The sequence below is a fragment of the Chelativorans sp. AA-79 genome, assembly GCF_029457495.1.
Lineage (GTDB): Bacteria > Pseudomonadota > Alphaproteobacteria > Rhizobiales > Rhizobiaceae > Chelativorans.
This window is the reverse complement of the sequence record NZ_CP120361.1, coordinates 2456600-2905221: the sequence shown is the minus strand read 5'-3', so window position 1 is coordinate 2905221 and position 448622 is coordinate 2456600. Positions and strand designations below refer to the sequence as shown.

General features: G+C 64.0%; 438 protein-coding genes, 5 tRNA genes and 5 pseudogenes (2 of these 448 running past the window's edge). 196 read left to right on the top strand and 252 right to left on the bottom strand.

Features of this window, described 5'->3' with window-relative positions; all coding sequences use genetic code 11:
• From PVE73_RS14140 to PVE73_RS14125, 4 genes and pseudogenes are all read left to right on the top strand, one after another.
• Positions 1-954: the 3' portion of a SulP family inorganic anion transporter gene (locus PVE73_RS14140; RefSeq protein ID WP_277362865.1), read on the top strand. 528 nt of this gene lie to the left of the window's left edge; 954 of the gene's 1482 nt are visible here — the last part of the coding sequence; its start codon lies beyond the left edge, outside the window; it ends in the stop codon at positions 952-954.
• A 12-nt stretch (positions 955-966) separates the two neighbouring features.
• Positions 967-1815, top strand: coding sequence for a universal stress protein (locus tag PVE73_RS14135; RefSeq protein ID WP_277362864.1), 849 nt, complete (start codon positions 967-969; stop codon positions 1813-1815).
• Between the two features lie 20 nt (positions 1816-1835).
• Positions 1836-2183, top strand: a complete 348-nt coding sequence (locus PVE73_RS14130; protein ID WP_277362863.1) for a TraR/DksA C4-type zinc finger protein — start codon at positions 1836-1838, stop codon at positions 2181-2183.
• 214 nt (positions 2184-2397) lie between these two features.
• A pseudogene (locus PVE73_RS14125) lies at positions 2398-2523 on the top strand (helix-turn-helix domain-containing protein); the annotation flags it as partial.
• 30 nt (positions 2524-2553) lie between these two features.
• Here the strand turns inward: PVE73_RS14125 and PVE73_RS14120 are convergent.
• Entirely contained in the window at positions 2554-3603 is a 1050-nt protein-coding gene (locus PVE73_RS14120) for a LacI family DNA-binding transcriptional regulator (RefSeq protein WP_277362862.1), read from the bottom strand.
• A 268-nt stretch (positions 3604-3871) separates the two neighbouring features.
• Between PVE73_RS14120 and PVE73_RS14115 the strand changes: the two genes are divergently transcribed.
• From PVE73_RS14115 to PVE73_RS14090, 6 genes are all read left to right on the top strand, one after another.
• The gene (locus PVE73_RS14115) at positions 3872-4864 is read left to right on the top strand and encodes an ABC transporter permease (protein ID WP_277362861.1); all 993 of its coding nucleotides are present in this window, start codon (positions 3872-3874) and stop codon (positions 4862-4864) included.
• 26 nt (positions 4865-4890) lie between these two features.
• Positions 4891-5925 (top strand): substrate-binding domain-containing protein, encoded by a 1035-nt coding sequence (locus tag PVE73_RS14110; RefSeq protein ID WP_277362860.1) that lies wholly within the window; start codon positions 4891-4893, stop codon positions 5923-5925.
• A 66-nt stretch (positions 5926-5991) separates the two neighbouring features.
• Entirely contained in the window at positions 5992-6834 is an 843-nt protein-coding gene (locus tag PVE73_RS14105) for an ATP-binding cassette domain-containing protein (protein ID WP_277362859.1), read from the top strand.
• Entirely contained in the window at positions 6831-7727 is an 897-nt protein-coding gene (locus tag PVE73_RS14100; RefSeq protein WP_277362858.1) for a CoA-transferase, read from the top strand. Before PVE73_RS14105 ends, PVE73_RS14100 begins: the two co-directional genes overlap by 4 nt.
• Entirely contained in the window at positions 7724-8563 is an 840-nt protein-coding gene (locus PVE73_RS14095; protein WP_277362857.1) for a CoA-transferase, read from the top strand. The genes PVE73_RS14100 and PVE73_RS14095 overlap by 4 nt, the downstream gene beginning before the upstream one ends.
• Positions 8560-9753 carry a CoA transferase gene (locus PVE73_RS14090; RefSeq protein WP_277362856.1) on the top strand — a complete coding sequence of 398 codons (1194 nt, stop codon included), beginning with the start codon at positions 8560-8562 and terminating at the stop codon, positions 9751-9753. The genes PVE73_RS14095 and PVE73_RS14090 overlap by 4 nt, the downstream gene beginning before the upstream one ends.
• Positions 9754-9789: 36 nt before the next feature.
• On the opposite strand, the gene PVE73_RS14085 is transcribed toward PVE73_RS14090, so the two are convergent.
• Genes PVE73_RS14085 through PVE73_RS14070 form a run of 4 tightly spaced genes read right to left on the bottom strand, consistent with a single transcriptional unit; the run spans position 9790 to position 13159 of the window.
• On the bottom strand, positions 9790-10689 hold the full coding sequence (locus PVE73_RS14085) for a CoA-transferase (protein ID WP_277362855.1): 900 nt from the start codon (positions 10687-10689) through the stop codon (positions 9790-9792).
• Between the two features lies 1 nt (position 10690).
• Positions 10691-11449, bottom strand: a complete 759-nt coding sequence (locus PVE73_RS14080) for a CoA-transferase (RefSeq protein WP_277362854.1) — start codon at positions 11447-11449, stop codon at positions 10691-10693.
• Positions 11446-12372 (bottom strand): CoA-transferase, encoded by a 927-nt coding sequence (locus tag PVE73_RS14075; RefSeq protein WP_277362853.1) that lies wholly within the window; start codon positions 12370-12372, stop codon positions 11446-11448. The genes PVE73_RS14080 and PVE73_RS14075 overlap by 4 nt, the downstream gene beginning before the upstream one ends.
• Entirely contained in the window at positions 12365-13159 is a 795-nt protein-coding gene (locus PVE73_RS14070; protein WP_277362852.1) for an ATP-binding cassette domain-containing protein, read from the bottom strand. The genes PVE73_RS14075 and PVE73_RS14070 overlap by 8 nt, the downstream gene beginning before the upstream one ends.
• A 126-nt stretch (positions 13160-13285) precedes the next feature.
• On the opposite strand from PVE73_RS14070, the gene PVE73_RS14065 reads away from it, so the two are divergent.
• The 11 genes and pseudogenes from PVE73_RS14065 to PVE73_RS14015 all read left to right on the top strand — a co-directional run bounded on the left by PVE73_RS14065 (position 13286) and on the right by PVE73_RS14015 (position 24545).
• Positions 13286-14305: a LacI family DNA-binding transcriptional regulator gene (locus tag PVE73_RS14065; protein ID WP_277362851.1), complete on the top strand. Its 1020-nt coding sequence runs from the start codon at positions 13286-13288 to the stop codon at positions 14303-14305.
• A 156-nt stretch (positions 14306-14461) separates the two neighbouring features.
• Entirely contained in the window at positions 14462-15424 is a 963-nt protein-coding gene (locus PVE73_RS14060) for a sugar ABC transporter substrate-binding protein (protein WP_277362850.1), read from the top strand.
• Positions 15425-15552: 128 nt separating this feature from the next.
• Positions 15553-16509, top strand: coding sequence for an ABC transporter permease (locus PVE73_RS14055; protein WP_277362849.1), 957 nt, complete (start codon positions 15553-15555; stop codon positions 16507-16509).
• 10 nt (positions 16510-16519) lie between these two features.
• Positions 16520-17410 carry a CoA-transferase gene (locus tag PVE73_RS14050; RefSeq protein ID WP_277362848.1) on the top strand — a complete coding sequence of 297 codons (891 nt, stop codon included), beginning with the start codon at positions 16520-16522 and terminating at the stop codon, positions 17408-17410.
• Positions 17407-18288 (top strand): hypothetical protein, encoded by an 882-nt coding sequence (locus tag PVE73_RS14045; protein ID WP_277362847.1) that lies wholly within the window; start codon positions 17407-17409, stop codon positions 18286-18288. Before PVE73_RS14050 ends, PVE73_RS14045 begins: the two co-directional genes overlap by 4 nt.
• Positions 18285-20027, top strand: a complete 1743-nt coding sequence (locus tag PVE73_RS14040; protein ID WP_277362846.1) for an acetolactate synthase catalytic subunit — start codon at positions 18285-18287, stop codon at positions 20025-20027. Before PVE73_RS14045 ends, PVE73_RS14040 begins: the two co-directional genes overlap by 4 nt.
• Positions 20028-20038: 11 nt before the next feature.
• A complete protein-coding gene (locus PVE73_RS14035; protein ID WP_277362845.1) occupies positions 20039-21040 on the top strand; it encodes a dihydroxyacetone kinase subunit DhaK in 1002 nt (333 codons plus the stop codon).
• On the top strand, positions 21037-21648 hold the full coding sequence (locus PVE73_RS14030) for a DAK2 domain-containing protein (RefSeq protein WP_277362844.1): 612 nt from the start codon (positions 21037-21039) through the stop codon (positions 21646-21648). The genes PVE73_RS14035 and PVE73_RS14030 overlap by 4 nt, the downstream gene beginning before the upstream one ends.
• Complete coding sequence (locus PVE73_RS14025; protein ID WP_277362843.1) at positions 21638-22681, top strand: hypothetical protein; 1044 nt, start codon at positions 21638-21640, stop codon at positions 22679-22681. Before PVE73_RS14030 ends, PVE73_RS14025 begins: the two co-directional genes overlap by 11 nt.
• Positions 22682-22804: 123 nt before the next feature.
• Positions 22805-23406 (top strand): annotated as a pseudogene (locus PVE73_RS14020) (TRAP transporter substrate-binding protein).
• A 28-nt stretch (positions 23407-23434) separates the two neighbouring features.
• Positions 23435-24545, top strand: a pseudogene (locus PVE73_RS14015) (IS3 family transposase).
• Here the strand turns inward: PVE73_RS14015 and PVE73_RS14010 are convergent.
• On the bottom strand, positions 24540-25349 hold the full coding sequence (locus PVE73_RS14010) for a tyrosine-type recombinase/integrase (protein ID WP_277362842.1): 810 nt from the start codon (positions 25347-25349) through the stop codon (positions 24540-24542). The pseudogene PVE73_RS14015 and the gene PVE73_RS14010 sit on opposite strands and share 6 nt — an antisense overlap.
• A gap of 167 nt (positions 25350-25516) precedes the next feature.
• Here PVE73_RS14010 and dusA point away from each other — a divergent pair, with 167 nt between their 5' ends.
• Positions 25517-26473 (top strand): tRNA dihydrouridine(20/20a) synthase DusA, encoded by a 957-nt coding sequence (dusA, locus tag PVE73_RS14005; RefSeq protein ID WP_277362841.1) that lies wholly within the window; start codon positions 25517-25519, stop codon positions 26471-26473.
• Between the two features lie 11 nt (positions 26474-26484).
• On the opposite strand, the gene PVE73_RS14000 is transcribed toward dusA, so the two are convergent.
• Both PVE73_RS14000 and PVE73_RS13995 read right to left on the bottom strand, forming a co-directional pair.
• A complete protein-coding gene (locus PVE73_RS14000) occupies positions 26485-27183 on the bottom strand; it encodes a TIGR02281 family clan AA aspartic protease (protein ID WP_277362840.1) in 699 nt (232 codons plus the stop codon).
• Positions 27184-27186: 3 nt separating this feature from the next.
• The gene (locus tag PVE73_RS13995) at positions 27187-27420 is read right to left on the bottom strand and encodes a DUF1289 domain-containing protein (RefSeq protein ID WP_277362839.1); all 234 of its coding nucleotides are present in this window, start codon (positions 27418-27420) and stop codon (positions 27187-27189) included.
• Positions 27421-27541: 121 nt separating this feature from the next.
• On the opposite strand from PVE73_RS13995, the gene PVE73_RS13990 reads away from it, so the two are divergent.
• The gene (locus PVE73_RS13990; protein WP_277362838.1) at positions 27542-28516 is read left to right on the top strand and encodes a nicotinate-nucleotide--dimethylbenzimidazole phosphoribosyltransferase; all 975 of its coding nucleotides are present in this window, start codon (positions 27542-27544) and stop codon (positions 28514-28516) included.
• A gap of 3 nt (positions 28517-28519) precedes the next feature.
• Here the strand turns inward: PVE73_RS13990 and PVE73_RS13985 are convergent, their stop codons facing one another.
• A complete protein-coding gene (locus PVE73_RS13985; protein ID WP_277362837.1) occupies positions 28520-30043 on the bottom strand; it encodes a HAMP domain-containing sensor histidine kinase in 1524 nt (507 codons plus the stop codon).
• Between the two features lie 129 nt (positions 30044-30172).
• Here PVE73_RS13985 and PVE73_RS13980 point away from each other — a divergent pair, with 129 nt between their 5' ends.
• The 4 genes from PVE73_RS13980 (at position 30173) to PVE73_RS13965 (ending at position 32563) form a co-directional block, all read left to right on the top strand.
• The gene (locus PVE73_RS13980) at positions 30173-30739 is read left to right on the top strand and encodes a thermonuclease family protein (RefSeq protein WP_277362836.1); all 567 of its coding nucleotides are present in this window, start codon (positions 30173-30175) and stop codon (positions 30737-30739) included.
• On the top strand, positions 30736-31347 hold the full coding sequence (locus PVE73_RS13975) for a glutathione S-transferase (protein ID WP_277362835.1): 612 nt from the start codon (positions 30736-30738) through the stop codon (positions 31345-31347). The genes PVE73_RS13980 and PVE73_RS13975 overlap by 4 nt, the downstream gene beginning before the upstream one ends.
• A 16-nt stretch (positions 31348-31363) precedes the next feature.
• The gene (locus tag PVE73_RS13970) at positions 31364-31984 is read left to right on the top strand and encodes a uracil-DNA glycosylase family protein (protein ID WP_277367458.1); all 621 of its coding nucleotides are present in this window, start codon (positions 31364-31366) and stop codon (positions 31982-31984) included.
• 87 nt (positions 31985-32071) lie between these two features.
• Positions 32072-32563, top strand: a complete 492-nt coding sequence (locus PVE73_RS13965) for an Lrp/AsnC family transcriptional regulator (protein WP_277362834.1) — start codon at positions 32072-32074, stop codon at positions 32561-32563.
• A gap of 9 nt (positions 32564-32572) precedes the next feature.
• Here the strand turns inward: PVE73_RS13965 and PVE73_RS13960 are convergent, their stop codons facing one another.
• The 10 genes from PVE73_RS13960 to moaA all read right to left on the bottom strand — a co-directional run bounded on the left by PVE73_RS13960 (position 32573) and on the right by moaA (position 40995).
• The gene (locus PVE73_RS13960; RefSeq protein WP_277362833.1) at positions 32573-33127 is read right to left on the bottom strand and encodes a DUF3299 domain-containing protein; all 555 of its coding nucleotides are present in this window, start codon (positions 33125-33127) and stop codon (positions 32573-32575) included.
• Positions 33128-33132: 5 nt separating this feature from the next.
• Positions 33133-34002, bottom strand: a complete 870-nt coding sequence (locus PVE73_RS13955) for an NAD(P)-dependent oxidoreductase (RefSeq protein ID WP_277362832.1) — start codon at positions 34000-34002, stop codon at positions 33133-33135.
• A gap of 20 nt (positions 34003-34022) precedes the next feature.
• Positions 34023-34856: an ABC transporter permease gene (locus PVE73_RS13950; RefSeq protein ID WP_277362831.1), complete on the bottom strand. Its 834-nt coding sequence runs from the start codon at positions 34854-34856 to the stop codon at positions 34023-34025.
• Positions 34853-35566 carry an ABC transporter permease gene (locus PVE73_RS13945; RefSeq protein WP_277362830.1) on the bottom strand — a complete coding sequence of 238 codons (714 nt, stop codon included), beginning with the start codon at positions 35564-35566 and terminating at the stop codon, positions 34853-34855. Before PVE73_RS13945 ends, PVE73_RS13950 begins: the two co-directional genes overlap by 4 nt.
• Positions 35567-35723: 157 nt before the next feature.
• A complete protein-coding gene (locus PVE73_RS13940) occupies positions 35724-36509 on the bottom strand; it encodes an ABC transporter substrate-binding protein (RefSeq protein ID WP_277367457.1) in 786 nt (261 codons plus the stop codon).
• A gap of 115 nt (positions 36510-36624) precedes the next feature.
• Positions 36625-37131 (bottom strand): molybdopterin-guanine dinucleotide biosynthesis protein B, encoded by a 507-nt coding sequence (gene mobB, locus PVE73_RS13935; protein WP_277362829.1) that lies wholly within the window; start codon positions 37129-37131, stop codon positions 36625-36627.
• Entirely contained in the window at positions 37128-37691 is a 564-nt protein-coding gene (gene mobA / locus PVE73_RS13930; RefSeq protein ID WP_346772420.1) for a molybdenum cofactor guanylyltransferase MobA, read from the bottom strand. Before mobA ends, mobB begins: the two co-directional genes overlap by 4 nt.
• A gap of 63 nt (positions 37692-37754) precedes the next feature.
• Positions 37755-38960 (bottom strand): multidrug effflux MFS transporter, encoded by a 1206-nt coding sequence (locus PVE73_RS13925; RefSeq protein WP_277362827.1) that lies wholly within the window; start codon positions 38958-38960, stop codon positions 37755-37757.
• A 22-nt stretch (positions 38961-38982) separates the two neighbouring features.
• Positions 38983-39903 (bottom strand): DMT family transporter, encoded by a 921-nt coding sequence (locus PVE73_RS13920; RefSeq protein ID WP_277362826.1) that lies wholly within the window; start codon positions 39901-39903, stop codon positions 38983-38985.
• A gap of 84 nt (positions 39904-39987) precedes the next feature.
• A complete protein-coding gene (moaA, locus tag PVE73_RS13915) occupies positions 39988-40995 on the bottom strand; it encodes a GTP 3',8-cyclase MoaA (protein WP_277362825.1) in 1008 nt (335 codons plus the stop codon).
• 148 nt (positions 40996-41143) lie between these two features.
• Here moaA and PVE73_RS13910 point away from each other — a divergent pair, with 148 nt between their 5' ends.
• The 3 genes from PVE73_RS13910 (at position 41144) to PVE73_RS13900 (ending at position 44405) form a co-directional block, all read left to right on the top strand.
• The gene (locus tag PVE73_RS13910) at positions 41144-41497 is read left to right on the top strand and encodes a DUF971 domain-containing protein (protein WP_277362824.1); all 354 of its coding nucleotides are present in this window, start codon (positions 41144-41146) and stop codon (positions 41495-41497) included.
• Complete coding sequence (locus PVE73_RS13905; RefSeq protein ID WP_277362823.1) at positions 41487-42122, top strand: pyridoxamine 5'-phosphate oxidase family protein; 636 nt, start codon at positions 41487-41489, stop codon at positions 42120-42122. Before PVE73_RS13910 ends, PVE73_RS13905 begins: the two co-directional genes overlap by 11 nt.
• 267 nt (positions 42123-42389) lie before the next feature.
• Complete coding sequence (locus tag PVE73_RS13900) at positions 42390-44405, top strand: L,D-transpeptidase family protein (RefSeq protein ID WP_277362822.1); 2016 nt, start codon at positions 42390-42392, stop codon at positions 44403-44405.
• Here the strand turns inward: PVE73_RS13900 and PVE73_RS13895 are convergent.
• Both PVE73_RS13895 and PVE73_RS13890 read right to left on the bottom strand, forming a co-directional pair.
• Positions 44328-45779: a TrkH family potassium uptake protein gene (locus PVE73_RS13895; RefSeq protein ID WP_277362821.1), complete on the bottom strand. Its 1452-nt coding sequence runs from the start codon at positions 45777-45779 to the stop codon at positions 44328-44330. The two genes, PVE73_RS13900 and PVE73_RS13895, sit on opposite strands and share 78 nt — an antisense overlap.
• Positions 45780-46094: 315 nt before the next feature.
• Positions 46095-46298 carry a sugar phosphorylase gene (locus tag PVE73_RS13890; protein ID WP_277362820.1) on the bottom strand — a complete coding sequence of 68 codons (204 nt, stop codon included), beginning with the start codon at positions 46296-46298 and terminating at the stop codon, positions 46095-46097.
• Positions 46299-46522: 224 nt separating this feature from the next.
• Here PVE73_RS13890 and PVE73_RS13885 point away from each other — a divergent pair, with 224 nt between their 5' ends.
• The 6 genes from PVE73_RS13885 (at position 46523) to PVE73_RS13860 (ending at position 54913) form a co-directional block, all read left to right on the top strand.
• Positions 46523-47197 (top strand): protein-L-isoaspartate O-methyltransferase, encoded by a 675-nt coding sequence (locus PVE73_RS13885; RefSeq protein ID WP_277362819.1) that lies wholly within the window; start codon positions 46523-46525, stop codon positions 47195-47197.
• Between the two features lie 175 nt (positions 47198-47372).
• The gene (locus PVE73_RS13880; RefSeq protein ID WP_277362818.1) at positions 47373-48737 is read left to right on the top strand and encodes a TolC family outer membrane protein; all 1365 of its coding nucleotides are present in this window, start codon (positions 47373-47375) and stop codon (positions 48735-48737) included.
• 174 nt (positions 48738-48911) lie between these two features.
• On the top strand, positions 48912-49574 hold the full coding sequence (locus PVE73_RS13875) for a DUF2497 domain-containing protein (protein ID WP_277362817.1): 663 nt from the start codon (positions 48912-48914) through the stop codon (positions 49572-49574).
• A gap of 264 nt (positions 49575-49838) precedes the next feature.
• Entirely contained in the window at positions 49839-52619 is a 2781-nt protein-coding gene (locus PVE73_RS13870) for a valine--tRNA ligase (protein ID WP_277362816.1), read from the top strand.
• Positions 52620-52940: 321 nt separating this feature from the next.
• Positions 52941-54098 carry an outer membrane protein transport protein gene (locus PVE73_RS13865; RefSeq protein ID WP_277362815.1) on the top strand — a complete coding sequence of 386 codons (1158 nt, stop codon included), beginning with the start codon at positions 52941-52943 and terminating at the stop codon, positions 54096-54098.
• Positions 54099-54337: 239 nt separating this feature from the next.
• Positions 54338-54913, top strand: coding sequence for an acyloxyacyl hydrolase (locus tag PVE73_RS13860; protein ID WP_277362814.1), 576 nt, complete (start codon positions 54338-54340; stop codon positions 54911-54913).
• A 34-nt stretch (positions 54914-54947) separates the two neighbouring features.
• Here the strand turns inward: PVE73_RS13860 and PVE73_RS13855 are convergent, their stop codons facing one another.
• Both PVE73_RS13855 and PVE73_RS13850 read right to left on the bottom strand, forming a co-directional pair.
• Positions 54948-55196, bottom strand: coding sequence for a hypothetical protein (locus PVE73_RS13855; RefSeq protein WP_277362813.1), 249 nt, complete (start codon positions 55194-55196; stop codon positions 54948-54950).
• 284 nt (positions 55197-55480) lie between these two features.
• Positions 55481-56440: a LysR family transcriptional regulator gene (locus PVE73_RS13850; RefSeq protein ID WP_277362812.1), complete on the bottom strand. Its 960-nt coding sequence runs from the start codon at positions 56438-56440 to the stop codon at positions 55481-55483.
• A 147-nt stretch (positions 56441-56587) separates the two neighbouring features.
• Between PVE73_RS13850 and PVE73_RS13845 the strand changes: the two genes are divergently transcribed.
• Genes PVE73_RS13845 through PVE73_RS13825 form a run of 5 tightly spaced genes read left to right on the top strand, consistent with a single transcriptional unit; the run spans position 56588 to position 60865 of the window.
• On the top strand, positions 56588-57406 hold the full coding sequence (locus PVE73_RS13845; protein WP_277362811.1) for a 5-oxoprolinase subunit PxpA: 819 nt from the start codon (positions 56588-56590) through the stop codon (positions 57404-57406).
• Positions 57393-57635: an acetyl-CoA carboxylase gene (locus PVE73_RS13840; protein WP_277362810.1), complete on the top strand. Its 243-nt coding sequence runs from the start codon at positions 57393-57395 to the stop codon at positions 57633-57635. Before PVE73_RS13845 ends, PVE73_RS13840 begins: the two co-directional genes overlap by 14 nt.
• Positions 57636-57640: 5 nt before the next feature.
• The gene (locus PVE73_RS13835; RefSeq protein ID WP_277362809.1) at positions 57641-59026 is read left to right on the top strand and encodes an acetyl-CoA carboxylase biotin carboxylase subunit; all 1386 of its coding nucleotides are present in this window, start codon (positions 57641-57643) and stop codon (positions 59024-59026) included.
• Positions 59026-59901, top strand: a complete 876-nt coding sequence (locus PVE73_RS13830; protein ID WP_277362808.1) for an allophanate hydrolase subunit 1 — start codon at positions 59026-59028, stop codon at positions 59899-59901. Before PVE73_RS13835 ends, PVE73_RS13830 begins: the two co-directional genes overlap by 1 nt.
• Positions 59891-60865, top strand: coding sequence for a biotin-dependent carboxyltransferase family protein (locus tag PVE73_RS13825; protein ID WP_277362807.1), 975 nt, complete (start codon positions 59891-59893; stop codon positions 60863-60865). The genes PVE73_RS13830 and PVE73_RS13825 overlap by 11 nt, the downstream gene beginning before the upstream one ends.
• Before the next feature lie 29 nt (positions 60866-60894).
• Here PVE73_RS13825 and PVE73_RS13820 read toward each other — a convergent pair whose 3' ends face one another.
• On the bottom strand, positions 60895-61908 hold the full coding sequence (locus PVE73_RS13820) for a GntR family transcriptional regulator (protein WP_277362806.1): 1014 nt from the start codon (positions 61906-61908) through the stop codon (positions 60895-60897).
• Between the two features lie 354 nt (positions 61909-62262).
• Here PVE73_RS13820 and PVE73_RS13815 point away from each other — a divergent pair, with 354 nt between their 5' ends.
• From PVE73_RS13815 to PVE73_RS13760, 12 genes are all read left to right on the top strand, one after another.
• Complete coding sequence (locus tag PVE73_RS13815; protein WP_346772367.1) at positions 62263-63327, top strand: ABC transporter ATP-binding protein; 1065 nt, start codon at positions 62263-62265, stop codon at positions 63325-63327.
• Complete coding sequence (locus PVE73_RS13810) at positions 63327-64259, top strand: ABC transporter permease (RefSeq protein WP_277367456.1); 933 nt, start codon at positions 63327-63329, stop codon at positions 64257-64259. The genes PVE73_RS13815 and PVE73_RS13810 overlap by 1 nt, the downstream gene beginning before the upstream one ends.
• Positions 64260-64261: 2 nt before the next feature.
• Positions 64262-65107, top strand: coding sequence for an ABC transporter permease (locus PVE73_RS13805; protein ID WP_277362804.1), 846 nt, complete (start codon positions 64262-64264; stop codon positions 65105-65107).
• Positions 65104-65850 carry a glucose 1-dehydrogenase gene (locus PVE73_RS13800; RefSeq protein ID WP_277362803.1) on the top strand — a complete coding sequence of 249 codons (747 nt, stop codon included), beginning with the start codon at positions 65104-65106 and terminating at the stop codon, positions 65848-65850. The genes PVE73_RS13805 and PVE73_RS13800 overlap by 4 nt, the downstream gene beginning before the upstream one ends.
• 14 nt (positions 65851-65864) lie before the next feature.
• Positions 65865-66638, top strand: a complete 774-nt coding sequence (locus tag PVE73_RS13795; protein ID WP_277362802.1) for an SDR family NAD(P)-dependent oxidoreductase — start codon at positions 65865-65867, stop codon at positions 66636-66638.
• Positions 66639-66670: 32 nt separating this feature from the next.
• Positions 66671-67900, top strand: a complete 1230-nt coding sequence (locus tag PVE73_RS13790; protein ID WP_277362801.1) for an extracellular solute-binding protein — start codon at positions 66671-66673, stop codon at positions 67898-67900.
• Positions 67901-67981: 81 nt separating this feature from the next.
• A complete protein-coding gene (locus tag PVE73_RS13785; RefSeq protein WP_277362800.1) occupies positions 67982-69070 on the top strand; it encodes an ABC transporter ATP-binding protein in 1089 nt (362 codons plus the stop codon).
• 53 nt (positions 69071-69123) lie between these two features.
• A complete protein-coding gene (locus tag PVE73_RS13780) occupies positions 69124-70005 on the top strand; it encodes a polysaccharide deacetylase (protein WP_277362799.1) in 882 nt (293 codons plus the stop codon).
• Between the two features lie 48 nt (positions 70006-70053).
• A complete protein-coding gene (locus PVE73_RS13775) occupies positions 70054-70380 on the top strand; it encodes a hypothetical protein (RefSeq protein WP_277362798.1) in 327 nt (108 codons plus the stop codon).
• Positions 70377-71477, top strand: coding sequence for a GTP-binding protein (locus tag PVE73_RS13770; RefSeq protein WP_277362797.1), 1101 nt, complete (start codon positions 70377-70379; stop codon positions 71475-71477). The genes PVE73_RS13775 and PVE73_RS13770 overlap by 4 nt, the downstream gene beginning before the upstream one ends.
• 9 nt (positions 71478-71486) lie before the next feature.
• Positions 71487-72728 (top strand): extracellular solute-binding protein, encoded by a 1242-nt coding sequence (locus PVE73_RS13765; protein ID WP_277362796.1) that lies wholly within the window; start codon positions 71487-71489, stop codon positions 72726-72728.
• Between the two features lies 1 nt (position 72729).
• Entirely contained in the window at positions 72730-73725 is a 996-nt protein-coding gene (locus PVE73_RS13760) for an asparaginase (RefSeq protein ID WP_277362795.1), read from the top strand.
• Positions 73726-73760: 35 nt separating this feature from the next.
• Here the strand turns inward: PVE73_RS13760 and PVE73_RS13755 are convergent, their stop codons facing one another.
• Positions 73761-74657, bottom strand: a complete 897-nt coding sequence (locus PVE73_RS13755; protein ID WP_277362794.1) for a TauD/TfdA family dioxygenase — start codon at positions 74655-74657, stop codon at positions 73761-73763.
• 74 nt (positions 74658-74731) lie between these two features.
• Positions 74732-75994 (bottom strand): extracellular solute-binding protein, encoded by a 1263-nt coding sequence (locus PVE73_RS13750; protein ID WP_277362793.1) that lies wholly within the window; start codon positions 75992-75994, stop codon positions 74732-74734.
• A 281-nt stretch (positions 75995-76275) separates the two neighbouring features.
• Between PVE73_RS13750 and phnF the strand changes: the two genes are divergently transcribed.
• Positions 76276-77025: a phosphonate metabolism transcriptional regulator PhnF gene (gene phnF / locus PVE73_RS13745; protein WP_277362792.1), complete on the top strand. Its 750-nt coding sequence runs from the start codon at positions 76276-76278 to the stop codon at positions 77023-77025.
• A 40-nt stretch (positions 77026-77065) separates the two neighbouring features.
• On the opposite strand, the gene PVE73_RS13740 is transcribed toward phnF, so the two are convergent.
• Both PVE73_RS13740 and PVE73_RS13735 read right to left on the bottom strand, forming a co-directional pair.
• Positions 77066-77938 carry an isocitrate lyase/phosphoenolpyruvate mutase family protein gene (locus PVE73_RS13740; protein WP_277362791.1) on the bottom strand — a complete coding sequence of 291 codons (873 nt, stop codon included), beginning with the start codon at positions 77936-77938 and terminating at the stop codon, positions 77066-77068.
• Positions 77939-78027: 89 nt separating this feature from the next.
• A complete protein-coding gene (locus tag PVE73_RS13735) occupies positions 78028-78936 on the bottom strand; it encodes a LysR family transcriptional regulator (RefSeq protein WP_277362790.1) in 909 nt (302 codons plus the stop codon).
• Between the two features lie 172 nt (positions 78937-79108).
• Here PVE73_RS13735 and PVE73_RS13730 point away from each other — a divergent pair, with 172 nt between their 5' ends.
• The 4 genes from PVE73_RS13730 to PVE73_RS13715 all read left to right on the top strand — a co-directional run bounded on the left by PVE73_RS13730 (position 79109) and on the right by PVE73_RS13715 (position 83426).
• Positions 79109-80296, top strand: a complete 1188-nt coding sequence (locus PVE73_RS13730) for an ABC transporter ATP-binding protein (protein ID WP_277362789.1) — start codon at positions 79109-79111, stop codon at positions 80294-80296.
• The gene (locus PVE73_RS13725) at positions 80293-81228 is read left to right on the top strand and encodes a sugar ABC transporter permease (protein WP_277362788.1); all 936 of its coding nucleotides are present in this window, start codon (positions 80293-80295) and stop codon (positions 81226-81228) included. The genes PVE73_RS13730 and PVE73_RS13725 overlap by 4 nt, the downstream gene beginning before the upstream one ends.
• A 67-nt stretch (positions 81229-81295) precedes the next feature.
• Positions 81296-82567 carry an ABC transporter substrate-binding protein gene (locus tag PVE73_RS13720; protein ID WP_277362787.1) on the top strand — a complete coding sequence of 424 codons (1272 nt, stop codon included), beginning with the start codon at positions 81296-81298 and terminating at the stop codon, positions 82565-82567.
• Between the two features lie 22 nt (positions 82568-82589).
• A complete protein-coding gene (locus PVE73_RS13715) occupies positions 82590-83426 on the top strand; it encodes a carbohydrate ABC transporter permease (RefSeq protein WP_277362786.1) in 837 nt (278 codons plus the stop codon).
• 290 nt (positions 83427-83716) lie between these two features.
• Here PVE73_RS13715 and PVE73_RS13710 read toward each other — a convergent pair.
• The 3 genes from PVE73_RS13710 to PVE73_RS13700 form a co-directional block, all read right to left on the bottom strand.
• Positions 83717-83806: transfer RNA gene (locus tag PVE73_RS13710), tRNA-Ser, on the bottom strand.
• 346 nt (positions 83807-84152) lie between these two features.
• Entirely contained in the window at positions 84153-84311 is a 159-nt protein-coding gene (locus PVE73_RS13705) for a hypothetical protein (RefSeq protein WP_277362785.1), read from the bottom strand.
• A gap of 98 nt (positions 84312-84409) precedes the next feature.
• Entirely contained in the window at positions 84410-84679 is a 270-nt protein-coding gene (locus tag PVE73_RS13700; RefSeq protein WP_277362784.1) for a zf-TFIIB domain-containing protein, read from the bottom strand.
• A gap of 37 nt (positions 84680-84716) precedes the next feature.
• On the opposite strand from PVE73_RS13700, the gene PVE73_RS13695 reads away from it, so the two are divergent.
• A complete protein-coding gene (locus tag PVE73_RS13695; RefSeq protein WP_277362783.1) occupies positions 84717-84983 on the top strand; it encodes a hypothetical protein in 267 nt (88 codons plus the stop codon).
• Here the strand turns inward: PVE73_RS13695 and PVE73_RS13690 are convergent.
• Both PVE73_RS13690 and PVE73_RS13685 read right to left on the bottom strand, forming a co-directional pair.
• A complete protein-coding gene (locus tag PVE73_RS13690) occupies positions 84954-85142 on the bottom strand; it encodes a hypothetical protein (protein WP_277362782.1) in 189 nt (62 codons plus the stop codon). The two genes, PVE73_RS13695 and PVE73_RS13690, sit on opposite strands and share 30 nt — an antisense overlap.
• A 192-nt stretch (positions 85143-85334) precedes the next feature.
• Positions 85335-85739, bottom strand: coding sequence for a hypothetical protein (locus PVE73_RS13685; RefSeq protein ID WP_277362781.1), 405 nt, complete (start codon positions 85737-85739; stop codon positions 85335-85337).
• Positions 85740-86147: 408 nt separating this feature from the next.
• Between PVE73_RS13685 and PVE73_RS13680 the strand changes: the two genes are divergently transcribed.
• The 9 genes from PVE73_RS13680 (at position 86148) to PVE73_RS13640 (ending at position 95624) form a co-directional block, all read left to right on the top strand.
• Positions 86148-87347 carry a septal ring lytic transglycosylase RlpA family protein gene (locus tag PVE73_RS13680; protein ID WP_277362780.1) on the top strand — a complete coding sequence of 400 codons (1200 nt, stop codon included), beginning with the start codon at positions 86148-86150 and terminating at the stop codon, positions 87345-87347.
• Positions 87348-87460: 113 nt separating this feature from the next.
• Positions 87461-88585, top strand: a complete 1125-nt coding sequence (locus tag PVE73_RS13675) for a D-alanyl-D-alanine carboxypeptidase family protein (protein WP_277367455.1) — start codon at positions 87461-87463, stop codon at positions 88583-88585.
• A gap of 108 nt (positions 88586-88693) precedes the next feature.
• A complete protein-coding gene (gene tmk, locus PVE73_RS13670; protein ID WP_277362779.1) occupies positions 88694-89365 on the top strand; it encodes a dTMP kinase in 672 nt (223 codons plus the stop codon).
• Entirely contained in the window at positions 89358-90422 is a 1065-nt protein-coding gene (locus tag PVE73_RS13665; protein ID WP_277362778.1) for a DNA polymerase III subunit delta', read from the top strand. The genes tmk and PVE73_RS13665 overlap by 8 nt, the downstream gene beginning before the upstream one ends.
• An 80-nt stretch (positions 90423-90502) precedes the next feature.
• Complete coding sequence (metG, locus tag PVE73_RS13660; RefSeq protein WP_277362777.1) at positions 90503-92050, top strand: methionine--tRNA ligase; 1548 nt, start codon at positions 90503-90505, stop codon at positions 92048-92050.
• Positions 92051-92848: a TatD family hydrolase gene (locus tag PVE73_RS13655; RefSeq protein ID WP_277362776.1), complete on the top strand. Its 798-nt coding sequence runs from the start codon at positions 92051-92053 to the stop codon at positions 92846-92848. It begins immediately after the preceding gene.
• Position 92849: 1 nt separating this feature from the next.
• A complete protein-coding gene (locus PVE73_RS13650) occupies positions 92850-93665 on the top strand; it encodes an MBL fold metallo-hydrolase (protein WP_277362775.1) in 816 nt (271 codons plus the stop codon).
• A gap of 18 nt (positions 93666-93683) precedes the next feature.
• A complete protein-coding gene (locus tag PVE73_RS13645) occupies positions 93684-94154 on the top strand; it encodes a YbaK/EbsC family protein (RefSeq protein WP_277362774.1) in 471 nt (156 codons plus the stop codon).
• Between the two features lie 72 nt (positions 94155-94226).
• Positions 94227-95624: a chloride channel protein gene (locus PVE73_RS13640; protein WP_277362773.1), complete on the top strand. Its 1398-nt coding sequence runs from the start codon at positions 94227-94229 to the stop codon at positions 95622-95624.
• A 39-nt stretch (positions 95625-95663) separates the two neighbouring features.
• Here the strand turns inward: PVE73_RS13640 and PVE73_RS13635 are convergent, their stop codons facing one another.
• The 5 genes from PVE73_RS13635 to PVE73_RS13615 all read right to left on the bottom strand — a co-directional run bounded on the left by PVE73_RS13635 (position 95664) and on the right by PVE73_RS13615 (position 101462).
• Positions 95664-96047: a helix-turn-helix transcriptional regulator gene (locus tag PVE73_RS13635; RefSeq protein WP_277362772.1), complete on the bottom strand. Its 384-nt coding sequence runs from the start codon at positions 96045-96047 to the stop codon at positions 95664-95666.
• Positions 96048-96120: 73 nt separating this feature from the next.
• Complete coding sequence (proX, locus tag PVE73_RS13630; RefSeq protein ID WP_277362771.1) at positions 96121-97158, bottom strand: glycine betaine/L-proline ABC transporter substrate-binding protein ProX; 1038 nt, start codon at positions 97156-97158, stop codon at positions 96121-96123.
• 70 nt (positions 97159-97228) lie between these two features.
• Positions 97229-98185 carry a proline/glycine betaine ABC transporter permease gene (locus PVE73_RS13625; RefSeq protein WP_277362770.1) on the bottom strand — a complete coding sequence of 319 codons (957 nt, stop codon included), beginning with the start codon at positions 98183-98185 and terminating at the stop codon, positions 97229-97231.
• Positions 98182-99333 (bottom strand): glycine betaine/L-proline ABC transporter ATP-binding protein, encoded by a 1152-nt coding sequence (locus PVE73_RS13620; RefSeq protein ID WP_277362769.1) that lies wholly within the window; start codon positions 99331-99333, stop codon positions 98182-98184. Before PVE73_RS13620 ends, PVE73_RS13625 begins: the two co-directional genes overlap by 4 nt.
• 620 nt (positions 99334-99953) lie before the next feature.
• Positions 99954-101462: a winged helix-turn-helix domain-containing tetratricopeptide repeat protein gene (locus PVE73_RS13615; protein ID WP_277362768.1), complete on the bottom strand. Its 1509-nt coding sequence runs from the start codon at positions 101460-101462 to the stop codon at positions 99954-99956.
• A gap of 142 nt (positions 101463-101604) precedes the next feature.
• On the opposite strand from PVE73_RS13615, the gene PVE73_RS13610 reads away from it, so the two are divergent.
• Entirely contained in the window at positions 101605-102774 is a 1170-nt protein-coding gene (locus PVE73_RS13610) for an MFS transporter (protein WP_277362767.1), read from the top strand.
• A gap of 75 nt (positions 102775-102849) precedes the next feature.
• Positions 102850-103671, top strand: coding sequence for a nucleoside triphosphate pyrophosphohydrolase (gene mazG / locus PVE73_RS13605; protein WP_277362766.1), 822 nt, complete (start codon positions 102850-102852; stop codon positions 103669-103671).
• A gap of 6 nt (positions 103672-103677) precedes the next feature.
• On the opposite strand, the gene hflX is transcribed toward mazG, so the two are convergent.
• The 9 genes from hflX to dusB form a co-directional block, all read right to left on the bottom strand.
• A complete protein-coding gene (hflX, locus tag PVE73_RS13600) occupies positions 103678-104976 on the bottom strand; it encodes a GTPase HflX (RefSeq protein WP_277367454.1) in 1299 nt (432 codons plus the stop codon).
• 81 nt (positions 104977-105057) lie between these two features.
• Complete coding sequence (gene hfq / locus PVE73_RS13595) at positions 105058-105306, bottom strand: RNA chaperone Hfq (RefSeq protein WP_011580951.1); 249 nt, start codon at positions 105304-105306, stop codon at positions 105058-105060.
• Between the two features lie 126 nt (positions 105307-105432).
• A complete protein-coding gene (locus PVE73_RS13590; protein ID WP_277362765.1) occupies positions 105433-106299 on the bottom strand; it encodes a D-amino-acid transaminase in 867 nt (288 codons plus the stop codon).
• A gap of 35 nt (positions 106300-106334) precedes the next feature.
• Positions 106335-107711, bottom strand: a complete 1377-nt coding sequence (gene trkA / locus PVE73_RS13585; RefSeq protein WP_277362764.1) for a Trk system potassium transporter TrkA — start codon at positions 107709-107711, stop codon at positions 106335-106337.
• A 91-nt stretch (positions 107712-107802) separates the two neighbouring features.
• On the bottom strand, positions 107803-109164 hold the full coding sequence (locus PVE73_RS13580) for a sigma-54 dependent transcriptional regulator (protein ID WP_277362763.1): 1362 nt from the start codon (positions 109162-109164) through the stop codon (positions 107803-107805).
• Positions 109154-111445 (bottom strand): PAS domain-containing sensor histidine kinase, encoded by a 2292-nt coding sequence (locus PVE73_RS13575; RefSeq protein ID WP_277362762.1) that lies wholly within the window; start codon positions 111443-111445, stop codon positions 109154-109156. The genes PVE73_RS13580 and PVE73_RS13575 overlap by 11 nt, the downstream gene beginning before the upstream one ends.
• 122 nt (positions 111446-111567) lie before the next feature.
• Positions 111568-113037: a nitrogen regulation protein NR(I) gene (gene ntrC / locus PVE73_RS13570; RefSeq protein WP_277362761.1), complete on the bottom strand. Its 1470-nt coding sequence runs from the start codon at positions 113035-113037 to the stop codon at positions 111568-111570.
• Positions 113034-114164: a nitrogen regulation protein NR(II) gene (locus PVE73_RS13565; protein WP_277362760.1), complete on the bottom strand. Its 1131-nt coding sequence runs from the start codon at positions 114162-114164 to the stop codon at positions 113034-113036. The genes ntrC and PVE73_RS13565 overlap by 4 nt, the downstream gene beginning before the upstream one ends.
• Positions 114161-115186: a tRNA dihydrouridine synthase DusB gene (gene dusB / locus PVE73_RS13560; protein WP_277362759.1), complete on the bottom strand. Its 1026-nt coding sequence runs from the start codon at positions 115184-115186 to the stop codon at positions 114161-114163. The genes PVE73_RS13565 and dusB overlap by 4 nt, the downstream gene beginning before the upstream one ends.
• A 125-nt stretch (positions 115187-115311) precedes the next feature.
• Here dusB and PVE73_RS13555 point away from each other — a divergent pair, with 125 nt between their 5' ends.
• Both PVE73_RS13555 and PVE73_RS13550 read left to right on the top strand, forming a co-directional pair.
• On the top strand, positions 115312-116547 hold the full coding sequence (locus PVE73_RS13555; RefSeq protein WP_277362758.1) for a bifunctional 2-C-methyl-D-erythritol 4-phosphate cytidylyltransferase/2-C-methyl-D-erythritol 2,4-cyclodiphosphate synthase: 1236 nt from the start codon (positions 115312-115314) through the stop codon (positions 116545-116547).
• Positions 116548-116563: 16 nt separating this feature from the next.
• On the top strand, positions 116564-117061 hold the full coding sequence (locus PVE73_RS13550) for a CinA family protein (protein WP_277362757.1): 498 nt from the start codon (positions 116564-116566) through the stop codon (positions 117059-117061).
• Here the strand turns inward: PVE73_RS13550 and PVE73_RS13545 are convergent.
• From PVE73_RS13545 to tpiA, 15 genes are all read right to left on the bottom strand, one after another.
• Entirely contained in the window at positions 117043-117498 is a 456-nt protein-coding gene (locus tag PVE73_RS13545) for a type II toxin-antitoxin system RatA family toxin (RefSeq protein WP_277362756.1), read from the bottom strand. The genes PVE73_RS13550 and PVE73_RS13545 overlap by 19 nt on opposite strands.
• Positions 117499-117507: 9 nt before the next feature.
• Positions 117508-118479 (bottom strand): lipoyl synthase, encoded by a 972-nt coding sequence (gene lipA, locus PVE73_RS13540; protein ID WP_277362755.1) that lies wholly within the window; start codon positions 118477-118479, stop codon positions 117508-117510.
• A 117-nt stretch (positions 118480-118596) separates the two neighbouring features.
• Entirely contained in the window at positions 118597-118851 is a 255-nt protein-coding gene (locus PVE73_RS13535) for a GlsB/YeaQ/YmgE family stress response membrane protein (RefSeq protein WP_277362754.1), read from the bottom strand.
• 70 nt (positions 118852-118921) lie between these two features.
• Entirely contained in the window at positions 118922-120385 is a 1464-nt protein-coding gene (lpdA, locus tag PVE73_RS13530) for a dihydrolipoyl dehydrogenase (RefSeq protein ID WP_277362753.1), read from the bottom strand.
• A gap of 15 nt (positions 120386-120400) precedes the next feature.
• The gene (locus PVE73_RS13525) at positions 120401-121039 is read right to left on the bottom strand and encodes an SGNH/GDSL hydrolase family protein (RefSeq protein ID WP_277362752.1); all 639 of its coding nucleotides are present in this window, start codon (positions 121037-121039) and stop codon (positions 120401-120403) included.
• A gap of 81 nt (positions 121040-121120) precedes the next feature.
• Positions 121121-122491 carry a pyruvate dehydrogenase complex dihydrolipoamide acetyltransferase gene (locus PVE73_RS13520; protein ID WP_277362751.1) on the bottom strand — a complete coding sequence of 457 codons (1371 nt, stop codon included), beginning with the start codon at positions 122489-122491 and terminating at the stop codon, positions 121121-121123.
• Positions 122492-122503: 12 nt separating this feature from the next.
• The gene (locus PVE73_RS13515; RefSeq protein WP_277362750.1) at positions 122504-123901 is read right to left on the bottom strand and encodes a pyruvate dehydrogenase complex E1 component subunit beta; all 1398 of its coding nucleotides are present in this window, start codon (positions 123899-123901) and stop codon (positions 122504-122506) included.
• 15 nt (positions 123902-123916) lie between these two features.
• Positions 123917-125011 (bottom strand): pyruvate dehydrogenase (acetyl-transferring) E1 component subunit alpha, encoded by a 1095-nt coding sequence (gene pdhA, locus PVE73_RS13510; protein ID WP_277362749.1) that lies wholly within the window; start codon positions 125009-125011, stop codon positions 123917-123919.
• Between the two features lie 228 nt (positions 125012-125239).
• On the bottom strand, positions 125240-125563 hold the full coding sequence (locus PVE73_RS13505) for a septum formation initiator family protein (RefSeq protein WP_277362748.1): 324 nt from the start codon (positions 125561-125563) through the stop codon (positions 125240-125242).
• Positions 125564-125636: 73 nt separating this feature from the next.
• Complete coding sequence (gene eno, locus PVE73_RS13500; protein WP_277362747.1) at positions 125637-126911, bottom strand: phosphopyruvate hydratase; 1275 nt, start codon at positions 126909-126911, stop codon at positions 125637-125639.
• A gap of 95 nt (positions 126912-127006) precedes the next feature.
• On the bottom strand, positions 127007-127837 hold the full coding sequence (gene kdsA, locus PVE73_RS13495; RefSeq protein WP_277362746.1) for a 3-deoxy-8-phosphooctulonate synthase: 831 nt from the start codon (positions 127835-127837) through the stop codon (positions 127007-127009).
• A gap of 11 nt (positions 127838-127848) precedes the next feature.
• Positions 127849-128751 carry a VOC family protein gene (locus tag PVE73_RS13490; RefSeq protein ID WP_277362745.1) on the bottom strand — a complete coding sequence of 301 codons (903 nt, stop codon included), beginning with the start codon at positions 128749-128751 and terminating at the stop codon, positions 127849-127851.
• 93 nt (positions 128752-128844) lie between these two features.
• Positions 128845-130482, bottom strand: coding sequence for a CTP synthase (locus PVE73_RS13485; RefSeq protein WP_277362744.1), 1638 nt, complete (start codon positions 130480-130482; stop codon positions 128845-128847).
• A 130-nt stretch (positions 130483-130612) separates the two neighbouring features.
• Positions 130613-131119, bottom strand: a complete 507-nt coding sequence (gene secG / locus PVE73_RS13480; RefSeq protein WP_277362743.1) for a preprotein translocase subunit SecG — start codon at positions 131117-131119, stop codon at positions 130613-130615.
• Positions 131120-131266: 147 nt separating this feature from the next.
• A complete protein-coding gene (tpiA, locus tag PVE73_RS13475) occupies positions 131267-132028 on the bottom strand; it encodes a triose-phosphate isomerase (protein WP_277362742.1) in 762 nt (253 codons plus the stop codon).
• Positions 132029-132184: 156 nt separating this feature from the next.
• Here tpiA and PVE73_RS13470 point away from each other — a divergent pair, with 156 nt between their 5' ends.
• The 6 genes from PVE73_RS13470 (at position 132185) to lexA (ending at position 138437) form a co-directional block, all read left to right on the top strand.
• Positions 132185-134071: a peptidyl-prolyl cis-trans isomerase gene (locus PVE73_RS13470; protein WP_277362741.1), complete on the top strand. Its 1887-nt coding sequence runs from the start codon at positions 132185-132187 to the stop codon at positions 134069-134071.
• A 6-nt stretch (positions 134072-134077) separates the two neighbouring features.
• Positions 134078-135094, top strand: a complete 1017-nt coding sequence (trpD, locus tag PVE73_RS13465) for an anthranilate phosphoribosyltransferase (RefSeq protein ID WP_277362740.1) — start codon at positions 134078-134080, stop codon at positions 135092-135094.
• A 14-nt stretch (positions 135095-135108) separates the two neighbouring features.
• Positions 135109-135924: an indole-3-glycerol phosphate synthase TrpC gene (gene trpC, locus PVE73_RS13460; RefSeq protein ID WP_277362739.1), complete on the top strand. Its 816-nt coding sequence runs from the start codon at positions 135109-135111 to the stop codon at positions 135922-135924.
• A gap of 1 nt (position 135925) precedes the next feature.
• On the top strand, positions 135926-136444 hold the full coding sequence (gene moaC / locus PVE73_RS13455; RefSeq protein ID WP_277362738.1) for a cyclic pyranopterin monophosphate synthase MoaC: 519 nt from the start codon (positions 135926-135928) through the stop codon (positions 136442-136444).
• Positions 136425-137630, top strand: a complete 1206-nt coding sequence (gene glp, locus PVE73_RS13450) for a gephyrin-like molybdotransferase Glp (protein WP_277362737.1) — start codon at positions 136425-136427, stop codon at positions 137628-137630. Before moaC ends, glp begins: the two co-directional genes overlap by 20 nt.
• A gap of 96 nt (positions 137631-137726) precedes the next feature.
• Positions 137727-138437 (top strand): transcriptional repressor LexA, encoded by a 711-nt coding sequence (lexA, locus tag PVE73_RS13445; protein ID WP_277362736.1) that lies wholly within the window; start codon positions 137727-137729, stop codon positions 138435-138437.
• Between the two features lie 113 nt (positions 138438-138550).
• Here the strand turns inward: lexA and PVE73_RS13440 are convergent, their stop codons facing one another.
• Positions 138551-140971: a ComEC/Rec2 family competence protein gene (locus tag PVE73_RS13440; RefSeq protein ID WP_277362735.1), complete on the bottom strand. Its 2421-nt coding sequence runs from the start codon at positions 140969-140971 to the stop codon at positions 138551-138553.
• 125 nt (positions 140972-141096) lie between these two features.
• Between PVE73_RS13440 and gltX (PVE73_RS13435) the strand changes: the two genes are divergently transcribed.
• Both gltX (PVE73_RS13435) and gltA read left to right on the top strand, forming a co-directional pair.
• On the top strand, positions 141097-142524 hold the full coding sequence (gene gltX / locus PVE73_RS13435) for a glutamate--tRNA ligase (RefSeq protein WP_277362734.1): 1428 nt from the start codon (positions 141097-141099) through the stop codon (positions 142522-142524).
• Positions 142525-142691: 167 nt separating this feature from the next.
• Positions 142692-143981 carry a citrate synthase gene (gene gltA / locus PVE73_RS13430; protein ID WP_277362733.1) on the top strand — a complete coding sequence of 430 codons (1290 nt, stop codon included), beginning with the start codon at positions 142692-142694 and terminating at the stop codon, positions 143979-143981.
• An 84-nt stretch (positions 143982-144065) separates the two neighbouring features.
• Here the strand turns inward: gltA and PVE73_RS13425 are convergent, their stop codons facing one another.
• From PVE73_RS13425 to PVE73_RS13405, 5 genes are read right to left on the bottom strand one after another with little or no spacing between them, the layout of a single operon-like run.
• Positions 144066-144860, bottom strand: coding sequence for an ATP12 family protein (locus tag PVE73_RS13425; protein WP_277362732.1), 795 nt, complete (start codon positions 144858-144860; stop codon positions 144066-144068).
• Between the two features lie 56 nt (positions 144861-144916).
• Positions 144917-145900, bottom strand: coding sequence for an RluA family pseudouridine synthase (locus PVE73_RS13420; protein ID WP_277362731.1), 984 nt, complete (start codon positions 145898-145900; stop codon positions 144917-144919).
• A gap of 30 nt (positions 145901-145930) precedes the next feature.
• Positions 145931-146308 (bottom strand): fluoride efflux transporter CrcB, encoded by a 378-nt coding sequence (gene crcB / locus PVE73_RS13415; RefSeq protein ID WP_277362730.1) that lies wholly within the window; start codon positions 146306-146308, stop codon positions 145931-145933.
• 59 nt (positions 146309-146367) lie between these two features.
• Positions 146368-147687 carry a replication-associated recombination protein A gene (locus tag PVE73_RS13410; RefSeq protein WP_277362729.1) on the bottom strand — a complete coding sequence of 440 codons (1320 nt, stop codon included), beginning with the start codon at positions 147685-147687 and terminating at the stop codon, positions 146368-146370.
• A 7-nt stretch (positions 147688-147694) separates the two neighbouring features.
• Positions 147695-149173, bottom strand: a complete 1479-nt coding sequence (locus tag PVE73_RS13405; protein WP_277362728.1) for a DegQ family serine endoprotease — start codon at positions 149171-149173, stop codon at positions 147695-147697.
• 186 nt (positions 149174-149359) lie between these two features.
• Here PVE73_RS13405 and PVE73_RS13400 point away from each other — a divergent pair, with 186 nt between their 5' ends.
• Positions 149360-149710: a DMT family protein gene (locus PVE73_RS13400; RefSeq protein ID WP_277362727.1), complete on the top strand. Its 351-nt coding sequence runs from the start codon at positions 149360-149362 to the stop codon at positions 149708-149710.
• A 63-nt stretch (positions 149711-149773) separates the two neighbouring features.
• On the opposite strand, the gene rplQ is transcribed toward PVE73_RS13400, so the two are convergent.
• From rplQ to PVE73_RS13225, 35 genes and pseudogenes are all read right to left on the bottom strand, one after another.
• A complete protein-coding gene (rplQ, locus tag PVE73_RS13395) occupies positions 149774-150205 on the bottom strand; it encodes a 50S ribosomal protein L17 (RefSeq protein WP_277362726.1) in 432 nt (143 codons plus the stop codon).
• A gap of 42 nt (positions 150206-150247) precedes the next feature.
• Positions 150248-151258, bottom strand: a complete 1011-nt coding sequence (locus PVE73_RS13390; RefSeq protein ID WP_277362725.1) for a DNA-directed RNA polymerase subunit alpha — start codon at positions 151256-151258, stop codon at positions 150248-150250.
• Between the two features lie 89 nt (positions 151259-151347).
• Positions 151348-151737 carry a 30S ribosomal protein S11 gene (gene rpsK / locus PVE73_RS13385; protein WP_257763086.1) on the bottom strand — a complete coding sequence of 130 codons (390 nt, stop codon included), beginning with the start codon at positions 151735-151737 and terminating at the stop codon, positions 151348-151350.
• 125 nt (positions 151738-151862) lie between these two features.
• A complete protein-coding gene (gene rpsM / locus PVE73_RS13380) occupies positions 151863-152231 on the bottom strand; it encodes a 30S ribosomal protein S13 (RefSeq protein WP_277367453.1) in 369 nt (122 codons plus the stop codon).
• 252 nt (positions 152232-152483) lie between these two features.
• Entirely contained in the window at positions 152484-153065 is a 582-nt protein-coding gene (locus tag PVE73_RS13375; RefSeq protein ID WP_277362724.1) for an adenylate kinase, read from the bottom strand.
• On the bottom strand, positions 153062-154402 hold the full coding sequence (gene secY / locus PVE73_RS13370) for a preprotein translocase subunit SecY (RefSeq protein WP_277362723.1): 1341 nt from the start codon (positions 154400-154402) through the stop codon (positions 153062-153064). The genes PVE73_RS13375 and secY overlap by 4 nt, the downstream gene beginning before the upstream one ends.
• 237 nt (positions 154403-154639) lie before the next feature.
• The gene (rplO, locus tag PVE73_RS13365) at positions 154640-155107 is read right to left on the bottom strand and encodes a 50S ribosomal protein L15 (RefSeq protein WP_277362722.1); all 468 of its coding nucleotides are present in this window, start codon (positions 155105-155107) and stop codon (positions 154640-154642) included.
• Between the two features lie 19 nt (positions 155108-155126).
• Positions 155127-155327, bottom strand: a complete 201-nt coding sequence (rpmD, locus tag PVE73_RS13360) for a 50S ribosomal protein L30 (protein ID WP_277362721.1) — start codon at positions 155325-155327, stop codon at positions 155127-155129.
• 50 nt (positions 155328-155377) lie between these two features.
• Complete coding sequence (gene rpsE, locus PVE73_RS13355) at positions 155378-155941, bottom strand: 30S ribosomal protein S5 (protein WP_277362720.1); 564 nt, start codon at positions 155939-155941, stop codon at positions 155378-155380.
• Positions 155942-156012: 71 nt separating this feature from the next.
• Positions 156013-156372: a 50S ribosomal protein L18 gene (rplR, locus tag PVE73_RS13350; RefSeq protein ID WP_277362719.1), complete on the bottom strand. Its 360-nt coding sequence runs from the start codon at positions 156370-156372 to the stop codon at positions 156013-156015.
• Positions 156373-156383: 11 nt separating this feature from the next.
• A complete protein-coding gene (gene rplF, locus PVE73_RS13345; protein WP_277362718.1) occupies positions 156384-156917 on the bottom strand; it encodes a 50S ribosomal protein L6 in 534 nt (177 codons plus the stop codon).
• Positions 156918-156953: 36 nt separating this feature from the next.
• Positions 156954-157352, bottom strand: coding sequence for a 30S ribosomal protein S8 (gene rpsH / locus PVE73_RS13340; RefSeq protein WP_277362717.1), 399 nt, complete (start codon positions 157350-157352; stop codon positions 156954-156956).
• An 11-nt stretch (positions 157353-157363) separates the two neighbouring features.
• The gene (rpsN, locus tag PVE73_RS13335) at positions 157364-157669 is read right to left on the bottom strand and encodes a 30S ribosomal protein S14 (protein WP_277362716.1); all 306 of its coding nucleotides are present in this window, start codon (positions 157667-157669) and stop codon (positions 157364-157366) included.
• Between the two features lie 27 nt (positions 157670-157696).
• Entirely contained in the window at positions 157697-158254 is a 558-nt protein-coding gene (gene rplE, locus PVE73_RS13330) for a 50S ribosomal protein L5 (protein ID WP_277362715.1), read from the bottom strand.
• On the bottom strand, positions 158247-158561 hold the full coding sequence (gene rplX / locus PVE73_RS13325) for a 50S ribosomal protein L24 (RefSeq protein ID WP_277362714.1): 315 nt from the start codon (positions 158559-158561) through the stop codon (positions 158247-158249). Before rplX ends, rplE begins: the two co-directional genes overlap by 8 nt.
• A gap of 14 nt (positions 158562-158575) precedes the next feature.
• Positions 158576-158944, bottom strand: a complete 369-nt coding sequence (gene rplN / locus PVE73_RS13320) for a 50S ribosomal protein L14 (RefSeq protein ID WP_277362713.1) — start codon at positions 158942-158944, stop codon at positions 158576-158578.
• Positions 158945-159008: 64 nt separating this feature from the next.
• Complete coding sequence (gene rpsQ / locus PVE73_RS13315; protein ID WP_277362712.1) at positions 159009-159257, bottom strand: 30S ribosomal protein S17; 249 nt, start codon at positions 159255-159257, stop codon at positions 159009-159011.
• A gap of 8 nt (positions 159258-159265) precedes the next feature.
• Positions 159266-159466 (bottom strand): 50S ribosomal protein L29, encoded by a 201-nt coding sequence (gene rpmC / locus PVE73_RS13310; protein ID WP_277362711.1) that lies wholly within the window; start codon positions 159464-159466, stop codon positions 159266-159268.
• A gap of 11 nt (positions 159467-159477) precedes the next feature.
• Positions 159478-159891 carry a 50S ribosomal protein L16 gene (gene rplP / locus PVE73_RS13305; RefSeq protein ID WP_277362710.1) on the bottom strand — a complete coding sequence of 138 codons (414 nt, stop codon included), beginning with the start codon at positions 159889-159891 and terminating at the stop codon, positions 159478-159480.
• Between the two features lie 24 nt (positions 159892-159915).
• Positions 159916-160620 carry a 30S ribosomal protein S3 gene (rpsC, locus tag PVE73_RS13300; protein ID WP_277362709.1) on the bottom strand — a complete coding sequence of 235 codons (705 nt, stop codon included), beginning with the start codon at positions 160618-160620 and terminating at the stop codon, positions 159916-159918.
• Entirely contained in the window at positions 160620-161009 is a 390-nt protein-coding gene (gene rplV, locus PVE73_RS13295) for a 50S ribosomal protein L22 (RefSeq protein WP_277362708.1), read from the bottom strand. The genes rpsC and rplV overlap by 1 nt, the downstream gene beginning before the upstream one ends.
• A 2-nt stretch (positions 161010-161011) precedes the next feature.
• Positions 161012-161290, bottom strand: coding sequence for a 30S ribosomal protein S19 (rpsS, locus tag PVE73_RS13290; protein WP_277362707.1), 279 nt, complete (start codon positions 161288-161290; stop codon positions 161012-161014).
• A 15-nt stretch (positions 161291-161305) separates the two neighbouring features.
• On the bottom strand, positions 161306-162142 hold the full coding sequence (gene rplB / locus PVE73_RS13285; RefSeq protein WP_277362706.1) for a 50S ribosomal protein L2: 837 nt from the start codon (positions 162140-162142) through the stop codon (positions 161306-161308).
• 20 nt (positions 162143-162162) lie between these two features.
• On the bottom strand, positions 162163-162456 hold the full coding sequence (locus PVE73_RS13280) for a 50S ribosomal protein L23 (protein WP_277362705.1): 294 nt from the start codon (positions 162454-162456) through the stop codon (positions 162163-162165).
• On the bottom strand, positions 162453-163073 hold the full coding sequence (gene rplD / locus PVE73_RS13275; RefSeq protein WP_277362704.1) for a 50S ribosomal protein L4: 621 nt from the start codon (positions 163071-163073) through the stop codon (positions 162453-162455). The genes PVE73_RS13280 and rplD overlap by 4 nt, the downstream gene beginning before the upstream one ends.
• Positions 163073-163801 (bottom strand): 50S ribosomal protein L3, encoded by a 729-nt coding sequence (gene rplC / locus PVE73_RS13270; RefSeq protein WP_277362703.1) that lies wholly within the window; start codon positions 163799-163801, stop codon positions 163073-163075. The genes rplD and rplC overlap by 1 nt, the downstream gene beginning before the upstream one ends.
• 76 nt (positions 163802-163877) lie before the next feature.
• A complete protein-coding gene (rpsJ, locus tag PVE73_RS13265; protein WP_007066362.1) occupies positions 163878-164186 on the bottom strand; it encodes a 30S ribosomal protein S10 in 309 nt (102 codons plus the stop codon).
• 65 nt (positions 164187-164251) lie between these two features.
• Positions 164252-165426 (bottom strand): annotated as a pseudogene (gene tuf / locus PVE73_RS13260) (elongation factor Tu).
• 62 nt (positions 165427-165488) lie between these two features.
• Positions 165489-167579: an elongation factor G gene (gene fusA, locus PVE73_RS13255; protein WP_277362702.1), complete on the bottom strand. Its 2091-nt coding sequence runs from the start codon at positions 167577-167579 to the stop codon at positions 165489-165491.
• 27 nt (positions 167580-167606) lie between these two features.
• The gene (rpsG, locus tag PVE73_RS13250; protein WP_277362701.1) at positions 167607-168077 is read right to left on the bottom strand and encodes a 30S ribosomal protein S7; all 471 of its coding nucleotides are present in this window, start codon (positions 168075-168077) and stop codon (positions 167607-167609) included.
• A gap of 64 nt (positions 168078-168141) precedes the next feature.
• The gene (gene rpsL / locus PVE73_RS13245) at positions 168142-168513 is read right to left on the bottom strand and encodes a 30S ribosomal protein S12 (RefSeq protein WP_028032968.1); all 372 of its coding nucleotides are present in this window, start codon (positions 168511-168513) and stop codon (positions 168142-168144) included.
• Between the two features lie 419 nt (positions 168514-168932).
• Complete coding sequence (locus tag PVE73_RS13240) at positions 168933-170033, bottom strand: AI-2E family transporter (protein WP_277362700.1); 1101 nt, start codon at positions 170031-170033, stop codon at positions 168933-168935.
• A 31-nt stretch (positions 170034-170064) separates the two neighbouring features.
• Entirely contained in the window at positions 170065-170379 is a 315-nt protein-coding gene (locus PVE73_RS13235; protein WP_277362699.1) for a hypothetical protein, read from the bottom strand.
• Positions 170380-170472: 93 nt separating this feature from the next.
• Complete coding sequence (locus PVE73_RS13230; protein WP_277362698.1) at positions 170473-170685, bottom strand: hypothetical protein; 213 nt, start codon at positions 170683-170685, stop codon at positions 170473-170475.
• Between the two features lie 31 nt (positions 170686-170716).
• On the bottom strand, positions 170717-170965 hold the full coding sequence (locus PVE73_RS13225) for a DUF2188 domain-containing protein (RefSeq protein ID WP_277367452.1): 249 nt from the start codon (positions 170963-170965) through the stop codon (positions 170717-170719).
• Between the two features lie 354 nt (positions 170966-171319).
• On the opposite strand from PVE73_RS13225, the gene xth reads away from it, so the two are divergent.
• Positions 171320-172111 carry an exodeoxyribonuclease III gene (gene xth / locus PVE73_RS13220; protein WP_277362697.1) on the top strand — a complete coding sequence of 264 codons (792 nt, stop codon included), beginning with the start codon at positions 171320-171322 and terminating at the stop codon, positions 172109-172111.
• 15 nt (positions 172112-172126) lie between these two features.
• On the opposite strand, the gene PVE73_RS13215 is transcribed toward xth, so the two are convergent.
• Both PVE73_RS13215 and ilvD read right to left on the bottom strand, forming a co-directional pair.
• Positions 172127-172906 (bottom strand): tetratricopeptide repeat protein, encoded by a 780-nt coding sequence (locus tag PVE73_RS13215; protein ID WP_277362696.1) that lies wholly within the window; start codon positions 172904-172906, stop codon positions 172127-172129.
• Positions 172907-172910: 4 nt separating this feature from the next.
• Positions 172911-174635, bottom strand: a complete 1725-nt coding sequence (ilvD, locus tag PVE73_RS13210; RefSeq protein ID WP_277367451.1) for a dihydroxy-acid dehydratase — start codon at positions 174633-174635, stop codon at positions 172911-172913.
• Positions 174636-175047: 412 nt separating this feature from the next.
• On the opposite strand from ilvD, the gene PVE73_RS13205 reads away from it, so the two are divergent.
• A complete protein-coding gene (locus PVE73_RS13205) occupies positions 175048-175299 on the top strand; it encodes a hypothetical protein (protein ID WP_277362695.1) in 252 nt (83 codons plus the stop codon).
• 38 nt (positions 175300-175337) lie between these two features.
• On the opposite strand, the gene PVE73_RS13200 is transcribed toward PVE73_RS13205, so the two are convergent.
• From PVE73_RS13200 to pcsA, 7 genes are all read right to left on the bottom strand, one after another.
• Complete coding sequence (locus PVE73_RS13200; RefSeq protein WP_277362694.1) at positions 175338-175982, bottom strand: glutathione S-transferase family protein; 645 nt, start codon at positions 175980-175982, stop codon at positions 175338-175340.
• Between the two features lie 137 nt (positions 175983-176119).
• Positions 176120-177193 (bottom strand): BMP family ABC transporter substrate-binding protein, encoded by a 1074-nt coding sequence (locus tag PVE73_RS13195; RefSeq protein WP_277362693.1) that lies wholly within the window; start codon positions 177191-177193, stop codon positions 176120-176122.
• A 76-nt stretch (positions 177194-177269) separates the two neighbouring features.
• Positions 177270-178184, bottom strand: a complete 915-nt coding sequence (locus PVE73_RS13190) for an ABC transporter permease (protein WP_277362692.1) — start codon at positions 178182-178184, stop codon at positions 177270-177272.
• Positions 178177-179292 carry an ABC transporter permease gene (locus PVE73_RS13185; protein WP_277367450.1) on the bottom strand — a complete coding sequence of 372 codons (1116 nt, stop codon included), beginning with the start codon at positions 179290-179292 and terminating at the stop codon, positions 178177-178179. Before PVE73_RS13185 ends, PVE73_RS13190 begins: the two co-directional genes overlap by 8 nt.
• On the bottom strand, positions 179292-180872 hold the full coding sequence (locus PVE73_RS13180) for an ABC transporter ATP-binding protein (protein ID WP_277362691.1): 1581 nt from the start codon (positions 180870-180872) through the stop codon (positions 179292-179294). Before PVE73_RS13180 ends, PVE73_RS13185 begins: the two co-directional genes overlap by 1 nt.
• A gap of 97 nt (positions 180873-180969) precedes the next feature.
• Positions 180970-181944 (bottom strand): quinone oxidoreductase, encoded by a 975-nt coding sequence (locus tag PVE73_RS13175; RefSeq protein WP_277367449.1) that lies wholly within the window; start codon positions 181942-181944, stop codon positions 180970-180972.
• A gap of 2 nt (positions 181945-181946) precedes the next feature.
• A complete protein-coding gene (pcsA, locus tag PVE73_RS13170) occupies positions 181947-182675 on the bottom strand; it encodes a phosphatidylcholine synthase (protein WP_277362690.1) in 729 nt (242 codons plus the stop codon).
• A 315-nt stretch (positions 182676-182990) separates the two neighbouring features.
• Between pcsA and PVE73_RS13165 the strand changes: the two genes are divergently transcribed.
• Complete coding sequence (locus tag PVE73_RS13165; RefSeq protein ID WP_277362689.1) at positions 182991-184184, top strand: UbiH/UbiF family hydroxylase; 1194 nt, start codon at positions 182991-182993, stop codon at positions 184182-184184.
• Positions 184185-184276: 92 nt separating this feature from the next.
• Positions 184277-184609, top strand: a complete 333-nt coding sequence (gene hspQ / locus PVE73_RS13160; RefSeq protein ID WP_277362688.1) for a heat shock protein HspQ — start codon at positions 184277-184279, stop codon at positions 184607-184609.
• A 72-nt stretch (positions 184610-184681) separates the two neighbouring features.
• Here the strand turns inward: hspQ and PVE73_RS13155 are convergent, their stop codons facing one another.
• Positions 184682-185302, bottom strand: coding sequence for an invasion associated locus B family protein (locus PVE73_RS13155; protein WP_277362687.1), 621 nt, complete (start codon positions 185300-185302; stop codon positions 184682-184684).
• Positions 185303-185669: 367 nt separating this feature from the next.
• Between PVE73_RS13155 and PVE73_RS13150 the strand changes: the two genes are divergently transcribed.
• Both PVE73_RS13150 and PVE73_RS13145 read left to right on the top strand, forming a co-directional pair.
• The gene (locus PVE73_RS13150; protein WP_277367448.1) at positions 185670-187412 is read left to right on the top strand and encodes an extracellular solute-binding protein; all 1743 of its coding nucleotides are present in this window, start codon (positions 185670-185672) and stop codon (positions 187410-187412) included.
• 8 nt (positions 187413-187420) lie between these two features.
• Entirely contained in the window at positions 187421-188104 is a 684-nt protein-coding gene (locus tag PVE73_RS13145) for a DsbA family oxidoreductase (protein WP_277362686.1), read from the top strand.
• A gap of 166 nt (positions 188105-188270) precedes the next feature.
• Here PVE73_RS13145 and mfd read toward each other — a convergent pair whose 3' ends face one another.
• Both mfd and PVE73_RS13135 read right to left on the bottom strand, forming a co-directional pair.
• The gene (gene mfd / locus PVE73_RS13140) at positions 188271-191777 is read right to left on the bottom strand and encodes a transcription-repair coupling factor (protein ID WP_277362685.1); all 3507 of its coding nucleotides are present in this window, start codon (positions 191775-191777) and stop codon (positions 188271-188273) included.
• Between the two features lie 11 nt (positions 191778-191788).
• Positions 191789-192076, bottom strand: coding sequence for a succinate dehydrogenase assembly factor 2 (locus PVE73_RS13135; RefSeq protein WP_277362684.1), 288 nt, complete (start codon positions 192074-192076; stop codon positions 191789-191791).
• Between the two features lie 106 nt (positions 192077-192182).
• Between PVE73_RS13135 and recG the strand changes: the two genes are divergently transcribed.
• Positions 192183-194291, top strand: coding sequence for an ATP-dependent DNA helicase RecG (gene recG, locus PVE73_RS13130; RefSeq protein WP_277362683.1), 2109 nt, complete (start codon positions 192183-192185; stop codon positions 194289-194291).
• 18 nt (positions 194292-194309) lie between these two features.
• On the opposite strand, the gene PVE73_RS13125 is transcribed toward recG, so the two are convergent.
• The 5 genes from PVE73_RS13125 to PVE73_RS13105 form a co-directional block, all read right to left on the bottom strand.
• The gene (locus PVE73_RS13125; RefSeq protein WP_277362682.1) at positions 194310-195011 is read right to left on the bottom strand and encodes a DUF502 domain-containing protein; all 702 of its coding nucleotides are present in this window, start codon (positions 195009-195011) and stop codon (positions 194310-194312) included.
• A gap of 111 nt (positions 195012-195122) precedes the next feature.
• A complete protein-coding gene (gene glmS / locus PVE73_RS13120) occupies positions 195123-196946 on the bottom strand; it encodes a glutamine--fructose-6-phosphate transaminase (isomerizing) (RefSeq protein WP_277362681.1) in 1824 nt (607 codons plus the stop codon).
• Between the two features lie 148 nt (positions 196947-197094).
• Positions 197095-198223, bottom strand: a protein-coding gene (gene prfB / locus PVE73_RS13115) for a peptide chain release factor 2 (RefSeq protein WP_277362680.1) whose coding sequence is annotated in 2 segments (ribosomal slippage) — positions 197095-198156 and positions 198158-198223 — 1128 coding nt in all. Because the reading frame shifts where the segments join, the coding sequence is not laid out codon by codon here.
• Positions 198224-198360: 137 nt separating this feature from the next.
• Complete coding sequence (locus tag PVE73_RS13110; RefSeq protein WP_277362679.1) at positions 198361-200817, bottom strand: penicillin-binding protein 1A; 2457 nt, start codon at positions 200815-200817, stop codon at positions 198361-198363.
• A 194-nt stretch (positions 200818-201011) separates the two neighbouring features.
• Positions 201012-202274, bottom strand: coding sequence for an N-acetylmuramoyl-L-alanine amidase (locus PVE73_RS13105; protein ID WP_277362678.1), 1263 nt, complete (start codon positions 202272-202274; stop codon positions 201012-201014).
• A 579-nt stretch (positions 202275-202853) separates the two neighbouring features.
• Between PVE73_RS13105 and PVE73_RS13100 the strand changes: the two genes are divergently transcribed.
• The 7 genes from PVE73_RS13100 (at position 202854) to aat (ending at position 210951) form a co-directional block, all read left to right on the top strand.
• Positions 202854-205460: an Rne/Rng family ribonuclease gene (locus tag PVE73_RS13100; protein ID WP_277362677.1), complete on the top strand. Its 2607-nt coding sequence runs from the start codon at positions 202854-202856 to the stop codon at positions 205458-205460.
• Positions 205461-205683: 223 nt separating this feature from the next.
• Positions 205684-207072, top strand: coding sequence for a M48 family metalloprotease (locus PVE73_RS13095; RefSeq protein ID WP_277362676.1), 1389 nt, complete (start codon positions 205684-205686; stop codon positions 207070-207072).
• A 73-nt stretch (positions 207073-207145) separates the two neighbouring features.
• A complete protein-coding gene (locus PVE73_RS13090) occupies positions 207146-207904 on the top strand; it encodes a DsbA family protein (RefSeq protein ID WP_277362675.1) in 759 nt (252 codons plus the stop codon).
• A gap of 124 nt (positions 207905-208028) precedes the next feature.
• A complete protein-coding gene (gene aroQ, locus PVE73_RS13085; protein ID WP_277362674.1) occupies positions 208029-208466 on the top strand; it encodes a type II 3-dehydroquinate dehydratase in 438 nt (145 codons plus the stop codon).
• A gap of 25 nt (positions 208467-208491) precedes the next feature.
• Positions 208492-208962, top strand: a complete 471-nt coding sequence (gene accB / locus PVE73_RS13080) for an acetyl-CoA carboxylase biotin carboxyl carrier protein (protein ID WP_277362673.1) — start codon at positions 208492-208494, stop codon at positions 208960-208962.
• Positions 208963-208980: 18 nt separating this feature from the next.
• Positions 208981-210324 (top strand): acetyl-CoA carboxylase biotin carboxylase subunit, encoded by a 1344-nt coding sequence (gene accC / locus PVE73_RS13075; protein WP_277362672.1) that lies wholly within the window; start codon positions 208981-208983, stop codon positions 210322-210324.
• A 15-nt stretch (positions 210325-210339) separates the two neighbouring features.
• Complete coding sequence (gene aat / locus PVE73_RS13070; RefSeq protein ID WP_277362671.1) at positions 210340-210951, top strand: leucyl/phenylalanyl-tRNA--protein transferase; 612 nt, start codon at positions 210340-210342, stop codon at positions 210949-210951.
• Between the two features lie 21 nt (positions 210952-210972).
• Here the strand turns inward: aat and PVE73_RS13065 are convergent, their stop codons facing one another.
• The 4 genes and pseudogenes from PVE73_RS13065 to gatB all read right to left on the bottom strand — a co-directional run bounded on the left by PVE73_RS13065 (position 210973) and on the right by gatB (position 213979).
• Positions 210973-211395 (bottom strand): DUF2155 domain-containing protein, encoded by a 423-nt coding sequence (locus PVE73_RS13065; RefSeq protein ID WP_277362670.1) that lies wholly within the window; start codon positions 211393-211395, stop codon positions 210973-210975.
• A 72-nt stretch (positions 211396-211467) separates the two neighbouring features.
• Positions 211468-211866 carry an NADH:ubiquinone oxidoreductase subunit NDUFA12 gene (locus tag PVE73_RS13060; RefSeq protein WP_277362669.1) on the bottom strand — a complete coding sequence of 133 codons (399 nt, stop codon included), beginning with the start codon at positions 211864-211866 and terminating at the stop codon, positions 211468-211470.
• A 96-nt stretch (positions 211867-211962) separates the two neighbouring features.
• Positions 211963-212474, bottom strand: a pseudogene (locus tag PVE73_RS13055) (GNAT family N-acetyltransferase).
• A gap of 2 nt (positions 212475-212476) precedes the next feature.
• Positions 212477-213979, bottom strand: coding sequence for an Asp-tRNA(Asn)/Glu-tRNA(Gln) amidotransferase subunit GatB (gatB, locus tag PVE73_RS13050; protein WP_277362668.1), 1503 nt, complete (start codon positions 213977-213979; stop codon positions 212477-212479).
• Positions 213980-214276: 297 nt separating this feature from the next.
• Between gatB and PVE73_RS13045 the strand changes: the two genes are divergently transcribed.
• A complete protein-coding gene (locus PVE73_RS13045) occupies positions 214277-214534 on the top strand; it encodes a YjhX family toxin (protein WP_277362667.1) in 258 nt (85 codons plus the stop codon).
• Positions 214535-214602: 68 nt separating this feature from the next.
• Here the strand turns inward: PVE73_RS13045 and PVE73_RS13040 are convergent, their stop codons facing one another.
• Positions 214603-215034, bottom strand: coding sequence for a CBS domain-containing protein (locus tag PVE73_RS13040; protein WP_277362666.1), 432 nt, complete (start codon positions 215032-215034; stop codon positions 214603-214605).
• An 87-nt stretch (positions 215035-215121) separates the two neighbouring features.
• Positions 215122-215853, bottom strand: a complete 732-nt coding sequence (locus PVE73_RS13035; RefSeq protein ID WP_277362665.1) for a rhomboid family intramembrane serine protease — start codon at positions 215851-215853, stop codon at positions 215122-215124.
• A 356-nt stretch (positions 215854-216209) separates the two neighbouring features.
• On the opposite strand from PVE73_RS13035, the gene PVE73_RS13030 reads away from it, so the two are divergent.
• Entirely contained in the window at positions 216210-216845 is a 636-nt protein-coding gene (locus PVE73_RS13030) for a PAS domain-containing protein (RefSeq protein WP_277362664.1), read from the top strand.
• Between the two features lie 39 nt (positions 216846-216884).
• On the opposite strand, the gene PVE73_RS13025 is transcribed toward PVE73_RS13030, so the two are convergent.
• Positions 216885-217343, bottom strand: coding sequence for a GNAT family N-acetyltransferase (locus tag PVE73_RS13025; RefSeq protein ID WP_277362663.1), 459 nt, complete (start codon positions 217341-217343; stop codon positions 216885-216887).
• Positions 217343-217924, bottom strand: a complete 582-nt coding sequence (locus PVE73_RS13020) for a DNA topology modulation protein FlaR (protein WP_277362662.1) — start codon at positions 217922-217924, stop codon at positions 217343-217345. The genes PVE73_RS13025 and PVE73_RS13020 overlap by 1 nt, the downstream gene beginning before the upstream one ends.
• A gap of 199 nt (positions 217925-218123) precedes the next feature.
• Between PVE73_RS13020 and PVE73_RS13015 the strand changes: the two genes are divergently transcribed.
• Together PVE73_RS13015 and PVE73_RS13010 are read left to right on the top strand one after the other, a co-directional pair.
• A complete protein-coding gene (locus PVE73_RS13015; RefSeq protein ID WP_277362661.1) occupies positions 218124-218726 on the top strand; it encodes a PilZ domain-containing protein in 603 nt (200 codons plus the stop codon).
• 268 nt (positions 218727-218994) lie between these two features.
• Positions 218995-219609: a transglutaminase-like cysteine peptidase gene (locus PVE73_RS13010; protein ID WP_277362660.1), complete on the top strand. Its 615-nt coding sequence runs from the start codon at positions 218995-218997 to the stop codon at positions 219607-219609.
• Between the two features lie 166 nt (positions 219610-219775).
• On the opposite strand, the gene PVE73_RS13005 is transcribed toward PVE73_RS13010, so the two are convergent.
• The 7 genes from PVE73_RS13005 to PVE73_RS12975 all read right to left on the bottom strand — a co-directional run bounded on the left by PVE73_RS13005 (position 219776) and on the right by PVE73_RS12975 (position 224533).
• On the bottom strand, positions 219776-220312 hold the full coding sequence (locus tag PVE73_RS13005; protein ID WP_277362659.1) for a gamma carbonic anhydrase family protein: 537 nt from the start codon (positions 220310-220312) through the stop codon (positions 219776-219778).
• Positions 220313-220476: 164 nt separating this feature from the next.
• Complete coding sequence (locus PVE73_RS13000) at positions 220477-220680, bottom strand: DUF3126 family protein (protein WP_277362658.1); 204 nt, start codon at positions 220678-220680, stop codon at positions 220477-220479.
• A 92-nt stretch (positions 220681-220772) separates the two neighbouring features.
• Complete coding sequence (gene cysE, locus PVE73_RS12995) at positions 220773-221591, bottom strand: serine O-acetyltransferase (protein ID WP_277362657.1); 819 nt, start codon at positions 221589-221591, stop codon at positions 220773-220775.
• Positions 221592-221722: 131 nt separating this feature from the next.
• On the bottom strand, positions 221723-222457 hold the full coding sequence (locus tag PVE73_RS12990) for an aspartyl/asparaginyl beta-hydroxylase domain-containing protein (protein ID WP_277367447.1): 735 nt from the start codon (positions 222455-222457) through the stop codon (positions 221723-221725).
• Positions 222458-222649: 192 nt separating this feature from the next.
• Positions 222650-223405, bottom strand: coding sequence for an alpha/beta hydrolase (locus PVE73_RS12985; RefSeq protein WP_277367446.1), 756 nt, complete (start codon positions 223403-223405; stop codon positions 222650-222652).
• Positions 223406-223431: 26 nt separating this feature from the next.
• On the bottom strand, positions 223432-223902 hold the full coding sequence (locus PVE73_RS12980) for a DUF192 domain-containing protein (protein WP_277362656.1): 471 nt from the start codon (positions 223900-223902) through the stop codon (positions 223432-223434).
• A gap of 37 nt (positions 223903-223939) precedes the next feature.
• Positions 223940-224533 carry a cold-shock protein gene (locus PVE73_RS12975; RefSeq protein ID WP_277362655.1) on the bottom strand — a complete coding sequence of 198 codons (594 nt, stop codon included), beginning with the start codon at positions 224531-224533 and terminating at the stop codon, positions 223940-223942.
• 216 nt (positions 224534-224749) lie between these two features.
• Here PVE73_RS12975 and gloA point away from each other — a divergent pair, with 216 nt between their 5' ends.
• Positions 224750-225190: a lactoylglutathione lyase gene (gene gloA / locus PVE73_RS12970; protein ID WP_277362654.1), complete on the top strand. Its 441-nt coding sequence runs from the start codon at positions 224750-224752 to the stop codon at positions 225188-225190.
• Positions 225191-225333: 143 nt separating this feature from the next.
• Positions 225334-226866: an acyl-CoA carboxylase subunit beta gene (locus PVE73_RS12965; protein WP_277362653.1), complete on the top strand. Its 1533-nt coding sequence runs from the start codon at positions 225334-225336 to the stop codon at positions 226864-226866.
• Positions 226867-227038: 172 nt separating this feature from the next.
• On the opposite strand, the gene PVE73_RS12960 is transcribed toward PVE73_RS12965, so the two are convergent.
• A complete protein-coding gene (locus tag PVE73_RS12960; protein ID WP_277362652.1) occupies positions 227039-227296 on the bottom strand; it encodes a hypothetical protein in 258 nt (85 codons plus the stop codon).
• A 250-nt stretch (positions 227297-227546) separates the two neighbouring features.
• On the opposite strand from PVE73_RS12960, the gene PVE73_RS12955 reads away from it, so the two are divergent.
• Complete coding sequence (locus PVE73_RS12955; RefSeq protein ID WP_277362651.1) at positions 227547-227804, top strand: hypothetical protein; 258 nt, start codon at positions 227547-227549, stop codon at positions 227802-227804.
• A gap of 14 nt (positions 227805-227818) precedes the next feature.
• Here PVE73_RS12955 and PVE73_RS12950 read toward each other — a convergent pair whose 3' ends face one another.
• The gene (locus tag PVE73_RS12950; protein ID WP_277367445.1) at positions 227819-228127 is read right to left on the bottom strand and encodes a hypothetical protein; all 309 of its coding nucleotides are present in this window, start codon (positions 228125-228127) and stop codon (positions 227819-227821) included.
• A 281-nt stretch (positions 228128-228408) separates the two neighbouring features.
• Between PVE73_RS12950 and pncB the strand changes: the two genes are divergently transcribed.
• Positions 228409-229713 (top strand): nicotinate phosphoribosyltransferase, encoded by a 1305-nt coding sequence (gene pncB, locus PVE73_RS12945; protein ID WP_277362650.1) that lies wholly within the window; start codon positions 228409-228411, stop codon positions 229711-229713.
• 77 nt (positions 229714-229790) lie between these two features.
• Here the strand turns inward: pncB and PVE73_RS12940 are convergent, their stop codons facing one another.
• Positions 229791-232352, bottom strand: coding sequence for a response regulator (locus PVE73_RS12940; protein ID WP_277367444.1), 2562 nt, complete (start codon positions 232350-232352; stop codon positions 229791-229793).
• 216 nt (positions 232353-232568) lie between these two features.
• Between PVE73_RS12940 and PVE73_RS12935 the strand changes: the two genes are divergently transcribed.
• On the top strand, positions 232569-233357 hold the full coding sequence (locus PVE73_RS12935; protein WP_277362649.1) for a flagellar biosynthetic protein FliO: 789 nt from the start codon (positions 232569-232571) through the stop codon (positions 233355-233357).
• Positions 233358-234399: 1042 nt separating this feature from the next.
• Here PVE73_RS12935 and PVE73_RS12930 read toward each other — a convergent pair.
• On the bottom strand, positions 234400-234810 hold the full coding sequence (locus tag PVE73_RS12930; RefSeq protein ID WP_277362648.1) for a DUF4168 domain-containing protein: 411 nt from the start codon (positions 234808-234810) through the stop codon (positions 234400-234402).
• A 307-nt stretch (positions 234811-235117) separates the two neighbouring features.
• Positions 235118-235606, bottom strand: a complete 489-nt coding sequence (locus tag PVE73_RS12925) for a single-stranded DNA-binding protein (protein WP_277362647.1) — start codon at positions 235604-235606, stop codon at positions 235118-235120.
• A 990-nt stretch (positions 235607-236596) separates the two neighbouring features.
• Between PVE73_RS12925 and uvrA the strand changes: the two genes are divergently transcribed.
• Positions 236597-239512 (top strand): excinuclease ABC subunit UvrA, encoded by a 2916-nt coding sequence (gene uvrA / locus PVE73_RS12920; RefSeq protein ID WP_277362646.1) that lies wholly within the window; start codon positions 236597-236599, stop codon positions 239510-239512.
• A gap of 4 nt (positions 239513-239516) precedes the next feature.
• Positions 239517-240323, top strand: a complete 807-nt coding sequence (locus tag PVE73_RS12915; protein WP_277362645.1) for a DUF72 domain-containing protein — start codon at positions 239517-239519, stop codon at positions 240321-240323.
• 115 nt (positions 240324-240438) lie between these two features.
• On the opposite strand, the gene PVE73_RS12910 is transcribed toward PVE73_RS12915, so the two are convergent.
• The 15 genes from PVE73_RS12910 to PVE73_RS12840 form a co-directional block, all read right to left on the bottom strand.
• A protein-coding gene (locus PVE73_RS12910) for an IS630 family transposase (RefSeq protein WP_277362644.1) occupies positions 240439-241385 on the bottom strand; the annotation gives its coding sequence in 2 pieces (ribosomal slippage) (positions 240439-241049 and positions 241049-241385; 948 coding nt in all).
• Positions 241386-241476: 91 nt separating this feature from the next.
• A complete protein-coding gene (lpxB, locus tag PVE73_RS12905) occupies positions 241477-242685 on the bottom strand; it encodes a lipid-A-disaccharide synthase (protein ID WP_277362643.1) in 1209 nt (402 codons plus the stop codon).
• The gene (lpxI, locus tag PVE73_RS12900) at positions 242682-243578 is read right to left on the bottom strand and encodes a UDP-2,3-diacylglucosamine diphosphatase LpxI (RefSeq protein WP_277362642.1); all 897 of its coding nucleotides are present in this window, start codon (positions 243576-243578) and stop codon (positions 242682-242684) included. Before lpxI ends, lpxB begins: the two co-directional genes overlap by 4 nt.
• Positions 243559-244392, bottom strand: a complete 834-nt coding sequence (gene lpxA, locus PVE73_RS12895; RefSeq protein WP_277362641.1) for an acyl-ACP--UDP-N-acetylglucosamine O-acyltransferase — start codon at positions 244390-244392, stop codon at positions 243559-243561. The genes lpxI and lpxA overlap by 20 nt, the downstream gene beginning before the upstream one ends.
• Positions 244393-244399: 7 nt before the next feature.
• On the bottom strand, positions 244400-244870 hold the full coding sequence (fabZ, locus tag PVE73_RS12890; protein WP_277367443.1) for a 3-hydroxyacyl-ACP dehydratase FabZ: 471 nt from the start codon (positions 244868-244870) through the stop codon (positions 244400-244402).
• Entirely contained in the window at positions 244870-245922 is a 1053-nt protein-coding gene (lpxD, locus tag PVE73_RS12885; RefSeq protein WP_277362640.1) for a UDP-3-O-(3-hydroxymyristoyl)glucosamine N-acyltransferase, read from the bottom strand. Before lpxD ends, fabZ begins: the two co-directional genes overlap by 1 nt.
• Positions 245923-245975: 53 nt before the next feature.
• Positions 245976-248345 carry an outer membrane protein assembly factor BamA gene (bamA, locus tag PVE73_RS12880; protein ID WP_277362639.1) on the bottom strand — a complete coding sequence of 790 codons (2370 nt, stop codon included), beginning with the start codon at positions 248343-248345 and terminating at the stop codon, positions 245976-245978.
• Between the two features lie 243 nt (positions 248346-248588).
• Positions 248589-249728, bottom strand: coding sequence for an RIP metalloprotease RseP (rseP, locus tag PVE73_RS12875; RefSeq protein WP_346772366.1), 1140 nt, complete (start codon positions 249726-249728; stop codon positions 248589-248591).
• Positions 249729-249819: 91 nt separating this feature from the next.
• The gene (locus PVE73_RS12870) at positions 249820-250674 is read right to left on the bottom strand and encodes a phosphatidate cytidylyltransferase (protein WP_277362638.1); all 855 of its coding nucleotides are present in this window, start codon (positions 250672-250674) and stop codon (positions 249820-249822) included.
• A complete protein-coding gene (locus tag PVE73_RS12865) occupies positions 250671-251357 on the bottom strand; it encodes an isoprenyl transferase (RefSeq protein WP_277367441.1) in 687 nt (228 codons plus the stop codon). Before PVE73_RS12865 ends, PVE73_RS12870 begins: the two co-directional genes overlap by 4 nt.
• 69 nt (positions 251358-251426) lie before the next feature.
• Positions 251427-251987 carry a ribosome recycling factor gene (gene frr / locus PVE73_RS12860; protein ID WP_277367292.1) on the bottom strand — a complete coding sequence of 187 codons (561 nt, stop codon included), beginning with the start codon at positions 251985-251987 and terminating at the stop codon, positions 251427-251429.
• Positions 251988-251998: 11 nt separating this feature from the next.
• Positions 251999-252748 carry a UMP kinase gene (gene pyrH / locus PVE73_RS12855; RefSeq protein WP_277367440.1) on the bottom strand — a complete coding sequence of 250 codons (750 nt, stop codon included), beginning with the start codon at positions 252746-252748 and terminating at the stop codon, positions 251999-252001.
• Between the two features lie 147 nt (positions 252749-252895).
• Positions 252896-253819: a translation elongation factor Ts gene (gene tsf, locus PVE73_RS12850; RefSeq protein WP_277367291.1), complete on the bottom strand. Its 924-nt coding sequence runs from the start codon at positions 253817-253819 to the stop codon at positions 252896-252898.
• Between the two features lie 78 nt (positions 253820-253897).
• Entirely contained in the window at positions 253898-254722 is an 825-nt protein-coding gene (rpsB, locus tag PVE73_RS12845; protein WP_277367290.1) for a 30S ribosomal protein S2, read from the bottom strand.
• A 158-nt stretch (positions 254723-254880) separates the two neighbouring features.
• Complete coding sequence (locus PVE73_RS12840) at positions 254881-255720, bottom strand: cell envelope integrity EipB family protein (RefSeq protein WP_277367289.1); 840 nt, start codon at positions 255718-255720, stop codon at positions 254881-254883.
• A gap of 112 nt (positions 255721-255832) precedes the next feature.
• Here PVE73_RS12840 and PVE73_RS12835 point away from each other — a divergent pair, with 112 nt between their 5' ends.
• The 5 genes from PVE73_RS12835 (at position 255833) to PVE73_RS12815 (ending at position 259514) form a co-directional block, all read left to right on the top strand.
• Positions 255833-256297 carry a RidA family protein gene (locus PVE73_RS12835; RefSeq protein WP_277367288.1) on the top strand — a complete coding sequence of 155 codons (465 nt, stop codon included), beginning with the start codon at positions 255833-255835 and terminating at the stop codon, positions 256295-256297.
• A 10-nt stretch (positions 256298-256307) separates the two neighbouring features.
• Positions 256308-257018 (top strand): glycerophosphodiester phosphodiesterase, encoded by a 711-nt coding sequence (locus PVE73_RS12830; protein WP_277367287.1) that lies wholly within the window; start codon positions 256308-256310, stop codon positions 257016-257018.
• Positions 257019-257108: 90 nt separating this feature from the next.
• A complete protein-coding gene (locus PVE73_RS12825; RefSeq protein WP_277367286.1) occupies positions 257109-258254 on the top strand; it encodes a GNAT family N-acetyltransferase in 1146 nt (381 codons plus the stop codon).
• 88 nt (positions 258255-258342) lie between these two features.
• A complete protein-coding gene (locus tag PVE73_RS12820; RefSeq protein ID WP_277367285.1) occupies positions 258343-258780 on the top strand; it encodes an HIT family protein in 438 nt (145 codons plus the stop codon).
• Between the two features lie 2 nt (positions 258781-258782).
• Positions 258783-259514 (top strand): glycosyltransferase family 25 protein, encoded by a 732-nt coding sequence (locus PVE73_RS12815; protein ID WP_277367284.1) that lies wholly within the window; start codon positions 258783-258785, stop codon positions 259512-259514.
• A gap of 29 nt (positions 259515-259543) precedes the next feature.
• On the opposite strand, the gene PVE73_RS12810 is transcribed toward PVE73_RS12815, so the two are convergent.
• The 5 genes from PVE73_RS12810 to clpS form a co-directional block, all read right to left on the bottom strand.
• A complete protein-coding gene (locus PVE73_RS12810) occupies positions 259544-260893 on the bottom strand; it encodes an O-antigen ligase family protein (RefSeq protein ID WP_277367283.1) in 1350 nt (449 codons plus the stop codon).
• 199 nt (positions 260894-261092) lie between these two features.
• Complete coding sequence (locus PVE73_RS12805) at positions 261093-261449, bottom strand: AzlD domain-containing protein (RefSeq protein WP_277367282.1); 357 nt, start codon at positions 261447-261449, stop codon at positions 261093-261095.
• Positions 261446-262192 (bottom strand): AzlC family ABC transporter permease, encoded by a 747-nt coding sequence (locus tag PVE73_RS12800; protein ID WP_277367281.1) that lies wholly within the window; start codon positions 262190-262192, stop codon positions 261446-261448. Before PVE73_RS12800 ends, PVE73_RS12805 begins: the two co-directional genes overlap by 4 nt.
• Positions 262193-262370: 178 nt before the next feature.
• Positions 262371-264830: an ATP-dependent Clp protease ATP-binding subunit ClpA gene (clpA, locus tag PVE73_RS12795; protein ID WP_277367280.1), complete on the bottom strand. Its 2460-nt coding sequence runs from the start codon at positions 264828-264830 to the stop codon at positions 262371-262373.
• 8 nt (positions 264831-264838) lie between these two features.
• Positions 264839-265168 (bottom strand): ATP-dependent Clp protease adapter ClpS, encoded by a 330-nt coding sequence (gene clpS, locus PVE73_RS12790; protein ID WP_277367439.1) that lies wholly within the window; start codon positions 265166-265168, stop codon positions 264839-264841.
• 586 nt (positions 265169-265754) lie between these two features.
• Between clpS and PVE73_RS12785 the strand changes: the two genes are divergently transcribed.
• Positions 265755-267089 (top strand): D-alanyl-D-alanine carboxypeptidase family protein, encoded by a 1335-nt coding sequence (locus PVE73_RS12785; RefSeq protein WP_277367279.1) that lies wholly within the window; start codon positions 265755-265757, stop codon positions 267087-267089.
• Between the two features lie 43 nt (positions 267090-267132).
• Here PVE73_RS12785 and PVE73_RS12780 read toward each other — a convergent pair whose 3' ends face one another.
• The 10 genes from PVE73_RS12780 to PVE73_RS12735 all read right to left on the bottom strand — a co-directional run bounded on the left by PVE73_RS12780 (position 267133) and on the right by PVE73_RS12735 (position 274913).
• Positions 267133-267828 (bottom strand): DnaJ domain-containing protein, encoded by a 696-nt coding sequence (locus PVE73_RS12780; protein WP_277367278.1) that lies wholly within the window; start codon positions 267826-267828, stop codon positions 267133-267135.
• Entirely contained in the window at positions 267825-268553 is a 729-nt protein-coding gene (locus PVE73_RS12775) for a VWA domain-containing protein (protein ID WP_277367277.1), read from the bottom strand. Before PVE73_RS12775 ends, PVE73_RS12780 begins: the two co-directional genes overlap by 4 nt.
• 38 nt (positions 268554-268591) lie before the next feature.
• On the bottom strand, positions 268592-269026 hold the full coding sequence (locus PVE73_RS12770; protein ID WP_277367276.1) for a DUF1489 family protein: 435 nt from the start codon (positions 269024-269026) through the stop codon (positions 268592-268594).
• Between the two features lie 59 nt (positions 269027-269085).
• Positions 269086-270486 (bottom strand): L-serine ammonia-lyase, encoded by a 1401-nt coding sequence (locus PVE73_RS12765; RefSeq protein ID WP_277367438.1) that lies wholly within the window; start codon positions 270484-270486, stop codon positions 269086-269088.
• 149 nt (positions 270487-270635) lie between these two features.
• On the bottom strand, positions 270636-270764 hold the full coding sequence (locus PVE73_RS12760) for a hypothetical protein (RefSeq protein WP_277367275.1): 129 nt from the start codon (positions 270762-270764) through the stop codon (positions 270636-270638).
• Positions 270765-270965: 201 nt separating this feature from the next.
• A complete protein-coding gene (locus tag PVE73_RS12755) occupies positions 270966-271793 on the bottom strand; it encodes a YdcF family protein (RefSeq protein WP_277367274.1) in 828 nt (275 codons plus the stop codon).
• A gap of 70 nt (positions 271794-271863) precedes the next feature.
• The gene (gene gatA, locus PVE73_RS12750) at positions 271864-273345 is read right to left on the bottom strand and encodes an Asp-tRNA(Asn)/Glu-tRNA(Gln) amidotransferase subunit GatA (protein ID WP_277367273.1); all 1482 of its coding nucleotides are present in this window, start codon (positions 273343-273345) and stop codon (positions 271864-271866) included.
• 11 nt (positions 273346-273356) lie between these two features.
• Positions 273357-273833 carry a GNAT family N-acetyltransferase gene (locus tag PVE73_RS12745; RefSeq protein WP_277367272.1) on the bottom strand — a complete coding sequence of 159 codons (477 nt, stop codon included), beginning with the start codon at positions 273831-273833 and terminating at the stop codon, positions 273357-273359.
• 3 nt (positions 273834-273836) lie between these two features.
• On the bottom strand, positions 273837-274124 hold the full coding sequence (gatC, locus tag PVE73_RS12740) for an Asp-tRNA(Asn)/Glu-tRNA(Gln) amidotransferase subunit GatC (protein ID WP_277367271.1): 288 nt from the start codon (positions 274122-274124) through the stop codon (positions 273837-273839).
• Positions 274125-274211: 87 nt separating this feature from the next.
• On the bottom strand, positions 274212-274913 hold the full coding sequence (locus PVE73_RS12735) for a metal-dependent hydrolase (protein WP_277367270.1): 702 nt from the start codon (positions 274911-274913) through the stop codon (positions 274212-274214).
• A gap of 74 nt (positions 274914-274987) precedes the next feature.
• Between PVE73_RS12735 and ruvX the strand changes: the two genes are divergently transcribed.
• Complete coding sequence (ruvX, locus tag PVE73_RS12730) at positions 274988-275470, top strand: Holliday junction resolvase RuvX (protein ID WP_277367269.1); 483 nt, start codon at positions 274988-274990, stop codon at positions 275468-275470.
• 25 nt (positions 275471-275495) lie between these two features.
• Here ruvX and PVE73_RS12725 read toward each other — a convergent pair whose 3' ends face one another.
• Positions 275496-277157 carry an acyl-CoA dehydrogenase family protein gene (locus PVE73_RS12725; protein ID WP_277367268.1) on the bottom strand — a complete coding sequence of 554 codons (1662 nt, stop codon included), beginning with the start codon at positions 277155-277157 and terminating at the stop codon, positions 275496-275498.
• Positions 277158-277310: 153 nt separating this feature from the next.
• On the opposite strand from PVE73_RS12725, the gene PVE73_RS12720 reads away from it, so the two are divergent.
• The 4 genes from PVE73_RS12720 to dprA are packed head-to-tail and all read left to right on the top strand — an operon-like array spanning position 277311 to position 281319.
• A complete protein-coding gene (locus tag PVE73_RS12720; protein ID WP_277367267.1) occupies positions 277311-278270 on the top strand; it encodes an aspartate carbamoyltransferase catalytic subunit in 960 nt (319 codons plus the stop codon).
• A complete protein-coding gene (locus tag PVE73_RS12715) occupies positions 278267-279553 on the top strand; it encodes a dihydroorotase (protein WP_277367266.1) in 1287 nt (428 codons plus the stop codon). Before PVE73_RS12720 ends, PVE73_RS12715 begins: the two co-directional genes overlap by 4 nt.
• A gap of 17 nt (positions 279554-279570) precedes the next feature.
• Positions 279571-280182 (top strand): glycerol-3-phosphate 1-O-acyltransferase PlsY, encoded by a 612-nt coding sequence (plsY, locus tag PVE73_RS12710; RefSeq protein WP_277367265.1) that lies wholly within the window; start codon positions 279571-279573, stop codon positions 280180-280182.
• Between the two features lie 3 nt (positions 280183-280185).
• Positions 280186-281319 (top strand): DNA-processing protein DprA, encoded by a 1134-nt coding sequence (dprA, locus tag PVE73_RS12705; protein WP_277367264.1) that lies wholly within the window; start codon positions 280186-280188, stop codon positions 281317-281319.
• On the opposite strand, the gene PVE73_RS12700 is transcribed toward dprA, so the two are convergent.
• Positions 281296-281499, bottom strand: coding sequence for a hypothetical protein (locus PVE73_RS12700; RefSeq protein ID WP_277367263.1), 204 nt, complete (start codon positions 281497-281499; stop codon positions 281296-281298). The two genes, dprA and PVE73_RS12700, sit on opposite strands and share 24 nt — an antisense overlap.
• Before the next feature lie 329 nt (positions 281500-281828).
• Here PVE73_RS12700 and topA point away from each other — a divergent pair, with 329 nt between their 5' ends.
• The 5 genes from topA (at position 281829) to rpmG (ending at position 288175) form a co-directional block, all read left to right on the top strand.
• Positions 281829-284375, top strand: coding sequence for a type I DNA topoisomerase (topA, locus tag PVE73_RS12695; RefSeq protein ID WP_277367262.1), 2547 nt, complete (start codon positions 281829-281831; stop codon positions 284373-284375).
• A gap of 66 nt (positions 284376-284441) precedes the next feature.
• On the top strand, positions 284442-286685 hold the full coding sequence (gene rnr, locus PVE73_RS12690) for a ribonuclease R (RefSeq protein ID WP_277367437.1): 2244 nt from the start codon (positions 284442-284444) through the stop codon (positions 286683-286685).
• Entirely contained in the window at positions 286685-287119 is a 435-nt protein-coding gene (locus PVE73_RS12685) for a DUF983 domain-containing protein (RefSeq protein WP_277367261.1), read from the top strand. The genes rnr and PVE73_RS12685 overlap by 1 nt, the downstream gene beginning before the upstream one ends.
• 11 nt (positions 287120-287130) lie before the next feature.
• Positions 287131-287889: an NUDIX domain-containing protein gene (locus PVE73_RS12680; protein ID WP_277367260.1), complete on the top strand. Its 759-nt coding sequence runs from the start codon at positions 287131-287133 to the stop codon at positions 287887-287889.
• Between the two features lie 118 nt (positions 287890-288007).
• Entirely contained in the window at positions 288008-288175 is a 168-nt protein-coding gene (rpmG, locus tag PVE73_RS12675) for a 50S ribosomal protein L33 (RefSeq protein ID WP_277367259.1), read from the top strand.
• Between the two features lie 495 nt (positions 288176-288670).
• On the opposite strand, the gene PVE73_RS12670 is transcribed toward rpmG, so the two are convergent.
• Positions 288671-290044, bottom strand: a complete 1374-nt coding sequence (locus PVE73_RS12670) for a PleD family two-component system response regulator (RefSeq protein ID WP_277367258.1) — start codon at positions 290042-290044, stop codon at positions 288671-288673.
• A 40-nt stretch (positions 290045-290084) separates the two neighbouring features.
• Positions 290085-290456, bottom strand: a complete 372-nt coding sequence (locus tag PVE73_RS12665; protein ID WP_277367257.1) for a response regulator — start codon at positions 290454-290456, stop codon at positions 290085-290087.
• A gap of 256 nt (positions 290457-290712) precedes the next feature.
• Between PVE73_RS12665 and PVE73_RS12660 the strand changes: the two genes are divergently transcribed.
• Positions 290713-290991, top strand: coding sequence for a DUF3572 domain-containing protein (locus PVE73_RS12660; protein WP_277367256.1), 279 nt, complete (start codon positions 290713-290715; stop codon positions 290989-290991).
• A gap of 47 nt (positions 290992-291038) precedes the next feature.
• On the opposite strand, the gene PVE73_RS12655 is transcribed toward PVE73_RS12660, so the two are convergent.
• Complete coding sequence (locus tag PVE73_RS12655) at positions 291039-291614, bottom strand: GNAT family N-acetyltransferase (protein WP_277367255.1); 576 nt, start codon at positions 291612-291614, stop codon at positions 291039-291041.
• Positions 291615-291685: 71 nt separating this feature from the next.
• Here PVE73_RS12655 and PVE73_RS12650 point away from each other — a divergent pair, with 71 nt between their 5' ends.
• Entirely contained in the window at positions 291686-292999 is a 1314-nt protein-coding gene (locus PVE73_RS12650; RefSeq protein ID WP_277367254.1) for a DNA polymerase IV, read from the top strand.
• A 34-nt stretch (positions 293000-293033) separates the two neighbouring features.
• On the opposite strand, the gene PVE73_RS12645 is transcribed toward PVE73_RS12650, so the two are convergent.
• The 3 genes from PVE73_RS12645 to PVE73_RS12635 all read right to left on the bottom strand — a co-directional run bounded on the left by PVE73_RS12645 (position 293034) and on the right by PVE73_RS12635 (position 295636).
• On the bottom strand, positions 293034-294764 hold the full coding sequence (locus PVE73_RS12645) for a pilus assembly protein TadG-related protein (protein ID WP_277367253.1): 1731 nt from the start codon (positions 294762-294764) through the stop codon (positions 293034-293036).
• The gene (locus PVE73_RS12640; RefSeq protein ID WP_277367252.1) at positions 294764-295174 is read right to left on the bottom strand and encodes a TadE/TadG family type IV pilus assembly protein; all 411 of its coding nucleotides are present in this window, start codon (positions 295172-295174) and stop codon (positions 294764-294766) included. The genes PVE73_RS12645 and PVE73_RS12640 overlap by 1 nt, the downstream gene beginning before the upstream one ends.
• A gap of 376 nt (positions 295175-295550) precedes the next feature.
• Positions 295551-295636, bottom strand: a tRNA-Leu gene (locus tag PVE73_RS12635).
• A 462-nt stretch (positions 295637-296098) separates the two neighbouring features.
• Here PVE73_RS12635 and PVE73_RS12630 point away from each other — a divergent pair.
• Complete coding sequence (locus PVE73_RS12630; RefSeq protein ID WP_277367251.1) at positions 296099-296965, top strand: hypothetical protein; 867 nt, start codon at positions 296099-296101, stop codon at positions 296963-296965.
• A gap of 122 nt (positions 296966-297087) precedes the next feature.
• Here PVE73_RS12630 and wrbA read toward each other — a convergent pair whose 3' ends face one another.
• Complete coding sequence (gene wrbA / locus PVE73_RS12625; protein ID WP_277367250.1) at positions 297088-297687, bottom strand: NAD(P)H:quinone oxidoreductase; 600 nt, start codon at positions 297685-297687, stop codon at positions 297088-297090.
• Between the two features lie 176 nt (positions 297688-297863).
• On the opposite strand from wrbA, the gene PVE73_RS12620 reads away from it, so the two are divergent.
• Entirely contained in the window at positions 297864-298604 is a 741-nt protein-coding gene (locus tag PVE73_RS12620; protein ID WP_277367249.1) for a competence/damage-inducible protein A, read from the top strand.
• Positions 298605-298654: 50 nt separating this feature from the next.
• A complete protein-coding gene (locus PVE73_RS12615; protein ID WP_277367248.1) occupies positions 298655-299497 on the top strand; it encodes a universal stress protein in 843 nt (280 codons plus the stop codon).
• Positions 299498-299508: 11 nt separating this feature from the next.
• On the opposite strand, the gene PVE73_RS12610 is transcribed toward PVE73_RS12615, so the two are convergent.
• Complete coding sequence (locus PVE73_RS12610; protein WP_277367247.1) at positions 299509-300009, bottom strand: DUF1772 domain-containing protein; 501 nt, start codon at positions 300007-300009, stop codon at positions 299509-299511.
• 145 nt (positions 300010-300154) lie between these two features.
• Between PVE73_RS12610 and gpt the strand changes: the two genes are divergently transcribed.
• The 8 genes from gpt to PVE73_RS12570 all read left to right on the top strand — a co-directional run bounded on the left by gpt (position 300155) and on the right by PVE73_RS12570 (position 311186).
• Positions 300155-300652 (top strand): xanthine phosphoribosyltransferase, encoded by a 498-nt coding sequence (gpt, locus tag PVE73_RS12605; RefSeq protein WP_277367246.1) that lies wholly within the window; start codon positions 300155-300157, stop codon positions 300650-300652.
• Between the two features lie 122 nt (positions 300653-300774).
• Positions 300775-301263: an NUDIX hydrolase gene (locus PVE73_RS12600; protein ID WP_277367245.1), complete on the top strand. Its 489-nt coding sequence runs from the start codon at positions 300775-300777 to the stop codon at positions 301261-301263.
• A 115-nt stretch (positions 301264-301378) separates the two neighbouring features.
• A complete protein-coding gene (locus tag PVE73_RS12595) occupies positions 301379-302938 on the top strand; it encodes an inorganic phosphate transporter (protein ID WP_277367244.1) in 1560 nt (519 codons plus the stop codon).
• Between the two features lie 132 nt (positions 302939-303070).
• Positions 303071-304258 carry a sulfite oxidase gene (locus PVE73_RS12590; protein WP_277367243.1) on the top strand — a complete coding sequence of 396 codons (1188 nt, stop codon included), beginning with the start codon at positions 303071-303073 and terminating at the stop codon, positions 304256-304258.
• Between the two features lie 43 nt (positions 304259-304301).
• Positions 304302-304607, top strand: a complete 306-nt coding sequence (locus PVE73_RS12585; protein WP_277367242.1) for a cytochrome c — start codon at positions 304302-304304, stop codon at positions 304605-304607.
• 604 nt (positions 304608-305211) lie between these two features.
• Positions 305212-309003 (top strand): vitamin B12-dependent ribonucleotide reductase, encoded by a 3792-nt coding sequence (locus tag PVE73_RS12580; RefSeq protein ID WP_277367241.1) that lies wholly within the window; start codon positions 305212-305214, stop codon positions 309001-309003.
• 105 nt (positions 309004-309108) lie between these two features.
• The gene (locus PVE73_RS12575; protein WP_277367240.1) at positions 309109-309309 is read left to right on the top strand and encodes a hypothetical protein; all 201 of its coding nucleotides are present in this window, start codon (positions 309109-309111) and stop codon (positions 309307-309309) included.
• Entirely contained in the window at positions 309306-311186 is a 1881-nt protein-coding gene (locus PVE73_RS12570; RefSeq protein WP_277367239.1) for an AAA family ATPase, read from the top strand. Before PVE73_RS12575 ends, PVE73_RS12570 begins: the two co-directional genes overlap by 4 nt.
• 75 nt (positions 311187-311261) lie before the next feature.
• On the opposite strand, the gene PVE73_RS12565 is transcribed toward PVE73_RS12570, so the two are convergent.
• Genes PVE73_RS12565 through PVE73_RS12555 form a run of 3 tightly spaced genes read right to left on the bottom strand, consistent with a single transcriptional unit; the run spans position 311262 to position 314179 of the window.
• Positions 311262-312071, bottom strand: a complete 810-nt coding sequence (locus PVE73_RS12565; RefSeq protein ID WP_277367238.1) for an ABC transporter permease — start codon at positions 312069-312071, stop codon at positions 311262-311264.
• A 20-nt stretch (positions 312072-312091) separates the two neighbouring features.
• Positions 312092-313132, bottom strand: coding sequence for an ABC transporter ATP-binding protein (locus tag PVE73_RS12560; RefSeq protein ID WP_277367237.1), 1041 nt, complete (start codon positions 313130-313132; stop codon positions 312092-312094).
• 6 nt (positions 313133-313138) lie between these two features.
• Positions 313139-314179, bottom strand: coding sequence for an ABC transporter substrate-binding protein (locus PVE73_RS12555; RefSeq protein ID WP_277367236.1), 1041 nt, complete (start codon positions 314177-314179; stop codon positions 313139-313141).
• Between the two features lie 119 nt (positions 314180-314298).
• Here PVE73_RS12555 and PVE73_RS12550 point away from each other — a divergent pair, with 119 nt between their 5' ends.
• Positions 314299-315279 (top strand): GlxA family transcriptional regulator, encoded by a 981-nt coding sequence (locus tag PVE73_RS12550; RefSeq protein ID WP_277367235.1) that lies wholly within the window; start codon positions 314299-314301, stop codon positions 315277-315279.
• Between the two features lie 129 nt (positions 315280-315408).
• Here the strand turns inward: PVE73_RS12550 and PVE73_RS12545 are convergent, their stop codons facing one another.
• A complete protein-coding gene (locus PVE73_RS12545) occupies positions 315409-315648 on the bottom strand; it encodes a hypothetical protein (RefSeq protein ID WP_277367234.1) in 240 nt (79 codons plus the stop codon).
• 126 nt (positions 315649-315774) lie between these two features.
• On the opposite strand from PVE73_RS12545, the gene PVE73_RS12540 reads away from it, so the two are divergent.
• Entirely contained in the window at positions 315775-316305 is a 531-nt protein-coding gene (locus PVE73_RS12540) for a hypothetical protein (RefSeq protein ID WP_277367233.1), read from the top strand.
• A gap of 71 nt (positions 316306-316376) precedes the next feature.
• Here PVE73_RS12540 and PVE73_RS12535 read toward each other — a convergent pair whose 3' ends face one another.
• Positions 316377-316802 (bottom strand): hypothetical protein, encoded by a 426-nt coding sequence (locus tag PVE73_RS12535; RefSeq protein ID WP_277367232.1) that lies wholly within the window; start codon positions 316800-316802, stop codon positions 316377-316379.
• 513 nt (positions 316803-317315) lie between these two features.
• On the opposite strand from PVE73_RS12535, the gene PVE73_RS12530 reads away from it, so the two are divergent.
• Positions 317316-317828 carry a hypothetical protein gene (locus PVE73_RS12530; protein ID WP_277367231.1) on the top strand — a complete coding sequence of 171 codons (513 nt, stop codon included), beginning with the start codon at positions 317316-317318 and terminating at the stop codon, positions 317826-317828.
• 64 nt (positions 317829-317892) lie between these two features.
• Entirely contained in the window at positions 317893-319824 is a 1932-nt protein-coding gene (locus PVE73_RS12525; protein WP_277367230.1) for an AAA family ATPase, read from the top strand.
• Between the two features lie 192 nt (positions 319825-320016).
• Here PVE73_RS12525 and PVE73_RS12520 read toward each other — a convergent pair whose 3' ends face one another.
• From PVE73_RS12520 to PVE73_RS12510, 3 genes are read right to left on the bottom strand one after another with little or no spacing between them, the layout of a single operon-like run.
• A complete protein-coding gene (locus tag PVE73_RS12520) occupies positions 320017-320781 on the bottom strand; it encodes a DUF4145 domain-containing protein (protein WP_277367229.1) in 765 nt (254 codons plus the stop codon).
• Positions 320774-321727: a DUF4238 domain-containing protein gene (locus tag PVE73_RS12515; RefSeq protein WP_277367228.1), complete on the bottom strand. Its 954-nt coding sequence runs from the start codon at positions 321725-321727 to the stop codon at positions 320774-320776. Before PVE73_RS12515 ends, PVE73_RS12520 begins: the two co-directional genes overlap by 8 nt.
• Positions 321728-321746: 19 nt before the next feature.
• Entirely contained in the window at positions 321747-322445 is a 699-nt protein-coding gene (locus tag PVE73_RS12510) for a DUF3800 domain-containing protein (protein ID WP_277367227.1), read from the bottom strand.
• 700 nt (positions 322446-323145) lie between these two features.
• On the opposite strand from PVE73_RS12510, the gene PVE73_RS12505 reads away from it, so the two are divergent.
• The 7 genes from PVE73_RS12505 to PVE73_RS12475 all read left to right on the top strand — a co-directional run bounded on the left by PVE73_RS12505 (position 323146) and on the right by PVE73_RS12475 (position 332379).
• Positions 323146-323850, top strand: a complete 705-nt coding sequence (locus tag PVE73_RS12505; RefSeq protein WP_277367226.1) for a hypothetical protein — start codon at positions 323146-323148, stop codon at positions 323848-323850.
• Entirely contained in the window at positions 323847-326102 is a 2256-nt protein-coding gene (locus tag PVE73_RS12500) for a hypothetical protein (RefSeq protein ID WP_277367225.1), read from the top strand. Before PVE73_RS12505 ends, PVE73_RS12500 begins: the two co-directional genes overlap by 4 nt.
• 20 nt (positions 326103-326122) lie before the next feature.
• Positions 326123-327193, top strand: coding sequence for an ATP-binding protein (locus PVE73_RS12495; RefSeq protein ID WP_277367224.1), 1071 nt, complete (start codon positions 326123-326125; stop codon positions 327191-327193).
• A gap of 10 nt (positions 327194-327203) precedes the next feature.
• A complete protein-coding gene (locus tag PVE73_RS12490; protein WP_277367223.1) occupies positions 327204-329063 on the top strand; it encodes a TniQ family protein in 1860 nt (619 codons plus the stop codon).
• Entirely contained in the window at positions 329060-329476 is a 417-nt protein-coding gene (locus PVE73_RS12485; protein ID WP_277367222.1) for a hypothetical protein, read from the top strand. The genes PVE73_RS12490 and PVE73_RS12485 overlap by 4 nt, the downstream gene beginning before the upstream one ends.
• Positions 329477-330456: 980 nt before the next feature.
• The gene (locus tag PVE73_RS12480; RefSeq protein WP_277367221.1) at positions 330457-331017 is read left to right on the top strand and encodes a type 1 glutamine amidotransferase domain-containing protein; all 561 of its coding nucleotides are present in this window, start codon (positions 330457-330459) and stop codon (positions 331015-331017) included.
• Between the two features lie 168 nt (positions 331018-331185).
• Complete coding sequence (locus PVE73_RS12475) at positions 331186-332379, top strand: HWE histidine kinase domain-containing protein (protein ID WP_277367220.1); 1194 nt, start codon at positions 331186-331188, stop codon at positions 332377-332379.
• On the opposite strand, the gene PVE73_RS12470 is transcribed toward PVE73_RS12475, so the two are convergent.
• Positions 332376-334595, bottom strand: a complete 2220-nt coding sequence (locus tag PVE73_RS12470; protein WP_277367219.1) for a bifunctional diguanylate cyclase/phosphodiesterase — start codon at positions 334593-334595, stop codon at positions 332376-332378. The genes PVE73_RS12475 and PVE73_RS12470 overlap by 4 nt on opposite strands.
• 141 nt (positions 334596-334736) lie before the next feature.
• The gene (locus PVE73_RS12465; RefSeq protein WP_277367218.1) at positions 334737-335786 is read right to left on the bottom strand and encodes an aldo/keto reductase; all 1050 of its coding nucleotides are present in this window, start codon (positions 335784-335786) and stop codon (positions 334737-334739) included.
• A 248-nt stretch (positions 335787-336034) separates the two neighbouring features.
• Between PVE73_RS12465 and PVE73_RS12460 the strand changes: the two genes are divergently transcribed.
• Positions 336035-337432: an MATE family efflux transporter gene (locus PVE73_RS12460; protein WP_277367217.1), complete on the top strand. Its 1398-nt coding sequence runs from the start codon at positions 336035-336037 to the stop codon at positions 337430-337432.
• Here the strand turns inward: PVE73_RS12460 and PVE73_RS12455 are convergent.
• Positions 337413-337835 carry a hypothetical protein gene (locus PVE73_RS12455; protein WP_277367216.1) on the bottom strand — a complete coding sequence of 141 codons (423 nt, stop codon included), beginning with the start codon at positions 337833-337835 and terminating at the stop codon, positions 337413-337415. The genes PVE73_RS12460 and PVE73_RS12455 overlap by 20 nt on opposite strands.
• Before the next feature lie 178 nt (positions 337836-338013).
• Between PVE73_RS12455 and PVE73_RS12450 the strand changes: the two genes are divergently transcribed.
• Entirely contained in the window at positions 338014-339048 is a 1035-nt protein-coding gene (locus PVE73_RS12450) for a DUF1176 domain-containing protein (RefSeq protein WP_277367215.1), read from the top strand.
• Position 339049: 1 nt separating this feature from the next.
• Here the strand turns inward: PVE73_RS12450 and PVE73_RS12445 are convergent, their stop codons facing one another.
• The 7 genes from PVE73_RS12445 to PVE73_RS12415 all read right to left on the bottom strand — a co-directional run bounded on the left by PVE73_RS12445 (position 339050) and on the right by PVE73_RS12415 (position 345580).
• Positions 339050-339934, bottom strand: a complete 885-nt coding sequence (locus PVE73_RS12445; RefSeq protein ID WP_277367214.1) for an alpha/beta hydrolase — start codon at positions 339932-339934, stop codon at positions 339050-339052.
• A 2-nt stretch (positions 339935-339936) separates the two neighbouring features.
• The gene (locus PVE73_RS12440) at positions 339937-341553 is read right to left on the bottom strand and encodes a molybdopterin-binding/glycosyltransferase family 2 protein (RefSeq protein WP_277367213.1); all 1617 of its coding nucleotides are present in this window, start codon (positions 341551-341553) and stop codon (positions 339937-339939) included.
• Positions 341550-342257, bottom strand: a complete 708-nt coding sequence (locus PVE73_RS12435; RefSeq protein WP_277367212.1) for an XdhC family protein — start codon at positions 342255-342257, stop codon at positions 341550-341552. Before PVE73_RS12435 ends, PVE73_RS12440 begins: the two co-directional genes overlap by 4 nt.
• Positions 342257-342595, bottom strand: coding sequence for an XdhC family protein (locus tag PVE73_RS12430; protein WP_277367211.1), 339 nt, complete (start codon positions 342593-342595; stop codon positions 342257-342259). Before PVE73_RS12430 ends, PVE73_RS12435 begins: the two co-directional genes overlap by 1 nt.
• Positions 342596-342878: 283 nt before the next feature.
• Positions 342879-344132 (bottom strand): VWA domain-containing protein, encoded by a 1254-nt coding sequence (locus PVE73_RS12425; RefSeq protein ID WP_277367210.1) that lies wholly within the window; start codon positions 344130-344132, stop codon positions 342879-342881.
• A gap of 4 nt (positions 344133-344136) precedes the next feature.
• The gene (locus PVE73_RS12420) at positions 344137-345066 is read right to left on the bottom strand and encodes a MoxR family ATPase (RefSeq protein ID WP_277367209.1); all 930 of its coding nucleotides are present in this window, start codon (positions 345064-345066) and stop codon (positions 344137-344139) included.
• A 19-nt stretch (positions 345067-345085) separates the two neighbouring features.
• Positions 345086-345580, bottom strand: a complete 495-nt coding sequence (locus PVE73_RS12415) for a flavin reductase (RefSeq protein WP_277367208.1) — start codon at positions 345578-345580, stop codon at positions 345086-345088.
• 150 nt (positions 345581-345730) lie between these two features.
• On the opposite strand from PVE73_RS12415, the gene PVE73_RS12410 reads away from it, so the two are divergent.
• The 5 genes from PVE73_RS12410 to purB are packed head-to-tail and all read left to right on the top strand — an operon-like array spanning position 345731 to position 350454.
• Entirely contained in the window at positions 345731-346792 is a 1062-nt protein-coding gene (locus PVE73_RS12410) for a branched-chain amino acid ABC transporter substrate-binding protein (protein ID WP_277367436.1), read from the top strand.
• Entirely contained in the window at positions 346792-347811 is a 1020-nt protein-coding gene (locus PVE73_RS12405) for a P1 family peptidase (RefSeq protein ID WP_277367207.1), read from the top strand. The genes PVE73_RS12410 and PVE73_RS12405 overlap by 1 nt, the downstream gene beginning before the upstream one ends.
• 28 nt (positions 347812-347839) lie before the next feature.
• Positions 347840-348562, top strand: coding sequence for a DUF2259 domain-containing protein (locus tag PVE73_RS12400; protein ID WP_277367435.1), 723 nt, complete (start codon positions 347840-347842; stop codon positions 348560-348562).
• Positions 348559-349089 (top strand): hypothetical protein, encoded by a 531-nt coding sequence (locus PVE73_RS12395; RefSeq protein ID WP_277367206.1) that lies wholly within the window; start codon positions 348559-348561, stop codon positions 349087-349089. The genes PVE73_RS12400 and PVE73_RS12395 overlap by 4 nt, the downstream gene beginning before the upstream one ends.
• A 57-nt stretch (positions 349090-349146) precedes the next feature.
• Positions 349147-350454 carry an adenylosuccinate lyase gene (gene purB, locus PVE73_RS12390; RefSeq protein WP_277367205.1) on the top strand — a complete coding sequence of 436 codons (1308 nt, stop codon included), beginning with the start codon at positions 349147-349149 and terminating at the stop codon, positions 350452-350454.
• 86 nt (positions 350455-350540) lie between these two features.
• On the opposite strand, the gene PVE73_RS12385 is transcribed toward purB, so the two are convergent.
• Entirely contained in the window at positions 350541-351347 is an 807-nt protein-coding gene (locus tag PVE73_RS12385; RefSeq protein WP_277367204.1) for a VOC family protein, read from the bottom strand.
• Positions 351348-351537: 190 nt separating this feature from the next.
• Between PVE73_RS12385 and PVE73_RS12380 the strand changes: the two genes are divergently transcribed.
• On the top strand, positions 351538-352086 hold the full coding sequence (locus PVE73_RS12380; protein WP_277367203.1) for an alpha/beta hydrolase: 549 nt from the start codon (positions 351538-351540) through the stop codon (positions 352084-352086).
• A gap of 1 nt (position 352087) precedes the next feature.
• Here PVE73_RS12380 and PVE73_RS12375 read toward each other — a convergent pair whose 3' ends face one another.
• Both PVE73_RS12375 and PVE73_RS12370 read right to left on the bottom strand, forming a co-directional pair.
• Entirely contained in the window at positions 352088-352861 is a 774-nt protein-coding gene (locus tag PVE73_RS12375; protein WP_277367202.1) for an aldolase/citrate lyase family protein, read from the bottom strand.
• Between the two features lie 5 nt (positions 352862-352866).
• A complete protein-coding gene (locus PVE73_RS12370) occupies positions 352867-353187 on the bottom strand; it encodes a DUF1476 domain-containing protein (RefSeq protein ID WP_277367201.1) in 321 nt (106 codons plus the stop codon).
• 262 nt (positions 353188-353449) lie between these two features.
• On the opposite strand from PVE73_RS12370, the gene purC reads away from it, so the two are divergent.
• The 9 genes from purC to PVE73_RS12325 all read left to right on the top strand — a co-directional run bounded on the left by purC (position 353450) and on the right by PVE73_RS12325 (position 360462).
• Positions 353450-354238 (top strand): phosphoribosylaminoimidazolesuccinocarboxamide synthase, encoded by a 789-nt coding sequence (gene purC, locus PVE73_RS12365; protein ID WP_277367200.1) that lies wholly within the window; start codon positions 353450-353452, stop codon positions 354236-354238.
• A gap of 21 nt (positions 354239-354259) precedes the next feature.
• A complete protein-coding gene (gene purS / locus PVE73_RS12360; protein WP_277367199.1) occupies positions 354260-354502 on the top strand; it encodes a phosphoribosylformylglycinamidine synthase subunit PurS in 243 nt (80 codons plus the stop codon).
• Positions 354503-354522: 20 nt separating this feature from the next.
• Entirely contained in the window at positions 354523-354765 is a 243-nt protein-coding gene (locus tag PVE73_RS12355) for a hypothetical protein (RefSeq protein WP_277367198.1), read from the top strand.
• Between the two features lie 10 nt (positions 354766-354775).
• Positions 354776-355444: a phosphoribosylformylglycinamidine synthase subunit PurQ gene (gene purQ, locus PVE73_RS12350; RefSeq protein WP_277367197.1), complete on the top strand. Its 669-nt coding sequence runs from the start codon at positions 354776-354778 to the stop codon at positions 355442-355444.
• Positions 355441-355884 carry a hypothetical protein gene (locus tag PVE73_RS12345; RefSeq protein WP_277367196.1) on the top strand — a complete coding sequence of 148 codons (444 nt, stop codon included), beginning with the start codon at positions 355441-355443 and terminating at the stop codon, positions 355882-355884. The genes purQ and PVE73_RS12345 overlap by 4 nt, the downstream gene beginning before the upstream one ends.
• Before the next feature lie 30 nt (positions 355885-355914).
• On the top strand, positions 355915-358137 hold the full coding sequence (purL, locus tag PVE73_RS12340) for a phosphoribosylformylglycinamidine synthase subunit PurL (protein WP_277367195.1): 2223 nt from the start codon (positions 355915-355917) through the stop codon (positions 358135-358137).
• Between the two features lie 39 nt (positions 358138-358176).
• A complete protein-coding gene (locus tag PVE73_RS12335; RefSeq protein WP_277367194.1) occupies positions 358177-358410 on the top strand; it encodes a BolA family transcriptional regulator in 234 nt (77 codons plus the stop codon).
• Positions 358411-358662: 252 nt separating this feature from the next.
• Entirely contained in the window at positions 358663-358998 is a 336-nt protein-coding gene (gene grxD / locus PVE73_RS12330) for a Grx4 family monothiol glutaredoxin (protein WP_277367193.1), read from the top strand.
• A 216-nt stretch (positions 358999-359214) separates the two neighbouring features.
• A complete protein-coding gene (locus PVE73_RS12325; RefSeq protein WP_277367192.1) occupies positions 359215-360462 on the top strand; it encodes a multidrug effflux MFS transporter in 1248 nt (415 codons plus the stop codon).
• A gap of 7 nt (positions 360463-360469) precedes the next feature.
• Here the strand turns inward: PVE73_RS12325 and PVE73_RS12320 are convergent, their stop codons facing one another.
• The 5 genes from PVE73_RS12320 to PVE73_RS12300 all read right to left on the bottom strand — a co-directional run bounded on the left by PVE73_RS12320 (position 360470) and on the right by PVE73_RS12300 (position 364764).
• Positions 360470-361297, bottom strand: coding sequence for an inositol monophosphatase family protein (locus tag PVE73_RS12320; RefSeq protein WP_277367191.1), 828 nt, complete (start codon positions 361295-361297; stop codon positions 360470-360472).
• Complete coding sequence (ttcA, locus tag PVE73_RS12315; RefSeq protein ID WP_277367190.1) at positions 361287-362171, bottom strand: tRNA 2-thiocytidine(32) synthetase TtcA; 885 nt, start codon at positions 362169-362171, stop codon at positions 361287-361289. The genes PVE73_RS12320 and ttcA overlap by 11 nt, the downstream gene beginning before the upstream one ends.
• A 76-nt stretch (positions 362172-362247) precedes the next feature.
• Positions 362248-362865, bottom strand: coding sequence for a 30S ribosomal protein S4 (rpsD, locus tag PVE73_RS12310; protein WP_277367189.1), 618 nt, complete (start codon positions 362863-362865; stop codon positions 362248-362250).
• Positions 362866-363115: 250 nt separating this feature from the next.
• Entirely contained in the window at positions 363116-363928 is an 813-nt protein-coding gene (gene murI, locus PVE73_RS12305) for a glutamate racemase (RefSeq protein ID WP_277367434.1), read from the bottom strand.
• 47 nt (positions 363929-363975) lie between these two features.
• Positions 363976-364764: an RNA methyltransferase gene (locus PVE73_RS12300; protein ID WP_277367188.1), complete on the bottom strand. Its 789-nt coding sequence runs from the start codon at positions 364762-364764 to the stop codon at positions 363976-363978.
• 145 nt (positions 364765-364909) lie between these two features.
• On the opposite strand from PVE73_RS12300, the gene PVE73_RS12295 reads away from it, so the two are divergent.
• Positions 364910-366121, top strand: a complete 1212-nt coding sequence (locus PVE73_RS12295) for an NADP-dependent isocitrate dehydrogenase (RefSeq protein WP_277367187.1) — start codon at positions 364910-364912, stop codon at positions 366119-366121.
• Between the two features lie 197 nt (positions 366122-366318).
• On the top strand, positions 366319-367194 hold the full coding sequence (locus PVE73_RS12290; RefSeq protein ID WP_277367186.1) for an alpha/beta hydrolase: 876 nt from the start codon (positions 366319-366321) through the stop codon (positions 367192-367194).
• 52 nt (positions 367195-367246) lie between these two features.
• Here the strand turns inward: PVE73_RS12290 and alaS are convergent, their stop codons facing one another.
• Positions 367247-369910 carry an alanine--tRNA ligase gene (gene alaS, locus PVE73_RS12285; protein WP_277367185.1) on the bottom strand — a complete coding sequence of 888 codons (2664 nt, stop codon included), beginning with the start codon at positions 369908-369910 and terminating at the stop codon, positions 367247-367249.
• A gap of 431 nt (positions 369911-370341) precedes the next feature.
• Positions 370342-371424 (bottom strand): recombinase RecA, encoded by a 1083-nt coding sequence (recA, locus tag PVE73_RS12280; RefSeq protein WP_277367184.1) that lies wholly within the window; start codon positions 371422-371424, stop codon positions 370342-370344.
• 232 nt (positions 371425-371656) lie between these two features.
• Between recA and PVE73_RS12275 the strand changes: the two genes are divergently transcribed.
• Positions 371657-372592 carry a PfkB family carbohydrate kinase gene (locus PVE73_RS12275; protein WP_277367183.1) on the top strand — a complete coding sequence of 312 codons (936 nt, stop codon included), beginning with the start codon at positions 371657-371659 and terminating at the stop codon, positions 372590-372592.
• Positions 372593-372660: 68 nt separating this feature from the next.
• Here the strand turns inward: PVE73_RS12275 and PVE73_RS12270 are convergent, their stop codons facing one another.
• Both PVE73_RS12270 and PVE73_RS12265 read right to left on the bottom strand, forming a co-directional pair.
• Positions 372661-373317 (bottom strand): OmpA family protein, encoded by a 657-nt coding sequence (locus PVE73_RS12270; RefSeq protein WP_277367182.1) that lies wholly within the window; start codon positions 373315-373317, stop codon positions 372661-372663.
• A gap of 175 nt (positions 373318-373492) precedes the next feature.
• The gene (locus PVE73_RS12265; RefSeq protein WP_277367181.1) at positions 373493-374317 is read right to left on the bottom strand and encodes an aldo/keto reductase; all 825 of its coding nucleotides are present in this window, start codon (positions 374315-374317) and stop codon (positions 373493-373495) included.
• A 161-nt stretch (positions 374318-374478) separates the two neighbouring features.
• Here PVE73_RS12265 and PVE73_RS12260 point away from each other — a divergent pair, with 161 nt between their 5' ends.
• Together PVE73_RS12260 and PVE73_RS12255 are read left to right on the top strand one after the other, a co-directional pair.
• Positions 374479-375417 carry a heparan-alpha-glucosaminide N-acetyltransferase gene (locus tag PVE73_RS12260; RefSeq protein ID WP_277367180.1) on the top strand — a complete coding sequence of 313 codons (939 nt, stop codon included), beginning with the start codon at positions 374479-374481 and terminating at the stop codon, positions 375415-375417.
• 41 nt (positions 375418-375458) lie between these two features.
• Positions 375459-375938, top strand: a complete 480-nt coding sequence (locus PVE73_RS12255) for an isoprenylcysteine carboxylmethyltransferase family protein (RefSeq protein WP_277367179.1) — start codon at positions 375459-375461, stop codon at positions 375936-375938.
• A 16-nt stretch (positions 375939-375954) separates the two neighbouring features.
• Here PVE73_RS12255 and PVE73_RS12250 read toward each other — a convergent pair whose 3' ends face one another.
• The 4 genes from PVE73_RS12250 to dnaE all read right to left on the bottom strand — a co-directional run bounded on the left by PVE73_RS12250 (position 375955) and on the right by dnaE (position 382791).
• Positions 375955-376341: a MerR family DNA-binding transcriptional regulator gene (locus PVE73_RS12250; protein WP_277367178.1), complete on the bottom strand. Its 387-nt coding sequence runs from the start codon at positions 376339-376341 to the stop codon at positions 375955-375957.
• 98 nt (positions 376342-376439) lie between these two features.
• Complete coding sequence (locus PVE73_RS12245; RefSeq protein ID WP_277367177.1) at positions 376440-377771, bottom strand: UdgX family uracil-DNA binding protein; 1332 nt, start codon at positions 377769-377771, stop codon at positions 376440-376442.
• 97 nt (positions 377772-377868) lie between these two features.
• Complete coding sequence (locus PVE73_RS12240; RefSeq protein ID WP_277367176.1) at positions 377869-379101, bottom strand: putative DNA modification/repair radical SAM protein; 1233 nt, start codon at positions 379099-379101, stop codon at positions 377869-377871.
• Positions 379102-379305: 204 nt separating this feature from the next.
• Positions 379306-382791 (bottom strand): DNA polymerase III subunit alpha, encoded by a 3486-nt coding sequence (dnaE, locus tag PVE73_RS12235; protein WP_277367433.1) that lies wholly within the window; start codon positions 382789-382791, stop codon positions 379306-379308.
• Between the two features lie 210 nt (positions 382792-383001).
• Between dnaE and PVE73_RS12230 the strand changes: the two genes are divergently transcribed.
• Positions 383002-383313, top strand: coding sequence for a DUF1236 domain-containing protein (locus PVE73_RS12230; RefSeq protein ID WP_277367175.1), 312 nt, complete (start codon positions 383002-383004; stop codon positions 383311-383313).
• 94 nt (positions 383314-383407) lie between these two features.
• Here the strand turns inward: PVE73_RS12230 and PVE73_RS12225 are convergent, their stop codons facing one another.
• Positions 383408-384625 (bottom strand): histidine kinase dimerization/phosphoacceptor domain -containing protein, encoded by a 1218-nt coding sequence (locus PVE73_RS12225; RefSeq protein WP_277367174.1) that lies wholly within the window; start codon positions 384623-384625, stop codon positions 383408-383410.
• Positions 384626-384790: 165 nt separating this feature from the next.
• Here PVE73_RS12225 and PVE73_RS12220 point away from each other — a divergent pair, with 165 nt between their 5' ends.
• Together PVE73_RS12220 and PVE73_RS12215 are read left to right on the top strand one after the other, a co-directional pair.
• On the top strand, positions 384791-385534 hold the full coding sequence (locus PVE73_RS12220; protein WP_277367173.1) for an SDR family oxidoreductase: 744 nt from the start codon (positions 384791-384793) through the stop codon (positions 385532-385534).
• Between the two features lie 86 nt (positions 385535-385620).
• Positions 385621-386121, top strand: coding sequence for an SH3 domain-containing protein (locus PVE73_RS12215; protein WP_277367172.1), 501 nt, complete (start codon positions 385621-385623; stop codon positions 386119-386121).
• 168 nt (positions 386122-386289) lie between these two features.
• Here PVE73_RS12215 and PVE73_RS12210 read toward each other — a convergent pair.
• Positions 386290-386365 (bottom strand) — tRNA-Val (locus PVE73_RS12210).
• A gap of 192 nt (positions 386366-386557) precedes the next feature.
• Between PVE73_RS12210 and PVE73_RS12205 the strand changes: the two genes are divergently transcribed.
• Positions 386558-386634, top strand: a tRNA-Asp gene (locus PVE73_RS12205).
• 278 nt (positions 386635-386912) lie between these two features.
• On the top strand, positions 386913-387182 hold the full coding sequence (locus PVE73_RS12200) for a DUF982 domain-containing protein (protein ID WP_346772416.1): 270 nt from the start codon (positions 386913-386915) through the stop codon (positions 387180-387182).
• A 17-nt stretch (positions 387183-387199) separates the two neighbouring features.
• Here PVE73_RS12200 and PVE73_RS12195 read toward each other — a convergent pair whose 3' ends face one another.
• The 6 genes from PVE73_RS12195 to PVE73_RS12170 form a co-directional block, all read right to left on the bottom strand.
• The gene (locus PVE73_RS12195; RefSeq protein WP_277367171.1) at positions 387200-388798 is read right to left on the bottom strand and encodes a GMC family oxidoreductase N-terminal domain-containing protein; all 1599 of its coding nucleotides are present in this window, start codon (positions 388796-388798) and stop codon (positions 387200-387202) included.
• Between the two features lie 80 nt (positions 388799-388878).
• A complete protein-coding gene (locus PVE73_RS12190) occupies positions 388879-389844 on the bottom strand; it encodes a branched-chain amino acid ABC transporter permease (RefSeq protein WP_277367170.1) in 966 nt (321 codons plus the stop codon).
• A 1-nt stretch (position 389845) separates the two neighbouring features.
• Positions 389846-390733, bottom strand: coding sequence for a branched-chain amino acid ABC transporter permease (locus PVE73_RS12185; protein ID WP_277367169.1), 888 nt, complete (start codon positions 390731-390733; stop codon positions 389846-389848).
• Between the two features lie 3 nt (positions 390734-390736).
• Positions 390737-391450 carry an ABC transporter ATP-binding protein gene (locus PVE73_RS12180; RefSeq protein ID WP_277367168.1) on the bottom strand — a complete coding sequence of 238 codons (714 nt, stop codon included), beginning with the start codon at positions 391448-391450 and terminating at the stop codon, positions 390737-390739.
• Entirely contained in the window at positions 391443-392246 is an 804-nt protein-coding gene (locus tag PVE73_RS12175; RefSeq protein ID WP_277367167.1) for an ABC transporter ATP-binding protein, read from the bottom strand. Before PVE73_RS12175 ends, PVE73_RS12180 begins: the two co-directional genes overlap by 8 nt.
• A 5-nt stretch (positions 392247-392251) precedes the next feature.
• On the bottom strand, positions 392252-393457 hold the full coding sequence (locus PVE73_RS12170) for an ABC transporter substrate-binding protein (protein ID WP_277367166.1): 1206 nt from the start codon (positions 393455-393457) through the stop codon (positions 392252-392254).
• Positions 393458-393661: 204 nt separating this feature from the next.
• Here PVE73_RS12170 and PVE73_RS12165 point away from each other — a divergent pair, with 204 nt between their 5' ends.
• On the top strand, positions 393662-394600 hold the full coding sequence (locus tag PVE73_RS12165; RefSeq protein ID WP_277367165.1) for a LysR family transcriptional regulator: 939 nt from the start codon (positions 393662-393664) through the stop codon (positions 394598-394600).
• A 118-nt stretch (positions 394601-394718) separates the two neighbouring features.
• On the opposite strand, the gene hupB is transcribed toward PVE73_RS12165, so the two are convergent.
• The 9 genes from hupB to PVE73_RS12120 all read right to left on the bottom strand — a co-directional run bounded on the left by hupB (position 394719) and on the right by PVE73_RS12120 (position 405632).
• Positions 394719-394991, bottom strand: coding sequence for a DNA-binding protein HupB (gene hupB / locus PVE73_RS12160; protein WP_277367164.1), 273 nt, complete (start codon positions 394989-394991; stop codon positions 394719-394721).
• A gap of 195 nt (positions 394992-395186) precedes the next feature.
• Positions 395187-397589 carry an endopeptidase La gene (gene lon, locus PVE73_RS12155; protein WP_277367163.1) on the bottom strand — a complete coding sequence of 801 codons (2403 nt, stop codon included), beginning with the start codon at positions 397587-397589 and terminating at the stop codon, positions 395187-395189.
• A 253-nt stretch (positions 397590-397842) separates the two neighbouring features.
• Positions 397843-399117 (bottom strand): ATP-dependent Clp protease ATP-binding subunit ClpX, encoded by a 1275-nt coding sequence (gene clpX, locus PVE73_RS12150; protein ID WP_277367162.1) that lies wholly within the window; start codon positions 399115-399117, stop codon positions 397843-397845.
• Positions 399118-399434: 317 nt separating this feature from the next.
• The gene (locus PVE73_RS12145; RefSeq protein ID WP_277367161.1) at positions 399435-400067 is read right to left on the bottom strand and encodes an ATP-dependent Clp protease proteolytic subunit; all 633 of its coding nucleotides are present in this window, start codon (positions 400065-400067) and stop codon (positions 399435-399437) included.
• Between the two features lie 118 nt (positions 400068-400185).
• Entirely contained in the window at positions 400186-402075 is a 1890-nt protein-coding gene (locus tag PVE73_RS12140) for an acyltransferase family protein (RefSeq protein WP_277367160.1), read from the bottom strand.
• 392 nt (positions 402076-402467) lie between these two features.
• A complete protein-coding gene (locus PVE73_RS12135; RefSeq protein WP_277367159.1) occupies positions 402468-403751 on the bottom strand; it encodes an O-acetylhomoserine aminocarboxypropyltransferase in 1284 nt (427 codons plus the stop codon).
• A 149-nt stretch (positions 403752-403900) separates the two neighbouring features.
• A complete protein-coding gene (locus PVE73_RS12130; RefSeq protein WP_277367158.1) occupies positions 403901-404362 on the bottom strand; it encodes a CoA-binding protein in 462 nt (153 codons plus the stop codon).
• Positions 404359-404814 (bottom strand): VOC family protein, encoded by a 456-nt coding sequence (locus PVE73_RS12125; protein WP_277367157.1) that lies wholly within the window; start codon positions 404812-404814, stop codon positions 404359-404361. Before PVE73_RS12125 ends, PVE73_RS12130 begins: the two co-directional genes overlap by 4 nt.
• Complete coding sequence (locus PVE73_RS12120; RefSeq protein ID WP_277367156.1) at positions 404811-405632, bottom strand: enoyl-CoA hydratase; 822 nt, start codon at positions 405630-405632, stop codon at positions 404811-404813. Before PVE73_RS12120 ends, PVE73_RS12125 begins: the two co-directional genes overlap by 4 nt.
• Before the next feature lie 136 nt (positions 405633-405768).
• On the opposite strand from PVE73_RS12120, the gene PVE73_RS12115 reads away from it, so the two are divergent.
• The 5 genes from PVE73_RS12115 (at position 405769) to argC (ending at position 409855) form a co-directional block, all read left to right on the top strand.
• Complete coding sequence (locus PVE73_RS12115; RefSeq protein WP_277367155.1) at positions 405769-406227, top strand: PaaI family thioesterase; 459 nt, start codon at positions 405769-405771, stop codon at positions 406225-406227.
• Positions 406228-406433: 206 nt separating this feature from the next.
• Positions 406434-406907, top strand: a complete 474-nt coding sequence (gene rplM, locus PVE73_RS12110; protein ID WP_277367154.1) for a 50S ribosomal protein L13 — start codon at positions 406434-406436, stop codon at positions 406905-406907.
• Complete coding sequence (gene rpsI / locus PVE73_RS12105) at positions 406900-407379, top strand: 30S ribosomal protein S9 (RefSeq protein ID WP_277367153.1); 480 nt, start codon at positions 406900-406902, stop codon at positions 407377-407379. Before rplM ends, rpsI begins: the two co-directional genes overlap by 8 nt.
• A gap of 507 nt (positions 407380-407886) precedes the next feature.
• A complete protein-coding gene (speB, locus tag PVE73_RS12100) occupies positions 407887-408834 on the top strand; it encodes an agmatinase (protein ID WP_277367152.1) in 948 nt (315 codons plus the stop codon).
• An 88-nt stretch (positions 408835-408922) separates the two neighbouring features.
• Entirely contained in the window at positions 408923-409855 is a 933-nt protein-coding gene (gene argC / locus PVE73_RS12095; RefSeq protein ID WP_277367151.1) for an N-acetyl-gamma-glutamyl-phosphate reductase, read from the top strand.
• 108 nt (positions 409856-409963) lie between these two features.
• Here argC and PVE73_RS12090 read toward each other — a convergent pair whose 3' ends face one another.
• The 6 genes from PVE73_RS12090 to PVE73_RS12065 form a co-directional block, all read right to left on the bottom strand.
• Positions 409964-410704 (bottom strand): FadR/GntR family transcriptional regulator, encoded by a 741-nt coding sequence (locus tag PVE73_RS12090; protein ID WP_346772415.1) that lies wholly within the window; start codon positions 410702-410704, stop codon positions 409964-409966.
• On the bottom strand, positions 410704-411690 hold the full coding sequence (yjfF, locus tag PVE73_RS12085) for a galactofuranose ABC transporter, permease protein YjfF (RefSeq protein ID WP_277367149.1): 987 nt from the start codon (positions 411688-411690) through the stop codon (positions 410704-410706). The genes PVE73_RS12090 and yjfF overlap by 1 nt, the downstream gene beginning before the upstream one ends.
• The gene (locus PVE73_RS12080) at positions 411687-412727 is read right to left on the bottom strand and encodes an ABC transporter permease (RefSeq protein WP_277367148.1); all 1041 of its coding nucleotides are present in this window, start codon (positions 412725-412727) and stop codon (positions 411687-411689) included. The genes yjfF and PVE73_RS12080 overlap by 4 nt, the downstream gene beginning before the upstream one ends.
• Positions 412724-414247: a galactofuranose ABC transporter, ATP-binding protein YtfR gene (gene ytfR / locus PVE73_RS12075; protein WP_277367147.1), complete on the bottom strand. Its 1524-nt coding sequence runs from the start codon at positions 414245-414247 to the stop codon at positions 412724-412726. Before ytfR ends, PVE73_RS12080 begins: the two co-directional genes overlap by 4 nt.
• Before the next feature lie 97 nt (positions 414248-414344).
• Positions 414345-415307, bottom strand: coding sequence for a galactofuranose ABC transporter, galactofuranose-binding protein YtfQ (gene ytfQ / locus PVE73_RS12070; protein ID WP_277367146.1), 963 nt, complete (start codon positions 415305-415307; stop codon positions 414345-414347).
• Positions 415308-415484: 177 nt separating this feature from the next.
• Positions 415485-416570 carry a COX15/CtaA family protein gene (locus PVE73_RS12065; protein ID WP_277367145.1) on the bottom strand — a complete coding sequence of 362 codons (1086 nt, stop codon included), beginning with the start codon at positions 416568-416570 and terminating at the stop codon, positions 415485-415487.
• Between the two features lie 154 nt (positions 416571-416724).
• On the opposite strand from PVE73_RS12065, the gene PVE73_RS12060 reads away from it, so the two are divergent.
• Both PVE73_RS12060 and PVE73_RS12055 read left to right on the top strand, forming a co-directional pair.
• Positions 416725-416934: a DUF2842 domain-containing protein gene (locus tag PVE73_RS12060; RefSeq protein WP_277367144.1), complete on the top strand. Its 210-nt coding sequence runs from the start codon at positions 416725-416727 to the stop codon at positions 416932-416934.
• A gap of 160 nt (positions 416935-417094) precedes the next feature.
• The gene (locus tag PVE73_RS12055) at positions 417095-418297 is read left to right on the top strand and encodes a GNAT family N-acetyltransferase (protein ID WP_277367143.1); all 1203 of its coding nucleotides are present in this window, start codon (positions 417095-417097) and stop codon (positions 418295-418297) included.
• Between the two features lie 24 nt (positions 418298-418321).
• Here PVE73_RS12055 and PVE73_RS12050 read toward each other — a convergent pair whose 3' ends face one another.
• Positions 418322-420499 (bottom strand): exopolysaccharide transport family protein, encoded by a 2178-nt coding sequence (locus PVE73_RS12050; protein WP_277367142.1) that lies wholly within the window; start codon positions 420497-420499, stop codon positions 418322-418324.
• Between the two features lie 170 nt (positions 420500-420669).
• On the opposite strand from PVE73_RS12050, the gene PVE73_RS12045 reads away from it, so the two are divergent.
• The 4 genes from PVE73_RS12045 (at position 420670) to PVE73_RS12030 (ending at position 425343) form a co-directional block, all read left to right on the top strand.
• Positions 420670-421233 carry a polysaccharide biosynthesis/export family protein gene (locus PVE73_RS12045; RefSeq protein WP_277367141.1) on the top strand — a complete coding sequence of 188 codons (564 nt, stop codon included), beginning with the start codon at positions 420670-420672 and terminating at the stop codon, positions 421231-421233.
• Between the two features lie 27 nt (positions 421234-421260).
• Complete coding sequence (locus PVE73_RS12040) at positions 421261-422379, top strand: glycosyltransferase family 4 protein (protein WP_277367140.1); 1119 nt, start codon at positions 421261-421263, stop codon at positions 422377-422379.
• Between the two features lie 94 nt (positions 422380-422473).
• Positions 422474-424009 (top strand): undecaprenyl-phosphate glucose phosphotransferase, encoded by a 1536-nt coding sequence (locus PVE73_RS12035; RefSeq protein WP_277367139.1) that lies wholly within the window; start codon positions 422474-422476, stop codon positions 424007-424009.
• Positions 424006-425343, top strand: coding sequence for an O-antigen ligase family protein (locus PVE73_RS12030; protein WP_277367138.1), 1338 nt, complete (start codon positions 424006-424008; stop codon positions 425341-425343). Before PVE73_RS12035 ends, PVE73_RS12030 begins: the two co-directional genes overlap by 4 nt.
• A 45-nt stretch (positions 425344-425388) precedes the next feature.
• Here the strand turns inward: PVE73_RS12030 and PVE73_RS12025 are convergent.
• The 3 genes from PVE73_RS12025 to PVE73_RS28250 form a co-directional block, all read right to left on the bottom strand.
• Positions 425389-425465: transfer RNA gene (locus PVE73_RS12025), tRNA-Pro, on the bottom strand.
• Positions 425466-425920: 455 nt separating this feature from the next.
• On the bottom strand, positions 425921-427000 hold the full coding sequence (locus tag PVE73_RS12020; RefSeq protein WP_346772414.1) for an NAD(P)H-hydrate dehydratase: 1080 nt from the start codon (positions 426998-427000) through the stop codon (positions 425921-425923).
• Entirely contained in the window at positions 426964-427485 is a 522-nt protein-coding gene (locus tag PVE73_RS28250; protein ID WP_346772413.1) for an NAD(P)H-hydrate epimerase, read from the bottom strand. Before PVE73_RS28250 ends, PVE73_RS12020 begins: the two co-directional genes overlap by 37 nt.
• A gap of 297 nt (positions 427486-427782) precedes the next feature.
• Between PVE73_RS28250 and PVE73_RS12015 the strand changes: the two genes are divergently transcribed.
• Together PVE73_RS12015 and glnA are read left to right on the top strand one after the other, a co-directional pair.
• On the top strand, positions 427783-428121 hold the full coding sequence (locus PVE73_RS12015; protein ID WP_277367137.1) for a P-II family nitrogen regulator: 339 nt from the start codon (positions 427783-427785) through the stop codon (positions 428119-428121).
• Between the two features lie 56 nt (positions 428122-428177).
• The gene (glnA, locus tag PVE73_RS12010) at positions 428178-429587 is read left to right on the top strand and encodes a type I glutamate--ammonia ligase (RefSeq protein ID WP_277367136.1); all 1410 of its coding nucleotides are present in this window, start codon (positions 428178-428180) and stop codon (positions 429585-429587) included.
• Positions 429588-429686: 99 nt separating this feature from the next.
• On the opposite strand, the gene PVE73_RS12005 is transcribed toward glnA, so the two are convergent.
• The 4 genes from PVE73_RS12005 to PVE73_RS11990 all read right to left on the bottom strand — a co-directional run bounded on the left by PVE73_RS12005 (position 429687) and on the right by PVE73_RS11990 (position 433785).
• Entirely contained in the window at positions 429687-430280 is a 594-nt protein-coding gene (locus PVE73_RS12005) for an ABC-type transport auxiliary lipoprotein family protein (protein WP_277367135.1), read from the bottom strand.
• Positions 430281-430355: 75 nt separating this feature from the next.
• Positions 430356-431732: an MlaD family protein gene (locus PVE73_RS12000; protein ID WP_277367134.1), complete on the bottom strand. Its 1377-nt coding sequence runs from the start codon at positions 431730-431732 to the stop codon at positions 430356-430358.
• Positions 431733-431759: 27 nt separating this feature from the next.
• A complete protein-coding gene (locus PVE73_RS11995) occupies positions 431760-432596 on the bottom strand; it encodes an ATP-binding cassette domain-containing protein (RefSeq protein ID WP_277367133.1) in 837 nt (278 codons plus the stop codon).
• Position 432597: 1 nt separating this feature from the next.
• Complete coding sequence (locus PVE73_RS11990; RefSeq protein ID WP_277367132.1) at positions 432598-433785, bottom strand: ABC transporter permease; 1188 nt, start codon at positions 433783-433785, stop codon at positions 432598-432600.
• A gap of 106 nt (positions 433786-433891) precedes the next feature.
• On the opposite strand from PVE73_RS11990, the gene dgcA reads away from it, so the two are divergent.
• Complete coding sequence (gene dgcA / locus PVE73_RS11985; RefSeq protein WP_277367131.1) at positions 433892-434875, top strand: N-acetyl-D-Glu racemase DgcA; 984 nt, start codon at positions 433892-433894, stop codon at positions 434873-434875.
• A 10-nt stretch (positions 434876-434885) separates the two neighbouring features.
• Positions 434886-435224, top strand: a complete 339-nt coding sequence (locus tag PVE73_RS11980; protein ID WP_277367130.1) for a YnfA family protein — start codon at positions 434886-434888, stop codon at positions 435222-435224.
• Between the two features lie 85 nt (positions 435225-435309).
• On the opposite strand, the gene PVE73_RS11975 is transcribed toward PVE73_RS11980, so the two are convergent.
• Entirely contained in the window at positions 435310-436131 is an 822-nt protein-coding gene (locus PVE73_RS11975; RefSeq protein ID WP_277367129.1) for a UDP-2,3-diacylglucosamine diphosphatase, read from the bottom strand.
• 120 nt (positions 436132-436251) lie between these two features.
• Here PVE73_RS11975 and PVE73_RS11970 point away from each other — a divergent pair, with 120 nt between their 5' ends.
• From PVE73_RS11970 to PVE73_RS11955, 4 genes are all read left to right on the top strand, one after another.
• On the top strand, positions 436252-437031 hold the full coding sequence (locus tag PVE73_RS11970) for an SDR family oxidoreductase (RefSeq protein ID WP_277367128.1): 780 nt from the start codon (positions 436252-436254) through the stop codon (positions 437029-437031).
• Positions 437032-437082: 51 nt separating this feature from the next.
• Positions 437083-437925 carry a fumarylacetoacetate hydrolase family protein gene (locus PVE73_RS11965; RefSeq protein WP_277367127.1) on the top strand — a complete coding sequence of 281 codons (843 nt, stop codon included), beginning with the start codon at positions 437083-437085 and terminating at the stop codon, positions 437923-437925.
• Positions 437926-438021: 96 nt separating this feature from the next.
• A complete protein-coding gene (locus PVE73_RS11960) occupies positions 438022-440334 on the top strand; it encodes an NADP-dependent malic enzyme (RefSeq protein ID WP_277367126.1) in 2313 nt (770 codons plus the stop codon).
• A gap of 98 nt (positions 440335-440432) precedes the next feature.
• On the top strand, positions 440433-440804 hold the full coding sequence (locus tag PVE73_RS11955; RefSeq protein WP_277367125.1) for a hypothetical protein: 372 nt from the start codon (positions 440433-440435) through the stop codon (positions 440802-440804).
• On the opposite strand, the gene gltX (PVE73_RS11950) is transcribed toward PVE73_RS11955, so the two are convergent.
• Both gltX (PVE73_RS11950) and PVE73_RS11945 read right to left on the bottom strand, forming a co-directional pair.
• Positions 440722-442092, bottom strand: coding sequence for a glutamate--tRNA ligase (gene gltX / locus PVE73_RS11950; protein WP_277367124.1), 1371 nt, complete (start codon positions 442090-442092; stop codon positions 440722-440724). The genes PVE73_RS11955 and gltX (PVE73_RS11950) overlap by 83 nt on opposite strands.
• Positions 442089-443333, bottom strand: coding sequence for an MFS transporter (locus tag PVE73_RS11945; RefSeq protein WP_277367123.1), 1245 nt, complete (start codon positions 443331-443333; stop codon positions 442089-442091). Before PVE73_RS11945 ends, gltX (PVE73_RS11950) begins: the two co-directional genes overlap by 4 nt.
• Before the next feature lie 178 nt (positions 443334-443511).
• On the opposite strand from PVE73_RS11945, the gene PVE73_RS11940 reads away from it, so the two are divergent.
• Genes PVE73_RS11940 through PVE73_RS11930 form a run of 3 tightly spaced genes read left to right on the top strand, consistent with a single transcriptional unit; the run spans position 443512 to position 444877 of the window.
• Positions 443512-443826: a metalloregulator ArsR/SmtB family transcription factor gene (locus PVE73_RS11940; protein ID WP_277367431.1), complete on the top strand. Its 315-nt coding sequence runs from the start codon at positions 443512-443514 to the stop codon at positions 443824-443826.
• Positions 443823-444191 carry an SRPBCC domain-containing protein gene (locus tag PVE73_RS11935; RefSeq protein ID WP_277367122.1) on the top strand — a complete coding sequence of 123 codons (369 nt, stop codon included), beginning with the start codon at positions 443823-443825 and terminating at the stop codon, positions 444189-444191. Before PVE73_RS11940 ends, PVE73_RS11935 begins: the two co-directional genes overlap by 4 nt.
• A 41-nt stretch (positions 444192-444232) precedes the next feature.
• Entirely contained in the window at positions 444233-444877 is a 645-nt protein-coding gene (locus PVE73_RS11930) for an ATP-dependent Clp protease proteolytic subunit (protein WP_277367121.1), read from the top strand.
• Positions 444878-444936: 59 nt separating this feature from the next.
• Here PVE73_RS11930 and PVE73_RS11925 read toward each other — a convergent pair whose 3' ends face one another.
• The 4 genes from PVE73_RS11925 to PVE73_RS11910 form a co-directional block, all read right to left on the bottom strand.
• Positions 444937-446646, bottom strand: a complete 1710-nt coding sequence (locus tag PVE73_RS11925) for an NAD+ synthase (protein WP_277367120.1) — start codon at positions 446644-446646, stop codon at positions 444937-444939.
• Positions 446647-446691: 45 nt separating this feature from the next.
• Positions 446692-447285: a hemerythrin domain-containing protein gene (locus tag PVE73_RS11920; protein WP_277367119.1), complete on the bottom strand. Its 594-nt coding sequence runs from the start codon at positions 447283-447285 to the stop codon at positions 446692-446694.
• Positions 447282-447728 (bottom strand): GFA family protein, encoded by a 447-nt coding sequence (locus PVE73_RS11915; RefSeq protein WP_277367118.1) that lies wholly within the window; start codon positions 447726-447728, stop codon positions 447282-447284. The genes PVE73_RS11920 and PVE73_RS11915 overlap by 4 nt, the downstream gene beginning before the upstream one ends.
• A gap of 316 nt (positions 447729-448044) precedes the next feature.
• Positions 448045-448622: the 3' portion of a 3-deoxy-7-phosphoheptulonate synthase class II gene (locus PVE73_RS11910; protein ID WP_277367117.1), read on the bottom strand. 799 nt of this gene lie beyond the right edge of the window; the window shows 578 of its 1377 coding nt (coding positions 800-1377); the start codon falls outside the window, past its right edge; the stop codon is at positions 448045-448047.

Genomic DNA, 448622 nt, shown 5'->3' with positions numbered 1-448622 from the left:
GTGCTGACCGCGGTGGCCCTGTACTTCAACATGGACGTGAGAACCGTGGGCGACATGGGCGAACTACCGTCCACGCTGCCTGTTTTCCTCCTTCCCGACATCCCGCTGAACCTGGAGACGTTGACGATCATCCTGCCGTATTCGGCGGCGGTCGCGGTCGTCGGCCTGCTCGAATCCCTGATGACAGCCTCCATTGTCGACGAACTGACGGACAGCTCCAGCGACAAGAACCGCGAATGTGTCGGCCAGGGGATTGCCAATGTGGCGACCGGCTTCCTCGGCGGCATGGCCGGCTGCGCGATGATCGGGCAGTCCGTGATCAACATCAAGTCGGGCGGACGTGGACGTCTCTCGACATTCGCCGCCGGCGTTTTCCTGCTCTTCCTGATCGTGGTTCTGGGCGATTGGGTCAGCATCATTCCCATGGCCGCGCTGGTCGCCATCATGATCATGGTCTCGATCGGCACCTTCTCATGGAGTTCGATCAAGAACCTGCGCGATCATCCGCGCCGCTCCTCGATCGTGATGATCGCGACCGTTGTGACTGTCGTGCTGAGCCACAACCTGGCTATCGGCGTGCTCGTCGGCGTGCTTCTGTCGGGCCTGTTCTTCGCATCGAAGGTGGCCCAGATTTTCCGCGTCTCCTCGATCTTGTCGGACGACCGGAAGGAGCGTGTCTATACGGTGGAGGGGCAGGTGTTCTTCGCCTCCGCTGATGATTTCATCAAGGCATTCGATTTCAAGGAGGCGCTGGAGCGGGTCCGCATCGATGTCGGGCGCTCGCACATCTGGGACTTGACCGGCGTCGCCGCGCTCGACACGGTGGTCCTGAAATTCCGCCGCGAAGGGGCCGCTGTCGAAGTGGTCGGAATGAACGAAGCGAGTGCGACGCTCGTCGACAAGCTCGCCATCCATGACAAGCCCGATGCGTTCGAACGCCTCATGGGCCACTGAGGGAGGAACGGCATGTCCAAGATACTGGCCCTGGTGGACGGGTCGATCTACGCCGACAGCGTTTGTGGGATCGCAGGCTGGGCAGCCCTGAGGACCGGGCTTCCGGTCGAAGTCGCCCATGTCATCGGCCGCCGCATGTCCAGTGCGTTCGACCTGAGCGGAGGGCTCGAGCCGGGCCAGCGCTCCGCGCTTTTGGAGGAATACACACGCCTCGACGAGCAGCACGGCAAGCTTGCCCAACAGAAGGGGCGCGCCCTGCTGGAGGCTGCGAAAGCGGCGTTCGACACTGCCGGGGTTTCGAAGGTGGAGACGACCCTGCGCCGCGGCGACCTGCTGGAGGCCCTGGCCGACCTCGAAGCCGACGCGGAGATCGTGGTGATCGGAAAGCGCGGCGAAGCGGCCGATTTTGCCAAGCTGCATCTCGGTTCGAATCTGGAACGTGTGGTGCGCAGCGCGAGGATGCCGGTGCTGGTGGCGGCGCGCGCCTACACCCCGTTCGACCGTTTCCTCATCGCCTTTGACGGTGGAAAAAGCGCCAACCGCGCCGTCGACTATGTCGCTGCCAGCCCTCTTCTGAAGGGCATGCGGTGCACCATCCTGTCGGTCGGGGCGGAAACGCCGGAGAACCGATCCCGGCTCGAGGCGCCGGCCTCATTGTTCAGGAGCGCCGGCTTTGACGTTGACGCTCAGCTTTCGAATGGCGAGCCGGAGGAAGTCATCAGTGCAAAGATCGAAGCCGAAAACATCGGCTTGCTCGTCATGGGCGCCTATGGCCATTCGCGGATTCGCAGCTTGATCATCGGAAGCACCACGACCGAGATGGTGCGGCGCTGCAAAATCCCGGTCTTGATGTTCCGCTGAAGGACAATCAATTAGAGGACATGGATAAAGAAGCTTATGCGGCGCTGCTGAAAAGGTTCCGCCCGCGCCTCGAACAGGAACTCGCCGAAATTGACCGGCTGAGCATGGAAAACGAAAGCTGGAGCGCGCCTGTCGAACTCGACCAGCAAAGCGTCGGCCGTGTCTCGCGCATGGATGCCATGCAGATGCAGGCGATGTCGCAGGCGGTCCAGCGCCGCCGGACGCAGAGACGCCATCAACTACTCCAGGCCTTTAAGCGCATGAACGAGGGAGAGTTTGGGTATTGCGCCGAGTGCGGCGAGGAGATTCCCTCAGGGCGTCTGGACGTCGATCCGACGTTCTCTGCCTGCGTGCGGTGCGCAACGTAGCGCCCGTAGCCGAATAGTCATGGATTTCAACGCAATGGCGGCCCGACTAGGCCGTTCCCTCGGGAAGGGGCCTCCGGGACAAATGGATTCAACCCGCCGCAGATCTCTTTCATTTCCAACTGACAGATGTGGGCGGTTACCAAAAGGCCTGGTATGTGACTGTTCCTGCCCCGGATAATGGGGTTGCAACGTGGGTCTACAGCCACGGCGCTCATCACCTTCCACCCGGTACTACCTGCCATTGATGGAGCGCGGGGAATTTGCACGTCTCAGGGGGCAGGGTCACTCGATGCAGGAGATCGCGCGCCGGCTCGGTCGATCCGCCCTGACGATCTCCCGTCGTCCTTCAGTTCCTGCCGTTTGCGCGGCATCAGAAGGCTGCGCGAGGCGGCGCCGTCGTGCTGCCGGGCACCAGCCCGACATCGACAATTCTGGTAATCGGGGTGCGGGATGGATCTGCGATGCGTTCAAGCAGGAGTTCGGCCGCAAGGCGGCCCAGCTTTTTCCGCGGCTGGTCGACGGTGACGATGCGAGGTGCGTTGGGAAAGACTCGGTGCCAGTCAGCGTCACCGAAAGCGTCGTCGAATCCCGTAACGGATAGGTCTTCCGGAACGGAAAGTCCCATCGCGCGCGCTCTGTCGATGAGGCCCAGGGCGACGAAATCGTTGGCGGCAAGGATCGCGCTCGGGCGCTGGTCCGGCGGAGTTTTGAGCAGCGCATCGGCCGCCGCGCGGCCGGTCTCGACAGTATAGTCGCCCATGTAGATCTGCGATGGGGAGACGGGCAGGCCGAGTTCCGCCATTCTCGATTGAAAGCGGTCGAAGCGCTCCCGGGCGGTCGAGGAATTCTGCGGCCCGTGCACAAATCCGAGCCGCCGGTGACCGAGCGACGTGAGATGGTCGAGCAGCGCGTCGATGCCTGCCTTGTTGTTGGGGCCCACATAGTCGAAGGAGTGCGGGTCGGGCGTCCTGTTTACGAACACGGCTGGGGGTCCCGTGCGCAGCACCTCCACGATGTCCAGTTCGACGGATTGGGACACGAGGATCAGCCCGTCAGCCTTGCGCTCCAGCATCTCGCGGACGAAAGCTGCCTGCCTGTCGGCGGCACCGTCCGTATTGCACAGCAGCAAAGTGATGCCTTCCGCCGTCAGCGCCTCGTCGGCGCCCCGTACGATGCGCGGGAAGATCGGGTTGGTGATGTCGGCAATCAGGATGCCCACCGTCTTGGAACGGTTGGTCCTCAGCGCGCGCGCGATGGCAGAGCCACGATAGCCGAGGCGAGCAGCCGTCTCTTCGATGTGCCGGCGCTTGGCCGAATCGACATAGCCGGTGCCCGACAACGCACGAGCGGCGGTCGACCGCGAAACCCCGGCGGCCCGTGCCACATCCGTCAGCGTCGGGTTCCTGGCTATCGTATCCAAAATGGTCGTCTTGTGGGTGCAAAGTCGAGCATGTTTCGTTCATAGCCGATTTGGGCTTGATCTAGGAAGAAGAATGTGGGATCCATCTCATGTGGGATCGATCCCACATCAAGGGCAGACTTTGACCGGGGGGCGACGGCAATGCCAATGGGGAGGCTTTCCGGCCCGTGCGCCTTCGCTTGCCCTAGGGGGTTGATGCGCGGGATTTCACGCCAAGCCGACCGCGGCCGAACATGCCACCCGGCAGTGACATGAGGAAGTTGAAGACATGAGCAGTGTCGAGACTGGACAGCGCCAGGGCGCGCAGAGCAGCAAAGCCTCGCCCCAGGACCGCATCGTTCCATTGCTGCTGCGCTACAGCCACGTCGCGAGCTTCGTTCTGCTGATCGTCCTGGCCAGCCTGATCTCGCCTTACTTCCTCGATGTGACCAATCTGCTGAACGTGGTGCGCGGGGCCTCGATGGTCGGGCTCGTGGCGATCGGGATGACCATCGTCATCCTGTCGCGCGGCATCGATCTCTCGGCGGGATCGATCGTCGGCGTCGCCGCGCTGACGGCGGCGGCGGCCGCAAGCGCCGGATCCCCTGCCGCCTGGGCGCTGGCGCTGCTCATCTGCATGCTGCTCGGTGTGGTGAACGGACTGCTCGTCACCAAGCTCAACCTGCAGCCCTTCATCGCCACGCTGGCCATGATGATCTTCGCGCGCGGCTCGGTCTATCTCTATTCGGATGGCGGCGACGTCTATGCAGAGGGCGCCGATGCGATGTTCCGGTGGCTTGGCTCGGGCCATGTGCTGGGCCTGCCGGTGCCTGTCGTGGTCTTCATCGCGGTTTGGGCGATCTTCTGCTACGTCATGCATCACACGCGGTGGGGCCGGCATGTCTACGCGGTGGGCGCGAACGAGGAGGCGGCTCGCGTCTACGGCATTCCCGTCGACCGCATCAAGATCCAGGTCTATGCCCTATCCGGGTTCCTGTCCGGAATGGCCGGGCTTCTGCTGGTCAGCCGCATATCGGTGGCCGAGCCGAACGCTGGAAACCTCTTTGAGCTCGATGCCATCGCAGCGACGCTGATCGGCGGTACCTCCTTCGACGGGGGCGTCGGCGGTGTCGCGGGAACGATCCTCGGCGTGCTCATCCTCGCCATGATCACAAACCTTCTGAACCTGATGAGCGTGTCGCCCTTCGTCCAGATGCTGGCGATGGGGATCATCATCGTCGTCGCGGTCGTCATGAGCGACCTGCGAAACCGCAAATCCTGAAGCGTCGTCGAGAAGGAGGAGTTGAGATGACCTGGAAGATCAAGACAAGCGGACTGGTTGGACCGTCGCGGCGCACATTCCTGCGCGCCGGCGCCGGACTGGGCGCAGCCGCCCTTGCCAGCCCCTATATTATCGGCTCCGCCCGGGCGCAAAGCCCGGTCGCGGGCAAGACGATCGGCTTCTCGCAATCCTATGCCACGGACGAATGGCTGCGCGTGCAGCGCCAGGACGTGATGAGCGTCGCCAAGGCGAAAGGGCTGGAGGTCATCGCCACGGACGCTCGCGAGAGCCCGGCGCAGGAGATCCGCAACCTCGAGGACCTCGCAACGAGAGGCGTCGATGCCGTCATCATGATCACCTACTATCCGGACGCCATCGGGCCGGGAATCGAGGCGCTGAGTTCCCGCGGCATTCCGATCATCGTGATGTCCTCCGCACTGAACGAGGGGCAGGAGTTCGCGGCCCATCTCGCTGCGGACACATACGGCACGGCACAGAAGGCGGGAGCCTATTACATCGACGCCCTGGGGGGCTCCGGCAAATGCGTGCACATCATGGGCCGGCCGGGCTCGCTCGTCAGCCAGGCGCGCGGCAATGGCTGGAAGGATGCCCTGGCGAAGATGCCGGAGATAGAGATCGTCGCCGAGGGCATCGCCAATTACTCGCGCTCCGAAGCGCTGACCATGATGGAGGATTTTCTCCGCTCCAATTCGAGGATCGACGCCGTCTACTGTCATAACGACAACATGGCCAAGGGCGCGCTGCAGGCGATCGAGGAGGCCGGCAGGCAGGAGGAGATGTTCATCACCGGCTTCGACGGGATAGCGGTGGAGACCTTCCAGCTCATCAAGGAAGGCCGCCTCCGCGGAACCTTCGTATACCCGACATTCGGAGGCGAGGCGGTCGAGGTGGCGAGCCGGGTTTTGCAGGGCCAGGAGGTGCCGAAGGAAATCGTCTTCCCCTCGCCGATGATCAACCAGGACAACATTGACGAGTTCTACAACGCCGAAACGAAAGAGCGCCTGGTGCCCGAGGTCGATCTCGAGTCGCTGGGCCTTTGATCCGTCCGGGTTCCGGGCGCACTCACGCTTGCACCCGGACCCGGCTCATCTGGACAGGAGACCGTCATGAGCGCCGCTGACACACAAGCTGCTTCGAAAGCCGCTGCGCCTTCGCCGGATGGGGCGGCGCCGTTCCTTTCGATCCGGGGCCTGACCAAGACCTATGGCGGCCACATCGCCAACAACCAGATCAACCTCGACGTCTATCCGAACGAGGTGCTGGCGCTGGTGGGCGACAACGGGGCGGGCAAGTCCACCTTCATCAAGATGATCTCGGGGGTTCTCCGGCCAACCCTGGGAAGCATCCGCATCGACGGCCGCGAGGTCGAGATGAACAGTCCCAAGGACGCGCGCGCCGCGGGCATCGAGACGCTGTATCAGAATCTGGCGTTGGTGGATGTGTTCACCGTCCAGGAGAATGTCTTCATGGGCCGCGAGCTGCAGCGCCGCATCGCCGGCCTCGTACCTTCCCTCGATCACGCGGGAATGCGCCGCCGCACCGAGGCGTTGTTCGACGAGCTTGGCTTGCCCAAGCCGGACATGACCCGCCCCGTGCGCTCGCTCTCCGGCGGGCAGCGTCAGGCGGTAGGTATCGCACGGCTTCTGCTCGACGCGGACGTGCGCCTCATCATCATGGACGAGCCTATGGCGGCACTCGGGGTGGAGGAGAGCCGGGTCGTCCTCGATTTTATCCAGCGCCTGAAGGAGAGGGGATATGCGGTGCTGATCATCTCCCACAATCTCGATCATGTCTTCCAGATCGCGGATCGCATCGCCATCCTCAAGAACGGGCGCATGATCGGCGCGGTGAGGCGCGACGAGGTGGAGCACGACGCGCTGGTGCACACGATCGTCGGCGGCCGTCTGCCTCCGCATCTCGCGCATCGAAGCGCGGAACACCTGTCGTGAGGACGAAGCTGATCAGCGCGGCGGAGGCCGTCTCGCGCATTCCCGACGGGGCGAGCGTTGCCGTCGGCGGATCGCTCCTGCGGCGTCAGCCCATGGTGTTCGTGCGGGAGATGGTGCGGCAGAGCAAGCGCGACCTGCACCTTTTGACCTGGGCCACGACGCTCGCCACGGACATGCTCGCCGCCGCTGGCGCGGTCCGCCGCTGGGACGGCATCTATGCGGGCTTCTTCCGCCTCGGCCTCGCGCCCAATTTCCGCCGGGCGGCGGAGGAGGGCAGGATCGAGACGCACGACTATTCCGAAAGCGCGATGGTCGCGCGCTTCCGCGCGCGAGCGATGGGGCTGGACTTTCTGCCCAACCGCGCATTGCTCGGGACCGGGATGGAGGCCAGGAGCCCCGACGAGGTGAAGCGCATCGCCTGCCCGTTCACCGGCAAGCCCGTTCTGGCGCTGAAGGCGGCGGATGCGGACTTCACCATCCTGCACGGCTATGTCGCCGACGAATACGGCAACGTCCAGTGGCCGGTGGTGCGCGACAGCGACGACATCGACCAGATGATGGCGTCGGCGTCGCGAAGGCTCTTCGTTTCGGTCGAGCGCATCGTGCCCCACGCCGAGATCGCCCGGCGCCCGGCGCTGACCTACATCCCGCACGCGCTCGTCGAGGGGATCGTCCATGCTCCCCACGGCGCGCATCCAACCGCCACCGACGGGTTCTATGACGAGGACGAGGCAGCGCTGGAAGACTGGCTTTCGGCAGCGCGAAATGGCTCGTCGGCCGATTGGCTGGACCGCAACGTGCGGCCGCTGCCCGATCACGAGGCCTATCTGAAGCAGCAAGGCGGCGAGGAGCGGCTGTCGCGGCTCGATGTTTGCGAGAGAGAGTTTGCATGACGGATGCCCCTGCAGCAGTGGATTACACCACCGAGGAACTGATGATCGCCACGATCGCAGCGGAATTACGGGACGGGGAGCTCGGCTTCGTGGGCCTCGGCACCGCGGCGCGGGCCTATACGCTGGCGGTCGGGATCCCGATCGCAGCGGCGCGGCTGGCGCAGATGACCCATGCGCCCGGCTTCTCGATCTACTGGGGCAATCTTCTCACGCCCTCGCTCGACGGCATTCCCGAGGTGCTGCTGCAGGATACCTATACGCGCTGGCCGGCGGCCGCTTCGCCGGCCGATGTCGGTTATAAGATCGACATGGTGACCGCCGGCCGCTTCGACGTCAGCTTCGAGAGCGCGCCCCAAGTGGACCGGTTCGGCAACCTGAACATCACCGAGATCGGCGACGCCGGGGGATCGCCGAAGGTCCGGCTGGTGGGATGCCTCGCGCAGACCGAGCACTTCGCTTTCATCCGCAGGCCCATCATCGTCACCGACCTGTCCCGGCGCACATTCGTGGAAAGGGTCGATTTCGTGACGTCATTCGGTCATTTCCGCGATGCCCAGAGCCGGGACGCTCTGGGCCTGCCGGGACCGGGGCCGCAGCTGTGCGTCACCGACAAAGCCGTGTTCGATTTCAAAACGGCGGACCGGCAAATGCGGTTGCGCTCGGTGCACCCCGGCGTTTCGGTCGAGGAGGTGCTCGACCTCATGTCCTTCCGTCCGATAATCGACGCAGAAGTGCCGGAGACGACAGCACCCTCGGCGGAGCAGGTGCACATGATCCGCAGGAAAATCGACCCTCACGGCGCGCTCATGCCGCGTCTCAAGGAGAACTTCGCATGACTCGTTCCATCCTGGCCGGCGTGAAGGTGCTGGATCTGTCCCGCTTCATCGCCGGGCCGCATTGCGCGATGCTGCTCGGCGACATGGGCGCCGACGTCGTCAAGATCGAGAAGGCCGGCGTCGGGGACGACAGCCGCCACCTGCCGCCGTTCCAGGCGGGCGAGAGCTTCTACGCCCTGGCGCTCAACCGCAACAAGCGGTCCATCACACTGAATTTCCGGAGCCCCGAGGCACAGGAGCTGCTGCGCCGGATGGCGGCGGAGGCCGATGTGCTCGTCGAGAACTTCCGCCCCGGCACGATGGAGGCGATGGGCTGCGGCTGGGACGTGCTGCACGAGCTCAACCCGCGCCTGGTGATGACGCGGCTTTCGGGATTCGGCCAGGACGGCCCGTATGCGATGCGCCCCGGCTTCGACGGCATAGCCCAAGCCATGAGCGGGCTGATGTCGCTCACCGGGCAGCCGGACGGCCCGCCGCTGCTGGCAGGCACTTTCTATGTCGATTACATGACCGGGATGTACGGGGCGACGGCGACGCTCGGCGCTCTTCTTGCCCGCAAGGATACGGGGCAGGGGCAACTCGTCGACGTCTCCCTCCTCGATACGGCGGTGTCGATGCTGACCACGGCGGTTTCGAGCCAGGTCAACGGCAATCAGACGCTGACGCGCATTGGCAACCGCGATCGCTACTCGGCGCCGGCGAATGTCTTCGAGACCGGATCGGGCGATTTCGTCCTGTTGCTGTCCGGCACAAACGCGCTGTTCCGCCGCCTTGCGCGGACGATGGGCAGGCCCGAGCTCGCGGAGGACCCCCGCTTTGCAACCGTGGACGACCGGCTTGCCAATGTCGAGGCGCTGGAAGCCGAGGTGGCTGCGTGGTTCTCTACCCTCGATACGGAGACCGTGCTCGACAGGCTCGCCGGAGCAGGCGTCCCCAGCGCCAAGGTCGCGACCCCCGACGAGGTGGTCCGCAATCCGCAACTGCGCCACCGCCGCCAGATACTGGAGATCGAGCATCCGAAGGTCGGGCGGTTCTCGACACCGGGCCTGACCATGCATCTTTCCGAAACGCCGCCGACGCTGCGCCGTCCTCCGCCGAGCCTCGGCGAGCATACGGAGGAGGTTCTTGAGGAATGGCTGCACCTTGATTCCGAAGCGGTGGAAAGGCTGCGCGGCACGGGCGTGGTCTGAAGCGCATTGTCCTGACCGCAGGGCAGGCGTCGACGCTCACATCCGCTCCGTCCGCTTCGTCGAGATCTCCATCAGGCGCTTGCTCCCCAGTTTCTGGAGATAGGCATCGTGGCTGCCGAGGCCGGTCACCCAGTCCTCTATCCAGAAAGAAAGCCCCTCGGGGGTGGCGCTGGCTTCGTGGTAGGCCGCCAGCGCCGCAAGGTCGAAATCGTAGCGGCCATCGCAGCAGCAGGGATGCGCGCCGTAGGGCGCCTCGACCACGCAGGTGACGTCCGTGCACGGCAGGATGGTGTCGATCGGGCGAGCCTTGATGGCCGCTTCGCTGACGATCTGCTCGACGGTGACGATCACCGTCCTTGCCGAGCGGGCGATATAGACGTCGGCCGAATTGTCGTGCCAGCCGTCCCGATCGAGTTGCACGTTGCCCAAGCGGTCCGCCTTGTGCGCATGGATGACCGCCACGTCGGGCACGATTCTTTGCACGGCGAGCCAGGCTTCGCCCGTATAGGGATCCTCGATCGGGGTAAGATGCGGATCCGTTTCTGGAAGGTCGGTTCCGAGCCCCGTCCTGGTGGGGAGGAAGGGCAGGCCCATGGCGGTCGCGCGGAAGCGGGCCATCGCGGTGGTCTCGGAGTGCTCGATCACCTTCAGCGCCCCGCTCTCGGCGCGCCGATAGGCGTGGGCCGGGCCGAGGTCGCCGATTCCCACATAGGACGTCTCGACCGCCGAAGCGCAGCCGGCGCCGATCAGGAGGTCGAAATCCATGCCGTTGCTCAAGCCGGCGAGGTGCAGCTTGCGCCGGCCCTGCCGCACGATCTCGGCGACCATCGCCATCGGGTGGCCGCAGCTGGCGTGGCCGCCGATGGCGAGCACGTCGCCGTCCTTTATCAGCGCCGCGGCGTCCTTGAGTGTCGCCGTCTTGTCCGGTGCAGGCACGTCAGTCCTCCAGCTTTACGTAGGTCCCCTCCGGGTCGATGTGGCGCAGGAGGGCGATCGTCTCGGAGCCGGGATAGGGCTCCTGAGCCGGCCCCTCCGGCGGCGCCAAGGGAAACCCGATCTCGGCCTGCAGCGCCTCCATTGTGACGCCGGGAAAAAGGCGCTCCGCGCGCATTCTCAAGGTCTCGGGATCGAAGCCGAGGACCCCCATGTCGGTGATGACGCGGACGGGGCCGGCTCCCGGCAGGCCCGCGACCTCCCGTGCGCCGGGGCCGGTGAGATGGCCGGGCGTGGTGAGGTAATTGAGCCTTTCGACGAAACGCCGCTTTCCGGTGCGGGCGATGATCACGGTGCGCGCCGCCATCGAGGCGATGTCATTGGCCCCGCCGGAGCCCGGCAGCCGCACTTCTGGCCGGCGATAGGCGCCTATGGCCGTCGAGTTGAGGTTGCCGTAGGCATCGATCTCGGCCGTGCCGAGGAAGCCGATGTCGACCTTGCCCTGCTGGAGGAGCGACAGGGCGGCGCGCGTGCCCCTGATGGCGGTCGCGCCATAAGCCAGACGGTACTCGCCCACGCCCGTCGCAAGCTCGAGGGGAGCCGGGTCGATGATCCCGGATTCGAACACCAGCGTGACGTCCGGCGCGTGCGTCGCCTTCGCAAGATAGGCGGCCACCATGGGAAGGCCGGTGCCGATGAAGGCCACTTCGCCGTTGCCGATTTCGCGGGCGGCGGCCGCCGCCATAAGCGCGTCCCTGCTCATGACTTGTCCTCCGCCGGGCGGTAGCCGAGCACCGGATCGGTGCGCAGCGCCAGCAGCCGCACGATCCCCGCGCGGTCGAGCCAGTCCCAGTGATCGCGCGGGGACCGCACATGCCGGTCGATCCAGGCCTTGCAGGCGGCGGGTTCGCGAGAGGCCTCGTAATAGTCGCGCAGGAAGGGGAGGTCGGGATCGTGATAGCCATAGACCCCTGTCGGCCAGGCGCCGAAGGGGAGATGCACCACGGCGTCGACCATGAGGCCCGGCAGGAGCGTTGCCTCCGGCCGGGCGCGGAAGGTGCTGGACGGCACGATTTCTTCCACGGTCACGATCACCTTTCGCGCCGCGCCCGTCTGCTCCTCGATTACCGAGGAGGCGCCGAAGAGCTGGACGTTGCCCAGCCGATCGGCGCGCGCGGCGTGAATGATCGCGACGTCCGGGTTGAGCGGGGAGGTGACGGTCACGACCCGTCCGTCGGGAAAGGGAGAGGTCATGGACTGCACCTTGTCCTCCGGCCGCTCGAAGCCTGCGACCGAGACGATGTCCGTGCCGCCTTGAGACAGCACCGGCATGAAGGGGAGGCGCTGGCCGCCCGCAACCAGCCGCATGACCATGCCGAAATGGCTGTGGTCTTCGGTCTCGATCTCCCCCGCCTCGATTGCCTCCGAGAACCGCCGGCAGCGGCCGAAACCTTCGAACATGAAGTTCGAGAACCACGCCCGGCGCAGCATTCCCGCCGCGGCCAGCCATTCGGCCACCCAGCATTCGGCAACGCCCATGATCGATAGATCCTTGCGCCCCTCCGCGATCAGGGCGCGGAAGAAGCCCATCGGCTGATGCGAATGGGCAAAGCCGCCCGCCGTGATTGCGCAGCCGTCCGGAACCAGCGCGAGGGCTTCCTCGAGGGAGACGAGCTTGTCAGGCATTTTCGGCCATCTCGATCCGGCGCTCGCGCGCGCCTGTGATCAGCGCCACGAGATCGTCGCCGGTGACACCGGCCGTGGGCACGTCCCCAACTTTTTCGCCGCGCCTGAGCACGACCACCCGGTCCGCCATTTTCAGGGCCATCGGCATCTGATGCGTGATGAGCAGGATCGCGACACCGTCCTGCTGCAGCCGGCGGACGGCCTCCATGGCGCGCTCGGTCTCCTGCACGCCGAGCGCCGCCGTCGGTTCGTCGAGCATCACCAGCGCGCTTTTCCACAGCTTCGTCCGCGCCAGGGAGACCGCCTGGCGCTGGCCACCCGAAAGACCGGAGACGCTGGCGGCGGCCGGCGGCACGTTGATCGTCAGGCCTCTCAGCGCTTCGCTCGTGCGCCGTGCCATCTCCCGCTTGGCCAGGAAAAGCAGAGGACCCCAGCCGACCGTCTGCTCGCGGCCGAGGAAGACGTTCTCGGAAACCGTGAGATTGTTGCAAAGCCCGAGGTCCTGATAGACCGTCTCGATCCCATGCGCCCGCGCCGCATCGGTGGAGCCGAAGCGAACCTGACGGCCTTCGAACTCGATTTCGCCCGCCGTCGGCTGGATCGCGCCTGAGATCAGCTTGACCAAAGTCGATTTGCCCGCGCCATTGTCGCCGACCAGCGCCACCGTCTCCCCGCGGCGAATATCGAGATCGACGCCGCGCAGCGCGTCCACCGCACCATAGCTCTTCGCCAGCCCGCGGGTGCGCAGAAGCACCGCGCCGACGGTGCGCTTATGGCCTTCGTTCATGCCGTCCTCCCATATGCGCTGCGGTATCGACAGGGGCGCCGCAAGCGGCTAGTTCTTGACAGCGTACCGCATGAAAACGTTTTTATTCTGATAGCTCCAGATGCCAGGACTGTCAACGAGGCCAGCGTGCAGGATCAGAAACGAATTACAATCAAGGATGTCGCCCGCGAGACCGGGCTTGCTCTTTCCACCGTGTCCAACGCTCTGGCGGGAAAGTCGCTGGTGAAGCCCGAAACACGCGCCTATGTCCTGGCGGCGGCGGAGCGCCTCGGCTACCGGGCGTCCATCGTCGCCCGCTCGCTGCGCGCGCAGCGCAGCTTCGCCTTCGGTGTCCTGATCGAGGACGTCGCAAATCCCTCCGCATCCGCCTTCGTGCGCGGCGTCGAGGACGTGGCGCTCGGCGCCGGCTACACCATCCTTCTCGGCAACACCGACGGCGATCTGGAACGGCAGGTCAATGCCATGCGGGCTCTGATCGACCGCCAGGTGGACGGGCTCGTCCTGATTTCCCAGCATCTCGACGACGAGAGGGTCCGCGAGCTTCTGTCGAGGGTCCCGGCGGTGCTGGTTCAGCGGCGCCACCCCCGCGTCACGCTCGACTATGTGGGATCCGACAATGTAGGAGGTCTCAACGAGGCATTGCGCTATGTCTGGCGGATCGGACACCGGCGGGTCGGTTTCGTGACGGGTCCCCTGATGTCGAGCTCGGCCCAGGAGCGCTTGGCCGCTTTCCGGGCGACGGCGGCAGAACTCGGCCTTGCCGATACCGAATCGCTGATCTTTCAGGGCCGCTACAGTTTCGAGATGGGACTGACGGCCGCGGGCTTCTTCTCCGGCCTTCGCGAGCCGCCCAGCTGCATCTTCGCCAGCAACGACGTGAACGCCATCGGCCTCATCCAGGGGTTGTCCGAGCGCGGCATCCAGGTGCCGCGCGATATCTCGGTGGTGGGACTCGACGATATCGAGCTTGCGGCCATCAAGGCCGTCGACCTGACGACCATCCGCCTGGAGAAGCGCGCGATCGGCGCCGCGGCCGCCCGTCTGCTCCTGAAGCGGATCGACGAGCCGGATCGTGCGCCCGAGACGCTTATCCTGCCGACGCAACTCGTCGTGCGCGGCACGACCGCCCCCCTCCACGTCGGCTGAAGTTATGTCTTGACACCACGAGTCTCCTCCCATTAATTCCTAATAGAAACGTTTTTATTTTTATTTTCGCCCATCATTCGAGTCCGTCAAGGCCTTGGAGCCCGCGGACGGTCTCGGCAACGCCGCAAAAGCGGCCGCTTATCCGGGAGGAGAACCATGAAGATAAATTGCAAGCGTGCCATTGCCGTGCTCGGGCTCGTAGCGACGGCGCTGACGTCCGCTCCCGCACACGCACAGGACAAGGAAATTTCGATCGGCGCGCTGATCTATGCGCGGGATTCGCAGTTCTGGCAGCAGGTCGAGCGCGGCATGGCCGACGCCGCCAAGGAATATGGCGTCAGCTTGAATGTCGGCCTGAACCGCCGTCAGCTTGCCACCGAAGCCCAGGTCGTGGAGGACTTCGCCACCCGTGGGGTCGACGCGATCATCCTGCCGCCGCTCGACACGCAGGCTTCGGTCGCGGCCGTCAAGCGGGCCGCCGAACGCGGCATCGTCGTCGTCGATTACGACACCAGGCTTGCCGATCCCGATGTCGCCAGCCATACGATCGGCGTCGACAGCTTCGATCTCGCCGCGACCGTGGCGGGCAAGATGCGCGAGGAGCTCGACGCAGCCGGAGGCGGCAAGATCGCGCTGATCACCCTGCCGCCGACCAATCCCAACATGCAGACCCGGCTCAAAGGCGCGATGTCGAAGCTCGAGGGCGAGGGGATCGAGGTGGTCAACGAGATCGCCGCGGCAACGCCGGAGCAGGGGGCCACCGCGCTTGAGATGATCCTGCAGCGCACCCCCGACGTGGCCGCGGTCTGGGCGTCGAATTCCGGTTCGCTGTCGGGTGCCGCAGCGGCCGCCCGTTGCACCGAGAGCGATGTGAAGCTCTTCGGCGTCGACATGAGCCAGGAACTGGCTGAGGCCATGCTGGACCCCGACGGCAACGTGCATGCCGTATCCGACCAGCAGCCTTACCGCATCGGCTTCGCCGCGGTCGAGACCGCTGCCAAGAGCGTGCGCGGCGAAAACCCTCCGCGCGAGGTGAAGGTCGACGTGCGGCTCTACAGCCGTGACGATCCGCAGGGCGTCCAGTCCTATCTCGATCTGGTGAAATCGCTGGCGCAATAAGCGCATCCTCCCGGCAACAGGGCGGTCCTGCGGGTGCTTGCAGGGGCGCTCCGTGCCCTCCTTCGCAGGGCTTGTCGTCTATCGTGAACAGCAGGGAAGCGGCCTCCATGACAGGAAGCTCCGAAATCATGCAAAAGCCCCGGGCCGGGCATTACGCCTTGAACCTGGCTGCCTGGCGGGCTGAAATCGGCGTCGCGATCGCGCTTGTTGCGCTGGTCGCGGTATTCTCGGCGACCGCCCAGAATTTTCTCTCCGTCGAGAACTTCGTCACCCTCCTGCAGCAGACCTCGGTCATTGCGATCATCGCCGTGGGCATGACGATGGTGATCGTCACCGGCGAGATCGATCTGTCGGTCGGCGCACAGGTGGGCCTGGCCGGAACGCTGTTTGCCGTCTTCACGGTGCAGGCAGGCATTCCAATCGCGCTCTCGGCGCTGATCGTCCTCGCATTCGCCGCGCTGGTGGGCATGTTCACGGGCGTGCTGAGGGTGGTCTGGGGCATACCCACCTTCATCACCACGCTCGGCCTGCTCTCGGCACTGCGCGGCATGGCGTTTTACGTCAGCGACGGCCTGACCATCGGGCCGATGCCGCGCTTCCTGGAGACGGTCTGGTACGGCGAGCTGTTCGGCCTGCCGTTCCCGGTGTGGATCATGGCGGTGGTCATCGCCATCGGCTGGATCGTTCTGTCCAGCATGCCTTTCGGCCGGCACCTCTATGCCATCGGCGGGGACGCGGAAACGGCGCGCCGCTACGGGGTCAAGGTCGGCCGGCTCAGGATCACGGTGATGGTCATCGTCCAGGTGCTCGCGGCACTTGGCGGGATGATGCTCGTGGGGCGCCTCAACGCAGGCAGCCCGACGGTCGGCGAGCTGATGGAGCTCGACGTCATCGCGGCCGTCATCGTCGGCGGCACGGTCCTGTCCGGCGGCAAGGGCCGCATCATCGGCACGGTGCTCGGCGTCTTCTTCGTCGCCGTGCTGCGCAACGGGCTCGTGCTGAACGGCATCGATCCCGTCATCTTCCTCATCGCCCAGGGACTGGTGATCATCCTCGCCGTCTGGTGGTCGATGCTGCGCAAGTGAGGTTCTCCCCATGCCGTCCAAGCTGATCTCCCCCGCAGAAGCCGCTCGGAGCGTGCCCGACGGAGCCCGCATCGCCTTCGGCGGCTTCGCCGTCTACCAAAAGCCCATGGGCTTCGTGCGCGAGCTCGTGCGCCAGGGGCGGAAGGCGCTGACCGTGGTCGGCTCGGCCCAGTCATACGAGGTCGATCTCCTGGCGGCGGTAGGCGCTGTCGACGTGGTGGAAACCTCCTATGTGGGGCTCGAGGCGTTCGGCCTGGCGCGGCAGTTCCGCCGCGCAGTGGAGGCCGGGCGGGTGCGCGTCGTCGACTATCCCGAGATGGTGAGCTGGGACCGCTTCCGCGCGAACCAGGAAAATCTGCCCTTCTGGCCCGTGCCCTTCCTCGGCGGGCTAGACATCGTTTCCACGAACCCTTCCATCCGCAAGTTCGACTGTCCCCTTACCGGGCGCGTCATGTATGCGGTGCCGGCGGCCAATCCCGATGTGGTGGTGATCCACGCGCTGGCCGCCGATGAACGCGGAAATGTGGTGATTCCCGCAAAGCATCTCCTGCCCCAGTCCAACGACGTCCTGATGGCGCGCTCCTGCGACCGGGTGATCGTGACCGCGGAGAAGATCGTCGACAATGCCTTCATCCGCCGGCACGCCAACCAAGTGCAGATCCCTTCCTACCGCGTCGAAGCGGTGGTGGAGATGCCATGGGGCGCGCACCCGACGCCGGCGCTCGGCGCCTATAACGCCGACCGGCAGGCCTATGCCGACTGGGTCGCGGCCGCCGAAAGCGAGGATGCGCTCGCCGCCTGGCTCGACATGCATGTGCGGGTCGCCGGCAACGATGCCTATCTGGACGCGATCGGCGGCGCGCGCCTGGCGAAGCTCATCGATATGGGAGACCTGACGTGACCGCCGAACGCGCTGCCGCCGACATGGCCCCTGCGACGCTTTACGAAACGCTGGCTTCTGTCCTGGCGGCCGACATGGCCGATCGCGAGGTCGGTTTCACCGGCCTTCTGACCGGCGAGGCGGCGGCGGTATGGGGCACGGGCATTCCCGTCGTGGCGATGGAACTTGCCCGCCGGACGCACGCGCCCGACCTGACGATGCTGCTTGCCGGCTGCTATCACAATCCCGATCTTTCCAGCCTCGACCGCATGCCGGATTGCGAGCACGACGCACAATTGCGCGACCTGCCGGCCGAGGCGAGGACGCGGGACTATCCCGGCCAATGGGCGCTGAAGCGCGGAGACGTGACCTTCGGCTTTTCCTCGGCCGTTCAGGTGGATCGGGTGGGCAACATCAACTCGGTCTGCATAGGCCCGCACGACCGGCCGAAAGTCCGGCTCGTCGGTCCCATCCTGCAGCCCGAACACATGGCCTGCTTCCGCCGCGAATACGTGATGATGCCCCGCCACGAGGCGAGGGTCTTCGTCGACAAGGTCGATTTCGTCTCTGGCGTCGGCTTCCCCGGCGGCCGCAGGGGTCGCGAGGCGCTCGGCATTGAATGGGGCGGCCCGCGCTTCGTGATGACCCCGCTCTGCATCTTCGATTTCGACGAAGATGCCGGCCGGATGAAGGTGCGCTCGATCCACGCCGGCGTGGATGAGGAGACGCTGCGCGCCGCAACGGGCTTCGACCTTGGCCCGCTGGACGACGTGCCCGTCACGCCGGCGCCGGGCCCGGACACGCTGAATCTGATCCGCGAGATCATAGACCGGCGCGGTCTCCTCTTGCCCAAACCAGGCGGGGCCGACGAAGCCCCGAAAACCGGAGTTGTGAAATGAATTCCCAGACCGCAAGCGCTGCTGCCACGGGCGCCAACACGACCGGCGCGCATGTCTTCGCCGCCGCGTTGAAGCGTCATGGAGTCGAGGTCATTTTCGGCCAGTCGATTCCTTCGGCGCTTTTTCTCGCAGCGCCGGAATACGGTATCCGCCAGATCGGCTATCGCACCGAGAACGCCGGGGCGGCAATGGCCGACGCTTATGCCCGCGTCAGCCGCAAGGTGCCTGTGGTGACCGGACAGAACGGCCCCGCCGCGACCCTGCTGGTGGCGGGACTGGCGGAGGCGCTGAAGGCATCCATCCCCGTGGTTGCCATCGTCCAGGACGTTCACCGCAAGATGACCGACCGCAATGCGTTCCAGGAGCTCGATCATCTCGATCTCTTCAAGGGCGTGGCAAAGTGGATCAGGCGGGTCAGCGAGGCGGAGCGGATCGACGACTATATCGATATGGCCTTCACCGCCGCGGCCTCGGGACGCCCGGGCCCTGCCGTCCTGATTGCGCCGATCGATCTGTTCGACGAGACCGTTGGGGGAGCGGGGCATGCGCGCCAGGCAAGCCTGGGCCACTTTCCGCTCGATCGCCCGGGCGCCGATCCCGCGGCGATAGCCCAGGCGGCCGATCTGCTTGCCGGCGCACGGGCGCCACTGATCATTGCCGGCGGCGGCATCCATGTCTCCGACGCCGCAGAGGCATTGGCGGCTTTGCAGGAATCGGCGTCTCTGCCGGTCGCGACCACTTCGATGGGCAAGGGCGCGGTCAGCGAGACGCATCCCCTGAGCGTCGGGCCGGTCGGCTATTTCATGGGCACGCGCGGGCGCACCAAGTTCCTCCGTTCCATGGTGGAGGAAGCCGACGTCGTACTCCTGGTCGGCAACCGGACGAACCAGAACGGCACCGACAGCTGGGAGCTCTATCCAAGGCGCGCGCGCTATATCCAGATCGACATCGATCCGCAGGAGATCGGCCGCAACTACGAGGCCGAGGTGCGTATCGTGGCGGATGCCAGGCTTGCGCTCGAGGCGCTCACCGAGGCCATGAGCGCGCGCGATCTGTCGCGCAGACATAAGGAGCGCCCAAGCGTCGAGAGCGCCATCGCGGCAGGCCGGCGCGCGCACGCGCAGGAAGTGGAAAGCGTCGTCGATATGGACATGGCTCCGGTTCGGCCCGAGCGCCTGATGCGCGATCTGAATTCCGTGCTGCGCCCGGACGACATCGTCGTGGCGGACGCCAGTTACTCCTCTGTCTGGGTGGCTAATTTCCTGGAAGCGCAGAGGGCAGGGCAACGCTTCGTCACCCCGCGCGGCCTCGCCGGCCTCGGCTGGGGGCTTCCCTTTGCGCTCGGGGCAAAGGCGGCGCATCCGGGCGCGCGGGTCGTGGGTCTCGTCGGCGATGGCGGCTTCGCACATGTCTGGTCCGAACTCGAGACGTCGCGGCGCATGGGGCTCGGCGTCACCTTGATCGTGCTGAACAACCAGATCCTCGGCTACCAGAAGCACGCCGAGAAGGTGATCTGGGGTGCCCACAGCGATGTCTGCGACTTCACCGCGGTCGACCACGCCGCCATCGCGCGCGCCTGCGGGGTGGAGGGCGTCAGGATCGAGGATCCGCACGCTTTCCTGCCAGCGTTGAAGACCGCGATGTCCTCCAGCAAGACGACGGTGATCGACGTCGTCACGGATGAAAGGGCATATCCGCCGGTCACCATTTTCGAAGGCAGCAGGCGACTGGATTACTAGGCGAGGATCAAATGAAAAAGCTGATCAACGATCCATCCCACTACGTCGAGGAGATGCTCGCCGGCCTAGTGGCGGCTCACCCCGAGCTGACGCTGGGTGGTGAAAGCGGCCGATGCGTTTCGCGCGCGCACCCTGCGGCGGAGGGCAAGGTCGGCATTGCCACCGGCGGGGGTTCCGGCCATCTGCCGCTCTTCACGGGCTATGTGGGGGACGGTCTGCTCGATGCCTGCGCGGTCGGAAACGTTTTCGAGGGACCGAACGTCCAGAGCTGTATCGACGCCATACGCGCGGCAAATCGCGGCGCCGGCGTGCTGTGCCTCTACGGCAATTACGGCGGCGACCGGATGAACTTCGACATGGCTACCGAGATGACCGGACTGGAAGGCATCGACTGCGAGACCGTGCTGGGGGCGGACGACGTGGCAAGCGCGGGGCAGGAAGAAGCCGACAAGCGGCGCGGCGTCGCCGGCATCGTCCTGCTCTACAAGGCGGCGGGCGCGGCCGCAGCCGAGGATCGCAGCTTGGCCGAGGTCGCGGCGGTGGCGCGCAAGGCCGGCGCGGCCACGCGGTCGATGGGCGTCGCCCTGTCGCCGTGCAGGGTGCCCACAGCCGAAGCCCCGAATTTCGAGATCCCGGAAGATCAGATGGAAATGGGAATGGGCATCCACGGCGAACCCGGTATCTGGCGCGCGCCCGTCGCCAGGGCGGATGCGGTTGCCGACGAGCTCTTCGACCGCATCATGGCGGAACTCGCACCGGGCCGAGGCGGCCGCGTGGTGCCGCTGCTCAACGGGCTCGGCGCAACCCCGCTGGAGGAGCTCTATATCCTGTGGCGGCGGATCTCGATGCGGCTGAAGGATGCCGGGCTGCAGGCGGTCAGTCCCATGGTCGGCAATTACGTCACATCCATGGAGATGGCGGGCGCTTCCCTATCGATCATGACGCTCGACAGCGAGCTCGAGGCTCTGATCCGCGCGCCGGCCGCTTGTCCGTTCTGGAGGGTCGCCGCGTGAGCATATCTGCCGCCGGTCTCGCAGGGTTCATCGCAAGCCTCGATGTGGCCATTGCACGCGAGGAGCAAAGGCTCAACGCGGCCGATGGCAAGCTGGGCGACGGCGACACCGGATCGATGCTGCGCCGGGTGATCCAGGCAATGGCGGCTGCAAATGTGGAAGCGGCGTCCGGGCTGTCGGAAGCGGCCATGCGCCTCGCGCAGGCGGCCATGAAGGAGACCGGATCGAGCCTCGGAACGCTCGTGGCGACTGCCGCCACGACCCTGGCCAAGGAGGCCAAGGCGGCCGAGGACAAGCTCGACACCGCCGACTTGGGCCGCGTTGTCGCGGCCATACGCGATGCGGTGGCGGCCCGCGGCAAAGCCGCGCCCGGCGACAAGACGGTCGTCGACAGCGTTGCGGCCATCGCCCGGGCGCTCGAGGAAGGACCCGCCACGCGCGCCACGGCGGCCGCTGCCGCGAGAGCTGTGCTCGATGAGTTCCGCGACAGACCGTGCCGGATCGGGCGCGCCAGGAGGTTTTCCGAACGCAGCAAGGGAGAGGACGATCCAGGAATGCTCGCAGTGGCCTTGCTGCTGGACGATAAGGAGATGGAAAATGACGGTTAAGCACATGATGCCTCCGCGCGATGCGTGTGACAGCATCCCGCAACCGCAGCCTTGGCGTGATCTCACCGATCCGCGTCGCGCGGCCCATGTGGACGATCTCGAGGCCGGCCTCAAGGAACCGATCTTTGAGAACCTCGAGATCCCGGAGGAATTCGGACCGGTGACGGTCACCATCGACGACCACAAGATCAAGCGCTTCGCCTTCACCCAGGACGACTACAACCCCTGGACGCTCGCTGCGAGCCCGTTCGACCGCCGACGCATCGGCCACGCATGCCTCCTGGGCAATGATCTGGTGCAGCTCTTCACACTGAAATATGCCGGTTCCAAGACCGTGGGCTTCCACACCGAGGAGCAGATGTGGTTCGACAGCCCGGTCTATCTGGGCGAACGGGTGACCCTCTCGGGCTCGTATGTCGAGGCTTGTGAGCGGCGAGGGCAGGGCTATGTGGTCATGGAAGCCCGGGCGGTGGGTGAGGATGGGCGTTCGATCGTCCGCCACCGTGGCGTGGAGATCCTGCGCACCGTTCCCGGCACCCTCGCCGGACGCGGCAGCAGCACGCCCGAACGCAAGGTGAGCGGCGAAGTACCGCCCGACGCACGTGTTGTGCAGAGCTTCGGCAGCGACAGCCGTCCCGGCGACGTCCTCGCCGCGCTCCACAAGGTCATTACGGCGGAGCAGGCGGCCGTCTTCTCCCGGATCGGCGAATATGTCCGCAACATACACAGCGATTTCCTGATCGCACGCGAGGGCAAGCTTCGGGTGCCGATCGTGCAGGGCCAGCAGCAGGTGGGCGTCCTCGGTGAATGCCTGACGCGCGCCTTCGGACAGCACTGGTTCACCAAAGGTTGGCTGCGGGTGAAGTTCGTAAACACGCTCGAGGTGTTTGATCCAATCACAGCGACGGCTTTCGTCACCGGCGTAGAGAGCGTCGAGGAAGGCAAGCGTATCGACGCCGAGGTTTGGATCCGGCGCCGGTCCGACGGCAAGCTCACCACCGTTGGTTGGGCAAGCTGTGAGGTGCCGAACTGACGGCACGTCGCCGCATAGCGCGGCGATCGTTTGGGCGCATTGCCAGCGGCCGCGAACGCCATAGTCACCACCAGACATTCCGGTGGCATTCGCCGGGCAGGCACCGGGCTCGCCATCTTTGTAATGGGAAGCATGGCAGGCCCGGCCGTCGCTCAGACCTACAATATCCGGCTCTCGAACCTCTATCCGGAAAACCACCCCATGTGCGTCCAGGCGCACAATTTTGCAAAATTCGTCGATGAAGGCACCAATGGCGATGTCCGCGTGGAGGTTTTTTGCAACAACCAACTCGGCAACGAACGGAAAGCGTCCGAAGGGGTCCGTCGCGGTTCGATTGAGATGGTCATGAGCGGAGGCGGCGGCCTCGGCCGCTTCGTGCCCGAGTTCTACACGCTCGAGCTGCCATTCCTTATCCGGAAACCCGTGACATCAACGCCCTTGCCAACATGCGAGGTTACGAGATCCTCGGCTTTGGCTATGAGGGCCCGCACAGCATCAACTCCGTCAAATCTTTCAATACGCTCGCGGAGCTGCAGAACTACAAGCTGCGCGTTCCGGAGGCGCCGCTTTATGTGGGCATGGCAAAGGCCTTGGGCGCGATACCCACACCCACGGCCTTCACCGAGGCCTACACATCGCTGCAAACCGGCGTTGCCGATGGTATGGAGTCCGGCCCCAGCACGACCTTGACCTGCTCCCCTGAGATGTTCCCGATTTTGGGTTAGCCTGTTCCTCAACAAAAGGAGACAGGCAATGAAACGATCACGGTTCTCGGAGGAACAGATCATCGGCATTCTGAAGGAGCATCAGGCGGGCATGACGGCCAGCGAGTTGTGCCGCAAGCATGGCATCTCGGATGCGACCTTCTACACCTGGCGCAAGAAGTATGGCGGCATGGAGGTGTCGGAGGCCAAACGGCTGAAGGCGCTGGAGGAGGAGAATGCACGCCTGAAGAAGCTTCTGGCGGAGTCAATGATGGATGTGTCGACGCTCCGCGAGATGCTGACAAAAAACTTCTGACGCCCGGCTCGAGGAGGAATGCCGTGAGTTGGGCAGTCGAGAAGACGAGCTACTCGCAGCGGCGGGCGTGCGACCTGGTTGGCATTGCGCCGCGCGTCTACCGATACATATCCAGCCGGCCGGACGATGCTGCTCTGCGAGAACGTTTGCGGGAGCTGTCATCGGAGCGACGGCGGTTCGGCTACCGCCGCCTGCACCTGCTTTGAAGCGGGAGGGCGTCGCGGTGAACTGGAAGAAGCTCTACCGGATTTACAAGGAAGAGCGGCTGACGGTCCGAAAACGCGGCGGCCGCAAACGGGCTCTGGGCACAAGAGCACCGATGGCCATCCCGCAGGATCCAAACCAGAGATGGAGCCTCGACTTCGTGTCGGACACGTTGGTTGACGGACGCCGCTTCCGCATCCTGTGCGTGATCGACGACTTCAGCCGGGAATGCCTGGCGACGGTGGTCGATAACTCGATCTCGGGCGAACGTGTCGCACGCGAACTGGATGCGATCGCCGAACGGCGTGGCTACCCCTGCATGGTTGTCCGCGACAACGGCACGGAGCTGACGTCAAACGCCATGCTCGCCTGGCAGCAGGATCGCGGCGTCGAATGGCACTACATCGCGCCGGGAAAACCAATGCAGAACGGCTTCGTGGAAAGCTTCAATGGCCGGCTAAGGGATGAGTGTCTCAATGAGCATTTATTCCGCAGCTACCATCATGCCCGCGAGATCATCGAGGCCTGGCGCATCGACTACAATCTGCACCGACCGCACACGAGCCTCGAGGGGCTCACCCCGAACGAATTTGCAACCCGGTCCGCAATGGACCACAACGTGAACAGGGCTAGCCTATGAATGGGTACATTCAGGGGAGCAGGTCAGATGCCATGCATCAAAACCTGCAAGGTTGAGGAGGGGTACCTTTTGATGGTTGCCATCCTTGCGGCGCGGATCTTTCCTGTCACGGACGACGACAATCCGCTTCTTCAGATCGACGTCTTCCCACTCGATCTTGCAGATCTCTTCCTGACACATGGCCGTGGCGATCGCAAAGCGGACGATCCGACCCATCGGAATGATCGCGTTGGTCTTATTGTCGAAGTAATCGAGCAGCGCATCGATCTCGTCTTCGGTAGGGCGCCGATCTCGCTCGAATGACCGGCCGACGAGGCCAAGCCGGGTGAGGGCGGTGCGGGCAGCAAGGCGGACGCTTTCGGTGTCGACCGAAATGCCGTGAATTGCCGCCGCGTGCGTGAGCACCGTTCGGAGGTATGAAAGGTCCACGGCGAGCGTTACGGGTCCGGCCCCTTGTTTGGCGCGTTGTTGCCCATATTTGATGACTGCTGCGCGATCGAGACGCTTGATCCGGGTCGCACCCAGATCACGCTTGAGGGCATCCATTACCGCCTGCTTGGATCGGCGAAGGGGCCGCCCAACTTCGTGCAAGTCAGAAACATGAAGATCGATGAGGTCGCCGACCGTCTTCGGATCGCGTATACGCTGATAGGTCGGGTCGCCGCCTAGATCGATTAGACGTTCAGTTTCGACAGCCCATTCGTCGGCGAGCGATTTGAGCCTAAAGGTTTGTGATGCGTACTTGCCCTTCCGACGGACCTGAACACGCCAGCTTCCCTCCTTGGTGCGAATTATTGTTGCCATGGCCGTGCAGTCCTTTCAATCCGTGCGATTTCCGTGCACAGAGAGATCAAACGAGGTACAAACCCGTGCAATTTGGTCAAATTGGTGCACGGTGTTCATGATCTGATCTGGTTGAAATGTATCATAAATCATTGAAAAACCAACAGAAAATATTCGCCGTCGCGCCCATGATGGATTGGACGGACCGGCATTGCCGCTTCTTCCATCGCCAGCTTACGCGGCGCGCGCTGCTCTACACCGAGATGGTGGTGGCGGATGCCGTGATCCATGGCAACCGCGAGCGCTTGCTCGGCTTCGACGAGGCCGAATATCCCGTAGCACTCCAGCTCGGCGGCAGTGAGCCGGCAAAGCTTGCCGAGGCCGCTCGGATCGGAGCCGCCTTCGGCTATGACGAGATCAATCTCAATGTCGGCTGTCCCTCGGACCGGGTGCAGTCGGGCACCTTCGGCGCCTGCCTCATGAAAGTGCCTGACCTTGTCGGAGCCTGCGTTGCGGCGATGAAGGAGAGCGTGGCCATACCGGTCACCGTGAAATGCCGTATAGGGGTGGACGATCAGAATCCCGAGGAGGCGCTGGACCGCCTCGCCGACGCGGTGTTTTCCGCCGGTGCGGACGCGCTTTGGGTGCATGCGCGCAAGGCGTGGCTGCAGGGGCTGAGCCCGCGCGAGAACCGGGACATTCCGCCGCTCGATTACGGCCGCGTCTACCGGCTCAAGGAGCGCCTTTCCAAAAAGTTCATCGGCATCAATGGCGGCGTCCAGACGATCGATGAAGCCGCCACGCATCTTGCCCACGTGGACGGCGTGATGCTCGGGCGTTCCGCTTATCACACGCCCGGTATTCTCGCGGCCGTCGATGCCCGCATCTACGGCGAGGCGGAGCGGGCTCCGATGCTGCCCGACGTCGTGGACGCCATGGCCGCCTATGCCGCGCGACACATCGAGCAGGGCGGGAAGCTTTCCCACGTGACACGCCACATGACGGGCCTCTTCCACGGCCGGGGAGGGGCAAGGCGCTTCCGGCAGATCCTATCCACTGATGCGACACGGCCCGGCGCGGGACCGGAGGTCCTGCATCGGGCGTTCCTGGAGGTCGCCCCCGGCGCGCAGGACGAAGCGGCCTGACCCATCCTGGGCTAATCCGTCAGGATCAGCCGGTCGCCTCGCATCTCGAAGCTCGAGAGGCCGCTCAGGAACTGCATTCCGAGAAGGCTCTGGTCGAGCTGGCCGGGCTCGGCCACGAGGATCGGCACGCCGTCGCGCTCGATCGAGCCGATGCGCAGCGAATCGAGGCTGGCGCGCGCCGCCATCGCGCGGCCGTTTGCCGTCATGACCGGCGTTGCATAGACGAGAGCGCCCGTATCGATACCCGCCCTGACGGCATCCCGGGCCGTCAGGGCGGTCGTCGTTGCCCCGGTATCCACGACGGCGCGGATCGTCGTGCCGTTTGCCTGCATCCGCACCTCGAAATGGCCGTTGGCCGCCTTGTCGATCATGACGGCGGCCCGCGACGAGTCGCTGATGCTCATCGGGCTTCCCGGAATAAGGCCGGCGGTGAGCCGGCTCGCCACGTCCTGGAGTTCGTAGCGGTACTGATAGCCCGTCATAAGGACGAGAAGGATCAGGAGCCAGTAGGCGAGGTCGCGCGCGGTGTTGCGAAAACGGGTGCGTGCGCCGAAAAGGCCGACGATGAGCACGGCCGCCCAGAGGCTGAGATAGAGCATGGAGGCGAAGGAATCATTCGCCATGCCAAAGACGGTGCCGCTGTCATGGTTGGCGACGAGAAGTCCCACACCCGCCGCCATGACCGCGATGGCGATCCAGAAGAGCCCCATGATTTAAGCCCTTTCGGCCCGCTCGCGCGCGAGCCGCGCACGCCGGGTTTCCCGCCGCGGCCTGCGCTCCACCGTCGCCAGGCGCGCCGGCAGCGTTTCCATCACCATCCGGCGGTCCGCCGGCGTCATGGTGAGCCAGGCGGCAATCTCTCCGCGTGTGCGGCCGCAACCGAAACAGTAGCCCGATTTCTCGTCGATCGAGCAGATCAGGATGCAGGGGGATTCGATTGCCGTCATGCGAAAAAGTCCTTTGCCTGCACATGGGTGCCGCGACGGGCGGACGCAAGGCGCGCCATTGCCATGCGCATGTCGAGCCGTTATGCCCGGCCCCGCGCTAGGAGACAATCGGGACAATCACATGACGAGCGGCCTACCTTTCGACGATATCCGCAACCTGATTGCCGGCCTTCCGGCGCTGGACGAGGCGGCAGCTGCGCGCGCACGCGAGGCCCTTCCCGCCGGGGGCGGATCGCTCGGACGCCTGGCGGAGATCATCGAGTGGCTGGCGGCCGTCGCCGGGCATGCGCCGGCGCGCGTGGCAAGGCCCACGATCGCGCTCTTCGCCGCCTCGCATGCCGTGTCACGCCGGCTTGGCACTGCAGATCCGGTGGGTGAGGCGCAGGCGCACGTGGAGGCGATCGCGGCAGGCGCCGCACCCGTCAGCCATCTCTGCGCGAGCAGCAATCTCGGACTCAACGTCTTCGATCTCGCACTCGAAATGCCGGTGGAGGATTTCTCGACGGGCCCCGCGCTCGACGAGCGGGCGGCAGCCGCCACCATGGCTTTCGGCATGGAAGCGGTGGCGACCGGTGCCGACCTGATCTGTCTGGGCACGGTGGACCGCGCCGGCGACCTCTCGGCCATGGCGCTCATCAGCGCCTTGTCCGATCAGACTGGCGCCGAATGGGCCGAGGCGGGGCAGGGGAGTCGCGCGATCACCCAACAGGCAATGGAACTGCATCGCGGCCATCTGGGAGATCCGCTGGAAGCGATGCGGCGGCTTGCCGGCCGCGAGATCGCCGCGCTGGCAGGCGCCATCCTCGCCGCGCGCACGCAAAAGGTGGCCGTGATCCTCGACGGGCTTGCTGCCACGGCCGCGGGCGCCGCGCTTCACGCGCTCAACCAGGAGGCGCTGGACCATTGCCTGCTAGCTTCGGCGGTCTCGGACGCTCATCGGGAAGCGGCAGCGGCGATCGGCCTGCGGCCCCTTCTCAATCTCGACGGCGCGACGGATGGCGGGATGGCGGCCGCACTTGCAGCCGGCCTCGTGCGTGCGGCGGGGGACATGTCCGTGGGGCTGGCAGAGGTCCGCGCCCGCAGCCGGAAAGCGTAGGCTTCAGCCGACCGCGCGCTTTGCCGGATGCTTCGGGGCGGCAGGAACCTTCTCCATCACGCGGCTGCGCGGGAAGGCGACGATTCCCTCCGTGCCCTCGCGCAGCTTGGATTTGAGCTTCAGCACGCCTCCGTGGAGGTTCGCCAGTCCCTGGACGATCGGCAGGCCGAGACCGGTGCCTTGTTCGGCGCCCTTGATGGCGATCGAGCCCTGGCCGAAAGCCGACAGCACGACGGGCATTTCGTCTTCCGGAATGCCGGGCCCATTGTCCTTGACGGAGATGTACTGCCCACCGCCCGCCGTCCAGCCCACCCGCACCAGTATTTCGCCGCCCGAAGGTGTGAACTTCACCGCGTTTGAGAGCAGGTTGAGCGTGATCTGGCGCAGGGCGCGCTCGTCGGCGAGCAGGCGGAGAAGGGTGGGTTCGTATTGCTGGGCAAGCGTGATCCCCTTGGCCTTGATTTTCAGCTCCATCATCCGGCAGCACTCCTGCACGATATCGGCCAGTTCGAGCGGCTCTTCGTTGAGCTGGTACCGTCCTGCCTCGATGCGCGAAAGATCGAGGATCTCATTGATGAGTTCGAGCAGGTGCTGGCCCGATTCGTGCACGTCCTTCGCGTACTCGCGATAGGTCTCGTTCTGGATCGGCCCCAGAACCTCCTTGGCCATCACCTCGGAGAAGCCGAGAATTGCGTTGAGGGGAGTGCGCAATTCGTGGCTCATCGATGCCAGGAAGCGGGATTTCGCGAGATTCGCTTCCTCCGCCCGGCGGCGCGCTTCGTCCGATACGGCCTTGGCTGTCTCGAGCTCCGCGATCAGCGCGTCGTTCTCGCTGCGAAAACCGAGAAGATTGACCGCCGCGTGGTTGCGCTGGGAGGCGACGTGGCTGAAGAAGGGCAGGGACAGGATCAGGAGTCCCGCCATGATCGGCTCGACATCCAGCGGAAGCTGGATATAGAGGAACGCATAGGCAGCCACCGGCAGCGCGAAAGTGGCCAGAATGGCGCCATGCAGGGACGAGGCGACCAGCGCGGTAGCAGCGATCATCATCAAGAGGACGATCGCAACGACGACGGGGAAATGGTCGAAGCCGCATCCGCGACAGTCGAGCGAAACGAGATAGGCCCATCCGACGCCGGTCAGGAAGTGCAGGATCAGAAACCAGCTCCGCAGGCCACGTGTACTGATCTCGGCAAGGGCGAGCCGGTCGACCCGCCACGCGAACGAAAAGAGGGAGGCATAGCCGCCAATGATCAAAATGCTCCAGACGAGCATCTCCCTCGCCGGGTTGATCGTCATCCCCACGCCGCCGACGACGAAAAGGAGAAGGAAGATCGCCGGAGCGCTGTCGAGGATGGCCCGCGCGTGGATCTTCAGCATTTCCCGGTCGAAGTCCGGGTTCCCGGCAGCCGCCTGGGAAAGCCTGTTTCGCGTGCGCCGCACGGCCTCGGCCACCTCGCTGTTGCGGTGAGGCTTTCTGCGGTCCACAATGAACTTGTCCGCGATATGGCTTTGGTTCAGCGCCATTGGCTGCTTCGCGTTCCCGGCATCGTTTCACCAAATTTATGCGCGAATGATTAAGAGACCCTTCAGGCAATGCGTGTAAGTCGCCGAAGTCATTGGCGCCGCGCTGCAAAGCCGCGGCCATGGCGTCGGTTGGGAGACGTCGCGCTGGCAGGCGCCATCCTCCTGCTCCTGGCGCTTTCAGTGGCCCGCCTCGACCAGGTGGCGATGCAGCGGCTTTCGGGCTCCGTGACAGTCAATGACGGTGACAGCCTGACACTTCACGGCCAGCGCATCCGTCTGCGCGGGATCGACGCTCCCGAATTTGACCAGGAATGCACGCGAGACGGCCGTTCCTATGCCTGCGGCGAGCGGGCGCGAAGGGCCATGGTCGAGATGACGGGAGCCCGTTCCGTTGTCTGCCAAGGCTGGGAGCGTGACCGCTACGGCCGCCTGCTTGCCCGCTGCGAGGCGGGCGGACGTGACGTTGGGAAGGCGATGGTGGAAGCCGGCTGGGCGGTCTCCTACGGCGACTATGCGGGCGCGGAAGCGGAAGCGCGTGGCACACGAAAGGGACTGTGGGCGGGCGATTTCGATGCCCCGCAGGACTGGCGCCGGCGCCGGCAGGCGCCTGAGGAGGCACGGCATGATTGGATGGCGCTGACCGTGAACTTCCTGAGGCAGTTGCTCGGGATACAACGAACGGAGGAACCGGCATGAAGCTATACGACGGCGGCAGGGCACCCAATCCGCGGCGTGTGCGCGTCTTCCTTGCAGAAAAGGGGGTATCAGTGCCGTTGGTGCCGGTCGATATGGCGGCGATGGAGCACCGCGGCGAGACCATGACGCGGCTGAACCCGCTACAGCGCCTCCCCATCCTGGAACTCGACGACGGCACGGTGCTAACCGAAACCGTCGCCATCTGCCGCTATTTCGAGGAGCTTTCCCCGGAGCCGGCGCTGTTCGGCCGCGGCGCGCTCGGCCGCGCCGTGGTGGAGATGTGGCAAAGGCGCATTGAGTTCGGGCTCTTCGGGGCTGTCGCGGCTGCCTTCCGGCACCTTCATCCGGCGATGCGGGAATGGGAAGTGCCCCAGGTTTCCGAATGGGGCGAGGCAAACAAGCCGAAGGCGCGGGAATTCCTGCACTTTCTCGATAGCGAGCTGGCGGGGCGGCAATTTATTGCAGGCGATGTGCTCAGCATTGCCGATATAACGGGATTCGTGGCTGTCCAGTTCATGAAGCCCGCCCGCATTGAAATGCCGGAAGGGCTCGACCATGTCAGGCGCTGGTATGATGACATCGCCGCAAGACCGAGCGCTTCCGCATAAAGCTGATTTCCTCGACATGCGAATGGACGACACGCTGGAAACGTTGCTGGGCCAGATTCGTGCCTGCCGGCTCTGCCGCGATCGGCCGCAAGGACCATCGCTGCCGCATCAGCCGCGCCCCGTGGTCGTCGCCTCACGCAGCGCGCGTATCCTGATCGTAGGTCAGGCGCCGGGTGCGCGCGTCCACGCATCCGGCCTTCCTTTCGACGACCGGTCGGGCGACCGGCTTCGCGAATGGCTGGGCGTTGGCCGCGAAGAGTTCTACGATCCCGACAAATTCGCGATCGTGCCGATGGGTTTCTGTTTTCCGGGGTATGACGATAAGGGCAGCGATCTACCGCCGCGCCGCGAATGCGCGCCGGCATGGCGCAGCCGATTGATCAGTGAACTGCCGCAGATCGAACTTCTGCTGGCCATCGGCCAGTATGCGCAGGCTTGGCACCTCGGTGGAGAAAGGCGAAAGAGCATGACGGAGACGGTGCGGGACTGGCGCACGATCCTCAACGTCTCGCGCTACCCCCGTGCCTTTCCTCTCCCGCACCCTTCCTGGCGCAACACTGGATGGATTCGCAAGAACCCGTGGTTCGAGGCTGAACTGCTTCCCGCCCTACAGGCTGAAGTGCAGCGGTTTCTCTGATTGAGGTTTCGCGCAATTGGAAAATTGTTCTTGTTTCTGGCGCGAAAGTCATGCATTTTTGGAAAAAATTTCCGATAGAGATGATCCATGGACCGCCTCGACCGAAAGATCCTGCGCCTCCTGCAGGAAAATGCCACCCTTGCGGTGGCCGATGTCGCCAAGAAAGTCGGACTTTCGACCACGCCCTGTTGGCGGCGCATCCAGAAGCTGGAAGAGGAGGGCGTGATCCGCAGGCGGGTGGCGCTGCTGGACCCGGTGAAGGTGAATGCGCGCGTCACCGTCTTCGTGTCGATCCGCACCAATGCGCACAGCCACGAGTGGTTGCGCCGCTTCTCGGAGGTCATCAAGGAATTCCCGGAGGTGGTTGAGTTTTACCGTATGAGCGGCGATGTCGACTATCTCCTGCGCGTCGTGGTGCCCGACATTGCCGCCTATGACGCCTTTTACAAGAGGCTGATCTCTAAGATCGAGATTCGCGACGTGTCCTCGGCCTTCGCCATGGAGCAGATCAAATACACGACTGAACTGCCGCTCGATTATCTCGTGCTCGACAAGGAACCGGCAAGTTCGGCGGCCTGAGACAGTCGGCTAGTCGAATGCGGATGTGTCCAGAAATCTCCACGGCGTTACCGGTTTGTTCAGCGCGGCATTAGGATCGCGCTCCACGGCGGCCTTGCTGATCTTGTACCCGGAGAGAATGACGGCGGTCCCGTCGAGAATGAATAGCTGCGTCTTCTCGAGGCCGGCACTCAGCGTGCCGGTGACGGAAACCGGCTCGTAATTCATGCTCAGCCGGTAAGGCTTCTCGGGCACGACCCGGACCACCTGACTCGCCGGCGGCTGCGCCATGTGGCTGCACGCCCCGCTGCGCGGCACAAGCATGAAGGAATAGACCAGGTCGCCCTCCCGGTCGGCCGGCAGGAGATAGCCCGAAAGCCGGACCGCCCTGCCGGAAAACCGCCTCGTCAGCGCGATGTCGGGCATCTCCGCCGATGGTGCCGCGGTGATCTTCTGCGGCGCGGGCATGTCCTGGCCGGGCGGAACGAGATCGCGCCAGTCGATCTGCAGGCTCGCCGCGTCGGCCGTCCACCCGGCGAGGAGCAGCAGAACCGTGGAGGCGGCGAACCCCGCGGTCGTGTTCATGAGAGCTACCTTTCCAGCCTTGCCAGCAGCGAAGAGGTGTCCCAGCGGCTTCCGCCCATCTGCTGTACTTCCTTGTAGAACTGGTCGACGAGCGCGGTGACGGGCAGCTTTGCGCCGTTGCGGTCGGCCTCCGAAAGGCAGATTTCGAGATCCTTGCGCATCCAGTCGACGGCGAAGCCGAAATCGTACCGGCCGGTACTCATGGTCTGGTGGCGGTTCTCCATCTGCCAGGAGCCGGCTGCTCCCTTGGAGATCACTTCCACCACCTGCTCGATATCGAGGCCGGCCTTCTTGCCGAAATGGATTCCTTCGGCGAGGCCCTGGACCAGGCCGGCGATGCAGATCTGGTTGACCATCTTTGTAAGCTGGCCCGCGCCCGAGGGTCCCATCAGGCCGACCATGCGCGCATAAGAATCGATGACAGGCTTCGCGCGTTCGAAGGCGGCCTTCTCGCCGCCGCACATGACGGTGAGCACGCCGTTCTCCGCGCCGGCCTGACCGCCGGAGACCGGCGCATCGATGAAATCGAAGCCGCGCGTCCCGGCCTCGGCCGCCAGCTCGCGCGCGACTTCCGCGGACGCGGTGGTGTTGTCGACGAAGACCGCTCCCTGCCTCATCGACTGAAAGGCGCCGTCGGGGCCGGTTGTGACGGAGCGCAGGTCGTCGTCATTGCCGACACAGGAGAAGACGAACGCCTTGTCGCGCGCGGCTTCAGCCGGTGTGTGGGCGAGGGCGCCTCCGTGCTCGGCCACCCACTTCTCGGCCTTGGCGGCGGTGCGGTTGTAGACGGTCACGTCGTGGCCGCCACGGTTCTTCAGATGCGCGGCCATCGGATAGCCCATCACGCCAAGTCCGATGAATGCTACCTTTGCCATTCGGCTGTCCTCCATTTCTGTCAACGGTGCAGATGTCGCGTCAGCCGGCCCTCGACGCGGTCGATCGTGATCCGCAGCAACTCGACCATGACGAGATAGATGAGCGCGGCCCAGACATAGGTCTGGAAATCGAAACTGCGCGAAAAGGCACGACGCGTCTCGCCCATCAGGTCATAGACCGTGATGATGGAAACGATGGCCGAACCCTTGATCATGAGGATGACCTCGTTGCCATAGGGGCGGAGCGCCACGAGCAGCGCCTGGGGCAGGATGATCTTGCGCAGCGTCTGCCAGCGCGGGAGCGCAAGGGCCGCCGCTGCCTCCCACTGGCCGCGGCCGACGCTTTCCACCGCGCCGCGCAGGATCTCGGCCTGATAGGCCGCAGTGTTGAGCGTGAAGGCGAAGACAGCGCAAAACCATGCGTCCCTGAAGAAGGTCCATAGCCCGATCGCCTGGAGCTCCGGGCGGAAGGAGCCGAGGCCGTAATAGACGAGAAAGGTCTGGGCGAGAAGCGGCGTGCCGCGGAAGAAATAGACATAGGCATAAGCGAGGGAGGAAACCACACGGTTCTTCGAACGACGGCCGAAGGCGATCGGTATGGAAAGGAGGGCGCCAGCCACAACCGAGACCACCACGAGCTTGATTGTGATCCAGAGGCCGGAGAGATAGTCCGGCGCATAGCGTTGAACGATCTCCGGATTCCAGGAGGAAACCAGGAAATAGACAATCCCTGCGCCCATAAGCGCCCAGAGTCCGAGCAGCGTGAGGCCGGTGATGCGCGCCCCGGTCCATCGCCTCTCTGTCCCCGGCGGAGGGAGGTTGTCGAAATCTTCTACGCCATGGGAAACGCTCATCGCGCCGGCCCGCTCAGGGAAACGCGGCGCTCGATCGCGCTGAACGCAAATGAGGAGAGTACCGCGAGGACGAGATAGATGAGGCAGGCGAGACCGAAGAAGAGGAACGCCTCCTTGGTCACGCGCGCGGCCACGCCGGTCTGGCGCAGGATATCCGCAAGGCCGATGACGGAGACGAGCGAGGTCTCCTTGAGCAGGATAAGCCAGAGATTGGAAAGCCCCGGAAGGGCGAGCCGGATGAGCTGCGGCAGGATGACGAGCCGCATCGTGCACCAGCGGGAGAGCCCGACGGCGTAGGCGCCTTCATACTGGCCCTGCGGGATGGCGCGGAACGCCGAGACGAAGACCTCGCTCGCATAGGCGGAAAAGACGGCTCCGAGCGCCACCATGCCAGCCACGAAAGCGTTGATCTCGATGGTGACGCCGGTGCCGGCGAGCCGCATCACCTGCTGAACGGCGATCTGCGCGCCATAGAAGACCAGAAAGAGCGTCAACAGCTCCGGCAGACCACGGAAGATGGTGGTGTAAATGTTCGCCGCAAGTCGAAGCGCGGAATCGGCAGAAATCTTTCCAAGTGCCACCGCGAAACCCACGGCAAGCCCGAAAGGCAAGGTGGCAAGGGCAAGGAAGACGGTGACGAGCACGCCGCTCGCGATCTCGTCGCTCCATCCCTCGGGGCCGAAGCTCAGGAAGGTCAGAATGCCGTCCATCTCCCGATCGCGCCCCTGCTGTCTCCGGTTTTGAAAGAGCAATTGCCGGCATGCCGGACCGCCCGGAATCGCTGCGCGCCGTTGAACTGCGCATACCCGGCCATGTCAAGCGGCGGGATTTCTCCCGCCGCGAAGGCTTACGCCGCCAGCGTGGCCCTCAGCCGCCATAGACATCGAAATCAAAGTACCTGTCGTTGATTTCCTCGTACGTTCCGTTTTCGCGGATGGCCTGGATCGCGGCGTTGAACTTCTCACGCAGTTCGTCCTCGCCCTTGCGGATGGCGATGCCGATGCCCTCGCCGTAGATTTCCTCGACGGGCGGCAGCGTGCCGAGCACCTTGCAGCACTCACCGTCAGGCGTCTTCAGCCAGTCCTGCAGCACGATCACGTCGTCGATGACGGCGTCAAGCCGGCCGTTCACCATGTCGAGCTTATATTCCTCGGCGGTGGGATAGACCCTGACCTCGCTGTCGGGAAAGGTCGCCTCGGCGAAATTGGCATGCGTTGTGGAACCCTGGGCGCCGATCACCTTGCCGGCGAGGTCCTCCTTCGTCACGCCGGTGATGTCGGACTCCTTCGACACCACGAGCGCCGGCGGCGTGTTGTAGTATTTCTCCGTAAAGTCGACCTGCTGCTTGCGTTCGTCGGTGATGGACATGGAGGCGATTATGGCGTCGAACTTGCCGGCCTGCAGCGCCGGGATCATGCCGTCCCAATCCTGGGTGACAAATTCGCATTCGGCGTTCATCTCCTCGCACAGCGCCCGGGCGATATCGACATCGAAGCCTTCCAGCTTGCCGTCCGACGTCAGATAGTTGAAAGGCGGGTAGGCGCCCTCGGTGCCGATCTTGATCTGCATCTTCTCCTGGGCCTGGGCCGCACCGACGGTGAGCGCCAGGAACGCTGCCGAAAGACCGAGTGCAATACGCCGTTTGATACGCATCATGTTCCTCTCTGTTATTGTGCCCGGCCATCTGTGAGGATGCCGTGGCCTGAAGGGGATATTCCCACCCTTCGTGGAGGAATTGCAACCTTGAAGCTTTGCAATTGCCTGCTTTTCACTTTGCGTGGAGAGCGCAGCGCCCGGCGACGAAGTCCGCGATCGCCGCGATGTCGTCCAGGGCGAAATGTGGAAGGTCGCTCTCCACCGGGTGATCGCTGGCAATTGCGGCGATGCCGGGCACCAGGTCGGCGAGCGGCGCCCGGTCCTTGGCGGCGAGCCTCCTGCATTCGATCTTCGGATGCGACGCCGTCTTGAAGCCCTCGACGAGCACGAGAGCGCAGGGGGAAAGCCGCGCCAGGATGTCCGGCAGGCCCGGCTCGTCCTCGCCACGCAGCTCATGCATGATGGCCCAGCGGCGGCTGGATACGATCGCCGTCTCCGTCGCACCCGCCTCCCTGTGGCGGAACGAGTCCGTGCCCGGCTGGTCGATGTCGAAGGCGTGATGCGCGTGCTTTATCGTAGCCACGCGCAAGCCGCGCCGCGCAAACTCGGCGACGAGCCGCTCGGTCAGCGTGGTCTTGCCCGAATTTTTCCAGCCGGTGATGCCGAACACCGCAGTCATCGCTTGCTCCCCGCCGCAATCCGCTCCGCAGCATCCAGATCTTGCTTCGTATTGATGTTGAAGAAGGGATCGACGCCACCTTCGATGGAAAAGTCCACCACAATCGGCTCGTCCCGCCCGCCGGCATAGCTGCGCATGGAAGCTGCACCATTGGTCCGCAAAAACGCCTCCAGGTCATCGGCCAGCGAGACAGGCCAAAACGCGAAGGTCGGATGTATACGCCCGCCGGAGCTGCCCAGAACGATGCGGCTGGCCCCGTCCGCGGCCTCGAGGAAGTGTTCCACCAGATCTCGCGGAAAGAACGGCGTATCGCAGGCGACCGTCGTGACATACGGGCACGCCTGGGCGCGCGCCCAGGCAAGACCGGCAAGGACACCGCCGAGCGGCCCGAGCCCGGGGAGGGGATCGGAGATCACCGGGAGAGCGAAGGATCCAAAGCGGGCCGCATCACCGTTGGCATTGATGGCCATGCATGCCACCTGCGGGCGAAGCCTGTCGATGACATGCGTGAGGATGGGGCGGCCGGCGATCGTGCGCAGGGACTTGTCGCCACCTCCCATCCGGGAGGATTGGCCGCCTGCCAGCACGACACCCGCTATCCTGCCGCTCATGCGTCCTTCTTCTCAGAGATCGCCCTTTTCACGCGCAACCTGCATCACATAGAGCGTCGCTGCAACGCCGCAGATGGACGAAAGGAACATGACGATGAGGAGGGGATACGGCCCCGACTCTGTCGTGAGCAGCGCACCGGCGACGACCGAAAGGGCAGCACCTGCACCGATCTGGAACGCGCCGCCCAGACCAGACGCGGAGCCGGCCAGATGCGGCCTCACGCTCACCACGCCGGCATTGGCGTTGGGAAGCGTGATGCCGTTGCCCATGCCGACGAAGAAGGTCGGCGCAAAGAAGGAGAGGGGATGGTGGTAGCCCGCCAGGAAGAGCGGAATGGAAAGCGCTGTGCCGAATGCGGCGATCACATTGCCGGAAAGCATCATGCGATTGATGCCGATGGCGCGGGAATAGCGGCCGGAAATGAAGTTTCCGATCATGTAGCCGGCGGCGACCAGGATGAAATACGTCCCGTAGCCGGAGGGTGACAGGCCAAGGATCTCCGTCGCCACGAAGGGACCGCCGCCGAGAAAGGCGAAAAAGGCTCCGGAGGCAAAGCCGGCAGTGGCCGCGTAGCCCCAGAACCGCCGCGAGCGGAAGAGCTCCGGATAGGCGCGGAACTGGGCGGCGATGCTGGAGGACGGACGCATGTTCGTCTCACCCAGATCGAGATAGGCCAGGAGCAGGGCGAGACCACCGAGGAGCAGGGTAAGGTGGAAGGTTGACTGCCAGCCATAGGCCTCGTCGAGGATTCCGCCGATCAGCGGCGCAACCATCGGCGCTACCGTCATGCCCATCGTGACATAGCCGATGCGACTCGCCGCCTCGTCGGATCCGACGGTATCGCGCACGATCGCACGTGACAGCACCATTCCTGAAGCGGAGAAGGCCTGCAGCACCCGGCATGCGAGCAGCACCTCGATAGTGGGCGCAAAGACGGCACCGAGCGTTCCCGCGCAAAAGATCGCAAAGCTCGCAAGCAGCACCGGCCGGCGGCCGAACCGGTCCGAAGCAGGCCCGATGCCGAGCTGCAGCACGGCGGTCGCGGCGAGATAAAGGGAGACGGTGAGCTGAACAAGGCGGTAGTCGGCCTGGAAATGCTCCGCCATTCCCGGCAACGACGGCAGGAAGATATTGGTTGCCACCGACGCAGTCGCCGCCATGGCGACGAGCGTTGCGATATGTGGCGGAGTGGTGTTGTCGAATGGCCGGACGGTCATTTCTTTCGGTCGATCCGTTTCCTCAAGCGCCGTCCGGCGCCATGCCGGGAGCCGTGCTTTCGGCGATCGGGCGTTTCCGGCCCGCCACGCGTTCCCGGTAGAGTGCATAAAGCCCCGAAGCCACCACCAGGGTTGATCCCAGCAGCATCAGGCCGTCCGGCACATCGCCGAAGACGAGATAGCCGAGCAGGACGGCCCATAGAAGAGCCGTGTAGCGGAAAGGGGCCATGAAGGAGATCTCTCCCTGTCGCATCGCCATGATGACGAACTGGTAGCCGATCACGATGGCGCCGGCCGCGCCGAAGAGAAAGGCTGCAGACGGCAGCGTAAGCGGGGTCCAGCCGCCCGTAAGAGGGATGAGAACGAGACCGCAGAGCGTGACACCTGTAGCGGTGGCCGCGGAAACCCAAGCGGTCGGCACGTCGGCGGGGATGAAGCGGGTCGAGAGGTCGCGCACCGCGCAGGCAGCGACGGTGGCCAGTGCCAGAAGCGACCAGGCGCTGAAACCTTCGAAACCCGGGCGCACGATCACGAGCACCCCGAGAAAGCCGACCGCGATGGCGCTCCAGCGCCGCCAGCCGACCGGCTCGGCAAAGACGAAGGTCGCTCCCATCGTCACGGCAAGCGGAAGGGCCTGTAGAACGGCCGTGACATTGGCGAGCGGCAGGTGGCTAAGCGCGAAGATGAAGGAGACGGTGGCCGTCATCTCGCAGGCCACCCGCGTGAGCACGGCCTTGCCCGAAAGCACCCGGAGCGGCGGGACGCTGCCGGCGCGCGCAATGAGAAAGACCAGGAGGGCGGTCGCAAAGACGCCACGCAGGAGAATTGCCTGTCCCATGTTCATGGATGGCAGCACCGATTTCACCAGCGTGTCGTTCACGGTGAAGCCGGCCATGGCAACCGCCATGAACAGGGCACCGCGCAGATTTGCCGAAAGGGCCACTGAGGATCCGATGATCGATTCGTAAGCCTCACTTATGACCGGCCGGCGGGAAATGGCAATCGGGCCAGATCCACGAAACGATTGTCAACCGCCCGTCACGCTCATGTGGCGGGAAACGGCGGGTCGATGCGTATGGCGGTCGATGACGAAATCATGGCCCTTCGGCTTGCGGCCGATCGCCTCGTCGATAGAGCGGGAAAGGAGTTCGTTGCCCTCGGATGCGCGCAAGGGCGCACGCAGGTCGGCGGCATCCTCCTGGCCCAGACACATATAGAGCGTTCCCGTGCAGGTGATGCGCACGCGGTTGCAGCTTTCGCAGAAATTGTGGGTGAGGGGCGTGATGAAGCCGAGCCTGCCGCCCGTCTCGGTCAATTCCACATAACGCGCCGGCCCTCCGGTCTTGTATGGGATGTCGGCCAGAGTGAACTGTTGCTCGAGATTCGCGCGGAGTTCCGAGAGCGGCAGATACTGATCCGTGCGGTCGACATCAACCTCGCCGAGCGGCATCGTCTCGATCACCGTCATATCCATGCTGCGGCCATGCGCCCAGCGAAGCATCTCCGGTATTTCTTCCTCGTTGAAGCCGCGCAGCGCCACCGTGTTGATCTTGATCCTGAGGCCCGCCGCCTGCGCCGCATCGATGCCGCGCATGACGCGGTCGAGAACGCCCCACCGCGTGATGGCACGGAACTTCTCCGGATCGAGCGTGTCCAGGGAGACATTGATGCGCTTCACGCCGTATTCCGCGAGTTCCGCTGCAAAGCGCTCGAGCTGCGAACCGTTCGTCGTGAGCGTCAATTCGTCCAATGCGCCGGTCTCAAGATGGCCCGACAGCTGTCGCACGAGATGCATGATGTTCTTGCGCACGAGAGGTTCGCCACCCGTAAGACGCAGGCGCCTGACGCCCTTTTCAATGAACACGTTGCAAAGACGCTCGAGCTCCTCAAGGCTCAAAAGGTCCTTCTTGGGAAGGAAATGCATGTCTTCCGCCATGCAATAGACGCAGCGGAAGTCGCAGCGATCGGTCACCGACACGCGCAGATAGGTGATCGCGCGGCCAAAGGGATCGATCATGCTGCTCTGTTCGTCCATGAAATGCCTCGTTACCCGTTCCATGTCGGGTCTGGAGCGTGCCTTTTCAACCGAAGCTAGCATCCCCGGCCCGCTCCCTGCAACGATTTCCCATCGAGCCTTTTCATCCCCGGTTCGGTCGCGTAGGAAGCCGTGCGGAGGAAAGCCGATGCGACCACCGAAAGAGTTGAGGGTCTCCAGGGACCGGAGATTTCTCACTGCAAGATTTTCGGACGAGGAGCCCGTCGAAATCAGTGCAGAGATGCTGCGCGTTCTGTCGCCCTCCGCCGAAGTGCAGGGCCATTCCCCGGACCAGCGGGTGACGGTTTTCGGCAAAAAGGATGTGGAGATCGCCCGCATCGATCCGGTCGGCAATTACGCCGTCCGGATCGTGTTCAACGACGGTCATGAAACCGGCCTTTATACTTGGAGCTATCTCGCGGAACTCGGCCATGAGCGCGACCGGCTATGGCAGGACTATCTGCGTGAACTCGAAGAGAAAGGATTGAGCCGTGAACGTTGAAGAGCTTTCCCGTCCGCAGTTCATCGAGACCGTAGAGGAGCTTGAAGCGCTCTACGGTCGGCCGGGGCGGACCTCCCTCGTCAAGGAAATCGACCGAATCATCCCCGCCTATGCGGCCTTCATCGAGGCCTCTCCGTTCGTGGCACTTGCCACCGCAGGTCCCGAGGGTCTCGACTGCTCCCCGCGCGGCGACCAGCCGGGCTTCGTGCGCATACGCGACGAGCACACCCTGCTGATGCCGGACCGGCGCGGCAACAACCGCACCGACTCGCTGCGGAACATCGTGCGCGAGGGGCGCGTCGGTCTCCTCTTCCTGGTGCCCGGATCCGGCACCACGTTGCGCGTGAACGGACGGGCGCGGATTTCCATCGACGAAGAGCTGCGTGCATCCTTTGCGGTCGAGGGCAGGGCACCGCGCTCAGTGATCGTGATCGGGATCGACAGCATCTATTTTCAATGCGCGCGGGCGATCCACCGGTCGCGCCTGTGGGAAGAGGGCGCGAAGGTCGACCCCCGCAGCTTGCCCACGCCGGGCGACATGCTCGATGAACTGAGCCGCGGTGAGGTCGACGGGCAAGCTTATGACGCCGAATGGCCAGAGCGCGCGGCGAAGACGATGTGGTGACGGACAGAGCTTTCGCTCGGCCGGAGCGTTAATCCCAGAACGCAGAACGCGGATTGTGATTCCGCGGGAGGAAACCGTTGCGGTTTCGGATCCGGCCGCGCCTCACCCCAGGCGATCTTTACGATTTAGTTACGGGAGGAGGCCATCGTGGCCATCGGTGATTTCATTGAATCAGTATAGTTTCGACCGAGATTTATAGCCGCAACCGCTTCTGATGGCGGGCGGCAAGGCTTTGGCAGTGGCGAGCAGGCAAAAGAGGTGCTTTTCGTGACGAAGACGTTCCTGGGATCGGGGCTTTCAACGCTGGCATTGACAGCGGCCCTGCTTGGCTCGACCTCGCCGGCCGGCGCCGAGCGCTATCTGTTCGACATCCTGTTCGGAGACCGGGGAACGCAGGGCAGTTCCGCCCAGATGCAGCAAGGGCGCGACGGCGGATGGCGGAACGCGGTTCCGCAGAGGAACGTGGCGCCCGGGCGCGCTGGCCCCGAAGGGGCGCAAAGGGCAGTCCCGCAAAGGCAAACCCCGCCCGCTGCCCAGATCGCAGCGCCGCGCTTTCATGACTTCGCCGCACCTCCTCTCGCCAGAGTAGACTTTGCGGGGCTCACCTCGGCCGTATCGGGCTCGGTCGGCGATGACGCCGCTTCATCCTTCATCAAGGCGCTCGATGGCCTGTCCGGTTTCGAACTTCTCGCCGAGAAGAAGATCGCCGCGGCACTCGTCGAATATTACGCCGAAAACCCCCATTTCATCTGGGTCGACGAGAGCGGCCCGAACGAACGCGCCGACAAGGTCCTAGACGTGCTGGGCAATGCCGATTCCTTCGGTCTGTCCCACGTCGACTACGCGGTGCACGTGCCTCTTCCGGCGGACGCGCTCGTCGCAAATCCGGACGACCGCATGAAAGCGCTCGTGCGTTTCGAGATGGCGCTTACGGCGCGGGTGCTGCGCTATGCGCGCGACGCCAAGCTCGGCCGGCTCGATCCCGACAAACTTTCGGGCTATCATGACTTCCCCACCAAGCGGTTCGATGAGAAGACCGTGCTCCAGGTCCTCGCCTACACCGCGAAACCGGTCGCCTATCTCCATTCGCTCCACCCGCAGAACGAGCTTTTCGCGGCGCTCGGTCAGGAGCTGAAGACGCTGCGCGCGGAGGCCGGCGACGAGATCGCCGTCGCGCGGGATACGTTCGTGCGGCCGGGTGGAAGCCATCCGGAATTCTCGAAGATCCTGCGCATCATAGAGCGCGATGCCGACGACGAATTCCGCGCCGAGCACGGCGCCCTCCTCGTGGCGCATCTGGGCAGCGAGACCTACGCAAAGGAACTCGTTCCCATCATCAAGGCCGCGCAAAGGCAGCACAACCTCAAGCCGGACGGGATTGTCGGCTCGCGCACCGTGAACGCGCTTGCCGGGGAATCGAAGGCGGAGCGCATTCAGAAAGTGCTGCTTTCCATGGAGCGGCTGCGCTGGCACCCCTCCTATCTCGGCAGCACGCGCGTGATGATCAACGCGCCGTCCTTCACCGCAAGCTATAGCGAGGACGGCGTCGAGAAGCTTTCCATGAATGCGGTGGTGGGGAAGCCCTCGAGCCAGACCTATTTCTTCCATGACGAGATCGAATATGTGGAGTTCAATCCCTATTGGGGCGTGCCGCGCTCGATCATCGTCAACGAGATGCTGCCCAAGCTGCGGCGGGATCCCGGCTATCTGGACCGGGCGGGCTACGAAGTGATCGATCCACGCGGCAAGCGCGTCTCGTCCACGGCAGTGAACTGGTCGGCCTACGGGGCGAATGTCCCCTACGGCGTCCGTCAGCCGCCCGGGTCTCGGAACGCCTTGGGCGAACTGAAGATAATGTTCCCCAACAGTCATGACATCTATATGCACGACACCCCGGAGAAATCGCTCTTCAGCCGTGCGAGCCGGGCCTACAGCCATGGCTGCGTGAGACTTGAGGATCCGCGCGCCATGGCGGCAGCCGTTCTGCGCACCACGGTGGACGATGTGGCCGGCGAGGTGAGGAAGGGCCGCAACATGCGCCGTGACGTGCCAAGCAGGATTCCTGTCTATGTCGGCTACTTCACAGCCTGGCCCGGACAGTCGGGAAGCGTCTCCTATTATGACGACATCTATGAGCGGGACGCGCATCTCCGCAAGGCGCTGGCCAAGGTGGAAGCCGGGCGCCGGGCAGGCGCCGACCCGCTGCTAGTTGCGCCAGAAGGTTGGCGTGAGAAGCACGAGGACGGCAAGGATCTCCAGGCGGCCGAGCAGCATACTCGCTGAAAGGATCCACAGGGCGTAATCATTCAAGGTGGAAAAGTTCCCGGCCGGGCCGACGATCGGTCCGAGCCCGGGGCCCACATTGGTGAGCGCGGTGAGCGTCGCCGTGATCGCCGTCAGGATATCGAGATTGCCGGCCGCAAGTGCGATGCTGCCGGCGACCCATACCGCGAAGAATGCGATCATGAAGAGCACGACCGAGCGCTGCATCTCCTCGTCGATGATGCGTGTGCCGTATCGTAGCGGCTGCACCGAGCGCCCGTAGATCAGGGTGCGCAGCCCGTTCTGCAGCATGCGTCCGAGGACGAAGAAGCGGTAGGCCTTGATCGCCCCCGAGGTGGAGCCGGAACAGCCGCCGAGAAAGGTCGCGAAGAAGACCATGACGACCGCGAACGGCTCCCAAAGCGTGTAGTCCTCGCTTGAATAACCTGTCGTGGTGATGATGGACACGAGGTTGAACGCCGAACTCGTGAGCGCATCGCCGAAGGGAATTTCGTTCACGACTCGCCTGTGGATGGCGACCGCGAGCACGATCACGGCCGTGTAGGTGAGAAACAGCCGGATCTGGGGATCGCGGAGGGCATCGAGCCGGCCGCGCACGACGAAGAGAATCAGGATGGAGAAGGGCAGGGCGCCCAGGATCATGAAAACGATGGAGACCCAGAGGATGGGCTTGCTGTCGAAATATCCGAATGAGGCGTCATGGGTGGAGAAACCTCCGGTGGCGATCGTCGTCATCGAATGATTGATTGCGTCGAAGGTGCTCATGCCGGCCAGAGCGTAGCTCACGGCGCAAAGCACCACCAGCACGAGATAGATGGCCACGAGTGCGCGCAGGAAGCTCGCGAGGCGATCGAAGGGACGCTCCTCTATATCCGAGGATTCGATCTGGAAATAGGAGAAGCTGCCGACATTGAGGAAGGGCAGAAAGAAGAGTCCGAGCACCACGACGCCGAGGCCGCCGATCCCGTTCAGAAGCGACCGCCAGAGCAGAAGGCCAGGTGGCAGTTCATCGAGGCCGGAGAGCACGGTGGATCCCGTCGTGGTGATGGCGGAAATGGATTCGAAGACCGCGCCGGCGAATGTGATGTCCAGAGCCGCATAGAGCGGCAAAGCGGCGATGACGCCGAGCGTGACCCACAGCACCACGACGAGCAGGAAAGCAAGACGCGTCGAGCGCACTGGCGTGCGGTCGCGCGTCGCCGCCGCCACGGTGAGCGCGATGGCGCCGGTGGTGACGGAGCAGACCGCGAAGATCTGCCAATCGCTATGGCCGTAATAGAGGTCGACCGCCGCGGGAATGAGCATCACCCCGGCGATATAGAGGGAGAAGATGGAGGCCACATAGGCGGCCGCCCGGACGATGGAACCGTGCACGTTGGTGGGCTTCCGGATTGGATGCTTGATTTCAGTCTAGGGCGTTCTCAGCGTTCCCGTCCGCACCTCCCTTCAACGAGGGCGGGACGGATGAGAGGACGTCGATCCGTGACGCATAACCGGGAGAGAGGAGACAGGCCGTGGGATGTCGAAAATGCGGATCATCTTTGAATCACGCTGGCTGCGCCGGATCGTTCGACCCCGCCCATAGTACGTTCCGCGCCGGAAGACCAGCAAGATCCGCCTTGCGCGCCAGTAACGCGAAAACGTCGTGCTTCTGGAGAACCGGGCCGGCCGCGTGCGGAAGCGGCCCGCTCACCAGCGGATGACGATCACCTCTTCACTTCCCTCGGCGAGTTCGACTGTCTCGCCGCCGCGGCCCGGACTGCCGCGTCTGGCGTGCTCGATCAGGTCCACCGCCACGATATCGGCGGCAAAGGCCTCGTCGACCTCGGCGACGAGGACCTGTGCTTCGGGAGGTGCATCCTTCAGTCTGTCCAAGAGTTCACGAACTTTCACGGCGGTCTCCTCTTTTTTCATCAACGGCCGGGCGGAGCGGCGGTTCCGCGCAGGCGCAGCCGGAGCGCAACTGCGGAGCGCTTCCTATGCGCTGTTCTGCTTGATTGACCGCTTCACCGTTTTTTGCCACATCACGGAGCGAAAGCTCGCCAGGGCACACGGCAAGTGCCGGAGATCGAAGGGGTGTTGCGCGCGTTGCGCGCAGAATCGGGAAAAGACATAAGATGAATGCCGATTTTTCCGCGCAGCGCGAAATGATGATCGAGGGGCAGCTGCGCACACAGGATGTGACCTCCGTCCCTCTTATCCAAGCGGTGCGCGAAATCCCCCGCGAGGTCTTCGTACCGGGGCGCCGCAAGAGCCTCGCCTATATGGACGAGGATCTGGAGGTCGCCGCGGCATCCGGCGAAAGCCCCGCGCGCTATCTCATGGAACCTGCGCGGTTCGGCAAGATGGTGCAGCTCGCAGCCATCAAGCCGTCCGACCTCGTGCTCGATATCGGCTGCGCCACCGGCTATTCCACCGCGGTCCTTTCCAAGATCGCGAGTTTCGTGGTGGCGCTGGAATGTGATCCGTCCCTTGCCGAAACGGCTTCCTCCCTGCTTGCTGAGCTCGATTGCGTGAATACGACAGTCGTCACCGGCCCGCTGGAAAAGGGCCACGTGGAAGAGGCGCCTTATGACGTGATTTTCATCGGCGGGGCGGTCGACTATGTTCCTGATTCGCTGCTCGACCAATTGGCTGAGGGAGGGCGGCTGGTGGTCGTCATCGGTCAGGGAAACGCGGCGCGAGTACATTTTTTCGTCAAGGAAGACGGGGTAGTGTCTTCACGGACGGAGTTCAATGCTGCGGTCAAGCCGCTGCCGGGCTTCAAACTGGAAAAGGGGTTCGTGTTCTAGTTTCTTTTGATCAGGCTGTTGTTGCTGATGCGCAACGGATTTGATCAGTTAGATGGTGTAACGTCCCACTTATGATGTGGGGCGCGTCCGTTTGATGGGGGTGGCACTCTCGGCCGCTACGCCATAAACAATTGGGCGTTGTCGACGTCCAGACCAACGCAAGGTGAGGTGGGTCGTGACATTTTTGCGAAGCCGTGTTCTGGCTGTCCTGGCAGCGGGTTCCGTTATCCTGTCCCCGCTTCCTGCGAGCGCGGAAACCATTCTCGGTGCGCTGGCAAAGGCCTACCAGAACAATTCCAGCCTCAACTCCTCGCGCGCCGGTGTCCGGGTCACCGACGAGAACGTGGCCATCGCCAAGTCGGGCATGCGGCCGCGAATCACCGGCAATGCCTCCGCACAGGTACAGAGGCGCGAGACCACCGACGTCAGCACCGGGCAATTCGGCATCACGCTCGAACAGCCGATCTTCGACGGATTCCAGACGCACAACAATGTGCGCGCCTCCGAAGCTCAGGTGCTTGCCGCCAACGCGGCCCTGCGCAATGACGAACTCAACCTGCTCTTCGATGCCGCCCAAACCTATATGCAGGTGATCCGCGATCGGCAGATTGCGGCGCTGCGCGCCGAAAACCTGCAGTTCTTGGAAGAGCAGGTGCGATCCGCCCGCTCGCGTCTCGAGGTCGGCGAAGGCACGCGCACCGACGTCGCCCAGTCTCAGGCGCAACGGCAGCTTGCCCTGGCCCAGCTTTCCGCCGCGAGGGCGCAAGCTGCTGCGAGCGCCGCCCGCTATCGTCAGATCGTGGGCGACGAGCCAGGCACCCTCCAGGCGCCGGATCCGCTCACCACGCTTCTGCCCGCGAGCCTCGATCAGGCAACTGCGATCGCGCTTTCCGAGCACCCGGCAATCGCGGCCCGGCAGCATTGGGTCGATGTCTATTCCTATCAGGTAAAGGTGGCGGAAGGGACACTGCTGCCAAACCTTTCCGCGTCGGCAAGCCTGACCAGCACGCGGACTGAGAGCAGCCCCTCGGCGCTGACGGACGGGACCCAGAACAGCGCCTCGATCGGTCTCAACCTGCGAATCCCGATCTATCAGGGCGGCGAAGCCTCGGCGCGCGTACGTCAGTCCAAAGAGACCCTGGGGCAAGCGCGGATCGACGTAGATGTCACCCGTGACGAGGTTCTCCAGGCGATCACGTCAGCATGGACCCAGTATCAGGCCGCACGCGAGACGGTCGCAGCCAACCGCGAACAGGTCAACGCCGCCCAGCTCGCATTGAGCGGCGTGATCGAGGAGCGGGATGTCGGCCAACGCACCACGCTCAACGTGCTGGACGCCCAGGCCGACGTCATCGATGCCCGCATCGATCTTGTCACCGCCCAATACAACGTGGTGGTGGCAAGCTATGCCATCGCCCAGGCAATGGGACGCCTGTCGCCGTCACGGCTCGGCCTGAACGTCGCCATCTATGACCCGCAGGAGCACTACCGGGCGGTCAAGGACAAATGGTACGGCCTCAGGACGCCTGACGGCCGGTAGGTGCGGCAAGGCGCGCTGCTTGCGACGGGCTTCTGGCATTTCTGTGCGAAAAGACAAGGAATTTTGCTGCGGGGATTCTCACCCGCGCGTGCCTTCGCTAGGCTAACGTCATGATTCGAAACAGCCTCGGGCCCATCGGCCGGGTCGGGGGCCGAATGTGAAAGCGGCGGCACGATGGCACAGGCAAGCAGCGTACAGCAGCGCGAACCCTCGATGGAGGAGATCCTCGCATCGATCCGGCGTATCATCGAGGACAGCGAACCCGGGGGGAGGGACGAACCCTCGCGGGAGCAGGAAACGACGTTCCGCAGTATCGGCGAGGTCGAAGATCTCCGCCCCGGTCTGACGGAGCCCTCGCGTTCCTCCCCGTCCGGAGAGGGCGCCCAGGCCGACTCCGGAGAACACCCCGAAAGCCCGGAAGCAGCGGGACACGCCCCGCAGGCAGCGCGCGATAGCCATCAATCAGTCCCATTCGATGCTTCCGAGGAAGACGAAGACGAGGACGGATTTTCCATTCCGGTTGCCGCCAACGCTCCTGCCGCGCCGCAGCCGGCGCAGGAGGAGGAGCCCGCTCACCGGCGTCCGTCCGCTGGTTTTTCCGCGCATTCGGCCGAATCGGACCGCCGTCCCATCCTCTCGACGCTTCCGGGCCGCAAGGTCGCAGCCGCCTTCGAGGAGTTGAACGAGGCTCTCCTGGCGAACCGCCGCAAGACGTTGGACCAGATGGCCGAGGAGATGCTGCAGCCGATGCTGCAGGATTGGCTGGATAACAATCTTCCGCAACTGGTGGAGAGGCTTGTCCGCGAGGAGATCGAACGGATCGCCCGCGGCGGCTGACCGATCGGGCGCCTTCTTTCCGGCCTCGCCGGGTATGGAAAGAATCGTAAATCGACGATTCAGCCCGCGCCGGGAGAGGGCCTGGTGGTCGCACAGTTGACTTGCCTTTACCCTTCGGCTTTACACCCACACACACATTGGAGCAGTTGCCGAAAGCCGGTCTCCGGCCACGTCCGGAACTGCAAGGGACAATGACTTGGAGCCGCCGTCCGGATTCCCTTGGGCCGGAACGGGTTGGGCGCCGGGCAACCACGGGCCATTCTCATGTTGGACAAGACCTACGATGCAGCCAGTGTCGAGCCGAGAATATCGGAACGCTGGGAGGAGGCGGGCGCCTTCAAAGCCGGCGTGGGATCCGCGCCGGGTGCCGAGACTTTCACCATCGTCATCCCGCCCCCCAATGTTACGGGCTCCCTGCATATGGGTCACGCGCTCAATAACACCCTGCAGGACGTGATGATCCGCTTCGAGCGCATGCGCGGCAAGAACGTGCTGTGGCAGCCGGGAATGGATCATGCGGGCATTGCAACCCAGATGGTGGTGGAGCGCCAACTCACGGAACGGCAGATGCACCGCCGGGACCTCGGGCGCGAGAAGTTCGTGGACAAGGTCTGGGAATGGAAGGAGGAATCGGGCGGTACGATTCTCAAGCAGCTGAAGCGGCTGGGCGCCTCCTGCGACTGGTCGCGCGAGCGCTTCACCATGGACGAGGGGCTGTCGAAGGCCGTTATCGAGGTCTTCGTCGCCCTCTACAAGGAAGGGCTGATCTACAAGGACAAGCGGCTGGTCAACTGGGACCCCAAGCTCCTGACCGCCATCTCCGATGTCGAGGTGGAGCAGGTGGAGGTGAAGGGGAACCTCTGGCACTTCCGCTATCCCATCGATGGTGCCCTGTTCGACCCGGAGGACAGCTCCACCTTCATCACCGTGGCGACCACGCGGCCGGAAACCATGCTTGGCGACACGGGCGTGGCCGTGCATCCGGAAGACGACCGCTACAGGCACCTGATCGGGAAGCATGTGATCCTGCCCATCGTCGGTCGCAGGATCCCGGTCGTGGCGGATGAATATTCCGACCCCGAGAAGGGGACGGGTGCGGTCAAGATCACACCCGCACATGATTTCAACGACTTCGAGGTGGGCAAGCGCCACGGCCTGCGCCTGGTCAATGTGATGGCGGCGGATGCCTCCATCGCCATCCTGGAGAACGAGGACTTCATGGAAGGGCTCGAACCGACCGAAATGCAGCGCGCCCTGTGGCAGCGGCTGCAAGGGCTCGATCGGTTCGAAGCACGCCGGCAGATCGTGGCCCTCATGGAGGAAGACGGCTATCTCGCCAAGACCGAGCCGCACATCCACTCCGTTCCGCATGGTGACCGCGGCGGGGTCCCGATCGAGCCTTTCCTCACCGACCAGTGGTATGTGGACGCCAAGAAGCTCGCCGGCCCGGCGATCGAAGCCGTGCGCGCGGGCCGCACGGTCTTCGTGCCGAAGAACTGGGAAAAGACCTATTTCGATTGGATGGAGAACATCCAGCCCTGGTGCATCTCCCGCCAGCTCTGGTGGGGGCACCAGATTCCGGCCTGGTACGGCCCGGATGGGCAGGTCTTCGTCGAACAGGACGAAGAGACGGCGCTGGAAGAGGCCATCCAGCACTATATCGCCCTCGAGGGGCCTTGGAAGGCGTGGGTTGAGGACAAGCTGGAGAATTTTGCGCCAGGCGAGATCCTGACGCGGGACGAGGACGTGCTCGACACATGGTTTTCCTCCGCGCTCTGGCCGTTCTCGACACTCGGCTGGCCGGAGAAGACCAAGGAACTCGCCACCTATTATCCCACCTCGGTGCTCGTCACCGGCTTCGACATCATCTTCTACTGGGTGGCCCGGATGATGATGATGGGCCTGCACTTCACCGGCAATGAGCCGTTCCACACGGTCTATGTGCATGCCCTCGTGCGCGACAAGAACGGCGCCAAGATGTCGAAGTCCAAGGGCAACGTCATCGACCCGCTGGACCTGATCGACAAATACGGTGCCGACGCCCTGCGCTTCACGCTGGCCATCATGGCGGCGCAGGGAAGGGACGTGAAGCTTGATCCGGCGCGAGTCGCCGGCTACCGCAATTTCGGGACGAAGCTCTGGAACGCCACGCGTTTCGCGCAGATGAATGGTATGGCCCACGATGCGAGCTTCCGCCCCGAGCAGGCAAAGCTGGCCATCAACCGCTGGATCCTGACGGAACTCACCCGCGCTGGCCGCACCATCACGGAAAGCATCACCTCCTACCGCTTCAACGAGGCAGCGGGAGCAGCATACCGCTTCGTCTGGAGTCTCTTCTGCGACTGGTATCTGGAGCTCTTGAAGCCGGTCTTCGCCGGCGAGGACGAGGCGGCGAAGGCCGAGGCTCGAGCCTGCGTGGCCCATGTGCTGGACGAAACCTACAAGCTTCTGCATCCCATGATGCCCTTCATGACCGAGGAGCTCTGGGCGTTGACGGGCGGGGAGGGCGGCCGGGACGAGCTTCTGGCATTGACGCCCTGGCCGAAGCCGAGCTTCGAGGACGAGACTGCGGCCGCCGATATCAACTGGCTGGTCGATCTCGTCTCCGGCATCCGCTCCGTGCGCTCGGAAATGAATGTGCCGCCGTCTGCCGTTGCACCGCTCATCGCCGTGGGAGCCCTCGATACGACGCGCGAGCGCCTCGCACGGCATGCGCCGGCCATCCGGCGCCTCGCCCGCGTTGGCGAGGTGGGCTTTGCCGGCGAGGCGCCGAAAGGCTCTGCGCAACTCGTGGTCGCCGAGGCCACTTTCTGCCTGCCGCTCGGCGACCTGATCGACCTCGAGGCCGAGGTCTTGCGGCTGGAGAAGGAGGTCGCGCGGACCAAAGGCGAGATCGACCGGTTGGAGAAGAAGCTCGGGAACGAGAAGTTCGTCGCCAACGCGCCGGAAGAGATCGTGGCCGCGGAACGGGAAAAGCTCACGGAATTCACGGAGGCAAAGTCCCGGCTGGAAGCGGCGTTGGCGCGCGTGCGGAAAGCCGCCTGATTCCCACACCCCTCCTCGCACGGCGCCCCGCGGGCGCCGCGGGCATCGTTCCTGAAGCTTTTCCACCGGCTGTCACATTTCCGCAACATCGGTGTTTTTCGCTTCAATTTGGGCGTAACTCGCCGAGATTTGCTAGGATTCTGGAAAGTTTCCCTTGCGATAATCAGTGCGTGGATACCGGCAAATCTCGAAAGGCGGGGTTTACGTATAAGTAAGAATTACTCGTTCCCGTGGGTCTCGCGGTCTTGGCCATTGCCTGCCGTAACATCCTCGTTATCCTCATGTCCGCGAACACCCAAGCAAGGGAGGAGGGTTTTTCGTATGCGGTTCAATCATTTCGGATATTCGGCGGTGGGGCTGGCGCTTCTTGCGGGCAGTGCACAGGCAGGGGGGTTTTCGCGCGGCACCGCGGATACCGACATCCTGTTTGAACAGGGCAACTTCAATTTTCGTGCCGGCGCCTATATCGCGGTACCGCATCAGGAATACCGTTCCGCACCGACCAGGGCTCCAAGTCCGGGATTGATCGGCGAAGACTATCTCGACACCTACGTCATTCCTTCGGCGGCGGTGAAGTTCGGCTTCACCGACAACTTCGCCTGCGCCGGGACCTATACCGATTCGAACGGCGCCGCCTCCAGCTATTCCGCACCCTATGGTGTCAGCGGCAAGCTCTCGGAGGAGTTCACGGTGGCGGAGTTCGGCGCCACCTGTGCGGCATTCTTCGATGTCGGCAGAGGGCGCCTCGCCCTGCTCGGCGGCGCGTTCCTGGAGCGGTTCGACTACTCGCTCGACGCCCGGCCGACCGTGCCGGGTCTTGCGCCCATCCCGATACAGGTGCCCCTCAATCTCGGCCTCGACAGCAGCGCCTATGGCTGGCGCGCGGGCATCGGTTACGAGATTCCGGAGATCGCGTTCCGTGCGCAGCTCCTGTACCGTTCGGGCACGAGCCATGATGCCACGGGGTCGGCGGATACGCCGCTCCTCCCGGGGGTCGCTCTTCCTGCCTTCGGTTCCGGTGAACTGCCGCAGAGTGTGGAATTGAAAGTGCAGTCGGGCATCGCGCCGGGATGGCTTGCCTTCGGTTCCGTGAAATGGACCGACTGGTCGGTCAATGAGACGCTCGATCTGCGCTTCTCCGTGCCCGGCGTGGGCACGCTCGCCAGCCTGAACGAGTATTACTGGCGCGACGGCTGGACGGTCACCGCGGGCGTCGGCCACGCGTTCAACGAAAACGTCTCCGGCGTGCTCACCGTCCAGTGGGACCGCGGGGTGAGCACCGGCTACGACCTGCGCAACGATAAATGGCTGGTGCTGGCCGCCACGAGCCTCACGGACAAATGGGGCGGCGAGCTCCGGCTGGGCGGAGGCGTGTCCTATCTGTCATCGGCCGATATCACGGAAGGGCTCGAGGCCGGCGCTTCGGTCGACTCGGGCTGGGCTGGACTCTTTGCCGCATCCTACAGCGTCAAGTGGTAGGGCGAGAAGGACGCATATGATGGGAGGGCTCGGGCTCTATGCCCGATCTCCCCATCCCTCCCAGATGCCGGCCGCCGAAGCATCCACGCTCATTGTCCTGTCCCATAAACGCTACCTTGACGCGACATTGCGACCTTCGCCGTTCTGCTCCGTCTCTGATAGACTGCAGTCGAATCGGGGGCACGGTTCGGCTCGCTACCGGCCTTCCTTCCGCAGTCCTATCGGTCGTTGGAGGAAACATGCGGAAACAGTTCCTTCCCTTCGCATTCCTGCTTTGCCTGGCGTTTCCATCGCATGGGCTTGCGGAAGACAAGGGTCCCGGCTTCCTCCAGCCCGGCATTCACGCCGATTGGCGTGAGATCCGGCTTGGCGTGCTCGCTTACGATCGGGGTTTCTTCTCGACCGACGACTTCAGCGGTGCCGTCATAAACGGCGAGTTCCTGTTCAATTCCCCGGAATTCCTCGATCGCATCGGGTCACCCCGGCCTTATATCGGCTTCGATGCTGCCATTGCCGATGATCCCGTTCACTTCATCTACACCGGACTCAACTGGGACTTTCATCTTTTCGGAAGGCTCTATCTGAGCACCAGTGTCGGCGGCGCCATCACGACGGCGGAAAATCTCCACGACCCGAGCACCTACAAGGCCATGGGCTGCAGGGCTCTGTTCCATCTGGGAGCCGCCATCGGCTACGATGTCGGCGAGCGGTGGACGCTGCAGGCCTATGCGGATCATTTTTCCAACGCCGGGCTGTGCAGTAGCGAAAACAACGGCGCCGAAGCGACGGGCGTGCGCATCGGCTATCGCTTCTGACAATCGGACGCTTTCGCACCAGTCGAAAAGAGCGTCAGAAGGCCACGGCGAGCGTGGCCGCGATGCTCATGAGGATGCAAACGACGAGAAACGCCATATAGGTGCGCGGCCGATCGAAGAAGATGGCATAGCCTGCAAGCCATGCCGATGTGCCGGCTCCCAGTGAAAAGAGGAATCCGTCGCGCTCGCCGAAGCTGATCGTGGCAGCCATCAGGCCCCCGATCGTGATGGCGCCGAACACGATGATGACAGCGACCGCATATGCTTCAAAATTATCGTTCATGACAGGTCCCGTTGATCGCGATCCTTATCCGCAGACGATGCGGCAACCCCAACGCCGCTAAACTCCTTCAGTCCAACCGTACGGCGAGCGGGCGAACCATTCTTCATCGCTCAGCTTCCTTTTCCGGACCTCTGCAGGGATATCAGCAGCACCCCTTTCCGGCATAGACCGATTCGTCCCGGCCACCCATATTGCATAGGTGTTTGATTCTCGCACGCCCAGTAAATTCTACAAACATCAGCGGCTGTGTTCGCCGAGACGACTCGGGCTGGTCGCCGACTCGGCTATTGTGACGGGCTCTCCACACCCTCCGCGTCGAACCGCGTCTGCGACCGGACGTTCCTTATCTGCGGAATGTGAAAGCTCTGACGGAAATAGGCGCGGAAGGCCTCCATCGCCTCGTTGAATTTCACGTTCCTGGCCCACGCGAGACCGACATTCATGGCCGGAATGGATTCCTGGAGCACGATGGTCTCAAGCCTCCGACCTTCCAGTGACCAAGGCCGATAGACCATATCGGAGAGGATCGCCACACCCTGGCCGCTTGCGACCATGGAGCGCACGGCCTCCACCGAGGAGGTGCGCAACTTCACGTTCGGCCGGTAATGAGTGCTGCTCCAGTAACCGAGCGACGTGTTGGCGGCCTCGTCGACCGTAAGCATTATATACGGCTCCTGTGCAACGTCGGCGAGGCTTACCCGCGCCTTGTGCAGGAACGGGTGCCGCGACGGGACCCAAAGCCGGCGTGGCGAACTGATCATGGTTTCGCTGGCGATCTGCGGATCGCGTATGTTCGAGGTAAGCAGAACGGCGATATCGTAGCGCTCGTCGAGCAGCCCTTCCTCGATGGCATCGCGGCTGAGTTCGAAGAGTTGAAGGTCGAGGCCCGGAAAACTGCGGCGCAGCCGCTGCAGATGGTCGGGGAGGAAGTAGCCCATCACCGTGTATGTGGCGGCAACGGACAGTTTTCCCTCAACCCTGCCGGACGGGATGTTGAGATGGGTGGCTTCATGCACCTTTTGCAGGATCTCATAGGCATGGAACAGAAATTCGCGCCCCGCCGGCGTCAGCTCCATGCCAGTGGTCGAACGGTGGAACAGCTGCAGATTGACCGTTCGCTCGAGCTCGCGGATTGCGGTCGTGATGGCCGACTGCGAGATCGAGAGCTCCACCGCAGCCTGCGAGATCTGGCCGAGCTCGGCAGTCGCGACGAAGTAGCGGATCTGCCGCAGGCTGATGGACATTGGCACCCTCCAGGGGCTTCGGATTTTTTAATATTACAGCATCAAAAAATAGAATTTCCAATCGCCTTTCCCACTTCCTAGTCTGCCCATGAGTGGAACAAGTGCCCGCCAAGAACCGGCAAGGTCGCGGGTGAAAGGGAGTATCGGATGGCCGTCGTGGCGATCGACGTGAATTGCGACATGGGCGAAGGTTTCGGCGCGTGGCAGTTGCGCGAGACCGACGACGACATTCTGATAAAGCTCATCAGTTCCGCCAACATCGCCACCGGCTTCCACGCGGGCGATCCCAGCCTGATGGACCGCACGGTGCGCATGGCCGCAGAGCACGGGGTGGGCGTGGGCGCTCATCCGGGATACCGCGATCTCCAGGGCTTCGGTCGGCGCCGCATCGATGGCAGCACGGCCGAACTCGTCAACGACATCATCTATCAGGTGGGCGCCGTCCGTGAGTTCGCCAAACGCCACGGCACGGTTCTGCAGCATGTGAAGCCGCACGGCGCCCTCTATATGGAACTCGCCGTCAACGAGGAGTTCTCCGATGCGTTCGTGCGCTATATGCGCAAGGTGCAGCCAGACACCGCCATCTTTTGCATGGACATGTCGGTGACCTACGAGATCGCCAGGGCTGCGGGGCAGCCGGTCATCCGCGAATTCTTCGCCGACCGGGACTACGCGGATGACGGCTCTATCGTCTTCACGCGCCGGGTGGGGCGGCTCGACCCCGACGCAATTGCCGAGAAAGTCGTCAAAGCTTGCAAGACAGGGAAGGTAACCACCGTCACCGGCAACGAGATCGGCATCGACTTCGAATCCATCTGCTTTCATTCCGATACGCTCGGCTCTGCCGAGATCGCCACAGCCATGCGCCAGCGGCTCACGGAAAGCGGCATCAGAATCGTTCCGGTTTCGCAGATCCTGGGGCGCGAGAGCCCGAAACGACAAGAGGATACTCATGAGCAAGGTTGAGATCAGGGCACCGATGCCAGGAGTTTTCTATCGGAAACCCTCCCCGGACAGTCCACCCTTCAAGGCGGACGGGGAGGACGTTGCCTCTGGAGACGCAGTGGGGCTCATCGAGGTGATGAAGAGCTTCCACGAGGTCACGGCCTCGGTTTCGGGAAGATCGATCCACTTTTTGCTTGACGATGCCGAGGCGGTGATGGCCGGGCAGGTCATTGCCGAATTGGAGGGGTGAGACCTATGGCGATCGGCTCTCTTCTCGTTGCCAACAGGGGTGAGATCGCGGTGCGCATCATCCGGGCCGCTCGGGCTCTCGGCATCAGGACGGTGCAGGCGCACAGCGCTGCAGATGCCGACTCCCTGCCAGTCAGAATGGCGGACGATGCGGTGCTGATCGGCCCGCCGCCTGCTGCGAAATCCTATCTCGACATCGGGGCGATCATCGGGGCCGCGAAGCAAAAAGGCGTCGACGCAATTCATCCCGGTTACGGCTTTTTGTCGGAGAACGCGGATTTCGCTGCCGCCGTCACTGAAGCCGGGATGATCTTTATCGGTCCGGATGCAGAATCCATTCGCCTGCTGGGCGACAAGGTTGCAGCACGCAAGGTGGCGCGGGATGCCGGCGTACCCACCGTGCCGGGGAGCGACGGCCGGATTTCCGGGGTGGAAGAGGCACGGGCCCTCGTGCGTGGGATCGGGTTCCCGGTGATGATCAAGGCGGCGGCCGGAGGCGGCGGGCGTGGCATCCGCATCGTGCGGGACTTTGCCGAATTCGAGAAGCAGTTTCCGCAGGCCTCATCCGAGGCGAAGGCGGCCTTCGGCGACGGCGGGCTCTATATCGAAAAGGTGATCGAGAACGCGCGTCACATCGAGGTTCAGATCCTGGGCGACGGCGACAACTTCATCCATTGCTTCGAGCGGGAATGCTCGCTCCAGCGCCGCAGACAGAAGGTATGGGAGGAAGCACCGGCCTTCGGTCTGTCACCCGCCGTGCGCAAAGCTCTGACCGAAAGTGCGGTCGCGCTTGCCAGATCCGTCCGCTACAGGGGCGCGGGTACCGTCGAATATCTCTACCACCCCGAGACCGAGAACTTCTACTTCATCGAGGTTAATACCCGCATCCAGGTCGAGCATCCGGTGACGGAGATGATCACCGGCATCGATCTCGTTGCCGAAATGATCCGCATCGCCGGCGGCACCCCACTGTCGATCAGGCAAGAGAACGTGCGCATAAACGGGCACGCCGTGGAATGCCGCATCAATGCCGAGGATCCGGCCGCAAACTTCATGCCGTCCCCTGGCCAGGTGAGCGGGCTCGTGGTGCCGGACGGGGAGGGCCTGCGCTTCGATACGATGCTCTATGACGGCTATTGGGTTCCGCCCTTCTACGATTCCCTGCTGGGCAAGATGATCGCGCACGGCGCCGACCGCCGCTCGGCGATCCAGCGCATGAGGGAAGCGCTCGCGACACTTTCCATCGGCGGTATCAAGACCACGATTCCCCTGCACATGGCCCTCGTTGCCAATCCGGATGTGGCCGAGGGGGCGATCAACACGAAGTACCTGGAAGGCTGGCTTGCCGGCGCCCCGCTGAGCAAAGCCGCGACCGCTACGGAGAACGCCTGATGAAGCCGCGATATACGTTCGGCGGGGATGAGCATCTGTTCGTCGAAGTCGACGAGGAGATGTCGCTCGACGCCTTTTTCAAGAGCCTGTCGATGACCCGCATCATCGCCGAGCGTGCCATGGAGGGCGTCACGGAAATCTGTCCGGCGAATGCCTCCTTTCAAGTGAAGTTCAATCCCGACGTCATCTCGCCGGACGCGCTTTTGAGAGAAGTACGGTCCATCGAAGCACAGGCCGAAGGTTCCGATCCGGTTCTTGAAACCCGTCTGATCGAGATCCCCGTCTATTATCAGGATCCCTGGACGCATGAGACGCTGATGCGGTTCCGCGAGCGCCATCAGGATCCGCGGGCGACCGACCTCGAATACGCGGCGCGCATCAACGGGTACGACTCTGTCGAAGATTTCATCGCCGCGCATTCGGGTTCGCCATGGTTCGTCTCCATGGTCGGCTTTGTCGCCGGCTTGCCTTTCATGTACCAGATGGTCGAGCGCGAGCGGCAGATTCAGGTGCCGAAATATCTGCGACCGCGCACCGACACCCCGAAACTGACGGTCGGTTATGGAGGCTGCTTCTCCTGCATTTATTCGGTGCGCGGGGCCGGCGGCTATCAGATGTTCGGCATCACCCCGATGCCGATCTTCGACCCGGATCAGAAGACCAGCTATCTGGAAGACTTCATGGTTTTCTTTCAGCCCGGCGACATCGTGAAGTTCAAGCCCATAGACCGCGACGAATACGACCGGATGGTTGAAGCCGTTGCGCGCAACACCTTCCGGCCGAAGATCTGCGATGTGGACTTCGACCTTCGAGCTTTCAGCGCTGATATCAAGGGCTACAACGCACGGCTGGAGGGCATGATCAATGGCGATTAAAGTGCTCAATTCCGGCCTATTGACCAGCGTGCAGGATCTGGGACGACCCGGTTATTTTCATCTCGGCATTCCCGTCTCCGGCGCGATGGACCGTTACGCGATGCGTGCGGCCAACCTGCTGGTTGGAAACGGCGAAGGAGATGCCGGACTGGAAGCCGTCTTTGTCGGGCCGACATTGGAATTCCAGAGCGACAGCGTCATCGCCGTCACAGGCGCGGACATGCCGCTCAAGATTGACGGTGAAGCGCAGCCTGGCTGGACCGCACTTCCCGTCAAGGCCGGCCAGGTCCTGAGCTTCGATTTCCTCACGGCCGGGGCGCGCATCTATATCGCCGTCGCCGGCGGCATCGATGTGCCGCTGGCGTTGGGCAGCCGCTCCACATATCCGATCGGTGCGCTCGGCGGCTTCAAAGGACGCGCCGTCGCCGCAGGTGACGAGTTGCCGGTCGGAACGCCGTCGAACCATGCGGTCAGCGGCCGGACGGTGCCCGGCGAGTTGCGCCGCGAGCTCCGCGTTTCGGCCGAACTGCGCATCCTCCCCGGGCTCTACGATCATCGCGTCACCAAGTCCTCGCTCGACCGCTTTTTCGAAGAGGAGTGGAAGGTCGCACCGGAAGCGGACCGCATGGGCTATCGCTTCCGCGGCGGCACCCCGTTGGAATTCGTCGAACGCAAGCAACCCTTTGGCGCAGGATCCGACCCGTCGAACATCGTCGACAGCTGTTATCCCTACGGGTCGGTTCAGGTACCTGGCGGTACCGAACCCATCATCCTTCACCGCGATGCGGTCTCGGGCGGAGGGTATTTCATGATCGGGACTGTGATCTCGGCCGATATGGATTTGATCGGCCAACTGCAGCCCAACACATCTTCGCGCTTCCGCAGGGTGACGATGGAGGAAGCACACACCGCTCGCAAGGCGCGGGCAGCGATGCTCGACCGTCTTAGAACAACGCTGCAATAGCAGCTACCGCCCGGGTCGCGAACCGCGCCTCATGCAGGAATGAGATAAGGGGCCAGATGCCCCGGCTGGGGCAGGACGGCAACGATCTTGAGCTGCGCGATCGTGCGGTCGCGTGACTTGGAGAGGTGATTTTCCAGGAGTTCGGCTGCGCTCTGCGTTGCGTCGACGATAAGCAACTCTCCGATCATCCGGATCTCGCGGATCGACAGGGAGTCGCCCGAAAGGCCGAGATTGAAGAGCGCCTTCTGAGAAGCCTGCAAGGTCTTCAAATTGTTGGAGATCAGCGTCCGCAGGTCACGATTGGGGGTGGAGAGGATGGCCAGATCGATGAAGGCGTTGACGAGTTCGAACCAACGCGCAGCCTTTATGGGACCGGCTTCCCGCTCGGTTTCCTCCATCTTCTTGCAAAGACGCTCCAGCGCAATCTTGTCGACGAAGGGAGCGGCCGAACGCAAGGCCGCCACCTCAAGGATAGCACGCAATTCGAACTTGTCCTTGATCGATTGTGCCGTCAGCGGGCCCACCAGCCAGCGCGATGTCGAACTCTTGGTGACAAGTCCGCGTTCCTGCAGGCGACCTAGAACATCGCGAATGACGGTGCGGCTGACGTCGAAATATGCCGCCAGGTCGTTCTCGACGATCCGGTATTGGCCGAACACCAGACAGGAGGACACATCGCTCTCCACCTGATCGTGAATGCGCCTCCAATTGGGCCTGTTGAGGGATTCGTCATGAGCTTCTTCGACCAGCAGATCGAGCGTTTTGATATCCGTGCGCACCGGGGTGATGCCGGCATCCGGCGGGCCGACGAGATAGCCGCGCCCATCGAAACGGCTCACGGTTCCATCTTCTTCGAGCAGCGCGAGCGCGCGTTTCACCGAACTGCGCGAGATCTTGAGGAGTTCGGCGATAGGCCCCTCGAGCAGTACCAGCCCGCGCATCAGAATCCCCGCCTTGATGTTGGCGCGAATCGTCTCGGCGGCCGAAAGATAAAGCGGGGTTCTGGGAAGCGATTGCGAGGAGGTCATTGCGATCCGGGTCATAGAGTCTGGTTCCGGTTTTGGCGATTCTCGCTGCGCGCTTCCATCGAAAATACGACCAAGGAAACAAATACGGGAATACAAAGATCATTTTTTAAGCAGGGTTCCGGCCATTTTCTAGGCGCCTGCACAAATTTTTCCGATCTCGCCGCTCGTCACCCGCCCGAACATCCCCTGTTTGCGGAGTACCCGGCCCCATGCGCTGAAAACCGAGGACAAACTCGGCGCTCGCTCGCACGGAAGTCCACATGAAAAGAAAATGACTGCGCGGCTTGCGCGGTCGAGAAAAAATGTGTTTGTATACATCATCATTTTCGATGATGGCACATCAGAAGCCGGGAGGAAAGCTTGCTCTCATTGAGTTCAGTCACGAAGCGGTATGGCGACGTTGCCGCGCTCGACGGCTTGAGCATCGCTGTCCCGGACAATGCCTATGTCTCCCTGCTGGGAGCCAGCGGCAGCGGCAAGACCACGCTCTTGCGGGTCATCGCCGGGTTTGAAGAGCCCGACAGCGGCACCGTCACTTTCGACGGCAAGCGTCTTGACGGCGTGGCCCCGCATAAGCGGGGCATCGGCTTCGTGTTCCAGAACTTCGCCCTGTTTCCGCATCTGAGTGTCGAAGACAATATCGCCTTCGGCCTGCGTTACCGGGACGACGATCCCGTCTCCGACGCTGCGGACGTTCGCCGTCGTGTCGCCGATGTCGTCCATCTGGTTGGGCTGGAGGGCTTGGAACAGCGGAAAGTCACGGCGATTTCCGGCGGGCAGCGCCAGCGTGTCGCCCTTGCGCGCACGCTCGTGACGGAGCCGCGGCTGGTGCTGCTTGATGAACCTCTCGGCGCCCTCGATGCAAACTTGCGGGAGCGCATGTGCGATGAGTTGCGCGCCATTCGTGAACGCCTGAAGGTCACGTTCCTGCATGTCACGGGCAGCGAGACAGAGGCTCTTTTGATGGGCGACACGGTTGCGGTGTTGTCGGCCGGCTCCATCGCCCAGATCGCGCCGGCATCCTCTCTTTTTGCCGCGCCGCGCAACGCCGATGTGGCGCGCCACCTGAATGCATACAACATCCTTGCGGGCAGGGCCGAACGGGGCGAGTTCCGCTCGCAGGCCGCTCGGTTTCCGCTGCCAGGCGGTGTAGCGCCGCCCGATGGAACTCCAGTCGAAGTGGCGCTGCGTTTCGATCGCGTCGCCGTCAAGCAGGCGGGCAACGCCTCCGCCGTTTCGCTGCCGGCGCGCTTCATTGCCAGCGAGTTCACCGGTGCAACGGTGCTCTCCTTCTTTCGAATGGAGGACGGGGCATTGCTGCAGGTGGTTGCGCATCTGAGCGGGCCCCAGCCACCAAGTTTCACAAAGGACGAGCTTTACGACCTCACATTCGACCCGGAGGACGTCATCCCATTTCTCGAGAGGGCCGCATGATGGAAATTGCCGGCGAGCAGGTGCAAAGCGCCACGCCCCCACTCGGCGCAGAAAACGGCCTGTCGCCGGCGGAACGCCGTGCCCGCCAGGAGCGCCGCAAGGCGCTGGTCCTGATCAGTCCGGGTGTTCTCTGGATGGCGCTCTTCATGGTCCTGCCGATGATGATGGTGGTTTACGTATCCTTCTGGACGCAAACCACCTTCACCATCGAACCGACACTGACCACGGACAGCTGGGTGCGCTTTCTGACGAGCTCCACCTATCTCTCCGCCGCGTGGACCACGGTTCGGGTCTGGGCGATCGTGCTTGCGGCCACACTGGTCATCGGTTACCCGGTGGCGCTCTTCATCGGCCTGATGGTGCGAAACCAGACGCTCCAAACGGCGCTCCTCATCATCTGCATCATTCCGTTCTGGACCTCCTTCCTGATCCGCGTCATTGCCTGGCGCCCAATGCTGGGCACGGAAGGCGCGATCAACATGATCCTTATGAAGCTGGGCATCATCGATGCGCCGCTGACCACCCTCCTGTTTTCCGAATTCGCGGTGCTGATCGGCATGACGCAGATTTACTGCGTCTTCATGGTAGGGCCGATCACCTTCATGCTGAGCCGGATCGATCCCAGCATCATCGAGGCTGCACGCGATCTGGGTGCGGGCTTCGGGCGCATTTTCTTGAAGATCATCCTGCCGCTGTCGCTGCCGGGCGTGATCGTCGGCGCGATCTTCGTGTCGGTCATGGTCCTCGGTGAGTTCGCCACCGCCGCATCGCTGTCGGGCCGCAAGGTCAATCTGCTCGGCAACATCATCGTGTCGCAGGTGGGCTCGCTCAAATGGGCGTTCGCCTCGGTCGCGGGCGTCATCCTCACCGTCGTCATCGCCGCGGTGATCACGGCGCTGCTGCGCGTGGTCGATCTCAGGAAGGAGATGTAGCCATGGAAGCGCGTGTGCTGAAGCCCGTCCTCGGCGTCTATTGCGCCGCCTTTATCCTCTTCCTCTATGGCCCGATGATCGTGCTTGCGATCCTGTCCTTCCAGGGAGCCGGCGGTGGTCCCCAGTTCCCGATCATCGAATGGTCGACATACTGGTACCAGCACCTGCTGGGGATGACGGAGCCCGGCCGCATCTCGCGTCTTCCGGTTGGCGACAGCCTCCTGCGCTCGCTGGCGCTTGCCGTCATGACGACGGTGGTTTCGACCGTGCTCGGCGTGATCACCGCGCAGGGTTTCCGCGCCCGCTTCAAGGCATCGGGCGTGGTCTTTTATCTGATCATCCTGGGTATGATCGTGCCGGGTGTTCTCGTCGGCCTCGGCATGGCGCTGCTCACCAACATGCTCGGCATCGACCGCAGTTGGTGGGGCACGGCCTTCGTGCTGCATGTGGTTTATACTTTCCCCTTCGCTTTCCTGGTGATGCTGGCGATCTTCAATCGCTTTGACCGCAGCGTCGAGGAAGCATCCCTGTCGCTCGGCGTCTCGCCCGCGCAAACGTTCCGGCGGGTCACCTTTCCGATGATCTTTCCGGGCGTTCTGTCGGCGATGCTGTTCTCCTTCACGCTGTCCTATGACGAGTTCTCGCGCACGCTCTTCACCTCCGGCCGCGACCTGACGCTGCCATTGGCGATTTACGGCACGTTCTCCGTCGAAATCTATCCAAACATCTTCGCCTTCGGTGTGCTCACCACGCTCTTCTCTTTCACGCTGCTCCTCATCTACGCCCTGCTGATGCTGCATGCGGTGCGCAAAGGGCAATCCTTCAAGGGACAGGAGGAAGCCGAATGAGTAAGGCTGTAGCGAAAGTTGCGCTCGTGACGGGTGCAGGTTCCGGTATCGGGGCGGCGATAGCACGGCGTCTTGCCCGCGAGGGCTACCGCGTTGCGGTGAACGATCTGAGGACCGAAGCCTGCCAGCGCGTGGCGCAGGACATCGCCGGGGCCGGCGGGGAGGCCGCCGCCTTCACCGCCGACGTTTCGAGCGAAAGCGCGGTAGCCATGATGGCCGAGGCGGTGAGGGCGCGTTTCGGTGTTGTCCATCTGCTTGTCAACAATGCCGGACATGGGCATCAGGCCTCGTTTCTCGACATCTCGCTCGATCAGTTCGAGCGCATGTTCGCCGTTCATGTGCGCGGCACCTTCCTGATGACGCGCGCCGTGCTGCCGGCCATGCTCGAAAGGGGCGAGGGCGTCATCGTGAATATCGCTTCGCAGCTTGGCCAGGTCGGCGGCGTCGAGCTCGTCCATTACGCGGGTGCGAAGGGCGCGATCATAGCGATGACGAAATCGCTCGCCCGCGAGGTAAGCACGCGCGGTGTCCGCGTGAACGCCGTTGCGCCGGGCCCCATCAAGACGCCGCTGGTCGAGGCACTGTCCGACGATTGGAAAAAGGCCAAGGCAGCCGAGCTTCCGCTCGGCCGCTTCGGCGAGCCGGGCGAAGTGGCCGGCGCCGTCGTCTTCCTGGCTTCTCCGGACGGAGCGCTCTTCGTCGGCCAGACGCTCGGGCCGAATTCCGGCGACGTCATGCTCTGAGGAGATCTGCCACCATGGCTGAAATGAAGCATGCAAGACGCATTGTTCTCGTCACCGGCGGCGGCCTCGGCATCGGCCGCGCCGCCTGCGAGGCGTTCGCCCGCAGCGGCGATCATGTGATCGTCACCGATGTCCTGGAAGAGGAGGGCAGGGCGCTGGCCGAAAAAATCGCCAAGGAGGGCGGGTCGGCCGAATTCGCGCCTCTCGACGTCCGTTCGACCGAGGCGGCGGACGCACTGGTCGCTCGGCTGAACAAGGAGCATGGCCACGTCGACGTGATCGTCGCCAATGCCGGCATTGCACATCGCGTCCCGCTCGGCGAACTGTCCGACGAGAAGTGGGACCATACCTTCGACATCGATCTGAAAGGCATGCTGCGGGTCATCCGTCCCGCAGTTCCGGCCATGCGCACGACGGGGGCGGGAGCGATCGTGTGCCTCTCCTCGATCATGGGCGTTGCCTATGGCTGGGACGAGCATGTCCACTACTCCGCCGCCAAATCCGGCGTGGTCGGACTCGTGCGCGGGCTGGCTGTGGAGCTTGCCGGGCATGGCATCCGCGTCAACGGCGTTGCACCCGGATACATCCGCACGGCGCAGCTCCTTTCCGAAAAGCACTCCCTTGGGCCGGAAGGCGCCGAGAAGGCCGCCTCCTTCATTCCCATGGGCCGGCTGGGCGAGCCGGAGGACATCGCCGACGTCATCCATTTCCTGGCTTCGCCTGCGGCACGCTACCTGACGGGACAGGTGCTGACGGTGGACGGGGGCCTGCTGGTGGGCCGCTACTGAGAGGACTGGGTAAACAAGATGGGAACTGAAAGATGAAAAAGCACCCGATGCTGAACAGACGCACCATGTTGAAGGGAGGCGCCGGCGCCGCGGCGCTGGCCATGGGAGGCATTTCTCCACTCCTGCGCTCGCAGGCGGCACTCGCGCAGTCGCTGGCCGATCAGCAGCTGCGCACCATCGGCCTGTCCACGACCGTGCAGGACCGCATCCTCGAGATGTTCAAGAAGGAAAGTGGCGTGGGCTCGGTCTCCGGCACCGCATCCACTTACCCCGACAGCCAGACGCGCATCCTTTCGGGCGCCGGCGACTACGACTGCTGGGAAGTGATCGCGGAGCGTCTGCCGGCGGTGATCGCCACCAACAATGTGGAACCGATCGCCACGGCGGATCTGCCCAACTGGAGCTCCATTCGCGACACCTTTACAAAGGAAAACGATAAATGGGAGCGACGCGCGCAGATCGTCGGCCAGATATGGACGGACGAGGCGCAGACGCAGCTTTACATGGTACCGGCGGTCTACAACTACGATTCCATCGGCTACAACCCGGAAGTGGTCAGCGACGAGGAGGCGAACACCTGGACCGCGCTCTTCGATGAGAAATGGCGCGGCCGATCGGGCCTCAATGTCGATCCGCTGATCGCCATCGGCCAGGCGATCCTCGCCATGAACACGCTCGGCCATCTGGACGCGAAAAACCCCGGCAACCCGACTGTCGAGGAGATCGACGAGGCGGCAGCCTTCCTGATCTCCAAGAAGAAGGACGGCCAGTTCCGCGCCCTGTGGGGTGACTTCGGCGAGTTGGTCAACCTTATGGCGTCCGGCGAGATGGTGGTGTCGGACGCGTGGCAGCCCGCCGTCATGGCGGTCAAGGCGCAGGGCCGTCCGGCCAAATACGCCACACCTAAGGAAGGCACGCGCGGCTGGACGATTGGCCCTTCGCTGATCGCCGGCTCGCCCAACCGCGAGGCAGTCATCGCCTACGCCAATTTCTGGCTCTCCGGCCCACCTGCCATCGCCGTCACGGAGCAGGGCTATTATTCGCCCAGCACCAAGATCAAGAACGTGATGGACCCGGACAAATATGCTTTCTGGTACGAGGGCAAGCCGTGGGTCGGCGCGCCCGAGCGCGGCATCATGGAAGGCGACCTGCGCGACGGGGGTTCGCTAGAGGAGCGCTCTGCCAATGTCGCCTACTGGCACCAGTGGCCGGACGAGTACGACCACCTGATCCAGCGCTGGGACGAATTCCTGAACGCCTGACGCGATCTTCCGCACCGGGCCGGCCGAATGGCCGTCCCGGTGGGGTCTGGGACGTTTTCGGCAAGAGCATCGGACCGAGGCATGAACGATCTTGAACTCATAGGAGTCGGCAAGACCTATCCCGACGGAACGGTCGCCGTCTCCGATTTCGACCTGGCGGTGAAGCCGGGCGAATTCGTCGCCTTTCTCGGACCTTCGGGCTGCGGAAAGTCAACCACGCTGCGCATGATCGCCGGCTTCGAGAAGATCTCCCATGGCGATATCCTCATCAAGGGCAGGAATGTTTCGGCCACACCACCCGAGAAGCGGCCGACCTCCATGATTTTCCAGAACTACGCGCTTTTCCCGCATATGACGGTGCGCCAGAACATCGGCTTCGGCCTCGATGTGAAGGGTCTGTCGGCGGCCGAGAAGAAGGCCAAGACCGATCGCATCATGGATATGTTCGGGTTGAGCGGGTTCGCCGATCGCAAGGCCGACAGGCTTTCGGGCGGGCAGCGCCAGCGCATCGCGCTGGCGCGCGGCTTGGTGGTCGAACCGGACATTCTTCTGCTCGATGAGCCGCTCGGCGCGCTTGATGCAAATCTGCGTCGCGTCATCCAGAACGAACTGAAGCTTCTGCAGCGCGAACTCGGCATCACCTTCGTTTTCGTCACCCACGCACAGTCCGAGGCGCTCGGCCTGTCGGATCGCATCGTGGTCATGAACCGTGGCAGGGTCGAGCAGGTCGGCACCCCGTACGAAGTCTATACATCGCCCGCCACGGAGTTTGTGGCCCGCTTCATCGGTTCGAACGCCATCATCGAAGGGGCCAATCTGAAGGTCCAGGGGGATATGGCCGTTGTCGACACCGCATTCGGGCGTATGCGCGGCCGCTACGCCGCCTCTGTTTCATCTGGCGCATCGGTGCTCGTCGCCATTCCGGCCGAAGCGATGCGCATCCAGCCGGCAAATGCCGCCCCGGCAACCGGCGAGAACCGTTTCCAGGGCACGGTATCCATGAAACACGCCGTCGGCAGCATCGGCCACGTCAAGGTTGCTCTGGACGGCAGGCAGAGCGTCGATGTGCAGACCGGCACGGACGACGAGGCTCTGATGCGGCTCGCCATCGGCGATGCCGTCGTCGTGGATTGCCCCTCCGATCGAGTAACGCTGGTCGGGCGAGGCTGAGAAACAGGGGCTGATCCGGCCCCGCAGAAACCGAAACAAGGGAGATATTGAGAATGGCAAAAGAGATACTTGTCGGCTTCGGCATAGACGTAGACGCCGTCGCAGGCTGGCTCGGTTCCTATGGCGGCGAGGACTCTCCCGATGACATTTCGCGCGGCATGTTTGCCGGTGAAGTCGGGTCTCCGCGTCTTCTCAAGCTGTTTGACCGGCTCGGCATCCGCACCACCTGGTTCATCCCCGGTCACTCCGTGGAGACCTTCCCCGACCAGATGAAGGCGGTGGCCGATGCCGGCCACGAAATCGGCATTCACGGGTACAGCCACGAAAATCCGATCGCCATGACCCCGGAGCAGGAGGAAGAGGTTCTCGACAAGGCGATCGGCCTGATCACCGACCTGTGCGGTCGGCGCCCGACCGGTTATGTGGCTCCATGGTGGGAATTCTCCAATGTCACCAACGAGCTGCTTCTGAAGAAGGGGATCAAGTACGATCACTCGCTGATGCACAACGACTTCACGCCGTATTACGTGCGCGTCGGCGACAAGTGGACGAAGATCGACTATTCTGCCAGGCCTTCGGACTGGATGAAACCGCTGGAGCGCGGCCGGGAGACCGATCTGATCGAAATCCCGGCCAATTGGTACCTCGACGACCTGCCGCCCATGATGTTCATCAAGAAGTCGCCGAACAGCCATGGCTTCGTCAATCCAAGGCATCTGGAAGAGATGTGGCGCGACCAGTTCGACTGGGTCTATCGTGAGATGGATTACGCCGTCTTCCCGATCACCATTCACCCGGATGTCTCGGGCCGCCCGCAGGTGCTCCTCATGCTCGAGCGCCTGTTCGAGCACATGAAATCGCACGAGGGCGTGCGCTTCGTCACCATGGACGAGATGGCGGACGATTTCGCCAAGCGTAGCCCGCGCAAGAAATGATCCGAAGCGGGGCGGCCCTGCCGCCCCGTCCTTTCCCGGGAGAAAACGATGTGCTCGCTGTGCGGCGTTCTTGGATGCGATGACCATTGGACAAGCGCCGTGGCACGGCCCGGCGTCTATACGCGCAACACGGACCGGCTCAATCGCCGGCGCGAGGCCGCCAATCGCGTCAAGCTTGCCAATGCCCTGCTTGAACCGCGCCGGTTGAAGCTCGCCGAGTGGCAGGGCACATCCTACGTGCTGTCGAGCGCAACCGGACACACCAGGATCTTCGAAAGCCTCGCCCATCTTTGGCCAGAGGCGGAAGCGATGAGCGGCCGCGACTTCGATCCGCTTGACCCGGACTTCCTCGACCGCCTGAGGAAGCGGACATGACCGCAGAGTTCCGTCCGGCACCTCCAACGCCCGTCAATCTCCTTACCGGCTTTCTGGGATCCGGCAAGACGACGCTTCTGCAACGCCTCTTAGGGGATCCGGCGCTGGCGAATACAGCCGTTCTCATCAACGAGTTCGGCGAGGTGGGTCTTGACCATCATCTGCTCGACCGCATCGATGACAATGTGGTCCTGCTGAAGTCGGGCTGCCTTTGCTGCACGGTGCGTGGCGAGGTGGCCGAGGCCCTGCAGAAACTCCATTCCCAGCGTGCCCGCAACGAAATCCCCTGGTTCGACCGCGTCGTGATCGAAACCACGGGACTTGCAGATCCGTTTCCCGCACTCTCCACTATCCAGTCCCACCCGGTTCTGCGCAGCCACTTCTCCATTGCCAATGTGGTTGTGACGGTCGATGCCGTGAACGGCGCGACGCAGCTGGAACAACGGCTGGAGGCAATTCGGCAGGTGGGAGCGGCAGATGTGGTGGTCATCACCAAGTCCGACATGGAGGAGGCTGTCAAAACCGAGGTCTTGAGCGCCAAGCTGCACCGCCTCAACCCGGCCGCGCGCCAGGTGATCGCCCAGAAAGCCGGAGCCGGCGAATTTCTTACGGATGCATTTTCAGGTCGTGGCGAAGATTGGCGGCGCGATGCGTTTCGGGCGACGGAAGAGTTTGGCAGCGCCGAGCGCCATCACCAACATGGAACACACGAAGACGGTGGCAGGGGACACGACCACCATGCCCACGCGTCGGTCCGCTCCTTTTCGATGGTGATTGAAGAGCGGATCGACTGGACTGCTTTCGGCATGTGGCTGTCCATGCTTCTCAACCGCCACGGCGACCGGGTCTTCCGCGTCAAGGGCATCCTTGATATCGAAGGCGAGGAGCGGCCGGTAGCCATTCATGGTGTGCAGCGTCTCGTCCATCCGCCGGTTCACATGTCCGGCTGGCCGGATGCGCGCCGCCACTCGCGCATCGTGTTCATCGTAGACGGGCTCGACCCCGCACGCATCGAGGAGTCGTTTCATGTATTCAACCGCTTGTCGGACGAAGTGCTCGGACCACACCAGACGACGACGCTTCGCAGGGCGGGCTGAGGTGCGGGCGTGAAGAAGCCCGCTTCACCTGCAGTGCATGCGCGACAGCGACAGCCGCTGCGTGTCCTGTGCACGGAAATCACGCCTTACCAGCAGTTGCACGAACGCGCCGAGCGCGACCTGGGCTTCGATCTGATTTTTGAACAGCACGATTTCGTGACGGCCCAGCGCATCGCCGCAACCGAGCCCGAACGCTACGACGTCTACGATCAGTGTTTCCACAATCTGGATATCGTCTGGCACTGGCGCGCCGTGCAGAAGATCGAACTCGAACGCATTGAACTGTGGGACGAGGTGAACGATCTCACCAAGAAGGGCCGCATCAACGCGTCGGCCCGACTGGGCTTGGGCGACGCCCCGGTCACGCGCCTCTATGTCCAGCAGGACAATTCCCTGTCTTCCATTCCGTCGCCGCATATTTCCATGCTGCCGACCGTGCACAATTTCGATTCCTTCGGCGTCAATGAGACGGCCACTGGCGTCGACGTCGATACACAAGTGAGGTCCTGGGCTGAACTCCTGGATCCTCGCTGGAAAGGCCACGTGGCGATCGTCGACGAGCCCGCCATCGGCATCTTCGATATCGCTCTCGCGGCGCGCGCAGCCAACAAGATGACCTTCAAGGATCTCGGCAATATGAGCGTCGAAGAGATCGACCACCTCATCGATCTGGCGCTTTCGCTGAAGCGGGAAGGGCACTTCACCTCCTTCTGGCGCACGACGCAGGAAGCGACCATGATGATGGAGCGTGGCGACGTATGGATCGCCAGCATGTGGTCGCCGAGCGCCGTTCAGCTCAAGAGCCGCCACCTTCGCACCCGCCAGGCGGTGCCGGTGGAAGGATACCGCGCTTGGCACGGCGGCCTTTGTCTAGCGCGTCACCTGGAAGGCCACCGGCTCGATCAGGGCTATGCCTATCTGAACTGGTTCATTTCCGGCTGGCCGGGCGCGGTTGTCGCGCGTCAGGGATACTACATGCCCGTGCCGGAGAGGGTGCGCGAGCATCTGAAACCGGACGAATGGGATTACTGGTACGACGGCAAGGAAGCGCGAAGCCCGCTATGCGGTCCCGATGGGAACATTGCCATTTTGCCCGCCGCGCAGCGTTCGGGCGGGTCCTACTGGAACCGCGCCTCCCACATCGCCCTGTGGAACACCACGATGGACGAGCATAACTATCTGGTACGCCGCTGGGCGGAACTTGTAAAGGAACCAGCCGACAGAACAGGTCTCTTGCGGAACGCATCCTGACATGAGCAGAATCAGACTGATCACCACGGGAGGCACCATTGCCTCCAGCCGCAAGGCGGGCTCCGATCGCGTTGTCGCAAATATCAGCGGCGCGGAGCTCAAGGCACGTCTGCACGACCCTCTGGACGGCATCGAGATCGAGATTGACGACTTCAGCTCCGTAGGCAGTTTCGCCTTCGACCTGCCGCTTGCCTTCTCCCTTGCCCGGCACATCAACAGCGTGCTGGCGAAAGAGGATTGCGATGGTGTCGTCGTGACTCACGGCACCGACACCATGGAGGAAAGCTGTTATATGGCCGACCTCATCGTGAACAGTGACAAGCCGGTGGTCTTCACGGGCGCGCAGCGTCACGCCGGCGATGCGGATACGGACGGCCCGCGCAATATAGCCGAAGCGATGCGCGTGGCCGCTGCGCCGCAGGCGCGCGGCATTGGGGCCGTGATCGTGTTCGAACAGGATATCCACGCCGCACGTGACGTGACCAAGGCGCACACCTCGCGCGTCGACACCTTTCGCTCCAATTCTTACGGCAAGCTTGGGGAGGTGGATGGCGAGAACGTCTTCATCTACCGCAGGCCGACCGGGCGCTTTCATGCAGACGTGACCCGGATCGTACCCGAGGTTGAGCTGATGAAGCTCGCCATGGGCAGTTCGCCGGCCTTCCTGGACTTTGCCGTTGGGCAAGGCGCGCGCGCCATCGTGATCGAGGCCTTTGGGCGTGGAAACGCGCCTAACGGTTTCGCCGAAGCGATCGCCCCGATCGTGGCCAAAGGCATTCCCGTGATCGTTGCCTCGCGCTGCCAAGAGGGACGCACCCGCCCCATCTATGGGGGTGGCAGCGGCGGGAAGGATCTGGCCGATGCCGGTGTGATCTTCTCCGGTGATCTGAGCGGCCTCAAGGCCCGCATCCTCGCTGCGGTGCTGCTCGGGAAGAACGCTGGAATGGATGCATTCCGGCGTGACTTCGAAAAGGTGACGTGCACCCCGACCTCCTGAGGCGCCGCCGGTCCCGCGCAAGTCGAAGCTGATCACTACGCAACCCGGGAACTCTCGGGGAGTGGGATGGGCGGCTCGCCTTCATTGGCCAGGTGCCACACGATCCGTTCCAAAGACTGGTCCCACCCGTCGCGCTTGTGCAGGGCACTGCGGTTGTCCCAGACAACGAGGTCATCCACCTCCATGGCGGCCGTCCACCAATAGGGCGACTCCGCCGCGTGACGCCGGAGCCGGCTTATCAACGAGAAGCTCTCGTCGGGGCTCATATCCACGACAAGCATGTCGTCCCGGTGCGGCAGGAACAGGACCGGCCGCCGGGTCGTGGGGTGCAGCCGGACCAGCGGGTGCTGCGGGCCGACCTGCCTTTCTTCCAGGGATTTGCTGGGGGGCAGGGGAAACTCGTTGCCGGCAGGATATTCGTGATGGATGACGCGCAGGTGCGCGATTTTTTCCTTCATATCGGCGGGTAGGCTCTCATAAATGAGGTAGGCGTTCATCCAGTAGGTCTTGGGCGGCACGCCGGGTACTTTGCGGGCATAGAAATAGGTGTAGCCGGCGGGAACGGGCTTTGCCGCACCGTCGGTGTGCCAGTCCTGCGGCGCGCTGCTGCCGTCGCCCAGCGGCCGCCCGTCGCTCTGCTGCACGTTCGAGATGATCTTCAGATAATCGACGCCTTGGATATGGGCGGCATCGTTGTTCTTCCGCTTGAGGCTGAGGAGGGGCCCGAAATGGCGGCCAAGCTGCTCCATCTGCTCCGGCGTGAGCTTCTGCTTGCGGAAGCGCAGCACGATATGCTCCTCGATCGCCTGCTGAATGGCATCGAGAACCGCCGTATCGTTCCGTTCGATCACCTCCGCGACGTCGATGTACAAAACGTCGGCACCGATGTGAGGCGATGCCGGCTGCAAAGTGAGGCTGCTTGCCCCTTTCATGGTTTCCTCCTTGATGGGGATTGAAAATAGCGGAGCGGCGGGGCCTGCGCGGGCCCGCTGCCGCTGGAGCGCGGCTAGCGCCTCAGGAGATCCCGCGCCCGCCCTTCCATGGATGCAAGAGATTCCTCAGGTGTCGCCTTCAGCGTCGCCACCGCCTGCAGGTGCTCGATGAACATGTCGGCGATGCGCAACCCGTTCTCACCAGGTACGATGTACCATCCGCTGAGCGCGTCGAGGTTCTCCAGATAGGAATGGGCGTTGTCGCGGTCGGCGAGAATGTCCTTCAGCGCTGCGGATTGCTCTATGGCGACGCTGTTGGTGGGCGCATAGCCGGTCATTGCGGCAAGCGCGGCTTGGCCCTCCGGCCCGGCCATGAATTTCATGAAATCGAAGGCCGCCTGCTGTGCCGCCGGATCCTGCGCGAGCATCGCGCCGATCACGGCCGAGGTGGGGATCCGCCCCTTACCCTCCGCCAGAGGGAAGGGCACGGAGACCACCTGGAATTTCCCGTCGGCCGCCTCCTCGTAGCGCGGGATGAGGCTGCTCATGCTGGCGAACACGCCGATGCCACCGGCTCCGAACGCCTGGCGCGCCTGATCGCGCGTCATGTCGGCACGTGCCTGGCCCGCATCGGCGAAGTCACGCAGGAGCTGCAGCGCCTGCAGCCCTTCGGCTCCCTGGAAGGTGAAGTTCTCATCCGCAGCATCCATGACGCTGCCGCCGAAGCTTTCCAAGAGGGCCAGCCAGCTGAAGCCGATCCCGTTGTCGTACTCGAAGAAGCCGCCGACGATGTTCGGCGCCACTCCATCCATCTTCTTCGCAAGGTCGAGAATGCCCGGCCAGTCGCGTGGCAGATCTTCCGGATTGACGCCAGCCTGGTCCACAAGCTGCGAATTGAAGAGCACGACAGGCATGGAGACGCCGTAGGCCAGTCCATAGGTCGTTCCGCTCACCACGCCCGGGCTGGTGACGGAGGAGGAGAATTGCGCTTTCCATTCCGTATCTGCCTCGATGAATGAGTCGAGCTCAGCCGCAATGCCGTTTTCCTGCAGCACCCGCAGGAGAGGGCCGGTGAAGAGAATAACGTCGGGCAGCTTGGCGCCAACCATATGGTCGCGCAGCAATTGTTGCTGGAATTGGGACGCCTCGCGGGCTCCTCCGATCCACTCGACGGTGACGTCCTCCGACTGGGCGTTGTAGAGCGTGATGAGTTTCTCATACAGCGCCAGGTTTTGGGCATTCCCGGAGCCTGACAGAGTTATGGTGGTCTCGGCGTGGGCGGAGGCGGAAAGTGCCAAACTGCCGATCAATGCCGCGGCAGCGAGAATTCTGTGCATGGTCGGTCCTCTCCTGGAAGGGTTCATGAAACGGGGGCTTCACCATGCGTGTTTCACCAATCCTCGGACCGGCGGATTTCGACGCAACGTAAAGCCAAGCGTGACTCGAGCTGGCATGGCGGCTCAACAGTAAGATGTATAGGTGTACGTATTTATAGACATCAATTATGAGAGTCTTGTGACAATGTGCGTTGAGAACGCTCCTCCTTCGCGATCCCGCCGTGTGTGAGCGGTGCAAGCGCGATAGGAAGGTCGTGCGGACAAGAGGGAGAATCGGCTCGATGAAGAGTGAGGGGATCAGCCGCTGGCGGCAAGTGGGCGAGGCCCTGATGCGCGAGATCGATCAGGGGCTGCTCGGGCCGGGTGACAAGCTTCCGGCCGAGTTCGATCTTGCGGAAAGGTTCGGGGTGGCGCGCCAGACGGTACGTCGCGCCTTGTCGCATTTGCGCAACGAAGGCGTGATCGACGTCCAGCTCGGCCGAGGGACCTTTGTTTCCGAGAGAGTTTTCGAATATCGGATCGCTGCCCAAAGGACGTTCGAGGAAAACCTCCTCGATAGCGCAATGATTCCCAGCCGCGATCTTCTGAGCATTCAGCTGGTGCCGGCCACGAAGGGAATCGCAAAGAATCTGAAGCTCGAGGCCGGCTCTCCCGTCCTGTTCGTCGTGACCGTCAACAAGGCGGACGAGGTTCCGGTCGTCCTGGGGTACATCTTCTTTCCCCATGCCAGGATACCGAAGCTCGAGGGCATCCTGGCGCGGATCGCCGCCGAAAAGCGCAGTTTCTCCCTGGCCGCTGCTTTGGCGGATGCCGGCGTGCTGCGGGCCCGGCGCACCTTTATCCGGCTGAAATCGAGGCTGCCATTGGCGGAGGAGACGGAGGTGCTCAGCCTTCCGCCGCTGGAGACGGTTGTCGAGACGACCTCGATGAGCGCGGACGACGAAGGCAATCCCGTATTCTACTCGATCATGTCCTATCGCGGCAGCCGCGTGGAGTTTTTCGTTGGAAGCGAGGCTCTCGGGGAGAAATGACGGACGACAGTGCGGTGCCGTTCCGCAGACCCGATGACCCTCAGCGCAGGAAGCGCTTTTCGTTGGCCTTGACCTGATCCATTTTCTGCAGGCGGAAGATTTCCTCCACGGAGACGATGTCCTTGTGCACGTTCTGCACGCCGCCGTCGGTGACGATCCGCCGGAAAACGTCACGCATCGCCGTCGCCGCGGCACGGATGGCATAGTTGCCGTAGATGGTCATGCGGATGTTGCCGAGTGCGTGGATGCGCGTGGCGTCGAGCTCGGGATAGGCGTTGGGCACAATGACGAGTGGAACCGGTCCCTTCCACGCGCGCGAAAAACTCTCGATCTCGCCCGGGTTTCTTTTCTTCGAATGGATCAGGATCATATCGGCGCCGGCTTCGGCATAGGCCATGCCGCGCTTTAGCGCCTCCGCCTCGCCGAGGCCCGCGATCAGGGCTTCGGTGCGGGCGATGATGAGGAAGCCGGGGTCCTGCCGGCTCGCCCCGGCCGCTTCGATCTTGCCCTGAAACTCCTCGATGCGCAGCAGCTCCTGCCGGCCGTCGGCTGCCAGGCTCGTCACCTTCGGAAAGGTCTTGTCCTCGATGACGACGGCCGCAGTTCCCGCCTTTTCGTATTCCCTGATCGCATGGATGACGTTCAGTGCGTTGCCGTAGCCCGTGTCGATGTCGGCGACGATCGGCAGCGACGAACACCCGGCGATGGCGCGCAGCATATCGAGATGCTGCGTCATGGTGATCAGGCTCATGTCGGCCAAGCCATAGAGCGCCGACAGCTCGAATCCCGAGGCCCAGAGGCCGTCGAAGCCGGCTTCCTCGGCCAGGAGCGCCGAGAGCGGGCTATGCGCCGCCATGATGTGGACTAGACCGCGTTCGGCCATGCGGTCGCGGAGGAGTTTTGCCTTGCTCATGGCTCGGCGTTCAACAACCCAGGACAGCGCCTTGGCAAATCCAATGATACCGGATGAAGGCGGATGTCATCGATTTTTGCGATTGTATGTCAGGCGGCGTCACCAGTCCCTGCATTCCTGCAAAGCCGCACGAGCCAGCGGCAGAAGGCACGGGCCAGCATGGGGTTGGCGCTGCGGTCCACCGCATAGGCGCGGTACTGCATGCCGCTCGACGCTCGCGACCCTTCGACAAGGCAGAGAAGGCCCTGCCGGATGAGGTCGCTCACCACGATCTCCGGCGCGACGAGCAGACACTTGCCGGTCGTGACCGCCGGTAGCGCCAGGTAGTGATGATCGTAGCGCGCGCCGAGCTTGATGTCGTCGGGCTTCAGGTTCATGGAGCGTAGCCAGGTGGGCAGGATGTCCGGCCGCGACGTGATGGTGAGCATCGGAAGCGTCCGGACGGCTAGCAAGCCCTTGCCCGATACGTGCTGCGGCGCGCCCACGCAGACGAGTTGCTCCTTGTGCATCTCCCAGTGGTCCGAGGGCTCCGACAGGGCCAGGTCGCGCGTGATCAGTACGTCAAACCCGTCGGTCGTGGACGGGAGCGACAGCGAGCTCATCACATCCACCACCGCGCCGCCCATTTCGTTCGAAAACGCCTGCAGGTTGGGGATGAGCAGCGTGTAGGCGAAGGTGGAGAGCGATGTACGCACCACGATGCGGTTTGTGTCCGCGCGGTCACGGCGCCGCATGCGCTGGGCAGTGAAGAAGATGGTATCGAGCGGCTCGCTGACGGCGTTGGCGAAGAGGCGACCGAATTCGGTCAGTTCCGTGTAGCGGCCCCGACGATCGATGAGCGGCGCGCCGAGATAATTTTCCAGCACCGCCAGATGCCGGCTGACCGAGCTCTGCGTCGTGCCCAAGGTGTGGGCTGCACGCGTGACGCTCTTTTCGCGCGCAATCGCCACGAAGGCACGGACGGAATTGAGAGGAAGCGCCTCGTCTTCACGGGTCATGCGTTGCTCCATGGCTGCGGCCGGCACCGGTGCATCCATCGCCGATCGCACTTCATCTATCGAATTAAAAGATTCTTGTCATCCACGTGTCGCGCGGCCTCGCTACGCGAACTTGCAGGTAGGAGCTTGCCTCAGCATGAAGCAAGTAAGGCCCCCAACCCGGAGATGGCCAATGAGCGGCGTGAGGTTCCAAAACGTCCAAAAATCGTTCGGCTCCGTCTCGGTCCTTCGCGATGTCTCGCTCGATATTGCCGAGGGCGAGTTCCTGACGCTGCTGGGGCCGAGCGGCTGCGGGAAATCGACGCTGCTGCGCATCCTGGCGGGGTTGGAGGCACAGGACAAAGGCTCGGTGTCGATCGGGGGGAGGGCGGTGGACGACGTACGCCCGAAGCGGCGGGACGTCGCCATGGTCTTCCAATCCTATGCGCTCTATCCGCACATGACGGTGGCCGAGAACATGGCGCTGCCGCTGAGGATGCGTCGCCTTTCCACATGGCAGCGGCTGCCGTCGGTCGGCCGGCTCCTTCCGGGAACAAGACAGGTCGGTGCCGAGATCGCGGCCGAGGTGGAACTGACCGCCAAGGCGCTCGGCATCGACCATCTTCTGGAGCGGAAGCCCGGCCAGCTTTCAGGCGGTCAGCGCCAGCGTGTGGCTGTGGGCAGGGCGATGGTGCGCCATCCGGCCGTGTTCCTGATGGACGAGCCGCTTTCCAACCTCGACGCCAAGCTGAGGGTGCAGATGCGAACCGAGATCAAGGAACTGCACCGGCGGCTCGGCGTTACCTTCATTTACGTCACCCACGACCAGGCGGAGGCCATGACATTGTCGGACCGGGTGGCGGTAATGCTCGACGGCGAGTTGCTGCAGGTGGCGCCGCCGCAGGAGATCTATGCCGATCCGGCCGAGCGGCGCGTAGCGGAGTTCATCGGCTCGCCGAAGATCAACATGCTCGACGGTGTGGTGCGCGAACGCGGGCTCATCGATGTGGCGGGATCGACACTCGCTGTCGACATCGATCGGGAGCAGGGCGCGCAGGTGACGCTGGGCATTCGGCCCGAGGTTTTTCACGTGGCTGAGCGGCTGGGGCCAGGTTCTCTCACGGGTTCGGTTCGGCTGGTCGAGCATATGGGCTCGGACCTCTTCGTCCATCTCGACATGCCGGGTGTGGCGGAACCCGTGATCGCCCGGCTGCTCGCCGAGCGCGCGCCGCAGATTTCTGCCGGGCACACGCTCCATCTCGGAGTCAGGCCCGATCGCGCTCTCGCTTTCACGCGCGAGGGCGCCCGCATCCGGCTCGGGGCTTTAGCGAAGCCGGCGGCGGGAGCCACCGTCACCCATCTTCGCGAGTATGCGCAATGAGCGCGGCGGCCGAACCATTGCCCGTCCACCCGGCCGCATCCTCGCCGGCAAGGGCGCAGAGGCTGGCGGAGGCGCTCGCCGGTTATGCGCTCGCGGGGCCGGCCTTCCTGCTGCTGCTCGTACTCTTCATCCTTCCCGTCTTCGCCGTCTTCGTGATCGCGACCACGGACTGGCAGTTCGGTGCCCACAGTCTCAACTTCATCGGCCTTGCCAATTTCCGCGAAGTTTTTGCCGACGAAGGCTTTCGCATCTCGCTGGCGAACACGATCGTCTATGTTCTGATCGTGGTGCCGGGCACTGTGATCCTCGGCCTCGTCATCGCCCTGTTGATCGAGAGCGGGCGAGCCCTGCGTGCCCTCTACCGCGCTATCCATTTCCTGCCCTACATGGCCACCCTCGCCGCCATGGCGATCGCCTGGGAAGCGCTGCTCCACCCGACCATCGGTCTCGTGAACCAGACGCTCTCTGCTCTCGGTCTGCCCACTGCCAATTGGCTGCGGGACGAGGATACGGTGCTGCCGGTGCTCGTCGTCATCGGCATTTGGCAGAACCTCGGCTTTGCCATGGTGCTGTTCCTGGCAGGGCTCAAATCCATCCCTCAGGACCTCTACGACGCAGCCGACATCGACGGCGCTGACCTCTGGCTCGACCGGCTGCGCACCGTGACCCTACCCATGCTGGGGCCGGTGACGATGTTCGTCGTCATCGTGGTGGCGCTCAAAGCCTTCGAGAGCTTCGACACCGTGCAGATCCTCACCCAAGGCGGCCCCGGTCATGCGTCCGAAGTGCTGCTCTACACCCTCTACCGCGAAAGCTTCGAATATCTGCGCACCGGCTACGGCGCCTCCGTGACCGTCGTCTTCCTCGCCATCGTGGTGGCGCTCACCCTAGTCCAGGCCCGCATCATGGACAGGAAGGTGCATTATCAATGAGCCAGCCTCCGCAGCGGATTGTCGAAAGTCGGTCCAGACATTCTTGACACATACAACGGAGCCCCCAATGTCCATCAAGCCAAGGGCCTTCAAACTAAAGGCGTTGACCGTTGCGCTGGCCATGTTCGGCCTTGCCGGAGCCGCTGCGGCGGAGCCCGCCATCTCCCTGGAGGTCGCCTATGCATTCGGCTTCCAGAAGGAAGCGCATGAAGAGGCGGCGAAGGAGTTCATGGCCGCCAACCCGGACATCGCCATCGAATTCCGCGGCGTGGCCGAGAACTACGAGGAGCTCGTGCAGGCCAATTTCCGCGAGGCCATCACGGGCGATCTTCCGGACGTGGCCTTTCACGGCTTCAACCGCGTGGCCTTCATCGTAGAGCGCGGCCTGGCCGCTCCCCTGGAGCCGTTCATCGCCGCCGAGGAAGACCGGAACTCGCTCGGCTATGCTCCGGCATCGCTCACGCTGGCGACGGTCGGGGAGGAGCTCTACGGCCTGCCCTTCGCCATTTCCACCCCGATCGTCTATTACAATGCCGAACTCGTACGGCGCGCCGGCGGCGATCCGGAGCAGTTCCCAAAAACATGGCCCGAAATCCTGGACCTGGCCAAGCGCGTAGAGGCGCTCGACGGCAACATCATGGGCGCCTTCTTCGACTGGACCAGCTCGGCCAACTGGGAGTTCATCGCCTTGGTTGAATCGCAGGGCGGGCGCATGATGAAGGATGGGAAGATCACCTTCGACGGGCCGGAAGGGATGGCGGCGCTCGAGCTACTGCGTTCCTTCGGCGAGGCGGGCCAGGTGGACATGTCTCCGGACCAGGCAGCACAGGTCTTCGTTGCCGGGCAGCTTGGCATTCTGATCACCTCCAGCGCCCGGACGATGCGCTACACCGAACAGAGCGCCGGCACCTTCACGCTCAGGACGGCGCCCTTTCCGCTGCCTTCGTCGGAGGGTCGCCTGCCGGCCGGCGGCAATGCGGGCATGATCCTGGCGCGGGACGAAGCGCGGCAGCGGGCCGCGTGGAAGTACTTGAAATTCGTCACCGGCCCGGTCGGCCAGACGATCATGGCGCAGAAAACGGGCTACGTCCCCGGCAACCTGCGGGCAATCAACGATCCGAAACTCCTCGCGGACTTCTATCGCGAGCGGCCCAATCTGGCGACGAGCGTAGGGCAGCTTCCCGTCATCAGCGGCTTCTTCGCCTTCCCGGGCGAAAACTCGATCAAGCTCAGCGCGCTTCTTCGTGACCACCTCCAGTCGGTGGTGACGATGAAGCGGTCGCCCGAAGAGGCCATGGCCGCAATGGTCGAGGACGCCAGAACCTTGCTTCCCGAATAGCAACTCTCCGGTCGGGGCTTACATGAACGCCAGAAACCTGCCTGCCACAGCCGCGATCGCCCGCCATGCTCTGCTGCTCCTGACCGGGGCCCTCGTGCTGGTGCCTTTCGTGTGGATGGTCTCTCTCTCGCTCAAGCCGCCCGGGGAGATCTTCCGGGCATCCTTCTCCCTCCTGCCGGAGCAATGGTTCGCGGTGGAGAACTACACCAAGGCGCTCACCGAGGCGCCACTGCCGCGCTACATGGTCAATGGCGTTTTCGTCTGCGCGACTATCCTCGCTTTGCAGATCCTGGTCTGCGCGCCGGCGGCCTATGCGCTCGCCAAGCTCGATTTCAAGGGCCGCGATATGCTCTTCGGCCTGGTGCTCATCGGCCTGCTCCTTCCCCATCAGGTGCTGGCGCTGCCGCTCTTCATCCTCGGCTACAGCCTCGGTATCCTCAACACCTATGCCGCTCTGATCTTCCCCTTCGTGGTCTCGCCCTTCGCCATCTTCCTGTTTCGTCAGTTCTTCAAATCGATCCCGGACGACGTGGTCCATGCTGCCCGCCTCGACGGGCTGTCGGAGTTCGCCATTGTCTGGAAGATCATGGTGCCGATGGCCATGCCCGCCGTCATCGCCTTCTCCATCTTCTCGGTCGTCTCCCACTGGAACGACCTGTTCTGGCCGCTCATCGCGGTGCGGTCCGAAGATCTCATGCCACCGCCGCTGGGCATCATGGCCTTCAAGAACGAGGAGGCGGGCAACGACTACGGCCCGCTCATGGCCGCCTCGACCCTCGTCGTGCTGCCCCTTGTGGTCGCATTTCTTGCGGCGCAAAAATGGTTCGTCGAAGGACTGGGGAAGGGCAGCATCAAATAGTCGGCTGCACCACTGTCGCAGCCAATGCGATCGTTCAGCGCTCGACCTTCAGCCGTGGCCCGCCGACTTCCGAGGGGGAGTGCTCACTTGTAAGAGTCGATCGAAGGTATCGTGTGCGCTGTCGTGAAGTGAGAAACGCATCTCCCGCTCCGACCAGAGCTTTACCTCTGGTCGGACAGAGGCGCCCTGCTGGAATCCCGCGGCAAGAACAATTGCTCCGCGCTCCTCTCAGCGATCTGAATGATGGCTCCCAAATAGAAAATGCAAGAACAGTTATTTACCATGGAAAATGGCGGAGGGAGTGGGATTCGAACCCACGGTGGACTCGCGCCCACGCCGGTTTTCAAGACCGGTGCCTTAAACCGCTCGGCCATCCCTCCGAATACTGACTTCGTTAGCTTTTCTGGCTTCCTGTCGAGATAAATTCCCGCAGTCTCTACCATCTTGCTGCCGAAACCCTGCTTCGCTGAGCGCTTTACCGCGCCTCCAATCGCTGCGTCAACTCGTTCCGCAGCTTCCTTCCTGCCTGCAAACACAGGTCGAGCTTGATGTCGATCGTAGAGTGGAGTGCCCCAAGCTCGGCTCGCTATCCGAGATATACGCCGGTCGCTGGCATTTGGACGGTGCGGGGGCGCAGATCGTGAGCACACGCGGAGGCAGGGAAGTCTTCGCAATGACCCGCACACAGTCGCAGGCCGCGATGGTGGCTGGGCCAGATCGTCGTGATCAGGAGGGCGGCCGCGTCAGCATGGCGGCTATCTCCTCGACCGGTTCCTTGACGAGGATCGCAATGTTCCGGTCGCCGCCATAATAGGTGACGTGGAGTTCGGTAAAACTGCCACTCGGCTGGGCGTCAAACCACACGATATGGTCGCTGTTGACCATGACGGTCTTTTGGTTTTGGTCTGTTAGGCGCAGCCACATAATCTGCTCCTCTTCTACACGGCAGGCAGGTTCTGTGGCCTGCCCGCGTTCGTAGCTGTTCAGAAATCGAAGATTTCGCCCAGAAGCGATTTCTTCTTCTTGTGAGGGCGCTGCGAACCGTAGTTTCGGTCATCCCTGTACCCGCGCTCGTCGCGCTCACGGGAGCGCTGGTCAAATTGCGCGGACAAACCCTCCTGCGAGGTCCGCTCGACAATTTTGTCGAGCTCGCCACGATCGAGCCAGACGCCGCGGCACTTTGGGCAATAGTCGATCTCGATGCCTTGCCGCTCGCTCATGACCAACTCGCTTCCGTCAACAGGGCACTGCATCTCCGTCTCCTTCTTGTGACGTGGTAGGAGAACACATATGGCGACCGGGAACAACCTGAACCGGCAGCACGGGTCTGGAGGTCATTGGGGACTTGGGCTGAGGCTGCGCCGGAACAATGGGAGGATCGAGGTTCCTTCGGTGGAAGTGGGCATCCAGGAGATGGTGCGCTTTGCAATCGATCACACCTTCTTCCTCAACATCGCGCTTCTCGCGCTCGGCGCCACGGTCCTGTGGCTGCATCTCCGCCGCGGAGGCGGCGAGCGGGAGGAGATGCTAAGGCGCTTCCGGACTGTAGTCCGGTGACAGGTCTCCACGCCTGAGTCGCCGGAGGGCATCATCCGCCTCCTCTTCGCCCAATCCGGCAAGCGGCAAGCCGTCGATCAGAATGACTTCGTCGCTGTCCTCGTCATAGACCTCCCAGAGCCCATCCTCTCCCTGCCGTTTGTCGAATGCGCCGGCCATCGGGCATGCCTCCTCGCTTCGCCTGCTGATCGCGCCTCCGCAGCTTCGGCGCACGCACGCAGCACTCCAACCACAGGTCACGCATATGGTTCCTGTGGCGGCGTGTTGCGGATGAGAACGGCAGTAGCAGCGATCGCGACCTAGCGAAAGCACGCCCCGGCGGGACCGAGGCGCGCTGGCAGTCGCCATTGCTCAGACGGCGGCGGCGCCGGGGATTGGGCGCGGCGCAGGCTCCTTGGCGTAGATGATCACGGCGAACAGCACGACGCCCAGGAGGATCACCAAAGAAGAGACCGCCGTGAAGAGCTCAAAGGCGGGATATCCGAGATAGAGCATATAAAGGGACGGCACCATCACAACGACGCCAACCGTATAGATCCAGTACTGGGCGGTCGCCAGCCTTCCCTGTGCCTTGGCGGGATTCAGGGCATAGTAACCGCCGAAGATCGCCATGGTGACCCACCCGAGAAGATTGCTGTGCGCGTGCGGTCCGATCACGTTGTGGTTTCCGGACATCGCCATCTGCAGTCCCATCGCGATGCCGATGAGCAGAAAAACGATGGCGGCCTTGAAGTAGAGACTTGCTAACTGTGGCATTGTAACGCCTCCCTTGTTCCCCTCATTTGAGGTGCTGCAAGTATACATCCGGCAGAAACTTCCAGGAAGCGTCTATTTCGTCGTCGGCCGCCGCTCTCAATCGACTTTGGCTGGCCGGCCACCTGGGTGCAGCAGCCAGGCTCGCTGCCGCACGCTCCTTCTGCCGCCGGGCACCATAACAGAATGTGACATATTGTTACCCGCAAAGCGCCTATCGGGATGAAGCGCGCGCCGGGATGGCCTAGCCAATACGGATGATCCTATGTATCACTTATTTTTGCCAGCTTACGGCCACAGTCGATTCAGATCGTAATAACGATTTCCTGTGCATGAGAGCAATCCGGTGAGGGTGCACCGTGCGCAGTCTGGGGGCCGCATTTGAGTGAACGCATTTGGGGAAAAGACCGGGTGATTGCCAAGCGACCGGGGGCCAGGAAAAATCCGAAGACAACTGTAGCTTTCGCCGGTGTCGCCGCGCTTTCCGTGCTGTTGGCCGGGTGCGGCGAGACGGTCCAAAGCGCTTCCGTCAAGTCGACCAAGGAATATTTCGCAGAATCGGAATATGGCGTAAAGGCAAGTCCTCGCGTAGCTTACGGCGCCTCCGAGCTGCCGCGCGGCGGCGGTCGCTATCAGGTTGGCAAGCCCTATCAGATCAAGGGGCGCTGGTATCGTCCGAAGGAAGATCCGGACTATGTCGCCGAAGGGAAGGCTTCCTGGTATGGCGATGCTTTCCACGGTCGGCTTACTGCCAACGGTGAAGTCTACGACATGACGCATCTGTCGGCCGCGCACCCGACGATGCCGCTGCCGAGCTACGCCCGCGTGACGAACGTGAACAACGGCAGCTCCGTGGTCGTGCGCGTCAACGACCGCGGCCCTTTCGCGAAGGATCGCGTTATCGATCTTTCCAAGCGGGCGGCCGAACTGCTCGACTACAAGCACGCTGGTGTAGCGCGCGTGCGGGTGGAATATGTCGGCCCGGCCCCGCTCAACGGCCGCGATGACGAGTATCTGATGGCGTCATACCAGCCCGGTGGGATGCCCGATCCCTCGGACGGTCTGCCAACGGGTGTGATGGTCGCGATGGCCGGCCCAACGCCGACCCAGCCCGTCCCGAGTGCTGCTGTCGCCTTCGCCAGCCAGCCTGACCTGACGGAAAGCGCCGCCACGGTTGCGCTGCCGCAAGTTGGGCCGCTGGTGCCGGATCGCCCGGATGTGATCCCTACGATCATACAGACGGCAGAGATCGCGGCGCTGTCCTATGCCGACCAGCGCGTCAGTGCGGCCTCGCGGGTTTTCGACGCAGTGGTCGATCCCGGTCTGGACGCGCAGGCGGTGCAGGACTGGTGGGCCGGCCGCAGCGCAAGCGCGGGGCAGCCAGCAGAGGGGTCGTTCGTCAATCTCGGCGCCTGGACGTCGCGCGAGGACGCCGAGCGCATCATGCATTCCCTCTCGGGTCTCGGCCGGCTGGTGATCGAGCCCGCACGGAGTCCTGACGGACAGGTCTTTGTCCTGTCGCTCGTGCCCGACGGGCATGCCGGGTTGGACGAGGTCTTGCAAGCTGCCTGGGCTGCAGGCGCGACCGACGCTTTCGCCGTTCGCGACTGATTCCGAAAAATCGCACCGGTTCTGCACCGGACGGGCTTGATCAGCCGGTCCGGCATCTTCATTCTGGATGAAGGGCAGGAGGGAGTTTCGTGTCTCGGCTCATCACCGCTTTCATCGCACTTGCCATTGCGCTCGGGCCGGCTTCTCATGCGTGGACGCAGGGCTTGGAAACCAAGGCCGCCCAAGCTTTCGTGATCGACGCGGGCACCGGCACGGTTCTCCTTTCCAAGAACCCGGATGAGTTCATGCCGCCGGCCTCCCTGGCGAAACTCATGACGGTCGAGCTCGTCTTCCATGCGCTTGAAAGCGGCAGGCTGTTTCCCGAGGAAGAGTTTCCGGTGAGTGTGCATGCATGGCGAACCGGCGGAGCGCCGTCAGGCACGGCGACGATGTTCGCGGCCGTGAAGTCGTCCGTCCCCGTCGGGGCGCTCATCCAGGGCATAACCGTCCATCAGGCCAATGATGCCTGCATCATCATCGCCGAGGCAATGGCTGGCTCGGAAGAGAATTTCGCCCGGTTGATGACGGAGCGAGCCCGCACGATCGGACTCCAGAAATCCACCTTCGTCAACCCGACAGGGCTGCCGGCTGACGGACAGCAGGTCACGCCGCGCGAGATGGCGCTGCTTGCGCAGCATCTCCTGCGGGAATACCCCGGATATTACCATTATTTCTCTCAGCCCGATTTCGAGTGGAACCGGATAAACCAGCGCAACCGTCTCCTGCGGCTCGAGACGGGCGCGGATGGCCTCGGCCTCGGTTTCACGGAGGGAACGGGCTATTCCATCATCGCCTCGGCCGCACGCGACGGAAGGCGTCTCGTCGCGGTTCTGACCGGCATTCCGACAGAGAAGGAGCGCGTGGAGGAAACCCGCAAGGTGCTGGATTGGGGCTTCGATGCCTTTCGGAAGCGCCGGCTCTTTACCGAAGGCGAGGTGATCGGAGAGGCGAGCGTTTATGGCGGCGCTAAAGGCAGCGTGGCGCTCCGCGCAAACGGTCCGGTTTCCGCTCTCTTGCCGTCGCGCGATTCGGAGAGCTACTCCGCGCGCATCGTCTACGACGGTCCCATTCCTGCTCCAGTGGAGCAGGGCACGCCCGTCGGCAAGCTGCAGATCTGGATCGGCGACATGCTGAGCCAGGAAACCGAGCTCCATGCGGCGGAGACCGTCCCGCGCGGTACGCTCCGCCAAAGGGCGTTCGGTGCGGTCGAAGAGCTTCTCGTGGGCTGGACGCGTTAGCACCTGACCGGTTCGCAGGTTGCGATCCTGCTTCCTCTTGGCATTGGACCTTCGCCGCTTCGCCGACTATGAAGGACGCGCCGGAAGCGGAACGAAAACGAGGAAACGGTGCCCCGGGGGTTTTTCATCACGTTCGAAGGAGGTGAGGGCGCGGGGAAGTCGACCCAGATACGTCTCCTGGCCGAGCACCTACGCGCCGAAGGTCGTGAAGTCGTGACCACACGCGAACCCGGCGGTTCGCCGGGGGCGGAGGCGATCCGCCATGTCCTCCTTTCCGGTGCCGCCGAGCCCTTCGGGCCGACGCTTGAAGCTCTCCTCTTCGCCGCCGCGCGGTCTGACCATGTCGAGCAGGTGATCCGGCCGGCGATGGACCGCGGCGCCATCGTCCTCTGCGACCGGTTCGTCGATTCCTCGCGCGTCTACCAGGGCGTGACCGGAGGCCTGGAGCCCGACTTCATGGCCGCGCTGGAGCGCGTGACGGTCAACGGCGTCATGCCCGACCTTACCATCATGCTCGACATCGATCCCGAGGAAGGCCTTCGCCGAGCCGCGGAGAGGCGCGGGGAGGAAACCGCGGACCGCTTTGAAAAGGAGACGCTGGACATCCATCGGCGACGGCGCGAAGCATTCCTGGAGATCGCTGCCAGTGAACCCCGGCGCTGCATTGTCATTGACGCGTCTTCTGCCGCCGAGGAGGTTGCGGGTCAGATCGCCGAGGCCGTTTCGCAGGTCACATCACGCGCCATGGCCGGTGATTCAGAGGAGGCGGATAATGTTTGAGCGCCGCGCACCCGAACAGCACGACACGCTGCCGGACATTCCGGAACCGGCGGAAAATCCGCTCCTGCTCGGCCATGAAGCCGCGCGCGCCATGCTGGTGGGCGCCTATCGCGCAGGCAAGCTGCATCACGCTCTCCTGTTTACGGGCCGGCAAGGAATTGGAAAGGCGACGCTTGCCTTTCACCTGGCGCATCATCTCTTCAGCCATCCGGACCACCGCATTGCTCCGGGCGAGATTTCCCGGATCGACCCGCGCTCCCAGGCCTTCCGGCTCGTCGCGCAGGGCGCCCATCCCGGCCTCCTTCACCTCACGCGGCCATTCGTGGAGCGCGACAAGAAATTCAAGACGGTGATCACAGTGGACGAGATCCGGCGGGTTAGCCGGTTCCTTTCCCTTACGCCGCCTGACGGCGGCTACCGAATCATCATTGTCGACCCGGCGGACGACATGAACACCAGTGCCGCGAACGCACTGCTGAAGAACCTGGAGGAGCCACCGCCGCGTACGCTCTTCGTCCTCATAGCGCACTCGCTCGGCCGGCTCCTGCCGACAATCCGATCGCGCTGCCAGGTCTTCAAGCTCGATCCCCTCTCTCCCGATCTGCTGCAAGACCTGCTTTCGAGCCTCGGCGCCACATTGCCGGACGGGGCCGAGGAACGACGGCTGCTCGTGCAGCGCGCCGCAGGAAGCGCGCGCGATGCAATCTTGCTCACTGAATTCGGCGGGCTCGAGATCGAGCAGGTGGTGGAGCGGATCCTTTCCCAGCAGCGCTTCGATGTCACGGAAGCCTACAAGCTCGCCGAAGCCGTCACCGGGCGGGAACGGCACGTCCAGTTCAGTCTCTTCAACCGCGCCATTCTCGACCGGGTGGCGGATGCGGCATCAAACGCTGCGGCGGTGGGCGCTATGGCGCGCGCGCAGCGGTTCGCCTCTCTTTGGGAGGAAGTGGCCGAGACGACGCGCCAGACGGAAATCTACAATCTCGACCGCAAACAGCACGTCACCGGAATGCTGGACCGGTTGCACGGAGCCATGCAGAAGCAGGCGGCTGGCTAGGCGCTTCCAAGCATGGCATTCCCCGCCATGATGCGCTATCTGGGCGCAAGCCAAGTATCGACCTTTTGAGCATTCTCCTGATGACACGCGAGACCTTCTACATCACCACGCCGATTTTCTATCCGAACGGCAAGCCGCACATCGGCCACGCCTACACGGTGATCTCCACCGACGCGCTGGCTCGCTTCCAGCGACTCGACGGGAAGGACGTGTTCTTCCTGTCCGGCACGGACGAACATGGCCTGAAGATGCAGCAGACGGCGGACCAGGAAGGTGTTGCGCCGAAGACGCTGGCCGACCGGAACTCCGCTGTTTTCCGGGCGATGATCGAGACCGTGGGCGGCTCCAACGACGAGTTCATCCGCACCACCGAAGAGCGCCATTACAAGGCGTGTCAGGCGATCTGGGAGCGCATGGCGGCCAATGGCGATATCTATCTCGACCGCTACGGCGGCTGGTATTCCGTGCGGCAGGAAGCCTATTTCGACGAGAAGGAGACCACGGTCGGCGAGGACGGCGTGCGCCGCGAGCCACTGGGCTCTCCTGTCGAATGGAACGAGGAGGAATCCTATTTCTTCCGGCTTTCGGCCTATCAGGACAAGCTTCTCGCCTATTACGAGGAAAACCCGGACTTTATCGCACCGGCGGAGCGGCGCAACGAGGTGATCAGCTTCGTCAAGTCCGGGCTCAGGGATCTTTCGATCTCACGCACCACCTTCAACTGGGGCGTGCCGGTGCCGGGCGACGAGAAGCACGTGATGTATGTGTGGGTGGACGCGCTCACCAACTACATCACCGCCGCCGGCTATCCGGATACGGGCGCGGAGAAGTGGCGCTTCTGGCCTGCGGTCCACGTCATCGGCAAGGACATCGTGCGCTTTCACGCGGTCTACTGGCCGGCTTTCCTCATGTCCGCCGGCATCGAGCTGCCGAAGCGGATCTTCGCGCACGGCTTCCTCTTCAACCGCGGGGAGAAGATGTCGAAGTCGGTCGGCAACGTCGTCGATCCCTTCACGATGGTCGATCATTACGGGCTCGATGCGGTGCGCTATTTCTTCCTGCGCGAGGTCCCCTTCGGACAGGACGGCAGCTATAGCCACGAGGCGATCGTCAACCGCATCAATGCCGACCTTGCCAATGATCTCGGCAATCTTGCGCAGCGTTCGCTGTCGATGATCGCCAAGAACTGCGACGGGAAGGTGCCCGCGCGGGGTGAATTCTCGGCCGCGGACAAGGTTATTCTAGACCAGGCGGAGGCAGCGCTTGCCGCGAGCCGCACGGCGATGGGGCGCCAGGCGATCCACTCCGCACTCGCGGCGGTGTTCGAGGTGGTGGCGGAGGCAAACCGCTATTTCGCGGGCGAGGCCCCATGGGCCCTGCGCAAGACGGATCCGTCGCGCATGGAGACGGTGCTTTTCACCACCGCCGAAGTGCTGCGGCGTGTGGGCATTCTTTGCCAGCCCTATATTCCGGGCTCGGCGGAAAAGCTGCTCGACCTCCTGGCCGTGCCGGCGGACCGCCGCCGCTTCGACGATATCGGCGAGGCCATGCTCGTATCCGGGACGCCGCTGCCAGCGCCTCAGCCCGTCTTCCCGCGCTATGTGGAACAGGAAGGGCAGGGGGCCTGAATGCTGGTCGACAGCCATTGCCATCTCGATTTCCCGGATTTCGAGGAAGAGCGCGATGACATTCTCGCCCGCGCCGGTGCGGCCGGCGTAGGGCTGATGGTGACGATCTCAACCCGTGTCGCCCGGTTCGATTCAATTCGCGCGATCGCGGAGAGGTACGCAAATGTCTTCTGCACGGTCGGCACGCATCCGCACAATGCCGCCGAAGAGCACGGCGTCACAGCCGACGAACTGATATCAATCGCCGGTCACCCGAAGGTCGTGGGGATCGGCGAGGCCGGTCTCGACTATTTCTACGACAACTCGCCGCGCGAGATGCAGGCACAGGGATTCCGCACGCATATCGATGCGGCGCGCCGCACGGGCCTGCCGCTCGTCATCCACGCGCGGGATGCGGATGACGACGTGGCGGCCATCCTGCGCGAGGAGACGGAGAAGGGAAGCTTTCCTTTCATCCTCCATTGCTTCTCCTCGGGACTGGCGCTTGCGCGCGCCGGGGTCGAACTCGGCGGCTACATCTCCTTTTCGGGAATTCTGACGTTCAAGAGGTCGGACGCCCTGCGCGATGTCGCCGCCTTCGTGCCCCGTGACCGGTTGTTGGTCGAGACCGATGCACCTTATCTCGCGCCGATGCCCCACCGCGGAAAGCGCAACGAACCTGCCTTCGTGATGCATACTGCTGCGGTTCTGGCCGAGACGATCGGGCTTTCGCCCGAGGAGACGGCGGAACTCACCACGGACAATTTCTTCCGCCTTTTCACCAGGGTGCCACCCGAATTCCGGCATGGAGGCGCGTGAAGTGCGGGATCGAATCCGCCTCACCATCCTCGGCTGTGGCTCCTCACCGGGGGTGCCGCGCATCATCGGCGATTGGGGCGCCTGCGATCCGGACAATCCGAAGAACCGGCGCCTGCGTGCGGCCGCCCTCGTCGAGCGGGTCAAGCCCGACGGCAGGACGACTCGTGTCGCCATCGACACAGGGCCCGATTTCCGCCAGCAGATGATTGCCGCGCGCGCGACGAGCCTCGATGCGGTGGTCTATACCCATCCCCATGCGGACCACATCCACGGTATCGACGATCTGCGCAGCTATGTGCAGGCGCAGCGTCGTCTGATGGACATACACGCCGACGAGTACACGCTTGGGCGGTTGCGTGATGGGTTCGGCTACTGTTTCGAAACGCCGCCCGGCAGCAACTACCCGCCGATCGTCCTGCCCCATGTCATCAGGCACGACCGCGTCTTTTCCGTCACCGGGGAGGGCGGTCCGATCCCCTTCACGCCACTGCCGCAGATCCACGGCGACATCCGCTCGCTGGGCTTCCGCCTCGGCGACATTGCCTATTGCTCCGATGTGAGCGACTTTCCCACCGAGACCATACCGCTGCTGCAAGGCCTTGAGGTGCTGGTGCTCGATGCGTTGCAATACCGCCCGCATGCCAGCCACTTCTCGCTCGGCGAGGCGCTGGAATGGATCGAACGCCTCGCGCCCCGGCGCGCGGTGCTCACTCATATGCACACGCCGCTCGACTACGAGACGGTACGGCGCGAAACACCGGAGAACGTGGATCCCGCCTATGATGGCATGGTGGTTGAGGCAGAAATTGCAGGATAGTGAACTGTAGGGATTTTCATGTCGAAGAGCATTGAGCGCGTTACCGCTGCGGCTGCCGAGGCTGGCCTTCCGGTCGAGATCAAGCGCATGGGCGAGTCGACCCGAACGGCGGAAGAGGCGGCGCGTCAATGCGGCTGCGAGGTCGACCAGATCGTGAAGTCCCTGATCTTTGCAGGCAAGAGTTCCGGTCGATTGTACCTCTTTCTGGTCTCCGGCAGCAGCAAGCTCGATGTGAAGAAGGCCGGCGCGCTCGCTGGCGAGGAATTGGAGCGTGCCGACCCACGGCGCGTTCGCGAGGAGACTGGCTTTGCGATCGGAGGCGTTTCACCGCTCGGTCAGCCTGAAAGCGTAGAACGCTATGCGGACGAAACGCTGTTGCGCTTGGACCAGGTGTGGGCGGCCGCCGGTGCGCATGATGCCGTCTTCTCCGCCGAACCCAAGGCGCTGATCGCCGCGGCGCGCGCCCGTCTCGCCGATCTCGTGGTGTAGAGGCTTGTTGAAGCAGCGTCAGCGCGCCGCGAGGCGCATTTGAAATCGAAGGAACGGGGGCGACCAACCGAAATGCGAGCGCGGTCGAAGTTCAGGGTGTTGAGACGTTCCCGCGCATTGGTGGTCTCGCCCCGGCTGTGGAAACCGCGGCTCGTCTTCTGGCTCGGAGCACTCGCCACCGGCCTCATCAGCACCGGTTTCGCCTATCTGGCCGACGAGGCGCATCTGTTCTTCTTGGCTGCAACAGGCGCAGAAGGCTTGCGCCGTTTCCTGCCCCTCCTCGTCACACCTGCGGGATTCGCCTTGAGCGCCTGGCTGGCCTACCGGTTCTTCCCCGGCTCGGAGGGCAGCGGCATCCCGCAGGTCATCGCTGCCAGGCACCTGCGCGACGATAAGGAGCGTAGCCACTTCCTTTCGTTGCGCATGGTCTTCGGCAAGATAGCGCTCACGGTTCTCGGCCTCGCGAGCGGCGCTTCGATCGGTCGAGAGGGACCAACGGTGCAGGTCGGCGCATCGCTTATGCTGCAAGCGGCCCGCATCGGTGGCATGGCGCAGGCCCGCGGGCTGATCCTGGCCGGCTCCGCCGCGGGAATCGCGGCCGCCTTCAATACGCCGCTCGCCGGGATCGTGTTCGCCATCGAGGAGATGAGCCGCAGCTACCAGTCCCGGGTCAACGGACTGGTGCTGTCGGCCGTCATCATCGCCGGCCTCGCCTCGCTCGGCATTCTCGGCAATTACACCTATTTCGGGGTGACCTCCACGACTGCCGCATTCCCGCGGGACTGGCCCCTGGTGATCGCCTGCGGTATCCTGGGAGGGCTGCTCGGAGCCGGCTTCAGCGACCTGACGCTGCGCATCACCCGTCGCATCCGCCGCTGGCGTGCCCCCGACCCGAAACGGCGCACCATTCTGCTCGCGGCGGGTGCCGGCTTTGTCGTCGCCGTCGTTGGGATTCTCACCGGCGGGCTCACCTTTGGCACCGGCTATGAGCAAGCGCGCGGAGCGGTGGAAGGCGGCGAACTGCCCGTCTTCTATTTCGCGGCCAAGCTTCTCGCATCGCTTGCCTCCACCGTATCGGGCATTCCCGGAGGATTATTCGCCCCGTCGCTGTCCGTCGGTGCGGGGCTCGGGAGCACGATCGGCATGCTTTTCGGCGCGAGCACCGGGCTTGCGGCCGTGCTCGGCATGGCCGGCTATTTCGCCGGCGTCGTGCAGGCGCCGATGACGGCCTTCGTGATCATCCTCGAAATGACGGGAAACCACGCCAACGTGATCCCCCTGATGGCTGCATCCATGCTTGGATACGGCACGGCGCGGCTGATCACCCCGGAGCCGCTCTACCATGCGCTCTCGCGGCTGTTCATCGCCGATACGCTGCGCCGCCGGCGTGCACAGATGGCGACGGGCAACGCGCAGGGGCAGGCACAAGAAAGGCCGGCGGTCGAGCCGCCGGCCTCGGACGACCGGTGAGGCATGGACGCGGGCGACGGACCCGCGTCTTTTCTCGTCTCAGGCGAGATCGGCCCTTCTGACGCGGCTCACAAGGTCCAGCACCCGCTGTTGCGAGGCAAGGGCTTCGGCCGAGGCGGCCTCGAGCGCACGGATAAGATCAGCGCCCTCGTCATGATGGTCCGGGGCAGGGCCCGTTCCGGTGCCTGCGAGAAGCCAAGAAGGGCTTACGCCGAGCAGACCGGCCATGGTGACGAGTTTGTTCGCGCGCGGCGCGTCACGATCGCATTCCCAGGCCTTCCAGGTCTCCGTCTCCACGCCGAGGCGGCGGGCCGCTTCTTCCATGTTGAGCCCGACAGCATCACGCGCATGGTAGATCCGGCCGCCCAGCGTATCCTCTCCGGCATTGCTGCTTGCCGCTTCCGCGGCCTTGAGATGCTCCATTGATTCTTCCCAGTAAGCTGTTGATATTCTTCGGGGAGGGGAGGCGGTGCTGACCGCGCTCCCCCGTGGTCCTTTACTGCGCGGCGGCGCGAGCCGCCTCAAGCCAGGTGTTCACCTGATCGGCATGCGATTCGATCCATTCGTCGGCGTGCCGCTCGATGTCTTCGGGATCGCCTTCGCCGCTGTTCATCTTCGAATTTTGCGCGAAGATGTCGGCAACCGGGATCGAAACCTCTTCCAGCAATGCCTTCGCCGCCGGATTCTCCTCGAGGAATGCCGAGTTGGCCACCGGACGGATATCGTTGGCAGGGAAGCCGAGCCTGCAGGGATCGGCCACACAGCCTTCCACGCCGTCGAGCGTGGCGGCATCCTCGAGATCCTTCTGCGCTTCGGGAAGATCGACCCGCGGCACCTGGATCCACATCACATCTTCGCCCGGCTTGAGGACGTCGACGGTCCAGTTTGGAGTCCAGGTGTAGAAGAGGATCGGCTGGCCTTCGCCGTGGGCGGCGACCGCATCCGCCATGGAGGCGGAATAGCTTGCCTTGATCGGATTGATGACGTCGCGCAACTCATAGGCGTCGAGGTGGTGCTCGATCGTCACCTCGCATCCCCAGCCGGGAGGGCAGGCGACCAGATCGGCCTTCCCGTCGCCGTTGCGGTCGAACGCCTCGCGGACCTCGTCGCGCTTGAAATCGTCCAGCGTCTCGATCCCGAACTTCTCGACCGAGTTCTTGTCGACCAGATAACCTTCAAGCGCGCCGCCCTTGGCGACATAGCCGATCTTTTCCGCGCCCTGCGAGAAGGTGCTCTCATATGTATTGTGGAGCGGGAACCAGCCATTCACCCAGAGATCGAGATCGCCCTGGGCGACCGCCTGGTAGAAGGGCGGATTGTCGAGCGTCGTCGGACCCTCGACCGTATATCCCAGTTCCTCCAGCAGCTTCTTGTAGATCGCCGCATGAAACCAGCCCGTGTCCCAAGTCGCCCGCGCCATCCTGACATTGGTGCCTTCGCCGGGATTGTCCTGCGCGAACGCCCCGGCGGGAAGGGACAGCGCCAGCGCTGCCGAAATGGCGAGGGCTGAAATCATCGTTCTAGATCTATGCATGCAAATCTCCCTGATTTTGCTCGCCCCGCCATCGACGGAGCATCGATCATGCCCGTTGCCAGGCATTTGCTTACAGACCTTCAGGTGCGGCCCGCTCGTGATGGGCAGTTGCATCGCGCTGCGACGCAGAGCCGAAGAAGGATTTGATCGTGGTGGCGAGGGAGACGGTGTGAACCGATTTCTTCTCGCCGAGCGCTTGGCTGATGCGGTCGAGGATGATCGCCAGGAGCACGATGCCGACACCGCCGGCCGTCGCATTGCCCACATCGAGACGACCAAGGCCCGTGAATACGGTGAGCCCAAGCCCCCCGCCGCCGATGAGGGCCGCGATGACCACCATGGAGAGGGCGAGCATCAGGGTCTGGTTCAGCCCCGCCATGACGGTGCGCATGGCCAGCGGGAACTGCACCTCTACGAGCGCCTGCCATGGCGTCGCGCCGAAGGAGGTCGCGGCCTCGGTCAGATCGCTTCGCACATTGCGTATGCCGAGATTGGTCAGACGCACGATCGGAGGGAGGGCGAAGATGATGGTGGCGATGATGCCTGGCACCATTCCTACGCCGAACAGCATGACGATGGGCACGAGATAGACGAAAGACGGGATCGTCTGCATCACGTCCAAAACCGGTCTCTGCACCCTCTCATAGATGTCGCTGCGCGCCGCCGCCACGCCCAGCGGGACGCCGATGAGCACGCAGAAGAAGACGGCGGTCACCACCATGGCGAGCGTCGTCATCGTCTCGCTCCACAGGCCGATGAGATCGATGAAGAAGAGCGAAGCCAGGGTGAACAGGCCTACGCCGCGTCCGGCCGTACGCCACGCGACCAGCGAGAGGATGGCCGCGAACAGCAACATGGGCGTCGCGTTGAGCGCATAGGCCAGCCCGTCGAGCACTTGGACGACGGGCCACTGGATGGCGCGGAAGAACGGCCTGAAATTCGGCACGAGCCAATCCTTGACGAAAGAGTTCACCCAATCGTCGAAGGGGATGGACAGGAAATCGGAAGGGCTCACCCAGTCCATCATGCAGCCCCCGCCGCCAGCTTCGCGAACACCGCCTGTGGCGGTACGACCCCTGTGAAGCGCCCCTTGGCATCACGAAGGGCGATGGGAAGGCCCTTCTGCGCCATGGGATAGAGATCGCTGAGATGGACGTCGGGCGATGCGGAGGGGAAATCCTCAACGATCAGATCGCGAAGGCTGCCATTCCCGACGCGCGCAGCCCCCACCGCATCGCGATAGGTGAGAATGCCGGCGATCCTGCCACCCTGCGTCACATAGAGCGCGTCGAGGCCAAGCTCCTCCATGCGGCGCGCCGCCTCTTCGGCCCCTGTCCCGAGATCCACCGCATGCGGTTCCACGGCCACGCTGCCGGCGCGGAAGACGCGGGAGCGATCGACATCGGCGGTGAAGGCGGCCACGTAGTCGTCGGCCGGCGAGCCGACGATCTCCTCCGCCGTGCCCACTTGGACGAACCTGCCATTGTGCATGATGGCGATGCGATTGCCGAGGATCAGCGCCTCGTGCAGGTCGTGCGTGATGAAGACGATCGTCTTCTTGAGCGAGCGCTGCAGTTCCAGGAGTTCGGTCTGCATGTCGCGCCGGATCAGCGGATCGAGCGCGCCGAAGGGCTCGTCCATGAGCAGGATTTCCGGATCGGCGGCAAGTCCTCGGGCAAGGCCCACGCGTTGCTGCATACCTCCCGAAAGCTCCTCCGGGTAGCTGTCGGCGCGGTTGGCCAGGCCCACCTGGTCCAGCACCGCCAGGGCCCGCTCGCGGCGCTCTGCCACCGGGACACCCTTGATCTTGAGACCGAAGGCCACGTTCTCTGCCACCGTCTTGTGCGGGAACAGCGCGAAATGCTGAAACACCATCGCGACCTTGTCGCGCCGAACGGAGCGAAGTTCCTCGTCGTTGCAAGCGGCGACGTTGGTGCCGTCTACGAGTATTTCTCCAGCGCTAGGCTTGATCAGCCCGTTGATCATCCTGACGAGCGTGGATTTTCCCGACCCTGAAAGTCCCATGACGACGAAGATATCGCCCTCGGAAACTTCAAAATTTACATTTTCGACGCCAACGACCTGGCCTGTCTTGGCATAGATCTCATCTTTGTCGGCGCCATCTTCGAGAAGAGCCAGAGCTTCCTCGGGAGCGCGGCCGAAAATCTTGTACAAGGATGAGCACGTTATCTTCGAAGTCATTGGTTCGATGGTTCTAAACCCCTAAGCCTCTTGAATAAGACGCGCCTAGCAAGAGGAAGCCTCAATCGACGCACAAGCGCGTATTGCCCAGTATACAATTCTCCCAGGCATGCAGGTCAACTGCCGCATAACTCTGCATGATTGACACGGACTGGAAAGTTATACGGAGGCGCGCCACCAGTAGCAAGCCGACTGGAAAAATTAATCCATTCCACAATTGAAAACGCGGCCAAGCTGCCGATTTCACGACCATTTCACGACGCGGGACAACCGTGGCCCACGCGCGCCACGTGGTCCCTGGCATCATTGCGCAAGGCAAAGACATTCTTCGAAACGTCGGGATACCGCCGTGGAGCGATGCGGTAGCAAGCGCCAGACCAGATCAACGCAAGGCGAAAGCGAGGAAGGCAGCAGCAGCAGCGATCCCGCTACGCCGTCAATGCGAGTTCCATAATCTATCTTATGCGATTCTGCTCGACAGCGGCTAATGCCCTCAATCACAATGCATGCCATCAGCTGCCCGTTCGGTAGAAAACAACATGGAGCGCCCGCCGGCGACGGAAACGGCGATATCCTGGAATAGCCGTGGGACGTCACTCCGGAAGACCGGCTTTGCGGTAGCCGTCAACGAAGTGCCCAAGCGTCGCTGCGTCGCGGAATGGCTCCGTCGCGGCCCAGTGGCGGGTTGTGAAACGTGGGTTGCCCACGAGGAACAGTTCGACCTCTGCTCGCGCCTCGTCGAGCCGGCCCAGTTGCGCAAGGCTTGCCGCCAGGAAACGGCGTGAGCTCGTACGGTAAGTCTCGTCCTTGCGCAGTGTCTCGATAGCGGATTCATATTCGCCGGCCGCATATTGCGCCTGGCCAAGCACAAGATAGTACCAGCTTGCCGGAAACGGGTTCAGCCGGAACGCCCTGTGAATGTGCTCAAGGCCCTCCTCTATTCGCCCGGCTAGGACCGCGATATCGGACATTGCCGCCCAGGCGTCGGCCTCATTCGGGTCGTGCTCGGTCGCCTTGGCGAATTCCGCATCCGCCTCGGCGAATCTGCGCTCATATGCAAGCAGGTAAGCCAGGACCCAGTGGCTGCCGGCATCATTGGGATCGATCTCGACGGCCTTGTGTGCCAGTTCCAAGGCAACGCTGCGGTTGGCTTCAGTCGGTCCGCCGGAATGCACCCATCCCATCCAGTGGTTCATTGCAAGCCAACGATAGGCCTCGGCGTATCCCGGATCGAGCGAAACCGCCCGCGTGAGCATCAGATGCGCTTCCTGCGCCGTCTGCGGCGAATCATCCATCAGCTTGCGCGCCCGCACACAGAGATCGTAGGCCTCGAGACTTTTTGGCCGCTTGCGCGGCGGCGGTGCGCGCAACCGGCTAAGCAGCGCCTCCACGATCTTGGCCGTAACCGCGTCCTGTACGGAAAAGATATCTTCCAAGCTGCGGTCGAAGCGTTCCGCCCATAGATGATCGCCACTCACAGCATCGACCAGCTGGGCATTGATGCGCACGCGCCCCGCGGCACGTCTTGCGCTGCCCTCCAGCAGGAAGCGCACGCCAAGATCCTCTGCGATCCCACGCACGTCCATTGCCTTTCCTTTATAGGCAAAGGCCGAGTTGCGTGCGATGACGAACAGGCTGGAGATCCTGGACAGCTCTGTGATCAGATCCTCGGTCAACCCATCCGCGAAGGATTCCTGCTCGGGATCGTTGCTGACATTCACGAAGGGCAGCACGGCGATCGATGGTTTACCGGGCAGCGGCAAAGGCTTTCGCTTCGCGCTACCGATCTGCTCGACGGCGCCCACGAAGCGGTACCCGACGCGCGGAATCGTGGCGATCCATTCACCGCCGCCGACGGCCGGACCAAGCAGTTTCCGCAGCAGCGAAATCTGGACGGTGAGGTTGCCCTCCTCGACGGCCATGCCCGGCCATGCCGCGTCCATCAACTCGGCCTTGCCTACGATTTCGCCGGGCCGTCCGACGAGCGCTGCAAGCAGCTTTAGCCCACGGTAGCCGACGGCAACGGGTACGCCGTTCCGAAGGAGCGTTCCCGCACCCGGATCGAGTACGAACGGACCAAAGGCTAAGCGAGATTCCTGCATACGGCGCATCTATAGCCCGTTTGGAAGTTTTGGGAACTATTTGGGAGAGCTTAATTACCGCGCTGTTCGTCACCTGCAGAATTCATCCTCTTTCAGGTCGAGGGCCCCTACCCTCGAACCGTATGGAGGTTGCCAAGTCTGCATGACTGCCGAAAGCACGACATCGCCGCGCGAGGATCGGATTCCATGGGCCGCGATGGCGGGCATCATCGCGACCGTCACGGTCTTCGCCGTGGCACAGGGGCTGACATACCCGCTGCTCAGCTTTATCCTGGAGCGGCAGGGAACGATACCCGGCCTGATCGGCTTGTCGGCGGCGATGACGCCGTTGGGCTTCATCGCATCCGCGTCCTTCATTCCGTCGCTCGCGCGGCGCGTGGGCGGGGCGCGGCTTGCGATCGTGTGTTCGATCCTGGCAGCAGCCACCCTGATCGCAATTGCCGGGACGACGCAAGTCTGGGCCTGGATGCCGCTGCGCTTCCTGCTCGGCGTCTTCGCCAATCCGCTTTATGTGATCAGCGAAACCTGGCTGATCTCGATCACGCCCGCGCCGCGCCGGGGCCGCATCATGGGCCTCTATTCATCGATCGTCTCGGGTGGTTTCGCCATCGGTCCGCTGTCGCTCGGCCTGATCGGCACACAGGGTTGGCCGCCCTTCATGATCGGCATCGTGGCCTTCCTTCTCTGCGGTATGATCCTGCTTGCGGTCGTGCCGCGCCTGCCGAAGATGCCGCATGACGGGGAGGCAACGTCGGTCGGCGGCTTCTTCGCGCTGGCACCGCTCCTATTGTTCGCGGTTTTCACTGCCGCCGCCTTCGAGCAGATCCTGCTTTCCTTGTTCCCGGTCTATGGCGCCGCGCTCAGCAGCGCCGAGGATCGCATCGCTCCGCTCATCACCTGCTTCATCGCAGGCAATGCCATGATGCAGATTTTGCTCGGGCGCGCGGCCGAACGGTTTGGATCGACACGGGCCATGTTGTTTTGTGTTGTGGCCTCTCTGGCCGGCTGCCTGCTGCTGCCCTTGATCTTCGACCTGTGGCTCATTTGGCCACTCGTTTTCGTCTGGGGCGGGGTCTCTTTCGGTATATACACCATCTCGCTGATCCAACTCGGTGAGCGTTTCACCGGCCAAGCCTTGATCGCCGGTAACGCGGCCTTCGCGCTCGCGTGGGGCATCGGCGGCATCGCCGGCTCGCCCGCGACGGGTCTGGCGATGCAATTGATAGGTCATCACGGCCTGTCATTGTCCCTTGGCTTTCTGTGCTGTGTCCTGGCGGTATTTTTGACGACGGAGGGAGGACGGCGGCACTGATCCGGGCCCGATGCGGCTTGAGAAGCGCGCCGAGGCGCGGTACGGCTTTCTCGCGATCCAAGCCGGAGCCCCCATATGAAGCCTTCCAAGGACATCTCCCGCCTCGTCGAGATCATGGCCGCGCTGCGCGATCCCGAGACGGGTTGTCCTTGGGACGTGGAACAGAACTTCTCCACCGTCGCGCCCTACACGATCGAGGAAGCCTACGAGGTACTCGATGCCATTCAGCGCAACGACATGCATGATCTGCGGGAAGAGTTGGGCGACCTACTGCTCCAGGTCGTCTTCCATGCGCGCATGGCAGAGGAAGCAGATCGCTTCGATTTCGGCGACGTGGTCGAGGCCATCACGACAAAGATGATCCGCCGTCATCCCCATGTCTTCGGCGACGCCGACGCGCGTGAGGCTGGCATGGCAAAGGGCATGTGGGAGCGCATCAAGGCCGAGGAAAAGGCCGAGCGCCGGGAGCGCCGCGGGCAGACCAAGGAGGACGAGACGCAGGGGCGCGGCTATCTTGACGATGTGACCGTCGCCCTGCCCGCTTTGATGCGCGCGCTCAAGCTTCAGGAAAAAGCAGCTCGCGTCGGTTTCGACTGGGGCGCCGCTCGCCCTATCCTCGATAAGATCGAGGAGGAGATCGGTGAGCTTCGCCAAGAACTGGATGGAGACGCCGACGAGGCCATCGCTGAGGAATTCGGCGATCTCCTCTTTGCAATGGTCAATCTCGGCCGGCATCTGGCCATCGATCCCGAAGACGCGCTGCGTGCCGCCAACGATAAATTCCGAAGCCGTTTCCACGCCATCGAGCGCGATCTCAAGGCGTCTGAAAAACCGCTGGGCACAGCATCTCTGGCGGAAATGGAAGAGCTTTGGCAGCGCGCGAAGAAGATGAAGTAACCTTCGTTACGTCCTCTTATCGTTGGATAATTTTCGTTCTATTTCTTCACGTGCTGCATGAGTTGCAAGAATCCGGACGGTGATGCTCCCGTCCTCGTGATCCTCCCGGCCGGTCACGTCGCCATGCCGGTATATCCAGTCCATCAGCCCCATCTGGCCCGGCGAAAGGGTGAAGGAAGCTTCCTGAACGGCGCCCGAGAGCCGCTCCTCGATCAGCGCCATCAGCGTGTCTATCCCCTCGCCCGTGATGGCGGAAATTGCCACGTGAGCTGTCCTGTCGGCCTCCTGGCGCAGGAGCCTCTCGCGATCGGACTCGCTTAGCCGGTCAATCTTGTTCCAGACCTCGATGACGCGGTTCGTGTCGGAGGCATTCACCCCGAGGCTCGCCAGCACCTGCTCCACATCGGCGGCATGGGCCGTCGTGTCGGGGTCGGAAATATCGCGCAGATGGACGACGAGATCGGCCTCGACCACCTCCTCCAAAGTGGCACGGAAGGCCGCCACCAGATGCGGCGGCAGATCCGAAATGAAGCCAACCGTATCGGAAAGGATCACGACCGTCCCATGCGGGAAGCGGACGCGCCGCAGTGTGGGATCGAGCGTGGCGAACAGCATGTCCTCCGCCAGCACGGCCGCACCGGTGAGCCGGTTGAAGAGCGTTGACTTGCCGGCATTCGTATAGCCGACGATGGCGACTACGGGAAAAGGCACCTTGCGCCGTTTCGCCCGATGCAGGTCGCGTGTCCGCCGTACGGTTTCCAGCTCGCGCCGGATGCGCAGGATACGTTCCTGCAGGAGTCGGCGGTCGGCTTCGATCTGCGTTTCGCCGGGACCGCCCATGAAGCCGCCGCCACCGCGCTGGCGCTCGAGGTGGGTCCAGCTCCTCACCAGCCGGCCGCGCTGGTATTCGAGATGGGCAAGATCGACCTGAAGCCGCCCTTCCTTGGTGCGGGCACGACGCCCGAAGATTTCCAGGATCAACCCCGTCCGATCGAGGACCTTGGCCTTGAAGCTGCGTTCCAGGTTGCGCTGCTGCACCGGGCTCAGTTGATGGTCAACGATAACGAGCTCAGCGTCCTTCTCGGCGACGATGGTGGCCAGCTCGTCCACCTTGCCGGCGCCGATAAGCGTCGCCGGCCGCGGCTGGGCAAGGGCAAAGACTTCGCTATGGGCGATGTCGAGATCGATCGCTTCGGCCAGTCCGACCGCCTCCTCCAGCTTTGCCTGCGGAGAAAGCGGCATATGCGTGCGCTGGGCGCCCTCGTCGGCTTGCACGCGACCTCGCGCCGAAATTATCGGCGCTATGACGACAGCCTTTGTGCGGTCCTCCGTGCCGGTTCCGTCCCGGTCACGCGGCTCTCTGCCGGCCTGCGGTTCTTCAGCCAATCAGCCTTCCCGACTGCCTTCCTCCGCCTCGAACAGCTGGACCGGCTGGCTCGGCATGATCGTGGAGATGGCATGCTTGTAAACGAGCTGCGAGTGGCCGTCCCGGCGCAGAAGAACGCAGAAATTGTCGAACGATGTCACGACACCAGTCAATTTCACGCCGTTGATCAGGAAAATCGTCAGCGGGTTCTTGCTCTTGCGAACGGTATTAAGAAACAGATCCTGCAGATTCTGGGAACGTTCCGCCATTTTTGTTTTTCATCCCCTGCGCTTTGCCGGCAGTAGCGCAAAATTAGCCACGCCCTGTCAAGCACGGCAACTGCCCTCCTGCCGCGCCCGCCGAACGCCTCTCACGCATCGGCTCATCGGATTGGGTTAACAGGCAGGACTTTTTTCCGCAACGTCAAAAAACGATTGCCTGAGCGACAGCGTGAGGGAACCCGGATGGCCGTTCGCCACCGGACGACCGTCGATATCGACCACGGGCATCACCACGGTGGAGGCCGCCGTGATGAAGGCTTCGCGGGCCGATTGCGCCTCCTCCACCGAAAACGCCCTCTCCTCCACCTCCAATCCCATGTTCGCCGCGAGTTCCATCACTGTGGCGCGGGTCACGCCTCGAAGGATGCCGAAATCGGCGGGGCGGGTGACCAGCTTTCCGTCGGCGGTCACGATCCAGGCGTTGGTGGAAGCGCCTTCCTTCACCAGGCCGTCGCCGTCGACGAACCAAGCCTCGGCGGCCCCGGCTTCCCGTGCCTTCTGCTTGGCGAGCACGTTGGGGAGGAGTCCGACCGTCTTGATGTCGACGCGGTCCCAGCGGTTTTCCGGCACCGTAATGACCTTTACGCCGGTTTCGGCGCGCCTGGCGGCATTCCTCGGATCGAGCTGCTTGGCGGTAATGACGAGCGCCGGCTTTGTTTCGGACGAGGGAAAAAAGTGATCACGGGGGGCGACACCGCGCGTCACCTGCAGATAGACGAGGCCGTCGGTGACGCCGTTGCGACGCACCACTTCGCGCAACACGAATTCGAGCGCATCCCGGTGCATCGGCCAGCGGATCTCGAGCTCCCGCAAAGAGCGGCCGAGCCTGTCGAGGTGACGGGTCATGTCGATGATGTAGCCCCGCGCCACCTCGCAAACCTCATAGACGCCATCGGCGAATTGATATCCCCGGTCTTCGACGTGAACGGCGGCTTCCGCGTGGCGAACATAGCGGCCATTCACATAGGCGATGCGCGGCATTCCAGGCTCCCTCGAAAAAGGCCCAGCGGGGCCGGTCAGAAAAATTCCAGACTCACACGGAAAAGCTGTTCCACCTGCCGCACCGCGCTGGCAAGCGCAAAAATGACGACACGGTCCTTGGGCTTGATCCGCAGGATACCGCTCGGCCGGATGAACTGACCCTCGCGCCAGACGCCGCCGATCCGCATGCCGTCCGGCAGGTCCTGCTCGTTGAGCGGCGGACCGACGAGCGGCGAGGTCTCCAGCGCCTCCGCCTCGATCACCTCCGCGGCACCGCGGTCGATGTTGTGCACGGCGCGAATGCGCCCGCGGCGCACATGCTGCAGCACGCGGGAGATGGTCACCGCACGCGGATTGACATGGGCGTCGATGCCGAGCGTCCTGGCGAAATCGTGATAGGTGGGATTGTTGATGAGGACGAGGTTCGATTTGCAGCCCAGTTGCTTTGCGATGACGCTGGAGAGGATGTTGACCTGATCGTCATTGGTGAGCGCCACCATCAGGTCCGCGTGATCGATATCGGCTTCCAGAAGCAGTTTCTGCTCCAGCGCGCTGCCGTTGAGAACCACGGTGCGCCGCAACTGGTCGGCGATCGTGATCGCGCGGGCGCGGTTGTGCTCGATGAGCTTCACCTTCGTGCGGGTCTGCTTCTGCTCTATGGCGCGGGCGACATAAAGGCCGATATTGCCGCCTCCAGCAATCACGATCCGCGTCGCCTCCTTCTCGTCGTGCCCGAAAAGGCCGAGCGTGCGCCGCACCTGCTCCTTGGTGGTGACCACATAGGCCATGTCCCCCGCCATGAGCTGGTCGCTGGAGCGCGGCACGAAAAGGTGGCCGCCGCGCGAAACGCCGACGACCGTGGATGGCAGATCGGGGAAGAGTTCGGTGAGTTGGGACAGCGGCGTGTTGATGACAGGGCATTCCTCCTGGCATTCGATGGCGACCATGGCCACGTGCCCGTCGGCGAAGGAGACGACATCCGTCGCTCCCGGCAGGGCAATGCGCCTCAGCACCATCTCGCCCACTTCGAGCTCGGGCGAGATGATCACGTCGATCGGCAGGTGCTCGCGCGAGAACAGATCCATATAGTGGGACTGCAGATAGGCCTGCGAGCGGATGCGGGCGATCTTCGTCGGCACGTTGAAGAGCGCGTGGGCGACCTGGCAGGCGACCATGTTCACTTCGTCAAAGAGGGTCACCGCGATGAGCATGTCCGCCTGCTGCGCGCCCGCCGCGGCCAATGTGTCGGGATGCGCGCCGTGGCCCACGACACCGCGCACGTCGAGAGAATCGCGCACGGTGCGGATGAGGTCGGGCGAGGTGTCGATGATCGAGACGTCGTTCTGCTCCGCCGCGAGCCGCTCGGCGATGCCGTAGCCCACCTGCCCCGCGCCGCAAATGATGACCTTCATGCGTTGGTTCTCTCAGTGCGAAAAGCGATCAGGGAACAGGGAATGAGATGCCGTTCCCCTCCTGAATTTCTATTCGCTGTTACCATTGACCCTAGACGCCCAGCGATTTCAGCTTCCGGTGCAAAGCGGAACGCTCCATGCCGATGAACTCGGCCGTGCGCGAGATATTGCCGCCGAATCGGTTGATCTGCGCCAGAAGATATTCCTTTTCGAAGAGTTCGCGCGCCTCACGCAATGGCAGCGCCATGATGTGCTGGTCCGACTGGGTCGGCACACGCGGCATCACGTCGCCGATCTCGGCCGGCAGGAGGTCGGCCGTGATGGGGGAATCCCCATCGTCGCTGCGCGTGAGAATCATCAGGCGCTCGATATTGTTGCGAAGCTGCCGGATATTGCCCGGCCAGTCGTGGGCCTGCAGCACAGCCATTGCGTCCTCGCCCAGACGGCGCGGCTTGATACCCACCTGTGTCGTGATCTGCCGCATGAAGTGATCGACCAGGACGGGAATGTCCTCGCGCCGTTCCGAAAGCGGCGGCACGGCGACCGGCACCACCGCCAGGCGGTGATAGAGGTCCTCGCGGAAACGCCCATCCTCGATCATGCGCTCCAGATTGCGCGCGGTGGAGGAGATGATGCGCACATCCACCTTGACCCGTTTCGTGCCCCCTACCCGCTCGAACTGCTGGTCGACCAGCACGCGCAGGATCTTGCCCTGCGTTTCGCGCGGCATGTCGGCCACCTCGTCGAGATAGAGCGTGCCGCGATGCGCCTCCTCCAGCGCTCCCACCTTGCGCTCTCCACCGTTCGATTCGGTGCCGAAGAGTTCGATCTCCATGCGTTCCGGCGTGATCGAGGCCGCATTGACCGACACGAAGGGACCGCCGGCGCGGCCCGAAAGGACGTGGATCGCCCGTGCCGCGAGTTCCTTGCCAGAACCGGAGGGTCCGATCAGCATGATGCGGCTGTTGCTGGGCGCGACGCGCTCGATGATCTGGCGCAGATGGTTGATCGCCGCCGAATTGCCGATGAGATCGAAGGTCTCGCCGCTGCGCTTCTTCAGGTCCAGCACTTCGCGGCGCAGCTTCGAGGTCTCGAGCGCGCGTTCGCAGATCAGGATCAGCCTATCGGCCTTGAAGGGCTTCTCGATGAAATCATAGGCCCCCCGCTTGATGGCGGAGACGGCGGTCTCGATCGTGCCGTGGCCGGAGATCATCACCACCGGAAGACCGGGATGCATCTCCTTGATCTTGTCGAGAAGCGCCAGGCCATCCAGGGTGGAACCCTGCAGCCAGATATCGAGGAGCACCAGACGAGGCACGCGCTCGGCGATCGCCGCGAGTGCTGCATCGCTGTTGCCCGCGGTACGGGCTTCATGCCCCTCGTCGCTCAGGATGCCAGCGACGAGCTCGCGGATGTCTTCCTCGTCATCGACGACCAGTATGTCAGACGCCATTGTCGACCCTTACCGTCCTTTTCACAGAATTGTCCGCCCCAGCCCCGTTATCCTCTTCCGCCGGCGTGACCGGCAGGACCATTCGGATCATCGCGCCGACGCCGCCGTGGAAACGCTGCGGCGCATCGAGCAACTCCAGCGAGCCGCCGTGGTCCTCTATGATCTTCTTGACGATTGCAAGGCCGAGCCCCGTGCCCTTTTCCCGCGTCGTCATATAGGGCTCGAGCAGTCTTTGCCGATTTTCCCGCGGCAGGCCCTTGCCGTTGTCCATGACCAGTACCTCGATGCTTTGCCCGGTGTTGCGCGCCGAGATTTTGATGACACCCCCGCGACGCTCCTCCTGCGGCACGGCATCGATCGCCTCCGCGGCATTTTTGATGACATTGCCGAAGGCCTGGCTCATCAGCCGCGTGTCGAAGCGGCCGATCAGCGGCTGATCGGCCAGGTCGTTCTCGATCCTGATATCCGGCCGGCTTACTTCGATCAGGAACGTGGCTTCCCGCAGAGGTTCGCGCAGATCGAGGCGCTGCATCTCGGGTTTGGGCATACGTGCAAAGGCGGAAAACTCGTCCACCATACGGCCGATGTCTCCCACCTGGCGGATGATCGTATCGGTGCACTGGTCGAAGATCGCGCGATCTTCGGTGATCACCTTTCCGAAGCGCCGGCGGATGCGCTCGGCGGAAAGCTGAATCGGGGTCAGGGGATTCTTGATCTCATGCGCGATGCGGCGCGCCACATCCGCCCAGGCGGTGGAGCGCTGCGCCTGCACCAGATCGGTGATGTCGTCCACGGTCACGACATAGGACCGCTCGTCGCTCTCGCCCACAGCCTCCTCGGTGGTGATCTGGATGTTGAAGGTACGCTCTGCGCCGGCGCGATAGAAGGTCACCTGATCGCGATAGACGCGTCGTCCCGGGGCGCGCCCCGTCTCGAAGACCGCGCCGATCTGCGGCAGCACCGCCGAGAGGTTCTTTCCAGTCACCCTGTCGCTGTTGATGGCGAGCATGGTCTCGGCGGATCGGTTGACGATCGACACGATCCCGTCGGCATCCACGCCGATGACGCCCGCCGTTACACCGGAAAGCACGGCCTCGGTGAAGCGGCGGCGCTCGTCGATCGTGTCGCGGGCGGAAATGAGCTGGTCCCGCTGCGTCTTGAGCTGGAACGTCATCTTGTTGAACGTGTCCCCAAGCGAGGCGACATCGCCGTCGGAACTGCGCACCGGGACTGCCACGTCCAGATTGCCCATGGAGACCGCGTCCGCAGCGCTGATTAGTTGCCGGATCGGTCGCACCAGGCGGTCGGCCACGGCAATGCCGGTCCAGATGGCTGCGAGCACGATGGCCAGCGTGACCACGAGATAAAGCAAGGCAAAGGCGACCTGGGTGCTGAAGCGGTTCTGCTCCAGAGACCGGTACTCATCCGTGTTGGCCGCCACCAGGCGCTGCGCCTTGATCACCTGCGGGTCGAGCTCCCGTGACGTGTAGAGGAAGGCATCGGGGATCTCCTGAAGCTTCACGATGGCGCCGATGAGATTGCCCGGCGGCAGCGTAAAGAGCGCCGGGCGGCCTTCGGCGGCAGCCTCCATGTCGTTCTGCCGCGGCGCTGGAATGGTCGTGGGCTCGGAGATGTCGGCCCCCATGATGACCGATTCGTCCCTGCGGATGAGCACCGCATGGGCAAGCCCGCGAGCAATGGCCTGCTGCGTGAGACGCTGCCGAAATCCCATGCGGTCGAGATTGTAGAGCGTGCGGAAACGGTCGAGGTCGATCGCCATGGAGAGCGTGGTGCCCTGCAGGTTCCTGGCATTCTCGCGCACATAGGCCTCGGCAATGGAGAGCGAGGATTGCACGATCACCCTCGTCCTGAGCTCAAACCAGCGGTCGAGCCCGAGATCGAGCGTGACCGACGCGACGACGGCGACGAGGATCGCGGGAATCGCAGCCACCAGAGAGAACATCGCGACGATGCGGACATGGAGCCGGGAGGCAGCCTTGCCCGCCCTGCGCGCGGCGTAGATCCGATGCGCCTCGCGGCCGATCAACCCGAGAAGAACGAGGACAACAGCGGCATTGATGCCGATCAGCACCAGCGTGGTGCGTGCGTCCGGCGTGATATAGGGCTGCATGAGCCCGAGCAGCACGGTGAACGAGATCGCAGCCGTGATCAGCGCCACGATGGTGGCGATGATGCCTGGCAGCGCCATCAGGCGGCGACCCTCGTTCAGCGCCGGCCGACGATTCGGCTTTTCGGCCGTTGCTGGCCCCTCAGTCCTCATCCCACTCCCGTCGGCCAAATGGTCCTTCGATTGCGTTGCAGATATGCAACGCAATGTGGCGATTTTGCAACGGGCTTTGTCGCGGCCTGTGCAAACCCGGATTGAGTTCGCCCCGCTGCGGATCAGGTGGGGGAAGGATGCTTCGCCGTCCGGTAGATATCAACGCCAAGTTCGCGGATCTTCTTGCGCAGTGTGTTGCGGTTCACGCCGAGCAGTTCCGCCGCGCGGATCTGGTTGCCGTGGGTGGCCGCGAGCGCTGCGAGCACAAGGGGATATTCCACCTCCGCCAGGATGCGGTGGTAGAGGCCCGGCGGCGGAAGCGCGGAACCGAAGCCTCGGAAATAGCGCTGCAGATATTGTTCGACCGACTGGCCGAGCGGCAACTCCTGTACTGCGCCGTCCGCCGGGCGTGTGCCGGCGGCGGGCAACCCGCCATAAAGTTCGCTGAGGATCACCTCCTCCGAGATCTCGTCCTGCGGATAAAGCGCGGCGAGCCGCCGCACGAGATTCTCGAGCTCGCGCACGTTTCCAGGCCACGGATACTGCATCATCGCGTCGAGGCCGCCCTTGGCGATTCGCTTCGGCTGCAGCCCCTCCCGCTCCGCCTGGGCGAAGAAATGGCGCACCAGGTCCGGGATATCCTCCGCCCGCTCGCGCAGCGGCGGCAGACGCAGCGGCACGACATTCAGGCGATAGAACAGGTCCTCGCGGAAGAGGCCCTGATTGATCAGCGCGCGCAGATCCTTGTTAGTGGCGGCAACGATCCGTACATCCGTCTTGATCGGGGTGCGCCCGCCCACGGTCGTATATTCGCCCTGCTGCAGCACGCGCAGGAGCCTGGTCTGGGCTTCCATCGGCATGTCGCCGATCTCGTCGAGGAAGAGCGTGCCGCCCTCGGCCTGCTCGAACCGGCCGGAAGAACGCTGCTGTGCGCCGGTAAAGGCGCCCTTCTCGTGGCCGAAAAGCTCCGATTCGATGAGGTCGCGGGGGATCGCGGCCATGTTGATGGCCACGAAGGGGCCGTTGCGACGGCGCCCGAACTCATGCAGCGCTCGCGCCACCAGCTCCTTGCCGGTGCCTGATTCGCCGCTGATCATGACGGTCAGGTCCGTTTGCATCATGCGGGCGAGCATGCGGTAGATGTCCTGCATCGCCGGCGAGCGGCCGATGAGCGGCATCGAATCGGGCTGATCGTTCGCACGCGGCTCGGCCGGTTTGCTCTTTGGCTCGGCCAGCGCACGCCCGACGATCGCGAGCAGTTCCGTCAGGTCGAAGGGCTTCGGCAGATATTCGTAGGCGCCGACTTCCGACGCGCGGATCGCCGTCATGAACGTGTTCTGCGCGCTCATCACGATGACGGGCAGGTCCGGTCGTGCCTTGCGGATGCGGGGCAACATGTCGAAAGCATTCTCGTCCGGCATCACGACATCCGTGATGACGAGGTCCCCCTCGCCGGCAGCCACCCAGCGCCAGAGCGTGGCGGCGTTCGAGGTCACCCGGACCTGATGGCCCACGCGGGACAGCGCCTGGTTGAGAACGGTGCGGATGGCCGCATCGTCATCGGCCACCAGGATGTTGCCATGTGCGCTCATGCGTTCAAGTCCGTTTTCTGCTTGTCCTCCTGCCGCCCCGGCGCCTGCTCCCTCCAGGCAGGCATGAGAACGCGGAAGGTCGTGCCGCGCGTGGAGGAATCGCATTCGATGACGCCGCCATGGGCGCCGACGATCTTGGCCACCAGGGCAAGACCCAGCCCGGAGCCGTTCTGCTTGGTGGTGATGAAGGGGTCGAAGATGATCGACCGGATGTCCTCCGGCACGCCCGGGCCGTTGTCGTGCACGCAGAACTCCATCGGCAGCGACACCCGCTCGCGCGTTCCCGGCACCGAGAAGCGGATGCCCGGCCGGAAGGCGGTGGAAAGCTTGATCTCGCCGCCGGGCGCGTTGCCGATCGCCTCAGAGGCGTTCTTGATGAGGTTGAGGAACACTTGAACAAGCTGGTCCCGGTTGGCGAGGATCGGCGGCAGCGAGGGGTCGTATTCCTCGACGATGCTGACGTTCCTGGCAAAGCCGTTGCGCGCGATCGCCTTCACGTAGTCGAGCACGACATGGATGTTCACCGGCTCCCGGTCGACCGGCCGCTCGTCGGAGAACACCTCCATGCGGTCGACGAGCGCGACGATGCGGTCGGTCTCCTCGGTGATCAATCGGGCAAGCGACCGGTCCTCGTCGGAAACGACATGCTCGAGAAGCTGCGCCGCACCGCGTATGCCCGAAAGCGGGTTCTTGATCTCGTGCGCCAGCATGGCGGCGAGCCCGGTCACGGAGCGGGCGGCCCCCCTATGCGTCATCTGCCGATCGATCTTTTCCGCCATCGAGCGTTCCTGGAACATGATGACGGCGGAGCCCGGCAACTCCGAAACCGGCGCCACGTAGATGTCGACGATCTTGTCCGGTCCGAGCCGCGGCGAGGAGATGTCCACGCGGTACTCGTTGAAAGGCGCGCGCCGCTCACGCACCTGGTCGACGAGCGTGAGAAGCGGACTGCCGAACGGCACGAAATCGGCAAGCCTGTTGCGGGTCAGCATCGTCGCGCTCAGGCGGAAGAAGTTCTCCGCTTCCGCATTGGCGAAGGTGAAGAACCCTTCCCCGTCCACCATGATGACCGGATGGCCGATGGAATCGATGGCGAGCTGCGCCACATCGGGTGTCTTGATGCTCATGCGGCAAGCCCCTGCCGAAAACCGTCTCGAAAGGCCGTCCGGAGCAGGCGAAGCACGTTCGACGGTTCGCTCTCCGTCATGATCGACCGCCGCAACGCCGCATCCGCGCTCGCGTGGCGGTCCAGATACCAGCCCAGATGTTTGCGCGCGTGCCGTACGCCCTGCCCCGTGCCGTAATGGGAAAGCATGTCCTCGTAATGGGCCGCCACATAATCGGCCGTCTCGGCAGTACCCGCCGGTACGCCCGGCGCCCTGCTCCCCACCGCCGCATGCGCCAGGGCGCCCGCCTTCCATGGCGCACCATAATGGGCGCGCCCGATCATGACCGCGTCCGCGCCGGATTGTTCGAGCATGCCGGCGGCCTCGGCAGGCCCGTCGCCGTCGCCATTCGCGACGACAGGTATGGAAACGGCCCGTTTCACCTGCGCGATCGCCTTCCAGTCCGCCCGCCCCGTGTAGAACTGGCAGCGCGTCCGCCCGTGAACCGTAATCATTGCGACGCCCGCCGCCTCCGCGCGGCGCGCGAGATCGGGCGCGTTGAGGCAATCCTCGTCCCAGCCGAGCCGCATCTTGACGGTCACCGGAACGCTCACCGCCCTCACGACTGCCTCGATCAGGGAAAGTGCGTGGTCGGGTTCGCGCATCAGCGCGGACCCGGAATAACCGCCAGTCACTTTCTTCGCCGGGCACCCCATATTGATATCGACGATATCCGCGCCCTCATCAGCCGCGATACGGGCGGCCTCCGCCATCCAGTGCGCTTCACGCCCGGCGATCTGCACCATGTGAACATCGATTTCGGGCCGGCGGCGGATGCGGCGGGCGCTTTCCGCCCTTCCCTTGGCAAGCTCACCGCTCGCCACCATCTCCGACACCACCAGGCCGGCACCATGGGCATGCGCGCGCAAGCGGAACGGCAGATCCGTGACGCCGGACATCGGTGCAAGGAAGACGCGGTTGCGAAGACGGACCGAGCCGACCTTGAGGGGTAGGGAAAGGATTTGCGGTGGATTTTTGCTCAAATATCAGGCACCCATATTGGATGCCTAATTCCTAGACATATTGTGCAGGCGACGCAATGGGGTGCGTCGTTCATGACAGAAAATCGGTTGGCTTTTCAAATCCGGCGTGATTATCCCTCTGCCCCATGAACGCGTTTCTCGACCAAGAAGATCGGTTTGCCAAGTGCCGTGTTGCCGCAGTGGTGGTCGCCGCGGGCCGCGGCGAGCGCGCCGGCCAGGCCGGGGAAGGGCCGAAGCAGTATCGGCTCATCGGTGGCAAGCCCGTCATCCGGCACACGCTCGAAGCACTCGTGGCGCATGATCGGGTCAGCGTCATCGTCGTCGCGATCCACCCCGACGACGACGCCATGTTTACCAAGGCTTGCGAGGGGTTGGATTGCGATGTTCGCATGGTCCATGGCGGCGCTTCGCGGCAGGAATCGACCCGTCTCGCCCTCGTGACCCTGGAAGGGCTGCAGCCGGAGATCGTTCTCATCCATGATGGTGTCCGCCCCTTCATCGATGCGCCGCTGATCGGCCGCGTCATCGACACCGCCGGTGAAGGCACGGGCGCCCTGCCCGCCGTGCCGGTTTCGGACACGCTGAAGCGACGGGGGGACGACATGCTGGTCGCCGGCACGGTCCACCGCGACGGTCTGTTTGCGGCACAGACGCCCCAAGGCTTCCCCTTCCGCCCGATTTTCGAAGCACATCAGAAGGCTTGGCGGGCCGGCCGCTCGGACTTCACCGACGATGCGGCCATTGCCGAATGGGCAGGCCTGCCGGTGCGTCTCGTCGAAGGCTCGCCGGACAACGTCAAGATGACGTGGGCGCGGGATATCGCGCTTGCGGACCAACGGTTGGGAGGAGCGGCCATGGCAGGCCTGCCGGACGTTCGCACGGGCAACGGATATGACGTCCATGCCTTCGGTCCGGGCGACCACGTGACCCTCTGCGGCATCGATATTCCTCATGAAAGGACGCTCGAGGGCCATTCGGATGCCGATGTCGGCCTGCATGCCCTCACGGATGCGTTGCTTGCCACCTGCGGCGCGGGCGACATCGGCACCCATTTCCCGCCGTCCGATCCGCAATGGAAGGGCATGCGCTCCCGCACCTTCGTGGAGCACGCGGCAAACCTTGTTCGCGAACGCGGCGGGCGCATCGCCAACGCCGATATCACCGTGATCGGCGAAGCACCGCGCGTCGGGCCTCACCGCGCCGCAATGGTCGCGGAACTTTCCGGGATGCTGCGGATTTCGCCCGAGCGCGTTTCGGTGAAGGCGACGACCAATGAAGGACTCGGCTTCATCGGCCGCGCGGAGGGGATTGCGGCCATCGCCACGGCGACGGTCGTCTTTCCCGGTCCTCTGAAAGACTGATCTTCGGGGTTTTTCCATGAGCGACATCGAGATGTTGGCAACCAAGATCCTGCGCGCCTGTGAGGAGCGCGGGCTCAAGCTCACCACGGCTGAATCCTGCACCGGCGGCATGGTGAGCGCCGCCATCACCGATATTGTGGGCGCCTCGAACATCTTCGAGCGGGGTTTCGTCACCTATTCCAACGAGGCCAAGGCCGAAATGCTGGGCGTCTCCAAGGAGACGCTTGCCGCCCACGGTGCCGTTTCGGCCGAAACCGCGCGTGAGATGGCCGCGGGCGCCCTCGCCCGCTCCCATGCCGACATTGCCGTATCGATCACCGGCGTCGCCGGCCCCGGCGGCGGCACCCCGGAAAAACCGGTCGGACTCGTCTGGTTCGGACTGGCCGTCAAGGGAAAAGAGCCGCGGGCGGAGAAGCGGCAGTTTGCCGGCCTGGGCCGTGCCCTGGTGCGTCGGGACAGCACGGCGACGGCGCTGCAGCTTCTTCTCGATGCCGTTCAGGCGGTCCGCCCGTAGACCACGTCCGCCCGCTTCTCGAATGCTTCGGAAAACATGCGGAAGGCGCGGTCGAACATTGCGCCCATCAGCATGCCGAGCATCCGGCTCTTGAATTCGTATTCGATGAAGAAATGGACGTCACACTGCTTTTCGTCCACCGGATCGAACCGCCAGTGGTTCTGAAGGAAACGGAACGGCCCGTCTATATAGCGCACGTCGATGACGCGCTCGGCGGGCTTCAGCACCACCTGGCTCGTAAAGGTCTCCCGGATCGCCTTGTAGCCCACCGTCATATCGGCGACGAGGATGGTGATGCCCTCGCGTTCCTTGCGTGAGCGAACGGTCAGCGCCTCGCACATCGGAACGAATTCCGGATAGGTCTCGATATCGGCGACGAGGGCGAACATCTGGTCGGGCGGATGATTGACCCTGCGGACGGTCTCATGTTTCGGCATGGAGAGCGGTTATGCGGTTTTCGCCAGCGAGAGACGTGCCTCGCGCGCGGCACGAAGCCGGGCAAAGTCTTCGCCCGCATGGTGGGAGGAGCGCGTGAGCGGGCTCGACGAGACCATAAGGAAGCCCTTGGTATAGGCGACCGTCTCGTAGGACTTGAACTCCTCCGGCGTCACGAACTTCTTCACCGGGTGGTGCTTGCGGGTGGGCTGCAGGTATTGCCCGATGGTGATGAAGTCGACATCGGCCGAACGCAGGTCGTCCATGAGTTGCAGCACCTCGTTGCGCTCCTCGCCGAGCCCCACCATGATGCCGGACTTGGTGAAGAGCGTGGGGTCGATCTCCTTCACCTGCTGCAGGAGCCGGATGGAGTGGAAATAGCGGGCCCCGGGGCGTACCGTCAGGTACTTCGAGGGGACCGTTTCCAGATTGTGGTTGAAGACGTCGGGCTTGGCCGCGACCACCACCTCCAGCGCGCCTTCCTTGCGCAGGAAATCGGGCGTCAGGATCTCGATCGTCGTGGCCGGCGCGACGTCGCGGATCGCGTGGATGACTTCGGCGAAGTGTTGCGCACCGCCGTCCTTCAGATCATCGCGATCGACGGAGGTGATGACGACGTGGTTTAACCCCATCTCGCGAACGGCCTTGGCCACATTGGCCGGCTCTTCGGCATCAAGCGGCCCCGGAATGCCCGTCGCCACGTTGCAGAAGGCACAGGCGCGCGTGCAGATCTCGCCCATGATCATGAAGGTGGCGTGCTTCTTGTCCCAGCATTCGCCGATATTGGGGCAACCCGCCTCCTCGCACACCGTGACGAGCCTGTTGGTCTTCACGATTTGGCGCGTTTCCAGGTACCCCTTGGAGGTCGGCGCCTTGACGCGGATCCAGTCAGGCTTCCTCAGCACCTCCTGGTCGGGCCGGTGCGCCTTTTCCGGGTGGCGGGAGCGCGGCTTCGCCGAGACGGTATCCAGAACAGTGACCATCACTTCCTCTGCTTTCTATCTGCCGGCCTTTTCACGCTCGCCTTCATATAGGCGCTCCCGTGGTCGGCAAAAGCCCGCCTGCCGGGATAGCAGGCGGGCCATATTCGCATGGCAGCCTTAGGAGCGGCCGCGAATCAGGCGGTACAGCCAGATGAGAATGCACGCACCAATGATGGCGACGACGAGCTGCCCGATGACGCCGCCGAAGGTATAGCCAAGGATTGCAACAAGAATGGCATTAAGAACAACGGCGCCGAGAATACCGATAATGATATTCACAAGAAGACCGGTATCGGTCTTCATGATCTTCTCGGCAATCCATCCGGCAAGTCCGCCGACGATAATAGTCAAAATCCAACCAAGACCCTCCATACGAAGTCTCCCTACTTTGGTTGCGAATCAATAATCCAGATGATCGGCCCGGTTCTTTCCAAGCCACCCATCAAGCGTTCAGCGATCGGCCATAGGCGTCGAGCACGCTCTCTTTCATCATCTCCGAAAGCGTGGGGTGTGGGAAGACGGTGTGCATAAGTTCTTCTTCCGTGGTTTCGAGATTCATAGCGACAACAAATCCCTGGATGAGTTCTGTTACTTCTGCACCCACCATATGCGCGCCGAGAAGCTCCCCGGTCTTCTTGTCGAGAATGGTCTTGATGAGCCCCTGATCTTCCCCGAGGGCAATAGCCTTGCCGTTGGCCGCGAACTGGAACCGTCCAACTCTTATGTCCCGCCCGAGTTCCCGTGCCTTCTCTTCCGTCAGGCCGACGGAGGCGACCTGCGGCTGGCAATAGGTGCAACCGGGTATCCTGCCCTTGTCGAGAGCATGGACGCCGGGGACGCCGGCGATCTTCTCGACGCAGATCACGCCCTCGTGCTCGGCCTTGTGGGCGAGCATCGGCGGGCCGGCGACATCGCCGATCGCATAGATACCCGGCACGTTCGTCCCGCCGTAGCCGTCGACGGCGACAGTCCCGCGCTCGACCTTCACGCCGAGTTCCTCAAGTCCGAGATTCTCGACATTGCCCTGCACGCCGACAGCGGAGATCAGGCGATCGGCGGTGATCTTCTCCACCCTCCCGTCCTTCATCTCCACATGTGCCGACACCTGATTCGTGCCCTTCTCCACCTTTGTAACCTTGGCTTCGACGTGGAACTTGATCCCCTGCTTCTCGAGCTGGCGGCGGGCGAGTTTGGAAATCTCGGCGTCCTCCACGGGCAGAATCTGGGGGAGGAGTTCCACAACCGTCACATCTGCGCCTATGGTGCGGTAAAAGCTGGCGAATTCGATGCCGATGGCTCCCGAACCCATCACGATGAGCGATTTGGGAATGTCCTTCGGCACCATCGCCTCGAAATAGGTCCAGATCAGCTTGCCGTCCGGCTCGATTCCCGGCAGGACCCGAGGCCGCGCACCCGTGGCGAGGATGATGTGCCTGGCCTTATACGTGCCTTCGGCCAGCGTGCTCTTCGGCGCCGGCGGTTGAGGCTCCATGGGTTTCTTGCTGGACTTCGATACGACGATCTCGCCTGGCTCGTTGCCCTTCGAAGCCTTGGAAATTTTCGCTTCTCCCCAGATGATGTCGACCTTGTTCTTCTTCATGAGGAAGCTGACGCCATTGTTGAGCCGACCCGAGACCTTGCGGGAACGCTCGACCACCGCGGCGGGATCGGGCTTGATCGAGCCGTCGAGCTTCAGGCCGTAATCTCCAGCGTGCTGGGCATAGTGCAGGATCTCCGCCGACCGCAGCAACGCCTTGGTGGGAATGCAGCCCCAGTTGAGGCAGATGCCGCCCAAGTGCTCGCGCTCGACGATCGCGGTCTTGAAGCCCAGTTGGGCCGACCGCACGGCCGTGACATAGCCGCCCGGACCGGAGCCGATGATGATGACGTCGTAGGTATCAGCCACGCAAAACTCCTTCGATCACAATCCGAGCGCCTGCCGGACCACCGGCTCCAGGCCAGTGCCGATGGCGCGCGTGTTTTCCGCATCCAGGTGGACGCCGTCGATGGATGTCGTCTTCGCCACCGTACCGGCATCGAAAAAGCCGCATCCGACCTGCTGCGCCAGCGCGGCATAGAGCGGCGCGAGCTTCCGCGATTCGGCGACGCCGCCTTCGAACATGGCGGCGAAATCGCTGTTCTCGGTCGCGCACAGCGGCGGCGGCGCAACAAGGAGGATCGCCGGCACCTTGTAGTCGAAGGAATAAGGGTGCCCACGGATAATCTGGATGAGCCGCTCCATTCCTTGCTTGGCGCCGATGGCGCGCCCGCAAACGAACGGCTTCATGTCGTTGGTCCCCAGCATGATGATGACGAGATCGAGCGGGGCGTGGGTCGCAAGGAGAGTGGGCAGGATGCGCGCGCCGTTCCGGTCCGCGCCTGCGACCCAATCGTCAAAAGCCGTCGTGCGGCCGCCGAGCCCCTCGGCAATCACCCGGGCCTCATCCCCAAGGCGCGCCTGCAACACCGACGGCCAACGATCCTCATAGGGATGCCTGCCGGGGTCTTCGGCATTGTGGCCGAAGGTCAGCGAGTCGCCGTAACAAAGGATGTTCTTCATGGACGCGACCTTTCCAACTCCCCCAAACCGCCTTTCGGCGGCTGTCCACCCTCCCCGCAAGGGGGAGGGACAAGCCGGCACCTAGACCAGCATTCCGAACGGGTTCTCGATCAGCTTCTGGAACGCCACGAGCAGTTCCGCCCCCAATGCCCCGTCCACCGCACGGTGGTCGGTCGAAAGCGTCACGGACATGATGGTGGCGGCCTTGATCTCGCCGTTCTTCACGACAGCCCGCTCCTCGCCGGTGCCGACCGCCAGGATCGTCGCATGCGGAGGGTTGATCACGGCGGCAAAGTCCTTGATGCCGAACATGCCGAGATTGGAAACGGCCGTCGTGCCGCCCTGGTATTCCTCCGGCTTCAGCTTGCGGTTGCGGGCGCGCCCGGCGAGGTCCTTCATCTCGTTGGAGATGACGGACAGCGTCTTCTCGTCCGCCCGGCGGACAATGGGTGTTATCAGCCCGCCAGGGATCGACACTGCCACGCCGACATCGGCATGCTTGTGCTTGACCATCGCGCTCTCGGTCCACGAGACGTTCGCCTCCGGCACCGCCTTGAGCGCCAGCGCCATCGCCTTGATGATCATGTCGTTGACGGAAAGCTTGTAGCCGGGCTTCTCGCCGTCCTCGGTCTTCACCACCGGGGCGGCGTCGTTGAGTTGCTTGCGGAGCGCCAACAGCGCATCGATCTCGCAGTCCAGCGTGAGATAGAAATGCGGGATCGTGCTCTTCGCCTCCACCAGCCTGCGCGCGATCGTCTTGCGCATGCCATCGTGCGGGACGAGTTCGTAGGAGCCTTCCTCGAAGAGCTTGAGCACCGCCTCGTCCGACATGGGCTTCGGAGCCGGCGCCGGTGCCTCGGGCGCCCTGGCGGACGGAGCGCCCTTTTCGATGGCGGTCTCGACATCCGCCTTCACCACCCGGCCGTGCGGGCCGGAGCCGGAGACCGCGGCAAGATCGAGGCCAGCATCCTTGGCGATGCGGCGGGCGAGCGGCGAGGCGAAGACGCGGCCATCCTTCGTGCCGGCCGCAGGCGCTTTCACCGGTTCAGCGGCCGTGGGGGCAGGTCCGGTCGCCGCTTCGCCATTCCCTACCGGCTGCCTTGCCGGCGCTTCCTGTGGAGCAGCAGGCGCTTCCGTCTTCTTCGCCTCCGACTTCGGCGCGGCTTCAGCGCCGTTGCCGGCAGCCTTGGCCGCCTCCGCCACATCCTCGCCTTCTTCAGCCAGAACGGCGATCAGCGCGTTCACCTTCACGCCCTCCGTACCCTCCGGTACGACGATCTTGGCGACGGTACCCTCGTCGACGGCCTCCACCTCCATGGTGGCCTTGTCGGTCTCGATCTCGGCGATCACGTCGCCGGCCGAAACGCTGTCCCCCTCCTTGACGAGCCACTTGGCGAGATTGCCCTCCTCCATGGTGGGCGAGAGGGCCGGCATGGTGATCTGAATCGGCATCTGCTCTCCTCCTCAGGCCCGGTAGGTGACGGCTTTCACCGCCTCGACGACCTCTGCGACGCTGGGCAGCGCCAGCTTCTCCAGATTGGCGGCATAGGGCATCGGCACATCCTTGCCCGCGATCGTGATGACAGGCGCGTCGAGATGGTCGAACGCGCGTTGCATCACCTGGCTGGCGATGAAGTCGCCGACGGAGGACTGCGGGAATCCCTCCTCCACGGTGACCAGCCGGTTGGTCTTCTTCACCGATTCGATCACCGTATCGAGATCCATCGGCCGGATGGTCCTCAAATCGATGATCTCGACGTCGATGCCCATCCCGCGCAGTTCCTCCTCGGCCTTGACCGCGTAGGTCATGCCGATCCCGAAGGAGACGATGGTGGCATCCTTGCCGCTCTTGTGAATGCGCGCCTTGCCGATCGGCAGCACGAAATCGTCGAGCTTCGGCACCTCGAAACTCTGACCGTAGAGGATTTCGTTCTCGAGGAAGATGATCGGATTGGGATCGCGGATCGCGGCCTTCAGCAAGCCCTTCGCGTCGGCCGCCGTGTAGGGCATCACGACCTTGAGACCGGGTATGTGGCTGTACCAGGCCGCATAGTCCTGGCTGTGCTGGGCGGCCACGCGCGCGGCAGCACCATTCGGGCCGCGGAAGACGATGGAAGCGCCCATCTGCCCGCCAGCCATGTAGAGGGTCTTGGCGGCCGAGTTGACGAGTTGGTCCATCGCCTGCATCGCGAAATTGAAGGTCATGAACTCGACGATGGGCTTCAAGCCCGCGAAGGCGGCGCCGATACCCACGCCGGCGAAACCGTGCTCGGTGATCGGCGTGTCGATGACGCGTTTGTCGCCGAACTCCTGCAGCAGGCCCTGGGTGACCTTGTAGGCGCCCTGATATTCGGCGACCTCCTCGCCCATGACGAAGACGTCCCCGTCGCGGCGCATCTCCTCGGCCATAGCGTCACGCAACGCCTCGCGCACAGTCGCCTGCACCATCTCCGTGCCCTCGGGTATGTCGGGGTCGGGCGGCATGGGCTGGGTGGCGGCTTTGGGTGCCGCGGCCGGCTGCGGCGTGGGCTCGGTCTTCTGCGACGCCGGCTCCTCGGCGGGCGGCTGCGCCTGGGCGGGCGGAGCGGCTTCGGCCTGCCCGATCTCGTCGGCGCTCTCGCCGTCGGCGAGCAGCACGGCGATGGGCGTGTTCACGCGCACGCCCTGCGCGCCCTCGTCGACCAGGATCTTGCCGATCGTCCCCTCGTCGATGGCTTCCACTTCCATGGTGGCCTTGTCTGTCTCGATCTCGGCGATCACATCGCCGGGCGCGACCTTGTCACCTTCCTTCTTCAGCCATTTGGCGAGGTTGCCCTCCTCCATGGTCGGAGAGAGAGCAGGCATGAGAATTTGCGTGGGCATAGGTGCACTCCCCCCTTAAAGCACGATGTCGGTATAGAGCTCGGACGGATCCGGCTCGGGATCGGACTGCGCGAAATCCGCCGCACCGGCAACGATGTCGCGCACCTCCTTGTCCACGCCCTTCAGTTCGTCCTCGCTCGCCCACTTCTTGTCCAGGAGTCGCTTGCGCACCTGCTCGATCGGGTCATGCTCGGAGCGCATCTTCTGCACTTCATCCTTGGACCGGTATTTCGCCGGATCCGACATCGAGTGCCCGCGATAGCGGTAGGTCTGCATCTCCAGAATGATCGGCCCCTTGCCGGAACGGCACCACTCCACCGCCATGTCGCCGGCCGCCTTCACTGCGCGCACGTCCATGCCGTCGACCTGGATGCCGGGGATTTTAAAGGAGAGGCCGCGATGGGCGAAATTGGTCTCGGCCGAGGAGCGCGAGACGGCCGTGCCCATGGCATAGCGGTTGTTCTCGATGATGTAGACGACCGGCAGCTTCCACAGCGATGCCATGTTGAAGCTTTCGTAGACCTGGCCCTGGTTGGCCGCGCCATCGCCGAAATAGGTAACGGAGACGCTGTCATTGCCGCGATAACGATTGGCAAGCGCGAGCCCCGTGCCGAGCGGCACCTGCGCGCCGACGATGCCGTGGCCGCCGTAGAAATGCTTCTCCTTGGAGAACATGTGCATGGAACCGCCCTTGCCTTTGGAGTAGCCTCCGCGGCGCCCCGTCAGCTCCGCCATCACGCCGCGCGGATCCATGCCGGTCGCCAGCATATGGCCATGATCACGGTAGCCGGTGATGACCTGATCGCCCTCCTTCATCGTCATCTGCATACCGATGACGACGGCTTCCTGGCCTATATAGAGATGGCAGAAGCCGCCGATGAAACCCATTCCGTAGAGCTGGCCGGCCTTCTCCTCGAATCGTCGGATAAGTAGCATCTCGCGCAAGGCGAGGAGCTCACGCTCCTTGTCGAACTCCTCAGGGGCGGGCGCGCTCAAGTGAGGCGTTTCGGTCACCGTCGTCGCCGGCGCCTTGGCGGCAGCACTCCTGGATTTGGCGGGTGATTTTGCAGAAGTCGATTTGGATGAGGTTCTCGTGGCGGCTCTCGCCATCTATTTCGCTCCCTAGATCGTCTCGGCGTCAGGCAGGCCCGATCGGCCCGGCATATTGCCGCAGGACCTCCATGTAGTCCACGGCAGGAGTCCGTCTACAGCACGGTTCCTCCCTCGCGACTGGAAGCTATCACGTCGCAAGCGACGGCGCCACGCGATTTATGCATGGCAGCTATGCCGGCTAACTTATTACTCCGGCTATCTATTTTTGGATTAACTGGATTTCGGTTAATACGCTGTCGGTCTGCGGAAAATCACGATTTCGTTTTCCTTCGCGAAGTTCAGTGACCTGCGAGCCTGCTCGTCGAGCATGTCCTTCTCGATGGTCCCGCCGGCGAGAAGGCTGAGCCGCTCCTCGAGCTTCCCGCGCGTTTCGCGCAGCCCGTCCAGTTCAGCTTCGAGCGTCGCGACACGCGCCTCGAGCCTGTCCTTGGCGTTGAGCCCGTAGGTGCCTTGATAGGCATGGAAACCGAAATAGGAGAGCACGACTGCGGTGATCGCTGGAACGATCAACCGGCCCGTGTTGCGGCGTTTATGATGGCGGGTCCACATGCGACGAATTCCCTTTCGCCGCATGTGACCACAGCTTGCTTAATGGACGGTTATCCGTCCCTCCCGATACGGCTCATCCGCGCAGGATGGAGCGGCCGGCATAGCGGGCGGCGCGCCCGAGCTGCTCCTCGATGCGGATGAGCTGGTTGTACTTCGCCAACCGGTCGGATCGGGCGAGCGAACCCGTCTTGATCTGCCCGCAATTGGTGGCGACGGCGAGGTCTGCGATGGTGGAATCCTCCGTCTCGCCGGAGCGGTGCGACATCACGGCGGTGTAGGCGGCCTTGTGTGCGGTTTCCACCGCCTCCAAGGTCTCGGTGAGGCTGCCGATCTGATTGACCTTGACGAGGATCGAATTGGCAATGCCCATATTGATCCCGTCCTTGAGGCGCGCGGCATTGGTGACGAAGAGATCGTCGCCCACAAGCTGCACCTTGCCACCGATGAGGTCTGTCAGCACCTTCCAGCCCTCGAAATCGTCCTCGGCCATGCCGTCTTCGATGGAGATGATGGGATAGTCGCCGGCGAGCTTCGCCAGATATTCGGCCTGCGCCTTCGCGTCGCGCGTCTGCCCCTCGCCTTCATAGACATATTTGCCGTCCTTGAAGAACTCGGTCGCAGCACAATCGAGCGCGATCGCCACCTCCTCGCCCGGCTTGAAGCCCGCCTTCTCGACGGAGGCCGTGATGAAGTCGAGCGCGGCCTTGGCGTCCTTCAGATTGGGCGCGAAACCACCTTCGTCGCCCACATTGGTGTTGTGGCCGGCGGCCTTCAGCCCCGATTTCAGGGTGTGGAAGATTTCCGAGCCCCAGCGCACCGCATCGCGCAGCGTCTCCGCGCCGACGGGCATGACCATGAATTCCTGGAAGTCGATCGGATTGTCCGCATGTGCACCGCCATTGATGATGTTCATCATCGGCACCGGCAGGGTGTGCGCTGCCGCACCCCCCACATAGCGGTAGAGCGGCAGGCCGGAAGCGGCGGCAGCCGCCTTCGCGACCGCAAGGGAAACGCCGAGGATCGCGTTGGCACCGAGCCGGCTCTTGTTGGGCGTGCCGTCGAGCTCGATCATCGCGCGGTCGACATGGATCTGGTCCTCCGCCTCCAGGCCCCCGACCGCCTCGAAGATCTCGCCGTTCACGGCCTCGACGGCGCGCATCACGCCCTTGCCGAGATAACGCGTGCCGCCGTCGCGCAGTTCGACGGCTTCGTGTGCTCCGGTTGAAGCCCCGGAGGGAACCGCGGCGCGGCCGAACGAGCCGTCCTCCAGGACCACATCGACCTCGACGGTGGGATTGCCGCGGCTGTCGAGGATTTCACGTCCGACGATGTCGACAATGGCAGTCATGGATACTGTCCTCCGGCTTGGGTTGGAGCGTGGAAAGGTCGCGCCCCTCTTATCCTACGCGGCAAAAAAGACAATGCGTGTGACGCGCGAAGCGCTCAACCGGCCTTCGCTATCCGGTCAAAGGCCATCAGCCGTCCCAGAAGGGCCGGGAGCTTGTCCAGAGGCACCATGTTCGGCCCGTCGGAGGGCGCCTTGTCGGGATCCTGGTGTGTCTCGATGAAGACGCCGGCCACGCCGACGGCGACCGCCGCCCGCGCCAGCGTTTCCACGAAGCGCCGCTCGCCGCCCGACGAACTCCCCTGCCCGCCCGGCTGCTGCACCGAATGGGTGGCATCGAAGATCACCGGCGCGCCGATCTCGGCCATCAGCGGAAGCGCGCGCATGTCGGAGACCAGCGTGTTGTAGCCGAAGGAGACACCCCGCTCGGTGGTGAGCACGTTCAGATTGCCGGAATCCGTGATCTTGGCCACGACGTTCTTCATGTCCCAGGGGGCGAGGAACTGACCCTTCTTCACGTTCACGGCCTTGCCGGTCTTGGCCGCGGCGACCAGCAGGTCCGTCTGCCGGCAGAGGAAGGCCGGGATCTGCAGCACATCCACGACATCCGCGACGATGCCGCACTGTTCTTCCGTATGGATATCGGTCAGTACCGGAACGCCCAGTTCACGCCGGAGATCGGCGAAGATCGGAAGCGCGGCGTCGAGCCCCGTCCCCCGCCGGCCCGACAGCGAGGTCCGGTTCGCCTTGTCGAAGCTGGTCTTGTAGACGAAGCCGATGCCGAGTTGTTCGGTCAGTTCCTTGAGGCGGCCCGCCATTTCGAAGGCGTGTTCCCGCGTCTCGAGTTGGCAGGGGCCTGCAATCAGTACCAAAGGCGCACTGTTGGAGAATACAGCCCGGCCGATTTCAACCCGCGGATTAGGGGTCATGGTTTAGCCCTTCAGAAAGATGGAACGCCAATTGGAACGCTAAGAAGCGCATCGGCCGGGGAACGCTCGGGCTCCTCTAAGATGAAATACGCGCCCTGCCCTGATGCGGGCGGCACCACGAGCAGGCCTCTATGCATCGTATGGACGACCTGCGCAACGCCCAGGCGCTCGGCGATCGCACTGGCAGAAACCGTGCGGAAGACGATGCCGCGCAGGCGCAGATCCTCGCCGTCGCCGGCATCGATGCGATAGGCGTACCCGGCATCCGCGGGCCCGAGAAGCGAAACGAGCCCGTTTGAAAACGCCCAGACACCGCCGACCGCCTCGGTTTCGAAAAGCAAGGTCAGAAAGGCTTCTGATGCGGTCAGATCCGCAGTCGTCGCCAGTATTCGCGAGATGCCTTGGACCTGGTTTTCGTGATGCCGCAGGAAGGAACGATCGGCGGCGGGCATATTCACCCGCTCGCATGTGAAGAAGAACGTGGGGCAGGAGCCCAAAGCAGCGAAGGCCAGCCTGAACGAAGCCTCGGAACGGGTGCCATCGGTGTCGGTGAACGGCCTGGAGAATGAAAGCGGTGGCCCCGCCGAGAGATGCTCGCCTACGAAGCGAACGTGATCAGAGGTCGCGTCCACCGTGCCGAGGGCAAGCGCGGAAAAGCCTTCCTCACCACAGGCTTCCCGAAACCGGCGGTCGCGCAGGACAAAGGTGTTGTTGTCGGCGATCGCATCCCGTGCCGCGTTTTCGTCGGCGATGGCCAACGGTTCGAGATAGGTTCCATCCTCGAAGAAGACGCAACAGTTTGCGGTGCCAAAGGGGTGTGCTGCGTCAGGAGCCACGGTGAAGCCGAGACCGGCAAGTCTTTCTCGTGTCACTGCTAGGTTTGCCGTCGGCAGCACGCAATGATCGAGCTTCATTCAATGCTCCGCAGGACGATCCACATAACATCCAACTAAGCAGTCGGCCGCTCAAATGCAATCGCAGCAGCAATCCACCGGCCGATAAGCGCATCACACCAGCCGCGACTGCTCCACAGCCGCGGCGATAAAGGAGGCGAACAGCGGATGCGGCTCGAAAGGCCGGCTCTTCAATTCCGGGTGGTATTGCACACCGATGAACCAGGGATGGTCCGGATATTCAACCGTCTCGGGCAGCACGCCATCCGGTGAAAGGCCGGCGAAGACCAACCCGCAGGCTTCAAGCTTCTCCCGGTAACCGATATTGACCTCATAGCGGTGGCGATGGCGCTCGGAAATCTCCTCGCTGCCATAGACGTCCGCGATCTTGGAGCCGGGGGCGAGCCGCGCCTCGTAGGCGCCGAGCCGCATGGTGCCACCGAGATCGCCGGCGGCAGCCCTCTTTTCAAGCATGTTGCCGCGCAGCCATTCGGTCATCAGGCCGACGACCGGCTGCTCGGTCGGGCCGAACTCGGTGGAGGAGGCATTCTCGATGCCGGCGAGCGACCGTGCCGCCTCGATGCAGGCCATCTGCATGCCGAAGCAGATGCCGAAATAGGGCACCTCGCGTTCTCGGGCGAATTTCGCCGCAAGGATCTTGCCCTCAGAGCCGCGTTCGCCGAACCCGCCGGGAACGAGGATACCGTGCACCTTCTCGAGCCAGGGCGCGGGATCCTCCTTCTCGAAGATCTCCGATTCGATCCATTCCAGCTTGACGCGCACGCGGTTGGCGATTCCGCCATGGGTGAGCGCCTCGTTGAGCGACTTATAGGCGTCCTTGAGGCCGGTATACTTGCCGACGATCGCGATCGTCACCTCGCCTTCGGGATTGTGGATCCGGTTCGAGACCTCTTCCCAGCGCTCCATGCGCGGCTTGGGTGCTGGATCGATGCCGAAGGCGGCAAGCACTTCCGAATCGAGGCCTTCCTTGTGATAGGCGATTGGGACGTCGTAGATATGCGCCACGTCCAGTGCCTGGATCACGGCCGATTCGCGCACATTGCAGAAGAGCGAGAGCTTCCTTCGCTCCTCGCTCGGGATCGGCCGGTCGGCGCGCACGAGCAGGATGTCCGGCGCAATACCTATGGAGCGCAGCTCCTTCACCGAGTGCTGCGTCGGCTTGGTCTTGAGTTCGCCCGCCGCCGGAATCCATGGCATCAGCGTCAGGTGGATATAGACTGCGTTGCCGCGCGGCAACTCGTTGCCGAGCTGGCGGATGGCTTCGAGGAAGGGCATGGCCTCGATGTCGCCCACCGTGCCGCCGATCTCGCACAGCACGAAGTCGAACTCCTCGTTGCCTTCGAGGATGAACTGCTTGATCTCGTCGGTGACGTGCGGGATCACCTGCACCGTGGCGCCCAGATAATCGCCGCGCCGCTCCTTCTCGATGATGTTCTGGTAGATGCGGCCGGTGGTGATGTTGTCCCGCTTGTTGGCCGAGCGGCCGGTGAAGCGCTCGTAGTGGCCCAGATCAAGGTCGGTTTCGGCCCCGTCGTCGGTGACGAAGACCTCGCCGTGCTGGTACGGGGACATCGTGCCCGGATCGACATTGAGATAGGGATCGAGCTTCCTCAGCCGGACACGGTATCCGCGTGCCTGCAGCAGCGCACCGAGTGCCGCCGAGGCAATGCCTTTACCGAGAGAGGAAACCACGCCGCCGGTTATGAAAACATATCGCGCCATGGGACTCATCGCTTAGCTCGACGCGAGCGATTCCGCCAGAACAAAATGCCCATGCCTGCTTCTTTTCTGCGTATAAAGGTTCAATGCATGCACACGGGCGGCTTTGGGCCGCCCGCGAAATCTTCCGCCGGAAGCGACTCTACTGCCCGGTCGGCACCTGCGATTCCGGATTGGCCGACTGCGAAGCCGGCGCACTCGATTGCCCGGAAGGCGCGGCCTGCGGTTCCGCCGGAGCGGGGGCCGTCTGCCCTCCCGCCGGTGCGCTCTGCGGCTCCGCAGGGGCAGGAGCGGTCTGCGCAGGAGGCGACTGCTCTTCGGAGGGCGCGGGCGGCGTGCTCCCTCCAAGCTGGTCGAGAATGCCGCCGCCGGTGCCCTCGGGTTGCGTTTGGTCCTGCGGCAGCCGGTCGAAGATATCGGTAGGCCGCTCCTGATAACGGGCGTAAATCGAGAGCGCGAGCGACGTAGCGAAGAAGGCCGCGGCAAGAATTGCCGTCGTGCGCGTCAGGGCGTTCGCCGCGCCGCGTGCCGTCATGAAGCCGGAGCCACCGCCGATTCCAAGCCCGCCGCCTTCCGAACGCTGCATCAGGACCACGCCGACCAGCGCGACGACGATAAGCAAATGAATGACGATGATGATTGTCTGCATGATTCCTTCCGGCGCCTGACGCGGACCGCGTTCTCGTCTCGCGGACGCGGCTCATTACACGGCTTTCGTCGCTTTTCCAAGCCCCGCACTCGCTCCAGATAGGAGCACCGCCCGACATTGCAAGCAAATGGCGTGACCGCCGCCGGATCACCCCTTCACAGCCCTGGCGATCGCGAGGAAATCCTCCGCCTTGAGGCTTGCGCCCCCGATCAGCGCCCCGTCCACATTAAGGATAGAGAGCAGCTCCTTCGCGTTGGCGGGCTTTACGGAGCCACCATAGAGAAGCCGCATTCCGACGGCGCTCGTTCCCAGTTTTTTTTCAAGCTCGGCGCGCAAATGGGCATGTGCCTCGGCTATATCCTCATTCGTGGGAGTGAGCCCGGTGCCGATCGCCCAGACGGGTTCATAGGCGACGACGGTGTTGGCGGCGGTGGCGCCTTCCGGCACCGAGCCCGTCACCTGACGGGAGAGAACCGCAAGCGCCTGCCTCGCCTCCCGCTCCGCCCTGGTCTCGCCGATGCAGATGATGGCGACAAGGCCGGCGCGCCAAGCGGCTCCGGCCTTGGCCGCCACGTCGTCGTCGCTCTCCCCATGGTCGGCGCGCCGTTCCGAATGTCCCACGATCACGTGGGTCGCGCCGCAATCGGCCAGCATCTCGGCGGAGATATCGCCGGTATGGGCGCCGCTCTGCTTGGCATGGCAATCCTGTCCGCCAACCACGACCGGCGTCCGCCCCGCTATTTCGGCGGCGCGCGCCAGAAGCGTGGCCGGAACACAGACGATCCCGTCGGCACCGCTGCCCACAGCCGCAGCAAAACCTTCGCAGATGGCTTTCAGCTCGCCCAGGGAAGCGGCGGTTCCATGCATCTTCCAGTTGCCTGCTATGAGAGGACGGATTTCGGGCGTCATGGGTGCCTCCGAGGACTTGAACGGTTAAGCTGGAAGGGTTCAGTACCAAAAAGACGTCACAAAGCAATCGACAGCTGTGTTCCGGGGCGCTATTCCCGAACCTTGAAAACATGTCGGAGAAGTCCGACTTTCACCAGATGGATAACAGATCAAGACATGCTCGATAGCCTTAGAAAAGCCGCGTCTACCTGGGCCGCAAAGCTCCTGCTCGGAATTCTGGTGTTGAGTTTCGCGGTATGGGGTATATCCGGCTCGCTGCTCACGAGCACCAATGGAGAGGTGATCACCGCCGGCGACACCACTGTCACCGCGGTGGACTATCGCCTTGCCTATGACCGCCGGATCGCCGAACTGTCGCAGCAGTTGGGCACCCGGCTGACGCGTGAGCAGGCGGTTGCCTTCGGCATCGACGAGCAGGTTCTTTCGCAACTCACCGCCGGCGCCGTGCTCGACGAGACGGCCCGCAAGATGGGGCTCGGCGTATCGCGCGACAAGCTTGCCGAACTGACTGCGGCCGATCCCGCCTTCCGCGGACTCGACGGGCGGTTCGACCGCAACCAGTTCGAATTCGTGCTGAGCCGGGTCGGTATGCGCCCCGAGGACTACCTGAAGAACCGCGAGCAGGCCGCTGCGCGCCAGCAGATCGTGGACGCCGTCGCCACGGGGGTTTCCGCCCCCGACGAGCTTCTGCGCAACGTCGCCCGCTATCGCGGCGAGGACCGCACCGTGGAATATGTGCCCCTGCCCCGCTCTGCCGTCGAGCCGATAGAGCCGCCGAGCGAGGAGGAGCTCAAGACGTGGTTCGAGGAGCACAAGGCCGACTACGCCGCCCCCGAATACCGCAAGGTCGAATATGTGAAGCTCGAGGCCGAGGACATTGCGGACCCGTCCGTCATCTCCGACGAGCAGGTCGAAGAGTATTATAATGCGCATCGTGCGCAGTACACGACGCCCGAGCGCCGAACGATCGAGCAGTTGAACTTCGCCTCTACGGAAGAGGCCAACACGGCGCGTGAGAGCATGCGCACGGGGACCACTTTCGAGGACCTGGTCGGGCGCCAGGGCAAGAAGATCGAGGATGTGAGCCTCGGTTCGCTGACCCGCGCAGACATTCCCGATCCAGCTATCTCGGACGCCGCCTTCTCTCTCGCCAAGGACCAGGTGAGCGACGTGGTTCAGGGTTCGTTCGGCCCGGTGCTCCTGCGCGTGACGGAGATCACCCCCGAGGCGGTCACGCCGCTCGACGAGGTGAGAGAGCAGATCCGTCAGCAACTGGCGCTCGATGAAGCCAATCGCCTTCTGCTCGACACCTACGACCAGTACGAGGATGCGCGTGCTGGCGGCGACACCATGCAGGAAGCGGCGGAGAAGCTGCGGCTCACGATGCGGACGATCGCGGCGGTCGACCGTCAGGGCAACAAACCTGACGGGACACCCGTCGAGAACGCGCCCAATCTGCCCACGCTGGTCGGCGAGGCCTTCGATTCGGAAGTCGGGGTCGAAAATCCGCCGATCAATCTCACCGGCAGCGGCTTCCTCTTCTACGAAGTTGCGGAGATCATACCGGCCCGCGACCGCGATTTCGCCGAAGTGCGCGACCGTGTCCTCGCCGACTGGACCGATGCGGAGGCGGCATCCCGGCTCGATGCACGTGCCAAGGAGCTCGAGGAACAGCTGAAGAACAGCAAGACACTCGATCAGCTCGCCGCCGAAATCGGCCAGGAGAAAGTGGTCAAGCGCGGCCTTAAGCGTGAGGCCAGCGATGCGGATCTCGGCCAGGCCGGCGTGGAAGCCGTCTTCAGCGTGGCCAAAGGCGGCACCGGCATCTTCTCCAACCCCGCGGGAGATGCGCGTTTCATATTCCAGGTGACGGAGGTGTTCGAACCCGCCGCGGCAACGGCCGAGTCGCTGCCGAACGATGTCAGGAATGCGATCAACCAGGGTCTGGAGAACGACCTGCTCAATCAGCTCGTCACGCGCCTCCAGGCCGAGCAGAGCGTAACTGTGAACAGGACAGCAATGCAGCAGGCGCTGGCATTCTGATCGGCCATGGTGGACCTCAAGGCACATATCGCCAAGGTGGCGTCCGGCTCCACCCTCAGTTTTGCCGAGGCGCGGCAGGCTTTCGAGATCATCATGTCGGGGGAAGCGACGCCGAGCCAGATCGGCGGATTCCTGATGGCGCTGCGCGTGCGCGGCGAGACCGTCGACGAGATCAGCGGCGCGGTCGATACCATGCGTGCGAAGATGCTGCCGGTGACAGCCCCCGAAGGTGCCGTTGATATTGTCGGCACGGGGGGGGATGCTTCGGGCACCTACAACGTCTCCACCTGTGCGGCCTTCATTGTCGCCGGCTGCGGCGTGCCGGTTGCCAAGCACGGCAACCGTGCCCTTTCCTCCCGTTCCGGCGCTGCCGACAGCCTGACGGCTCTCGGTGTCAACATCGAAGCGGGGCCGGAAGAGATCGCAACCTGCATAGCCGAAGCCAATGTGGGCTTCATGTTCGCACCCAACCACCACGCGGCCATGCGCCATGTGGGACCGACGCGCGTCGAGCTCGGCACGCGCACCATCTTCAATCTGCTCGGACCGCTTTCCAACCCGGCAGGCGTGAAACGCCAACTCGTCGGCGTCTTCTCGCCGCAATGGGTGGAGCCGCTCGCACTCGTGCTGAAACAGCTCGGCGCCGAAAGGGCATGGGTGGTGCATGGTGACGGGCTCGACGAGATGACGACTGCCGGGACCACTCGCGTCGCCGCTCTCGAGAACGGGAATGTCCGCGTCTTCGACGTGGCGCCGGAAGAGGTGGACCTGCCCAGGGCGGCCGCAGCGGACCTCAAGGGCGGCGATGGCGAACACAACGGCAAGGCCCTGCGCCGCGTGCTCGAGGGGGAAAGGAACGCCTATCGCGACATCGCGCTGCTCAATGCCGCCGGTGCGTTGGTGGTGGCGGCAAAAGCCGAGACGTTGCGCGGTGGGCTCGCGCTCGCCATCGAATCCATCGACAGCGGCCGCGCCATGGCGGCGCTGGAAAAGCTCGTCGCCGTATCCAACCGGAAACCCTGAGGGCGGGCTGGGACATGGCCGACATCCTGCGAAAGATCGAGACTTACAAGCGCGAGGAGATCGCGGCGGCAAAGGCCGCCCTACCCCAGGCCGAACTCGCCGCGCGTGCGCGCGACGCGGACCCCGTGCGGGGTTTCGCTTCTGCCCTGCGCGCCAGGCATGCGGCGGGCGCGTTCGCGCTGATTGCGGAGGTGAAGAAGGCGAGCCCCTCCAAGGGCCTCATCCGGGCCGATTTCGATCCGCCGTCCCTGGCCAAGGCCTATGAACGCGGTGGTGCTGCCTGCCTTTCGGTCCTCACCGATCGTCCCTCTTTCCAGGGCGCGCCGGAATTCCTCACCGAGGCGCGCATGGCCACCGGCCTCCCCGCCCTGCGAAAGGACTTCATGTTCGAACCCTATCAGGTGTTCGAGGCCCGCGCCTGGGGGGCAGACGCCATCCTGATCATTATGGCGAGCGTGTCGGATGCCGAGGCCGAGACGCTAGCGGAAACGGCCACCGAACTCGATATGGACGTCCTGATCGAGGTCCACGACGAAAGGGAGTTGGAACGGGCATTGCGGCTTTCTTCGCCGCTGATCGGCATCAATAACCGCGACCTGCGCACCTTCGAGACCAGGCTGGAGACGAGCGAGAAGCTCGCACCGCTGGTGCCGGACGACCGCATCGTCGTGGGCGAGAGCGGTATCTTCACGCACGCGGACTGCGCGCGCATGGCAAAGGCCGGCATCTCGACCTTCCTGGTCGGTGAAAGCCTGATGCGTCAGGGCGACGTGGCTGGCGCGACGCGAGACCTCCTCGGGTTGCAGCCCGGCGTGCAGGTGGTGATCTGACATGGCCGGCGGCGAGAAGAACGGGCTCACGCATCTTCGCGCCGACGGGCGCGCCGAGATGGTGGATGTCGGTGCCAAGCAGGAGACGGAGCGTACGGCGATCGCGGCCGGAACCGTCGTCATGGCGCCGGAAACGCTGCAGGCGATCCTGAGCGGCGACGCCAGGAAGGGCGACGTAATCGCGGTTGCGCGCCTGGCAGGCATCATGGCCGCCAAGAAGACGCATGACCTGATCCCACTCTGCCATCCACTTGCCCTGACGAAGGTAGCGGTCGAGATCGTTCCGGACGAGGCCTTGCCGGGGCTAAGGGTCGAAGCGCTTGCGCGTGTGACCGGCAAAACCGGCGTGGAGATGGAGGCGCTCACCGCTTGCTCCGTTGCCTGCCTCACCATCTATGACATGGCCAAGGCGCTCGACAAGGCAATGGTGATCACCGATGTCCGGCTCGTCGAGAAGACCGGGGGGAAATCGGGGATCTGGCGCGCCGGAGATGCGGACCATGGCGCTGCTGCCCGTTAACGAAGCCCTCGCGCGCGTGCTCGAGGGGATGAGGCCTCTTCCCGCCGAGGTGCTGCCACTGGCCGAAACGGCCGGGCGCACCCTTGCCGGCGACCTTGACGCCCAACGCACGCAGCCGCCCTTCAACGCCTCCGCCATGGACGGCTATGCCGTCCGGGCCGCTGATATCGAATCTCCTCCCGCCACACTGTCCGTCATCGGTGAATCGGCCGCCGGTCGGCGTTTCGAAGGCCGTGTAAAGCCGGGCGAAGCCGTGCGCATCTTCACCGGCGCCCCCGTTCCCGAGGGAGCCGACACGATCCTCATCCAGGAAAACGCGTCGCCCCTTGAAAATGGCCGTATCGAGGCCCTCGAGCCGGCGACGTCGGGCCGGCACATCCGGCGCGCGGGCCTTGATTTCCGCGAGGGCGAAACGATTCTCGCGCAAGGCCGGCTTCTCGATCCTGCAGCCCTGTCGCTGGCCGCCGCCGCCGGACATGCGCGGGTGCCGGTGGTGCGCAGGCCGCTTGTCGCCGTCATCGCCACGGGGGACGAACTCGTGCCGCCGGAGGTGGTGCCGGGTCCCGACCAGATCGTCGCTTCCAACAATTTCGGCATCGGCGCACTCGCAGGGCTCGATGGCGCACGCGTGCTGGACCTCGGCATCGTGCCGGACAGGCAGGACGCTATCGCTGCGGCGATCCAGAAGGCTCTTTCGGCACGTGCAGATATCATCGTGACGCTGGGCGGCGCGTCCGTCGGCGAGCACGACCTGGTGCGGCCGGTGCTCACGGCGGAAGGCATGGAGCTTGCGTTCTGGAAAATCGCCATGCGCCCTGGCAAGCCGCTGATGTTCGGCCGCTTTGCAGAAGCGCGCGTACTGGGACTGCCCGGCAATCCGGTCTCCAGCCTCGTCTGCGCCCATCTTTTCCTGCGCCCGATGGTGGCCAGGCTTTCAGGCCGCCCATTCCGGCCCGACTTGCGGACGGCCACCCTCACCAAGGCGATGAAGGCGAACGACGAGAGGCAGGACTATGTGCGCGCGGGGGTCGAGGAAAGCGCGGACGGGTTGACCGCGGCACCCTTCGACACGCAGGACTCCTCCATGCTGAGCACGCTCGCCGCGGCCAATGCGCTGGTCGTCCGCGAACCGAATGCACCCGCAGCCGAAGCCGGGGAGTCCTGCACGGTGCTGATGCTCCGGTAAGGGCTTTTATACCAAGCCACTTTACTGTTGCGGAACACAACTCGAACATATAGTGTATGTTCTGGTTTTGTTTATGACTGATTCCGGGTGGTAAAGATGCTCACGCGCAAACAGCACGAGTTGCTGCTTTTCATTCATGCCCGTCTCAAGGAGACCGGCATACCGCCCTCTTTCGATGAAATGAAGGAGGCGCTCGACCTGGCCTCCAAATCCGGCATCCACCGGCTGATCACAGCATTGGAGGAACGCGGGTTCATCCGCCGCCTGCCCAACCGGGCACGCGCTCTGGAGGTGCTCAGGCTTCCCGATTCGATCGCTCCCGGGCTCGCGGCGCCGCGCAAATTCTCACCCAGTGTCATCGAAGGCGGCCAGGGGCGCGGCGCGCCTGCTCCGAAGCCAGCCGCAAACAATGACGACGAGACGGGTGTGGTCTCGATTCCGGTGATGGGACGCATCGCCGCGGGTGTGCCGATCGATGCCATCCAGCACCGGACGCACTCGATCGGCGTCCCGCCCGATATGATCACGGGCGGCGAGCACTACGCCCTGGAAGTCAAGGGCGATTCAATGGTCGAAGCCGGAATTTTCGACGGCGATACGGTCGTTATCCGCCAGACACAGACGGCCAATCCCGGCGATATCGTCGTGGCGCTCGTGGACGACGAAGAAGCGACGCTGAAGCGCTTCCGCCGCAAGGGTGCATCGATCGCGCTCGAGGCGGCCAACCCCGCCTATGAGACACGGATCTTTGGCCCTGACCGCGTGAAGGTGCAGGGGCGGCTCGTCGGCCTCATCCGCCGCTATTGAGCGGCTGCTGTCTGAAAGAAGGGCCCCTGCCGGCGAATGGAGCCGCGGGGCTCAATCTCGTCGGCATGGAGCGTTGCTATAGCAGCGACCGGAAAAGGATTCACCCGCCCTCTTTATTCCCGACCTGTGACTGACAGGAGCCGGGTCTGTGACGCACGAGGAGGCGGTGCCTCCAGCCGGGGCTCCTTTTTCCGCCTTGTATAAGGCGGCAGGCCGCGCGCGGCCCTGGACCAGGTCCTGTGCGCGTGCCAGGGTCGGTATGGCTCTTCGATCGCGAAGGTGATGTCGGCGCGAAGAGCGGCTTCGCCGCGTCGAATGTCGACGACAGCGCTGCCCCTTCGCGCGAGTTCGCGCTTGGTGATGACAACCGCCCGGTTTGCACCGCAGGGGTTTCCCGCCGTCGCGTCATCGATCACGATCAGCGTTGCCGTCGCGCAGGCGATTCGGGCCACTTCCGGGCTTTCCGCATGAGCGATCACCGCTCCGCTTTGGTGCTGTGCGACACAAAGTCCGTCACCGCAGGAAAAGGCGTTCCCCGGCAGCCCGCCGACAGGAGCGCCGGCCGTTACCGGTTTGAGCACCCTTTCCGCGTTGAGAGAACGCGTCCAGTCTTCCATGGTGAAACCGTTGGGCCGGTTCCGGTTGACAGCGATGACGCCCCCTTCTCCGCCAACACCCACCAACCGGGCATCCTCGCTGATGAAGATATCAGGCAGTTCCCGTGTCATCAGCAACCCAATCCCGATGGCAAGGAAAGGCAGGGCCAAGAGCCTCAGCCGTGTGGTGGAAATGACGAGGATCACGAGAGCCGCCGTGAGTGCCAGCAGTGCCGGAAGCGGGATCAGCCCGACTGCGTCGATCGGTGTGCGATCGGAGAACCATTTCGCAACCGCGATCACGGCGGCGATCGCGTGCGCCATGATCTTCAGGAAAAACCCGTCGAGGCCGAAGGGCATGGCGACCATTGCCAGAACGGCCGCCGGCATGGCGATCGTCGAGACGAAGGGCATCGCTGCGAGATTGGCCGGCAGGGCCAGCGGCGTGGCGCGCTGAAAATGCCAGATGCCGTAGAGAGCCGTCGCCGTGCCCGCGATCAGCGAGGTGGCGGCGAGGCCGATCACGAAACCGAGCGCCATGCGCCCCGCGCGGTGGACCAGCGACCCGTTTGGGGGCGCAGCCGAAGCGCGACCGCTCCGACGTCCGCTCCAGACGGCATAGCCGGCTATCAGGGCGGCGGTTGCGGCGAACGACATCTGGAAGCTTGGCCCCACCACCTCGTGCGGCGACAGGGCGATGATGATGAGCGCCGCGATCGCCACATTGCGCATGGTGAGAGCAGCACGGTCGAAGATCAGCGCGGCAAGCATCACTGCAAGCATGATATAGCTGCGCTTGGCGGCCACCTCCGCACCGGAGATGAAGAGATAGAGCGTGCAGAAGGCAAGTGCCGCCGCCGCGGCATATTTCTTCACCGGCACGCGGGAGGAGAAGCCGGGAAAGAGGGCACTGCCGGCCCTCAGCATGAACATCACGGTGACTGCGACCAGCGCCATGTGCAGGCCGGAGATGGAAAGGATGTGCGCCAGCCCGGACCGGCGCAGCCATTCGTTCACCTCTTCCGGAATGCCCGACCGGTAACCGGTGATCACTGCCACCGCCACTTCGCCCTTCGACCCGTCGATTTGGCTGCGGATTCGTTCGGCGAGCGCCAGACGCACGGTCTCGAGGGTGCGGTTCAGGCGAGCGGTAAACGGCGCTTCGCCCGCAATCTCTGCACGCTCCGGCCCTTTCATGAAGAAGCCGATCGCACCGATCCCGCTGTAATAGCTTGCAAAGGAAAAGTCATAGCTGCCGGGACGCACCGGGCCGGAAGGCGACATGAGCCGCACCAGCCCGGTGACGCCATCGCCGGGGCGCAGGCCGGCAGGCACGCCTCGCGCGGTCAGCCGCACCCGTTCGGGCGCATAGCGCAGCCGCGGGCGCTCCGTCGTCACGATGTCGATGATCAGGCGAATACGGCCGCTCGCCTGATACTCGATACCGGCCACCCTGCCGGTGATCCGCGTCGTCACGTCCGAGCCCAGCACCGGTGTCGCCGCACGCCAGGTCTCGATTTTCGCCGCGCCGACGCCGGCGGTGATGGCAAGGACGGCGCCGCAGCACACGAGCCCCGCCGGCCTGCTCTGCAGGAGCCAGACGGCCAGCAAGAGCGGGGCTGCCAATGCGAAAAGAAACGGGAATTCCGGCTCCCAGGGGAGAGCGTAGTAGATTACAGCTCCTAGGCCCAGCAGCACCGGTAGGCAAAGGAATGCACCCCCGCGCGCGCCGTCTCTTGCCAGTTCGCCCAAGACGGCTTGCGGAAGCATCCGCAGGCCTGCGCCCCGCAAGGGAGCGGCCCGTCCGGAAGAGACGACGGCCACCAGCCCCGGCTCCCGTATAGCAGCCGAAACGACCTTACCCGTCGACGCAGCCTCCTCCAAGACGAGGAAGTGCAGTCGCTCGCGCTCGGCGGCTTCCGCTCGTTCGCCCCCCATGCCCCTGTTTCTCCCGCAGGCGCTTGCACCCCAACTCGCCTATGCTACATGACGGACAGCCAATTTCCACCCGGCGCAGGCGATGGCCGAAAATGCGCCGCTTTGAACGAATCCGGACAAGAAAAATGGCAGAATCCGTCGTCACCCGCTTTGCGCCCTCGCCCACCGGCTTCCTCCATATCGGAGGCGCACGCACGGCCCTCTTCAACTGGCTCTACGCCCGGCACACGGGCGGCAGGATGCTGCTCAGGATCGAGGACACCGACCGGCAGCGCTCCACGCCGGAAGCGACGGCGGCCATCCTTGACGGGCTTGCCTGGCTGGGGCTCGATTGGGACGGGGAGCCGATTTCCCAGTTCGCCCGTGCCTCCCGCCATAAAGACGTGGCGGAGGAACTGATTGCGCGGGGCGAGGCCTATTATTGCTACTGCACGCCCGAGGAGATCGAGGCGATGCGCGAGAAAGCGCGTGCCGATGGGAGGCCGCCGCGCTATGACGGCACATGGCGCGACCGCGACCCGGGCGAGGCGCCGGCCGGCGTGAAGCCAGTGGTCCGCATCAAGGCGCCCGCCGAGGGAGAGACCGTCATCCGCGACCGTGTGCAGGGAGACGTGCGCTTCCCCAACAAGGATCTTGACGATTTCATCATCCTGCGTTCGGACGGCACGCCCACTTACATGCACGCCGTGGTGGTGGACGACCACGATATGGGCGTCACCCACATCATCCGAGGCGACGATCACCTCACCAATGCCGCTCGCCAGGCGATCATTTACCGCGCGATGGGTTGGGATCTGCCGGCGATGGCCCATATACCGCTGATCCATGGGCCGGACGGCGGCAAGCTCTCGAAGCGTCATGGAGCACTCGGCGTCGATGCCTATCGGGCCATGGGCTACCTGCCCGCGGCCCTGCGCAACTATCTCGCGCGACTCGGATGGAGCCATGGCGACGACGAGGTGATGACCACCGAGCAGATGATCGAATGGTTCGAGATCGAGGACATCAACAAAGGTGCGGCACGCTTCGATTTCCAGAAAATGGAAGCGCTGAACGGCGTCCATATGCGCCAGATGGACGATGACGTTCTTTTCGAGCTTTTTGTCGCCACGCTGCCGCATCTCGAAGGCGGACGGGCTTTTCTCGACAAGTTCGACGAAAAGCACCGGGTGCAGCTTCGCGCCGCCCTCCCCGGCCTCAAGGAGCGGGCGAAGACGCTGGTGGAACTGATGGACGGGGCGCGTTTTCTTGTCGCCGAGCGTCCGCTGCCGGTCGAGGAGAAAGCGGCGGAGTTGCTCGACCAAGATGCCCGGGTAATGCTTGCAGCGCTTGCCGACGAGTTTGCCGGCCTCGACACCTGGACGGCGGGGAGCACCGAGGCAGTCGTCCGTGCCTTTGCAGAGAAGACCGGCCGGAAGCTCGGCAAGGTGGCTCAGCCGCTGCGGGCCGCAGTTACGGGGCGCACCACCTCGCCCGGCATTTTCGATGTCTTGGCCGTGCTCGGCCGCGAGGAGTCGCTTGGCCGCATTCTTGACCAGGCGACTGGTGCGTAAGCCCGCACAATCGCGTATGTTGCAGCGCAACACACGTGGCTGTCAAGCTTGGCAGGGTGGGGCAAATGCGCTAGCTAGAGGCACCCAAAACCGTGCTGGCGGTTGCCTGCCATTTCCGTGGCGACGACATTCCTGCCCCAAGTTTCAAGACAGAGAGGTAATGTGCGATGGCGAATTCGACGGTAAAACTTGAACTTGGTGGAGAGACCAGCGAATACCCGGTGCGCAACGGCTCGATCGGGCCCGATGTCTTCGACATCGCCTCGCTCTACAAGCAGACCGGGATGTTCACCTACGATCCCGGTTTCACCTCCACGGCGAGTTGCGAGTCGAAGATCACCTATATCGACGGCGACGAGGGCGTGCTGCTCCATCGCGGCTACCCGATCGATCAGCTCGCCGAACACGGCGACTTTCTCGAAGTCTGTTATCTGCTCCTTTACGGCGAGCTGCCGACAAAGGCGCAGAAGGAAGATTTCGATCTGCGCGTGACGCGGCACACGATGATTCACGAGCAGATGTCGCGCTTCTTCACCGGGTTCCGCCGGGACGCGCATCCCATGGCGGTGATGTGCGGCGTCGTCGGCGCGCTCTCGGCTTTCTACCATGACTCGACGGACATCTCCGATCCGCATCAGCGCATGGTGGCCTCGATCCGCATGATCGCCAAGATGCCGACGATCGCGGCCATGGCCTACAAATACCATATCGGCCAGCCCTTCATTTACCCGCGCAACGAGCTCTCCTACGCCGCCAACTTCCTGCATATGTGCTTCGCGGTGCCCTGCGAGGAATACAAGGTCAACCCCGTCATGGCGCGGGCCATGGAGCGGATCTTCATCCTGCATGCCGACCACGAGCAGAACGCGTCCACTTCCACCGTCAGGCTCGCCGGCTCTTCCGGAGCGAACCCCTTCGCCTGCATCGCCGCCGGCATCGCCTGCCTCTGGGGTCCCGCCCATGGCGGCGCGAACGAGGCTGCCCTCAACATGCTGGCCGAGATCGGCACGGTCGAGCGCATCCCCGAATATATCGAGCGCGCCAAGGACAGGAACGATCCCTTCCGCCTGATGGGCTTCGGTCACCGGGTCTACAAGAACTACGATCCGCGCGCCAAGATCATGCAGAAGACCTGCCACGAGGTGCTGGCCGAGCTCGGCATCAAGGACGATCCGCAGCTCGACATCGCCATGGAGCTGGAGCGCATCGCCCTTACGGACGAGTATTTCATCGAGAAGAAGCTCTATCCGAACATTGACTTCTATTCGGGCATCACCTTGAAGGCGCTGGGCTTCCCCACCACCATGTTCACGGTGCTCTTCGCCGTCGCACGCACCGTGGGCTGGATCGCCCAGTGGAAGGAGATGATCGAGGATCCGCAGCAGAAGATCGGCCGTCCCCGGCAGCTCTACACCGGAGCCGCCGAGCGCGACTACGTGCCGATCGCCAAGCGCTGAGACGGAACGTCAAACACAGACAGGGCCTCCGCTCAGGTTAGAGCGGGGGCCTTTTTTCAAAGATGCCGACCGGCTATATGCAACTCAACGTGCTGTCACGGCCCTGAGCAGCGCCACAGCTCCCATCATGTCGCGCCTGCGGGCAGCGCGGCGGGCGGCAGCTTCCTCGTCCTCGCCCCATTGCGAGATGTTCCAGTCCTCGTCGACATGGGCCGCTTCCCACGCGGCCTCCGCTTCGATTGAGCCGGCTTCCACCGCCAGAGCGAGGATAGCCGATCCGGTCAGTGTCGTCATCACATGAAGGGCGGCAAGCCGCAGGGGATCGTTGCGCGGCCGCAAATGCGCCCCGACGGCAGCGATCGTCTGGCGCGGTTGCTCCACATGCATCACACCCTCCGCGAGGATGAAACGCACGCTGAGCTCGGCTTCCGCCCAGTCGAGCACCGGGTCCCATGCCTCCGCCTGGAGCTCGATCAGCCGGTCGGGCGCATCGGCGCGATAGTAGAGGAGGTCGGTGGATGCGTAGCGCAGAATGTCTTCCATCACCACCTGGATATCCACCGCTACCCCGTCGATGGCCGTGTTGACGAGCCGCGTGACCGGCATGGTCATGGGATCGATATGCTCACCCTGGGCGCCGAATTCGTCGGCAACCAGCCGCGCGGCTGCTTCGCTGGGCAACGCCAGTTCCGCCCCCGCAGGCGTGCGTACCGTCCGCCCGTCCAGGAGGACCGTCCAAGCCTCGTCAGCCCCGCCCACCTCCACGCGCTTATAGAAACGCTTCGGCAGCGGTCGCTGCATCTGGCTTTGCGCGCGGCGCATCGGATCGGGATCCGAAAATTGCCGGCCATCATCGAGATCGTTCAGAATATCACGCATGGCTTCAATATATAGGCAGGCGCCTGGTGCCGTCACCCTGACAGGGGAAACAGGGTTTAGATTTCTTCTTTCGCCGCCGCGTCATCGAAGCCGAGCAGGTTCCAGCTCTGCCGCATATGCGGCGGCAATTCGGCCGTGACGTCAACGATGCCGCCGTCGGGGTGCGGGACGATGATGCGACGGGCGTGAAGATGCAACCGATTCTGCATGCCGCCCGGCAACTCCCAATTCTGGTCGGCTTCAAAGTATTTGGGATCGCCGATGACCGGACAGCCGATATGGGCGGCGTGCACGCGAAGCTGGTGCATTCGTCCCGTGTAGGGCTCCATCTCCAGCCAGGAGAGCGCGGTGCCGGCCTGCTCCACCACGCGATAGGTGGAGACGGCGTGGTCCGCGCCCGGCTCGCCATGCTTGGCAATCCGCATGCGGTCGCCGTCGGGCGTGGCTTCGCGGACGAGCCAGGTGGAGATGCGTCCTTCCTGTTTCTTTGGCACACTTTTGACGAGCGCCCAGTAGATCTTCTTCGTCTCGCGGGCGCGGAAGGCCGCTGTGAGCTTGACGGCCGCGAGTCGCGTGCGCGCCACGACAAGCACGCCGGAGGTATCGCGGTCGAGCCGATGCACCAGACGCGGCTTCTCACCTTTTTTGCTGCGCCAAGCCTCCAACATGCCGTCCACATGGCGGCTGACGCCGGAACCGCCCTGCACGGCAAGGCCGGCGGGCTTGTTGAAGACGAAAACCTTGTCGTCCTCGTGGATCAGCATCTGCGACAGCACTTCCGCATCGCCCCGCTCGCGGATGGTGCGGATGGTGGCGGGCGCGCCCTTGCGATCCACGGCGAGCGGCGGCACGCGGATCGTCTGCCCCGGCTGCACCCGGGTTTCCGCCTTGGCGCGACCGCCGTCCACACGCACCTGTCCGGTACGCAGCAGCTTCTGTAGCTGTCCGAAACCAAGGCCCGGATAATGGACCTTGAACCAGCGGTCGAGCCGCATGCCGGCCTCGCCGCCGTCAACCTGGATTTGTTCTATGCCTGCCATCTCATCACCGTTTCGACGGCGGCAATACCATTAGAGGATGCTTCTTGCGAGCCACAATCCGCCGAAGAGTGCCAGGATCGAACAGGCTACGCTCGCCACGACATATCCAAGGGCAGCCGTCTGCGCTCCCCTTTCCCAAAGTACGGCCACATCGAGAGAGAAAGAGGAAAAAGTGGTGAAGCCGCCGAGCAGCCCCGTCGCAAGGAGCAGCCGGATCTCGTTGGAGACGTCGAATCTTCGGGCAAGCGTCTCCACAAGCAGCCCCATCGCGAAGCTGCCCGCCACGTTGACGGTAAGCGTGCCCCAAGGAAAAGCAATGCCCAGGAGGCGCCCCGCCGCAATCGTGGCCAGATGGCGCATGCCGGCACCGATGGCGCCGCCGATGCAAACAAGCAGCAGATGATACAAATCCGTTCCCCGCCGTTAAACTGGCTTATCTCGCCGACAGAATGCGATTCGGCGGCACCTCAGCCACCGCCCTGCCTCTCCCGCCTGAGCTTATCCCAATAATCGAGCCGCTTGCGGATATCCCGCTCGAAGCCGCGGTCGGGCGGATCGTAGAAGGTTCGTCGGCCCATGGCTTCGGGAAAATAGTCCTGGCCAGAGAAGGCATCGGGCATGTCGTGATCGTACTGGTAGCCCGAGCTGTACCCAGTTTCCTTCATGAGCTTCGTGGGCGCGTTGAGGATGTGCTTGGGAGGGAGCAGCGAGCCGTGCTCCTTCGCCGCCGCCATCGCAGACTTAAAGGCAGTGTAGGCGGCGTTCGATTTCGGCGCGGTGGCAAGATAGATACAAGCCTGGGCGAGAGCGAGCTCGCCTTCCGGCGAGCCCAGATAATCATAGGCGTCCTTGGCCGCATTCGCGATCAAGAGGGCCTGCGGATCGGCGAGACCAATATCCTCGACCGCCATGCGCACGAGCCTGCGCCCGAGATAAAGCGGGTCCTCACCCGCATCGAACATGCGGCAGAGATAGTAGAGTGCGGCATCCGGATCTGAACCACGTACGGATTTGTGCAGGGCGGAAATCAGGTTGTAGTGCCCGTCCTGGCTCTTGTCGTAGATCGGCGCGCGGCGCTGCACGATGCGCTGCAGGGTCTCGGCGTCGAAGACCTCGCCTTCACCGGCCGCACGCCAAACCTCCTCCGCCAGCGTCAGGACCGCGCGGCCGTCGCCATCGGCCATGCGCAGGAGCACTGCCCTCGCCTCCTCGTCCAGCGGCAGCTCGCGCCCCTCCGCCTCTTCGGCACGCGCTAGCAGGCGCTGGAGGCTGTCCGCCTCGAGGGAATGGAAGACCAGCACGCGGGCACGGGAAAGAAGCGCGGCATTGAGTTCGAAGGAGGGATTCTCGGTCGTGGCGCCCACCAGGACGACGGTGCCGTCCTCCATCACCGGCAGGAAGGAATCCTGCTGGGCCCGATTGAAGCGGTGGATCTCATCGACGAAGAGGAGTGTCTGGCGGCCTTGGTTTCGGCGCAGGCGCGCGGCCTCGAAGACCTTTTTCAGATCGGCCACGCCCGAAAAGATCGCCGAGATCTGCTCGAAGGCCATCGAGGTCTCGCCGGCCAGGAGCCGGGCAACCGTCGTCTTTCCCGTGCCGGGCGGACCCCAGAAGATGAGCGAGCCGAGCGAGCCGGAGCGGATCATCCGCGTGAGCGCGCCCTCGGCGCCGGTCAGGTGTTCCTGGCCCACCACCTCGTCAAGCCGTTTGGGCCGCAGACGGTCGGCCAGCGGCTTACCGACCGCCACGGAAACCTCGGGCTCACCTCTGTCGAACAGATCGCTCATACGCTCATCAGAACCGCATCGTCTGCCGGATGGTACGGCCATCGCGCTCGATCGTGAACCGCCACCAGCGCGCATCGGTTTCGGCCAACGCCTTCATCTGGTCGGGCGTAGCGATCTCCTCTCCATTGAGTTCACGCACGATGTCACCCGGCCTCAGGCCGATACTGGCAGCCGGAGAATTGCGCGCTAGATCCGCGATGACGACGCCCTTGCCGGTAACCGGAAGCCGCAGGCGCTGGGCGAGCGCGGGCGAAAGCTCCGCCACTTTGGCGCCGGCGAAGGGCCCGGTGCCGCCGATCTCCAACTGCTGGCCGTCGCCTTCGGGCGCGTGTTCGACCTGTATGGAGAGCCCGATCTCCTCGCCATTGCGCAGCACCTCGACCTGGGCCGTGTCGCCGATCGGCACGGTGGCGAGACGATATTCCAGCGCCTCAGGCGTCTCCACGGACCTGCCGTTCACAGCCACCACCACATCGCCGCTTTCGAGCCCCGCCCTGGCGGCCGGGCTGGCAGAGGCGATGTTGGTGACGAGCGCGCCGGCCGGACGTGGCATGCCGAGCGCTTCGGCGATGTTGGGCGTCACGCGATCGAAGCTCGCCCCCACATAGGGACGCTCGAAGAAATCCTTACCGTTTCTGGCCGAATCCACCACCGCGCGCACGATATTCGCGGGAACGGCGAAGCCGATACCGATCGAACCGCCCGAGCGGCTGTAGATGGCCGTATTGATGCCGACGACCTCACCGGCCATGTTGACGAGCGCGCCGCCGGAATTGCCGGGATTGATGGCCGCATCCGTCTGAATGAAATAGCCGAAATCGGAAACACCGCCCAGCGAGCGCGCCACGGCCGAGACGATGCCGCTCGTGGTGGTCTGGCCCACGCCGAAGGGATTGCCGATCGCAAGCACGAGATCGCCGACCTCGAGCGCCTCGGAATCGCCGAGCGTGGCGGCCGGGAAAGCCTCGGAGCCTTCGACCTTCAGGACGGCGAGATCGAGCCCCTCATCCTTGAGCAGGACGTTGCTTTCGAACTCCCGCCCATCCGCAAGCGCGATCTTCACCTCGTCCGCCTGGCGGATCACATGGTAGTTGGTCACAACGATGCCGGAGGGATCGACCAGCACGCCGGAGCCTAGGGACGACTGAACCCGTGGCGGCATCTGGGGGAAGTCGAAAAAGCGCTCAAAGAAGGGATCGCCCATAAAGGGCGAGCGCGCCTGTACGCGGGTCGAGGCGTAGACGTTCACGACGGCGGGTGCCACTTGGCGCACCAGCGGCGCGAAGGAGAGCTGGATTTCCTGCTGGCTGAAGGGAACGCGGCGCTGCGTCTCGCCGGCTGGTGCCCCCGCATTTTCCTCGCCCCCTCGCAGGAGTTGCTTCAAAGGATCCAAAAGCGATTCGGCCGGCCGATCCTGGGCATGGGCAGGCAGCGAAAGCGCCCCAAGGAGAAAAAACAGGCGAAGGAAGGAAGTTATCACTTTCATCGGACTCCTCGACTGTGGGCGCGCATCATCGAACAGGATTGTGCATAAGAAAAGGCTGGGAGGATCAAACCGGTTCGGCCGTCGTCGGTTTCATGTAAGGGCAAAAAAGAGGCCCAGTGATTGCAGCTCATCCCGAATCACTTCCCCTTCATCTCATCACCTCTAGCCGACCTTCCGAGGACATCCATGGCCCTGCCCTATCTGGCGCCGATCCTGCTTCTCACCGTCTCGAACATCTTCATGACTTTTGCTTGGTACGGCCACCTGAAGTTTATGAATAAGCCCCTCCTTCTCGTGATTCTCGCGAGCTGGAGCATCGCCTTCATCGAATACTGCTTCGCTGTGCCGGCCAATCGCTATGGTCACGCCGTCTACAGTGCGGCGGAGCTGAAGACTATGCAGGAGGTGATCACGCTTTCGGTTTTTGCGGTCTTCTCCGTCTACTATCTCGGCGAGCAACTGACCATCAATCATGCGATCGGCTTCGCCCTGATCTGCCTCGGCGCTTTCTTCATCTTCAAGGGGCCGCTCGGTTGAAAGCAGGCAGCAAAAAGGGGCCGTGAGGCCCCTCCTAAAACAGTATCCGAAGGAAGCGTGAAATCACGCCGCCTCGGCTTCTTCGCTGGCGGCCTCCGCCTCGACGCGGGCGCGGTCGGCGGCACCCTTGACCGACGGGTCACGGTCCACGAACTCGATCACGGCCAGGGCCGCATTGTCGCCGTGGCGAAAGCCCGCCTTCATGATGCGCGTATAGCCGCCGTTGCGCGAGGCATAGCGCGGGGCGAGCGTGTCGAAGAGGCGGCGCACCAAAGCTTCGCTGCGAATGGCGGCGATTGCCTGGCGGCGAGCATGGAGATCGCCGCGCTTGCCGAGCGTGACGAGCTTCTCCACGATCGGACGAAGCTCCTTGGCCTTGGGCAGCGTGGTGACGATCTGCTCATGCTCAATGAGCGAGGCCGCCATATTGGCGAACATGGCCTTGCGGTGGCTGGATGTCCGGTTGAGCTTGCGGCCGGCTTTACCGTGACGCATTGCTTGTCTCCTTCAATTCCCTGGGCACTGAGCCCGCCGGGGTCAATACTGGTCTTCGTAGCGCTTGGCGAGCTCTTCGATGTTGTCCGGCGGCCAATCCGGCACTTCCATGCCGAGGTGGAGCCCCATCGAGGCGAGCACTTCCTTGATCTCGTTGAGCGACTTGCGGCCGAAATTCGGCGTGCGCAGCATCTCAGCTTCCGTCTTTTGGATCAGGTCGCCGATATAGACGATGTTGTCGTTCTTCAGGCAGTTGGCCGAGCGCACGGAAAGCTCCAGCTCGTCCACCTTCTTGAGCAAAGCCGGGTTGAAGGCGAGCTCTGTCACCTGCTCGGCAGGCTGCTCCTTCTGAGGCTCCTCGAAATTGACGAACAGGCCAAGCTGGTCCTGCAGGATACGGGCCGCATAGGCCACCGCATCCTCACCGGTCACCGAGCCGTCCGTCTCCAGGGTCATGGTCAGCTTGTCGTAATCGAGAACCTGGCCCTCACGGGTGTTCTCAACCTTGTAGGAGACCTTTTTGACCGGCGAATAGAGGCTGTCGACCGGAATGAGGCCAATCGGCGCGTCCTCTGCGCGATTGCGGTCGGCCGGTACGTAACCCTTGCCCGTATCGACCGTAAACTCCATGCGGATCTCCGCACCCTGATCGAGCGTGCAGATCACATGGTCGGGGTTCAGCACTTCGACGTCGCCGACGGTCTGGATGTCGCCAGCCGTGACGACGCCCGGGCCCTGCTTGCGCACGACCATCCGCTTCGGCCCGTCGCCTTCCATCCGGATGGCGATTTCCTTGATGTTCAGGACGATATCCGTCACGTCTTCGCGCACGCCCGCAATCGAGGAGAACTCGTGCAGCACACCGTCGATCTGCACCGCCGTCACGGCGGCGCCGCGCAACGAGGAAAGCAGGACGCGACGCAGCGCGTTGCCGAGGGTAAGGCCGAAACCACGCTCTAGCGGCTCGGCCACGAGGGTCGTCTGCGTACGGCCTTTCGACGTGAACTCGATCTTGTTGGGCTTGATGAGTTCCTGCCAGTTTTTCTGGATCATGATCTTTCCTTCCGTTAGCCCGCCACCATCCAATCGTGACGGGCGCTCTGCAGAGGAGTGCCCCAAGGCACTCGTACGGCAAACAGGCTTTAGACCCGGCGCTTCTTGCGCGGGCGGCATCCGTTGTGCGGGATGGGGGTCACATCGCGGATGGATGTAATGGTGAAGCCCGCCGCCTGCAAGGCACGCAGCGCCGATTCACGGCCTGAACCCGGGCCGGAGACCTCCACCTCGAGCGTGCGCATGCCGTGCTCCTGCGCCTTGCGGGCGCAATCTTCGGCAGCGACCTGGGCGGCGAACGGAGTGGACTTGCGCGACCCTTTGAAGCCTTGGGCACCGGCGGACGACCAAGCGATCGCATTGCCCTGCGCATCGGTGATGGTGATCATGGTGTTGTTGAAGGTCGAGCTGACGTGCGCCACGCCCGACGAAATATTCTTGCGTTCACGACGGCGAACGCGCGCGGCTTCCTTGGCCATGTCTTTCCTTTCTAACGATCTCTACACCGCCGTAATGCCAGCGGCTACACCAAGAGGCGAATAGGGAGTAGCGAATAGTGAGTAGGGAACCCTATTCGCTATTCGCGATTTCGCTATTCGCTCGATTACTTTTTCTTCCCTGCGATCGGCTTTGCGGGCCCCTTGCGGGTGCGCGCATTGGTGTGCGTGCGCTGACCGCGCACCGGCAGCGAGCGGCGATGGCGCAGGCCGCGGTAGCAGCCGAGATCCATCAGGCGCTTGATGTTCATCGAGACCTCGCGGCGCAGGTCACCCTCGACCCGGTAATCGCGGTCGATCGTCTCGCGGATCGCCAGCACTTCGGCGTCGGTCAACTGATGTACGCGGCGGTCGTCCGGGATGCCCACCTTCGCGACGATGTCTCGGGCGAGCTTCGACCCGATGCCGTGGATATATTGAAGCGCAATCACGACGCGCTTGTTGGTCGGAATATTGACGCCAGCGATACGGGCCATCTTCTTCTCCATATAGCCGGCCAATCTGCCGGCGCTTGGGTTTGGCTCGCGTCCGGTGGAGGCCGGCCCCTGCGAGCATATCTTCTTCTCAACAACGAAGCCGAGCCAAACGGCCCGGCCGACATAGCGTCTCGTCAGGAGATGCGCCGCTATAGTCGATAACGGCTCAAGCGTCAACCGCGATCCTGCGATGGCTCGAGAAATGCCAAAGCGGTACGATTCGGCTCTTCCCGCCGCCAGCCCGCCTCGCCCTCACTCCGCCAGAATCTTCTCGATCTGGCGCGTCACATCCTCGATCGAGGCCATTCCATCGACGGTGCGAAGCTTCCCCTTGGCGTAGTAGTAGCCGGTCAGGGGAGCCGTCTTCTTGTAATATTCGCGCAGACGCTCCTCGAACACGTCAGGATTGTCGTCCTTGCGCACCGGCTGACCGGCCGCCCTCGCGTCTTCCGCCCGCTTGACGATGCGGCCGACCAATGCCTTATCGTCAACCACGAGCTCGACCACCGCATCGAGCGTGAGGTCACGCTCGGAAAGCATCGCCTCGACCGCATCTGCCTGCGCCAGCGTGCGCGGATAGCCATCGAGGATAAAGCCTTGGGCACAGTCGTCCTGATCGATCCGCTCGGCCACGATGGCATTCACAATCGCGTCTGAGACGAGCTCTCCCGCATCCATGACTGCTTTCGCCTTCTTGCCGATGTCGGTCTGCGCCCTCACCGCTGCGCGCAGCATGTCCCCCGTGGAGAGCTGCGGAATGTTGAACTTTTCGACCAGGATCTGTGCCTGCGTTCCCTTGCCCGCCCCCGGCGGCCCGAGAAGTATAAGCCTCATCGTCCCCTCTTCCCCCCACGCAGCTTCGACTTCTTGATCAGCCCCTCATACTGATGCGCGATCAGGTGCCCCTGGACCTGCGACACCGTGTCCAGCGTAACGCTGACGACGATGAGGAGCGACGTACCGCCGAGATAGAAAGGCACGCCGGTCGCCGAAATAAGAAACTCCGGAAGCAGGCACACCAGGACGAGATAGATGGCGCCGACCACGGTGATGCGGGTCAGCACGTAATCGATATATTCAGCCGTCCGCTCGCCCGGCCGGTAGCCGGGAATGAAGCCCGAATGCTTCTTCAACTGATCGGCCGTGTCCTTCGGGTTGAAGACGATTGCCGTGTAGAAGAAAGCGAAGAAGGCGATCAGCGCAGCGTACAGCACCATATAGAGCGGCTGGCCGTGACCGAGGGTGGCAAGGAGGGTGCCCGCCCAACCGGGAAGCTGCGTGGTATCGGTGAAGCCCGCCACGGTCGCAGGTAGGAGAAGCAGCGAGGAGGCGAAGATCGGCGGGATGACGCCAGCCGTGTTGAGCTTCAGCGGCAGGTGCGAGGTGTCCCCCTGGAACATCCGATTGCCCACCTGGCGCTTCGGATACTGGATCAGGAGCCGGCGCTGCGCACGCTCGAAGAAGACGATCACGCCGATCACCACGATCGCCAGCACGATGATGGCGAGGATCAGGCCCGTGGACATCGCGCCAGTGCGGCCGAGCTCCAGTGTGCCGCCGATCGCCGTCGGCAGGCCAGCCACGATGCCTGAAAAGATGATCAGCGAAATGCCGTTGCCGATGCCGCGCGCGGTGATCTGCTCACCGAGCCACATCAGGAACATTGTCCCGCCGACAAGGGTGATGACCGCGGAAATGCGAAAAAACCAGCCCGGGTCGGCCACGATGTTCTGGCCTCCCTCGAGACCTATCGCGATGCCGTAGGCCTGCACCGTCGCAAGGAGCACCGTGCCGTAGCGCGTGTACTGGTTGATGACCTTACGACCCTGCTCGCCTTCCTTCTTGAGTTGCTCCAGCGAGGGCACGACCGAGGTCAGGAGCTGCATGATGATGGAGGCGGAGATGTAGGGCATGATGCCCAGCGCCAGGATCGCCATGCGCTCGACGGCACCGCCCGCAAACATGTTGAACATGCCAAGCACGCCGCCCGACTGCTGCTGGAAGGCCTGCGCGAAAGCATCCGGATTGATGCCGGGCATCGGGATGTAGGTGCCGAGGCGATATACGAGCAGCGCGCCGAGCGTGAACCAGATTCGCTTTTTCAGATCCTCGGCCTTGGCGAAGGCCGCAAAATTCAAGTTCGACGCAAGTTGCTCGGCTGCCGATGCCATGAAGAATTCTCCGCTTCGTCACGCATTGTGCGCAACCAGAAAAAGTGAACGCCCTCTTACACTCAGTCGCGCTGATGACGAGAATCTGCGCGCAGGGAGTACCGAGCCGCTCACCCTTGGGCGGATCATGCGCCAACGCCGTTGCGGCTTTTTTCGGCGCATGGTGCCGAACCCGAGATAGGCCCGGGACGGCCAGGTTGCAAGCGGCGGATTGTCTCTTCCGCCGCTTGCGCGGCCTTAGCCTGCCTTCTCCGGCAGCTTGACCGAACCACCCGCCTTTTCGATCTTTTCAACGGCGGGCTTCGACGCACCGGCGACGTCGAGCGTCACCTTCGCCTTGAGCTCTCCGCCGCTCAGGATGCGCACGCCATCCTTCGCGCGGCGAATCACGCCCGCCTGGAGGAGAGCGGCGGTATCGATCGTCTCGCCGGCATCGAGCTTCTTCGCATCGATCGCCGCCTGGATGCGGCCCAGCGAAACCTCGTTGAAGTCCTTGCCGAAGATATTGGTGAAGCCACGCTTCGGCAGGCGCCGGTAAAGCGGCATCTGCCCGCCTTCGAACCCTTTGATGGCAACGCCCGAACGCGACTTCTGGCCCTTCACGCCGCGGCCGCCGGTCTTGCCGGAGCCGGAGCCGATGCCGCGACCGACGCGCTTGCGCGCCTTGGTCGCACCATCCATATCCCTGAGATCGTTGAGTTTCATGAGCCTAGTCCTCGATTCCTCAGGCCTCGTCGACGACGCGCACGAGATGCCGTACCGTCGCGATCATGCCGCGCACCGAAGGCGTGTCCTCCAGCGTCGAACGGCGACGCAGTTTGTTGAGCCCCAGGCCGATCAGCGTCGCGCGCTGCTCCTTGGGGCGGCGGATGGGGCTGGCGATCTGCTCGATCGTGATCGCCTTGCCCTTCTTCTTCTCAGCCATGTTCGTCAATCCTCAAGCAAGCGGCCCCTGCCAGGCAGGTTCTACCGCGCTCAGCCTTGTTCTTCCGTTCCAGCGGCCGTTCCGCGGCGCGCCTGCAGGGACGAATACTTGATGCCACGCTGGGCGGCGATATCCTTCGGGTGCATCTGGTGCTTCAGCGCATCGAACGTGGCGCGAACCATGTTGTAAGGGTTGGAGGACCCGAGCGACTTCGCCACAACGTCCTGAACGCCGAGCGTCTCGAAGACGGCGCGCATGGGACCGCCTGCGATGATGCCCGTGCCGGGCTTGGCGGCGCGAAGCAGCACACGGCCTGCGCCATGGCGCCCGTCGATATCGTGATGAAGGGTGCGGCCGGAGCGCAACGGCACGAAGATCATGTCGCGCTTGGCGCTCTCGGTGGCCTTACGGATCGCCTCGGGGACCTCGCGGGCCTTGCCATGCCCGAAGCCGACGCGGCCCTTCTGGTCGCCGACGACCACGAGTGCGGCGAAGCCGAAACGGCGGCCGCCCTTGACCACCTTGGCGACGCGGTTGATGTGAACGAGCTTATCGACGAACTCGCTGTCGCGCTCATCGCGCTCTCTGCGGTCGTCCCTGCGGGGCTGTGCCATTGTCCTTTTCCTTGTTCTTTTCCGGAAGCACGGGTTGACGAAAGCTTCGGGCTACCAGCGCCCGGAGCGGTTTAGAATTCCAGGCCGCCTTCTCGGGCCGCATCGGCCAGTGCCTTGACGCGGCCGTGATAGAGATAGGGGCCGCGGTCGAACACGACCTTGTCCACACCCGCCTTCTTGGCGCGCTCGGCAATCAGCTTCCCGATGAGGCCAGCGGCTTCCGCGTCCGCACCGGTCTTGAGCTTACCCTTGAGATCCGCCTCCAGGGAGGAGGCGGAGGCGAGCGTGTGGCCCTTCACGTCATCGATCACCTGAGCATAGATGTGCTTCGACGAACGATGAACCGAAAGCCGCGGGCGCTCGGTGGCGACCGACTTCAACTTCCGGCGGACGCGCCCGGCGCGCCGCGTAACGGATACTTTCGACACCATGGCCTGCGTCCTTACTTCTTCTTGCCTTCCTTACGGACGATCGTCTCGTCCGCGTATTTCACGCCCTTGCCCTTGTAAGGCTCCGGGCTGCGGAACTCACGAATCTCGGCCGCGACCTGGCCGACCACCTGCTTGTCAATGCCGCTGACGACGATTTCCGTCGGCTTCGGGACCGTGATCGTGATCCCCTCCGGCGGGACATAGCTCACATCGTGGCTGTAGCCCAGCGAAAGCTGTAGGTTCTTGCCCTGCATAGCCGCGCGGTAGCCCACACCATTGATCTCGAGCCGCTTCTCGAAGCCATCCTTCACCCCGTTGAGGATGTTGGATATCTGCGTGCGGGACATGCCCCACCTGGAGCGGGCGGTCTTGGACTGGTCGCGCGGATCCACCGTGATCGCGCCGTCTTCCATCTTCACCAGGACATCGTCATTGACGACGAATTTCAGCTCGCCCTTCGGCCCCTTGGCCGTGACTAGCTGACCGTCGACATTCGCCGTGACGCCCTGGGGCACGGGAACCGGTTTCTTGCCAATACGAGACATGTGTCTGTCCTCGTTCTTTTCTTAAATCCAGCCGGATCAGAAGATCTGGCAGAGGATCTCTCCGCCGACATTCTTCTCGCGAGCCTCGTGGTCGGCCATCACGCCCTTGGGCGTCGAAAGAATGGCGATGCCGAGACCGTTGGCGACCTGCGGGATAGACTTCACCGAAACATAGACACGACGGCCTGGCTTGGAAACGCGGGCGATTTCGCGGATCACGGGAGCACCCTCGAAATATTTGAGCTGGATTTCCAGCTCGGACTTGCCGTTGTCGTAGTCGACCTGCGTGTAGTCGCGGATAAAGCCTTCAGCCTTTAGGACATCGAGCACGCGCACGCGCAGCCGCGAAGCCGGCGTGGAAACCGTGTTCTTCCTGCGCCCGACCGCATTGCGGATGCGGGTCAGCATATCGCCGAGAGGATCATTCACAGACATGCCAACCTCCCTTACCAGCTCGACTTGACGAGGCCCGGGATAAGACCCTGGCTGCCCAACTCACGAAGCGCGATACGCGACATCCTGAGCTTGCGGTAATAAGCGCGCGGACGGCCGGTCACATCGCACCGGTTGCGGATGCGCGTCTTCGACGAGTTGCGCGGAAGGGCGGCAAGCTGGAGCTGCGCCTTGAAGCGTTCCTCCATGGGCTTGTCCTGGTCCATGATGATGGCCTTGAGTGCCGCTCGCTTGTTGGCGTAACGGTCGGCCATCTTCCGGCGCCTCTTGTTCTTCTCGACTGCGCTAGTCTTTGCCATTTGATAGTTCCTTGTTCTCGCCTGCCGTTACTGCCGGAACGGGAAGTTGAAGGCCTTCAACAGGGCGCGAGCCTCGTCGTCGGTCTTGGCGGTCGTACAGACGATGATGTCCATTCCCCAGATCTGGTCGACTTTGTCGTAATTGATCTCGGGGAACACGATGTGCTCCTTGATACCCATGGCGAAATTGCCGCGGCCATCGAAGCTCTTGGGGCTCAGGCCCCGGAAGTCGCGGACACGCGGGAGCGCCACGTTCACGAGCCGATCCAGGAACTCGTACATGCGATCCTTGCGCAGCGTCACCTTGGCGCCGATCGGCATGCCCTCGCGCACCTTGAAGCCGGCGATCGAGTTGCGGGCCCGGGTGATCACCGGCTTCTGGCCAGCGATCAGTGCCAGATCCTCGGCCGCAACGGTCGGCTTCTTGGAATCGCCCGTCGCCTCACCGACTCCCATATTGATGACGACCTTGTCGAGGCGCGGCACCTGCATCTCGTTTGCATAGCTGAATGTATCGAGGAGTTCCTTGCGGATCACCTCCTCGTAACGCGTCTTCAAGCGCGGCTGGTATTCTGCCTTAGCCATCGATCAACTCTCCCGAGCGCTTCGCCACGCGCACCTTCTTGCCATCCTCCTGGATGCGGAATCCGACGCGTGTCGGCTTTCCGTCCTTGGGGTCGGCCAGTGCCAGGTTGGACACGTGGATCGGCGCTTCTTTCGTAATGATGCCGCCTTCGGCCTGCGGTGTCTGCTTCTGATGCCGGCGCACCAGATTGACGCCGCGCACCACGGCCCGATCTTCCTTCGGCATCATCTTCAAAATTTCGCCCGTGCGGCCCTTGTCACGGCCGGAGAGCACGACGACCTTGTCGCCCTTCTTGATCTTCTGCATTTCTCCGGCTCCTTCTAGAGAACTTCCGGCGCCAGCGAGATGATCTTCATGTGGTTCTTGGCGCGCAACTCGCGCGGAACCGGTCCGAAGATACGGGTGCCGACGGGCTCTCTCTTGTTGTCGACGAGAACGGCGGCGTTGCTGTCGAAGCGAATGACGCTGCCGTCGGGGCGGCGAATGTCCTTGGCGGTGCGTACCACCACCGCCTTCATCACGTCACCCTTCTTCACGCGGCCGCGCGGAATGGCCTCCTTCACGGAGACGACGATGATGTCGCCAACCGAGGCATATTTCCGCTTCGAACCGCCGAGCACCTTGATGCACATGACACGACGGGCGCCGGAATTATCCGCCACGTCGAGGTTTGTTTGCATCTGAATCATGACTGGCCGCCTTCTAGTTATCTGCCGGGACTACGCTTCTGCGCCCTTCCCGTCCATTCCATTCTTATTGTGCCTGCTGTGCCTGGCTCTCGACCACGATCCAGGACTTGTCCTTGGAGATCGGGCGCGTCTCCTCGATCAGCACGATGTCGCCGACCTTACATGCATTGGCCTCGTCGTGGGCCTTGTACCGCTTGGTACGGCGCACGGTCTTCTTGAAAATCGGGTGCGCAAACCGCCGCTCGACCAGGACGACGACCGTCTTGTCGTTCTTGTCGCTCACCACGGTGCCCTGCAAAACGCGCTTTGGCATCTTTGTCCTCAGGCCTTCTTGCCGGCCGTCTTCTCGGCGGCGATTGTCTTGATGCGCGCAATGTCGCGGCGGATCTGCCTGACACGCGCAGTTTTCTCGAGCTGCCCCGTCGCCTTCTGGAAGCGAAGGTTGAACTGCTCTTTCTTCAGGTTCGTCAACTCGTCATCGAGTTGATCGGGCGTCATCGTCCTGATGTCAGTGGCTTTCATGATGCCCTCTCCTATTCAGCGATGCGCTGTACGAAGCGCGTCTTGACCGGGAGCTTGGCCGCACCGAGGCGCAGGGCCTCGCGCGCCACATCCTCGGCCACGCCGTCGATTTCAAACATCACGCGGCCGGGCTTCACGCGGCACGCCCAGTATTCCACGCTGCCCTTGCCCTTACCCATGCGGACTTCCGTCGGCTTGGCCGTAACCGGCACATCCGGGAAGATGCGGATCCAGACGCGGCCCTGGCGCTTCATCTGGCGCGTGATGGCACGGCGTGCAGCCTCGATCTGGCGCGCGGTGACGCGCTCCGGCTCCATCGCCTTCAGGCCGAAGGCTCCGAAGTTCAGCTCCGTCCCGCCCTTGGCCAAGCCATGGATGCGGCCCTTGAACTGCTTGCGGAATTTCGTGCGCTTTGGTTGCAGCATTTCTTGTTACTCCAAAATTCCGGCTCAGGCGTTCTCGCGACGACGCTGACCGCCGCCCTGCTCACCCTCGACCGCCCGGCGTTCGGACGCCATCGGATCGTGCTCCAGGATCTCGCCCTTGAAGACCCAGACCTTCACCCCGCACACGCCATAGGCGGTCTTCGCCTCGGCCGTGCCGTAGTCGATGTCGGCCCGCAGCGTGTGCAGCGGCACGCGACCCTCGCGATACCACTCGATGCGCGCGATCTCCGCACCGCCGAGGCGGCCCGTGCAGCTGATGCGGATGCCTTCGGCACCGAGCCGCATGGCCGACTGCACCGCGCGCTTCATGGCGCGGCGGAATGCGACGCGGCGCTCGAGCTGCTGGGCGATCGACTGGGCGATGAGGCGCGCATCAATCTCAGGCTTGCGCACCTCGACGATGTTCAGATGCGTCTCCGCATTGGTCATCTGCGCAATCTTGCGGCGCAGCTTGTCGATATCGGCCCCCTTCTTGCCGATGATGAGACCCGGACGTGCCGAATGGATGGTCACGCGGCACTTCTTGTGCGGGCGCTCGATCACGACCTTCGAGATCGCTGCCTGCTTGAGCTCGCTCTCGATATAGTTGCGGATCTTCAGATCCTCGTGCAGCAGTTGTCCGTACTCGCTGTTATTCGCGAACCAGCGCGAATCCCAGGTGCGGTTGATGCCGAGACGGAGACCGATCGGATTGACTTTCTGGCCCATCAGGCGGCCTCCACTTGCTCTTCAACTTCGCGAACGACGATCGTCAGGTGCGAAAATGGTTTCTCGATGCGGTTGGCGCGGCCGCGACCGCGGGCATGAAAGCGCTTCATGACGATCGACTTGCCGACATAGGCCTCCGCCACCACCAGCGCGTCCACATCGAGATTGTGGTTGTTCTCGGCGTTGGCAATCGCCGATTCCAACGTCTTTCTCACGGTGCCCGCGATCCGCTTGCGCGAAAATTCGAGGTCCGCGAGCGCCGTCCCGACCTTCTTGCCGCGGATCAGCGCGGCAACGAGGTTCAGCTTCTGCGGGCTGACGCGGATCGTGCGCAGAACCGCACGCGCCTCATTGTCTGCAAGCCTGCGTGGCGCTTTGGCCTTGCCCATGGTTACTTCCTCTTTGCCTTCTTGTCCGCGCCGTGGCCGTAATAGGTGCGGGTCGGAGCGAACTCACCGAATTTGTGGCCCACCATCTCTTCGCTGACGAGCACCGGAATGTGCTTCTGGCCGTTGTAGACGCCGAAGGTCAGCCCCACGAACTGGGGCAGAATGGTGGAGCGGCGGCTCCACATCTTGATCACCTCCTTGCGGCCGCTCTCGCGAACCTTGTCGGCCTTCTTCAACAGGAAGCCGTCGACAAAGGGGCCTTTCCAAACTGAACGGGACACGTTCCGTTACCTTTCCTATTTCTTGCGCTGGTGGCGCGAGCGCATGATGAACTTATCGGTCGCCTTGTTGGACCTCGTCTTGCGGCCCTTGGTGGGCTTGCCCCAAGGCGAGACCGGGTGACGGCCGCCGGACGTGCGGCCTTCACCGCCGCCATGCGGGTGGTCGACCGGGTTCATGGCGACGCCGCGATTGTGCGGACGCTTGCCCAGCCACCGCTTGCGGCCCGCCTTGCCGAGGCTCACATTGGAGTGGTCCGGATTTGACACCGCCCCCACCGTCGCCATGCAGCCACCTGCGACGAGACGCTGCTCGCCGGAATTGAGCCGCAGGATCGCCATGCCCTGGTCACGGCCGACGAGTTGCGCGTAGGAGCCCGCGGAACGCGCAAGCTGGCCGCCCTTGCCGGGCTTGAGCTCGACATTGTGGATGATCGTGCCCAGCGGCATGCTGGCGAGCGGCATTGCATTGCCCGGCTTCACATCCACTGCGCCGGTGGACGCGACCACGCGGTCCCCGGCCGCTAAGCGCTGCGGCGCCAGGATATAGCTGAGCTCGCCATCGTCATAACGCACCAGGGCAATAAAGCCCGTCCGGTTCGGATCGTATTCGAGCCGCTCCACGACGCCCGAAACGTCGAACTTGCGGCGCTTGAAATCGATCAGGCGATAGGTACGCTTGTGCCCACCGCCCTGAAACCGCGCGGTGACGCGACCGTGATTGTTGCGGCCGCCCTTGGACGTCAGGCCCACGGTCAGCCCCTTTACGGGCTTGCCCTTGTGAAGGCCCGAGCGGTCCACGATCACCAGCTGACGCTGGCCCGGCGTTACCGGCTTGTAATTCTTGAGTGCCATGTCTTAATCCTCGCGGCCTCTCAAAGACCCGTCGCGACGTCGATGGATTGGCCCTCGGCCAGCGTCACGATCGCCTTCTTGACGTCGCTCTGCTGCCCGATGGTGCCGCGGAAGCGCTTCACCTTGCCCTTGCGCACCAACGTGTTCACACCGGTGACTTTGACGCCGAAGAGAGCTTCCACCGCCGCCTTGATCTCGGGCTTCGTCGCCTTGCGAGCCACGTTGAAGACGACCTGGTTGTTCTCCGAGGCCATCGTCGATTTTTCGGTGATCGCGGGGCTCACGATCACGTCGTAATGGCGAAGATCCGTCATTTGAACCGCTCCTCGAGAGCCTCGACCGCAGCCTTGGAAAGCACCAGGGTCCCGCGGCGCAGAATGTCGTAGACGTTGATGCCCTGCACCGGCAGAACGTCGATATTCGAAAGATTGGCGGCCGCACGCTTGAAGCCGGCATCGATCTCCGTACCGCCGATCAGCAGCGCGTTCGTAAGACCGAGCTTGGCAAAGTTCTCGACCAGCGCCTTCGTCTTGGCCTCCTTGACCGCCAGCTCGTCGATGATGATGAGGTTGGCGGACTTGGCCTTCGCGGAAAGCGCATGCCTCAGGCCGAGCGCACGAACCTTCTTGGGCAGGTCGTGCTCGTGGCTTCGCACCACCGGCCCGTGCGCCTTGCCGCCGCCGCGGAACTGCGGCGCACGCGCGGAGTGATGACGCGCACGGCCGGTGCCCTTCTGGCGGTACATCTTGGCGCCGGTGCGTGCGATCTCGGCGCGGCCCTTGGCCTTGTGCGTCCCCTGCTGGCGCTTGGCAAGCTGCCAGCGCACGACGCGATGCAGAATGTCTTCCCGCGGATCGAGCCCGAAAATCTCGTCAGAGATTTCAAGCTTACCGGCATCCTTGCCCGCCAGGGTGGTTACCTTGATATCCATTATTCTGCCCCCTCGCTGGCGGCGGCGTTCTCAGCCTTCGCGGCATCGTTGTTGCTTGCGCGGACTGCCGCCGGAACCGGCGCCTCCTTGGGGAGCGGCACCTTCACGGCGTCACGCACCATGATCCAGGCTCCCTTCGAGCCCGGAACCGCGCCGCGGACCATGATCAGGCCGCGCTCGGTATCGGTGGAGACCACCTCCAGGTTCTGGGTGGTCACGCGCCGGTCGCCCATGTGACCCGCCATCTTCTTGCCCTTGAACACCTTGCCCGGATCCTGGCGCTGGCCGGTCGAGCCGTGAGTGCGGTGGGACACGGAGTTACCATGGGTCGCGCGACCGCCGCCGAAATTGTGGCGCTTCATGACACCCTGGAAGCCCTTGCCCACCGAGGTTCCCGTAACGTCGACCTTCTGGCCCGGCACGAAATGGTCGGCAGTGATCTCCGCCCCCACATCGAGCAGGTTCTCCGGCGACACGCGGAACTCGGCGAGCTTCGCCTTGGGTTCCACGGAAGCGGTGGCGAAATGGCCGCGCAACGCCTTCGACGTGTTCTTCACCTTGGCGAGGCCGACACCGAGCTGAACGGCGGTGTAGCCGTTCTTCTCCTCGGTGCGCTGGGCAACCACCTGGCAATTCTCCATGCGCAGAACCGTGACGGGGATGTGCTCGCCCGCCTCGTTGTAGACGCGCGTCATCCCGATCTTCTGTGCGATAACACCTGAACGCATCGGTTCGATTTCCTTTCAGGCTTCCCGTCGTCCGGCCGCTTGCCGCGCGCGGGGTCCTATCCTCTTGTCTTCCGCCTCAGAGCTTGATCTCGACATCGACGCCGGCGGCGAGATCGAGCTTCATCAGCGCGTCCACCGTCTGCGGTGTCGGATCCACGATGTCGAGCAGGCGCTTGTGCGTGCGCATCTCGAACTGTTCGCGGCTCTTCTTGTCGATATGCGGCGAGCGGTTCACCGTGAACTTCTCGATCCGCGTCGGCAACGGGATCGGGCCGCGGACATTGGCGCCGGTGCGCTTGGCCGTGGACACGATCTCGCGCGTGGAGGCGTCGAGCACCCGGTGGTCGAACGCTTTGAGGCGGATACGGATATTCTGTCCGTTCATGTTTCAGTTCCTCGTTCGGCTTGCGGCGCGGGCCTTGGCCAGCGCCGCGCCGGATGCCTGCCTCGTTACTCGGTGATGCTTGCGACGATTCCCGCCCCGACGGTGCGGCCGCCCTCGCGGATGGCGAAGCGCAGGCGCTCCTCCATGGCGATCGGCACGATCAGCGTCACGTCCACCGTCACATTGTCGCCCGGCATCACCATTTCCGTCCCTTCGGGCAGCGTCACGATGCCCGTCACGTCCGTCGTGCGGAAGTAGAACTGCGGACGGTAGTTCGTGAAGAACGGCGTATGGCGCCCGCCCTCCTCCTTCGTCAGGATGTAGGCCTCCGCCTTGAACTTCGTGTGCGGCGTCACCGAACCCGGCTTGGCAAGAACCTGCCCGCGCTCCACCCCTCGCGGTCCACGCCGCGCAGAAGCGCCCCGATATTGTCGCCCGCCTGGCCCTGGTCGAGCAGCTTGCGGAACATCTCAACACCGGTCACCGTCGTCTTCGAGGTCGGCCGGATGCCGACGATCTCGACCTCCTCGCCAACCTTCACCACGCCGCGCTCCACACGGCCCGTCACAACCGTGCCGCGGCCCGAAATCGAGAACACGTCCTCGATCGGCATCAGGAACGGCTGGTCGATCGGACGCTCCGGCGTCGGGATGTAGGCGTCCACTTCCTTCATCAGCGCGCGAACCGCGTCCTCGCCGATCTCCTTGTTGGAATCCTCGAGCGCCGCAAGAGCCGAACCCTTGATGATCGGGATGTCGTCGCCCGGGAACTCGTATTTCGACAGAAGCTCGCGGATCTCCAGCTCCACAAGCTCCAGAAGCTCCGGATCGTCCACCTGGTCCACCTTGTTCAGGAACACCACGATCGCCGGAACGCCAACCTGCCGGGCAAGAAGGATGTGCTCGCGCGTCTGCGGCATCGGGCCGTCGGCGGCAGACACCACAAGGATCGCACCGTCCATCTGCGCCGCGCCCGTGATCATGTTCTTCACGTAGTCGGCATGCCCCGGGCAGTCCACATGCGCATAGTGACGGTTCTCCGTCTCGTATTCCACATGCGCCGTCGAGATCGTGATCCCGCGCGCCTTCTCCTCAGGCGCAGCGTCAATCTGGTCGTAGGCCTTGAACTCGCCGAAAAACTTCGTGATCGCTGCCGTCAGAGACGTCTTCCCATGGTCAACGTGACCAATCGTCCCGATGTTCACATGCGGCTTCGTACGCTCAAATTTACCTTTGGCCATGTGAGGTCTCCGTTATCTTCTTGCCTGGTCAGGCCGTTTGTTGGTGCACGCCTTAAGGGCGATCACGCGAACTTCTTCTGAATCTCCTGCGCGACAGCGCTGGGAACCGGCTCGTAGTGGTCGAACTGCATCGTATACTGGGCACGGCCCTGCGACATCGAACGCAGATTGTCGACATACTTGAACATGTTGGCGAGCGGCACCATGGCATTGATGACCACGGCGACGCCGCGCGCCTCCTGCCCCTGGATCTGACCGCGTCGCGAGTTCAGATCGCCGATCACGCTGCCGACATACTCTTCCGGCGTCACCACCTCGACCTTCATGATCGGCTCGAGCAGTTGCGCACCGGTTTTCTGGGCACCTTCACGGAAGGCCGCACGGGCGGCGATCTCGAAAGCGAGCACCGAGGAGTCGACATCGTGATAGGCACCGTCCACGAGCGTCGCCTTCACGCCCAGCATCGGGAACCCGGCGATCGGGCCCGAAGACAGGACGCTCTCGATGCCCTTCTGCACGCCGGGGATGTACTCCTTCGGCACGGAGCCGCCGACGACCTTGGACTCGAACACGAAATCCTCGCCCTCCGGGTTCGGCTCGAACACGATCTTGACGCGGGCGAACTGGCCCGAGCCGCCGGTCTGCTTCTTATGGGTGTAGTCGATCTCCGCCGCCTTGGTGATGGTCTCGCGATAGGCCACCTGCGGCGCACCGATATTCGCCTCGACCTTGAACTCGCGCTTCATGCGATCGACAATGATGTCGAGGTGAAGCTCGCCCATCCCGGCGATGATGGTCTGGCCACTCTCCTCGTCGGACTTGACGCGGAAGGAAGGATCTTCGGCCGCCAGGCGGTTGAGCGCCAGGCCCATTTTCTCCTGGTCGCCCTTGGTCTTGGGCTCGATGGCGATCTGGATGACCGGCTCCGGGAACTCCATGCGCTCCAAGATCACCGGCTTCAGCGGATCGCAGAGCGTGTCGCCCGTGGTGGTCTCCTTGAGACCGGCAAGCGCCACGATGTCGCCCGCATAGGCTTCCTCGATGTCCTCGCGGGAATTGGCGTGCATCTGCAGCATGCGGCCGATGCGCTCGCGCTTGCCCTTCACGGTGTTCTCGAGCGAGGAACCCTTCTTGAGCACGCCGGAATAGATGCGGCAGAAGGTGAGCGACCCGACAAAGGGGTCGTTCATGATCTTGAAGGCCAGCATCGAGAGCGGCTCGTTGTCGTCCGGGTGCCGCTCGATCGGCTCCTCGGTCTTGGCATCCACGCCCCGGATGGCGGGAATGTCGATCGGCGAGGGCAGGTAGTCGACCACCGCATCCAGGAGAGGCTGCACGCCCTTGTTCTTGAAGGCGGAGCCGCAGAACATCGGGAAGAACTTGACCTCGATCGTGCCCTTGCGGATCAGCGCGCGGATCTCCTCGATCGACGGCATCTCGCCCTCGAGATAGCGCTCCATGGCGCTCTCATCCATCTCGACAGCAGCCTCGACGAGCTTCTCGCGATACTCCTCTGCCTTCTCCTTGAACTCGGCCGGAATCTCAAGAATGTCCCAGGCGGCACCCAGCGACTCGTCGCGCCAGACCAGCGCCTTCATCTCGACGAGATCGATGACGCCCTTGAAGTCACTTTCGGCGCCGATCGGCAGCTGCATGACGACCGGCGTCGCGCCGAGCCGCGATTTCACCATCTCGACCGAGCGGTAGAAGTCGGCGCCGATCTTGTCCATCTTGTTGCAAAAGATCATACGCGGGACATGATACTTGTCCGCTTGGCGCCACACGGTCTCCGTCTGCGGCTCCACACCCGCATTGGCATCGAGCAGCGCGATGGCGCCGTCGAGCACGCGAAGAGAGCGCTCCACTTCGATGGTGAAGTCCACATGCCCCGGCGTGTCGATGATGTTGAAGCGGCGCAGCTTCTCGTCACGGCCCTTCCAGAAGGTCGTGGTCGCGGCCGACGTGATGGTGATGCCGCGCTCCTGCTCCTGCTCCATCCAGTCCATGGTGGCCGCGCCGTCATGGACTTCGCCGATCTTGTGCGACTTGCCTGTGTAGTACAGGACACGCTCGGTCGTCGTCGTCTTGCCGGCGTCGATATGCGCCATGATACCGAAATTTCGGTAGTCTTCGATCTTGTATTCGCGGGCCATCCTAGGGTCCTCTTCTTCTTACGCGCCTTACCAGCGGTAATGCGAGAAAGCGCGGTTGGCCTCGGCCATCTTGTGGGTGTCTTCGCGCTTCTTCACCGCGGTGCCGCGGTTGTTGGACGCATCCAGCAATTCGCCGGACAGACGCTCGACCATGGTCTTCTCGTTGCGCCCGCGCGCGGCCGAGATGAGCCAGCGGATGGCGAGGGCCTGACGGCGCTCGGGACGCACGTCGACCGGCACCTGATAGGTGGCGCCGCCCACGCGGCGGGAGCGGACCTCTACATGCGGCGCGACATTGTCGAGCGCCTGATGGAAGATCGCGACCGGCTCCTGCTTGGTCCTTTCCTCCACCTGATCGAGTGCGCCGTAGACGATCTGCTCGGCGACGGACTTCTTGCCCTCGTACATGATGGCATTCATGAACTTGGTCACAACCTGATCGCCGAACTTCGGATCCGGGTTGATCTCGCGCTTTTCTGCACGGTGACGTCGGGACATCTTCTTCGTCTCTCACCTTCAGGGCCCGGCGCTGAAAACAAAAGCGCCGAAGCCGGGAAAACCCTTACTTCGGACGCTTCGCGCCGTATTTGGAGCGGCGCTGCTTGCGGCTTTTCACACCCTGCGTGTCGAGCACGCCGCGGATGATGTGATAGCGCACGCCGGGAAGGTCCTTCACGCGGCCGCCGCGGATCATCACCACGGAGTGCTCCTGCAGGTTATGGCCTTCGCCCGGAATGTAGCCGATCACCTCGAAGCCGTTGGCAAGCCGGATCTTCGCCACCTTGCGCATGGCCGAGTTCGGCTTCTTCGGCGACGTCGTATAGACGCGCGTGCACACACCCCGCTTCTGCGGGTTCGCCTCCATGGCGGGCACCTTGTTGCGCTTCACCGGCGCTTGGCGCGGCTTGCGGATCAGCTGACTTACGGTCGGCATCAAACCTTCCCTTGTTTCAATCTCGTGTCATGAGCGAACACAGGTTCCATTCGCACGACAAACAGCGTTCCTAACGCAAATTCGGGCAACAAACCGCTTGGCTGCGGTCCTGCCCGAACAAAAGCAGAGGAAGCGGCAATCCGCTTCATGCGCCGGAAAGTCTGTCGCTCGTTAAAACGAACCCTGTTTGAGGCTCAAGCTCCGGAACGGGTCGCTCCGAAGAGAAAGGCCTCACATCGGCTCAGACGCGGCGGGTAATACGCGCAACTGGCGCACCCGTCAAGCCCGCATCGGCAATTATCTTGCGCCGATATCGCCCGCCTGCCGGCAGCCGCCGAAAACGATCAATTCATCGGGCGATATGGGAAGAGGCAGCCGCTCTTTCCAGGCCTGCTGCCAGGTTCTTCGCAACTTTGCGCTCAGGCTGTCGTAACGTCTTTCAGATCCTCCATGTCTTCCGCGTTCGAGAGCGCCAGCGCGATCGGGCGGAGGGCCTCGACGCGAGAGAAGGCGATCGTGATCACCAGGGTCATCGGCACCGCGAGGATGGCGCCGAGAAGGCCCCAGACCCACGTCCAGAACATGAGAGCCACAAGCACGACAAGGGGAGAGATCGAAAGCTCCCTCCCTTGGAGTCTCGGGTCGACATAGTTGCCCATGAACTGCTCGATCAGCAACAGCCCCGCACCGATGACAAGTGCCGAAGCGGGGTCACGCTGCAGCACGGCAAGCGTCATGGGCAGGATGCCGGCGATGATGGAGCCGACGGTCGGAATATAGTTCAGCATGAAGGCCAACAGACCCCAGACGAGGAGGAAGTCGAGGTTCCACCACCAGAGCCAGAGCACGTAGAGCGCGCCGGTCGCAATCCCCAGCACCGTCCGCACCACGAGATAGCGGCGGAAGCGCGAGGCCGTCGCCTCGACGATTCGGCGCAGGGTTGCGCCATCATGATAGGACGTCATCGCCGCAAGCTTCGCCGAAAAGGAAGGCGTCTCGAGGAGAATCAGCCAAACGAGGAAATAAAGCAGCGTCAGGATACCCGCGAAGCTCCAGACCGACTGCATGATCGTAGTGGCGATGGAGATGACCGGATCCACCAGGCGTTCCGCGAGCGAAGCAGTGCCCTCCCCGCCACCTTCTCCGGCGATCCGGATCCATCGGCCGATCTGTCGCGTGAGCTGTTCCAGAGGCTCCTGATAGCGCACGAGTCCTTGGGCAATCTGTTGCACCACATAGAACAACCCCGCCGAGAAGAGCAGGAAGGCGAGCAGCATGACGACGAGTGCCGCGGCATGACCAAGCCAGCGCAGCGGGGGAGGCAGATGGGCGCGGATCCAGTGATCGATCGGCCAGAGCGCCAGGGCCGCGAAGAAGGCGAGCGCCAAGGTCCCGGTCATCCAGGCCGTTTCGCGGAGAACGAGAACGATCAGCAGGGTGGTGGCTATGGCAAGCAGACCGACCGCCGCGCGCGGATAGCCCGGCGCCAGCCGCTTCCCTCGCAACTCGCCGCCGCTCATTGCGCCTCCGATGCGTCGACTATGGGCGGTTTCACTCCTCGCCGGTGCCGGTCCAGCTTTCTGCCACCTGCCGCAATGCACGGGGCGCTTCTGAAGCGGTGCCGAAGCGCCCCGTCCGCGGGACCCACACCGTTTCTCCGAGCGTGTTGAAAGCCTCGCATGTCACCAAGCTCCGAAGCAGCGTGGTGGCGCGTCTTATGATGTAGTTGCGGCCGACATCGCTGCCCGAGGGAATGGCGCAGGCAAGACGCACCGAGACCGATTCGCCGTCGTCTCCCAAGAACACCACATTCACCCATGGACTGTTCTTGCTTTCGCGCGAGACAACGATATCGATGATCTGCAACGTCCTTCCTCCGCTGTATCTCCACAACGGCCGGGTAGCCGATTCGTTCCGCATATCAGGCGCGGAAGCGGTTCCAGATGAACACCTTGGGCGCTACCTTTCAGTCCCGGTGGTCGGCGCCGTTTCCTCCGCCTGGGTGGGGATGCTGTCCGGATCGGCTCCCCCGGACGTGGTATCCGGGGCGGTGCCGAACCCGCCACCATAGAGCAGGAAAAGAATCAGCACGACGACAATGATGGCGGCGGCGATCAGGATCGCCCTGACATCGGCCCTCTTGCGCGGTCGGTTGCGGTCTTCCTCGGACATTGCTCCTGCTCCCCGCCTCCTTTCAACGGCTTCAAAGGTCGGTCGAAGGCCGCTGCGCCACCTTCGTTGTCGGCCGGCTTTCTCCGGTCTCGAATTCTTCATGCCAGCGGCCCCGCCGGTCCTGATATTCGATCATCTCGTCGCTGCCTTCGCTTCGATGCGCCGCCGCGGCCTGCTCTGCAGCCCGGAATGCTGCCTGACGGGTGGGGTGTGTCTCTGAAAACACGTCGCCCACCTTGTAGGCCCAGCCGCCGTCGTGCTCCACCACGCGATAGATCACCTGCCTCGGCCGCCGACCCGGCCTGCGCTCTCTTCCCCGTTCCCGGGTGGCCCGACCCGGCTGCGAGCGCATGTCCTGGAGAAGCGCACGCGGTCCGCGATCCGGGCGGCGGCGGAAGAAGCGATAAATGCCGTAAAGGCCGAGTAGGGCAACGAGGATACGCATGTCAGATCTCCACGGGTCGGGACCGCGCACCCAACGATCGCCTCCATCGGGTTGTTCCGCACCTTCTTTCCGGGCCGGAGTATTCGACCTGCGGAAGGATTGCCCACTTTGTTGCGCCGAGTGATTGCTCTAGAAGACTGCCATGGACCATTCAACGGCCGGCTGCGCCACACCTCGGATGACATGCCCATGAAGATCGCTACCTGGAACATCAACGGCGTGAAGGCGCGAATCGAGAACCTCCTGCACTGGCTGCAGGAAGCGGCACCCGACATCGCCTGCCTACAGGAGATCAAGTCCGTCGACGAGCAGTTTCCCCGCGAGCCGATCGAGGCGATGGGATATCACGTCGAGACCAACGGTCAGAAGGGCTTCAACGGCGTGGCGATCCTGTCGAAGCTGCGGTTCGACGAGGTGAGTCGCGGCCTCCCCGGCAATGACGGGGATGAGCAGGCGCGCTTCATCGAGGGCGTATTCTCGACCCAGGCCGGCGGGCTGCGCGTGGCCTCCCTCTACCTGCCCAACGGCAACCCGGTCGACAGCGAGAAATTCGCCTACAAGCTCGGCTGGATGGAACGGCTGGAGGCCTGGACGAAAGCGCGCCTGAAGCTCGAAGAGCCGCTGGTGCTAGCCGGCGACTACAACGTGATTCCGGAGCCGATGGATGCCAGGAACCCTGAGAACTGGCTCGGGGACGCACTCTACCAGCCGGAAAGCCGGCAGGCCTTCCGCCGCCTTTCCAATCTGGGCCTGACGGACGCGCTGCGCTCCGCGACGGATGAGCCGGGGACCTATACCTTCTGGGATTATCAGGCGGGGGCCTGGCAGAAGAACAACGGCATCCGCATCGACCATCTGATGCTGTCGCCGGAAGCGGCCGACCGGATCGTATCCGTTTCCGTGCGGAAGCACACGCGCGCCTGGGAAAAACCGTCCGACCACGTGCCCGTCGCGGTCGATCTCGACGTGGCCGCCGGCTGAGATGCAGCGGCCGCGCTACTCGATCCCGTTCGCCAGATAGTCCTCGGCAAGGGCGATGGCCGTGCGGCGGTCCGATTCGCCGGCGAGCGCGAAGGCCTCTTCCTGCATGGAACGGATCCAGCCCATATCAGAGGGGGCCGCGCGCTCCAGCGCTGTCGTCATCAGCGCCAGGCCGCGCACGACCTTGCCGCTCTGGAACAGGAGATTGCCCAGGGTAGCCTGTGCGCCGGCATGGCCCTTTTCCGCCGCGAGTTGCAGCCAGCGGGCGGCTTGCTGCACGCTCTTGGCGCCGCCTTCGCCGGAAAGGAACATGCGGCCGAGCTGGAACTGCGCGTCAGCATTCCGGTAGGTGGCCGCCGCGCGCATGTAGTATTCGAGTGCGATGGGCGGATTGGCGGCGACCGGCGTGCCGGGAATGCCGCGCCGCAGATAGTTGCCCACCGCCACCAGGGCGTCGGAAACGTAGCTTTCATCGCGGCTGCCCGGCTGCACCTCCTGCTGGGCGACCTCCGAGAAGAACTTGAAGGCCTCGTAGTCGTTGCGGGCGACACCGTCGCCTTCGGCATACATGCGCGCGAGCTTCCAGCGTGCGCCCACCTGCCCGTTCTCCGCGGCGTAGCGATAGGCTTCGACCGCTTCCTGCTTCTCGCCTCGCTTGTAGGCGGAGAAGCCGAAGCGGAACATGGCGAGAGGGTTGCGCGACGGCTGCTGCACGACGGCCTTCTCGTCGAGCGCCATCGCGGGACCGAGTGTCCCGAACAAAACGAGGGCTCCGGCGAAGAGCCGGCCCGTCATATGCTCAAACATCCGCATAGCAGTGCGTTTCTTTCTCGGCGCCGGGATGTGTCACCGCGCCGTAGCGCGCGGGGCCGACGCCCTGCGCGTATTTCCAGATCGCGCCGGACCGGTAATCGGTCTCGCGCGGTTTCCAGTTCTTGCGGCGTTCAGCCAGTTCCGCATCGCCGAGCGCCACGTCGATCGTGCCGGCCACCGCGTCGATGGTGATGATGTCGCCGTCCTCAACGAGCCCGATGGGGCCGCCCACCGCCGCTTCCGGCCCGACATGACCAATGCAGAAGCCGCGCGTGGCACCTGAGAAGCGTCCGTCGGTGATGAGCGCCACCTTGTCGCCCATGCCCTGCCCGTAGAGGGCGGCAGTGGTGGCCAGCATCTCCCGCATGCCCGGCCCGCCCTTCGGGCCCTCGTAGCGGATCACCAGTACCTCGCCTTCCTTGTAGCGCCGTTCGGAAACGGCGGCGAAGCAGTCTTCCTCCGAATCGAAGCAGCGCGCCGGGCCGGAGAAGCGGAGTTTCTTCATGCCGGCGACCTTCACGATTGCGCCGTCTGGCGCGAGGTTGCCTTTGAGGCCGACGACACCCCCGGTGGGGCTCAACGGCTTGTCTGCCGGATAAACCACGTCCTGCGCGTCGTTCCACTGAACGCGCTCCATGTTCTCGGCCAGCGTGCGGCCCGTGACCGTCATGCAGTCGCCGTGCAGATAGCCGTGCTCGAGCAGCGTCTTCATGAGGAGCGGGATGCCGCCGGCCTCGAACATGTCCTTGGCGACGTATTTGCCGCCGGGCTTCAGATCCGCGACATAAGGCGTCTTCCTGAATATCTCGGCGACGTCGAACAGGTCGAACTTGATGCCCGCCTCGTGTGCGATGGCCGGCAGATGGAGTGCCGCGTTGGTCGAGCCGCCCGAAGCGGCCACCACGGCTGCCGCATTCTCCAGCGCCTTGCGCGTGACGATGTCGCGCGGGCGGATCTGCCTGGCGACCAGTTCCATCACCTTCTCGCCGGAGGCGTGGTTGAAGCGGTCACGCATCTCGTAGGGCGCCGGCGCGCCGCAGGAATAAGGCAGCGCAAGACCGATCGCCTCGGCCACCGTAGCCATGGTGTTGGCGGTGAACTGGGCGCCGCAGGAGCCGGCCGAAGGACAGGCCGCCTGCTCGATCTCCATCAGTTCGTCGTCGGAGATGGTGCCGACCGAATGCTGACCAACCGCCTCGAACACGTCCTGGACCGTGATCTGGCGTCCGCGCCAGGTGCCGGGCAGGATCGAGCCTCCATAAATGAAGATCGACGGCACGTTGAGGCGGACCATGGCCATCATCATACCGGGCAGCGACTTGTCGCAGCCGGCAAGACCCACCAGCGCGTCATAGCAGTGCCCGCGCATGGTGAGTTCGACCGAATCGGCGATCACCTCGCGCGAGGCGAGCGAGGCCTTCATGCCCTGGTGGCCCATGGCGATGCCGTCGGTCACGGTGATGGTGGTGAATTCGCGCGGCGTGCCCTTTGCGGCCGCCACGCCCTTCTTCACCACCTGGGCCTGGCGCATCAGCGAAATGTTGCAGGGGGCAGCCTCGTTCCAGCAGGTGGCAACGCCCACCAGCGGCTGTGCGATCTCCTCCGGCGACAGGCCCATCGCATAAAGATAGGACCTGTGCGGTGCCCTCGCCGGCCCTACGGTCACGTAGCGGCTCGGCAACTTGTCCTTGGAGATCGGTCGAGCGTCCATCATCACCTTTGCCGCTTTCGGCTTCTACTCGAAACGCATGTTACGGATAGCGCGATCCAAGAGGTTTCTCGGTGCGCTCGTTTTATGGCGGGAAATTGGCGACTTGCCCCCGCCCCCTCTTAGCGCAACGCATCTTGAGAAAGTGTTGCCGTTCCGCAACAGAAAGCGGCGGGATGCGCTGCCGCGGGAGAGAAAGGCACCGAAGAACGGCCACAGGGTCGGAGTGATCGCTGCTGCGGAGAACGCAATGACAATAAGTACTATCAGTGGGTTGAGAAGAAATCTGGAAAAAATGGATCAACCTTGCCGGAACAACATGTCGGCTCACGCGTTAAGTTTGGGCGTCCGACCGCGCGTAGGTGAAATTGCGAGCGTGCGTCCGGGAGTCGGGCGCCGTTCAGCGGAGACGAGCATGCCGAAACCCACGAGTGATGACCTGTTCCAGCCGAGCCTTACCCGCATGGAGAGCAAGAGCAGGACCACGGATCAGGTTTCCCGGGCTATCACCGAGGCGGAGACCGCGCAGCGTGAACGCAAGACCGCGCGGTTGAAGGCCGTCCGCCTCGCAAAGGAGGCGAAGGAGCAGGAGAAGGGTGACGGCGGTGCCTTGCGGAAAAAATCTTCGCGGGCCGGGGGACGCAAGACCAAACGCAGCGGCCGCTGATCGGACCGCCTACGACCGCCGGACCGGTCGCGCCGGCCTTAGTCGCGTGAGGCGAACATCGCCTGGAACGCGGGCACCTTGGCGGCAAGTGCCGCATCCTTCTCCGCCGAACGCTTGTAGGCCGGCCGATCCGTCACCCGGGCGACATAGTCCTCGAAGGCCGGCTTCTGCGGCAGGCCCTTGAGCACGTTCATGGTGTAATTCATGCCCGAGCCGAGGATCACGTCCGCGATCGTGAACCGATCACCGGCGGCGTAGGGTTTTTCAGACAGCCTGTGCTCGAGATTTGCAACCAGGTCGTCGTAGAGACCGAACGGATAATCATTGCTCACATAGCTCAGGCCGTGCACATGCCCGCAAATCGCCGGATCGAAGACCGCATCGTGATAGACGAGCATGCTCAGATAAGCGGCGCGATCCGGATCGCCGATCGCCGGAGCAAGCCCCGTCCGCGGAAACGCGTCGCCGAGATAGATCGCGATCGCCGCGCGCTCCGTAACGACTTTGCCTTCGTGCTCGATCGCCGGAACCTTCTTGTTCGGCTGGACCGCCCGGTATTCCTCCGGCGCCCCTCCCTCGCCACGGATGTCCACGAGTTCCATTTCATAGTCCACCCCGAGTTCCTCGATCAGCCAGAACACGGCGGAAGAGCGGGACCACGGCGCATGATAGAACTTGAGCATCTTCATCTCCCTCATTCGGATGTCGGCACTCTATCAGCATGCTCCTGACAACCAGCTGTCAGGAGCAGTCACGGCCGGAAAAAAGGGCGGCTCGGGGCCGCCCTTGTGCAACCGGTGCCAAGCCGGCGATCGACTCCTCAGTTGGGAAGCTGATCGTCCACGCCTTCCACGTAGAAGTTCATGCCGAGCAGCGTCGCATCGTCGGCCACCTCGCCTTCGGCGAGCCAGGGCGTACCGTCCTGTTTGTTGACAGGACCGGTGAACGGGTTGAAGCCGGAGCGGATCTTGTCTTCCGTCTCCTGCGCCAACGCCTTCACGTCATCGGGCATGTTCGTGTAGGGGGCCATGACCACGTGGCCTTCCTTGAGGCCGCCCCAGACGTCCACCTGCTCCCAGGTGCCGTCCCGCACGGCTTTCACCCGCTCGATATAGTACGGGCCCCAGTCGTCGATAATGGAGGTGAGCTGCGTCTCAGGCCCGAACTTGATCATGTCGGAGGCCTGACCGAAGGCCTTGATGCCGCGTTCGGCCGCCACCTGCATGGGCGCGGTGGAGTCGGTATGCTGTGTGATGATGTCGACGCCCTGGTCGATCAGCGCCTTGGCGGCATCTGCTTCCTTGCCCGGGTCGAACCAGGTGTTGGCCCAGACGACCTTCACCTGGAAATCCGGATTGACCGACTGCGCCCCGAGCATGAAGGCGTTGATCCCCATCACCACTTCAGGAATGGGGAATGACGCGATATAGCCCGCCACGCCCGCCTCCGACATCTTCGCGGCTATCACGCCCTGGATGTAGCGGCCTTCGTGGAACTTGGAATTGTAGGTGGAGACGTTCGGATGTTCGCGCTTGTAGCCCGTCGCGTGCTCGAATTTCACGTCCGGGAAGCGCCCCGCCACCTTGTTCGTGGCATCCATATAGCCGAATGAGGTCGTGAAGATGATGTCACAGCCCGAACGCGCGAAACGTTCGATCGCGCGCTCCGCATCCGCTCCTTCCGGCACGCTCTCCAGATAAGCGGTCTCGACGTCGTCCCCCATCGCCTCCTCAAGTTGCAGGACGCCCTGGTGATGCTGGTACGACCAGCCGAAATCGCCGATCGGCCCCACATAGATAAAGCATGCCTTGGTCGGGTCCTGCGCCTCGGCCGCGCCCGCCGCGGCGAGGCCCAGCACCGTGGCTGCGGCAAATGCCTTCAGTAGCTTTTTCATTTTCTTTGTCCTCTCTGATGGTTGCCTGTGGCGCCTTCCGCGCCCTTGCGCAAGCGGTTCGAAACTTTCGCGGCACTCAGCGGTCGGGCACGAAAGCCCGCCCCAGAGATGCCGGTGTGTTCATCATGGTCAGTCGCCGATTCCTGGAGATCAAGACTAGTACGACAATCGTGGCCAGATAGGGAAGCGAAGACAGAAGCTGCGACGGGATGCCGAGCCCCAGGGCCTGCGCGTGAAGCTGGCCGATGGTCACGCCGCCGAAGAGATAGGCGCCGGCCACCACGCGCCAGGGCCTCCAAGAGGCGAAGACGACGAGCGCCAGCGCGATCCAGCCGCGCCCGGCCGTCATGTTCTCCACCCATTGCGGCGTGTAGACGATCGACAGATATGCCCCGGCGAGCCCCGCGCAGGCGCCGCCGAAGAGAACCGCGAGATAGCGGACGCCGATGACGTTGATGCCCTGAGCATGCGCCGATGAGTGATTGTCGCCCACCGCGCGCAACATCAGCCCCGCACGCGTGGAGAACAGAAAATAGGCGACCGCGATCGTAAGCAGGATCGAGATATAGAAGAACGGATCCTGTCCGAACAGCAGCCGTCCGACGACGGGAATCTCGGACAGTACAGGGATGTGGATGGCACCGAGATTCACGCCGGGCTGTCCCACGAAACTCTCGCCCAGCATCCCCGAGAGGCCCAGGCCGAACAACGTCAGCGCAAGACCCGTCGCCACCTGGTTGGTGACGAGCGAGAGTGCCAGGAAACCGAAGAGCAGTGCGAAGGCCGCGCCCACCAGGATGGCGGCAAAGATGCCGAGCCAGGCGGAGCCGGTCATGGCCGCAACGGCGAAGCCCGTCACCGCCCCCATGATCATCATCCCCTCGACGCCGAGGTTGAGCACGCCCGAGCGCTCCACGACCAGTTCGCCCAGGGCCGCGATCAGGAGCGGCGTAGCGGCCGTTGCGATCGTGATGAGAACCGATTCAAGCATAGCTGGATGCCTCCGCGGCTTTCGCCTCCGCCGCCGTTGCTCGCGATGACCGCGTGAACCGGATGCGGTAGTGGATCAGCATATCGCAGGCTAGAACGAAGAAGAGCAGCATGCCCTGGAAGGAGCGCGCCACCTTGTCGGTCACGCCGATCGAGATCTGCGCCGCCTCACCACCCAGATAGGTGAGCGCCAGCACGAGGCCTGCCGCGATGATGCCGAGCGGATTGAGCCGCCCGAGGAAGGCGACGATGATCGCCGTAAAGCCATAGCCCGGCGAGATTGTCGGGCGAAGCTGGCCGATGGCGCCCGAGACCTCGCTGATGCCGGCGAGACCCGCCAGCGCCCCCGAGACGAGGAAGGCGAAGATCACCATCCGCCCACGCGAGAAGCCGGCGAACCGCCCCGCTCGCGGGCTCTGGCCGATCACCTTCACCTCGAAGCCCTTCAGCGTGCGCGAGAGCACGAACCAGAGAACGAGCGCCGCAAGAAGAGCAAAGATGAAGCCCCAATGGGCGCGGCCCGAGGCCGGCCAGATCTCGGGCAGGATGGCGAAGGCGTGGAAATTGCGCGTCTCGGGAAAATTGAAGCCTTCGGGATTGCGCCATGGCCCGCGTACGATCCAGTCGAGGAAGAGCTGCGCTATATAGACCAGCATCAGGCTGGTCAGGATCTCGTTCGTGTTGAAGCGCACCTTCAGCAAGGCCGGGATCGCCGCATAGGCCGCGCCGCCGGCGATCCCCATCAGCAGCATCAGAGGCAGCACCGTCCAGGATTGGAGATCCGGGAACATCACCGGGAGCAAGGAGCCCGCGATCGCGCCGATGATGAACTGTCCCTCCGCACCGATATTCCAGTTGTTCGAGAGATAGCAGACTGCAAGTCCAACCGCGATCAGGATCAGGGGGGCTGCCTTCACGGCGAGTTCGTGCAGCGACCAGGTCTCGCGCAAAGGATCGATGAAGAAGTAATAGAGCGCCTCGACCGGGTTCTTGCCCAGGAACAGGAACATGACAGCCCCGACGGCAAGCGTCAGCGCCAGGGCGATGAACGGCGAGAGGGTGCTGAAGAGCGCCGAATGCTGCGGCCGCTTGACGAGTTCGATGCGCATCATACGGCCTCCGCCGTGGGCATCGGGGCCTGGCCGGGCTCGGCACCGCCCATCAGCAGGCCGATCTTTTCATATGTGGCCTCGGCGATGGGCACCGGCATAGAGAGTCTTCCGCCGTGCATCACCGCAATCCCGTCGCAGATCTCGAACAGCTCATCGAGGTCCTGGCTGATGACGAGCACCGCCGAGCCGCTCCCGGCGAGATCGATGAGCGCCTGGCGGATCCGCGCAGCGGCACCAGCATCGACACCCCAGGTGGGCTGGTTGACGACGAGAACCAGCGGTTGCCGGTCGAGTTCGCGGCCGATCACGAATTTCTGCAGGTTTCCGCCTGAAAGGGCCGAGGCTTCCGGGTCCTCGCCGCTCTTGCGCACGTCCATCGCTTCGCAGATGCGCTTGGAAGCCCTGGCGACGAGACCGCTGCGGATGACGCCCAGGCGGGAGAGGAACGCACGCGCGTCGGTGCGGAAGCGCGAAAGGAGGAGGTTCTGCGACAAGGTCATGGCCGGTGCGGCGGCATGGCCCAGCCGCTCCTCGGGCACGAAAGCCGCGCCCAACAGTCGGCGCCCGGAAATGTCCAGCCGGCCCGCATCCTTCCCGCGGATGCGTACCGCGTCCGCCCTGTCCTGCAAGGCCTCGCCCGAAACCGCTTCGAAGAACTCACCCTGCCCATTGCCCGCGACGCCAGCCACCCCGAGGATCTCGCCCGCATGGACGGTGAGATTGAGGTTGGAGAGCGGGAGGGCAAAGGGATGACTCGCCCGGCGGTCGAGATCGCGGATTTCGAGGAGCGCCTCGCGGTGGGCGGCGGGCTTGTCGCGTGTCACGGGTTTGACTTCGTCCCCCACCATCATGCGGGCGAGCGATGAGGCGGTCTCCTTGCGCGGATCGCACTCGGCGACCACTCTGCCCTGGCGCAGCACGGTCGCGCGGTCGCAGATGCGTTTCACTTCCTCGAGCCGGTGCGAGATATAAAGGATCGAACGCCCTTCGGCCCTGAGTTTCTCCAGTGTCGCGAACAGCTTGTCAGCTTCCTGCGGCGTCAGCACCGAGGTCGGCTCATCGAGAATGATGAGTTCGGGGTTCTGCAGAAGGCAGCGGATGATCTCGATGCGCTGGCGCTCGCCCACCGAGAGGTCGCCCACATGGGCCTTCGGATCGATGGGCAGCCCGTAGGCTTGCGAAAGGTCGCGGGCGCGCGCCGTGACCGCGCCGGGGGGCGCCGGATCATCCAGCGACAGCATGATATTTTCGGCGGCCGTCAGCGCGTCGAACAGAGAAAAATGCTGGAACACCATGCCGATGCCGATGCGCCGCGCCGCCCGCGGACTGACGATCGCCACCTGCCGTCCCTTCCAGAAGATTGCACCGTCCGCAGGCTCCAGCGCGCCGAAGAGCATCTTGACGAGCGTCGACTTCCCCGCGCCGTTCTCGCCGAGCAGCGCGTGGATCTCGCCGCGGCCGATCGTCAGGTCGATATGGTCGCAGGCGACAAGGGAGCCGAAAGTCTTCGTAAGGCCACGGGCCTCCAGAAGCGGCACGACGCGGTGCTCAAGTGTTGCCGGCACAACACCTCCCATTCATTCTTTTTGTTCCCGCAGCCATCGTAGGCGCGCTTCTTCCCCACGCAATAGCTTCCACTCGGTTGAAACAGCTTCAAGCATTCCGCAGGGCATATCAAGGAACAAGCACGGTGGTGCCGGTGGTCCTGCGCGCCTCCAGTTCCTCCTGCGCCCTGCCTGCATCGGCGAGCGGATAGTGCTGGTTGACCAGCACCTTCACCGCACCGGACCCGACCACGGAGAAAAGCTCGCGGGCGCCCTCCTCCAAGTCCTTCCGCGCGGCAATGTAGGTAAAGACTGTCGGCCGCGTGGCGAAGAGCGAGCCCTTCTGCGCCAGGAGATTGATGCTGAAGGGCGGCACCACGCCGGAAGATTGGCCGAAGCTCACAAACATGCCTAGCGGCCTCAGGCAATCGAGCGAGCCCGGGAACGTGTCCTTGCCGACGGAATCGTAGACCACGTCGCACATGCGGCCCTTGGTCAGTTCTCTCACGGCGGCTACGAAATCGTCCTTCGTGTAGTCGATCACATGGTCGAAGCCATGTGCGCGGGCAAGTTCCACCTTCTCCAGCGAGCCGGCGGTGCCGATCACCGTCGCGCCGAGATGCTTGGCCCATTGTCCGAGGATCAGGCCCACGCCGCCGGCGGCAGCATGGTAAAGGACGGTGTCGCCGGCCTTTACGGGAAAAGTGCGGCGCAGAAGATACCAGGCGGTCAGCCCCTTCAGCATCATGCTGCCGGCCTGCTCGTCCGAAACGGCATCGGGTACCCGCACCAGCCGGTCGGCCGCAATCAGCCGCTGTTCGGCATAGGCCCCGCCACCGGCGACACAATAGGCGACGCGGTCGCCGGGCTTGAACTCCTCCACGCCCTCGCCTGTTTCCAGCACCACGCCGGCCGCCTCGCTGCCCGGCGTAAAGGGTTTCTCGACGGGGTAAAGGCCCGTTCGGTGGTAAATGTCGATGAAGTTGAGGCCGATGGCCTTCTGCGCGACGAGGACCTGGCCGGGCCGAGGCTTCCCAGGGTCGATATTCTCGAGCCGCAGAACCTCGGGCCCGCCGGTCTCATGCAAACGGATCGCTTTGGCCACGGTCAAACTCCCTTCCTTCCAAGCGGCATCGCCTGCATCACGGCGCCGATACAGTAGAGATAGAGGCCGGTCACCCCAATTCCCGCCCTGACCCAGGTCTGCGCTTGCATCTCCTGCAGCAAGGCTACGGCGCCGAAGAAGCACCAGGCCAAGAAAACGCCAAGATTCAAAGGCCGCAGCCGCTTCACGCGGACGGGATGGAGAAAGTGGAGGGGCATGAAGGTCAGGAAAGCCGAGATCACGACCACGCCGAGGGAGACATATTCGCCCGGCTCGATGACGAAGAGGGTGAAGACGACCATGTTCCACACGACGGGAAAACCCTTGAAGAAGTTCTCCTCCGTCTTCATCCCCGTATCGGCATAATAGATCGCGCTCGAGACCACGATGATCGCTGCCGACAGAAAGGAAAATCCCTCCCCCATGAAGCCGCTCTGGTAAAGCGCGAAGGCGGGGATCAGCACATAGGTCACGTAGTCGATGATGTTGTCCAGCATGTCGCCGGACCATGTCGGCAGTACGTCCTTGACCTGCAGCTTGCGCGCGATCGGCCCGTCGATCCCGTCGACGAGGAGCGCCAGCCCCAGCCACCAGAACATCGCCGTCCATCGTTCCTCGCTTGCCGCAACCAGCGACAGGAAGGCGAGGAACGATCCCGACGCGGTGAGAAGATGGACCGAAAAGGCCTTGGCTTGCGGCGCGGTGACCTTTTTCTTCCTCATCGGCGCCATCACACCAGGCCTCGCACCGGAATACGCGTAAAAACAGAAGCGGCTGTGTTCGGCCACCCGGCCCCTCGCCCGCATCTAGCCCGCCTGGTCGCTGCCATTCCTTTCCTCCGGCGCCGGTATGCTCTTCCCTTACACGCTCCCGAGACGGCGCGCAGCATAAACCGGCAAAGCATGTGGAAAACAGCGCGCTGGCCCGATCCGTTCATGCCCTCCTTGCGGCCACTGCGGTCCCCTGCGTTGATCGGCCTCAATCGCCTGCTATATCTCCTGTGCTATCGAACGCGCATGAGGCCAAGCCAGGTGCAGGAAGTGAAAATGGACACGATACTCGTCGCGGGCACCGGGCCCGCCGGCCTGACTGCCGCCATGGCACTGGCCGAGCTTGGCCGCGATGTGGTGCTCGCGGGCCCGCCGCCCTCCTCCACGGACCGGCGCACGAGCGCGCTGATGCGGCCCGCCGTCGCATTCCTGGATGGGTTCGGCCTCGGCGAGACCCTCAAGGAGGTTGCGGCACCCCTTGCCGCCATGCGCATCATTGACGCGACGAACCGGCTCATCCGTAGTCCGGCGGTCACCTTCCGGGCGGCGGAAATCGGTGAGGAATCGTTCGGCCTCAACATTCCAAATGCCGAATTGAATGCCGCGCTTGCCGAAAAGGTTCGTGAAAACGGAAACATCACCTGGCAAGAGCAGATCGTGCATGCATGGCGCCCCGCCGCCAACCACGTCGAAGCGGAACTTGCCGACGGAACGATCATCCGCGCCGCTCTGGCCGTCGCCGCCGACGGACGCAATTCTCCCGCCAGGGGCGCCGCCGGCATCACGATCCGGCGCCGCGATCTGCACCAGAGCGCGCTGGTGCTCAACTTCGCCCATGCCAGGCATCACGGCTTCGCCTCGACCGAGTTCCACACGGAGCACGGCCCTTGCACCCAGGTGCCGCTGCCGGACGGCCTCCGCTCGAGCCTGGTCTGGGTGATGCGCCCGTGGCAGGCGGAGGAACTGATGGCGCTCGACGACGCCGCGCTGTCGGAACGCCTGGAAGAGCGTCAACAGTCCTTTCTGGGCAAGGTGACGGTGGAGCCCGGCCGCCAGGTCTTCCCGCTCGTCTCGGCTCTGCCGATGCGCTTTGCCGCGCGGCGCATCGCGCTTGTCGGCGAGGCCGCCCATGTCTTTCCGCCGATCACGGCGCAAGGGCTCAATCTCGGGCTGCGCGACGTGATGGACCTTGCGGAGGTGGTGCGCACGCATATGGCAGACCCGGGCTCGACGGCGGCCCTCCTGCGCTATGATGCGCGCCGTCGCCCGGATATCCTGGCGCGGTCCGGCGCCGTCAATCTGGTCAACGCCTCGCTTCTTTCGGACCTGCTCCCGGCCCAGCTATTGAGGAGCGCGGGCCTGAGCCTGCTCGGCAGCGCCTCCGGCCTGCGGGGTTTCTTCATGCGCGAGGGAATGCGCCCGGGTAGCGGTTTCGCAGCCATTCTGCCGAGCATTCTGCGCGGTGCCTGATCTTGCCCGGCCAGAAGGAGGAGACGCCTCTCCACAGGTCGGGATTGAATTGCGGCCAAAGCTACGCCAAATAAGGGGAAAGGCTTTGTGCAATGCAGAAAATTAAAACGGCAAAATTCTCGATAGGCCAGGTGGTCCGCCATCGGCTTTTTCCCTTCCGGGGGGTCATCTTCGACATCGATCCGGAATTCAACAACAGCGAGGAGTGGTATCAGGCCATTCCCGCCGAAGTTCGGCCGTCGAAGGACCAGCCCTTCTACCATCTCCTCGCCGAAAACGAGGAGACGGAATACGTGGCCTACGTCTCCGAACAGAACCTGCTCGAAGACGAGTCCGGCGAGCCAGTGCGCCATCCGCAGCTTTCGGAACTTTTCATCCAGACGTCCGACGGCAAATACACGCCGCGGCTGCGCCACAATCACTGATCCGATACCCCAAGGGCCAAACGAGAACAGGGCCCGAACGGGCCCTGTTCTCGTTTGGCGGCACCTGCCAGGTCACTGAGCCTGCTTGGCCTGTTCCTGCGCCTGCTTCAGCTTCTCGGCAAATTCCTGGTTGTTCTTGCTGACGAACTCCTCGAGCTTCTTCTGGCGCTCGTCCAAATCCGCCTGCTGCAGCGGCTCACCGTCGAACGCATTGGTGAAGCCCTGCAGCGTCACCTTCATCGGGTTCGGCTGGTTCTGGAAATTGACCGAGGTGAGCGTCAGTTCCGAGCCCTTCTTGAACGATGCCACGATCTGGTCCGTGAGCTGGGCCTCGGCCACGCAGCGGTCCGGCACGCAGATGGCGTAATCGATCTTCTGGGTCGAGCCGCCGTCGATCTGCAGTCCCACGCCCGGCGGGATAAGGCGGCCGGTCGGAACAGCGATCTGCAACACCCGGCGGTTCACCTTGCCCTTGACCTCGATCAGGTTGATGCTGGTCAGAAGCTGACCGCTGTCGGCGCGCAGCAGGAACTGCACGTTGCAGACGTCGATGTCTTCCTGCTTGGTACAGGCCTTGAACCAGCCCTGCGGCGGCTCCTGCTGCTGCGCAAGCGCCGTATTGGCATAGCCGGCACCAACCAGCACGCCGACCATCGCGGCCAAGCCGTATGCTTTCGCTCTGAGGCTCATCATTCTTCCCATTCCTCTCGAATCCAAGCCCAGGGCAGCTGCCCTTGGGCTCCTACTGTTGGCCGAATGCGGCGACAGCAAGGCTTGCGCGCGTGTTACAACGCCTTCTCGCGCGAATCCAGTGGCCAAAATCCCACTTCTCCACAATCTCATCCCATAATGCCGCCATCTCGGCGTGCGATGTGACGGAGTGCCCCGGTGGCGATGGACAAGCGATACCGGCCGCGCAAGGATGCGCGCCAAGCGAGTCAGCATTGAACGCGCGAGGATTTTAATGCATTTCAGCCATTCCCTTATTCCAGCCGTGGCCGCGGCCGTCATCCTTGTGACGTCCGCGCAGGCGCAGGACGGCCCGGTCTACGGAATCGCCATGAACGGCGAGCCGGCGCTTCCTGCCGATTTCACGCATTTCCCCTATGCCAATCCGGAAGCGCCCAAGGGCGGCGAGATCACCTATTGCGTGGTGGGCAATTTCGACAATCTCAACCCGTTCATCCTGAAGAGCATGCGCACCACCGCGCGCGGCGTGGTCGACACCATCTTCGGCAATTTCGTCTTCGAGCCCCTGATGCGCCGCAACGGCTCCGAGCCCTTCTCGCTCTACGGGCTGCTCGCCGAATCGGTCGAGATGGACGAGGACCGGACCTTTGCGGAGTTCCACCTCAACCCGAACGCGAAGTGGTCGGACGGCGAGCCGGTGACGCCCGAGGACGTCATCTTCACCTACGAGACATTCGCGCAGAAGGGCCGCCCGCCCTATTCGAGCCGCATGGCCAGGATCGAGAAGATCGAGAAGACCGGCGCGCACAGCGTCCGCTTCACCTTCAACGAGCAGTCGGACCGGGAATTCCCGTTGGTGGTGGCGCTGACGCCCGTCATTCCCGCCCACGCGTTCGATCAGGAGACCTTCGACCAGACCACCCTGAAGCCCGTCATCGGCAGCGGCCCCTATGTCATCGACCAGGTCGCGCCGGGGCAGCGGATCGTCTTCAAGCGCAACCCCAGCTACTGGGGTGCGGACATACCCTCCATGCGGGGCTTCCAGAACTACGATCAAATCACGATCGAGTATTTTCTCAATGGAAACGCGCAGTTCGAGGCTTTCAAGAAAGGACTCTGCTCCGTTTATGCGGGCTCGGACTACACCGGCCTCGACCCGAACAGCATCGCCCGGGATTTCAACTTCCCCGCCGCCGAGAGCGGCGACGTGATCGTCGAATCCTTCGATGTGAAAATCCCGCCGGCGGTCAGCGGCTTCTTCTTCAACACGCGGCGTGAGAAGTTCGCTGACCCGCGCGTGCGCCGCGCGCTTTCCATGCTCTACGACTTCGGCTGGGTGAACAAGAATGTCTACAACGGCCAGTATCACCGCACGCTGAGCTACTGGCAGGGCTCGGAGCTTTCGGCCCTCGGTTCGCCGGCGACCGAAGAGGAGAAGGCGCTCCTCGCGCCCTATCAGGACAAGGTGCAGCCGGAGGTCATGAACGGCACCTACGGCGCGAAAGCGGACGGAACCGAGGAGATTGACCGCGACACGATGCACGAAGCGCTGAACCTGCTGAAGGAAGCGGGCTACGAGATCGATGGACGCGTGCTCAAGGACCCGCAAGGCAATCCCTTCACCTTCGAGATCCTCATCGTCTCCGCCGAGCAGGAGCGCCTTGCAGCCGTCTTCCAGAGAACGCTTGCCCGCCTCGGCATCCAGGTATCGCTGCGCATGCTGGACGATGCGCAGATCCAGCAGCGTAAGCAGACCTATGACTTCGACATGCTGATCTCCTCGGTTGGCTTTTCCGGCACGCTGTCGCCGGGAATCGAGCAGATCTATCGCTGGGGTTCGGAAGCAGCGAAGGCGGAGGGCTCCTTCAACCTCGCCGGCGTGGCCGATCCCGCCGTTGACGCCATGATCGACACCATGCTCAACGCGCGCGACAAAGAGGCCTATGTGGCTGCCGTCCGCGCGCTCGACCGGCTTCTCATCTCCGGCGCCTATGTGATCCCCACGCAGCACAACACCAAGGTCTGGATCGCCTACTGGAACCATTTGCAGCATCCGGAAGTCTCGCCGCTCAACGGCTACGACCTCTCCGCCTGGTGGCTAAAACCGCAATAGGATTCTTCATGACGGAAAAGGCGAATCTCAGCGTCGACGTCGTCTCCGACGTCGTGTGCCCATGGTGCTTTCTGGGCATGCGCAATCTGCAGGCGGCCATGGCGAACGTCGATGACATCGACGTGACGGTCCGCTGGCGTCCCTACCAGCTCGATCCGGCGATCCCGCGCGGGGGCCTCGACCGACAGGATTACATGCTGAAGAAATTCGGCAGTCTGGAGCGCCTCGAGGCCGCGCACGACCGCCTGCGCGAGATGGGGGCAGCCGTCGGCATTTCCTACGATTTCGAGGCCATCAAGGTTGCCCCCAACACGCTCGATGCGCATCGCGTGATCCGCTGGGCGGCAACGGCGGGCCAAACCGTGCAAAACATCCTCGTGGAGCGCCTCTTCCGTCTTTATTTCGAGGAGGGGCGGAACATCGGCGATCACGCCGTGCTGATCGACGCCGCGCGGGATGCGGGAATGGATGCGTCCCTGGTCGAGACGCTGCTTCCCTCCCCTGCAGACGGGGACGAGGTCGCGACGGAGATCGAAACCGCGCGGCGCATGGGCGTCACCGGCGTCCCCTGCTTCCTGCTCGAAGGCCGCTACGCGCTCATGGGCGCCCAGCCGCCGGAAGCGCTGGCCGACGCCATCGCCAAAGTGAGCGAGGCGAAGGAGAAAGGCGAGTTGGACAAAGAGCAGGGGTAGATTGTCGGTTGCGGCTGAGGGCGATCGGGTGGACACGGTGCCGTTGCGCGTTGCGAAGGCGCGGCTACCTGATGCTCGCGATATGGTGCGCGTTCACAAGAAACATCTCAATGGTATCGGCCGTCACTTAGATCATTTCAGCGTTTCTATGAAACGCTGAAATGATCTAGGCGGCCTGCTTCTCCACTAGCCGCACAAGCTGCGTCATCACGATGGCAGCTCCCGCAAGCCGCTTCTCCGGCGTCGGCCAATCGCGGATGAAGACCACGCTCTGGTCCGGCCGGATTTTGGCGAGCTGCCCCTGCTCTCCGATAAAGCGCACCAGCCCCGCCGGCTCCGGGAACTCCTTGTTGCGGAAATGAAGCACCACGCCCTTTGGCCCGGCATCGAGCTTCTCCACATTGGCGCGCCGGCAGAGCGACTTGATATAGACGATCTTGAGGAGATGCTGCACCTCCTCCGGCATCGGCCCGAAGCGATCGATGAGCTCGGCGCCGAAGCCGTCGATCTCCTCCGGCGTCTCGATTTCGCCCAGCCTGCGATAGAGGCCCAGTCGAAGCTGCAGGTCGGGCACATAGTGCTCGGGGATCATGACCGCCGTGCCGACCGTGATCTGCGGCGACCAGCCGGTGTCTACTGCTTCGCCGGTTCCGCGCAGCTCCGCCACCGCCTCCTCCAGCATCTGCTGGTAAAGTTCGTAGCCCACTTCCTTGATATGGCCGGACTGCTCCTCACCCAAAAGGTTACCTGCTCCGCGGATATCGAGATCGTGGCTTGCGAGTTGGAAGCCGGCGCCCAGCGAATCGAGCGACTGCAGCACCTTGAGACGCCGCTCCGCAGTGGGCGTGAGCGTGCGGTTCGCCGGCAGCGTGAAGAGCGCATAGGCGCGTACCTTCGAGCGTCCGACACGGCCGCGCAGCTGATAGAGCTGTGCCAGGCCGAACATGTCGGCCCGGTGCACGATCAGCGTGTTGGCCGTAGGAATGTCGAGACCCGACTCCACGATGGTCGTGGAAAGCAGCACATCATATTTGCCGTCGTAGAAGGCGTTCATGATGTCGTCGAGCTCACCGGCGGCAATCTGGCCATGCGCCGTCGCCACCTTGAGTTCCGGCACCTGCTCGTGCAGGAACTCCTGAACCTCGGCCAGGTCCGAGATGCGTGGCACGACATAGAAGCTTTGCCCGCCGCGATAGCGCTCGCGCAAGAGCGTCTCGCGGACGACCAGCGGGTCGAAGGGCGAAATGAAGGTGCGCACCGCCATGCGGTCCACGGGCGGCGTGGCAATCAGCGAAAGCTCCCGCACGCCCGTGAGCGCAAGTTGCAGCGTGCGCGGGATGGGCGTGGCCGAGAGCGTCAGAACGTGAACATCCGCCTTCAGTTCTTTCAATCGCTCCTTGTGCTTCACGCCGAAATGCTGCTCCTCGTCGATGATGAGCAGGCCCAGATTCTTGAAACTTATGGAGGAGCCCAGCAGCGCGTGCGTGCCCACCACGATGTCGACCGTCCCCTCGGCGAGCCCCTTCTTCGTTTCCGCCAGTTCCTTGGCCGCGACCAGACGCGAGGCCTGCCGCACCCTGACCGGCAGGCCGGTGAAGCGCTCACGGAAGGTCTTGAAGTGCTGGCGGGCGAGCAGCGTGGTCGGCACCACTACCGCCACCTGGAAGCCCTCCATGGCCGCCACGAAGGCGGCCCTCAGCGCCACCTCCGTCTTGCCGAAACCGACATCGCCGCAGACGAGCCGGTCCATCGGCCGACCGGCGCTCAGATCCTCCAAGACGGCATCGATGGCCGTCTGCTGGTCGTCCGTCTCGTCATAGGGAAAGCGCGCGGCAAACTCGCCGTAGACCCCTTCGGGCGGCATGATCTTCGTCGCCGGGCGCATCTGCCGCTCGGCAGCGAGCCTGATCAACTGGCCCGCCATCTCGAGCAGGCGTTTCTTCAGCCTCGCCTTGCGCGACTGCCAGGCCCCGCCGCCAAGCCTGTCGAGCGTGGCTTCCGCCGAATCGGAGCCGTAGCGTGACAGGAGTTCGATGTTTTCAACCGGCAGGAACAGCCGGTCGTCGCCGGCATAGTGGATTTCGAGACACTCGTGCGGAGCGCCGGCCGCCTCGATGGTCTTGAGGCCGATAAAGCGACCAATGCCGTGGTCGGCATGAACGACGATATCGCCCGCCGAAAGCGCGCTCGCTTCTGAAATGAAGTCAGCCGCCCGTTTGCGCCGCTTGGAGCGGCGCACGAGCCGGTCGCCCAGGACATCCTGCTCGGCAAGGATAACGAGCCGGTCCGTTTCGAACCCCGCTTCCAGTGGCAGAATGCCGAGACCGGCCTGCCCTTTCGGCAGCTTCGCAAGCTCGCCCAAGCTTTCCACGCGCGCCACGCCGCCGAGCCCGTGCTCGGCGAGGATCTGGCCGAGCCGCTCGGTAGAGCCCTCGCTCCAGCCGGCGACCAGCACGTGCTTTCCGCGCGCCCTTTTCTCGCCGAGATGCTTGACCGCGTGGTCGAACACATTTGCATTGGGGTCGGCGCGCTCTTCCGCAAAGCCACGCCCGGCCGAGGCCCCGGCGTGGAACACCTTGGCGCCCGCGGCATCCGGCGTGGCGAATGGCGTGAGCCGGATGAAGACGCGCGTTTCCGCTGCCGCGGAAACCTCCTGCGGATCGAGATAGAGGCTCTGCGGCTCGACCGGCTTGTAGGGTACTGAATCGCCGAGCCCCGCTCCTTCCGAAAGCTGTCGCGTGCGCGCTTCATAATGGTCGACGATCAGCGAATGGCGCTCGGTGATCGCTTCCTGCGCCAGGTGGTCGAAGACGAGCGGCGCGTCGGGCAGGTAATCGAAGACGGTCTCGAGGCTGTCATAAAAGAGCGGCAGCCAGTGCTCCATGCCGGAGAAACGCCGCCCCTCCGAGATCGCGGCGTAAAGCGCGTCCTCGCGTGAGGGCGCACCGAAGGTCTCGATGTAATGACGGCGGAAGCGGCTCACCGTATCCGGCGTCAACGTCACCTCGCTCATGGCCTGCAGCGCCACCTCGGTGCGCTGACCGGTGGTGCGCTGGGTCGCCACGTCGAAGGCACGGATAGAATCGAGCGTGTCGCCGAAGAAATCGAGACGCAGCGCCTCCTCCCAGCCGGGCGCGAAGAGATCGAGGATGCCGCCGCGTACCGCATATTGCCCCATATCGCGCACGGAAGGGACGCGCTCGAAACCCGCCGTCTCCAGCCGCGCGACCAGCGCCTCCATATCGACCTGATTGCCCGGCTTGGCGCGAAAGCCCTGCGCCTCGATATGATCGGCGGGCGGCATGCGCTGGAGCAACGCGTTGGCGCTGACCAGCACGATCGCGCGGTGCGGATGGCGTTTGAGCGCTGCCATGGCCGAAAGCGCGTCGAGTCGGCGGGCGGCGGCATCCGCCCCCGGCGAAACGCGATCATACGGCAGGCAGTCCCATGCCGGCAGCGTCATCACCGGGAGGCTCGGATCGGCGAACTGCAAGGCTTCAGCAATCAGCGGCAGGCGCTGGCCGTCGCGCACGACGAAAACCAGCGGCTCATCCGGCGCGATCTCGTTGGATATCTGGGCGAGAGCGAAGGGCTCGTAGCCGTCGGCAACGCCGTCCACGATTGCCGGACCATTCCGGCACGCAAGGCCGATAGGATCGATCAGTTCGGTCATTTCGGTATCTGTCAGATGCTCGGCGCGCCACCGGCGGCGCAAATGCGTTTGAAAAGCGTGGTATCATAGGGCTCCGCTACGGGCCGCTCGCCGGTGACCCATTGCAGAAGCATCGTATCAGGCACTTCCAGCAGCGCCTCGAATTGGTTCAGTTCCTCGTCCGACAGCGCCCCTATGTGCGAATCCGCGAAGCCGCCGAGCACTAGGTCCATCTCGCGCATGCCGCGCCGCCACGCGCGCACGAGAGCGCGACGCCTGCGCGGGTCGAGATCGGCGCTTGAACGCGTTGTTCCAGTCATTGAGCCATGCCTTTCGCGGTGAGAAGGGGCATATAGCGTCTCGCCTGTGGAAAGTCAGCCTCTCCAAAGCATTTCCTCATCGCCCTGCTGCCATTAGGTTCTGTCCATGCGCCCTTCGCTTCTCGACCCGCTCTTTGCTCCGGCAACCGTGCTTGAAGGCATAGGCGACCGCACGGCCGGGCTGATCGCCAATGTCGTGCCGGCGGACCTAACGAATCGCCCCCTGCGGGTGGGCGATCTCCTGTTCGTGCTGCCCCACTCGCTGATCGACCGCACCAACCGACCGGACATCGCCAATGCACCGCAGGGCGCAATCGTGACGTTGAGACTGACGGTGGACCGCCACCAGCCGCCGCCTCGCGGCAAGAAGAACGTACCTTACCGCGTCTTCGCCTTCGACGAGACGGGGCAGATCGCTCTGACCTTCTTCCACGCCCACCAGGCCTATCTCGAAAAGCAGCTCCCCGTCGGCGGCGAGGTTTTGGCCTCGGGCCGCATGGAATGGTTCAACGGCCGCGCTTCGATGGTTCACCCGGACTATATCGTGCCGATCGCGGAAGCCGACACCGTGCCGCCGCTGGAGCCTGTCTACCCGCTCACCGCCGGCCTTTCGCCCAAGGTGCTGCGCCGCGCCATCGCGCAGGCCGTCGCGCGCGTACCGGACATGCCGGAATGGCAGGACGAGGGGCTGCAAGCCCGGCTGGGATTTCCCTCCTTCCGCGCAGCGCTCCAACGCCTTCACGATCCCAGGAGCGTGGAGGATATCTCACCCGAGAACACCGCATGGCAGCGGCTTGCCTATGACGAACTGCTCGCAAGCCAGCTTTCGCTCGCTCTTGTCCGCGCCCGCACGCGCAAGCTCGCCGGCCGCCCGCTCCGGGGCGACGGTGCCCTCGCCGCACGGATCAAGCAGGCGCTGCCCTATTCGCTCACGCCATCCCAGCAGCGCGCGGTTGCAGATATCTTCGGCGACCTTGCAAAGGAAGAGCGCATGTTGCGGCTCCTTCAGGGCGATGTAGGCGCGGGCAAGACGGTCGTGGCGCTGCTGGCCATGGCACGGGCGGCAGAAGCCGGCGGACAATCCGCGCTCATGGCGCCCACGGAACTCCTCGCCCGGCAGCATCTTTCCACCATCGCGCCCATTGCCCAGGCTGCCGGCCTCAAGACCGCGCTGCTCACGGGCCGCGAGAAGGGCCGAGAGCGTCAGGCGATCCTCGACGGCATCGCCTCCGGGGATGTCGCCTTCGTGATCGGCACCCATGCGCTTTTCCAGGAATCGGTCAAGTTCCGCGATCTCGTGTTGACGATCATCGACGAGCAGCACCGCTTCGGCGTCCATCAGCGGCTTGCCATCAGCGCAAAGGGCGATGCACCGGACATGCTCGTCATGACGGCCACCCCCATCCCGCGCACGCTCGTGCTTTCGGCCTTCGGCGACATGGATGTTTCGCGGCTGACGGAGAAACCCGCCGGCCGCAAGCCGATCCGCACCGTCACCATGCCGACGGACCGGCTCGACGAGTTGGTGGAACGCCTGCGAAGCGCGATCGGGGAAGGCCAGAAGGTCTACTGGATCTGTCCGCTCGTCGAGGACTCCGATGCCATTGAGCTGACCTCCGCCGAGGACCGCTTCGCCTCGCTCAAGCACGTGTTCGGGGAGACCGTCGGCCTCGTGCATGGCCGCATGGCCGCGCGGGAGAAGGACGAGGCCATGCGTGCCTTCAAGGAAGGCCGGACGCGCATCCTCGTCGGAACGACCGTGGTGGAGGTGGGCGTCGACGTGCCGGACGCGACCATCATCGTGATCGAGCACGCCGAGCGATTCGGCCTCGCTCAGTTGCACCAGCTCAGAGGCCGTGTCGGGCGCGGTGACAAACCGTCCTCCTGCGTGCTCCTCTACAAGCCGCCCTTGGGCGAGGTGGCGAAGCGTCGTCTGGCCGTCCTGCGCGACACCGAGGACGGTTTCGTCATCGCAGAGGAAGACCTGAGGCTGCGCGGCGAAGGCGACCTTCTGGGCACCCGCCAGTCCGGAATGCCGGGCTTCCAGGTGGCGCGGCTGGAATTCCATGCCGAGCTTCTCGCCACAGCGCGCGACGATGCGCGGCTTCTCCTAACGCGCGACCCCGAGCTTGCGGGCGAGCGCGGCCGGGCGCTCCGCGTCCTTCTTTATCTCTTCGGCAAGGACGAGGCGGTGCGGCTTCTGCGGGCGGGGTAAAGGTGCCACCGGGAAGCACTACTTCGCCAGCGAATCTTCACCGTTTCCCGCCGGCGCGCGCCGTGCCTTCCCGGCCATTGCCTCGTCCGCAAGCTTCTTCGTTTCCTGCTGGTATTCCGGTGAGATCAGCCCGGCGGAGATGATGAGCTTGGCGCCGTCTTCCACGGTCATCGCCAGTTCCATGATCTCGTTCCTCGGCACGTAGAGCAGATAGCCCGAGGTGGGATTGGGCGTGGTGGGCAGGAAGACGGCCACCGCGGGATCCGCATCGTTCCCCGTCAGATCGCGGACCTCGCCCCTGGCCTCGGTTGCGATGAAGACCAGCGCCCAGAGACCCTTGCGCGGATACTCGATCAGGCCGACCTTCTTGAAAGTGTCGGAGCGTTCGTGCAGCACGGTCTCCAGAATGTTTTTCAGCGTCTTGTAAACACTGCGCACGAAGGGCATGCGGTCGAGAAAATACTCGCCGTAGGAGACGATGCTTCGGCCGATGAAGTTCGCCGTCAGGAAGCCGATCAGCGTGATCAGCACCACCGCCACGATCAGGCCGAAGCCCGGCACCGCGAAAGGCAGATAATTGTCCGGGTTGTAGCGTGCAGGGATATAGGGCTTCACCCAGGAATCCACCCAGCCGATGAACCCCCAGACGAGATAAGCCGTTATGGCCAGCGGCGCGGCGACAACGAAGCCGGTCAGGAAGTAGTTGCGCAGGCGCGTCATCACCGGGCAGCACCTCGAACATTGCTATGGTGGAGGAATGTATACGACACGCCGAAACTTTACGTGACGGCGCCACCTCCCGTCCAGAACAAAGCGAAAGCCAACTGCGCCCTACTCCACCGTGACGGACTTTGCGAGGTTCCTGGGCTGATCGACATCGGTCCCCAGCGCCACCGCCGTGTGATAGGCGAGCATCTGCACCGGCAGAGCATAGACGATCGGCGCGATGAATTCCGGCATGGCGGGCATCACGATCGTCTCGAACTTTTCGAGCGAGGTGCGGGATGCGCCCTCCTCGTCCGTGATCAGGATGATGCGCCCGCCGCGGGCGGCTACTTCCTGCATGTTCGACACGGTCTTCTCGAAAATGCGGTCATCCGGCGCGATCACGACCACCGGCATGGTCTCGTCGATCAGCGCGATGGGGCCGTGCTTCAATTCGCCCGCCGCATATCCCTCCGCATGGATGTAGGACAGTTCCTTGAGCTTGAGTGCGCCTTCGAGCGCCAGCGGATAGCTCGTGTCGCGGCCGAGATAGAGCACATGACGGACATGTACGAGTTCGCGCGCGACTTGCTCGATGCGCCCTTCCAGCTTCAACGCCTGCGCGGCATAGCGCGGCGCCTCCGAAAGCGCGCGCACGAGCCGGCCTGCCTCTTCCCGGGAGAGCGTCCCGCGTTCCAGCCCCGCCCGCACCGCGAGCGCGGCGAAGATCGAGAGCTGGCAGGTGAAGGCCTTGGTGGAGGCCACGCCGATCTCGGGACCGGCAAGCGTCGGGAAGATCCCGTCGCTCTCCCGCGCCATGGTCGAATCGCGCACATTCACGATCGAAGCGATCGGCACGCCTTCGCGCCGGCAGTAGCGTAGCGATGCGAGCGTGTCGGCCGTTTCGCCCGATTGCGAGACGAAGAGGGCGGCACTCGACTTCGACAGCGGCATCTCGCGGTAGCGGAACTCCGACGCGATATCGATGTCGACGGGCAGCCGCGCATAGCGCTCCAGCCAGTATTTTCCGATCAGGCCCGCCAGATAGGCCGTGCCGCAGGCCGAGACCGCCAGCCGGTCGATCTTCGCGAAATCGAAGGGCGTCTCGAAGGGCTTCACGCCCCCGCCGACGAAATCGACGTAGTGAGCGAGTGTGTGCGAGATCACCTCCGGCTGTTCGTGGATCTCCTTCTCCATGAAATGCCGATGGTTGCCCTTGTCCACCATGAAGCTGGTGCCGATCGACTGCTGACGCCTGCGTTCGACCGGCTTGCCGTTCATGTCGAAGATTTCGACGCCCGAGCGGCGCACCACCGCCCAGTCGCCATCCTCCAAATAGGTGATGGCGTCGGTGAAGGGCGCGAGCGCGATGGCGTCGGAGCCCAGGAACATCTCGCCATCGCCATGGCCGATGGCGAGCGGCGGACCGTTGCGGGCGCCTACGATCAGGTCCTCGTCGCCGCGGAACAGAACGGCGAGCGCAAACGCGCCCCTGAGTTGGCTGAGCGCCGCAAAGGCAGCATCCTTCGGCGCCTTTCCCTGCCGAAGCTCGCGCGCCACCAGATGTGCCACCACCTCGGTGTCCGTCTGCGAAGCGAAAACGAAGCCGTCGGCAATCAATTCGTCGCGCAGCTCCGCGAAATTTTCGATGATGCCGTTGTGGACGATGGCCACATCGTCCGAGAAGTGAGGATGCGCATTGGTCTCGTTTGGCGCGCCGTGGGTGGCCCAGCGCGTGTGGCCGATGCCGACCAGGCCGTCAAGCGGCTGTTCCGCGAGCCGTTTTTCCAGGTTGACTAGCTTTCCTTCCGCGCGACGCCGCACGAGGTGGCCATCGTCTATCGTTGCCACGCCGGCCGAATCATAGCCGCGATATTCGAGCCGCTTCAGCGCATCGACGATCAGCGGCGCGACGGGCTCACGCCCGATGATCCCCACAATCCCACACATCTTCCAGTTCCCCTCCGGAAACGCAGTGCAACCTATTGCGTAGGCCGATCCCACTTGCCGGCACCGAGCTATACAGCACTACCGCACCGCTCGCAGGTCTCAAATGGAATTATGGTTTCAGAGCTTCACAACCTTCCGGCGTAGTTGTTCAATCGATATCGGCAACTTCCGCTGCGGCGCCGCTGACGCGCTGAGACAGGGAAGCCTTCATGAACCCGTCGAGATCGCCGTCGAGCACGTCCTGCGGGCTCGGGCTTTCCACGCCCGTGCGCAGGTCCTTCACCATCTGGTAGGGCTGCAGCACATAGGAGCGGATCTGGTGGCCCCAGCCGATGTCGCCCTTGGAGGCTTCCGTGGCGTTCGCCGCCTCCTCCCGCTTCTTCAGCTCCATCTCGTAGAGCCTGGCGCGCAGCATCTCCCAAGCCTTGGCCCGGTTCTTGTGCTGCGAGCGCTCCTGCTGGCAGGCAACGGCGACGCCCGTTGGAATATGCGTGATGCGCACCGCCGAATCCGTCGTGTTGACATGCTGACCACCCGCGCCGGAGGATCGGTACGTGTCGATACGCACCTCCGATTCGGGGATATCGATCTCGATCGTATCGTCGATCACGGGATAGACCCACACGCTCGCAAAGGAGGTGTGCCTGCGCGCATTGCTGTCGAAAGGGGAGATGCGCACCAGCCGGTGGACGCCCGATTCGGTCTTGAGCCAGCCATAGGCATTGTGCCCATGCACCAGGATCGTCGCAGACTTGATGCCCGCCTCCTCGCCGTCATGCAGTTCGAGCACCTCGACCTTCATGCCGCGCCGCTCCGCCCAACGCGTGTACATGCGCAGGAGCATCGAGGCCCAGTCCTGGCTTTCCGTGCCGCCGGCGCCCGCATGGATTTCGATATAGGTGTCATTCGCGTCAGCTTCGCCAGAAAGCAGCGTTTCGATCTGACGCGCGGCGATTTCGCCGCGAAGCGAGCGGATCGCAGCCTCCGCCTCCTCGACGATCGCGTCGTCGCCCTCTTCCTCGCCGAGTTCGATCAGCTCGACATTGTCGTCAAGCGCTCGCGACAGCCCATTGATGGCATTGATGTTTTCCTCGAGCGACTGGCGCTCGCGCATCAGTTTCTGCGCTTCCTGCGGGTCGTTCCAAAGATCGCCGTCCTCGGCGCGCGCGTTGAGGTATTCGAGCCGCTTTACCGCCTCGTCCCAGTCAAAGATACCTCCTCAGCAGGCTTATGGCCTGCCTGATTTCGTCGATCAGGTTCGCGGTCTCCGCACGCATGAACGTCTTCTCTCTTCTGAAGGGGATGTCGGGCATTCGCCCCCGAGTCGCGGCGGAACTTATGGATCGAAACCCCGCCTGTAAAGAAGAGCGGCCGCATCTTTCGAAGCGGCCGCCGCTGTTGGGCCTCGGATCGGTTAGAACAACCCACCGGCGCCGGTGGTGATCGCGCGGTTTGCTTCGGGCGAAATATTGCTCGCCCCGGTGCTCACCTGGGTGCTTTCCATGCCGATCACCCAATAGCTGTCCGCGGGCCCGGTTCCGGGCTTGAAGGCCTCCATGATGGTTCCCGGAGCCCCTTCCCGGGCGCGCATGCCCGTTTTCCGGTCGATGGCGATAAGCTGCATTCCGTCTGGAATCTGGAAATCGACGGGCCGCATATCCTTCAGCGCATCCGCCATGAAGGTCTTGAAGATCGGCGCGGCAAGGCCGCTGCCCGTGGACCCCTTGCCCATGGGCTTGGGTTGGTCGTAGCCCATGAAGACGCCCACCACCAGGTCCGGCGTATAGCCGATGAACCAGGCGTCCTTCTCGTCGTTGGTCGTGCCGGTCTTGCCGGCGATGGGGCGGCCCAGTTCGGCAATGCTCGTCGCCGTGCCGCGCTGCACGACCCCCTCCATCATCGAGGTGATCTGGTAGGCGGTCATGGGGTCGAGGACCTGCTCGCGGTTGTCGACGAGTTCCGCCTCCGGCTGGTTGTGCCACTCCTCGGCCGTACAGCCGACGCATTCGCGCTGGTCGTGCTTGTAGACCGTCTTGCCGTAGCGATCCTGGATGCGGTCGATCAGCGACGGCTGGATGTGCTTGCCGCCATTGGCCATGATGGCATAGGCCGTCACCATGCGCATCACCGTCGTCTCGCCGGAGCCGAGCGACATGGCGATGTGCTCGGGCATGTCGTCATAGACACCGAAACGCTCCGCATATTCGGCTACGAGATCCATGCCCATGTCCTGGGCAAGCCGCACGGTCATCAGGTTGCGCGAGCGCTCGATGCCGGTGCGCAGGGTGGAGGGACCGGCGAAATCGCCGCCATAGTTCTTCGGTTCCCATACCTCGTTTCCGATATGGATGGTGAGCGGCGCGTCCATCACCACGGATGCCGGCGTGTAGCCGTTGTCCAGCGCCGCCGCGTAGATGATCGGCTTGAAGGACGACCCGGGCTGGCGGTAGGCCTGCGTCGCGCGATTGAACTCCGAAGCGGCAAAAGAGAAGCCGCCGGCCATCGCCAGCACCCTGCCCGTATGCGGGTCCATGGCGACCAGCGCACCGCCGACCGCCGGGACCTGCCTGACGGCCCAGGCGTCGCCGCCCTCTCCCTTGCGCTCGACATAGACCACGTCACCGGGCTCGAACACGTCCTCGAACGAGCGCGCCTTGAGCAGCTTGCCGTCGACCACGTGCCGGAACGCCCAGTTGCTTTCCTCGGCGTTGAGGGTTCCCGTCTCGCGTTCCTCCGACAACGCGCCGGAGATTTCACGGCCCGGCTGCAGACCGATCTTCACGTCGTTGCCGGACACTTCGAGCACCACGGCCAGACGCCACTCGGGCACGTCGCTCAGCCCGGGCACCTCGGCCAGCGCCTCGCCCCAATCACCCGAAATATCGATATGCTTCACCGGTCCGCGATAGCCACGCAGCGTATCGTAGCCGATCAGGCCTTTGTGCAAGGCGCTGCGGGCGATGTGCTGCAGCTTGGGATCGAGCGTCGTGCGCACATAAAGGCCACCGTCATAGAGCGCGTCCTCTCCATAGCGGCCGATGAGCTCGCGCCGCACCGCCTCGGTGAAATAGTCCGCGTCGGCGAGGTAGTTGCCGCGCGGGCGTGGGTTGACCTCGAGCCCCTTGGCTTTTGCCTCGTCGGCCTCCTGCGCGGTGATGTAGCCGTTGGCGCGCATCTGGTCGATGACCCAGTTGCGGCGTTCGATCGCCCGTTCCGTATGGCGGAAAGGATGATAGTTGGATGGACCCTTGGGCAGCGAGGCCAGATAGGCCGCCTCGCCGATCGTGAGGTCGGACACCGGCTTGTCGTAATAGGCCAGCGCCGCGCCGGCGATGCCGTAGGAACCGAGGCCGAAGAAGATCTCGTTGAGGTAAAGCTCCAGGATCCGGTCCTTGGAATAGGCCTGCTCGATGCGGAAGGCCAGAATCATCTCCTTGATCTTCCGCTGGATGGTCTGGTCCGACGTCAGCAGGAAATTCTTGGCGACCTGCTGCGTGATGGTCGAGGCGCCGACCGGCCTGCGGCCGCTTCCCAGATTTTGCAGATTGGTGATGACGGCGCTGAAAAGACCTGCCACGTCGATGCCGGGATGCGAATAGAAGCTCTTGTCCTCGGCGGAAAGGAACGCCGCCTTCACCCGGTCGGGAATCGCCTTGATCGGCAGGTAAAGGCGCCTCTCGCGAGCGAATTCCGCCATCAGCGCGCCGTCGGAGGAGTGGATGCGCGTCATCACCGGCGGCTCGTATTTCGCCAGCACTTCGTAATCCGGCAGGTCCTTCGCCAGATCACCCACGTAGAGGGCAACACCCGCAGCCGCCACAAGCGCGAAGACAATGCCTATACCAAAGAAATATCCTAAAAGACGTAGCATGCTTGCTCCAGTATGACGGGATATCCCGGCAACTCCCTCGCCTTGCGATCATAGCACCATAAGCGCAGCGAGGTGAAATCACGACGACGGCACAACACCTGCTCCGCTCTTGTGGGCAAAATTGGGCGGCGGGAAGACCACCATCCAGTACGAATGCGAAAAGAATTGGAAGCGTTGTGCGAATGCAACGCTCCCTAGCCTCCGGCCTTGGCGGCCGCAAAGGCGGCGATCGCCTTGATGATCGAATCGATCGCCGCGGCGCGCCAGGCCGGGTCCTTCATCTGCTTCTCGTCCTCCGCATTCGAAAGATAACCGAGTTCGACCAGCACCGAAGGCACGTCTGGCGCCTTGAGCACGATGAAGCCCGCCGACCGAAGGGGACTGCCGACGAGATGCACCGTATCGTCGAGTTCGCCGAGCAGCGTGCGGGCGAAATGGATCGAGAAGGCGTGCGTCTCGCGGCGGATGAGATCGACGAGGATGTCCGCCACCTCGTCCTGCTCTTCCCGCACCGTGAGGCCGGCGATCTCGTCCGAAAGGTTCTCGCGGGCCGCCGTGGCGGCCGCCTCCGCATCGGAGGCGCGTTCCGAAAGCGTATAGACGGTCGCGCCCCGGAAGTTACGCAAGGCAATCGCGTCGGCATGGATGGAAATCAGCAGGTCGGCCCCATTCTCCCGCGCGATTCGCACCCGCTCGTCGAGCCGCAGGAACACATCCTCGTCCCGGGTGAGCACGACACTGTACTTGCCTGTCTCTTCGAGCTTCTTCTTGAGTTCCCGGGCGAAGGTAAGCGTGATGGCCTTCTCCAGCGTGCCGCTCACCCCGCGCGCACCGCTGTCGATGCCGCCGTGCCCGGCGTCGATCGCGACCGTGAAGCGGTCGTCCTCGGGGTTCCTCTGCACCGCCTCCTTGGCTGTTCCCGCATCGGGCACGGCGGTGATGCGCTCGCGCATGGCCGCCTCGAAGGCGGTCTCGGACGTCGAGACGATGTCGACGATCAGGCGGTAACCAGGCGACGTCTCGTTCTTCAGAACCGACAGATCCTCGACGGCGAACGGGCCGGGCATGGTGAAGATCATCCGTGAATGGTCCGGCGCCATGCGGCCGTAACGAACCCGGGAGACGAGACCCTGTGCCTTCGTCTGCTCCTCTTCTATGCCGAATTCGGTTTCCGGAAGGTCGATCACCAGCCGGTGCGGCGTACGCAGCAGGAACCAGTCGACCTTGGGCTCCCGGTCGAAATTGAGCACGATGCGTGTACGGTTCTGGTCGCCGGCGGCAAGGTAGTCATAGGCGACCAGAGGCTGTGCCGGCTGGGCGAAGGCCGAATCGGGAAGCAGCGTCAGGAAGGAGAGCAAAACCAGGAAGAGGCTTCCGATCACCGTGGAGACGCTGCCGCGCTGCCCAGCCTTCTGGCGCTTCGCCCCTTCTCTTCCCATATGAAGTGTGGTCGGCACGTCGGTCCCCGTTCGATTGGCGCCTGGTGAGATGCCGTTAGACGAAGCTTTGGGCCGCTTCAAGGCAAGACCGGCCTCCCGGGGCGGCTGGCCCCGCGACGAATTCAGGGTTGCCATGGACGGTGGCAAATCATAAAAGCGGCAGTGAACCATTGCAGTGCGCCCATCGGCGGAAACCGCGAATCCAATTGAGGTACGGGTTTACGGGCAAGTTTCCGAAGCGAGATGCCGGCACCCACGATGGCTCAAAGGATTTCTTCAAGGTGTTTGCGGCTTGGCCGGAACCCTTAAGCGAGGAAAACGGCCGGGGCGGTCCCGTGCCGGCTCACACGAGCAAGTAGCGGCCCGGCGCCCGGGCCTTGGTTGAAACGGTACTGCCAGGCGATGCTATGGCTTTGAATGCAGTGAGGAGTTGTTCCGGAAAGATCCGCAGCGGTTTTGCGGCGATCCGGCATCCTGCTGCATCGACGCCCCGGCCGGCAGGCCTCAAATTATCCGGCAACGATTTCCGAAACGGCGCGGCAGGGACGCGAAACGCTCCCACCCGGCAGAAGGATCTTGCCGGGGAGACAAGACTTAATGCCAAACAAAATGCTGATAGACGCCTCCCACCCGGAGGAAACGCGTGTTGTCGTCCTGCGCGGTAACCGCATCGAAGAATTCGATTTCGAATCACAAGACAAGAAGCAGCTCAGGGGAAACATCTATCTTGCACGGGTCACCCGTGTGGAGCCCTCGCTTCAGGCGGCCTTTGTCGAATATGGCGGAAACCGCCACGGCTTTCTCGCCTTCAGCGAGATTCATCCCGACTATTACCAGATCCCGGTCGCCGACCGTCAGGCCATCCTGAAGGCCGAGGCCGAGGAGGCCCGCGCGGCGGATGACGAGGCCGAGGAGAACGACGCCCAGTCCGGACGCGGGAAGAAGCGCCGCCGCGGCAGCCGGCGCAGCGGAAAGCCGGATTCCCGGGATGAGGCATCGGTGGCGGCGGATGCCGCTGAAGCCGGCGAAAGCCAGCCGGCGCAGGCCGAGGCCGTGCAGGAGGACGTGATTTCCGAGACCTTCCCGTCCGAGAACAATGGCGCCGAGGAGGCGAATGGCTCGGACGAGGTCGACACGGTTGGCGCCGAGGACGCGCTCGACGAGGCCGAGAGCCGTCGCCGGCACGTGCGCCGCAGCTACAAGATCCAGGAAGTTATCAAACGCCGGCAGATCCTGCTGGTTCAGGTGGTGAAGGAGGAGCGCGGCAGCAAGGGCGCGGCACTCACCACCTATCTCTCGCTTGCCGGCCGCTATTCGGTGCTGATGCCGAACACGGCGCGCGGCGGCGGCATTTCCCGCAAGATCACCAATGTACAGGATCGCAAGCGGCTCAAGGACGTCGTCAAGAGCCTCGACGTGCCGGACGGCATGGGCGTGATCCTGCGCACTGCGGGCGCCAACCGCACCAAGGCCGAGGTCAAGCGCGACTACGAATACCTGATGCGGCTTTGGGAGCGCGTGCGCGGCCTCACGCTCCAGTCCATCGCCCCTGCCCTCGTCTACGAGGAAGGCAGCCTGATCAAGCGCTCCGTTCGTGACCTCTACAACAAGGACATCGACGAGATTCTCGTGGCCGGCGAAGAAGGCTATCGCGAGGCCAAGGATTTCATGCGCATGCTGATGCCGAGCCACGCGAAGGTCGTGCAGCCCTATCGCGATACGGTTCCGATCTTCGCGCGAAACGGCATCGAGGCGCAGTTGGACAAGATGCTGCAGCCCCAGGTGACGCTCAGGTCAGGCGGCTACATCATCATCAACCAGACCGAAGCCCTGGTCGCCATTGACGTCAATTCCGGCCGCTCGACCAAGGAGCATTCCATCGAGGACACCGCGCTCCAGACCAATCTGGAAGCGGCGGAGGAGGTTTCCCGGCAGCTTCGCCTGCGCGACCTTGCCGGTCTCATCGTGATCGACTTCATCGACATGGAGGAGAACCGCAACAACCGCGCGGTGGAAAAACGCCTCAAGGACTGCCTCAAGAACGACCGCGCCCGCATTCAGGTCGGCCGTATCTCGCATTTCGGCCTGCTCGAAATGTCGCGCCAGCGCATCCGCTCGAGCGTTCTGGAAAGCACCATGCAGCCCTGTCCGCATTGCGGCGGTACGGGCCATGTGCGTTCGGATTCCTCCGTTGCCCTGATGGTCGTCCGGGCAATCGAGGAATATCTGCTGAAGGACGGACGCCACGACATCACCGTGCGCACGCCGACCACGACCGCGCTCTACCTCTTGAACCACAAGCGCTCGACACTGGTGGAACTCGAGCTTCGGTTCGGTGTGGAAATCACCATCGCCACCGACGAGGAACTTGGCAACCAGCACTACGCCATTGTGAAGGGCGAGCCCTCCACCCGTGCGCCCGCTCCGAAGCCCGCCATCCAGGGCACCCCGGAAGTCGAGCTGGAAACGGAGGACGAGGTCCCGGCAGAGGAAACGGCGGATGAACCCGAGGAGAGATCCATCGCCGCCGAAGAGCAAGGCCTTCCCGGGCGCAAGCGTCGCCGCAAGCGCCGCAGGCGCGGCGGACGTGACCGCGCGAGCGCCGACCATGCCGCACCGCAGTCCGCCGAGGAGGCCGAGGAAGGAGACGAGCCGAGCGAAGCCGGAGAGGAGACCGAAGCACCGGTCGCAGCCGATGCCGGCGAGGAAGAACCGCGCAAGAAGCGCCATCGGGGCAAGCGCGGAGGCAAGCGCAATCGTCGCGAGGAAGGTGAAGAGGCGGCCCCGGAGGATGCCATGACGGCACCATCGGGCGAGGAAGCGACCGAACCCGCGGTGGCCGAACCGGAACCCGCTCCCGCCGTGGCGGAGGCCGCGCCAACTCCCGAGGCTCCGGCAGAAGAGGCTCCGGCCAAGAAGCCGCGCCGCAAGACGCGTGCCAAGAAGGAAGCTGCAGTCGAAGAAGCGCCACAGGCGGAGATCGCCTCTCCTCCCGACTCCGAAACGCATGAGGAACCCGCGCCTGCGGCGGCCGATGCGACGGAGGCTGTGCCGGAAGAGAAGGAGAAGAAGCCCGCCTCGCGCCGCAGGACGGCGGCAGCAGCCGATGCCTCGGAGGAGCCGGAGCCCGTAGTCTCCTCAACGGGCGAAGAGGGTGAAGCGCCGCGCAAGACCGGCTGGTGGCAGCGCAAGAGCTTCTTCTAAGGCATTTTGCAGCCGGGGAACGCCCGGTGCCGCATGAATGCGTGCGCAATTCGCACTGGATTCGCGGAAACAGCCGGACCTTTGTTCCGGCTGTTCTTCATTCAACGGCACGCGCGGGGGGTCTGCATCTCGGCAAGAAGTGATCGGCTCCAGGATCAAGATGAGTTGAGGATCGGCCATGCCGCCTTCTCATTGCCACGAAAATAAAATATCGATTCAAGCGATGGTAACCTTGCTTGAACTTGCCACCGCCCGCTTGTCCCGAATCCTGGCTGCGATCCTGGTCGCCGCCCATATGCTGGTGAGCGCTGTGCCGGCTTTCGCGCAACGCAGCGTGCCGATCGTGCGCGACGCCGAGATCGAGGCTTTGGTCGCGGATTATGCCGGTCCCATCCTGGAGGCGGCGGGTCTCAGTGGCTCGGGCATCGAGATCGTGCTCGTCAACGACCATCGTTTCAATGCGTTTGTGGCCGGGCGCCGCATCTTCATCCATACCGGCGCGCTGCTCACCTCCGAGACCCCGAACGAGATCATCGGCGTGATTGCCCACGAAGTCGGCCACCTCGCAGGCGGCCACCAGCACCGCCTGCGCGACCAGCTTGCGCGCGCGCAGACCATGGCCGTCGTCGCCGCCCTGCTGGGAATCGGCGCGGGCGTGGCGGCAGCCGCCAGCAACCAGGGCGATCTAGCGGGAGCGGGCGTCGGCCTTGCAATGGGCGGCTCGGAGGCGGCGCGGCGTAGCCTGCTCGGCTATCAACGCACGGAAGAGGCGACTGCTGACCGCTCCGCGATTGAATATCTGGAGCGCACGGGCCAGTCTGGCCGGGGCATGCTCGTTACGTTCCAGCGCATGGCCGGCGACATGGCCCTGGCCGGCGTCAATGTCGATCCGTACCAGTTCAGCCACCCGATGCCGCACGACCGGATCGCCAACCTGGAAGAGCTCGTGAAGCGGAGCCGCTTCTACGATCGCAAGGACCCGCCTGTCCTGCAGTTGCGCCACGACCTGGCGAGGGCGAAGATCGCCGCCTACACGGCCGGACAGAACGCCGTGGCGCGCGTGTTCCGCAAGGATCCCGGCGGGTTGCCCACGTTTTATGCGGATGCGATCAACACCTATCTTCACGGCAATCCGCGCAGCGCTCTCGCCAAGGTGGACAAGCTGATCGCCAGTCAGCCCCAGAACCCCTATTTCCATGAGTTGAAGGGCGAAGTCCTGATCAAGGCCAACCGCCCGCGCGAGGCTGCCGAAGCCTATGGCGCCGCCATAAAGCTCGCCCCGCCCTCGGGCTTGCTGCAGGTGGGCCATGGCCAGGCGCTGCTGGCCACCGGGCAGCCCGACCTCGTGCGCCGTGCCGCCTCCGAGTTGGAAACAGGCCTCACGCGCGAGCCGGAATATGTGAACGGCTACCGGTTCCTCGCCCAGGCCTATGGGCAATTGGGGGAGATCGGGCCTGCAGAGCTCGCCACCGCCGAGGGCCATTTCCATGCCGGCGCCTATCGTGATGCGAAGATCTTCGCGACGCGTGCGCAGATGAAGCTGAAGCGCGGTTCGCCGGAATGGGTGCGCGCGCAGGACATCATCGAATTCCACGAGCCGGGCAAGAAATGATATCCTTTTTTCATCGTGTTCGTTCAGGCTGCCGGGATGAATGGGCCGCCGCAGGCTTTCAAAAGGAAAAATCATGAGGAAATTGCTTTTCGCCGCGTCCCTCGCCTCGGCGATGGTCGCCGGCGCCGCAGCGAATCAGCTCAAGGCACAGGAGCAGGTCACCGGCGAGGTGGAGCTCACCCGGCCGCAGGTCGAGGGCATCGTGCGCGAATATCTTCTTTCCAATCCAGAGATTCTGCTGGAGATGCAGTCCGCCCTCGAGGAGAAGATGAAGAATCAGCAGGCCCAGGCGAGTCAGCAGGCGATCGCCGGCTCCGCGGAGCAGATCTTCCAGAGCGCGCATGACGGCATCATCGGCAATCCCGACGGGGACGTCACCATTGTCGAATTCTTCGATTACAATTGTGGCTATTGCAAACGGGCCCTGAGCGACATGGAGGCGCTCTTGGCCAAGGACGGCAACCTGCGCTTCGTACTCAAGGAATTCCCGATCCTCGGGCCCGATTCCCATGCGGCGCACGTGGTTTCCATGGCTTTCCGCAAGCTCGCCCCGGAAAAATACGGCGAGTTCCACCGCCGTCTCCTCGGCAGCCAGGGCCGCGCCAACGAGGAGACAGCGATGCGGATCGCCACGGATCTGGGCGTTGAGGAGGCCGCGCTGCGCGAATCGATGAAGGATCCCGAAATTGAAAAGGCCTTCGCCGAAACCTATCAGCTTGCGAATACTCTGCAGATCAACGGCACGCCCTCCTATGTGGTCGGGCAGGAGGTCGTCTATGGTGCGCTTGGCCAGGATCATCTGACCGAGAAGATCGCCGCGGCCCGCCAATAAGCCGGATGTCGTGTTTCTGCCGGCGCCCTTCCCCTTGGGGAACGCGGAAAGAGCGCATTTGCGCTCTTTCCGCAGCCGCCGAAGCCGATTATAGAGGGCCGGCGAAGTACCCCCAGGGTGGATGATGGCGAAACCGGTATATGTCCTCAACGGGCCGAACCTGAACTTGCTCGGCAGGCGCGAGCCTGACATCTATGGCGGGAAAACGCTCGCCGACATCGAAGCGGATTGCCGCGGCCGCGCCGTCGACCTTGGGCTCGGGATCGAGTTCCGTCAGTCCAATCACGAGGGTGTGCTTGTCGACTGGATCCAGGAAGCGAGCGAGCATGGCTCGGGCGTCATCATCAATCCCGGCGCATATGGCCACACCTCGATCGCCCTCCATGATGCGATCCGCGCCGTCGAGCCGTTGCCGGTGATCGAGGTGCACATTTCGAACATCCACGCACGCGAGCCGTTCCGGCATAGATCCATGATCGCGCCGGCGGCGGTTGGGATGATCTGCGGCCTCGGGCCGATCGGATACGCGCTGGCGCTCGAAGCGCTGGCGGCAAGGATATAGTTCGCCGCATAGGCAAGGGGATATGATGTCGATGAAGAAGAACGGTGTGGACCAGCAGCTCATCCGCGATCTGGCGAACATCCTTGACGAGACCCGCCTGACGGAGATCGAGGTGGAAGACGGCGGAATGCGCGTCCGCGTGGCACGCCAGCCTGCCGCGGTTCAGGCTGCCGTTCCCGCCATGGCGTCAGCGCCCACCGCGGCAGCGCAATCCGCCGCCCCGGCTCCCAAGGAGGAAACGTCCTCCCAGGCCGATCTTGCCAGGAATGCCGTTCCTTCCCCCATGGTCGGCACCGCCTACCGCGCCCCGTCTCCTGACGCGGCCCCCTTTGTCGATGTGGGCCAGACGGTTGAAAAGGGCCAGACGCTGCTGATCATTGAAGCGATGAAGACGATGAACCAGATCCCCTCGCCCCGCGCCGGCACCGTGAAGGCCGTCCTGGTCGAGGACGGCCAGCCGGTGGAATATGGCGAGCCCCTGGTCGTGGTCGAATAGGCCGGGATTGAGAGCATAATGTTCCAGAAGATCCTCATCGCCAATCGCGGCGAGATCGCGCTTCGGGTGCTGCGCGCCTGCAAGGAGCTGGGCATCCAGACCGTGGCGGTACATTCCACGGCGGATGCGGACGCCATGCATGTGCGCCTTGCCGACGAAAGCGTGTGCATCGGCCCGCCCGCTTCTCGCGACAGTTACCTCAACATCCACCAGATCCTCGCCGCCTGCGAGATCACCGGTGCGGACGCGGTTCACCCCGGATACGGCTTCCTTTCGGAGAACGCGAAATTCGCCGATATCCTCGCCGCCCACAACGTGACCTTCATCGGCCCCTCGGCCGAGCACATCCGCATCATGGGCGACAAGATCGAGGCCAAGCGCACCGCGAAGCGCCTGGGCATTCCTGTGGTCCCCGGTTCCGAGGGCGCCGTGCGCGACGACCGCGAGGCGAAGCGTATCGCGGCCGGGATCGGCTATCCCGTCCTCGTCAAGGCTTCGGCCGGCGGTGGCGGACGCGGCATGAAGGTGGCACGCACCGAAGCCGACCTCTCCCATGCGCTCTCCACGGCACGCACCGAGGCGGGCGCGGCCTTTGGCGACGACGCCGTCTATATCGAGAAATATCTGGAGAAGCCCCGCCACATCGAAGTGCAGGTGATGGGCGACGGCGCCGGGAACGCCGTCCATCTGGGCGAGCGTGATTGTTCGCTGCAGCGCCGCCACCAGAAGGTCTGGGAGGAGGCGAACTCACCAGCTCTCAATGTCGAGCAGCGCACGCGCATCGGCGAGACCGTCGCCAAGGCAATGAGCGATCTCGGCTACTCCGGCGCCGGCACGGTGGAGTTCCTCTACGAGAACGGCGAGTTCTATTTCATCGAGATGAACACCCGGCTGCAGGTGGAGCATCCGGTGACGGAGGCCATCACCGGTATCGATCTGGTGCACGAGCAGATCCGCGTGGCATCCGGCGGCGGGCTCTCCGTTCGCCAGGACGACGTGCGTTTCCACGGCCACGCGATCGAGTGCCGCATCAATGCCGAGGATCCGCGAACCTTCGTTCCCTCACCCGGCACGGTCACTCACTTCCACACGCCGGGCGGGCTCGGCATCCGCGTCGATTCGGCCGTCTATTCGGGCTACAGGATCCCGCCATATTACGACAGCCTGATCGGCAAGCTCATCGTGCATGGCCGCAACCGCGTCGAATGCATGATGCGCCTGCGCCGTGCCCTTGACGAATTCGTCGTCGATGGCATCAATTCCACATTGCCGCTCTTCCGCGACCTCGTGGGGAATGTCGATGTGGCGAATGGCGATTACGACATCCATTGGCTGGAGAACTACCTCGCGCAGGACGAGTAGTTCGCGGGCGCTGCGATGACGCGTCCTCTCGCCCCCGGGTTCCATATCCCCCCGGATCTGCTTCTGCGCGCCTATGCCACCGGCGTCTTTCCCATGGCCGAGCATTCGGACGACCCGGAGGTCTTCTGGGTGCGGCCGGAAACCCGCGGCGTCATCCCGCTCGACGGGTTCCATGTGCCGCGGAGCCTGCGGAAACTGGCACGCCAGCAGCCCTTCGATATCCGCTATGATACGGATTTCGCCGGCGTGATCACCGCCTGCGCCGAACCGTCGCCGGAGCGCCCGGACACCTGGATCAACGAGCCCATCCGCGAAGCCTACACCGAGCTCTTCAAGCGAGGCCACTGCCACACAGTGGAAGCGTGGCGCGAGGGCAAGCTGCAGGGCGGGCTCTACGGGGTTTCGCTCGGCCGCGCCTTCTTCGGGGAGAGCATGTTCTCGCGCGCGCCGAACGCCTCCAAGATCTGCTTGGTGCATCTCGTCGAGCGGCTGAGGGAGCGCGGATTCCTACTCCTCGACACCCAATTCACCACGGAACACCTGAAGCGCTTCGGCGCAGTCGACGTGCCGCGCAGGCGCTACGAGCAGCTTCTGGCCGAAGCGCTGGAAGGAAGCGCCAAATTCTGAACCCGACGCGGATGCGCAGGATCAGTTCGTCTCCGGTGGAGGAACGTCCGAATCCTTCTTGCAGCTTTTCAGCCACACGTCATAGACGGCGTGCTCGATGGCGTTGATACCGGGGCTTTCGGCGAACATCCAGCCGGTGAAGATGCGCCGGATCTTCCGGTCGAGCGTGATCTCGTTCACCTCCACGAAGGCGTCCGTCTTCGGCTCCTCCGTTTCCGGCGAACTGTAGCAGACGCGCGGCGTCACCTGCAGTGCGCCGAACTGCACCGTCTCATCCATATAGACGTCGAAATTGGTGATGCGGCCGGTGATCTTGTCGACCCCGCTGAACTCCGCCACGGGATTCTTGATGCGCTCCGCCTGGGCCGGAAAGGCAAGCAGGACGGCGAATGCCGCCACAACAGTCCGCGTTGCGTTCCCGGAGATACGTCTCGCTCCCGTCATATGCGTCCCGTCCTCAGCCCGGATTCGTATTCACCGTCATCCGGGTTATTGCGCAATTGTGGCGAGAAATGCTCAGTTCCCGGGAGTCCAGGCATCGTAATCGCCTGTCACGCGTGGCCGCTGCTCATTGGTGAGCACGGAACCGCGCGGACGATAGGCGGCCGGCGTGCCCGTCAGGTTTGGTAGATGCGGCTTCTGCCACTCGAACGGTTTGTAGTCCTCCGCAGTGGGCGGCGTGTCGACCTTGTGGTGCAGCCATCCGTGCCAGCCCGGCGGAACGGCGGATGCCTCCGAATAGCCGTTGTAGATCACCCAGCGCCGCGTGCGGCCTTCCGAATCCGTCCCGCCCTGATAATAGACATTGCCGAACTCGTCCTCGCCCACGCGCTCGCCCCTGCGCCAGGTGTGGAAGCGCGTGTTGAGGGTCTGGCCGTTCCACCAGGTGAAGAACTGGATCAGGAATTGTTTCATCGCATTCCTCGTGCGGCAATCATTGGCCGTTTGTCTGCTTATGGCGGCGCGGAGGCCCGAACGCAAGGGCCCGCGCGCTTTCGCCGCTCTCGGGCGTCATCGACCGGTCCGCAAAGGTCCGGGGATCCGGCGCTCGTAGACGGCCGCTTCTATGCCGGTGCCCTGTCCGCCACAATCCTGGGTGCATCCAGCCCTGGCAAAGCCGTTGGCGATGTAGAAGGCGGCGGCCTTCGCGTTCGCCTCCTCGACCTCGAGCCTGATCCTTTCGGCATCGGGAAAACACCTTTCCACCTCCTCGAGCAGCAGGCCGCCAATGCCCCTGCCCTGATGGACGGCTTCACGTAAAGCAGGCGCAGAATGATGATCCGGCCCTCGTCGTCCGCGCTCGCAAAAGCCATGCCCACGATCTCCTTGCCGTCATCGGCAATCACGAATTCCGAATCGGTCCGGTCGAGGTGCGCCTTCAGCGAAGCCAGCGAGTGCCAGTTGTCGGCGATCTCCGTCACACGCTCCGCACCGTAGATGGAATCGTAGGTCACGTGCCACGTCTCCACCAGCAGCGCGCGGACGGCCGCAAGGTCGCGCTCCGAGACCGTCCGCTGGAACATCGCTATTCCTCCAGCCCCAGCTTTTCTTTCACCAGCGCGTTGACGGCCTGCGGATTGGCCTTACCGCCGGTGGCTTTCATCACCTGGCCGACGAACCAGCCGGCGAGCGTCGGCTTGGCCTTCGCCTGCTCCACCTTGTCCGGATTGGCCGCGATCACCTCGTCCACCGCCTGCTCGATGGCGCCGGTGTCGGTCACCTGTTTCAGGCCGCGCTCCTCCACGATCCTTACCGGGTCGCCGCCCTCGTTCCAGACGATCTCGAACAGGTCCTTGGCGATCTTGCCGGAGATCGTGCCGTCCTTGATCAGGTCGATGATCGCGCCGAGCTGATCGGGTGAAACCGGCGTGTTCTCAATATCTTCTCCGGTTCTGTTCAAGGCGCCGAGCAGGTCGTTGATCACCCAGTTCGCCGCCGCCTTGCCGTCCCGGCCGGCTGCAACCTTCTCGAAATACGCGGCAGTTGCCCTCTCCGCGACGAGTACGGAGGCGTCGTATTCCGACAGGCCGAAACTCGACATGAAGCGCGCCTTCTTTTCGTCCGGCAGCTCCGGCAGTTCGGCAGCAAGCGCGTCCACATAGGCCTGGTCGAAGACCAGCGGCACGAGGTCGGGGTCGGGGAAGTAGCGATAGTCGTGCGCTTCCTCCTTGGAACGCATCGAGCGCGTCTCGCCCTTGCCGGGGTCGAAGAGCCGCGTCTCCTGGTCGATCGCGCCGCCGTCCTCCAGGATCGCGATCTGCCGCCGCGCCTCCGATTCGATTGCCTGGCCGACGAAGCGGATGGAGTTCACGTTCTTGATCTCGCAACGTATGCCGAAGGGCTCGCCCGGCCGGCGCACCGACACGTTCACGTCCGCGCGCATGGAGCCTTCGTCCATATTGCCGTCGCAGGTCCCGAGATAGCGCAGGATGCTGCGCAGCTTGGTGAGGAAGGCCTTGGCCTCGTCCGCCGAGCGCATGTCCGGTTTCGACACGATCTCCATCAGCGCCACGCCGGAGCGGTTCAGGTCCACATAGGACATTGTGGGATGCTGGTCGTGCAGCGACTTGCCCGCGTCCTGCTCCAGATGCAGGCGCTCGATGCCAACCTCGATCTCCTCGAAGCTGCCGTCCTTGGCGGGGCCGACGGAGACGATGACGACGCCCTCGCCCACGATCGGTTGCTTGTACTGCGAGATCTGGTAGCCCTGCGGCAGGTCCGGATAGAAATAGTTCTTCCTGTCGAAGACAGAGCGGTGGTTGATCTGCGCCTTCAGCCCCAGCCCCGTGCGGATCGCCTGCTTCACGCATTCCTCGTTGATGACGGGCAGCATGCCGGGCATGGCTGCGTCCACGAGGCTGACATTGGCGTTGGGCTCGGCACCGAATTCGGTCGAGGCGCCGGAGAAGAGCTTCGCGCGCGAGGTCACCTGGGCATGGATCTCCATGCCGATGATGATCTCCCAGTCGCCGGTGGCGCCAGGAATGAGCCGCTTGGGATCGGGCGTGCGCGTGTCGATGATTGTCATGGGCCGTGTGTTGAGGTTGCAAAGCGATTTGGCTGCAAGTTGCAAGTTGCAAGTTGCACTTTTCAGCCTTCGCTAGAACAATCGTGTGGGCGTGGCAAGCCAAACAGCTTCCAAATCTCGGTACTCTGCGCTATGAGCGCTGCCCGCGAATGGAGTTTTGATGTCTACCCGGCTGGAGACCTGCTGAAGCCCTGAGCCCCTTGTCGGGCCAGGGCTGAACCTGAACCCCGCGCTGCCCTCGGGCGGCGCGGCGACGTGGTTTGGCGCGTATGCGCCACAGGTTTTCCAGGATCACAAATGGACATTTCGCGCGCAGAACAGCGCATACTCCACATATTGGCGCAAGGCGGCCGCATTCATATCGAGAAGGACGAAAAGGGCCGCATCGTCGAACTTTCCTGCATCACCCGCGACGGCTGGCAATTTCCCGGCCTCGACCTTGCCCTCTTCCGAAAGGTGAAACGAAAGCGGGCCATCGCCTCGGTGAATGGCGGGCCTTACCGCATCACGCGGCGCGGGTTGGAGCTCGTCCGCTCTCAGCACGACAACCGGTGATGCCGGCACCCTCCCCTCCGGACCGCGGGCTTGTCGGACGGTCGAAGGAGCGGGAGGGTGAAAAGTGCTCAGGCAGAAGCGATATAGGTGCGGATCTGTTCCGCTTCGCGCTCCACTTCCTCGATGCGGCGCTTCACCACGTCGCCGATGGAGATGATGCCGACGAGCCTGCCGCTCTCCTCCACCGGAAGATGGCGGAAGCGGCCCTGCGTCATGATCTGCATCACCTCGTTCACCGTGTGGCTCTCGCGGCAGGTCTTCACCTTTTCCGTCATCACAGCGGAGACGGACTTGTCCAGGGCCGCCGGCCCGTCCTGGGCGATCGCGCGCACGATATCCCGCTCCGAGAGGATTCCGCCGATCCGCTCCCCCCTGTCCATCACGATCACGGCGCCGATGCGCCGTTCGGCGAGAAGCTCCGCCGCCTCCCCCAGCGTCTTCGACGCCGCGATGGTCACCACGTCGCGGCCCTTGACATCAAGGATAGATTTGACCGTCATGCGCTCTCCTCTCGCTCAACAGCCCCCGGAACCTCCCTTTCCCACCAGGATGTTGCGCTTCCTGGAGCTGCTTTGCAAGCGAGAGGATCAAGCGCTCTTCCGGCCCGGCGGGTGCCTGTCGAACAGCGGAACGAGCAGCAGGCCGAAGAGGAACCCGCCGATATGGGCGATCCAGGCGATCTCCGGCTCGCCTCCGGTGCCGGAGGTAATCCCGACGGCGATATTGGTCACGAACCACGCACCGATGAAGACCAGCGCCATGCGCGAGCGGAAGACCATGGGGAGCGGCAGGATCGTCCCTGCGAAGCCCGGCTTTTCCGCGCGGCGGTCGACACGGAAGTCGAACCGCGCCGCCGCCCCCCACATGCCCGAAATCGCGCCGGATGCGCCGACCAGCGGGGCGGCATCCTGCGGATAGAAGAACAGATGCAGGAAGGCGGCTGCGAGCGTCGCCGCCGCCCAGAACAAGAGGAAACGGGCCGTGCCGATCCTGTTCGCCAACGGAGAGCCGAACGCGGCGAGCGCGACCATGTTGACGCCGAGATGCGCGAAGCTGCCGTGCAGGAAGGAATAGGTGATCGGGCTCACCACCGCATAGATGTCGAGCGGATAGTTGCCCGTGTAGCGGATGGGCAGGAAGGCGAAGTGAAGAAGCAGCCGGTAGTCCGCTCCGGGACTCAATAGATATGTGCGCAGCAAATGGATGCCGGTGCACAGGACGATGATGGCGATCACCACGCCGGCGAGATTGAAGACCGGCTCGCGGCGCGGCTCTTCCTCGTCCGATTTTTGCTCTTCTTCGGAAACGCTTCCGGTCATCTCGGATCATTCGCTGTTTCCGGCGTGCCTATCAGAGATAGCGGAAAAACAGAAGCCGCCCAGCGTTTCCGCTGGACGGCCCCTCGGTCGAGTCCCCTGTCCCCGCGACAAGCTGTGCAAGGGCCGTGCCAGCGGGCGTTTCAACGCCGTGCCGGAACCCCGCATTGCCATTGTGGGACAGCTCGAACATACGGAATAACAATGGTTTAAGGGTTCCTTAACCCTAACGATCCGCTTCCGTGCAAAACCCGGAGTAAGGCTGGCACGCAACCTGCTTGTCCTGCATTGAGGTGCATGGGACGCCGCTTCTGTTCACCTCTGGGACAGGATGAATTTCAAAACGGGACGGCAGGCATATGTTTCAGGATGGATCGATAGAGTTGTTCCAATATTGGAATCATCTGCGCCGCGGCCGGCCTGCCCCCCACCGCACCGAGATCGCGCCCGGCCAGATCAAGACATTGCTTCCCGACACCTTCATCCTGGAGCGGGACGAGCTCGGGAGTGTGCTTTTCCGGCTTGCCGGCACCCGCATGTGCTCGACCTATGGCCGGGAGCTCAAGGGCCATTCCTTCACCGCGCTTTGGAGCGAAAAGGACCGGCAGGCGATAGCGCGGCTCGTGCGTCGCGCCCTCGCCGACAAGTCTGTCCTGTTCATCACCTTCGAGGGCTTGGGACGAGATGACCGCAGGAACGCTTTCGAGCTTTTGATCCTTCCGGTCGAAGGCGGAGACGACCATCCGCGCGCACTCGGCACGGTGCAGCCGATCCAGAAGCCGTTCTGGCTCGGCGCGGAACCGATCCTGGAAAACGCCCTTGAAAGCTTCCGGGTGATCGATCCGGACCGCGAACCGCTCCTTCTCTCCAGCCGGAAGGCGTTGACCGTTCCCTCCCTCCTGCCGGACAGCGAGGCTCTGACGGAAACACTCGCCGGCGTGAATGGCCGGCGCATCCGCCATCTCGTCGTCTTCGACGGCGGCCGTCGCAGATAGACGCCGTCGTTCAGGCGCCGGGCCGTCAGGGGGCTGGACTCAAGCAGCGGGCAAGTTCCTGACCTGGTATCCCTGCTTCGTCTGGGGAAAGATGCTTCGATAGAAGGTGTGAACGCCGGGATCGGCACGGCCGCTCATCAACATCACCTTGTAGCAACCGAGGCTCCACGCCTTTTCGATCGCGAAGTTGAGGGTGGCCCGGCCGAGGCCACGCCGACGGTGCGAGTTCAGAGTGACGACATTCTCGAGCAGCGCGTAGGATCGCCCTCCCCTCATGATATTCGGGATCACGACCAGCGTGCAGGTCGAGACGGGCCTAGATTCCCCCTCCACTGCGACGCACACATATGTCCCCTCGCGCGAAAGGAGCGACGACCAGATATCCCTCAGTTGAGGCCGGTCGAACAACGTGTCGTCGTCCGGGCTGAGGTGGCGGTAAAGCTCGAGAATGCCGTCGAAATCCCCCGCGGCCGCGAGCCGCAACTCGACATCTTCCATCAATCGGTCCCTCTCTCGCATAGATATGTTTCGAAGCGCCGGACCTCTGCCGGCGAGCGTAGAACATGGACGTCGAGCGCCCCCGCGCTGTCCTCGGCGAGTCGGAGTGCCCGCGGCCGCGTCGTGCGGTCCCACTCCCAGCTGTAACGCAGGAATTCGAGTTCCAGCCGCTCGTTGCAGCCATGCGGCAGGTCCGGGCGTGTCGTGCCGCGATAACGAAGCCACCGACGCAGAAGCCGGGTCATCCGCAGCCTGCGTGGCATGTCGAGGAACACAAGCGTGTCGGTGCGTGCCACTCTCATCGCGTATGAGCGGGAATGGTTGCCTTCGAGCACCCACGCATCTCCGGCGATGATTTCCTCGATCAACGGAAGCTTTTCGTCTTCCGGCCGAGGCACCCATCCCGATTTCCAATGGATATGGTCGAAGTGGAACACCGGAAGGCGAAGCGCATCTCCGATCCGGCGCGCCAATGTCGATTTGCCGGAGCCCGGTCCGCCGATGACGAGGACGCGTTTCATCGCGGCGCCGACGGTACCGGCCGTCGAGGTGGTCTGCGGTCCGGCGTGTGTTGTGCCCATCTCGATCCCCTCATGACGGCGAGAACGCCTAGCACAGGAAATCACCTTCAGGGATATGCTGGACGGATTCCCGGGACGGCGAGGCAGTCCCCTACCTTCCGGTTCCGCGAACAGGCCGGCTTACGTGATCTTAACCCTTCCCTCCCCAGTATTCCTCCGTTTTTTGTCGGGCCGTTACGGCCATCGAACGAGCAGTGACATGGCCGTGGCGGCGAACCCGATGCCCATGCGCGCCGAGAGGCGAAGCTTTCAGCGCGTCAAGATCAGTCTCTATGGCCGTTACATGCTGCAGGACCGCTCAGAGCATTCCTGCCGTGTCATCGACATGTCACCAGGCAACGTGGCACTGAAGGCTGAGCGGATCGGCCGGAAGGGCGAACGCGTGGTCGTCTATCTCCACCATATCGGCCGGATCGAGGGGCGCATCGCGCGTGTCTTCGACGAAGGCTTCGCCATGACGATCAACGCCTCCGAAAGGAAGCGCGACAAGCTCGCCTCGCAACTCACCTGGCTCGCGAACCGTCATGAGCTCGACCTTCCGGAGGACCGGCGGCACGAGCGCATCACCCCGGGAAACCCGATGAGCACGATCCGCTTGCCCGACGGGCACGAGCATCCCTGCCGCATCGTCGACCTCTCGGCATCGGGTGCGGCGATCGAGACCGCTCCCAAGCCGGCGATCGGCACCCCGGTGTTTCTCGGAAATCTCCGCGGCGAGGTCGTGCGCCACTTCGAACACGGCTTCGCTCTGGAATTTGCGGTGCTTCAGGAACCGGCCGCGTTGCTCGCCGAATTCGAGTAGTCTTCCGCTCGACCACACTTCCAAGATGCAACCAAGAGCACTCCGGCACTCTCCCGGAGGACGCAGGCAAGGCGTCGGCCCTTGCGCGGCCGCACCCCGCGCCGGAAATTCAGACCTCGTTATGCTTAATACATTGCAACATTGACGTTAACTTCTTTATACATATGTATTTCAAACTGGTTTAAAATTTAGTCTTATTTCTACTTCAAGCCTTTGCGCGGTATCAATCCGGACCTGCCATAGTCTCCTCATAACGGGGAGACGAAAAATGCGGTTCAACAAAGGGATGTCGCTTCTTGCGGCGCTCGCGATCCTCTTCGCGTCACCGACGACAAAGGCTTTTGCGGCCGGCGATTTCATGCCCACGGAGGGTCTCACGTCACAGCCGGTCGGCCATTTCGAGCTGTGCCAGCGCGAGCCGTCCGAATGCCGGCAAACGAGCGCAAATCCGGCACCGGTGGAATTGACGCGCCAGCTGTGGGCGCTGCTCGTGGACGTGAACAACACCGTCAACACCTCCGTGATGCCGAGCACCGATCGGGAGATCTGGGGCATCGAGGAATTCTGGTCCTATCCCGATATCTACGGCGATTGCGAAGACTATGTGCTGGAGAAGCGCCGCCTCCTGATCAATGCGGGCGTTCCCGCCTCCGATCTGCTCATCACCGTGGTGCGCCAGCCCAACGGCGACGGCCATGCGGTGCTCACGGTCACCACCGACATAGGTGACTTCATCCTGGACAACATGGAAGCGTCGATCCTGCCGTGGTCCGAAACATCCTACCAATTCCTGAAGCGCCAGTCGGCGCACGACGCCTCCCGCTGGGTGTCCATATCGGACGGCCGCGCAACGGCCGTGGGCAGCGTTTCCTCCAGCCGCTGACTGTTCCCGGGAAACCCGGTCGAGTCCCCACCTCCCCGTCCCCATCGACCGGGTTAGGAGCCGGCCCCTTCCCCTGGGGTCGGCTCCGCTTTTTTGCACGAGAGCAGCCGAGTCCCGCCCGGCAGCCGGTGATTCTGGAAGTATCGGAAATGACCGTAGGAGCGGCCTAGCCGAGACCCGCCGGCTCGAGCCCGCGCCGAAATCGCCTGGCATTCTCGACATAGCTCGCCGCCGAAACGCGCAGTCTCTCTACCGCTTCGTCATCGAGATCGCGCACCACCTTGGCCGGCGTGCCGACGATAAGCGACCGGTCGGGAAAGCTCTTACCCTCGGTGACGAGCGCCCCGGCGCCGACAAGGCAGTCATTGCCGATCCGCGCGCCGTTCAGCACCGTCGCCCCCATGCCGATCAGCGTGTTGTCGCCGATCGTGCAGCCATGCAGCATGGCGCGATGGCCAATCGTGCAGCCGCGCCCCACCGTGAGCGGGAAGCCCATATCGGTATGCATTACCGTGTGCTCCTGCACATTGCTGCCGTCGCCAATGGTGATGGGCTCGTTGTCGCCGCGCAGCACCGCCCCGAACCAGATCCCCACATCGCGCCCGATCACCAGCTTTCCCACCAGAATCGCGTCGGGTGCGACCCAGCCCGTCTGCAGATCGGCGAATTGGGGGATATGCCCGTCGAGTGCGTAAATCGGCATGAAGCTCTCCTTTTCTCGGCGGAAGCATAAAGCGCGCCAGCCACGCACCGCAAGCACACGGTCTTCGCCGTCATGCCGTCACCGCGCTCTGTGCAATAGCGCCTGCGCGTGCTTCAAAGGAGTGGCAGTCGATGGAGATGGGCGACTCTGGCAGTCCGCCGGAGCTAGTCGAGATCGACGTCCAGGATGGCCATGGAGAAGTTGTAGTCCCCTTCGTCCTCATCCTTGAAGATGATGCCGAGGAATTCGTCGCCGACATAGAGCTCGCACGAATCTTCCTTGCGCGGACGCGCCTTCACCTGCAAGGAGGGGTTCTGGAAGACCCGCTTGAAATAGGCATCGAGCTTCCTGATCTCTTCCGGCTTCAACAAACTTCTCCGTCTTTGGGCTGCTGCCCCGCTTCTGGCACGGGCGCGGCGCGGCTGTAAACCCCTCGGGCGAGGTCAGAGCGGGAAAGCGTCTACTCCGCCTGCAGAAGCTGGTCCATTGCCCGCGAGGGCTCGTTGCAGCCCGCCTCGCCTATGATGCGGGCCGGAACGCCCGCCACCGTCTTGTTGGGCGGCACCGGCTTCACCACCACCGAGCCCGCCGCCACCTTCGTGCAATGGCCGACCTCGATATTGCCGAGGATCTTGGCGCCCGCGCCGATCAGCACGCCATGGCGGATCTTGGGATGGCGGTCGCCCGTCTCCTTGCCCGTGCCGCCGAGCGTCACCCCCTGGAGGATCGACACGTTATCCTCGATCACTGCCGTCTCGCCCACCACAAGGCCGGTGGCGTGGTCGAGGAAGATGCCGCGCCCGATCCGCGCAGCCGGGTTGATGTCCGTCTGGAACACGGAGGAGGAGCGGCTCTGCAGGTAGAGCGCGAAGTCCCTGCGGCCCCGGTTCCACAGCCAGTGGGCCAACCGATGCGTCTGGATTGCGTGGAACCCCTTGAAATAGAGCACCGGCATCAGGAACCGGTCGCAGGCGGGGTCCCGGTCGTAATAGGCCTGGATGTCGACGCGCAGGATGGAGCTCCACTCCGGCTGATCCTCCCACATGGCCCGGAAGGACTGGCGGATGATGTCGGCGCCGATATCCGCGTGGTCGAGCCGCTGCGAGATGCGGTGGCTCACCGCCTCTTCCAGCGTTGCATGATTGAGGACCGTGGAATAGAGGAAGCCGGCAAGCAGCTGGTCGTTGTCGACGGCCGCCTGAGCTTCGGCCCTGATTTCGGACCAGATGGGATCGATCTGTTGCGGCGCATTCGGGCGAACCGCTTGTCTGGCCGTCATGGTCGTCTCCATTTCCACAGCGTCAGCCTATATCTAGGGCAGAATGGCCTTCGGTTAAATTGCAAATTCCTGAAACGCCGGTTCAAACAGATTTGAACAGCGCGAAGCCTGCACCTGCCCGAAGAGCCTTCTCAACTCCCCTCCCCGGCAAAGAACAACTTTTCCCAGCGCTTCTGCGCCTTGTAGCCCTCACGCACGAAGGGAGTGAACGGCGCCAGGTTGAGAAGCATCCAGTTGACGGCGCTTGCCGGGAAGCGGGTAGGCTTCACGAAATCGACGAAGAGCACGACACGCGTTTCGCCGGAATGATTCCACGCCTCGTGCTCGTAGGCGTCGTCGAAGATCAGGACCTTGCCCTCCTCCCAATGGCAGACCCGGTCGGCCACCCGGATCGCCACCTTGTCCCGCTCGGCCGGAACCTTGAGGCCCAGATGAAGCCGCAAGACGCCGTTATACGGCCCGCGATGCGGCTGCAAATGCTTGCCCGGCTCGAAAATGGAGAACATCGCCGCCTTCAGTCCCGGGATCTTCTGCAGGATACGCCACGTCTCCGGGCAGGCCCTGATCGCGTCCTCGGAGCTCGAACCGTAGCCGCAGAAGACGAAGGATTTCCAGTCGCGGTCGGTCGAGATGGAACGCACCTCGGAGACGATCTCATGGAAGCCCGGCAATTCTTCTTTCCGGATGAGCACCCGGTCGAGTTCGGCGCGAATCAGCTCCCATTCGCGCTCGATCTCGGCTACCCACGGGAAAGTGGCGTTGTCGTGCACGGGCGGATTGCCGACGGCGGCATATCTCAGGTTCAGCCGCTCGGCCCAATCGACGATCGCCTGGCCGACCCGGTAGCCCGGGCCCGGGCGCATCATCAGATCGTCCACGCCCTGGGTGCGCTTCTGCTGCGCGATGCCCTTTCCGGCCGTCCCTTGTCCCATGAACTCCTCCAACGCTTCGGCACGGATGCCGTAAGGGCTTCGCCGCGATGCTCCGACAACAAGCCGAGTTGTCAAGGGAGAGTTCCGGCTCCTTGAAGATTCCGCGGCGGGGAAGGATTGAACTGGCTATAGCGGGTGTGCCGCCAGGAACTCCAGCACCCGCGCCTTGAAGGTCTTGTCTCCGACCGAAAGCATGTGGTCGCGGCGGTCGATCGAGAACGCCTCGCCCTGCGGCAGGAGCGCGGCCATCGGCTCCGGCGCGCCGGCGATGTCGTCCTTGGTCCCCACGGCGACCAGCGCCGGCTGGCGGATCCGCGCGACCTCGCCGCGCGTCAGGAGCGTGCGCGAAGTGGAGATGCAGGCGGCAAGTGCCTGCCGGTCGCTCTTCGTCTGGTCGGCGAAGCTGCGGAACATGCGGCCGCGCGGATGGGTGATGCCCTCCGGGTCCTCCGTCAGAAGAGCCTCGGCGATCACGTCCCACTCGCCCACACCTTCCACCATGCCGATCCCGAGGCCGCCGAAGACCAGCGTCGCCACGCGATCGGGATGTCTCAGCGCCAGGAAGGCCGCGACCCGCGCTCCCATGGAATAACCCATCACATGGGCGCGGGGGATGCCGAGATGGTCGAGCAGCGCGGCAGCGTCATCGGCCATCTTTTCCGGCGTGTAGTCCTGCGCGTCATGGCTCTTGGTGGAGCGGCCATGGCCGCGATTGTCGAGCGCGATCACCCGATAGCCGGCATCCCTCAGGGTTTTCACCCATCCGGGCGCGACCCAGTTGACATGATGCGTTGAGGCGAACCCATGGATCAGGAGAACCGGATCGCCCTCGCCTTCGTCGACGAAGGCAAGCTCGAAACCGTCATGGCTGAAGAACTGCATGCGCCCGTAGAACCGCCCTGCCCGTTTCACCCATTGTCGGCAACCGCGTCGATGAGCGGGTGGCGAAGACGATCACCGACTTCAATACCCGCCTTTTGCGCCGTTCCGGCCTTCAGTTCAAGCACGAACTGGGTCTCGACCGGAGGAGCGATACTATCGGTGGAGAACGGTTCGCCATGCTCGATCGCTCTCACCCTTCCGTCCTCGCCGATGAAAAGCAGGTCGAGCGGCATCGGCGTGTTCTGCATCCAGAAACCGCGTTGCCCGCTCCCCTGGAAAACGAAGAGCATGCCCCTGTCGTCCGCCATCGTCTCGCGGAACATCAGGCCGCGCTGGCGTTCGTAGCTGTCGTCCGCCACCTCGATGGAGAAGCTCTTCTCGCCCGTGGCCGTTTCGGCCACCAGGCGGTCGGGATGCACCTGCAGCAGCATGGGCTGCTCGGCGCGCGCAGGCGCGCAGAGCAGGAGCAGGAGCAGAAACACCGGCAGGAGACGCATGGACACTTCCTCGGCTGCCCGTTTCTGGAACGGGAACTCAGTGGGAGATGGGCAGTGTGCCAATATCAGGATGGATTTCGGCGGCCATAAGGCCTTTCTCCCCGCGCCCGAACCGCACCAGAACGACCTGGCCCGGCCTGAGTTCGGTCACTCCGTAGCGGCGAAGCGTCTCCATATGAACGAAGATGTCTTCCGTCCCCTCACCGCGCGTAAGAAAGCCGAAGCCCTTGGTGCGGTTGAACCATTTTACCAGCGCCCGCTCGAGCCCGCTTTCGGGGACCACCGCGAGGCGTGTGCGTTGCATCTGGTCCTCGGCGGGATGCACCGCCGTGGAGATGTCCATCGAGAGCACCTTGAACGCCTGCAATCCCTTTTCGCCCTGCCTGGCGAGGCAGACGACGCGGGCACCGCTCAGCGCGGTCTGGTGCCCGTCGCGCCGAAGGCAGGATACATGCAGGAGAACATCGCCCAGCTCGGGTGTCTCGGGCAGGATGAAGCCAAATCCCTTGGCGACATCGAACCATTTGATCGCACCGGCGATCTCGATCGCGTCGGACGTCTCTTCAGTGTTGCCCGCCCCCCGGGCTTCGTTCTCTGCAAGCCCTCGATTCGTCGAGGATTTATCCTCCATTTCGTCTTGCCTTCCCAAGTCCGGTGGTTTGATTCTCTCACCGGCAGGATAGCATCGCTTCTTCCTGCCTTAGCAAGGGCCGCCTAAGATTTTCAACAGCACCCGGATATACTGTAGCGAACTGTAACGCGGCGCGGTGATGGCGCAGATTTGCCATTGCCCGGCATAGCGGCAGAGCCCTATGTTCCCCGCCTGACGAAAAGGAAAGGAAGCCGAATGCGTTACCTGCACACGATGGTCCGCGTCCGCGACATGGACGAATCGCTGGACTTCTACTGCAACAAGCTGGGCCTCAAGGAGGTTCGCCGTTCCGAGAACGAGGCGGGCCGCTATACGCTCATCTTTCTTGCCGCACCGGATGACATGGCAAGGGCCGAGCAGGAGAAGGCACCGCTGGTCGAGCTCACTTACAACTGGGATCCGGAAGACTATCAGGGCGGCCGCAACTTCGGCCATCTGGCCTATGAGGTAGACGACATCTACGCGCTGTGCCAGCGCCTGATGGATGCGAACGTGACCATCAATCGTCCGCCGCGCGACGGAAAGATGGCCTTCGTGCGCTCGCCCGACGGTATCTCCATCGAGATCCTGCAGAAGGGCGAGGCGAAGCCGAAGGCCGAGCCCTGGGCTTCCATGCAGAACACGGGAGCGTGGTAGAGGGGATAAGGCGGTAGGGCAATGCGGAGATGGGACCAAAGCGGCGCTGTGGCGTCGGAGCCTGCCTCGAAGCATAGCGTCGATGCCGACTCCTTGCTTCCCTATTGCCGTTCTCCTGCTGCCTTTCCGCGAGGGAGGAGTTCATGAAGGAAGTCCTGAGGGAGCTTGAAAAGCGGCGAGCCGGTGCCCGCGAAGGGGGCGGGAAGGCGCGCATCGAGCACCAGCATGCCAAAGGCAAGCTGACGGCGCGCGAGCGTCTCGATATCTTTCTCGACGAGGGCTCCTTCGAGGAGTTCGACATGTTCGTCGAGCACCGCTCGACGGATTTCGGCATGGAGAAAACGAGGATCGCCGGCGATGGGGTCGTCACCGGCTGGGGCACGGTGAACGGCCGCACGGTCTTCGTCTTTGCCAAGGACTTCACCGTCTTCGGCGGGTCTCTGTCGCAGGCCCATGCCGAGAAGGTGATGAAGATCCAGGACATGGCGCTGAAGAACCGTGCGCCGATCATCGGCTTCTACGATGCCGGCGGTGCGCGCATCCAGGAAGGGGTCGCAGCACTCGGCGGCTATGCGGAGATCTTCCAGCGCAATGTGCTCGCCTCCGGCGTCATTCCGCAGATCTCGGTCATCATGGGCCCCTGTGCGGGCGGCGACGTCTATTCGCCTGCCATGACGGACTTCATCTTCATGGTCCGTGACACCTCCTACATGTTCGTCACCGGGCCGGACGTGGTGAAGACCGTCACCAACGAGACGGTGACGGCGGAAGAGCTCGGCGGCGCGCGCATCCATACGACCAGGTCCTCCATCGCCGACGGCGCATATGACAACGACGTCGAGGCGCTGCTGCAGATGCGCCGCCTCGTCGACTTCCTGCCGTCGTCCAACACGGCCGACCTTCCGGAGATCGATTGCTACGGCGACATCACGGCCGACGACCAGTCACTCGACGGGCTCATTCCTGCGAACGCGAACAAGCCTTACGACATCAAGGAGCTGATCCTGAAGACCGCCGACGAGGGCGATTTCTTCGAAGTGCAGGAAGGCTTCGCCAGGAACATCGTCACCGGCTTCGGCCGCATCGAAGGGCGAACGGTGGGCTTCGTCGCCAACCAGCCCATGGTGCTGGCCGGCGTCCTCGATTCGGACGCCTCGCGCAAGGCAGCCCGCTTCGTGCGCTTCTGCGACTGCTTCAACATACCGATCGTCACCTTCGTCGACGTGCCGGGCTTTCTGCCCGGCACCGCGCAGGAATATGGCGGCCTCATCAAGCACGGCGCCAAGCTCCTCTTCGCCTATGCGGAGGCAACCGTGCCGAAGATCACCGTCATCACGCGCAAGGCCTTCGGCGGCGCCTATGACGTCATGGCCTCCAAGCACCTGCGCGGCGACATCAACTATGCCTGGCCGACCGCGCAGATCGCCGTCATGGGTGCCAGGGGGGCGGTCGAGATCATCTTCCGCAAGGACATCGCCGACGCGGAGAAGATCGCCGAACATACGAAGCGTTACGAGGAGCGCTTCCTCTCCCCCTTCGTCGCTGCCGAGCGGGGTTATGTGGACGAGGTGATCATGCCGCATTCGACGCGGCGCCGCGTGGCCCGCGCGCTTCGCATGCTGCGCCGCAAGGACCTGCAAAATCCCTGGAAGAAGCACGACAACATCCCGCTTTGAATTTGGCCGCACATTTCTGCACGAGAGGAAAAGGCGTTTTCACACCTTGTCTGGCAAGCGGAAGCGGAGCATTGGCGTTTACAGCCGAATGGAATCACCGGCGTTGCGCAAATGCGGCAGTCGAGCGGTGATCCGCCTCGAGCGATGCTGGGCAGGACGAACCGTCCATGCTTCAATGCAACGTGCTTCCCTCGCAGCGGCGGCTCCGGGGATGCCCGCTATGCGAGAACGGTCCGTGGAAGAACATCGCCGCGTTCAGTGCCATGCCGTGCGCCAATATCTCCGCTTCCAGCTCCGCGACGCTCACCTCCGGAAACCGCGCTTTCATCTCCCAGGCCACGGCCGGAACATTCAGCACGCCCTCACGCTCCAGCGCCTGTCCGACCGCCATTTGCAGCTCCCGCAGCAGCGTGACTGAAAATCGCGTCATGAACGGCCTCCTAGCTTCTCCTGCCGCCGCCGATTGCCGCCGACGAAGATCGCTACAATAGGCCGCTCCGAAGCCGCACGCAACGAGTAATCCATTATTTTTCAATGAGTTAGTAAAATCCAAAGAATGCATCTCCCAAGCCACATACAAAAAATCAGCCAGTTACTCATTCTTATCACTTGACTGACAATTCCCCATTCCCACCTAACTGAAGCATCTGGAACGATGCTGCCAGCTTAGGAGGACTCACGTGGCCGCTCTGGAGCGACCGGAACGTCTGCAGATCATGTTGAGCGCCGAGGAATTGAAGGCGCTCGAGGATTTTCGTTTCGAGAACCGCATGCCAAGCCGGGCGGCCGCCGTGCGCGAATTGCTCCGGCGCGGCCTCGCCTCAGGCGGGTTCCTCAAGGTGGCCAGCGGGGTGAAATCCCAGGATTTCGGCGTGATCGACAGCATCACGCTCGCAACCTCCTCCGACGGATCGCAGGATCCGCGCGAAGAAGCCTGAGGCCCGAACGTCCGTTAGAACGATTTTGGCGGCACGAAGAGGCAGATGGTGCGCGTCGTGTCGGCGCCGGCGACCGAGCACCAGTGATAAACGCCATCCGGCGACTGCCTTACGCGCCTGTCGCTATAGGCGACCACCTCCCCGGTCGTGTTGATGACATAGCCTTCCGGCCGCTCCGAAATGACACTTGCCGGCACCTCCCGGCAGTCATTGTTGGAGCAGCACGCGTAAGGGTACGTCCAGCCCGATTTGGCGTCGTGGGCAAGCCCTGCGGAAGGCAGGATCAAAATGGATATCAGCAAACCCGCGGCGGCGCCGCACATCGAGAGGGGTGAGTTCGAGCCATCCATGGCTACTCCTCGAAATTGCCCCCCGAGGTTGACATTTTGCCCAGTGTGGATGGTGAAAGGTCAAGGATATCCTAACACCGGCCTTGGGGCCCTCGCCGGCAAGAACGCCATCCTCCGGCGATTGTTCCCATTCCCGTAGCGCGGGGCAGATTGACATTTGCCTCATAGGAGTGTGGGTTGCGCTTGAAGATGCGGAGAGCACCCGTGTGCGAGGCTTCTGCCGATCCGCCGACTGGCCAAGCGGAATGGGCGCCATGACCAAGACCGATATCGCACGCCGCGTCTACAACCACACGTGGAAGCTCGACCCGATCTGCCGCAGCTTGCTGGATACGGATTTCTACAAGCTGCTGATGCTGCAGATGATCTGGGGCCTCTATCCGCATGTGGACGCCACCTTCTCGCTGACCAACCGCAACAGAAACGTCCACCTCGCCGCAGAGATCGACGAGGGCGAGCTGCGCGAGCAGCTCGACCATGCCCGCTCCATCCGTTTTGCGAAGAAGGAGATGATCTGGCTCGCCGGCAACAGCTTCTATGGCCGCAAGCAGATCTTCCAGCCCGAATTCCTCGCCTGGCTCGCCGATTTCCGCCTGCCCGAATACGAGCTTTCCCGCCGCGACGGCCAGCTCGAACTCCATTTCCATGGACGCTGGATGGAAACCACCATGTGGGAGATCCCGGCCCTGGCGATCGTCAACGAGCTGCGCTCGCGCGCGGCCATGCGCTCCCTCGGCCCGTTCGCGCTCGACGTGCTCTATGCCCGCGCCAAGGCCAAGGTCTGGGAAAAGGTCGAGCGGCTGAAGAAATATCCCGAGATCCGCATCTCGGATTTCGGCACACGCCGCCGCCATTCCTTCCTCTGGCAGCGCTGGTGCGTGGAGGCCCTCAAGGAAGGAATCGGCGAAGCCTTCACCGGCACGTCCAACGTGCTTCTTGCCATGGACACGGACCTGGAGGCGCTGGGCACCAACGCCCATGAGCTTCCCATGGTTCTTGCCGCCCTTACCGACAAGGACGAAGAGTTGAAGGCCTCGCCCTACCAGGTGCTCCGCGACTGGCAGAGCTATTATGGCGGCAATCTCCTGATCGTGCTTCCCGATACGTTCGGCACCGAATCCTTCCTGCAGGCCGCGCCCGAGTGGGTGGCTGATTGGACCGGCTTCCGGCCCGACAGCGCGCCGCCCGTCGAGGGTGGCGAGCGCATCATCGCCTGGTGGAAGAAGCACGGCCGGGACCCGCGCGAAAAGCTCCTCATCTTCTCCGATGCACTCGATGTCGACACGATCGAGCGCACCTACAAGCACTTCAAGGGCCGGGTGCGCATGGCCTTCGGCTGGGGCACCAATCTCACCAACGACTTCGAGGGCTGCGCACCGGAAGAGATCGCCAGGCTCAAGGCCATCTCGCTCGTTTGCAAGGTCAGCGAGGCGAATGGCCGGCCCGCGGTGAAGCTCTCCGACAACCCGGAAAAAGCCACGGGCGATCCCGCGGAAATCCAGCGCTACCTTCGGGTGTTCGGCGGCCACAACCGCGTCCGCCAGCCTGTGGCGGTGTGAGGACAGAGTTGCCGTCGGGGGACCGACGGAGGTTTGTGCAACACCCTCAACCCCCGGATCATGCTGTTCGCGTCTGGCTATTCTTGCTCCAGCATCTCCTTAACCGTCGTCGCCAACTGCTTGAGCGAGAAGGGTTTTGGAAGGAAGCCGAAAATGGCGTCCTCGGGCAGGTTCTTGGCGAAGGCGTCCTCGGCATAGCCTGAAACGAAGATGAACTTGATTCCCGGCTGCACCTTGCGCAATTCGCGCAAAAGCGTCGGCCCGTCCATCTCCGGCATCACCACGTCCGACACGACGATGTCGACCTTTCCCTCGAGCGCGTTGAAGATCTCGAGCGCTTCGGTGCCGGAACTCGCCTCGTGCACCTCGTAGCCGCGCGAGGTGAGCGCGCGCACGCTGCCCATCCTGACGGCGTCCTCGTCCTCCACGAGCAGCACGCGCGCGGAGCCGGAAAGGTCGCGGTTGACGTCCTTTCTCTGCGCCGGCTCGGCCGCCCCGTTCGCGGCAGCTTTTTCGGCTGCGGCTTCGGCCGGAGTCGGCACATGCCGCGGCAGGAAGATGCGGAAGGTGGTCCCCTTGCCCACCTCCGAATCACAGAAGATGAAGCCGCCGGTCTGCTTGACGATGCCGTAGACCATGGAAAGGCCGAGGCCGGTTCCCTTCCCCACCTCCTTGGTGGTGAAGAACGGCTCGAAGATCTTCTTCTGCACCTCCGGCGGGATGCCCGTACCCGTATCCTCCACCTCGACCACCACATAGTCGGCCGGCTGGAGCTCGCGATAGGGCAATGCTGCGCACTCCTCCGCGGTCACGTTCCTGGTCCGCACGGTGAGCCGGCCGCGTTCAGGCATCGCATCGCGCGCATTGACCGCGAGGTTCACGATCACCTGCTCGAACTGACCGATATCGGCCTTTACGGGCCACAGGTCGCGGCCGTGCTCAACGGTGAGCGTGACGTCGTTGCCGACCAGCCGCGAGAGCAGCATGCGGATATCGGCCAGCACATCGGTGAGGTTGAGCACCTCCGGCCGCAGCGTCTGCCGCCGCGAGAAGGCCAGGAGCTGGCGCACCAGCGAGGCCGCGCGGTTGGCATTCTGCTTGATGTTCATGATGTCCGGGAAGGACGGATCGGACGGCCGGTGATTGGTCAGAAGCAGGTCGGACGCCATGATGATGGCAGTCAGCACGTTGTTGAAGTCGTGCGCGATGCCGCCCGCGAGCTGCCCCACCGCCTGCATCTTCTGGCTCTGGGCCATCTGCGCTTCCAGCGCTTTCTGCTCGGTGGTCTCCACCGCATAGACGATGGCCGCTTCCTCCGCCGCCTCGCCGCCGCCGGGATCGGCCACGGCATTGACGTAGAAGCGCATGTGGCGCTCCTCGTCGTCCGGCAGCACCGTGTCGATGGGCGTGATGTCGGCCTGGCGCTGCTTGGCCTTCTCGAGCGCGAGCGCGAAAGCCTCCCGGTCGCGCTGGTGCATCACCATGTCCAGCCTGATGCGCCGGTCCACGGCGTCCCGGTCGACCACGGTCGAAAACAGCGACAGGAAGGGCGCATTGGTGCGCAGGATGCGCCCCTCCTGGTCGACGCTGGCGATCGCCATGGGCGTCGAATTGAAGAAGCGCGTGAACCGCACCTCCGAGGCGCGCAGGTCGGTCGATGCGTCCTCGCCCAGCGTGCGGTTGAGCACGATCGTGCGGGTGGGGCCGGGCGCACTGTCCCGCGAGGCGGTCACCCGGTGCAGGAAGCGCACGGGCAGCACCTCGCCGCGCGTGGTCGCAAGGTCGAGGTCGATCACGGCATTGCGCGTTTCTCCATGTTCGGCCTTCACGGCCTGGATGAGCGCCATGCCGTCCCCAACCACGAGATCCGAGAGCGAGACCGCGCCGGGCACGAAATTGGCGAGATCCATGCCCAACCACTCCGCCAGCGTGGCGTTGAGATAGGTGAGCCGCCCTTCCGGATCGGCCGCGAAGAAGCCCGCCGGCGCGTGGTCCAGATGATCGATCGCTTTCTGCAAGTCGAGGAAGAAGCGCTCCTGCTCGGCGCGTTCCTCGGAAATGTCGGTGATGAGCCAGGCCGAGAGCGGCATGCGATAGCCCGGCACCTTGAAGACCCGCGCCCAGACACGGTACCAGCGCGCGCCCGGCTCGGCCCCGGCGCGGATCGGCCGGGACAGGCGGAACTCGCCGTCGTCGGCCTTCCCGTCGCGCAGCCCGGCGGCAAGCCGCTCGATGGTGGGCGCAGCCTCGGCATTGTCGGAAAGCAAGGCCTCCACCGCCTTGACATCGGCTGATGAGGAGGCCCCGGTGAGCTCCGCATAGGCGCGGTTGACATAGAGGATGCGGCCCTTCGCATCCGCGACGATAAGGCCTTCGCTCATCGAATCGACGAAGGAGCGCGAGAGCTCGTCGCCGGAGGATCGCCGTGCGATCTGGATGAAGCCGATGGCGCTGGCGAAGAGATAGCCGACGCCGATCATCGCCAGAACGCCGAGCACGCCGAGCAGGAAGTCCTCGCCCACGCGCTCCTGGAACAGGGCTACCGCGAGGGCCGAGCCGGTCAGTACGACGATGAAGATGACCAGCCGCGTCAGCACGCCCGGCCTGATCCCCTGATCGATGATGGGCGCCGCTTCCATTTCCGTGCCATTCTGCTTGGCCATCCACTCCCTCGCGCCGTTCGCACGCGGCCCCATGCTTCCTTCCGCATATAACAGGGCCGCGCCGGGGCGCAAGGTCGCCCGCATTCCACGCCTTTCAATCCCCATGGGATGCGCCTGATTCCGGGTTGCCGCGCCCCGCATCCAAGCCTAGTTATAAACGCTTGAAGATGAACGGATAGTCCGGAGATGTCGATGAATGGCTGGCTAGGCAATTTGACGGAGGGAGGATTCGCCGCGGCGGCGGCCTGGACGCTCGCCGCGCTCGCCGTCCTGGTGCTCCTGCTGATCGCCCTGCGCCTCATCCGCAATTACCGCTCGGGAGGGACCTTCATCGCCGGCGGGCGCCACCGCGCGCCGCGGCTTGCCGTCATCGACGCGGCTGCCGTGGACGACAGGCGGCGCCTGGTGCTCGTGCGCCGCGATGAGGTGGAACATCTCCTCCTCATCGGCGGCCCCACCGACATCGTCGTGGAAGAGGGCATCCGTCCGCTAACCGCCGCGCCGCAGCCGCGGCGCGAGCCCGGTCCTCCCGCTCCGTCTCCGAGCCTGTCGCCCGTTTCCCCTGTGCCGCCGCGCCCGGTGGAGAGCACGCCGAGACGCCAGCCTGCCTCTCCCATGCAGGCGCCTCGCGCGGAGCCTGCCGCCGCTCCCGAGCCTCCCATGCAGCAGCGCAAAGCGCCGATCGCGCCCCCGCCGCCGGTCGAACCTCAGCCACGCATGTCGTCTCCTGCTCCCGCCGCGCGCCAGGAGCCGCCGCGCGCCGCCTCCACGCCGCCCGCCCGCGAACCGGAGATGCCCTCCGCCCGTGAAAACGAGATAGACACCGCGTTCCTGGAGGAGATCCGGCCCGAATCGGAAGCGCCCAGGCACCCGGCCCCGGCAGCCGAACCTGCGCCGCAGCAGCGGCAGGAAGCCTCGATCGAGGAAGAGATGAGCCGTCTCCTCGATGATCTCGTCGACGACGAGAAGAAGGAACGCTGACCGGGCCCGGCATCACTTGACGTCTGTTGCTCGCCCGCAGGCGCCCTCCATCAGCGTTCATCGTATGGAATCCGATGCTCCACCGCCTCACGGCGCTCCGCTCGCTAGGTATGGCCATTCTCCATTCTCTTGAAGGCACACTTTACCGTTGCCACGCCCGCTTTCGCGTCTGGCCATTGATGGGTTTGGGAAGCGGGGCGCACCGTTCACGCCACAAAATTAAAAAAGGCGCTCCCTTTGGCCCTCCGCTTTCGCTCCGGGCGTTCGTTCGCTCGAAAAGCCAAATCGTTGGCTTTTCGTCCGCTGCGCGGACCGCTCCTCACCCCCGCCGGAGTCTGTCCCGACCTCGGCCGATCACTCGGACCCTTCTCCTTCCCGGCTGCACCCAATGAAGGGGGTGGTCTCTGCCGGGCCGAAGGAGAACCCTAGCGGCTTCTCCGCGGTTTCCGCGATGCCGTCTCTCACCCAGCATCCGTTTTTCCGGAAACGGCCTCTCACACCCACCGCCCCGGCACCGCCGGCCTGTCGCGGGCCCTCGGATCCCCAGGTTCCGATCCTGGGGAGGGAGGTTTCCGCCGCCCTCCCGAACACCCGGTGCGCATCCGGTTCCCGCGAGAGCGATGGGGCAAGAATAAACCGGGCGGAGGGAGTGGGGAGAAAAACAACGTGTTTTTGTTGATGGTGAATGGTGGATGGTGGATGGTGAATGGTGAATGGGAACAAAGGGTTGGCAGCGAAAGATAAACTCAAGATGGGCGATTTCTGTCCCCATCAGGAGAGGAAAGTTCTCACATTCATGGACCAGCTTGCTTCCAGCCGATAACTACCGGGCCAGCCGCTAGGCCGGTATGCGGCTCAGGCATCCATGGCAGCGGTGCCGCCAGGGGCCGGGCTGTCCATGCGCTCTTCATCGGCCGAGACGCTTCAGCCCTCGGCAAGCAGAGGAGTGTGGGGGCAATGATGGGCAGCGGATGCTGCCTGAAGATAATCTCCCGCCCGGTCGTCGCCGGACGGGAGATGGATTCGTCCGCTTGCGCGGATGCTACTGCTCTGCCTGGCCCATGGCCTCCGTCACCCGTTCCGCCAAGGCGGGGTCCGTTTGCGCCGCCCGGATGATCTGGTTGTATTCATCCACCGAGATGCCTTTGTCCTGGACCGCCTGCAACATCTTCTGGCCGGCCTCGTTCTGGATCTGCTGCTGCTCCCCTTCAGAGCCGGCTCCCTGCAGCCGTTGTGAATATTCCTGCTTGATCTTCTCGACTTCGGCAAACGCCACGACGAAAGACTGCAGTTTTTCCTCGCTGACGGCTGGAGCCTCAGCGGCCGGTTCGGAAGGCTGGTTCGCGGCAGGTGCGGAGGGTTGGGGCGGCTCCTGAGCGAGCGCGGGTGCGGCAACGACAACACCGGCGGACAGGCAGGCGGCCGCAAGCAGGTTTCGAGAACTGTTCTTCAAAATCACGTTCCTGATCCTTCTTTGGCTTTTCGTCCGGCGGACAAGGCAAGACCCGAGCCCGCAACGCTGCCCGTGTCATCACGGGCAGTGCCAAGAATGGGAGCCGAATGCGGCGATTGAAACAGCGCAGGGCCGATCCGGGCCATCATTTCCGCTTAACGCCGGAAAGAAATCCTGACGGCAACGGGGATTGCCAAGCCTCATTTTCGGATATGGCGCCAGAGCCGACATGCCCCGCGTGAGCACGGCAGCCCCTGATCGGCTCCGAGGACACCGGCTTTTCCTTCGGGTCGGGCCCCTGCGCGCCTTAGAACGGGATTTCGTCGTCCAGATCGCGCGAGTAGCCGCCGCCACCACCGCCGCCGCTTTCGGCCGGGCTCGACTGGCCGAAATCGGAGTTGCGCCCGCCGCCGCCATATCCCACCTGGCCTTCGCCGCCCTGCCCGCGCGAATCGAGCATCTGCAGCTCGCCGCGGAACTTCTGCAGTACCACCTCGGTCGTATAGCGGTCCTGGCCGGACTGGTCGGTCCATTTCCGGGTCTGCAACTGCCCCTCGATATAGACCTTCATGCCCTTCTTCAGATACTGCTCGGCCACCTTCGCCAGATTGTCGTTGAAGATCACGACATTGTGCCATTCGGTGCGGTCGCGCCGCTCGCCGGTGTTCCGGTCGCGCCAGCTCTCCGAAGTCGCGATCCGAAGGTTCACGACCGGGTCGCCCGAATTGAGTCGCCGGATCTCGGGATCCGCTCCCAGATTGCCGACCAAGATCACCTTGTTGACGCTACCCGCCATGACATCACTCCACTCATCCAAAATTTCGCAACCGGAGGCCGTTCATTGCGGGATCAACAGCCCCGCAGCAACCCGGCTGCTCCCATCCAGGCGACGATCCTATCCGATCGACGCTCGCCGCGCGCCCGCGAATGGGCGCACCTCACCGACCCGTCCACAACTCATTTGTTCTTTTTTTGTTCTAACGCAGAACAATGCATCGCGCAAGCGGAGCCATGCTTCGGAATGTGCGCGGATTGCCGGCCCTGGCTCGCGCGGTTCCGCTCCACCGCCGCTTATGCGACGCCTGCTCGTTGCACTCTCCAGCAACTGCCGAACCAAAGGGGAAGGCCCCGCCGCCGCTTGGTTTCCGGGCGCGCAGGGGCCGATCTAGGATTTTCCATGCCGGGAGCAAATGACCGGCTTTTCATCGGACGGCGTTGCCACCATCCGCGCAATTTCCTGATTGTCGGCAGTCGGCTGGTGCTGACGCGGCGTCCACCCGAACGGCATTTCCGCACTTCCCGCGGCCTTAGGCCCTACCGGGACATGCTTGGTGGATCAGGTCAGCCCCAAACCGGCTGTGGCTCCACATCCGTGGTGGAGCCCTGTGAACAGTCCGGTGGAGTCATGCCTCCCTCCCTGTTTCGTTGCTCCAGCGTCGTCGGCAAGCGGCGAGCTCAAGGCAGTGCCTTGAAACGCCATCTCCCGACGTGAAAGGATTCTGCGCCCCGCCCGCCCGTCCTGTCAAGCCATCCCGCGAAAGGAGCGCAAAAGTGATCGGCGCGGGAGCAGCACCCTCCCGACATCGTTGTGTCAGGAGATTGTTCGTCCTTTGTTCTTTTCACTTGCCCTCGCTGCAAAAAGCTGGAAAAGGTGGAGGAGATCATCCTGGCACTGGTCCGAGGGCGAGATGCGGCTGCGCCATCGATATTGGCCCCGCATTTCCTATATAAGCGTAGCCGGCCGACCGGCCGGCGGTTCTGGACAATCGGAAGGCATCGACGGGGCATGCCCGATCACAAGGTCATTTCCATTCGCGGCGCGCGCGAGCACAATCTGAAGAATGTCGATCTCGATCTGCCGCGCGAGAAGCTGATCGTCATGACCGGGCTTTCGGGCTCGGGGAAATCCTCGCTCGCATTCGACACGATCTATGCCGAAGGGCAGCGCCGCTATGTGGAGAGCCTGTCGGCCTATGCGCGCCAGTTCCTGGAGATGATGCAAAAGCCCGACGTCGACCAGATCGACGGGCTGTCGCCGGCGATCTCCATCGAGCAGAAGACCACCTCGAAGAACCCACGCTCCACGGTCGGCACCGTCACCGAGATCTACGACTATATGCGCCTGCTCTTCGCGCGCGTGGGCGTTCCCTATTCGCCGGCCACGGGCCTGCCGATCGAGAGCCAGACGGTGAGCCAGATGGTGGATCGCGTGCTGGCGCTCGAGGAAGGCACGCGGCTCTATATCCTCGCGCCGATCGTGCGCGGGCGGAAGGGCGAATACCGCAAGGAGCTCGCCGAACTCCAGAAGAAGGGCTTCCAGCGCGTCAAGGTGGACGGCGAGTTCTACGAGATCGCCGACGTGCCGGCGCTCGACAAGAAGTACAAGCACGACATCGACGTGGTGGTCGACCGCGTGGTGGTGCGCCCGGATCTCGCGACGCGGCTGGCGGATTCGCTCGAGACCTGCCTCGGCCTTTCCGACGGGCTGGCGGTGGCCGAGTTCGCTGACCGCCCCCTGCCCGATGCCGCGACGGAAGGCGCGAACAAATCAAAGAACGAGACGCATGAGCGGCTTCTCTTCTCGGAGAGATTCGCCTGTCCCGTTTCCGGTTTCACCATTTCCGAGATCGAGCCGAGGCTCTTCTCCTTCAACAATCCGGCGGGCGCCTGCCCCGCCTGCGACGGGCTCGGCAGCGAGCGCGCGATCGACCCCGACCTCGTGGTGCCGGACGAGAACGCCATCCTGCGCGAAGGCGCTGTCCAGCCCTGGGCGAAGTCCACATCGCCCTATTACCTGCAGACGCTGGAGGCGCTCGGCAAGGAATACGGCTTCAAGGTGAGCAACCGCTGGAAGGACCTGTCGGAGGAAGCGCAGCAGGCGATCCTGCACGGCACGGGCGAGCGGAAGATCAACTTCGACTACAATGACGGGCTGCGCAGCTACCGCACCACGAAGCCCTTCGAGGGCGTGGTGAGCAACCTGCAGCGGCGCTGGAAGGAAACCGAGTCGGCCTGGATGCGCGAGGAGATCGAGCGCTACATGTCGGCCCATCCCTGCCCCGCCTGCAGGGGCTACCGGCTGAAGCCCGAAGCGCTGGCGGTGAAGGTCGCCGGCCTCCATATCGGCGAAGTCACCGAGATGTCGATCCGCAAGGCCGGCGTCTGGTTCGAGGCGCTGCCGGAAAGGCTGAACGACAAGCAGAACGAGATCGCGGTCCGCATCCTGAAGGAGATCCGGGAGCGGCTTCGGTTCCTGAACGATGTCGGCCTCGATTATCTCACGCTCTCGCGCAATTCCGGTTCGCTCTCCGGCGGCGAGAGCCAGCGCATCCGCTTGGCATCGCAGATCGGCTCCGGCCTCACCGGGGTGCTCTATGTGCTGGACGAGCCGTCGATCGGCCTGCACCAGCGCGACAACGACCGGCTGCTCGCGACGCTTCGCCATCTGCGCGACCTCGGCAACACGGTGATCGTGGTCGAGCACGATGAGGACGCGATCCTTACGGCCGACTATGTGGTCGACATCGGCCCGGCTGCGGGCGTGCATGGCGGACGCATCATGGCCGAGGGAATGCCGCGCGAGATCATGGCGAACCCGAATTCGGTCACCGGCAAGTATCTCACGGGCGAGTTGTCCATCCCGATGCCGGAGCGTCGGCGCGAGATCTCGAAAAAGCGGCGCATCCGGGTGGTCGGCGCGCGCGGCAACAATCTCAAGGATGTGACGGCGGATATTCCGCTCGGCACGTTCAGCTGCGTTACGGGCGTTTCGGGCGGCGGCAAGTCCACCTTCCTGATCGAGACGCTCTACAAGGCCGCTTCGCGCCGCATCATGGGCTCGCGCGAGCATCCGGCCGAGCACGACCGCATCGAGGGATTGGAGTTCCTGGACAAGGTCATCGACATCGACCAGAGCCCGATCGGGCGCACGCCGCGTTCGAACCCGGCCACCTATACGGGCGCCTTCTCGCCCATCCGCGACTGGTTCGCGGGACTGCCGGAGGCAAAGGCGCGCGGCTATCAGCCGGGCCGCTTCTCCTTCAACGTCAAGGGTGGGCGTTGCGAGGCCTGCCAGGGCGACGGCGTCATCAAGATCGAAATGCACTTCCTGCCGGATGTCTACGTCACCTGCGACGTCTGCCACGGCAAGCGCTACAACCGCGAGACGCTGGAGGTGACATTCAAGGGCAAGTCGATCGCCGACGTGCTCGAGATGACGGTCGATGAAGGCGTCGAGTTCTTTTCCGCCGTGCCGGCCGTGCGCGACAAGCTCACCACGCTGTCGCGTGTCGGCCTCGGCTACATCCACATCGGCCAGCAGGCGACCACGCTCTCGGGCGGTGAGGCGCAGCGCATCAAGCTCGCCAAGGAACTGTCGAAGAAGGCGACCGGCAAGACGCTCTATATCCTTGACGAGCCGACCACGGGTCTTCACTTCCACGACGTGGCGAAACTGCTCGAAGTGCTGCACGAGCTGGTCGACCAGGGCAACACGGTGGTCGTCATCGAGCACAATCTGGAGGTCATCAAGACGGCCGACTGGATCCTCGATCTCGGGCCCGAAGGCGGCGACGGCGGCGGCGAGCTGGTCGCGGCGGGCGGCATCGATGATGTCATGGCCGAGCCGCGCTCCTATACAGGCAGGTTCCTGAAAGAGCTTCTCGAGCGACGCCCGGCGCGCGGGCGTCAGGCAGCGGAGTAGAACCATGACCACACCCGGCACCATCCGCGCCGGCATCGGCGGCTGGACCTTCGAGCCTTGGGAGGGAACGTTCTATCCAGACGACCTGCCGAAAAAGCGGCAACTCGAATATGCCAGCCGGCAGATGCCGACCATCGAAGTCAACGGCACGTATTACGGCAGCCAGAAGCCTGCCGTCTTCGCCAAATGGGCGAGCGAGGCGCCCGATGGATTCGTCTTTTCGCTCAAGGGCAATCGCTTCGTGACCAACCGGCGGGTCCTCTCCGAGGCGGGTGAGTCCATGGAAAAGTTCCTGGGCTCGGGAATCACCGAGCTGGGAGAGAAGCTCGGGCCGATCGTCTGGCAATTCGCGCCGACGAAACAGTTCGACCCCGAGGATTTCGAGGGTTTCCTGAAGCTTCTTCCCGGCGAGCGCGACGGCATCAGGCTGCGGCACGTCCTGGAGGTGCGCCACCCCTCCTTCATGGCGCCGGACTTCGCCGCACTCGCGCGCAAACATGGCGCGGCCATTTGTTATGCGCACCATTTCACCTATCCCGAGATGGCGGATGTGACGGCCGACTTCGTCTATGCACGGCTGCAGCGCGGCGAGGATTCCATCCCCACGGCCTACACGCCAGCCGACCTCGACGCCTGGGCGGAACGCGCCCAGACCTGGGCAAAGGGCGGCATGCCGGGCGACCTTCCGCTCGCCGACGAGAATGTGAAGATCGAGGCGAAGCCGCGCGACGTGTTCGTTTACTTCATTCACGAGGGCAAGGTGCGCGCGCCCCACGCAGCCCGCGCCTTCATGGAACGGGTGGCAGATTAGAGCCTAGACCGGTTCATCGTTTCATTGAAACGCCGATCCGATCTATCTGATTGTTTTTGCCGCATTTGTGCGACGCCAGATGATTCCATCTGGCTGCAAAATACTCTAGAGCCTTTCAGGTTTTGACGGAAGCGTATCCTGCATTGACGAAGTAGTTGCTGCATTCACTGGGCTGGATTAAGGAGACGAGGCCGCCGATGTGCCGCCATGTCTCCTCGATGGTCCGCTTCTGAGCCGCGCGCATCCAATGCTTGATCTTGGCGAAGGCCTGCTCGATCGGATTGAGGTCGGGCGAGTATGGGGGCAGATACCAGAGCCTTGCGCCGGCGGCTTTGATCATCTGCCGGACGGCGGCCGACTTGTGCGAGCCGAGATTGTCCATGACGACGATGTCGCCCGGTTCAAGCACCGGCACGAGCTGCTGCTCGACATAGGCGCGGAAGCACTGGCCGTTGATCGGTCCATCGAAGACGCAAGGCGCCGTCAGCCGGTCATGGCGCAAAGCGCCGAGGAAGGTCAGCGTGCGCCAGTGGCCGTGCGGGGCAAAGCCGCGCAGGCGCTTGCCGCGTGGTCCCCAGCCCCGCAGCGGCGCCATGTTGGTCTTGATCCAGGTCTCGTCGATGAACACCAGCCGTGTCGGATCGAGACCGGACTGCCAAGAACGCCAGCGTTGCCGCCGGCGGGCGATGTCGGCACGAGCCTGCTCAAGGGCGAACAGCGTTTTTTGAACCGAAGCCCCTCGCGGCGCAGGAACCGCCACACCGTATCGTGCGACACCTTCACGCCGCGCGCCGCCAGCTCTTCCTTCAGCTTGTGCAGCGACAGATGCGGCGTCTGGCTGATCCGCTCGGCGATGAAGGCACGGTGCGGCTCCAGCACGCGCTTGCGGTGCCCGCCCATCTTGCCCGGCGCCACAGACCCGCTCGCACGGTAGCGCTGAGACCACTTCACCGCCGACGAGACGGCAACGCCGAAACGAGCCGCCACCGACCGGCAGCTCTCGCCGGCCTCGACCGCCCCAACAACACGTTCACGCAGATCATTCGAAAGAGGTCGCGTCATCCCATGCTGGCCTCCACTCCAGCCAGCATCTTGAATCACAAAACCTCCGAAATCGGAATCCCCCTTCGATTCAGACACAACCGGAACCGCTCTAGGACAAGGCGGGACTGCCGCCCTCCTGTTCCTTTATCGTCCCGGTGGCGCGTAACACCACTTCGGCGGCGAGGTCGCCTGAGGGCTTTGGCGCGGCAAGCGCCTGCGCCACGTCTGCAAAGCCTTCCCGCTGCGCGCGCCGCGTGGGCGTATCGGACCAAAGGCGCGGCAGAAGGCGGGCGAGATAGGCGGGCCGGACGAATTCATTGAAGAATTCCGGCACGACCGGCCAGCCGGCGATGAGGTTCGGCAGCGACGCCGACCACACTTTCACGAGCAGAGGCCCGATCATGGAGCCGATCCTGTCCGCCCTGTAGACGCTGATGAAGGGCACGCGCGAAAGGGCAAGCTCCAGCGCGACGGTACCCGAGCAGGCAAGCGCCGCGTCGGCTTGCGCGAAGGCGCGCCATTTGCCCTGCCGGTCCAGGATGATCTCCGGGCGGACCGGCCAATCCTTCACGCCGGCCTCCACCAACGGCGCGACATGAGAGACGGTCGGCAGCAGGAGATCGAACGCATGGCCAGCCGCCTTCAGTTCCCGCACCACGTCCGCGAAATCCGGCAGCAGGCGGCGCACCTCCCCCCGGCGGGAGCCCGGTAGAAGAAGGAGCTTTCTTCTCCCGTCTCCCTGCCCTTCCACGTCCTTGGCGAGCTGCGCGCGGGCGGCGGCCGCCACATCCGGATCGCTCGCCAGCCGATGGCCCACAAATGTGCCGGGCGGGCCGCCCAGTCGGCTGAGCTCCTCCGGCTCGAACGGCAGAAGGCACAGCACATGGTCCACATAGGGCCGCATCGCAGCGGCCCTCCCCGGGCGCCATGCCCAAACGCTGGGGCTCACATAATGAACGATGGGAATGGAAGGGGCGGCCGCACGCACCTTCCGCGCCACGCGCAGGCCGAAATCGGGGCTGTCGATCGTGACGAGACAGTCCGGCTTCGCCGCGGTGATCGCGGATGCAGCCTGCCCGATGCGCCGCAGAAGCCGCGGCAGATCGCGGATCACCGCAGAAATGCCCATGATGGCGATATCGTCCGCGTCGAACAGGGAGCGCAGCCCGAGTGCCTGCAGATTGCGCCCACCAACACCCAGAAGCTCGACGGGCTGTCCAGTCGCCCGTCTGATGGCCTCGATCAGGTCCGCACCGAGCAGGTCGCCCGATTCCTCGCCGGCGATCACGGCAATGCGTAAGGCCCGGGTTTCGCTCACTGCTCCCTCCCCCGCGCGAATCCGAGCAGATAGAGGCCGAACTCATCGGCAAGACGCACCGTCTCACCGCATTCGAGGATCAAACTCCGTTCGGCTTCCACCGCAATGCCCGCAAGCCCCGCCTCGTGCGCATCCCTCACCGTCTGCGGTCCGATCGTCGGCAGGTCCACGCGCAGTTCCTGCCCGGGCTTGGCGCATTTGACGAGCACGCCGCGCGACTTGCCGGCGAGCCGTCCGTGTGATCGCAGCACCCTTGCGCGACGCAACAGCCCGTCCGTGCCTTCGATATCCTCGAGCGCTATGGTCCGTCCGCCGACAGCCACGGCTGCCTGGCCGATATCGAGCCGCCCGATCGCCCTTGCGGCGGCGATCGCCGCCGAGATATCCCTTTCGTCGGCACGCGTCGGCGCCATCTTGGTCAGCTGGCCCTGCGGCGCGAGCAGTTCCGGCACCACCTCATGCGCGCCGACGAGCTTGATCCCGTAAGAGTTGATGAAGCCGGCGATGGCGCGCAGCAAGCCATCGTCGCCGCGTGCATAACCGGCGGCAAGGCGGGGCAGATGCAGGAGGATCTTCGGGCTGTAGCGCACGGTGCTCAATGGCGGGCGCCGCGCGACACCGCCGGCGAGCACCATATGGGTCACGCCCCTGCGCTTGAGGATCGAAAGGAGCTTGCCGAGTTCCTCATGCGTCACGCGCAGGAAATCGTATCGGGACGGCTCGTCTTCCAGGTCGGCCTCGCCTTCGATCGCGACCACCAAAGGCCGGTATCCCGCCTTTACGAGCCCGTCCGCAACCTCCTTGGGCAGCAAGCCGCTTCCCGCGACAACAGCGATCCGGTCATTCGCGCTCAGGGCGAGCGCATGCCGTGCATCACTCCCCGTCTGGCCCATCGTCCTCGCCCACGGGGCGCCCGCGTGCGGGCAGCGTGAAGTATTTCCGCTCCCGGCCGGCCATGAAGTCCAGGATATCCATCACCACGGCGGAGCCGGCAAATTCGCCGCGTGCGCGCTCGATGTTCTCGGCCAGAGGACGCTCTTCGGAAAACAGCATGCGATAGGCCTGCCTGACCTGCATCAATTCAGGGCGCGCCATGCCGCTGCGCTTCATGCCGATCACGTTCAGCCCGCGCAGCTTCGCCCGGTCTCCCACCGCCATGCCGAAGGGGATCACGTCCCCCACCACTGCCGCGTATCCGGCCAGGAAAGCATGATGGCCGACGCGCACGAACTGGTGTACCGCCGCATAGCCGGAAATGATGACGCCATCGCCGACGGCGACATGCCCGGCAAGGCAGGCATAATTGGCCATGGTCACATTGCTGCCGAGATCGCAATCATGCGCCACGTGGCTGTAGGCCATGAACATGCAGTTATCGCCGATGGTCGTCCTGCCGCGGCTGGTGTCGGTTCCCCTGTGCAGGGTCACGCCCTCGCGGATGATGCAGCCCTTCCCAATAATCAGGGCGGTCGGGCCGCCCTTGTGCTTGTGGTTCTGCGGGGTTCCCCCGACCACCGCCGTGGGATGGAGCTGACAACCGGCGCCGAGCGTGGTGGCACCGAGAATCGTCGCGTGGCCGACGAGTTCGACATCGTCGCCCAGCACCGCCTCGGAGGAGACATGGCAGAACGGCCCGATCCTCACGCCGGCGCCGAGTTCCGCCCCCTTCTCCACGATTGCCGAGGGATGAATGAAGGTTTCCGCCATCGTCAGACTATTCCGGCTCTTCGTCCGTCAACAGGGCGGATATCATGGCCTCAGCCACCTTCCCGCCGTCGACGATCGCTTCGCAAGCGAATTTCCAGATCATTCCGCGCTGCTTCACTTTCTTGACATGGATCTCCATCCGGTCACCCGGGACAACCGGCTTGCGGAATTTCGCATTCTCGATGGTGAGGAAGTAAACCACCGAGGGCTTGGCCTGTGCGGTCCGGCGAATGCAGATGGCGCCTGCCGTCTGCGCCATCGCCTCCACGATCAGGACACCGGGCATCACCGGCCGCTCCGGGAAATGCCCCTGGAAATGGGGCTCATTCACCGTCACGTTCTTGATACCGATGGCGGAATTGTCGCCGTCGATCTCGATGATGCGGTCCACCATCAGGAACGGATAGCGGTGCGGCAAGAGCCGCAGCACGTTCTGGATATCCAGGCTGTCCATTGCGGGCGGCGCGGCGTCGGCCATCATCTTTTACTCCCCTTGCGCATTCCTTCGACCAGGCTGCGAACCGCGGCGATCTCGCGGAATGCCTGCCGCATGGGCTTGGCCGGTGAGCCGGCCCAGCGCTCGCCGGCCGGAACATCGTCCATGACCCCGCTCGATGCGGCGAGCTGCGCGCGGTCCCCAACGGTGATGTGGTCGGCAATGCCGACCTGACCGCCCAGCATCACATAGTCGCCCAAGGTCACCGAGCCGGACAGGCCGGTAAGGCCGGCGATCACGCAGCGCCGGCCGATATGCACGTTGTGGCCCACCTGCACGAGATTGTCGATCTTGGTGCCCTCGCCGACGATCGTGTCCGAGAGCGCCCCGCGATCGACCGCCGTGTTGGCTCCGATCTCCACGTCGTCCTGTATGATGACGCGGCCGATTTGCGGGTTCTTCTCGAACCCCTTCGGCCCAAGCAGGAAACCGAATCCATCCTGCCCGATCTGCGCGCCGGGATGAATAATCACCCGATCGCCGATAATGGCATATTGCAGCGTCACATTCGGGCCGACATAGCCGTCGCGGCCGATGCTGCACCCCGCTCCGACGACCGCATTGGGTGCGACGATTGTTCCGCGGCCCACGGAAGCACCGACCCCGATCACGGCGCCGGCCTCGATGATGGCGCCCTCCTCGATGACCGCGCCCGACGAGATCATTGCCCGGGGCGAGATCCCGGTTTCACCCGTCACCGGCTGCGGGCTGCTCGCTTGCGGAAAGAGCAGCCGCGCAACCATGGCAAAAGCGTGCTGTGGCTTCGCGCTTGCAAGCACCGCCACACCGGGCGGCGCACTGCCGGCCAGTTCTTCGGAGCACAGGAGTGCTGCGGCGCGAACGGAGTCCATCCTTGCCGCATTCTTCCTGCCCTCGATGAAGACCAAGGTCTCCTCGCCGCCTTCTCCGGATGGTGCGAGGCGACTGATGACCGTCTTTTCCTGAGAGGCATCCACCAGTCGCGCGCCCGTCAAGGCGGCAATCTCGCCCACCTCGAAGCGGCGCGCGGGAACGAAGAAAACCGGTTCCGTCATGAATGCCTTCTCGTCCGGGCCGCCGGCAGGCCGCCCGGACAACGTGCTGAACCCTAGAACCGGGTGGAGATGCCGAAGTTCCAGTGGCGGATACGGTCGGTATCCTCCTTGACCACCGGCTCGGCATAGTCGACGCGCAACGGTCCGAAGGGTGAAGCCCAGATCAGGCTCGCGCCGACCGAGGCACGCCACTCCATGTCGGTGCCCCGCACGGCTGCACTGGTGTAGTCACTGCCGTAGAGCGTTGCCGCATCGGCGAAGACAGCACCACGTAGACCGAAGCTCTCCGGTACGATCGGCAGCGGGAACTGCGCTTCCGCCGTGGCGTGGAAATAGGTCGTGCCGCCGAGATAGTCCCTGTCGTCGTCGATGCCGGGATCGATCAATTCGTATGGACCGATTCCGTTGTACTCGAAGCCGCGGATGATCCGGTCGCTGCTGTTGAACTGATCGAAGATGCGCAGATCCTCATTGCCGTACCCGACGATGTGGCCGCCGCCCACGGTGAGCAGGCCCACGAGGTCCAGCTCGTCGGAGAGCGTGCGGTAATAGTTGGCGCGCGCGGTGAACTTCGCCCATTGCGCATCGCCGCCCAGTCCCGCGACCTCCGCCGTCAGAGTGGCGTGGATGCCGTCATGCGGGTTCTGCATATTGTCGATCGTGTTGTAGATCAGCGACGCGCTGACCGACGACTTCGTCCACTTGCCCTGATCCAGGGCCTGCTCGATGCCGGTGGAGATGTCCTCCGTGGCATCGCCGCGATCGTATTCTTCCTGCGAAAGATTGTAGGCGAACTGCGCCGTCAGCGCCTCCGTGATGGGCAGGCCGAAGCGGATCGTCCCGCCCGTCACTTCCCGATCATAGATGTTGTCGCCATCCGAGTTCTCGAAAGTCCGCGTGTTGCGGAAGATGTCGAAGCCCGCGGCGATGCGGCGCCCGAGGAAGTAAGGCTCGGTGAAGGAGAAGGTGTAGTCGCGGGAATCCTCGCCGCCGGCGGCGGAAAAGCGGATGAACTGCCCGCGGCCGAGGAAGTTGCGCTCGGAGATCGAGCCTTCCACGGAGAAGCCGCCGCTACTGCCGGAAGAGGCGCTGGTGGTGTAGCCGGCACCGATCGAGAACTCGCCGGTCGACTTCTCGACCACGTCGACAACCAGCACCACCTGATCGGGCTGCGAGCCCGGCACGGTGGTGATGTTCACCGTCTGGAAGAAGTTCAGCCGCTCCAGACGCCGCTTGGCGCGTTGGATGAGAACCTGGTTGAAGGCATCGCCTTCGCTGACGTCGAACTCGCGGCGGATGACATAGTCGCGCGTCCGGTTGTTGCCGCGGATCTCGATGCGCTCGACATAGGCGCGCGGCCCCTCGTCGATGGAGTAGACGACCGAGATCGTGTGATTCTCGAAGTCGCGGTTGCCGCGCGGCGTGACCTGGGCGAAGGCGTAGCCGTGGCCGGCGACCGCCTCGGTGAGTTCGATGATCGACTGCTCGACGTCCTCGGCGCTGTAGACGGCACCCTGACGCGTCTTGACGGCGGACTGCAGCGCACCGATGTCGACGCCCGGAATGCTCGATTCGATGCTCACATCGGCAAACCTGTAGCGCGGCCCCTCGTCCACCGTGATGGTGACGGCGTATTCGTTGTCGACGAGCTGGGCGTCGGACGCAATGACCCGGAAATCCGCATAGCCGCGATTATAGTAGAAGCGGCGCAGCGTCTCCTCGTCGGCGCGCAGACGTGCCTCGTCGTAGATGTCGTTGCGCATCATGAAGGAGAAGATGTTCGACTTTTTGGTCGAGATAACGTCCCGCAGGCGCCGGTCGCTGAAAGCGGTGTTGCCCTCGAAATTGACGCGGGAGATCTTGGTCCGGTCGCCTTCCTGAACGTGGAAGATCACATTGACGCGGCCCTCGCCCAGCTCCTGGACCTCGCTCGTCACGGTCGCCTCGTCGCGGCCGATCCGGCTATAGGCCTCGCGAATGGCCTCCGCATCGCTTTCCATGAGCTGGTTGGAGAAGGCCGAACGCGGCTGGAGCTGGATCGCCTGGGTGAGGCTCGCGTCCTTGATCTTCCTGTTGCCCTGGAAGAGCACCTGATTCACGATCGCGTATTCGTCCACGGTCACGACGAGCGCGCCGCCCTGCTGCGTGATCGAGACGTCGGCGAACAGGCCCGTGCCGAACAGGCGCTTGACGGCTTCGTCGACATCGGCGGTGGTGAAGTTCTGCCCCGGGCGGATGCCGACTTGGTTGCGAATCGTCTCGGCATCCACGCGGCGGTTTCCGCGCACCTCGATCCTGCTCACGGTCGCAGCGTAAGCGGAAACGGTTGCGGCCATCTCGGCGACCATCGCTCCGCTCACCACGAGACCGGCCGACAGTGCCATCGCCGAAACGGCGTTCATCAATCTGGAAACTGCCTTCATTGGGCCTTGAAACCTTCTATTCTCGTTGTCCCCACCGCGAGAAATCCAGAATGCGGGCAAAAACACTCACCCGTAATAGCTGGAATTTCCCTACACGCAAGGCTTCTGGTTAATTTGCGTTTACCGAAAGGGCGGGCGTGGCATTCCGGACACGCCTATCCTTCCGCTTGGTAAACGCCGTCTCAACAATATGATCGATTCGATCCCCCGCGATCCTCACCGCCTGCCCGGATTCGCCTTCCTTTAGCATCCGAACAGGTCATTCCAAAAGACGAAACCCATGAAGATCAACACCATAAGCATCCCCGCGCGGTAGACTACCTCCGCCACCTGCTCCGGCACGGGCCGGCGCAGGACCGCCTCCACCGCGTAAAACAAGAGATGCCCGCCATCAAGCGGGGGGATGGGCAAAAGGTTAAGAATCCCGATTCCCACCGACAAAAGCGCCACCAGCTGCACCAGCCATTCGAAGCCGAGGCTGGCGGCTTTTCCCGCCATGTCGGCGATCCTCACCGGCCCGCCGAGTTGACAGCGGTCCTCCCGGCCGGCGACCAGGCGTTTCATGAACTGGCCGGTGCGGGCGATGATGCTCATCGTCTCTTCGACGCCCGCGCCTACGGCTTCCAGCGGGCCGTATTCCACAAGGCGCGGCTGGCCCAGCGCCTCATTGTTGACGACGCCGATGATGCCGATCTTGACCTGGTTGCCGAGCGCATCGGTCTGCTCGCTCACCTCGGGCGTGGCCACCACGGTGACCTGCCTTCCGTCGCGCTCCATGACAAAGGTGAGCGGGTCGCCCGCGCGCGCGGAGACGATGCGCTGCACGTCGCCGAATGTTTCGATGGGTGCGCCGTCGACCGAGACGAAGCGGTCTCCCGGTTCGATTCCCGCCACCGCCGCCGGGCTTTCCGGCCGCACTTCGGCGACCATCGGTTCGGCCACATAGCGGCCGAACAGGGCGAACATGACGGAGAAGACCGCGATGGTCAGAAGGAAATTGAAGAACGGGCCGGCAAAGACCGTCGCCGCGCGCTTCCAGACCGGCTGCAGGTGAAAGGCGACGCGCCGCTCCCCTTCCGAAAGCTTTTCGATCCCCTCGGCGTCGGGCGCGCTCGTGGCGCCCACATCGCCGACGAATTTCACATAGCCGCCCAGGGGGATGGCGGAAAGTCTCCACCGCGTCCCGCGCCGGTCGTTGAATCCGAAAAGCTCCGGGCCAAACCCGATGGAGAAGGCCCGCACGCCGATGCCGCACCAGCGGCCGACGAGGTAATGCCCCATCTCGTGCACGAAGACGACCACCGTCAGCACGAAAAGGAACGGCACGATCGTTCCCAGGAGGAAATTGCCAACACTGAGGATGGAGCCCGTCACGTCGCCCAAGACCAATCCTTGCCTAAGATTAGGGTGCCCGAATTGCTACCCCGCCAGTGTCTCACGAAAGGCGGCAAATCCGTGGCAGATCGTTTGCGCCTCACCGGAAGAACAGGCCGGCGGGCATCGCAAGCCCCGAGAAAACAACACCCAGCAGATACAGAAGGACGGCGGCCGCGACAAGCCCGTCCACGCGATCCATCACCCCGCCGTGGCCGGGGATGAGCGTGCCGGAATCCTTCACGCCGCGGCGCCGCTTGACCATCGATTCGAAGAGGTCGCCCGCTTGCGACGCTGCGGACAGAAGCAAAGCAAGGGCGACCGCCAGCCCCGCCGAAAGCGCGGAATGCGAGAAATAGGCGACAGCCACACCCGCGAGCACCCCGCCCGCGGCGCCGCCGGCAGCCCCGCTCCAGGTTTTGCCGGGGGAAATCGCGGGCGCAAGCTTTGGCCCCCCTGCCGCCCTGCCCACGAAATAGGCGAGAATGTCGGTGCCCCAGACGACGGCGTAGAGAAAGAGAATCGCCGTGAGGCCGGCAGCATCGCTTCCGCGCAGATGAGAGAGGGCGATCGCCGGCAGCCCGGCATAGACGATGCCGTAAGCGCTCCAGCCGCTGCTGCCTGTGAAGACGCCATAAATGAAGGCGACCAGGAAGCAGGCGGCGAGAATGGCCGCCTCGAGCGGCGCGGAAAGCCCTCCCAAAACGGCGAGCAACGCCATAGCCATGACTGCCCAGGCGACCACTTTGTGGCTGCGGCTCTCGCTCGGCCGCATCGCTGTCCATTCGTGGAAGACGAGCGCCGCCAGCACGGCGGCGAACAGCCGGAATGCCATGCCGCCGGCATAGGTGAGCCCCAGGGCGAGTGCCGCGAGGACGAGGGCGGAAGCCACGCGGAGCGTAAGATTGCCCGGGCGGCGGTTGCGGCCTTCTTCGGCCGGCGCCCCTTCGCTCATGATACCGCTTCTTGCGCGACGCGGCCGAACCGGCGGTCCCTCTCCGCGAAGACGTGGATTGCGGCAGCAAGATCGTCGGGCCCGAAGTCCGGCCAGTGGCAGGGCACGAAAACGAACTCGGCATAGGCCGCCTGCCACAGGAGAAAGTTGGAGAGGCGCTGCTCGCCGCTCGTGCGGATGATGAGATCGGGATCGGGCATGCCCGCCGTATCGAGCCGTGCGGCGAAATCGTCCGCCGTCAGCGTGTCCGGATCGAGCCGCCCTGCCCTGGCATCCATGGCGATCGCGCGCGCGGCGCGCAGAATCTCGTCGCGAGAGCCGTAGTTGAAGGCCACCACCAGGTTCATATTGGTGTTGTCGGCCGTCAGGCTTTCCGCTTCCACCAGAAGTGCTGCGATATCCGGCTCCAGCCCTTCGCGGCTGCCCACGATGCGCACGCGCACGCCGTTCTGGTGCAGCTCGGCCAGGTCGCGGCGGATGAAGAGCTTCAAGAGGCCCATGAGGTCGCTGACCTCGGATTTGGGCCGCGACCAGTTCTCGGAGGAGAAGGCATAGATGGTGAGCCACTTGATATCCATCTCGCCGGCGGCACGCACCGTCCGGCGCAGGGTCTCCACGCCCGCCCGATGGCCCGCAGCCCGCGGCAGGCCGCGCGCACGCGCCCAGCGGCCGTTCCCGTCCATAATGATCGCGATATGCGCGGGTTTCACCGCTCTACCCCCTTGTGGTGGTGATGCCGCGCGAAGCGGTCATCAGACCTGCATGATCTCGGCTTCCTTTTCCGACAGAAGCTTGTCGATCGTCGCGATGGTCTCGTCCGTCATCTTCTGCACGCGGTCGGACTGCACGCGCGCCTCGTCCTGGCTGATCTCGCCATCCTTTTCGGCCTTTTTGAGGTGCTCCATGCCGTCACGGCGCACATGGCGCGCGGCCACACGCGCCTGTTCCGCATATTGATGGGCGATCTTCACCAGTTCCTTGCGCCGCTCCTCGTTGAGCTCGGGCAGGGGAATGCGCAGCGTCGCGCCTTCGACGATCGGATTGAAGCCCAGATTGGCTTCGCGGATCGCCCGGTCCACCGCGCCCACCAGGCTCTGGTCCCAGACGGAGACGGAGATCATCCGCGGCTCCGGCACCGAAACGGTGGCGACCTGGTTGACGGGCATGGAACTCCCATAGGCATCCACATGGATCGGATCGAGCAGGTTGGCCGAGGCGCGGCCCGTCCTGAGCGAGGCGATATCGTGCTTGAACGCGCTGATCGCTCCGTCGAAGCGCCGGTGCAGATCCTTGAAATCAATGCCATCCGGCATTTTGAGCCTCCTTACGCACTTACTTCCTTCTGGGCAGCCGGATCATCGTCGACGATGGTGCAGTGCCCTCCACCCCGCAGAATGGCTCCAAACCCGCCCGCTTCATGAATCGAGAAAACGATTATCGGAATGTTGTTCTCGCGCGCAAGGGCAATTGCAGCCGTGTCCATAATGGCCAGCCCATCGCGCATGACGCGGTCATGAGTGATGCGATCGTAGCGCAGCGCATTCTTGTCCTTGCGCGGATCGGCCGAATAGACCCCGTCCACCTGCGTGCCCTTGAAGAGTGCATCCGCGCCGATCTCGGCCGCCCGCAAGGCTGCCGCCGAATCGGTCGTGAAGAAGGGATTGCCGGTGCCGCCGGCGAAAATGACCACCTTGCCGGCGTTCATATAGGCCATGGCCTGGCGCTGGGAAAAGCTCTCGCAAAGCTCCGGCATGGCGATGGCGGAAAGAACGACCGCATCGACGCCGATCTTGATCAATGAAGTGCGCAGCGCCAGCGAATTGATGACGGTGGCGAGCATGCCCATGTGATCGCCGGTCACCCGGTCGCCGCCCTTCGAGGCAACCGCCACGCCGCGAAAGATGTTGCCACCGCCGATGACGACACCGACCTCGACGCCCAGCGAGCGGGCATCGGCGATGTCGGCCGCGATCTGGTCGACGACGGACACGTCGATGCCGAAACCCTGCTTTCCCATCAGAGCCTCTCCCGAGGCCTTCAGCACGACACGGCGATATCGTGGGGTCAAACCGATCGTCTCCTCTTCGTCAGGCGCTGGCGTTCCCGAGCGGAGCATGCAGGTCGGCTCGGGGGCTCGTCAAATGCCCCCTACACGAAGGGCACCGCGTTGTCACGCGGTGCCCTCCTGGTCCGGACCTCGAAAGCCCGTCGATAGACGCGATTACTTCTTCGCCGCGGCGGCGACCTCGGCAGCGAAATCGGATTCCTCGCGCTCGACGCCCTCGCCCAGCGCAAAGCGGACAAAACCGGTGATCGCCGCCGGCGCGCCGATCTCCTTCTCCGCTTCCTTGAGCGCCTTCTCGACCGTCAGGTCGGGGTTGATGACGAAAGCCTGCTTGATGAGCACGACCTCCTCGTAGAACTTGCGCAGCCGGCCTTCCACCATCTTCTCGATGATATTCTCCGGCTTGCCGGACTGGCGGGCCTGATCGGAGAAGATCTCCTTCTCGCGGGCGACGGCGGCCGGATCCACCTCCGCTTCCGTCAGCGCCAGCGGGTTGGTGGCCGCGACATGCATGGCGACCTGGCGGCCGAAAGCACGGGCAGCCTCGGCATTGCCCTCGGTCTCGATCGCCACCAGAACGCCGATCTTGCCCAGCCCCTCGGCCACGACATTATGCGCATAGGTCGCAACCGCGCCCTTGCCGACCGACAGCTTGGCGGAACGGCGCAGCGACATGTTCTCGCCGATCGTGGCGATCGCGTCACGGATCGAATCCGTGACGGACTTGCCGCTGCCCGGATAGGCCGCAGCCGCGACGGCCTCGACGCTGCCATCGGTGCCGAGCGCCACCTGGGCCACATTGCGGACCAGTTCCTGGAAGGCGTCGTTGCGTGCAACGAAATCGGTCTCGGAATTCACCTCGACCACCACCGCGCTCGAGGCGTCGGACGCGATGCCGATCAGGCCTTCGGCCGCCGTGCGACCCGCCTTCTTGTCGGCCTTGGAGATGCCCTTCTTGCGCAGCCAGTCGACGGCGGCCTCCAGATCGCCGCCCGTCTCGGCAAGCGCGGTCTTGCAGTCCATCATGCCCGCGCCCGTCATGTCGCGCAGTTGCTTGACCAGTGCTGCTGAAATGCTCATCGTCGCCTCTCTATAATTCAAGTGGGTCGCCCCCTGGGCGACCCGGAAAAGAACGGAAAGGTCCGGAGACCTTTCTCTTTAAGCGTTGCCGGCCTGCTCAGGCTCTGTCGGCGTCTCCGCGGGAGCTTCGGCCGGCGTCTCCGCCGGGGTTTCCTCCAGCGCGGGCTCCGCCGGCGTCTCCGCCGCGGCGCCGACATCCATGCCCATCGCACCCTGCTGGCGCTCGATGCCGTCGATGGCCGCCTTGGCGATCAGGTCGCAATAAAGCGCGATCGCACGCGCGGCATCGTCATTGCCCGGGATCGGATAATCGACCACGTCCGGATCGCAGTTGGAATCGATGATGGCGATGACCGGGATGCCCAGCCGGCGGGCTTCCTGCACCGCGATCGCCTCCTTGTTGGTGTCGATCACGAACATCATGTCGGGCGTCGAGCCCATGTCGCGGATACCGCCCAGCGCGCGCTCCAGTTTGTCGCGTTCGCGCTCGAGGTTCAGCCGCTCCTTCTTGGTGAGGCCCAGATTCTCGCTCACGAGCATCTCATCCAGCTTGCGCAGGCGCTGGATCGAGTTGGAGATCGTCTTCCAGTTCGTCAGCATGCCGCCCAGCCAGCGGGAATTGACATAGTACTGCGCCGACCGGCGGGCCGCATCGGCCACGATGTCGGAGGCCTGGCGCTTGGTCCCCACGAACAGCACGCGGCCACCCTTGGCCACGGTGTCGGAAACCATCTTCAGCGCCTGGTGCAGGAGCGGCACCGTCTGGCTCAGATCGATGATGTGGATGTTGTTGCGGGCGCCGAAGATGTAGGACGCCATTTTCGGATTCCAGCGGTGGGTCTGGTGGCCGAAGTGAACGCCGGCTTCAAGCAGCTGGCGCATGCTGTAGTCAGGCAATGCCATTCTCGTATCCTTTCCGGTTAAGCCTCCGCGGATCCTCAGGCGACAGCGCCGCCACCGGAGGTGTCTGCCGGATTTCTCCCGGACAGAGACCCATGATCCGCGTGTGGAATGCGCGCGCATATAGAGGCATATGCGCTTCATTGCAAGTCTTGCGCCCGTCAGTCCTTCGTTTCGGGCTCGCAGGGCTGCTGTTCGAACACGGCAAGATCGACGAGTTTCGCCGACATGGCGTAATCGGCATAACGGATGACCATGTCGCGCTGCACGCCGCCCTCATGCAGCTTGAAGCTCACATTGTAGTCGCTGGTCTCCTCGCCGTCCGCCTGCTCGTTGTCTCCGTCGAAATAAGCGGCGGTGACGGGAAGGAAGCTATCGGCGGCAAGCTCGCCGAGCGCCTCCTTCTCCGCGTCGTCCTCCGCGACGGGCTTCGGATCGCCGACGACGACCGAGACCGTCACGGCATGGTCGGTGAATTCGGTACCGTCGAAGATCGCCGTCTCGTAGAAGCGTTCGCCGGCCTTCGCCTTGCCGAGAAGCTCGCGAAGCTGGGCAGTGGGAAAGAGCGTCGGTGCGAATCGCTTCTCCACCTGTTCCGGCTGCTCGTAATCGACCACGGTGCCTTCCCCTTCCAGCCGGGCGGTGCCCCTCACCTCGCTGTCCAGCTGCTCGTCGACGAAGGATTTCGTTACGAAGCGGAACGTCTTGCTGTCGGCGGCCTCGAAGCTCGTCACCTGCTGGTCCACGAGATTCGGCCCCTCGGCCATCTCAAAGCGCATGACAATGCGCGACTTGAGGGTGTAGCCTTCGCAGGCGGAACCGGAGAACTCGAAAACCCAGCGGCCGGTGAGGCCGCCGATGTCCGACTTGTCGCTGGTTTCGAGAAGTGCCAGATCATAGACCGCCCGGTGCGGCATGAGCATCTGCGCCGATGCGGCACCCGACATGACGATGCCGAGCAGGATCGCGATACAGGGGAAAACGAGGCGCGATGGGCGCATATGGCAACTCCGTCATCGAACGGTTCTACAATCGGGCTTAACAGACACGGTGGGCCTCTGTCGTGACGAAAGATGGGCGATGTTGCAAGAGGTCACCAGCGAGGAAGAAAAAATGAGCGATGCGATCGACAAAAGGCTTCTCGAATTGGGCGTCGAACTGCCGGCGCCGGCTGCGCCCGCCGCCAACTACGTTCCTTTCGTGCAGGTGGGCGACATGCTGTTCACCTCGGGCCAACTGCCGATCAAGGATGGAAAGCTGATGGCCATGGGCCTGCTCGGCCGGGAACTCGGCACCGAGGCCGGCAAGCTCGCCGCCAAATGGTGCGCCGTCAACGTGCTGGCCCAGGCGCGCGCCGCGCTGGGCGATCTCGAGCGCATCAAGCGCATCGTCAAGATCACGGTTTATGTGGCCTCGACGCCGGATTTCATCGAACACCACCTCGTGGCCAACGGCGCATCGGACTTCCTCGCCGCCGCACTGGGCGAGCGCGGCCGTCACGCGCGCTCCGCGGTGGGCATGGTCTGCCTGCCCCTGAACGCCCCGGTCGAAATCGAAGCGATGATCGAAGTGGCTTGAGGACGCTTCCATGACCGACCTTTCCTGGCTGACGGCGCGGCCCGTCGCCCATCGCGGCCTGCACGACATGAACGGTGAGCGGTGGGAAAACACGCCCGCCGCCTTTCGGGCAGCAATGGAGCGCGGCTATGCGATCGAGTGCGACGTCCATATGAGCGCCGACGGCGTCCCCGTCATCTTCCATGACCACGAGTTGAACAGGCTCACGGGACGGGACGGCAAGGTGTGGCAGCGCACGGCGGCGGAGCTGTGCACCCTCGCAATTGGCGGCACACAGGAGCGCATTCCGACCCTGGCCGACACGCTTTCCCTTGTGAACGGCACCGTGCCGCTCGTCATCGAGTTGAAGGGCGCGGTCGGCCATGACGAAGGGCTCGTGGATGGTGTGCTTGCCCGCCTGCGCGGCTATCAGGGCCAGGTGGCGCTCATGTCTTTCGACCACCGAATCCTCCGGGAACTCGGACGCAAAGCGCAGGACGTCCCGATCGGGCTTACGGCCGAGGGCGAGGCGGAGAACGCGATCGAGGCGCATTTCTCGATGCTCGCACACCGGATCTCCTTCGTGTCCTATGCGGTCGCACACCTCCCCAACCCCTTCATCGCCTTCGTGCGCGGGCGCCTTTCAATGCCGGTCATCACCTGGACCGTGCGCAACGAAGCGGACATGGAGAAATCCTTCCGCTACGCCGATCAGATCACGTTTGAGGGTTTTGTCCCTTGAAGGTGATGAAAGCGCCACCCGCAGGACTTATGTTCTGATCCGATGGCAGCACAACACGACAGGGACGGCGGGGAAGCGACGGCGAGCCTGATGGCCGCGACGAGTCTCGATGCCTTCACGCCGGAAGAGTGGGCGAGCCTGGCGGAAGCCACGCGGGGTGACCGGGCCTACAACCCCTTCATTTCCCACAGTTTCCTGAGCGCTCTGGAGGAAAGCGGCTGCGCCACGCAGGATACCGGCTGGTTCGGCCAGCATCTGAGGCTCGAAAGCGCCGACGGGAAGCTCCTCGGCGCCGTGCCCTGCTACCTGAAATCGCACAGCCAGGGCGAATATGTGTTCGACCATGGCTGGGCCGACGCGCTGGAGCGCGCCGGCGGCCGGTACTACCCGAAGCTGCAGGTCTCGGTACCCTTCACCCCCGTTACGGGTCCGCGCCTGCTCGTCGCCCGCGACGCCGATCCCGGCGACGTGCGCCACGCGCTCGCGGAGGGTCTCAAGACCCTGACGGATCGGCTCGGCGTCTCCTCGCTTCACGTCACCTTTGCACAGGAGGACGAGGTCTGTGTTCTCGACCGCGCCGGCTTCCTGACGCGCACGGACCAGCAGTTCCACTTCTTCAACGAAGGATACGGCTCCTACGATGACTTCCTGGGCTCCCTCGCTTCCCGCAAGCGCAAAGCGCTGAAGAAGGAGCGGCGCGCGGCCCTCGAAGCTGGCATCGAGATCGACTGGCTCACCGGACGCGATCTCACGGAAGCGGCCTGGGACGATTTCTTCGCCTTCTACATGGACACGGGCAGCCGCAAATGGGGGCGGCCTTATCTCAACCGCCGCTTCTTCTCCCTCATCGGCGAGCGGATGGCGGACGACGTCCTGCTCGTGATGGCCAGGCGTGCCGGCCGCCACATCGCCGGCGCCATCAACTTCATCGGAGGCGACGCGCTCTACGGCCGCAACTGGGGTACCATCGAGCACCATCCCTTCCTGCATTTCGAGGTCTGTTACCACCAGGCGATCGAGTTCGCCATCGCGAGAGGGCTGAAGCGGGTGGAAGCGGGCGCGCAGGGGGAGCACAAGCTCGCCCGCGGCTATCTGCCCGTCACCACCCACTCCGCCCACTACATCGCCCATCCGGGCCTGCGCCGCGCGGTGGCCGACTACCTGGCGCGCGAACGCCGGGAGGTCGAGGCGATCGGCGGCCTCTTGGCGGAGCACTCACCCTACAAGAAGGCATGACAATGCCGGCGGCGGGCTTGACCGCCGCGCCGGCACCTCCCAAACATCGGCGGCGCCCAATATCCGCAAGCTAGAAAGCGAGTCCAGCATGACGGCTTATGACAACGACAATCCCTTCGCCAAGATCCTGCGCGGGGAACTGCCGGCTTACAAGATCTACGAGGATGCCGAGACATTCGCCTTCATGGACATCATGCCGCGCAGTCCGGGACATTGCCTGGTGATCCCGAAACGCCCTTGCCGCAACCTCCTCGATGCGGACCCGGCGGTACTCGCACCCCTAATGCAAGTCGCCCGGAAACTCTCCAGGGCAGCCATGGCCGCCATGGACGCCGATGGCGTCATGGTCGCGCAGTTCAACGAGGCCGCCTCCGGCCAGACCGTGTTTCACCTGCACGTCCACGTCATTCCCTGCTTCGAGGGAAGGCGTCTCGGCCCGGAGGGCGGGCCGATGGAAAAACCGGATGTCCTGAACGAAAACGCGCGCAAGATCCGCGAGGCGCTGGACGCAGACGCGGAACGCTGATCGTGGACATCCCCGTTCTGGTCATCAACCTCGATCGCTCGAAGGAGCGGTGGGAAGGAATGATGGCACGCGCCGCGGCCGCCGGCTTCGTGCCCCAGCGCATCCCGGCGGTCGACGGAAATGCCGTTGATCCCTCGCAGCGCGGAGACTTGCAGACGTGGAAATTCCGGCTCTGGCATGGCCGCAACCCGCTGGGAACCGAATATGGCTGCTATATGAGCCATATGCGCGCCTTGGAACGGGTCATCGCCGAAGGCTGGCCCTACGCCGTCATCCTGGAAGACGATGCCGACTTCCGCCCCGATTTCGTGCCGCGCATCGAAGCGCTGGCGCGCCTTGACCCCGCGCCAGGCGTGGTGAAGCTCTACAACCACCGGATCAAGGGCTTCCTCGCCAAGGCGCGGACGGAAGCGGGCGACGATGTCGGCCGCTGCATCCACGGTCCGCTCGGCTCCGCCATGGGATACCTGGTTTCACGCCCGGCGGCCGGGAAGCTGCGCGAGGCCCTGCTCCCGGCCTATCTTCCCTACGATATAGCACTCGAACGCGGATGGGCACACGGCGTCGCGGTAGCGACCACGAAAAAGCCGCTGCTCCGCCCCGCCAAATCCGCCTCCACCATCTCGCCGGCCGGCTACCGCAAGACCAAGTTCCCCTTCTACATGCGCATTCCGACGGCGCTTTTCCGCGGCCAGGATTATCTGCGGCGGGCGGTCTTTGCCGTACTTGGCTGAGCGCCTCGGCCACCCCGGCGCATGCATCCCTACATCCAGGTCGCCACTTTGACGGCGTTCCGCTTTTGCAGGTGGTAGTAGCAGTAGAAGCCGAAGGCTGCGGAAAACCACATATAGGACTCGCCCAGCGCGAGCCGGATATTCGAATTGCTGAAGATCGTTATGCAGAAGAACAGGAACACCGTGACATATGCCTGAAAGGCGGCAGGGTCGACGACGCCCTCGCGCTTTGCGCGCCAGACCTGCCTGATCGCCCAAAAGAAGAGCACCGCGTAGAAGGTCAGTCCGACAATCCCGTACCGGATCGCGATCTCCAGATAGCCGTTGTGGATCAGATTGTAGTCGGCCGCCGGATAGGCGCGCGTCTGCCATTCATGCAGCCAGGTCACGCCCTGCCCGAAGATCGGATCCTTCGCCCATATCAGGATGGCGCTCGCCCAAAGCATCAGGCGCTCGCGGAAACTGCCGGGCAGCGCATCGTCATGGATGGCGCGATCGACGTCCTCAAGCACGTTTGCGTCACCGAATATGCCGGCCAGCAGCTTTGCAGCCGCCTCGGCCGTGTCGCCGGCGACCGCCAGGATGCCGTCCCATGCCGCCACGACCGTGGCGGCCAGCACCGCAAAGGAAAGGAACACGATCACGAGGAGCGCCCGCCGGGCGTGGCGCACGGTTGCGATCATGAGCAGCTGAACCGGAAGCGCGATGGCCAGAGCGAGCCAAACCCCCTTGGATTCGAGCGCGTAGATGTTGGCGAGTCCCAGGAACAAGGTTGCGATCGAAAGGACGGTAAGTCCGGCGCGCAGGCCGGGCCGCATGTCGCTGGACTGCAGGAGATAATTCGCAAAGGGCAACATGCAGAGCACGATCATGCCCTGCCCGACGGCTGCATGAATGGGATTGGCGTGAAGGACCACCTCGGTCCGATACCCGCCGACGACGGCCGGAAGGTCCAGGGAGTACAACGCCACCAGGAAGCTGATCAGAAGGAAACAGCAGGCCACCACGAGCGGACGGCGGATGAACAGGAAGAGAGCATATCCCGAAATCGGGTACAGCAGCGGAAAGATATAGATACCCTCGGACGACCCGATTCCGAAATTTCCATGGAATGAGTAGCTGTAGAAGAACCTTGCGACGACATAGAGCCCCCACCCTATGCAGGCAAAGCCCATATAGCCTATCAGGACTTTCTCGTCCGACAGAAAATCCTTGTAGAAATAGTAGACGGTGACCGGCAGAAGGGTTGCGAGCGCGGCATATCTGTAGGCGTCCGACTCCACCCAGACCGCGGAAAGGAAGACGAGAAGGACAGCATAGGCCGGCATATCCTTGGCGAGTTGCGCCGGAGCGGCTCTGCCATGCTGGGTACTGGACAACGATTTCACTCTCCGGTCGATCGGCAGCCGCCTCTCGATTCAGCACAAACGAGGGCTCTGACGATGGAAGAGAAAACCCGAAGCATCGACGCTCTCATCATCCGGCACACCGCTTCCACCGCCCAGAAAAAGCGACGAGGGGCGAGCGGCCCCTATTTCAGATTGCCCCTCTTGGCACGGGAAACGTGCGGTGTCGATATCATGGCATGTCCAGCCACAAGAGGCTTCCACAGAGAACCCCCTCGCCCACAGCGATGCCGACCAGGACTTTCTTCCCGGAAGCGAGATAGGCAACGAACCCCAGCCCCGCCGCCCCGATCCGCAGGAAGAGCGGCGTGGACGCGAGCATGCCGGTCGGAAAGATGATCAGGTTCGCGATGACGGCGGCGACCAGGCCGGTGGCAATGCACCGCACCAGGACGAGCACTTCCGATTCCTCGGTCATCCGGCCGCCGAGATAGACCCCGAGAAAGCGCCAGAAATCGGTGGCAAGCCATCCGCCGAGCAGGATGAAGAGATAGGGCCACCACCAGGCGTCGAATGCGGTGAAGCTCACCCTGCCCGCCCCCGCTTCGAGAAAAGGTGGATGCCGAAGGCGGCCAAGCCTGCGAGCAGGCCGGCTGCGACGAGGTCGAAACCTGGCGTGAGCACGTGGAACACAGGCCCGATGAGCAGGCCGAGGATCATCGCCGCCTGCCCTGCGCGCTCGCGCGCCGAGCTCCAAAGCGACGTCAGGAAGTAAAGCGGCGTCAGAAAGAAAAGGGCGGCCGACAACGTGGGAGGAAGCCGTCCCGCGAGCAGGAACACGACGGCCACCACGCCCATATTCATGAGCACCAGTGTCGAGCCGAGCCCCGCGTAATAGACGGTGCGCATCGGCCGCGGCACGCGCGGCAGCCGCTCCATGGCCAGCACCCACGAGGTGACGGCGACGAAATGCGAAAGAAGGTAGAGCACCCATGGGCGCGTCTTCGGCGTACGCATCTCAGGCGTGAGCGCCACGACCATGGGAGCAAGCCGCACCGATGAGAGCGCGACGGCGAAGGCTGCCGCGGGCAGGCCGCTGCCCGCCATGATCGCGCCCACGAGCACCACCTTGGCAGGCAGCGCCCAGACGATCCCCGTCATGAAGACGGTCTGCGCCAGACTGAGCCCGGCATCGCGGGCGAGACCCGCGAAACCGATAAAGGCGCTGGCGAGGATCAGGCCCGGCACCGAAAAGGCCGCGCGCTGGCCGCGCAGGAACCAGAGGCCGCGCCGGGTGTCCGTTTCCGGTTCGAGGGATGCTCGCTCGTTCATTCGGGGCCGCATAGCATGGACCCGCAGAGCATGCGACATCGGCGCAGGGGTTGCTTGGTTCAAGAACGAACCATGCTTGCACCAGATGAAGCCTCCGCGCGCTCTTGTTCTTCACGCAAAAGACAGGGCGCGGGTCCCGTGGGGCCCGCGCCCTTCTTCATTCTCGATGCGAGCCGCGTCAGCTCTTGCGCGGCAGTTGCGGCACGAGGCTGCGCTTCGGCGGCTCCTGCACGGCCGGCGGGCGCTTCGCCGTCTTGGGCTTCGCCTTCTTGGCCGTGCTGCGCTTCGCCGCCGCCTTGCGCGCCGGCGGGGTCTCGCGCTTGGGCTTCACCGGCGCATCGTCCGGGATCGTCTCCAGCTTCAGCCCGGTCTCGCCATTCTCCTTGGTCTCGACCGTGACCTTCACCGTGCCGCCGCGCCGGAGCTTGCCGAACAGCACCTCCTCGGCGAGCGGCTTCTTGATATGCTCCTGAATCACACGGCCGAGCGGACGGGCGCCCATGCGCTCGTCATAGCCCTTCTCGGCAAGCCAGGCGACGGCATCGTCGGAGAGGTCAAAGGTGACCTTGCGCTCGGCCAGCTGTGCCTCGAGCTGCATGACGAATTTCTGCACCACCTGATGTACCACCGGCACCGGCAGAGCGCCGAACGGAATGACGGAGTCGAGGCGATTGCGGAACTCCGGCGAGAAGAGCCGGTTGATCGCCTCCATATCGTCGCCCTCGCGCCTGGACGAGCCGAAGCCGATCGCCGGCTTTGCCAGGTCCGCCGCCCCCGCATTGGTCGTCATGATCAGGATGACGTTGCGGAAGTCGATGCGCTTGCCGTTGTGGTCCGTCAGCTTGCCATGATCCATTACCTGCAGCAGGATGTTGAACAGGTCCGGGTGCGCCTTCTCGATCTCGTCGAGCAGGAGCACGCAGTGCGGGTGCTGGTCGACGCCGTCGGTGAGCAGACCGCCCTGGTCGAAGCCGACATAGCCGGGAGGCGCACCGATCAGCCGCGAGACCGTGTGGCGCTCCATATATTCGGACATGTCGAAGCGCAGCAGCTCCACGCCCAACGAAGCCGCGAGCTGCTTGGCGACCTCGGTCTTGCCGACGCCCGTGGGGCCGGAGAAGAGATAGGAGCCGATCGGCTTCTCGGGCTCGCGCAGGCCCGCGCGGGCAAGCTTGATCGCCGAGGCGAGCGCCTCGATCGCCTTCTCCTGGCCGTAGACCACGCGTTTCAGCTCGGCTTCCAGCCCCACCAACACCTTCTCGTCGTCGGCCGAGACGGTCTTCGGCGGGATGCGCGCCATGGTGGCGATGGTGGTCTCGATCTCCTTGACCGTGATCGTCTTGCGCCGCTTGGATTCGGGCAACAGCTTCTGCGAGGCGCCGGTCTCGTCGATCACGTCGATCGCCTTGTCCGGCAGCTTGCGGTCGTTGATATAGCGGGCCGAAAGCTCCACCGCGGCCTTCACCGCCTCGTTGGTGTACTTCACCCTGTGGAAGTCCTCGAAATAAGGCTTCAGCCCCTTCATGATCTCGATCGCGTCGGTCACCGTCGGCTCGTTCACGTCGATCTTCTGGAAGCGGCGCACCAGCGCCCGGTCCTTCTCGAAGAACTGGCGGAACTCCTTGTAGGTGGTCGAGCCGATGCAGCGGATCGCACCCGAGGAGAGAGCCGGCTTCAACAGGTTGGAGGCATCCATCGCGCCGCCGGAAGTGGCGCCCGCGCCGATCACCGTATGGATCTCGTCGATGAACAGGATGGCGCCGGGGAAATCCTCGAGCTCCTTGACCACCTGCTTCAGTCGCTCCTCGAAATCGCCGCGATAGCGGGTGCCCGCGAGCAGCGTGCCCATGTCGAGCGCGAAGATCGTGGCATCGGCCAGCACGTCCGGCACGTCGCCCTCGACGATGCGCTTGGCGAGGCCCTCCGCGATCGCGGTCTTGCCGACGCCGGGATCGCCCACATAAAGCGGGTTGTTCTTGGAGCGGCGGCAAAGCACCTGGATGGTGCGGTTGATCTCGCTTTCGCGGCCGATCAGCGGGTCGATGCGCCCGGCCCTCGCCTTGGCGTTGAGGTTGACGCAATAGGCCGACAGGGCGTCCTGCTGCTGCTTCTTCTTCGCGCCTTCCTCTGTCTCCGCGCCGGCGGCACCCGCCTGATCCTCGTCCGCCCCGCGCGGCGCGCGGGCATCGGAGGCGCCGGGGCGCTTGGCGATGCCGTGGCTGATATAGTTGACCGCGTCATAGCGGGTCATCTGTTGTTCCTGCAGGAAATAGGCGGCATGGCTCTCGCGCTCGGCGAAGATCGCAACGAGCACGTTGGCGCCGGAGACTTCCTCGCGGCCGGAGGACTGCACATGGATGACGGCGCGCTGGATCACGCGCTGGAAGCCGGCCGTGGGCTTCGAATCCTCGTCATAGCCGGTGACGAGATTGTCGAGCTCACCGTCGATATAGTCGACGACCGTCCGCCTCAGCTCGTCGAGATCCACATTGCACGCCCGCATGACGGCGGCCGCATCCGTGTCGTCGATCAGAGCCAGGAGAAGATGCTCGAGCGTGGCATATTCGTGATGGCGTTCATTGGCATAGGTGAGCGCTTGGTGAAGCGCGCGTTCCAGGCCCTGCGAGAAAGCCGGCATTCATGACCTCATTTCTTCTCCATCACGCATTGCAGCGGATGCTGATGCTGACGGGCAAAATCCATGACCTGAGCCACCTTGGTCTCGGCCACTTCGAACGTGTAGATACCGCATTCGCCCACCCCATGATTGTGGACGTGCAGCATGATCCTTGTCGCTGCCTCCCGGTCCTTCTGGAAGAACCGCTCCAGAACGTGAATGACGAACTCCATGGGCGTGTAATCATCATTCAAAAGCAGTACGCGATAGAGACTCGGCTTCTTCGTCTTGGTCCTGGTGCGCGTGATGACTGCCGTGCCGCGCCCCGTTCTGTTGCCTTCGTCGTCCCCACGGCTCATCCGCAAAGCGTCGCGTGGCATGTTTCTCTCGCCGATCCCAGTTGTCCCATGCTTTCCGTCGCAGCTCTCCATGAGCTGTGACATGTAGGTGCTCGATGGATGATTTTAAGCCCTTCTGTCGTGCTGACAATACGCATTGCACTCCCGCCCCGCTCAATTTTTCAGCATGCAAACGCTGCCGGTCCCGACCTCGGGACATACCGGACGCCCCGGGGGTGCCGCGGCTGAACGTCTCGCAGGGTGCGATGGGACGGACCCGGCGTCCACACCTCTCCTAATTAGGAACGGGTTGGCTCATTTCAAAGGGCGGCTGCCGATTACGGCACCGGGACGACGCCCCTTTTTCCACAGCAGGTCCGCCTCCGGCATCTTACGGGCGAAAATCGTCGCACACGCCGCATTCTCGCCTCATCAACAGGACATCGCAGGCGAGGGGAACTCTGTAAATCAGGAATCAAATGCGCATCGAATTCGAAAAATCCCGTCAAGCAATGGCTCACCATAACGAATTGGTAATCCTGCTTACCTAGGGTCAGCCAATCGGGGTCTGCGGACGCACAGGTCCGCGGAAGGAACAATTGCTTTGATGGGTGTGGTTGTGCGTCAAGCGCTCGCAGGGAAGATACGTCAATTCTGCAATCTTGCGACAGTGGCCCTCGCCGTTGGGGCCTTCGTCGTCGCTTCGGCCGCCACGGCTGCGGCAAATCCGAAATATGCCGGCATCGTCGTCGACGCCAAGACGGGCAAGGTCCTCTACGAGGACAATGCCGACGCGTCGCGCTATCCGGCCTCGTTGACCAAGATGATGACGCTCTATCTCGTCTTCGAGGCGCTCTCGACCGGACGCATCTCGAAGAACACCCGCGTCACCTTCTCGGCGAACGCCGCCAAGGAGCCGCCGACCAAGCTCGGCGTGAAGGCGGGCAACAGCATCACGGTGGAACAGGCGATCCTTGCCCTGATCACCCGGTCGGCCAACGACGCCGCCACGGCGGTGGCGGAGCATCTCGGCGGCTCGGAAGCGGGCTTCGCCCGGATGATGACGGCCAAGGCGCGCCAGCTCGGCATGAATTCGACCACCTTCCGCAACGCGCACGGCCTGCCCAACAGCGAGCAGCGGACAACCGCCCGCGACATGGCGCGCCTCGGCATCGCACTGCGTGAGCATTTTCCGCAGTATTACGACTATTTCTCCACCCGCTCCTTCGTCTTTGCCGGCAAGCGCATCAACGGCCACAACAACCTGCTCGGCCGGGTGAAGGGCGCCGACGGCATCAAGACGGGCTACATCCGCGCCTCGGGCTTCAACCTCGTCTCCTCCGTCTCGACCGGCAATCGGCAGATCGTCGCCGTCGTCCTGGGCGGCAGAACGGCGCGCGCTCGCGACGCGCATATGGTCGACCTCATCCAGCGCACCCTGCCCAAGGCCTCCACCGGCCGCAGCCGCGACCTGATCGCCAAGGCGCCTCCCATCAAGCCGGCCATCACGAACGCGCAGCCGGTTCTGGCCTCAGTGGCCGCCCTGCCCAAGCAGGCGCCGCTGCCGCCGGAGCGCCCCGAAATCCCTGTCACGGCCTATGCGGACGACCCCATCCCGAGCGCCAAGGCCGCGCTCGCGGAAGCCGTCATGGAGAACGACGCCGTGGACCCGGTGGCGACCGCCTCGACGCCGGTTTCGGGCTGGGTGATCCAGGTTGCTTCCACTCCGACCGAGGAGGACGCACGCCGCGTGCTCACCCAGACGGCCGATCGCGCATCGAACATCCTCTCCGCGGCCAAGCCCTTCACCGAGACCTTCGTCCTCAAGGGCCAGACCTACTACCGCGCCCGCTTCGGAGGCTTCGAAAGCAAGACCGCGGCCTGGGACGCCTGCGCCTCGCTCAAGAAGAAGAGCGTGGATTGCTACGCGGTGCAGAACTAGCCTCCTGCTCCGGCCCTCTGAAGTCATGCGTGAAGGGAATGGATTAGCGATGATCGGACAGGAGAACGTCCCGGGCTTCGTTGATGCGCGCGGCAAGAAAGGAGGAGCCGCCCATGTCGGGATGCAGGCGCTGCATCAGGCGGCGATGGGCCTGGCGGATCTCAGCCGCGGACGCTCCGGCTTCAAGACCAAGGATCTCGTAAGCCTCCTCCTTGGACACGGGGCCCGAAGCTGGCGCGCCTCCCTTCCCCCGGTCCTCGTGCGCATCAACGCGTTCGCGCCAGACGGGAAACCGGCTGTCAAGATACGTCTCCAGTAGCTGCCGGCTTTCGGCATCGTCCGAGAGGTCCTCGCGAAGCTGCAGCAGTTCCTCAAGCGTCATCTGCGCAAGGTGCCGGCCCTCGAAGCGGCCGGCCAGAACCGTGCCTTCCAAGGCGCCGGTATCATGATCCAGCTCCATCTCGAGCGCGGCCGACCGCACGCTCGACCGTCTGCCTTCACTACGAGTCCTTTTCCGCATCATCCCGACGGAACCGAACCACGCCGCCGCCAGCGAGAGCAGCGTGCCGCCTAGGCCCGCCCTGCCCGCCAGCATCAGCACCAGTCCCGAAAGCCCGAGCACCGTCGGCCCCGCAAGGCGGACGGCGGATGCGATGGCGGCAGGGTTCGCCCGCGTGAAGGCGAAGGCTGCCAGCGCCAGGATGAGCAGGAAGCCGAAAAGCAGAAGCGGAAAGGTCATTTTCCGCGGCTCAGATGCTCTATCATCAGGCGATCCTCCGGTCGCCCGCGCGCCTCGAGCGCGGCCATCCCGCCAGCCGCATAGACCGCCACCGCTCCCAGAAGTTTCGACAGGGTGTCGGCCGATCGCCGGTCGAAGCGGAACCAGGCGCCCCTGGAAAGCCGCGCGATTTCCCTGAAGGCGCTCGCGACGGACGGGTCCGAGCCTTCCTGGAAGACGAAGACGGGAACACCCTTCAGCCCGAGCTCGCCCGCCCGGTCGGCAAGCTCGTCGACATTCTCCTCCATGGCATCCCCGATGAAAACGAGCGCGTTCACCTTGCCGCGCGCATTCTCCTTCAGCGCATGGGAAAGCACCTTGCCGATCTGCGTGCGCCCGCCGCGGCAGTCGATGCGGGTCATCAGCCTCTTCAGGGCCCCGGTATCGGCCACGAAGCGCGAGGCGGCGCACTCGCCGAAGCCGCGATAATAGACGAGCTGCACGTTCAAGGCACCGGCCTTGCCGACGGCATCAAACATCTCGGCCTGGATTTCACAAGCAAGGTCCCAGGTGGGCTGACGGCTCATCGTGGCGTCGAGCGCGAGGATGAGACGGCCCTGCCCCTTGGTCGGCGTGGCCAGCGCCTTTGCCTGGCGCACGAAGGCCTCGATCGCGCTGTTGTCCGAGCGCGGCTGCGAAACCTCTCCTGTCCTCCCGGTCTCGACCGGCGCCTTCTTGTCACTCATAGGAAAAAGATGTGCTCGCGGGAGGCTGCTGGCAAGCCCTACAACAATCCCAGCTCCGTCAGTTCGCGGCGCAGATGGTCCGGCAGCTCTGCGGTGCCGGCACCTGCGCGGATATCGGCCGGCGCGTCATCGGGCTTGAGATACCGCCAGCCCTGGAAGGCCCGCCGCGGCTGCCATTCGGTCCGCACGACGCCCGGATCCAGCACCAGCCGGCAGCGCTGGATGCCTTCGCCGTCGACGAAGGGGCGGATGTCCACAAGCCGCTGCCGGCACTGTACCATCCCCTTGACCACCCAGTAGAGCGAGCCGCCCTCGATGATCTCCTCGATCTTTTTCGGCACCATGCGCGTGACATGGTAGTGCTCTTCCGGCTCGTCGCGGCGCCGCTTCTCCTCGAGCCGCAGCGCGATCCACTCTTCCAGGTCCTCGGGACTCTCGCAGCCCACGCAAAGCTTGATCAGATGAAGCGCCATGACCGCACCATCGGGAATAGCAGCTTTAAGGTCAACGTGAACCTGGCCTTTCCACAGACTCAGCACTCAACCACGTTCACGGCGAGCCCGCCAAGGCTCGTTTCCTTGTAACGCTCGTTCATGTCGAGACCGGTCTGGCGCATCGTCTCGACCGCCGCGTCGAGCGAAACGAAATGCTTTCCGTCGCCCTTGAGCGCCAGTGAGGCCGCCGTCACGGCCTTCACCGCACCCAGCGCGTTGCGTTCGATGCAGGGCACCTGCACAAGGCCCGCGACCGGATCGCAGGTCATGCCCAGATGGTGCTCCAGCGCGATCTCGGCGGCGTTTTCCACCTGCTCCGGCGTGCCGCCCATGACGGCGGCCATGCCCGCCGCAGCCATGGCGGAGGCAGAGCCCACCTCGCCCTGGCAGCCGACTTCGGCGCCGGAGATGGACGCATTGTGCTTCACGAGGCCGCCGACTGCCGCCGCCGTCAGCAGGAAGTCGCGGATTCCCGCCTCGTCGGCATCCGGGTGGAAGCGCAGCCAGTAGCGCAGCACCGCCGGCACCACACCCGCCGCCCCGTTGGTGGGAGCGGTGACGACGCGGCCGCCTGCCGCATTCTCCTCGTTGACGGCCATGGCATAGACGGAGAGCCAATCATTGGCGGCGAGCGGGTTGGGCCGGTTCTGCCGCCATTCCTCTTCCAGCTTGTCATGCAGTGCGCGGGCGCGGCGGCGCACCTTCAGGCCACCCGGCATGATCCCCTCCTGCGTCAGGCCGCGCTCGATGCAGCCGCGCATCGCTTCCCAGATCCGGTCCAGACCGGCATCGAGGTCTTCCGCGCTCCGGTAGGCGAGCTCGTTCGCCCGTTTCATCTCGGCGATGGAAAGCCCGCTTTCGGCCGCCATCTCCAGCATTTCCCGTGCGTTGGCGAAGGGATGGGGAACGCCGCGGTCAACCGTCGGCTTCTTCTGCGTCTTGAGCGCCTGCAGTTCCTCCTCCGATGCGACGAACCCTCCGCCCACCGAATAGTAAACGCGCCTCAAGAGCAGCCGGCAATCCGCGTCGAATGCACTGAAGGCCATGCCGTTGGCATGGCCCGGCAGCGGGTTCTTCCTGTCGAAGACCAGATCCGTTTCGGGATCGAAGCGGTACCCGCGATGACCGGCGGGCGAAATGCGCCCCTCGCTCCTGATCCGTTCGAGGATGCCATCCGCCGCATCGGGATCGACAGTCACCGGCGTGAGGCCGTGGAGGCCCAAGATCACCGCGCGGTCGGTCGCATGGCCGACGCCGGTGAAGGCCAGCGAACCATGCAGGCTGACGGAGATCCGGTCGATTTCCGCTCCCGCCGGACGCGGCCACTCGCCCTCCGCGATCTCGCGCAGGAAACGCTCCGCGGCCACCATCGGGCCCATCGTGTGGGAACTCGACGGGCCGATGCCGATCTTGAAGAGATCGAAGACGGAAAGGAACATGATCAACTCCAGCCGCGGCGGAAGCGCCTCGCGCATCCATGCGTTCTCAAGGCCGGATATGCGTGCCGGATAGCGACATCGCAAGGTCCAAAAGAAAACGGGACGCAGGCCACACGCCTCGCCCCGCCTTCAAATCGTGTACCGGAAGATCAGCTCGCTGCGATCACGGCGACCGCGTCGCCCCCGACGAAAAGCCAGGCCAAAAGGATGATGCCGGCCAGTCCGATCACCGCCTTCGCAGTGACGCCCCAGCACGATTTCTGAACGGTTTCGTCCATGAAAAACCCGTGTTCTTGTTTTTGCGTAGCGACCCGGTCCCCTGCCGCCACTGGGCCCCGAATACCGCCAAGCATGTCGCAACGCAACAACAAAAGCGGCAAGAGCGGGGCACCGTTCGATCAACTTCGGTGAAGAAATGGGTATCAGCCTAAAAAATTCAATAATTTGACTGCCTATAGGCTGTAATAAATCTTCAACAATCATGGCTGGATTGGGGCGGCCGGGTCGCCGCCCTCCAGCGCCGGAAGGATGGCGCTGCTGCGCCCCATCAGCCGATATGCCGCAAGCCCGATCCACTCGCGCACGGCGATGCTCGTATTGCGCAGCGAATCGAGCACGTTGTCGTCGGTCAGGCCAGGCCGCTCGCGGCCCGTCGTCTTGTAGTCCGCCGGCCAGGGGACGACGTCAAAGCCCGCCTGCCGGAAGGCGCCCACGGCGCGCGGCATGTGGAAAGCGGACGTCACCAGCAGCCACATCTCGCCCGGTCGCGGCTTTGCCATGGCGAAGGAAAGTCGTGCGTTTTCAAAAGTATCGCGGGATTCGTCCTCAAGCTCGATGCGCTCGGGCGGAACGCCCAGCCCGGTCAAAAGTCGCGGCGCCGTATCGGCATCGCCTTCGCCCGCAAGAAACACCGACCCCGAGCCGCCGGAGATGAGGACCCGCGCCTGCGGGTAGCGCCGTGCAAGGATGGCGGCCTCCACGAATCGGTCGCCGCTGTCGTTCAGCTCATAGCCGCCGCGCGAAAGATTCACCGCTCCCTCGAACCCGCCGCCGAGCACCACGATCCCGTCCACATGCTGCGGTGCGGGATCAGGGCGTTGGAACCTGCCCTCCAGCGGATGAAGCAGCAATGCGCCGAAGGTCGTCCAGCCGGCCAGCGCCACCACGAGAAAGGCGAGCGTTCCCAGGGTGATCGAGAGCTTCCGCCACCGAATGAGTGCAGCGACGACAGCCGCTGCGATCAGCAGGCCGACAAGATTGAAGGGCTGCACCACGGTCCAGAAAACGGCAGAGGCCAAGTGGAACATTCTTCTCTCTCAAGCCGAATCGTAAAGCGGCTTGGAAAATAGGAGGGCTACTCGCCGCCAGTCCAGGTGATCACCACCAGCGCTTCGGCTCGAACCTTCCCGCCGCCTGCTCGATCACGTGAGCGGTGCGGAAGAGCGTCTCCTCGTCGAAGGCGCGGCCGATGAGCTGCAGGCCGAGCGGAAGGCCGTTGGCATCGAGCCCCGCCGGAACCGCGATGCCAGGCAGACCCGCCATGTTCACCGTCACGGTGAAGATGTCGTTCAGATACATCTTCACCGGATCGGCCGCCATGTCCTGGTCGGCGACGCCGAAGGCGGCCGAAGGCGTGGCCGGCGTCAGGATCGCATCCACGCCCGCCTCGAAGGCCTGCTCGAAATCGCGCTTGATCAGCGTGCGCACCTTCTGCGCGCGCAGGTAATAGGCGTCGTAGTAGCCGGCCGAGAGGACGTAGGTGCCGATCATGACGCGCCGCTTCACCTCGCGGCCGAAGCCTTCCGCGCGCGTCTTCTCGTACATCTCGGTGATGTCGCGGCCGGGCACGCGCAGGCCGTAACGCACGCCGTCATAGCGCGCGAGGTTGGAGGAAGCCTCCGCCGGCGCCACGATGTAATAGGCCGGCAGCGCGTATTTCGTGTGCGGCAGCGAGATGTCGACGATCTCGGCGCCCGCATCGCGCATCCAGTCGATGCCCTTCTGCCAGAGCGCCTCGATCTCGGCCGGCATGCCGTCGACGCGGTACTCCTTGGGGATGCCGATCTTCAGCCCCTTCACGGACCGGCCGATCGCCGCCTCGTAGTCCGGCACGGAACGGTCCACCGAAGTCGTATCCTTCGGGTCGACCGAGGCCATGGACTTCAAGAGGATCGCCGCGTCGCGCACGTCACGCGCGATTGGTCCCGCCTGGTCAAGCGAGGAGGCGAAGGCGACAATGCCCCAGCGCGAGCAACGCCCGTAGGTAGGCTTGATGCCGACGGTGGCCGTGAACGCGGCCGGCTGGCGGATCGAGCCGCCCGTGTCGGTCGCCGTCGCCCCGGCGCAGAGCCAGGCCGCGACCGCCGCAGCCGAGCCGCCGGAGGAGCCGCCGGGCACCAGGTCCTTGTTTCCGCCCTCCGCCCGCCAGGGGTTCACGACGGGACCGTAATAGGAGGTCTCGTTGGAGGAGCCCATGGCGAACTCGTCCATGTTGAGCTTGCCCAGCATCACCGCCCCATCATCCCAGAGATTGGCGGTGACGGTGGACTCGTAATGCGGCTTGAAGCCATCGAGGATATGGCTCGCCGCCTGGGTGTGCACGCCCTCGGTGGCGAACAGGTCCTTGATGCCGAGCGGCACGCCCTCGAGCGGCCGGGCGCCGCCCTGGGCGAGCCGCATGTCGGAAGCCTTCGCCATCTCGCGTGCCTGGTCGGCCGTCACGGCGATATAAGCGTTCAGCCGGTCGTTGGCCGCCTGGATCGCGGAGAGGTAGGACTCCGTCAGCTCCAGCGCGGTGAACTCCTTGGCCGCCAGCTTGGCGCGGATGTCCGAAATGGTGAATTTCGTAAGCTCGGTCATGAAATATCCGTTCAGGCGGCGGCAGGCGCCGCAATCAGGTTCTTTTCGTAGAAGACGGACCACTTCGAGTCCGGATAGTCGAGCACGGGGCCGCAGCGGGTGAAGCCGGCACGCTCATAGACGGCCCAGGCCGCCGGATGACGGTCGCCCGTCTCCAGCACCAGTCTTGAGAAGCCTTCCTCGCGCGCCAGCGCCTCGATACGCTCCACGATCAAGCCGCCGATGCCCTGCCCGCGGTGGGAAGACCGCGTGTACATGCGCTTCACCTCGGCCACCCCATCCCCATGGCGATGCAGCGCACCGCAGGCCACCACCTGCCCGTCATCGCGCGCCACGAACAGCGTCGTGGCGGGGGTGGCCATCTGCTCGGCCGTCATGTGGAAGCAGAATTCCGGCGGCGTCAGCGCCAGCAGCGTCTCGTTCAACTCGCCGATCAGCGCGCGTATGTCATCCTGCAGCGGCGGCTCGGCGGCGATGGTGATCGCCATGGCCTACTCCACCACCTTGGGCACGAGGAAGAAGTGGTCGCCGCTCACGGGCGCGTTCGCCACGATGTCTTCGGCCTTGTCCCCGTCGGTCACCTCGTCGGCACGCATCCTGATCGACATCGGGATGACGGAGGTCATCGGCTCGACACCGGTCACATCCACCTCGTTCAGTTGCTCGACGAAACCCAGGATCGCGTTGAGCTCGCCGGTCATGCGGCTCGCATCGTCCTCATCGACGGCGATCCTCGCCAGCCGGGCGACGCGCTTCACGGTGTCGATATCGACGGACATACTTCTCTTCCTTGCAAGGGGAGCGTTCGGCACAGGGCTATAGTCGCGCCCGGCGCCGCACGCAACCGCTTCGCGGAAAGCCGGCGGCTAGAGTTCGGCCGCCTGCCCGCACGCCGGTGTCAGCACCTTCGTCTCCGTCCCCTTCATCCCCTCGATAAACTTGTCGGCCGACTGGTCGATCATGGGGAACGTGCCGTAGTGACAGGGGATCACCGTCTCGAAACGGAAGAAACGCCGGCAGGCGAGCGCCGCCACCGCGCCGCCCATCGTGAAGCGGTCGCCGATGGGGACGATGCCGATCTGGGGCTGATGCAGTTCCTGGATCAGCGCCATGTCGCCGAAGATATCCGTGTCGCCCATGTGGTAGAGCGTCTTGTCCTCGGGAAAATGCAGGACCATGCCGGCGGGGTTGCCGAGATAGACGTTGCCGCCGTCGTCCAGGAAATAGGAGGAGGAGTGAAGGGCGTTGACGAAGGTGGTGGTGAACCCGCCGCAATCGACCGTGCCGCCGTGATTGCCCGGATTGACCTTCTCCACGCCCTTGCCGCCGAAATAGGTGCAGATCTCGGCATTGGCGACCAGCATGGCCCCTGTCTTCTTCAGGATCGCAAGCGAATCGCCCACATGGTCGCCGTGCCCGTGGGTGAGCAGCAGATGTGTGATGCCCTCGGCCGGCTCCTCCCAGCCACCGTTCCAGGTGGGATTGCCGCTCAGGAACGGATCGATGAGGATTTTCGCGCCGCCCGCCTCGATCCGGAACGCAGAATGGCCGTACCAGATGATTTTCATGTCCCGACTCCTCGATTGTTGCTGCATGGAAGGATAAGACGGAGAAGGACCATGTCAAAGATCGGGCTGTACGCGTGAGCGTTGTTTCCATCGAGGAGCTGGAGAAGGCCAGGCCCGTCGGCCGGCCGCTTGCCGCGCTCGACCTCGGCACGAAGACGATCGGCGTGGCCGTCTCCGATCTCGGCCTGTCCTTCGCCACGCCGCGGACGGTGATCGCGCGCAAGAAGTTCAAGCAGGACGCGGAGGCGCTGCTGCACCTCCTCTCCCGCGAGAATGTCGGCGGGGTGATCGTGGGCCTTCCCGTCAATATGGACGGCAGCGAGGGTCCGCGCGCGCAGTCGACGCGCGCCTTCGTGCGCAATCTTCAGCCGATGACGAATCTGCTCTTCGCCTTCTGGGACGAGCGGCTTTCCACCGTCGCGGCCGAGCGGGCGCTGATCGAGATGGACGTTTCGCGCGCCAAACGGGCGGCGCGCATCGACGCCGCGGCGGCCGCCTTTATCCTGCAGGGCGCGCTCGACCGCATCCAGGCCTTGCGGGCGGGGTCGCGGAGATAGCCGCGCGCATTGCAGCGGAGTTCCGTCAAACCGCTTCGGGATAGAGCATCTCCACGATCGCCGCCGCATCATGGCGCGCATCGAGCATTCCGTAGGTGCCGCGCCACTGGCCGGCAAGCCGCGTCTCGATGAAGGCGTCAGCCACCTGCCCCGCCCCGAGCCGCCTCAGTTCCGCGGCGGCGGCGGCAAGGGCGAGCTGCTCGGTCAGGATCCGCCCTGCCCCCTCGTCGTTCTCGCACACGCGCATGGCTGCCTGCAGCACCTCGACCGTGCCGCGGCCGGTCGGACCAAGATCACGGTTGATCCCTTCCAGCACGTCGTCGAACAGGCTCGCGTTGCGCAAAAGCACGCGCAGCATATCGAGCGCCATCACATTGCCCGAACCCTCCCAGATGGCGTTCACCGGCGCCTCGCGATAGTAGCGGGCCAGCGGCGCCTCCTCCACATAGCCGTTGCCGCCCAGGCACTCCATGGCCTCATAGGTCACCGCAGGCGCGATCTTGCAGACCCAGTATTTCGTCACCGGGGTCATCACCCGGGCATAGGCCGCTTCGCTGCGGCTGTTGGCCGCCTCGTCGAAGGAGCGCGCAAGCCGGAACGCAAGCGCCGTCGCCGCCGCCACGTCGAGCGCCAGGTCGGCGAGAACGCGCTGCATCAACGGCTGGTCCATCAGCGGCTTGCCGAAAACCTGGCGGTAACGCGTGTGATGCACGGCCTCCGCAACGGCCGCACGCATCAGGCCTGCCGAGGCAAGCGCACAGTCGAGCCTGGTCAGCGTCACCATGTCCATAATGGTGCGGATGCCGGCACCCGGTTCGCCCACCGGATAGCCGAGCGCGCCGTGGAATTCGACCTCGGAGGAAGCGTTCGAGCGGTTGCCGAGCTTGTCCTTGAGGCGCTGGAAACGGAAACCGTTGCCGACACCATCATCGGTGAGCCGCGGCAGCAGGAAGCAGGAGAGCCCCTCCTTCGCCTGGGCCAGCACCAGGAAGCCGTCGCTCATGGGCGCCGACATGAACCATTTGTGGCCGGTGATGCGGAAAAGCCCGTCGCCGGCGGGCTCCGCCGCGGTGGTGTTGGTCCGCACATCGGTGCCGCCCTGCCGCTCCGTCATGCCCATGCCAAGCGTGACGCCCTGCTTCTGGGCGGCCGGCTTGTTGGAATGGTCGTATTTGCGCGCGATCACGCGCGGCGCCCAGGCACGGAACAGCGTGGGGTTCGACATGAGGGCCGCGAGCGCCGCGCTCGTCATGGTGATCGGGCAAAGATGGCCGCATTCGAGCTGCGCAGTAAGATAGAAGCGCGCCGCGCGCGCCTGGTGGCGCTGCCCCTTCTCTCCCTCGCTGTCCTCCCAGATCGAGGAATGGAGCCCCGCGCCCACCGAACGGCGCATCAGCGCGTGATAGGCGGGATGATACTCCACAAGATCGAGGCGATGGCCGTAGCGATCATGAGTCCTCAGGACCGGGGTCTCGGCGTTGGCCAGCCGCGCGAGCTCCTGGGCCTCGGGCGTCCGCACGAAACGGCCGATCTGCTCGAGATCCTTGCGCACCGGTTCGGTGAAGCCATCGCCGAGTTGCACGAGCAGCGGATCCGAGCGCCACGCATTTGTGCCGCTCATGGGCGGGGACTGGTTCAGCACCTCATCACTCTTCACTAGAACACCTCTGAGGCGGCGAACCCGCATTTCCTGACAATAGCCATCGATTCTGATACAGGCTTGGCATCCGGAAAAGCCTTATCTCTTTTTTCGCGACGGACAAAATGGCGGGGAGAAACCGCGCACAAGGTTTTCACTGCTTGCGGGGTGGGACGCACCGGCCTATAGCAGCGCTTCAAGATGACAGACGCTTCGGCCTTCCCCCTCTTTCCGCACCGCCATCTCCTGGGCATCAAGGGCCTTTCGCCCGCCGATATCGAACTCCTGCTCGACAGGGCCGACGCCGCCGTCGCGGTTTCGCGACAGCCGGAGAAAAAGCTTGCGACCTTGCGCGGACGCACGCAGATCAATCTCTTCTACGAGGCCTCGACCCGCACCCAGTCCTCCTTCGAGCTGGCGGGAAAGCGGCTTGGCGCCGATGTCATGAACATGTCCGTCGCAAGCTCCTCCGCCAAAAAGGGCGAGACGCTGCTCGACACGGCGATGACACTGAACGCCATGCGGCCGGACATTCTCGTCATCCGCCATTCGGCGGCGGGTGCCGCCGCCCTTCTCGCGCAGAAGGTGGGCTGCTCCGTCGTCAATGCCGGGGACGGCGCGCACGAGCATCCCACGCAGGCATTGCTCGACGCGCTCACCATCCGCCGCGCCAAGGGGCGCATCGCCGGGCTCGTGGTGGCCATCTGTGGGGATGTGCTCCACTCGCGCGTGGCGCGGTCGAACGTCATCCTGCTCAATGCGCTCGGCGCACGCGTGCGCGTCGTGGCGCCTTCCACGCTCCTGCCCTCGGGCATCGGCCAGATGGGGGTAGAGCCCTTCACCACGATGAGCGATGGCCTCGCGGGCGCCGACGTCGTCATGATGCTCAGGCTGCAGCGCGAGCGCATGGCGGGAACCTTCGTGCCCTCCGTGCGCGAATATTTCCGCTTCTTCGGCCTCGACGGGGAAAAGCTGAATGCGGCCAAGGAGGACGCGATCGTCATGCATCCCGGTCCCATGAACCGGGGGGTCGAGATCGCCTCGGACGTGGCGGACGGCCCGCACAGCATGATCCAGGAGCAGGTGGAGATGGGGGTCGCCGTACGCATGGCGGTCATGGAGGCGCTGCTCGATCCGCGCCGCAATGGAGGCGCGGCATGAGTGTCACCGTCTTCACCAATGCCCGCGTGGTCGATCCTTCGCGCGGGCTCGACGAGACCGGCACGGTGATCGTCGAAGGCGCCGAAATCCGCGCCGCCGGAGCCGATGCGCGCAACCAGGGTGTTCCGGATGGCGCCACCGTCATCGACTGCGCCGGCAAGGCCGTGCTGCCGGGCCTCGTAGACGTGCGCGTCTTCATCGGCGAGCCGGGTGCGGAGCACCGCGAGACCATCGCCTCCGCCGGGCGGGCTGCGGCCGCGGGCGGCGTCACCTCGATCATCATGATGCCCGACACCTCGCCCGTCATCGACGACGTGGCGCTGGTGGAATTCGTTCGACGCACCGCGCGGGAGACGGCGCCCGTCAACGTCTTTCCCGCCGCAGCCGTCACCAAGGGGCTCGCGGGCCGCGAGATCAGCGAGGTCGGCCTGCTGCAGGAGGCAGGCGCGGTGATGCTCACCGAAGGCCGCCGGACGATCGCAAGCCCGCTCACCATGCGCCGTGCGCTTACCTATGCGCGCGACATGGGCATCGTGCTCGCCCATGCGACACAGGATCCCGACCTCGCCTCCTCCGGCGTCATGAACGAGGGCCTGCTTGCGAGCTGGCTCGGCCTTCCGGGCATCCCGCGCGAGGCCGAGGCGATCCCGCTTGCGCGCGACCTGATGCTCGCCGCGCTCACGCATGGGCGCTACCACGCGGCCGAGATCTCGACGGCCATGTCCGCCGCCGCCGTCAGGTGCGCCAAGGACGAGGGCACGCAGGCGACCGCCGGCGTCAGCATCAACAGTCTCTGCCTCAACGAGAACGATGTCGGCGAATACCGCACCTTCTTCCGGCTCTCGCCGCCGCTGCGCACGGAAGAGGACCGTCTCGCGATGGTGGAGGCGTTGCGGGACGGCACCGTGGATGTCATCCACTCCTCGCACGACCCGCAGGACGTGGACACGAAGCGCCTGCCCTTCGCGGAAGCGGCCGCCGGCGCGATCGGGCTCGAAACGCTCCTTGCGGCAGCACTCAGGCTCCACCATTCAGGCGATGTGCCGCTGCTGCGCCTCGTCGAGGCGCTCACGACAGCGCCCGCCCGGCTCTTCGGCCTGCCCGGCGGCACCTTGAAGCCGGGCGCACCGGCGGACCTGATCCTGGTCGATCTCGACGCGCCCTGGATCGTGCGCGAGGCGGATATCCGCTCGCTTTCCAAGAACACCGCCTTCGAAGGCGCGCGCATGCAGGGACGGGTCTTGCAAACCATGGTTGCAGGCCGCACAGTGTTCACGGCCTGATTTCGGAGGGGGAAGTGATGGACGCGACGGGCTGGTCGGCTCCGCTGGTTGTTTTGCTTGCCGCGCTTGCGATCGGCTATTTCCTCGGCTCGATCCCGTTCGGCTTCATCATCACGCGTCTGGCCGGGCTCGGTGACGTCCGCAGCATCGGCTCCGGCAATATCGGCGCCACCAACGTGCTGCGCACCGGCAGGAAAGGGCTTGCGGCGCTCACGCTCCTGCTCGACGCGCTGAAGGGCACGGCGGCCGTTCTGCTTGCCCGTTTCTACGGTCCGGAGGCGGCCATCGCCGCCGGCTTCGGTGCCTTTCTCGGCCATCTCTTCCCGGTCTGGCTGGGCTTCAAGGGCGGCAAGGGCGTGGCGACCTATCTCGGCGTGCTCGTCGCACTCGCCTGGCAGGGCGCTCTCGTCTTCGCCGCCGCATGGCTGGCGGTGGCCTTCCTCACCCGCTATTCCTCCCTCGCCGCGCTCGTGGCGGCGGTCTGCGTCCCCGTGGCACTTTATCTCATGGGCTATGTGCAGCCGGCGCAACTCTTCGTGGTGCTGAGCCTCTTCGTGTTCCTGAAGCACCGCGCCAACATCGCACGGCTTCTTCAGGGCCGTGAAGCGCGCATCGGGGCCAGGGGCTGAGCCATGGAGCCGGAAGCCGCCGGCGGGCTCCGGCTCGACGACAGCCAGCGCCGCGCCTGGCTGCGCCTCATCCGTACCGAGAATGTCGGACCGGTCACCTTCCGCATGCTGATCAACCGCTTCGGCTCGGCGGAGACGGCGCTGGAGATGCTGCCCGAGCTTGCCCGCCGGGGCGGCGCGCGCCAGGTCAGGATACCGCATGAGGAGGAGATCGATGCCGAGCTGGACGCCGGCCGCCGCATGGGCGCGCAGTTCATCGTCATCGGCGAGGCGCATTATCCGCCTCTCCTGGCGCGTGTCGACAATCCGCCTCCGCTGGTCGCGGCCAAGGGAAATCTCGACCTTCTGCGGCAGCCGATGCTTGCCGTCGTGGGCGCGCGCAACGCTTCGCTCGCCGCCATCAAGTTCGCGCAGCGCCTGGCACTGGAAATCGGCCGGGCGGGCTATGTGATCGCCTCCGGGCTTGCGCGCGGCATCGATGCCGCCGCCCACCAGGGAAGCCTCGATACGGGCACCGTGGCGGTGCTGGCGGGCGGACTGGACCGGCCTTACCCGCCCGAGAACGATGCGCTCTTCCGTGCCATCGGCGAGCGGGGCGTCGTCCTGACGGAAATGCCCTTCGGCTGGGTCCCGCGGGCGCGCGATTTCCCGCGCCGCAACCGCATCGTGGCCGGTCTTTCCTACGGGCTCCTGGTGGTGGAGGCCGCGAACCGCTCCGGCTCCCTGATCAGCGCGCGGCTCGCCAACGAAATGGGGCGGCTGGTGTTCGCAATCCCCGGCTCGCCGCTCGATCCGCGCGCGGCGGGCACGAACAGACTCCTGAAGGAGGGAGCGATCCTCGTGACGGAGGCGGACGACATTCTCTCGGCCCTGGCGCCGGTCGTCGGCGCCGCCATCCCTGGGCCGCACGCGCTGGAGGCGCCGCCCGATCTCTCGGCCGCTCCCGAACCCGGCGACCGCGAGCGCGCCCTCGTGCTCGAGGCGCTCGGCCCGGTGCCGGTGGGCGTGGACGAGATCATCCATCACACAGAGCTCGCCCCGGCGCAGGTCTTCCTCATCCTCCTGGAACTGGATTTGGCGGGCCGACTCGAGCGCCATCCAGGCGGCTCCGTTTCACTTCTTCCCGCCGGCTCCTGACACCCTGGCGACCGGCGGGTCCGCACGTTCCTGGCGCGCCAGCTCGCCCGCTTCTATGGCCGCCATTTCGATGAGATAGGCCAGCAGATCGCATTCCTGCCGACGGGCGAGCCCCCCCAACTGCTCCAACATGCCATGAATATACTCCAGCGTTTGACTGTTCCGGTTGTCGTTATACATGCGGCCGAGCTCCTCTTTTCCCAACTGGCCCCGAGCCGCCGCTTTCCCAGGCTTCGGATGAAAATGTCCACACCGCCCCCGCTTCATGGTCTCCCATCCTCAATGTCATATCCCCCGTAGTCGGAGACGATACAGCCGAGCGTCGCCGTAGCTCCAACAAGGCCCAATACGAACTGAAGACTTTTGTTTCATTTGCCGGCGCGAGTCCGGCAATTTAGGCTTGAGGCCCTTGACCGCGACGGCAAGCGCGGCCATGTCACGTGCTGCCGGATCGCGTGTCCGGGGTCAACCGCGGCGCAGACCGCGGTCCAAAAAGGTATTGCCCGCGAATGGATGTCGTCATCGTCGAATCGCCCGCCAAGGCGAAAACAATCAACAAGTATCTTGGTAAGGATTACAAGGTCCTTGCCTCGTTCGGCCATGTGCGGGACCTGCCCGCCAAGGACGGCTCCGTCCGACCGGACGAGGATTTCGCGATGTCGTGGAGCGTCGACAGCCCCTCGGCCAAACGCCTCGCCGACATCGCCAAGGCCGTCAAGGATGCCGACGGACTGATCCTGGCCACCGACCCCGACCGCGAGGGCGAGGCCATTTCCTGGCATGTGCTGGAGGTGCTGCGCCAGAAGCGAGCGCTCAAGGACAAGAAGGTCAGCCGCGTTGTCTTCAACGCCATCACCAAGAAGGCGATCCTCGACGCCATGGCCGAGCCGCGCGACGTGGACGCCTCTCTGGTCGACGCCTATCTCGCCCGCCGCGCGCTCGATTACCTCGTGGGCTTCACGCTTTCCCCGGTTCTCTGGCGCAAGCTTCCCGGCGCGCGGTCGGCCGGCCGCGTACAGTCCGTCGCGCTCAGGCTCGTCTGCGACCGCGAGGGCGAGATCGAGCGTTTCGTGCGCGAGGATTACTGGCAGATCGCCGCCCTCCTCGACACGCTGCGCGGCGATACCTTCGAGGCCAGGCTCACCGCGATCGACGGCAAGAAGCTGCAGAAGCTCGACATCAAGAGCCAGGAAGAGGCCGACGGCATCAAGGCGCTGCTCGAGGGCGCCGCCTATCGCGTGCTCTCCGTCGAGGCGAAGCCCACGCGCCGCAACCCTGCGCCGCCGTTTACCACCTCGACGCTGCAGCAGGCCGCCTCCTCGCGGCTCGGCTTCTCCGCCTCGCGCACGATGCAGGTGGCGCAGCGCCTCTACGAGGGCGTGGATATCGGCGGCGAGACCACCGGTCTGATCACCTATATGCGTACCGACGGCGTGCAGATGGCGCCGGAGGCGCTGGAGGCGGCCCGGACCGCCGTCTCGCAGACCTTCGGGGAACGCTATCTGCCGGACAGGCCGCGCCAGTATTCCACCAAGGCCAAGAACGCCCAGGAAGCCCACGAGGCGATCCGGCCCACCGACTTCTCGCGCACCCCCGACCAGGTGCGCCAATATCTCGATGCCGACCAGGCCCGCCTCTACGAGATGGTCTGGAAGCGTGCGATCGCCAGCCAGATGGAGGCAGCGGAGATCGAGCGCACCACGGTCGAGATCGAAGCCTCCGGCCAGGGCCGCGTGGCAGGCCTGCGCGCGGTGGGCTCCGTCATCCGCTTCGATGGCTTCCTAGCCGCCTATGCAGAGGTGAAGGACGAGGATTCGCAGGACGAGGAGGATCGCCGGCTGCCGGAGATCAACTCCGGCGAATCCGTCAAGCGCAACGCGATCAACGTCACCAAGCACACGACCGAACCGCCGCCACGCTATTCGGAAGCCTCGCTCATCAAGAAGCTCGAGGAGTTAGGAATCGGCCGCCCCTCCACCTACGCCGCGATCCTGAAGACTCTGGAGGACCGCGATTACATCACCAACGAGAAACGCAAGCTCGTGCCGCAGGCCAAGGGGCGCATCGTCACCGCCTTCCTGGAGAATTTCTTCCATCGCTACGTGGAATACGACTTCACCGCGGATCTGGAAGAAAAGCTCGACGAGATCTCCGACGGCAAGCTCTCCTGGAAACAGGTGCTGCGTGACTTCTGGAAGGATTTTTCGGGCGCGGTCGCCGATATCAAGGAGCTGCGCGTCACCGACGTGCTGGACGCGCTCAACGAGGAACTGGCGCCGCTCGTCTTCCCGCCGCGCGAGGACGGGGGCGATCCGCGCATCTGTCCCAAATGCGGCACTGGCAAGCTCTCGCTGAAGCTCGGGCGCTACGGCGCCTTCGTGGGCTGCTCCAACTATCCCGAATGCGGCTACACGCGCCAGCTCGGCGAGAACGGCGAGCCAGGCGAGGCGGAAGCCGGTCTCGACGGCAACAAGGTGCTGGGCACCGATCCGTTCACCGGCGAGGAGATCACGCTGCGCTCCGGCCGCTTCGGACCCTATGTGCAGCGCGGCGAAGGCAAGGAGGCCAAGCGCGCCAGCCTGCCCAAGGGCTGGACGCCCGAAAGCATCGACCACGAGAAGGCGCTCGCCCTTCTCTCCCTACCGCGTGACGTCGGAAAGCACCCGGAGACGGGCAAGATGATCTCGGCCGGCATCGGCCGCTACGGCCCTTTCCTCCTGCATGACGGGAGCTATGCCAATCTGGAATCCGTCGAGGATGTCTTCTCCGTCGGCCTCAACCGCGCGGTCGCGCTCATCGCGGAGAAGAAGTCGAAATCCAACGGCGCCCGCGCCAAGCCGGCGGCGCTGAAGGAACTCGGAGAACATCCCGACGGCGGCGTCATCACCGTGCGCGACGGACGGTTCGGGCCCTATGTCAATGTCGGCAAGGTGAACGCCACGCTTCCCAAGGGCAAGGATCCCATGTCCGTGTCCCGCGAGGAGGCGCTGGAAATGATCGCCGCCAAATCCGGCAAATCCGGGAAGAAGCCGGCGCGTGGCAAGGCGAGGAGTTGACGATTGGCCCGCAGGAGCTCGGAACGCAAGGCATCGGGAGGAGACGGGGCATCCGCCGGCCGCCACCTGCCCTCGCGCGAAGAGCTTCTCGCCTTCATCACTGAAAACCCGGACCGCGCGGGAAAACGCGAGATCTCCAAGGCATTTGGGCTGAAGGGCGGCGACCGGATCTGGCTCAAGGACCTGCTGCGCGAGATGCAGGACGAAGGGCTTCTCAAGCAGAAGCGCCGCCGCCTCTCGCGCCCGGGCACCCTGCCCCGCATGGTGGTGCTCGACATCTTCTCGCGCGATGCCGAGGGCGGCCTGCTCGCCCGTCCTGCAGAAGCGGAAGATGAGGACGGCCCCGTTCCGATCGTCTCCATCCGCGCACAGAAGAGCGGCGGACGGACACCGCCGGCAGGCGTCGGCGACCGGGTGCTGGCCCGTGTCTTCCCCAGCGAGGAAGAGGCCGGCCCTGCCTATACCGGCCGCGTGATGAAGGTCTTCGAGAAGCGCCGGCGCGTGGTCCTCGGCGTTTTCCGCGAGATGCGCGACGGCACGTTCCGCATCGAGCCGGTCGAGCGGCGCCAGCCGGAGCTCACCGTCGATCAGGAATTCCGCAAAGACGCGAAGAACGGCGATCTGGTGGAGGTGGAGCCTCTGTCCCAGGGACGCTATGGCCTGCCCCGCGCCAAGGTCCTCGAGGTGGTGGGCTCGCTCACAAGCGAGAAGGCGGTTTCCATGATCGCCATCCACGCGCACGAGATTCCGCATGTCTTTCCCGAGAGCGTGCTGAAGGAAGCCGAGGCGGCAAAGCCCGCCACGCTCGAGGGACGCGAGGACTGGCGCAAGCTGCCGCTCGTCACCATCGATCCGCCCGACGCCAAGGACCACGACGACGCGGTTCATGCCGAGCCCGATCAGGACGAGAAGAACCCGGGCGGCGTGGTGGTCACCGTCGCCATCGCCGACGTCGCCTGCTACGTGCGGCCCGACACGGCGCTCGACCGGGAAGCTCTCAACAGGGGCAATTCCGTCTATTTTCCCGACCGCGTCGTGCCGATGCTGCCAGAGCGCATCTCCAACGATCTCTGTTCGCTGCGCGAAGGCGAGGCGCGCCCGGCGCTCGCCGTGCGCATGCGCTTCTCATCCGATGGCCGCAAGATCGGCCACAGCTTCCATCGTGTGATGATGCGCTCCGCGGCGAGGCTTTCCTACGAGCAGGCGCAGGCGGCGGTCGACGGCCGGCCGGACGACAAGACCGGGCCACTGCTCGAAACCGTGCTCCGCCCGCTCTGGAACGCCTATTCGGTACTGAAGCGCGGGCGCGAAGCGCGCGAGCCGCTGGAGCTCGACCTGCCCGAACGGAAGATCGTGCTCAAGTCCGACGGCACGGTGGACCGCGTGGTCGTGCCGCCGCGGCTCGACGCACACAAGCTCATCGAGGAGTTCATGATCCAGGCGAATGTGGCCGCCGCCGAGACACTCGAGGCCGCCCGCCAGCCTCTGGTCTACCGCGTGCACGACGCCCCCTCGCTCGCCAAGCAGGAATCGCTGCGCGAGTTCCTGGCATCGCTGGAGATCTCGCTCGCCCATGGAGCGGCGCTCCGGCCCTCGCAGTTCAACCAGATCCTTTCCCGCGTGGAAGGCACCGAGCAGGAGCAACTCGTCAACGAGGTGGTCCTGCGCTCGCAGAGCCAAGCCATCTATGCGCGGGAGAATATCGGCCATTTCGGCCTCAATCTGCGCCGCTATGCGCATTTCACCTCGCCGATCCGACGCTATGCGGACCTGATCGTCCACCGCGCCCTTATCACGGCCAGGAAGCTCGGGCCGGACGGCCTGCGCGAGCAGGACGAGGAGCGGCTGGAGGAAATCTCGGCTCTTATCTCCGCAACCGAACGCCGCGCCATGGCCGCCGAACGGGAGACGGTGGACCGCCTGATCGCCGAGCATCTTGCAGGCCGCGTCAACGAGGAATTCTCCGCCCGCATCTCCGGTGTCACCAAGGCCGGCCTCTTCGTGCTCCTGCCTCAATATGGCGCAGATGGCTTTATCCCCATTTCCTCGTTGGGGGACGATTACTATATCTTCGATGAGGCGCGGCACGCACTTGTCGGCCAGCGCAGCGGCAGCGGCTATCAGCTCGGCGACAGCGTGGATGTGCGCCTGGTGGAAGTAGCGCCGCTTGCGGGGACCATGCGCTTCGAAATGGTGAGTGAACCCGTCCGCCTGCCCGGTTCGTCCAGATCGTTCCACAAGACGAAGCGCGGATTGGCCCGGAAGCAGAAGCGCACGAATCGCCCCGCGGGACGGGGCAGGAGACGATGATGGAAGAACGGATTTTCGGCGGTGCGGATCATGTGGGCGAGGCCCGGCGGTCGGTGTTCGAATCCATGCGCCGGGGTTTTTTCGGCAAGTGCCCCCACTGCGGCAAGGGCCGGCTCTTCCGATCCTTCCTCAAGACGGTCGACCATTGTGCCGAATGCGGCGAGGAGATGAGCCACCACCGCGCCGACGACCTGCCCGCCTATCTGGTGATCGTCGTCGTCGGTCACATCGTCGTGGGAGCCTTTATGGGCGTCGAGGCGGCGACCGCATGGTCGAGCTGGGTGCACCTCGCCATCTGGGTCCCGATCACGATCCTCATGTCGCTGGCGCTCATCGGTCCCATCAAGGGCGCCGTGGTCGGCCTGCAGTGGGCGCTCAGGATGCACGGTTTCGGCGGCGAGAAGGACGCGCTCGAAACGCATCCCGAACTCTAGCGGCCGTTGAGATGGACGCCCCGCGCCCGCGCATCGACAACCTGACGCGGGCCGAGCTCGACGCGGCCGAAGCGAAGGGCTTCTGCCTCGGCGGGAAACCGATGCGCCCGCGCGATGCGGCAACGCTCATCCTGATCGACCGGCGCGAGGGCAGGTATTTCGTCCTGATGGGTCGCCGGCACCGGCGTCATGTCTTCATGCCCGGCCGGTTCGTCTTTCCCGGCGGCCGCACGGATCCGGCCGACAGCCGCATCGCCGTGGCAAGCGGTCTCCATCCTGCCGAAGAGGCCAAGCTCATCGCCCGGGCGGGCCGCGGGACGGCGGCGCGAGCGCGGGCCATCGCGCTTTCCGCCCTCCGCGAGACTTATGAGGAAGCAGGCCTCCTGATCGGCCGCACGGGCTCCTTCTCCACCAGGAGCCCGCATTGGCAGGGTTTCGTCGCAGCGGGCGTCCAGCCCGCGCTCGACCGCCTGCGCTATATCGCCCGTGCGGTCACGCCGCCCGGACGCGTGCGCCGCTTCGACACGCGCTTCCTCGCCGCCTGGCGCGACGACGTCGCCGTCGAACTTGCCGAACCCCCCACCGACGAGTTGGAGGAGATCGGCTGGCTGCCGATCGCGGAGGCGGTGCAGCTTGATATCCCGGCCGTTACCCGCACGGTGCTCGGGGATCTGCAGCGGCGGCTGGAGACGGACCCCGGCCTTTCGCCCGGCGGACCCGTGCCCTTCTACTTCATGCGCGGCACGCGCATGGAGCGGGAGATTCTCTAGAGGGGTGCGCGGACTTGACTTTCCAGGCGTTCCCTTTATGTGTGCCGCGAGTTTCCAAGCGTGCGCTGCCGCAAGCGCCGCAGGACCGCCAGTTCACCAGCAGAAACGGATAAGCGACATGGCCAAGGCCACGACCATCAAGATCAAGCTCCAGTCGACGGCCGACACCGGCTTCTTCTACGTGACGAAGAAGAACAGCCGCACGATGACGGAGAAGATGACCAAGCGCAAATATGACCCGGTTGCGCGCAAGCACGTCGAGTTCAGGGAAGCGAAGATCAAGTAAGCTTCGCAGCTTCCGCGCACATGCAGGCGGCGCCCCTCGGGCGCCGTTTTTGTTCGTCGGTCGAAAAGGCCGCCCTCTCGTTCGCGCATTCCGCTGCGCGGCCGCGTTGGCGGGCTGCCGGTCCGTTTCAGGCTCTGCGACAAGGAGAGGCAGGGATATTGGGGGCCGGTCGGCATCTGGCCGCGGTACGAGGAGGCCACTAACACCAGTGTCGACCGGCCGACCCCACGGACCCAGGAGATGCGGCGGACCTGAGCATCATGGGGTAGCTGCGGGCGGACGGCCGCGCGTTCCCCTGCGACCCCGCCCACCAGTGGTTGAGAGATTTGCTCAACTTTTAAGGAAAATCAACCGCAACCTAATCTCCGACGGCATTCGATTAAAATTAAGGTAAACGCGCCAGGCGCAGGCTCGGATCGGCAGATCTTGCTCCCGAAAGAAAGCTTGGACTGCCCCGCCTGCCCCCGCACCCGATCTGCCGGGAGGGCGGAAAGCTCAGGCGGCGGGAGCCACGACGCGGTTGCGGCCGGCGGTCTTGGCCTCGTAAAGCGCCATGTCGGCCCGCTTCATCAATGCCTCGATCGTGTCCTGCGGCTGGTGAAGTGCCGCAATGCCGATGCTGACCGTCACCGTCACCGTCTCGTCCGCCTTTCCCACCGCGAACGAATCGCCTGCGATCTGCAGCCTGATGCGCTCGCCGACGCGCTCGGCGACCTCAAGCTCCGTCTCGGGCATGACGACCACGAACTCCTCCCCGCCGAAGCGGCAGACGAGGTCGATCCCGCGCAGGTTCCGGCGCAGGCGGGCGGCGGCCTCGCGCAGCACGACGTCCCCGCCGTCATGCCCGTAGGTGTCATTGATGGACTTGAAGCGGTCGAGATCGATGATCATCACGGAGAGCGGACGGCGGCGCGCGACGGCCCGGTCGAACAGGCTCTGGAGATGGCTGTCGAGGTAGCGCCGGTTGTGCAGCCCGGTCAGGGGATCGGTGACGGCCATCTCCACCGTCTGGGCGACGCTGGAGCGCAGGCTGTCATTGTAGCGCTTGCGGCGGATCTGCGTGCGCAGGCGGGCGATCAGTTCCTGCCGCTCCACGGGGCGCAGCACGTAATCGTTCACCGCAAGCTCCAGTCCGCGGATAACGGTGGCCTCGTCCCCCTCGCCCGCGAGTAGGACGATGGGCACGAGGCGCGTGCGGTCCATGGCGCGCAGCTGCGAGCAAAGCCGCAGCGGATCATAGTGCGCGAAGGTGCTGGACACGATGATGCACTCATAGGGCTTCTCGGCGGCCCGGATCAGCCCCTGTTGCGGGTCCTCGGCCATGTCGAGCCGGAAATGGTCGTGCAGCATCCGCTGCAGCTGCCGGCCCGAGGCCTCGTCTTCGTCGATGAGCAGGACGGCCGGCGTCTCCTCGCTGTCGCCGCTCTTCTTCTGCAGAAGCTGTTCGATGCCGATATTGCGCGTCGTCGCCGCGCGCAGTCTCAGCTCGTCCGTCAGCGCCTTCAGCCGGGTCAGGCTCTTCACACGCGTGAGAAGCTGCAGGTCGTTGACCGGCTTGGTCAGGAAATCGTCGGCACCCGCCTCGAGCCCGCGCACACGGTCGGCGGGCTGGTCGAGCGCGGTGATCATGATGACTGGCACGTGGGTGGTGGCCGGATCGGCCTTCAGCCGCCGGCACACCTCGAAACCGTCCATGCCGGGCATCATCACGTCGAGCAGGACGACATCGATCTTGCTCGCCTCGCAGATCTCGATCGCGTCGGGACCCGACCGGGCGGTCACCACGTCGTAATATTCGGCAAGGAGCCGCGCCTCCAGTAGGCGCAGATTGGCGGGAACGTCGTCGACGACAAGAATACGGGCAGTCATAGCGCTCGGTCACTCCCGCTGGACAAGATCCGCGCGCGCATCACGCGTCACCAAGATAGGATTTGATGGTCTCGATGAAGCTCTGCACCGAGATCGGCTTGGAGATATAGGCCTCGCAGCCGCCCTGGCGTATCCGCTCCTCGTCGCCCTTCATAGCGAAGGCGGTGACGGCGATCACCGGAATGTCGCGCAGCTCGTCATCCTCCTTCAGCCATTTCGTGACCTCGAGGCCGGAGACCTCGGGAAGCTGAATGTCCATCAGGATCAGATCGGGTCGGTGCCGCCGTGCCAGTTCCATCGCCTGCAGACCGTCGCGCGTGCGCACCGTCTCGTAACCACTCGCCTCTATGAGGTCGCGGAAGAGCTTCATGTTGAGCTCGTTGTCCTCGACGATCATGACCTTTTTCGGCATCGGCTCCCCGCAAAGACCCACCGCCTCCCGATACGGAACGCGGCTTCCCACTTCGCCCCTTATAGGGCCTTCTGGCACAATTTGCTTTACGAATGAAAAAATTATGGGACACGAGGCGGCTGTTTCAAGCAGTGTTGAGGATGCAGGCCCGCGGCAGCTCTGCGCGACCGGATGATTCCGGCCGTGAAATGCTCTAACACGACGGTAGCGCAGGCTCGCGTCACCGACGGCATTGCAAGGACGGAAGAGAAACTTCATGCGCCCCGATCAAGCGGAAGCCATCGCCATAAGCGCCCTCGCCTTCATCGCCTCCGACCCGCAGCTCCTGCCGCGCTTCCTCTCGCTCACCGGCATCGAGGCGGACCAGATCCGGCAGGCCGCGCGGGAGCCCGGCTTCCTCGCCGGCGTGCTCCAGTTCGTGCTCGCCCACGAGCCCACGCTCATGGCGTTCAGCGAAGCGAACGGCGTCGCCCCGCAGGATGTGGACGCCGCCCACAAGGCGCTGCCCTTCGGCGAGGAGCGCTGGGACACCTAGGCCTGAGCAGCACCGGCGCACCGGCTCTCCCGGCTCCGCTCTCCCTTTCAAAGCGCAAGCCGCATCAGCGGCCGCCCCGCCTTCCGCTCCGCCACGATCGAGAAGCCGGCCTTCTCGAACACGCGCTGCGACCCCACGAAAAGTCCGATGGAGCGTGAGTCCTTCGAATGCAACATGGGGCAGGCCTCCAGGACGCGCGCTCCCCTCTCGCGAGCGTAATCGATGCCCGCCCTCACCAGCGCATGGGTGTTGCCGCGCCCGCGCGCGCTCGTCCGGATGAAGAAACAGGAGATCGCCCATACTGCCGGATCGTCCGCCGGGCCGTCCTCGAGCGGGGCCGAGGCCCGACCCCGATTGTTCCATTCGGGCACGTCCAGCCGCGGGCCGATCTGCATCCAGCCGTCCGCCCGCTCCCCGTCGAACAGGAGGAGCCCCGGCGGTGGTCCGGCTTCCACCCGCGCGCGCATGTGGTCCTTCTTCCGCTCGCCGCTGTTTTCGCGCCGCACCGCCGGCGGCAGGCGGAAATGGGTGCACCAGCAGCCGTAGCAGGCACCCTGCTTTCCGAACAGATCTTCGAAGGCCGGCCACAGGTCCGGCCTCAACGGGACGATGACGGGCGCCACGCTTCTCTCCACCGCTTGTACAGCAATGCGTGTTGCTCTATGATTTTGTTCTTCTTATGTTCTCATAAGCAATGATGATTGTCAACGCTCCCCTCAATGGCCTGTGCCGCGACTGCCTTTCCCGCGCCGGGCCGGCCGGGCGGCGCTGCGAAGCCTGCGGCAGCCCGCGCGTGGTGCGCCACGACGAGCTCGGCAGCCTCGCCATCGCCCATATCGATTGCGACGCCTTCTACGCGGCCGTGGAGAAGCGCGACAATCCGGAGTTGCGCGACAGGCCGGTGATCGTGGGCGGGGCCAAGCGCGGCGTCGTCTCCACCGCCTGTTATATCGCCCGCATTCACGGGGTGCGCTCGGCCATGCCGATGTTCAAGGCGCTGGAGGCCTGCCCGCATGCGGTCGTCGTCAAGCCGGACATGGAGAAGTATGTCCGTGTCGGACGCCAGGTGCGCGAGATGATGCAGGCGCTGACCCCGATGGTGGAGCCGCTGTCGATCGATGAGGCCTTCCTTGATCTCGCCGGCACCGAGCGGCTGCACGGCGCGCCGCCGGCCCACGTGCTGGCGCGCTTCGCCCGCGCGGTGGAAGAGGAGATCGGCATCACGGTCTCGGTCGGCCTGTCCTACTGCAAGTTCCTGGCCAAGGTGGCGTCGGACATGAACAAGCCGCGCGGCTTTTCCGTCATCGGCCGGACCGAGGCGCTCTCCTTCCTGGCCGAGCAGCCGGTGACCATCATTTGGGGTGTGGGCAAGGCCTTCGCCGCCACGCTCGCGGCGGACGGCATCCGCACCATCGCACAGTTGCAGCGGATGGAGCGATCGGATCTCATGCGCCGCTACGGCACCATGGGCGACCGGCTCTACCGGCTGTCGAGGGGTGAGGATGAAAGAACCGTCCAGCCGCGCGGCGAGGCGAAGAGCGTGTCTTCCGAGACCACCTTCGACAAGGATATCGCCACGCTGGAAGAACTCGTGCCGGTTCTGCGCGCGCTCAGCGAGCGCGTCTCCGCGCGGCTCAAGAAGGCGGACATCGCCGGCCGCACCGTGGTGCTCAAGCTCAAAACCGCCGATTTCCGCATCCGCACGCGCAACCGCCAGCTCGGCGATCCCACTCGCCTTGCCGACCGGGTCTTCTCCACCGGGCTCGACATGCTGAAACGGGAGGCCGACGGCACCTTTTTCCGCCTGATCGGCATCGGCGTCAGCGACCTGACGGATGCCGCCAAGGCCGATCCGCCCGATCTGGTCGACAGCCTCTCCCACAAGCGTGCGCTGGCCGAGGGCGCCATGGACGCACTGCGCGAGAAATTCGGGCGGCAGGCGGTGGAGACGGGCTACACTTTCGGCCGCGTGCGGAAATCACGCCCGGAGCCGGAAATCGAGGATTGACCGGCGCCTCGTCCCAAACGGCAGGGAATGGGTTTCAGTTGACGAGCACCGAGCGGCTGCAGGAGGCACCGGTGACGCGGATATCCGCCTCGCCGACATGCACGCCAAGGGCGGCAAGCACATTGTAAAGGATGGGGTCGATGGCACTGCCTAAGGCAGACAGGCTCTTCGACAGGCCGACCAATATCTGATCAAGCGCCACCTTCAGCAGATCCGGGATCCTGGGCTCGGTGTCGAAACGAAGCTCTCCAACTAGCGACTGGAACAGCGAGCCCGTGTAATTCCCTGAATGAACGGTTTTGATGACGCGCTGTTCGATCTCATGCCTGTTGAACGAGAGGCTTCGAGCAGTCTCCTCGGCCATCTGCAAATGTGCCGATGCCTTGATTGCGACATTCGGGAGAAAAGGCAGATCGACCGTGACCAATTTCACCTGCTGCACCGCCGGCCTGCGGTCGAACCTCTTGAGCAGCGAGGGATCGATCTGGCCGATCCAGGCCTCGAGAACACCGGGCCGCGCATCGATCGCAACCTGCGAGACGCCGGTGGACGAACAGACCACATCGCGCAGCTCAGCTTCGGCAAAAGCGAGCTCCAGGTAAAGCGGCAACTTGACACCCGCAATCCCCAGCAGCGTAACGGTGAGCTCAAGGTACAGCCGTGTCTGTGCGGTGCGGACGATCGTTCCCGTTTCCCCGATCGCAAACCACGGGGTGTTCTGCGGCGGCTCGCCGATGGCCAGGTGCAATTTGGTGGAGAGAACATTCGGCAACTCCAAAGGAAGCTCCACCTCCACCTGCTCACCCTGGTTGGCGATCCCGATCGCCGCGCTCGCCAGATCCAGCACGCCCACCACCGCCTGCAATCCCGGCGCCTGCTCTCCGATCGACAGGTTCCCCAGCGAGCCGAGATCGACCAGATGCGAGAGTGGGATCTTCAGGCTCCCGGCCCTGGTGCCGCCTGCGAGCTGCAGGACGAGCTGGCGCACCGTGCCGTCCGTGGTGGTGGCGGAGACGGCGCGCAGCACCTGGCCGAGCGTGGCCTCTGCCGCGAGCACGCTGTCATAGGTTCCAGCGGTTAGATCGAGTTCCGTGGCGAGCGCGTTGATGAAAGCCAGCGCCTCGATATCCGTGTTGGCCAGCGCATCGTAGTCCATCAGCTTCAGGCTGAGATTGGTACCGAGCAGCTTCCCCAGAAGCGGGTTCAGGATCGAGGGTCTGGTATCGGCGCTCACGAGCCGCGAGCCGACCGAGAAGGCCCCCTCCGCCCGCGCGGTCGCGATCGCCGACGTCATCATCACCGGCGGATCGAAAACGCCGGCCCCGAGACGGAGTGTTCCCCTCTTGCGATAGGTCACCAGCGCGGCATTCGGCGGCGTCGCCCCGACGACGAAGCGCTGGCCCGCGGCAAGGGAAGGATCCGCGGTGTACCGCCCTGTCTCCACGAGAAGCTGGGGGTCGGCGCCCGCGGCCATGGGGGATGCCATGGCGGCACGGTCGACCTGCTCCACCTTCTCCTGACGGTTGTCGCTCATGGTCAACGCGGCAGCGGTGCCGGCGCGGGCGATGTTGGCGGCGGCGGTGATTGCGGCGAGATCCGTCACCGCCTGCGCCTCCCGGCGCTCGAAATAGAGCGAGCCCTGGTCGACGCCCAGGATGGCGGCTAGCAGAACCACCGGCAGGAGGATGCCCGACATCACCGCGACATTGCCGGAGCGGTCGCTGAACGCCCGTGCTGCTCTCCCGGCCCATCCGGAACGGGCCATCAGATGCCCCCCACGCGTATGGTCGAACGCCGCGACATCGTCTTGCCGGGGAGCGGCAGTCCTTCGAGCAGGGTCCAGATCGGCAGGTCTTCCGCATTGTAGCGGAGCTGTACGACGAACTGGGTGCCGGCATCGGTGTCCCCGATCTCCACCTGCAGCTTGCGGCGGTTGATGAAGACATAGCCGTCGGCATTCTCGTCGAGGAAGCTCGTCACGATGCTTTCGCGCTCGGTCTCATCGAGGCCGGCGATCGAAGCCCGCGCCGCGTCGGCCGCGAGTTGCTGCAAGGAATGCATCGCGCCGAAATAGATGGCGTAGGCCACCATCCCCATGAAAAGAAGCACGAAAACCGGCGCTATGATGGCGAATTCGACCGCAGCGACGCCCGAGCGGCTTTCGGCGAACCGCATCGCCTGGCACCACCGCGCATGCCGGATGTGCCGGCCATTCCCCGATGAAATCCGCCGATGTCCGCAATCCGCCCCGCACCACTGCCGTCGGCCGGCTCGTTCCTTGCCGCCGTTGTTGCTCCGCATATCTGGCCCCGCACCCATTGGCCGGCGGAAATGGTCCGCCTCGGTCGGAGGCCTACCACTACAAAGAAACTGAATTCTTAATCTTCAGAAGTAATTTTAAACATCCCTGAAGAAAGCTGCCGGGCGTCTTCCACCCCGATGGCTACTTCCCGAGAATCTCTCTCTCCGGAATTGAACTTCTCCAGAGGATTCATCTCATAGTTGCGTTATCCGGCATCGGCATATGCCGCGTCGAAAAGCTCTGGCAAAATGGTGCGGACGGCGGGGATCGAACCCGCACGGGCGAAGCCCGAGGGATTTTAAGTCCCTTGCGTCTACCAGTTCCGCCACGTCCGCGCCCCTCGCCTTCTGCGGGTTTGCGAAACCTGCGTCAAGAACGTTCTGCACCGCCCCACAGCCCAGGGCAGGCGGCGACGTTGCGGAGACGGCGAAACCCGCCATTTCGGCCCGTGCCCACCCGCCTTCATACAGGCGATTGCAAGTCCACACGCGTGCGTTCTTTCTTATTTATTCTGGAATGCAGTGAAAAAGATGCGATCACTATTCTCCTATTCTCAACTTCTGCGCGCTAGTCGCGGAAATCTCCGCCCCTCATATCACGCTCATCTCTCTTCTCAGAAAAATCTTGGAATTTTAGTAAGTAACCCTCGTTTATGAAAAATGTAGATAGGCAGTCGCGGTGACTAATCCAAAAGGAGTAGCTCGTGCTACCTCAAAAGTACTAGATTCAACCAACCGTGCGTGGCGATCTTTGCAACCTCACGTTACGTTAACAGGTGTTAACAAGAGGAGGCGACCATGCTCAGGTCAACAACTGCAATACTCACGACGATCGCAGGCGGCGCGCTGGCGCTCGGCCTCGCAACGTCTGCGTCCGCCCTTGATCTCGGCGGCGGGGGACTCGGTGGCGGGAGCCTTGGCGGCAGCGACGGCGGGTTCGGTATCGATCTCGGTATCGCCAGCGTCAGCCTCGGCGGCAACGACAACGGCGGCCTCGACGCCGACGTCGGCGTCGATCTCGGCGGCATTCAGGCCAGCAGCAACAACACGATCGGCGGCGGATCGCTGTTCGGCGACGGCGGCGTGCTGAACGGCGGCGGAGGCGGCGTACTTGGCGGGGTGCTCGGCGGAGGCGGCGGCGTACTTGGCGGCGGAGGCTCCTTGCTGGATTCCAACACCGCTCTCTCGATCGGCGGGACCGACGGCGTCAATGCGGGTGTCGACGCCAAGGTCGGCGGCTCCACCGGCCTCGTCGATGCCGATGCCAATGTGGGCATCGGCGGCAGCAACGGCCTCAATGCCAGCGTCGGCGCCAATGTCGGTGGCTCCAGCCTGATCGACGCCGATATCGACATCAGCCTCGGCGGCGGCACCAATCCTCCGGCGAGTTGCGCCAGCGGCCCCTGTGGACCGGGTGGTCCGAGCGGTCCCGGCGGTCCGGGTGGTCCCGGCGGTCCGAGCGGTCCGGGTGGCCCCGGCGGGCCGAGTGCCGGCAACGGCGGCGGGGTCGGCGGCAACGGCGCCATCCGCAGCCTCGTGGCTGGCATGTCCGACGAGGAACTCCGGCGCAACAAGAAGCTTTGCCGCGGCATCCTGTCCAGCCCGGCAAGCTACGAGCGCAACCTCGTGGAGCTCTGCCGTCTGCTGCAGATGGCAAGCCGCTAAAAGCTCTATCCTTCAGGAACGGCCCGCGCCCGCGCGGGCCGTTTTGCGTCCGTACCCCGGATCTCGAGGCACGGCTGCCCTGGTTCGTGAAGTGGGAAGCGGGCGGCGGAGGGTCGCGCCGACTAGCCGACGAGCTTGGCCGTGATCTCGGCCAGCCGCTTGCCCTGGAACTTCGCGCCTTCGAGTTCCTGCGCGGAGGGCATGCGCGAGCCGTCGCTGTTGGTGGTGGTCGTCATGCCGTAGGGCGCGCCGCCACGCACGGTGTCGTTACCCATCTGATCCTGATAGGCATAGGAGAGCGGCACGATGATCATGCCATGATGCTGCAGGGCAAGCTGGGTGGAGGCCAGCGCCAGCTCCGCGCCGCCATGCTGGGTCGCCGTGGAGGACATCACCGTCGCCGGCTTGTCGATGAGCTTGCCCTCGGCCCAGAGCGGTCCGGTCTGGTCGAGGAAATTCTTGAGCTGCGCGGCCATCATTCCGTATCGCGTGGAGATGCCGAAGATGAAGCCGTCATAGTCGGCAAGTTCCAGCGGCGTGGCGATCGGCGCTTCCTGGTCGAGCTTGTAGTGCGCCTGCCTGGCCACCTCTTCCGGCACCAACTCCGGCACGCGTTTGACGGTCACGTCGGCGCCGGCTTCGCGCGCGCCTTCGGCCGCCGCCTTCGCCATCGCTTCCATATGCCCCCAACTCGAATAGTAGAGAACGAGTATCTTTGCCATTTGGTCATGCTCCTTGCAGAAGAGGACGGCATAGCCGCACCGCCCGCCCCTGATCTAGGCGATGTACCGATCAAATAAACCATCCGCTTTGCCGGACACACTGTTCACCGTTGGCCCTCCATTGCCGCGCTCCGGCAATGAGGGTATCTGACGATCATCAACGGGAAGAACGCGCTATGAGCGAAATTGTAACGGCCGCGATGGTGGTGATCGGCGACGAGATCCTCTCGGGGCGCACCAAGGACAGGAATATCGGCCACCTCGCGGACATGATGTCCGCCGCAGGCATAGACCTCAAGGAAGTGCGCATCGTGCCGGACGATCAGCCGGCGATCGTGGAGGCCGTGAACGCGCTGCGCGCGCGCGTCACCTATGTCTTCACCACCGGCGGCATCGGTCCCACCCATGACGACATCACCGCGGACGCGGTCGCAGCCGCCTTCGGCGTGCCCTGCGAGTACGATGCGGCCGCCTATAAGCTGCTGGAGGACCATTATGCCGCGCGCGGCATCGCGTTCAACGAGGCGCGCAAGCGCATGGCGCGCATGCCGCGGGGCGCCGCGCATATCGGCAACCCCATCTCCGTCGCTCCGGGCTTCTCAATCGGTAACGTTTTCGTGATGGCGGGCGTGCCCTCCATCTTCCAGGCCATGCTCGACAATGTGGTGCCGACGCTGAAGACCGGCGTGAAGCTCCTGTCCGTCTCCATTCCCTCGCCGCTTCCCGAAGGCACGATCGGCGGCCCGCTCGGCGAGATCCAGGAGGCACACCCCGATACGGTCATCGGCTCCTACCCCAAATATATGGACGGGAAGTTCTGGACCGAGCTCGTCGTGCGCTCGCGCTCCGAGGCCGCGCTGCAGGCGGCCAAGACCGCGATCGAGGAGATGCTCGATCGTCTCTTGCAACGGAGTTGACCCTCGATCATTGATTCCCTGCGCCCTCAAGAAAGCGAAGGAGGTTTCCCATGACCTACAAGACAGTGCTTGTGATCCTGCAGAGCCACGCGGACGCCCGACGGGTGCTGGACTTCGCCCTGCCCTTCGCCGGGCGCGAAGGAAGCCGCGTGATCGGCCTCCATGCCGAAGCGCTCCCCATCGCGCTCGCCTCGCCCATGGGCGGGCCATCGGCCGACTTCACCATCCTCATGCAGGATGAATCACGCCGCCGCCACGAGGAACTGCGGGCATTCTTCGACGAGCGCGCCGGGGCCGAGGGCGTGATGCACGAGTGGCGCGGCTTCGACAGCGCTTCGGGGGACGCGGCCATCTCGGGCATCGAAAGCGCGCGCTCTGCCGATCTGGTGATCGCGCAGCAGAACGATCCGGATGCCGATTCTCAGCGCGTGGCGGATGTGGAGGCGCTCCTCTTCAACACGGGCCGTCCGCTGCTCCTCGTGCCTTACACCTTTTCGGGCCGGTCGGAGCCGTTCAAGAAAGTGCTTCTGGCCTGGAACGGCAGCAAACAGGCCGCACGGGCGGCCTTCGACGCCTTGCCGCTCATGAAGCAGGCGGGGAAAATCGAGGTCCTGACGGTCGACCCCCGCGACACGCTGGAGCAGGACGCCGAGGTCGCCGGCGCAGCGATCTCGGCCGCGCTCGCCCGTCACGGCATCGACGTGACCATGCGGGGCGAACAGTCGACCGGCCTTTCCCATGCGGACGTGATCGCCAACCGTCTGGCCGATTCGGGCGCCGACCTCCTCGTCATGGGCGCGTTCGGCCGCTCGCGGGTTTCCGAGTTCGTCTTCGGCGGCGTCACGCGCAGCGCGCTCCAGTCGATGACGGTGCCCACCTTCATGTCGCATTGAGCGTCGAGGCGTCAAAGGGCGGCGGAGGTCGCAAGGAGGGCGAGGCCCGCCAATCCCAGGGCTGCCCGCACCACATGGGAGAACTCCCAGCGGTCGCGCAGGTCCGTCCATCGGGCCGCGTTCCCGCTTCCTTTTCCGCCCCCCGCACCCACAGCGAAGAAGCGCGCTGCGGACCCGTCTAGCTCGAAATCCTTGAGCCAGAAATTGTTCACCGGATGCGTCAGCAGCCAGTAGGCCGCGTGCATGGCGGCCAAGGCCAGCAATGCCGCTGCGGTGAGCCAGAAGACCACGCTACCCGCGGGCAGGAAAAACAGCAGCATTCCGGTCAGCAAGATGCCGATGGGTTCGGCCAGGCCGCCGATCGTGAAGCCCGGATAATAGATCGGCTGGACAGCAAGATATTCCTCCTTCGAAAGCCGCATCTTTCCCGGCAATTCCAGTGCATGGGCGAGCGAAAGAGCCATTGCGGCGGCTGCAAAGATGATGGCGAGCACTTGAAGGGCTGGGAGCATGGCAGGATCTCCGCATTCTTCAGCCTTCTACGCATCCGCAGGACCTCGGTTCCCATGAAGCGGGCCGCTCTTGCGCTTTCCCTCCTTTTCCGGCTAATTCCCCCGGCATTCCGGCACGGCCCGGCTGGCTGAGGAGTGCGTGCGTATGTCCCTTCCTGAAAAAGCATTTCCCGTCTCGTGGGATCAATTCCATCGCGACGCGCGCGCGCTCGCCTGGCGGCTGGCCGGCACCAACGGGCGCTGGAAGGCGATCGTGTGCATCACCCGCGGCGGGCTGGTGCCCGCGGCCGTCATCGCGCGCGAGCTCGGCATCCGCCTGATCGAGACCGTCTGCATCGCCTCCTATCACGACTACAGTGAACAGGGCGAACTGAAGGTCCTGAAGGAGATCTCCCCCGCCCTCCTCGAAGACGACGGCAAGGACATCCTGATCGTCGACGACCTCACCGACACGGGCAAGACCGCCGGCATCGTGCGCGCCATGATGCCCAAGGCCCATTTCGCCACCGTCTATGCCAAGCCCAAGGGCCGGCCGCTGGTCGATACCTTCATCACGGAGGTCTCGCAGGATACCTGGATCTATTTCCCTTGGGACCTCGGATTCTCCTATCAGAAGCCGATCGCCGAGGGCGAGGCGGGCTGAGCATCCTCTCACCTGCCCGGACGTCTACACGAAAAGTCTACTCGCGTTTATTTGCCTATTGCGCCGGGACGCTTATCTTTCCTTCCCAGAGACTCATCGCAACGGCGAGGTGACAGCGGAAGATGATCAGCGGGATCGAGCGATTGAACATCTTGGAGCGGCTTCGGCAGCTCTTCGGGGGCAATCCTCCCCGCGTGCAGGCCGCCGCCCTGCCCTGGCGGAAAAAAGGTGCCGATGTCGAGGTGCTGCTGATCACGAGCCGCGACACGGGACGGTGGGTCCTGCCGAAGGGCTGGCCGGAGGGGTGGGAAACGCTCGCCGAGACCGCCAGCCGCGAGGCGCTGGAGGAAGCGGGCGTGGAAGGCACCGCGGCCGACGACGAGATCGGCCGCTATTTCTACGGCAAGCAGATGCCCTCCGGCTTGCGCTGGCGCTGCGAGGTCGCGGTCATTCCGCTGGCGGTGACGCGCGAGGCGAAGCGCTGGCCAGAGAAGAAGCAGCGGACACGCCGCTGGTTCCCTCCCCGGGAGGCGGCGCAACTGGTCGCCGAGCCCGATCTTTCCCGCCTGCTCGACGCGTTCGAGGGTAATCCACGGGAAATCGCCGCCTGAGAGGCGGCGGGCGGTTTTACCGGTTGCGCTTGTGTCTTGCGGCTCTATTCCCTATCGGGACCCAAAACGGTGGTGACGCGGTTACAGCTGCGATACCCGTGACCGATAGCAGCCGATGACAGATAGTTCAGTCCGAACAAAAAAGCAGACGCTCGACAAGGACCTGGACAAGCTCGTCCATGTGGAGGAGGCGACGAGCCTCGTTGCGCGCCGGCTCGTCGGCCCCGGCCTGGCGCTTCTCTTCCTGGCGCTGGCTTCCATCTTCGCTTCCTTCTACGTCTTCGGCGAGCCCGGCGCGGTGGTGATCGTCGCGGCGGCGGCGGTGGGTGCCTACATGGCGCTCAATATCGGCGCCAACGACGTCGCCAACAATGTGGGCCCCGCGGTCGGCGCCCGCGCCATGACCCTGGGCCTCGCCCTCCTCATCGCCGCTGTCTTCGAGAGCGCGGGTGCGTTGATTGCCGGCGGGGACGTTGTCGACACCATCTCCAAGGGCATCATCGCGCCGGAAGCCGTGGGCGATCCCAGCATATTCGTGCGGGCCATGTTCGCGGCGCTTATCTCCTCCGCCCTTTGGGTGAACCTCGCCACCTGGATCGGCGCGCCGGTATCGACCACCCATGCGGTCGTCGGCGGCGTCACCGGCGCGGGCATCGCGGCGGCCGGCTTCTCCTCCGTCGACTGGACGATGATGGCGCAGATCGCCGTGAGCTGGGTTGTCTCCCCCGTGGTCGGCGGCGTGGTGGCGGCAGCCTTCCTGGCCTTCGTCAAGACAATGATCATCTACCAGGATGACAAGATCAGCGCCGCACGGCGCTGGGTTCCGCTCCTCATCGCCGTCATGGCCGGCTCTTTCACCGCCTATCTGGTGACGAAGGGGCTGCGGCAGGTGCTTCCCGTCTCCGGCTTTACGGCCGCGCTTCTGGGGCTCACCGCATTTGCCGTCGCCTGGGCGGTGTCGCATGTCCACGTGCACCATCAGTCGCAGGGCATGGAGAACCGGAATCAGTCGCTGCGCCGCCTGTTCAACATACCTCTCGTCATCTCGGCAGCACTCCTGTCCTTTGCACATGGCGCCAACGATGTGGCGAACGCGGTCGGCCCGCTGGCCGCCATCGTCTTCACCGCGCAGGCCGAGACCGTGTCCACCGCGGTCTTCATCCCGCACTGGGTGATGATCATCGGCGCGCTCGGCATCTCGCTCGGCCTCCTCCTCTTCGGCCCGAAGCTCATCCGCATGGTTGGCGAGCAGATCACGAAGCTCAACCCGATGCGCGCCTTCTGCGTGGCGCTGTCGGCCGCGCTCACCGTCATCATCGCCTCCGGGCTCGGCCTGCCGATCAGTTCGACGCATACGGCGGTCGGTGCGGTCTTCGGCGTCGGCTTCTTCCGCGAGTGGTACACCGCCCGCTCGAAGCGCCGTCGCGCCTATATCGAACGGAAATATGCACGCTCGAAAAACGGCGGTGCCGGCAAAACCGCGAAACGGGCGCAGCCGTCTGGTGGCGAGGAGGACGAGGAACTCGCCGCCGGCCTTTCGCGGGAGGAGGTCACCAGGCGCAAGCTCGTCCGGCGCGCCCATGTGCGCACCATCGTTGCCGCCTGGGTGCTGACCGTGCCGGCATCGGCCGTGCTCGCCGCGGGGATCTTCTTCGCGCTTCATCTGCTCGCCTGAGAGCGGCACCTGCCGGACGGCCCGGATGCGGGTCGAAACCGGAACATTCCCATTTCCATTCGGTTGGGCCAGTGGTGGACAGGCGGTGCGGTTCCCCGTCGCGCCGGCTGCCTGCAGCAGGAGGAGGATGTCATGCTTTCAATTCAACGCCGTCATTTTCTCGTCGCCATGGGAGGCGCAGGGGCCGCCGCTTCTCTGCGCCCCTTCGCGCCCGCCCCGGCAAGGGCGCAGGAGGACCAGGCGCTGCCCGAGGACTTCGCCTGGAAAGACGCCGATTCGATGATCGTGCACACCGAATTGACGCTCGAGACGGAGCGCGATGCGATCGGCACCAGCGGCGTCACCTCCAAGGACGTGCTCTATATCCGCAACAACCTGCCCAAACCCGGCGAGGACATCGTGGCCGCGCCCGACGCCTGGGAGGTTTCCATCGAAGGCGTCAACGAGCCGCGCTCGCTCACCGTCGGCGAGCTCAAGCAGATGGGCGTGGAGACGGTCTCCAGCGTGCTGCAGTGCTCCGGCAACGGCCGCGGCTTCTTCGAGCATGATGCCAGCGGGAGCCAGTGGCGCACGGGCGCGGCCGGCAATCTCCTCTGGAGCGGCGTCCCCGTTCGCGCCGTGGCGGAGGCGCTGGGCGGTGTCGCCGAGGGCCGCAACTTCATGACCAGCACGGGCGGCGAGGACCTGCCGGAGGGCGTCGACCCGAAGGAGGTCGTGATCGAACGTTCGGTGCCGATCGGCCATGCCATGGAACACGCGATCCTCGCCTGGGAGATGAACGGCGAACCGGTACCGCTCGCCCATGGCGGCCCGCTGCGCACCGTTATCCCCGGCTATTACGGCATCAACAACGTGAAATATACGAAGCGGGTGGCCTTCACCGAGGAGGAGAGCGACGCCTCCATCATGCGCACGAGCTACCGCGTCCGCCCCGTGAGCGTGAGCGGCGCGCCGGACCAGCCGTCCATGTGGGAGATGAAGGTGAAGTCCTGGATCACCCGCCCCCTGGCGGATGTGCAAAGCGGCCGCGTGCTGATCTACGGCGTCGCCTTCGGCGGCATCAATGCGCTCGACCGAGTGGAAGTCTCGACCGACGGCGGCGAGAACTGGCAGGAGGCGCGCCCGCTCGGCCCGGATCTCGGCCGCTTCGCCTGGCGGCCCTTCGTGCTGGCCGCCGATCTGGAGCCAGGGACCTACACCGTCACCAGCCGGGCCACGGACACGGAGGGCAGAGTGCAGGAGGAAGTGACGGAGCCCAATCACCGCGGCTATGACTACAGCGGCTGGCGCGTGCTCGCGGTCGACGTCACCGTCGTCTGATCCGCAGATGCGGTGCGGACCTTATCCCCGCGCAGCACGCTGTATGCCGCTGGCGGCAGTCGCGCTTATCTGGGCAGCAGGTGCAGCCGCCCAGGACGATGCTTCCGCGCCGCCCGGCCGGCAGGTCTTCCAGTCCGCAGAGCCTGCCTGCGCGATCTGTCACATCCTGGAGGATGCCGGGGCGAAAGGCCGGGTCGGCCCCAGCCTGGACTCGCTCCAACCCAGCGCCGAACAGGTCCGCAGCGCCGTACGGGAAGGGCCGGGCACCATGCCCTCCTATGCGGACAGGCTGAGCCAGGATCAGATCGACGCGCTGGCCGAATATGTGGCGGGGGCTGCCGGGCAGTAGGCAGCGCCGGGCACGGGCCGGCTTCAGCCGCGCCAGCCGCCGGTGTCTTCTCCCCGATATCCACACCCATCACACACAACATATAGCGGTCATAATGCCTACACAAAACGACTGCTTGACGGGCGTACCCGAGTCGCTTTTTATAAAAGGGAGGCGTCCGTCGAGGGCGTTTCAGAATTCGGACGGGAAGTCGGTTGTTTTAATTTTTCAGTCGTTGCGCGTTGCGCTTCGCCCGTTGTCGCCGCGGGCGGAGAGGATGTTTTACTGTCCGGACGAAAGGCGGCGGGGGCGCGGGTGTCGGAGTGGAAATCGGTAGCTGTTAATGCTATATTTAGCGTTTGCAGGCACGATCGACACCAGATAATGTGAAGTTCTCCATTCTGGAGAAACAATCACGGGAGCGTCATCGGACCAGCCGCACCTTGCCCGGCGGCTTTTGCGCGGCCCTTCGGGCCGTGCCGGCTGGTCGTGTGGAACGATGATCGCGGGGGGCTGTCATGTGTCAGCACTTGGCAGCAGAAGGCGGGATTGGACTGTCGCGTGGCGGATGTGACGAGCATTGCCACGCGCGGGACGCTATATGTTGAGACCAAGAGGGACCAAGATGCGGATTGAACGTCGGTTCACCAAGGAAGGCCAGTCTCCCTATGCGGAGATCCCCTTCCGCAAGGCCTTGAGCGAGATCAGGAACCCGGACGGCTCCATTGTCTTCCGGCTGGAAGACATCGACGTGCCCGCGCAGTTCAGCCAGGTCGCCGCCGATATCCTGGCGCAAAAATACTTCCGCAAGGCCGGCGTGCCCGCGCGCCTGAAAAAGGTGGAGGAGAATTCAGTCCCCTCCTTTCTGTGGCGTTCCGTGGCGGATGAGGAGGCATTGGCCACTCTGCCTGCGGAAGAGCGTTACGGCTCCGAGACGGATGCCCGCCAGGTCTTCGACCGGCTCGCCGGCACCTGGACCTATTGGGGCTGGAAGGGCGGCTACTTCGCTTCGGAGGATGACGCCCGGGCCTTCATGGACGAGCTCGCCTATATGCTCGCCACCCAGCGCGTCGCGCCCAATTCCCCGCAATGGTTCAACACCGGCCTGCACTGGGCCTATGGCATCGACGGCCCCGGCCAGGGCCACTATTACGTCGATCCCTTCACCGGCAAGCTGACGAAATCCAGGTCGGCCTACGAGCACCCGCAGCCGCATGCCTGCTTCATCCAGTCCGTCGGCGACGATCTCGTCAACGAGGGCGGCATCATGGACCTGTGGGTGCGCGAGGCGCGGCTGTTCAAATACGGCTCGGGCACGGGCTCCAATTTCAGCCATCTGCGCGGCGAGGGCGAGAAGCTTTCCGGCGGCGGCAAGTCCTCCGGCCTCATGAGTTTCCTCAAGATCGGCGACCGCGCGGCCGGCGCCATCAAGTCCGGCGGCACCACACGCCGCGCCGCGAAAATGGTGATCGTCGATGCCGACCATCCCGATATCGAGGCCTTCATCGACTGGAAGGTGAACGAGGAGCAGAAGGTCGCCTCCCTCGTCACCGGCTCGAAGATCGTGCGCAAGCATCTCGACGCGATCATGAAGGCTTGCGTGAACTGCGAGGGCGCCAACGACGATTGCTACGAGCCGCAGAAGAACCCGGCGCTGAAGCGCGAGATCAAGGCCGCGAAGAAGAACGCTGTTCCCGAGAACTACGTCAAGCGCGTCATCCAGTTCGCCAAGCAGGGCTACACCGCGATCGACTTCAAGACCTACGATACGGATTGGGATTCGGAGGCCTATCTCACCGTCTCCGGCCAGAACTCCAACAACTCCGTCTCCCTGAAAGACGACTTCCTGCGCGCGGTCGAGGATGACGGCGACTGGACCTTGATCCGCCGTATCGACGGAAAGCCGGCGAAGGTGCTGAAGGCCCGCGACCTGTGGGAGAAGATCGGCTACGCCGCCTGGGCCTCGGCCGATCCGGGCCTGCACTTCAACACCACCATGAACGACTGGCACACCGCACCGGCCGCCGGCCCCATCCGCGCGTCGAACCCGTGCTCGGAATACATGTTCCTGGACGACACGGCCTGCAATCTCGCCTCCGTCAACCTGCTGCAGTATCGCGGCAAGGACGGCACGTTCGACATCGGATCGTATGAGCACTCCGTGCGGCTCTGGACCATGGTGCTAGAAATCTCCGTCATGATGGCCCAGTTCCCCTCCAAGGAGATCGCCAAGCTCTCCTACGAGTACCGCACGCTGGGCCTGGGCTACGCCAATATCGGCGGCCTGTTGATGACCTCCGGCATCCCCTATGATTCCGACGAGGGACGCGCCATCTGCGGCGCGCTCACGGCGATCATGACGGGCGTCGCCTACGCGACCTCGGCCGAGATGGCCGCAGAGCTCGGCGCCTTCCCCGACTATGAGCGCAACGCGGAGCATATGCTGCGCGTCATGCGCAACCATCGCCGCGCCGCCCACGGCCTGTCGGAGGGCTATGAGAAGCTCGCCGTCAACCCCGTGCCGCTGAAACCCGAGCACTGCCCGGATCCCGAGCTCACCGCGCACGCCCGCGCCGCCTGGGACCGCGCCCTCGAACTCGGTGAAAAACACGGCTACCGCAACGCGCAGGCCACCGTGATCGCCCCCACCGGCACGATCGGCCTCGTCATGGATTGCGACACCACCGGCATCGAGCCGGACTTCGCGCTGGTGAAGTTCAAGAAGCTCGCCGGCGGCGGCTATTTCAAGATCATCAACCGCGCCGTGCCCGAGGCGCTGCGTACCCTCGGGTACTCCGAAAGCCAGATAGCCGAGATCGAGGCCTATGCCGTCGGCCACGGGAACCTCAACCAGGCGCCGGCCGTCAACCCGTCCACGCTCAAGGCCAAGGGCTTCACGGACGAGAAGATCTCCGCCTTGAACGAGGCGCTGAAGTCCGCCTTCGACATCAAGTTCGCCTTCAACCAGTGGACGCTGGGTGCGGACTGGCTGAAGGAGACCTTCGGCTTCACCCAGGAGCAGCTCGACGATTTCTCCTTCGAGCTGCTGCCGGCACTGGGTTTCGCCAAGAAGGACGTCGAGGCTGCCAACATCCATGTCTGCGGTGCCATGACACTCGAGGGCGCGCCGCATCTGAAGGACGAGCACCTGCCCGTCTTCGACTGCGCCAATCCCTGCGGCAAGATCGGCAAGCGCTATCTCTCGGTCGAATCCCACATCCGCATGATGGCCGCGGCGCAGCCCTTCATTTCCGGCGCCATTTCCAAGACCATCAACATGCCGAACGACGCGACGGTCGAGGATTGCAAGAACGCCTACATGCTCTCCTGGAAGCTGGCGCTGAAGGCGAACGCGCTCTATCGCGACGGCTCGAAGCTCTCCCAGCCGCTCAATTCCTCCTTGATCGCCGATGACGAGGAGGACGAGGAGGATGCCGTGGAGGTGCTGGCCGCCCAGCCTCTGGCCGCGCGCGCCACGCAGGTCACGGAAAAGATCGTCGAGCGTGTGGTCGAGCGCCTCTACCGCGACCGCGAGAAGCTGCCCAACCGCCGCAAGGGCTACACCCAGAAAGCCGTGGTCGGCGGCCACAAGGTCTACCTGCGCACCGGCGAGTTCGATGACGGGCGCCTCGGCGAGATCTTCATCGACATGCACAAGGAAGGCGCTGCCTTCCGGGCGATGATGAACAATTTCGCCATCGCCATCTCGCTCGGCCTGCAATACGGCGTGCCGCTGGAGGAATATGTGGAGGCCTTCACCTTCACCAAGTTCGAGCCGGCCGGCATGGTGCAGGGCAACGACGCCATCAAGAACGCCACCTCCATCCTCGACTATGTCTTCCGCGAGCTTGCCGTCTCCTATCTCGGCCGCAACGACCTCGCCCATGTCGACACGTCGGATTTCACCAACACCGCGCTCGGCCGCGGCATCAACGAGGGCAAGGCGCTTCCCTTTTCCAAGGGGCTGACGCGCGGCGCCTCCCCCTTCAAGGTGGTGGCGGGCAAGACCGAGCCGAAGGGCGAACTTTCCTCCCCGGCCCCTGCCCGCGCCGCGCAGCCCACGGCGGCCGGCGGCTCCAACGTCCGCGCCATCTCATCCGGCGCGACGGTGACAGCCTTGAAGCCCGCCTATGCCGGCCTGCAGGAAGAAGCCACCGCCTTCCGCCGCGACTATGAGGAGCGCGCCAAGGAACTGGCCGAGGAAGCGGTCGCGGAAGAAGGCCTGGACGCCCTCTTCACCGAAAGTGCCGCCGACGAGGCGGCGGAAGCCAAGAAGGTGGAGACCCACCGCCGCCAGCAGGCCATCGCCCAGGGCTACACGGGCAACATGTGCTCCGAGTGCCAGAACTTCACGATGGTGCGGAACGGGACGTGTGAGAAATGCGATACGTGTGGCGCGACGAGCGGGTGTTCGTGAGATAGGATGCAGTTGCTGCTGTGAGGAGGGCAACATAGTTTGTCCTCCTGCAGCCTAAAATGTCCGCAATGGCAACTTGACGATGTCCCAAAGCTACGAAACAGCGTGAACGAGCAACACAACAACCCGCTTTCACCGACCGTCACGAAGGTTCTTGACGAGTATCTTGATACGTTGCTTGCTGATGAAGCGCTGGGAGACGCACTTGCAAAGCAGCTCGACGCACTCTTGCGAACGGGCAAGGTTCCGAAAATCGAGGATATTGATACGGCACTTTCCCCCCTACCCAAGGGGGGCAATGGGTGATCCGCATAAAGACCATCCATATCGAGGAGTTTCGCGGCATCCGGGAACTTGATCTTGATTTGGGCTGTGCAAATTTCGGGATTTGCGGACCGAATGGCACCGGCAAGAGCGGCGTGGTCGATGCCATCGAGTTTTGTCTCACCGGCAATGTCACGAGACTTTCCGGACAAGGCCAGGGCGAACTAAGCGTTAAAGGGCATGCGCCTCACGTCGATCATCGCAAAAACCCCGACAAAGCCAAGGTTGCGATTACTGCGACTATCCCTTCCCTCGGTAAGGACGTCACGATAACGCGCACCGTCAAGAATCCGCGTATCATGATCCTTACGCCCGCTGATCCGGCAGCGGAGGCAGTCTTTGACGAACTGCAATCGCACCCCGAGTTTGCCCTCTCCCGTCGTGAGATCGCCAAATACATTGTCACGCCACCCGCGAAGCGTTCCACTGACGTGCAGAATCTGCTGCGCCTTGAGCATATTGGAGGCTTGCGCAGAGCGTTCGTCAGCTACGCAAACAAATGCAAACGGGAGGACGAGGAAGCGGAGCGCGCGCGGAAGCGTGCCGAAGACGACCTCAAGACGGCGCTCGGGCTTCCCGCGCTTGACCGGGAAAAAGTGCTGGAAAGAGCCAATGCGCAGCGCGGCATTCTTGGTTTGCCGACTTTGGCCGAGCTCACCCCGCAAACGTCTTTCAAGGAAGGTGCGCCGAAGGATGGGAAAGATTCCGAGAAACCCGGCATAGCAAAAGATGTCGCCCTTGCAGACCTTGCTGCGTTGTCCGCCGCCATTAAGGCAGCTGAACCCGCCACGTTGAAAGCGCATCGGGAAAGCGCCCTGTCAGCTTTGCGAAAGCTAAAGGAGGACGAAAAGGCTCTGTCACTTGCCCGGGCGCATGGCTTCATTACCACTGGCCTGCAACTGGTTACGGAGGATGCCTGCCCTCTTTGCGACACGCCTTGGAACGCCGATGAGTTGCGCGAACACCTCAAGACGAAGCTCTTGAGTGCCGAAGAGATGGGCACGCTGCTCGAAAGTCTTGGCAAGGCGATCGGCGCAGTTGTGGGCGGGATTGACGAACGGGCAACAGCGATCCGCAAGGCGGCTGACTACGCGGGGGCACTTAGTCCCTCCGTCCTTCGCGCCGAGCTCGATAGTTACGCCGAGGCCCTTGGTGACGTGAAGGCGGCGCTCAAGGCATTTCAGGAGGATCATTCCAAGATTGAAGGTGCAATTTCCGCGCTGGAGAAGAAGTGGTGGGAAGTTGCGGCAGAAGCGCAGGCACGACTAGACGAGACGCAAAAAGGCTTCACGGCTTTGCCCGACAGCTCGGCCAAGGACAATGCGATTGCGTTCCTCGCCGTCCTCCAGGATCGCTATGAAAGACTGCTCTCTACGACCAGAGCCGCCAAGGCAATGGGCATGCGAAATGCCACGGCGCAGAAGGTGCATGACCACTACAACGCCGTTTCCAACAAGGTCCTCGAAGACATCTACGATGCCGTCGCCAAGGAATTCACCGACTTCTACAAGGCCATCAATGACGATGAAGGCAGATTTGTCGGTGAGTTGAAGGCCGAGCCGGCGAAACTCAGTTTCAATGTCGATTTCTATGGCAGGGGAACGTTCCCGCCCGGCGCTTATCATAGCGAAGGGCATCAAGACGGTATGGGGCTGTGCCTTTATCTGGCGCTGATGAAGCACACGCTCGGCGACAAGTTCACCTTTGCCGTGCTCGATGACGTCCTTATGTCCGTTGATACCAGCCACCGGCGCGAAGTATGCCGCCTGCTCAAGACGAAATTTCCCGATACGCAATTCATCCTGACAACATCGGCGGGAACGACAAGAATTCGCTCGTCGTCAGGGACGCTCCGATGATAACGGCCAAGGGCAGCAGCAGGAACGCGAGAGCCAATAGGGAAATGACGCGGATAAGGCTGCGCACGATCATTGTCAGCGAACTCCCAGCCGCGAGACGAGCGAAGAAACAGAAATCATCGCCAGGGTAAAGACGAGCAGGGTGATCGCGAGCGCCCCGCCGTAGTGGAAATCGAAAACGCTCGCATATTGTTGGAACACAAGCATGGCGAGCACAGTGACGCGTCCGCCTGACAGGAGTGCCGGAGTCACGTAGGCGCTCACGGCAAGGGCAAACACGATGATCGCGCCCGATACGACTCCCGGGATGCTCAGGCGGAAAGTGACGTTCCAGAAAGTAGACGCCGGACTGCCGCCAAGATCGGCCGATGCATGCTCGAGTGAGGTGTCAATTCTGGCCAGTGCGTTTCCGACAGTCAGGACGACGAAAGGCAGGAGGATGTAGACCAATCCAATCAGTATCCCAATTTCCGTGCCCAGGAAGCGGATCGGGCGTTCAATCAACCCCGAGAGTTCCATCGACTCGTTCACGATACCGTTCCGGCCGAGAAGCACCATCCAGCCGAAGGAACGTACGATGTTGCTGGTGAAGAGCGGAAGGACCAGGAGTATGACGCAAAGACGCCGCCATGCCTTCCACTGCACGATCCGGACCAGATACCAGGCGAGCGGGTAGCCGATCACAAGGCATATCAAAGTGGTCAGGACGCCCAGACGGAAAGTCACGGCAATCACCGACCAATGGTATTGATCCAGAAGAATCCGTGCGTAGTTGGAGAGCGTCGCCCCCCCTTCCCCGCTCGTAAAACTTGCCAGCAAAACGACCGTGAGCGGCACCAGGAAAAAGGCGACGAAGAAAGCCAAGGGGAGCGCGACCAGTGCCACGATGGTGGCACGTGTGCCGTTCATAGCCGTTTGTCCCTGATGAAGTGAATGTCGACCTGCCGGATGTTGACCTGGACGGGCTGGCCCTCTGACAGGCCTTCACGGGCGAGTCCCAGCCGACGAGCCATGATCGAATGTCCCAGCGCCTTCACGTAGATGTTGGTGGCTCCGCCGATGCTGTTGATCGTCTCAATCTGCCCGGGAAGCTGGAGGTGTCCATCTTGGCGTCCCCCCGCGTCTACGGAAAGATGAACATGTTCGGGTCGCACGACCGCGATGCAAGATCTGCCCTGGTTATCGGCTTCGCTTATCCGAACATCTCCGCCATCCTTGATAATCGGTAGCAGATTTGCCTCGCCGATGAATTCCGCTACGAAGCGCGTTGAAGGGTGGCGGTATATCTCGTCTCCATCACCGAGCTGCTCGATCCGTCCCTGCCTCATCACCGCAATGCGATCCGACATCGCCATAGCCTCTTCCTGGTCATGAGTGACGAAGACGAAGGCGACACCGATCTTTTCCTGAATTTGTTTCAGTTCGATTTGCATGCGCTTGCGAAGCTGGAGATCCAAGGCGCTCAACGGCTCGTCGAGAAGCAACAACTTCGGCCTGTTTACGATGGCACGCGCCAGCGCGACACGTTGCTGCTGTCCTCCGGACATCTGCCGCGGATAGCGCCCGCTGAACTCCGACAATCCAACCAGGCCCAGAGCCTCGTGGGCCCGATTCCGGGATTCGTTCCGGCTTGCGCCGGTGCGGCGCGGCCCATAGGCAACATTATCCAGGACATTCAAATGCGGAAACAGAGCATAGTTCTGGAAAACCGTGTTGAGCGGTCTCCTATGAGGCGGCAGACCTGTGATGTCCTCTCCATCGATACGGATTGTCCCGGCATCGCATGTCAGAAACCCGGCAATCAATCGCAGGAGGGTAGTCTTGCCGCACCCGCTGGGACCAAGAAGAGAGACGAACTCTCCGGGTTCGACCTTTAGCGAAATTTCGCTAAGCGCCTGATGCTTTCCGAACTTCTTGGAGACGTTCTCGATGGAGAGGAGAGGCATGTCGCTTCAGCGCGCTACTTCGCGGTTCCAGGTATCGGTCAGCTCGGCCCGACGGGCATTGATCTCGTTCCAATCGAATAGAAGCAGATCATCAACCGAGCCGTTTTCTCCCCAAGGGAGCTTGCGGCCGACTTCCGGTGACAGCTCGACTTCGGTCACGGCGGGACCAAGATAGAGCGTTTCCGCCAAGCAGGAGGCTGCCTCGGCGCTGAGAGCCATGTCAATGAATTTCAAGGCACCTTCCGGGTTCGGGGCACCTTCGACGACATGCAGGCGTGCGTCAGTTGCCCAAACGCCTTCCTTCGGCACGACGAATCCGACGGGCAGGCCGCTGTCGATCAAGTCCCATGCGCCGACGCTGAAGTGAGCGCCAATAATTACTTCGCCGCTCTGAAAAGCGTTGCTGGCAGCGCCCGAGGAGTCAAAAAACAGCCCGGCGTCAAGGCTCTTCAATTTCTCGAAGGTTTCGCTCATGTCGTCAGGTGAGCCACCGCCAATCCGGTTCAGGAAAAAGATGAAGGGAATCCCGGCCGAATTGCTGGGGGAAGGAATTGTGACGGCTCCCGCATAATCCTCATCCCACAGCGCTTCCCACGACATTGGTGCCGTTTCGATTTCGTCGGTCCGGTATGTCAGCCCGAGGGAATAATATCCGCCGCCCACCGCATAGACCTTTTCGCCATTCCGGTAGATGGCAGACTTCGCAAGTTTTTCGGAGTTTGGCATGGCTTCCAGATCGATGGCCCCCAACACACCAGCTTCTTCAGCCAATTCACTGATCCCGCCGTCCATGTAGACGACGTCGATGGTCGGATTGGCGGCCTGCTGTTGCAGCTTGGCCAATGTTGTCGTGGAAGTTCCAATGTCTGGTACAACCTGTATTCCGGTCGCCTCGGTGAAGGGGTCCGCAACGCACTCCTGAAATGCGTCGCCCCAATTCCCTCCGTACCAAGCTACTGTAAGCGTCTCGCCCTGGGCTCTGGCGTAAGGAATCGTCGCCGCCATGCCGGCAACGAGAGCGGAAAACAGGAAAGTCGAATTTCTCATTGTGCTTCTCCCTTATGTACGTTCCCCGGAGCAAACCTTGCAATCCGCGCGAAAATTAGCTTGAAACCTATAGCCGGAAACTTGAATAAAAACGACAAAATGAGGTTGGGAGAACGGTCATGGTCGCCGCAGACACTCGAAAGGCACCGCTCCGTGTCGGTTTCGTCCTTCTCGAGAAATTCACCTTGGCTGCGTTCGGCGGTTTGATTGATGCGCTGCGTCTGGCAGCGGACGACGGAGGGGAAAGCCGTCAAATACATGCTTCGTGGAAAATCATGACGCCGGAAGCGGGAAACCAAACGGCCAGCTGCGGACTACAGGTGACCGGAAGCAGCGATTTTATCGATCCGGAAGAATTCGATTACATCGCTGTTTGCGGAGGCAACAATTATTTGGACGACCGCCCCACCCCGCTTCTCTCACGTTATCTGGAGAACGCGATCGACAAAGGCGTCCGGCTACTCGGCATATGTACCGGCAGCTTCGCGATAGCACGGGCCGGTCTTGCAGACAAAAGAACCGTCTGTGTTCATTGGAACGTCAAGGATGCTTTTGAACGGCAATTCCCGCACGTGCATACGTCGGTCGACCGTCTTTTTGTCGACGAAGGTGACCTCATTACTTGCGCAGGCTCTACCGCCGCGATCGACCTTGGTCTTTATCTTGTCTCCCGTCACTGCGGCAGGGACAGGGCCCAACAGGCAGTGCGCCACATGATGCTGACGGGAATTCGCGAGCCGAGTCTCCCGCAGGCGTATTTCTGTCAGGAACTCGAGGGGGTAAAAGATCCAAGGGTCCGCAAAGCGATCCATTTCATGGAGCAACAGCTCGATCACCTGCCTCCAATACCAGCTGTCGCCCGGTACGTCGGCGTCAGCGCACGCCAGCTTGAACGCGCTTTCAGGGGAGAGCTCGGTATGACGCCGATGAGGTATCACCGCGTCATGAGGCTCAATTACGGTCGGTGGATGATTGACAACAAGCTGGACAGCCTTACCCAAATCGCGCTGGACTGCGGTTTCTCGGATGCCGCACATTTTTCCCGCGAGTTCAGGCAGCACTTTGGCCTACCGCCAAGCAGGTACCGCGTGAAGGCATAGAGATCTGGCGGTGATAACCGTTGCTCAAGCTGTATGTCGAGATGGGCGGGCGAATGAACCCGTTCAGTCATCTTCATGATCCGATGACAAACCGCCCATTCCGTTCTCGCCGCTGTGGGGCTGCCCTGATCAATCCAATTCGTCGGTTTGATCAAGCGGCCCTCCCCTTCCAAGGATTTCCTTCCCTTGCGGCGAAGATTTCGCACGTACGAGTGTCAGGCTGAATTCCCGACCAGAATCCTGAATTCTCTGGGATCCACGTTGCGCGGCCGCCGCAATGAGTTCATCGAATTGGCTTCGCGCCTCTTCCAGGGTCCATATGTTGGATTCCCGGCGCGGATTTGCATGATTTTCTCGATTCTTTGTCATTTTGTGTTCCGGCACCTACCCTGCATCAAGCTAAACCCGGGACCATTAACGAATTGCCGGTGACTTTCTTCTTAGGTGGGCCAATCCGTAACACAACAGGTCGCCGCTGTGAGCCCAGAGCCCGACATGTACGTGCTCGATACCGATGTATTGAGCCAGTTTGCGCTGAAACGCCCCAATCGCCAGATCATCAATTGGCTTCAGAATACAACTGCCGGTGTCGCAATTCCGTTCGGCGCGGTTATCGAGATCGAAAGGGGCATTTCGAACATAGCGGTTCGCGACCGAGCCCGGTCCGAGGCGCTCCGTAGTTGGTTACAGTCGTTGTTGGAATCCGACATACCATTTCTTGGGATGGACGCAGCCATTGCGTGTCTTTACGGACGCATGACGTCTGTCCCGCCGCTGAAGAGGTTCTGGGTCCCGGCGAGCAACATCAAGAAGCCGAAACTGGGGCAGGATCTCTCAATCGCTGCGACAGCCATTGTCCACGCTGCCCCTATTGCATCGCTAAATGCAAAGGACTTCTTGTACATCCACCGCTTTTTCAGATTGCCGGGGCTGTTCAATCCGCAGCAAGAAAGATGGTTGATTCCACCAGTGAACGGGGCATCTACCTGCGGGATTTCGCCAACGAGCACTCCACAATCAGTCTAGCGTCCCCGTTCTTCAACGAACCTGGCCTCTGGGTATGGTCGAACTCAGAGCGGCATACGGTGACGGGGCAATCATCCCACGATGGGTTCCGCTTCTTCGGCGGCCGCACTGGCGACTGTTTCAATCTCATTCAGGCATTCCGCAGGTTTCTTCCCGTCCAGCCAACCATTTGGTGACGTGAACCAAAACGCTATCTGCCATTCTGATTTCCGTTTGCTCAGAATTTTGAGCACCCGTGCGACTGTCCCATGCGGCTGCCCGTCATGAAACTGGAATGCAGGGAAATACTCCGTGTCGTTGTATCTGACGGAGAAAATTTTCCCGTTGTCCTTCCAGCGTGATGTCGTGCTTCGGTCCGTCGAGCGATCTGCCACACTATTGGGCACCCGCTTGATTGTCAGGCATGGCCAATCCGCCAGGAAGCGAGCCCTGACCTTGGCGTTGCTATCCAACAGATGCTGGGCTGCGTCCGCACTGTGCGGCGAGGTGATGCCCATGTTCAAATCCTCGGAGCTAATCGGCCGCTAGTACGGCGGTAGCGTCATCTACTTCGATATAAAACTCAAGAGGATTTCGCTCTTGAGCAGAGCAATGCGTCAGTCCGAATAGGCCCCCATACAGGGGGGCGCGCCGAACCCTCAGAGATCGTGCCCCAGGGCGTGATAACGGTGGTTGACCCCTCCCCGGATGCGGGACCTGCTGAGGAAGCAGTATCCTGTCCTCATTGAGCATTATCCCCGCAGCTTTCTAGGCATACAACAATCATAGTTGACAGGCTGCGGTTTGTTCCCTATTCGTTCCGGCATTATGAACAGTACGACCATACGCCTCATACGTTGACCATGTGCCGACCCGCCGATTGGCGGCGTCACATGCCCGTTCGTATGCGTATGGAGTGACCTGTGACCGCCCACCCCACCGTAGATCAGAGCTTTCTCGCCTCCGTACGAGTTGAAGCAGCTCGTCATTCTTTTCATCCTCGCGGCACGGTCCGGTGTGCCGGAGCACCTTTGTTCCGCAATCAGGCTGCCCGACATCTCGGCTGCCTGTTGGATGTTGACCAGGATGTGATTTCATGGACCTGTCTGCCTCTGATGCTAGAACGAGACTCCGGCGTCCACATCCCTGACTTCCTGGTCGAAAAGGGCAGCGGGTCAATTGTCATGGATGCAGTGGAGGGCAGGGAGAAATCCCCTGCCCTATGGATTGCCAGTGAAGCCGCAGCCCACGGCTATGAATATGTTGCCGTGCCCGTCGACGAGATCGGCAGCGGATTCCGGCTCTGGAACGCCGTGGACCTGCTCAGATATTCCCGATGGCAATGCCCTCTTGGAGATCGCATTCGTCTGCTAGCGGCGTTGGACGAACACGGAACGCTGTCGGTCGCTGATTGCTTCCCGGCCTTCCAGGAGACGCGGCCGATAGCAGGTCTCTCCTCCCTGATCCTGAACCGCTTTGTCGAAGTCGATCTCGATGAAGCGTTGATCGGCCCTGAAACCTCCGTCAGGCGCTGGCGCGACTGACAACGGCCTTTCCCCGAAACTTGATGAACCGGACCTTGTCCCGGGCGTATCCGGAGTCACTCCAATGAGCCGCAAGCGAAAACCCAAAGCACCGAAACAGCTGCGCAAACCAGCCGAGTTCCTGGCCTTCTGCTCGATTGTCCGTTCGGTCAGGCAGGAGCAGGTCTTTCGTAAAGGCGAGCCGCTGGTCCTGGCGCTGCTTGTCCCCAGTCCGCAGGATTTCGATCTCTACCACGAGGTTATCCAGCGCGCATTTCATGGCTGGCAACCGAACCGCCGAACGAAGACCGACGATGCCTGGATCGAAGTGTTTCAAGCCACCCGACGAAAATTCAACCGAAGCTACAATCTGTTGGAGGCGGCGGCCGGGCATGAGAAGCTCATCCTGTTGGCGGACTCCCGCGAGTCCCTCCCCGACGGCGTGGATGGCATTGCCGATGCCGTCGTCCAAATTCAGAAACCGGACACGCGGCATGTCCGAGCGGCGGCAAAGCTTTTCTTCGGCCAGACACTTACAGACGAACAGGCTGTCCGGATCGCGGGGTCCCCTCTCCGGATCGCCGCCGCTGCGTGGCGGAAAGGAAGGAACATCACCAAAACCATTGAGGCCATGACGCGGATCGCCAGTCCCAAGCGAAGCCCGGCATCAGGGCCGACGTTGGACGATCTATGCGGCATGGGCGAAGCCAGCGATTGGGGGAAGGAGCTTGCCAGGGACCTCGACGATTGGCGAGCAGGCACTATTCCTTGGGGCGACGTAGATCGTGGAGCTCTGGTAAGCGGTCCTCCGGGGTGTGGCAAAACCACATATGCTCAAGCTGTGGCACGCACCTGCAATGTCCATCTTGTGGCAGGTTCGCTTGCCCAGTGGCAAGCCCGCGGTCATTTGGGAGATTTGCTGAAGGCCATGCGCAGTGCCTTTGCGGAAGCGGCGGAAAATGCACCTTCAGTCCTTTTTATCGACGAGATCGACAGCGTGGGCGACAGGCTCCGTTTTTCGGGCGACAGCGCCCAGTACTATACGGAAGTCGTGAATGGCCTTCTGGAGTGCCTCGATGGCGTGGGTGGGCGTGAAGGCGTGGTCGTGATCGCAGCCACGAACTATCCGGAGAAGCTGGACGCGGCTTTGGTCCGGCCGGGGAGGCTTGATCGGCATATCCGCATTCCCCTCCCCGATCGGGAAGCCCGCGACGGAATCCTGAGGTGGCACTTGAGAGACAATCTTGTCGGTGCCGACCTGTCCGAAGTCGTTGATCGAACCGAAGGCTGGACGGGAGCCCGACTGGAACAGCTCTCACGTGATGCACGCCGTTGCGCGCGCCGTGCTCGTCGCCCGATGACGGTCGCCGACTTGGTGGCAGGCCTGCCGAAGCGGATTGCTCTTCCTGAAAAACTGCTCTGGAGATACGCGGTGCACGAATCCGGACACGCAGTCGTCAGGCATGTCCTGGAGATCGGCCAGCTTGAACATGTCTCCATTGCCAAATCGCTCGAACTCGGGGGAGACGCGCTGCAGTTCGGGGGCGGAATGTGCTTCAGCGAAAGTGCGTTTCCGGAAATGACAAAATCCAATCTCTTGAACAGAATCGCCATGCAGCTCGGGGGACTCGCTGCGGAGGAAGTTATTCTAGAATCCCGCTCTGCAGGTGGAGGCGGGCGAGAGGGCGCTGACCTCCATCTGGCCACAGTCGACGCGTTGCTGATGGAAGCTTCCTTCGGCTTGGGGGAGCATCTCACCTATCTCGTGGGGATGACCGAAGGCGATATGCTGTCCCTGCTCCGAAAGGACACTGATTTTCGGCAACGAGTAGACAAATTGCTGTCCCGTGAATTCGAGAGGGCCAAGGGTATCGTTGCCGATCACCGGCCCGAACTGGAAAAGATCGCAGAAGAACTCTTGCGAAAGCAAAAGCTGTCCAGAGAAGAAGTCGAAGAGATTTTCGCGCGACAGCCACCCCCGAGACGAGTGACCGGCATCGAAAAGAAAATTGCTTAGGGCCGCAACTGGAGCCAGAAACTCCAGAGAGGTGAATGAACACCCCCTCCCCAAAGAGTATCCGCGAGCGAACCCTCGAACTGAGAGTCAAAGGCAGCGCGGCGAACTACATCGCCTGCAGGCTGCACGGGTCTTTATGACCCGCATCGTCGAGCAGGACGGGCGAATAAGGGTCCAGATCCGGCGGACGAATTAGCGCTTCGGCTTGGCTGCCTTCGGTGCGACACTTCTAGGCGACGGGCGTCTGGCTTTCGTAAGACGCGCCTTGATTCCATCTAGCCGTGCTTTCCGCCCGCCGTAAATATCTTCTAGCGCGTCCTCCAAAATGTCGAAGGCATCGATAAGGTCTTTGAACGGGAGTTCTGCTTCGTGACTTCCCGTGTTGCCGACATCCTTTAACGCTACCAGCGTATCGTGGTGCAACATCCGCTGTTGCTCGGCGTCTTCCAGGCGCTTGGCCAATGGGATGAACGCTCCCTTAGCGTTGACCTTCGAAATCCCGTAGCCGACCAGAATCTCTTCCACCGCATTGCGAAGCTTGTTAGCCGCAGAGTTCCGATCAGTCCACAAGAGGCCGAATGACTTCGAGATCTCGTCTTTCACCGGCCTGGGCGTTTTCGTTGGCACACGTATGATCCGTGGCCCCGGCGTCATGGCCTTCGGGTGAACGTAGATTTCCTCCTGCCATTGCTCATCGCCCTCCGGGTCCACGTATTGTTCGTAGACCGACATGGCTATGCCCGACATCACGGCCACGGTGCCACAGAAACCGTAGCTGCATTCGAAGAAGCAGCTGAACTTCCCTTCGGTATACATCCCGTTGGCGTCGGGCTTACCCTCCCAATGTTCAATCGACCGCTCCTTGACGCGTTTTAGGACGCCATTCCTGCACTTTGGACACGGAAATGCTGGATAGCTGTCTTTGTGGTATCTCTCTCGCCAGAAATTCTTATCCATCCCCTCCCCCGCGAAGCTGTCGCATTCTTATACCCTGCATCCGCTTCAAGCGCAGCCGGTGTAGCCTTTCGATAAGCGAGGGAACAGGCTTTGTTCCCATGTGACGTTGAACGAATGGTAACTGGCGATCATCGCTTCCAAACACATACCTCGTGGCATTGCCGATCACGGCTCCGTTCAGAATGCGTGCAAGATGGCTCTGGCTTCGTGCCCGAATGCGACGGGAAAAACTCCGCTCGCGCGCCGCAAGGAAAATCTCGGTCGAACTTATCGGCACAACGAGGTGGGAGTCTTTCCCCATCATGTGGGGCGTGTAGAGAATTGGACGGTCGGAGGTCAGGAGCTTGAAGTCGGACCGTTCCACGGTGAGCACGGACCAGTGCATGCTGCAGATGGCCCGGGCGACGGTCTCCTGCCGTATGATCCGCTCAAGTATCGCCATAGCCCCGCGTTCGAAAAACGCGTCGTCAGATGCTTTGATGAAATCTAACACCTGCTCGGGGTCGCCTTCGGCTTTCAACTCAGAATACTTTTTCTGGAGATCGGGTGTGCCGGCTAGCCAGTCGCCTTTCACGTTTTCCTTGATCATGGCGATATCCGCCGGCATCCGCGTCATGAGGCTGGTCAGGAATTGGACCCACGCCCACCTTTGCTTGGCTGTAAAATTCCCGACGGCATGCTCGTCCCGCATGATGACGAGAGCTTCCGCGGCCTTGCTGTCGACGGGCGAAAGAAAGGCGCGCTCAAAGCGCACAGCTTCATCGTCCGGAACGCCGGAGATAGCGTAGAGCCGGTTGATGTAGCCGGTACCATCCGGGTGCTTTCTATTCGGCACAACCTTGTTGCCATGTGGCTTGCTGAACTGGACCAGGCAACCATCGGCACCCGCCCACTGCTTCAGGTAAAAGACCGGCAGAAAGTGATGCTTGAAGGGTTGGTTCGGCATTTGACATGGCGTCCCACCATCAGTCCGGTTCCCAACGCTTGTAGCGATGGGCATACGGGTTTCGCGTTTGGATCACCTTCTTAAGCTCATCACCAGCGTATCCAGTGCGCGGAGCATACTGGTTTGCAACCGTGAAAACATAGACATCGGCAAGCTGCATAAGGCGGCTATGGTGAGACCGCACAAAGTTCACAGACCCTGCAATCTGTGTCACAGGTCGCCCGTAGTCCCACGGCGTTCCAGTTGCGCGAAACTGAGCGAAGTCGGCCACCATCTGCCTTGACTGCTGGTCATCAAGATCACCGATCAGCAATCCCATTTCGGCAACTCGTAGGGCCATCTGTGCCCTCTCGACAAAATGAGCGAATGCGTATCTCGGAGCGCGATCATACAGCTTCAATTTGTCCGTCTTCACGGCCGCATATACGCGACGCACTAGATCATCGTTCGCGATGATTTCCAGAAGGCGGTCGAAGATTGCGATGCGATCAGCGATGGGCATACCCTTGAACGCTGCCTTCGCGTTATAGATTTCCTTGCCATGAAATTCGGTATCACGCACAAGCTCGCGTGAACCGAAAATGTCGGTAGCGACGTCCGACACGAGGTTCTCGACCGCCATGACGTTCTGCATGTCAATCAGAATGCCGCCAACAATATACCACGGCCGCCCTTGAGCCGCGTCGTCCTTGCACTCGTCGAAGCAGATGACCGCCATGCAACCCCCTGGGGGTTAGCATATCAATTGTTGCAGGAGATTCCGAGTGGAACGCGACTGAAACGCACGAGGGGCATCTAGAAGCCTCTTCGCTTGTCTTCCTTTACCTTTGCAAGAGCGCGGTTGTTCAGCTTTCCGAACCTCAGGTGATTGGCAATCCACCGTGAGCAAGGATGGCCCCTTCAAGGACGCATCGCCGTGCCTTCAATTCGCGCAAATAGAGAACTGAAACCTGAATACCCACTGTTGCTGAATTGACACATAGATGAGCCGAGAACATGACGATGGTTTCGGGATCTTGATCTTCCTCTCTGCTGCTGACATAAGCCGCCTCCCGACGCGTGCCGTCGGCAACACAGGACCGGAATACATGATGAAACTCATATCGATAGTTAAGCGGGACGACCGCACGGCGACAGCCTAAACATCGTTATGTGTTCATGCCGATGTCCAGCATCGGCGTCCGGATCGTCCTTTCATCAAGCATCATCGGCATTGAATTGAAAGGACAGCTTCATGAGCGAACGGCTTTTTCTGAATCATCTCCATGATCGTCGTGCGGGCATTGCCCTGGCGTCGGGAGACATTCCCGCGGCAACGAGCTTCCTACGCCCTGACCATCTGTTCACGGGCCGCGTGATCGAGACCTCGGGAGGAGGGTGCGAAATACCGCGCCTTCCGCACGAACGAGGTCTTGAGCATGACTCAAGTTTGGGTGCCGCCCGGAGAATCTAAAGCTTCCCGACGTTTCGATTGGAAAACCAAAGCGTCTGCGCGCGCGAGCGTCGCAAACGCCGCGTCGAACCGCAGCATGATCGCAGAAAGCCTGCTTGAGGCCAAAGCGATGACGGTCTTGTTGGCCAGACGCAATGTCCGGGAAGTTTGGGAGCAGCCGAAAGCGGTCTGGTACGTCGACCACGACGGTGTGAAACGCAAACACACGTTTGACCTGCTCGCGGTGTTCGACGACGGCTGCCGGGTAGCTTATGCGGTAAAGCCTTTCAGCCGCGTCAGACAAACCCGCCTCGACGTCGAGATTGAGTTGATCCGGCAGCAAAGTCTGGCCCGAATTGCGGATAAAGCGGTCATCCTCACCGAACGGCAGATCTCCCGTGCACGTGTGTACAATGCCGAACAAGTGCTCAGGGCACGGCGAATGCGCAACGACCAGAATTGCGCAGAGCTTCGCCGCATCGCCTCCGAGATCAAAGGCTCAGTTCGTGTCCACGGCCTGCTGAAAGCAACGTCGGACCCCGGTCTCGCCAGGACTGCCTTTTGGTGCCTGATCGATGACGGCGTCCTCGAACCCGTCACCCGCGATCCTCTGCACACACGCATCGGTGACCACACGTTCGTGCGCGTGAACCACGACGTGCTCGCCGCAGGAAAAGGAGACTTCAAATGAGCATCGCTGAAAACACCATTGCATCCATCGGATCGAACGCTCCGGTTGTTCCCTTTTACCATTTCGGGCGGCACGATCGTATCAGGATCGGAAACACGGCGTACATGTATGATCGAGACAGTTCCAGCGGGCATGTCTTCCGCCGACATGACAACCCGGAACTGGTCGAGCACTTCTCGCATGAACTCGTCTACCGCAAGATCGCCGATGGAGAACTCGCCGTCGACAGGAACTGGTTTCGCGGGTCAGACGCACATGTTCGCGCCGAACACAGAGCACTTCCGGTTACTGATCTGAGCGAGAAGGCCCAAGACACTATCCTCTGGCGACATTCTCTGATCCATGACTTCTTCCACCTCGAAGCCAAAGGCCGTTACTCCCGCTCAGATGAAAGCCTCGCCGAATACATGCGTGCACGGCAAACGGAACTCGATGACGCCGAGGCGTGCGCAAAGGGCAGGAAACCTCGCGGAGGAACCAAAGAAGTACGGCGCACTGCCGTATCGCCGCGCACATTCCGTCGCTGGTTGAAAAGATACGAGCAAGCCGGGTTTGACGCCCGTTCTCTCCGAGACGGATACCGGTATCCCGGTACGCGCCCGTCGCGCTTCACGGCCGAGGAAACTGAAATCCACCGCAAGTGGGCGGCGGGCTATGCCAGTTCGAACCAGCCGTCGAAGGCCACCCTATTCAGCGACATGAACGCGGAACTCGTTCTGCTGAACAAGGAACGGGCGTTGAAAGGCCTGAAACCTCTCCGTTCGCCGAGCCGCCGCACCTTCGAAACCATGATCGACAAACTCGACCACTTTTTCGTGCTGGCCGGAAGAAAGGGCACGGACTACGCGACAAGGAAGCTCCAGATCACCCAGTCAGGCGTCGACGTCGATCGTCCCCTGCAGCGCGTGGAGATGGATGAGTACGAAGTGGAGTTGATGACGATCCTTATGGACATCGGCATCTGGAACACTCTTTCCGAAAAAGAAAAAGAAGCGGTCAAACCAGCGCGAGTCTGGCTGTCGCTCACAATTGACGTTGCCACGCGATGCATTCTGGCAATGCGGTTCATCGACAAGCCGCCGTCGGCCGAGTCGTCCATCGCTACATTGGAGATGGCGGTGCATGACAAGCAGTACATCGCAGACGCGGTGGGAGCCCAAACGCCTTGGGAAATGCATGGCACGCCGGAAAGCGTCTATACGGACGCCGGCGCTGCCTATGTGGCCAACTCTTTCAAGGCGACGGTTCTGGCGCTGACTGGCAACGCTGTTATCCCGCCTTCAGGGAAGCCACACCTGCGGGGAACTGTGGAGCGGATGTTCCTGACCATTCGACAGCGGTTCCTCGCTTGGTACACTGGACAGACATTTGCGAACGTCGTGGTCCGGGGTGACTATGACTCGGAAGGCAACGCGTCCATCTCCGTGGAGGAACTGAACCGCCTTCTCGTCCGCGCCATTGTGGATGCCTATCACAATACGCCGCATACGGGCCTTGCCGGCGAAACGCCCCGCAATGCGTGGCTCCGCATGACAAAGCGGAATCCGGTCACTCCACCGCCAGCTCCGTTTCAGCGTCGGAGCATCTTCGGGGTCCACTGCGAGTGCAGGATTGGCAGCAAAGGCGTCCGCTTCCTGGGGATTCATTACCAGTCGCCGTTGCTCCAAAAGATCCGGGCCTCGAAGGCAAACCCCTCCATCCACATCCGCGTGAACCGCTTCGATCTCGGCGAAATCTCGTTCTGGCATGAGGAACTCGGCGGATGGGCGGTGGCCCTGCCACGTCTCGAGGGCTTTCAGGGCGTCAGCGTGTGGGAATGGATTGCCGCCGTCCAACATCTCTCCCGTATCCACGCCGACAATGCCCGTGTTTCCCAAGCAGTAGTCGCCGAGGCAATTTCCGAATGCCGGGCCTACGGCGAAATGGCTGCCCAACGCGCCGAGCTTGGCTCACCAGTGATGAACAGGGAGTACCTCCGTGAGGTCGACCGGACCGTCTTCCGTACATTCGAGATCATGGAAGACGGCGAGGTCCATGCGCCTGCGGGTGGCGAAATCATCACCCTTCCGGAAGGTAGGCGAGAGGACCGGCCAGCCGATGACCTCAATCCCGACAATGATCACGTTCGCGCCACCCCTGCAATGCTGGAACCGCAACCGTCCCCTTACGCGATGGACGTCGAACCCTACGCCGATGATGACGACGGATCCGATGAAGCCGGTCGCACTGACGACTGGTCGTTCGACCACTGAGAAGAGAAAGGAACTCAATTATGGAGACTTTGGAACAAACCCACCTTGAAGAAGATGCCGCAGAGGCGCTCGCCCGTCTGAGATCGGCAATGCCCGACAAGTCACGGGAGCGAGCGGAACGCCTTGCAAGACTGCATTCGAAACACGTTACCACCCCGAGGGATGCGGCTCTTGAAACTGAGATCGAGATGCTCATCCAGAATGCCGCCAGCGCGCACGGGAGCGTACGGCGCGATGGGTCGGCTCTGGTGGTCATCGGAGATTCCGGAGCGGGTAAGACGACACTCCTCAAACGTATCATCGCGAACAGAGCCGAATTTCAGCCCTACCAGGACCGCTATGGCATCTCGACATCTCCCCTGATCAGCGTCGTGGCCCCCTCCCCTTGCACGCTGAAGCAATTGGGGCGGGAAGTACTTAGGGCGTTGGGATATCCCCTCTCCCGAGAAATCAAAGAACACATGGTGTGGGAGCTCGTCCGTCAGCAGATCCGGATTCGCAAGGTGATGTTCATTCACATCGATGAGATGCAGCATGCCGTGAACACGCTGAACGACACCGAACGGCAAAAGCTGTCGGATACAATCAAGAACGTCATGCAACAGCCGGACTGGCCTGTGTGTTTCATCCTGTCTGGTATTCCGACACTCGCGCGCCTGGTCTCATCCGATGTGCAGCTGATGCGCAGATCCCGCATCTTCGAGTTCAGCAACCTGGAATTTGCGAAAGACGCCGTCTCCGTACGAAAGATGATCGAACACATGGTGACAAAGCACGCCGAAATGCAGCTCGCCTCGGCCCTGCCAGACGAGTTCATCCACCGCCTGCTCCACGCCGCCTACGGCCGCTTCGGCGTTGTAATTCAACTCGTCCGCGGCGCGATCGAGCAAGCGATGTTCGATGAAGCTGCAGGCGGACGGGTGAAGGCGAGACATTTCGCGGCGGCTTACAGCCGCTTCTCCGGCTGTACTGAGGACGAGAACGTATTTCTTCGCGCTGACTGGCATACGCTTCAGCCTTCGGCTGCTCTTGTCCGAGATCGTCCAGCCGAAGAGGTCTCCCCTGCCCCGAAACGCCGCCGAAAGGCTTGAGGAGACGGACATGACCCAATTAACTATCAGAACCCGTCTTCATTCCGGCGAAACCCCGGCAAGCTTCTGCTCCAGATTGGCGGCTGTGAACGGCCGTCTGAAAGCACGCCACTTCTGCGCCGATATGGGCTTCAGATTTCAGGACGTCGTCGATGGCAGTGACGCTGCCCTTTTGAGGCTCGCATATCTTGCGGACGTCGACGTGAACTCTCTCCGGGAAAGCGCGATCCGGAAAACGGCGGACGGATACGAAGTCGACGGTCAGCGGGTGACACGGAACCTGATGATCCGCAACCGCCTGCGTTTCTGTCCGGAATGCCTGGCTGAAGACATGCGCCGCCAGGATGAGCACCCCCTGGCACGGGCATGGGGCCGCAGGAAATGGCTCATCTCGTTCATCCGGACATGTGACGTTCATGACGTGTCGCTTGTGGAGTGCTCCGTCCAACAGGAGCCATCGATGATCCACGATTTCGCCGCCATGGTGCAGGCGGACCGCCAGGAGATTCCGGAAGTGGCCAAGCGTTCGGTTGCGCGCGAGCCATCGGCCTTCGAACGCTATCTCCACGACCGGATGACCGGACGCGTCGGTGCATTCCCCTTCCTCGACGCCCTGCCCTTCTATGCCGCCGCAAGGTTCACCGAGCTGTTGGGTGCCGTGGTGACGCGCGGTCTCAAGGCTCCGATCCGTACCTTCGGCGGGGACGACTGGTGGCATGCGGGGGCCGCTGGCTTTGCCGTCACCTCCAGTGGAGAAGAAGGAATTTGCAGCTGGCTGTCGGAGATGCAGGCCGCATTCAAGGGCAAGACCGGAGATGCTGGTGGACGGGCACTCTATGGTCGGCTGTATGAGGCGCTCGCACATGATTCCGACGACAGCGCCTACGATCCGGTTCGAAAGCTGATCCGGGCGCACGCCATTGACACCCTTCCCCTTGGTCCGGGTGACGAGCTCTTCGGTCCGATCACTGATCGACGCTGGCACTCTGTACAATCTGCGTCCAAGGAGTTCGGCGTGCATCCCAAGCGCCTACGGAAACTTCTTATCGAAACGGGCGTCCTGGCCAAGGAAAACGCGGCGCTGACCGATGCGCGCATCATGCTCGATGCTGAGGAGATCACGGAATTTGTTACGGAGATCAAGGACACCGTATCCGCGAAAGAGGCGCAGAAACTCGTCAACGCACCACGGGTTCACTGGGGCATCCTGGTCGACCGGGGTTACCTTGCACCCCACGTCAAGGCGGGAGCCAAACATGGCCTCCAATTCCGGTTTCGTCGCGAAGATATCAGCGTGTTTCTCGACCGATTGCTGGCAAACACGAAGCTGTTGACGGGCCAGGAACCCGGGTTGTGCAGCATCCCTCATGCCGTTCGGAAGGCGAACTGTAAGGCGGTCGAGATCCTGGATTTATTACTGTCTGGCAAGCTGGAGCGTGCTTTCCGCGATCCCAACGAGCATGGCTACATGGCGGTGCTTGTCGACCCCGATGAGCTTCGCGAAAAAACGATGCTCGAGGACCACGACGGATTGTCGCTGCGAGAAGTTGAGCACAAATTGGGGACGAAGACGCAGGTCGTGAAAGCTTTAATCGAACACGGGTATCTCCCCGCACGCACTGCGGTGAACCCGATCAATCGGTGCCCGCAAACGATCGTCATGCCAGAGGACTTGGCTCGGTTCCAACGATCCTATGTCTCCCTCATGAATCTCGCCAAAGAGCGCGGGGAGCATTTCAGCCAAGTCAAGTCACAGCTGAAATCCTGTGGAATTGCTCCGGCTTTCGACCCAACGGTGGTTGGTGCCACATTCTACTTGAGATATCCGCTCGAGTATTCAATTAAACTTGGGTTGGAATCGACGTCATGAAAAGTGTAGGGGCAATGAACTCCGATCAAGTGCTGGGTCGTGGCGGTCCCGCGGCGTTTACCGTTTCGGTGTCAGGCGTGACAATGTGGGCTGCAATGAATGCCGTTGGCGCATTTATCGGCCATTTCTTTACGGAAAATCAGGCATTAGCCGCTGCGGAGTTCGCTAACGCACATTTAACAATAGAAAGGGATGGTGAAATCGACGATGCGCATATTATAAAGGCCACTTATACCATAGCATATTTAGATAATCGAACAACTACAATTATAAAATATGCTGCAATCCGCTGGAAAGATGGATATATGCTTTCGCTCTTTCTAAAGAATAAAGATGATGTAATCGTGGCACTCGGTGAATCGTTAGAAATTGATGACGACAATCATGTGACTAGCCCACGTTTTAAACCGTAGAGGCAAGGCGTTCTTTCTGAACCCTGTACCTTCGATAGGCGGGGTGATCTCGGTTCATCAAACTGCCTCTGCCATGAATTCGCTCATATTCCTTGGCGTGTTTCAGCCAAGCTTCAGCGTCCTTAAATCTTAAATCCAATTCCTGCGTTCCGAACTGCAAAACTCGCAGCATGTAGGTTTGTATAAGTCTGTCTACGGCGTTCGGCCAACCGATTTCCATATAAATCCTGAGAGCGGGAACGATTGTATTTTCAATGTTTTTGCACTCATCCAGACACATCCTGCCGTCTCCGATAACTCACTTCATTTGATGGTGAGGTCGTCGACCGCAAGTTTCAACCCGGACTATCAATCTCATTTAATCCGCAGTCTCTTGGCTGGCTTTGGGACATCGCCAAGTTGCCATTGCGGACAAACATCATTGCCGCTCTCCAACCGATGCACAATGATTACAATGACTTATCCGGCACTCTGGGACAAACTATGTTCGCCTTCACATGCTGCTGCAATGGGTGTGCGGTCGCGACTGACACCAGTCGAAGGCAGGGGAAGCCTACTGAATGGCTCTCCCCACCTTGACCGTGTTGGGAAATCTCCTTCGACAACGCCGCGATAATGGCCTATCGCGTGGCGCTTAGTGTCTTGCGAGAGCGCATCGCAACCAGTCGCCGCCACCGTCAGGGCATGAGTCCTCGAATCAAGCCGGAGGACGACGAAGCAGGAGGGGCCGTAGCCTTTAGTCAGGTCGAGGCCCGCCCCTGGCGCACAGCTGTTTGAGATCACAACGCCTCTCCACCGTCGTCATGAGGCGCAGACCCTAGGATCCTTGCCGTTCCCTCTCTGCACACGTCCGACGCTTCCGGCACCGGGCACCCTTGCAGGAAACGCCACACCTATCCTCACCGGTCCTTGCGGAATTGCCATGGAACAGACACGCCTTCCCGTCGGTTTCCCGGGCATCCCCAACAATGGAGAGAAAGATGCAGGACATTTCCGGAAAACGCGTGGCCATTCTCGCCACCCACGGGTTCGAGCAGTCGGAGTTGGAAGTCCCGCTCAACAAGCTGCGCGAGGCGGGCGCGGAGGTCCATGTGGTCTCGCTCGACCCGGGACAGATCAAGGGCTGGGACAAGAAGGATTGGGGCCGGCCCGTCCCGGTCGACAAGACGCTCGATGAGGCGCGGCCGGAGGATTACGACGCCCTGGTGCTGCCGGGCGGCCAGATCAATCCCGATCTCCTGCGCGTCGAGCAGAAGGCGCTCTCCTTCATCAGGAGCTTCTGGGATGAGCGCAAGGTCATCGGCGCGATCTGCCACGCCCCCTGGCTGCTGGTCGAGCTCGGCGTCCTCAAGGACCGGCGGGTCACCTCCTATCACTCGATAAAGACCGACGTGATGAATGCCGGCGGCCGGTGGGAGAACAGCGAGGTCGTCACCGACCAGGGGCTGGTCACCAGCCGCAATCCCGGCGACCTCGACGCCTTCTGCGACAAGCTTTCCGAGGAGATCCGCGAAGGCCGGCACGAACGCCGCGCCGCCTGAGGCCCGCCCGCCGATCCCCGCAGATGGTCTGCGCCGACACGACGCCCGACCCGGCGGCCGGGCGTCTTTTCTTCGGAGCAGGCAGGCCATAGGAAAAGAATCTCTCCCCTTGACTCGCCCGCCCGGAAAATTTGACGTAAGGTGGATTTTTAGGGGTCGCTGAAGATCTTGCTGAAATCACCGACGCCATCCGTCGCGGATGTGTTCATCACTGCCGAGCTTGCCCGCCGTGCGCCGAAGCAGACCGATCATCTGCAGGAGAAGCGTGCGCTGCAGGACCTCGCCATGCGCATGGCGGACGCGCCGGAGGAGGTGCTGCCCCGTTTCGTCGATCTCGCCATGCAGATGACCGGCGGCATCTCGGCGGGCCTCAGCCTCTATGAGGGAGACGATACGCGTCTCTTTCGCTGGCGCTATCTGCGCGGCGTTCTCTCCACTTTCGAGGGAGCTCCGACGCCACGCAATTTCAGCCCCTGCGGCGTCACGCTGGACGAAAACCGACCGGTGCTCGCCCGCCATCCCGAACGCGCCTACGACTGGATCGCCGACGCAGGCATCGTCGTGCCGGAGGTGCTGCTCGTCCCTCTTTATGTCGGCAGCGAGAAGCCGCTCGGCACTTTGTGGATCGTCGCGGGGCAGGAAGGCCATTTCGACGCCGGGCATGCCCGCGCCATGACCGAGCTCGCCACCCTTGTCGGGATTGCGCTCAAGCTGCGCGAAAATCAGACGCGGCTCACCCGTGCGCTCGAGGAGCAGGAGCGGCTGTCCGCCGAAATGGATCACCGGATCAAGAACCTCTTCTCCATCGCCGAGAGCATGATCCGCTCAACCGCGCGCACCACCTCCACCAAGGAGCAGATGGTGACGGCGCTTTCCGGCCGCCTGCATGCACTCGCCAACGCGCACTCCCTCGTGCGCCGCAAGGTGCACAGCAGCGGGGACGGGCTGCGCACAACCGATCTCGGCGAAGTGGTCGAGGCGATCACCCGGCCGCATGATCCCGATCCCTGTGCGCGCTTTACGATCGAGGGGCCGCGCGTGCCCTGCAGCGACAAGGCGGTGGACGGGATCGCTCTCGTCATCCATGAGCTCGCCACCAACGCTTCCAAATACGGTGCCCTGTCCGTGGACGAAGGCTGCGTCGATATCTGCTGGCGGCCGACCGGGGAGGAGCGTCTCCATCTCACCTGGGTGGAACGCGGCGGCCCGCCCGTCGAGCAGCCGCCGCGCATGAACGGCTATGGCAGCCGCCTCGTGCATGCCACGGTTACGCGCCAGTTCGGCGGCACGCTGAAATATGATTGGCGCCGCGAGGGGCTCTCCGTCACGATGACGCTGCCGTCGGGCAGCCTGCTCGTCTAAGCTGCGCTTGCCACGCTGCGCCGGCGCTTCGCACCCAGGAGGCCGTCGATCTCCTCGGGAGGCACGGCGCGCGACAGCAGGAAGCCCTGCAACTCGTCGCAGCCGATCGTTTTCAGGTAGTCGCCCTGCTCCGAGGTCTCCACGCCCTCCGCCGTCGTCCTGAGGCCGTTGGCGTGCGCCAGATCCACGATCGCCTGTATGATCGCCTCGTCCCCGCTCGATTTCCCGAACCCGCTGACGAAGCTGCGGTCGATCTTGATGCGGTCCACCTTGAGCTGATGCAGCCGGCCGAGCGATGAGAAGCCGGTGCCGAAATCGTCGAGCGCGATCCGCACGCCCATCTCCCTGAGCGCGCGCACATTCCCTTCGCATTCGCCGATATGATCGGTGAGCGCCGTCTCGGTCACCTCCAGTTCCAGCCGTCCCGGTTCCAGGCCGTGCTCGGCCAGCGCATCCGCAACCTTTCCGGCGAAGGCCGGGTTGCGCAGTTCGATCGCCGACACGTTCACGGCGATGGTCAGGTCGGGCCATGCAAGGGCGGCCAGGCACGCCTCGCGAAGGACGAAGTCCCCAAGCGCCTCGATCAGGCCCGTCTCCTCCGCGATGGGCACGAAGAGCGCCGGCGAGACCCACCCCTTCTGCGGGTGTCTCCATCGCAGGAGCGCCTCCACCCCGGTGATCTGCATGTCGCGTGCGGTGTAGAGCGGCTGATAGTGCACCGCCAGCTCGTTCCTGCGGGCAAGCGCCACGCGCAGGTCGCGTTCGATCTCCCTGCGCTCCTTCAGCATGGAATCCATCTCGCTGCCGAACCGCGCGTAGCGGCTGCGGCCGGAACTCTTGGCGTGGTAAAGTGCAATGTCGGCCTTGCGCGTGAGCTCCGCCCGGTCGATGCCGTCGACCGGCGCCACGGCGACCCCAAGCGAGATGCTGGCGAAAACCTGGTTGCCGTCGATATGGTAGGGCTGGCGCATCGCCTCGATCACGCGCTCGCAGAAGGCGTCCACCTCCCCGGCTTCGCGGCGATGGGGCATGAGCACCACGAACTCGTCGCCACCGATCCGCGCCACCGTATCGCCATGGCGCGTGAGCTTGCCCAGACGCCTGGCAACCTCCTTGATGAGGTGATCCCCCGCCGGATGGCCAAGCGAATCGTTCACCTGCTTGAAACGGTCCAGGTCGAGATAAAGGACCGCCAGCATGTCCCGCGTGTTTTCGAGCGCATCCAGCGCTTCTTCCAGCCGCTCCTCCAGCAGCGAACGGTTGGGAAGAGCCGTCAGAGGGTCGTGCAGCGCCAGATACTGCATCCGGGCCTCGCTGGCGGCGAGCCTCTTCGAGCGCTGGTTGACCAGGAACAGAAGACCGCTGATCGTCAGGAGAGCGAGCAGCATGACACCCAGGAGCACCGGCGCAAGGTTCGCCAGCACCGTCGTGCCGGGCCTGTGGGGCTGCCATATGAAATAGCCGATCACAGCGCCTGAATCGGACAGAAGGGGCAGGCCCGTCTCGCCCTTTCCGGAATCGTCCTGCCAGGCGAAGCGGATGCCGTCGAAGAGGTAGTCGTGCCGCAGGCCTTCCAGGAGGCTATCGTCAAGATATCGCACGGCGATGTGCAGGTATTCCTCGCCCGGTGTCTGCACGATTTCGCCGGTGTCGGAGACGATGGGTTTGACGCTGACGACGGCCGGATGGCCGGACACCACCATCAGGTCGGCCGCCCCCGGCGTGAGCATCCGCCCTGCCGGCTCCTGGTTGCGGCCCGTCCGCATCTCCTCGCGAAGGAAGGCGATGAGCGGCACGATGGTCGACTCAAGCCGCCTGAAATCCTCATCGGCTCCCGCCTTGCCGCCGGAGAAGGCGTATATCGGCTCGTTTTCCGGGTCGACCACATAGGCCGCGTCGTGCCCGAAATAGGTGCTCATCCAGCTGCCGAGATTGTGGTCGAGCCAGTCCGCGGCGCTGTCTCCCTGCCTCACCGCCCGCACGGAATCGTCCCAGACGGTGACGCTTTCCTGATCATAGGCGATCGAGGTCTTCAGGTCCGAAATCACGACCATGGCGAGCCGCTTCTGGCGCTCCCGTGCAACCGAGTCGGCTTCCCAGCTCGACCAGAGAAGAAGCCCGGCGACGGCAACACTGATCGCGACGGCGCCGCCCAGCACCGGCGTGACTATTTTCAATGCGAAGGAATGAAGCAACCAGCCCCGCGCGAAACGCATTTTGTCTCTCCCCACCATGGAGAGCAAAATGCTTCCCCAATGGTTAAACTTACGTGTCGACAGGAATCCGTGCGGGCGCGCTGTCCAGGCAAAACGCATCGCGGGGACGAAGGGGCAGCCATACCGCTTCCGCCCGCGATCTCAGGGACAGGGATTGCCGAACTTCCGATGCAGGTCATCCACTGCCTTCTGCATCTCCTCCGTCCAGGCCACATGGGCCGATCTGATCGCCTCGTCGAGTTGCTCGATCGTCGTCGCGCCGACGATGTTTGCGGTCAGGAAGGGCCGGGAGGTGACGAACGCATTGGCGAAGACGGCGGGGCTCATCCCGAAGGAGCGCGCAAGCGCATTATAGGCCAGAAAGGCCTCCGCGGCGCCGGGCGCCTCGTAGCGCTGCAGCCGGTTGAAAAGCTTCTTGCGCGAGCCTTCCGGCAGGGCGCCATGGTCGTACTTCCCGCTGAGATAGCCCTGCGCCAGCGGAGAATAGGCAAGCAGCCCCACCCCTTCGCGAAAAGCCACCTCGGCCAGGTTCACCTCGAAGGTCCGGTTGACCAGACTGTAGGCGTTCTGGACCGAGACGGGACGGGGCCCGGTCCCCTTCTCCGCCTCGCCGACATAGCGCATCACGCCCCATGAGCTCTCGTTCGACAGGCCGAAATGGCGGATTTTGCCGTCTTTCACCAACTCCTCGAAGACAGCGATGGTCTCGGCGATGGGTGTCTCGTCCTCGTGGCGCTCCAACTCGCCGGTGACGCGTGCGGGATTGGATCCCCAGGGGATGGCGCGATCGGGCCAGTGTATCTGGTAGAGGTCGATATGGTCGGTCTGCAGGCGCGCCAGCGATTTTTCGACCGCATCGAGGATATCGGCGCGGACGAGCCTGGAGGGCCGGCCGCCGCGGAACCAGGCGTTCGCAGTACGGCCCACCACCTTGGAGGCGACAACGACACTGTCCCGGTTGCGGCGCTCCTTCATCCAGGTGCCGATGATCCGTTCCGTGCGGCCCTGCGTCTCCGGCTTGGGCGGGATCGGGTAGAGCTCGGCCGTATCGAGGAAATTGACGCCCTGCTCGAAGGCGAAATCCATCTGGGCATGGCCCTCGGTCTCGCTGTTCTGCTCGCCCCAGGTCATGGTGCCGAGGCAGATCTTGGAGACGAAGAGATCGGTGCGGCCGAGACGGCGCTTTTCCATGGATTTTTCTCCGGTCTAACGGGATGGCGCGGAAAAGCGCCGTGGAGGAGGCGCGACTATAGCCACTGCACCGCGCCACGCAATATTGCGGTGCAAACATCAAGGGAATTGCTCCTTCCGGCAAGAGAATTTGACTTGTCTGGACACAGACGCCCGCTATTAAGCATTCGGCGGGCGGTCCGAGATGGATTTGCCGCGTGATTCATCGGCCGAGCGGCAGCCGCCAGGGTCCATAGGAAAGCAGCATCATGACAGCGCTGGCTACGGGCGCGGGAGCGCCCCCGGTCAATCTCTGGCTTTCCGAAGCGCGCGCAACGCTGTCGCTCGCCTGGCCGATGATCCTGACCAATCTCGCACAGACGGCGATGACCGTGACCGACGTCATGATGCTGGGACGGCTTTCGCCCGAGGCGCTCGCCGCAGGCACGCTCGGCCACAACCTCTATTTCATGCCGGTGATCTTCGGTCTCGGTCTCATGGCGGCGGCTTCCCCCATGATGGCGAGCGCCATCGGCGGCAGGCTGCGCTATATGCGCGAGGTACGGCGCTCCGCGCGGCAGGGCCTGTGGCTGGCGGTGGCCGTCTCGGTCCCGCTCTGGCTGCTTCTCTGGAACACCGAAGCCATCCTGCTCGCCATGGGGCAGGATCCGGCGCTCAGCCAGGCAGCCCAGTCCTATGTGCGTGCGCTGCAATGGGCCGCCCTGCCCTTTTTCGGCTACATCGTGCTGCGCTCCTTCATTTCCGCGCTGGAACGGCCCGGATGGGCGTTGGTGGTCGCCTTCATATGCGTGGCCTTCAACGTGCTCGCCAACTGGTGCCTGATCTTCGGCAATCTCGGCCTTCCGGCACTTGGGCTGACGGGCGCGGGCTACGCCACGACCTTGTCCAGCACGTTCATGTTCCTCGGCCTGGTGGCGGTCGTCAGCCTCGAACGCCAGTTCCGCCGCTTCAGCCTGTTCGGCCGGTTCTGGCGCTCCGACTGGCCGCGCTTCCGGGCGATGCTGCGGCTCGGCCTGCCGATCGCCGGCATTCTCACCTTCGAAGTGTCGGTCTTCAACATCGCCGCCCTGCTCATGGGCCGGATCGATACCGTCTCGCTCGCCGCCCACGCGATCGCCATCCAGATCGCCTCGGCCAGCTTCATGGTGCCCATGGGGCTCGGCCAGGCGGTCACGGTGCGTGTGGGCCGCGCCTTCGGCGCGAGGAACGCGCAGGCGATCACGCGCGCGGGCTGGACGGCCTTCACCATGGGCGTGAGCTTCATGGGGCTGATGGCGCTCATCATGTTCCTGGCGCCGCGCGTTCTCATCGCCGGCTTCATCGATCTCGACGCGCCGGAAAACCAGCCGGTCGTCACCATGGCGGTCACCTTCCTCGCCTATGCCGCGCTCTTCCAGATCGCTGACGGCGCGCAGGCGGTGGGGAGCGGCATGCTGCGCGGGCTGCACGACACCACGGTGCCGATGATCTATGCGGCATTCGGCTACTGGGGCATCGGCCTGCCGCTCAGCGTCGTGCTCGGCTTTCCGCTGGGCTATGGCGGCGTGGGCATCTGGATCGGCCTCTGCGCCGGTCTGACGGTGGTGGCGGTACTGCTTCTGTCGCGCTGGCTGAGGCGCGGGAAGCTCATGCTTTTCTACGCCTGACCCGCCGCCGCTTCGCCTCGTCGATCAGCATGTTGGCGACCTGCATGCGGACGACGGCGCGGGCGCGCAGATGTTCGGGCACCCGGTCGGGGTGGTTGCGCAGAGCGAATTCGCGCCGCAGCCGGTCGAGCTCCTTCGGCTTCCCGCCGCCGGCGAGGCCGAGCTCACGCGCGATTTCCTCGGGATCCAGCGAAGGCTCCGGCCTTGCCTGCTCCGGCTCGCCCATGGAAGCATAGGCAGCGTCAAGGGCGTCGTCGGAGAAGGCAATCCGGCCCGAATGGAGTTCCTCGACCACCGAGAGATAATCAATGGAGATGAGGTGCGCCCGGTCAGGCTCGTCGGAGCGTTCCGACAGAAGCTCGTCCAGCATGCTCGAAAAATCGCGCGGCGCGCGTGGTGCCATGGAAAGTCCGTCCGACAGGTCGCTGCCCGCCAGACTAGGGCGGCGTCGTTAAGAAATGTCTGCCGTCGTCCACACATTTTAACCGAAAGGGCACGGGCGGCCGCCGGATTTCACACAATGCACCAAAAGGACTTATTTAATCACAGGAATCTGCCCAGCGAACCCGCGGAGCCTTTCCATGAAGCCAGGTCCTCTCGCCCAGATCGCCGCCTGCTCCCTCCTTTTGCTCGGAACGCATGCCTTTGCGGCCGAGCCGGCCTATCTCGACGACCGGTCGAGCCCGGAGGCACTCGTCCGATCCCTCTACAACGCCGTAAACCGGAAGGAATATGCGCGTGCCTATTCCTATTTCGCGACACCACCCGCCGAAACGCCTGATGCCTACGCCAAGGGCTATGAGACGACGGAAAACGTGGACGTCCTTACCGGCGCGGCCAGCGAGGAAGGGGCCGCCGGCAGCATCTTCTATTCGCTCCCCGTGGCCATCCAGGCGCAGGAGGCCGGCGGTGAGGAGCGGGTCTTCGCGGGCTGCTACACGTTCAGGTTCGTGCAGCCCGGAGTGCAGACCACTCCCTACACACCGCTCATGATCGAAAGCGGCACGCTGCAGCCTGCCGATGCACCACTTGCCGACGCGCTGCCCGAAAGCTGTGGCGAGGGAGCACCTGTACCGGGCGATGCGCTTCTCCAGCGCGCGCAGCGGCTCTTCGATACCGTTTATGACGGCGTCTGCGCCGGCGATCTCGGCACCGAAGAAGAACCGGAAAGCCATATGATCCGGTTCAACTACGACTATGATCCGCCCGACGCCCCGCAGAGGGAGGTGCGGCTCTTCCGCTTCCTGTGCGATCGTGCCGCGTATAACGAGACGCATGTGTATCTGCTCGCCGGCGAAAACGACGAAATCCTGCCCCTCCGTTTCGCGGTGCCGGATCTCGATATCCGTTATGAAGACGGGGATTCGGAAAAGCGCGTGGAGGAAATGCGCATCATCGGCTTCGTGACCGAGGACCAGCTCGTAAACTCCGATTTCGACCCGGAAACGCTGACCCTGACCACTCGTGAAAAATGGCGGGGCGTGGGAGATGCCTCCTCCAGCGGCCAGTGGATATTCCGCCTGGGCGCCTTCTCGCTCGTCCGCTACGACGTCGATGCCTCCTATGACGGCGAGATCAACCCCGAGACCGTGCTGGACTACGCGACCGGCCCGTGACTCAACGGTCGACCGAAAGCATCCAGTTGAGCGTCTCGCGCCAGTCCGTCATGCGGATGGGCGTGCCGTGGCTGCCGGTTTCGAAACGCACGAAACGGGCAGGATAGCCGGGCGTCTTGCTTATGCGGCGGTAGAAGGCTTCCTGGTTCTCGACGGGAAAGACCGTGTCACGGCTGCCATGGCCGAAGAAGACCGGCACACGGCGTGCAAAAGCGGAAGAGCCCAGGAATCCGTCGTCCCAGAAGGAGCCGAGGAGAAGGAGGCCGCCAAGCCTCGGGGCGAGGGCTTCCGACCGCGCGATGCGCCAGCAGAGCGCCCCACCCATGGAGCCGCAGGCCACGAAGATCGGCGCCCGCGGCGAGCGGGCGGCATAGTAGGACAGAAGCGCCAGGATTTCCGTCGCCCCCTGCCCTTCGAAATCGGTGAAATCCGGCGAAAGATAAAGGCCGCCATTGCGGCCCATCAGGTTCTTGATACGGTTGAAATTGCCGCCGAAGGTGAAGTCATTCACGCCCTGATGCCGGTTGCCGCCCTGCCCGTGCAGATAGATCGTGATCACGCGCGCATTCTCGGTTCTGCCCACCGCGAAATGCGGAACCGGCCCGGTGTGGGTCTTCAACACCAGGTCCTGCTGCATGCGCCGGATTTCCGTCGCGACATAGCGCCCGTGCACGCGGCGCTCGGGCACCGCATCGCGGCCGTTGATGTCGCGCATCTCGCGGTAGTTGATCACGCGGTAGTCGCCGCCGTCGCTGCTTTCCAGAACGGGCGGATAGGCGAAGAGCCGGTCCTTGAAGGGGCCGAGTTCGAGGGAGAGGGCTGGCGTGGCGAGGAGCGCTATCGATACGGCAGATGACAAAACGAGCTGGCGCAACAGTGACGGCATCGCTACCGCTCGCGCGCGCCCAGCACGCCGCCGGCCGCCTGCAGCGCTTCGGGCGTATCCACGTCCAGGCTCGCAGCGGGGCCGAGTTCGACATCCACGATATCGACGGCGCTTTCGACGAGCTGGCGCGCGCCGGTGTCGCCCTCGAGCTTCTCCACCTCGGAAAAAAGCCTTCGCGGCAGGATCACGGGGTTGCCGCGCTTGCCGCCATGGGTGGCGCGCACGATGGAGCGGCCGCCTGCGGCCAAGAAGGCCGCGACGAGCCGGTCGAGATCGGTCGCCGCGATCCCCGGCATGTCCGCCAGCGCGACCAGTGCCGCGTCGGCGGAGGGCGGCAGCGCACGGATCCCGGCCTTGAGCGAGCTTGCGAGTCCGGTGGCGAAATCGGCGTTGAAAACGGTCCTCAGGTCGAGACCGGCAAGCGCGTCCGACACAGCTTCCGCCTCATGGCCGAGGACGGCCACCGTGCCCGTCGCCCGGCTTGCCAGAAGCTGTTCGGCCGTGCGGCGCACCAGCGGCTTTCCCTCGAATGTCGCGAGCAGCTTGTTCTGCGGCCCCATCCGGCGCGACTGGCCGGCCGCGAGGAGCACGGCCCAGACCTTTGCGGATGCACGCGCGGCGGAAGCCTCGCGCGGCTGCGGCCGCGTCGGAATCTCCATCAGAAGCCCGCCGACGCCCATGCCGGCGATGCCTTCCGGCGTTACCTCGATCCCGGCGATCAAGCGGTCCAGGACCCAATCGAAACCGTTGAGCTTGGGGCTGCGGGCACAGCCGGGCACGCCCAGCACCGGCTTGCCGCCGAGCGATCCGAGCACCAGGAGGTTGCCGGGATCGACGGGCATGCCGACCCGCGAGACGCCGCCGCCCGCGCGGCGGATCGCCGCCGGCACGACATCGTCCTCGTCGCAGACGGCGGACGCGCCGAAAATGAGCACCATGTCGCTCGAAGACGCATGTTCGCGGATCGCTTGCGCGACCGCCTCTTCCTCGTGCGGCGGGCGCAGTTCCCGCGTGATGCGGCTCACGGAGCGTGCGAGCCGCGCTTCGGTGATGCGGGCGGTCTTGTCGAGCACGCTGGTCTTGACGCCCGGCAGCACCGTCTGCACGAGCCCGATCTTGCGCGGGACGAAGGGGCGCACGGAGAAAGCCTGTCGTTCGGCGGCGATCGCCTCCGCGCGCGCCAGCAGACTTTCGTGCACGGCGAAGGGGATGATCTTGACCGTCGCCACCATCTGCCCCGCCTCCACGGCGGCGAAGGGCTCGAGCGTCGCCAGGGTGACCGCCGGGTCGATGCGGTTGATCGCATCGACGATCCCGCGCTCCACCAGGAAGATGCCGGCCTCCCGCGCATGGAGATTGACACGGCCCGTCGAAGGCGGCCGGGCCTCGACGTGATCGCAGACGAGCAAGGCGGCGAGGCGGGCGGCGGCGGCATCCTCGTCGAGGTCGCCCGGCTCCAGAACCGCCGCGATCACCTCGCGGACGCCGGCGCGGCGCAGGTCCTCGATATCCCCTGCGGTCAGGCGGTGCGCCTTGCGCAGGCGCTTCTCGCCGGCCATCGTGGCATGGGCGAGGATCGCGCCCTCGGCCTTTTCCACCTCTGTCGCGCCGAACCTCACGCGGCTTCGCCCTTCCGGGCCGTAAGTCCGCGCGAGCGCAGCGCCTCGATGATCTGCGCGAGCACGGCCACCGCGATCTCGGCGGGGCTTGCCGCGCCGATCGCAAGGCCGATCGGCGCGTGGATACGCTCGATCGCCTCCATGGACAGGCCGGCGGCCACCAGCCGCTCGACACGCTTCGCGTGGGTCTTGCGGCTGCCGAGCGCGCCCACATAGAAGCAGCCCGCCTCAAGCGCGGCCGTCAGCGCAAGATCGTCGATCTTTGGATCGTGAGTGAGCGCGGCCAGCGCGCAATAGGCATCGAGGGGGCTCCTCTTGAGCACGTCTTCCGGCCATTCGGCTTCGAGCCTGACGTCGGGGAACCGCTCGGGCGAGGCGAAGGCCGTGCGCGGATCGATGATGTGCAGGTCGAATCCGGCGATCCGCGCCATCGGCGCCAGTGCCTGGCTGATATGGACCGCGCCGATCATCACCAACCGGGGCGGCGGCAGATGCACGTTGAGGAAGAAGCTGCGGCCGTCCGCCTCGACCGTGCCGGATTTGCCCGAGCGGAACGCCTCCGCGACGGCTTCGCCCAGGCGGCCCGCCACCGGGTCGCCCTCCACCACCACACGGTCGCGGCCGTCGCCCAGATCGGTGAGCAGGATTGCCGCCCTGCGTTCGCGGCGGCACTGGTTGAGCTTCTTGAGGGAATAGGGGTCCATCAGCCGAGCCGTTCCACATAGACCTTGATGCGGCCGCCGCAGGAAAGGCCGACCCGCCAGGCGGTCTCGTCTGCCACGCCGAATTCCAGCATGCGCGGATTGCCGTCTGCGATCACTTCCGAAGCCTCGGCCACCACGGCGCCTTCGACGCACCCGCCTGAGACGGAGCCTTCGAAAAGGCCGTCGGCATCGATGACGAGGTGGCTGCCGACCGGCCGCGGCGCGGAGCCCCAGGTCTCCACCACGGTGGCGATCGCCACGTTCCTGCCGTCCTTCATCCATTCCTCCGCGATCATCAGCGGATCGCGCGGTTCAGGAACTTGAGCGACTTCGGACATGTCCTCGCCTCCTAGCCAAATGCCGGGTCACCCCTCACTTGCGATTTCTAACACCGAGCTTGCGCGCCGCTCCAGCTAAGGCATTGAAATCGCTTTCCCTCCCGCAAGGAAGAGATAGGTGCCTGCTCCTGCGCTCCCGCAAATCGCAGATATTGGCGATTGGCGGCAAGGCCGACGCCGGCATTATCTCTCCCCTTGCGGGAGAGAAAGCGATTTCTTGGGTTTAGCGAAGCCAAGCCCTTAGAAATCGCAAGTGAGGGGTTCCTTGCACCATCCAATATGGTCACGCGCGCGGGCGCTTGCCAAGCCCCTCGCGCAAAACCGGTCTTCCACGCGCCCGGGGCATTGTGGACAGCGCCTCGCACAGGTCCGACAGCGCGTTCAGCGTGTGCACCGGCCGCAATTCGTCCACATGGGGCAGCATGGCACGCATGCCCCGCGCCTTCGGCTCGAAACCCTCGAAGCGCAGAAGGGGGTTGAGCCAGACCAGCCGCCGGCAAGACTTGTGCAGGCGCTCCATCTCGTGTGCCAGCGTTTCGACATCCTCTCGCTCGAGCCCGTCGGTGATGAGGAGCACCACCGCCCCTTGCCCCAGCACCCGGCGCGACCAGAGCCGGTTGAAGCTGCCGATCGCCTCGCCGATGCGCGTGCCGCCCGACCAGTCCTGGACGGCGCCGGCGCATTCGGCAAGCGCCTCGTCGGGGTCGCGGTGGCGCAGCTGGCGGGTGAGGTTCGTCAGCCGCGTGCCGAAGACGAAGCTCGCCACCTGCCGCCGGCTTTCCGTCAGGGCATGCAGGAAGTGCAGGAAAATGCGCGTGTACTGGCTCATGGAGCCGGAGATATCTGCCAGCACCACCAGAGGCGGGTGCACATGGCGGGGCGACTTGTAGCGCGGCAGGATCAGATCGCCGCCCGTGCGCAGCCCCAGGCGCATCATCGCGCGCGGATCGACGCGCCGACCGCGTGGATCGGTGCGGTAGCGCCGTGTCGCGACGCGGTCGTGGGGCATGACCAGCCTGCCGATGGCCTTCCTGGCCTCCGCGATCTCATCAGCCGACATCTGCGCGAAATCCTTGGCCGCCAACACCTCGCGCGATGAAAACGAAAGCCGGGCATCGATTTCGATCTCCGGCGCCGGTTCCTTCCGATCCAGGTCGGAATCGGGTCGCAAGAAGGACTCTCCGGCACGTTTCTCGCCCGGCCTCGGCTTTTCCTTTTCGCGAACGGCGGGCGCAACGGGCGAGAGCATGGCGAGCATCTTCTCGATCAGCTCGCGCGAGCGCCAGAACAGGCGGAAGGCCTCGTCGAAGACCGCGTGGTCCTCGCGCCGGGTGACGAGCACGGCATGAAGCGTCCAGTAGAAATCCTCGCGCGTGCCGATGCCGGCCGCGAGCACGGCCTGGATCGCGTCGGTGACGGCGGCAGGCCCCACCCGCAGACCGGCCTTGCGCAGCGCGCGGGCGAAATAGACGATGTTGTCGGCGATCCGCCCTTCCGGATCGGCCGTCAAGATGCGCGCGTCGCCGCTCTGCGCCATGGTCTCACCCGGCGGCCTGGAACTCGGCCTTGACCTCGTCCAGGATACGGGCGCTCTCGCCCTCCCGCAGCCGCGCGATATCGTCCTGGTATTTCAGGAGCACGCCCAGCGTGTCGGAAACCGTCTCGGGATCGAGCGCCACCTTGTCGAGCTCGGTCAGGGCGGTCGCCCAATCGATCGATTCGGCGACGCCCGGCACCTTGAAGAGGTCCATGTCTCGCAGCTTCTGGACGAAGCGCACGACCTCCTGCGACAGGCGGCTGTTCGCCTGCGGCACCCTGCGACGAACGATTTCGAGCTCCCGCTCCGCATCCGGATAGTCGACCCAGTGGTAGAGGCAGCGGCGCTTCAGGGCGTCGTGGATCTCGCGCGTGCGGTTGGTGGTGATGACGACGACCGGCGGCTCCTCCGCCCGGATGGTGCCGAGTTCCGGCACCGTGACCTGATAGTCCGAGAGGATTTCGAGCAGGAAGGCCTCGAACGCCTCGTCGGTGCGGTCGAGCTCGTCGATGAGGAAGACGGGCGCCGCGCCCGGCATGCCGTTGAGCGCCTCCAGAACCGGGCGGCGGATCAGGTATTTCTCGGAGAAGACATTGTGCTCCATGACGTCGCGGTCCGCCACACCAGCCGCTTCCTCCATGCGGATCTCGATCATCTGCGCGGCATAGTTCCACTCATAGACCGCAGAGGAGACGTCCAGACCCTCATAACACTGCAGGCGGATCAAGGGACGGCCCAGCGATTGGGCCAACACCTTGGCGATCTCGGTCTTGCCCACGCCGGCCTCGCCTTCCAGAAAAAGAGGGCGGCGCATCTTGAGGCTCAGGAAGACGACGGTCGCCAGCGCGCGATCGGCCACATAGTCGGCCGCGTTCAGCAGCCCGACCGTCTCGTCGATCGATTGCGGAAAGGCGCGCGGCATGGGTTCGGACATGGTGACCCCGGGAGCTGGCTTAGAGAACGCGGTAGCTGCGGTCGTGGTAGAGGAGCGGCTTGAGGTTAGCGCCGATGCGCAGGCCTGTCACCTTGCCGAAATACACGCGATGGGTGGCGAGTTCCTTGGTGTCGATCACCTGACAGTCGAAAACGGCCATGGCGCCGAGCAGGGTGGGCGCGCCCGAGGAAAGCGTATCCCACTCGCCCAGCGCGAAGCGCTCGTCCTGTGGAAGGCCGGTCAGGCCGGAAAAGGCGTTCGACAGGTTCTCATGCCCGGCCGCGAGCGTGTTCAGCGCGAAGACGCCGTTTTGAAGAAAGAGGTCGTTGTTGACGTTATCCCGGTTCAGGCAGGCGAGAACGATGGGCGGACTGTCCGAGACCGAACAGGCGGCGATCACCGTCACGCCACGCCGGCCGGCGGCACCGTCGGTCGTGATCACATGCACGGCGCCCGCAAAGCGGGCCATCGCGTTCCGGTAATCCTGGGGAGCTACGTCGTTCGTCTTCAGCACAAGAAATTCCTCGCCCGCCTCGATATAGGTATGGTCCCGTCGCTTGCAAGCAACCGCCTGGGGCTCGATAGCGTGTTGCACCCGGCACTGCCAAGCTTTACCAGTGCTGTAACCTGTTTGCTGCACAAGAGCCGCGGCGTTCGTCGATTGATGCGTTTTGTCACCATTCCCCTGCTGTTCCTCACCTTCATGGCGAGCCCCCCGGCCCGTGCGCAGGAGCTTACGATCGGGCTTGCCGCCCCGCTCAGCGGCGATTTCCGGCTTTTGGGACAGCAATGGGCGAACGGCGCGCGCGCGGCGGCGCAAGGCGGTACGGCGCGCCTCGCCGAGGCGGACAGCGCCTGCACGGAGGAAGGGGGTGCGGCGGCGGCACGACAACTTGCAGCGGCGAACGCCTCCGTTGTCATCGGCTTCCTGTGCACGCCCGCGATCGAAGCCGCCATGCCGATCCTGAAGGAAGCCGGCATTCCGGTGATAACGCCGGTCAGGACCAACAGCCTGACGGACCAGAAGGACCGCACCGGGTGGCCGGTCTTCCGCCTGGGGCCGCGTGCGGACGACGAAAGCGAGGCCGTGGCCGCGATCCTCGTGCCGCTCTGGCGCCGGGAGTTCTTCGCCATCGTCGACGACGGCACGATCCATGGCCGCGAGCTGGCGGAGACGCTGCGCGCCGAGGCCGAGCTCGCCAAACTGGAGCCCGTTCTTGTCGATACGTTCCGGCCCCAGCTCGACAACCAGATCGGGCTGGTGGGCCGGCTGCGGCGCGCGGGCGCGACGCGTGTGTTCGTCGGTGGCGACAGGAGCGACATCGCCATCATGGCGCGCGATGCCGAGGGGCTCGGTTACCAGGTCACCTTCGCCGGCGGTGAGGCATTGAGGGCGGAAGACGGCCCCGTTCCCCTCCCCGCCGGTGTCCTGATGGTCGGCCTCCCGCGATGGCAGGATCTGGCGACGCCCGAAGCGAATGCCGTGCTGGACGAGGCCGGCATTCTCCCGGAAGGCTATGTGCTTCCGGGCTTCGCCGCCTTCCAGATCGCGGAAACGGCAAGCCAGGAAGCCGCGCAGGCCGGACTGCCGGTGGCGGACGCGCTCTCGCGCCTTTCCTTCGGCACCGGCATCGGCGAAATCCGCTTCGATGAAAAGGGCGATCTTGCCGGCAATCTCTACCGCCTCTTCCGCTATGACGGCGAACAATTCGTCGAGGCGGACTGATGATACAGACCGGTCCCGGAAATCTCATCACCGACGTTGCCGGCCTGACCGTCGGCAACAGCGATGATGGCCGGCTGAAGTCCGGCGTCACGGTCGTGCTCTGCGATGAACCTGCCGTGGCGGGGGTCCAGGTCCTGGGCGGCGCGCCCGGCACGCGCGAGACCGACCTGCTCGCTCCACAGGCGCTCGTGGAAAGGGTGAACGCCATCGTGCTGTCCGGCGGCTCCGCCTTCGGCCTCGATGCCGCCTCCGGCGTGCAGGCGGCGCTCAGGGAGACGGGGCAAGGCTTCGAGGCGGCCGGCCACCGCGTGCCCATCGTGCCGGCCGCGATCCTCTTCGATCTCGCCAATGGCGGCGACAAGGACTGGGGCCGCTACCCGCCGTACCGGGAACTCGGCTACGAGGCATGCCGGCAAGCCTCCCTGCAATTCGCCCTCGGCACCCACGGTGCGGGCATGGGCGCGCTCACGGCGGGCCTGAAAGGCGGCCTCGGCTCGGCCTCCACCCTGCTTTCCAACGGGATCACGGTGGGCGCGCTTGCCGCCGTGAACGCCGCCGGCTCCGTCACCGTGGGTGAGACCACCCATTTCTGGGCTGCGCCCTTCGAGATCGAGGCGGAGTTCGGCGGCCTCGGCCTCCCCTCACCTATCCCGCCCGAGGCTCGCCGGATCGCCAGGAAGAAAGTCGGCGGGCTTTCGGGAAACACGACCATCGCCGTGATCGCAACCGATGCCAGGCTCGACAAGGCCGCGGCGCAGCGGCTCGCCGTCGCCGCCCATGACGGTTTCGCCCGGGCGATCTGGCCCTCACACACGCCCGTGGACGGAGACCTGGTCTTTGCGCTTGCCACCGGCCGCAAGGAAATGACATCCGACCGGCAAACTGCGATCGAAGTGTACGCCGCGGCGGCCGCGACCATGGCGCGGGCGATCGCCCGTGGAGTGCATGCGGCGAAACCGGCCGAAGGCGACCTCATGCCCGCCTGGGAGGAGCGCCTTGCCGGAAGCCGCGACGCCTGAGCACAAGCACGATCATGAGGGAACAACCATGCCGCCGATCTGCCGCCTGATCATCGCGTTCACGTTCTTGCTCGCGCCTTCCGCCCGCGCGGGGGATATGGCTGCCGTGGAAGTTCTCGGCTTCAGCACCGATGGCGGTATCTTCGCCTTCGAGGAATACGGAGTGCAGGACGGCTCGGGCTTTCCCTATGCCAGCCGGTTCTACATCGACACGGACACGGACAAATTCCTTCCCGATACCCCGATCCGCGTACGGCTCGACGACGAGCAAGCCACTGTTGAGGATGCGCGGCAGCAGGCAAAAATGGAAGCGCAATCAATCATCTCCGACGAAGAGTTGACGGAGCACCAAGGCTTCCGGGCGGGATGGAATGCGGTGACGGAGCTTTCCGCGGATCCGCGGAGGATGATGGTCAATCCGCGGCCCGTCATCCCGCCCCTCGACGAGCCGGTCGAGTTCCGTCTCGAGGAGATGGCGGCGGCGCAGCCGGAAAACTGCCAGGGCATGGGGATGATCGTCGGCTTCCGCCTGCTTCGCGTCGCCACGACGGCAGGCGCCCAGACGGAGCTGGTGCACGAGGACCAGGAAGTGCCTTCAAGCCGCGGCTGCCCACTCGGCTACCGCATTGCGGGGGTGCAGACCTTCCATCCCGATGGCGGTGAGCCGGTCTTCGCCGTGCTCGTCGCTATCCGCCGCGTGGGCTTCGAGGGGCCGGACCACCGCTTCCTTGCCGTGACGGGCAAATTGTGACCGGCGCCGCGCGTTCCCCCGCCATTGCCGGGCCCGGCAGGCTGCTGGGCGGCCGCCTCAGGCGGGCGGTCCCCTCCCCGCGTGCGGCTTCCGCCGGCGCTTTCCTCTGGTCCGTCCTCATGGCGGGCGGCGCATATTGGGGCGTTGCCCACTGGGCGAACCCTTCGCATATCCTCACCGTCCTCTTGATATATGCAGCCGGCGCGGCGGCGGCCTTTCCGCTGGCGATGTTCATGACAGAGGCGGTCGCGGGCGAGAAAATGCCGACCCAGCGTTTCGCTAGCGCCTTCCTGCTCCTGGCGCTGACGACGGTGGGCGTCACCGCCCTCCTCTTCGCCGTGATCTACCGCGCCTATTATGCGCACTGGCACGAGGAGGCGTTCTCCCCCGTCTGGGTGCTGCAGTTCGCCGGTACGGTCCTGAGCGCATTCTACCAGTTCGCGGTCCTCGGGCTGCGCCTCTATTTCCCGTACGGTTTAATAGGACTTTTTGCCGTCAGCCTGTGGTTTGCGGTCCGTGCGCGTTGAGCTTCGCAACACCGTCTGATAGGACCCGACCGGCTTCTACGAAAACAAGGCAAGCCCATGATCCCGCGCTACTCGCGGCCCGAGATGGCCGCCATCTGGTCCCCCGAGACGAAATTCCGCATCTGGTTCGAGATCGAGGCCCATGCGGCCGACGCCATGGCCGAGCTCGGCATCGTGCCGAAGGAGGCCGCCAGGACGGTCTGGGAAAAGGCGGGCAATGCCAAATTCGACATCGACCGCATCGACGAGATCGAGCGCGAGACCAAGCATGACGTGATCGCTTTCCTGACGCATCTGGCCGAGATCGTCGGACCGGAGGCGCGCTTCGTGCATCAGGGCATGACCTCCTCCGACGTGCTCGACACCTGCTTCAACGTGCAGCTCGTGCGAGCGAGCGACATCCTGCTTTCCGATCTGGACAAGCTCCTGGAGACGCTGAAGGCGCGCGCCTTCGAGCACAAGGACACGGTCACCATCGGGCGCAGCCACGGCATCCACGCGGAGCCCACCACCTTCGGGCTGAAGCTCGCGCAAGCCTATGCGGAATTCTCCCGCTGCCGTGAGCGGCTGGTGCATGCCCGCGAGGAGGTGGCGACCTGCGCCATCTCCGGCGCGGTCGGCACCTTCGCCAATATCGACCCGCGCGTGGAGGAGCATGTCGCGGCCAAGATGGGGCTTAAGCCCGAACCGGTCTCGACCCAGGTGATCCCGCGCGACCGGCACGCCATGTTCTTCGCCACGCTCGCCGTGATCGCCTCCTCCATCGAGCGGCTGGCCACGGAGGTGCGGCACCTGCAGCGCACGGAGGTGCTGGAGGCGGAGGAGTATTTCTCGCCGGGACAGAAGGGCTCCTCGGCCATGCCGCACAAGCGCAACCCCGTGCTGTCGGAGAACCTCACGGGCCTCGCCCGCATGGTGCGCGCCTACGCGATGCCGGCGATGGAGAACGTAGCGCTCTGGCACGAGCGCGACATCTCGCATTCCTCCGTGGAACGGATGATCGGACCGGACGCCACCGTGACGCTCGACTTCGCGCTCGCGCGGCTGACCGGCATGATGGAGAAGCTGGTCGTCTATCCCGAAAGCATGCAGAGGAATCTCGACCGGTTCCGCGGGCTCGTCCATTCGCAGCGCGTGCTGCTCGCACTGACCCAGACGGGCGTGAGCCGGGAGGATGCGTACCGTCTGGTACAGCGCAACGCGATGAAGGTGTGGGAGCACGGCGCCGATTTCCTGCAGGAATTGCTCGCCGACCAGGATGTGCGTGCGGCCCTGTCGGAGAAAGATATCCGCGAAAAATTCGATCTCGGCTATCACACCAAGCATGTGGACACGATCTTCAGGCGGGTGTTCGGGAAGATTTAGGGGGCTGATTTACCCCACTTGCGATTTCAGCTTCCGCTGCGCTCCAGCTAAGATTTGGAAATCGCAAGTGATAGGGACTGCGGCTCTCAACTTGAACGCGGCGATATCCGAATGACGGTGCCCCAAGGGTCTTCGAGCGTGCGCTCGCCCGGCGCGCGCGTGTCGTTGAACGTCACCCATGAAAGCCCCGCCCTCGCGGGGTCGCGGCGCTCGGCACCGGCGCTGTGCCAGGCATTGGCGCCGACATGGTGGTGATAGCCGCCCGACGCGAGGAACACCGCGCTCGGGCCGTAACGCGCCATGGTTTCGAGGCCGAGCGCCTCGTGCCACCATGTCTCCGCTTCCGCCGGATCGCCGACGCGCAGGTGCACATGGCCGATGACCGTACCGTCCGGTACTCCATTCCAGGTCTCGTCGCCTGCCGCCTCCAGCAGGTCGCGGAAGTCGAGCCGGAGCGTCTTCATGGCGATCTCACCGTTCTCCCACTGCCAGCGCTCACGCGGGCGGTCCGCATAGATCTCGATCCCGTTGCCTTCCGGATCGTTCAGGTAGATCGCCTCGCTCACGAGATGGTCCGAGGCGCCGTCTATGCCGATCCGACGCTCCATCGCATAGCGCGTCCAGCGCGCAAGGGCCGCACGGGAAGGCAGAAGAAAGGCGGTGTGGAACAAGCCTGCCTCGCGCGTATCGTCCGGCTTGGCAGACGCATACTGCTCGATGGTCAAAAGCGGCCGTTCGCCGGCGCCGAGCACGATCGCCCCGCTCCCGCGCGACAATTCGTGGAGGCCGACGACGTCGCGGTAATACCGCGCCAGCGCCTCCGAATCGCGTGACGTGAGGCCGACGGCAGCCACGCTGATCGGCGTCGTCGCGGCAAAGGGAAGTTCGGTCATCTTGCATCTCCCGGCCCGCCGGAGTGCCCGGCACAGCACCATATGCATCATCTCGATGCGCCATTCGCTGTCTTGAATGTGACCATGCACCCCTCGGCGCACAAGCGCGGAAAGGAGAACGCCGTGTTCACCATTCGCACATCGTGGAAGCGGGTTGCATCGAGCAGCCTTGCTGGCTAGATGCACCGCCATGAAAGCCAAGGACGCCGACATCCTCATCATTCCCGGATACACCAATTCAGGGCCGGACCACTGGCAGAGCCGCTGGCAAGCGCGGATTTCGACCGCACGCCGCGTCGAGCAGGCGGAGTGGTCCAAACCGGTGCGCGAGGACTGGGTGGACAAGGTGGTGGAGGCCGTCAACGAGTCCGAAAAGCCGGTGGTGCTCGTCGCCCACTCGCTGGGAATAGCCTCGGCCATCCACGGCATTCCGCGTTTCTGCAGACGCGTGGCCGGGGCCTTCTTCGTCGCGCCGCCGGACGTCGCCAACCCGGGGATCAGGCCGAAGCACCTGATGACCTTCGGGCCCTACCCGCGCGCGCCGCTGCCCTTTCCCTCCGTCGTGGTGGCGAGCCGCAACGACCATTTCGGAAGCTTCGAGCAGGCGGAGGACATCGCGGCCGCCTGGGGCTCGCTTCTGCTCGATGCGGGAGACGCCGGGCACATCAATGCCGAAGCGGGCTTCGGCCCATGGCCGGAAGGCTCCCTCGCCTTCGCAAAGTTCCTGGGGCGGCTCTAAGCTAGGCGATGCTTTCCCTGGCTTTGGCAATCATGCCGGCCGCACCGTTCTGGATGTAGCCATAATCGCTGCCGAGAGCGAAGAGCCTGTATCCCATCGCGTGATACCGGCCGACCAGCCCCGGATCGACCGAATAGACGGCAAGGAGCTTGCCGGCCGCCTTCGTCCGCTCGGCGATATGGGCAATGGCGTCCATCATCCCGGCAAGCGAGGGATCGATGGTGCGGCCTTCCGTCCATGCAATCGAGAAATCCGACGGGCCGACGAAGATGCCGTCGATGCCTTCCGTCCCGGCGATCTCGTCGACAACGGCAAGGGCGGCGCGTGTCTCGATCATGGCGAAAGCCAGCGTGCGGCCCCTGCTGCTCTCCAGCCAGTGCTGCCCGCCCGCCTCGCGCGAGCGCGGGAGGGCGAAGGTCGGCCCCCACGAGCGCTCTCCGCGCGGGGGATAGTTCATGGCGGCGGCGAAACGGCGCGCATCCTCCACCGAATTGATCATGGGCGCGATCACCGCCTCGGCGCCGAAGTCGAGCGACCGGCTCGCCATGTCGAAACGGCCCACCGGTATGCGCACGATCGCGTGCCGTTCGCGCAGCATCAGCGGCACGATGCTCCGCAGCACGCTGTCCTCATGATGGCCGCCATGCTGCATATCGAGGGTGACGGCATCGAATTCCGTGCAAGCGATCGCCTCCACGGTGAGCGCGTCCGGAATGCCGGACCAGCCGCTGAGGATCGTCTCGCCGGCCGCCAGCCGATCGGAAAGCCGGCGCATGGCCGCTATTCGCCTTTCACCTGGGCAATGGCCTCGGCAAGCAGCTCCACCATCTTGTTGCGGATCGCATCATCAGTCTCGGTCACGCCGGAGGCGTCGAAGTCACTGCGTATCTTGCGGAACACGTCCTCGTCGCCCGCTTCCTCGAAATCGGCCTTGACGACCTCCTTCGCGTAGGCATCGGCCTGATCGCCCGTTCTGCCGAGCTTTTCAGCGGCCCAAAGGCCCAGCAGCTTGTTGCGCCGCACGGTGGCCTTGAACTTCAGTTCCTCGTCGCGCACGAACATCCGCTCGAATGTTTCCTCGCGCTCTCTCATGTTGCTCATCCTACCCTCCGGCTCTGGCAGCGACGCATACCACGAAGATGCGGCATGCCCGACAAGATTTCGCTTTAGAGACCAGAAGCTTTGGGCCGGGTCAATAGCAGCGCGCGCGGTACTGCGAATCCCGTTGAGGAGAAGAAATGCGCATTGAGGTGGCGGCGTGTTTGCGCTAGAGACCGCAGAAGCCAGCTGGCTCCTCCCCATCTTGCCGAGTCGGGCCGATGATCACCACCTTGGGACCGGCATATGAAACCCAGAGAAAGCCATGAACCGTCGCCGCCGTATTTATGAGGGCAAGGCCAAGATTCTTTACGAAGGTCCTGAACCCGGTACACTGATCCAGTTCTTCAAGGACGATGCGACCGCCTTCAACAAGAAGAAGCACGAAGTCGTCGATGGCAAGGGCGTGCTGAACAACCGCATTTCGGAGTATATCTTCGAACATCTGAACCGGATGGGCATTCCCACCCACTTCATCCGCCGCCTCAACATGCGCGAGCAGCTCATCAAGGAAGTGGAGATCATCCCGCTCGAAATCGTCGTGCGCAATATTGCCGCAGGTTCGCTGGCCAAGAGGCTCGGCATCGAGGAAGGCACGGTGCTGCCGCGCTCCATCATCGAATTCTACTACAAGGCCGATGCGCTTGACGATCCGATGGTGTCGGAGGAGCACGTCACGGCCTTTGGCTGGGCGAGCCCCCAGGAGATCGACGACATCATGGCGCTCGCCATCCGCGTCAACGACTTCCTCTCGGGGCTCTTCCTGGGAGTGGGCATCCAGCTCGTCGACTTCAAGATCGAGTGCGGCCGCCTCTGGGAAGGCGACATGATGCGCATCGTCGTGGCCGACGAGATCTCGCCCGATTCCTGCCGCCTGTGGGACATCAACACGCGCGACAAGCTGGACAAGGACCGTTTCCGCCGCGACATGGGCGGCCTCGTCGAGGCCTACCAGGAAGTCGCGCGCAGGCTGGGCATCATGAACGAGAACGAACCGCCGAAACCCGCCGGGCCCGTGCTCGTCTCGTCGAAACCCGACGAAACCCGCCACTGATCAACATGGGGGCAGAAGAAGGTGATCAAGGCACGCGTCATCGTCACACTCAAGAACGGCGTGCTCGACCCGCAGGGCAAAGCCATCGAGGGCGCACTCGAGGGCTTGAGCTTTTCCGGCGTCGGCTCCGTGCGCCAGGGCAAGGTGTTCGACATCGAACTCGACGGCGCCGACAGGGCCAAGGCGGAAGCCGAGCTGAAGGAAATGTGCGAGCGCTTGCTGGCGAACACGGTGATTGAGAACTATAGTATCTCCATCACCTGAAGTTGTGCTGGAGGGCGGGAATGGCTGAGGCGAACAGCGAGTTCATGTACCAGTTTCTGAAGAAGATGCAGGATCGGTTTGACAAGGTCGATTTCGCGCTGCTCGAACTCAAGTCCGAGGTAACCAATCTGCGCGGAGCCATGGTTGCCCTTCAAAGCGATACCCCCAACCTCTATATGATCCTCGCACGCCACGACGAGCGGCTCGGCCGCATCGAGCGCCGTCTGGAACCGCGCGAACTCGCCGAGACCGAGAAACCTTAGAACCGAACGCATGAAATCAGCCGTCATCCAGCTTCCCGGCCTCAATCGCGACCGCGATATGATCGCCGCGCTCACGAAGATTTCCGGCAAGGCACCGGTCACCGTCTGGCAGACCGAGACGGAACTGCCCGATGTCGACCTGATCGTCATCCCCGGCGGCTTCTCCTATGGCGATTATCTGCGCTGCGGGGCGATCGCGGCGCGCATGCCGGTCATGCATGCCGTGGCCAAAAAAGCGGCCAAGGGCGTGCTCGTGATGGGCGTGTGCAACGGGTTCCAGATCCTGCTCGAGGCCGGCCTGCTTCCTGGCGCCCTGATGCGCAACGCCTCGCTCAAATTCGTCTGCCGCGAGGTGAAGCTCCAGGTGGCGAACGCCAACACGGCCTTCACCCGCGCCTATGCGCCGGGCCAGGTGATCCGCTGCCCGGTCGCCCACCACGACGGCAATTTCTTCGCCGATGCCGAGACGCTCGCGCGCATCGAGGGCGAAGGCCAGGTGGTCTTCCGCTATGCGGAGGGCACGAACCCGAACGGCTCGATCAACGATATTGCCGGCATCGTGAACAAGGGCGGCAATGTGCTGGGCCTCATGCCGCATCCGGAAAACCTCGTCGAGGCAGCCCATGGCGGTTTGGACGGGCGGCCGCTTTTCGAGGGCCTTCTGGGGAAGGCGGCGTGACGCGCGGCGCGCCGGACCGCGCCTCCAGCAAAGGCCGGACCGGTTTTCCCGCCATTCGTATCTTTGCAGCGGCGGGTCTGGTCGGCGCCCTTGCCGCCTGCCGCGGTGAGCCCGGGCCGCTGTCGCTGCAAGCGGATGCCCGGAATCCGGTGAGCGTGCTTCAACGGGTCAATCAGGCCGGTGCGGAATGCTGGATGCGCTCGTCCGACCCGGATTTCCGCGATCTGCGGCTGGTGCCCGAACTCGACACCAGCGCCGGGCGCCCTCGCCTTCTGGTCCTCGAGAAAGGCAATACGAGCGGCCTGCCGGTGATGGTGATCGAGGCGAGCGGCTCGCCGGTAACGATCGAAACCTATGGTCCGCTGGCCGGCACCCGGACGGGAGCCCGTGTGAACGACGATATTGCACGGTGGTCGGGTGGACATGTGAGCTGCAGCTAAGACGATGCGCGCCTGGAGAGCACGAGGGGCATGACGATACCCAATTCCATTCCCATCACCGACGAGCTTGTCTCCGCCCATGGGCTGAAACCGGACGAATATCGGCGCATCCTCGACCTCATCGGCCGCGAGCCGACCTTCACCGAGCTCGGCATCTTCTCCGCCATGTGGAACGAGCATTGCTCGTATAAAAGCTCCAAGAAGTGGCTGCGCACGCTGCCCACCTCCGGCCCGCGGGTGATCCAGGGCCCCGGCGAGAACGCCGGCGTGGTGGATATCGGCGATGGCCAGTGCGTCGTCTTCAAGATGGAGAGCCACAACCATCCCTCCTATATCGAGCCCTATCAGGGCGCGGCGACGGGCGTGGGCGGCATCCTGCGCGATGTCTTCACCATGGGCGCGCGACCGATCGCCGCCATGAACGCGCTGCGCTTCGGCGCGCCGGACCATGCGAAGACGCGGCATCTCGTGGCGGGCGTAGTGGCCGGCATCGGCGGCTACGGCAATTCCTTCGGCGTGCCGACGGTGGGCGGCGAGGTCAATTTCGATCCGCGCTACAACGGCAACTGCCTGGTCAACGCCTTCGCCGCGGGCCTCGCACGCACCGACGCGATATTCTACTCGAAAGCCGAGGGCGTCGGCCTGCCCGTCGTCTATCTCGGCGCCAAGACCGGGCGCGACGGCGTCGGCGGTGCGACCATGGCGTCCGCCGAGTTCGACGCCGACATCGACGAGAAGCGTCCGACCGTGCAGGTGGGCGATCCCTTCACGGAAAAGTGCCTGCTCGAAGCCTGCCTCGAACTGATGGCGACCGGCGCCGTCATCGCCATCCAGGACATGGGGGCAGCCGGCCTCACCTGCTCGGCGGTGGAAATGGGCGCCAAGGGCGATCTCGGCATCGAACTCGACCTCGACAAGGTGCCCGTGCGCGAGGAGCGCATGACGGCCTATGAGATGATGCTCTCGGAAAGCCAGGAGCGCATGCTCATGGTGCTGAGGCCCGAGAAGCGCGAGGAAGCCGAGGCGATCTTCCGCAAATGGGGTCTCGACTTCGCGGTGGTCGGCCACACGACGGACGACCTGCGCTTCCGCATCCGCCACCAGGGCGACGAGGTGGCCGACCTTCCCATCAAGGAACTCGGCGACGAGGCGCCGGAATATGACCGGCCCTGGGTGGTGCCGAAGGCGCCGCCGGCCCTCGATCCCGCCTCCGTGCCCGAGGGCGACATCGCGGATTCGCTCCTGAAGCTCATCGGCTCGCCGGATCTCTCCTCGCGCCGCTGGGTGTGGGAGCAGTACGACACGCTGATCCAGGGCAATTCCCTGCAGATCCCCGGCGGGGACGCGGGTGTGGTGCGCGTCGAGGACCATCCGGCCAAGGCCCTTGCCTTCTCTTCGGATGTGACGCCGCGCTATTGCGAAGCCGACCCCTTCGAGGGCGGAAAGCAGGCCGTGGCAGAGTGCTGGCGCAACCTCACCGCCACCGGGGCGGAGCCGCTGGCGGCCACCGACAATCTCAATTTCGGCAATCCGGAGCGGCCGGAGATCATGGGTCAGCTCGTGCGCGCCATCGAAGGTGTGGGCGAGGCCTGCCGCACGCTCGGCTTTCCCATCGTCTCCGGCAATGTCTCGCTCTACAACGAGACGCTGGGCGAAGCGATCCCGCCCACGCCCACCATTGCCGGCGTCGGCCTCATCCCGGACTGGACGAAGATGGCGCGCATCGCCTTCGCCGGTGAGGGCCAGATGATCCTGCTCGCGGGCGCACCGGAAGGCTGGGGCAGCCATCTCGGCCAATCCGCCTATCTGCGCGAGATCCATGGACGCGCCGAAGGCGCGCCGCCGCCGGTCGATCTCGGGCATGAAAGGCGGGTCGGCGATTTCGTGCGCGGGCTGATCCGCTCGGGCAGGACCACCGTGGTTCATGACTGCTCCGACGGCGGGCTCGCCGTCGCGCTGGCGGAAATGGCGATCGCTTCCGGGATCGGAGCGGAGATCGACACACCGGCAGGAAACGCCGCGGCTGCCTTCTTCGGCGAGGACCAGGGCCGCTATGTGCTCACCGTGTCGGCGGGCCGGGAGGACGGGACGCTGGATGCGCTTTTCGACGAAGCCGGAAAAGCGGGGGTATCCCTCGCCGCGATCGGCATGACCGGCGGGCACGAATTGAAACTGGGCGAAGCGCGTGCCATATCCGTTTCAGAACTCAAAGAAGCCCATGAGGGCTGGTTTCCCCGATTCATGCAGGGCTGAGGGCCCTGCTGAACGGGCGGGCCGAAGGGGAGAGCGAGAATGGCGATGCGTGCCGGCGACATCGAGCGCCTCATCAAGGAATCCATACCCGACGCCAAAGTCACCATCCGCGATCTTGCGGGTGACGGCGACCATTACGCGGCGGAAGTCGTGGCCGAGAGTTTCCGGGGCAAGAGCCGCGTTCAGCAGCACCAGATGGTCTATGACGCGCTCAAGGGCAATATGGGCGGCGTGCTCCATGCGCTCGCCCTGCAGACGAGCGTGCCGGAGTAGGGCTTCGCGCCGCTGCCGCGTCCGCTTGGAGCGCCGGGGAAATGCACGGACGACCGCCACCGAAGGGGTTCCACAGGCTCGCCGCATCGCCTCGTTCATGACGCGCCTTGCGACCACGGAAGGGCAGCACCGTTTCCGATCCTGTCAGGATTTCTCCCCTCCCCGCATTGCACCACGGCGGATCGTGCAATAGATATCGGTAAGCAAAGCTTACGTAGCCGGCCTCCGGGTCGGCACTGAAAGGAAGACGCCATGAGCGGCATCAGCGAATTCATCGAAAACGAAGTGAAGACGAACGACGTGGTTCTCTTCATGAAGGGTACGCCAGGCTTCCCGCAGTGCGGATTTTCCGGCCAGCTCGTGCAGATCCTCGACTATCTCAATGTCGATTATAAGGGCATCAACGTGCTTACTTCCGACGAGCTGCGCCAGGGGATCAAGGAATACTCCAACTGGCCGACCATTCCCCAGCTTTACGTGAAGGGCGAGTTTGTCGGCGGCTGCGACATCGTGCGCGAGATGTTCCAGGCGGGCGAACTGCAGTCGTTCCTGGAAGAAAAAGAGGTGAGCGCCCGCGGCGCGGCCTGACCCTCCGCCGGCTCCGGCCGGCACAGACGTCCGCTTCCGCAAACTGACGGACCGGGCGGCTGCTGAAATCATTTGACTGATGATGCGCTGGCCCGGGCCGGCGCATTTTTTGCCGTTGCCTGGGAATCCTGAGGCATCCTTGCTCCGGATCGGGCGATATTTGATCGATGTGGCGTGCCGCTCTCCCATGGTGCGTCGGTTGCCGGAGCAAGCACAATGGACGAATCGATTGTAAGAGAAGAGCCCTCTTCGCCTGCCTTATCGATCGGAAAGGCGGAATTCATTGCACTTGCTGCGGCCCTGATGGCGCTCAATGCGATGGCGATCGACGTGATGCTGCCTGGACTGCAGCAGATCGGCGCCGCCCTCGGCGTGGCCGACGAGAACAGCCGGCAGTTCATCATCAGCGCCTATGTCGCGGGCCTGGGTGTTGCACAGCTCTTCTACGGACCGGTCACCGACCGTTTCGGGCGCCGCAATCCCCTGCTTTTCGGTCTCGCCATCTATGTCGTCACCGCCTTCGCCTGCGCATTCGCGCCGAGCTTCGGCACCCTGCTCGCGTTCCGCCTCGTGCAGGGGGTCGGTGCGGCCGCAACGCGGGTGATCGCGATCTCCATGATACGCGACGTCTATGGCGGCCGTCGCATGGCCGAGGTCATGTCGATGGTCATGATGGTCTTCATGATCATCCCGGTGGTCGCGCCCAGCCTCGGCCAGGTGGCGATGTTCTTCGGGGGATGGCCGAGCATTTTCCTGCTGATCGGCGTCATGTCCTTCCTCGTCACGATGTGGGTTCTTTTCCGGCTTCCCGAAACGCTCGCACCGGAGATGCAGCGCTCGCTCTCCCTCCGCACGATCGTCGAGGGGTTCCGGCTTGTGGTGACGAACCGGGTGGCGCTCTGCTACGCACTGGCGACCACCGCCATCTTCGGTGCGCTGTTCGGCTTCATCAACTCCGCACAACAGATCTATGTGGAGATCTACCACATGGGCGATCTCTTCCCGCTGATGTTCGCGCTCGGCGCGGGATTGATGGCGCTGTCCTCCTTCACAAACTCGCGTTTCGTGGGCCGCTTCGGCATGCGCCGCCTGTCGCATGGGGCGCTCGTGGGCTTCCTGCTCGTCAACGGCGTGTGGCTCGCGCTGGCGCTCTCCGGCCCTGTACCGTTCCCGCTGTTCTTCGTGCTCTTCTCGCTGGCGATGTTCCAGTTCGGCTGGGTCGGACCGAATTTCAACTCGATCGCGATGGAGCCGCTCGGCCGTGTGGCGGGCACAGCGGCCGCCGTGCTGGGCTTCGTGACCACAATCGGCGGCGGGCTTTTCGGCGCGCTGATCGGCCAGGCTTTCGACGGCACCCTCGTGCCGCTTGCCGCCGGCTATTTCACGCTGGGCGCGATCGGGCTCATCCTGGTGCTGATCGGCGAGCGCGGACGCCTGTTCCAGCAGGTGAGCCCGCAGGTCTAGGCGGGCTTCAGGCGGCCCAGAGCTCTTCCCGCAGACGCTGCCAGCTCTCCGAGTCCGGCGCGACGAGGAGCCCGCCATCGGTATGGAACGGCCGGTAGGCGCTGCCGTCGAAGCGGGCGACATGGCCGCCCGCTTCCTGATGGATCAGCGTGCCGGGCAGGTGATCCCACGGCATCAGCTTCGCATAGACGGCGAAATGCGCATGGCCCCTGGCGATCAACCGGTATTCATGGGCCGCGCAGCGATAGCCGATATGCGAGAGGCACTTGGCGTGGTTTCTGGCGAGGCGGAAACGCTCCGGCTCGGTCATGAACTGCCACGAGATGGAGCCAGTCATCCGGGAGACCGGAACGGGTTCGGCCACCCGTGCCGCAGAAACCGTTCCGTCCGCACTCCGAATGTGGCTGCCCGCCCCTTTCACGCCGATCAGCCAATCGTCGCCCACGGGATCATGGATGATGCCTGCGACTGTCTCGCCTTTGACGACAACGCCGAGCATAACGCCGAAGAGCGGCACGCCGGAGGCGAAATTGAACGTTCCGTCCACCGGATCGACGACGAAGGCGAGTTCCGCCTCCCCGAGCCCGGACAGAAGCGACGGTTCATCCGCGCAGGCTTCCTCGCCCACGATCAGCGCGCCGGGATAGCGCTCCTGCAGTGCCTTTGTGATGACGCGCTCGGCATTGACGTCGGCCTCCGTCACCAGATCGGTGGGCGATGTCTTCTGGCGTACGGCACCCTCTTCGAGCCGGCGGAAGCGCGGCATGATCTCGGATATGGCGGCGCTGCGGAGAAGATCCGCCAGCCACTCGACCTGTCGCTCGTCAAAACGCATCAGCGGAAACCTTTTCCGGCGCAGAACCGCCAAGACCGGCGAAATCGAAGAGCTTCCGGTCGAGCAGATGCGAGGGGCGCACATTGGTGAGCGCGCGGATCATCGTGTCCTTGCGGCCCGGCATCCGCTTCTCGATATCGGCCAGCATCGCCTTCATCGCATTGCGCTGCAGGCCGTCCTGGCTGCCGCAGAGATCACAGGGGATGATGGGGAAACGCATCGCTTCGGCAAACTTCGCCAGATCGGCCTCCGCGCAATAGGCGAGCGGGCGCAGCACCAACATGTCGCCCTCGTCGTTCAAAAGCTTTGGCGGCATGGCTGCGAGTCGCCCTCCGTGGAACAGGTTCATGAAAAAGGTCTCGAGGATGTCCTCGCGGTGATGGCCGAGCACCAGCGCGGAGCAACCCTCCTCCCGCGCGATGCGATAGAGGTGGCCGCGGCGCAGACGCGAACAGAGGGAGCAGTAGGTGCGGTTTTCCGGGATCTTCTCCGTCACGACAGAGTAAGTGTCCTGGTATTCGATGCGGTGCGGCACGCCGAGTCGGCCGAGATAATCCGGCAGGATATGCTTCGGGAAGTTCGGCTGCCCCTGGTCGAGATTGCAGGCAAGAAGCTCGACGGGCAGAAGCCCGCGCCATCGGAGTTCCATCAGCATCGCCAGGAGGCCGTAGGAGTCCTTGCCGCCCGAAAGCGCCACCAGCCAGCGCTCTCCAGGCCTGACCATGGCAAAATCGTCCAGCGCCTGCCTCGTCTGGCGCAGCAGGCGCTTCCTCAGCTTGTTGAACTCCACCGAGGACGGGGCATCGGCAAAAAGCGGATGGCCGGCTGTGTCTTCCTGTTCGGTGGTTTGCGGCGGCGTCTGATGGATCGTCATGCCCTTCCATAACGCCACCGCGCCAAAAGAAAAAGGCCGCCCGAGGACGGCCTTTCGTTTGTCGGAAATCCACGCGTCAGCGCGAATAGAACTCGATGACGAGATTCGGCTCCATCTGCACCGCATACGGCACGTCGGCCAGCGCCGGCATGCGCACATATTTCGCGGTCATCTTGTTGTGGTCGGCCTCGATATAGTCGGGCACGTCGCGCTCCGGCAACCCCACGGATTCCAGCACCAGCACGAGCTGCTTCGACTTCTCGCGCACCTCGATCACGTCGCCCGGCTTGCAGCGGAAGGACGGGATGTTGACGCGGCGGCCGTTCACCTTCACATGGCCGTGATTCACGAACTGGCGCGCGGCGAAGGGCGTCGGCACGAATTTGGCGCGGAAGACGATCGCATCGAGGCGCGACTCCAGAAGGCCGATCAGGTTCTCGGTGGTCTCGCCCTTGCGGCGGTTCGCCTCGTCATAGATGCGGCGGAACTGCTTTTCGGAGAGATCGCCGTAATAGCCCTTCAGCTTCTGCTTGGCGCGCAGCTGCTGGCCGAAGTCCGACAGCTTGCCCTTGCGGCGCTGTCCGTGCTGGCCCGGACCGTATTCACGGCGGTTGACCGGCGACTTCGGCCGGCCCCAGATGTTCTCGCCCATGCGGCGATCGATCTTGTACTTCGCGGATTGGCGTTTGCTCATCGCATTTCCCTTACAACAGATTACATCCGGAACCTCGTGTCCCGGATGAAGGAAACGCGCCCTCCTCTGGCCTCCGTTTTCGAGACCTGACAGGACATCGCCGCACGCTTGAGGCGATGTCCACGGGACACGTCAAAAAAGCGCGGCGGCGGATCACGCCATCGCGCTGGCCCGGCACTTAGAGACAAACACCACGGGAGTCAAGCCGCGGTTCCCGGCGGCGCAAGCTTGGGCGCCGCGCCGATACCCGCTAGACGAAGGCCGGAAACCCTTCCAGGCGGAACCCGAATCCGGAGACGAGCCGGCGCAGGCTCGCGGGCGGATTTCCCGAGGTGAAAAAGGCGCTGTCCGGTGCTTCCGCCCTGACGGGCGGCGGCAGGGTTTCCGCCAGGGTCAGAGCCCGCCTTGCGATGGCTTCCGACGTGTCGATCCAGTCCACCGGCCATGGCGCGGTCTTGCGCATGCGGTTGACCAGGAACGGGTAGTGCGTGCAGGCGAGCACGACGATGTCCGTGCGCCTCGCGTCCTGCTCGATGAAGCAGGGGGAGATCTCCACACGCACCGCCTCTTCATCGACGAATCCCTCGCGCATATACTGCTCGGCGAGCCGCGCGAGGTTCTCGCTTCCCACCAGCCGCACGTGGCACTTGCCCGCATAGGCGCTGATCAGGTCGCGAGTGTATTGCCGCCTCACCGTGCCCGGCGTGGCGAGCACCGACACGAGACCCGAGTGCGTGCGCTCGGCTGCCGGCTTCACCGCCGGGACCGTGCCGACGAAAAGCGCACCGGGATAGGCCGCACGCAGATCGGCGATGGCGAGGGTGGATGCGGTGTTGCAGGCAATGACGATGAGCGAAGGCGAAAAGCGGTCGATCAATTGCCCGAACAGTTCCACGAGTCGCGCCCTCAGCGCATCCTCTTCCCAGGCGCCGTAGGGGAAGGCGGCGTCGTCGGCCACGTAGACGTAAGGGTGCTCCGGCAGGAGCACCCGCGCTTCCTTCACCACGGAAAGCCCGCCGATGCCGGAATCGAAGAAGAGGATGGGGTTCGCGCGCGCGGTCATCTCGGTCCGAGTGGAGGATGTTGCGCCCAAGGGCTCGGCATAGGCGGTCAATCCGTTTCCGGGCTGCCTGCCCCGCGCGGCTTCGCGGGCGAAAACTTCTCCAGCGAGACGAGCACTCCGCGCAGTACGGCAAGCTCCTCCACAGTAAAGCCGGGCCGGGTAAAGAGCGCCCTAAGATTGTCCATCATCTTAGGCTTTTTCTCGTCGGTGCGGAAATAGCCGCGCACGGAAAGCACATGGTCGAGATAGTCCATCAGGCTATCAAGGTGCTCGCGGGTTGCCGGCGTCCGCTCCGGCGAGACGGGCGCCACCCCCTCGCCTCCCGCCTTCATCCATTCATAGGACATGAGCAGGACCGCCTGCGCGACGTTGAGCGAGGCGAAAGCGGGGTTGACCGGAAAGGTGACGATCTCGTCTGCCATCGCCACCTCCTCGTTCGTGAGGCCCCAGCGCTCACGGCCGAAGAGGATGCCCGTCTTCTGCCCGCCCCCATGGCGCGCGCGCAGTTCCAGCGTCGCCTCCACCGGTCCGCGTACGGGCTTGAAATTGTCGCGCGGGCGCGCCGTCGTGGCATAGATGAATTGAAGGTCGGCCGCCGCCGCCGCAAGGCCGTCGAACACCTGCACCCCATCGATTACATGATCGGCGCGGCTTGCAGCCGCCCTGGCCTTTTCGTTCGGCCAGCCGTCGCGCGGGTTGACGAGGCGCAGTTCGCCCAAGCCGAAATTGGCCATGGCACGCGCCACCATGCCGATGTTTTCGCCCAGTTGCGGCTCGACGAGGATGATCGCTGGCCCCTCGGCGAGCAGTTCGCGGTGTTTGTCCGTGCCTGCCATAGGCCGCTGTTAGCGCCTTATCATCATCCGGTAAAGCAGGGGCGTCCGCCCGCCTTTGCCAAGCGGCGCGGCAATGCTATAGGGGCGCCACTTCCTAGTATGTCTGTCGGCGGCGTGGTCCGCCTTTTCCGAAGAGAGGTTGGCAATGGCGAAGATCAAGGTGGACAATCCCGTCGTCGAACTGGACGGCGACGAGATGACGCGCATCATCTGGCAGTTCATCAAGGAGAAGCTGATCCACCCCTATCTGGACATCGACCTCGAATATTACGACCTCGGGGTCGAATCGCGCGATGCCACCGACGACCAGATCACCATCGATGCGGCCAATGCGATCAAGAAGCACGGCGTCGGCGTGAAGTGCGCCACCATCACGCCGGACGAGGCGCGTGTGGAGGAATTCAAGCTCAAGAAGATGTGGAAGTCGCCCAACGGCACGATCCGCAACATCCTGGGCGGCGTGATCTTCCGCGAGCCGATCATCTGCCGCAACGTGCCGCGTCTCGTGCCCGGCTGGACGAAGCCGATCATCGTCGGCCGCCATGCCTTCGGCGACCAGTACCGCGCCACGGACTTCAAGTTCCCCGGCAAGGGCAAGCTCTCGATCAGGTTCGTCGGCGAGGACGGCCAGGTGATCGAACACGAGGTGTTCGACGCGCCGGGTTCCGGCGTGGCGATGGCCATGTACAACCTGGACGATTCGATCCGCGACTTCGCCCGCGCCTCCTTCAACTACGGCCTGCAGCGCGGCTTCCCGGTCTATCTCTCCACCAAGAACACGATTCTGAAGGCTTATGACGGCCGTTTCAAGGATCTCTTCCAGGAGGTGTACGAGGCCGAGTTCGAGGCCGCCTTCAAGGAAAAGAAGATCTGGTACGAGCACCGCCTGATCGACGACATGGTGGCCTCGAGCCTGAAATGGTCGGGCGGTTATGTCTGGGCCTGCAAGAACTATGACGGCGACGTACAGTCGGACACGGTGGCGCAAGGCTTCGGCTCGCTGGGCCTGATGACCTCGGTGCTGATGACGCCGGACGGAAAGACCGTGGAAGCGGAGGCCGCACACGGCACCGTCACGCGCCACTACCGCCAGCACCAGAAGGGCGAGGAGACCTCCACCAACTCCATCGCCTCGATCTTCGCCTGGACACGCGGGCTCGCCCACCGCGCCAAGCTCGACGACAATGCAGAGCTGAAGCGGTTCGCCGAGACGCTGGAGAAGGTCTGCGTGGATACGGTCGAATCAGGCTCCATGACCAAGGACCTCGCGCTCCTAATCGGGCCCGACCAGCCCTGGCTTTCCACCACCGGCTTCCTCGACAAGATCGACGAGAACCTGCAGAAGGCGATGGCCTGAACGGCCTTCAAGACTGGCGAAAAGGCGGCTTCGGCCGCCTTTTTCTTACCGACTGCGCCTTGATCGGCACGCCCGCGCGCCTAGAATTTATTACCGAGCCTGGCGGAGGGGCGGCGGCTGGAATGCCTACGGGCTGACTGCCCCAGCGGGCAGGATTGCTTCTGCGTAGACATTTCGAACGAGAGAGGAGACCGGACATGCGCCCGGCGACCCGTCAACGACTTCGCTTGTCCACCGGCACGGGATTGTCCTTCACGACGGCAGGTGACCCCTCTAAGCCGGCGGTGCTGCTCCTGCACGGCTTTCCGGGCTCGGCGGACTACTTTCGTGACGTCGTGCCCGAGCTATCGCAGGCCGCATATGTCATCGCGCCGGATCTGCCTGGGTTCGGCGAGTCGGACGTTCTGCCGGCGCCTTCGTTTCCCGCCTTTGGCCGGGCGATCTCGGAGCTCCTGGATCGGCTCGCGGTCGGACCGCGCTACATCTACCTTCATGATTTCGGCGCGCCGGCGGGTTTTCAGATCGCCATGCAGGCGCCGGAACAAGTCCTGGGCCTCATCGTTCAGAACGCCAACGCTCATCGAGCCGGGCTCGGGCCGCAGTGGGACCCGGTGATCGCCTACTGGTCGCATCCAAACCCGGACAACGAGGCGGCTGCGACCGCGCATCTGACATTCGAGGGCACGCGCAACGGGTATCTCGGCGGGATGCCGCCGGACGTCGCCGCGCGGATCCCGGCCGAAGTCTGGGAGGAGGACTGGCGGGTGATGCAGTTGCCGGGCCGGCTGGACACGCAGCGAGCGCTCGTCAAGGACTATGGGAACTATGTCGCCCGGTTCGACGAACTCGCCGAATATCTCGCGCGCCGGCAGCCGCCTTCTCTGATGGTCTGGGCACGCCACGACCCCTTCTTCGATCTCGACGAGGTCCTGTCGTGGATGCGGGCGCTGCCGAGGATGGAAGCCCATGTTCTCGACGCCGGCCACAAGCTGCTCGAGACCCACGCAGCCGCAGCCGCCCCGCTCATGCTCGACTTCATTAGGCGCACCCAACGGGATGAAGCACGCGCGTGAACGCGCGGCCGTAGCTGACGCGCGGGCGATACCGACAACCGCGCCCAGAGCTTCAGCCGGCGAGCGCCGTCCGCACCGCCTCGACCGCGGCGGCGGCATTGGATGCGTCCGGCCCGCCGGCCTGGGCCATGTCGGGCCGGCCGCCGCCGCCTTGCCCGCCGATCGCGGCGGAGGCCTTGCGGACCAGATCGACGGCGCTGAAACGGCCGGTGAGGTCTTCGGTGACGCCGACGACGACGCTGGCCTTGCCCTCCTCCGAGGTGCCGACGAAGACGACCACGCCGGAGCCGAGCGACTTCTTGCCTTCGTCGGCGAGCGGCTTCAGGTCCCTGGGCGAAATGCCCTCGACCACGCGGCCGATGAAGCCGATACCGCCCACCTCTTCCTTCCGGTCGCCATCTCCGGTGCCTGCACCGCCGCCGAGGGCCAGCTTCTTGCGCGCCTCGGAAAGCTCCCGCTCCAGCTTGCGCCGCTCTTCCACAAGCGCCTCGAGCCGCGGCAGCACGTCGCCGGGCGAAACCTTGAGAACCGACGCGGCGGTCTTCAGGCGGCGCTCCTGCTCATCCAGATGATGGCGCGCAGCAGCACCCGTGAGCGCCTCGATGCGGCGAACGCCGGCCGCGACAGCTCCCTCCGAGACGATGTGGAGAAGACCGATATCGCCGGTGGCCGCCACATGGGTGCCACCGCAGAGTTCGATCGAGTAGGTCTTGCCGGCCTTCTCGCCCGCCATGGCCCGGCCCATGGAGACGACGCGGACCTCGTCGCCGTATTTCTCGCCGAAGAGCGCCATCGCACCTTCCGCGATCGCGTCGTCGACGGCCATCAGCCGCGTGACCACCGGTGCGTTCTGCAGCACGACCTCGTTGGCGAGGTCCTCGATACGGGCAAGCTCCTCCTCCGAGATGGGCTTGGGGTGGGAGAAGTCGAAGCGCAGCCGTTCCGGCGCCACGAGCGAGCCCTTCTGGGCGACATGCGTGCCCAGCACCTCGCGCAGCGCCTCGTGCAGGAGATGGGTCGCGGAGTGGTTCGCGCGGATGCGGCGACGGCGCTCATGATCGACCCGCAGCGCCACCTCTGCGCCCGGCTTCACGGTTCCCTCGGCCACCCTGCCGAAATGGACGAGCAGCCCCTCGCCCCTCTTCTGGGTGTCCCGCACCTCGATGGCGAAATCCTCGCCTTCGATCACGCCCGCATCGCCCACCTGTCCGCCGGACTCGCCATAAAAGGGCGTCTGGTTGGCGACGACGGCCACCTCCTCGCCCGCGACGGCGGTGTCGACCATCGCACCGTCCCGAACGAGCGCGGTGATCACGCCTTCGGCTTCCTCGGTCTCATAGCCCAGGAAATCCGACGCTCCGGCCCTGTCCTTCACCGTGAACCAGACGACTTCCGTGGCGGCCTCGCCCGAACCCGCCCAATTGGCGCGGGCCTCCGCCTTCTGGCGCTCCATCGCGGCGTTGAAGCCTTCGAGATCGACGGTGACGCCGCGCTGGCGCAGCGCGTCCTGCGTGAGGTCGAGCGGGAAGCCGTAGGTGTCGTAGAGCTTGAAGGCCGTCTCGCCATCGAGCCGGGCGCCCTCACCCATGCCCTCGGTCGCGTCGGAAAGGAGGTTCAGGCCGCGCGCCAGCGTCTTGCGGAACCGGGTCTCCTCCAGCTTCAGCGTCTCGGTGATCAGCGGTCCCCCGCGCACGAGTTCCGGATAGGCCTGGCCCATCTCGCGCACCAGCGCGGGCACGAGGCGCCACATCAGCGGCTCGTCGGCCCCCAGAAGCTGCGCATGGCGCATGGCGCGGCGCATGATGCGCCGCAGCACGTAGCCGCGTCCTTCATTGGAAGGCAGGACGCCGTCAGCGATGAGAAAGCTCGACGCGCGCAGATGGTCGGCGATCACCTTGTAGCTCGGGCGCCGCTCGCCTTCCGCCCGCGCTCCGAGAGCCTCTTCCGTGGCATGGATGAGCGCCTTGAACAGGTCGATCTCGTAATTGTCGTGCACGCCCTGCAGCACCGCGGCGACGCGCTCGAGCCCCATGCCGGTGTCGATCGACGGGCGCGGCAGGTCGATCCGCTCGTCCCGGCTCACCTGCTCATACTGCATGAAGACGAGGTTCCAGATCTCGATGAAGCGGTCGCCGTCCTCATCCGGGCTTCCGGGGGGACCGCCGGGAATGCCCTCGCCGTGATCGTAGAAGATCTCCGAACAGGGCCCGCACGGGCCGGTATCGCCCATGGCCCAGAAATTGTCGCTGGTGGGAATGCGGATGATGCGGTCGTCCGAAAGGCCGGAGATCTTCCTCCAGTGTCCCGCCGCCTCGTCATCGGTGTGGTAGACGGTGACCAGGAGGCGCTTCGGGTCGAGACCGAATTCCCGGGTCACCAGGTTCCAGGCAAGCTCGATGGCGACATCCTTGAAGTAGTCGCCGAAGGAGAAGTTGCCCAGCATCTCGAAGAAGGTGTGGTGGCGCGCCGTGTAGCCGACATTGTCGAGGTCGTTGTGCTTGCCGCCGGCGCGCACGCATTTCTGCGCCGTGGTGGCGCGGCTGTAGGGCCGCGTCTCCAGGCCGGTGAAGACGTTCTTGAACTGCACCATGCCGGCATTGGTGAACATGAGGGTCGGGTCGTTGCGCGGCACGAGCGGACCGGACGCCACCACTTCGTGTCCGTTCTTCTTGAAATAGTCGAGGAAGGTCGACCGGATGTCGTTGACGCCACTCATGTAGTAACCTTTGCGAGAAATCCGCCGAGAAAGCCTCGATCTTCAGGCTAAGGCGGGCTGAAAATGGGGCTTTCCGGGCTCATGTACGGGGATGTACACACCGCTGCAGCCCTCGGAACCACCAGGATTCGCCGTGTCGTGACCTGAATCTCACACTTCCTTTCGCGGAAAGGATCGCCGCCTTTTAGCGCCCGCGCCGGGACCTGTCCAGAAATCCCCACAAAGGCCGGCCTCGTGAAAACACGGAGAAGAAGGCGCGCCTCACCATTGCCACGCCGAGAAAGACGAAGGCCCGGAGCGCGCCCGATCATCACCAACGCCGATAACCAGGGCGCCGAATCCGACGGCACTCGGCAAAACGGCAGCGCCTTTGGGCAGCGCCGCCGTTTTCATCCGTTACTGGAACGCGTCACCACCGCCGGAACAGCGGCTCACCCTTCCGCTGCGTCATCCACATCGTCGCCGCGGCCATCCTCCAGGAACTGCTCGGCGATCAGCCCCGCATTCTGCCTCAGGGCCAGTTCGATCTCGCGGGCCATCTCCGGATTGTCGCGCAGGAATTGCTTCGCGTTCTCCCGCCCCTGGCCGAGCCGCTGGGAGTTGTAGGAGAACCAGGCGCCGGACTTCTCCACCACGCCGGCCTTCACGCCGAGATCGACAAGCTCGCCGGTCTTGGACACACCCTCGCCATACATGATGTCGAACTCGACCTGCTTGAAGGGCGGCGCCATCTTGTTCTTGACCACTTTCACGCGGGTCTGGTTGCCGACCGTCTCCTCGCGGTCCTTGACCGAGCCGATGCGGCGGATATCGAGGCGCACCGACGCGTAGAATTTCAGCGCATTGCCGCCCGTGGTGGTCTCGGGCGAGCCGAACATGACGCCGATCTTCATACGGATCTGGTTGATGAAGATCACCATCGTGTTGGAACGCGAAATGGAGGCCGTCAGCTTCCTGAGCGCCTGGCTCATCAGCCGGGCCTGCATGCCGGGAAGGGAATCGCCCATCTCGCCTTCGATTTCGGCGCGCGGCGTGAGAGCCGCGACCGAATCCACCACGATCACGTCGACCGCGCCGGAACGCACCAGAGTGTCGCAGATCTCCAGCGCCTGCTCGCCCGTATCCGGCTGGGAAATGAGCAGATTCTCCAGATCCACGCCCAGCTTGCGCGCATAGACGGGGTCCAGCGCATGCTCGGCGTCGATGAAGCCGCAGATACCGCCCTTCTTCTGCGCTTCGGCCACGGTATGCAGCGCCAGCGTCGTCTTGCCCGAGCTTTCCGGCCCGTAGATCTCGATGATGCGGCCGCGCGGCAGACCGCCGACGCCCAGCGCGATATCGAGCCCCAGCGAGCCCGTCGAGACGGTCTCGATCTCGATGACCTTCTCGTTGGCGCCGAGCCGCATGATCGACCCTTTGCCGAAAGCGCGTTCGATCTGCGACAACGCCGCATCCAATGCCTTGGACTTGTCCACCCCGTTTTCCTCTACAAGCCGCAACGAGTTCTGAGCCATGATACAATACCCCTTGTCCTCAATGGAGGCCGCGCCGGCCAATCTCCCTGGGTTTTATGTACCCTTTTTGTTCCCTTTTGGCAATAGGAAACAATGCATTGATATCAAAGCATGATTTCTCAAATGTTCCATTTTTGTTTTTCTCCTTCATCGGATTCGGCCGCCGCCACCGCGACGGAGTGACCCGGCGGCTTTCCGGCGAAAAGAAGGCAACCGCGATTCGGAGCGCGCGATGACGGAGCCACTTCTCTTCGCGTTCGGAGGGGCGCATATCGAGCGCTTCGGGCATATCCGCGGCACCTATGCACCCGACGCCTTCAATCCCGGCACCATGCGCGAGTCGGTGGGTGGCAGCGCTCTCCTGGCGGCGCGGGCGGCCGCGCAGCGTGGCCTTCGGGTGAAGCTCATGTCCCTCCGGGGTGGAGACGCCGCGGGCCTTCAGGTCGCGGCGGCGATCGAGAACGCGGGCATCGAGGACTGTTCGGCGGTCTTCCTCGACCGCGCGACGCCGAGCAGCACGGCGATACTGACACAGGACGGCAGCCTCGCCGCCGGTCTCGACGACATGGCGCTCTACGAGTTCGGCTTCCCGAAGCTGCTTAGGCCGCGCAGGATCCGCGACGGGGTGGCGGAGGCCGATGCGGTGCTCTGCGAGGCCGAGATGCCCTCTCAAGCACTCGAACTGCTGGCAGGGCTCGCCGGAGCGAAGCCGATCTTCGCCCTCGCCGTCTCCGCGGCCAAGTCCGTACGTCTGATGCCCGTTCTCGGTCGCCTTTCCTACCTCTTCATGAACCGGCAGGAAGCCTGCCGCTTGGCCGGGCTGCCGCCCGAGATGCCGGCGCGCGCGGCGGCCGAAGCGCTGGCCGCGCACGGGCTCGCCGCAGGCGTGATCACGGATGGCGGGAAGCCGGTGCTGTGCTTCGAGACGGCGAGATTTCACGAGATCGCGCCGTTCCAAGCAAACACCGACGAGGGCGGCTCGAGCAATGTGCTTGCAGGCGCTGCAATCGCCGCGCTGATGCGCGGGCTGCAGCTGCCGGAAGCCATCCGCGAGGGCACGGCCGCGGCGAAGCTGATGCCAGTCGGCGGCAAGACAGCGCCGAAACCGGGCGTTCGTGCCTTCCGGGCGGCCCTCGATCAGGTGCCGCCGCCACAGGCGCTTTCCTGAACAGCAGGGAGCGCCGTTGGTAGCGCATTCCCTGCCGACAAAGCACCGCCCAAAGCGGCGGCCCCAGATCAGTTGGCGGCGGTGAGCGGCGAGAGGCGGATCTCCACCCGCCGGTTCTGCGCCCTGCCCTCCGGCGTGGCGTTGGAGGCGACCGGCTGGGACGGACCCTGGCCGATGACGGCGAAACGGCGGCCGTCGGTGCCCTGGGCGACGAGGTAATCGGCAACCGCGGCCGCACGGCGCTGCGAGAGCTGCATGTTGTGCTCGTAGCTGCCGGTGGAATCCGTGTGGCCGTACACGTCGACCAGCGTCTGGTTGTACTTCTTCAAGACCAGCGCCACGGAGTTCAGCGTCGGATAGAAGGCCGGCTGGATGGCGGACGAATCGGTCGCGAAGGTGATGTTTGACGGCATGTTGAGGACGATCTGGTCGCCGACGCGGGTGACGCTGACGCCGGTGCCCTGGAGCTGGCCGCGCAGCTGTGCCTCCTGCTGGTCCATATAGGCGCCGATGCCGCCGCCCGCGAGCGCGCCGATGCCGGCGCCGATCAGGGCATTGCGCCGGTCGTCCCCGCCGGCAAGCATGCCCAGGCCCGCGCCCGCAAGCGCGCCGAGGGCGGCCCCGCCTGCCGTGTTGGACATCTTCTGCTGGCCTGTATAGGGATCGGTGGTGCACCCTGCCACGAGACCACCCAGCACCGCAGCGGCGATTACTTTCTTAAGCATAGGCATCCTCTCCTGCTCGCTCGTCCTCCGCCCCGCCAGCGGAGAATCAGTCATGCCCCGCGCTTTTAGCACAAAATGAAGCGAAATCCGGCCAAGGCGGGCGCCCCGATGAAAGCGGCCGCCCTCCCGACCGCGCGCGGGGCGCGCGCGGATCGCAGGGAATGCTTGCGAGGGTTCAGTCCCAGCGGGGCGAGAAGCCGAAATCGCAAAGGCGCCGTCCCGCCTCCCTCAGGCTGCCGATCGCCGCCATCTCGTCCGCGCCGAGCTCGAAATCGAAGATGTCGGCGTTCTCGGCCAGCCGCTCCCGCCGGCTCGTGCGCGGGATCGCCACCACGCCTTCCTGCTGGATGTGCCAGCGAAGCACGACCTGCCCCGGGGTCTTGCCGTGCCTTTCGGCGGCGGCGGTGACTGCGGGCTCTGCAAGGAGGGCACCGCCGCGATAGAGCGGGCAATAGGCGATCATCGCCATGCCGTTCGCGCGGCAGGCCGCATACACCTTCTCCTGGCCGAGATAGGGATGGTATTCGACCTCGTTGGCGACGAGCGGCGCTTCGGAAAGTTCGACGGCCTCGGCGAGGAGACCGGTCGGGAAGTTGGAGACGCCGACATGGCGCGTGAGGCCGCGCTCGCGGACCCGGTTCAGCGCGGCGATGGTCTCCCCAAGAGGAATCTCCGGGTTCGGCCAGTGGATGAGCAGAAGATCCACATGGTCGACGCCGAGCTTTTCCAGGCTCCGGGCTGCGGAGCGCTCCAGATCGGCGGGGGCGAGATCGGTCCACCAGACCTTGGTGGTGAGGAAGACCTCCTCGCGCGGCAGGCCGGAGCGCCTCATGCCTTCGCCCACCTCGCTCTCGTTCTCGTAGGCGGCGGCGGTATCGATATGGCGATAGCCGATCTCCAGCGCGTGGGCCACCAGATCGACGCAGGCGCCGCCGCGCAGCGTCCAGGTTCCAAGCCCGAGCACGGGGATGTCCGCACCGTTTGCATTGAGGGTTTTCATCGCGAGGTCCTCTCCTTCTTCCGCGCCGGAGGGGCAAGCAATGGAGGTCCCCCTTGCCCGCCGGCGGCCATTGATCCCAGGGACATAATGTGCGTTTCGTGTTCCGCAACCGCCCCGCCGGAATCGTCACCGACGATCAGGATCGAATCGAGGCAAAGAGAATGCTGCCCAGCCAAGCCAGAATCGAGCTCATCGATGTCGCCCGCGGGGTCGCCCTGATCGCGATGGCGATCTACCACTTCACCTGGGATCTCGATTTCTTCGGCTATATCGAGCCCGGCATCTCGGTCATCGGCGGGTGGAAGATCTTCGCCCGCTCGATCGCCTGCTCGTTCCTCTTCCTCGTGGGCTTCAGCCTCTATCTCGCCCATGGCGGGGGCTTCCGCGCCCGCTCCTTCCTGAAGCGCTTGGCGGTGATCGCGGCCGCGGCGGCGGCGATCACCATCGTCACCTATGTCATCTTCCCGGAATCCTTCATCTTTTTCGGCATCCTCCACCACATCGCGCTGGCCACGGTGCTGGGCGTGGCCGTGCTGCGGCTGCCGGCGGTCGTGATCCTCCTCGTCGCGGCGGGGGTGATCGCCGCGCCGCATTTCGTCCATGCTCCCTTCCTCGACCATCCGATGTTCTGGTGGACGGGCCTTTCCCGCAACGTTCCGGCGAGCAACGACTTCATCCCGATCTTCCCCTGGTTCGGGGCGGTCCTGCTGGGGATCGCCACGGCCAAGATCATGGGCGCGGCGGGGCTCCTCGCCCGCCTTGCCGAAATCCGGCCGGGAAGGAAACTGCCGCTTCTGGCGGCGACCGGGCGGCACAGCCTCGCCTTTTATCTGCTGCACCAGCCGATCCTGATCGCCTGCGTCTGGCTCTTTGCCCAGGTGATGCCGCCCGACCGGAGCGCGGCCTTCATGCAGGCCTGCACAGCGCAGTGCATCCCCCAGCGGGAAGAGATCTTCTGCCGCGCCTATTGCGGCTGCGTGGTCGAGGAAGCCGCTGCGCAGGATCGGCTCGGCGATATCTTCGTCGCGGACCCGGACGCGCAGACGCGCGCATGGCTGGAGGACCTTGCCTTGCAGTGCTCCGTGGAAAACAATGGGTAACGCCGCCCACGCGGGCAAGCGGACAGGGAGGAAAGAAAAGGATGAGCCAGCCAACCGATGCCCCACCGAGCCGCATACCCTGGCCGCCGATCCTCTATCTCGTGGCCGTGGCGCTCGGAATCCTTGCGGGGGTGCTCTTGCCGTCGCCCTGGTTCGGCTCCCCCCTCGCCGACATCCTCTTTGCCGCCGGCTGGCTCATGGTGATCGCGGCACTCGCGATGGATATCGCCGCGCTGAGAGCCTTGCGCCGCGCCGGGACCACCATCCTGCCCACCCGGACCTCCGCGCATCTGGTGACCGGAGGTCCCTACGCCTTCAGCCGCAACCCGATCTATCTCGGCAACACCATGCTCGTGATCGGCATCGGGCTGATCACAGGTAATCCCTGGTTCTTCCTTTTCGCCATCCTTGCGGCATTCGCTACGCAAAAGCTCGCCGTCGAGCCCGAGGAGCGGCACCTGGCGCAGCGCTTCGGCAAGCATTACCGGGACTACCAGAAGAGGGCGCGGCGCTGGTTCTGAACAGCTTGGGACAGCCTCACGTCTTCACGCCGAGTTCGGCGAGGCGCTCCACGCAGGCCTCCTCGGCCTGATCGAGTTCCTGCAGCGTATCCTCGAGGTCGCGGCGCTTCTGGCGCAGGGTCTGCCGCTTCTCCTCGATCTTCCCGATGAGGAGATGCAACTGCGCGACCTCGCCCGGAGGCGTCTTGTAGACCTGGATGATCTCGCGGATCTCGTGGATCGAGAAGCCGAGCCGGCGCCCGCGCAGGATCTGGCGGACGAGATGGCGGTCAGAAGGGCGGTAGAGGCGCGTGCGGCCGCGGCGCACCGGGTGGATCAGGCCCTCGTCCTCGTAGAAGCGGAGCGTGCGCGTCGAGATCCCGAATTCCCGCGTCAGCTCCGTGATCGTGTAATAGTCCCGCATCCCCTCACCGGCTGTCTCATGCTGGAGGGAACACTGTCACCGGATTTACGTAAAAGTCAATTCCCGGTCCTGTTCCTCAGCGGGAGCAGCGTCCATTCTCAAGCCGCTGCGAGCCGCTGCCCGGCGGTTTTCAAATCCGCGACGAAGCGGCCATACTCCAGTTCCGCCATGTCCGGTTCCGGCAATCGCAGAATGTAGGACGGGTGAACGGTGACCAGGATCGAAAGGCCATCGAAAAACAGGACATTCCCCCTCTCTTTCGTAACGGCTACCGACTGGCCGGTGAGGCCCAGCATCGCGGTGGCGCCGAGCGCCACCACCAGCTTCGGCCTGACGGCCACGATCTCGCGTCGCAGCCAGAAGCGGCACTTTGTAATCTCTCCGGCGCTGGGCTTCATGTGGACGCGGCGCTTGCCGCGAGGCTCGAACTTGAAGTGCTTCACCGCATTCGTGACATAGGCTTTCGCGCGCTCGATTCCTGCTTCCGCCAAAGCCCGATCGAAAATCTGGCCGGCAGGCCCGACAAAAGGCCGTCCGTTCAGATCCTCCTGATCGCCCGGCTGTTCGCCGACAAACATGATGGATGCCTCCGGCGCTCCCTCCCCGAACACGGCCTGCGTCGCCGGCCCATGCAAGGGACACAAGCGGCACTCCTGCACCTCGCGGCGCAGGACGTCGAGCGGTGCGTGCCCGGTTTCCGGCGGCTTTGCCGCAATGCGCTGGGTAACCGCCGCGGCAAAGCGCGGCGGCGTGTCGGGCGTTCGGCTCTGCATCGCCTCCACCCGAAGGCCTGCAGTCTGCACCATATCGGGGATCAGCGCGGTCTCGGGCATCGTGTTCCAGTGCCGCTTCGGCATCTGCGCCACCATTGCCTTCACGCGAAGGCGGGCCGGGTTGAAGGTGGTCCGGTAGTAAGCCGTCCAAAGCTCGTCCAACACCTCGTCGCCTCGCTCCGCAGGCCGCGCTGCCGGCGGACCGAAAATCAGTTCGCCCCTGCGCCATGCGATGGTGCCGAAAGGCGTGGCGATCAGCCATTCCATATTGCTGAAGCGGTCGACGAAAAAGGGAGCCGCAAGGCGCAGAACCCGATGCTGCGGCTCGTGCCAAGCCGCGAAAACCTTCTCCCCCTCGATCTCACGTTCCGCAAAGCGCACATAGGCATGCATACGATAGACAACCTTGTCGACCGCCCTGGCATAGCGCATTGCGCAGATGACATCCGGGTCGGCGGAGATTTGCAGAACGTGGCGCTCACCGCTGTGTATGCGCCAGAGAAGCCGATAAAGCAGCGCAAACCGGTCTGGCGCGTTGTGACAGATGACTTTTGCGACCAGTTTCGGGTACGCGCGCGGGACCTTGACGGCCAGAGGCTCCAGTTCTTCTCCACCGTCTTCGCTGAACAGGGAAAGCTCCTCACCGGTTGAAAACATCACCTGTTCGGGTGCGAGCCCGCGCGCCAGGCATCTCCGCGCCGCGTCCCGGAATTCCTCCGGGACGCAATCCTCCGGGAGCGGAACCGTAAGCATCTCAAAGTGCCAGCGAAAGCTGCCGCGGCTTCGGCGTAAACCGTTGTTTCAGCCGCTCCGCCTCCAGCAGCCCGCCCGGGCGCCAATCCGGCGTCACGACGAAGGGTCTGATACGCTGGATGGAGCCGGTCAAACGTGCAAGCTCGCCCATGCGAAGCGTGGCGTACCGGCGCGATGCGACGATGCGGTCCACCGCCCGTGTGCCAAGGCCAGGCACACGCAAAAGCATTTCGCGGCTGGCCCGGTTGACATCGACGGGAAACGCATCGCGATGGGCAAGCGCCCAAGCGAGCTTGGGATCGATCGACAGGTCCAGCATGCCGCCGGGCATGGCCTCCTCCACCTCCGGAAGCGAGAACTCGTAGAAGCGGAGCAGCCAATCGGCCTGATAGAGGCGATGTTCGCGCAGGAGCGGCGTGGGTTCGTCCGGCAGGCCCGCGGAAGGGTGGCCGGTCGGGCTGAATGCAGAATAATAGACGCGCTGCAGCGCATACGAGGCATAAAGACGGCTGCTTGCGCGGAGAATGTCACGATCCGAAGACATATCCGCCCCCACCACCATCTGCGTGCTCTGCCCTGCCGGGGCGAAACGCGGCGGCCCGGCGCGCCCCGCGCGCGCCGGCTCGCTGAACGCCTCGATCTGCGCGCGGGTGCGGGCGAGCCCTCGCTTGATATCGGCGGCCGATTTTTCCGGCGCCAGTTTTTCAAGCGCGGCTTCGGCCGGAAGTTCGACATTCATCGACAGCCGGTCGGCATAAAGCCCCGCCTCGTTGAGGAGCTCCGCGCTCGCACCCGGAATGGTCTTCAGATGTATGTAGCCGCGAAAGCCATGCTCCTCCCGAAGCGCCTTCGCGACGCGGACCAGATCCGCCATCGTATCGTCGGCCGAGCGCACGATCCCGGAGGACAGGAACAGCCCCTCGATGCAATTGCGCCGGTACAGGTCGAGGGTGAGCTTGACCACCTCGTCCACGCTGAACCGGGCGCGCGGCACGTTGCTGGATCGCCGGCTGACGCAATAGACGCAGTCATACATACAGAAATTGGTGAGCAGCACCTTCAGGAGCGAAACGCAGCGGCCATCCGGGGTGAAAGCGTGGCAGATGCCCTGCCCCGTGACCGAGCCGATGCCCTTGCCGGCCCTGCGCTTCTCTCCGCCCGACGAGACGCAGGAGGCGTCGTATTTGGCGGCGTCGGCCAGTATCTCCAGCTTCTGCAGCAGTGTGAGGGGCACGGCGAAACTCCATTGTTCTTCTTTTGTTCTTATCTAGCGCAGCGCTGCTCGCTAGACAAGATGCAATGGAATCGACAGGTTCTTGTCGTCGCAAATCTGTGCAGCTGGGATTGATCGTCTCGCCGCGCTCGGCTGCATCGACCTGCCAACGGCGGATGGGGCGATCGGGGCCGGAGAAAAAATCTCGCCTATCCAGCAGCCAGCCTAAACCATTTCCACGTCCACCACGCCCGGCACGGCGCGCATGGCGGCGGCGATCTGCGGGGAGATGCGGTAGCGTTCCGGCAAGCCGATCTCGATCTCGCCCTGCCCGCCCTCCTTGATGACGATCAGGCTCACCTGCCCTTCCCCGCGCGTGTTGAGCTGCGACGAGATCGCGGGCAGCGGCTTCGGATCGCGCAGATAGACGCGCAGCGCCTTCTGCATGCGGCTCGCCTCCTCCTCCAGCGACTGGACCGTCTGGATGCGCAGGCTGATGCCCTCCGGGCGGTCCTCGGCCGAGACCATGATGACCACGGACTTGCCGGGCTCGAGCACGTCGCGGTACTGCTGCAGCGTCTCGGAAAAGAGAACGGCCTCATACTGGCCACTGGCATCGGAGAACTGCACGATGCCCATCTTGTTGCCCGTGCGCGTCTTGCGCTCCTGCTTGGCCGTCACGGTGCCTGCCAGCCGCCCGGCGGTCGCGCCGCGCTTTACAGCGGCCTGGAACTCCACCCAGCTCTGGACGCGCATCTTCTCGAGCGTCGCCTGGTAGTCGTCGAGCGGATGGGCGGAAAGGTAGCAGCCCACCACCTGGAATTCGCGGTGCAGCTTCTCGGCGGGCAGCCAGGGCTCCGACAGCGGCAGATGCAGCTTCTGCGGCTCAAGTGCCGCCGAACCGAAAATATCGGCCTGGCCCATGGCCGCGTCCTCCGCCGCGCGCGCGGCCATGCCCATCAGGCGATCGACGCCGGAAAAGAGCGCGGCGCGGTCGTGACCGAAGCAGTCGAGCGCACCGGCACAGATCAGGCTTTCGAGCACGCGCTTGCCGACGATCTTGGGATCGACGCGGACGCAGAAGTCCTCAAGGCTCTCGAACTGCTTTTCCCTGCGCTTCTCGACGATGTGCTCCACCGCCGCATCACCCACGCCCTTGATGGCAGCGAGCGAGTAATAGATGCGGTTCTCGCCCACCTCGAAATCGCGGTAGCTCGACAGAACGGACGGCGAGACCACCTCGATGCCCAGGCGGATCGCGTCGCGGCGGAAATCGTTGAGCTTGTCGGAATTGGCCATGTCATAGGTCATGGACGCGGCCAGGAACTCGACGGGATAATGCGCCTTCAGATAGGCCGTCTGGTAGGAGACGACGGCGTAGGCGGCCGCATGCGACTTGTTGAAGCCGTAATCGGCGAATTTCGCGAGCAGGTCGAAGATGAAATCGGCCTGCTGCTTGGAGACGCCCCGCTCCGTCGCGCCGGTTACGAAAATGCCGCGCTGCTTCTCCATCTCCGCGCGGATCTTCTTGCCCATGGCGCGGCGCAGGAGGTCGGCTTGCCCGAGGCTGTAGCCCGCCAGTTCCTGCGCGATCTGCATCACCTGCTCCTGGTAGACGATGACGCCCTGCGTCTCCTTCACCAAGTGGTCGATCTTGGGGTGGATCGAGGCGATCTCCTCCTCGCCGTGCTTGCGCGCGTTGTAGGTGGGGATGTTCTCCATCGGGCCGGGACGATAGAGGGCGACCAGCGCGATGATGTCCTCGATGCGGTCCGGCTTCATGCCGATCAGCGCCTTGCGCATGCCCGCACTTTCCACCTGGAAGACGCCCACTGTTTCGCCGCGCGACAGCATGGCGTAAGTTTGGGGATCGTCGTAGGGAATTTTGGACAGGTCGATTTCAATGCCACGTCGGCGGATGAGCTTTACCGCGGTCTCCAGCACTGTCAGGGTTTTGAGGCCGAGGAAATCGAATTTGACGAGGCCCGCCTGCTCCACCCATTTCATGTTGAACTGGGTGACCGGCATGTCCGAGCGCGGATCGCGGTACATCGGCACCAGTTCCGACAGCGGCCGGTCACCGATGACGATGCCGGCCGCGTGCGTGGAGGCGTGGCGGTAGAGGCCCTCGAGCTTCTGCGCGATCTCCAGCAGCTGGCCGACGATCGGCTCCTTCTCCACCTCCTCGGCGAAGCGCGGCTCGTCCTCGATCGCCTTGCCGAGCGGCGTGGGATTGGCCGGGTTGGAAGGCACCATCTTGCACAGCCGGTCCACCTGCCCATAGGGCATCTGCAGGACACGGCCGACATCGCGCAGCACGGCGCGCGCCTGCAGCGTACCGAAGGTGATGATCTGGCCCACCTGGTCGCGGCCGTATTTCTCCTGAACGTAGCGGATCACCTCCTCGCGCCGGTCCTGGCAGAAGTCGATGTCGAAGTCTGGCATCGATACGCGGTCCGGATTGAGGAAGCGCTCGAAGAGCAGCGAAAAACGCAGGGGATCGATATCGGTGATGGTCAGCGCGTAGGCGACCAGCGAGCCCGCGCCCGATCCGCGGCCCGGACCGACGGGGATATCGTGGGCCTTGGCCCATTTGATGAAGTCCGCGACGATGAGGAAGTAGCCGGGGAACTTCATGCGCTCGATGATGCCGAGCTCGTATTCCAGCCGCTCGACATACTCCTCGCTCGTATGTCCCTCGGCCAGCCCCTGGATTGCAAGCCGCTTCTCCAGGCCCTCGCGTGCCTGGCGGCGCAGCTCGGCCGCCTCCTCCTGCAGCGCGGCCGCCTCGTCTCCGGCCTCGCCGCCGGTGAAGCGCGGCAGGATGGGTTTGCGGATCGTGGGATAATAGGAGCAGCGCCGGGCGATCTCGACGGTGTTGTCGAGTGCCTCCGGCAGGTCGGCGAAGAGCGCGGCCATCTCCGCCTGGCTCTTGAGATAATTGTCGGGCGTGAGCCGGCGACGGTCGTCCATGGCGATGACCGCGCCCTCGGCGATGGCAACCAGCGCGTCATGGGCCTCGAAATCGTCGCGCGTGAGGAAGAAGGCCTCGTTGGTGGCGACCAGCGGGAGGTCGTGCCTGTAGGCAAGATTGACGCTCGCCGCCTCGACCGCACGGTCATAGCCCTGTAGCCGCTCCAGCTCCACATAAAGGCGGTTGCCGAAGGTGCGCTTGAGGAAGAGAAGGCGCGCTTCCGCGGCCTCCCCCCGGTCTGCCTTGAGGGCGGCGCCCACCGGCCCGCGCGGGCCGCCGCTGAGGCAGATAAGGCCCTCCGCATGCTCCTCGAGCCACGCGGTGGTCACATGCGGTGCCGCCCCGGCTTCGTTCTCGAGATAGGCGCGGCTGACCAGCCGCACCAGATTGGCGTAGCCCGTCTCGGTCGCCGCGATCAGCACCAGCGGATCATAGTCGTTGAACGCCTTGCGGCCATTGCCGCGGCGGGCTTCCGTGAAGGCATCCTCGAAGGCCACGCCGAGCTGGCAGCCGGTGATGGGCTGCACGCCGTCCTTCACGGCCTTCTGGGCGAATTCGAGCGCGCCGAACAGGTTGTTCGTGTCGGCGATGGCGATGGCCGGCGCCTCGTCCTTCACGGCGTGGCCGATGATCTTTCCCAGCGGCAGCGCGCCTTCCAGCAGCGAGTAGGCCGAGTGCACGCGCAGATGGATGAAATTGCGCTCCGGGCGGGCCTGGATGCGCGCCGCTTCCTTCATCAGAGGATCACGCGATCTCCGGTCGCCTGCCATGTCCTATCGCTTCCTCGTGAGATTCGTGTGGCCGATCCGCCCATGTAGCGCCGGTGCGCCCGAGACGGCAAGGCCGCCATGGGCCTTGCCACGAAAACAAGGGAGGGTGGCGGAACTCGGGAACGAGTAGGCCTCTCGTGAATTTCTGTGGAAACCCAAACCCCTTTGGAGGAAATCATGAAAGCCTTACTTACCGCCACCGTTACCGCCTTCCTGCTCACGGGCGGGGCTGGCTACGCGCAGACCACCGTGGTCATTTCTCCCGAGCAGGAGACCGTCATCCGCGAATATGTGGTCGAGCATCAGGTGGAGCCGGTAGCGCCTCCTGCCGACGTGACGATCGAGGTGGGCACCACGCTGCCCGACACGATCGAGCTCCATCCTCTCGAGGCGCCGGACCTCGAGGCCGAATACCGGTATGTGGTGGTGGACGGACGCACGGTGCTCGTCGAGCCGGAAACCAGGCGCATCGTGCACATCATCCAATAGTAGCCCAAGGCGCTCAAGCGGCGGCGGAATCGGACGAGGCCGATCCGCCGCCTTTTTGCGTGAGCAAGCGGAAGCGTGTCGCCGGGCCGGCGGACTATTCGTCAGCCGACACTTGATCGGGCCGGAACGTCAGTACGAACATGGTTCCGGGATTCGCATCCCGCCATTCGGCCGTCCCTCCGAGATGCGCGCTCAAACTCGCGATGACCTTCCTGCCGAGCCCATGGCCCTTGAGCGGCGCGCCCTCTGCTGGCATCCCCACACCCCGGTCGGCGACCTCGAGGCGCAGCATGCCGCCTTCGCGGGCCACCTTGACGAGAACCGGGCCGGATCCGTCCGCGTAGGCATGCTTCAACGCATTGGTGATGAGCTCGTTGACCAAGAGCCCGAGCGATATGGCTTGCCCGGTGGCGAGCATCACGGGGGCGACATCGAGAACAAGGTCGTGCCCCGGCGCGGAGGCCTGCAGATAAGCGCAAAGATCGCCCAGGAATACGGGGAGGCTGACGGATTCGACGCCCTTTTTGCGGCCGAGCAGTTCATGGATCCGTCCAATCGCATGGACGCGCGCCTCGGCGTCCGCCAGAGCTTGCCGCAAATGCGGGTCGGATATCGTACGACCCTGCGCATTCAGGAGCCCGCTCACGATGGCAAGGCTGTTCTTGACCCGGTGGTTGATTTCGCGGGACAGCATCTCCTCATGCCTGAGCGCTTGCTGCAGCAACTCTTCCTTCCGCTTCAACGTCTCTTCCACCCGCTGCCGCTCCAGCGCCACGCCCAAGAGATTGGCCATACCCGTCACGAAAACCAGATCGGCCTCGGTGAACCGGCCATTGATGGGGCTGTCCACCTCGAGCACGCCGAAGCGCTCCCCGCTGCACTGGATCAGCGTGTTGATCGCCCGCTTCACGCCGTGGTCGGCGAGGATCCGCGGGGTCCGGAAGCGGCTCTCTCCTTGGAGGTGATTGGAGATGATCGATAGCCCGGTCATGAACGCATAGCCGGTCGGACTTTCGGCATCGGCCCCTGTCTTCACCTGCCCGACGACGCCCGGCTTCCAGCCGACACCAGCCCGTACGATAAACTGATGTTCTTCCGGGATGTATTCCATCACCTTGCACAATTTGCTCTGCAAGCCTTGCGCGCAGAGCTTCGACGCCTGTTGCAGCAGCGCCTGCACATCGTGCGTCTTCAGGGCGAAGAGTGCATATTCCGCGGAAATCTGCTGCTGGCGCAGCCGGTATGCCAGTTCCTCCGCCACAGTTGCCCGTTCGGGGACAATATCGTCGTTTCCTGACGATCCGGATGCCAATGTCTGTTCCTCCGCTCGTAATTGTTAATTCTCGAGGCAGGCGTGGCGTTCCCTCGAGTCCCCGGCCGACACCGGGCGCATGGCAGCGATGCAGCCATGCGCATTGTCGCGGCGGCCCTTTGCCTCCATCCTGAACGAAGGATCGTCAGGCTCAGGGAGGGGTTCATGCATTCGGTTCTGGTCACCGGCGGAAGCCGGGGCATCGGCCGCGCAACGGCGCTGTTGGCAGCGGCGAAGGGGTGGTCGGTGGCGGTCAACTATGTCGGCAATGCCGGCGCCGCGGAGGATGTGGTGACGGAGATCACCGCCGCGGGCGGCAAGGCCGCCGCCGTGCGAGGCGACGTGGCAGACGAAGCCGACGTCGTCGCCATCTATGATGCGGCCGAGCGGGAACTGGGCCCGCTCACGGGCGTGGTGGCCAATGCCGGCATCGTCGCCCCTTCCCGGCCGCTGGTGGAGATCGGGCTCGACCGCATGCGGCGCATCTTCGAGGTGAACACGATCGGCGCCTATCTCACCGCGCGCGAGGCCGCACGCCGGCTGGCGAAGAGCCGCGGCGGCCCTGGCGGATCCATCGTGCTGGTCTCGTCCATGGCTGCCCGTCTGGGCTCGCCGTTCGAATATGTGGACTATGCGGGCTCCAAGGCGGCCGTGGATACGCTGACCATCGGGCTGGCCAAGGAGATGGGCGGCGAAGGCGTGCGCGTGAACGCCGTCCGGCCCGGCCTGATCGAGACGGAGATCCATGCAAGCGGCGGGCAACCCGACCGCGCGCGGCGGCTCGGCGTTGGCTCCCCGCTCGGCCGCGCCGGACGGGCCGAGGAAGTGGCGGAAGCCATTCTCTGGCTCCTCGGCGATGCCTCCTCCTATGTGACGGGCGGCTTCATCGACGTGTCGGGCGGGCGCTAGCGTCCGTAACCGGGGCCGGCCGGCATACATCGGCCGTTCATCTCACGGGCGCTAGAAGCACTCTCCATGAGGCTGGAGAGAGATACATGATCAATCGGTTCCTGAAAGCGGCGGGAGTCGCCGGTTTTCTTCTGTTTGCGGCGAATGCCGCCAGTGCAGGCCAGGTGGTGCCGGGGGAGGAGCATTGCGTCGTCAATGTCCGCAGCGACGACGCGCTCAACATGCGCGAACGGCCCGGCACGAGCGCGCCGATATTGAGCCGGCTCCGCTACGGCACCTGCGGGATCGTCGTGCAGAGGGAATGCCGGGGAGACTGGTGCCTGGTGGAGGACGGGCACAATCGCGGCTGGGTGCACGGGCACTATATAGCCATGGTCTCGCCTGCCATGTACTGCGTCACCGGCGTGGCGCCGGGGGACCGCCTCAATCTGCGGGCCTTCCCTTCGCCGCGGTCGCGCGTGCTCACGCGCCGCGGCCGCCGGCAATGCGGGATCGCCTTCCTGCCCTACTCCGTCGGCAACTGGCAGAAGATCCGTGTGGACGGCTGGCAGGGGTGGGTGGCCAGGCGCCATCTCAGCGGCCAGTAGAACGCCGGGGCTGCTGTGGCGGCCGGTGGGCGACGAGGGAAGCACGCCGGTCGGGCTCGGGAAATCATGGATGTAACCGAAAGCACCCATTCCACAGGCGCTGTAACCCGGTGTCGGCGCGGACGCCCTGCGGGCCAAGAAAATGCAAGACATTCAAATGGGAAAGGCTGGTGGGCGATGAGAGACTCGAACTCCCGACATCTTCGGTGTAAACGAAGCGCTCTACCAACTGAGCTAATCGCCCGCGCGGCCGTCGGCCGGTTTCAAGCCCGTCCGTTTAGGCGGTTCGGCGCTTGACCGCAAGGGAAAATCAGCGTGCCGAAGCCTCCGGAGACGGCGTCGTGAATTCATCCGGCAAATGGCCCGGACCTGCTTGACAGGTCAATGCGAACCGCCTAATTGACCGCCACGACATGCGGTTGCGCATATCGGAAGCGCGGGTGTAGCTCAGTTGGTTAGAGTGCCGGCCTGTCACGCCGGAGGTCGCGGGTTCGAGCCCCGTCACTCGCGCCATTGCCTTCCAAGGCTTTGGCATCGCTGTTTTTCCAGACTTTTAGCATCCTCTCCCCTTCACAGGTCGACGGCGGCTCAAGCCGGGCCGTCTCGCGGCGTATCTTGCCGCCCGTTTTCTCCTGCTCGGCTTCCTCCTCCCGGCCGTGTGCCCTTGCAGAGATGTGTCCAGCCTGAAAGTCGGCATGCACCGCGCCGGCTCCTGGGCACGCCTCACCGCTGCCGGTCGGGTCAACGGGGTTTTCCTTCATGCGGCATGCTTTTTGTGATAGGATTTTTCTTTGATCTTCAAGGGAGATCCGACCATGAACGAAGGTTGGTTTTCCAGACCGGTGCCCGTTTCCGAATGCATCACCGGCGACATCCGCTACGTGTCGAGCGCGCGGCAAGCGATCGACGTGCTGAGCGGCAACTGGCGTGAACGAGGGAGCATGAAACATCAGGCGGCGCTGCGCGCCTGTCAGCGGGCGATGCACGGCGACATGCCCGCGGAGATCGCCCGAACCGCCTTTGTCGATGCAGCGTCGGAAGCCAGGGTCCTGTCGGAGTAGGGCACAAGGCGCCGGTCTCAGCGCGCATCGGAAAGGATCAGGTCGGCGGCCTTCTCCGCGATCATCAGCGTGGGGGAATTCGTGTTGCCCGAAGTGATCGTGGGCATCACAGAGGCATCCGCTATGCGCAGGCGCGAAATGCCGCGCATTTTCAGCGCCGGATCGACGACCGCCTCCTCGTCCGCGCCCATGCGGCAGGTGCCCACGGGGTGGAAGATCGTGGTGCCGATGAGGGCCGCAGCCTCCACCAGCTGATCCTCGGTCTGAAACTCCGGCCCAGGTTTGAACTCTTCCGGCTTGTAAGGCTTCAGCGGCTCCTGCGCCACGATGTGCCGGGTGAGGCGGATTGCGTCGGCCGCCACATGCTTGTCGGCCTCGGCCGACAGATAGTTCGGCTGGATCGCCGGATGCTGGCGGAAGTCGGGCGAGAGGGCATGCACGGAGCCCCGGCTTTCGGGCCTTAGATTGCACACGCTCGCCGTGAAGGCCGGGAAAGCGTGCAGCGGCTCGCCAAATCTTTCCAGCGTCAGCGGCTGCACGTGGTACTGGAGATTGGGCGTCTCGTAGGAGGGGTCGGAGCGCGTGAAGAGGCCGAGCTGGCTCGGCGCCATGGACATCGCGCCCGATCGGCTCAGCGCATACTCCACCGCGATCGCCATCTTGCCCATGAGGCGCCCTGCCCGCTCGTTGAGTGTGCGGATGCCCGAGACCTTGTAGGCGCAGCGCAGTTGCAGATGATCCTGCAGGTTCCCGCCGACATCCCGCCGCTCAAGAAGAACGTCGATGCCCGCTTTCCGAAGCGCCTCGCCCTTGCCGATGCCGGAAAGTTCCAGAAGATGCGGCGAGCCGATGGCGCCGGCGGCCAGGATCACTTCGCGGCGCGCATGAACCGTGCGCGTGGTGCCGCGCTGGTCGAACTCGACACCCTTGGCCGTCAGCTCCTCGATCAGGAGCCGGCGCGCATGGGCATTGGTCTCGACCTTGAGATTGCGACGGTGGCGGACCGGCCGCAGGAAGGCTTTCGATGCGTTCCAGCGGATGCCGCGGCGCTGGTTCACCTTGAAATAGGAAGAGCCCTCGTTGTCGCCGCGGTTGAAATCGTCCGTGCGCGGGATGCCGGCGGCCTCCGCGGCAGCCTGGAAGGCATCCAGGATCTCCCAGCGCACGCGCGCCTCCTCCACGCGCCACTCGCCGCCGGCCCCGTGGTACGCGTCCGGGCCGAGATGATAGTCCTCGGTCTTCCGGAAGTAGGGCAGCACGTCGTCCCAGCCCCAGCCGGCGCAGCCCATCTGGCGCCAAAGGTCATAATCGCGGGCCTGCCCGCGCATATAGATCATGCCGTTGATGGAGGAGCAGCCGCCCAGCACCCTGCCGCGCGGATAGGCGAGCGAGCGGCCGGCCAGCCCCGGCTCGGCCTGCGTGGTGAAGCACCAGTCCGTGCGTGGGTTGGAGATGCAGTAGAGATAGCCGACCGGGATGTGTATCCAGTGATAGTTGTCGCTGCCGCCGGCTTCGAGCAGCAGGACGGAGACATTCGGGTCCGCCGAGAGCCGGTTGGCGAGCAGGCAGCCCGCCGTTCCCGCGCCGACGATGATATAGTCGTAGGTCTCAGGCATGGGCGGTATAGGCCCGAAAAGCCTGAAAGGTTGGAGTGGCCCGCGTTCTGCTGCCGGCGTTTCCAGCCATTGCCACGCCCCTACCCGCCCCGCCGCTGCAGGAGGGCCTGGATCTCGCCCACGATGCCGCGACGGAAGATGAGCACGCAGATCATGAAGATCGCGCCGGTGACGATGGTGACCGGCAGCGGCGAGGTGGCGAGATAGTTCTGCAGCGCCACCACCAGCCCTGCCCCCACGATCGGCCCCACCATGGTGCCGATGCCGCCGAGAAGCGTCATGAGGATCACCTCGCCCGACATCTGCCAGCCCACGTCGGTGAGCGTGGCGAACTGGAAAACGAGTGATTTCAACGCGCCGGCGAGACCCGCGAGCGCCGCCGACATCACGAAGGCGGCGAGCTTGTAGCGCTGCACGCTGTAACCCAGCGAGATCGCACGGTTCTCGTTCTCGCGGATGGACTTGAGGATCATGCCGAAGGGTGAGTTGACGATGCGCCAGATGGCAAAAACGCCGATCAGGAACACCGCGAGCACGAAATAATAGATGTTGAGCGGCTGATTGAGATCGACGAAACCGAAAAGATGGCCGCGCGGCACGCCTTGGATGCCGTCCTCGCCCCTGGTGAAGGGCGCCTGGAGACAGAAGAAGAAGAACATCTGTGCCAGCGCCAGCGTGACCATGGCGAAATAGATGCCCTGGCGGCGGATGGCGAGGAAACCCATCACCGCTCCCATGGCGGCAGCGCCCACGAGGCCCAGCAGCACGCCCGCTTCCGGCGTCCAGCCCCACTCCTTCACCGCATGGGCGGTGAAATAGGCAGCGCCGCCGAAGAAAGCCGCGTGGCCGAAGGAGAGCAGCCCCGTGAAACCGAGCAGCAGGTTGAAGGCGCAGGCGAAGAGCGCGAAGCACAGCATCTTCATCAGGAAGATGGGGTAGAAGAAGAAGGGTGCGGCAAGCAGGCCCGCCACGGCCACGAGAAGCAGGATGAAATCCAGGCGTGTTGCGCGGCGGGCTTCGGCTCCGGAAAGAGTCATATCCGCCATCTCAGGCGTCCTTTCCGAAGAGGCCCGCGGGCCGGACGAGAAGCACGATCGCCATGATGACGAAGATCACGATGTTGGACGCCTCGGGGTAGAAAACCTTGGTGAGCCCCTCCGCCAGCCCCAGCATGTAGCCGGTGACGATGGCGCCGAGGATGGACCCCATGCCGCCCACCACCACCACGGCGAAGACGATGATGATGAGGTTCGAGCCCATCAGCGGGCTCACCTGGTAGACCGGCGCAGCCATGATGCCGGCAAGTCCGGCGAGCCCGGCGCCGATGCCGTAGGTGAGCGTCAGGAGCAACGGGACATTGACGCCGAAGGCCTGAACGAGCGTCGGGTTCTCCGTCGCCGCGCGCAGATACGAGCCGAGCTTCGTCTTCTCGATCAGGAGCCATGTGCCGATGCAGATCACAAGCGAGGCGATGACGGCCCAGCCGCGATAGACCGGCAGGAACATGAAGCCGAGATTGACCGCGCCGGTGAGCGCGGGCGGCGGCGTGTAGGCCTGACCGGAGACGCCGTAGAAATAGCGGAACGTGCCCTCGATCACCAGCGCGAGGCCGAATGTGAAGAGCAGGCCGTAGAGATGATCGAGATCATAGAGGCGCGAGAGCGCCAGCCGCTCCACGACCATGCCGAAGATGGCCACGACGAGCGGCGCCAGGATGAGCGCCGGCCAATAGCCGATGCCGAAATGGCTAAGCAGCAGGTAGCCCACGAAGGCGCCCAGCATATACTGCGCGCCATGGGCGAAATTGATGATACGCAGCATGCCGAAGATGATGGCGAGGCCCAGGCTCAGCATCGCGTAGAAGGAGCCGTTGATGAGACCCACGAGCAGCTGGCCGAGGAAGGCCTGGATCGGAATCCCGAAGATCATCGTCATAGGTCAGACCCCCAGCGTCTCATGCAGAGCCTCCATCCGGCTGTCTAGCTCGGAGACGGGGAAGCTTGCCGTCACCTGCCCGTGCTCCATGAGATAGAAGCGATCGGCGATGCGGCGGGCGAAATGGAAATTCTGCTCGACCAGCAGGATGGTCATGCCGCGTTCCTTCAATGCCGTCAGCACCTCGCCGATGCGCTGGACGATCACGGGCGCGAGGCCCTCCGTGGGCTCGTCGAGGAGGAGGAGGCGCACGCCGGTGCGCAGCATGCGGGCGATGGCGAGCATCTGCTGCTCGCCGCCGGAAAGCTTCGTGCCCTGGCTGTTGCGGCGCTCCTTCAGGTTGGGGAAGAGCTTGAAGATCTCTTCGATGCTCATGCCGCCATTCCGCGAGACCACGGGCGGGAGAAGGAGGTTCTCCTCGACGGAAAGCGTGGAGAAGATGCCGCGCTCCTCCGGCACGAAGCCGATGCCCATATGCGCCGTGCGGTGGAGCGGCAGGCGCGTCAGGTCCTTGCCGTCGAAGGCGATCCGGCCCGTGCGCTTGCGGAGGATGCCCATGACGGCCCTGAGCGTCGTCGTCTTGCCGACGCCGTTGCGGCCGAGCAGCGTAACCGTCTCGCCGGGATGGACGTCGAGATTCACGCCGTGCAGCACGTGGCTTTCGCCATACCAGGCGTGAAGGTCCGAGATGGAAAGCAGCGGCGCGTGCTCAGTCATGGGCCGTCCCCATATAGGCAAGCCTCACCTGCTCGTTCTCGCTCACGGTGGCGTAGTCGCCGGTCGCGATCACTTCGCCGCGCTGGAGCACGGTGATACGGTCGCAAAGGTCGGCCACGACCTTGAGATTGTGCTCGACCATCAGCACCGCCCGATCCTTCGCCACGGCGCGGATGATCTCGGAGACCTTGCCGATATCCTCCTGGCCCATGCCGGCCATCGGCTCGTCGAGCAGCAGCACCTTGGGATCGAGCGCCAGCGTGGTGGCGATTTCCAGCACGCGCTTGCGCCCATAGGAGAGATCGGCGGCAAGCTTGTGCCGCTCGTCCTCGAGGCCGACCGATTCCAGCAGTTCGTCTGCGCGGGCGTCGAGGCGGCCGAGCGAAGAGAGCGGCAGCCAGAACTGGTAGCCGAGCCCTCCCGGGCGCTGGAGCGCCACGCGCACATTGTCGAGCACGGTCAGATGCGGGAAGGTGGCCGAGATCTGGAACGAGCGCACCAGCCCCATGCGCGCCACGCGCGCCGGCGAGAGCCTGGTGATGTCGCGGCCTTCCAGATGGATCGTGCCGCTGGTGGGCACCAGGAATTTGGTGAGCAGGTTGAAGACGGTCGTCTTGCCGGCGCCGTTCGGGCCGATGAGCGCATGGATCTGTGCATGATGGGCATCGATATCGACATTGTTGACGGCGATGAAGCCGCCGAACTCACGCCGAAGGCCACGGGCGGAAAGCACCGCCCGCGCCCCCTGTGCATCGGCCTGGCGGCCGGGCGCGGCCGCCGTAAGCACATCGGTCATCGGCTTTACTGGCTGACCAGCGGGCAGCCGCTCTCGGCCGGATCGATATAGGCTTCGTCGCCCGGGATCGTGGCCAGCACCTTGAAATAGTCCCAGGGCTCCTGGCTTTCGTCGGGCGACTTCACCTCGAGCAGATACATGTCCTTGATCATGCGGCCATTGGCGCCCACCTTGCCGCCCTGGGCGAAGATGTCGTCGACGGGCATTTCGTGCAGCTTCGTGGCCACCGCTTCGGTCTCGTCCGTGCCCGCCGCCTCGACGGCCTTCAGATACTGCGTGACGGCGGAATAGGTGCCGGCATGGATCATGTTCGGCATGCGCTGCGTGCGCTCGAAGAAGCGTTGGGCGAACTCGCGCGAGGTGTCGTCGCGATCCCAGTAATAGCCTTCCGTCAGTGTCAGCCCCTGCGCGGCCTCGAGGCCCAGCCCGTGCACCTCCGACAGCGTGAAAAGAAGAGCGGCGAGCCGCTGTCCGCCGGCGACGATGCCGAACTCGGCCGCCTGCTTGATGGCGTTGGAGGTGTCCAGGCCGGCATTGGCGAGCCCGATCACCTTGGCGCCGGACGACTGCGCCTGAAGCAGGAAGGAGGAGAAATCCGTGGTGGCGAGCGGATGGCGCACGGCGCCAAGCACCTCGCCCCCCTTCGACTTCACGAATTCCGAGGTCTGTTCCTCCAGCGAATAGCCGAAGGCGTAGTCGGCGGTGAGGAAGAACCATGTGTCGCCGCCCTGCTCGACGAGCGCACCGCCGGTGCCCACGGCCAGCGCATGGGTGTCATAGGCCCAGTGGAAGCCGTAGGGCGAGCACTGGGCGCCGGTGAGCTCCGTCGTCGCCGCACCCGTGACGATATCGATCTTCTTCTTTTCCTTGGAGATGCCCTGGACGGCCAGCGCCACGGAGGAGGTCGTGAGTTCCATGATGGAATCCACCTGCTCGGTGTCGTACCACTGGCGCGCGATGTTCGACGCGATGTCCGGCTTGTTCTGGTGGTCGGCCGTGATCACCTCGATCGGGGCACCCAGAACCTCGCCGCCAAAATCCTCGGCCGCCATCTTGGCCGCCTCGAAGGACCACTTGCCGCCGAAATCGGCATAGACGCCGGACTGGTCGTTCAGGATGCCGATCTTGACCTTGTCGTCGGAAACCTGCGCGGCGGCGGGAATCGCGGTTGCCGCCAGCAGCGCGGCGGAAACGAGTGCCAATAGTCTCATCTATTCCTCCCATCTTGAACTCGGGCGCCAGGCCCATGGCTGCTCCCCGGCCCTTCTTCTCTCCCGGTCTCCGGTTCTCCTCCACGAGGCCGGGGAAGGTGCCCTGCGGCGAACCGCAATGCAGCATGAGCGGAAAGTAGCATTGACGCTGGCGCACACAAACGTCCAATTCTGCACAAGTTTTGTAGAAATACGCACAAGGTCATGCACCGCTTCACCTGGGACGACCTGCAATTCTTCCTCGCCGTGGCGCGCACCGGCCAGCTTTCGGCTGCCGCGCGCAAGCTCAGGACCAACCACGCGACGGTATCGCGCCGCATCGACCGGCTGGAACAGGCCCTCGCCACGAAGCTCTTCGAGCGCAGCCCGCGCGGCTACACGCTGACGGCGCTGGGCGAGCGGCTGGTCGAGAGCGCGGAGGTCATGGAGCGGGAGGCTTCCAACTTCCACAATGAGGCGATGAGCGGGGCCGCCCCGGTGAGCGGCGTGGTACGCATCAGCACGCTGGAAGGCTTCGGCAACTACTTCCTGGCCGACAGGCTGCCGCTGCTCGCCCAGTCGCAGCCCGGGCTTTCGATAGAGGTGCTGACGATCCAGCAGATCGTGTCGCTTTCACGCCGCGAGGCCGACATCACCATCACGCTCAACGCACCCAAAGCCGGACCGTACCATTATGAGAAGATCACACTTTACCGGCTGTTCGTCTACGGCCACCGCGACTATCTGGCGCGCCATGCGACCGTGGCCTCCCGGGCCGACCTCGCGAACCATTACTTCATCGGCTATATCGAAGACACGGTCTTCACACCGGGGCTGGACTATCACCGTGAACTCCTGCCGGGCGTGCGCGCAGCCTATCAGTGCTCGAGCATCCATGCCCAGCTTGCCGCCGTGCGCAGCGGACTGGGGCTCTGCGTGCTGCCGCACTACATGGCCTGCCACCATCCCGAACTGCAGCCGGTGATTCCGCGCGAGGTGCATCTGGAGCGCCACTACTGGGCGATCTGCCACAAGGACCTGACGGTCGCCCCGCGCATCCGCATGCTCACCGGCTTCATCCATGCGGAGGCGGCGCGGGCAGCACATGAATTCCATGGCGACCGCCTGCTTGCAGAGGCAACGGCACGGGGCCGGATGGTTTGACGCCATGTATCGGCAGGCCGGAGAGACGTGACGGTCACCAGCCGGATGATTGCGGCAGCCCCGAAACGGAAAAGCCGGGCAAAGCCCGGCCTTTCGCGAAAGCGTCTTTATGGCGCAATCAGTTGATCGCGTCCTTCAGGCCCTTGCCGGCGGAGAATTTCGGCACGTTGCGGGCCGGGATCTTCACCTCGGCGCCGGTCTGCGGGTTGCGGCCCGTGGAGGCCTCGCGCCGCGACACGCTGAAATTGCCGAAGCCCACCAGCCGAACGTCACCGCCATTCTTGAGCTCGCCGGTGATCACGGAGAAGACCGCATCCACGGCAGACTGAGCATCACCCTTGGAAATGCCGGCCTTCTCGGCAACGGCGGATACCAGTTCGTTCTTGTTCATAAACAACAAACCCCTTCCTGATTATGGCCGGAGAGCGACTCAACCGGCAAGGCCCGCACTTTATGAAGAAGTGGCCGTGCCACCAAGCGACAAATGCGCCGCCACATCATAAAATCCCCGGTTTTCTGCGGGTTTCAGCAAAAAAGCCGGCCCGTTTGGGCCGGCTTTTCGTGTTTGTGGCGAAAATGAGATCGCTTAGTGCGCGACGGCCGGCTGTTCCGCCTGGTCCGTCACGGCCGGCGTGACGGGCTCCACCCACTCGATCGGCTCGGGCCTGCGCACCAGCGCGTGCTCCAGCACCTCGCCCACACGGCTGACCGGCACGATCTCCAGGCCGCTCTTCACGTTCTCCGGAATGTCGGCCAGATCCTTGGCGTTCTCTTCCGGGATCAGCACCTTCTTGATGCCGCCGCGAAGGGCCGCAAGCAGCTTCTCCTTGAGGCCGCCGATCGGCAGCACCCGCCCGCGCAGCGTGATCTCGCCGGTCATGGCGATATCCTTGCGCACCGGGATGCCGGTCATCACCGAGACGATGGCCGTTGCCATGGCGACGCCCGCCGAGGGACCATCCTTGGGTGTCGCGCCTTCCGGCACGTGCACGTGGATGTCCTTCTTGTCGAACAGCGGCGGCTCGATGCCGAAATCGACAGCCCGCGAGCGGACATAGGACGCCGCCGCCGAGATCGATTCCTTCATCACGTCGCGCAGGTTGCCCGTGACGGTCATCTTGCCCTTGCCGGGCATCATGACGCCTTCGATCGTGAGCAATTCTCCGCCGACCTCGGTCCAGGCGAGACCCGTGACGACACCGACCTGATCCTCACCCTCGACCTGGCCGAAGCGGAAGCGCTGGACGCCGAGATAATCGGCCAGATTGTCCTCGGTCACCTCGACCGCCTTGTTGCCGGTCTTGAGGATCTCTGTCACGGCCTTCCGCGCCAGCTTCATCAGCTCGCGTTCGAGGTTACGCACGCCGGCCTCCCGCGTATAGGTGCGGATGACCTCCTGCAGAGCCCCGTCGGTCACGGAGAACTCGCCTTCCTTCAGCGCATGCTCGCGAATGGCCTTCGGCAGCAGATGCCGCTTTGCGATCTCGACCTTCTCATCCTCCGTGTAGCCGGCGATGCGGATGATCTCCATCCGGTCCATCAGGGCCGGCGGGATGTTCAGGGTGTTCGCCGTCGTCACGAACATCACGCTCGACAGGTCGTATTCGACCTCGAGGTAATGATCCATGAAGGTCGAGTTCTGCTCCGGATCCAGCACCTCGAGCAATGCCGAGGACGGATCGCCGCGGAAATCCATGCCCATCTTGTCGATCTCGTCGAGCAGGAAGAGCGGGTTGGATTTCTTGGCCTTCCTCATCGACTGGATGACCTTGCCGGGCATCGAGCCGATATAGGTGCGCCGGTGGCCGCGGATCTCGGCCTCGTCACGCACGCCGCCGAGCGCCATGCGCACGAACTCGCGGCCGGTCGCCTTGGCGATCGACTTGCCGAGCGAGGTCTTGCCGACGCCGGGAGGGCCGACGAGGCAGAGGATGGGACCTTTGATCTTGTTCTGCCGGCTCTGCACGGCGAGATACTCGACGATGCGCTCCTTCACCTTCTCCAGGCCGAAGTGATCTGCATCGAGCACCTCCTCGGCATAGCCCAGGTCGTTGCGCACCTTGGAGCTCTTCTTCCATGGGATCGACAGCAGCCAGTCGAGATAGTTGCGCACCACCGTCGCCTCCGCGGACATCGGCGACATGGTCTGCAGCTTCTTCAGCTCGGCTTCCGCCTTCTCGCGAGCCTCCTTGGAGAGCTTGGTCTTTTTGATGCGCTCCTCGAGCTCGGCCACCTCGTTGCGGCCGTCCTCGCCCTCGCCAAGCTCCTTCTGGATCGCCTTCATCTGCTCGTTGAGGTAGTACTCGCGCTGTGTCTTCTCCATCTGCCGCTTCACGCGGGAGCGGATGCGCTTTTCCACCTGCAGAACGGAGATTTCGGCTTCCATGAAGCCCATGGCCTTTTCCAGCCGCTCACGGATGGAAAGCGTGGCGAGCATCTCCTGCTTCTCGGGGATCTTGATCGCGAGATGCGAGGCGACGGTATCGGCCAGCTTGGAATAATCCTCGATCTGGCTCGTCGCGCCCACGACCTCGGGCGAGATCTTCTTGTTGAGCTTCACATAATTTTCGAAGTCGGCCACGACCGAGCGCGCCAGCGCCTCGATTTCGACCTCATCCTCTTCCGGCTCCTCAAGAACCGCCGCGTGGCCCTCATGATAGTCCTGGCGGTCGGTGAAGCCGGTGATGCGGGCGCGCGCGGCGCCCTCGACCAACACCTTCACCGTGCCGTCGGGAAGCTTCAGGAGCTGCAATACGTTGGCGAGCGTGCCGACGTCATAGATCGCACTCGGATCCGGATCGTCGTCCGCCGCGTTCATCTGGGTCGCCAGCAGAACCTGCTTCTCGGCGCCCATCACCTCTTCCAATGCCTTGATCGACTTCTCGCGTCCCACGAAGAGCGGCACGATCATGTGCGGGAACACCACGATGTCGCGCAGAGGCAGCACCGGGAACAAGGCATCGCTCGAGGTCTTCAGAGCTTCTGTCATTTTATCAGCCTTTCAGCCGCGGCCGCCCGAGAGCCAACCGCGGACCTTACCGTTTTGGGACGTCGTTCCGCCCGGGAAGGGCTTGTCTCTCGCAACACCGATCCTGGATACGGAACCCGCCACCGCTTGCTCCTTAGGTGGAGGCATGGGGGGGCAATATCAAGCCCGCGGGCGAACCGATCGGCGGCCAAATCCGCGGGGGGCCGGCGGTGCAGCCCGCCAGTGGAAATCCCTCCATGCCGCCGGCCTTCAATCACGCGCTGACGCTGCCCTTTTCCTTCTCGCGTTCCGCGTAGATGTAGAGGGGCCGGGCATTGCCGGCCACCACCTCGTCCGAAATCACGACCTCCTGAACGCCTTCCAGGGCCGGCAGATCGAACATGGTGTCGAGCAGGATCGACTCCATGATGGAACGCAGGCCGCGCGCGCCCGTCTTGCGCTCGATGGCTTTGCGGGCGATCGCCCGCAGCGCGTTCTCGTGGAAGGTCAGTTCCACATTCTCCATCTCGAACAGGCGCTGGTACTGCTTCACCAGCGCGTTCTTGGGCTCGGTGAGGATCTGCACCAGCGCGTCCTCGTCGAGGTCCTCGAGGGTCGCCAGGATCGGCAGGCGGCCGACGAATTCCGGAATGAGCCCGAATTTCAGAAGATCCTCCGGCTCGACCTGGCGCAGGAGTTCGCCCGCCCGCCGATCCTCCAGCGAGGAGACGCTTGCGCCGAAGCCGATCGAGGTCTTGCGGCCGCGGTCGGAGATGATCTTCTCCAGCCCCGCGAAGGCGCCGCCGCAGATGAACAGGATCGAGGACGTGTCGACCTGCAGGAATTCCTGCTGCGGATGCTTGCGCCCGCCCTGGGGTGGCACGGAGGCGACGGTGCCTTCCATGATCTTGAGCAGGGCCTGCTGCACGCCCTCGCCCGACACGTCGCGCGTGATCGAGGGGTTGTCGGACTTGCGCGAGATCTTGTCGATCTCGTCGATATAGACGATGCCGCGCTGCGCCCGCTCGACATTGTAGTCTGCCGACTGCAGCAGCTTCAGGATGATGTTCTCCACATCCTCGCCCACATAGCCGGCTTCCGTCAGCGTGGTGGCGTCGGCCATGGTGAAGGGCACGTCGATGATGCGGGCGAGCGTCTGGGCAAGCAGCGTCTTGCCGCAGCCGGTCGGCCCGATCAGCAGGATGTTCGATTTCGACAGTTCCACATCGGCGTTCTTGCCGGCATGGGCCAGCCGCTTGTAATGGTTGTGGACCGCCACCGACAGCACGCGCTTGGCGTAGGGCTGACCGATCACATAATCGTCCAGAACCTTCAGGATCTCCTGCGGCGTCGGAACCCCTTCACGCGACTTCACCATCGAGGACTTGTTCTCCTCGCGGATGATGTCCATGCACAGCTCGACGCATTCATCGCAGATGAAGACGGTCGGGCCGGCGATCAGCTTACGGACCTCATGCTGGCTCTTGCCGCAGAACGAGCAGTACAGCGTGTTCTTGGAATCACCGCCGCTGTTGCTGATCTTGCTCATGTTTCACTTTCCTTTCAGTACTGTCGGCACCCGTCCACGACGGCGCCGCGAGAGCAGGAAACGACGGACCGCAAGCTCGTTCGCCGCCTTCTCTCATCCGCGTCTTCAGAACGAAACACAAATCTGAAAGCGCGGCAACGATTCTGGTTCCCAGGAAAACCTAGGCTGTTGAAACTCAACATAGGCTTAACCTAGGCGGTTGCCAGCGCTTAGGGAACAGGAAAATGTGACGGAAATGACGCAGCACCCAGCATTTTTGGGCTTGGGAGTCCGGTGTTCTCCCCTGCCGGATCAGGAGCAGCGCCGTTCCCCGCCGATCACGAGCCGCCCGGCGCCTCAATCGCCTCGCGTTCGGTGATCACCCTGTCGATCAGGCCGAATTCCTTCGCTTCGTCCGAGTTCATGAAGTGATCGCGGTCGAGCGTGCGCTCGATCACTTCGTAATCCTGGCCCGTGTGCTTGACATAGACCTCGTTCAGGCGCCGCTTCAGCTTGATGATGTCCTGTGCATGCCGCTCGATGTCGGAGGCCTGGCCGGAAAAGCCGCCCGAGGGCTGGTGCACCATGATGCGCGCGTTCGGCGTGGCGAAACGCATATCCTTGTGCCCGGCGCAGAGAAGCAGCGAGCCCATGGAGGCCGCCTGGCCGATGCAGAGCGTGGAGACCGCCGGCTGGATGAACTGCATGGTGTCGTAGATCGCCATGCCGCTCGTCACCACGCCGCCCGGCGAGTTGATGTAGAGCGCGATCTCCTTCTTCGGGTTTTCCGCCTCGAGGAAGAGAAGCTGCGCGCAGACAAGGGTCGCGACGCCGTCCTCGATCGGCCCGGTGATGAAGATGATTCGTTCCTTGAGGAGACGCGAGAAGATGTCGTAGGCGCGTTCGCCACGGTTCGTCTGCTCGACGACCATGGGCACCAGATTCATCGCGGTCTCGACGGGATTCTTCATGGAGGTTCCTTTAACGCTGGATCCATCACGCCAAATGACGGAATCTTGGGATTGCCCTCTAGATAGGACGGCGACTCCGCATTGCGCAAGACCGCAGCAGGCCCGTCGAAGGAACTCCCTACGACTTGGTGCCCCCTTCGGTAGCTATGGCCTTCCTGCTCGGATCCATGAACGGAAAATACGCCTCCACCGCCCGCTTTGCGCCCTCCGCGGAGAAATGTCCGTAGTCTTCGAAGAGGAAAACGCCCTTGTCGCGGTAGACACAGGACCGCCCGGCGCAGAGTTCCGCCATGGGGTTGATGAACACGGCTCCCTCCGCAAGGCCCTGGAGTTCGTCGTTGATCTCGGGATCGAAGAACACGTCCCAGCGGTCGAGGGCGGCGGGATCACGGCTGCCCTGCATATAGGCGATGACCTGCACATCCATCGAGAATTCGGGAGACTGGCCGAGGATATAGACTTCCCTACCCATCTTCTTCAGGGCATCGAGCGTGCTCCGCAGCTCCTCAAGCCCGCGCGACTGGAGGTCGGTCCAGCGTGCGCCCAGAATCACCGCGTCGACGCCCTCCTTCTCGATGAACTCGAGCGCCTTGGCGTTGAAGTCCTTACAAAGCGGCCGGCCGTAGGACATGTAGGACAGCACCGGCGGGCATCCGGGACCCGTGTACTGAATGACGGTCGCATCGATCCGGTCGGCATTTCCCACGATCCCGGGAACATATTGAGCGGCGAACGAATCGCCCCACAGCAGAACCTTGCGCGTGCCGCCGCTCGTGAGCGTGCAGGCCTTCGCATCCCAGGGACGCGCATTGATGTCGTTGATCCGGAAGCAGTCCTTGAGCCGCCACTGCTCGTTGCCTGCGATCTTCTGTTCCGCGAAATCGGGGAATCGGCCGGGAAAGCCCTGCGCGCGGGCGCCGATGGCACCCAGGGTGGCGAAGACCGCGATCGCCGCAACACCACCGGTAAGCAGGCGCGGCCGCGTGAGGTGGGGAGCCGGACGCCGGAAGGGCTGCTCGATATACCGCCAGGAAAACGCGGCCAGAAGGACGCTGGCTGCGACGATGCCGGCCGTCTGCGGAAGGGTCGGGCTCGCCAGGCTCTGGTAGTTGACGAAGACCACGATGGGCCAGTGGATGAGATAGAGCGAGTAAGAGATCAGCCCTACCGCCACGAGCAGCCTCATCGAAAGGAGCGAGGTGACGAGCGAGCCGGCACCGGTGCCCGCATAGATGAGCAGCGCGCTGCCGAGACAAGGATAAAGCGCGTTGTAGCCCGGGAAGGGCGTCGATTCATCGAAGGCAAAAACCGCAAAGAGGATCAGCGCGAGGCCCAGGGCCGCGATCACCTCGTTCGCCGCCCGGCTGCGCATCGGCGGCGGGGGAGCCAGGGCGAGCAGCGCCCCCACAAGGAGTTCCCAGGCCCTGGTCGGCAGGAGATAGAAATTGGCGGTGGGCGCGGTTCCCATCGCATAGATGCTGAGTGCGAGGCTGACCAGAAGGACAGGGAGGAAGACGACCAGCCATCGCGACCCGAAGAAGCGCGCCACCAGATAGACCGCCACCGGCATGAAGATATAGAACTGCTCCTCTACCGACAGCGACCATGTGTGAAGCAGCGGCCTGTAGACGGCTTCCGCGGCGAAATATCCGGAGTCCTTCCAGAAATAGATGTTCGAGACGAAGGTCGCCGCGGCAAGGAGGCTTTCGGAGAAAGCCGCGAAGTGGGAGGGCAGCAAGACGAAATACGCGTAGATGAAAGTGGCGATCATCACGGCGAACAGCGCCGGGAAAATGCGCCTCACACGCCGGGCATAGAAGTTGAGGATGGAGAATTCCCCTCGTGCGATATCACCCAGCAGGCTCTGGGAGATCACGTATCCGGAGATGACGAAGAAGACATCGACACCGACGAAACCGCCGGAGAATTGCGACAGGCCCGCGTGAAACAGCACGACCGGGATGACTGCAACGGCCCTGAGGCCGTCAATATCGGCACGGTATTTCATTCCACCCCCTCGCAAGGTTGATTATCTCCGGCGCTACGGCAGCCGCCGCATCGTCGAGGCGCTGATCTCCTCACCGGCACAGTCGATCCCCAAGCGGAAGGCCAGGGTTATCCCCCTCTGTTTCATGAATATTACGAAGGCCGCGGAAACGGCCTTCAATTGTGGGAATCCACTCGTAATATTCCGCGATGAAGCAGCGGCCGGCCAGAAGAGCCTCCCCTGCGGCGCGGGCGCTTTTTACGCATAGGCACAGCTCTTGCCCGGCCCGGCCCCCTGGTGGCGCTCAAGGTGCTTCGAGCGCGTGCCTACGCTCCGGCTCGCAAAGGCGACGCGTTGCGCGACACCTGTCACGCCGTGGGCTAGGAACGGCTCACCCACCGCGCGTGGGGGGCTCAGACCTTCGCCAGCGCCTGCTCCAGGTCGGCGATGATGTCGCCCACATCCTCGATGCCCACGGAGAGCCGGACGACGTCCGGCCCGGCGCCTGCCGCCACCTTCTGTTCGTCGGAGAGCTGGCGGTGCGTCGTGGAGGCCGGGTGGATGATCAGCGATTTCGTGTCGCCGATATTGGCGAGGTGGGAGAAGAGCTCGACGCCTTCCACCACCTTCACGCCCGCGTCGTAACCGCCCTTGAGCCCGAAGGTGAAGACGGCGCCCGCACCCTTGGGCGAATATTTCCGCATGAGGGCGTGATTCGGGTCCTCGGGCAGGCCTGGATAGGACACCCAATCCACGGCCGGATGTCCCTTCAGCCACTCGGCCACCTCGAGCGCGTTGTCGCAGTGGCGCTGCATCCTGAGCGGCAGGGTCTCGATGCCGGTGAGGACCAGGAAGGCGTTGAACGGCGATATCGCCGGGCCGAAATCGCGCAGGCCGAGCACGCGCGCGGCGATCGCGAAGGCGAAATTGCCGAAGGTCTCGTGCAGCACCATGCCGCCATATTCCGGGCGCGGCTCCGACAGCATGGGATAGTTGCCCGACTTCGACCAGTCGAACGTGCCGCAATCCACCAGGATGCCGCCGATCGAGTTGCCGTGGCCGCCCATGAACTTCGTAAGCGAATGGACGATGATGTCGGCACCGTATTCGATGGGCCGCAGCAGATAGGGCGAGGCCATGGTGTTGTCGACGATGAAGGGCAATCCGTGCAGCTTCGCCACCTCCGAGATCTTCTCCAGATCCACGAATGTACCGCCGGGATTGGCGAGGCTTTCCACGAAGATCGCGCGGGTGTTGCCGTCGATCTGGCTTTCGAAGGAGGAGATGTCTTCCGGATCGGCCCAGCGAACCTCCCAATTGAAGTTCTTGAAGGCGTGGCCGAACTGGTTGATCGAGCCGCCATAGAGCTTCCTGGCGGCGATGAAGTTGCAGCCCGGCTGCATGAGCGTGTGGAAGACGAGGAGCTGCGCCGCGTGGCCCGAGGCGGTCGCGAGCGCCGCCGTGCCGCCCTCGAGCGCGGCCACCCGCTCCTCCAGCACCGCCTGCGTGGGGTTCATGATGCGGGTGTAGATGTTGCCGAAGGCCTTCAGGCCGAAAAGCGAGGCCGCATGCTCCGCATCGTCGAACACATAGGAGGTCGTCTGATAGATCGGCGTGGCGCGGGCGCCGGTCGCCGGGTCGGCCTGAGCGCCGGCATGGATCGCAAGCGTGTTGAAACCGGGTGTGCGCTCGGTCATGGAATCTCCTCCGTTCGACAATCAGAACCGCGCCAATCAATACAGAGCCGCCGGGCCAAGGCAAAGAAGATTTGCCTGATTTCCGGGCGCGCGGGGAAAATCATGGCCAGCCAAGCCGATCGGGAGCCGGAGCGCAGACACGGCGAAGCCTACCCGCCGGTGGAAGGTCCCTTCCAGCCGATTTCGCGCTCGAGACGCGGGATTTCGATCGCCGGGCAGCGGTTCATCACCACCTTGATGCCACTTTCCTCAAGCCGCGCGGCGGAGGCATCGTCGCGGATACGGAGTTGCATCCAGACCACCCTGGGCAGCGGGTCCATGGCGAGGACTTCATTCGCCACGCCGGGAATCGCGGCGGACGAGCGGAAGACATCGACCATGTCCACAGGCTCGGGAAGCTCGGCCAGCCGGGCGTAGGTCATCGCGCCGGCGATTTCCTTGCCCGCCTGGCCGGGATTGACCGGGAAAACGCGGTATCCCCTGCGCATGAGGAAGCTCATGACGGAGAAACTCGGCCGGTCGGCTTTCGGAGATGCGCCGAGCACCGCGATGCTTCTCACGCTGCCCAGGATACCGGCGATATAGGCGTTGTCGTAGGTGTCGTGGTTCATTCGGGCAGCGTAATACGGCCTTCGGCGTCGATGGGAAAGTCGGGATTGTGCGCGACTTCCCAGAGATTGCCCTCCGTATCGGCAAAATAGCCCTGCACACCGCCCCAGAAGGCGCGCTGCGCGGGTTTCAGAACGCGGCCGCCCGCCTTGTCCACCTGGTCGAGGACGAGACTCACCTCGGCTTCGGAGCGCGTGTTGTAGGCGAGCGCCACGCCGGAGAATCCCGGCTTGCCGTTGGCGCCCCTCGCCGGGCGGAAATTGTCGTTGGCGATGTCGGCGGCCAGATGGTCGCGCGGCCACAATGCCAGGATCATGCCTCCCATCTGGAAGAAGGCCACGCCCTCGGTGATCCGCTTGCTCCTTTCCAGGCCCATGGCCTCGTAGAAGCGGATCGCCCGGTCGAGATCGTCCACACCAAGGGTGATGATCGAGATGCGCGGTTCGAGTTTCATTCGCCTCTCCACTCCGGTTCGCGCTTCTCTATGAATGCGCCGATGCCTTCTTCCGCGTCGCGGGCCATCATGTTCTCCACCATCACGTGCTGGGTGTATTCATAGGCGTCCGCCAGCCGCATCTCGGCCTGCCGGTAAAATGCCTCCTTGCCGGTCCTGATCGTCAAAGGCGATTTGGACGCGATGACTCGTGCCATCTTCACGACAGTCCGGTTCAGCTCCTCGCGCGTCACCACGCGGTTGACGAGGCCGAAGACGAGCGCCGTCTCGGCGTCGATCATCTCGCCGGCAAGCAGCATCTCCATCGCATGCTTGCGCGAGATGTTGCGCGAAAGCGCCACCATCGGCGTGGAGCAGAAGAGGCCGATATTGACGCCGGGGGTGGCGAAGCGTGCATGGCCGGACGCCACCGCCAGATCGCAGGAGGCGACGAGTTGACAGCCGGCCGCCGTCGCCACGCCGTCCACCGCCGCGATCACCGGCTTCGGATGGTGCACGATCGCCTGCATGAGGTCGGCGCAGAGCGCCATCGTCCGGGCGAAGAACGCCCTGCCCCCGTCGGCATCCCTGCGATGCGCCGTCATCTCCTTGAGATCATGGCCGGCGGAAAAGACCGTCCCCTCATGCGCGATCACGATCACACGCACGGCATGATCGTCGCGGGCGCGGTCGAGCGCATCCTTCAGCGCGTCCATCATGGCGATGGAAAGCGCATTGGCGGGCGGGTTCTGCAGGATAAGCGTGAGCACGCCCTCCTCCTGCCGGGTTCCCACCAACTCCAACGCTTCGCCGCGCGCGTGGGCGATCGTCTCGGCCATCGGTGTCGTCCTCCTGCATCGGGCGGCGGTGCGATCCGCGGGCGGACCCTACCACAGCGCGGCTTGCGGATCAGCCACGAAAAGGCCATCGTCGCCTTCCGCTGGCATAAGGGTCAAGCGCGGGAGGGACGCCGGTATGGATACGAACGGAGCGGCAGGCCTGTCGCCGGTGATGGGCGCGGACGAGGTGAACGCCTTCCTCGATGAGGTTTATCCGCAGCTCAACGAGGAGCTTCGCGCCTACAGCGCAATCGAGGTCCGGCCCGGCGGCTGTGTCGTGCGGCTGGAGGCCGCAGAGCATCACCTGAGGCCCGGGAACACCGTGTCCGGGCCGTCGCTCTTCACGCTCGCCGATATCGGCGGGTATGTCTGCGCCCTCTCCCATATCGGGCGCGAGGCGCTGGCGGTCACCACCAATCTCAACATCAATTTCATGCGCAAGGCGGAAGCCGGCGCGATCGACGGCGCCTGCCGCATCCTGAAGCTCGGCAAGCGCCTCATGGTGTTCGACGTCGCCATCACGGCGGGGCGGGACAAGTCGCTGGTCGCCCATGCAACGGGCACCTACGCCATTCCACCGCGCCGGAATCTGTGAGGTATTATGATACCTATTTGATAACCAACTGATTTTACTTAATATTTTTTCGACATAGTCGATTTTCTTTCCTTGACTTGCCCTTGGAGCGCCCGTATAAGCGCCCGACTGCGGCATTTGCCCCGGTTTCGAGGGTCTTTCGGCCATCGGTTGAAGCAACAAGAAACGCCTTGCCTCGTGCAAGGTCCAGGACAACGGACGGAATCATGAAAACCTTCTCGCAGAAGCCTGCGGAGGTGACGAAGAAGTGGGTGCTGATCGACGCCGAGGGTCTCGTCGTCGGCCGTCTCGCCACCATCGTCGCCAACCGCCTGCGCGGCAAGCACAAGCCCACCTTCACGCCCCATGTGGACGATGGCGACAATGTCATCATCATCAACGCGGACAAGGTGGTCTTCACCGGCAAGAAGTACCAGGACAAGACCTATTACTGGCATACGGGCCATGCCGGCGGCATCAAGGAGCGCACGGCGCGCCAGATCCTCGAGGGCCGGTTCCCCGAGCGCGTCGTCGAGAAGGCCGTGGAGCGCATGATCCCGCGCGGGCCACTCGGACGCCGCCAGATGAAGAACCTGCGTGTCTACGCGGGCGCAGAACACCCTCATGAGGCGCAGCAGCCCGAAAAGCTGGATGTCGCCGCCATGAGCAAGAAGAATGTAAGGGTCCAGGCATATGGCTGAAATCAATTCCCTCCAGGAGCTGGGCGCGGCGACGCGTGAGACGGCGGAGGCCGAAGCTCCCGTCCACGTGCAGAAGCTCGATGCCCAAGGCCGCGCCTATGCCACCGGCAAGCGCAAGAACGCGATCGCCCGCGTGTGGGTGAAGCCCGGCTCCGGCAAGATCACGGTGAACGGCAAGGAATTCGCCCAGTATTTCGCGCGGCCGGTCCTGCAGATGGTGCTGCAGCAGCCGATCGTGGCGGCCAACCGTAACGGCCAGTACGATATCGTCGCCACTGTCGTGGGCGGCGGTCTTTCGGGCCAGGCGGGCGCGGTGCGCCACGGCATCTCGCGGGCGCTGACCTTCTTCGAGCCGGACCTGCGTCCCGTGCTCAAGAAGGGCGGCTTCCTCACCCGCGACAGCCGCGTGGTGGAGCGCAAGAAATACGGCCGCGCCAAGGCCCGCCGTTCCTTCCAGTTCTCCAAGCGCTGATACACCGTACTGTACGGTACGGGACGGGGAAAGCGGGCCTTCGGGCCCGCTTTTTTGTTGCTGAGATAATCGGAAGGCTCCATCATTGAGCTACGAATGGCCGCCTGTTCGCACTGCCATGCCCATGACTGAAGGTCCCCGCTTTGAAACTGAGCGGCTTAGGCTCGCGCTTGAAGCCCTAAAAGATGCCGACACTGACGCGTCATTGAGCACGATACTGTTCAGGCCTGGGCACATAACCTATGTCTGCAGCCTTTTCAGTCGACCGTTTTGGACCTGGAAACGTTCAGGCATGGATCCTCGGGTCAAGCCCGAGGATGACGAACTGGTGAAGTCTCCGCAAATCCCCAACACTGGCGAGTGGCGATGACACCTCCTCCTCGTCATCCTCGGGCTTGACCCGAGGATCCATGCCTGAACATCGAAACGTCACCGCTGGTCGAAGCTGTCTTCCCAGGCGAAAATCCCCACCGTCCGCCATTTTAACGACCTCAGGAAACACACACGATGCCATCCAAGACCATCGACCATGCCTTCACCGCGCGGCAGATCACGGGCGCTGCAGGCGATCCGACCTATGCGGGCGCGCTCTCCTTCATGCGCCGGAAATTCACCAAGGACGTGAGAGGCGCGGATGCCGTGGTGTGGGGCATCCCCTTCGACGCGGCCGTCTCGAACCGGCCGGGCGCGCGCTTCGGCCCGCAGGCCATCCGCCGCGCCTCCGTGATCTTCGACAACGATCCGCAATATCCCTTCCACCGCGACCTCTTCGAGGCGCTCGCGGTGGTCGATTATGGCGACTGCCTGCTCGACTACGGGCGGCACGACAAGACACCTCAAACCATCGAACGCGAGGCGGCGAAGATCCTCGGTTCGGGCGCTTTCCTCGTGACGCTTGGCGGCGACCATTTCGTCACCTGGCCGCTCTTGAAAGCGCATGCGGCCAGGCACGGCAAGCTCGCCCTCGTCCAGTTCGACGCGCACCAGGACACCTGGGACGATGACGGCAGGCGCATCGATCACGGCTCCTTCGTCGGGCGGGCGGTGCGCGACGGGGTGATCGATCCCGCCCGCTCCATCCAGGTGGGCGTCCGCACCCACGCGCCTGACGATTGCGGCATCAAGATCGTGCACGGCTACGACCTGGAGGAGATCAGGGCCGCGGAGATCGCCCGCATCATCGCCGAGCGGGTGGGAGACGCGCCGGCCTACGTCACCTTCGACATAGACTGCCTGGACCCGGCCTTCGCGCCTGGCACGGGCACGCCGGTCGCGGGCGGGCCCTCCTCGGCCAGGATGCTCTCCGTCATCCGCCATCTCGGCGGGCTCGATATCGTGGGCGCGGATGTCGTGGAGGTCTCGCCGCCCTACGACCATGCCGATATCACGGCGGTGGCCGGCGCCTCGGTCGCCATGCACTATCTGGGACTTCTGGCCGAGAAGCGGCGGCCTTGATCCTCACATTGCGATTCAAGGATTTTCCGGATTGATTCCGGACCGCTTCTCGACCATTTGAAGACAGACTCTTTCGGGCACGGACGACATGACGGCAAAGATCTTCATCGACGGCGAACACGGCACCACGGGGCTGCAGATCCGCGCACGGCTCGCCGAACGCGGCGACATCGAGCTCCTCTCCATTCCCTTGGAGCGGCGCAAGGACGCTGCCGCACGCGCCGAGTTCCTGAACGCGGCCGACATCGCCATTCTCTGCCTGCCGGACGATGCGGCGCGCGAGAGCGTCTCGCTGGTCGGGAACGACACGACGCGCGTGATCGATGCCTCTACCGCCCACCGCGTGGCGGAGGGCTGGGCCTATGGCTTTCCCGAGATGGACAAAAGCCAGTCCAGGACGATCGCGCAGGCCAAGCGGGTGGCCAATCCCGGCTGTTGGCCGCAGGGCCCGATCGCGCTTCTGCGCCCGCTCGTCTCCGCGGGGGTCGTGCCGGCCGATTTCCCGGTCACGGTCAATGGCATCACCGGATATTCGGGCGGTGGGCGCACGATGATCGAGGACTACGAGGCGAAGGGCGAGGATGCGCCGGAGTTCCTTCCCTACGGCCTCACGCTCAGTCACAAGCACCTGCCGGAACTGCGCACCTATGCGAAGCTCGCGCGGGACCCGCTGATGCAGCCGGCGGTCGGCAACTTCGCGCAGGGCATGATCACGATGGTGCCGCTCCAGCTCGGCCACCTTCCCCGGGTGCCGAAGGGCGAGGAACTGCATGCGGCGATCGCCGACCACTACGCTGGTATCGAGAACGGTGCAGTCGAGGTGGCACCGTTCCAGGCAATCGAGCGATCTCCGGAGATCGAGCCCGAGCGCTTCAACGACACCAACACGATGCGCCTCCATGTCTTCGCCAACGACGCGCGGGAGCAGGCGCTGCTCCTTGCCGTCTACGACAATCTCGGCAAGGGCGCTTCGGGTGCCGCGGTCCAGAATCTCGATCTGATGCTGTCCGGCCTTGGCTGATGAATGATCAGCGGCCGCCCGCGCCGTTGCCCGGAAGGGAGCGGAGCCCTGCGGTCGCAGAGGCGCACGGCAGGTGCTCCAACAGGAATTCCGAGCAGGCTCGGCCGGCTAAAGCCGTTTTTCTCCATTCATCCGGCCGAGCGCATCGTTGCGGCCTGTCAGGATGACTTCCCGCATTGCGGCCGCGGCCGCTTCTTGATCGTGCCGGGCAATCGCCTCGACGATCGCCTTGTGCGACCTGCCGACCCGTTCGAGCTCGCTCGACGCCATGTCGGGCGAGCTCAGGCCGAAGGCGCCGATGAGCGCGGCCTCGATCACCGTGCCCACGCCGTACATGAAGGGGTTTTGCGAGGCCTGGAGCACTGCGAGATGGAAGCGCAGATCCGCCAGGATCAGCTCTTCGGACGAGGTCGCCGACGCCATTCCATTGGTGAGCCCCATGAGCTTTTCCACGCTTTCCGGGCTCGCGCGCTCCGCCGCGAGGCTTGCGGCATAGGGCTCGAAGGAAAGCCTCATCTCGCTGAGATGAAGCACGAAGTCGCGGTCGATGCCGCGCTCGATGTGCCAGGCCAGCACGTCGGCATCGAACATGTTCCATTGCCGGCTGTCGGTGACGCGCGTGCCGATGCGAGCGCGCGGCACGATCAGCCCCTTGGCCGAAAGCGTCTTCATGGCCTCGCGCAGCACCGTGCGGGAGACGCGGAAGCGCCCGGCAAGCTCGCTGTCGCCAGGCAGGATGCTGCCGACGGGATAGGTGCCGCCGACGATGGCCTTGCCGAGCTCGTTCACCACATGGGAGTGGCTCGTGCGCCGTGCCGGCCCGGAAATCGCGCTCTCAAGCAGCCCCATCAAGTCCCGCCCGCATGGTCGAGCGCCACCCTGTTCCTGGAGGAGATCCAGAGAATGCCCTTCTGGAGGAAGATGAAGGCGAAGAGCAGCACTCCGATCACGATCTTCGTCCACCAGCTCGAAAGCGTGCCGTCGAAGATGATGTAGGTCTGTATCAGCCCCATGATGAGAATGCCGATGAAGGTGCCCGCGACAAAACCGCTGCCGCCGGTGAGCAGCGTGCCGCCGATGACCACGGCCGCGATGGCGTCGAGCTCCACGCCGACGGCGGACAGCGAGTAGCCGGCCGTGGTGTAGAGCGAAAAGACGATGCCCGACAGCCCGGCCAGCAGCCCGGACAGGGCGTAGATGCCCATAGTGGTGCGCCCGACCGCCACGCCCATCAGCCGCGCGGTGGCCGCCCCGCCGCCCAGCGCATAGACATTGGCGCCGAAGCGGGTGCGGTGGGCGATCAGGATGCCGGCGATGAAGACGAGCAGCATCAGCCCGCCGATGAGGGTGAGCCGCCCTCCCCCCGGCATGCGCCAGTAGAGCGACTGCAGGACATCGTAGAAGGGGTGGTTGACGGGGATCGAATCGATTGACAGCACAAAGGCCATCCCGCGCGCCAGGAACATGCCGGCCAGCGTGACGATGAAGGGCGGCATGTCCAGATAGTGGATCACCGCCCCCATGGCCGCGCCGAACGCCGTGGAGATCATGAGCGCCATGGCGAAGACCACGAGCGGGTGGAGCCCCGTATTGGCGAGCAGCACGGCGACGAAGACGCTGGTGAAGGCGATCACGGAACCGATCGACAGATCGATGCCCCCCGACAGGATCACGAAGGTCATGCCGACGGCGGCGATGCCGAGAAAGGCGTTGTCGGTCAGGAGATTGCCGATCACGCGCGTGGAAAGCATCGCCGGGAACTGCACGTAGCAGAGCGCATAGGCGAGCACAAAGATGAGAACCGTCGCCGCAAGCGGCAGGAAACGCGATTTCATGGCGCGGACCCCTCCTTCGGTTCTTCTTGCAGCAGTTCCGGTCGCTCCTTCGGCTCGCCGCGCCAGAACACCATGGCATTGCGGATGGCCGGCGATTGGATGACCAGGATCAGCATGATGATCACCGCCTTGATGATCAGGTTGAACTCGGGCGGGAAGCCCGAAAGCAGAATACCCGTATTGATCGACTGGATGATCATGGCGCCGATCAGCGAGCCGAAAAGGGTGAAGCGACCGCCGAGCAGCGAGGTGCCGCCGAGCACCACCGCTAGAATCGCGTCGAGCTCCAGCCACAGGCCGGCATTGTTCGCGTCCGCGCCGCGGATGTCGGCCGCCACGATGATGCCGGAGATCGCGGCGCACAGGCCCGAGGCCATGTAGACGGTGACGAGCAGCACCCGGCTGTTGACGCCCGACAGCGAGCTTGCGCGGCGGTTGACGCCGATCGCCTCGATCAGCATGCCCAGCGCCGTCTTTCGCACGATGAGCGCGGCCACGATGCCGGCGGCAAGCCAGAGGATCACGGGCATGGGAAGGCCGAGAAGCGCGCCGCTGCCGAAGTAGGCGAGGCCGGGATCGGAGAAGGTGACGATCACGCCCTCGGTGATGAGCTGCGCGATGCCGCGGCCGGCCACCATCAGGATAAGCGTGGCGACGATCGGCTGAATGCCGAGCACGGCCACGAGGAAGCCGTTCCACGCGCCGCAGGCAAGCCCGACGGCCAGAGCCGCCAGGATCGCCGTGGCCGTGCCTTCGCCCGCCGCGACGGAGGATGCGGCGACCGCGCCGCAGATCGCCATCACCGCACCCACGGAGAGGTCGATGCCTTTTGTGGCGATGACGAGCGTCATGCCGATGGATAGGAGCGCCACCGGGGCGCCGCGGTTCAAAATGTCGATCAGGCTGCCATAGAGCCGTCCGTTCTGGATCGTGAGCTCCAGGAACTGCGGAAAGACCGCCGTGTTGAGCGCCAGGATGACGATCAGCGTCGCGATCTGCGGCAGGTAACGGCGGAGCGCGCCGGCACTCCCGTTCATGGGACCTGCTCCACGGGTCCGTCAGCAGCGATGGCGCGCACGATGCTGTCCGTGTTGATCTCCTCGCCCACCAGTTCGGCCACATGCGACCGGTCGCGCACCACGATCACGCGGTGCGAATAGGCGACCAGCTCATCGAGCTCGGAGGAGATGACGAGGAGCGACATGCCCTCCTCGCAAAGATCCTCGATGAGTCGGATGATCTCCGCATGCGCACCCACATCGATGCCGCGCGTGGGCTCGTCGAGGATCAGGAATTCGGGGTTCGTGGCAAGCCACCGGGCAAGGATAACCTTCTGCTGGTTGCCGCCGGAAAGAAGCCGCAGCGGCTTCTCGCGGTCGCTCGTGCGGATGTCCAGTGCCTTGATGAAACGGTCGGCGATCTCGACCTGCTCCTGCTTCGAGAGCGGTCGCGACCAGCCGCGCCGCGCCTGGAGCGCCAGGACGATGTTCTCGCGCACGGAAAGATCGCCCACGATACCGTCCGTCTTGCGGTCCTCGGGGCAGAAGCCGAACCTTTCCGCGATGGCGGCGCGCGGCGAGGAAAGCTCCAGCTTTTTGCCGTCCCTCTCCGCGCTGCCGCTGTCATGTGGGCGCACACCGAAGATCACTTCCGCGGTCTCCGTGCGGCCGGAGCCGAGGAGCCCCGCCACGCCGACGACTTCGCCGCGGCGGATATCGAGATCGAAGGGCCCGATGGCACCCGTGCGGCCGAAACCGTGGAATCGGTAGGCTGGCGGCGTATCGCTTCGTCGGTCGGCCGCATGATGGCGCGTCTCGTCCGACAGCTCGTGGCCGAGCATCATCGTGACGAGATCGATGCGGGCGATGTCCGCCGTCATGCGTGTCCCCACCAGCCTTCCGTTACGCAGCACCGTGATGCGGTCGGAGAGCGCGAAGACCTGATCGAGGAAATGGGTGATGAACACGATGCCCAGGCCCCGCTCGCGCAGCCGCCGCACGATGTCGAAGACCATGCGCACTTCCTGCGCATCAAGGCTTGCGGTCGGCTCGTCGAGGATCAGGATGCGGCCGGAAAGGTCGACCGCACGGGCGATCGCCACGATCTGCTGCACGGCGACGGAATAGGACGCGAGTTCGCGGGTGACGTCGATGTCGAGCCCGTATTGGGATAGCAGCGCGCGGGCGTTCGCGTTCATCGCGCGCGCGTCGACCATGCCGAGGCGCCGCGGCTGGCGGCCGAGATAGAGGTTTTCGGCCACCGTCAGATTGGGCAGGAGGTTGACCTCCTGATAGACCGTGCCGATGCCCAGTGCCTGCGCCTCGACCGTGTCGCGCGGGTCGAAGGGCTTCCCGTCGAGCACGATCTCGCCCGCATCGCGGCGATAAGCGCCGGTCAGGCACTTGATCAATGTTGATTTGCCGGCACCGTTCTCGCCCAGCAGCGCATGCACCTCCCCTGCCTTCAGGGTGAAGTTCACGCCATCGAGCGCCAACGCGCCGGGAAAGCTCTTGGTGAGGCTCTCGACGCTGAGAAGCGGCTTGTGAAATTCGTCCACGGCAACCCCCGCGGGAACCGGCCGCCTCCAGGACGGCACATCCTCTGCGATTGGAATCGGCAGGCGGGCCCGAAGGCCCGCCTGCCGTTCCTTCCCCCTAGTAACCGAGGTTCTTCTTCTCCTCGTACACCTTCATCGGATCGTCCGCCTGGGTGTAGAGCTTGGATTCCGTCTGGATCCATTTCTCCGGCGTCTTGCCTTCGTCGAGATAGGCCTCGAGCGCATCGAAGGCGGGGCCCGCCATGTTCGGCGTCAGCTCCACGGTGGCGTTGGCCTCGCCGGCATCGAGCGCCTTGAAGATGTCGGGCACGGCGTCGATGGACACGACGAGGATATCCTCGCCGGGCTTCAGCCCTGCTTCCTTGATGGCCTGGATGGCGCCGAGCGCCATGTCGTCGTTGTGGGCATAGAGGGCGCAGATATTCCTGCCGCCGCTCTCGGCCTTGAGGAAGCTTTCCATCACTTCCTTGCCCTTGGTGCGGGTGAAGTCGCCCGTCTGGCTGCGCACGATCTCGAGATTGTCGTGCCCGGAGATCGCCTCTTCAAAACCCTTCTTGCGGGCAATGGCAGGCGAAGAGCCCGTGGTGCCCTGGAGCTCGACGATGTTGCAGTCGCGGTCGCCCACTTCCTCGACGAGCCAGTCGCCGGCCACCTTGCCCTCATAGACCTGGTCCGAGGTGACGGCGGTGAGATAGAGGTCCTCCGGCGCCTTGATCGTGCGGTCGAGCAGGATGACGGGGATATCCGCCTCCTTGGCCTCCTCCAGCACGCCTTCCCAGCCCGTCTCCACCACTGGCGCCAGGAAGATGGCATCCACGCCCTGCGCGATGAAGGAGCGCAGGGCCTTGATCTGGTTTTCCTGCTTCTGCTGGGCGTCGGCGAATTTCAGATCGACGCCGCGCTTTTCGGCCTCCTGTTTGGTGACCGTCGTCTCGGCGGCGCGCCAGCCGGATTCGGAACCGATCTGCGAGAAGCCGACCGTCAGGGCCGAAGCCGCGGACGCGCCGAAGACCACCGACGCGAGCATGGTCGCGCCAGCAAGAGCTGACTTTAAGAGCATGATTTTTCCTCCCGAATGGTCGCTGCGTGGCAGCAGGAAGAAAAAATCATATTGTATGATTTTTGTAAAGTCGCGTGAGAAGGTCCCGAAGCGAACGATGTCGCCGCGAGAGGCATGGCTTCCGCGGGTGTTTAGGATGTCCGAGGCGGAAGAAGCCGCACTTCTACGACTAAAGAACTAACCGGTTTCCTGTACGAGCGGATAAGCCCCCCTGGTGGCGCGCCAATGGGCGGTGGCGAAGCCGAGCACCACGAGCGCGGCCCCCTGGTGGGCGAGCGCCACGTCGAGCGGAACCACCATCAGGAGCGTCGCGACGCCGATCGCCGCCTGAACACAAACGAGCAGGAAGAGAGCCACGGCCCGGCGCGCATGGGTGGAGCCTGGCTCGACCCGCCATGTAGCGACCGCATGCCACAGCGCGAGGAGGAGAACGGTGTAGGCACCAAAGCGGTGGATGAACTGGACCGTCTTCGGGTTTTCGAAAAGATTCACCCACGCAGGCGACTGGTCGAAAAGGCCCTGCGGTATGATAGCGCCATCCATCAGCGGCCAGGTGTTGTAGGCCATGCCGGCGTCAAGGCCAGCGACCAGCCCACCGAGATAGATCTGCACGAGCACGGCGACCACCAGCCAGCCGGCGAAGCGGCGGGTCGTCTCCAGCGCCGGTTTCCCGCTGTGCGGCGCGAGCCCGCGCGCCACCGCCATCGTGGCGGTGAAGATGAGGCAGGCGATGGTGAGATGCGTCGCCAGCCGGTACTGGCTCACATCGACGCGTTCGACCAGTCCCGACGCGACCATCCACCAGCCAATGGCGCCCTGCAGCCCGCCCAGCGCCAGGATGCCCAGGAGCTTCGGCTTGAGATGGCGTTCCAGCCGGCCGGTCACCCAGAAAAAGAGAAGCGGCAGTGCGAAAACGAAGCCCACGCCGCGGGCGAGCAGCCGGTGCGCCCACTCCCACCAGAAGATGGTCTTGAACTCGTCGAGGCTCATGCCCCGGTTGATCTGCTGGTATTCCGGGATCTGCCTGTATTTGGCGAATTCCTCGACCCATTCCGCTTCGTTGAGCGGCGGGACGACGCCGTGGATCGGCTTCCATTCGGTGATGGAAAGGCCGGAATCGGTGAGCCGCGTGGCACCCCCGACGAGCACCAGGGCGAAAAGCGTGACGAGCACGCAATAGAGCCAGCTGCGGACCCAAAGCCGGTTGCGGCGTTCGCTTTCGGTCAGCGAAGCGGAGATGCGGAGGTCGGAGACGGCGGCCATTTTCCTGTCCGGGCGGTTTTGCCGTTAGGTGACCCAAAGCCGCCCTGCTTGCAAGCGGCGATCGCGCGACATGCGGTCGCTCTGCCCGTGGGCATTATGGGGCTGTGCGGCGGCTTGCGATTGCTTTATGGAACGCGCCGAAAGGTTTTCGATCATGCCCGTAAGGCTGAAAAAATTCGTCGGCATGGTGCTGCTCGTCCTGCTGGTGGTGGTTTATGCCATCGTCTCGACGGCCTTCGCCGTCGCACAGCTTGCCGACAAGAGTGCGTTCATCCACCTCGCCTTCTACTTCTTCACCGGGCTTCTGTGGGTTCTCCCGGCGATGCTTCTGGTCAAATGGATGGAGGGCAAGCCGCGGCGGTGAGGTCGTGTTTTTCCTCGCCCTCCCCGGTCCTTTTCATGGGCGGCCTCGGGAGGGATTGTTGAAGCCGAGGCTCCTCCCGGCAAGACTGCCTGTTGATTCATCATTTGCTGGTCATTTATTGGCAAGGATGCCGGAGTGACCGGATCTTTCAGGATCGAGGATGGTGGGAGCCGAACGCCTATCGAAGGGAGACGCCCCGCCGGCCGCAACGGATGAGGCGGCGGTCGGGTACGGCATCTATTCGGCTCTTGTTCTGCCGGCCGACGCACCGGCGCTCGAAACCTATGCCGCCTTCTGTGCGGGCGCGCGCCATGCCCCGCCGCAAAGCCCGCTCTGGACCCGCGCCTGGCTCGAAGGGGCCGGCCCTGACGGTACGATCGCCCTCCTCTCGCGCGAGGGCGTTCCCATCATGGCGCTTGCGCTGGAAATGGTGCGGAAAGGGCCCCTTCGCATCGCGCGTTTTCCGGGCGGCACGCACGCCAATGGCAACTTCCCGGCCATCCGTGAGGCGCCGCAGGGCGGCGAGGTCGACTGGCCCGCTGCGCTGCGCGCCCTTGTCTCCGGCATCCGCTCTGCGCGGCCGGAGCTCGACCTGCTCGCGCTCCAGCGCCAGCGGACGGATTTCGCGGGACACGGCAACCCGCTCCTCGCCCTGCCGCACACCACCAGTCCCAACCTGTCGCTCGCCGTCGATCTTTCGCAGGGATTCGAGCGGCTCCTGACGGACAGCGGCGGCAGGCGCAGGCGCAAGAGGCACCGCTCGCAATTGCGGAGGCTGGCGGCGGCCGGAGGCCATCGGCGTTTCGCCGCGGCGACCGCGAGCGAGGTGGACGCGCTTCTCGATCTCTTCTTCGCACTCAAATGTGCGCGGCTCGAGCGCATGGGCATCCGCGACATATTCGGCCCTTCCCACGTCCGCGCGAGTTTCCGCCGCCTGTTCCGCGCCGCCCTCGACCATCCGAAGCCGCCCTTCGTCCTCCACGCGCTCGAGGCGGGCGGCAAGATCCGGGCGGTCACCGGGTCGAGCCGCACGAGGGAGAGCATCATCTGCGAGTTCAGCACCTTCGCGGAGGACGAGCTCGCCCATGCCAGCCCCGGCGACTTCCTCTTCTATGAGAACATCGCCGAGGCCGCTGCCGAGGGCCTCGCGCTCTATGATTTCAGCGTCGGCGACGAGCTCTACAAGCGGCTGTGGTGCGACGTGGAGATAAGGCACGCCGACGTCTTCGCAGGCCTCACGGTGAAGGGCAGCGCCGCCGCGCAGGCCGGTTTCGCGATCGCAGGCCTGAAGCGCGTGATCAAACAGAACCGTCTCATCGACCGCCTCGCGCGGCGCGCGCGGCGGCTGTCGGCAAAGGGCTGAAGCATCCGCGGCCGGGCGGCGCTTTCAGGCCGCGTCCCGGTCCGGCGGTGCTGCCGGCGGCACATAGCCCATCGGCGTCACCAGGATCGGCTTTCCCAGCCCCTCGTCCCGCAGTTGCGCGGCGGTGGCGGAGACGCTCTTCTCCTCCGGGTCGAGCACGCTGACGAGCACCTGTGCGTCCTCGTCCATCAAGGACTGGACGACCCCCGCATCGGCCGCCCCGCATTCCACCACCACCACGTCATAGGCGATGGCGAGCGAGTTCATGATGATGGGCAGGCGGTCGAAGGCGCGCATGGCACGTTCGGGATCGGCCGTTCCCACGGGGATCACGTGGCAGCCGGAATAGAGATCGCCATGGATGACATCGGCGAACTGCGCCTCGGAGGCGAGGAGATTCGTGATCCCCGGATAGGCCCTGCTCTCCAGCATCGGCTGCGTGGCGGCTCCCGACAAGGTGAGGTCGAGGAGGATGACGCGCAGGCCGGCATCGGCCACCTCGCGCGCCACCAGGACGGCGGCCGCGGCTGCCTCGTCACCCTCCGGCGAGACGAAGATCGCGCGGGCGATGCCTCTCGAGATCAGGGCTTCGGCAGCCATGTCGATGCCCACCTCGCCGAGCGTGTTCCGGGGCCCGGGGGACGCGACGGCCGGTGTCGCCGCCGGCGCGGCCTGGGCGATGGCCGGCGCGGGCGCCTCGTCCTCGCCCGGGGCCGGATCCTTCACGGCGGGGGTGGCATCGGCTTCCGGCGTAGGTGGCGGAGCGACGAAAACGCTCGGCGCCGCCTCGGGCTCCGCCTGCGTTCCGGCGGGACGCATCGCGCGGCCGCTGAAGAGCTCCCGCAGCAAGGTGACGATCACCATCGCGAGCAGCGCGGCGGCAAGGGCGGCGAGTGTGAGCGGAAGGACCTTCGGATAATAAGGCTCCAGCGGGACGATCGCGCGCGAGAACACGCGCGCATCCACCGGGAGGTAGTCGCGTTCGCCCCGCGCGGCCGCTTCGCGGTAGCGGGCGAGATAGGATTCGAGCAGTTCACGCTGTCCCGCCGCCTCACGCTCCAGCGCGCGCAATTCCACCTGCTGCTCCCCCGCGCGGGCGGATGCAGCCTTGAGCCTCTCCAATTCGGCCGTCAGCTCCGTCTCACGCCGGCGCGCCGTCTCCGCCTCCGCCTCCAGCCCTTCCAGGATCTTCCCCGCCTCGGCACGGATCTGGCCGTCGAGATCGGCCAGCTGCGACTGCAATGCGCGGATGCGGGGATGATTACCGAGGAGTGTGGTCGATAGATCGGCGATCTGCGCCCTCAATTCGATCTGGCGCTCGCGCAGCCGCTGGATCATGCCGGAGGCCAGCACCTCCGGCATGCTATCGACAGAGGCGCCGCGCTCCAGCGCGGCCCGCACGCTTTCCGCCCTCGCCTCGCTGGCCGAACGGTCGGCGCGCACGCGGGAAAGCTCACTGGAAAGCTCGGCGAGCTGCTGGGTGGCGAGCACGGTATTGTTCTGCCCGACCAGGAGATCCGACGAGCCGCGGAATTCCGCCACCTCCGCCTCGGCCGCCCTCACCTTCTCGCGAAGCTCCGCGATCTCGGGCTCCAACCAGCGCGTGGCATCGGCGTTCGACTGGGACTCGGCGGCCTTGAGGCTCGCCACATAGGCATCGGCGACGGCATTCGGAACACGCGCGGCAAGCTCGGGATCCGCCGAGGAGAACTCGATCACGATGACGCGCGAGTTTTCCACCTGATAGACACTGAGGTTCTCGCGGAACTCGCTCAGAAGCCGCTGCTCCGGCGGCGTTCCCGAATCGCGCTTCAGGCCGAGCGCCATCAGCAGGCGATCGAGAAGCGAAGGCTGCGTGCCGGCGAACTCCTCGTGATTTGCGAGATCGAGCTCGCGGGCCACCTGGGTCAGGATGTCCGTCGACGTGATGACCTGCACCTGTGAGGCCACGCCCTGCTGGTCGAGGATGGTCCGCTCATCCACCGCCGCGCCCTGGGGCCGCGTGTAGACCGATTCGCGGACCTCGATCAGAACCCGCGTTTCGGCCCGGTAGAGCGGCGTGGCGAGCGAGGCCAGCACGAAGACGAGCGCCGCGACGGCGAGCGCAACAAGAAGGATGCGCCGCCAGTCGCGCCGCAGGCTCGCGAACAGCCGGTCCAGATCGACATCGACGTCGTCGGCCACAACCTCACCCTTCTTCATACGGAACTCCGACGCTGCTTCATGGGAATGGTAAATGCACGTGGTAACCATGAGGTTAATCGGCAGGCGGCGCCGTTTAACCCGCCATTAACCTTGACGACCTGATAAGGAGGAAGTGTGGAAACCCGGCGCCCGGCAGGTATCCTTTGAAAGATTTCCGTAAGTCAGCCATGAAAAATCGGATCCCCCTCCTCATTGTGCTACTCGCCGCCGGCCTCGCCTCGGCCTGCTCCAGCTATCAGCCCGCCCCGCCCGCCTTTCACAAGGCGCTCTACCAGCCTTACATCCTCGACGCGGGCGACCGCCTTCGCATCACCGTCTTCGACCAGCCGAACCTCACCAACACCTACGGCGTCGACCAGGCGGGCTACATCTCCTTTCCGCTCATCGGCTCCGTGCCGGCACGCGGGCACACCGCCAAGCAGGTGGAGCAGACGATCGCCCGGAAACTGCGCGAGGGCTATCTGCGCGATCCCAGCGTCACGGCCGAGATCGACCGCTACAGGCCCATCTTTATCATGGGCGAGGTCGGAGCTCCAGGACAATATTCCTACGTACCCGGCATGACCGTGCAGAAGGCGATCGCCGCGGCCGGCGGCTTCACGCCGCGCGCCTATCAGGGCACCGCCGACATCACCCGCGAGATCAACGGGCGGGTGTTGACCGGCCGCGTCACGACTTCCGATCCGCTGCTTCCAGGCGACACCGTCTATGTCCGGGAAAGGCTGTTCTGATGTTCGCTCCGGCCGCATGACAAGCCCTTGCGAATCGTCCATTGTTTCCGTTCGCCCGTCGGCGGCATCTTCCGCCACGTAAGGGACCTTTGCGAGGCCCAGGCGGCCGCAGGCCACGAAGTGGGCATCGTCTGCGATTCCACCACCGGCGGCGCCTTCGAGGACCGGCTCTTCGCCGAGATCGCGGCCAAGCTGCCGCTTGGCGTCGCCCGCACGCCCATGCAGCGGCATATCGGCCCGGGCGATATCGGAGCGGCGGCGCGCACGCTTTCGATCATCCGTCGGATGCACCCGGACGTCCTGCACGGGCACGGGGCCAAGGGCGGGGTCTATGCGCGGCTTTTCGGCACCGCGCTCAGGACCGGCCGCCGGCGCGTCGCGCGCATCTATTCGCCCCATGGCGGCAGCCTGCATTACGATCCCGGCTCCGCCGCCGGCCGTTTCTTCTTCGGTCTCGAGACGCTGATGGGGCGCTTCACCGACCACATCTTCTTCGTTTCGCTGTACGAGCAGCACGCATATGAGAGGAAGGTGGGCAAGCCCCGCGCGCCGGCAAGCCTCGTCTATAACGGCCTGAGAGCTGCCGAATTCACGCCCGTGGCGGACGCGCCCGACGCGGCGGATTTCCTCTATATCGGCATGATGCGCGATCTGAAGGGCCCCGATCTTTTCATCGATGCGCTGAAGGAGGCGGAGAAGCGGAGTGGACGGGCGCTCTCGGCCGTCATGGTGGGCGACGGCAACGATCTTTCCAAATACATCGCGCAGGCACAGGCGCTCGGCTTCGGCGGGCGGATCGTCTTCCACCCCGCCATGCCCGCCCGCAAGGCCTTCGCTCTGGGCCGCATGATGGTCGTGCCGTCGCGTGCCGAGGCGATGCCCTATATCGTGTTGGAGGCGCTCGCCGCGGGCAAGCCGCTGATCGCAACGGCCGTCGGCGGGATTCCCGAAATCCTGGGCGAGACCTCCCCTGCCCTGGTGCGGCCCTCCGTCGCCTCGCTCGCCGAGAAGATGACGAGCGCGCTCGAGGACGAGGCCGCCTATCGTGGTCTCATGCCGCCGGAGAGCAAACTCAGGGCGCGCTTCGGGCTGGATGTGATGGCAGCGCGCATCGAAGCGGTCTATCGCCAGACACTCGGCTCATGATCTGCTAGACTGCTGTCTCGGCCGCCGAAGCGTGATCTCAAGAGAATTTTTAGCTTCTTGATGCTATCGGCAGCAGAAACCGGGGGCTCGGTCAATGAACAGCGTCCAACCCAAGCATCGTTTTGCTTCCGAGGCCGTCCAGCCGGCAGGCGAGCCCCGCCAGAGGCGTTCCCGGCCCGTGCTCAGCCCGATCGCCAGGCAGGTGGCCCAGCAATATCGCCGGGACACCATGTCGCCGGTCATGGTCAGCGGCGTCATGCGCATCGTGGAATTCATGATGCTGCTTCTGGCCGGCCTTGGGATCTATGCCGCCCGTGTGGGCCTTTATACCCACCTGTCCTGGCATTATCCTGTCATCATCCTCGGCGTCTCGCTGTTGACCGTGATCCTTCTCGAATTCTCCGACTGCTACCAGATGCCGGCACTGCGCAACCCGCTGCCCCATGCCGGCCGGATCCTGCTCATATGGTCGGGGGCCTTCGCCCTGGTCACGCTGACGCTCTTCTTCCTGAAGATATCGGAGGAGTTCTCGCGCGCGTGGCTGGCCGTGTGGTATGCGAGCGGGCTCGGCCTGATCGTGGTCCTGCGCCTTGTCGTCTCGCGCCTCATCCGCCGCTGGGCGCGCAACGGGCGCATGGAAAGGCGCGCCGTCATCGTGGGCGGCGGGAAGAACGCGGAAGTCCTTATCCGCTCCATCGAGCAGCAGCCCTATAACGATATCCGCATTTGCGGGATCTTCGACGACCGCGACGACACCCGTTCGCCGCCGGTGGTGGCCGGTTATCCCAAGCTCGGCAACATCGACGAGCTCATTGAATTCTCACGCATCGCCCGCATCGACATGATGATCGTGTCCATACCGGTCACGGCCGAGGCGCGTGTGCTCGCCATGCTGCGCAAGCTGTGGGTTCTGCCGATCGACATCCGCCTCTCGGCCCATTCGACCCATCTGCGCTTCCGGCCGCGCGCCTATTCCTATATCGGCGCCGTGCCCATGCTCGACATCTTCGACCGTCCGATCAACGACTGGGACTCGGTCGCCAAGCGCGCCTTCGACATCGTTTTCAGCCTGATCGGCATCGTGGTCTTCTCGCCAATCATGCTCGCCACCGCCGTCGCGATCAAGCTGGACAGCAAGGGCCCGGTGATCTTCAAGCAGAAGCGGCACGGCTTCAACAACGAGGAGATCGAGGTCTACAAGTTCCGCTCCATGTATGCGGACCAGTCCGACCCCACGGCCCGCAAGCCCGTCACCAAGGGCGATCCGCGCGTGACCCGCGTCGGCCGCTTCATCCGCAAGACGTCGATCGACGAGCTGCCGCAGTTCTTCAATGCGCTCTTCGGCAGCCTTTCTCTCGTCGGCCCGCGGCCGCATGCGGTGGCGGCGGAGGCGCACAACCGGCTCTTCGACGAGGTGGTGGACGGCTACTTCGCCCGCCACCGCGTGAAGCCGGGCGTTACCGGCTGGGCGCAGATCAATGGCTGGCGCGGCGAGCTCGATACGGAAGAGAAGATCCGCAAACGCATCGAATACGACCTTTATTACATCGAGAACTGGTCGCTCTGGTTCGATCTCAAGATCCTGTTTCTGACGCCGCTTCGCCTGCTCGACACGAGAAACGCCTATTGAGCACGATCGATCATAGCGAGGCCGCCGGTGCGCCTCTTCCGCGCGCGGCGGTCAACGCGCGGCTGATCGCCCTGATCCGCGCCTTTGCCGTGGCGCTCGGCGTGTTCCTCTCCGGTTTCGTGGTGCGCGAACCCGCCCCTTACGAACTCTACATGGCCGGCCTCATCGGCGTATGGGCGCTTTTCGGCCTGCGCCTTTCCCGCCACGTCATGCCGCTTCTCGTGCTTCTCCTTCTCTTCAATCTCGGCGGGCTCATTTCCATCAGCCAGATGCCGGATCCGGGAGTGCGCGACGCGCCCCTCTACCTCGCCGTCTCTCTCTTCCTCGCCTTCACCTCGGTCTTCTTCGCCTCGGTGGTGGAAACGCAACCCGGCCTCCTGCCGCTGATCTTCCGCGCCTGGCTCGCCGCCGCCGTGACGACGGCCTTCGTCGGTATTCTCGGCTATTTCAACGCCTTTCCCGGCTCCGAGATGTTCACCCGCTACGGACGCGCGGCGGGCGTGTTCGAGGATCCGAACGTCTTCGGCCCCTTCCTCACCTTGCCGGGTATCTATCTTCTGCACCGTATGATGACCGGCAAACCCGCGGCCGCGCTCATCGCGATCCCCTTCTTCCTGATCATCGTGCTCGGTATCTTCCTGTCCTTCTCGCGCGGCGCCTGGGGTCTGTTCGTGTTCTCGGCCGTCATGCTCACGCTGGCGCTCTTCATCCACAACCGGCGCGGTGCGGTGCGCTTGCGGATTCTCGGCATGAGCATCGCCGCCATCGCCGTCACCGCGCTGGCGCTGGTCATCGCCCTGAACATCCCGGCGGTCGCGGAGCTTTTCTTCCAGCGCGCGCAACTCGTGCAGGACTACGATGCCAACAGGCTCGGCCGGTTCGCGCGGCACGCACTCGGTTTCCTGCTGGCGACGGAGCATCCGCTGGGAATCGGGCCGCTGGAGTTCGGCCAGATATACGGCGTGGATACGCACAATATCTGGCTGAAGGCGCTGCTCGATTATTCCTGGCTCGGCTTCGCGGCCTATCTGACGCTGATCATGTGGACGCTTGCCGGATGCTTCCGCATCCTCTTCCGCGCCAGGCCCTGGCAGCCTTATCTCGTCTGCGCTTTCGTGGTCTTCGTCGGTCACCTCATGCTGGGATGGGTGATCGACACCGACCACTGGCGCCACTTCTACCTCCTCCTCGGCCTCCTGTGGGGCATGATGGCGCTGGAACGGCGATATCAGGCGGAGACGCGGCCGGCATTTGCGGAGAAAGAACCAGGCCCAGCGCCGTCTATGTCTCGAATCTCGATGCCGGCAGGAAAAACGGCAGCATCGCCGCGATGAAAATCGCCGAATGCCGCCTGCAAGGCGCAAGTCTCTGGGGGAAAATGGTCGGAGCGGCAGGATTTGAACCTGCGACCCTCTGGTCCCAAACCAGATGCGCTACCAGGCTGCGCTACGCTCCGAAGCGCTGAAATCCCTATATTCTCAAGGGTTCCCGCGCAAGCGTGAAATTGCGGCTTCACCGATATGTGGAACAAGCGGCGCCCCGTGGTAAGAGGTGGAGCGAAAAATCCACGGCAGGTCCCATGGCCGTTGACGTATGTACCTGGCCGGGACCGGCGACTATATCTTGGCCAAAACCACAGGCAGCCCGGTTTTGCGTGAGGTAGTCCATGTCCATATCATACCGGCAGAGCAGTGCGGCTTGCTCAGCAAGTGCTCTTTGCCCGTCGGCCCGGCTTTGCCGAGGAGCGTGAAATGCGCGATCGGCGACGTTTCGAAAACCGCACCATCATCTACCTCGTGATCATCCTCATCACGGCGCTGTTGGTCGGATGGCTTGGACAATGACGAGGGCGAAGCGCGCTTCATGCCTGCACCGACCGCTTCCGCCTTGGTCACCTGCGTGAAGACGTGCTCATGGACGATTCAGGCGTGCGGGATCGCTACGGGCGTCCGGTTCCGGATCGGCGGTTCTTCGGGGCGAGGGTCGGATCAGATAGTCCAGCACCCCCGGCAGCGCCTCCGGCAGATCTTCGGCAATCAGCCCGGGCCCGAACGCCCTGCCCGCCTCCGCATGCAGGTAGGCCGCCGCCGCCGCCGCTTCGAAGGCCGGCATTTGTTGGGCGAGAAGGCCGCAGATCATGCCGGCGAGCACATCGCCCGAGCCCGCCGTCGCGAGATAGGCCGTCCCGTTGGTGTTGATGACGGCCTGGCCGTCCGGCGCGGCGATCACCGTATCCGGCCCCTTGAAGAGAACGACGGCCCCGCTGCGGGCGGCGGCCGCCCGCGCCTTGCCGAGCTTTGAAAGCTGCTCATCGGCCGCGAGGTCCGGGAACAGCCGCGCGAATTCGCCGGGATGCGGCGTGAGCACGAGGCGGCCCTGGCTGCCGGCCGCGGCCGCAAAGAGCAGTTCCGGCTCATGCGCAAAGGCCGTAATGCCATCGGCATCGAGCACCAGATGCGCCGTCGCGACATCCTCGCCTGAGCGCAGCACGGCGGCGGCAAAGCTGCGCGCCCTCTCTCCCACGCCGAAGCCGGGGCCCAGCACATAGGCGGACGCCCTTCTCTCACGGCGGAACAGGGCAAGTTCGTCCACCGCCTCTACCCGCCTGAGCATGATCGAGGTCAGGTGCATCGCATTGACGGCGAGGGCTCCCGCAGGGGAAAGCACCGTCACCGCCCCGGCCCCGATCCGCGCCGCGCCACGCGCGGCGAGCCGGGCAGCCCCGGTGGTGGACGGCCCGCCCGAGAAGACGGCGGCATGGCCCCGTTCGTATTTATGCGTCTCCACGCCGGGCCGCGGCAGGAGCGCCTGCCAGAGATCCGGCGCATTTTCCCGGCAGCGGGGACGGATGGTGCCAAGAACCTCCGTGGCGATGCCGATATCGCGCACCACGAGTTCGCCGCACAACGCGCGCCCCGGATAAAGCAGGTGGCCGGGTTTCTTGCGGAAGAAAGTCACGGTGAGATCGGCCGGAGCCGTGCTGCCCAGCACCGCTCCGCTCTCCCCGAGACGCCCGAGGGAAGATCGACGGCCACGACCTTCGGCCCGGCGGCGGAGACCCTGTCGAGAGCATTCGCATAGGTCTCCGAAACGGGCTTGGCGAGCCCGGCGCCGAAAAGCGCATCCACCACCACACGCCCCGCCTCCGGCGCGAAATCGCGCAGTTCGCCGGTGCGCATCGGCCAAGCGGCCGCGGCACGGGCCGCGTCGCTTCCGGGCTTCGGCTCGAGTTCACGCCAGACCCGCGCATCGAGGCCCCGTTCGTGAAGCAGCCGCGCGACCACATACCCGTCGCCGCCATTGTTGCCGGGGCCGCAGAGGACGTCGAAGCCAGGCGCATCCGCGAAGCGCGAAAGGATCTCGTCCATCACCGCCGCGCCGGCATTGCGCATCAGGTCGTAGCTCTCCAACGGCCCGGCCTCGGCGGCGAGCCGGTCCACGCGTCCCATTTCTTCCGGAGACAGAATCTCGTGCATAGCGGGGTCATCCGTTAGGTGGCCGATATTGGCTCCGATCGGATCCGCCGTAAATATCGGCACGACCGAAGGCCATTTTTTAAGCAAGATGCTCAATTATTAGGCAGATTTATCAGGAGTCTGGCCGACCCCGCGACGCGATCCCCGAATCGTTTGCCGGCACAGGCCCGCCAGCGCATTGCGGGACCGGCACCGGCCTGCACACCAGCGGGTCCGGCCGACTGGCACGGTTCCTGCATACGAATGGGCGAAGCGGGGGCGAACCCCGCTTTTAAAGCAATCGGAGGCCGCCGAAACATGAAGAAGATCGAGGCGATCATCAAACCGTTCAAGCTCGACGAGGTGAAGGAAGCCCTTCAGGAAGTCGGGCTTCAGGGCATCACCGTTACCGAGGCCAAGGGCTTCGGGCGTCAGAAGGGCCACACCGAGCTCTATCGCGGCGCGGAATACGTGGTCGACTTTCTGCCGAAGGTGAAGATCGAGGTGGTGCTGGTGGACGATATGGTCGATGCGGCCATCGAGGCCATCCGCAAGGCCGCCCAGACGGGCCGGATCGGGGATGGCAAGATATTCGTCTCCAATGTCGAGGAAGTCATCCGCATCCGGACGGGCGAAACCGGCCCCGATGCGGTCTGAACAGGCCGACAGGGCCGATTGCAAGAAGAGTTGTCATTTACAGGGGTTGAAGACACATGACGACAGCACAGGACATTTTGAAGCAGATCAAGGACAACGAGGTGAAGTTCGTTGATCTGCGCTTTACGGACCCGAAGGGCAAGCTCCAGCACGTGACGATGGACGTTGTCGCGGTGGACGAGGACATGTTCGCCGACGGCGTGATGTTCGACGGTTCCTCGATCGCCGGCTGGAAGGCCATCAACGAGTCCGACATGGTCCTGATGCCGGAGCCGGAGACGGCCCATATGGACCCGTTCTTCGCCCAGTCGACCATGGTCGTCTACTGCGACATTCTGGACCCGGTCTCGGGCGAGGCCTACAACCGCGACCCGCGCGGCACGGCCAAGAAGGCGGAGGCCTATCTGCGCGCCGAGGGCATCGGCGACACTGTCTATGTGGGTCCGGAAGCCGAGTTCTTCGTCTTCGACGACGTGAAATACAAGGCGGACGCTTACAACACCGGCTTCAAGCTCGATTCCTCCGAGCTTCCCTCGAATGACGACACGGATTACGAGACGGGCAATCTCGGCCACCGCCCGCGCGTGAAGGGCGGCTATTTCCCGGTCCCGCCGGTCGATTCGCTTCAGGATATGCGTTCCGAGATGCTGAGCGTGCTGAGCGACATGGGCGTGGTCGTGGAAAAGCACCACCACGAGGTGGCGGCCGCCCAGCACGAACTCGGCATCAAGTTCGACACGCTCGTGCGCAACGCCGACAAGATGCAGATCTACAAGTATGTGGTGCATCAGGTCGCCAACGCCTACGGCAAGACGGCCACCTTCATGCCGAAGCCGGTCTATGGCGACAACGGCTCGGGCATGCACGTGCACCAGTCGATCTGGAAGGAGGGCAAGCCCACTTTCGCCGGCAACGAATATGCCGGCCTGTCGGAAACCTGCCTCTATTACATCGGCGGCATCATCAAGCATGCCAAGGCCATCAACGCTTTCACCAACCCGACCACCAACTCTTACAAGCGTCTGGTGCCGGGCTTCGAGGCGCCGGTTCTGCTCGCCTATTCGGCACGCAACCGCTCGGCTTCCTGCCGCATCCCCTTCGGCTCCTCGCCGAAGGCCAAGCGCGTGGAGGTCCGCTTCCCGGACCCGACGGCGAACCCCTACCTCGCTTTCGCTGCCATGCTGATGGCCGGCCTCGACGGCATCAAGAACAAGATCCATCCCGGCCAGGCCATGGACAAGGATCTCTACGACCTGCCGCCGAAGGAGCTGAAGAAGGTCCCGACCGTCTCCGGTTCGTTGCGTGAAGCGCTGATGAATCTGGACAAGGACCGCAGCTTCCTGAAGGCCGGCGGTGTCTTCGACGACGACCAGATCGACGCCTATATCGAGCTCAAGATGGCCGAGGTGCTGCGCTTCGAGATGACGCCGCATCCGGTCGAGTTCGACATGTATTATTCGGTGTAGGCCTTTCAGGCGAACGGTTCGACGAAAACACCCCGGGCACGAGCCCGGGGTGTTTGTTTCCCCACATTCAGGGCGAGACCCGCAGCGAAGCGAATGCCCTCAGATGACGTCCAGCGACCAGGCGACGATATCGGCCACCGCGGCATTGAAGGCCTGGTCCAGGGCTGCGATAAAGGCCTCGTCGCCAGTTCCCGTGACCGGCGCGCTGGTCACGAAGTCGCGCGAGGCGCGCACTTGGCCGCTGCGGTCGTCGAGCACCTTCACGAAAAGCTCCACATGGGCCTGATCGCTTCCCACTCGCACCTCGAACGCGCGTATGTCGACGATCACCTGGTAATCGATGGCGAGGCCCTCTCCCGGCCGGCCGACGCCCGCGAGTCTGTCGGTGCGCTGGAACGCTTCCACGAGACGCGACTGCACGAGCTTCGGCAGCCGGTCCGACCAGCGTGCACCGCCTAGGAGCTGCAGAGCGCCGCTTGCCGTCCGGATGGCGACATCCTGGCCGTCGAGGAGTTTCAGCGCGGCTGGCTCCGGGACGAGGATCTGGGTGCGCGCGCGCCTGGCGCTTACCGGCTGCAGGAGCGGCGCGCTCAGATCATAGGCATCCACCGGAGGAGGCCCGAAGCCGGGAATGGCGGCGCAGCCGCCAAGTATCAGGCTCAGGATCACCAGCCCGCAATGAGCATGCTTCAAACCCAACCCCTTGCTCCTGAATGAAAAGCGTCCGACCCCGCATCAACTTTCTTTTGCGGGCCCCGCCGGGGCTTGTCAACGCCGGGCCCGGCCCTCGTATCGGCGAATGGTCCCGTCGCCACCGGTGATGATGCGCTGCGGATTCTGCTCCAGGTCGGTAACGGCGCTCTCGATGCGCGAGATCGCGCGCCGGGCATCACCCACCAATGCCTCGACGTCGCGCAGCCCCTGCCCGGAGAAGCGGGAGAGGCCCTCGGTGATGGGGCCGAGGCGTGTGTTCAGCGTATCGGCCACTTGGCGGAAGGACTGCAGTGTGGCGCTCGCCTCGGCGAAAAGATCCTGCCCATCCCCGGTGTCGAGCATGCCGTCGAGCTTCGCGAGAATGCCGTCGACCCGCACGGAAGCCGTATTCAGCCGGCTCGCGAGCTCCTTCGCATCGGTGATGAACTGATCGATGTCCTCGGTCCTGTCACCGACGGTCTCGCTCACCTGCGCGATGTCGGCGGAGGCCTTGCTGATCGCCTGGCTCGCTTCCTCGAAATTGCGGACGGCGTTTCCGATGTCGTCCGGATCGACGCCGGCGACCAGCGTATCCACCCTCTTCAGCGTCTCGTTCGCCTGCGTCGAGAATCCGTTGATGGAGGAAACGGCATCGTTCACCCCGCTGGCGATGGCGTCGAACTGGCCGCTGACGCCATCAAGGCGCTGTGTGAACGTGTCGATGTTTTCCACAATATTCGCGATCTTGTCCCGGTCCACGGACGTGATCAGGTCCTCCGCCGCGCTCAAGGTCGAATCGAGCTGGCCGGAGACATTGGAGATGGTCTGCGAGAGCGCACTCACATTCTCGAGGAAACTGTCGATGCCTTCGGCATTGCGCGCCAGCGCTTCCGAGAAGGACTGCGCGTTCCTGACCGTCTCCGTGAGGGGCCCGCGCGCATCCGTCACGAAGCCTTCGAGCTGGTCCATCACGGCATCCGCACGCGACATGAGGCTCTGCGCTGTCTGCAGCAGATTGGTGACGGCGGAGGGATTTGCAGTCATCTCGGCGATCGTGCCCTGCTCTTCCGCAAGCCGGATCAGATTGGGCTCCTGCGGATTGCCGCCGGTGAGATCGATATTGGCCTGCCCGGTCGTCAGGCTCGCCAGCCCCACATCGGCCTTTGTGGAAGGCGTGATGGGCGCGTTGCGGTCGACGCGCGCTTCGGCGATGGCGATCCCTGGATTGTTCGCATCGAGATGAACCCCTTCCACCGTGCCGACCCTGACGCCGTTGAAGAGCACGGCGCTGCCCGTGCCGAGGCCCGCCGCAGAGCCTGGAATGCGGAAGCGTACGGGCGCCATGTTGCCGCTCTCGCCGACGCCCGCCGTCCAGTAGACGAAGCCGAAAGCGGCCAGGATGGCGAGGATCGTGAAGATCCCGACAATGACGTAATTTGCTTTTGTTTCCATTATTCAGGCATCTTTGTTCATCATTCCTCAGCGCACGACCTGCCTGGCCCGCTTGCCCCTGAAATAGGATTTCACCCAGGGCTCTTCGCTGTGCATCATGTCGTCCACCGTGCCTTCCACCAGCACGCGCTTCTTTCCCAGCACTGCAATCCGGTCGCACACCGTAAGCAGGCTGTCGAGATCGTGCGTCACCATATAGACCGTCAAGCCCATAGTATCGCGCATTTTGGCGACGAGCTCGTCGAACTCCGCCGCGCCGATCGGATCGAGACCCGAGGTGGGCTCGTCGAGAAAGACGATATCGGGATCCAGCGCCAGCGCGCGGGCCAGTGCTGCGCGCTTGATCATGCCGCCCGAAAGCTCGGAGGGGAATTTGCCGGCCGCGTCGCGACTCAGACCCACGAGCTCCAGCTTGAGCAGGGCGAGTTCGTCCATCAGCTTCTTCGGCAGGTCGAGATATTCGCGCATCGGCACCTGGATGTTCTCGATTACGGAAAGCGCCGAGAAAAGCGCCCCGTGCTGGAACAGAACCCCCTGACGCATGTCGATCAGCATGCGCTCGGCGTCGTCCATCTCCCCGAGGTCCACGCCGAACATCGAGATCGTTCCCGCTTGTTTGGGAACGAGTCCCAGGATGGCCCTGAGCAGTACAGATTTGCCTGCACCCGATGCGCCCACGAAGCCGAGAATCTCCCCACGGTAGACGTTGAGCGAGAGGTTTTCGAGCACGGTGGTCCGGCCGAAGCTGACGGTGACATCCCGGGCCTGCAGCACGATCTCCCGGTCCCGCCGGGCATCGCTCCGCCGCTCGCCGCTTCCGTCTGCGGCCGGTGCCGCGTCTTCGTTACTGCCTGTCGCCATCATGTCAGAAATCGATCGCTGCATAGAACATGGCGAAGAGACCGTCGATCACGATCACGAGAAAGATCGTCTTCACGACCGACGAAGTGACGTGACGGCCCAGAGATTCCGCGCTGCCGCCCACCTTCATCCCCTCGACGGAAGCGATGATCCCGATGATCATGGCCATGAAGGGAGCCTTGATGAGCCCGGCGAAGATGCTGGTGAGGTCGATCGCATCATGGAGCCGCCGCACGAATGTCGCCGGCGTGATATCGGAGTAGAACCAGGCGACGAGGATCGCACCGCCGAGCGCGGCGAAATTTGCAATGATGGTGAGGCAGGGCACGGCGATGACGAGCGCCACGAGCCGGGGGAAGACCAGCACGCCGACGGGATTGAGACCGATGACGGTGAGCGCGTCCACCTCCTCGCGCATCTTCATGGAGCCGATCTCGGCCGTGATCGCGCTGCCGGAGCGGCCGGCGATCATGATCGCGGTGAGCAGCACCCCGAGCTCACGCAGGATGAGGATGCCGACCAGATCGACCGTGAATATCTCCGCGCCGAAATAGCGCAGTTGGAAAGCGCCCTGCTGCGCGATGATGGCACCGACCACAGCCGACATCAGGATGATGATGGGGATCGAGCCGACGCCCATGCGGTCGATCTGGCTGGCGATCGCGGCGGGATTGACTGCGTGCCCGCGGCCGAGCTTCATCTGCGCGCCGCTGATCGTCGCGCCGAGGATGTGCATCCCGTAGAGGATATCGTCTTTCACGTCATATGTCGTGCGGCCGACCGCCGCGAACATCGCCGCGATCCACGCGCCCCGGTGCCCGTCCTTCGGCGAGGGCGGCTCTTCGGCGGTGGGAGCGACGGCGGCCAGAAGAATGGAAGCCGCCTCCGACTGGCCGCTGATCTCGACCTTGGCCCCGCGCTCCTGCTGGCTGGCCACGAGCTTCGCCACCAGCCAGGCGCCGGCCGTATCGAACTGCCGCACCGCGCCGAGATCGATGGTGAGATGGCTGATGCCGTCCCGGTTGCGCAGTCTGCGAACGGCCTCGTCGACGTGGCTCACCGTGCGCGTCGTCCAATGGCCGGAAAGCCGGCAGGCGAGCGCGCTTCCGTCTTCGTGAAGATCGAGGCTCGGCGCTGCCGGATCGGCCTGTGCGGGCGCGCCGCCTCTCCGGGTCAAACTATTGAACACCATGGCCAACATCCTTAAAGCGGAGAGGCCGGGAAGGAAACGGCTTTGCCCGCGAAAGCTCTGCATAGATGGGGCCGATCCCCGCTCTCGCCAACCGATTGAGGTTTTCATGCCACGCTCAATGGCCATCGAAGTCGAGAATTTCCCGATCGCAGGCGTGTTCCGCATCTCGCGCGGCGCAAAAATCGAGGCGCAGGTGATCACCTGCATCCTGTCGGAGGAAACGGCCACCGGGCGCGGCGAGTGCGTTCCCTATGCGCGCTACGGCGAATCGCTCGAAAGCGTGGCCGCGCAGATCGAGGAGGTGCGAGGCGCCATCGCCGACTGCATCGACCGGCACACGCTGTTGAAGCGCATGCCTGCAGGCGCCGCCCGCAATGCCGTCGATTGCGCCTTGTGGGACCTCGAGGCGAAACGGATGGGAAGGCGCGTGGCAGAAGCGGTCTGCGATGCCCCGCCCCGCCCCCTGGTGACCGCCCAGACCGTCTCGCTGGGCACGCCGGACGAGATGGCCGCCGAGGCGCGCCGGCACGCCGCCCGTCCGCTCCTCAAGATAAAGGTCGGCGGCGGGGACGATGCGGCACGCATGCGCGCGGTCGCCGCCGCAGCCCCCCGAAGCCGGCTCATCGTCGACGCCAATGAGGGTTGGACCGAAGCCAATCTGGAGGAAAACCTGAAAGCGGCAGCGGAAAACCGCGTCGCGCTGATCGAGCAGCCGCTCCCTGCCGGCAAAGACGCGGTCCTTGCGGATATCCCCCATCCCGTCCCCATCTGCGCCGACGAGAGCCTGCACACGACGGCCGACCTGGAGCGGCTGAAGGGTCTCTATGACGCCTTGAACATCAAGCTCGACAAGACCGGCGGGCTGACCGAGGCGCTCCTTTTGCGCGACCGGGCCCGCGATCTCGGCTTCTCCATCATGATCGGCTGCATGGTGGGCACGTCGCTCGCCATGGCGCCGGCGGTCCTGCTCGCGCAGGGGGCGGAGTTCGTCGATCTCGACGGCCCGCTGCTGCTCGCGCGCGACCGCGTTCCGGGACTGGCCTATGACGGCGCGCAGGTGTCGCCGCCCGCGCCTGAATTGTGGGGGTGATAACGGCGATATGCCCGCCGCCATCGGCACCGCCTTCGTCTTCACCGCCGCAGCCCTTGCGGAGATCGCAGGATGCTTCGCTTTCTGGGCATGGCTGCGGCAGGGCAAGTCGGTCCTTTGGCTCGGCCCCGGCATCGCTTCGCTGCTCCTGTTTGGCTATCTGCTCACACTCCTGCCCAGCCCCTATGCGGGACGCGCCTATGCGGCCTATGGCGGGATCTACATCACCGCTTCACTTCTCTGGCTGTGGTTTGCTGAAGGTCAGAAGCCGGACGTATGGGACGTCGCCGGCGGCGGCATCGCGATTCTCGCGGCCTGCATCATCCTCTTCGCGCCGCGGACATCATGAGGCGCCAAGCACTGTTTGGATAGCGTCGAATCACTCGCCGTCGAACTAATGCGGAAACGCGTGAGCCAATGCGAACGCATTCCGCTCAAGCCGCCTCGGCGACTTCCTCCTTGGCGGGAGTGCGCGTGCGCGGCTGCTTGACGATCTCCGGCACCGCCGAAGCCTTCGCCCAGGTGATGATCTCGAAATTGCCCTCGAAATCTTCCACCAGCGCAGTACAGCTTTCCACCCAGTCGCCGGTGTTCATGTATTGCACGCCCTTGATCTCCTCCATCGCAGCGTGATGGATATGGCCGCAGATGACGCCGTCCACTTCCGCCCGCAGCGCTTCCTGCGCCAGCACGTCCTGGAAGGAACTGATATACTTCACCGCCTTCTTCACCTTTACCTTGGCCCAGGAGGAGAAGGACCAGTAGGGCTGGCCGGAAAGCCTGCGGACGGCAGCAATCACGCGGTTCACCACGATGGCAACGTCGTAAGCCTTGTCGCCGAGATAGGCGAGCCAGCGGACATTCTGCACAACGGTATCGAACTGGTCGCCATGGATGACGAGGAAGCGCCGGCCGTCCACGCCCTCGTGGACCGCCCGGTCCGCCACCACGATCCCGCCGAAATGCACGCCCTGGAAGGACCGCAGGAACTCGTCATGGTTCCCGGCAATGTAGATGATCTTCGTGCCCTTGCGCGCCTTGCGCAGGAGCTTCTGCACCACGTCGTTGTGGAACTGCGGCCAGTGCCAGGAGCGTCGGAGACGCCATCCGTCGACGATATCCCCCACCAGATAGATCGTATCGGCCTCGTGGTGGCGGAGGAAATCGATGAGGAACTCCGCCTTGGCCGGCTTCGACCCCAGATGGATGTCCGAAAGGAAGATGGTGCGGAAGGTGCGGGGCGCGGTCGCAAGCATGGCCATGTCCAGCTTTGGAATTGCGCTCCCTATGCCTTGATTCATGTCACAGCCATGTGACGGTTGCCATGCAGGAGAGGCGGGAGTAGACGATCAACGGAAACTGAACGGGAATTTCCGATGGATCTTGGCATCAAGGGCAGGAGCGCCATTGTCTGTGCATCGAGCCGGGGACTCGGCCGCGGCTGTGCCATGGCGCTGGCGGAGGCGGGCTGCAATCTGGTCGTCAACGGCCGCGACCCGGAAAGCCTCGGGAAGACGGCGCGCGAGATTCGCGACCGATTCGGCGTTTCGGTGACGGAGGTCGCGGCAGACGTCTCGAGCCAGGACGGCCAGAAGGCGCTGCTTGCCGCCTGCCCGGCCCCGGACATCCTGGTCAACAACAATGCCGGCCCGCCGCAACGCGAATTCAGCACGCTCACCCGCGAGGATATGCTGAAAGGCGTGACCCAGAATATGGTGACGCCGCTGGAGCTGATCCAGGCGACGGCGAACGGCATGGCCGAGCGCGGCTTCGGGCGGATCGTCAACATCACCTCGCTCTCGGTCTACATGCCCATTCAGGGACTCGACCTCTCGTCCGGTGCCCGCGCTGGGCTGACGGCATTTCTGGCCGGCGTCGTGCGCCAGCTCGCGGCGAGGAACGTCACCATCAACCATATGCTGCCCGGCAAGTTCGATACCGAGCGGCTGGCCGCCGGCGTCCGCTACGCGGCGGAGCGGGCCGGCGTCAGCTATGAGGAGCAGGAACGGCGCCAGGCAGCCGCGGTGCCCGCGGGCCGCTTCGGCACGCCGGAGGAATTCGGCCAGGTCTGCGCCTTCCTGTGCTCGGTCCATGCGGGCTACATCACAGGCCAGAACATCCGGCTCGATGGCGGGCTGTTCCCGAGCGCCTTCTGATTTTTCCGAAGCCGCGTTCGCGGCATGTCGATCTGAGTAAGGAGGAAACACTTGAAACTCTTGCGTTTTGGCAACAAGGGCGCGGAAAAGCCGGCCGTTCTCCACACCGACGGGACCATTCGGGACGTCTCCTCCCTGGTGGCCGACTACATGCCGGAAACCATTTCGCCGGCGCTCATCCGCATCCTTCGCTCGGCCGACCTCGCCGCGCTGCCGACGGTGCCGGAGATGACGCGCACCGGCGCGCCGGTCGCGCGCACGGGGCACTTCATCGCCATCGGCCTCAACTATGCCGATCACGCGGCCGAATCGAACCTGCCGGTGCCGGGCGAGCCCGTCGTCTTCTCCAAGGCGCCGAGCTGCCTCTCCGGCCCGGATGACGACGTGATGCTGCCGAAGGAGTCGCGGAAGACCGACTGGGAGGTGGAGCTCGCCGTCATCATCGGCGAGCGCTGCGATTATGTCTCCCAGGAGGAGGCGCTTTCGCGCGTATTCGGCTACGCGGTCTGCAACGACGTTTCGGAGCGCGAATACCAGGCCGAGCGCGGTGGCCAGTGGATCAAGGGCAAGAGCGCACCGACCTTCGGGCCGCTCGGCCCCTGGATCGTCACGCCGGACGAGATCGCCGATCCGCAGAACCTCGACATGTTCCTGGATGTGAACGGCGAGCGCATGCAGACGGGCAACACGAGCACCATGATCTTCTCCGTGGCCGAGATCGTCTCCTATCTATCACGCTTCATGGTGCTGGAGCCCGGCGACGTGATCACCACGGGCACGCCGCCCGGCGTCGGCATGGGACGGAAGCCGCAGGTGTTTCTGAAGGAGGGCGACGAGATGCGCCTCGGCATCGCCGGCCTGGGCGAGCAGCGCCAGCGCGTCGTGGCGCGGTAGCCGTTCATATAGCGGGATTGCACATTCGGAAATGACGGCTCTCCGTCGCCTATTCATCTACTTTCCAACACATGGCCGGCAAGGGCGGCGGTAAGCATGGCGGACAAGGACGTGAAATCCGATCTCGACGAGGCTGCCCTCTTCTTCCATCGCCATCCCACCCCGGGCAAGCTGGAAATCCAGCCGACGAAGCCGCTCGGCAATCAGCGCGACCTGGCGCTGGCCTATTCGCCGGGCGTGGCGGCACCCTGCCTGGCGATCCACGAGGATCCGGCGCTTGCTGCCGACTACACCTCGCGGGCCAATCTGGTGGGCGTCGTGTCGAATGGCACGGCGGTGCTGGGCCTCGGCGATATCGGGCCGCTCGCCTCCAAGCCGGTGATGGAGGGCAAGGCCGTCCTCTTCAAGAAATTCGCCGGCATCAACGTGTTCGACATCGAGATCGATGCGGACGAGATCGACCGCATGGTGGAGACCATCGCGGCGCTGGAGCCAACCTTCGGCGGCATCAATCTGGAGGACATCAAGGCGCCCGAATGCTTCGAGGTGGAGGAGCGCCTCAAGGCACGCATGAAGATCCCGGTCTTCCACGACGACCAGCACGGGACGGCGATCATCGTGGCGGCCGCGGTGCTCAACGGGCTGGAGCTTGCCGGCAAGGACATCGCCTCGGTCAAGATCGTCACCTCCGGCGCGGGGGCGGCGGCCATCGCCTGCCTCAACCTGCTCGTCTCCCTCGGCGCGAAGGCGGAGAATATCTGGGTGACCGACCGCCACGGCGTGGCCTATCGCGGTCGCGTCGAGGAGATGGATCGCTGGAAGGAGCCTTATCTCAAGGACACCACCGCCCGCGCGCTCGCCGATGTCATCGGCGGGGCGGATGTCTTCCTCGGCCTTTCGGCCGGCGGCGTCCTGAAGCCCGAGATGCTGAAAGGAATGGCGGAACGTCCGCTTATCCTGGCGCTCGCCAATCCCAATCCCGAGATCATGCCGGAGCTTGCGCGCAAGGCGCGGCCGGATGCCATGATCTGCACCGGCCGGTCGGACTACCCGAACCAGGTCAACAACGTCCTCTGCTTCCCCTATATCTTCCGCGGCGCGCTCGACGTGGGCGCCACGGCGATCAACGAGGAGATGAAGCTCGCCGCCGTGCGCGCGATCGCAGCCCTTGCGCGCGAGGAGCCCTCGGACGTGGCCGCGCGCGCCTATTCCGGCGAGACACCGATCTTCGGGCCCGACTTCCTGATTCCTTCGGCTTTCGACCCGCGGCTCATCCTGCGAATCGCCCCCGCCGTGGCGAAGGCGGCCATGGATTCGGGTGCCGCCACCCGGCCGATCGAGGATATGGACGTCTATCTCGACCGGCTGAACCGCTTCGTCTTCCGCTCCGGCCTCGTCATGAAGCCGGTTTTCTCCGCCGCCAAGCAGGCCGGCCGCAAGCGTGTGATCTATGCCGACGGGGAGGACGAGCGCGTGCTGCGCGCGGCCCAGGTCGTGCTTGAGGAAGGGCTGGCGCAGCCGATCCTCATCGGCCGCCCGCATGTGGTGGAGGTGCGGCTGCAGCGCTACGGCCTCAAGATCAAGCCGGGCAAGGACTTCGAGATCATCAATCCGGAAGACGACCCGCGCTACCGCGACTATGTGGATCTCCTGATCAGTATCGCCGGAAGGCGCGGCGTGACCACCGAGGTGGCGCGCACGCTGGTGCGCACCAACACCACCGTGATCGCCGCTCTCGCCATGATGCGCGGTGAGGCGGACGCCATGATCTGCGGCTTGGAAGGCCGGTTCGAGCGGCACCTGCGCTATGTGGAGGCCATCATCGGCAGGCGGGATGGCGTGCACGACCTTTCCGCCCTCTCCCTGCTCATCACGCAGCAGGGTGTGGTGTTCTTCACCGACACCTATGTGACGCTTGACCCTTCCGCGGCTGAGATCGCGGAGATGACGGTGCTTGCAGCAGAGGAAATCCGCCGCTTCGGCATCGATCCCAAGGCCGCCCTCCTCTCCCATTCGGATTTCGGCTCGCGCGATTCGCCCAGCGCGCTCAAGATGCGCGAGGCGGTCTCGATCCTGCATCGCATCGCTCCCGATCTGGTGGTCGACGGCGAGATGCACGGCGACGCGGCCCTTTCGGAGGAACTGCGCCAGCGCGTCTACCCGCATGCCCTCCTCAAGGGCGAGGCAAACCTGCTCGTCTTCCCCAATCTCGACGCGGCGAACATCACGCTGACCACGGTGAAGGAGATGACCGACGCGCTCCATGTCGGGCCGATCCTGCTGGGCGCGGCCCGCCCGGCGCATATCCTGACGCCGTCGGTCACCTCGCGTGGCATCGTGAACATGACGGCACTCGCGGCGGTCGAGGCCCTGCAGGCGCAAAACCGGCAATTGAGCCTTCCGGGCTAACGGGCATTTAACCGGAACCCGATAGGCTTCCAGACCATTCCCATCCCGATCGCGGCCATGCCTGGAAGAGCCGCGGCGAGTGGTCTGTGGAGATACGGATGCAGCGTTCAGACAATTCGTTGACCCCGGCGCGCCTTGCCCTTCTTGCGGCGCTCGCGCTTTGTCTTGGAAGCACGGGCGCCACGGCCCAATCGATCGGCTACACCGTGATCGGAGGCAAATACGAAAGCGATCCAGCACCGGGCCTCGAGAAGACCTCCTCGATCCGCGCGCCGGAGGCGGCACCTTCCTCCATCGAGGAGATTCCGGACGTGGGTGTGACCGCCGATGATGCCGGGAAGCCCCAGGAGGCAGCCGTCCGGCCGATGACGGAAGCCGAGAAGAATGTCAGGGTCGTCGGGCCGAAATTCCTTCCCGACCCAGAAGGGGCAATAAATCTGCGAGCTCCGGACCAGCCTCGCGCCCGGTGAGCGCCAGGCGCAGGGGCTTGAAAAGCGCTTTGCCCTTGCGCCCGGTCTTCTCTTTCACCGCTTCCGTCCAGGAGCGCCAGGTCTCGCGATCCCAGGGCTCGGGCGGCAGGAGGTTCAAGGCTTCGCGCACGAAGGCGCGGTCGTCCTCCGAAAGCTCCGCTTTCTCCGGCCCTTCGGCCACGATGCGCCACCAGTTGGCGGCATCGGAAAGCTTCTCTATGTTGCCGCGCACGGCGAGCCAGAAGGGCTCTGCCTTGGGCCCGCCTATGCCCATTCCGGCAAGCCGGGGAGCCGCTTCCTCGAAGGGCATGGACTGGATGAGCGAGCGGCTCAGCGCTTCAAGCTCCACCGGGTCGAACTTGGCAGAGGATTTCGAGCTCGATGCGGGATCGAACTGCGCGGCAAGCGCCTCCATGTCGCGATAAGCCGTCACAGTTTCCGACGTGCCGATGAGGACCGCCAGCGAGGCGACGGCCATGGGCTCTATTCCACCATCCCGGAGACCGGCAATGGAGAGTGAGCCCGTGCGCTTGGAAAGCCCCTCGCCCGTGACGGTGGTCAGCAGATTGTGATGGCCGAAGGCCGGCGCCGTCGCGCCCAGCGCCTCGAAAAGCGCAATCTGCGCGCCCGTATTGGTAACATGGTCGTCGCCGCGGATCACATGGGTGATGCCAAGGTCGATATCGTCCACCACCGAGGGCAGCGTGTAGAGGAACGTCCCGTCTTCGCGCACCAGCACGGGGTCTGACATGGAGGCCAGATCCACCGTCTGCGGCCCGCGCACGATATCGTCCCAGCGGACTTCCGTGCGCTTCGGCGAAAAGGGATCGGCATCGAAATTGGGCAGCAGGAAGCGCCAGTGCGGCCTGCGCCCCTCATCCTCGAACGCGGCCTTCTGCTCGCCGGAGAGCTTCAGCGCCTCGCGTCCGTAGACCGGCGGCAGGCGGCGCGAGAGCCTGATCTTGCGGCGAAGCTCCAGTTCCTCCGGCGTCTCGTAGCAGGGGTAAAGGAAGCCGGCGGTCTGGAGCTTCTCCACGGCGCGTTCGTAGAGAGCGAAGCGTTCCGACTGGCGCACCGTCAGGTCCGGCGCAATGCCGAGCCAGCCAAGGTCCGCCTCGATCTGATTGGCATATTCGCGCCGCGAGCGCCCGACATCCGTATCGTCGAAACGCAGCACAAAGCGCCCGCCGGCCTTTTTTGCGAACAGCCAGTTGAACAGCGCCGTGCGGGCGTTGCCGATATGGATCTGCCCCGTGGGGGACGGGGCGAAGCGGACCGTGACACTCATGGCGCGGAGGTAGCGGAGGTGTGCGTGCTTGGCAAGGCACGCGCGCGCAGACGGCGCGAGACGAGCAGCATCAGGAACGCGGCGGCAAGGCAATAAAGCCCCATGGCCGCGATCTGCAGCGGATAGGAGACCCCGAAGTCGATCAGCGCGCCCGTCAGCCCGGGTCCCACGGCCGTGGCGAGGACGAGAATGGCGACGACCAGCGCACGCACCGCGCCAAGATGCCGGATGCCATAGATTTCCGGCCATAGCGCGCCCATCAGCGTGGAGGAAAAGCCGTTGGACATTCCGAGCAGCCCCATGAAAACGAAGACGCTCCACCGGCCCTCGAAGAAGGCCAGCACGAAGCAGGCCGCACCGAGCGGCAGGAGAAAGGCCGGCAATACCGCGGCTGCGGAGAAGCGGTCAATGAGTTGGCCGGCCACCAGCGCGAAGAGAATCGTCATCGTTGCCGAAACGGTGAAGGCGGAAGCGAAGATTTCCAGCGACCATCCGCGCAGTTCCACCAGATAGACCTGGTGGAAGGCAATGGTGGTGCCGATGAAGCCCGGCGCCATGACTCCGAGCAGGAGCACATAGAACAGCGGGTCGCGAACCACCTCACCCCGCGTCCAGTCGCGTCCAGTCGTCGGGCGCGCCGCCGGATCCGTGGAGCGCGGCGTACGCTCGACGGCCATGAGGGCGGCGATAAGCGGCAGAGCCACGGCGATCAGGAAAGCGGCCCCGAGCAGCCAGCCGTTGCGCCAGCCCAATGCCCCGGCCAATGCGACAAAGGTCAGCGGCAGGGTTGCCTCGCCCGCATTGTGCCCGAGAGTGACGATGGAGACGGCGCGCCCGCGCTGGGCGGAGAACCAGCGCCCCATGGCGGTGAAGGCGTTCTGCGTCATCATCCCCTGCCCGAAGAGGCGCAGGAGATAGATCGTCACGCAAAGCACGACGATCGAAGTGGACAGCGCCATCGACACGCAGGCAAGCGCCAGAACGGGCACGATGATGACGGTGACCGTCTTCACCGAGTAGCGGTCGACGATCTGACCGAAACGGGAGAGCGTCAAGGCGCTGGCAAGAGTGGCCAGCATGTAGATAATGCCGAACTGGCCGTTGGAGAGCCCGTATTCAGCGCGCACATTGCCCGCAGAGATCGATATGAAGAAGGTCTGGCCGAAAGAAGAGAAGTAGGTGAGCAGGAACCCGCCGGCGAGCCACCGGGCGTTCTCGCGAAGGAAATGAAAAAAGGACATCGAATTCTCTGGTGGGGAGTGCCGGCAGGCTTCGGCCGATACCGGACTCGGGCAAGGACGGCACAATCCTAGGCGCTTATCCCGATCGCGCAAGGCACGGGCCACCCTGTCACACCGGCTTTTTCGCGCTGGCGCAACGGCACTTGCATGATAGATAAGCATGTGCTTATCTATCATCATGAACGAGTCGGAAGTCTTTCGTGCCTTGGCGGACCCGACAAGGCGCGCTGTACTGGAGCGGTTGCTCGAGGGCGAGAAGAACGCGACGGAGCTGCGCGAGGGCCTCGGCATCTCGCAGCCGGCGGTGTCCCAGCACGTCGCGGTGCTGCGCAGCGCGGGCCTCATCGCGGAAAAGAAGAGCGGCCGCCATGTGCACTATAGCCTGGCGCCCGAGGGGCTTGCGCCGGTGTTCGACTGGCTCACCCGCTACCGCACCTTCTGGCCGACGCGCGTCGAAAGGCTGAAGGCGCTTCTGAAGGAGATGGATCAATGATCCCCGAGGACGAAGCTGACACCAGGCCGGACGAAGTCGTCGTGGAATGCGAGATGGAGGCCTCGCCCGAAAAGCTCTGGCGGGCGCTGACGCAGGAGCCTTTCCTGGCCGACTGGCTGGGCGCGCGGCCGGCGGACGAAGATGCGCAGGGGCCGAGCTACCCGATCGTCGAAGCGAAGCCTTACAGCCGCGTGCGCTACGCCTGGCACGATCCCGAAAGCCCCGATGCGCCGCCGGCCGTCACCGTCGAACTCGAGCGGCTGTCTGCCGGCCGCACGTGGTTCCGCCTGACCCATGGCGAGACGACCGCACGCGTCGGCGGCGCCGCCAATTCGAACCGGCCGCCGCTGGCACTGGCGGCTTAAAGAAAGCGCCTCAATTACCTGTTTCAAAAGGAGGTTGCGCCATGCGCGACACGATGAATCTCGTCCCCATGGTGGTCGAACAGTCCGCGCGCGGCGAGCGCGCCTTCGACATCTTCTCGCGCCTCCTGCGCGAGCGCATCGTCTTCCTGAACGGCCAGGTGGACGACAATTCCGCCGCCCTCATCTGCGCCCAGATGCTGCATCTGGAGGCGGAGAACCCGAAGAAGGAGATCGCCTTCTACATCAATTCGCCGGGAGGCGTGGTCTCCAGCGGCTTTGCGATCTACGACACGATGCAGTTCATCCAGTGTCCGGTGGCGACGCTCTGCCTGGGCTCGGCCGCCTCCATGGGGTCCTTCCTTCTCATGGCCGGTGAACCCGGCATGCGCGTCGCGCTGCCGAATGCCAGCATCATCCTGCATCAGCCGCTGGGCGGCTTCCAGGGACAGGCTTCCGATATCGAGCGCCACGCGCAGAACGTGGCGAGGCTCAAGCGGCGGATGATCCGGCTTTACGCCGAGCACTGCGGACGGACGGAAGAAGAGGTGGAGCGCACGCTCGACCGCGATTTCTTCATGACCGCCGAGGACGCCCGCGAATGGGGTTTGGTCGATCACGTCTATAGCCGCCGCGCGGCGCTGGAGATGCCGATGAAGCAGATAAGGGACGGCGTCTCTTTCGACTGAAGGCGGTTTCCGGAACGCGGCCCCGTGGTGCCGGGGAAGCCCCGCGGAAGCCGAACGCCCTACTGCCGGTCGCGGAACTTGTTCGTGATGGGATAGCGGCGGTCGCGCCCGAAATTCTTCTTGGTGATCTTCACGCCGGGTGCGGCCTGCCGGCGCTTGTACTCGGCCACGTAGAGCAGGTGCTCCACCCGGTGGACGAGCTCGCGATCGTGCCCCCGCGCGACGATGTCGTCGACGCCCATCTCGTTTTCCACCAGGCATTCGAGGATATCGTCGAGCATCGGATAGGGCGGCAGCGAATCCTGGTCGGTCTGGTCGGGGCGCAGTTCCGCCGAGGGCGCCTTGTCGATGATTGCGGACGGGATCACCTCGCCGGAAGGTCCAAGCGCGGTGGGCGGCACATGCGCGTTGCGCCAGCGGCAGAGCGCATAGACCTGCATCTTGTAGAGATCCTTGATCGGGTTGAAACCGCCGTTCATATCGCCATAGAGCGTGGCGTAACCCACCGACATCTCCGACTTGTTGCCGGTGGTCACCACCATGGAGCCGAACTTGTTGGAGATGGCCATGAGCAGCGTGCCGCGCGCGCGGCTTTGCAGGTTCTCCTCGGTAATCCCCTCCTCCGTACCCTCGAACAGTTGGCCGAGCGCGTTGCGGAAACCCTCCACCGGCTCGTGGATCGGCACGATGTCGTAGCGGCAGCCGAGCGCCCGTGCGCAGTCCTCCGCATCACGAAGCGATTCCCTCGACGTGTAACGGTAGGGCATCATCACCGCCCTCACCCGCTCCTCGCCAAGGGCGTCGACGGCAAGTGCCGCGCAGAGCGCGGAATCGACGCCGCCGGAAAGGCCAAGCACGACATTCCTGAAGCCGTTCTTGTTCACATAATCGCGCAGGCCCAGCATGCAGGCGCGATAGTCCGCCTCTTCCTTCTCGGGGATGATGGCCATCGGGCCGTCCGAGCAGACCCAGCCGTCGGGCTCTCCCGTTTGCGCGCCTTCGGCGTCGCGGCCTCTACGCCAGGTGGTGACGGCCACCGTCTCTTCGAACTGGCTCATCTGGAAGGCCAGCGATTTGTCCGCTGAAATCGCGAAGGAGGCGCCGTCGAAAACGAGCTCGTCCTGCCCGCCGAGCATATTGGCATAAAGGAGCGGCAGGCCGCTTTCGATCACCTGCACGATCGCGACCTGCTGGCGCACCTCCACCTTGCCGCGGTAGTAGGGCGAACCATTCGGGACGAGCAGGATCTCCGCACCCGATTCGGCCAGCGTCTCGCACACGTCGAGCTTGCCCCAGATGTCCTCGCAGATCGGGATGCCGAGCCGCACGCCACGGAAGTTGACGGGACCGGGCATGCTCGGCCCGGCCTGGAAGACGCGCTTTTCGTCGAACTCGCCGTAATTCGGCAGGTCAAGCTTGTGACGCTCGGCGAGTATCGTGCCGCCGTCGAGCACCATGACGGAATTGTGCACGCCACTCTCGCGCTTCAGCGGCGTGCCGATGATGACGCCCGGGCCCCCGTCGGCCGTATCGGCGGCGAATTCCCGCACCGCCTCCTCGCAGGCAGTGACGAAGGCAGGCTTCATCACCAGGTCCTCCGGCGGGTAGCCGGCGATGAAGAGTTCGGTGAAGAGGACGAGGTCCGCACCCTGCCGGGAGGCATCCGCCCGCGCTTCGCGCGCCTTGGCGAGATTGCCGGTAATGTCGCCCACGGTGGGATTCAACTGCGCGACGGCGATGCGGAGGATATCGGGAGCGGCGTTGGTCATGAAGCTCATCTAGCTTGCGGTCCGAAAGCTTGCAACCGTCGCACCTCAGCCGGCAACGCCCAGCGCATCCTCGCCCCGGTCGAGCATCAGCGGGATGATGAGGTCTTCCTCGTCGTGGAGGTGGCGAGTGAGCATGTGGATCAGCCGCTCGTTCTCGTCCGCATAGGCATCGGCGGCAAAATGTTGCTTGTCCGCATCCTGTTGCAGGGCAACGAGGAATTCGCGTGCCGTTGCCGCGTTGCGCTCCAGCGCGTCGTGGATGACGTGATGGTCGCTGTCGAGGATGTCGAAACCACGCTGCAGCCGCCGCTCCGCCCTCGCGAACACAGGAAAATAGTGCAGGTCCTCCACCTGATGATGGCCGTGGAGCTGCTGCAGGAAGAAGTTGAGGCGCGGCGCGAACCACTGCGCAAACCCGGCCGGCGGCAGAAGCCCCTCACGATAGTCTGAGACGCTTTTTTGCAGCATCCCGCCCAGTTCGCGGAACATATCGTGCCGCTGCAGCCAGAACTGCGCCATCTCGCCGAGATTGGCGTGGCCGGCCCAGGTCTCGCGCGGATATTTTTCCGCCAGGAAGCGCAGGTCCTCCGGCAGTCCGGTGCGGTGGTCGATGAGAAGACCGCTCGGCAGATCGCTCATGCTCGCCCTTCGTCGTTCTCCGGCGCCTCCTCCGCGACCGGAACCGAGGGGCTCGACCGCGCATATTGCGGCAGCCCATCCGTGATTTCATAGTAGTCACCCTTGTCGGCAACGAAGATGTGCGCCTCCGCCTTGAGCCCGCTCGGGCGGTCGAAGCTGCCGGCCATGATCGATGTCACGTCGGCATCGTTGCGCTTCCAGAAGAGCGCCGAGCCGCAGATACGGCAAAAGCCGCGTCTGGCAAAATCCGACGCGGCATACCAGGTAAGGTTCTCGGCCCCCTCGATGGTGAGCCGCGCATCCTCCACGTCGGTCGCGGCATAGTGGTGCCCGGTCTGCCTGCGGCATTGCGAGCAGTGGCAATAGACCACGCCGCGCAACTTGCCCGCAGCGCGGAAATGGACGGCGCCGCACAGGCAAGCACCGTGCCTGATCTCGCTCATCGACTATCTCCCCTGTGATCTGGCGGCATCATGCCACGGCGCGGACGCGGATGACATTTCAGAGCATTGAACGCTGCGGTCAATGTGGGTGCGCGACGAAATGAAACAAGACGGGGCGAGCAAGCGCTGAAACGCCGACGCATCATCCCGGAAGCCCCGAAGGGCTATCCAGAATCCTTTCGTCGCGGAAATCGGCGTGCTTCCTGCTCCCGCGCACCCTTCGGAACCGTCCCCGTTTCCGCGGAGACCGGCTGCACCTCCCAATGCGTTCGGCTCTCCGTTCGGTCGGCGGGAATGACGGGGGGAGTGGCCGGCCTCAGCCTGCAGCCGCCTTCCTCTGCGGGTGCGCAGCGGCATCCTTCTTCAGAAGCTCCGCCACCAGGAAAGCAAGCTCCAGCGCCTGGTCGGCGTTAAGGCGCGGATCACAATGGGTGTGGTAGCGGTCCTGCAGATCGTCGGCCGAGATCGCGCGCGCGCCGCCGGTGCACTCGGTGACGTTCTTGCCGGTCATCTCGACATGGATGCCGCCCGGATGCGTGCCTTCGGCCCGGTGCACCTCGAAAAAGGTCTCGACCTCCTTCAGGATCCGGTCGAAGGGCCGCGTCTTATAGCCGTTGAGCGAGATCGTGTTGCCGTGCATGGGATCGCAGGACCACACCACCTTGCGGCCTTCCTTCTCGACCGCGCGAACGAGCTTCGGCAGGTGATCGGCCACCTTGTCGGCGCCGAAGCGTGCGATCAGCGTCAGCCGGCCGGCCTCGTTCTGCGGATTGAGCGCATCGATGAGGCGGATCAGCGTGTCCGGCTCCAGCGACGGGCCGCATTTGAGGCCGAGCGGGTTCTTCACGCCGCGGGCATATTCCACATGGGCGTGGTCGGGCTGGCGCGTACGGT

Excerpts from the sequence above, each read along its gene's own strand:
- PVE73_RS14135 (WP_277362864.1), top strand. The coding sequence starts at position 967 with ATGTCCAAGATACTGGCCCTGGTGGACGGGTCGATCTACGCCGACAGC.
- PVE73_RS14130 (WP_277362863.1), top strand. The coding sequence starts at position 1,836 with ATGGATAAAGAAGCTTATGCGGCGCTGCTGAAAAGGTTCCGCCCGCGC.
- PVE73_RS14115 (WP_277362861.1), top strand. The coding sequence starts at position 3,872 with ATGAGCAGTGTCGAGACTGGACAGCGCCAGGGCGCGCAGAGCAGCAAA.
- PVE73_RS14110 (WP_277362860.1), top strand. The coding sequence starts at position 4,891 with ATGACCTGGAAGATCAAGACAAGCGGACTGGTTGGACCGTCGCGGCGC.
- PVE73_RS14105 (WP_277362859.1), top strand. The coding sequence starts at position 5,992 with ATGAGCGCCGCTGACACACAAGCTGCTTCGAAAGCCGCTGCGCCTTCG.
- PVE73_RS14095 (WP_277362857.1), top strand. The coding sequence starts at position 7,724 with ATGACGGATGCCCCTGCAGCAGTGGATTACACCACCGAGGAACTGATG.
- PVE73_RS14090 (WP_277362856.1), top strand. The coding sequence starts at position 8,560 with ATGACTCGTTCCATCCTGGCCGGCGTGAAGGTGCTGGATCTGTCCCGC.
- PVE73_RS14080 (WP_277362854.1), bottom strand. The coding sequence starts at position 11,449 with ATGAGCAGGGACGCGCTTATGGCGGCGGCCGCCGCCCGCGAAATCGGC.
- PVE73_RS14075 (WP_277362853.1), bottom strand. The coding sequence starts at position 12,372 with ATGCCTGACAAGCTCGTCTCCCTCGAGGAAGCCCTCGCGCTGGTTCCG.
- PVE73_RS14070 (WP_277362852.1), bottom strand. The coding sequence starts at position 13,159 with ATGAACGAAGGCCATAAGCGCACCGTCGGCGCGGTGCTTCTGCGCACC.
- PVE73_RS14060 (WP_277362850.1), top strand. The coding sequence starts at position 14,462 with ATGAAGATAAATTGCAAGCGTGCCATTGCCGTGCTCGGGCTCGTAGCG.
- PVE73_RS14055 (WP_277362849.1), top strand. The coding sequence starts at position 15,553 with ATGCAAAAGCCCCGGGCCGGGCATTACGCCTTGAACCTGGCTGCCTGG.
- PVE73_RS14050 (WP_277362848.1), top strand. The coding sequence starts at position 16,520 with ATGCCGTCCAAGCTGATCTCCCCCGCAGAAGCCGCTCGGAGCGTGCCC.
- PVE73_RS14040 (WP_277362846.1), top strand. The coding sequence starts at position 18,285 with ATGAATTCCCAGACCGCAAGCGCTGCTGCCACGGGCGCCAACACGACC.
- PVE73_RS14035 (WP_277362845.1), top strand. The coding sequence starts at position 20,039 with ATGAAAAAGCTGATCAACGATCCATCCCACTACGTCGAGGAGATGCTC.
- PVE73_RS14025 (WP_277362843.1), top strand. The coding sequence starts at position 21,638 with ATGACGGTTAAGCACATGATGCCTCCGCGCGATGCGTGTGACAGCATC.
- PVE73_RS14010 (WP_277362842.1), bottom strand. The coding sequence starts at position 25,349 with ATGGCAACAATAATTCGCACCAAGGAGGGAAGCTGGCGTGTTCAGGTC.
- dusA (WP_277362841.1), top strand. The coding sequence starts at position 25,517 with ATGATGGATTGGACGGACCGGCATTGCCGCTTCTTCCATCGCCAGCTT.
- PVE73_RS14000 (WP_277362840.1), bottom strand. The coding sequence starts at position 27,183 with ATGGGGCTCTTCTGGATCGCCATCGCGGTCATGGCGGCGGGTGTGGGA.
- PVE73_RS13995 (WP_277362839.1), bottom strand. The coding sequence starts at position 27,420 with ATGACGGCAATCGAATCCCCCTGCATCCTGATCTGCTCGATCGACGAG.
- PVE73_RS13990 (WP_277362838.1), top strand. The coding sequence starts at position 27,542 with ATGACGAGCGGCCTACCTTTCGACGATATCCGCAACCTGATTGCCGGC.
- PVE73_RS13985 (WP_277362837.1), bottom strand. The coding sequence starts at position 30,043 with ATGGCGCTGAACCAAAGCCATATCGCGGACAAGTTCATTGTGGACCGC.
- PVE73_RS13975 (WP_277362835.1), top strand. The coding sequence starts at position 30,736 with ATGAAGCTATACGACGGCGGCAGGGCACCCAATCCGCGGCGTGTGCGC.
- PVE73_RS13970 (WP_277367458.1), top strand. The coding sequence starts at position 31,364 with ATGCGAATGGACGACACGCTGGAAACGTTGCTGGGCCAGATTCGTGCC.
- PVE73_RS13965 (WP_277362834.1), top strand. The coding sequence starts at position 32,072 with ATGGACCGCCTCGACCGAAAGATCCTGCGCCTCCTGCAGGAAAATGCC.
- PVE73_RS13960 (WP_277362833.1), bottom strand. The coding sequence starts at position 33,127 with ATGAACACGACCGCGGGGTTCGCCGCCTCCACGGTTCTGCTGCTCCTC.
- PVE73_RS13955 (WP_277362832.1), bottom strand. The coding sequence starts at position 34,002 with ATGGCAAAGGTAGCATTCATCGGACTTGGCGTGATGGGCTATCCGATG.
- PVE73_RS13950 (WP_277362831.1), bottom strand. The coding sequence starts at position 34,856 with ATGAGCGTTTCCCATGGCGTAGAAGATTTCGACAACCTCCCTCCGCCG.
- PVE73_RS13945 (WP_277362830.1), bottom strand. The coding sequence starts at position 35,566 with ATGGACGGCATTCTGACCTTCCTGAGCTTCGGCCCCGAGGGATGGAGC.
- PVE73_RS13940 (WP_277367457.1), bottom strand. The coding sequence starts at position 36,509 with ATGCGTATCAAACGGCGTATTGCACTCGGTCTTTCGGCAGCGTTCCTG.
- mobB (WP_277362829.1), bottom strand. The coding sequence starts at position 37,131 with ATGACTGCGGTGTTCGGCATCACCGGCTGGAAAAATTCGGGCAAGACC.
- mobA (WP_346772420.1), bottom strand. The coding sequence starts at position 37,691 with ATGGGAGGTGGCGACAAGTCCCTGCGCACGATCGCCGGCCGCCCCATC.
- PVE73_RS13925 (WP_277362827.1), bottom strand. The coding sequence starts at position 38,960 with ATGACCGTCCGGCCATTCGACAACACCACTCCGCCACATATCGCAACG.
- moaA (WP_277362825.1), bottom strand. The coding sequence starts at position 40,995 with ATGGACGAACAGAGCAGCATGATCGATCCCTTTGGCCGCGCGATCACC.
- PVE73_RS13910 (WP_277362824.1), top strand. The coding sequence starts at position 41,144 with ATGCGACCACCGAAAGAGTTGAGGGTCTCCAGGGACCGGAGATTTCTC.
- PVE73_RS13885 (WP_277362819.1), top strand. The coding sequence starts at position 46,523 with ATGAATGCCGATTTTTCCGCGCAGCGCGAAATGATGATCGAGGGGCAG.
- PVE73_RS13875 (WP_277362817.1), top strand. The coding sequence starts at position 48,912 with ATGGCACAGGCAAGCAGCGTACAGCAGCGCGAACCCTCGATGGAGGAG.
- PVE73_RS13870 (WP_277362816.1), top strand. The coding sequence starts at position 49,839 with ATGTTGGACAAGACCTACGATGCAGCCAGTGTCGAGCCGAGAATATCG.
- PVE73_RS13865 (WP_277362815.1), top strand. The coding sequence starts at position 52,941 with ATGCGGTTCAATCATTTCGGATATTCGGCGGTGGGGCTGGCGCTTCTT.
- PVE73_RS13860 (WP_277362814.1), top strand. The coding sequence starts at position 54,338 with ATGCGGAAACAGTTCCTTCCCTTCGCATTCCTGCTTTGCCTGGCGTTT.
- PVE73_RS13855 (WP_277362813.1), bottom strand. The coding sequence starts at position 55,196 with ATGAACGATAATTTTGAAGCATATGCGGTCGCTGTCATCATCGTGTTC.
- PVE73_RS13850 (WP_277362812.1), bottom strand. The coding sequence starts at position 56,440 with ATGTCCATCAGCCTGCGGCAGATCCGCTACTTCGTCGCGACTGCCGAG.
- PVE73_RS13845 (WP_277362811.1), top strand. The coding sequence starts at position 56,588 with ATGGCCGTCGTGGCGATCGACGTGAATTGCGACATGGGCGAAGGTTTC.
- PVE73_RS13840 (WP_277362810.1), top strand. The coding sequence starts at position 57,393 with ATGAGCAAGGTTGAGATCAGGGCACCGATGCCAGGAGTTTTCTATCGG.
- PVE73_RS13835 (WP_277362809.1), top strand. The coding sequence starts at position 57,641 with ATGGCGATCGGCTCTCTTCTCGTTGCCAACAGGGGTGAGATCGCGGTG.
- PVE73_RS13830 (WP_277362808.1), top strand. The coding sequence starts at position 59,026 with ATGAAGCCGCGATATACGTTCGGCGGGGATGAGCATCTGTTCGTCGAA.
- PVE73_RS13825 (WP_277362807.1), top strand. The coding sequence starts at position 59,891 with ATGGCGATTAAAGTGCTCAATTCCGGCCTATTGACCAGCGTGCAGGAT.
- PVE73_RS13820 (WP_277362806.1), bottom strand. The coding sequence starts at position 61,908 with ATGACCCGGATCGCAATGACCTCCTCGCAATCGCTTCCCAGAACCCCG.
- PVE73_RS13810 (WP_277367456.1), top strand. The coding sequence starts at position 63,327 with ATGGAAATTGCCGGCGAGCAGGTGCAAAGCGCCACGCCCCCACTCGGC.
- PVE73_RS13805 (WP_277362804.1), top strand. The coding sequence starts at position 64,262 with ATGGAAGCGCGTGTGCTGAAGCCCGTCCTCGGCGTCTATTGCGCCGCC.
- PVE73_RS13800 (WP_277362803.1), top strand. The coding sequence starts at position 65,104 with ATGAGTAAGGCTGTAGCGAAAGTTGCGCTCGTGACGGGTGCAGGTTCC.
- PVE73_RS13795 (WP_277362802.1), top strand. The coding sequence starts at position 65,865 with ATGGCTGAAATGAAGCATGCAAGACGCATTGTTCTCGTCACCGGCGGC.
- PVE73_RS13790 (WP_277362801.1), top strand. The coding sequence starts at position 66,671 with ATGAAAAAGCACCCGATGCTGAACAGACGCACCATGTTGAAGGGAGGC.
- PVE73_RS13785 (WP_277362800.1), top strand. The coding sequence starts at position 67,982 with ATGAACGATCTTGAACTCATAGGAGTCGGCAAGACCTATCCCGACGGA.
- PVE73_RS13780 (WP_277362799.1), top strand. The coding sequence starts at position 69,124 with ATGGCAAAAGAGATACTTGTCGGCTTCGGCATAGACGTAGACGCCGTC.
- PVE73_RS13775 (WP_277362798.1), top strand. The coding sequence starts at position 70,054 with ATGTGCTCGCTGTGCGGCGTTCTTGGATGCGATGACCATTGGACAAGC.
- PVE73_RS13770 (WP_277362797.1), top strand. The coding sequence starts at position 70,377 with ATGACCGCAGAGTTCCGTCCGGCACCTCCAACGCCCGTCAATCTCCTT.
- PVE73_RS13760 (WP_277362795.1), top strand. The coding sequence starts at position 72,730 with ATGAGCAGAATCAGACTGATCACCACGGGAGGCACCATTGCCTCCAGC.
- PVE73_RS13755 (WP_277362794.1), bottom strand. The coding sequence starts at position 74,657 with ATGAAAGGGGCAAGCAGCCTCACTTTGCAGCCGGCATCGCCTCACATC.
- PVE73_RS13750 (WP_277362793.1), bottom strand. The coding sequence starts at position 75,994 with ATGCACAGAATTCTCGCTGCCGCGGCATTGATCGGCAGTTTGGCACTT.
- phnF (WP_277362792.1), top strand. The coding sequence starts at position 76,276 with ATGAAGAGTGAGGGGATCAGCCGCTGGCGGCAAGTGGGCGAGGCCCTG.
- PVE73_RS13740 (WP_277362791.1), bottom strand. The coding sequence starts at position 77,938 with ATGAGCAAGGCAAAACTCCTCCGCGACCGCATGGCCGAACGCGGTCTA.
- PVE73_RS13735 (WP_277362790.1), bottom strand. The coding sequence starts at position 78,936 with ATGACCCGTGAAGACGAGGCGCTTCCTCTCAATTCCGTCCGTGCCTTC.
- PVE73_RS13730 (WP_277362789.1), top strand. The coding sequence starts at position 79,109 with ATGAGCGGCGTGAGGTTCCAAAACGTCCAAAAATCGTTCGGCTCCGTC.
- PVE73_RS13725 (WP_277362788.1), top strand. The coding sequence starts at position 80,293 with ATGAGCGCGGCGGCCGAACCATTGCCCGTCCACCCGGCCGCATCCTCG.
- PVE73_RS13720 (WP_277362787.1), top strand. The coding sequence starts at position 81,296 with ATGTCCATCAAGCCAAGGGCCTTCAAACTAAAGGCGTTGACCGTTGCG.
- PVE73_RS13715 (WP_277362786.1), top strand. The coding sequence starts at position 82,590 with ATGAACGCCAGAAACCTGCCTGCCACAGCCGCGATCGCCCGCCATGCT.
- PVE73_RS13705 (WP_277362785.1), bottom strand. The coding sequence starts at position 84,311 with ATGGTCAACAGCGACCATATCGTGTGGTTTGACGCCCAGCCGAGTGGC.
- PVE73_RS13700 (WP_277362784.1), bottom strand. The coding sequence starts at position 84,679 with ATGCAGTGCCCTGTTGACGGAAGCGAGTTGGTCATGAGCGAGCGGCAA.
- PVE73_RS13695 (WP_277362783.1), top strand. The coding sequence starts at position 84,717 with ATGGCGACCGGGAACAACCTGAACCGGCAGCACGGGTCTGGAGGTCAT.
- PVE73_RS13690 (WP_277362782.1), bottom strand. The coding sequence starts at position 85,142 with ATGGCCGGCGCATTCGACAAACGGCAGGGAGAGGATGGGCTCTGGGAG.
- PVE73_RS13685 (WP_277362781.1), bottom strand. The coding sequence starts at position 85,739 with ATGCCACAGTTAGCAAGTCTCTACTTCAAGGCCGCCATCGTTTTTCTG.
- PVE73_RS13665 (WP_277362778.1), top strand. The coding sequence starts at position 89,358 with ATGTTTGAGCGCCGCGCACCCGAACAGCACGACACGCTGCCGGACATT.
- metG (WP_277362777.1), top strand. The coding sequence starts at position 90,503 with ATGACACGCGAGACCTTCTACATCACCACGCCGATTTTCTATCCGAAC.
- PVE73_RS13655 (WP_277362776.1), top strand. The coding sequence starts at position 92,051 with ATGCTGGTCGACAGCCATTGCCATCTCGATTTCCCGGATTTCGAGGAA.
- PVE73_RS13645 (WP_277362774.1), top strand. The coding sequence starts at position 93,684 with ATGTCGAAGAGCATTGAGCGCGTTACCGCTGCGGCTGCCGAGGCTGGC.
- PVE73_RS13640 (WP_277362773.1), top strand. The coding sequence starts at position 94,227 with ATGCGAGCGCGGTCGAAGTTCAGGGTGTTGAGACGTTCCCGCGCATTG.
- PVE73_RS13635 (WP_277362772.1), bottom strand. The coding sequence starts at position 96,047 with ATGGAGCATCTCAAGGCCGCGGAAGCGGCAAGCAGCAATGCCGGAGAG.
- proX (WP_277362771.1), bottom strand. The coding sequence starts at position 97,158 with ATGCATAGATCTAGAACGATGATTTCAGCCCTCGCCATTTCGGCAGCG.
- PVE73_RS13625 (WP_277362770.1), bottom strand. The coding sequence starts at position 98,185 with ATGATGGACTGGGTGAGCCCTTCCGATTTCCTGTCCATCCCCTTCGAC.
- PVE73_RS13615 (WP_277362768.1), bottom strand. The coding sequence starts at position 101,462 with ATGCAGGAATCTCGCTTAGCCTTTGGTCCGTTCGTACTCGATCCGGGT.
- PVE73_RS13610 (WP_277362767.1), top strand. The coding sequence starts at position 101,605 with ATGACTGCCGAAAGCACGACATCGCCGCGCGAGGATCGGATTCCATGG.
- mazG (WP_277362766.1), top strand. The coding sequence starts at position 102,850 with ATGAAGCCTTCCAAGGACATCTCCCGCCTCGTCGAGATCATGGCCGCG.
- hfq (WP_011580951.1), bottom strand. The coding sequence starts at position 105,306 with ATGGCGGAACGTTCCCAGAATCTGCAGGATCTGTTTCTTAATACCGTT.
- PVE73_RS13590 (WP_277362765.1), bottom strand. The coding sequence starts at position 106,299 with ATGCCGCGCATCGCCTATGTGAATGGCCGCTATGTTCGCCACGCGGAA.
- trkA (WP_277362764.1), bottom strand. The coding sequence starts at position 107,711 with ATGAAGGTCATCATTTGCGGCGCGGGGCAGGTGGGCTACGGCATCGCC.
- PVE73_RS13580 (WP_277362763.1), bottom strand. The coding sequence starts at position 109,164 with ATGGCGTCTGACATACTGGTCGTCGATGACGAGGAAGACATCCGCGAG.
- PVE73_RS13575 (WP_277362762.1), bottom strand. The coding sequence starts at position 111,445 with ATGAGGACTGAGGGGCCAGCAACGGCCGAAAAGCCGAATCGTCGGCCG.
- ntrC (WP_277362761.1), bottom strand. The coding sequence starts at position 113,037 with ATGAGCGCACATGGCAACATCCTGGTGGCCGATGACGATGCGGCCATC.
- PVE73_RS13565 (WP_277362760.1), bottom strand. The coding sequence starts at position 114,164 with ATGAGCATCAAGACACCCGATGTGGCGCAGCTCGCCATCGATTCCATC.
- PVE73_RS13555 (WP_277362758.1), top strand. The coding sequence starts at position 115,312 with ATGAACGCGTTTCTCGACCAAGAAGATCGGTTTGCCAAGTGCCGTGTT.
- PVE73_RS13550 (WP_277362757.1), top strand. The coding sequence starts at position 116,564 with ATGAGCGACATCGAGATGTTGGCAACCAAGATCCTGCGCGCCTGTGAG.
- PVE73_RS13545 (WP_277362756.1), bottom strand. The coding sequence starts at position 117,498 with ATGCCGAAACATGAGACCGTCCGCAGGGTCAATCATCCGCCCGACCAG.
- lipA (WP_277362755.1), bottom strand. The coding sequence starts at position 118,479 with ATGGTCACTGTTCTGGATACCGTCTCGGCGAAGCCGCGCTCCCGCCAC.
- PVE73_RS13535 (WP_277362754.1), bottom strand. The coding sequence starts at position 118,851 with ATGGAGGGTCTTGGTTGGATTTTGACTATTATCGTCGGCGGACTTGCC.
- PVE73_RS13525 (WP_277362752.1), bottom strand. The coding sequence starts at position 121,039 with ATGAAGAACATCCTTTGTTACGGCGACTCGCTGACCTTCGGCCACAAT.
- PVE73_RS13520 (WP_277362751.1), bottom strand. The coding sequence starts at position 122,491 with ATGCCGATTCAGATCACCATGCCGGCCCTCTCGCCCACCATGGAGGAG.
- PVE73_RS13515 (WP_277362750.1), bottom strand. The coding sequence starts at position 123,901 with ATGCCCACGCAAATTCTCATGCCTGCTCTCTCTCCGACCATGGAGGAG.
- pdhA (WP_277362749.1), bottom strand. The coding sequence starts at position 125,011 with ATGGCGAGAGCCGCCACGAGAACCTCATCCAAATCGACTTCTGCAAAA.
- PVE73_RS13505 (WP_277362748.1), bottom strand. The coding sequence starts at position 125,563 with ATGTGGACCCGCCATCATAAACGCCGCAACACGGGCCGGTTGATCGTT.
- eno (WP_277362747.1), bottom strand. The coding sequence starts at position 126,911 with ATGACTGCCATTGTCGACATCGTCGGACGTGAAATCCTCGACAGCCGC.
- kdsA (WP_277362746.1), bottom strand. The coding sequence starts at position 127,837 with ATGACCCCTAATCCGCGGGTTGAAATCGGCCGGGCTGTATTCTCCAAC.
- PVE73_RS13490 (WP_277362745.1), bottom strand. The coding sequence starts at position 128,751 with ATGAAGCTCGATCATTGCGTGCTGCCGACGGCAAACCTAGCAGTGACA.
- PVE73_RS13485 (WP_277362744.1), bottom strand. The coding sequence starts at position 130,482 with ATGAGTCCCATGGCGCGATATGTTTTCATAACCGGCGGCGTGGTTTCC.
- secG (WP_277362743.1), bottom strand. The coding sequence starts at position 131,119 with ATGCAGACAATCATCATCGTCATTCATTTGCTTATCGTCGTCGCGCTG.
- tpiA (WP_277362742.1), bottom strand. The coding sequence starts at position 132,028 with ATGACGCCCGAAATCCGTCCTCTCATAGCAGGCAACTGGAAGATGCAT.
- PVE73_RS13470 (WP_277362741.1), top strand. The coding sequence starts at position 132,185 with ATGCTCGATAGCCTTAGAAAAGCCGCGTCTACCTGGGCCGCAAAGCTC.
- trpD (WP_277362740.1), top strand. The coding sequence starts at position 134,078 with ATGGTGGACCTCAAGGCACATATCGCCAAGGTGGCGTCCGGCTCCACC.
- trpC (WP_277362739.1), top strand. The coding sequence starts at position 135,109 with ATGGCCGACATCCTGCGAAAGATCGAGACTTACAAGCGCGAGGAGATC.
- moaC (WP_277362738.1), top strand. The coding sequence starts at position 135,926 with ATGGCCGGCGGCGAGAAGAACGGGCTCACGCATCTTCGCGCCGACGGG.
- glp (WP_277362737.1), top strand. The coding sequence starts at position 136,425 with ATGGCGCTGCTGCCCGTTAACGAAGCCCTCGCGCGCGTGCTCGAGGGG.
- lexA (WP_277362736.1), top strand. The coding sequence starts at position 137,727 with ATGCTCACGCGCAAACAGCACGAGTTGCTGCTTTTCATTCATGCCCGT.
- PVE73_RS13440 (WP_277362735.1), bottom strand. The coding sequence starts at position 140,971 with ATGGGGGGCGAACGAGCGGAAGCCGCCGAGCGCGAGCGACTGCACTTC.
- gltX (WP_277362734.1), top strand. The coding sequence starts at position 141,097 with ATGGCAGAATCCGTCGTCACCCGCTTTGCGCCCTCGCCCACCGGCTTC.
- gltA (WP_277362733.1), top strand. The coding sequence starts at position 142,692 with ATGGCGAATTCGACGGTAAAACTTGAACTTGGTGGAGAGACCAGCGAA.
- PVE73_RS13425 (WP_277362732.1), bottom strand. The coding sequence starts at position 144,860 with ATGCGTGATATTCTGAACGATCTCGATGATGGCCGGCAATTTTCGGAT.
- PVE73_RS13420 (WP_277362731.1), bottom strand. The coding sequence starts at position 145,900 with ATGGCAGGCATAGAACAAATCCAGGTTGACGGCGGCGAGGCCGGCATG.
- PVE73_RS13410 (WP_277362729.1), bottom strand. The coding sequence starts at position 147,687 with ATGAGCGATCTGTTCGACAGAGGTGAGCCCGAGGTTTCCGTGGCGGTC.
- PVE73_RS13405 (WP_277362728.1), bottom strand. The coding sequence starts at position 149,173 with ATGAAAGTGATAACTTCCTTCCTTCGCCTGTTTTTTCTCCTTGGGGCG.
- PVE73_RS13400 (WP_277362727.1), top strand. The coding sequence starts at position 149,360 with ATGGCCCTGCCCTATCTGGCGCCGATCCTGCTTCTCACCGTCTCGAAC.
- rplQ (WP_277362726.1), bottom strand. The coding sequence starts at position 150,205 with ATGCGTCACGGTAAAGCCGGCCGCAAGCTCAACCGGACATCCAGCCAC.
- PVE73_RS13390 (WP_277362725.1), bottom strand. The coding sequence starts at position 151,258 with ATGATCCAGAAAAACTGGCAGGAACTCATCAAGCCCAACAAGATCGAG.
- rpsK (WP_257763086.1), bottom strand. The coding sequence starts at position 151,737 with ATGGCCAAGGAAGCCGCGCGCGTTCGCCGTCGTGAACGCAAGAATATT.
- rpsM (WP_277367453.1), bottom strand. The coding sequence starts at position 152,231 with ATGGCCCGTATCGCTGGCGTCAATATTCCGACCAACAAGCGCGTCGTG.
- PVE73_RS13375 (WP_277362724.1), bottom strand. The coding sequence starts at position 153,065 with ATGAGGCTTATACTTCTCGGGCCGCCGGGGGCGGGCAAGGGAACGCAG.
- secY (WP_277362723.1), bottom strand. The coding sequence starts at position 154,402 with ATGGCATCGGCAGCCGAGCAACTTGCGTCGAACTTGAATTTTGCGGCC.
- rplO (WP_277362722.1), bottom strand. The coding sequence starts at position 155,107 with ATGAAACTCAACGATCTCAGGGATATGGATGGTGCGACCAAGGCGCGC.
- rpmD (WP_277362721.1), bottom strand. The coding sequence starts at position 155,327 with ATGGCTGAGAAGAAGAAGGGCAAGGCGATCACGATCGAGCAGATCGCC.
- rpsE (WP_277362720.1), bottom strand. The coding sequence starts at position 155,941 with ATGGCACAGCCCCGCAGGGACGACCGCAGAGAGCGCGATGAGCGCGAC.
- rplR (WP_277362719.1), bottom strand. The coding sequence starts at position 156,372 with ATGGTGTCGAAAGTATCCGTTACGCGGCGCGCCGGGCGCGTCCGCCGG.
- rplF (WP_277362718.1), bottom strand. The coding sequence starts at position 156,917 with ATGTCTCGTATTGGCAAGAAACCGGTTCCCGTGCCCCAGGGCGTCACG.
- rpsH (WP_277362717.1), bottom strand. The coding sequence starts at position 157,352 with ATGTCTGTGAATGATCCTCTCGGCGATATGCTGACCCGCATCCGCAAT.
- rpsN (WP_277362716.1), bottom strand. The coding sequence starts at position 157,669 with ATGGCAAAGACTAGCGCAGTCGAGAAGAACAAGAGGCGCCGGAAGATG.
- rplE (WP_277362715.1), bottom strand. The coding sequence starts at position 158,254 with ATGGCTAAGGCAGAATACCAGCCGCGCTTGAAGACGCGTTACGAGGAG.
- rplX (WP_277362714.1), bottom strand. The coding sequence starts at position 158,561 with ATGCAGAAGATCAAGAAGGGCGACAAGGTCGTCGTGCTCTCCGGCCGT.
- rplN (WP_277362713.1), bottom strand. The coding sequence starts at position 158,944 with ATGATTCAGATGCAAACAAACCTCGACGTGGCGGATAATTCCGGCGCC.
- rpsQ (WP_277362712.1), bottom strand. The coding sequence starts at position 159,257 with ATGCCAAAGCGCGTTTTGCAGGGCACCGTGGTGAGCGACAAGAACGAC.
- rpmC (WP_277362711.1), bottom strand. The coding sequence starts at position 159,466 with ATGAAAGCCACTGACATCAGGACGATGACGCCCGATCAACTCGATGAC.
- rplP (WP_277362710.1), bottom strand. The coding sequence starts at position 159,891 with ATGCTGCAACCAAAGCGCACGAAATTCCGCAAGCAGTTCAAGGGCCGC.
- rpsC (WP_277362709.1), bottom strand. The coding sequence starts at position 160,620 with ATGGGCCAGAAAGTCAATCCGATCGGTCTCCGTCTCGGCATCAACCGC.
- rplV (WP_277362708.1), bottom strand. The coding sequence starts at position 161,009 with ATGGGCAAGGCCAAAGCGCCACGCAGGCTTGCAGACAATGAGGCGCGT.
- rplB (WP_277362706.1), bottom strand. The coding sequence starts at position 162,142 with ATGGCACTCAAGAATTACAAGCCGGTAACGCCGGGCCAGCGTCAGCTG.
- PVE73_RS13280 (WP_277362705.1), bottom strand. The coding sequence starts at position 162,456 with ATGACGGATCTTCGCCATTACGACGTGATCGTGAGCCCCGCGATCACC.
- rplD (WP_277362704.1), bottom strand. The coding sequence starts at position 163,073 with ATGGATATCAAGGTAACCACCCTGGCGGGCAAGGATGCCGGTAAGCTT.
- rplC (WP_277362703.1), bottom strand. The coding sequence starts at position 163,801 with ATGCGTTCAGGTGTTATCGCACAGAAGATCGGGATGACGCGCGTCTAC.
- rpsJ (WP_007066362.1), bottom strand. The coding sequence starts at position 164,186 with ATGAACGGACAGAATATCCGTATCCGCCTCAAAGCGTTCGACCACCGG.
- fusA (WP_277362702.1), bottom strand. The coding sequence starts at position 167,579 with ATGGCCCGCGAATACAAGATCGAAGACTACCGAAATTTCGGTATCATG.
- rpsG (WP_277362701.1), bottom strand. The coding sequence starts at position 168,077 with ATGTCCCGACGTCACCGTGCAGAAAAGCGCGAGATCAACCCGGATCCG.
- rpsL (WP_028032968.1), bottom strand. The coding sequence starts at position 168,513 with ATGCCGACCGTAAGTCAGCTGATCCGCAAGCCGCGCCAAGCGCCGGTG.
- PVE73_RS13240 (WP_277362700.1), bottom strand. The coding sequence starts at position 170,033 with ATGAGCGGCGGCGAGTTGCGAGGGAAGCGGCTGGCGCCGGGCTATCCG.
- PVE73_RS13230 (WP_277362698.1), bottom strand. The coding sequence starts at position 170,685 with ATGTCCGAGGAAGACCGCAACCGACCGCGCAAGAGGGCCGATGTCAGG.
- xth (WP_277362697.1), top strand. The coding sequence starts at position 171,320 with ATGAAGATCGCTACCTGGAACATCAACGGCGTGAAGGCGCGAATCGAG.
- PVE73_RS13215 (WP_277362696.1), bottom strand. The coding sequence starts at position 172,906 with ATGACGGGCCGGCTCTTCGCCGGAGCCCTCGTTTTGTTCGGGACACTC.
- ilvD (WP_277367451.1), bottom strand. The coding sequence starts at position 174,635 with ATGGACGCTCGACCGATCTCCAAGGACAAGTTGCCGAGCCGCTACGTG.
- PVE73_RS13205 (WP_277362695.1), top strand. The coding sequence starts at position 175,048 with ATGCCGAAACCCACGAGTGATGACCTGTTCCAGCCGAGCCTTACCCGC.
- PVE73_RS13200 (WP_277362694.1), bottom strand. The coding sequence starts at position 175,982 with ATGCTCAAGTTCTATCATGCGCCGTGGTCCCGCTCTTCCGCCGTGTTC.
- PVE73_RS13195 (WP_277362693.1), bottom strand. The coding sequence starts at position 177,193 with ATGAAAAAGCTACTGAAGGCATTTGCCGCAGCCACGGTGCTGGGCCTC.
- PVE73_RS13190 (WP_277362692.1), bottom strand. The coding sequence starts at position 178,184 with ATGCTTGAATCGGTTCTCATCACGATCGCAACGGCCGCTACGCCGCTC.
- PVE73_RS13185 (WP_277367450.1), bottom strand. The coding sequence starts at position 179,292 with ATGCGCATCGAACTCGTCAAGCGGCCGCAGCATTCGGCGCTCTTCAGC.
- PVE73_RS13180 (WP_277362691.1), bottom strand. The coding sequence starts at position 180,872 with ATGGGAGGTGTTGTGCCGGCAACACTTGAGCACCGCGTCGTGCCGCTT.
- pcsA (WP_277362690.1), bottom strand. The coding sequence starts at position 182,675 with ATGGCGCCGATGAGGAAGAAAAAGGTCACCGCGCCGCAAGCCAAGGCC.
- PVE73_RS13165 (WP_277362689.1), top strand. The coding sequence starts at position 182,991 with ATGGACACGATACTCGTCGCGGGCACCGGGCCCGCCGGCCTGACTGCC.
- hspQ (WP_277362688.1), top strand. The coding sequence starts at position 184,277 with ATGCAGAAAATTAAAACGGCAAAATTCTCGATAGGCCAGGTGGTCCGC.
- PVE73_RS13155 (WP_277362687.1), bottom strand. The coding sequence starts at position 185,302 with ATGATGAGCCTCAGAGCGAAAGCATACGGCTTGGCCGCGATGGTCGGC.
- PVE73_RS13150 (WP_277367448.1), top strand. The coding sequence starts at position 185,670 with ATGAACGGCGAGCCGGCGCTTCCTGCCGATTTCACGCATTTCCCCTAT.
- PVE73_RS13145 (WP_277362686.1), top strand. The coding sequence starts at position 187,421 with ATGACGGAAAAGGCGAATCTCAGCGTCGACGTCGTCTCCGACGTCGTG.
- mfd (WP_277362685.1), bottom strand. The coding sequence starts at position 191,777 with ATGACCGAACTGATCGATCCTATCGGCCTTGCGTGCCGGAATGGTCCG.
- PVE73_RS13135 (WP_277362684.1), bottom strand. The coding sequence starts at position 192,076 with ATGACTGGAACAACGCGTTCAAGCGCCGATCTCGACCCGCGCAGGCGT.
- recG (WP_277362683.1), top strand. The coding sequence starts at position 192,183 with ATGCGCCCTTCGCTTCTCGACCCGCTCTTTGCTCCGGCAACCGTGCTT.
- PVE73_RS13125 (WP_277362682.1), bottom strand. The coding sequence starts at position 195,011 with ATGACGCGCCTGCGCAACTACTTCCTGACCGGCTTCGTTGTCGCCGCG.
- glmS (WP_277362681.1), bottom strand. The coding sequence starts at position 196,946 with ATGTGTGGGATTGTGGGGATCATCGGGCGTGAGCCCGTCGCGCCGCTG.
- PVE73_RS13110 (WP_277362679.1), bottom strand. The coding sequence starts at position 200,817 with ATGCTACGTCTTTTAGGATATTTCTTTGGTATAGGCATTGTCTTCGCG.
- PVE73_RS13100 (WP_277362677.1), top strand. The coding sequence starts at position 202,854 with ATGCCAAACAAAATGCTGATAGACGCCTCCCACCCGGAGGAAACGCGT.
- PVE73_RS13095 (WP_277362676.1), top strand. The coding sequence starts at position 205,684 with ATGGTAACCTTGCTTGAACTTGCCACCGCCCGCTTGTCCCGAATCCTG.
- PVE73_RS13090 (WP_277362675.1), top strand. The coding sequence starts at position 207,146 with ATGAGGAAATTGCTTTTCGCCGCGTCCCTCGCCTCGGCGATGGTCGCC.
- aroQ (WP_277362674.1), top strand. The coding sequence starts at position 208,029 with ATGGCGAAACCGGTATATGTCCTCAACGGGCCGAACCTGAACTTGCTC.
- accB (WP_277362673.1), top strand. The coding sequence starts at position 208,492 with ATGTCGATGAAGAAGAACGGTGTGGACCAGCAGCTCATCCGCGATCTG.
- accC (WP_277362672.1), top strand. The coding sequence starts at position 208,981 with ATGTTCCAGAAGATCCTCATCGCCAATCGCGGCGAGATCGCGCTTCGG.
- aat (WP_277362671.1), top strand. The coding sequence starts at position 210,340 with ATGACGCGTCCTCTCGCCCCCGGGTTCCATATCCCCCCGGATCTGCTT.
- PVE73_RS13065 (WP_277362670.1), bottom strand. The coding sequence starts at position 211,395 with ATGACGGGAGCGAGACGTATCTCCGGGAACGCAACGCGGACTGTTGTG.
- PVE73_RS13060 (WP_277362669.1), bottom strand. The coding sequence starts at position 211,866 with ATGAAACAATTCCTGATCCAGTTCTTCACCTGGTGGAACGGCCAGACC.
- gatB (WP_277362668.1), bottom strand. The coding sequence starts at position 213,979 with ATGACAATCATCGACACGCGCACGCCCGATCCCAAGCGGCTCATTCCT.
- PVE73_RS13045 (WP_277362667.1), top strand. The coding sequence starts at position 214,277 with ATGGACATTTCGCGCGCAGAACAGCGCATACTCCACATATTGGCGCAA.
- PVE73_RS13040 (WP_277362666.1), bottom strand. The coding sequence starts at position 215,034 with ATGACGGTCAAATCTATCCTTGATGTCAAGGGCCGCGACGTGGTGACC.
- PVE73_RS13035 (WP_277362665.1), bottom strand. The coding sequence starts at position 215,853 with ATGACCGGAAGCGTTTCCGAAGAAGAGCAAAAATCGGACGAGGAAGAG.
- PVE73_RS13030 (WP_277362664.1), top strand. The coding sequence starts at position 216,210 with ATGTTTCAGGATGGATCGATAGAGTTGTTCCAATATTGGAATCATCTG.
- PVE73_RS13025 (WP_277362663.1), bottom strand. The coding sequence starts at position 217,343 with ATGGAAGATGTCGAGTTGCGGCTCGCGGCCGCGGGGGATTTCGACGGC.
- PVE73_RS13020 (WP_277362662.1), bottom strand. The coding sequence starts at position 217,924 with ATGGGCACAACACACGCCGGACCGCAGACCACCTCGACGGCCGGTACC.
- PVE73_RS13015 (WP_277362661.1), top strand. The coding sequence starts at position 218,124 with ATGGCCGTGGCGGCGAACCCGATGCCCATGCGCGCCGAGAGGCGAAGC.
- PVE73_RS13010 (WP_277362660.1), top strand. The coding sequence starts at position 218,995 with ATGCGGTTCAACAAAGGGATGTCGCTTCTTGCGGCGCTCGCGATCCTC.
- PVE73_RS13005 (WP_277362659.1), bottom strand. The coding sequence starts at position 220,312 with ATGCCGATTTACGCACTCGACGGGCATATCCCCCAATTCGCCGATCTG.
- cysE (WP_277362657.1), bottom strand. The coding sequence starts at position 221,591 with ATGACGGCCAGACAAGCGGTTCGCCCGAATGCGCCGCAACAGATCGAT.
- PVE73_RS12990 (WP_277367447.1), bottom strand. The coding sequence starts at position 222,457 with ATGATGCGCCCGGGCCCGGGCTACCGGGTCGGCCAGGCGATCGTCGAT.
- PVE73_RS12985 (WP_277367446.1), bottom strand. The coding sequence starts at position 223,405 with ATGCAGTTCTTCAGCCATGACGGTTTCGAGCTTGCCTTCGTCGACGAA.
- PVE73_RS12980 (WP_277362656.1), bottom strand. The coding sequence starts at position 223,902 with ATGCGTCTCCTGCCGGTGTTTCTGCTCCTGCTCCTGCTCTGCGCGCCT.
- PVE73_RS12975 (WP_277362655.1), bottom strand. The coding sequence starts at position 224,533 with ATGGAGGATAAATCCTCGACGAATCGAGGGCTTGCAGAGAACGAAGCC.
- gloA (WP_277362654.1), top strand. The coding sequence starts at position 224,750 with ATGCGTTACCTGCACACGATGGTCCGCGTCCGCGACATGGACGAATCG.
- PVE73_RS12965 (WP_277362653.1), top strand. The coding sequence starts at position 225,334 with ATGAAGGAAGTCCTGAGGGAGCTTGAAAAGCGGCGAGCCGGTGCCCGC.
- PVE73_RS12960 (WP_277362652.1), bottom strand. The coding sequence starts at position 227,296 with ATGACGCGATTTTCAGTCACGCTGCTGCGGGAGCTGCAAATGGCGGTC.
- PVE73_RS12950 (WP_277367445.1), bottom strand. The coding sequence starts at position 228,127 with ATGTGCGGCGCCGCCGCGGGTTTGCTGATATCCATTTTGATCCTGCCT.
- pncB (WP_277362650.1), top strand. The coding sequence starts at position 228,409 with ATGACCAAGACCGATATCGCACGCCGCGTCTACAACCACACGTGGAAG.
- PVE73_RS12940 (WP_277367444.1), bottom strand. The coding sequence starts at position 232,352 with ATGGAAGCGGCGCCCATCATCGATCAGGGGATCAGGCCGGGCGTGCTG.
- PVE73_RS12935 (WP_277362649.1), top strand. The coding sequence starts at position 232,569 with ATGAATGGCTGGCTAGGCAATTTGACGGAGGGAGGATTCGCCGCGGCG.
- PVE73_RS12925 (WP_277362647.1), bottom strand. The coding sequence starts at position 235,606 with ATGGCGGGTAGCGTCAACAAGGTGATCTTGGTCGGCAATCTGGGAGCG.
- uvrA (WP_277362646.1), top strand. The coding sequence starts at position 236,597 with ATGCCCGATCACAAGGTCATTTCCATTCGCGGCGCGCGCGAGCACAAT.
- PVE73_RS12915 (WP_277362645.1), top strand. The coding sequence starts at position 239,517 with ATGACCACACCCGGCACCATCCGCGCCGGCATCGGCGGCTGGACCTTC.
- lpxI (WP_277362642.1), bottom strand. The coding sequence starts at position 243,578 with ATGGGCCAGACGGGGAGTGATGCACGGCATGCGCTCGCCCTGAGCGCG.
- lpxA (WP_277362641.1), bottom strand. The coding sequence starts at position 244,392 with ATGGCGGAAACCTTCATTCATCCCTCGGCAATCGTGGAGAAGGGGGCG.
- fabZ (WP_277367443.1), bottom strand. The coding sequence starts at position 244,870 with ATGGCCGACGCCGCGCCGCCCGCAATGGACAGCCTGGATATCCAGAAC.
- lpxD (WP_277362640.1), bottom strand. The coding sequence starts at position 245,922 with ATGACGGAACCGGTTTTCTTCGTTCCCGCGCGCCGCTTCGAGGTGGGC.
- bamA (WP_277362639.1), bottom strand. The coding sequence starts at position 248,345 with ATGAAGGCAGTTTCCAGATTGATGAACGCCGTTTCGGCGATGGCACTG.
- PVE73_RS12870 (WP_277362638.1), bottom strand. The coding sequence starts at position 250,674 with ATGAGCGAAGGGGCGCCGGCCGAAGAAGGCCGCAACCGCCGCCCGGGC.
- PVE73_RS12865 (WP_277367441.1), bottom strand. The coding sequence starts at position 251,357 with ATGGACGGGAACGGCCGCTGGGCGCGTGCGCGCGGCCTGCCGCGGGCT.
- frr (WP_277367292.1), bottom strand. The coding sequence starts at position 251,987 with ATGCCGGATGGCATTGATTTCAAGGATCTGCACCGGCGCTTCGACGGA.
- tsf (WP_277367291.1), bottom strand. The coding sequence starts at position 253,819 with ATGAGCATTTCAGCAGCACTGGTCAAGCAACTGCGCGACATGACGGGC.
- rpsB (WP_277367290.1), bottom strand. The coding sequence starts at position 254,722 with ATGGCATTGCCTGACTACAGCATGCGCCAGCTGCTTGAAGCCGGCGTT.
- PVE73_RS12840 (WP_277367289.1), bottom strand. The coding sequence starts at position 255,720 with ATGCGCCCATCGCGCCTCGTTTTCCCCTGTATCGCGATCCTGCTCGGC.
- PVE73_RS12835 (WP_277367288.1), top strand. The coding sequence starts at position 255,833 with ATGAGCGATGCGATCGACAAAAGGCTTCTCGAATTGGGCGTCGAACTG.
- PVE73_RS12830 (WP_277367287.1), top strand. The coding sequence starts at position 256,308 with ATGACCGACCTTTCCTGGCTGACGGCGCGGCCCGTCGCCCATCGCGGC.
- PVE73_RS12825 (WP_277367286.1), top strand. The coding sequence starts at position 257,109 with ATGGCCGCGACGAGTCTCGATGCCTTCACGCCGGAAGAGTGGGCGAGC.
- PVE73_RS12820 (WP_277367285.1), top strand. The coding sequence starts at position 258,343 with ATGACGGCTTATGACAACGACAATCCCTTCGCCAAGATCCTGCGCGGG.
- PVE73_RS12800 (WP_277367281.1), bottom strand. The coding sequence starts at position 262,192 with ATGAACGAGCGAGCATCCCTCGAACCGGAAACGGACACCCGGCGCGGC.
- clpA (WP_277367280.1), bottom strand. The coding sequence starts at position 264,830 with ATGCCGGCTTTCTCGCAGGGCCTGGAACGCGCGCTTCACCAAGCGCTC.
- clpS (WP_277367439.1), bottom strand. The coding sequence starts at position 265,168 with ATGAGCCGTGGGGACGACGAAGGCAACAGAACGGGGCGCGGCACGGCA.
- PVE73_RS12785 (WP_277367279.1), top strand. The coding sequence starts at position 265,755 with ATGGGTGTGGTTGTGCGTCAAGCGCTCGCAGGGAAGATACGTCAATTC.
- PVE73_RS12780 (WP_277367278.1), bottom strand. The coding sequence starts at position 267,828 with ATGACCTTTCCGCTTCTGCTTTTCGGCTTCCTGCTCATCCTGGCGCTG.
- PVE73_RS12775 (WP_277367277.1), bottom strand. The coding sequence starts at position 268,553 with ATGAGTGACAAGAAGGCGCCGGTCGAGACCGGGAGGACAGGAGAGGTT.
- PVE73_RS12770 (WP_277367276.1), bottom strand. The coding sequence starts at position 269,026 with ATGGCGCTTCATCTGATCAAGCTTTGCGTGGGCTGCGAGAGTCCCGAG.
- PVE73_RS12765 (WP_277367438.1), bottom strand. The coding sequence starts at position 270,486 with ATGTTCCTTTCCGTCTTCGATCTCTTCAAGATCGGCATCGGCCCGTCG.
- PVE73_RS12760 (WP_277367275.1), bottom strand. The coding sequence starts at position 270,764 with ATGGACGAAACCGTTCAGAAATCGTGCTGGGGCGTCACTGCGAAGGCG.
- PVE73_RS12755 (WP_277367274.1), bottom strand. The coding sequence starts at position 271,793 with ATGTTCCACTTGGCCTCTGCCGTTTTCTGGACCGTGGTGCAGCCCTTC.
- gatA (WP_277367273.1), bottom strand. The coding sequence starts at position 273,345 with ATGACCGAGCTTACGAAATTCACCATTTCGGACATCCGCGCCAAGCTG.
- PVE73_RS12745 (WP_277367272.1), bottom strand. The coding sequence starts at position 273,833 with ATGGCGATCACCATCGCCGCCGAGCCGCCGCTGCAGGATGACATACGC.
- gatC (WP_277367271.1), bottom strand. The coding sequence starts at position 274,124 with ATGTCCGTCGATATCGACACCGTGAAGCGCGTCGCCCGGCTGGCGAGG.
- PVE73_RS12735 (WP_277367270.1), bottom strand. The coding sequence starts at position 274,913 with ATGAAAATCATCTGGTACGGCCATTCTGCGTTCCGGATCGAGGCGGGC.
- PVE73_RS12725 (WP_277367268.1), bottom strand. The coding sequence starts at position 277,157 with ATGCGGGTTCGCCGCCTCAGAGGTGTTCTAGTGAAGAGTGATGAGGTG.
- PVE73_RS12720 (WP_277367267.1), top strand. The coding sequence starts at position 277,311 with ATGACAGACGCTTCGGCCTTCCCCCTCTTTCCGCACCGCCATCTCCTG.
- PVE73_RS12715 (WP_277367266.1), top strand. The coding sequence starts at position 278,267 with ATGAGTGTCACCGTCTTCACCAATGCCCGCGTGGTCGATCCTTCGCGC.
- plsY (WP_277367265.1), top strand. The coding sequence starts at position 279,571 with ATGGACGCGACGGGCTGGTCGGCTCCGCTGGTTGTTTTGCTTGCCGCG.
- dprA (WP_277367264.1), top strand. The coding sequence starts at position 280,186 with ATGGAGCCGGAAGCCGCCGGCGGGCTCCGGCTCGACGACAGCCAGCGC.
- PVE73_RS12700 (WP_277367263.1), bottom strand. The coding sequence starts at position 281,499 with ATGTATAACGACAACCGGAACAGTCAAACGCTGGAGTATATTCATGGC.
- topA (WP_277367262.1), top strand. The coding sequence starts at position 281,829 with ATGGATGTCGTCATCGTCGAATCGCCCGCCAAGGCGAAAACAATCAAC.
- PVE73_RS12685 (WP_277367261.1), top strand. The coding sequence starts at position 286,685 with ATGGAAGAACGGATTTTCGGCGGTGCGGATCATGTGGGCGAGGCCCGG.
- PVE73_RS12680 (WP_277367260.1), top strand. The coding sequence starts at position 287,131 with ATGGACGCCCCGCGCCCGCGCATCGACAACCTGACGCGGGCCGAGCTC.
- rpmG (WP_277367259.1), top strand. The coding sequence starts at position 288,008 with ATGGCCAAGGCCACGACCATCAAGATCAAGCTCCAGTCGACGGCCGAC.
- PVE73_RS12670 (WP_277367258.1), bottom strand. The coding sequence starts at position 290,044 with ATGACTGCCCGTATTCTTGTCGTCGACGACGTTCCCGCCAATCTGCGC.
- PVE73_RS12665 (WP_277367257.1), bottom strand. The coding sequence starts at position 290,456 with ATGCCGAAAAAGGTCATGATCGTCGAGGACAACGAGCTCAACATGAAG.
- PVE73_RS12660 (WP_277367256.1), top strand. The coding sequence starts at position 290,713 with ATGCGCCCCGATCAAGCGGAAGCCATCGCCATAAGCGCCCTCGCCTTC.
- PVE73_RS12650 (WP_277367254.1), top strand. The coding sequence starts at position 291,686 with ATGATGATTGTCAACGCTCCCCTCAATGGCCTGTGCCGCGACTGCCTT.
- PVE73_RS12645 (WP_277367253.1), bottom strand. The coding sequence starts at position 294,764 with ATGGCCCGTTCCGGATGGGCCGGGAGAGCAGCACGGGCGTTCAGCGAC.
- PVE73_RS12640 (WP_277367252.1), bottom strand. The coding sequence starts at position 295,174 with ATGCGGTTCGCCGAAAGCCGCTCGGGCGTCGCTGCGGTCGAATTCGCC.
- PVE73_RS12630 (WP_277367251.1), top strand. The coding sequence starts at position 296,099 with ATGCTCAGGTCAACAACTGCAATACTCACGACGATCGCAGGCGGCGCG.
- wrbA (WP_277367250.1), bottom strand. The coding sequence starts at position 297,687 with ATGGCAAAGATACTCGTTCTCTACTATTCGAGTTGGGGGCATATGGAA.
- PVE73_RS12620 (WP_277367249.1), top strand. The coding sequence starts at position 297,864 with ATGAGCGAAATTGTAACGGCCGCGATGGTGGTGATCGGCGACGAGATC.
- PVE73_RS12615 (WP_277367248.1), top strand. The coding sequence starts at position 298,655 with ATGACCTACAAGACAGTGCTTGTGATCCTGCAGAGCCACGCGGACGCC.
- PVE73_RS12610 (WP_277367247.1), bottom strand. The coding sequence starts at position 300,009 with ATGCTCCCAGCCCTTCAAGTGCTCGCCATCATCTTTGCAGCCGCCGCA.
- gpt (WP_277367246.1), top strand. The coding sequence starts at position 300,155 with ATGTCCCTTCCTGAAAAAGCATTTCCCGTCTCGTGGGATCAATTCCAT.
- PVE73_RS12600 (WP_277367245.1), top strand. The coding sequence starts at position 300,775 with ATGATCAGCGGGATCGAGCGATTGAACATCTTGGAGCGGCTTCGGCAG.
- PVE73_RS12595 (WP_277367244.1), top strand. The coding sequence starts at position 301,379 with ATGACAGATAGTTCAGTCCGAACAAAAAAGCAGACGCTCGACAAGGAC.
- PVE73_RS12590 (WP_277367243.1), top strand. The coding sequence starts at position 303,071 with ATGCTTTCAATTCAACGCCGTCATTTTCTCGTCGCCATGGGAGGCGCA.
- PVE73_RS12585 (WP_277367242.1), top strand. The coding sequence starts at position 304,302 with ATGCCGCTGGCGGCAGTCGCGCTTATCTGGGCAGCAGGTGCAGCCGCC.
- PVE73_RS12580 (WP_277367241.1), top strand. The coding sequence starts at position 305,212 with ATGCGGATTGAACGTCGGTTCACCAAGGAAGGCCAGTCTCCCTATGCG.
- PVE73_RS12560 (WP_277367237.1), bottom strand. The coding sequence starts at position 313,132 with ATGCCTCTCCTCTCCATCGAGAACGTCTCCAAGAAGTTCGGAAAGCAT.
- PVE73_RS12555 (WP_277367236.1), bottom strand. The coding sequence starts at position 314,179 with ATGAGAAATTCGACTTTCCTGTTTTCCGCTCTCGTTGCCGGCATGGCG.
- PVE73_RS12550 (WP_277367235.1), top strand. The coding sequence starts at position 314,299 with ATGGTCGCCGCAGACACTCGAAAGGCACCGCTCCGTGTCGGTTTCGTC.
- PVE73_RS12545 (WP_277367234.1), bottom strand. The coding sequence starts at position 315,648 with ATGACAAAGAATCGAGAAAATCATGCAAATCCGCGCCGGGAATCCAAC.
- PVE73_RS12540 (WP_277367233.1), top strand. The coding sequence starts at position 315,775 with ATGTACGTGCTCGATACCGATGTATTGAGCCAGTTTGCGCTGAAACGC.
- PVE73_RS12535 (WP_277367232.1), bottom strand. The coding sequence starts at position 316,802 with ATGGGCATCACCTCGCCGCACAGTGCGGACGCAGCCCAGCATCTGTTG.
- PVE73_RS12525 (WP_277367230.1), top strand. The coding sequence starts at position 317,893 with ATGAGCCGCAAGCGAAAACCCAAAGCACCGAAACAGCTGCGCAAACCA.
- PVE73_RS12520 (WP_277367229.1), bottom strand. The coding sequence starts at position 320,781 with ATGGATAAGAATTTCTGGCGAGAGAGATACCACAAAGACAGCTATCCA.
- PVE73_RS12515 (WP_277367228.1), bottom strand. The coding sequence starts at position 321,727 with ATGCCGAACCAACCCTTCAAGCATCACTTTCTGCCGGTCTTTTACCTG.
- PVE73_RS12510 (WP_277367227.1), bottom strand. The coding sequence starts at position 322,445 with ATGGCGGTCATCTGCTTCGACGAGTGCAAGGACGACGCGGCTCAAGGG.
- PVE73_RS12505 (WP_277367226.1), top strand. The coding sequence starts at position 323,146 with ATGACTCAAGTTTGGGTGCCGCCCGGAGAATCTAAAGCTTCCCGACGT.
- PVE73_RS12500 (WP_277367225.1), top strand. The coding sequence starts at position 323,847 with ATGAGCATCGCTGAAAACACCATTGCATCCATCGGATCGAACGCTCCG.
- PVE73_RS12495 (WP_277367224.1), top strand. The coding sequence starts at position 326,123 with ATGGAGACTTTGGAACAAACCCACCTTGAAGAAGATGCCGCAGAGGCG.
- PVE73_RS12490 (WP_277367223.1), top strand. The coding sequence starts at position 327,204 with ATGACCCAATTAACTATCAGAACCCGTCTTCATTCCGGCGAAACCCCG.
- PVE73_RS12485 (WP_277367222.1), top strand. The coding sequence starts at position 329,060 with ATGAAAAGTGTAGGGGCAATGAACTCCGATCAAGTGCTGGGTCGTGGC.
- PVE73_RS12480 (WP_277367221.1), top strand. The coding sequence starts at position 330,457 with ATGCAGGACATTTCCGGAAAACGCGTGGCCATTCTCGCCACCCACGGG.
- PVE73_RS12470 (WP_277367219.1), bottom strand. The coding sequence starts at position 334,595 with ATGCGTTTCGCGCGGGGCTGGTTGCTTCATTCCTTCGCATTGAAAATA.
- PVE73_RS12465 (WP_277367218.1), bottom strand. The coding sequence starts at position 335,786 with ATGGAAAAGCGCCGTCTCGGCCGCACCGATCTCTTCGTCTCCAAGATC.
- PVE73_RS12460 (WP_277367217.1), top strand. The coding sequence starts at position 336,035 with ATGACAGCGCTGGCTACGGGCGCGGGAGCGCCCCCGGTCAATCTCTGG.
- PVE73_RS12455 (WP_277367216.1), bottom strand. The coding sequence starts at position 337,835 with ATGGCACCACGCGCGCCGCGCGATTTTTCGAGCATGCTGGACGAGCTT.
- PVE73_RS12450 (WP_277367215.1), top strand. The coding sequence starts at position 338,014 with ATGAAGCCAGGTCCTCTCGCCCAGATCGCCGCCTGCTCCCTCCTTTTG.
- PVE73_RS12445 (WP_277367214.1), bottom strand. The coding sequence starts at position 339,934 with ATGCCGTCACTGTTGCGCCAGCTCGTTTTGTCATCTGCCGTATCGATA.
- PVE73_RS12435 (WP_277367212.1), bottom strand. The coding sequence starts at position 342,257 with ATGGACCCCTATTCCCTCAAGAAGCTCAACCAGTGCCGCCGCGAACGC.
- PVE73_RS12430 (WP_277367211.1), bottom strand. The coding sequence starts at position 342,595 with ATGTCCGAAGTCGCTCAAGTTCCTGAACCGCGCGATCCGCTGATGATC.
- PVE73_RS12425 (WP_277367210.1), bottom strand. The coding sequence starts at position 344,132 with ATGGCGCAGAGCGGCGACGCGCGCATCTTGACGGCCGATCCGGAAGGG.
- PVE73_RS12420 (WP_277367209.1), bottom strand. The coding sequence starts at position 345,066 with ATGTCCGAACCCATGCCGCGCGCCTTTCCGCAATCGATCGACGAGACG.
- PVE73_RS12410 (WP_277367436.1), top strand. The coding sequence starts at position 345,731 with ATGCGTTTTGTCACCATTCCCCTGCTGTTCCTCACCTTCATGGCGAGC.
- PVE73_RS12405 (WP_277367207.1), top strand. The coding sequence starts at position 346,792 with ATGATACAGACCGGTCCCGGAAATCTCATCACCGACGTTGCCGGCCTG.
- PVE73_RS12400 (WP_277367435.1), top strand. The coding sequence starts at position 347,840 with ATGCCGCCGATCTGCCGCCTGATCATCGCGTTCACGTTCTTGCTCGCG.
- purB (WP_277367205.1), top strand. The coding sequence starts at position 349,147 with ATGATCCCGCGCTACTCGCGGCCCGAGATGGCCGCCATCTGGTCCCCC.
- PVE73_RS12385 (WP_277367204.1), bottom strand. The coding sequence starts at position 351,347 with ATGACCGAACTTCCCTTTGCCGCGACGACGCCGATCAGCGTGGCTGCC.
- PVE73_RS12380 (WP_277367203.1), top strand. The coding sequence starts at position 351,538 with ATGAAAGCCAAGGACGCCGACATCCTCATCATTCCCGGATACACCAAT.
- PVE73_RS12375 (WP_277367202.1), bottom strand. The coding sequence starts at position 352,861 with ATGCGCCGGCTTTCCGATCGGCTGGCGGCCGGCGAGACGATCCTCAGC.
- PVE73_RS12370 (WP_277367201.1), bottom strand. The coding sequence starts at position 353,187 with ATGAGCAACATGAGAGAGCGCGAGGAAACATTCGAGCGGATGTTCGTG.
- purC (WP_277367200.1), top strand. The coding sequence starts at position 353,450 with ATGAACCGTCGCCGCCGTATTTATGAGGGCAAGGCCAAGATTCTTTAC.
- PVE73_RS12355 (WP_277367198.1), top strand. The coding sequence starts at position 354,523 with ATGGCTGAGGCGAACAGCGAGTTCATGTACCAGTTTCTGAAGAAGATG.
- purQ (WP_277367197.1), top strand. The coding sequence starts at position 354,776 with ATGAAATCAGCCGTCATCCAGCTTCCCGGCCTCAATCGCGACCGCGAT.
- purL (WP_277367195.1), top strand. The coding sequence starts at position 355,915 with ATGACGATACCCAATTCCATTCCCATCACCGACGAGCTTGTCTCCGCC.
- PVE73_RS12335 (WP_277367194.1), top strand. The coding sequence starts at position 358,177 with ATGGCGATGCGTGCCGGCGACATCGAGCGCCTCATCAAGGAATCCATA.
- grxD (WP_277367193.1), top strand. The coding sequence starts at position 358,663 with ATGAGCGGCATCAGCGAATTCATCGAAAACGAAGTGAAGACGAACGAC.
- PVE73_RS12325 (WP_277367192.1), top strand. The coding sequence starts at position 359,215 with ATGGACGAATCGATTGTAAGAGAAGAGCCCTCTTCGCCTGCCTTATCG.
- PVE73_RS12320 (WP_277367191.1), bottom strand. The coding sequence starts at position 361,297 with ATGCGTTTTGACGAGCGACAGGTCGAGTGGCTGGCGGATCTTCTCCGC.
- ttcA (WP_277367190.1), bottom strand. The coding sequence starts at position 362,171 with ATGACGATCCATCAGACGCCGCCGCAAACCACCGAACAGGAAGACACA.
- rpsD (WP_277367189.1), bottom strand. The coding sequence starts at position 362,865 with ATGAGCAAACGCCAATCCGCGAAGTACAAGATCGATCGCCGCATGGGC.
- murI (WP_277367434.1), bottom strand. The coding sequence starts at position 363,928 with ATGACCGCGCGCGCGAACCCCATCCTCTTCTTCGATTCCGGCATCGGC.
- PVE73_RS12300 (WP_277367188.1), bottom strand. The coding sequence starts at position 364,764 with ATGGCAGGCACGGACAAACACCGCGAACTGCTCGCCGAGGGGCCAGCG.
- PVE73_RS12295 (WP_277367187.1), top strand. The coding sequence starts at position 364,910 with ATGGCGAAGATCAAGGTGGACAATCCCGTCGTCGAACTGGACGGCGAC.
- PVE73_RS12290 (WP_277367186.1), top strand. The coding sequence starts at position 366,319 with ATGCGCCCGGCGACCCGTCAACGACTTCGCTTGTCCACCGGCACGGGA.
- alaS (WP_277367185.1), bottom strand. The coding sequence starts at position 369,910 with ATGAGTGGCGTCAACGACATCCGGTCGACCTTCCTCGACTATTTCAAG.
- recA (WP_277367184.1), bottom strand. The coding sequence starts at position 371,424 with ATGGCTCAGAACTCGTTGCGGCTTGTAGAGGAAAACGGGGTGGACAAG.
- PVE73_RS12275 (WP_277367183.1), top strand. The coding sequence starts at position 371,657 with ATGACGGAGCCACTTCTCTTCGCGTTCGGAGGGGCGCATATCGAGCGC.
- PVE73_RS12270 (WP_277367182.1), bottom strand. The coding sequence starts at position 373,317 with ATGCTTAAGAAAGTAATCGCCGCTGCGGTGCTGGGTGGTCTCGTGGCA.
- PVE73_RS12265 (WP_277367181.1), bottom strand. The coding sequence starts at position 374,317 with ATGAAAACCCTCAATGCAAACGGTGCGGACATCCCCGTGCTCGGGCTT.
- PVE73_RS12260 (WP_277367180.1), top strand. The coding sequence starts at position 374,479 with ATGCTGCCCAGCCAAGCCAGAATCGAGCTCATCGATGTCGCCCGCGGG.
- PVE73_RS12255 (WP_277367179.1), top strand. The coding sequence starts at position 375,459 with ATGAGCCAGCCAACCGATGCCCCACCGAGCCGCATACCCTGGCCGCCG.
- PVE73_RS12250 (WP_277367178.1), bottom strand. The coding sequence starts at position 376,341 with ATGCGGGACTATTACACGATCACGGAGCTGACGCGGGAATTCGGGATC.
- PVE73_RS12245 (WP_277367177.1), bottom strand. The coding sequence starts at position 377,771 with ATGTTTTCAACCGGTGAGGAGCTTTCCCTGTTCAGCGAAGACGGTGGA.
- dnaE (WP_277367433.1), bottom strand. The coding sequence starts at position 382,791 with ATGAAGGAAGCGGCGCGCATCCAGGCCCGCCCGGAGCGCAATTTCATC.
- PVE73_RS12230 (WP_277367175.1), top strand. The coding sequence starts at position 383,002 with ATGAAAGCCTTACTTACCGCCACCGTTACCGCCTTCCTGCTCACGGGC.
- PVE73_RS12220 (WP_277367173.1), top strand. The coding sequence starts at position 384,791 with ATGCATTCGGTTCTGGTCACCGGCGGAAGCCGGGGCATCGGCCGCGCA.
- PVE73_RS12215 (WP_277367172.1), top strand. The coding sequence starts at position 385,621 with ATGATCAATCGGTTCCTGAAAGCGGCGGGAGTCGCCGGTTTTCTTCTG.
- PVE73_RS12195 (WP_277367171.1), bottom strand. The coding sequence starts at position 388,798 with ATGCCTGAGACCTACGACTATATCATCGTCGGCGCGGGAACGGCGGGC.
- PVE73_RS12190 (WP_277367170.1), bottom strand. The coding sequence starts at position 389,844 with ATGGCGGATATGACTCTTTCCGGAGCCGAAGCCCGCCGCGCAACACGC.
- PVE73_RS12185 (WP_277367169.1), bottom strand. The coding sequence starts at position 390,733 with ATGACGATGATCTTCGGGATTCCGATCCAGGCCTTCCTCGGCCAGCTG.
- PVE73_RS12180 (WP_277367168.1), bottom strand. The coding sequence starts at position 391,450 with ATGACTGAGCACGCGCCGCTGCTTTCCATCTCGGACCTTCACGCCTGG.
- PVE73_RS12175 (WP_277367167.1), bottom strand. The coding sequence starts at position 392,246 with ATGACCGATGTGCTTACGGCGGCCGCGCCCGGCCGCCAGGCCGATGCA.
- PVE73_RS12170 (WP_277367166.1), bottom strand. The coding sequence starts at position 393,457 with ATGAGACTATTGGCACTCGTTTCCGCCGCGCTGCTGGCGGCAACCGCG.
- PVE73_RS12165 (WP_277367165.1), top strand. The coding sequence starts at position 393,662 with ATGCACCGCTTCACCTGGGACGACCTGCAATTCTTCCTCGCCGTGGCG.
- hupB (WP_277367164.1), bottom strand. The coding sequence starts at position 394,991 with ATGAACAAGAACGAACTGGTATCCGCCGTTGCCGAGAAGGCCGGCATT.
- lon (WP_277367163.1), bottom strand. The coding sequence starts at position 397,589 with ATGACAGAAGCTCTGAAGACCTCGAGCGATGCCTTGTTCCCGGTGCTG.
- clpX (WP_277367162.1), bottom strand. The coding sequence starts at position 399,117 with ATGAGCAAGATCAGCAACAGCGGCGGTGATTCCAAGAACACGCTGTAC.
- PVE73_RS12145 (WP_277367161.1), bottom strand. The coding sequence starts at position 400,067 with ATGAAGAATCCCGTCGAGACCGCGATGAATCTGGTGCCCATGGTCGTC.
- PVE73_RS12140 (WP_277367160.1), bottom strand. The coding sequence starts at position 402,075 with ATGAAATACCGTGCCGATATTGACGGCCTCAGGGCCGTTGCAGTCATC.
- PVE73_RS12135 (WP_277367159.1), bottom strand. The coding sequence starts at position 403,751 with ATGACCGAGCGCACACCCGGTTTCAACACGCTTGCGATCCATGCCGGC.
- PVE73_RS12130 (WP_277367158.1), bottom strand. The coding sequence starts at position 404,362 with ATGAACCACGACACCTACGACAACGCCTATATCGCCGGTATCCTGGGC.
- PVE73_RS12125 (WP_277367157.1), bottom strand. The coding sequence starts at position 404,814 with ATGAAACTCGAACCGCGCATCTCGATCATCACCCTTGGTGTGGACGAT.
- PVE73_RS12120 (WP_277367156.1), bottom strand. The coding sequence starts at position 405,632 with ATGGCCGAGACGATCGCCCACGCGCGCGGCGAAGCGTTGGAGTTGGTG.
- PVE73_RS12115 (WP_277367155.1), top strand. The coding sequence starts at position 405,769 with ATGGATACGAACGGAGCGGCAGGCCTGTCGCCGGTGATGGGCGCGGAC.
- rplM (WP_277367154.1), top strand. The coding sequence starts at position 406,434 with ATGAAAACCTTCTCGCAGAAGCCTGCGGAGGTGACGAAGAAGTGGGTG.
- rpsI (WP_277367153.1), top strand. The coding sequence starts at position 406,900 with ATGGCTGAAATCAATTCCCTCCAGGAGCTGGGCGCGGCGACGCGTGAG.
- speB (WP_277367152.1), top strand. The coding sequence starts at position 407,887 with ATGCCATCCAAGACCATCGACCATGCCTTCACCGCGCGGCAGATCACG.
- argC (WP_277367151.1), top strand. The coding sequence starts at position 408,923 with ATGACGGCAAAGATCTTCATCGACGGCGAACACGGCACCACGGGGCTG.
- PVE73_RS12090 (WP_346772415.1), bottom strand. The coding sequence starts at position 410,704 with ATGGGGCTGCTTGAGAGCGCGATTTCCGGGCCGGCACGGCGCACGAGC.
- yjfF (WP_277367149.1), bottom strand. The coding sequence starts at position 411,690 with ATGAAATCGCGTTTCCTGCCGCTTGCGGCGACGGTTCTCATCTTTGTG.
- PVE73_RS12080 (WP_277367148.1), bottom strand. The coding sequence starts at position 412,727 with ATGAACGGGAGTGCCGGCGCGCTCCGCCGTTACCTGCCGCAGATCGCG.
- ytfQ (WP_277367146.1), bottom strand. The coding sequence starts at position 415,307 with ATGCTCTTAAAGTCAGCTCTTGCTGGCGCGACCATGCTCGCGTCGGTG.
- PVE73_RS12065 (WP_277367145.1), bottom strand. The coding sequence starts at position 416,570 with ATGGCCGCCGTCTCCGACCTCCGCATCTCCGCTTCGCTGACCGAAAGC.
- PVE73_RS12060 (WP_277367144.1), top strand. The coding sequence starts at position 416,725 with ATGCCCGTAAGGCTGAAAAAATTCGTCGGCATGGTGCTGCTCGTCCTG.
- PVE73_RS12055 (WP_277367143.1), top strand. The coding sequence starts at position 417,095 with ATGGTGGGAGCCGAACGCCTATCGAAGGGAGACGCCCCGCCGGCCGCA.
- PVE73_RS12050 (WP_277367142.1), bottom strand. The coding sequence starts at position 420,499 with ATGAAGAAGGGTGAGGTTGTGGCCGACGACGTCGATGTCGATCTGGAC.
- PVE73_RS12045 (WP_277367141.1), top strand. The coding sequence starts at position 420,670 with ATGAAAAATCGGATCCCCCTCCTCATTGTGCTACTCGCCGCCGGCCTC.
- PVE73_RS12035 (WP_277367139.1), top strand. The coding sequence starts at position 422,474 with ATGAACAGCGTCCAACCCAAGCATCGTTTTGCTTCCGAGGCCGTCCAG.
- PVE73_RS28250 (WP_346772413.1), bottom strand. The coding sequence starts at position 427,485 with ATGCACGAGATTCTGTCTCCGGAAGAAATGGGACGCGTGGACCGGCTC.
- PVE73_RS12015 (WP_277367137.1), top strand. The coding sequence starts at position 427,783 with ATGAAGAAGATCGAGGCGATCATCAAACCGTTCAAGCTCGACGAGGTG.
- glnA (WP_277367136.1), top strand. The coding sequence starts at position 428,178 with ATGACGACAGCACAGGACATTTTGAAGCAGATCAAGGACAACGAGGTG.
- PVE73_RS12000 (WP_277367134.1), bottom strand. The coding sequence starts at position 431,732 with ATGGAAACAAAAGCAAATTACGTCATTGTCGGGATCTTCACGATCCTC.
- PVE73_RS11995 (WP_277367133.1), bottom strand. The coding sequence starts at position 432,596 with ATGATGGCGACAGGCAGTAACGAAGACGCGGCACCGGCCGCAGACGGA.
- PVE73_RS11990 (WP_277367132.1), bottom strand. The coding sequence starts at position 433,785 with ATGGTGTTCAATAGTTTGACCCGGAGAGGCGGCGCGCCCGCACAGGCC.
- dgcA (WP_277367131.1), top strand. The coding sequence starts at position 433,892 with ATGCCACGCTCAATGGCCATCGAAGTCGAGAATTTCCCGATCGCAGGC.
- PVE73_RS11980 (WP_277367130.1), top strand. The coding sequence starts at position 434,886 with ATGCCCGCCGCCATCGGCACCGCCTTCGTCTTCACCGCCGCAGCCCTT.
- PVE73_RS11975 (WP_277367129.1), bottom strand. The coding sequence starts at position 436,131 with ATGCTTGCGACCGCGCCCCGCACCTTCCGCACCATCTTCCTTTCGGAC.
- PVE73_RS11970 (WP_277367128.1), top strand. The coding sequence starts at position 436,252 with ATGGATCTTGGCATCAAGGGCAGGAGCGCCATTGTCTGTGCATCGAGC.
- PVE73_RS11960 (WP_277367126.1), top strand. The coding sequence starts at position 438,022 with ATGGCGGACAAGGACGTGAAATCCGATCTCGACGAGGCTGCCCTCTTC.
- PVE73_RS11955 (WP_277367125.1), top strand. The coding sequence starts at position 440,433 with ATGCAGCGTTCAGACAATTCGTTGACCCCGGCGCGCCTTGCCCTTCTT.
- gltX (WP_277367124.1), bottom strand. The coding sequence starts at position 442,092 with ATGAGTGTCACGGTCCGCTTCGCCCCGTCCCCCACGGGGCAGATCCAT.
- PVE73_RS11945 (WP_277367123.1), bottom strand. The coding sequence starts at position 443,333 with ATGTCCTTTTTTCATTTCCTTCGCGAGAACGCCCGGTGGCTCGCCGGC.
- PVE73_RS11940 (WP_277367431.1), top strand. The coding sequence starts at position 443,512 with ATGAACGAGTCGGAAGTCTTTCGTGCCTTGGCGGACCCGACAAGGCGC.
- PVE73_RS11935 (WP_277367122.1), top strand. The coding sequence starts at position 443,823 with ATGATCCCCGAGGACGAAGCTGACACCAGGCCGGACGAAGTCGTCGTG.
- PVE73_RS11930 (WP_277367121.1), top strand. The coding sequence starts at position 444,233 with ATGCGCGACACGATGAATCTCGTCCCCATGGTGGTCGAACAGTCCGCG.
- PVE73_RS11925 (WP_277367120.1), bottom strand. The coding sequence starts at position 446,646 with ATGACCAACGCCGCTCCCGATATCCTCCGCATCGCCGTCGCGCAGTTG.
- PVE73_RS11920 (WP_277367119.1), bottom strand. The coding sequence starts at position 447,285 with ATGAGCGATCTGCCGAGCGGTCTTCTCATCGACCACCGCACCGGACTG.
- PVE73_RS11915 (WP_277367118.1), bottom strand. The coding sequence starts at position 447,728 with ATGAGCGAGATCAGGCACGGTGCTTGCCTGTGCGGCGCCGTCCATTTC.